Annotated in this window: 374 protein-coding genes, 7 tRNA genes and 3 pseudogenes (1 of these 384 running past the window's edge); 186 read left to right on the top strand and 198 right to left on the bottom strand. The window is 66.9% G+C overall.

Annotation, left to right across the window (positions count from 1 at the left end):
- Window positions 1-70: 70 nt before the first annotated feature.
- Window positions 71-481, bottom strand: a complete 411-nt coding sequence (locus ACGFNJ_RS05695; RefSeq protein ID WP_393443660.1) for a hypothetical protein — start codon at window positions 479-481, stop codon at window positions 71-73.
- A 625-nt stretch (window positions 482-1,106) separates the two neighbouring features.
- Between ACGFNJ_RS05695 and ACGFNJ_RS05690 the strand changes: the two genes are divergently transcribed.
- Window positions 1,107-1,898 (top strand): hypothetical protein, encoded by a 792-nt coding sequence (locus ACGFNJ_RS05690; RefSeq protein ID WP_393443658.1) that lies wholly within the window; start codon window positions 1,107-1,109, stop codon window positions 1,896-1,898.
- Window positions 1,895-2,473 (top strand): hypothetical protein, encoded by a 579-nt coding sequence (locus tag ACGFNJ_RS05685; protein ID WP_393443656.1) that lies wholly within the window; start codon window positions 1,895-1,897, stop codon window positions 2,471-2,473. The genes ACGFNJ_RS05690 and ACGFNJ_RS05685 overlap by 4 nt, the downstream gene beginning before the upstream one ends.
- Here the strand turns inward: ACGFNJ_RS05685 and ACGFNJ_RS05680 are convergent.
- Entirely contained in the window at window positions 2,457-2,993 is a 537-nt protein-coding gene (locus tag ACGFNJ_RS05680; protein ID WP_393443654.1) for an NUDIX hydrolase, read from the bottom strand. The two genes, ACGFNJ_RS05685 and ACGFNJ_RS05680, sit on opposite strands and share 17 nt — an antisense overlap.
- Before the next feature lie 509 nt (window positions 2,994-3,502).
- On the opposite strand from ACGFNJ_RS05680, the gene ACGFNJ_RS05675 reads away from it, so the two are divergent.
- On the top strand, window positions 3,503-4,153 hold the full coding sequence (locus tag ACGFNJ_RS05675; RefSeq protein ID WP_393443652.1) for a hypothetical protein: 651 nt from the start codon (window positions 3,503-3,505) through the stop codon (window positions 4,151-4,153).
- A gap of 69 nt (window positions 4,154-4,222) precedes the next feature.
- On the opposite strand, the gene ACGFNJ_RS05670 is transcribed toward ACGFNJ_RS05675, so the two are convergent.
- From ACGFNJ_RS05670 to ACGFNJ_RS05655, 4 genes are all read right to left on the bottom strand, one after another.
- Window positions 4,223-4,573 carry a DUF5615 family PIN-like protein gene (locus ACGFNJ_RS05670; protein WP_393443650.1) on the bottom strand — a complete coding sequence of 117 codons (351 nt, stop codon included), beginning with the start codon at window positions 4,571-4,573 and terminating at the stop codon, window positions 4,223-4,225.
- 2 nt (window positions 4,574-4,575) lie between these two features.
- Window positions 4,576-5,202, bottom strand: coding sequence for a DUF433 domain-containing protein (locus tag ACGFNJ_RS05665; protein WP_393443648.1), 627 nt, complete (start codon window positions 5,200-5,202; stop codon window positions 4,576-4,578).
- Between the two features lie 738 nt (window positions 5,203-5,940).
- The gene (locus ACGFNJ_RS05660; RefSeq protein WP_393443646.1) at window positions 5,941-6,294 is read right to left on the bottom strand and encodes a hypothetical protein; all 354 of its coding nucleotides are present in this window, start codon (window positions 6,292-6,294) and stop codon (window positions 5,941-5,943) included.
- Entirely contained in the window at window positions 6,291-6,620 is a 330-nt protein-coding gene (locus ACGFNJ_RS05655; protein ID WP_393443644.1) for a hypothetical protein, read from the bottom strand. The genes ACGFNJ_RS05660 and ACGFNJ_RS05655 overlap by 4 nt, the downstream gene beginning before the upstream one ends.
- Before the next feature lie 65 nt (window positions 6,621-6,685).
- On the opposite strand from ACGFNJ_RS05655, the pseudogene ACGFNJ_RS05650 reads away from it, so the two are divergent.
- Window positions 6,686-7,315: pseudogene (locus ACGFNJ_RS05650) on the top strand (tyrosine-type recombinase/integrase); the annotation flags it as partial.
- A 38-nt stretch (window positions 7,316-7,353) separates the two neighbouring features.
- Here the strand turns inward: ACGFNJ_RS05650 and ACGFNJ_RS05645 are convergent.
- The 3 genes from ACGFNJ_RS05645 to ACGFNJ_RS05635 all read right to left on the bottom strand — a co-directional run bounded on the left by ACGFNJ_RS05645 (window position 7,354) and on the right by ACGFNJ_RS05635 (window position 8,546).
- A tRNA-Ser gene (locus tag ACGFNJ_RS05645) sits at window positions 7,354-7,444 on the bottom strand.
- A gap of 105 nt (window positions 7,445-7,549) precedes the next feature.
- Complete coding sequence (locus tag ACGFNJ_RS05640) at window positions 7,550-7,984, bottom strand: nucleoside deaminase (protein WP_393443792.1); 435 nt, start codon at window positions 7,982-7,984, stop codon at window positions 7,550-7,552.
- Between the two features lie 22 nt (window positions 7,985-8,006).
- Complete coding sequence (locus ACGFNJ_RS05635; RefSeq protein ID WP_069162082.1) at window positions 8,007-8,546, bottom strand: tRNA adenosine deaminase-associated protein; 540 nt, start codon at window positions 8,544-8,546, stop codon at window positions 8,007-8,009.
- Between ACGFNJ_RS05635 and ACGFNJ_RS05630 the strand changes: the two genes are divergently transcribed.
- Complete coding sequence (locus ACGFNJ_RS05630; RefSeq protein WP_393443642.1) at window positions 8,545-9,555, top strand: prephenate dehydrogenase; 1,011 nt, start codon at window positions 8,545-8,547, stop codon at window positions 9,553-9,555. The genes ACGFNJ_RS05635 and ACGFNJ_RS05630 overlap by 2 nt on opposite strands.
- 42 nt (window positions 9,556-9,597) lie before the next feature.
- Here ACGFNJ_RS05630 and ACGFNJ_RS05625 read toward each other — a convergent pair whose 3' ends face one another.
- The 5 genes from ACGFNJ_RS05625 to ACGFNJ_RS05605 form a co-directional block, all read right to left on the bottom strand.
- Complete coding sequence (locus tag ACGFNJ_RS05625; RefSeq protein ID WP_393443640.1) at window positions 9,598-10,215, bottom strand: putative glycolipid-binding domain-containing protein; 618 nt, start codon at window positions 10,213-10,215, stop codon at window positions 9,598-9,600.
- Window positions 10,216-10,266: 51 nt separating this feature from the next.
- Entirely contained in the window at window positions 10,267-12,141 is a 1,875-nt protein-coding gene (locus ACGFNJ_RS05620; RefSeq protein ID WP_393443638.1) for an ABC transporter ATP-binding protein, read from the bottom strand.
- On the bottom strand, window positions 12,138-13,961 hold the full coding sequence (locus tag ACGFNJ_RS05615; protein ID WP_393443636.1) for an ABC transporter ATP-binding protein: 1,824 nt from the start codon (window positions 13,959-13,961) through the stop codon (window positions 12,138-12,140). Before ACGFNJ_RS05615 ends, ACGFNJ_RS05620 begins: the two co-directional genes overlap by 4 nt.
- 320 nt (window positions 13,962-14,281) lie before the next feature.
- Window positions 14,282-16,198, bottom strand: coding sequence for a long-chain-fatty-acid--AMP ligase FadD32 (gene fadD32, locus ACGFNJ_RS05610; RefSeq protein ID WP_393443634.1), 1,917 nt, complete (start codon window positions 16,196-16,198; stop codon window positions 14,282-14,284).
- A gap of 106 nt (window positions 16,199-16,304) precedes the next feature.
- The gene (locus ACGFNJ_RS05605; RefSeq protein ID WP_393443632.1) at window positions 16,305-17,552 is read right to left on the bottom strand and encodes a KasA/KasB family beta-ketoacyl-ACP synthase; all 1,248 of its coding nucleotides are present in this window, start codon (window positions 17,550-17,552) and stop codon (window positions 16,305-16,307) included.
- Window positions 17,553-17,953: 401 nt separating this feature from the next.
- On the opposite strand from ACGFNJ_RS05605, the gene ACGFNJ_RS05600 reads away from it, so the two are divergent.
- The 3 genes from ACGFNJ_RS05600 to ACGFNJ_RS05590 all read left to right on the top strand — a co-directional run bounded on the left by ACGFNJ_RS05600 (window position 17,954) and on the right by ACGFNJ_RS05590 (window position 20,520).
- Complete coding sequence (locus tag ACGFNJ_RS05600) at window positions 17,954-19,087, top strand: DNA cytosine methyltransferase (protein ID WP_393443790.1); 1,134 nt, start codon at window positions 17,954-17,956, stop codon at window positions 19,085-19,087.
- The gene (locus tag ACGFNJ_RS05595) at window positions 19,084-19,494 is read left to right on the top strand and encodes a very short patch repair endonuclease (protein WP_069162075.1); all 411 of its coding nucleotides are present in this window, start codon (window positions 19,084-19,086) and stop codon (window positions 19,492-19,494) included. The genes ACGFNJ_RS05600 and ACGFNJ_RS05595 overlap by 4 nt, the downstream gene beginning before the upstream one ends.
- A gap of 300 nt (window positions 19,495-19,794) precedes the next feature.
- Window positions 19,795-20,520, top strand: coding sequence for a DUF998 domain-containing protein (locus ACGFNJ_RS05590; RefSeq protein ID WP_393443630.1), 726 nt, complete (start codon window positions 19,795-19,797; stop codon window positions 20,518-20,520).
- On the opposite strand, the gene ACGFNJ_RS05585 is transcribed toward ACGFNJ_RS05590, so the two are convergent.
- Complete coding sequence (locus ACGFNJ_RS05585; protein WP_393443628.1) at window positions 20,501-22,075, bottom strand: esterase-like activity of phytase family protein; 1,575 nt, start codon at window positions 22,073-22,075, stop codon at window positions 20,501-20,503. The two genes, ACGFNJ_RS05590 and ACGFNJ_RS05585, sit on opposite strands and share 20 nt — an antisense overlap.
- A 105-nt stretch (window positions 22,076-22,180) precedes the next feature.
- Here ACGFNJ_RS05585 and ACGFNJ_RS05580 point away from each other — a divergent pair, with 105 nt between their 5' ends.
- A complete protein-coding gene (locus ACGFNJ_RS05580) occupies window positions 22,181-22,573 on the top strand; it encodes a RidA family protein (protein ID WP_393443626.1) in 393 nt (130 codons plus the stop codon).
- 96 nt (window positions 22,574-22,669) lie between these two features.
- Window positions 22,670-23,392, top strand: coding sequence for a maleylpyruvate isomerase family mycothiol-dependent enzyme (locus ACGFNJ_RS05575; RefSeq protein WP_393443624.1), 723 nt, complete (start codon window positions 22,670-22,672; stop codon window positions 23,390-23,392).
- Between the two features lie 256 nt (window positions 23,393-23,648).
- Here ACGFNJ_RS05575 and ACGFNJ_RS05570 read toward each other — a convergent pair whose 3' ends face one another.
- Complete coding sequence (locus tag ACGFNJ_RS05570; RefSeq protein ID WP_393443622.1) at window positions 23,649-23,996, bottom strand: DoxX family protein; 348 nt, start codon at window positions 23,994-23,996, stop codon at window positions 23,649-23,651.
- Window positions 23,997-24,163: 167 nt separating this feature from the next.
- Between ACGFNJ_RS05570 and ACGFNJ_RS05565 the strand changes: the two genes are divergently transcribed.
- Both ACGFNJ_RS05565 and ACGFNJ_RS05560 read left to right on the top strand, forming a co-directional pair.
- Window positions 24,164-24,484: an ArsR/SmtB family transcription factor gene (locus tag ACGFNJ_RS05565; protein ID WP_393443620.1), complete on the top strand. Its 321-nt coding sequence runs from the start codon at window positions 24,164-24,166 to the stop codon at window positions 24,482-24,484.
- Window positions 24,481-24,957: an SRPBCC family protein gene (locus tag ACGFNJ_RS05560; protein ID WP_393443618.1), complete on the top strand. Its 477-nt coding sequence runs from the start codon at window positions 24,481-24,483 to the stop codon at window positions 24,955-24,957. Before ACGFNJ_RS05565 ends, ACGFNJ_RS05560 begins: the two co-directional genes overlap by 4 nt.
- Before the next feature lie 219 nt (window positions 24,958-25,176).
- On the opposite strand, the gene ACGFNJ_RS05555 is transcribed toward ACGFNJ_RS05560, so the two are convergent.
- The 4 genes from ACGFNJ_RS05555 to ACGFNJ_RS05540 form a co-directional block, all read right to left on the bottom strand.
- The gene (locus ACGFNJ_RS05555; RefSeq protein ID WP_393443616.1) at window positions 25,177-26,283 is read right to left on the bottom strand and encodes an MAB_1171c family putative transporter; all 1,107 of its coding nucleotides are present in this window, start codon (window positions 26,281-26,283) and stop codon (window positions 25,177-25,179) included.
- Between the two features lie 315 nt (window positions 26,284-26,598).
- A tRNA-Arg gene (locus tag ACGFNJ_RS05550) sits at window positions 26,599-26,671 on the bottom strand.
- A gap of 36 nt (window positions 26,672-26,707) precedes the next feature.
- Window positions 26,708-26,797, bottom strand: a tRNA-Ser gene (locus tag ACGFNJ_RS05545).
- A 91-nt stretch (window positions 26,798-26,888) separates the two neighbouring features.
- A complete protein-coding gene (locus ACGFNJ_RS05540) occupies window positions 26,889-27,608 on the bottom strand; it encodes a dienelactone hydrolase family protein (protein WP_393443614.1) in 720 nt (239 codons plus the stop codon).
- A gap of 117 nt (window positions 27,609-27,725) precedes the next feature.
- Here ACGFNJ_RS05540 and hisC point away from each other — a divergent pair, with 117 nt between their 5' ends.
- A complete protein-coding gene (gene hisC, locus ACGFNJ_RS05535) occupies window positions 27,726-28,805 on the top strand; it encodes a histidinol-phosphate transaminase (protein WP_393443612.1) in 1,080 nt (359 codons plus the stop codon).
- 5 nt (window positions 28,806-28,810) lie between these two features.
- Here hisC and ACGFNJ_RS05530 read toward each other — a convergent pair whose 3' ends face one another.
- Window positions 28,811-29,881, bottom strand: coding sequence for an alpha/beta hydrolase (locus tag ACGFNJ_RS05530; RefSeq protein WP_393443610.1), 1,071 nt, complete (start codon window positions 29,879-29,881; stop codon window positions 28,811-28,813).
- 890 nt (window positions 29,882-30,771) lie between these two features.
- Between ACGFNJ_RS05530 and ACGFNJ_RS05525 the strand changes: the two genes are divergently transcribed.
- Complete coding sequence (locus tag ACGFNJ_RS05525) at window positions 30,772-31,896, top strand: nitric oxide synthase oxygenase (RefSeq protein WP_393443788.1); 1,125 nt, start codon at window positions 30,772-30,774, stop codon at window positions 31,894-31,896.
- Window positions 31,897-31,964: 68 nt separating this feature from the next.
- On the opposite strand, the gene ACGFNJ_RS05520 is transcribed toward ACGFNJ_RS05525, so the two are convergent.
- From ACGFNJ_RS05520 to ACGFNJ_RS05505, 4 genes are all read right to left on the bottom strand, one after another.
- A complete protein-coding gene (locus tag ACGFNJ_RS05520; RefSeq protein WP_393443608.1) occupies window positions 31,965-32,393 on the bottom strand; it encodes a hypothetical protein in 429 nt (142 codons plus the stop codon).
- A gap of 128 nt (window positions 32,394-32,521) precedes the next feature.
- Window positions 32,522-32,609 (bottom strand) — tRNA-Ser (locus ACGFNJ_RS05515).
- 25 nt (window positions 32,610-32,634) lie between these two features.
- Window positions 32,635-33,135: a MarR family winged helix-turn-helix transcriptional regulator gene (locus ACGFNJ_RS05510; protein WP_393443606.1), complete on the bottom strand. Its 501-nt coding sequence runs from the start codon at window positions 33,133-33,135 to the stop codon at window positions 32,635-32,637.
- Between the two features lie 50 nt (window positions 33,136-33,185).
- On the bottom strand, window positions 33,186-33,410 hold the full coding sequence (locus ACGFNJ_RS05505) for an alpha-hydroxy-acid oxidizing protein (protein ID WP_393443604.1): 225 nt from the start codon (window positions 33,408-33,410) through the stop codon (window positions 33,186-33,188).
- Window positions 33,411-33,521: 111 nt separating this feature from the next.
- Here ACGFNJ_RS05505 and ACGFNJ_RS05500 point away from each other — a divergent pair, with 111 nt between their 5' ends.
- On the top strand, window positions 33,522-34,499 hold the full coding sequence (locus ACGFNJ_RS05500) for an NAD(P)H-quinone oxidoreductase (protein WP_393443602.1): 978 nt from the start codon (window positions 33,522-33,524) through the stop codon (window positions 34,497-34,499).
- A gap of 104 nt (window positions 34,500-34,603) precedes the next feature.
- Here ACGFNJ_RS05500 and ACGFNJ_RS05495 read toward each other — a convergent pair whose 3' ends face one another.
- Window positions 34,604-35,806, bottom strand: a complete 1,203-nt coding sequence (locus tag ACGFNJ_RS05495; RefSeq protein ID WP_069162125.1) for a cysteine desulfurase-like protein — start codon at window positions 35,804-35,806, stop codon at window positions 34,604-34,606.
- A gap of 250 nt (window positions 35,807-36,056) precedes the next feature.
- Between ACGFNJ_RS05495 and ACGFNJ_RS05490 the strand changes: the two genes are divergently transcribed.
- The 6 genes from ACGFNJ_RS05490 (at window position 36,057) to ACGFNJ_RS05465 (ending at window position 42,001) form a co-directional block, all read left to right on the top strand.
- The gene (locus ACGFNJ_RS05490) at window positions 36,057-36,662 is read left to right on the top strand and encodes a bacterial proteasome activator family protein (protein WP_393443600.1); all 606 of its coding nucleotides are present in this window, start codon (window positions 36,057-36,059) and stop codon (window positions 36,660-36,662) included.
- A gap of 124 nt (window positions 36,663-36,786) precedes the next feature.
- Window positions 36,787-37,806, top strand: a complete 1,020-nt coding sequence (locus ACGFNJ_RS05485) for an ABC transporter permease (RefSeq protein WP_393443598.1) — start codon at window positions 36,787-36,789, stop codon at window positions 37,804-37,806.
- A 10-nt stretch (window positions 37,807-37,816) separates the two neighbouring features.
- The gene (locus ACGFNJ_RS05480; RefSeq protein WP_393443596.1) at window positions 37,817-38,656 is read left to right on the top strand and encodes an ABC transporter ATP-binding protein; all 840 of its coding nucleotides are present in this window, start codon (window positions 37,817-37,819) and stop codon (window positions 38,654-38,656) included.
- Window positions 38,653-39,717, top strand: coding sequence for a glycosyltransferase (locus tag ACGFNJ_RS05475; RefSeq protein ID WP_393443594.1), 1,065 nt, complete (start codon window positions 38,653-38,655; stop codon window positions 39,715-39,717). Before ACGFNJ_RS05480 ends, ACGFNJ_RS05475 begins: the two co-directional genes overlap by 4 nt.
- A 204-nt stretch (window positions 39,718-39,921) precedes the next feature.
- Window positions 39,922-40,968: a ribosome small subunit-dependent GTPase A gene (rsgA, locus tag ACGFNJ_RS05470; RefSeq protein ID WP_393443592.1), complete on the top strand. Its 1,047-nt coding sequence runs from the start codon at window positions 39,922-39,924 to the stop codon at window positions 40,966-40,968.
- Window positions 40,969-41,149: 181 nt separating this feature from the next.
- A complete protein-coding gene (locus tag ACGFNJ_RS05465) occupies window positions 41,150-42,001 on the top strand; it encodes an SDR family oxidoreductase (protein WP_393443590.1) in 852 nt (283 codons plus the stop codon).
- A 76-nt stretch (window positions 42,002-42,077) separates the two neighbouring features.
- On the opposite strand, the gene ACGFNJ_RS05460 is transcribed toward ACGFNJ_RS05465, so the two are convergent.
- From ACGFNJ_RS05460 to ACGFNJ_RS05450, 3 genes are all read right to left on the bottom strand, one after another.
- Window positions 42,078-43,994 (bottom strand): glycosyltransferase, encoded by a 1,917-nt coding sequence (locus tag ACGFNJ_RS05460; RefSeq protein WP_393443588.1) that lies wholly within the window; start codon window positions 43,992-43,994, stop codon window positions 42,078-42,080.
- Between the two features lie 128 nt (window positions 43,995-44,122).
- Window positions 44,123-44,668 (bottom strand): GtrA family protein, encoded by a 546-nt coding sequence (locus ACGFNJ_RS05455; RefSeq protein WP_393443586.1) that lies wholly within the window; start codon window positions 44,666-44,668, stop codon window positions 44,123-44,125.
- Window positions 44,655-44,777 (bottom strand): hypothetical protein, encoded by a 123-nt coding sequence (locus ACGFNJ_RS05450; RefSeq protein WP_393443584.1) that lies wholly within the window; start codon window positions 44,775-44,777, stop codon window positions 44,655-44,657. Before ACGFNJ_RS05450 ends, ACGFNJ_RS05455 begins: the two co-directional genes overlap by 14 nt.
- A gap of 70 nt (window positions 44,778-44,847) precedes the next feature.
- Here ACGFNJ_RS05450 and ACGFNJ_RS05445 point away from each other — a divergent pair, with 70 nt between their 5' ends.
- Together ACGFNJ_RS05445 and ACGFNJ_RS05440 are read left to right on the top strand one after the other, a co-directional pair.
- Window positions 44,848-45,840 (top strand): glycosyltransferase family 2 protein, encoded by a 993-nt coding sequence (locus ACGFNJ_RS05445; RefSeq protein WP_393443582.1) that lies wholly within the window; start codon window positions 44,848-44,850, stop codon window positions 45,838-45,840.
- Window positions 45,837-47,417, top strand: a complete 1,581-nt coding sequence (locus ACGFNJ_RS05440) for a DUF2142 domain-containing protein (RefSeq protein WP_393443580.1) — start codon at window positions 45,837-45,839, stop codon at window positions 47,415-47,417. The genes ACGFNJ_RS05445 and ACGFNJ_RS05440 overlap by 4 nt, the downstream gene beginning before the upstream one ends.
- Before the next feature lie 7 nt (window positions 47,418-47,424).
- On the opposite strand, the gene rfbB is transcribed toward ACGFNJ_RS05440, so the two are convergent.
- Window positions 47,425-48,441: a dTDP-glucose 4,6-dehydratase gene (rfbB, locus tag ACGFNJ_RS05435; RefSeq protein ID WP_393443578.1), complete on the bottom strand. Its 1,017-nt coding sequence runs from the start codon at window positions 48,439-48,441 to the stop codon at window positions 47,425-47,427.
- A 308-nt stretch (window positions 48,442-48,749) separates the two neighbouring features.
- Between rfbB and ACGFNJ_RS05430 the strand changes: the two genes are divergently transcribed.
- Window positions 48,750-49,469 carry a hypothetical protein gene (locus tag ACGFNJ_RS05430; RefSeq protein WP_393443576.1) on the top strand — a complete coding sequence of 240 codons (720 nt, stop codon included), beginning with the start codon at window positions 48,750-48,752 and terminating at the stop codon, window positions 49,467-49,469.
- Between the two features lie 180 nt (window positions 49,470-49,649).
- Entirely contained in the window at window positions 49,650-50,369 is a 720-nt protein-coding gene (locus ACGFNJ_RS05425) for a hypothetical protein (RefSeq protein ID WP_393443574.1), read from the top strand.
- Between the two features lie 216 nt (window positions 50,370-50,585).
- On the opposite strand, the gene ACGFNJ_RS05420 is transcribed toward ACGFNJ_RS05425, so the two are convergent.
- Window positions 50,586-51,578 (bottom strand): alpha/beta hydrolase, encoded by a 993-nt coding sequence (locus ACGFNJ_RS05420; RefSeq protein ID WP_393443572.1) that lies wholly within the window; start codon window positions 51,576-51,578, stop codon window positions 50,586-50,588.
- 237 nt (window positions 51,579-51,815) lie between these two features.
- On the opposite strand from ACGFNJ_RS05420, the gene rfbA reads away from it, so the two are divergent.
- From rfbA to ACGFNJ_RS05405, 3 genes are all read left to right on the top strand, one after another.
- Complete coding sequence (rfbA, locus tag ACGFNJ_RS05415) at window positions 51,816-52,688, top strand: glucose-1-phosphate thymidylyltransferase RfbA (protein WP_393443570.1); 873 nt, start codon at window positions 51,816-51,818, stop codon at window positions 52,686-52,688.
- A 2-nt stretch (window positions 52,689-52,690) separates the two neighbouring features.
- The gene (locus ACGFNJ_RS05410) at window positions 52,691-53,239 is read left to right on the top strand and encodes a dTDP-4-dehydrorhamnose 3,5-epimerase family protein (RefSeq protein WP_393443568.1); all 549 of its coding nucleotides are present in this window, start codon (window positions 52,691-52,693) and stop codon (window positions 53,237-53,239) included.
- 120 nt (window positions 53,240-53,359) lie between these two features.
- A complete protein-coding gene (locus tag ACGFNJ_RS05405) occupies window positions 53,360-53,785 on the top strand; it encodes a MarR family winged helix-turn-helix transcriptional regulator (RefSeq protein WP_393443566.1) in 426 nt (141 codons plus the stop codon).
- A 51-nt stretch (window positions 53,786-53,836) separates the two neighbouring features.
- On the opposite strand, the gene ACGFNJ_RS05400 is transcribed toward ACGFNJ_RS05405, so the two are convergent.
- Both ACGFNJ_RS05400 and ACGFNJ_RS05395 read right to left on the bottom strand, forming a co-directional pair.
- A complete protein-coding gene (locus ACGFNJ_RS05400) occupies window positions 53,837-54,685 on the bottom strand; it encodes a helix-turn-helix domain-containing protein (protein ID WP_393443564.1) in 849 nt (282 codons plus the stop codon).
- A gap of 249 nt (window positions 54,686-54,934) precedes the next feature.
- On the bottom strand, window positions 54,935-55,510 hold the full coding sequence (locus tag ACGFNJ_RS05395) for a DUF4282 domain-containing protein (RefSeq protein ID WP_393443562.1): 576 nt from the start codon (window positions 55,508-55,510) through the stop codon (window positions 54,935-54,937).
- Window positions 55,511-55,823: 313 nt separating this feature from the next.
- Here ACGFNJ_RS05395 and ACGFNJ_RS05390 point away from each other — a divergent pair, with 313 nt between their 5' ends.
- The 3 genes from ACGFNJ_RS05390 (at window position 55,824) to ACGFNJ_RS05380 (ending at window position 59,543) form a co-directional block, all read left to right on the top strand.
- Window positions 55,824-56,306 (top strand): hypothetical protein, encoded by a 483-nt coding sequence (locus ACGFNJ_RS05390; protein ID WP_393443560.1) that lies wholly within the window; start codon window positions 55,824-55,826, stop codon window positions 56,304-56,306.
- A gap of 180 nt (window positions 56,307-56,486) precedes the next feature.
- Window positions 56,487-58,673: a molybdopterin-dependent oxidoreductase gene (locus ACGFNJ_RS05385; protein WP_393443558.1), complete on the top strand. Its 2,187-nt coding sequence runs from the start codon at window positions 56,487-56,489 to the stop codon at window positions 58,671-58,673.
- A 237-nt stretch (window positions 58,674-58,910) separates the two neighbouring features.
- A complete protein-coding gene (locus ACGFNJ_RS05380) occupies window positions 58,911-59,543 on the top strand; it encodes a pyridoxamine 5'-phosphate oxidase family protein (protein ID WP_393443556.1) in 633 nt (210 codons plus the stop codon).
- A 51-nt stretch (window positions 59,544-59,594) separates the two neighbouring features.
- Here ACGFNJ_RS05380 and ACGFNJ_RS05375 read toward each other — a convergent pair whose 3' ends face one another.
- Window positions 59,595-60,050, bottom strand: a complete 456-nt coding sequence (locus tag ACGFNJ_RS05375) for a GtrA family protein (RefSeq protein ID WP_393443554.1) — start codon at window positions 60,048-60,050, stop codon at window positions 59,595-59,597.
- A 99-nt stretch (window positions 60,051-60,149) separates the two neighbouring features.
- On the opposite strand from ACGFNJ_RS05375, the gene ACGFNJ_RS05370 reads away from it, so the two are divergent.
- From ACGFNJ_RS05370 to ACGFNJ_RS05345, 6 genes are all read left to right on the top strand, one after another.
- The gene (locus ACGFNJ_RS05370; RefSeq protein ID WP_393443552.1) at window positions 60,150-61,631 is read left to right on the top strand and encodes an FAD-binding protein; all 1,482 of its coding nucleotides are present in this window, start codon (window positions 60,150-60,152) and stop codon (window positions 61,629-61,631) included.
- Window positions 61,628-62,389: a decaprenylphospho-beta-D-erythro-pentofuranosid-2-ulose 2-reductase gene (locus tag ACGFNJ_RS05365; RefSeq protein ID WP_393443550.1), complete on the top strand. Its 762-nt coding sequence runs from the start codon at window positions 61,628-61,630 to the stop codon at window positions 62,387-62,389. Before ACGFNJ_RS05370 ends, ACGFNJ_RS05365 begins: the two co-directional genes overlap by 4 nt.
- Before the next feature lie 323 nt (window positions 62,390-62,712).
- On the top strand, window positions 62,713-64,710 hold the full coding sequence (locus ACGFNJ_RS05360) for an arabinofuranosyltransferase (protein WP_393443548.1): 1,998 nt from the start codon (window positions 62,713-62,715) through the stop codon (window positions 64,708-64,710).
- Between the two features lie 182 nt (window positions 64,711-64,892).
- On the top strand, window positions 64,893-66,719 hold the full coding sequence (locus ACGFNJ_RS05355; protein ID WP_393443786.1) for a glycosyl transferase: 1,827 nt from the start codon (window positions 64,893-64,895) through the stop codon (window positions 66,717-66,719).
- Window positions 66,720-66,734: 15 nt separating this feature from the next.
- Entirely contained in the window at window positions 66,735-70,103 is a 3,369-nt protein-coding gene (locus ACGFNJ_RS05350) for an arabinosyltransferase domain-containing protein (protein WP_393443546.1), read from the top strand.
- Window positions 70,104-70,245: 142 nt separating this feature from the next.
- Window positions 70,246-70,407, top strand: a complete 162-nt coding sequence (locus ACGFNJ_RS05345) for a hypothetical protein (protein WP_167837625.1) — start codon at window positions 70,246-70,248, stop codon at window positions 70,405-70,407.
- Window positions 70,408-70,651: 244 nt separating this feature from the next.
- Here the strand turns inward: ACGFNJ_RS05345 and ACGFNJ_RS05340 are convergent, their stop codons facing one another.
- Together ACGFNJ_RS05340 and ACGFNJ_RS05335 are read right to left on the bottom strand one after the other, a co-directional pair.
- Window positions 70,652-71,239: a Uma2 family endonuclease gene (locus tag ACGFNJ_RS05340; RefSeq protein ID WP_393443544.1), complete on the bottom strand. Its 588-nt coding sequence runs from the start codon at window positions 71,237-71,239 to the stop codon at window positions 70,652-70,654.
- A gap of 104 nt (window positions 71,240-71,343) precedes the next feature.
- Window positions 71,344-74,706: an arabinosyltransferase domain-containing protein gene (locus ACGFNJ_RS05335; protein WP_393443542.1), complete on the bottom strand. Its 3,363-nt coding sequence runs from the start codon at window positions 74,704-74,706 to the stop codon at window positions 71,344-71,346.
- 322 nt (window positions 74,707-75,028) lie between these two features.
- Between ACGFNJ_RS05335 and ACGFNJ_RS05330 the strand changes: the two genes are divergently transcribed.
- Entirely contained in the window at window positions 75,029-75,526 is a 498-nt protein-coding gene (locus ACGFNJ_RS05330) for a peptidylprolyl isomerase (protein ID WP_393443540.1), read from the top strand.
- A gap of 59 nt (window positions 75,527-75,585) precedes the next feature.
- Here ACGFNJ_RS05330 and ACGFNJ_RS05325 read toward each other — a convergent pair whose 3' ends face one another.
- The 17 genes from ACGFNJ_RS05325 to ACGFNJ_RS05245 form a co-directional block, all read right to left on the bottom strand.
- Window positions 75,586-77,130, bottom strand: coding sequence for an acyl-CoA carboxylase subunit beta (locus ACGFNJ_RS05325; RefSeq protein WP_393443538.1), 1,545 nt, complete (start codon window positions 77,128-77,130; stop codon window positions 75,586-75,588).
- Between the two features lies 1 nt (window position 77,131).
- The gene (gene pks13 / locus ACGFNJ_RS05320; protein ID WP_393443536.1) at window positions 77,132-82,480 is read right to left on the bottom strand and encodes a polyketide synthase Pks13; all 5,349 of its coding nucleotides are present in this window, start codon (window positions 82,478-82,480) and stop codon (window positions 77,132-77,134) included.
- Between the two features lie 62 nt (window positions 82,481-82,542).
- Window positions 82,543-84,456, bottom strand: coding sequence for a long-chain-fatty-acid--AMP ligase FadD32 (gene fadD32, locus ACGFNJ_RS05315; RefSeq protein WP_069162029.1), 1,914 nt, complete (start codon window positions 84,454-84,456; stop codon window positions 82,543-82,545).
- Window positions 84,457-84,646: 190 nt separating this feature from the next.
- Entirely contained in the window at window positions 84,647-85,666 is a 1,020-nt protein-coding gene (locus ACGFNJ_RS05310) for an LLM class F420-dependent oxidoreductase (protein ID WP_393443533.1), read from the bottom strand.
- A 190-nt stretch (window positions 85,667-85,856) separates the two neighbouring features.
- Complete coding sequence (locus ACGFNJ_RS05305; RefSeq protein WP_393443531.1) at window positions 85,857-86,843, bottom strand: cutinase family protein; 987 nt, start codon at window positions 86,841-86,843, stop codon at window positions 85,857-85,859.
- Complete coding sequence (locus ACGFNJ_RS05300) at window positions 86,840-87,370, bottom strand: DUF732 domain-containing protein (RefSeq protein ID WP_393443529.1); 531 nt, start codon at window positions 87,368-87,370, stop codon at window positions 86,840-86,842. Before ACGFNJ_RS05300 ends, ACGFNJ_RS05305 begins: the two co-directional genes overlap by 4 nt.
- A 176-nt stretch (window positions 87,371-87,546) precedes the next feature.
- Window positions 87,547-89,343, bottom strand: coding sequence for an alpha/beta hydrolase-fold protein (locus ACGFNJ_RS05295; RefSeq protein ID WP_393443784.1), 1,797 nt, complete (start codon window positions 89,341-89,343; stop codon window positions 87,547-87,549).
- A 206-nt stretch (window positions 89,344-89,549) separates the two neighbouring features.
- Window positions 89,550-90,557, bottom strand: a complete 1,008-nt coding sequence (locus tag ACGFNJ_RS05290) for an alpha/beta hydrolase (RefSeq protein WP_393443527.1) — start codon at window positions 90,555-90,557, stop codon at window positions 89,550-89,552.
- A gap of 426 nt (window positions 90,558-90,983) precedes the next feature.
- Entirely contained in the window at window positions 90,984-91,976 is a 993-nt protein-coding gene (locus tag ACGFNJ_RS05285; protein WP_393443525.1) for an alpha/beta hydrolase, read from the bottom strand.
- 378 nt (window positions 91,977-92,354) lie between these two features.
- Window positions 92,355-93,416 carry an alpha/beta hydrolase gene (locus ACGFNJ_RS05280; protein WP_393443523.1) on the bottom strand — a complete coding sequence of 354 codons (1,062 nt, stop codon included), beginning with the start codon at window positions 93,414-93,416 and terminating at the stop codon, window positions 92,355-92,357.
- 321 nt (window positions 93,417-93,737) lie between these two features.
- Entirely contained in the window at window positions 93,738-94,745 is a 1,008-nt protein-coding gene (locus ACGFNJ_RS05275) for an alpha/beta hydrolase (protein WP_393443521.1), read from the bottom strand.
- A gap of 297 nt (window positions 94,746-95,042) precedes the next feature.
- Window positions 95,043-96,995 carry a flagellar motor control protein ZomB gene (gene zomB / locus ACGFNJ_RS05270; protein WP_393443519.1) on the bottom strand — a complete coding sequence of 651 codons (1,953 nt, stop codon included), beginning with the start codon at window positions 96,993-96,995 and terminating at the stop codon, window positions 95,043-95,045.
- Between the two features lie 4 nt (window positions 96,996-96,999).
- Window positions 97,000-97,926 (bottom strand): decaprenyl-phosphate phosphoribosyltransferase, encoded by a 927-nt coding sequence (locus tag ACGFNJ_RS05265; protein ID WP_069162021.1) that lies wholly within the window; start codon window positions 97,924-97,926, stop codon window positions 97,000-97,002.
- A gap of 1 nt (window position 97,927) precedes the next feature.
- The gene (locus ACGFNJ_RS05260) at window positions 97,928-98,512 is read right to left on the bottom strand and encodes a phosphatase PAP2 family protein (RefSeq protein WP_245745851.1); all 585 of its coding nucleotides are present in this window, start codon (window positions 98,510-98,512) and stop codon (window positions 97,928-97,930) included.
- A 35-nt stretch (window positions 98,513-98,547) separates the two neighbouring features.
- Window positions 98,548-100,488: a glycosyltransferase gene (locus ACGFNJ_RS05255; RefSeq protein WP_393443517.1), complete on the bottom strand. Its 1,941-nt coding sequence runs from the start codon at window positions 100,486-100,488 to the stop codon at window positions 98,548-98,550.
- Complete coding sequence (gene glf, locus ACGFNJ_RS05250; RefSeq protein ID WP_393443515.1) at window positions 100,485-101,714, bottom strand: UDP-galactopyranose mutase; 1,230 nt, start codon at window positions 101,712-101,714, stop codon at window positions 100,485-100,487. The genes ACGFNJ_RS05255 and glf overlap by 4 nt, the downstream gene beginning before the upstream one ends.
- 176 nt (window positions 101,715-101,890) lie before the next feature.
- On the bottom strand, window positions 101,891-102,613 hold the full coding sequence (locus ACGFNJ_RS05245) for an SDR family NAD(P)-dependent oxidoreductase (protein WP_393443513.1): 723 nt from the start codon (window positions 102,611-102,613) through the stop codon (window positions 101,891-101,893).
- Between the two features lie 105 nt (window positions 102,614-102,718).
- Between ACGFNJ_RS05245 and ACGFNJ_RS05240 the strand changes: the two genes are divergently transcribed.
- A complete protein-coding gene (locus ACGFNJ_RS05240) occupies window positions 102,719-103,366 on the top strand; it encodes a TetR/AcrR family transcriptional regulator (protein ID WP_393443511.1) in 648 nt (215 codons plus the stop codon).
- A 35-nt stretch (window positions 103,367-103,401) separates the two neighbouring features.
- On the opposite strand, the gene ACGFNJ_RS05235 is transcribed toward ACGFNJ_RS05240, so the two are convergent.
- The 3 genes from ACGFNJ_RS05235 to ACGFNJ_RS05225 all read right to left on the bottom strand — a co-directional run bounded on the left by ACGFNJ_RS05235 (window position 103,402) and on the right by ACGFNJ_RS05225 (window position 105,893).
- Window positions 103,402-103,956, bottom strand: a complete 555-nt coding sequence (locus ACGFNJ_RS05235; protein WP_393443509.1) for a hypothetical protein — start codon at window positions 103,954-103,956, stop codon at window positions 103,402-103,404.
- Between the two features lie 95 nt (window positions 103,957-104,051).
- A complete protein-coding gene (locus ACGFNJ_RS05230; RefSeq protein ID WP_393443507.1) occupies window positions 104,052-104,810 on the bottom strand; it encodes a MerR family transcriptional regulator in 759 nt (252 codons plus the stop codon).
- A gap of 84 nt (window positions 104,811-104,894) precedes the next feature.
- Window positions 104,895-105,893: an EamA family transporter gene (locus ACGFNJ_RS05225; RefSeq protein WP_393443505.1), complete on the bottom strand. Its 999-nt coding sequence runs from the start codon at window positions 105,891-105,893 to the stop codon at window positions 104,895-104,897.
- A 108-nt stretch (window positions 105,894-106,001) separates the two neighbouring features.
- Here ACGFNJ_RS05225 and ACGFNJ_RS05220 point away from each other — a divergent pair, with 108 nt between their 5' ends.
- Window positions 106,002-106,502: a MarR family winged helix-turn-helix transcriptional regulator gene (locus tag ACGFNJ_RS05220; protein ID WP_393443503.1), complete on the top strand. Its 501-nt coding sequence runs from the start codon at window positions 106,002-106,004 to the stop codon at window positions 106,500-106,502.
- On the opposite strand, the gene ACGFNJ_RS05215 is transcribed toward ACGFNJ_RS05220, so the two are convergent.
- Window positions 106,499-107,956: a SpoIID/LytB domain-containing protein gene (locus ACGFNJ_RS05215; protein ID WP_393443501.1), complete on the bottom strand. Its 1,458-nt coding sequence runs from the start codon at window positions 107,954-107,956 to the stop codon at window positions 106,499-106,501. The genes ACGFNJ_RS05220 and ACGFNJ_RS05215 overlap by 4 nt on opposite strands.
- Window positions 107,957-108,296: 340 nt before the next feature.
- Here ACGFNJ_RS05215 and ACGFNJ_RS05210 point away from each other — a divergent pair, with 340 nt between their 5' ends.
- A complete protein-coding gene (locus tag ACGFNJ_RS05210; protein ID WP_393443499.1) occupies window positions 108,297-111,284 on the top strand; it encodes an N-acetylmuramoyl-L-alanine amidase in 2,988 nt (995 codons plus the stop codon).
- Between the two features lie 94 nt (window positions 111,285-111,378).
- Here ACGFNJ_RS05210 and ACGFNJ_RS05205 read toward each other — a convergent pair whose 3' ends face one another.
- Together ACGFNJ_RS05205 and ACGFNJ_RS05200 are read right to left on the bottom strand one after the other, a co-directional pair.
- A complete protein-coding gene (locus ACGFNJ_RS05205) occupies window positions 111,379-112,218 on the bottom strand; it encodes an HAD family hydrolase (RefSeq protein WP_393443497.1) in 840 nt (279 codons plus the stop codon).
- Window positions 112,219-112,287: 69 nt separating this feature from the next.
- Window positions 112,288-113,169 carry a hypothetical protein gene (locus ACGFNJ_RS05200; RefSeq protein ID WP_393443495.1) on the bottom strand — a complete coding sequence of 294 codons (882 nt, stop codon included), beginning with the start codon at window positions 113,167-113,169 and terminating at the stop codon, window positions 112,288-112,290.
- A 156-nt stretch (window positions 113,170-113,325) separates the two neighbouring features.
- Here ACGFNJ_RS05200 and ACGFNJ_RS05195 point away from each other — a divergent pair, with 156 nt between their 5' ends.
- The 13 genes from ACGFNJ_RS05195 (at window position 113,326) to ACGFNJ_RS05135 (ending at window position 131,094) form a co-directional block, all read left to right on the top strand.
- Window positions 113,326-114,303 carry an ABC transporter permease gene (locus ACGFNJ_RS05195; RefSeq protein ID WP_393443493.1) on the top strand — a complete coding sequence of 326 codons (978 nt, stop codon included), beginning with the start codon at window positions 113,326-113,328 and terminating at the stop codon, window positions 114,301-114,303.
- Entirely contained in the window at window positions 114,300-115,220 is a 921-nt protein-coding gene (locus ACGFNJ_RS05190) for an ABC transporter permease (RefSeq protein ID WP_393443491.1), read from the top strand. The genes ACGFNJ_RS05195 and ACGFNJ_RS05190 overlap by 4 nt, the downstream gene beginning before the upstream one ends.
- Window positions 115,217-117,097 carry a dipeptide ABC transporter ATP-binding protein gene (locus tag ACGFNJ_RS05185; protein ID WP_393443489.1) on the top strand — a complete coding sequence of 627 codons (1,881 nt, stop codon included), beginning with the start codon at window positions 115,217-115,219 and terminating at the stop codon, window positions 117,095-117,097. Before ACGFNJ_RS05190 ends, ACGFNJ_RS05185 begins: the two co-directional genes overlap by 4 nt.
- A gap of 18 nt (window positions 117,098-117,115) precedes the next feature.
- Window positions 117,116-118,798 (top strand): ABC transporter family substrate-binding protein, encoded by a 1,683-nt coding sequence (locus ACGFNJ_RS05180; protein ID WP_393443782.1) that lies wholly within the window; start codon window positions 117,116-117,118, stop codon window positions 118,796-118,798.
- A 33-nt stretch (window positions 118,799-118,831) separates the two neighbouring features.
- Entirely contained in the window at window positions 118,832-120,511 is a 1,680-nt protein-coding gene (locus tag ACGFNJ_RS05175) for an ABC transporter family substrate-binding protein (RefSeq protein WP_393443487.1), read from the top strand.
- 30 nt (window positions 120,512-120,541) lie between these two features.
- Entirely contained in the window at window positions 120,542-122,218 is a 1,677-nt protein-coding gene (locus ACGFNJ_RS05170; RefSeq protein WP_393443485.1) for an ABC transporter family substrate-binding protein, read from the top strand.
- The gene (locus tag ACGFNJ_RS05165; RefSeq protein ID WP_393443483.1) at window positions 122,215-122,877 is read left to right on the top strand and encodes a hypothetical protein; all 663 of its coding nucleotides are present in this window, start codon (window positions 122,215-122,217) and stop codon (window positions 122,875-122,877) included. The genes ACGFNJ_RS05170 and ACGFNJ_RS05165 overlap by 4 nt, the downstream gene beginning before the upstream one ends.
- Before the next feature lie 235 nt (window positions 122,878-123,112).
- On the top strand, window positions 123,113-124,657 hold the full coding sequence (gene murJ / locus ACGFNJ_RS05160) for a murein biosynthesis integral membrane protein MurJ (RefSeq protein WP_393443481.1): 1,545 nt from the start codon (window positions 123,113-123,115) through the stop codon (window positions 124,655-124,657).
- A gap of 41 nt (window positions 124,658-124,698) precedes the next feature.
- The gene (locus ACGFNJ_RS05155) at window positions 124,699-125,913 is read left to right on the top strand and encodes an MFS transporter (protein ID WP_393443479.1); all 1,215 of its coding nucleotides are present in this window, start codon (window positions 124,699-124,701) and stop codon (window positions 125,911-125,913) included.
- An 89-nt stretch (window positions 125,914-126,002) separates the two neighbouring features.
- Window positions 126,003-126,758 carry a FadR/GntR family transcriptional regulator gene (locus ACGFNJ_RS05150; RefSeq protein WP_393443477.1) on the top strand — a complete coding sequence of 252 codons (756 nt, stop codon included), beginning with the start codon at window positions 126,003-126,005 and terminating at the stop codon, window positions 126,756-126,758.
- A gap of 17 nt (window positions 126,759-126,775) precedes the next feature.
- Window positions 126,776-127,489 (top strand): sterol desaturase family protein, encoded by a 714-nt coding sequence (locus ACGFNJ_RS05145; RefSeq protein WP_393443475.1) that lies wholly within the window; start codon window positions 126,776-126,778, stop codon window positions 127,487-127,489.
- Window positions 127,490-127,747: 258 nt separating this feature from the next.
- Window positions 127,748-128,689 (top strand): hypothetical protein, encoded by a 942-nt coding sequence (locus tag ACGFNJ_RS05140; protein ID WP_393443473.1) that lies wholly within the window; start codon window positions 127,748-127,750, stop codon window positions 128,687-128,689.
- A gap of 152 nt (window positions 128,690-128,841) precedes the next feature.
- Window positions 128,842-131,094, top strand: coding sequence for a heavy metal translocating P-type ATPase (locus ACGFNJ_RS05135; protein WP_393443471.1), 2,253 nt, complete (start codon window positions 128,842-128,844; stop codon window positions 131,092-131,094).
- A 362-nt stretch (window positions 131,095-131,456) separates the two neighbouring features.
- Here ACGFNJ_RS05135 and ACGFNJ_RS05130 read toward each other — a convergent pair whose 3' ends face one another.
- The gene (locus ACGFNJ_RS05130; RefSeq protein ID WP_393443469.1) at window positions 131,457-132,329 is read right to left on the bottom strand and encodes an NAD(P)H-binding protein; all 873 of its coding nucleotides are present in this window, start codon (window positions 132,327-132,329) and stop codon (window positions 131,457-131,459) included.
- Between the two features lie 86 nt (window positions 132,330-132,415).
- Between ACGFNJ_RS05130 and ACGFNJ_RS05125 the strand changes: the two genes are divergently transcribed.
- Entirely contained in the window at window positions 132,416-133,261 is an 846-nt protein-coding gene (locus ACGFNJ_RS05125; RefSeq protein ID WP_393443467.1) for a helix-turn-helix domain-containing protein, read from the top strand.
- A gap of 62 nt (window positions 133,262-133,323) precedes the next feature.
- Here the strand turns inward: ACGFNJ_RS05125 and ACGFNJ_RS05120 are convergent, their stop codons facing one another.
- Together ACGFNJ_RS05120 and ACGFNJ_RS05115 are read right to left on the bottom strand one after the other, a co-directional pair.
- Window positions 133,324-134,079 (bottom strand): 1-acyl-sn-glycerol-3-phosphate acyltransferase, encoded by a 756-nt coding sequence (locus ACGFNJ_RS05120; protein WP_393443465.1) that lies wholly within the window; start codon window positions 134,077-134,079, stop codon window positions 133,324-133,326.
- A 15-nt stretch (window positions 134,080-134,094) separates the two neighbouring features.
- Window positions 134,095-134,841, bottom strand: a complete 747-nt coding sequence (locus ACGFNJ_RS05115; protein ID WP_393443463.1) for a lysophospholipid acyltransferase family protein — start codon at window positions 134,839-134,841, stop codon at window positions 134,095-134,097.
- Window positions 134,842-135,070: 229 nt separating this feature from the next.
- Here ACGFNJ_RS05115 and ACGFNJ_RS05110 point away from each other — a divergent pair, with 229 nt between their 5' ends.
- Both ACGFNJ_RS05110 and ACGFNJ_RS05105 read left to right on the top strand, forming a co-directional pair.
- The gene (locus tag ACGFNJ_RS05110) at window positions 135,071-136,024 is read left to right on the top strand and encodes a hypothetical protein (protein ID WP_393443461.1); all 954 of its coding nucleotides are present in this window, start codon (window positions 135,071-135,073) and stop codon (window positions 136,022-136,024) included.
- Between the two features lie 61 nt (window positions 136,025-136,085).
- The gene (locus ACGFNJ_RS05105) at window positions 136,086-137,624 is read left to right on the top strand and encodes a Rieske 2Fe-2S domain-containing protein (protein ID WP_393443459.1); all 1,539 of its coding nucleotides are present in this window, start codon (window positions 136,086-136,088) and stop codon (window positions 137,622-137,624) included.
- A gap of 59 nt (window positions 137,625-137,683) precedes the next feature.
- On the opposite strand, the gene ACGFNJ_RS05100 is transcribed toward ACGFNJ_RS05105, so the two are convergent.
- The 4 genes from ACGFNJ_RS05100 to ACGFNJ_RS05085 form a co-directional block, all read right to left on the bottom strand.
- Window positions 137,684-138,025, bottom strand: a complete 342-nt coding sequence (locus ACGFNJ_RS05100; protein WP_393443457.1) for a calmodulin — start codon at window positions 138,023-138,025, stop codon at window positions 137,684-137,686.
- A gap of 277 nt (window positions 138,026-138,302) precedes the next feature.
- A complete protein-coding gene (locus ACGFNJ_RS05095) occupies window positions 138,303-139,292 on the bottom strand; it encodes a peroxiredoxin family protein (protein WP_393443455.1) in 990 nt (329 codons plus the stop codon).
- Between the two features lie 165 nt (window positions 139,293-139,457).
- Window positions 139,458-140,414, bottom strand: a complete 957-nt coding sequence (locus tag ACGFNJ_RS05090; RefSeq protein ID WP_393443453.1) for a DMT family transporter — start codon at window positions 140,412-140,414, stop codon at window positions 139,458-139,460.
- Between the two features lie 79 nt (window positions 140,415-140,493).
- Window positions 140,494-141,744, bottom strand: a complete 1,251-nt coding sequence (locus ACGFNJ_RS05085) for an oxygenase MpaB family protein (protein ID WP_393443451.1) — start codon at window positions 141,742-141,744, stop codon at window positions 140,494-140,496.
- Between the two features lie 137 nt (window positions 141,745-141,881).
- On the opposite strand from ACGFNJ_RS05085, the gene ACGFNJ_RS05080 reads away from it, so the two are divergent.
- Together ACGFNJ_RS05080 and ACGFNJ_RS05075 are read left to right on the top strand one after the other, a co-directional pair.
- Complete coding sequence (locus ACGFNJ_RS05080) at window positions 141,882-142,529, top strand: TetR/AcrR family transcriptional regulator (protein WP_393443449.1); 648 nt, start codon at window positions 141,882-141,884, stop codon at window positions 142,527-142,529.
- A 254-nt stretch (window positions 142,530-142,783) separates the two neighbouring features.
- The gene (locus ACGFNJ_RS05075) at window positions 142,784-143,797 is read left to right on the top strand and encodes a hypothetical protein (RefSeq protein WP_393443447.1); all 1,014 of its coding nucleotides are present in this window, start codon (window positions 142,784-142,786) and stop codon (window positions 143,795-143,797) included.
- Between the two features lie 140 nt (window positions 143,798-143,937).
- Here the strand turns inward: ACGFNJ_RS05075 and ACGFNJ_RS05070 are convergent, their stop codons facing one another.
- The 3 genes from ACGFNJ_RS05070 to serS form a co-directional block, all read right to left on the bottom strand.
- Window positions 143,938-145,221 (bottom strand): MFS transporter, encoded by a 1,284-nt coding sequence (locus ACGFNJ_RS05070; RefSeq protein ID WP_393443445.1) that lies wholly within the window; start codon window positions 145,219-145,221, stop codon window positions 143,938-143,940.
- 163 nt (window positions 145,222-145,384) lie between these two features.
- On the bottom strand, window positions 145,385-147,250 hold the full coding sequence (locus tag ACGFNJ_RS05065) for a putative bifunctional diguanylate cyclase/phosphodiesterase (RefSeq protein WP_393443443.1): 1,866 nt from the start codon (window positions 147,248-147,250) through the stop codon (window positions 145,385-145,387).
- Window positions 147,251-147,398: 148 nt separating this feature from the next.
- Window positions 147,399-148,661 (bottom strand): serine--tRNA ligase, encoded by a 1,263-nt coding sequence (gene serS / locus ACGFNJ_RS05060; protein WP_393443441.1) that lies wholly within the window; start codon window positions 148,659-148,661, stop codon window positions 147,399-147,401.
- Window positions 148,662-148,753: 92 nt separating this feature from the next.
- On the opposite strand from serS, the gene ACGFNJ_RS05055 reads away from it, so the two are divergent.
- The 6 genes from ACGFNJ_RS05055 (at window position 148,754) to ACGFNJ_RS05030 (ending at window position 154,578) form a co-directional block, all read left to right on the top strand.
- Window positions 148,754-150,454 (top strand): aldehyde dehydrogenase family protein, encoded by a 1,701-nt coding sequence (locus ACGFNJ_RS05055; protein WP_393443439.1) that lies wholly within the window; start codon window positions 148,754-148,756, stop codon window positions 150,452-150,454.
- A 99-nt stretch (window positions 150,455-150,553) separates the two neighbouring features.
- Window positions 150,554-151,690: a septum formation family protein gene (locus tag ACGFNJ_RS05050; protein ID WP_393443437.1), complete on the top strand. Its 1,137-nt coding sequence runs from the start codon at window positions 150,554-150,556 to the stop codon at window positions 151,688-151,690.
- An 8-nt stretch (window positions 151,691-151,698) separates the two neighbouring features.
- Complete coding sequence (locus tag ACGFNJ_RS05045) at window positions 151,699-152,049, top strand: metallopeptidase family protein (RefSeq protein WP_393443435.1); 351 nt, start codon at window positions 151,699-151,701, stop codon at window positions 152,047-152,049.
- A 159-nt stretch (window positions 152,050-152,208) separates the two neighbouring features.
- Window positions 152,209-152,526 (top strand): PE domain-containing protein, encoded by a 318-nt coding sequence (locus tag ACGFNJ_RS05040; protein WP_393443433.1) that lies wholly within the window; start codon window positions 152,209-152,211, stop codon window positions 152,524-152,526.
- Between the two features lie 43 nt (window positions 152,527-152,569).
- Entirely contained in the window at window positions 152,570-153,751 is a 1,182-nt protein-coding gene (locus tag ACGFNJ_RS05035) for a PPE domain-containing protein (protein WP_393443431.1), read from the top strand.
- On the top strand, window positions 153,748-154,578 hold the full coding sequence (locus ACGFNJ_RS05030; protein ID WP_393443430.1) for an ESX secretion-associated protein EspG: 831 nt from the start codon (window positions 153,748-153,750) through the stop codon (window positions 154,576-154,578). The genes ACGFNJ_RS05035 and ACGFNJ_RS05030 overlap by 4 nt, the downstream gene beginning before the upstream one ends.
- A 1,620-nt stretch (window positions 154,579-156,198) precedes the next feature.
- Here the strand turns inward: ACGFNJ_RS05030 and ACGFNJ_RS05025 are convergent.
- Complete coding sequence (locus tag ACGFNJ_RS05025) at window positions 156,199-156,804, bottom strand: helix-turn-helix domain-containing protein (protein ID WP_393443428.1); 606 nt, start codon at window positions 156,802-156,804, stop codon at window positions 156,199-156,201.
- A 113-nt stretch (window positions 156,805-156,917) separates the two neighbouring features.
- On the opposite strand from ACGFNJ_RS05025, the gene ACGFNJ_RS05020 reads away from it, so the two are divergent.
- Complete coding sequence (locus ACGFNJ_RS05020; protein ID WP_393443426.1) at window positions 156,918-157,736, top strand: MBL fold metallo-hydrolase; 819 nt, start codon at window positions 156,918-156,920, stop codon at window positions 157,734-157,736.
- A gap of 279 nt (window positions 157,737-158,015) precedes the next feature.
- A pseudogene (locus ACGFNJ_RS05015) lies at window positions 158,016-158,135 on the top strand (triose-phosphate isomerase); the annotation flags it as partial.
- Window positions 158,136-158,789: 654 nt separating this feature from the next.
- Here ACGFNJ_RS05015 and ACGFNJ_RS05010 read toward each other — a convergent pair.
- The 3 genes from ACGFNJ_RS05010 to ACGFNJ_RS05000 all read right to left on the bottom strand — a co-directional run bounded on the left by ACGFNJ_RS05010 (window position 158,790) and on the right by ACGFNJ_RS05000 (window position 161,118).
- Window positions 158,790-159,455 carry a histidine phosphatase family protein gene (locus ACGFNJ_RS05010; protein ID WP_393443424.1) on the bottom strand — a complete coding sequence of 222 codons (666 nt, stop codon included), beginning with the start codon at window positions 159,453-159,455 and terminating at the stop codon, window positions 158,790-158,792.
- The gene (gene pheA / locus ACGFNJ_RS05005; RefSeq protein WP_393443422.1) at window positions 159,452-160,366 is read right to left on the bottom strand and encodes a prephenate dehydratase; all 915 of its coding nucleotides are present in this window, start codon (window positions 160,364-160,366) and stop codon (window positions 159,452-159,454) included. Before pheA ends, ACGFNJ_RS05010 begins: the two co-directional genes overlap by 4 nt.
- Before the next feature lie 335 nt (window positions 160,367-160,701).
- Complete coding sequence (locus ACGFNJ_RS05000) at window positions 160,702-161,118, bottom strand: hypothetical protein (protein WP_393443420.1); 417 nt, start codon at window positions 161,116-161,118, stop codon at window positions 160,702-160,704.
- Window positions 161,119-161,396: 278 nt separating this feature from the next.
- On the opposite strand from ACGFNJ_RS05000, the gene ACGFNJ_RS04995 reads away from it, so the two are divergent.
- Window positions 161,397-162,164, top strand: coding sequence for a DUF2470 domain-containing protein (locus ACGFNJ_RS04995; protein ID WP_393443418.1), 768 nt, complete (start codon window positions 161,397-161,399; stop codon window positions 162,162-162,164).
- A 166-nt stretch (window positions 162,165-162,330) separates the two neighbouring features.
- On the opposite strand, the gene ACGFNJ_RS04990 is transcribed toward ACGFNJ_RS04995, so the two are convergent.
- Window positions 162,331-163,440, bottom strand: coding sequence for an FAD-dependent oxidoreductase (locus ACGFNJ_RS04990; protein ID WP_393443416.1), 1,110 nt, complete (start codon window positions 163,438-163,440; stop codon window positions 162,331-162,333).
- Window positions 163,441-163,708: 268 nt separating this feature from the next.
- On the opposite strand from ACGFNJ_RS04990, the gene ACGFNJ_RS04985 reads away from it, so the two are divergent.
- From ACGFNJ_RS04985 to ACGFNJ_RS04970, 4 genes are all read left to right on the top strand, one after another.
- Window positions 163,709-164,497 carry a CPBP family intramembrane glutamic endopeptidase gene (locus ACGFNJ_RS04985; RefSeq protein ID WP_393443414.1) on the top strand — a complete coding sequence of 263 codons (789 nt, stop codon included), beginning with the start codon at window positions 163,709-163,711 and terminating at the stop codon, window positions 164,495-164,497.
- Window positions 164,498-164,969: 472 nt separating this feature from the next.
- Window positions 164,970-166,298, top strand: coding sequence for an LCP family protein (locus ACGFNJ_RS04980; RefSeq protein ID WP_393443412.1), 1,329 nt, complete (start codon window positions 164,970-164,972; stop codon window positions 166,296-166,298).
- 10 nt (window positions 166,299-166,308) lie between these two features.
- Entirely contained in the window at window positions 166,309-166,857 is a 549-nt protein-coding gene (locus tag ACGFNJ_RS04975) for a ferritin (RefSeq protein ID WP_393443410.1), read from the top strand.
- Between the two features lie 71 nt (window positions 166,858-166,928).
- Window positions 166,929-167,477, top strand: a complete 549-nt coding sequence (locus tag ACGFNJ_RS04970; RefSeq protein ID WP_393443780.1) for a ferritin — start codon at window positions 166,929-166,931, stop codon at window positions 167,475-167,477.
- A gap of 266 nt (window positions 167,478-167,743) precedes the next feature.
- On the opposite strand, the gene ACGFNJ_RS04965 is transcribed toward ACGFNJ_RS04970, so the two are convergent.
- The 4 genes from ACGFNJ_RS04965 to ACGFNJ_RS04950 form a co-directional block, all read right to left on the bottom strand.
- Window positions 167,744-168,664, bottom strand: a complete 921-nt coding sequence (locus ACGFNJ_RS04965) for a DUF5926 family protein (protein ID WP_393443408.1) — start codon at window positions 168,662-168,664, stop codon at window positions 167,744-167,746.
- A 176-nt stretch (window positions 168,665-168,840) separates the two neighbouring features.
- Window positions 168,841-169,608 (bottom strand): glycerophosphodiester phosphodiesterase, encoded by a 768-nt coding sequence (locus ACGFNJ_RS04960; protein ID WP_393443406.1) that lies wholly within the window; start codon window positions 169,606-169,608, stop codon window positions 168,841-168,843.
- Window positions 169,605-170,654 carry a DUF4328 domain-containing protein gene (locus tag ACGFNJ_RS04955; protein ID WP_393443404.1) on the bottom strand — a complete coding sequence of 350 codons (1,050 nt, stop codon included), beginning with the start codon at window positions 170,652-170,654 and terminating at the stop codon, window positions 169,605-169,607. Before ACGFNJ_RS04955 ends, ACGFNJ_RS04960 begins: the two co-directional genes overlap by 4 nt.
- 91 nt (window positions 170,655-170,745) lie before the next feature.
- A complete protein-coding gene (locus ACGFNJ_RS04950) occupies window positions 170,746-171,117 on the bottom strand; it encodes a rhodanese-like domain-containing protein (protein WP_393443402.1) in 372 nt (123 codons plus the stop codon).
- Window positions 171,118-171,650: 533 nt separating this feature from the next.
- Here ACGFNJ_RS04950 and ACGFNJ_RS04945 point away from each other — a divergent pair.
- Window positions 171,651-172,265 carry a hypothetical protein gene (locus ACGFNJ_RS04945; RefSeq protein WP_393443400.1) on the top strand — a complete coding sequence of 205 codons (615 nt, stop codon included), beginning with the start codon at window positions 171,651-171,653 and terminating at the stop codon, window positions 172,263-172,265.
- Window positions 172,266-172,347: 82 nt separating this feature from the next.
- Here the strand turns inward: ACGFNJ_RS04945 and msrA are convergent, their stop codons facing one another.
- Complete coding sequence (gene msrA / locus ACGFNJ_RS04940; RefSeq protein WP_393443398.1) at window positions 172,348-173,028, bottom strand: peptide-methionine (S)-S-oxide reductase MsrA; 681 nt, start codon at window positions 173,026-173,028, stop codon at window positions 172,348-172,350.
- Between the two features lie 210 nt (window positions 173,029-173,238).
- Between msrA and ACGFNJ_RS04935 the strand changes: the two genes are divergently transcribed.
- From ACGFNJ_RS04935 to ACGFNJ_RS04925, 3 genes are all read left to right on the top strand, one after another.
- Complete coding sequence (locus ACGFNJ_RS04935) at window positions 173,239-173,862, top strand: superoxide dismutase (RefSeq protein WP_069165295.1); 624 nt, start codon at window positions 173,239-173,241, stop codon at window positions 173,860-173,862.
- A 283-nt stretch (window positions 173,863-174,145) separates the two neighbouring features.
- On the top strand, window positions 174,146-174,673 hold the full coding sequence (locus ACGFNJ_RS04930; RefSeq protein WP_393443396.1) for a peptidase: 528 nt from the start codon (window positions 174,146-174,148) through the stop codon (window positions 174,671-174,673).
- A gap of 295 nt (window positions 174,674-174,968) precedes the next feature.
- A complete protein-coding gene (locus ACGFNJ_RS04925) occupies window positions 174,969-175,694 on the top strand; it encodes a TMEM165/GDT1 family protein (RefSeq protein WP_393443394.1) in 726 nt (241 codons plus the stop codon).
- A gap of 198 nt (window positions 175,695-175,892) precedes the next feature.
- On the opposite strand, the gene ACGFNJ_RS04920 is transcribed toward ACGFNJ_RS04925, so the two are convergent.
- Complete coding sequence (locus tag ACGFNJ_RS04920) at window positions 175,893-176,561, bottom strand: TetR/AcrR family transcriptional regulator (RefSeq protein WP_393443392.1); 669 nt, start codon at window positions 176,559-176,561, stop codon at window positions 175,893-175,895.
- A gap of 87 nt (window positions 176,562-176,648) precedes the next feature.
- On the bottom strand, window positions 176,649-177,527 hold the full coding sequence (locus tag ACGFNJ_RS04915) for an SDR family NAD(P)-dependent oxidoreductase (RefSeq protein WP_393443390.1): 879 nt from the start codon (window positions 177,525-177,527) through the stop codon (window positions 176,649-176,651).
- A 242-nt stretch (window positions 177,528-177,769) separates the two neighbouring features.
- Between ACGFNJ_RS04915 and ACGFNJ_RS04910 the strand changes: the two genes are divergently transcribed.
- Window positions 177,770-178,537, top strand: a complete 768-nt coding sequence (locus tag ACGFNJ_RS04910; protein ID WP_393443388.1) for an SDR family NAD(P)-dependent oxidoreductase — start codon at window positions 177,770-177,772, stop codon at window positions 178,535-178,537.
- A 57-nt stretch (window positions 178,538-178,594) separates the two neighbouring features.
- Here ACGFNJ_RS04910 and ACGFNJ_RS04905 read toward each other — a convergent pair whose 3' ends face one another.
- The 3 genes from ACGFNJ_RS04905 to ACGFNJ_RS04895 form a co-directional block, all read right to left on the bottom strand.
- A complete protein-coding gene (locus ACGFNJ_RS04905; RefSeq protein WP_393443386.1) occupies window positions 178,595-179,410 on the bottom strand; it encodes a class I SAM-dependent methyltransferase in 816 nt (271 codons plus the stop codon).
- A gap of 155 nt (window positions 179,411-179,565) precedes the next feature.
- Entirely contained in the window at window positions 179,566-181,530 is a 1,965-nt protein-coding gene (gene htpG / locus ACGFNJ_RS04900) for a molecular chaperone HtpG (protein ID WP_393443384.1), read from the bottom strand.
- Window positions 181,531-181,682: 152 nt separating this feature from the next.
- The gene (locus ACGFNJ_RS04895; RefSeq protein WP_393443778.1) at window positions 181,683-183,320 is read right to left on the bottom strand and encodes a TM0106 family RecB-like putative nuclease; all 1,638 of its coding nucleotides are present in this window, start codon (window positions 183,318-183,320) and stop codon (window positions 181,683-181,685) included.
- A gap of 288 nt (window positions 183,321-183,608) precedes the next feature.
- Between ACGFNJ_RS04895 and ACGFNJ_RS04890 the strand changes: the two genes are divergently transcribed.
- From ACGFNJ_RS04890 to rraA, 9 genes are all read left to right on the top strand, one after another.
- On the top strand, window positions 183,609-184,253 hold the full coding sequence (locus ACGFNJ_RS04890; RefSeq protein ID WP_393443382.1) for a DUF6474 family protein: 645 nt from the start codon (window positions 183,609-183,611) through the stop codon (window positions 184,251-184,253).
- A gap of 10 nt (window positions 184,254-184,263) precedes the next feature.
- Window positions 184,264-184,782 (top strand): hypothetical protein, encoded by a 519-nt coding sequence (locus tag ACGFNJ_RS04885; protein ID WP_393443380.1) that lies wholly within the window; start codon window positions 184,264-184,266, stop codon window positions 184,780-184,782.
- Between the two features lie 38 nt (window positions 184,783-184,820).
- Window positions 184,821-185,471: a YcnI family protein gene (locus tag ACGFNJ_RS04880; RefSeq protein WP_393443378.1), complete on the top strand. Its 651-nt coding sequence runs from the start codon at window positions 184,821-184,823 to the stop codon at window positions 185,469-185,471.
- On the top strand, window positions 185,468-186,010 hold the full coding sequence (locus ACGFNJ_RS04875; protein WP_393443376.1) for a copper resistance protein CopC: 543 nt from the start codon (window positions 185,468-185,470) through the stop codon (window positions 186,008-186,010). The genes ACGFNJ_RS04880 and ACGFNJ_RS04875 overlap by 4 nt, the downstream gene beginning before the upstream one ends.
- Entirely contained in the window at window positions 186,007-186,966 is a 960-nt protein-coding gene (locus ACGFNJ_RS04870) for a CopD family protein (RefSeq protein ID WP_393443374.1), read from the top strand. Before ACGFNJ_RS04875 ends, ACGFNJ_RS04870 begins: the two co-directional genes overlap by 4 nt.
- A 48-nt stretch (window positions 186,967-187,014) precedes the next feature.
- Window positions 187,015-187,488, top strand: coding sequence for an SRPBCC family protein (locus ACGFNJ_RS04865; protein WP_393443372.1), 474 nt, complete (start codon window positions 187,015-187,017; stop codon window positions 187,486-187,488).
- A gap of 42 nt (window positions 187,489-187,530) precedes the next feature.
- Window positions 187,531-187,905, top strand: a complete 375-nt coding sequence (locus tag ACGFNJ_RS04860) for a DUF5313 family protein (RefSeq protein ID WP_393443370.1) — start codon at window positions 187,531-187,533, stop codon at window positions 187,903-187,905.
- A gap of 50 nt (window positions 187,906-187,955) precedes the next feature.
- The gene (locus ACGFNJ_RS04855; protein ID WP_393443368.1) at window positions 187,956-188,321 is read left to right on the top strand and encodes a DUF5313 family protein; all 366 of its coding nucleotides are present in this window, start codon (window positions 187,956-187,958) and stop codon (window positions 188,319-188,321) included.
- Window positions 188,322-188,398: 77 nt separating this feature from the next.
- Entirely contained in the window at window positions 188,399-188,887 is a 489-nt protein-coding gene (rraA, locus tag ACGFNJ_RS04850; RefSeq protein ID WP_393443366.1) for a ribonuclease E activity regulator RraA, read from the top strand.
- A 9-nt stretch (window positions 188,888-188,896) separates the two neighbouring features.
- Here the strand turns inward: rraA and ACGFNJ_RS04845 are convergent, their stop codons facing one another.
- Entirely contained in the window at window positions 188,897-189,115 is a 219-nt protein-coding gene (locus tag ACGFNJ_RS04845; RefSeq protein WP_069165339.1) for an RNA-binding S4 domain-containing protein, read from the bottom strand.
- Window positions 189,116-189,245: 130 nt separating this feature from the next.
- On the opposite strand from ACGFNJ_RS04845, the gene lysX reads away from it, so the two are divergent.
- The 4 genes from lysX (at window position 189,246) to ACGFNJ_RS04825 (ending at window position 194,038) form a co-directional block, all read left to right on the top strand.
- Window positions 189,246-192,566 carry a bifunctional lysylphosphatidylglycerol synthetase/lysine--tRNA ligase LysX gene (gene lysX / locus ACGFNJ_RS04840; protein WP_393443364.1) on the top strand — a complete coding sequence of 1,107 codons (3,321 nt, stop codon included), beginning with the start codon at window positions 189,246-189,248 and terminating at the stop codon, window positions 192,564-192,566.
- Between the two features lie 124 nt (window positions 192,567-192,690).
- Window positions 192,691-192,897 carry a hypothetical protein gene (locus ACGFNJ_RS04835; protein WP_393443362.1) on the top strand — a complete coding sequence of 69 codons (207 nt, stop codon included), beginning with the start codon at window positions 192,691-192,693 and terminating at the stop codon, window positions 192,895-192,897.
- Between the two features lie 72 nt (window positions 192,898-192,969).
- Window positions 192,970-193,581, top strand: coding sequence for a histidine phosphatase family protein (locus ACGFNJ_RS04830; protein ID WP_393443360.1), 612 nt, complete (start codon window positions 192,970-192,972; stop codon window positions 193,579-193,581).
- 112 nt (window positions 193,582-193,693) lie between these two features.
- Window positions 193,694-194,038, top strand: a complete 345-nt coding sequence (locus ACGFNJ_RS04825) for a hypothetical protein (protein WP_393443358.1) — start codon at window positions 193,694-193,696, stop codon at window positions 194,036-194,038.
- Window positions 194,039-194,103: 65 nt separating this feature from the next.
- Here ACGFNJ_RS04825 and ACGFNJ_RS04820 read toward each other — a convergent pair whose 3' ends face one another.
- The 4 genes from ACGFNJ_RS04820 to ACGFNJ_RS04805 all read right to left on the bottom strand — a co-directional run bounded on the left by ACGFNJ_RS04820 (window position 194,104) and on the right by ACGFNJ_RS04805 (window position 203,174).
- Window positions 194,104-195,003 (bottom strand): cutinase family protein, encoded by a 900-nt coding sequence (locus tag ACGFNJ_RS04820; RefSeq protein WP_393443356.1) that lies wholly within the window; start codon window positions 195,001-195,003, stop codon window positions 194,104-194,106.
- Between the two features lie 508 nt (window positions 195,004-195,511).
- On the bottom strand, window positions 195,512-196,981 hold the full coding sequence (locus ACGFNJ_RS04815; RefSeq protein ID WP_393443354.1) for a glutamate synthase subunit beta: 1,470 nt from the start codon (window positions 196,979-196,981) through the stop codon (window positions 195,512-195,514).
- A 59-nt stretch (window positions 196,982-197,040) separates the two neighbouring features.
- Entirely contained in the window at window positions 197,041-201,690 is a 4,650-nt protein-coding gene (gene gltB, locus ACGFNJ_RS04810; protein ID WP_393443352.1) for a glutamate synthase large subunit, read from the bottom strand.
- Window positions 201,691-202,601: 911 nt separating this feature from the next.
- The gene (locus ACGFNJ_RS04805; RefSeq protein ID WP_393443350.1) at window positions 202,602-203,174 is read right to left on the bottom strand and encodes a chorismate mutase; all 573 of its coding nucleotides are present in this window, start codon (window positions 203,172-203,174) and stop codon (window positions 202,602-202,604) included.
- A gap of 246 nt (window positions 203,175-203,420) precedes the next feature.
- Between ACGFNJ_RS04805 and ACGFNJ_RS04800 the strand changes: the two genes are divergently transcribed.
- The gene (locus tag ACGFNJ_RS04800) at window positions 203,421-205,142 is read left to right on the top strand and encodes a DUF4407 domain-containing protein (RefSeq protein WP_393443348.1); all 1,722 of its coding nucleotides are present in this window, start codon (window positions 203,421-203,423) and stop codon (window positions 205,140-205,142) included.
- A 219-nt stretch (window positions 205,143-205,361) separates the two neighbouring features.
- Window positions 205,362-206,912 (top strand): adenylate/guanylate cyclase domain-containing protein, encoded by a 1,551-nt coding sequence (locus ACGFNJ_RS04795; RefSeq protein ID WP_393443346.1) that lies wholly within the window; start codon window positions 205,362-205,364, stop codon window positions 206,910-206,912.
- 148 nt (window positions 206,913-207,060) lie between these two features.
- Here the strand turns inward: ACGFNJ_RS04795 and ACGFNJ_RS04790 are convergent, their stop codons facing one another.
- A complete protein-coding gene (locus ACGFNJ_RS04790; RefSeq protein WP_393443344.1) occupies window positions 207,061-208,596 on the bottom strand; it encodes an MFS transporter in 1,536 nt (511 codons plus the stop codon).
- A gap of 85 nt (window positions 208,597-208,681) precedes the next feature.
- Between ACGFNJ_RS04790 and ACGFNJ_RS04785 the strand changes: the two genes are divergently transcribed.
- The 6 genes from ACGFNJ_RS04785 (at window position 208,682) to add (ending at window position 214,672) form a co-directional block, all read left to right on the top strand.
- Window positions 208,682-209,227, top strand: a complete 546-nt coding sequence (locus ACGFNJ_RS04785; RefSeq protein ID WP_393443342.1) for a TetR/AcrR family transcriptional regulator — start codon at window positions 208,682-208,684, stop codon at window positions 209,225-209,227.
- Between the two features lie 192 nt (window positions 209,228-209,419).
- Window positions 209,420-210,202, top strand: coding sequence for a hypothetical protein (locus ACGFNJ_RS04780; protein WP_393443340.1), 783 nt, complete (start codon window positions 209,420-209,422; stop codon window positions 210,200-210,202).
- Window positions 210,199-211,308: a DUF4129 domain-containing protein gene (locus ACGFNJ_RS04775; protein WP_393443338.1), complete on the top strand. Its 1,110-nt coding sequence runs from the start codon at window positions 210,199-210,201 to the stop codon at window positions 211,306-211,308. Before ACGFNJ_RS04780 ends, ACGFNJ_RS04775 begins: the two co-directional genes overlap by 4 nt.
- On the top strand, window positions 211,305-212,291 hold the full coding sequence (locus ACGFNJ_RS04770) for an AAA family ATPase (protein WP_393443336.1): 987 nt from the start codon (window positions 211,305-211,307) through the stop codon (window positions 212,289-212,291). The genes ACGFNJ_RS04775 and ACGFNJ_RS04770 overlap by 4 nt, the downstream gene beginning before the upstream one ends.
- A 3-nt stretch (window positions 212,292-212,294) precedes the next feature.
- Entirely contained in the window at window positions 212,295-213,590 is a 1,296-nt protein-coding gene (locus tag ACGFNJ_RS04765; RefSeq protein WP_393443334.1) for a DUF58 domain-containing protein, read from the top strand.
- Window positions 213,591-213,655: 65 nt separating this feature from the next.
- The gene (add, locus tag ACGFNJ_RS04760; RefSeq protein WP_393443332.1) at window positions 213,656-214,672 is read left to right on the top strand and encodes an adenosine deaminase; all 1,017 of its coding nucleotides are present in this window, start codon (window positions 213,656-213,658) and stop codon (window positions 214,670-214,672) included.
- Window positions 214,673-214,691: 19 nt separating this feature from the next.
- Here add and ACGFNJ_RS04755 read toward each other — a convergent pair whose 3' ends face one another.
- Window positions 214,692-215,501 (bottom strand): RDD family protein, encoded by an 810-nt coding sequence (locus tag ACGFNJ_RS04755; RefSeq protein ID WP_393443330.1) that lies wholly within the window; start codon window positions 215,499-215,501, stop codon window positions 214,692-214,694.
- 43 nt (window positions 215,502-215,544) lie between these two features.
- Here ACGFNJ_RS04755 and ACGFNJ_RS04750 point away from each other — a divergent pair, with 43 nt between their 5' ends.
- Complete coding sequence (locus ACGFNJ_RS04750) at window positions 215,545-216,561, top strand: stage II sporulation protein M (RefSeq protein ID WP_393443328.1); 1,017 nt, start codon at window positions 215,545-215,547, stop codon at window positions 216,559-216,561.
- Between the two features lie 1,348 nt (window positions 216,562-217,909).
- On the opposite strand, the gene ACGFNJ_RS04745 is transcribed toward ACGFNJ_RS04750, so the two are convergent.
- On the bottom strand, window positions 217,910-219,304 hold the full coding sequence (locus ACGFNJ_RS04745; RefSeq protein ID WP_393443776.1) for a hypothetical protein: 1,395 nt from the start codon (window positions 219,302-219,304) through the stop codon (window positions 217,910-217,912).
- A gap of 137 nt (window positions 219,305-219,441) precedes the next feature.
- Between ACGFNJ_RS04745 and ACGFNJ_RS04740 the strand changes: the two genes are divergently transcribed.
- Window positions 219,442-220,080 carry a class I SAM-dependent methyltransferase gene (locus tag ACGFNJ_RS04740; RefSeq protein WP_393443326.1) on the top strand — a complete coding sequence of 213 codons (639 nt, stop codon included), beginning with the start codon at window positions 219,442-219,444 and terminating at the stop codon, window positions 220,078-220,080.
- Between the two features lie 3 nt (window positions 220,081-220,083).
- Here ACGFNJ_RS04740 and ACGFNJ_RS04735 read toward each other — a convergent pair whose 3' ends face one another.
- Window positions 220,084-220,851, bottom strand: coding sequence for an SDR family NAD(P)-dependent oxidoreductase (locus ACGFNJ_RS04735; RefSeq protein ID WP_393443324.1), 768 nt, complete (start codon window positions 220,849-220,851; stop codon window positions 220,084-220,086).
- A gap of 94 nt (window positions 220,852-220,945) precedes the next feature.
- On the opposite strand from ACGFNJ_RS04735, the gene ACGFNJ_RS04730 reads away from it, so the two are divergent.
- Window positions 220,946-222,136, top strand: coding sequence for an NADH:flavin oxidoreductase (locus ACGFNJ_RS04730; RefSeq protein WP_393443322.1), 1,191 nt, complete (start codon window positions 220,946-220,948; stop codon window positions 222,134-222,136).
- A 91-nt stretch (window positions 222,137-222,227) separates the two neighbouring features.
- On the opposite strand, the gene ACGFNJ_RS04725 is transcribed toward ACGFNJ_RS04730, so the two are convergent.
- Window positions 222,228-223,601, bottom strand: a complete 1,374-nt coding sequence (locus ACGFNJ_RS04725; protein WP_393443320.1) for a lipase family protein — start codon at window positions 223,599-223,601, stop codon at window positions 222,228-222,230.
- 823 nt (window positions 223,602-224,424) lie between these two features.
- Between ACGFNJ_RS04725 and ACGFNJ_RS04720 the strand changes: the two genes are divergently transcribed.
- The 4 genes from ACGFNJ_RS04720 (at window position 224,425) to ACGFNJ_RS04705 (ending at window position 227,695) form a co-directional block, all read left to right on the top strand.
- The gene (locus ACGFNJ_RS04720; RefSeq protein ID WP_393443318.1) at window positions 224,425-225,852 is read left to right on the top strand and encodes a lipase family protein; all 1,428 of its coding nucleotides are present in this window, start codon (window positions 224,425-224,427) and stop codon (window positions 225,850-225,852) included.
- Window positions 225,853-226,014: 162 nt separating this feature from the next.
- On the top strand, window positions 226,015-226,251 hold the full coding sequence (locus ACGFNJ_RS04715; RefSeq protein ID WP_393443316.1) for a DUF6461 domain-containing protein: 237 nt from the start codon (window positions 226,015-226,017) through the stop codon (window positions 226,249-226,251).
- Window positions 226,252-226,260: 9 nt separating this feature from the next.
- The gene (locus ACGFNJ_RS04710; RefSeq protein WP_393443314.1) at window positions 226,261-227,211 is read left to right on the top strand and encodes a DUF6924 domain-containing protein; all 951 of its coding nucleotides are present in this window, start codon (window positions 226,261-226,263) and stop codon (window positions 227,209-227,211) included.
- Between the two features lie 205 nt (window positions 227,212-227,416).
- Entirely contained in the window at window positions 227,417-227,695 is a 279-nt protein-coding gene (locus ACGFNJ_RS04705) for a hypothetical protein (protein WP_393443312.1), read from the top strand.
- 323 nt (window positions 227,696-228,018) lie between these two features.
- Here ACGFNJ_RS04705 and ACGFNJ_RS04700 read toward each other — a convergent pair.
- Window positions 228,019-228,101, bottom strand: a tRNA-Leu gene (locus ACGFNJ_RS04700).
- Between the two features lie 226 nt (window positions 228,102-228,327).
- On the opposite strand from ACGFNJ_RS04700, the gene ACGFNJ_RS04695 reads away from it, so the two are divergent.
- From ACGFNJ_RS04695 to pknB, 7 genes are all read left to right on the top strand, one after another.
- Complete coding sequence (locus ACGFNJ_RS04695; RefSeq protein WP_393443310.1) at window positions 228,328-229,731, top strand: FhaA domain-containing protein; 1,404 nt, start codon at window positions 228,328-228,330, stop codon at window positions 229,729-229,731.
- 205 nt (window positions 229,732-229,936) lie between these two features.
- Complete coding sequence (locus tag ACGFNJ_RS04690; RefSeq protein WP_069165345.1) at window positions 229,937-230,404, top strand: FHA domain-containing protein; 468 nt, start codon at window positions 229,937-229,939, stop codon at window positions 230,402-230,404.
- A complete protein-coding gene (locus ACGFNJ_RS04685; protein WP_393443307.1) occupies window positions 230,401-231,903 on the top strand; it encodes a PP2C family protein-serine/threonine phosphatase in 1,503 nt (500 codons plus the stop codon). Before ACGFNJ_RS04690 ends, ACGFNJ_RS04685 begins: the two co-directional genes overlap by 4 nt.
- Window positions 231,903-233,393 carry an FtsW/RodA/SpoVE family cell cycle protein gene (locus tag ACGFNJ_RS04680; RefSeq protein WP_393443305.1) on the top strand — a complete coding sequence of 497 codons (1,491 nt, stop codon included), beginning with the start codon at window positions 231,903-231,905 and terminating at the stop codon, window positions 233,391-233,393. The genes ACGFNJ_RS04685 and ACGFNJ_RS04680 overlap by 1 nt, the downstream gene beginning before the upstream one ends.
- Window positions 233,390-234,853, top strand: coding sequence for a peptidoglycan D,D-transpeptidase FtsI family protein (locus ACGFNJ_RS04675; protein ID WP_393443303.1), 1,464 nt, complete (start codon window positions 233,390-233,392; stop codon window positions 234,851-234,853). Before ACGFNJ_RS04680 ends, ACGFNJ_RS04675 begins: the two co-directional genes overlap by 4 nt.
- A gap of 31 nt (window positions 234,854-234,884) precedes the next feature.
- Window positions 234,885-236,435: a protein kinase gene (locus ACGFNJ_RS04670; protein WP_393443301.1), complete on the top strand. Its 1,551-nt coding sequence runs from the start codon at window positions 234,885-234,887 to the stop codon at window positions 236,433-236,435.
- On the top strand, window positions 236,432-238,324 hold the full coding sequence (gene pknB, locus ACGFNJ_RS04665; RefSeq protein ID WP_393443299.1) for a Stk1 family PASTA domain-containing Ser/Thr kinase: 1,893 nt from the start codon (window positions 236,432-236,434) through the stop codon (window positions 238,322-238,324). The genes ACGFNJ_RS04670 and pknB overlap by 4 nt, the downstream gene beginning before the upstream one ends.
- Before the next feature lie 73 nt (window positions 238,325-238,397).
- On the opposite strand, the gene ACGFNJ_RS04660 is transcribed toward pknB, so the two are convergent.
- The 4 genes from ACGFNJ_RS04660 to ACGFNJ_RS04645 form a co-directional block, all read right to left on the bottom strand.
- Entirely contained in the window at window positions 238,398-238,817 is a 420-nt protein-coding gene (locus tag ACGFNJ_RS04660) for a CBS domain-containing protein (protein ID WP_069164928.1), read from the bottom strand.
- 182 nt (window positions 238,818-238,999) lie between these two features.
- Complete coding sequence (locus tag ACGFNJ_RS04655) at window positions 239,000-239,455, bottom strand: deaminase (RefSeq protein WP_393443297.1); 456 nt, start codon at window positions 239,453-239,455, stop codon at window positions 239,000-239,002.
- A 500-nt stretch (window positions 239,456-239,955) separates the two neighbouring features.
- A complete protein-coding gene (locus ACGFNJ_RS04650) occupies window positions 239,956-240,636 on the bottom strand; it encodes a RibD family protein (protein WP_393443295.1) in 681 nt (226 codons plus the stop codon).
- An 87-nt stretch (window positions 240,637-240,723) separates the two neighbouring features.
- Complete coding sequence (locus tag ACGFNJ_RS04645) at window positions 240,724-241,368, bottom strand: aminodeoxychorismate/anthranilate synthase component II (RefSeq protein WP_393443293.1); 645 nt, start codon at window positions 241,366-241,368, stop codon at window positions 240,724-240,726.
- A 211-nt stretch (window positions 241,369-241,579) separates the two neighbouring features.
- Between ACGFNJ_RS04645 and crgA the strand changes: the two genes are divergently transcribed.
- Together crgA and ACGFNJ_RS04635 are read left to right on the top strand one after the other, a co-directional pair.
- Window positions 241,580-241,843 (top strand): cell division protein CrgA, encoded by a 264-nt coding sequence (gene crgA / locus ACGFNJ_RS04640; RefSeq protein WP_069164930.1) that lies wholly within the window; start codon window positions 241,580-241,582, stop codon window positions 241,841-241,843.
- Between the two features lie 120 nt (window positions 241,844-241,963).
- Window positions 241,964-242,446: a PH domain-containing protein gene (locus ACGFNJ_RS04635; protein WP_393443290.1), complete on the top strand. Its 483-nt coding sequence runs from the start codon at window positions 241,964-241,966 to the stop codon at window positions 242,444-242,446.
- Window positions 242,447-242,620: 174 nt separating this feature from the next.
- Here ACGFNJ_RS04635 and ACGFNJ_RS04630 read toward each other — a convergent pair whose 3' ends face one another.
- On the bottom strand, window positions 242,621-243,484 hold the full coding sequence (locus tag ACGFNJ_RS04630; RefSeq protein ID WP_393443288.1) for a rhomboid family intramembrane serine protease: 864 nt from the start codon (window positions 243,482-243,484) through the stop codon (window positions 242,621-242,623).
- Between the two features lie 4 nt (window positions 243,485-243,488).
- A complete protein-coding gene (locus ACGFNJ_RS04625) occupies window positions 243,489-244,016 on the bottom strand; it encodes a peptidylprolyl isomerase (RefSeq protein WP_393443286.1) in 528 nt (175 codons plus the stop codon).
- A 169-nt stretch (window positions 244,017-244,185) separates the two neighbouring features.
- Between ACGFNJ_RS04625 and ACGFNJ_RS04620 the strand changes: the two genes are divergently transcribed.
- A complete protein-coding gene (locus ACGFNJ_RS04620; RefSeq protein ID WP_084655118.1) occupies window positions 244,186-244,398 on the top strand; it encodes a hypothetical protein in 213 nt (70 codons plus the stop codon).
- Between the two features lie 8 nt (window positions 244,399-244,406).
- On the opposite strand, the gene ACGFNJ_RS04615 is transcribed toward ACGFNJ_RS04620, so the two are convergent.
- The 4 genes from ACGFNJ_RS04615 to ACGFNJ_RS04600 form a co-directional block, all read right to left on the bottom strand.
- On the bottom strand, window positions 244,407-245,246 hold the full coding sequence (locus ACGFNJ_RS04615; protein ID WP_393443284.1) for an ABC transporter permease: 840 nt from the start codon (window positions 245,244-245,246) through the stop codon (window positions 244,407-244,409).
- Window positions 245,243-246,250, bottom strand: a complete 1,008-nt coding sequence (locus ACGFNJ_RS04610) for an ATP-binding cassette domain-containing protein (protein ID WP_393443282.1) — start codon at window positions 246,248-246,250, stop codon at window positions 245,243-245,245. The genes ACGFNJ_RS04615 and ACGFNJ_RS04610 overlap by 4 nt, the downstream gene beginning before the upstream one ends.
- A gap of 926 nt (window positions 246,251-247,176) precedes the next feature.
- Entirely contained in the window at window positions 247,177-248,106 is a 930-nt protein-coding gene (locus ACGFNJ_RS04605; protein WP_393443280.1) for an acyl-CoA dehydrogenase family protein, read from the bottom strand.
- Between the two features lie 39 nt (window positions 248,107-248,145).
- Window positions 248,146-248,646, bottom strand: a complete 501-nt coding sequence (locus ACGFNJ_RS04600) for a pyridoxamine 5'-phosphate oxidase family protein (RefSeq protein WP_393443278.1) — start codon at window positions 248,644-248,646, stop codon at window positions 248,146-248,148.
- Between the two features lie 322 nt (window positions 248,647-248,968).
- On the opposite strand from ACGFNJ_RS04600, the gene ACGFNJ_RS04595 reads away from it, so the two are divergent.
- The gene (locus ACGFNJ_RS04595) at window positions 248,969-249,679 is read left to right on the top strand and encodes a YoaK family protein (protein ID WP_393443276.1); all 711 of its coding nucleotides are present in this window, start codon (window positions 248,969-248,971) and stop codon (window positions 249,677-249,679) included.
- Between the two features lie 51 nt (window positions 249,680-249,730).
- Window positions 249,731-250,918 (top strand): hypothetical protein, encoded by a 1,188-nt coding sequence (locus ACGFNJ_RS04590; RefSeq protein WP_393443275.1) that lies wholly within the window; start codon window positions 249,731-249,733, stop codon window positions 250,916-250,918.
- Window positions 250,919-250,951: 33 nt separating this feature from the next.
- Here ACGFNJ_RS04590 and ACGFNJ_RS04585 read toward each other — a convergent pair whose 3' ends face one another.
- Both ACGFNJ_RS04585 and ACGFNJ_RS04580 read right to left on the bottom strand, forming a co-directional pair.
- Window positions 250,952-251,488 carry a VanZ family protein gene (locus ACGFNJ_RS04585; protein ID WP_393443274.1) on the bottom strand — a complete coding sequence of 179 codons (537 nt, stop codon included), beginning with the start codon at window positions 251,486-251,488 and terminating at the stop codon, window positions 250,952-250,954.
- A gap of 217 nt (window positions 251,489-251,705) precedes the next feature.
- On the bottom strand, window positions 251,706-251,963 hold the full coding sequence (locus ACGFNJ_RS04580; RefSeq protein WP_393443273.1) for a hypothetical protein: 258 nt from the start codon (window positions 251,961-251,963) through the stop codon (window positions 251,706-251,708).
- Between the two features lie 378 nt (window positions 251,964-252,341).
- Here ACGFNJ_RS04580 and ACGFNJ_RS04575 point away from each other — a divergent pair, with 378 nt between their 5' ends.
- On the top strand, window positions 252,342-252,653 hold the full coding sequence (locus ACGFNJ_RS04575; protein WP_393443272.1) for a hypothetical protein: 312 nt from the start codon (window positions 252,342-252,344) through the stop codon (window positions 252,651-252,653).
- Window positions 252,654-253,107: 454 nt separating this feature from the next.
- Here ACGFNJ_RS04575 and ACGFNJ_RS04570 read toward each other — a convergent pair.
- The 10 genes from ACGFNJ_RS04570 to dnaA form a co-directional block, all read right to left on the bottom strand.
- Window positions 253,108-253,180 (bottom strand) — tRNA-Ala (locus tag ACGFNJ_RS04570).
- A gap of 4 nt (window positions 253,181-253,184) precedes the next feature.
- Window positions 253,185-253,292, bottom strand: coding sequence for a DLW-39 family protein (locus ACGFNJ_RS04565; protein WP_218023389.1), 108 nt, complete (start codon window positions 253,290-253,292; stop codon window positions 253,185-253,187).
- Window positions 253,293-253,321: 29 nt separating this feature from the next.
- Window positions 253,322-253,395 (bottom strand) — tRNA-Ile (locus tag ACGFNJ_RS04560).
- A 170-nt stretch (window positions 253,396-253,565) separates the two neighbouring features.
- Window positions 253,566-254,705, bottom strand: coding sequence for a DUF3566 domain-containing protein (locus ACGFNJ_RS04555; RefSeq protein ID WP_393443270.1), 1,140 nt, complete (start codon window positions 254,703-254,705; stop codon window positions 253,566-253,568).
- A gap of 42 nt (window positions 254,706-254,747) precedes the next feature.
- Window positions 254,748-257,270: a DNA gyrase subunit A gene (gene gyrA / locus ACGFNJ_RS04550; protein WP_393443268.1), complete on the bottom strand. Its 2,523-nt coding sequence runs from the start codon at window positions 257,268-257,270 to the stop codon at window positions 254,748-254,750.
- 69 nt (window positions 257,271-257,339) lie between these two features.
- Window positions 257,340-259,394, bottom strand: a complete 2,055-nt coding sequence (gyrB, locus tag ACGFNJ_RS04545; protein ID WP_393443266.1) for a DNA topoisomerase (ATP-hydrolyzing) subunit B — start codon at window positions 259,392-259,394, stop codon at window positions 257,340-257,342.
- Between the two features lie 553 nt (window positions 259,395-259,947).
- Window positions 259,948-260,511 (bottom strand): DUF721 family protein, encoded by a 564-nt coding sequence (locus ACGFNJ_RS04540; protein ID WP_393443774.1) that lies wholly within the window; start codon window positions 260,509-260,511, stop codon window positions 259,948-259,950.
- Between the two features lie 156 nt (window positions 260,512-260,667).
- Window positions 260,668-261,849, bottom strand: coding sequence for a DNA replication/repair protein RecF (recF, locus tag ACGFNJ_RS04535; protein WP_393443264.1), 1,182 nt, complete (start codon window positions 261,847-261,849; stop codon window positions 260,668-260,670).
- 291 nt (window positions 261,850-262,140) lie between these two features.
- The gene (gene dnaN / locus ACGFNJ_RS04530) at window positions 262,141-263,316 is read right to left on the bottom strand and encodes a DNA polymerase III subunit beta (protein ID WP_393443262.1); all 1,176 of its coding nucleotides are present in this window, start codon (window positions 263,314-263,316) and stop codon (window positions 262,141-262,143) included.
- 965 nt (window positions 263,317-264,281) lie between these two features.
- Entirely contained in the window at window positions 264,282-266,270 is a 1,989-nt protein-coding gene (gene dnaA, locus ACGFNJ_RS04525) for a chromosomal replication initiator protein DnaA (RefSeq protein ID WP_393443260.1), read from the bottom strand.
- A gap of 642 nt (window positions 266,271-266,912) precedes the next feature.
- Between dnaA and rpmH the strand changes: the two genes are divergently transcribed.
- The 9 genes from rpmH to ACGFNJ_RS04480 all read left to right on the top strand — a co-directional run bounded on the left by rpmH (window position 266,913) and on the right by ACGFNJ_RS04480 (window position 276,028).
- Window positions 266,913-267,056 (top strand): 50S ribosomal protein L34, encoded by a 144-nt coding sequence (rpmH, locus tag ACGFNJ_RS04520; RefSeq protein WP_005516618.1) that lies wholly within the window; start codon window positions 266,913-266,915, stop codon window positions 267,054-267,056.
- A gap of 21 nt (window positions 267,057-267,077) precedes the next feature.
- The gene (gene rnpA / locus ACGFNJ_RS04515) at window positions 267,078-267,479 is read left to right on the top strand and encodes a ribonuclease P protein component (protein ID WP_393443257.1); all 402 of its coding nucleotides are present in this window, start codon (window positions 267,078-267,080) and stop codon (window positions 267,477-267,479) included.
- Window positions 267,476-267,871 (top strand): membrane protein insertion efficiency factor YidD, encoded by a 396-nt coding sequence (gene yidD / locus ACGFNJ_RS04510; RefSeq protein ID WP_393443255.1) that lies wholly within the window; start codon window positions 267,476-267,478, stop codon window positions 267,869-267,871. The genes rnpA and yidD overlap by 4 nt, the downstream gene beginning before the upstream one ends.
- Before the next feature lie 4 nt (window positions 267,872-267,875).
- A complete protein-coding gene (gene yidC / locus ACGFNJ_RS04505; protein WP_393443253.1) occupies window positions 267,876-268,967 on the top strand; it encodes a membrane protein insertase YidC in 1,092 nt (363 codons plus the stop codon).
- Window positions 268,968-269,117: 150 nt separating this feature from the next.
- A complete protein-coding gene (locus ACGFNJ_RS04500) occupies window positions 269,118-269,624 on the top strand; it encodes a protein jag (RefSeq protein WP_245746217.1) in 507 nt (168 codons plus the stop codon).
- Between the two features lie 165 nt (window positions 269,625-269,789).
- On the top strand, window positions 269,790-270,566 hold the full coding sequence (rsmG, locus tag ACGFNJ_RS04495; RefSeq protein WP_393443251.1) for a 16S rRNA (guanine(527)-N(7))-methyltransferase RsmG: 777 nt from the start codon (window positions 269,790-269,792) through the stop codon (window positions 270,564-270,566).
- 2,423 nt (window positions 270,567-272,989) lie between these two features.
- On the top strand, window positions 272,990-273,943 hold the full coding sequence (locus tag ACGFNJ_RS04490; RefSeq protein ID WP_245746225.1) for a ParA family protein: 954 nt from the start codon (window positions 272,990-272,992) through the stop codon (window positions 273,941-273,943).
- A gap of 70 nt (window positions 273,944-274,013) precedes the next feature.
- On the top strand, window positions 274,014-275,036 hold the full coding sequence (locus ACGFNJ_RS04485; RefSeq protein WP_393443249.1) for a ParB/RepB/Spo0J family partition protein: 1,023 nt from the start codon (window positions 274,014-274,016) through the stop codon (window positions 275,034-275,036).
- 254 nt (window positions 275,037-275,290) lie between these two features.
- Window positions 275,291-276,028 carry a GNAT family N-acetyltransferase gene (locus tag ACGFNJ_RS04480; protein ID WP_393443771.1) on the top strand — a complete coding sequence of 246 codons (738 nt, stop codon included), beginning with the start codon at window positions 275,291-275,293 and terminating at the stop codon, window positions 276,026-276,028.
- Between the two features lie 95 nt (window positions 276,029-276,123).
- On the opposite strand, the gene ACGFNJ_RS04475 is transcribed toward ACGFNJ_RS04480, so the two are convergent.
- The 8 genes from ACGFNJ_RS04475 to ACGFNJ_RS04440 form a co-directional block, all read right to left on the bottom strand.
- Window positions 276,124-277,317 (bottom strand): N-acetylmuramoyl-L-alanine amidase, encoded by a 1,194-nt coding sequence (locus ACGFNJ_RS04475; RefSeq protein WP_393443247.1) that lies wholly within the window; start codon window positions 277,315-277,317, stop codon window positions 276,124-276,126.
- Window positions 277,318-277,505: 188 nt separating this feature from the next.
- Entirely contained in the window at window positions 277,506-277,853 is a 348-nt protein-coding gene (gene trxA, locus ACGFNJ_RS04470; protein ID WP_393443245.1) for a thioredoxin, read from the bottom strand.
- A gap of 61 nt (window positions 277,854-277,914) precedes the next feature.
- Window positions 277,915-278,895, bottom strand: coding sequence for a thioredoxin-disulfide reductase (gene trxB / locus ACGFNJ_RS04465; protein ID WP_393443242.1), 981 nt, complete (start codon window positions 278,893-278,895; stop codon window positions 277,915-277,917).
- 167 nt (window positions 278,896-279,062) lie between these two features.
- Window positions 279,063-279,899 (bottom strand): hypothetical protein, encoded by an 837-nt coding sequence (locus ACGFNJ_RS04460; protein WP_393443240.1) that lies wholly within the window; start codon window positions 279,897-279,899, stop codon window positions 279,063-279,065.
- A 101-nt stretch (window positions 279,900-280,000) separates the two neighbouring features.
- Window positions 280,001-280,534: an RNA polymerase sigma factor SigM gene (gene sigM, locus ACGFNJ_RS04455; protein WP_393443768.1), complete on the bottom strand. Its 534-nt coding sequence runs from the start codon at window positions 280,532-280,534 to the stop codon at window positions 280,001-280,003.
- Between the two features lie 342 nt (window positions 280,535-280,876).
- Window positions 280,877-284,752, bottom strand: a complete 3,876-nt coding sequence (locus ACGFNJ_RS04450) for a murein biosynthesis integral membrane protein MurJ (protein ID WP_393443238.1) — start codon at window positions 284,750-284,752, stop codon at window positions 280,877-280,879.
- Window positions 284,753-285,976: 1,224 nt separating this feature from the next.
- The gene (locus tag ACGFNJ_RS04445) at window positions 285,977-288,625 is read right to left on the bottom strand and encodes a hypothetical protein (protein WP_393443236.1); all 2,649 of its coding nucleotides are present in this window, start codon (window positions 288,623-288,625) and stop codon (window positions 285,977-285,979) included.
- Window positions 288,622-289,161, bottom strand: coding sequence for an NUDIX hydrolase (locus ACGFNJ_RS04440; RefSeq protein ID WP_305793859.1), 540 nt, complete (start codon window positions 289,159-289,161; stop codon window positions 288,622-288,624). Before ACGFNJ_RS04440 ends, ACGFNJ_RS04445 begins: the two co-directional genes overlap by 4 nt.
- Before the next feature lie 259 nt (window positions 289,162-289,420).
- Here ACGFNJ_RS04440 and ACGFNJ_RS04435 point away from each other — a divergent pair, with 259 nt between their 5' ends.
- Entirely contained in the window at window positions 289,421-290,881 is a 1,461-nt protein-coding gene (locus tag ACGFNJ_RS04435; RefSeq protein ID WP_393443234.1) for a CCA tRNA nucleotidyltransferase, read from the top strand.
- Between the two features lie 6 nt (window positions 290,882-290,887).
- On the opposite strand, the gene ACGFNJ_RS04430 is transcribed toward ACGFNJ_RS04435, so the two are convergent.
- Entirely contained in the window at window positions 290,888-291,703 is an 816-nt protein-coding gene (locus ACGFNJ_RS04430) for a hypothetical protein (RefSeq protein ID WP_393443232.1), read from the bottom strand.
- A gap of 214 nt (window positions 291,704-291,917) precedes the next feature.
- Here ACGFNJ_RS04430 and ACGFNJ_RS04425 point away from each other — a divergent pair, with 214 nt between their 5' ends.
- Window positions 291,918-292,670 carry a LamB/YcsF family protein gene (locus ACGFNJ_RS04425; RefSeq protein ID WP_393443230.1) on the top strand — a complete coding sequence of 251 codons (753 nt, stop codon included), beginning with the start codon at window positions 291,918-291,920 and terminating at the stop codon, window positions 292,668-292,670.
- Entirely contained in the window at window positions 292,667-293,389 is a 723-nt protein-coding gene (locus ACGFNJ_RS04420; protein WP_393443228.1) for an allophanate hydrolase subunit 1, read from the top strand. The genes ACGFNJ_RS04425 and ACGFNJ_RS04420 overlap by 4 nt, the downstream gene beginning before the upstream one ends.
- 6 nt (window positions 293,390-293,395) lie before the next feature.
- On the opposite strand, the gene ACGFNJ_RS04415 is transcribed toward ACGFNJ_RS04420, so the two are convergent.
- Window positions 293,396-294,964, bottom strand: a complete 1,569-nt coding sequence (locus ACGFNJ_RS04415; protein ID WP_393443766.1) for a DUF4185 domain-containing protein — start codon at window positions 294,962-294,964, stop codon at window positions 293,396-293,398.
- A gap of 245 nt (window positions 294,965-295,209) precedes the next feature.
- Here ACGFNJ_RS04415 and ACGFNJ_RS04410 point away from each other — a divergent pair, with 245 nt between their 5' ends.
- On the top strand, window positions 295,210-295,758 hold the full coding sequence (locus ACGFNJ_RS04410) for a hypothetical protein (protein WP_393443226.1): 549 nt from the start codon (window positions 295,210-295,212) through the stop codon (window positions 295,756-295,758).
- 22 nt (window positions 295,759-295,780) lie between these two features.
- On the opposite strand, the gene ACGFNJ_RS04405 is transcribed toward ACGFNJ_RS04410, so the two are convergent.
- Together ACGFNJ_RS04405 and ACGFNJ_RS04400 are read right to left on the bottom strand one after the other, a co-directional pair.
- Window positions 295,781-297,139: an MFS transporter gene (locus ACGFNJ_RS04405; RefSeq protein WP_393443764.1), complete on the bottom strand. Its 1,359-nt coding sequence runs from the start codon at window positions 297,137-297,139 to the stop codon at window positions 295,781-295,783.
- 64 nt (window positions 297,140-297,203) lie between these two features.
- Window positions 297,204-297,668 carry an NUDIX hydrolase gene (locus ACGFNJ_RS04400; protein WP_393443224.1) on the bottom strand — a complete coding sequence of 155 codons (465 nt, stop codon included), beginning with the start codon at window positions 297,666-297,668 and terminating at the stop codon, window positions 297,204-297,206.
- A gap of 259 nt (window positions 297,669-297,927) precedes the next feature.
- Here ACGFNJ_RS04400 and ACGFNJ_RS04395 point away from each other — a divergent pair, with 259 nt between their 5' ends.
- Window positions 297,928-298,701, top strand: coding sequence for a pirin family protein (locus ACGFNJ_RS04395; protein WP_393443761.1), 774 nt, complete (start codon window positions 297,928-297,930; stop codon window positions 298,699-298,701).
- 116 nt (window positions 298,702-298,817) lie between these two features.
- Complete coding sequence (locus tag ACGFNJ_RS04390) at window positions 298,818-299,285, top strand: DUF4190 domain-containing protein (protein ID WP_393443222.1); 468 nt, start codon at window positions 298,818-298,820, stop codon at window positions 299,283-299,285.
- A gap of 80 nt (window positions 299,286-299,365) precedes the next feature.
- On the opposite strand, the gene ACGFNJ_RS04385 is transcribed toward ACGFNJ_RS04390, so the two are convergent.
- The gene (locus ACGFNJ_RS04385) at window positions 299,366-299,872 is read right to left on the bottom strand and encodes a hypothetical protein (protein WP_393443220.1); all 507 of its coding nucleotides are present in this window, start codon (window positions 299,870-299,872) and stop codon (window positions 299,366-299,368) included.
- Between the two features lie 135 nt (window positions 299,873-300,007).
- On the opposite strand from ACGFNJ_RS04385, the gene ACGFNJ_RS04380 reads away from it, so the two are divergent.
- The 4 genes from ACGFNJ_RS04380 (at window position 300,008) to ACGFNJ_RS04365 (ending at window position 304,067) form a co-directional block, all read left to right on the top strand.
- Window positions 300,008-300,859 (top strand): helix-turn-helix domain-containing protein, encoded by an 852-nt coding sequence (locus ACGFNJ_RS04380; protein ID WP_393443218.1) that lies wholly within the window; start codon window positions 300,008-300,010, stop codon window positions 300,857-300,859.
- Between the two features lie 10 nt (window positions 300,860-300,869).
- Entirely contained in the window at window positions 300,870-301,250 is a 381-nt protein-coding gene (locus tag ACGFNJ_RS04375; protein ID WP_393443216.1) for a DUF397 domain-containing protein, read from the top strand.
- A gap of 138 nt (window positions 301,251-301,388) precedes the next feature.
- Window positions 301,389-303,407 carry a M13 family metallopeptidase gene (locus tag ACGFNJ_RS04370; protein ID WP_393443214.1) on the top strand — a complete coding sequence of 673 codons (2,019 nt, stop codon included), beginning with the start codon at window positions 301,389-301,391 and terminating at the stop codon, window positions 303,405-303,407.
- 165 nt (window positions 303,408-303,572) lie between these two features.
- A complete protein-coding gene (locus ACGFNJ_RS04365) occupies window positions 303,573-304,067 on the top strand; it encodes an SRPBCC domain-containing protein (RefSeq protein WP_393443212.1) in 495 nt (164 codons plus the stop codon).
- A 12-nt stretch (window positions 304,068-304,079) separates the two neighbouring features.
- Here the strand turns inward: ACGFNJ_RS04365 and ACGFNJ_RS04360 are convergent, their stop codons facing one another.
- The 7 genes from ACGFNJ_RS04360 to ACGFNJ_RS04330 all read right to left on the bottom strand — a co-directional run bounded on the left by ACGFNJ_RS04360 (window position 304,080) and on the right by ACGFNJ_RS04330 (window position 312,646).
- Window positions 304,080-305,159 carry an ABC transporter ATP-binding protein gene (locus ACGFNJ_RS04360; protein ID WP_393443210.1) on the bottom strand — a complete coding sequence of 360 codons (1,080 nt, stop codon included), beginning with the start codon at window positions 305,157-305,159 and terminating at the stop codon, window positions 304,080-304,082.
- A gap of 108 nt (window positions 305,160-305,267) precedes the next feature.
- Complete coding sequence (locus ACGFNJ_RS04355; RefSeq protein WP_393443208.1) at window positions 305,268-306,596, bottom strand: ABC transporter substrate-binding protein; 1,329 nt, start codon at window positions 306,594-306,596, stop codon at window positions 305,268-305,270.
- A 9-nt stretch (window positions 306,597-306,605) separates the two neighbouring features.
- On the bottom strand, window positions 306,606-307,397 hold the full coding sequence (locus ACGFNJ_RS04350; RefSeq protein ID WP_245746227.1) for a carbohydrate ABC transporter permease: 792 nt from the start codon (window positions 307,395-307,397) through the stop codon (window positions 306,606-306,608).
- Between the two features lie 86 nt (window positions 307,398-307,483).
- Window positions 307,484-308,413, bottom strand: a complete 930-nt coding sequence (locus tag ACGFNJ_RS04345) for a carbohydrate ABC transporter permease (protein WP_393443206.1) — start codon at window positions 308,411-308,413, stop codon at window positions 307,484-307,486.
- Window positions 308,414-308,704: 291 nt separating this feature from the next.
- The gene (locus tag ACGFNJ_RS04340; RefSeq protein WP_393443204.1) at window positions 308,705-309,541 is read right to left on the bottom strand and encodes a L,D-transpeptidase; all 837 of its coding nucleotides are present in this window, start codon (window positions 309,539-309,541) and stop codon (window positions 308,705-308,707) included.
- A gap of 369 nt (window positions 309,542-309,910) precedes the next feature.
- Window positions 309,911-311,287 (bottom strand): cytochrome P450, encoded by a 1,377-nt coding sequence (locus tag ACGFNJ_RS04335; protein WP_393443202.1) that lies wholly within the window; start codon window positions 311,285-311,287, stop codon window positions 309,911-309,913.
- Between the two features lie 84 nt (window positions 311,288-311,371).
- Window positions 311,372-312,646 carry a serine hydrolase domain-containing protein gene (locus ACGFNJ_RS04330; RefSeq protein WP_393443759.1) on the bottom strand — a complete coding sequence of 425 codons (1,275 nt, stop codon included), beginning with the start codon at window positions 312,644-312,646 and terminating at the stop codon, window positions 311,372-311,374.
- 346 nt (window positions 312,647-312,992) lie between these two features.
- On the opposite strand from ACGFNJ_RS04330, the gene ACGFNJ_RS04325 reads away from it, so the two are divergent.
- The gene (locus ACGFNJ_RS04325) at window positions 312,993-313,607 is read left to right on the top strand and encodes a hypothetical protein (protein ID WP_393443200.1); all 615 of its coding nucleotides are present in this window, start codon (window positions 312,993-312,995) and stop codon (window positions 313,605-313,607) included.
- Between the two features lie 28 nt (window positions 313,608-313,635).
- A complete protein-coding gene (locus tag ACGFNJ_RS04320; RefSeq protein WP_393443198.1) occupies window positions 313,636-315,111 on the top strand; it encodes an MFS transporter in 1,476 nt (491 codons plus the stop codon).
- Window positions 315,112-315,262: 151 nt separating this feature from the next.
- Here the strand turns inward: ACGFNJ_RS04320 and ACGFNJ_RS04315 are convergent, their stop codons facing one another.
- On the bottom strand, window positions 315,263-315,937 hold the full coding sequence (locus ACGFNJ_RS04315) for a serine protease (protein ID WP_393443196.1): 675 nt from the start codon (window positions 315,935-315,937) through the stop codon (window positions 315,263-315,265).
- Window positions 315,938-316,497: 560 nt separating this feature from the next.
- Here ACGFNJ_RS04315 and ACGFNJ_RS04310 point away from each other — a divergent pair.
- From ACGFNJ_RS04310 to ACGFNJ_RS04270, 9 genes are all read left to right on the top strand, one after another.
- Entirely contained in the window at window positions 316,498-317,316 is an 819-nt protein-coding gene (locus ACGFNJ_RS04310) for an ABC transporter permease (protein ID WP_393443194.1), read from the top strand.
- Window positions 317,317-318,180, top strand: coding sequence for an ABC transporter permease (locus ACGFNJ_RS04305; protein ID WP_393443192.1), 864 nt, complete (start codon window positions 317,317-317,319; stop codon window positions 318,178-318,180).
- Between the two features lie 7 nt (window positions 318,181-318,187).
- Window positions 318,188-319,681, top strand: a complete 1,494-nt coding sequence (locus ACGFNJ_RS04300; protein ID WP_393443190.1) for an MlaD family protein — start codon at window positions 318,188-318,190, stop codon at window positions 319,679-319,681.
- Window positions 319,678-320,727: an MCE family protein gene (locus tag ACGFNJ_RS04295; RefSeq protein WP_393443188.1), complete on the top strand. Its 1,050-nt coding sequence runs from the start codon at window positions 319,678-319,680 to the stop codon at window positions 320,725-320,727. Before ACGFNJ_RS04300 ends, ACGFNJ_RS04295 begins: the two co-directional genes overlap by 4 nt.
- Window positions 320,727-321,725 carry an MCE family protein gene (locus tag ACGFNJ_RS04290; RefSeq protein WP_393443757.1) on the top strand — a complete coding sequence of 333 codons (999 nt, stop codon included), beginning with the start codon at window positions 320,727-320,729 and terminating at the stop codon, window positions 321,723-321,725. The genes ACGFNJ_RS04295 and ACGFNJ_RS04290 overlap by 1 nt, the downstream gene beginning before the upstream one ends.
- On the top strand, window positions 321,722-322,825 hold the full coding sequence (locus ACGFNJ_RS04285) for an MCE family protein (protein ID WP_393443186.1): 1,104 nt from the start codon (window positions 321,722-321,724) through the stop codon (window positions 322,823-322,825). The genes ACGFNJ_RS04290 and ACGFNJ_RS04285 overlap by 4 nt, the downstream gene beginning before the upstream one ends.
- A gap of 8 nt (window positions 322,826-322,833) precedes the next feature.
- The gene (locus tag ACGFNJ_RS04280) at window positions 322,834-323,922 is read left to right on the top strand and encodes an MCE family protein (RefSeq protein WP_393443184.1); all 1,089 of its coding nucleotides are present in this window, start codon (window positions 322,834-322,836) and stop codon (window positions 323,920-323,922) included.
- Window positions 323,919-325,097 carry an MlaD family protein gene (locus ACGFNJ_RS04275; protein ID WP_393443182.1) on the top strand — a complete coding sequence of 393 codons (1,179 nt, stop codon included), beginning with the start codon at window positions 323,919-323,921 and terminating at the stop codon, window positions 325,095-325,097. The genes ACGFNJ_RS04280 and ACGFNJ_RS04275 overlap by 4 nt, the downstream gene beginning before the upstream one ends.
- Before the next feature lie 132 nt (window positions 325,098-325,229).
- Complete coding sequence (locus ACGFNJ_RS04270) at window positions 325,230-326,093, top strand: hypothetical protein (RefSeq protein ID WP_393443180.1); 864 nt, start codon at window positions 325,230-325,232, stop codon at window positions 326,091-326,093.
- 202 nt (window positions 326,094-326,295) lie between these two features.
- On the opposite strand, the gene ACGFNJ_RS04265 is transcribed toward ACGFNJ_RS04270, so the two are convergent.
- From ACGFNJ_RS04265 to ACGFNJ_RS04230, 8 genes are all read right to left on the bottom strand, one after another.
- Window positions 326,296-326,868, bottom strand: a complete 573-nt coding sequence (locus ACGFNJ_RS04265; protein ID WP_393443178.1) for a ribonuclease H — start codon at window positions 326,866-326,868, stop codon at window positions 326,296-326,298.
- 10 nt (window positions 326,869-326,878) lie between these two features.
- Complete coding sequence (locus ACGFNJ_RS04260; protein ID WP_069167180.1) at window positions 326,879-327,349, bottom strand: SRPBCC family protein; 471 nt, start codon at window positions 327,347-327,349, stop codon at window positions 326,879-326,881.
- Between the two features lie 251 nt (window positions 327,350-327,600).
- Entirely contained in the window at window positions 327,601-328,779 is a 1,179-nt protein-coding gene (gene lhgO / locus ACGFNJ_RS04255) for an L-2-hydroxyglutarate oxidase (RefSeq protein WP_393443176.1), read from the bottom strand.
- A gap of 58 nt (window positions 328,780-328,837) precedes the next feature.
- A complete protein-coding gene (locus ACGFNJ_RS04250; protein WP_393443174.1) occupies window positions 328,838-329,521 on the bottom strand; it encodes a hypothetical protein in 684 nt (227 codons plus the stop codon).
- Window positions 329,522-329,885: 364 nt separating this feature from the next.
- Entirely contained in the window at window positions 329,886-330,677 is a 792-nt protein-coding gene (locus ACGFNJ_RS04245; RefSeq protein ID WP_393443172.1) for a TIGR03084 family metal-binding protein, read from the bottom strand.
- Window positions 330,678-330,785: 108 nt separating this feature from the next.
- Window positions 330,786-332,141, bottom strand: a complete 1,356-nt coding sequence (locus tag ACGFNJ_RS04240; RefSeq protein WP_393443170.1) for a hypothetical protein — start codon at window positions 332,139-332,141, stop codon at window positions 330,786-330,788.
- A gap of 135 nt (window positions 332,142-332,276) precedes the next feature.
- Window positions 332,277-333,317, bottom strand: a complete 1,041-nt coding sequence (locus tag ACGFNJ_RS04235; protein WP_393443168.1) for a PrsW family intramembrane metalloprotease — start codon at window positions 333,315-333,317, stop codon at window positions 332,277-332,279.
- Window positions 333,317-333,850 (bottom strand): hypothetical protein, encoded by a 534-nt coding sequence (locus tag ACGFNJ_RS04230; RefSeq protein WP_393443166.1) that lies wholly within the window; start codon window positions 333,848-333,850, stop codon window positions 333,317-333,319. The genes ACGFNJ_RS04235 and ACGFNJ_RS04230 overlap by 1 nt, the downstream gene beginning before the upstream one ends.
- 224 nt (window positions 333,851-334,074) lie before the next feature.
- Between ACGFNJ_RS04230 and ACGFNJ_RS04225 the strand changes: the two genes are divergently transcribed.
- The 5 genes from ACGFNJ_RS04225 to ACGFNJ_RS04205 all read left to right on the top strand — a co-directional run bounded on the left by ACGFNJ_RS04225 (window position 334,075) and on the right by ACGFNJ_RS04205 (window position 341,543).
- Window positions 334,075-334,635, top strand: a complete 561-nt coding sequence (locus ACGFNJ_RS04225; protein ID WP_393443164.1) for a dihydrofolate reductase family protein — start codon at window positions 334,075-334,077, stop codon at window positions 334,633-334,635.
- Window positions 334,636-334,732: 97 nt separating this feature from the next.
- Complete coding sequence (locus ACGFNJ_RS04220) at window positions 334,733-336,415, top strand: ATP-binding cassette domain-containing protein (RefSeq protein WP_393443162.1); 1,683 nt, start codon at window positions 334,733-334,735, stop codon at window positions 336,413-336,415.
- 163 nt (window positions 336,416-336,578) lie between these two features.
- Window positions 336,579-337,217: a hypothetical protein gene (locus ACGFNJ_RS04215; protein WP_393443160.1), complete on the top strand. Its 639-nt coding sequence runs from the start codon at window positions 336,579-336,581 to the stop codon at window positions 337,215-337,217.
- A gap of 194 nt (window positions 337,218-337,411) precedes the next feature.
- Window positions 337,412-339,817 (top strand): endopeptidase La, encoded by a 2,406-nt coding sequence (gene lon, locus ACGFNJ_RS04210; RefSeq protein ID WP_393443755.1) that lies wholly within the window; start codon window positions 337,412-337,414, stop codon window positions 339,815-339,817.
- 109 nt (window positions 339,818-339,926) lie between these two features.
- Window positions 339,927-341,543, top strand: a complete 1,617-nt coding sequence (locus ACGFNJ_RS04205; RefSeq protein ID WP_393443158.1) for an FAD-dependent monooxygenase — start codon at window positions 339,927-339,929, stop codon at window positions 341,541-341,543.
- A gap of 30 nt (window positions 341,544-341,573) precedes the next feature.
- Here ACGFNJ_RS04205 and ACGFNJ_RS04200 read toward each other — a convergent pair whose 3' ends face one another.
- The gene (locus tag ACGFNJ_RS04200; RefSeq protein WP_393443156.1) at window positions 341,574-342,020 is read right to left on the bottom strand and encodes a PaaI family thioesterase; all 447 of its coding nucleotides are present in this window, start codon (window positions 342,018-342,020) and stop codon (window positions 341,574-341,576) included.
- On the bottom strand, window positions 342,017-342,589 hold the full coding sequence (locus tag ACGFNJ_RS04195) for a TetR/AcrR family transcriptional regulator (protein WP_393443154.1): 573 nt from the start codon (window positions 342,587-342,589) through the stop codon (window positions 342,017-342,019). The genes ACGFNJ_RS04200 and ACGFNJ_RS04195 overlap by 4 nt, the downstream gene beginning before the upstream one ends.
- 168 nt (window positions 342,590-342,757) lie before the next feature.
- On the opposite strand from ACGFNJ_RS04195, the gene ACGFNJ_RS04190 reads away from it, so the two are divergent.
- From ACGFNJ_RS04190 to ACGFNJ_RS04180, 3 genes are all read left to right on the top strand, one after another.
- The gene (locus tag ACGFNJ_RS04190; protein ID WP_393443152.1) at window positions 342,758-343,639 is read left to right on the top strand and encodes a hypothetical protein; all 882 of its coding nucleotides are present in this window, start codon (window positions 342,758-342,760) and stop codon (window positions 343,637-343,639) included.
- A gap of 106 nt (window positions 343,640-343,745) precedes the next feature.
- Window positions 343,746-344,816 (top strand): DNA polymerase IV, encoded by a 1,071-nt coding sequence (locus ACGFNJ_RS04185; RefSeq protein ID WP_393443150.1) that lies wholly within the window; start codon window positions 343,746-343,748, stop codon window positions 344,814-344,816.
- 61 nt (window positions 344,817-344,877) lie between these two features.
- Window positions 344,878-345,873 (top strand): oxidoreductase, encoded by a 996-nt coding sequence (locus ACGFNJ_RS04180; protein WP_393443148.1) that lies wholly within the window; start codon window positions 344,878-344,880, stop codon window positions 345,871-345,873.
- 81 nt (window positions 345,874-345,954) lie between these two features.
- Here the strand turns inward: ACGFNJ_RS04180 and ACGFNJ_RS04175 are convergent, their stop codons facing one another.
- Complete coding sequence (locus ACGFNJ_RS04175; protein ID WP_393443146.1) at window positions 345,955-347,466, bottom strand: MFS transporter; 1,512 nt, start codon at window positions 347,464-347,466, stop codon at window positions 345,955-345,957.
- A 125-nt stretch (window positions 347,467-347,591) separates the two neighbouring features.
- Between ACGFNJ_RS04175 and ACGFNJ_RS04170 the strand changes: the two genes are divergently transcribed.
- The gene (locus ACGFNJ_RS04170; protein ID WP_393443144.1) at window positions 347,592-348,308 is read left to right on the top strand and encodes a TetR/AcrR family transcriptional regulator C-terminal domain-containing protein; all 717 of its coding nucleotides are present in this window, start codon (window positions 347,592-347,594) and stop codon (window positions 348,306-348,308) included.
- 9 nt (window positions 348,309-348,317) lie between these two features.
- Here the strand turns inward: ACGFNJ_RS04170 and ACGFNJ_RS04165 are convergent, their stop codons facing one another.
- A complete protein-coding gene (locus ACGFNJ_RS04165; RefSeq protein ID WP_393443142.1) occupies window positions 348,318-349,265 on the bottom strand; it encodes a DNA-3-methyladenine glycosylase family protein in 948 nt (315 codons plus the stop codon).
- A gap of 359 nt (window positions 349,266-349,624) precedes the next feature.
- Window positions 349,625-352,546, bottom strand: coding sequence for an FAD-binding and (Fe-S)-binding domain-containing protein (locus tag ACGFNJ_RS04160; RefSeq protein ID WP_393443140.1), 2,922 nt, complete (start codon window positions 352,544-352,546; stop codon window positions 349,625-349,627).
- A gap of 150 nt (window positions 352,547-352,696) precedes the next feature.
- On the opposite strand from ACGFNJ_RS04160, the gene ACGFNJ_RS04155 reads away from it, so the two are divergent.
- The gene (locus ACGFNJ_RS04155) at window positions 352,697-354,577 is read left to right on the top strand and encodes an ABC transporter ATP-binding protein (protein ID WP_393443138.1); all 1,881 of its coding nucleotides are present in this window, start codon (window positions 352,697-352,699) and stop codon (window positions 354,575-354,577) included.
- Window positions 354,578-354,747: 170 nt separating this feature from the next.
- Here ACGFNJ_RS04155 and ACGFNJ_RS04150 read toward each other — a convergent pair.
- From ACGFNJ_RS04150 to ACGFNJ_RS04135, 4 genes and pseudogenes are all read right to left on the bottom strand, one after another.
- Window positions 354,748-355,193: pseudogene (locus ACGFNJ_RS04150) on the bottom strand (transposase); the annotation flags it as partial.
- A gap of 1,102 nt (window positions 355,194-356,295) precedes the next feature.
- Window positions 356,296-357,819, bottom strand: a complete 1,524-nt coding sequence (locus ACGFNJ_RS04145; protein ID WP_393443136.1) for an alpha/beta hydrolase — start codon at window positions 357,817-357,819, stop codon at window positions 356,296-356,298.
- 104 nt (window positions 357,820-357,923) lie between these two features.
- Complete coding sequence (locus tag ACGFNJ_RS04140) at window positions 357,924-358,130, bottom strand: hypothetical protein (RefSeq protein ID WP_393443134.1); 207 nt, start codon at window positions 358,128-358,130, stop codon at window positions 357,924-357,926.
- Window positions 358,130-358,450, bottom strand: coding sequence for a hypothetical protein (locus tag ACGFNJ_RS04135; RefSeq protein WP_393443132.1), 321 nt, complete (start codon window positions 358,448-358,450; stop codon window positions 358,130-358,132). Before ACGFNJ_RS04135 ends, ACGFNJ_RS04140 begins: the two co-directional genes overlap by 1 nt.
- Before the next feature lie 303 nt (window positions 358,451-358,753).
- On the opposite strand from ACGFNJ_RS04135, the gene ACGFNJ_RS04130 reads away from it, so the two are divergent.
- The 4 genes from ACGFNJ_RS04130 (at window position 358,754) to ACGFNJ_RS04115 (ending at window position 360,521) form a co-directional block, all read left to right on the top strand.
- Complete coding sequence (locus tag ACGFNJ_RS04130; RefSeq protein WP_393443130.1) at window positions 358,754-359,707, top strand: helix-turn-helix domain-containing protein; 954 nt, start codon at window positions 358,754-358,756, stop codon at window positions 359,705-359,707.
- The gene (locus tag ACGFNJ_RS04125; protein WP_393443128.1) at window positions 359,704-359,907 is read left to right on the top strand and encodes a DUF397 domain-containing protein; all 204 of its coding nucleotides are present in this window, start codon (window positions 359,704-359,706) and stop codon (window positions 359,905-359,907) included. Before ACGFNJ_RS04130 ends, ACGFNJ_RS04125 begins: the two co-directional genes overlap by 4 nt.
- A gap of 56 nt (window positions 359,908-359,963) precedes the next feature.
- Complete coding sequence (locus ACGFNJ_RS04120) at window positions 359,964-360,188, top strand: DUF397 domain-containing protein (RefSeq protein WP_069161238.1); 225 nt, start codon at window positions 359,964-359,966, stop codon at window positions 360,186-360,188.
- Between the two features lie 195 nt (window positions 360,189-360,383).
- On the top strand, window positions 360,384-360,521 hold the full coding sequence (locus ACGFNJ_RS04115) for a hypothetical protein (protein WP_393443126.1): 138 nt from the start codon (window positions 360,384-360,386) through the stop codon (window positions 360,519-360,521).
- A gap of 62 nt (window positions 360,522-360,583) precedes the next feature.
- On the opposite strand, the gene ACGFNJ_RS04110 is transcribed toward ACGFNJ_RS04115, so the two are convergent.
- The 3 genes from ACGFNJ_RS04110 to ACGFNJ_RS04100 are packed head-to-tail and all read right to left on the bottom strand — an operon-like array spanning window position 360,584 to window position 364,134.
- Window positions 360,584-361,330 carry a succinate dehydrogenase/fumarate reductase iron-sulfur subunit gene (locus ACGFNJ_RS04110; RefSeq protein WP_069161240.1) on the bottom strand — a complete coding sequence of 249 codons (747 nt, stop codon included), beginning with the start codon at window positions 361,328-361,330 and terminating at the stop codon, window positions 360,584-360,586.
- A gap of 2 nt (window positions 361,331-361,332) precedes the next feature.
- Entirely contained in the window at window positions 361,333-363,273 is a 1,941-nt protein-coding gene (locus tag ACGFNJ_RS04105; protein WP_393443123.1) for a fumarate reductase/succinate dehydrogenase flavoprotein subunit, read from the bottom strand.
- Between the two features lie 30 nt (window positions 363,274-363,303).
- Window positions 363,304-364,134, bottom strand: a complete 831-nt coding sequence (locus tag ACGFNJ_RS04100; protein WP_393443121.1) for a hypothetical protein — start codon at window positions 364,132-364,134, stop codon at window positions 363,304-363,306.
- A 450-nt stretch (window positions 364,135-364,584) separates the two neighbouring features.
- Between ACGFNJ_RS04100 and ACGFNJ_RS04095 the strand changes: the two genes are divergently transcribed.
- The gene (locus tag ACGFNJ_RS04095; protein WP_393443119.1) at window positions 364,585-365,811 is read left to right on the top strand and encodes an acetyl-CoA acetyltransferase; all 1,227 of its coding nucleotides are present in this window, start codon (window positions 364,585-364,587) and stop codon (window positions 365,809-365,811) included.
- Between the two features lie 202 nt (window positions 365,812-366,013).
- On the opposite strand, the gene ACGFNJ_RS04090 is transcribed toward ACGFNJ_RS04095, so the two are convergent.
- From ACGFNJ_RS04090 to ACGFNJ_RS04075, 4 genes are all read right to left on the bottom strand, one after another.
- Window positions 366,014-366,301: a hypothetical protein gene (locus ACGFNJ_RS04090; protein WP_069161243.1), complete on the bottom strand. Its 288-nt coding sequence runs from the start codon at window positions 366,299-366,301 to the stop codon at window positions 366,014-366,016.
- 443 nt (window positions 366,302-366,744) lie between these two features.
- On the bottom strand, window positions 366,745-367,752 hold the full coding sequence (locus ACGFNJ_RS04085; RefSeq protein ID WP_393443117.1) for an alpha/beta fold hydrolase: 1,008 nt from the start codon (window positions 367,750-367,752) through the stop codon (window positions 366,745-366,747).
- Window positions 367,753-368,267: 515 nt separating this feature from the next.
- Complete coding sequence (locus tag ACGFNJ_RS04080) at window positions 368,268-370,223, bottom strand: acyl-CoA dehydrogenase family protein (protein ID WP_393443115.1); 1,956 nt, start codon at window positions 370,221-370,223, stop codon at window positions 368,268-368,270.
- 153 nt (window positions 370,224-370,376) lie between these two features.
- The gene (locus ACGFNJ_RS04075; RefSeq protein ID WP_393443113.1) at window positions 370,377-371,558 is read right to left on the bottom strand and encodes an AAA family ATPase; all 1,182 of its coding nucleotides are present in this window, start codon (window positions 371,556-371,558) and stop codon (window positions 370,377-370,379) included.
- Between the two features lie 191 nt (window positions 371,559-371,749).
- Here ACGFNJ_RS04075 and ACGFNJ_RS04070 point away from each other — a divergent pair, with 191 nt between their 5' ends.
- From ACGFNJ_RS04070 to ACGFNJ_RS04060, 3 genes are all read left to right on the top strand, one after another.
- Window positions 371,750-372,028, top strand: coding sequence for a hypothetical protein (locus ACGFNJ_RS04070; RefSeq protein WP_393443111.1), 279 nt, complete (start codon window positions 371,750-371,752; stop codon window positions 372,026-372,028).
- Between the two features lie 438 nt (window positions 372,029-372,466).
- Complete coding sequence (locus tag ACGFNJ_RS04065; protein ID WP_393443753.1) at window positions 372,467-373,057, top strand: C40 family peptidase; 591 nt, start codon at window positions 372,467-372,469, stop codon at window positions 373,055-373,057.
- A gap of 3 nt (window positions 373,058-373,060) precedes the next feature.
- Entirely contained in the window at window positions 373,061-373,480 is a 420-nt protein-coding gene (locus ACGFNJ_RS04060) for an RNA-binding S4 domain-containing protein (protein WP_393443109.1), read from the top strand.
- Between the two features lie 75 nt (window positions 373,481-373,555).
- Here ACGFNJ_RS04060 and ACGFNJ_RS04055 read toward each other — a convergent pair whose 3' ends face one another.
- From ACGFNJ_RS04055 to ACGFNJ_RS04035, 5 genes are all read right to left on the bottom strand, one after another.
- Complete coding sequence (locus tag ACGFNJ_RS04055) at window positions 373,556-374,704, bottom strand: cation:proton antiporter (RefSeq protein WP_393443107.1); 1,149 nt, start codon at window positions 374,702-374,704, stop codon at window positions 373,556-373,558.
- A complete protein-coding gene (locus ACGFNJ_RS04050) occupies window positions 374,701-375,090 on the bottom strand; it encodes a hypothetical protein (protein ID WP_393443105.1) in 390 nt (129 codons plus the stop codon). The genes ACGFNJ_RS04055 and ACGFNJ_RS04050 overlap by 4 nt, the downstream gene beginning before the upstream one ends.
- 67 nt (window positions 375,091-375,157) lie before the next feature.
- Window positions 375,158-376,879 (bottom strand): fatty acyl-AMP ligase, encoded by a 1,722-nt coding sequence (locus tag ACGFNJ_RS04045; RefSeq protein WP_393443103.1) that lies wholly within the window; start codon window positions 376,877-376,879, stop codon window positions 375,158-375,160.
- Entirely contained in the window at window positions 376,876-381,636 is a 4,761-nt protein-coding gene (locus ACGFNJ_RS04040; protein WP_393443101.1) for a type I polyketide synthase, read from the bottom strand. Before ACGFNJ_RS04040 ends, ACGFNJ_RS04045 begins: the two co-directional genes overlap by 4 nt.
- Window positions 381,633-381,872, bottom strand: coding sequence for an acyl carrier protein (locus tag ACGFNJ_RS04035; RefSeq protein WP_393443099.1), 240 nt, complete (start codon window positions 381,870-381,872; stop codon window positions 381,633-381,635). Before ACGFNJ_RS04035 ends, ACGFNJ_RS04040 begins: the two co-directional genes overlap by 4 nt.
- A gap of 141 nt (window positions 381,873-382,013) precedes the next feature.
- Here ACGFNJ_RS04035 and ACGFNJ_RS04030 point away from each other — a divergent pair, with 141 nt between their 5' ends.
- Complete coding sequence (locus ACGFNJ_RS04030; RefSeq protein ID WP_393443097.1) at window positions 382,014-382,973, top strand: MBL fold metallo-hydrolase; 960 nt, start codon at window positions 382,014-382,016, stop codon at window positions 382,971-382,973.
- 35 nt (window positions 382,974-383,008) lie between these two features.
- Here ACGFNJ_RS04030 and ACGFNJ_RS04025 read toward each other — a convergent pair whose 3' ends face one another.
- From ACGFNJ_RS04025 to fadD5, 3 genes are all read right to left on the bottom strand, one after another.
- Window positions 383,009-384,097, bottom strand: a complete 1,089-nt coding sequence (locus ACGFNJ_RS04025; RefSeq protein ID WP_393443094.1) for an RNA ligase (ATP) — start codon at window positions 384,095-384,097, stop codon at window positions 383,009-383,011.
- Window positions 384,098-384,170: 73 nt separating this feature from the next.
- On the bottom strand, window positions 384,171-384,776 hold the full coding sequence (locus tag ACGFNJ_RS04020) for a cysteine hydrolase (protein ID WP_393443092.1): 606 nt from the start codon (window positions 384,774-384,776) through the stop codon (window positions 384,171-384,173).
- A 28-nt stretch (window positions 384,777-384,804) separates the two neighbouring features.
- A complete protein-coding gene (gene fadD5 / locus ACGFNJ_RS04015) occupies window positions 384,805-386,376 on the bottom strand; it encodes a fatty-acid--CoA ligase FadD5 (RefSeq protein WP_393443090.1) in 1,572 nt (523 codons plus the stop codon).
- A 344-nt stretch (window positions 386,377-386,720) separates the two neighbouring features.
- Here fadD5 and ACGFNJ_RS04010 point away from each other — a divergent pair, with 344 nt between their 5' ends.
- Entirely contained in the window at window positions 386,721-387,698 is a 978-nt protein-coding gene (locus ACGFNJ_RS04010; RefSeq protein WP_393443088.1) for an NAD(P)H-dependent flavin oxidoreductase, read from the top strand.
- Window positions 387,699-387,847: 149 nt separating this feature from the next.
- Here ACGFNJ_RS04010 and ACGFNJ_RS04005 read toward each other — a convergent pair whose 3' ends face one another.
- Together ACGFNJ_RS04005 and ACGFNJ_RS04000 are read right to left on the bottom strand one after the other, a co-directional pair.
- The gene (locus ACGFNJ_RS04005) at window positions 387,848-388,420 is read right to left on the bottom strand and encodes a TetR/AcrR family transcriptional regulator (RefSeq protein ID WP_393443086.1); all 573 of its coding nucleotides are present in this window, start codon (window positions 388,418-388,420) and stop codon (window positions 387,848-387,850) included.
- 301 nt (window positions 388,421-388,721) lie between these two features.
- Complete coding sequence (locus tag ACGFNJ_RS04000; RefSeq protein WP_393443084.1) at window positions 388,722-391,091, bottom strand: lysylphosphatidylglycerol synthase domain-containing protein; 2,370 nt, start codon at window positions 391,089-391,091, stop codon at window positions 388,722-388,724.
- A gap of 206 nt (window positions 391,092-391,297) precedes the next feature.
- Here ACGFNJ_RS04000 and ACGFNJ_RS03995 point away from each other — a divergent pair, with 206 nt between their 5' ends.
- Both ACGFNJ_RS03995 and ACGFNJ_RS03990 read left to right on the top strand, forming a co-directional pair.
- Entirely contained in the window at window positions 391,298-392,197 is a 900-nt protein-coding gene (locus ACGFNJ_RS03995) for a polysaccharide deacetylase family protein (protein WP_393443082.1), read from the top strand.
- Window positions 392,198-392,218: 21 nt separating this feature from the next.
- A complete protein-coding gene (locus tag ACGFNJ_RS03990) occupies window positions 392,219-393,064 on the top strand; it encodes an SDR family NAD(P)-dependent oxidoreductase (protein ID WP_393443080.1) in 846 nt (281 codons plus the stop codon).
- Here ACGFNJ_RS03990 and ACGFNJ_RS03985 read toward each other — a convergent pair.
- The 5 genes from ACGFNJ_RS03985 to ACGFNJ_RS03965 form a co-directional block, all read right to left on the bottom strand.
- Entirely contained in the window at window positions 393,061-393,825 is a 765-nt protein-coding gene (locus ACGFNJ_RS03985; RefSeq protein WP_393443078.1) for an SDR family NAD(P)-dependent oxidoreductase, read from the bottom strand. The two genes, ACGFNJ_RS03990 and ACGFNJ_RS03985, sit on opposite strands and share 4 nt — an antisense overlap.
- Window positions 393,812-394,609, bottom strand: a complete 798-nt coding sequence (locus ACGFNJ_RS03980) for a 2OG-Fe(II) oxygenase family protein (RefSeq protein WP_393443076.1) — start codon at window positions 394,607-394,609, stop codon at window positions 393,812-393,814. The genes ACGFNJ_RS03985 and ACGFNJ_RS03980 overlap by 14 nt, the downstream gene beginning before the upstream one ends.
- Window positions 394,610-394,752: 143 nt before the next feature.
- Window positions 394,753-396,372 carry a flavin-containing monooxygenase gene (locus tag ACGFNJ_RS03975; protein ID WP_393443074.1) on the bottom strand — a complete coding sequence of 540 codons (1,620 nt, stop codon included), beginning with the start codon at window positions 396,370-396,372 and terminating at the stop codon, window positions 394,753-394,755.
- 15 nt (window positions 396,373-396,387) lie between these two features.
- Window positions 396,388-398,037: a flavin-containing monooxygenase gene (locus tag ACGFNJ_RS03970; protein WP_393443072.1), complete on the bottom strand. Its 1,650-nt coding sequence runs from the start codon at window positions 398,035-398,037 to the stop codon at window positions 396,388-396,390.
- Window positions 398,038-398,155: 118 nt separating this feature from the next.
- A complete protein-coding gene (locus ACGFNJ_RS03965) occupies window positions 398,156-399,676 on the bottom strand; it encodes an ABC1 kinase family protein (protein ID WP_393443070.1) in 1,521 nt (506 codons plus the stop codon).
- Window positions 399,677-399,782: 106 nt separating this feature from the next.
- Here ACGFNJ_RS03965 and ACGFNJ_RS03960 point away from each other — a divergent pair, with 106 nt between their 5' ends.
- Both ACGFNJ_RS03960 and ACGFNJ_RS03955 read left to right on the top strand, forming a co-directional pair.
- On the top strand, window positions 399,783-400,559 hold the full coding sequence (locus tag ACGFNJ_RS03960) for a GntR family transcriptional regulator (protein WP_393443068.1): 777 nt from the start codon (window positions 399,783-399,785) through the stop codon (window positions 400,557-400,559).
- Window positions 400,560-400,708: 149 nt separating this feature from the next.
- Complete coding sequence (locus ACGFNJ_RS03955; RefSeq protein ID WP_393443066.1) at window positions 400,709-402,046, top strand: ABC1 kinase family protein; 1,338 nt, start codon at window positions 400,709-400,711, stop codon at window positions 402,044-402,046.
- A gap of 30 nt (window positions 402,047-402,076) precedes the next feature.
- On the opposite strand, the gene ACGFNJ_RS03950 is transcribed toward ACGFNJ_RS03955, so the two are convergent.
- From ACGFNJ_RS03950 to ACGFNJ_RS03940, 3 genes are read right to left on the bottom strand one after another with little or no spacing between them, the layout of a single operon-like run.
- Window positions 402,077-402,673 (bottom strand): SRPBCC family protein, encoded by a 597-nt coding sequence (locus tag ACGFNJ_RS03950; protein WP_393443064.1) that lies wholly within the window; start codon window positions 402,671-402,673, stop codon window positions 402,077-402,079.
- Window positions 402,670-403,644, bottom strand: a complete 975-nt coding sequence (locus ACGFNJ_RS03945; RefSeq protein ID WP_393443062.1) for an SDR family NAD(P)-dependent oxidoreductase — start codon at window positions 403,642-403,644, stop codon at window positions 402,670-402,672. The genes ACGFNJ_RS03950 and ACGFNJ_RS03945 overlap by 4 nt, the downstream gene beginning before the upstream one ends.
- Before the next feature lie 16 nt (window positions 403,645-403,660).
- Window positions 403,661-404,746 carry an alpha/beta hydrolase gene (locus tag ACGFNJ_RS03940; protein WP_393443060.1) on the bottom strand — a complete coding sequence of 362 codons (1,086 nt, stop codon included), beginning with the start codon at window positions 404,744-404,746 and terminating at the stop codon, window positions 403,661-403,663.
- Window positions 404,747-404,868: 122 nt separating this feature from the next.
- On the opposite strand from ACGFNJ_RS03940, the gene ACGFNJ_RS03935 reads away from it, so the two are divergent.
- A complete protein-coding gene (locus ACGFNJ_RS03935; RefSeq protein ID WP_069161263.1) occupies window positions 404,869-405,774 on the top strand; it encodes an SDR family NAD(P)-dependent oxidoreductase in 906 nt (301 codons plus the stop codon).
- Window positions 405,775-405,789: 15 nt separating this feature from the next.
- Here the strand turns inward: ACGFNJ_RS03935 and ACGFNJ_RS03930 are convergent, their stop codons facing one another.
- The 5 genes from ACGFNJ_RS03930 to ACGFNJ_RS03910 form a co-directional block, all read right to left on the bottom strand.
- The gene (locus tag ACGFNJ_RS03930; protein WP_393443058.1) at window positions 405,790-406,914 is read right to left on the bottom strand and encodes an NAD(P)H-dependent flavin oxidoreductase; all 1,125 of its coding nucleotides are present in this window, start codon (window positions 406,912-406,914) and stop codon (window positions 405,790-405,792) included.
- 204 nt (window positions 406,915-407,118) lie between these two features.
- Entirely contained in the window at window positions 407,119-408,474 is a 1,356-nt protein-coding gene (locus ACGFNJ_RS03925; RefSeq protein ID WP_393443056.1) for a wax ester/triacylglycerol synthase family O-acyltransferase, read from the bottom strand.
- 133 nt (window positions 408,475-408,607) lie between these two features.
- On the bottom strand, window positions 408,608-409,297 hold the full coding sequence (locus ACGFNJ_RS03920; RefSeq protein ID WP_393443054.1) for a class I SAM-dependent methyltransferase: 690 nt from the start codon (window positions 409,295-409,297) through the stop codon (window positions 408,608-408,610).
- Between the two features lie 53 nt (window positions 409,298-409,350).
- Window positions 409,351-409,800, bottom strand: a complete 450-nt coding sequence (locus ACGFNJ_RS03915) for a nuclear transport factor 2 family protein (protein ID WP_393443052.1) — start codon at window positions 409,798-409,800, stop codon at window positions 409,351-409,353.
- A gap of 111 nt (window positions 409,801-409,911) precedes the next feature.
- Window positions 409,912-410,898, bottom strand: a complete 987-nt coding sequence (locus ACGFNJ_RS03910) for a DMT family transporter (RefSeq protein WP_393443050.1) — start codon at window positions 410,896-410,898, stop codon at window positions 409,912-409,914.
- 3 nt (window positions 410,899-410,901) lie between these two features.
- Here ACGFNJ_RS03910 and ACGFNJ_RS03905 point away from each other — a divergent pair, with 3 nt between their 5' ends.
- Window positions 410,902-411,279: a hypothetical protein gene (locus ACGFNJ_RS03905; protein ID WP_393443048.1), complete on the top strand. Its 378-nt coding sequence runs from the start codon at window positions 410,902-410,904 to the stop codon at window positions 411,277-411,279.
- A gap of 99 nt (window positions 411,280-411,378) precedes the next feature.
- On the opposite strand, the gene ACGFNJ_RS03900 is transcribed toward ACGFNJ_RS03905, so the two are convergent.
- Entirely contained in the window at window positions 411,379-413,124 is a 1,746-nt protein-coding gene (locus ACGFNJ_RS03900) for a cutinase family protein (protein ID WP_393443046.1), read from the bottom strand.
- A gap of 249 nt (window positions 413,125-413,373) precedes the next feature.
- Entirely contained in the window at window positions 413,374-414,276 is a 903-nt protein-coding gene (locus ACGFNJ_RS03895; RefSeq protein ID WP_393443044.1) for a hypothetical protein, read from the bottom strand.
- Window positions 414,277-414,695: 419 nt separating this feature from the next.
- On the opposite strand from ACGFNJ_RS03895, the gene ACGFNJ_RS03890 reads away from it, so the two are divergent.
- Complete coding sequence (locus tag ACGFNJ_RS03890) at window positions 414,696-418,190, top strand: DNA-directed RNA polymerase subunit beta (RefSeq protein WP_393443751.1); 3,495 nt, start codon at window positions 414,696-414,698, stop codon at window positions 418,188-418,190.
- Window positions 418,191-418,247: 57 nt separating this feature from the next.
- Here the strand turns inward: ACGFNJ_RS03890 and ACGFNJ_RS03885 are convergent, their stop codons facing one another.
- The 4 genes from ACGFNJ_RS03885 to ACGFNJ_RS03870 all read right to left on the bottom strand — a co-directional run bounded on the left by ACGFNJ_RS03885 (window position 418,248) and on the right by ACGFNJ_RS03870 (window position 422,211).
- Window positions 418,248-419,441, bottom strand: coding sequence for an NAD(P)/FAD-dependent oxidoreductase (locus ACGFNJ_RS03885; protein WP_393443042.1), 1,194 nt, complete (start codon window positions 419,439-419,441; stop codon window positions 418,248-418,250).
- Between the two features lie 87 nt (window positions 419,442-419,528).
- The gene (locus ACGFNJ_RS03880; RefSeq protein ID WP_393443040.1) at window positions 419,529-420,869 is read right to left on the bottom strand and encodes a family 1 glycosylhydrolase; all 1,341 of its coding nucleotides are present in this window, start codon (window positions 420,867-420,869) and stop codon (window positions 419,529-419,531) included.
- Window positions 420,870-421,069: 200 nt separating this feature from the next.
- On the bottom strand, window positions 421,070-421,432 hold the full coding sequence (locus ACGFNJ_RS03875; protein WP_393443038.1) for a VOC family protein: 363 nt from the start codon (window positions 421,430-421,432) through the stop codon (window positions 421,070-421,072).
- 80 nt (window positions 421,433-421,512) lie between these two features.
- The gene (locus tag ACGFNJ_RS03870) at window positions 421,513-422,211 is read right to left on the bottom strand and encodes a YafY family protein (RefSeq protein ID WP_069161272.1); all 699 of its coding nucleotides are present in this window, start codon (window positions 422,209-422,211) and stop codon (window positions 421,513-421,515) included.
- Between the two features lie 81 nt (window positions 422,212-422,292).
- Here ACGFNJ_RS03870 and ACGFNJ_RS03865 point away from each other — a divergent pair, with 81 nt between their 5' ends.
- The 6 genes from ACGFNJ_RS03865 (at window position 422,293) to ACGFNJ_RS03840 (ending at window position 427,154) form a co-directional block, all read left to right on the top strand.
- On the top strand, window positions 422,293-422,625 hold the full coding sequence (locus tag ACGFNJ_RS03865) for a hypothetical protein (RefSeq protein WP_393443035.1): 333 nt from the start codon (window positions 422,293-422,295) through the stop codon (window positions 422,623-422,625).
- Window positions 422,626-422,651: 26 nt separating this feature from the next.
- Window positions 422,652-423,602, top strand: coding sequence for an RNA polymerase sigma factor SigJ (gene sigJ / locus ACGFNJ_RS03860; protein WP_393443033.1), 951 nt, complete (start codon window positions 422,652-422,654; stop codon window positions 423,600-423,602).
- 80 nt (window positions 423,603-423,682) lie between these two features.
- Window positions 423,683-424,858 carry an NAD(P)/FAD-dependent oxidoreductase gene (locus ACGFNJ_RS03855; protein WP_393443031.1) on the top strand — a complete coding sequence of 392 codons (1,176 nt, stop codon included), beginning with the start codon at window positions 423,683-423,685 and terminating at the stop codon, window positions 424,856-424,858.
- Between the two features lie 196 nt (window positions 424,859-425,054).
- Entirely contained in the window at window positions 425,055-425,552 is a 498-nt protein-coding gene (locus ACGFNJ_RS03850; protein WP_393443029.1) for a pyridoxamine 5'-phosphate oxidase family protein, read from the top strand.
- Between the two features lie 43 nt (window positions 425,553-425,595).
- Window positions 425,596-426,003, top strand: coding sequence for a YciI family protein (locus tag ACGFNJ_RS03845; protein ID WP_069161276.1), 408 nt, complete (start codon window positions 425,596-425,598; stop codon window positions 426,001-426,003).
- Between the two features lie 5 nt (window positions 426,004-426,008).
- On the top strand, window positions 426,009-427,154 hold the full coding sequence (locus ACGFNJ_RS03840) for an RNA polymerase sigma factor (RefSeq protein ID WP_393443749.1): 1,146 nt from the start codon (window positions 426,009-426,011) through the stop codon (window positions 427,152-427,154).
- On the opposite strand, the gene ACGFNJ_RS03835 is transcribed toward ACGFNJ_RS03840, so the two are convergent.
- From ACGFNJ_RS03835 to ACGFNJ_RS03820, 4 genes are all read right to left on the bottom strand, one after another.
- Entirely contained in the window at window positions 427,061-427,615 is a 555-nt protein-coding gene (locus ACGFNJ_RS03835) for a hypothetical protein (RefSeq protein ID WP_393443027.1), read from the bottom strand. The genes ACGFNJ_RS03840 and ACGFNJ_RS03835 overlap by 94 nt on opposite strands.
- Entirely contained in the window at window positions 427,615-427,758 is a 144-nt protein-coding gene (locus ACGFNJ_RS03830; RefSeq protein WP_393443025.1) for a hypothetical protein, read from the bottom strand. The genes ACGFNJ_RS03835 and ACGFNJ_RS03830 overlap by 1 nt, the downstream gene beginning before the upstream one ends.
- 149 nt (window positions 427,759-427,907) lie before the next feature.
- A complete protein-coding gene (locus tag ACGFNJ_RS03825; protein WP_393443023.1) occupies window positions 427,908-428,699 on the bottom strand; it encodes an SDR family oxidoreductase in 792 nt (263 codons plus the stop codon).
- A 94-nt stretch (window positions 428,700-428,793) separates the two neighbouring features.
- Window positions 428,794-429,372 (bottom strand): TetR/AcrR family transcriptional regulator, encoded by a 579-nt coding sequence (locus tag ACGFNJ_RS03820; RefSeq protein ID WP_393443021.1) that lies wholly within the window; start codon window positions 429,370-429,372, stop codon window positions 428,794-428,796.
- Between the two features lie 291 nt (window positions 429,373-429,663).
- On the opposite strand from ACGFNJ_RS03820, the gene ACGFNJ_RS03815 reads away from it, so the two are divergent.
- Together ACGFNJ_RS03815 and ACGFNJ_RS03810 are read left to right on the top strand one after the other, a co-directional pair.
- Window positions 429,664-430,344 (top strand): hypothetical protein, encoded by a 681-nt coding sequence (locus ACGFNJ_RS03815; protein WP_393443019.1) that lies wholly within the window; start codon window positions 429,664-429,666, stop codon window positions 430,342-430,344.
- A gap of 164 nt (window positions 430,345-430,508) precedes the next feature.
- Window positions 430,509-431,651, top strand: a complete 1,143-nt coding sequence (locus ACGFNJ_RS03810) for a serine hydrolase domain-containing protein (protein ID WP_393443017.1) — start codon at window positions 430,509-430,511, stop codon at window positions 431,649-431,651.
- A gap of 85 nt (window positions 431,652-431,736) precedes the next feature.
- On the opposite strand, the gene ACGFNJ_RS03805 is transcribed toward ACGFNJ_RS03810, so the two are convergent.
- A complete protein-coding gene (locus ACGFNJ_RS03805; protein WP_393443015.1) occupies window positions 431,737-432,708 on the bottom strand; it encodes a helix-turn-helix transcriptional regulator in 972 nt (323 codons plus the stop codon).
- Between the two features lie 62 nt (window positions 432,709-432,770).
- On the opposite strand from ACGFNJ_RS03805, the gene ACGFNJ_RS03800 reads away from it, so the two are divergent.
- Window positions 432,771-433,124 carry a YybH family protein gene (locus ACGFNJ_RS03800; protein ID WP_393443013.1) on the top strand — a complete coding sequence of 118 codons (354 nt, stop codon included), beginning with the start codon at window positions 432,771-432,773 and terminating at the stop codon, window positions 433,122-433,124.
- 124 nt (window positions 433,125-433,248) lie between these two features.
- A complete protein-coding gene (locus tag ACGFNJ_RS03795) occupies window positions 433,249-433,740 on the top strand; it encodes a DUF488 domain-containing protein (protein ID WP_393443011.1) in 492 nt (163 codons plus the stop codon).
- Window positions 433,741-433,848: 108 nt separating this feature from the next.
- Here the strand turns inward: ACGFNJ_RS03795 and ACGFNJ_RS03790 are convergent, their stop codons facing one another.
- Together ACGFNJ_RS03790 and ACGFNJ_RS03785 are read right to left on the bottom strand one after the other, a co-directional pair.
- Window positions 433,849-434,406, bottom strand: a complete 558-nt coding sequence (locus tag ACGFNJ_RS03790) for a GDSL-type esterase/lipase family protein (protein ID WP_393443009.1) — start codon at window positions 434,404-434,406, stop codon at window positions 433,849-433,851.
- Between the two features lie 132 nt (window positions 434,407-434,538).
- Window positions 434,539-435,384: an acetylxylan esterase gene (locus ACGFNJ_RS03785; protein ID WP_393443007.1), complete on the bottom strand. Its 846-nt coding sequence runs from the start codon at window positions 435,382-435,384 to the stop codon at window positions 434,539-434,541.
- 172 nt (window positions 435,385-435,556) lie between these two features.
- Here ACGFNJ_RS03785 and ACGFNJ_RS03780 point away from each other — a divergent pair, with 172 nt between their 5' ends.
- A protein-coding gene (locus tag ACGFNJ_RS03780; RefSeq protein WP_393443005.1) for a M28 family metallopeptidase crosses the window boundary here: on the top strand, window positions 435,557-436,230 show its 5' portion. Its footprint extends 673 nt past the window's final position; the window shows 674 of its 1,347 coding nt (coding positions 1-674); the start codon lies at window positions 435,557-435,559; its stop codon lies off the right edge, out of view.

Below are 436,230 nucleotides of genomic sequence, written 5' to 3'. Positions count from 1 at the left end.
GTCTCTTGAAGGATCACGCGATGGCCACCCTCACGTCCGAGATTCGACCTCATCGGCCGAGCGACAGCTGCTACACCACGCTATTGGACGCAACCCGGGTGTCCCCGTTCTCAGTGAAGTCGAACGGGCGACCTTGCAGCGAGCCATAGACACGGACGGTGGTCCGCCAATCACCGGTCTCGCACTCTGCGCTCACCTGATACCTGCGTTCGTCGGGATAGGGAATCCCGGAATCAACGGTGAGTGCCCAGCGTACCCAGCGGCCACCGCTGACATGATCCAAACTCAGCTCCAACGTGTGACTTTCCGGGGGCACTTCGCATTTCGCTGCCACGTCGGCGGAGATGACCGGGTGCAGCAGGGTCGGCTTGCTGAAGGCGGTCCGGAAATCGCACGCCTTCGCCGCGCGTACTGGATTCGGCGCAGCGCCGACCGGCTGTGCGCCAGTGATCACGACGGCCGTGAAGATGGTTACGAACATGATGCATAGAAATATCTTGTGCTGCAATGGATTTCCCCAATCTGGACTACTACCTTTGTGCCGCCCGCGCTGCGCGGACGCTGTTGACGAAGATCATCGGTATCCCCGCGACGGGTCGGGAACCATTCGCCCCGCATCGATCAACGCTTGCCGTGCTGCCGCTTTGCGCAGACATTCCTCGGCACGGCACCCGAGCAGTTGCTGCATAATCAGGTGAGCTTCGGCCACGGTGAGCGGATGATCGGGAGCCTCGTGCGGACAGCCACTAGCCCGACGGTGGCGCTCGGCTCTCCACTCGGCCTGCACGCGGTCCACGATCTCTTGCACCGACGGGCCATCCATCTCAGATTCCCGCCACTAGTTGAACCCCACCGCTTCACCCCTGCCGGTTCAATGTCGTTGGTGGCACCCGACGCCGAGGGCTTTCGCCACCGACGGGCGGCTCACTGCGGGTCGGTGTGCCAATGAGGACAACGGCATCGCCCCGGCGTCGGGTGTCGATCTAAGGGGACCGCTGATCCGATGCGGCGCGGAAGGCGTGCGCAGCAGGCAAGTGTGTGCACAGGGGGTGTGCGCGGCTGACCGATCATGGCGTCGGCAGCGATACGGGTGCACACTCCTGGTTATGGGACGCCAGCCCAAACAGCCGAACAGGCAATTAGTCGAGCTGCTGGAGGAAACCCAGCCCAAGCTCAGCCGAAAAGGTCTCGCCCGCCGGGTAGTTGAACGCGGGCGTGCGGTCGGTGTCGAACTTCGCTACGACCACACCGCGGTCAGCAGATGGCTCGCGGGCGAGCAACCGAACTCACCTGGGCCGGAACTGATCGCCGAGGTTCTGACGGAAGTTCTTGGCCGACGGATAGTTCCGTCGGACTGTGGGATGCCGGGTGGGCAAACCCCGGCCGATCTCGGGTTGGAGTTCTCGTTGAGCATCGCAGAGGCGACAGCCGCTGCGACCGCGTTGTGGAGGAGTGATGTGGAGCGCAGGCGGTTCCTGATGGGAGCCTCGTACGCGGTAGCGGTGTACCCAGCTGCTTCGATGCGGTGGCTCACCCTTCCCGGCCCCGAGCACCCTGTCTCCGCTGGATTCCGCCGTGTCGGGCAAACCGACGTCGACGCGGTACGCACGATGACCAAGGCATTCCGCGATCTGGACAACCGCGTTGGCGGCGGCAAGGTCCGCTCGACGATCGTCCACTACCTGCACAGCTCGGTCGCACCGCTCCTGCACGGCAGCTACAACGAACCGGTCGGACGTCAGCTGTTCGCGACGACCGCCGAGCTGACGAAACTCGCGGGATGGGCAGCCTACGACCTCGAAGAACACGGTCTCGCGCAGCGGTACCTGATCCAAGCCCTTCGGATGTCCCGAGCAGCGGGGGACGTAGGGCTAGGTGCAAAATTCTTGCCGCGATGAGCCACCAGGCCACCTACGTTGGTCGTCCAGGCGACGCCATCGATCTCGCACGCGCAGCGCAAATCGCCGCTCGCGGTGCAGGATTGGCGGCCCTGGAGTCCGGCTGCCACATGGTCGAAGCTCATGGCCACGCAGCCCGCGCTGATAGCGCATCGTGCGCCGCTTCCCTCAACGCTGCCGAACGGGCATACAGCCGAGCCGACTCGTCACACCCGGCCTGGCTCGACTACTTCGACAGCGCATATCTGTCGGCCAAGACGGCCCACTGCTTCCGCGACTTGGGCGACTACGCGAGGGCAGCGCAGTTCGCCGAGCAATCACTGAACATGACCGACGGCTACCTTCGCGGGCGCGCATTCAACCTGTGCCTATTGGCGTCGGCCCTCGCCGACGAAGATCCCCACGAGGCAGCACGCATCGGAACCGAAGCACTCGACATCGTGGGCGGACTGGAGTCTCACCGGACCCACGCCTACCTTCGCGACGTACGCCACCGCCTCGCGGCACACATCGATCTGCCCGACGTCGACCACTTCCGACGGCAGGTATTCACCATCACTACGCGGGCAGACTGAGCGCCCGATATAGCGCGACAACCGTTGCAGCGCCTACGATTTCACCCCGATCGACCATCTCGACTGCTTCCCCTAATGGAATCCAGCGGATGTCTTCGGCTTCGTTGATGTCCGGCGGCGTATCAGTCAGGTCCGCACCTCGTGCGAGGTAGATCTCTTGCGGCTGGTCCAGAGTGCCAATCGAGGGCTGGTAGGTGACCAGGTGTTCCATGGAATTCGGCCGCCACCCAGTTTCTTCCTCAACCTCGCGCGCCGCTGCGACTGCGACGTCCTCGGCATGGTCGACGTAGCCACCGGGAAGCTCCCACACCCACCGGTCGATGATGAATCGGTGTCGGTACATCAGCAGGGCTTCGCGTTTGTCGTTGAGTACCAACGTCATTGCGCAGCGGGGCATCCGTACGACGTACTGAGTGAACTTCACTCCGTCGGGCAACTCGATATCGACGGTCGAGAGCTTGATGTGTCGGTTCTCGTCCACGACGTTCTCACCGTGGATCGTCCACTGAGTACGGCTCACAAGGTCGACGGTAGCGCTACACCGACGCGGGCACCGGAGAGCCGCCCTGAAATTGATACCCCACCCCCGACTCGCCTGCGGCTGTCAGGAGGTTTCTCTCTCCCTGACAGAAAACTTCGGAACCCGTACGAATTGGCACGCTCTATGCCAACCGCCAGCGCTCCGACCCAGGGGAGGGGCTACCGCCCAGCGCGCCGACCTCGAACGCGGCCCACTTCCCCTCGGCGTCCTTGGCCATCCCCGAACGGATAACGTCGTCCTGCCACGGCGGGCGCCGCTTCGCGGCCTCAGCGTAACCGATCGCGCTCTCACCGGCTCCGGAATAGACTGCGGTGCAAGGCCGTAGCTCGATCTGCGGGGTCTAAATCCCGACCAGATTCCCCGCTGGGCCACGCTTTAGGTCGTGTCGGAGACATGCCGGGCTCCTTGTCGTCCAGCCCGGTAAAGCGTGTTCAATCTGTTAGCCGAAACCTGGTTGCTGAAATGGTGCTGGTGGCAGAATCGCCTCTATGCCGGGCATGTGCTGGCTATGGCTGACGCTGATATCGAAGGCGGAACACTTCGATTGGTCGTCGATGCCGTCGATGCCATGGGCAGCCCTCCTGACCGGCGGATTCACGCTGGCTGGTGGTGTTCTCGGTGCTCTGATCGGCCGCCGCAACATGCACTCCGTACTGGTCAAGCAATTCGAACTACAGCACCGAGTCGAACAGCGTGAGCCGATCGCTGTCATTGCCGACACGATCGTCGAGCTAAAGGGCAATGAGCACTTCTTCCACGCTGCCCGGATGCTGGCCGAGTGCGAGACCAAATCCGGCGATCAGTACTGGGAGAGACTCGACCGTTTCAACCGCGAGCTGATCTTCGCGAGCGAGCGACCTAACGCGCTCAAGAGAGCACTCCGCCGCGGCGACCTTTTTGTCGACGCTCCCGAACTCGTTGACCAACTCGCACCATTGGGTCCACTGTGCGGTGAGTACGGCCGTTGCGTAGAAGAAGCGCGGGAACGTCACGAAGAACCGCAGGTATTCGAGGCATACGTTGCCCAGGCCACCGCGATTCACAACGAGCTGCTCCCGAGAGCCCAAAAGTTGATGGAGATCGCAGCCAAGGTGCTCAAGACCCAGGACGTGGTCGGCGGGGAGAGAGAAAGTTCCTGACTGCCACCGCGAGTCAGGTGCCTGGGGTGTTGACTTTTTCCACTGCGCGGTTCCCCGCACCCGGCAGGTCTAGCCGAATGTGAGGATCGGATCCATACCGAACGACAACCTCACGAAGAGATCGGTCTTGCGCTCCAGAGCTGGCAGGATCTGATCAAGGTCCTGGGTGAGCAGTTCGACGGCTCGCCATTCGTCACAGCTAAGCCAGATATGTCGGCCGACGACGTGCTTGTTTCGACGCTTCGAGAATTCCGCATCGTGAGTGATCAGCACAGCTTTTTGATTCGTCGCGTAGACGGTCAGGTCGTCATCTACTGCCTTCGCCAATCCCGCGCTCCCAACCGACCATGCCTCGTGCCGCAGTTTCCGAAGGTATGCACCGACTGCGACATCGACATCATGATCGAGAACGAACCGCAATGTCAGGCCGCCGTCTCCCGTCGGACCGCCTCGATGTCGTCTTCAGTTAGATCCGGGTAAGCGGCAAGTACTTCCGCTGTGGTCTTGCCCGCCGCGAGGTATCGACGCACGGTATCGACGGGAATTCTGGTTCCGGCGAACACGGGTTTGCTGCCGAGAACCTTCCGGCGCTTCTCAATGTGTCCGTGCTGATCGGCGTCACGGCTTGTCGAACGCATGATGCGCTCACGCAACGGGGCTAGACTGAGCACCTGGTGTATCACGATCTGATCCGGGTGCAGGCTGCCTTCCCAAGTGCCGTCAGGATGCTGGAAGAACACCTTGTTACCGACGGTGGCAAATGCCAGTTCGGTCAGGGGTTGCTGATAACCACGAGTCTTGAGACGGCCAACGATCTGCCGAATGTGTTGCAGGCTCACCCCACGGTGTTTACGCAGCTCAGCTACCACAGAAAGGGCGAGCGCTTCACTGAATCCATACAAACGTACCCGATTGCGCGGGGACAATGATTCGTCGACTGCCGGGGTAATCAAGGCAGTCTCGGCCCAGTAATCGAGCTGTTTCGCTGACAGGCCCGTGACACGTGCGACAGTCTCTCGGGTCAGCGCGATCTGCTGTTCACCACCCACCACGGTCTCCTCTTATCGCCCTACCGCCCACCGTAACCGCGCAGGTCATGTCAGGGGCTCAGTTTCCCCCAAGCGAGCACGTTACCGGCGGGTCCGCCCTTGGCGCGTGACAGTGCGGGCCGCAGGTGGTCGCGACTCCCGTCTCCTCGAGCCTTGTTGCACACCGCGTGTAGCAGTCGATCGGCCTCGGTGCCGCCACGTGCGCGGGCTCGGCTGTGATCCGCGGCGAGCACTTCGCCGTCGACATTGCGTGTCTGGTCTCGATACATCGGTTCACAACACCACCAACAGGTTTCGCCGTCGCGGTGTCGGGCGAGCGGCCGGGCACGCTGTTGCTGGTGGCGCCAGCCGAGCCGCGCTGAGTAGTGGTTCGGCGAGCCATGGCTATGACGCAACGTGGGTCGTCCGTGTCCTCCAGTACGAAACCAGCGCGGCGCGGTCCTCCTCTTTGAACAGGTCCATACGAGGCAGGCCGGGCACCACGCGCCGCCACTCAGCCGCAGCCTCGCGGCTGAGCCAGGTCGGTGGCTTCGGCGGAATCCGGCGAAAGGCCGGCGGGGGCGTGACGACTCGTCCGCCGCTGTCGCGGCTCTCAGCGCAGCCGGTCAGCAGCCGCAGCGCGGCCGGGCCGGGGGTGGGGGCGGCCATCTACGCACCCCCTTGCTGGATGACCTGCTTCCTAAAGGTGCAGGCCACAGAAAGAATCCCGTTCCATGTCAAGTTTCAGTGTTAGGAAGCTCACTCGATTTCAGGCGTTTTTTTTGAAGTCCCGAGGGCTCCGAGGGCCGTATCGGGCATGGTCAACCACGCCATCGTCCCGCTAAGCAGTATTGACAGCATCAGGCATTCGACCTGAAATGGCGTCGGCATCGCCCGCAGCCCTGCCAAAGACGCGAAGAGTGCCGAGCACGCCGCGCCCCCGACGAGGAGGCTGACAGCGCGGACGTTCGGCACACCCACAGTATGCAGTGGGTCACGTCCGATGCCCGCATCGACACCCCCATGCGCCTCCAGTTGAGCGCGGGAAGCGAACACCACCAGGTTGTGGTCCAGGCAAGGATCGATGCGATTGATACCCCCTATCTCGGTCACGATTCACTCCGTTGATCGCGCCACGTTTTCAGCGCGGCATGGGCGCGGCCGCTGCCCCACCGCAGGCGGTCTTTCACGTCCTCCTTGGAGGTCGGAGGTGGGTCGAGGGAGTCGATCGCGGCGATATCCGCGACGAGGCTGTTGACGTCTTTTCCGTTGATACCGAACGTCTTTGGTGGTTTATCGCCGGGTTGTGGTGCCCGGATGACCGGCTCAAGGATTCCATCACCGAGCGGGCTCGGGGTCAGGCAGAACAGACCCGCCGAAGGCTCTTTGCCTTCCGCGGGACAGTGCCGACGTAGTCCACCATGGCGGTCCTTGTTCACGGTCAGCCAGGCGGAGCCGCCCTTGCCGGAGGTGAACGGTTCGTTGATCGTGACCCGCAGCGATAAGGAAGACGAGCAAGCGGCGCGTGTACCTCACAGCGCAGGACGTAGCCCGGCTCGCGGGTGAGGCCAAGCAGCATCGGGTACTCGTACTTACCTTGGCCTACACGGGCATTCGATGAGGCGAGGCCGTAGCGTTGCGGGTACGCGACGTTCAGTTTCTCCGGCGTCGGCTGTCGGTTGCCGACAATGCTGTGCAGCTCGGCGTTGATCACGCGGTTGGCCAGACCAAGAGCCGCAAGGAGAGGTCTGTACCGGTGCCGCAATTCGTTCTCGACGAAGTCGCGGTGCAGTGCAAAGGGCGCGACCACGAAGACCTCGTGTTCGGCGACGGAACCGACTACCTACCTCGCCCGAAGTCGAGTGGTGGATGGTTCGCCGGAGCCGTCAAGCGGGCCAAGGTCCAGCGGATCACCCCGCACGACCTTCGGCACTCCTGCGCGAGTCTCGCGATCAGCGTGGGCGTCAATGTTCTCGCGCTGGCACGGATGCTCGGCCACGCCGATCCGTCTGTAACCCTGCGGGTGTACGCGGATCTTTTCGATACCGATCTCGACGCCGTGGCTGAAGCGCTGAATACGAAGTGCGCCCAATTCGTGCCCAAACCAGCGGGTTCGGACGCGGCGACGGCATAGAAAAAGCCCCTGACCTGCTACTGCAAGTCAGGGGCTTTTGGCGGTGGCGGAGGGATTTGAACCCTCGGAGGGGGGTTACCCCTCACACGCTTTCGAGGCGTGCTCCTTAGGCCGCTCGGACACGCCACCGCGGACAACCATACCGGAAGGGGGGCTGATCGTTAAATCGGCTGGAAGGTGGTGGCCGGGGTGTGATCTGGGGCACGGAAGGTGCGGTGACGGCGGTGGGGCGGGTCAGCGCTGCGTGTGGAAGAAGGTGTTGAGGAGGGCGGCGCAGTCGGGCTCGAGGATGCCGCCGCGGACCTCGGGGCGGTGGTTGAGGCGACGGTCGCGGACCACATCCCAGAGGGAACCTACCGCGCCGGTTTTGGGCTCCCAGGCGCCGAAGACGAGCCGGGAGACTCGGGACAGGACCAGGGCGCCCGCGCACATGGTGCACGGCTCGAGGGTGACGGCGAGGGTCGCACCCTCCAGGCGCCAGCCGTCGCCGTTGACGGCGGCGGCGCGGCGCAGGGCGAGAACTTCGGCGTGTGCGGTGGGGTCACCGAGGGCCTCGCGGGCGTTCGCGGCGCGCGCGAGTTCCCTTCCGGTGGAATCGAATACGACGGCCCCGACGGGGACGTCGCGCGGATCGGCGGTGGCGGCCGCGGCGATCGCGGCCCGCACCATGTCGGTGTCCGAAAGACCCACGTCAGCGCGGGAGCTTGTCCAGCACCGCCGCGAGTTCGTCGGCGAAGCCGAGGCGCTGGGCGATCATGCCGAGCTGCTCATCCGGGTAGAGGTCGGTCTCGGCGAGGATGACGCTGAGCACCGGCTCGGGCAGACCCAGATCGGCGAGCACGCCGAGGTCGCCCTCTTCCCACGGCTCGATGTCGTCGAGCTCGTCGGGGTCGATGTCCGGGATCTCCACGTTCAGGGCGTCGAGCACGTCGGCGGCGATGTCGTAGTCGATGGCCGCGGTCGCGTCGGAAACCAGCATCCGGGTGCCGCTCGGCGCGGGCCGCAACACGATGAAGAACTCGTCGTCGACGTCCAACAAGCCGAAAACAGCGCCCGAGCTGCGCAAAGCCTTCAGTTCGGTTTCCGCGGCCGACAAATCGGTGAGCGCAGCCTGCGTCAACGGGCTGCACCGCCATTTGCCCTCTTCGCGGACAACCGCCACTGCGAACCCTTCTACGTCGTCGTAATCATCCGACGTCGCCCTATTCGTGCCCGAGCGCTGTGCTGCCATGGCCGCAACGGTAGTCTGTGCGAGCGGAAATGTTGAAGTCGTATGCGAATCTGTTTGGGTGACTCCTGCCGCGAAAGCTCCCGTTTGCGTCCTCGGAACCGGTTTGATCGGCGGTTCTCTGCTGCGCGCCGCCGTCGCGGCCGGTTACGACGCCTGGGGTTACAACAGATCGCAAGCAGGCGCAGACGCCGCGCGGGCGGACGGCTTCGATGTCACTGAAGACCTGCCTGTCACGCTGAAGCGTGCTGCCGAGGCGGACGCGTTGATCGTCATCGCGGTGCCGATGCCCGCAGTCGAGCACATGGTCTCGTCCATCGCCACCTTCGCACCGCACTGCGCGCTGACCGACGTGGTCAGTGTGAAGGCACCGGTCGCCGCGGCGGTGCGCGCCCAAGGCCTCTCGGCGCGCTATGTCGGCGGCCATCCGATGGCGGGCACATCCGAATCCGGCTGGGCCGCCACCGATTCCGGCCTCTTCCGGGGCGCGGTGTGGGCGGTGGGCGTGGACGAGGGCACCCACGTCGACCCGTGGACCAGGGTGGTGCGGCTGGCCATCGATTGCGGCTCGGTGGTCGTTCCGGTGGTGGCCGACGAGCACGATCGTGCGGTGGCCAGGATCTCGCATCTGCCGCATGTGCTCGCCGAGGCGCTGGCGGCGGCGGGCGCGGCCGGCGGCGCTCTGGCGCTCGGGCTCGCGGCGGGTTCTTTCCGCGACGGCACCCGCGTCGCCGCGACCGCTCCGGCACTCGTTCGTGCCATTTGCGAACCGAATTCCGCGGCACTTCTGGAAGTGCTCGAAGAAACGCTGACGGTGCTCGGCGCCGCGCGCGATAGCTTGCGCTCGGAGAATTCCCTCGCCGACCTTGTCGAAGCGGGTCACGACGCCAGGGAACGCTACGAAACGACCCAACGCTGGGAAGTCACCGACGTCCGCCCCGGTGACCACAATTGGTTGCGAAACTTGCGCGACGCAGGACTGCGTGGCGGGGTTATCACCCGATTGGACTAACAGGAAAGCGGGCGCAGGCCAACCACTATTGGCCGCTGAGAGCTAGATGCGTTCGGCCAGACCGGGATAGTCGAGGAGGAAACCGTCGGCGTCGACGGTGACGGTCGCGCTGGAGACGGGTGACAGCACGCTGATTCCGTCGGCGGCACTGCTGTAGGTCAGGCTCGCTTCCTGGACAAGCAGGTCGGGCAGCCGGACGTAGACGACGGGAACCTGCACGTCGTGCACCGCGTGCTGCAGGTCGAAGCGCCGGATCGGCAGGGTGTTGAAGAACGGGCTGAGCACCACGTCGACATCGAGCGCGCCCGCGAAGGTGGAACGGACGTGGCTGCCGCCCGCGTCGACCAGCCAGTAGTTCTCCTCGTCCCTGGCGATGGAGGCGTGCCGCTCCCCCGCCGCCGTCGTGGTGCGCAGCGATAGGCGCTTGGTGGCGCCCGCCTCGTCGGTGACCAGGTCGTAGGACGCGCTGAACGCGGGGTGGTCATCGCACGCGCCGCCGATCATGCGACCGGCGGCGCGGATGCGATTGCCGTTGAGCGTGACGCGGACCGACTCCATCCGTGACGCGTTGTGCGCGCGCCAGGTGAGAATCGCCGGCCAACGGGAGGCCGGAGCAGTCTCATGGCCAGCGGCCTGGCTCTCGGGGGCTGGAGTCGTCACGTATCTACCGTAAGCGACGACGCGGGGTTGGCCGCACCACACCAGCTCGCATCACACGAGCGAATCCCGCCATGCCGCGTGCAGGCTGGCGAACCGGCCGGTGCCCGCGATCAGGTCGGCCGGTGCGCCGTCCTCCACGATCCGACCGGATTCCAGCACCAGCACCCGGTCCGCGATCGCCACCGTGGACAGCCGGTGCGCGATGATGACCGCGGTGCGGTCGCGCAGCACGGTTTCCAGCGCCCGCTGCACCAGCCGCTCGCCGGGGATGTCGAGGCTGGACGTGGCCTCGTCCAGCACGATCACCGCCGGATCCGCCAGGAAGACCCTGGCGAACGCGACCAGCTGGCGCTGACCGGCGGACAGCCTGCCGCCGCGCTTGCGCACATCGGTGTCGAAGCCCTCCGGAAGCGCCTGCACGAAGTCGTACAGGCCAACCGCGCGGGCCGCCGCGAACACCTCCTCGTCGGCCGCGTCCGGCCTGCCGAGCCGGATGTTGTCGGCCACCGACCCGGAGAACAGGTAGGACTCCTGCGTGACCATCACGACAGTGCGCCGCAGGTCGGCATCGGACACCCGCCGCAGATCGGTCCCGTCGAGGCTGACCACACCGTCTGACGGGTCATAGAACCTCGTCAACAGCTTGGCTAGCGTCGACTTGCCCGCACCGGTCGCGCCGACCAGCGCGACCACCTGTCCGGCCGGAATGTCGAGGGTGAACTCCGGCAGCACCTGGCGGTCCGGGCCGTAGCCGAACGACACCTTGTCCAGCAGGATCGCGCCGCTCGCCTTCGTCAACGGGATCGGATCGACGGGTTCGACGACCGAGGGCTCCTCCTCGAGCACGCCGGAGATCTTCTCCAACGCCGCCGCGGCGGACTGGTAGGAGTTGAACACCTGGGCGAGCTCGTCGAGCGGGCCGTAGAACTCGTTGAGGTACAACAGGTATGCCGCGAGCACACCGACCGCGAGGTTGCCCTCGATCACCTGCCATGCGCCGACCACGATGATGACCACCGTGGTCAGGTTGCCGAGCAGCCTGGTCAATCCGGCGTAGTCGCCCATGCCGCGCATAGCCGTGGTGGTGGCCTGTTGGAACTCGTCGTCCTCGTAGGCGAGCACCGACTCGTTGCGCTGCTCACGCCGGAAGGTCTGCACCGCGCGCATGCCGCCCATCGACTCGACGAACTGCACGACCACCTTTGCGATGGCGCCGCGGGTGCGCCGGTAGCCCGCCCGCTGCCTGCGCTGCGCCCAGCGGGTCACCAATACCAGTGGCACGAAACCGATCAGCACGATCGCGGCCAGCGTCAGGTCGAGGTAGATCAGCAGCACCGCGATGGTGAGCACCGAAAGGATCGCGCTCAGTGCCTGATTCAGCGCGCTCTCCAGCAGTTCCTGCAGCGTCTCGATGTCGCCGGTGAGCCGGGCGACCACCTTGCCCGAGGTGTACTTCTCGTGGAAGGCCACGCTGAGCCGCTGCATGTGCGCGAACGAGCGCACCCGCAGGTCGAACAGCACGCTCTGGCTGAGCCTGCCGGAGACGCGCAGGAACAGGAACGTGGTGAGGATGCCGAGCAGCACCGCACCGAGGTACCCGCCCACCGTCCAGGTGAGCGGGGACCAATTGCCTTTGCGCCCTTCGCTGATGCCCGCGTCGAGCCCGTGCGCGACGAACAGCGGCGCCGAGACCATCGCGGCGTTGTCGACCACGATGAGCACCAGCGCGAGCGCGGCAAGCTTGCGGTACGGCCGGACCAGATCGAGCAGCAATCGCCGGGATCGACCGGCCAGCACCAGGTTTCCGGCCTCGGTGATCTCCTTGTCCTCGCTGGCGATGCCGCGCCAGTCGGCGGCCTCGTCGCGCGGTTCGGCCGAACCCTCGGCTGTCACCGTGTCTTTCGTGGTGGCAATATCCGTGCTCACTGCTGCTCACCTCCCATCAGTTCTCGATATCGGCTGCTGGTACGCAGCAATTGGTCGTGCGTGCCCTCCGCGACGATCCGGCCGTCGGCAAGCACCGCGACTCGGTCGGCCAGTGCCGCGGTCGAAGGACGGTGTGCGACAAGCAGCGTCGTCGCGCCTGCCAGCACCGTGCGCAGCCGGTCCTGCACCCGCTCCTCGGTCTCCACGTCGAGCGCGGACAGCGGATCGTCGAGCACCATGATCCGGCTGCGCCCGCCCGCCCCCGCCCCGCTCAAGACGGCGCGGGCCAGCGCGAGCCGCTGCCGCTGGCCGCCGGACAGGCTCAGTCCCTGTTCGCCGATCCTGGTGTCGAGGCCCCACGGCAGGTTGTCCACGAACTCGGTCGCCTGGGCGACGTCGAGTGCGCGGCGGACATCGTCGTCGTCGGCCTCCGGATCGCCGAGCGCGACGTTCTCCCGCACGCTCGCCGAGAACAGCACCGGCTCCTCGAACGCGACCGAGACCAGCGCACGCAGGTCGGTCAGCCGCATCGACGCGATGTCGATGCCGTCGATGGTGATCGCACCGCCGGTCACGTCGTAGAGCCGCGGAATCAGGTTGAGCAGCGCGGTCTTTCCGCTACCGGTCGCACCGACGAGGGCCACCGTCTCGCCGGGTCGAATCTTGAGCGAGACATCCTTCAGCACCTCGTCTTTCGCGTCGGGGAAGGCGAACTTCACTCCCTCCAAGCGCAATTCGCCGACGATCACTTCGGGCAGCTCGGCCGGATCGGCCGGGTCGGTGATGTCGACCGGGGTGTCGATGATCTCCCAGTATCGATCGCCCGCCGTGCGTGCGTCGTTCAACTCGGCGAGCAGGAAGCCGGTCCAAATGATCGGCCACTGCAAGAAGTTCGCCAACGTGATGGCGGCCACCAACGAGCCGAGCGTCATCGAGCCGTTGACCACGGCGTAGCCGCCGTAGCCGAGCGCGAACGCGATGGCGAGCTGCGGCATGCCGGTCATCGCCGACCACAGCCGCGCGTCCAGCTTCACCTTGAGCAGTTCGGTCTGCTGCAGTTCCCGCGACTGCGCGGTGAACCGGCCGCCGAAGAACAGTCCGCGACCGAACGCCTTGAGCACCCGCACGCCCTGCGCCGACTCCTCCGCGGTGGTTGCGAGGTCGCCGGACTGGTCCTGCGAGCGCCGGGACGCCACCGCGTACTCCCGCTCGAAGCGGATGCAGATGTAGGTGAGCGGGATCGCCATGATCGCGAAGATCAGGCCGATCTGCCAGCTCAAGCCGATCAGCGTGAGCAGGCCGACCGGGATCAGGATGAGGTGGATGATCAGGAACGGGCCTGCGAACGCGACGAAGCGGCGCATGGTGGCCATGTCGTCGACCGCACGCGAGAGCAGCTGTCCGGATTCCCAGGCGTCGTGGCGCCCGATCGCCAGCGTCTGTAACTTGCGGAAGATCTTGGCGCGCATGGTGATCTCGAACATCGTGGCGGGCTTCGAGACCAGCCAGCGGCGCCCCCACACGCCGAAGGCCTCGACCAGGCCGAGCACGAGCACCAGCAGCACCGGCGCGAACACCGCGCCGAAGTCGCGCCGGGCGATCGGTCCGTCGATGATCCTCGCGATGATCAGCGGGATGACGATCGCGGTGAGCGACGAAAGGACCGCGAGCACGGTAGCGGCGAGCAGCGCCCGCCGATGCGGTCGGATGTACGGCCAGAAGCGCCGCAACGATGCCATGCGGCCCGGCGCAGGCGCCGTCGGCCGCTCGGCTCTATCGGCCTCCTGATCGGTCGCGGCGAAGTCCACTGCGACTGACATAGGTCCCCCTCGAGGTGTGTGGATTGCAGTGTCGAGAGACGGGACACTCGGTGATGTTCGCACCAAGGTCCGACAGTTCAGGGTGGCAGTATCAGGCTGTTGAGCCAACCGATTTTCTGTCCACTCTGATACCCCCACCGTGGTATCCGTGCTGGATATCACCGTCTTCTCACAGCGCGCGACCGGTGTCATGTGACCAGCCAACAACCTGAAGCATTCTCGAGGTCAAGGGCGGGTCTACGCCATAGACCAAACGACCTCGGCGCCCACATCGTGGGCGCCGAGGTCAGCGAATTCGAGATCGCGCAGGAGATCCTGCGCTAGACGGACGCGTTTTCCCGCTCGACCGCGTCGGGGAACGCCTGCTGCTGATAACCGCCGCGCAGGGTGCCGTCCAGGTAGGCGGCCCGGCAGGCCCGCCTGGCGATCTTGCCGCTGGAGGTGCGCGGAATCGAACCCGCAGGCACCAGCAGCACATCGCGCACGGTGACGCCGTGCCGCTGCGATACCGCAGCGCGGACGGTGTCGGCGACCGGATCGGTCTCGAGCTTGCCTGCCCCGGTGTTGCGTTCGGCAACGATCACCAGCTGCTCGGAGGTGTCGTCGGCGTCGAACCGCAGGCCCGAGTGGCTGTCCTTCGCGAAGACCAGCGCGGGAAGTTCGTTGGCAGGCACCGAGAATGCCGCGACGAAGCCGGGGCGCAAGGCCGTGCTCGATTCCTGCGCGGAGTACTCGAGATCTTGCGGGTAGTGGTTACGGCCGTCGACGATCACCAGGTCCTTCACCCGGCCGGTGATGTACAGCTCGCCGTCCAGATAGGCGCCGTAGTCGCCGGTGCGCATCCAGTTGGCGTCGTCGGGTGTGCCTTCGGCGTGGCTGCCTGCCGGCTGCCTGGCGACGATCTTGGCCTGGAAGGTGGCCTTGGTCTCCTCCGGGCGACCCCAGTAGCCGATGCCCATGTTCTCGCCGTGCAGCCAGATCTCGCCGACCTCGCCGTCCGCGCGCTCGACCCCGGTCTCCGGATCGACGATCGTCGCCCACTGCGACAACGCGACGTAGCCACAGGAGACCTGGGCGATCGCGTTGTCGGTGCCCTGCTCGACCTCGACCATCCGGCCCGAATTCAGTTCGGCGCGATCGACATACACCACCCGCGCCTCGTCCTCGGCCTTGGTCGCGGACACGAACAGCGTCGCCTCGGCCATGCCGTAGCACGGCTTGATCGTCGTCTTCGGCAGTCCGTACGGCGCGAACGCCTCGTTGAACTTCTTCATCGACGACACCGACACCGGCTCGCTGCCGTTGATCAGACCGATCACATTCGACAGGTCCAGCTCTTCGCCCGGCTTCGGCTTGCCGCGCGCCGCGGCATGCTCGAACGCGAAATTCGGTGCCGCGGCGAAGGTTCCCGCGCCATCGGAAGCGGCGGCCAGCTCCTTGATCCACCGGTACGGGCGACGGACGAACGCGCTCGGCGACATGATGGTGATGAATCCGCCGCCGACGGTCGGCAGAATCACGCACAGCAGACCCATGTCGTGGAACAGCGGCAGCCAGGTGACACCGCGCGAATTCTCGGTCACGCCAATGGCATCGATCATCTGCAGCAGATTGGTGCCGACCGCGCGGTGCGTGATCTCAACGCCCGCAGGCGTTCTCGTCGACCCCGAGGTGTATTGCAGATAGGCGACGCTGTCGATATTGATATCCGGCCGCACCCACGCCGAACCGACGCTGTCCGGAATCGCTTCCACCGCAATAATTCGCGGGCGCTGCGTCGCGGGCAGATGCCGGAAGAAGTTCCGCACCCCGACCGCCGCCGAGCTGACGGTGAGAATGGCCGCCGGGTTGCAGTCACTCAGCACCGCGGTGAGCCGGTCGGTGTGCCCCTGCTCTTCCGGGTCGAACAGCGGGACCGCGATATTGCCCGCGTACACCGCGGCGAAGATGGACACGACATAGTCCAGCCCCTGCGGCGCCAGGATGGCCACCCGGTCGCCGGGCCGCGTCACCTGCTGCAACCTGGCCGCGACCGCACGCAGCCGGACGCCGAACTCGCGCCAGGTCAGGTCTTGATACTCACCATCACGTTCCCGCGAATAGTCGATGTAGCGATAGGCGAGGTCGTCGCCGTTCTCCGCGCTGTGCTTGTCGACGAAGTCGATCAGAGTCTTGTCACCGCGGATCTTGATATTGCCCTGATCATCCAAATAGTCGTCGAAGGTCTCGTCGATCATCGCCTTATCCTTTTGCCAACGCACGCACTCAGGCCGTGCAGTTACACCGAACACAGGTCGATAACGAAGCGTCGGGAAGGCTAGCAGGTGCGCCGCCTTCCGTCGTTCAGTACCGCCCGAAGGCAATCGCCACGTTGTGTCCGCCGAAACCGAACGAGTTGTTCACGGCGTAATCGATCCGGCCCGACCGGCTTTGCCCTTTGACCACGTCCAGGTCGATTTCCGGGTCCTGATTGTCCAGATTCAGCGTCGGCGGGACGATGCCGTCACGAATGGCGAGCACGGTGATCACCGACTCCAGCGCGCCGACCGCGCCGATCGAATGTCCGAGCGCCGACTTGGGTGCGTAGACCGAGGCGTGTTTGCCGACCGCCGACGAAATCGCCAGCGCCTCAGCGGTATCGCCGATCGGGGTCGCGGTCGCGTGCGCGTTGACGTGCGTGACGTCCTGCTTGCTCAGCCCGGCCTTCTGGATCGCCCGCGTCATCGCGCGTGCCGCGCCCTTGCCCTCGAGATCGGGCGCGACCAGGTGGAACGCGTCGGAGGTGATGCCAGCGCCCATGATTCGCGCGTGAATGGTCGCGCCGCGCGCCTTCGCGTGCTCCTCGGTCTCGATGATCATCATCGCGCCCGCCTCGCCGAACACGAAGCCGTCGCGGTCCTTGTCGAACGGCCGCGAGGCGCTCTTCGGGTCGTCGTTGCGGGTGCTCATGGCCCGCATCATGGTGAACGCCGCGATCGGCACCGCCTGAATGGAACCTTCCACGCCGCCGGTGACGACCATGTCGGCGTCGCCCATGACGATCATCTGCCACGCGTTGGCGATCGCCTCCGAACCCGACGAGCAGGCCGAGACCGGCGTGACGACGCCAGCGCGCGCACCGAGCTCGAGACCGACGCAGGCGGCCGAGCCGTTCGGCATCACGCGCTGCACGGTGAGCGGTGAAATCTTGCGGTAGCCACCGTTTTTCAGGCGATCGCGGGCGTCGATCAGGTACTCGCCGCCGCCGAGTCCGGTGCCGATGGCGACACCGAGCCGGTCCTTGTCCACCTCGGGGCTGCCCGCGTTGCGCCACACCTCGCGGCTCAGCACCGTGGCCATCTGCTCGACGTAGGACATCGTGCGGATCTCGGACCTGGTCAGGCTCTCGGCAGGCGGGACCTTGAGGTGCCCGCCGATGCGCACCGGTAATTCGAACTGCTCGACGAAACTGTCCTCGAGCACGTCGATGCCGCTCTCCCCGTTGAGCAGGCCTTTCCACGTCGAGTCGATGTCACCGGCGATCGACGTGGTCGCCGCCAGGCTGGTGACGACAACGTTGGGAAAGCTCCTGGTTTTGGAAGGTACCTGCATTTTCGCTCACTTCCCTAGCCTCGCTCTGGAAACTTGCCGAGCTGGAAACACTGGTGAAGCCGAAAACCTTGTCGAGCATGGGCATTTCACATGCGACGTGCCGCGGGCGGCCACGGGTGCCGACGCCGCTGCGTCGGCGGCCGCGTCGGGCTCGCTGGAGCGCAGGCAGATCAGCTGCCAACCGGTCATCAGGGCAGCACCCGCGATCGGCCGATAACCATTATCGAGGGGCAGCGCACCGATCACTTCGCTGACACGCGGACGGTACCAGGTGCACGGTCATGGCGTAGTTCGCGGACGGCGCCAACCAACTCGAGTACCCTGCTCACCGGGCACGAGGCGACGTCGGCGGCGTCTCGACCGAGGACGCGAGGAAAGGGACGGTCGTGACGGGCGCGCGGATGGTCGGGCTGTTCGCCGGGATCGGCGGGCTCGAACTCGGCCTCGGCCGCAATGGCTGGGAGACCGAGCTGCTCTGCGAGATCGATGCGGGCGCCCAAGGTGTACTCGCAGCTCAATTCCCTGATGTGCCACTGCATTCCGACATCACCAGGCTGCGTGCGATACCGGCGGGCACCGAGCTGGTCGCGGCCGGATTTCCCTGCCAGGACCTGTCGCAGGCTGGGCGCACCGCGGGCATCACCGGGACCAGGTCCGGCCTGGTGGACGAGGTGTTCCGGCTGGTGCGGCGCAAGCGCGGGCCGCGCTGGCTGTTGATCGAGAATGTGCCGTTCATGCTGCAGCTCGGTCGCGGCGCGGCGATGCGGCACATCACCAGCGCCCTGGAGGAGCTCGGGTACACCTGGGCTTATCGGGTGGTGGACGCGCGGGCGTTCGGGCTGCCACAGCGGCGTCAGCGGGTGCTGATGCTGGCTTCGCGGACCGAGGACCCGCGCGGGGTGTTGTTCGGCGAGGACGCCGGGCCGCGGATCGTCGGTGACGCCGACAACGATCCGTGCGGGTTCTATTGGACCGAGGGCGTGCGTGGGCTCGGCTGGGCCGTGAACGCGGTGCCGACGTTGAAAGGCGGGTCGGCGCTCGGCATCGCGAGTCCGCCCGCCGTGCGGCTGCCGTCCGGTGAGATCGTCACGCCGGGGCTGGTGGATGTGGAACGGCTGCAAGGGTTCGACGCGGGGTGGACCGCCCCGGCGACCGAGGTGCCCGGCGTCCGGCAGGGGCATCGTTGGAAGCTGGTCGGCAACGCGGTGAGCGTGCGGATGGCCGACTGGGTGGGTTCCCGGCTGGCCGCGCCGCTCGACCCGATTCCCGGCGACCAGCCGTTGCCGCCCGGCACGCCGTGGCCGGTGGCCGCGTGGGGCCGGGACGGGGTCGCCTATCGGGTGCCCGTGTCGACCTGGCCGGTGCACGAGCCGTACGAGGATCTGCGGAACTTCCTCACCGATTCGCGGCTGCTCTCGGCGCGGGCGACCGCCGGGTTCCTCCGGCGAACCGGCATGGGCAGCTTGCGGTTTCCGGCGGGATTCCTCGACGACGTGGAGAGTCATCTCCATCGGATGGGCGGCTGGGCGGCATGAGTGCAGGGCCGCCCACCGATGCGGCGACCAGCGCGCGGATGTCGCGGCAACGGCGGGCCGGGACGAAACCCGAACTGGCGTTGCGGCGGGAGCTGCATCGGCGCGGGGTCAGGTACTTCGTCGATCGGGCGCCGCTGCGCGGGCAACGGCGGCGGGCCGATCTGGTGTTTCCCCGGCGCCGGGTCGCGGTCTACGTCGACGGATGCTTCTGGCATCGGTGCCCGCAGCATGCGACCGATCCGCGCAACAACGCAGAGTGGTGGGCCGCCAAGCTGGCGGGCAATGTGGCGCGGGATCGCGCGACGGACGCGGCGCTGATCGAGGCCGGGTGGCAGGTGATTCGGGTGTGGGAACACGAGGATGCCGTTGCCGCGGCCGATCGCGTGCAGGCCGCGCTCGGGCGGTGATTTCGCGGGCGGCGTTGCCGCGCACCGGGTCCGAACGCCAACCGGCGATGGATTACCGGCGGCTCCGGACGCGGACCAACGTGCGTGGTGCGTGCGCGGCCAGGTAGCTCGATGCCACCATCACCGACATCACGACGACTCCGGCGGCGGCTGTTGCGTAGCCGATCATGGGACCTCCTCAGGAACGCTTCGACCTCAGCCTGTCCGCCGAACCTGACAGGAGCCTGTGGACAAGTTGGCAAAGACGTGTGTTTGGTTACCGTTGAACATCGGTCCAGCAGCACGTAGGAGAATGAACTGGTGAGTGATAGCCAGAGGATCGCCGAACGGCGCGTGCGGGTGGCGTCCTTAGCGATCGCGACGGCCATCTTGATCGCCGGAGTCTGCTACTCGTCGTGGGTGCTCGAGTTCGTCCTGAAGATCGACGTCGACCCGGTCAACTCGTTTCTCAGCGAGTTGGACGCGGAGGGCAAGCCCTATCGGGCGGTCTTCGCGACCGCCGACAAGATCGTCGGAGCCCTGCTCATCCCCGCCGCGATCGGCGGACTGCTGGTGTTCCCCCGGCGCAGGCTCACCACCGTCGGCTGGGTCGCTCTGCTCTTTTTCGGGGCCGCGACCATTGCCGACGTGCTGCTTCCGCTGCGCGACTGCACGGCGAGCGACACCGCGTGCGGCGGTGGTCCCAGCGAGTTGTTCCCGCAGTTGCACCAGCCGCACGCGTTGTCGAGCACCATCGCGGTCACCTCGATCGCCGTAGCCACCTTCGCGTTCAGCCTCGCGGCGTTCCGCTATCACCGGTGGCGGATCCTGCGCGAGTTCGGGCTCGTCGTGCTGGTGGTCGGCTCGGCAGCGACCGTGTGGATGCTGGTCGCCGATCATTTGCCCGGAAACTATGCGCTCGGCATCGCCCAGCGGATTCAGGTCGGTTCGATGTCGCTGTGGCTGATCACGTTGGCCGCCGCGGTGATCCTGGAGGGCCGGGAATGGACCGACCCCACCGATCGAACTACTTCACCTCCAGCTTGACCGAGTGACTCGCGGTCTTCGCAGGCAGCTTGGCGGTGTCGACGAAGAGGATCTCGCCGCTGTCCTGCACGCCGTTGGGCAACGTCTTCGGCTTGAGCCCGAACGGAGGCTGCTCGCCCTTGCTGCCCGCCAGGCCGAAGTCGCTGTCGTTGGCAATGTAGAGCGTCTTGCCGCCGTCGAAGGTGGCGATGCCCTCGATCTTGTCGTGGCCGAAGAACTTTCCGTCCGCGTCGAGATCCTTGACCAGGCCGTTGAGATCCAGGTTCGTCGTCTTGGCCGCCGCGGTGATGCCTACCTTGCTCAGCGCGGCCACGGCCTCGGTGGTCGGCACGGCGCCGACAAGCGCCTCCAGCGGCTTGCCGTCGACCAGCAGGCCGCCGCGTTCCGGATCGTATTGCGCGCCGGGCACCTTGGCGTCGGGGCCGACATCGGTGGCCTTGGCGATGTCGACAGTCCACAACTTCTTGTCTGCCTTCGGCGCGAGGTTGCCGTCGCGCTCGTCGATCAGAAAGGTGGTTGCGCTCAGCGCGGTGATCTCCGAATCGGCGACCTTGGTGGACTTCGGGTTCTCCAACGGGACAACGAATTCCTTGACGGCCTTCGTCTTCAGATCGACGGTGACGATGCGGGTGAACGACACCTCCTTGGCGGAACCGTTGAGCCCGGGCGCATTCAGGGCGCTCTGCACCACGCCGACGAGGGTGCTGCCATCCGGGGTGACGGTCAGGCCCTCCATGCCCTGGTTCGGGGTGCGCAACGAAAGTTCCTTGGGCAGACCCGATCCGGGCGCGAGGCGTTCGATCTCGCCGCCCTTGGCGTCGAAATGCACCAGGAACGGGCCGTATTCGTCGGACACCCAGAAGGTGCCGTCGGGCAGCGCGACCAAACCCTCGGGGTCGAGGCCGTGATCGGTGGGCGGCAACACGTTTCCGGCCAGATCCTTGATGGTTTCGCCGGTGTTCGCGGCCACGTCGACCTGACCGTTGAACCCGACGCCTGCCGCGGTGTGCAGATCGAGCGAGGATTGCAGCACCGCGCGGGTGCCGACCAGCTTGAACTTGCCGATCTTCGGCACGAAATTCGGTGTCGGCGAAAGCTTCTCGTTCTTGCCGGGGCCGTCCACGTTCGGGCCGCGGTCGGTGAGCCCGTAGAACTCGTCCTTGCTGCCGGGCACCGGCGTCCATGCCGAACCGAAGCCGCTGCCCTGCACCGTGGTTCCGCCGAACTCGCCGAGCGCCGGGATGTCGGTGGTGTACAGGCGGACCGCGTCGGTAGTGGTCACCTGGAGGGTGTCGGCGCCGGTGTAGCCCGGGTTCGGGGTGTAGACGAGCGCGCCGTCGACGCGACGGGTCACCTTCCCGTGCTCCGGGTCGGCGATGCGGATGGCGGCGCTGCCACCCGTCTTCGCGAGAAGGTCGTCCAGGGAGATCACCAGCGGCTTATCCTTGGTCGCGGTGAAATCCGCGGTCGAATTCGAAGAGGAACAGCCTGCGGCCAGCACACCGACGCAAAGCACGGCGACGGCGACGACTCGGGGACGAGAAACAGCTTTCACCGGGACTGCGTACCGCGCGGATCCGACATCCGGTCGACGCGGGGATGACAACTCGGTGTCGAAACACGCTTCGAGACACAGGCAAGCCCATGACATGCTGACGCCATGACTGCTCGTGTGAACATCTCCTCCGGCTCCGAATTCGAAGACCTCGTCGGCTACAGCCGTGCCGTCAAGCTCGGCAATACCATCGCGGTCAGCGGCACAACGGCATCGTTGCCCGGCGGCCACGCGGTCGGCGGCGACGACATCGGCGAGCAGACCAGGGAAGTCCTGCGCCGCATCGACACCGCCCTCACCGAGGCGGGCGCGAGCTTCGCCGATGTGGTTCGCACCCGCATCTTCGTCACCGACATCTCGCGCTGGGCCGAGGTCGGCAAGGCGCATGCCGAGGTGTTCGGCGACATCCGCCCCGCCACCTCCATGTACGAGATCAGCGCTCTGATCACCCCGGCTCTGCTGGTGGAGATCGAAGTCGACGCGATCGTGGCCGAGTAGCAAGATTCTTGCTCCGTCCCATGTCCGCACGCCAGTGCGTCCGGTCCGCCGGTAATCCTCGGCGGGCCGGACCATCGGGTCGCTAGGGTCGCAGGTGTGACCAGCGACTCCTTAGTCTCACTCGACACCCTCGCCGAGGCGACCGATCGTCTCCTCGACAGCATCCGCAAGCTGGGCAATGACGACCTGACCGGTCCGTCGCTGCTGCCAGGCTGGACCCGCGGCCACGTGCTCGCGCACGTCGCCCGCAATGCCGACAGCGTGCTCAATCTGCTGCTCTGGGCGCACACCGGGGTCGAGATTCCGCAGTACGCCAACATGTTCCTGCGTGACTTCGACATCGAGGCCGGCGCGCCACGACCGATGGACGCGCAACTCGCCGACAACGAGGCTGCCGCGAAACGCTGGCTGGCCGTGGCGAATTCGCTGACCGATGAGGCGTGGCACGCGGAAGTCCGCACCAGGCAGGGGCGGCCGATCCCGGCCACCGAAGTGCGCTGGATGCGCTTGCAGGAGGTGGAGATTCACCACGTCGACCTGAACGTCGGGTTCACCCCCGCTGACTGGCCTGCCGACTTCGCCGCTCGGATCCTCACCCAGGCGACCGTCGACATGAACCGAATCACCACCGCCGCAGCCGAACCCGTTCCCGCGTTCTCGTTGCGGGCCACTGACTCCACGTTCAGCGGCATCGTCGGTACGGGGACACCCGCCCAGACCATCACCGGCTCGGTTGCCGCCCTGGCCGCCTGGTTGCTCGGCCGCTCGGACGGTGCCGATCTCACCGGCGAGCTGCCCGCACTGCCCGACTGGAAGTAGACCGGAACGGCCGCACGCCCCAAAGCGTGCGGCCGGAGGTCAACCCCGCGCCTCGGCCGGCAGCCCGGCGGCGCTCCGGCAGCCCACGAGTGGCACATGGCTGCGGCAAACGTCGAGAAGACCTCTCCATGGTGTGCCACTCGTGCCGGAGAACAGGAAAGCCCCGCTCCTGGAGGGCGGGGCTTTGCTGTGGGTGGTGGTTGTTGTTCGGGGGCAATGCCTTCGGGGGGCGGCGCGGGCGCTCATGCCCACGACGTCAGGCTGCGGCGCCCAGGCCCATAGCGACGATCACCGGGATCATGTACAGCAGCGGGAAAGGGATGTGCGCGTACGAGCGTGCGCGCACGATGGTGATGATCGCGCCCGTGAAGTAGAGCACCACTCCGATGGCGGCGAGCACGCCGATCACCGGCACCGCCAAACCGACGAGCAGGCCGACCGCGCCTGCGGCCTTCGCGAGGCCCAACCAGGTCCACCACGACTGCGGCACACCGTATTCGGTCAGCGGTTCGGTCACCCAGGTGGCGCGGCGCAGGATCGACAGTGCCGAAAAGCCGACCCAGAGCGCGGCCAAGACGGTGACGACAACGTAGGCAGTGAACATCGGGAACTCCTTGTAGCGGTGTGGGGGCCAACACCGAGTAGACGGAGCACGATCCGAAAGTGTGACAACCGATCCTGGCGTTCCAGCCTGGGCGCCACTGAAGGGGTTCGTTATTTCTGCCATCCGACTCTTGACCAAAGCCTTCCGTAAGTGGAGACTTACCGTTCGTGAGCACTAACCAAGAGGATGGATGGGACGCGCTAGGCGATCGCACGAGGCGTGCGATCGTCGCGTGCCTGGCTGAAAGGCCGCGGGCCGTCGGCGAACTTGCCGATGAGCTGCCGGTCAGCAGGCCCGCGGTGTCCCAGCATCTGAAAGTCCTCAAGGATGCGGGGCTGGTCACCGACCGCATGGCCGGCACACGCCGCATCTATCGGCTGAACCCAGCCGGTGTGGCCGCATTGCGCGACCAGCTCGACACCTTCTGGAACCGAGCGCTGGCCGGGTACGAGGACGTCATCGAAGAATCGACAGAGGAGAGTTCATGACTCAGGCACCGGCCGCGGTGGTCCGCAAGCAGATCGTCGTCGCGGCACCCATCGAGCGCGCCTTCACCGTATTCACCGAGCGGTTCGGGGATTTCAAACCGCCAGAGCACAACCTGCTCGGTGTCGCGATCGCCGAAACCGTCTTCGATCCGCGAGTCGGCGGACACATCTACGACCGAGGCGTCGACGGCAGCGAATGCCACTGGGCGCGCATCCTCGCTTTCGAGCCGCCGGATCGGGTGGTGTTCAGCTGGGACATCGGCCCGCAATGGCAGATCGAGACAACGCAGGACAACACCAGCGAAGTCGAGGTCCGGTTCATTGCCGAGACCCCCGAGCGCACCAGGGTAGAACTGGAACATCGCAACATCGACCGGCACGGACCGGGCTGGCAGGCGATTACCGATGGTGTCGACGGCGATGCGGGATGGCCGTTGTACCTGAAGCGGTACGCCGAACTGTTCGCAGAATAGTTTCGAGGTCGGCAAAAGCCGTGCTGCTCAAGGTGATTCGAGGTCGGCTTTTGTCATGAGCGGGACTACGTTGCGCTGAGCAGTTCCATCATATGCGCGATCTCGGACATCAGCCCGCAGGCGTTGACCAGGATCGATAAACCCGAACCAGCACTCCCACGGATAGGCGAGAAGGCTCCTCCCGGATCCGGGAGGAGCCTTACGCGCTGCGCGGTCGACTCAACCCACCGCGGCCTTGGCCTGCGGCCAGATGCGGGCCAGGTCGATCAGGTGGGCGAGCTCGGCGTCGAAATCGTGCGCGACCATTGGCAATGGCGGTGGTGCCCCGGTGCCAGCGGGCGGTAGGCCCGCCTTTCTGGCCTGCGCCGCTCGGATCAGCCGATGCGCGTAATCGGCAATCCCCCGGTCAGATTCGGGCTCGCGCACGGTATTGCGTTGCGTTTCACCGGTTTCGGCAGGGAGGTACGCGCCCAGCTGGAGCATCGCGTCGCGGATTTCCACAGTCATTCGCAGCAGACGGGTGGCCGGATCCGAGTCGTGCCGCGCATCGGCGGGCATGACGATCTCCGGGACCGCCGCGGTGAGATCACGCCACAGCGGCAACAGTCGACGGCAGGTTCTGGTGGCGCGATCCATACCCGCTCGCCGCACCAACTCCGCGACCAGCGGTATCGCGTGCAGTGTCGTATTGATCGCGACCCACAGCGTGAACGCCGCCTGGACCAGCGACAGTTGCGGTCCGTCGGGCAATCCGGTGGCCAGCTGGGAGAGCGAGAGCACCAGCGCACCCCAGAGACCGGCGTTGCTGCCGATCAGGCCGAGACACACGATCCGCGCCGCGCGCGGAGTGTCGACATCGCGGAGTGCGCCGAGGCAGCTGCGAGTGATCACGAACGTGTTGTAGGTGACGGCAACGGCGCAAGCGACGCCCAGTCCAATCCCCACGATGCGCAGGTCGATCGATCGCCCCGAGTATCTGGCGGTCAGAACTATCAAGACCGTCGCGGTCATGGCGAGGAGAACGGCGTTGCGCTGGTTGCGCCACACAGTATCCGGCTCGGAATCAGCGCCGACGAGCCGACCGATGCTGTTCAGATATGTGGTGGTCATGAGAACGCAGCCAAGGGCGAGCTGATTCGCCGGATCATCGATGGTCGGCGTCGATGCACACTGGTAAATCAGCAGGGTCGCAATACTCCACAGGCCAACGTGGTTTATGAGCCGATCGACAACAGCGCCGCCGACAAGCCATAACCGCCCCGACCCGACAACGGTGACGTAACCGATCACTGCCCAGGACACGACTCCCGGTATCGGTGACGACATCGATGCATCCTCTTGATCTGGCAGAACTCGTGCCCGTCGGATACTGCCGCCTCGGCCGCACAAACGGAAGTGTTGCGAGCCAGCGAGAATTGACCACATGACTGGGCTTTCGCTGACGGACCAGCGGCGGGCGGAACCGGGTTTGCGGGCGTAGCCGTCGGCGACCTCGTCCGGGGCGCTGGAACGATTCGCCGGTGAGCATCCAACCGCGGGGGACGTGTGGGATGACGCCGAGAGTGGGCGGTGGCAGATCCGACGGATGCCAGGTGAAATGATGAAAGCCCTGGCAGTTGGTTTGCCAGGGCTTTCATGTTGTGCGGCTGAAGGGATTCGAACCCCTAACCTTCTGATCCGTAGTCAGATGCTCTATCCGTTGAGCTACAGCCGCGTGGTTATTCAGTTGTTGTACCCGGTTACCCGGGTGTGGCGGAGGCGAGAGGATTTGAACCTCCGGTCCCCGTGAAGGGACAACTCATTAGCAGTGAGTCCCATTCGGCCGCTCTGGCACGCCTCCTGGAGCCTTCTCTTCGAGGGCACCGGTCCTTTCGAACCGCCGAGCATGAAGGTTACAGGAGCCGTTGTCCAGATCGCAAAACGGCTGGTTATCAGCGTAAGTTGCTGTCGAACCAGTCGAAGATCCTGGTTTGTGAGTCGACGGTCGCGTAGTCGTCGTCGGTGGCGGGATGGTCGGCGCGGTGATCGAGCCCCGGGTAGCTGACGACCAGGCTGGCCACCGCCGCGCGGCCGGTCGCGTCGCGCAGTCGCTCGACTTCGGCGGGCGGGGTGGCGGGGTCGTCGGTGCCGAAGAGACCGAGCCACGGCGCCTGCAGGTGTGGGGCGACACACACGAGGGCGTCGGCCTGTTCGGTGAGCGGTTCGACGATGCCCGGCGCCGCGACGCTCACGGCCGCGCCGACCGGGCGGTTGGTGGCGACCAGGAAGGCGGCGGTGCCCGCGGAGTCGAAGCCGAGCACTCCGATGGTGTCGGGGAAGAGGCCGCGGCGGGTGAGCCAGTCGAAGCAGGCGTCGAAATCGTCGAAGAGTTCCTCGCCGAACACCTCGCGCCGCGGATCGGTGCGATGAAACAGGTTGGGCACCACCACGGTCCAGCCTTCGGAGGCCAGCGAACCCATCAAAGCGAGCAGGGGGCCGGTGAACTCGCGGGATTCGTGCAGGATCACGATGCCGCCGCGGGCGTGGCCCTCCGGCTCGAGCACGATGATGGGCACTTGACTGTCGGCGGCCAGGCGTTTCGCCTCGGTCGCAGGTTCGGGTTCCAGTTCGTCGGTGCGCAAAGGGGCAAGGTCGTTGTAAGTACCCGACATGAATCCAGGGTAGGGCGACTTCTTGATCTTCGGAAGAAATTCCTGTTGAGCGTCGGTTACCCACAGAATTTTCGGTACGCAGGCCTGACTTTCCGCGCGGCGACATATGGTTGGGGGGTGACAGCGTCAACCCGGCCGGACCTCGAGTCGATTCCGGCGTACGTCCCCGGCCGCAACCATCCCGGTGCGGTGAAGCTCGCCAGCAACGAAACCACGTTCGGTCCGCTCCCCTCCGCCGCCAAAGCCATCGCCGAGGCCGCCGAGCTGGCGAACCGGTATCCGGACAACCAAGCCCTCGAATTGCGCGCGGCGCTGGCCGATTTCCTCGGCGTCGCGCAGGAGAACATCGCCGTCGGCTGCGGCAGCGTCGCGCTGTGCCAGGAACTGGTGCAGATCACCTGCGATGCACCGACCGACGAGGTGCTGTTCGGTTGGCGCTCGTTCGAGGCGTATCCGATCGTCACCAAGGTCGGCAACGCGACAGCCGTGCAGGTGCCGCTCACCCCCGACCTGGTGTACGACCTGGATGCGCTGGCCGCGGCGGTCACCGAGCGCACCAAGTTGATCTTCGTCTGCAACCCGAACAACCCGACCGGCACCGCGGTCGGCAAGGCGGAGCTGACCCGCTTCCTCGACGCGGTGCCCAAGCATGTGCTGATCGTGTTGGACGAGGCCTACTTCGAGTATCTGCGGCTCGCGCCCGAGGACTTCCCGAACGGCATCGAGCTCGGCCGCACCCGGCCCAATGTTCTTGTGCTGCGCACCTTCTCGAAGGCGTACGGCCTCGCGGGGCTCCGCGCGGGCTACGCGGTCGGCGATCCTGCGGTGATCACGGCGCTGATGAAGGTGCATATTCCGTTCAGCGTCAACCGGGTCGCGCAGGCGGCGGCGATCGCTTCGCTGGAGGCGCGGCACGAATTGCTGGACCGCACAGACACTCTCGTCGTCGAACGGGACCGGGTGCGCGAGGCGTTGCGCGCGGCCGGCTATCAGGTGCCGCCGAGCCAATCCAACTTCGTCTGGCTGCCGCTCGGCGAGCGCACCGTGGCGTTCGGTGAGGCGAGTGCCGAGGCGGGGGTGCTGGTGCGGCCCTACGGCACCGACGGGGTGCGGGTGACCATCGGCGATCCGCACGAGAACGATCTGTTCCTCGAATTCGCCACGGATCCGGCGGTTGTCGCGCGCTTCCTCGGTTAAGGGTCTTACCTGCCGAGCGCGCCCGCGATCACCGGCCACGACCGCGCCAACTCGTCGGCCCAGTAGGGCCACGAGTGGGTGCCGGTCGCGCGGAAGTCCGCGGTCACCGGAATCCCGAGCACGCGAAGCCGGTCGGTGAGCCTGCGCGTGCAGTTGTTGGTGGCCGCCTCGAGCGGCCCGCCGACGCTGATGGTGGTCGCCGCGTCGACACCAGGGGTGCCCGGCACATCGTGGATGCCAGGCAGGCCGCTGCCGACGGACATGTAGATCGTCTTGCCGCGCAACGCTTCCGCGTGCAGCGTCACGTCGTGGTCGAGCCAGGCGGGATCGTCCTGCTCGCCGAACATGTTGTCCGGCACACCCCGATAGGTGGCGACCACGGCCCTGGCCTGTGCTTGGCCGAGGTCGGTGCCCATGGAGAAACAGCCGCTGTGCGCGGCGATGGCGGTGTAGAGCTGCGGCTGCCGCACCGCGAGCATCATTGCGGCCTCGGCGCCCATGGACACGCCCATCACCGCGTTGCGGCCGTTGCCGTTGAACGTCGCGTCGATCAGCGGCGGTAGCTCACGAGTCAGGAACGTCTCCCACATGTTCGTGCCGAGCACCGGATCCGGTTTCTTCCAGTCCGTGTAGAAGCTGGCCGGGCCGCCGACCGTGAGGACGACATTGACGTCCTTGTCCTCGAAGAACCTGTCGGCGTGGCCGAGTTCGGTCCAGTTGTTGCTGGTCGGGCTCGCGCTGCGGCCGTCGAGCATGTACACGGTCGGGCGCGGCTTCGAGGTGTCACGCGGCAGCAGCACCTGTACTTCGACGAGGCGGCTCATCGCGGGTGAGGCGACGAACACGCGCAGCCATCGGTCGTTGATCGGTTCGATGTGGTCGATCGCCGGGTGCGCCGGTTGCTTTGTCGTCGGCTCGGCGGGGGCCGGGCCGTCCGAGGAGCCGGTGCTCGGTTTCGGATCATCCGGGGGCGCCGCCGACAACTGCGGAGCGCCGAACGTCACAGCACCGGAAATCAGTGCTGCGCTGACCAAGACGCTGGAAACCCAGCGCCGCACCCCACGCCGAGACAGCATGCGACCCATCCTGCCAGAAATGCCCGGCCTGATCGGGTGGCCATAGCGGGTCGCAATAATATGTGACCAGGGCCACTTTCGCTGCCCGGTCGGCGCGCACAGGGGTCTTCCTGCACATTTCCATCCGGAACGGCTCTTGGCCGCGGGACGGCGAGTCGACGGTGTGGAGGAGGTCGTTGTATCCGAGATCACCGGAATCCGGTCGTCGATCAGCGGAATCCGGTCGTCGACATACCAGCCGGTCGACAATCCGACACCGACTCGCACCGTTGCGGCGAACGTCCAGTCACGGCGTAGCGCACGAACGACCCGTCGTGAGTACGACGACTTCAGAACGGCTCGGGCAACACCCGAGCCAAGGCGGCACGCCGAGCCGGCTGTGACAAGGCGGCATACGCGCTGACAACCTTCGGCGTGTTCACATTGCGCACGAGCAAACGCCTACGCCGACATCAACTGTCGGAGTCAATGGCACTGAACGTCACCAATTTTCAGCGCCGACGTGGACCAACCCAGCAAATCCAGCAAATCCGGGCACACCATCAGCACACTCGCCGTACGCTACTCTCCGGGCCTTTCCGGGCATGAACTAGGACGCGCATGATTGTTGATCCGCACCATCGGCATCGAGGTCATCACGCTGCGCACATACACAGCAAACAGACCGGCCGCCTGGTACGGAGTCGGGACAGTCCCCGCGTGGCAACAATCATTTTCGGGCAGAAGCTAATTCCCGGCATCGCTCTCGCACCCCGCACCCGCGGACCACCGGCGAGCGACACTGCCGGCTGCGCACCTGCGCGAATTCTCCCGCTCGAACTTGTCTGTTTCACCGCAGTACCTATGCCCGACCGGAGAAAACCGTGAATCCTGTGTTACCCGCAACACCGATCGAGAACTCGCCTGACACAAAGCCTTTCAGCACCGACCTGAAACGTCGGCTGCGCGAGTGCGACGAATTCTTCCGCATGCCCGAACTGGCTCACCTGTCGTCCCAGCGCCGCCGCACCGCGCTGGAACAGCTCGAACAGACCGGCAGCTACCAGCAGACCGCCGAGGAAATCCTGATCGGAGCCAAACTCGCGTGGCGCAATCACGCCCGCTGTGTCGGCCGAAAGCATTGGCGCTCACTGAAATTGCTCGACGCGCGGCGAGTGCGGTCCGCGCGCGACCTGGCCGAGGTCTGCTGGCAGCACCTGCAGATGGCCACCAACGGCGGCGCCATCCAGTCGATGATCACCGTCGGCCCGCCGCGCCAGCCGGACGGGCGTGAGTTCCGCATCGTCAGCCCGCAGCTCATCCGGTACGCGGGCTACCGCAACGGAGACGGCACGGTCACCGGCGACGCGGCGAACATCACCCTCACCGAGTTCGCGATGAAACTCGGATGGCGGGGCGCCAGAACACCATTCGACATTCTCCCGCTGTTGATCAGCACGCCGGACGAACCGATACGCTGGTTCGACATTCCGCCCGAGCTGGCCCGCGAGGTGGAACTGGAGCATCCGGAATTCGAATGGTTCGCCGGACTCGGCCTGCGCTGGCACGCGCTGCCCGCGGTCTCCAACATGAACCTCGAGGTCGGCGGCGTCACCTACCCGTTCGCGCCGTTCAACGGCTGGTACATGGGCGCGGAGATCGGCGCACGCAACCTGAGCGACACCAACCGCTACAACATGCTGCCGCTGATCGCCGAAATGATGTGCCTCGACACGCGCTCCGAACGCAACCTGTGGCGCGACTCGGCCCTCGTCGAACTCAATCGCGCTGTGCTGCACAGCTTCCGCAAGTCGGGCGTCTACATCGTCGACCACCACACCGTCGCCAAACAGTTCTGCGATCACGTCAAACGCGAAGAAACCGCAGGTCGCAAGTGTCCCACCGACTGGAGCTGGATAAACCCCCCGATCTCATCGGGCCTGACCCCCACCTTCCACCGCTACTACGACCCACCAGACCTCGACATCCGCCCCAACTTCGTCCGCCGAGATTTCAGCGGCGACCCCGAAGAGTAGATCCCGCAGGGTTCGGTGCGGAGCGGCGCAGGCTCGGGGAGCCTGCGCCGCCTCGGTGGCGGGTCGGGTTAGTTGCCGAAGCTGCCGGTTGCGGGCTTGCCGGAGGGGACGGCGACGGTGACGAGTTCGCTGAGCTCGTAGCCGCCTGCCGGGCTGGTGTCGGCGCAGCCGCCGCGGGCGGTGATGGTGGAACCTGGCTGGAGGCCGGTCAGCGAGGTCTTGATGGTCTCGCGGGGGCCTGCCAGGGACTCGGGCTTGGCCTCACCGAAGAAGACGTGGTCGTTGTTGGGGCCGACGCCTGCCTCGGCCCAGCATTGGCCGCGGTCGTTCGGGTTGTGCAGGGTCGCGGTCACCGTGCCGGGCCCGGTGCCTTCGAACGTGACCACGGGGGCCTTGAAGGGGGACGCCGCGACCGCGGGCGCGGCGCTGAATGGGGTGAGTGTGACCGCCGCAGCGGAAACAGCCAGCAGAAAAGCTCCTCGAATTCGTCTGTTCATCACACGATCCGATCCTGCCCCGCAACAGGTTCCAGCACAATGGAATCCGCTGCCCCCGAGAATAGGGGCCCGCCGCAGATCCGCTTCGTCGTCCAACGCTCGCCGGTAACGGGTACCAGCGTGCTTCTTGGCGGAGACGGAGGGATTTGAACCCCCGGTCGCTCTCGCGACGCTCGCTTTCAAGGCGAGTGCATTCGGCCGCTCTGCCACGTCTCCTCAGACGACGATGGTAGCGGACGGCTCAGAGGGGTCGCGTTCCGATTTCCTGATCGACGCGGGCGAAGACTTCGGCGATGACCTCGAGCTGGTGTGCGGTGAGCAGGTCGACGAAGTTGCGGCGGACGGCCTCGACGTGGCCGGGGGCGGCGGATTCGAGGCGGCGCATGCCTTCATCGGTGAGTTCGGCGAGGACGCCGCGGCCGTCCTCGAGGCAGGTGTTGCGGCGCACCATGTGCTGGGCTTCGAGGCGCCGGATCTGATGGGTGAGGCGGCTTCTGGAGGAGAGCACACCGTCGGCAAGCTCGCTCATCCGCAGGGCGCGACCGGGCGCTTCGGACAGCAGCACCAGAATGCGGTATTCGGCGACACTCAGGTCGTTGTCCGCTTGGAGCTGCCGATTCAACGCGGTCATCAGGCGTTGATGCCCGTCCATGTAGGCCCGCCAGGCCCGCTGCTGCGGCGGGGTGAGCCATCTCGGCTCCGTCGCGACGGGACTGCTCGATTCGGGATGCACATTGCTCATTCTAAGTCCGACCACCTGGGGAAACTCGCTGTGAGGGAAAGCTATTTCGCTTAGCGGGCGGTCGCGACGAGCGATCGCGGCACGGCGGTGAGGTTCGCACAACCGGCGAGGCTCATCGCGGTCCCGAAATCAGCCAGCAACAGCCGCGCGGCATGCCGGACACCGGCGTCGCCCGCGATGCCGAGCCTGTAGGCCAACGGCCCTTCGTACAGCACCGTCTTGACGGCGATCACCTGGTAGATCTCGTGCTGGAAATCGGCGAAACTGCTGCTCACGACCGTGACGGTAGTCGGTGCACCCACCCTGTGCGGGCCGCTCGCGCAAATCCGATCCACGGAAACGGCCCACGCGAGCGGCGTGCCTTCCCGCGAGGCAGGATGGGAACCGTGCATGCAATCGAACTGAACGGTTTCGGCGGGCCCGAGGTGATGGTGTGGTCGGAGGCGCCGGATCCGACGCCAGGCCACGGCGAGGTCCTGATCGAGGTGGCGGCGGCCGGGGTGAACCGGGCCGATCTGCTGCAACGCCAAGGTCTCTATCCGTCACCGCCCGGTGCGAGCACGATCCTCGGCCTGGAATGCTCCGGCGTGATCGCGGAACTCGGTGCGGGCGTGCACGACTGGCAGGTGGGCGATCGCGTGTGCGCGCTGCTGTCCGGCGGCGCCTACGCCGAGAAGGTCGTTGCGCCTGCCGCCCAACTGCTTCCGGTGCCGGACGGCCTCGATCTGGGTGCGGCCGCAGGCCTGCCCGAGGTGGCGGCGACCGTGTGGTCGAACCTGGTGCTGACAGCGGGACTGCAGGCAGGCCAGCTGGTGCTGATCCACGGCGGTGGTAGCGGCATCGGCACGCACGCGATCCAGGTGGCACGCAGCCTCGGCGCGCGCGTCGCGGTCACCGCCGGGTCGGACGACAAGCTGGCACGCTGCAAGGAACTCGGCGCGGAACTGCTGATCAATTACCGCACCGATGATTTCGTCGCGGCGGTGACCGAATCCGGTGGCGCGCACGTCATCCTGGACCTCATGGGCGCGGCCTACTTGACGCGCAACGTCGATGCGCTGGCGAGTTTCGGGCATCTGGTCGTGATCGGCATGCAGGGCGGCGCCGTCGGCGAACTGAATATTGCTGCGCTGCTGCGGAAATGGGGCACCGTGCACGCCACCAACGTGCGCAACCGCCCGGCCACCGGCACAGGCAGCAAGGCCGCGATCATCGCCGACATACGCCGGCAACTGTGGCCGTTGGTCGCCGACGGCAGCGTAGTTCCGGTAATCCACGCGGAACTCCCGATCGCCGAAGCCGCCGAGGCACACCGCCTGCTGGAATCCGGCGAAGCCTTCGGCAAGGTCACCTTGACCGTGTGAACCCGAAATCCGCACCCACTCTGTGGATCCGCACCCGTTCTGTGCTGCTGGAACCGGTGCGGATCCGCAGAAAGAGTGCGGATCTCATGCCGGGCGGCGCGGGATCACTCCAAGGCGACTAGCGCGCGGCCGAGCTGATCGATCTCGAATTTGGTTGTGTAGGGCGCGAGTCCGATGGTGACCGCGCCACCCTCGTCGTTGACGCCGAGCGCGTCGAGCAGCCGACTGCCGCCGTGCACACCGCTGACGGTGCCGATGCGGTTGTCGGCCAGCTTGGCGGCGACCTTCTCCGCCTGCATGCCGGCGAGGGTGAAACTGACAGTGGGGATTCGAGTCGAGGCGCGCCCGATCACGGTCAGGTTCGGGATCTTGTCCAGCACATCCATCAGGTGCTCGAACAGCTGATCGTGGTAGTCCTGCAGCGAGGTGATCGACATTTCCAGCCGCTGCCGCCTGCTGCCCCGGGCACGCTCGTCCAGCCCGGCGAGGAAGTCGATCGAGGTGGTCAGCCCGGCGAGCAGGGCGTACTGATGCCCGCCGACCTCCAGCCGCTCGGCCCCCTTCGCGTAGGGGTTCAACGACATCGAGGGAATGCGGTCGAGGAACGCCGGATCACGGAACACCAGGGCGCCGATCTGTGGGCCGCCCCAAGCAGGCGCGCTGAGCGCGACCACGTCGGCGTTGAGCTCGTCGATGTCGATGAGCGCGTAAGGCGCGGCGCCGAACGCATCGGCGACGAGCAGCCCACCCACCTCGTGCACGCGGTCCGCGGCCACCCGGACCGCGGGGGCCGAGCCGACGATCGGCGAGGCGGCGGTGAGCGCGACCAACCGCGCCGTCGGCCCGATCAGTTCCTCGAACTGCCAGGACGGCATCTCGCAGGTTTCGATCTCCACCTCGGCCCAACGCACATGGGCGCCGTAGCGATTCGCGATACGCAACCACGGTGCGACGTTCGCCTCGTCGTCCAGCCGGGACAGCACGATGCCGGTGCCGAGCCCGAGCCGCGAGCTCAGCGATTCGGCCAGCCAGGCGAGCAGGACGGCACGGTCGGGGCCGAGGACAACGCCCGCCGGATCGCCGCCGACCAGATCCGCCACCGCCTCGCGGGCCGCGTCCAGAATGGCGGCGCTGCGCACCGCGGCACCATTGCGACCGATATGCGAAAAAGAGGAAGTTCGGAATCCCGTTGACACGGCGCGAGATACCGCATCGGGCACCAACATGCCCGCTTGCGGGTCGAGATGAATCCAGCCGTCGCCGAGGGACGGTATCAGGCCCCGAACCCTCGCGACGTCGTAAGTCATGTTGGCCACTCTAAGGGCAGCGGGCGAGCCTGTGTAACCGCGTTCCCCTCCGCCACTAAACGGGGGCACAGCGACCTGGGACTCAGCATGGCAACCGACTTTCAGCAAATCCGAACCACACGACCCGAACAGAATAGAACGCCGCCGCATCGCTATGACGAGGACCGGGCAACCCCGTCGCACCTGGTCCTTCCACGCCCCGTGAACACCGGTTTAGCGCGTTCCTCGGCAACGCGACATGATAGGGACCATGACGCAATCGGATGAGGCACCGGACCACATCGTCGTTGTCGGACCGGACGGCCGCCCGTTGGTCATCCCCGCGGAGGGCGCAGCGGACGCGCCCTTCACCGCACAGGTGGTGACCGACGAGGACAAAAAGGACGAGTCGGACGACCACGATGATTCCGGCGAATCTTTGGCCGACATGGTCGAGCAACCCGCGAAGGTCATGCGCATCGGCACCATGATCAAACAGCTGCTCGAAGAAGTGCGCGCGGCACCGCTCGACGACGCCAGCCGGAATCGGCTGAAAGAAATTCACAAATCCTCGGTCCGCGAGCTGGAACAGGGCCTCGCCCCGGAACTGCGCGCCGAACTCGAGCGGCTCACGCTGCCCTTCACCGACGACGCCATCCCCTCGGACGCCGAGTTGCGGATCGCCCAGGCGCAGCTGGTCGGCTGGCTGGAAGGCCTGTTCCACGGCATTCAGACGGCGCTGTTCGCGCAGCAGATGGCGGCGCGAGCGCAACTCGAGCAGATGCGCCAGGGCGCGCTACCGCCCGGCATCCATGCGGCGGACCCACGCGGCGGCCAGGCCAATCACGTCACCGGGGGTTCCGGGCAGTACCTCTGAGGTGCTGATCCGCGTGTGCCAGCCGGGTCAGTAGCAATATCCAAGGGTAGGCTCGGGCACCGTGCCCGCCGCTGCCGCTCGCCCCGACTCGGACCAGAGTTCGGAGCGTCGTGAAGAGAGCTCGATGCGTTCAGATGACAGCAAAGTTCTGCCAGATGATTCCGTGCGTCCCGAGGACGATTCCTCCGGCGACAGCTCGGTGCGCGCCGATGACGGCTCGGCAGACGAGGTTCCAGTGAGCACGGGAGACGCCCCTGCCCTGCAGGAGGAGGCCGCCGTCGACAAAGCGGCCGCCGAACCGGTGAGCATCGAGCCGATCGGCTCGGATTCACAGACCTTTCAGCGGGCATTCAAGGACTTCCGCGTCGGCTTCGGACAGCGTGAACTGTGGCTCTCGCTCGGCTGGCAAGACATCAAACAGCGGTACCGGCGCTCGGTGCTCGGACCGTTCTGGATCACCATCGCGACCGGTGTCCAAGCGGCCGCGATGGGTCTGCTCTACGCCGCGCTGCTCGGCCAGCCGATCAAGGACTACATGCCCTACGTGGCGGTCGGCATCATCGTCTGGAATGTGATCAACGCGAGCATTCTCGAGGGCGCCGATGTCTTCGTCGCCAACGAGGGGCTGATCAAACAGTTGCCGTCGGCGTTGAGCGTGCACGTCTACCGCCTGGTCTGGCGGCAGCTGCTGTTCTTCGCGCACAACATGTTGATCTATGCCGTTGTGCTCGTCGCGTTCGGTGTCTGGGAGAAACTGCACTGGACCGCGATATTCGCCATCCCCGCACTCGGGCTGCTTTTCCTCAATGCGATGTGGGTGTCGATCGTGTTCGGCATCTTCAGCACCCGCTACCGCGATATCACGCCGATCCTCGGCAGCCTCACGCTGATGCTGTTCGTGCTGACCCCGGTGATGTGGAATACCAAGAGCCTGGTTGATCAGGGTGGCCAGGTCAGCGAGCGTGCGAAACTGCTCGAAGTCATTCCGACGTACCACTATCTGGAGATCATCCGCGCACCATTGCTCGGCGACGACCAGCATCTGTATCACTGGGTGATCGTCGGCACCATCACCGTGATCGGCTGGATCGTGGCGATCTTCGCGATGAAGCAGTTCCGTTCGCGCGTGCCGTACTGGGTTTAGGAGCGGATCGATGACTGATCATGTGAGTATCGAAACCCGCAACGCCTGGGTCGAATTCCCGATCTTCGACGCGAAATCGCGTTCGTTGAAGAAGGCGTTCCTCGGCAAAGCCGGCGGCGCGATCGGGCGCAACCAGTCCGATGTCGTTGTCGTCGAGGCGCTGCGCGACATCACGCTTTCGCTGAAGGAAGGCGACAAGGTCGGCCTGGTCGGGCACAACGGCGCAGGCAAATCGACACTGCTGCGGCTGCTTTCGGGTATCTACGAACCGACGCGGGGTAGCGCGCGCATCCGTGGACGGGTCGCGCCGGTATTCGATCTCGGCGTCGGCATGGACCCGGAAATCTCCGGCTACGAGAACATCATCATCCGTGGTCTTTTCCTCGGGCAGACGCGCAAGCAGATGCTGGCCAAGATCGATGAGATCGCCGATTTCACGGAGCTCGGCGAGTATCTGTCGATGCCGTTGCGCACCTACTCGACCGGCATGCGGGTTCGCCTGGCCATGGGCGTGGTGACCTCGATCGATCCCGAGATCCTGCTGCTCGACGAGGGCATCGGCGCGGTGGATGCCGAATTCATGAAGAAGGCCCGGCTGCGTCTGCAGAAATTGGTGGCCCGATCCGGCATCCTGGTATTCGCCAGTCATTCCAACGAATTTCTCGCGCAGCTCTGCGATACCGCGATGTGGGTCGATCACGGACAGATCCGTTTGCGTGGTGGCATCGAAGAAGTGGTGCGGGCCTACGAGGGTCCGGACGCGGGAAACCACGTCGCGACGGTGCTGCGCGAATTGGCAGCGGAACAGTCCATGAGCAACGAACGAGAACTGGAGCGGAATCAGGCATGAGTGAGCCGACCGGGCAGGACACCCCGATCGAGACCGGGGCCGAAGCCCAGGCCGACTCCGCGCCGGAGGATTCCGGCGAATCGGTGCCCGCCGGCGTCGGCGAAAAGGCCGACGAGGCAGTGTCGCAGCCGGTGAGCTCGCCCGCCTACGCCAATCCCGACGCACTCATCGTCGCGGTCGTTGTCACGCACAAGCGCCGCGAACTGCTCGCCGAGTCGCTGAAAGTCATTGCGTCCCAATCCCGACCGGTCGATCACCTGATCGTGGTCGACAACGCGAACGAGTCCGAGGTCGCGGACCTGGTCCGCGATCAGCCGATGGACGTCACCTACCTCGGGTCGGCGCACAACCTCGGCGGCGCAGGCGGATTCGCGCTCGGCATGCTGCACGCGCTGAGCATGGGCGCGGACTGGGTCTGGCTCGCCGACGACGACGGTCGGCCCGAGGGCCCGGAAGTCCTTGCCACCCTGCTGGATTGCGCCCGACGGCACGGGCTCGTCGAGGTGTCGCCGGTGGTCTGCGATATCGACGAACCGGATCGCCTCGCGTTCCCGCTGCGCCGCGGTGTGGTGTGGCGGCGGCTGCGGTCCGAACTCGGCGACGAGGATTTCTTGCCGGGCATCGCGTCGCTGTTCAACGGCGCGCTCATCTCCGCTGCCGCGGTCGATCTCATCGGCGTGCCCGATCTGCGGCTGTTCGTGCGCGGCGACGAGGTGGAGGTGCATCGCAGGCTGGTCCGCTCCGGGCTGCCCTTCGGCACCTGTCTGCAGACCGCGTACCTGCATCCCAACGGCGCCGCGGAGTTCAAGCCGATCCTCGGCGGGCGGATGCACACCCAGTACCCCGATGACCCGGTGAAACGCTATTTCACCTACCGCAACCGCGGCTATCTGATGTCGCAGCCCGGCATGCGCAAACTGCTGCCGCAGGAGTGGATTCGCTTCTCCTGGTTCTTCCTCGTCACCCGGCGTGACCCGGCAGGCCTGCGCGAATGGTTCCAGCTGCGCGCCCTCGGCCGCAACGAGCAGTTCGGCAAGCCGGACCCGAAGAAGCCGAATTAATTCGGTTGCGGGCGGCACGGGGGCGTGCCAAGGTGTGAGGAAACTGCGAGAGAGGCAAGGAGGTGTGGACCGTGGCTACGACTGTGCGGATTGTCGTGTCCGGACGAGCTGTGCTTACGCACGCCGCCACACGAAACTCCCCCTCATTCTCCGCTCGCTGAGCCCTGAGTTGGGCTCGGCGCCCAACGAAGGATTCCTTCCATCATGGTCGACAACGACCTCCTTGTTCCTTACGGCTGGACCGAAGCCGTAGCACTCGAATACACCTCGATGATCGAGGAAGGCTGCATCCCCGCCAGGGTGATCCGGATGGATCGCAGCGAATGCGATGTCGCGACGCCGAACGGCGTGCTCCGCGCTCGGTGCCCGAGGGCCGATGCCGAGGTCAGCGGCCTGTGCACCGGCGACTGGGTCACCGTCGACGCCGAACCGGCAGTGCGGCAACTGCTTCCGCGCCGCTCGGCGATCATGCGCTCATCGGTGTCCGGACGTTCACACGCCCAGGTGCTGGCCGCCAATGTCGACACCGTGCTGATCTGCACCGCGGCCGACGGCGACGTCGATCTCGGGCGGATCGAGCGCATGCTCGCGCTGGCCTGGGAGAGCAACGCGCAGCCGATCGTGGTCCTCACCAAAGCCGATGCGGCAGTGCATATCCCGATCGACGAGGTGCAGGCGGTCGCGCCGGGCGCGATCGCGCTCACCGTCAGCGCGAACAGCGGCGCCGGGCTGGATGTGCTGACCGCCATGCTCGAAGGGACGGTCGCGCTGATCGGGCCGTCCGGCGCGGGCAAGTCCACCCTCGCCAACGCGCTGCTCGGCCAGGAAGTGTTCGCCACCAACACCGTTCGCGCCGCCGACAAGAAGGGCAGGCACACCACGGTGCATCGGGAACTGCGGCCGCTACCCGCAGGCGGCACGCTCATCGATACGCCGGGACTGCGCGGGGTCGGACTGTGGGATGCCGCCGAAGGGATCGAGAAGACCTTCAGCGACATCGAATCCTTCGCCGCCCTGTGCCGATTCGCCGATTGCGCACACCACGGCGAACCCGGCTGCGCCGTCCAGGAAGCCATCGACAGCGGCGAGCTCACCCAGCGCCGCTTCGACAGCTACCAGCGCCTCGCGAAGGAAAACGCCTGGATGGCGGCTCGCCAGGACAAGCGTCTGGAAGCCGAGCGCAAGCGCGCCTGGCGCGACATCTCCAAACAGCAGCGCCAGGCTTACCGCGTTCGCGGCACCAAACGCTGAAACACTGCCCGGAATCGCGGGGTGGGCGGCACTCGGTTGGCGATCCGCGCCGCCCGCCCCGCACCCGGGCACGCCGGTTACCCCTATGCAACTGATTGCATAGAACCGAGGTTTACGCTTACTGTCGAAGTGCGGACGGCCGCGGGAGCTCACCCGCGGCGCAGACGACAGGAGCAGGTCAATGACGGAATCGGGATCCAAGCCGCTCGCGGGCAGAACGTTGATCATGTCCGGCGGCAGTCGTGGCATCGGCCTGGAGATCGCGAAGCGGGCCGCGGCCGACGGGGCCAACATCACCCTGATCGCCAAGACCGATACGCCGCACCCCAAGCTTCCTGGCACGATCCACACGGCCGCGGCCGAGCTCGAGGCGGCGGGCGGCCAGGTGCTGCCGTTCGTCGGCGACGTCCGCATCGACGAGGCGGTCGAGGAGGCGGTACGCCAGACCGTCGAGCGATTCGGCGGCATCGACATCGTGGTGAACAACGCCTCGGCCATCGACATCTCCCCCACCGACATCCTGCCGATGAAGAAGTACGACCTGATGCAGGACATCAACTGCCGCGGCAGCTTCCTGCTGTCCAAGCTGAGCATCCCGCACCTGCGCGAATCGGCCGCCGCCAACCGTAATCCGCACATCCTGACGCTGTCCCCGCCGTTGAACCTCGACCCGAAGTGGGCGGGCATGGCACTGGGCTACACCATCGCCAAGTACGGAATGTCGCTCACCACACTGGGTTTGGCGGAGGAGCTGAAGGGCGACGGGATCGGCGTCAACTCGCTGTGGCCGCGCACCACCATCGCCACCGCCGCGGTGAAGAACCTGCTCGGCGGCGAGCAGATGATCTCCACCTCGCGCACCCCCGACATCTACGCCGACGCGGCCTATCTGGTGCTCACGTCCCCGGCCAAGTCCACGTCGGGCAACTTCTTCATCGATGACGATGTCCTCGCGGCCCACGGCATCACCGACCTGGACAAGTACCGGGTGACCCCGGGCGACGGCGAACTCACCACCGACCTGTTCCTGTGAAAGACCCAGTCACCCGGCACAACTGAACGAGGGCCTGCCCGCCGATGTCGGCGGGCAGGCCCTCGTCGTTCGGTACCTAGGCCTGCGGCTTGGCCGGACTTTCGATGCCGTACAACCGTTCCCAGTTCGCGCGGCTGGTCAGCTCGGGCACCGCGGCACGGTACTCACGCTGCAAGGCGGGCAGTTCCCGGCGCAGGCGGCGCAGCACGTGGATGGTGCGGAGCAGCAGTTTGCGGGCACGGGCCTTGTCCCGCTGCCGGACTCGGACACCGGACTGCGAGGCGTCGGTGACGACCACGTGGTCGAACAACGAAACATGCCACCAGTAGGCGTCTTCGCGAGTGACACCGATGACGCCGTGCTGGGTGCGCCCGAACCACTGGTTGATGGCCCGCTTGATCAGCACCAGGATGACCCGGCTCGGTTCGCCGCTGGCGCGGCGCAACTGAATGTCACCGGAACGCACCGGCGGCGTCGACGCCGGATGCTTGATCGTCTCCGGATAGTCCGCCCTGCTGCCCCTGGCCGCGGCGAGTGCGGCGATCCCGCCGTCCTGCAGCACCTTCGGGCCCTGCAGGAAGTCCTCGATGCCCTGCAGCGTGGTGTGCACCAATCCGTACTGCATGGCGACCAGCTGCTCGGAAAGCTCACGGAACAGCTTGCGGGAGATGGCCTTCGCATCCAGATCGGTGTGCAGCGAGCCGACGATCAACGAGTTGCGCGTGCTGAAGTAGCGCGCCCAGTCGTCGTAGTCCTTCCAGTAGAAGTCCGCGTGCCACACCGCCGCGTTCGGCAGCGTGACAGTGACGAAACCGTTCTCGCGCGCCCTGATGCCGTATTCGACGTCGTCCCACTGGAAGAAGATCGGCACGGGCAGCCCGATCTTGGCGACCACCTCGGCCGGGATCAGGCAGGTCCACCAGGCGTTGTAGCCCGCGTCGACCCTGCGCTCCTGGTTGCGCTTGAGCATGCTGGTGTTGCGCAACGCCTTCGGCACCTTCTGCCCGTGCCGCAGGTCCTGCAGGTGCACCTCTTCGGCGCCGACGTTGAGATAGTCGGGGTTGAGCAGGAACAACATCTGCGCGCCGACCAGCGTCGGCTCCACCGTCATGTTGGCGAAGGCGTTGAGCCGCAGCACCGTTTCCGGCTCGCAGAGAATGTCGTCGTCCATCAGGATGACGTCGGCGTGCTCGTTGGCCGCGGACACCTCGTAGAGCCCGCGCGTGAAACCGCCTGCCCCACCGAGATTCGGCTGCCGGATGTAGCGCAGCTTGTCGCCGAAGACCGGGACGACCTCCTGGTAGCGCGGCCGGTTCTCCACCAGGTCGGTGCCCTGATCCACCACGTACACGGCGTCGATCGCGGCGAGCACGACCTCGTCGGAGGCCAGCGCCGCCACCGTGTGCGCGCAGTCCTCGGCCCGGTTGAAGGTGCAGATCGCGATGGCGACCGGGCGGATGTGATCCGGCGCCGCCGTGGTCCAGCCGACCTCGGCGATGCCGAGATCGCCACCGACGGCATCGAATTCGAGCCACATCGCGCCGCCGTCGACGTACTGGTCGAGCGGCGCGGTCAGCGTCAACGGCCCGCTCTCGGTGACCTGCGCGGTGTCGATGATCCGGCGATGCCCGGCGATATCGGAGGCGACCAGCCGGATCTTGGCCTTCGCCGCAACGTCGAGCACCATCGAGACCCGCACCTCGGTGACGGTGGTCCAGCGCTGCCAGTAGCTCGCCGCGAACCGGCCGAAGTAGGTGTTGGTGTGCGCAGAGGCGCCCTTGTCCAGGCGGAGCAGCTGACGCTCGCGGTGGGCGCGGCCCTTGACGACGGCGTACAGCTCGTCGCTCACCTTCGCCGACGGACCGGTGAAGATGCCCCGCTGCAACACCAGTCGTTCCGGCGCCCGATGGTCGGAGCGCAGGGTGGCCGGGGCGTCAACGGCCGTTGCTCGTGCATTCGTTTCGGTCACGGCTTGGGTAGCCGACTGATCCATGAAGTCCCTCGAAATCGTCGCTCGTGCCGGACGGGACAGACACGCCCCTGGATGCCGTTCGCGGCGGGGGTGAGGATATCAACCACGCTCGGTAGCTGCCTGCTCAGGCGCGGTGCCGTCGTGTCACGTTACTGTTGCTGACCGTTCGCTGGAGTGCCACTCTCGGCGCTGTCACTGGGTGTCCGAGCACCGGTGAAGACGAACGTGTCGTAGGCCCAGTAGCGGAAAACCACGGCCACGATCTGGCCGATGAGCGTGCCAGAGATGTTGTCCGACAACGGCGAGGACAGGTCGAGCACGTAGCGGGAGAAGCCGAGACAGCCCAGTTGCAGGCCGATCGCGATGACATTGAAAACGGCGTAGAGCAAATATTCGCGGCCCGGATTGTCCGTCTTCTTGTGCGCGAACGTCCACCATTTGTTGCCGAAGTAGGTGACCACCGTCGCCACCACGATCGCAATGATCTTGGCAGGTAACGGGTAGTGATAAAGCAGGCCTTCGCCACCCCAGAACACCAGGAGGTTGTAGGTGCCCGCGTCGACGAGAAACCCGATCGCACCGACGACCAGGAATGCGCTGCCCTGCTTGAGCGCGGCGACTACCTTCCCGACGAACGAGGCGTCGACGGGCGGCACGGTCTCGCCCGCCTGCGCGGTCGATTCACTGGTTGGCACGGCCCGACGGTACCCGAGCGGGACGGCAGCCGTCGGCGACGGCGGGACGGGAACCGAGCCCGCGCACCCCGGCCGAAATCCGCAACGCCAACGCGGTGAGGTCGGCCACGCGTTCCGGTCCGGTTCCCTGTACCCTCCCGGTGTTCCCACATTCGCCACCGATCGCGAGGATTGACCGGGTGGACTCCACCGAGCTTCGTATTGCCGCAGTGGTGCCGTGCCACAACGAAGAGGCCGCCGTCGCCAAGGTCGTTGCCGACCTGCTGGCCGCCGTGCCGGGAATCGTCGTCTATGTCTACGACAATCTGAGTACGGACAAGACGGCCGAACGCGCACGCGAGGCAGGCGCGATCGTGCGCCACGAGCACACCAAGGGCAAGGGCAACGTCGTGCGCCGCGCCTTCGCCGACATCGAGGCCGACGTCTATCTGATGATCGACGGCGACGACACCTACGAGGCGTCGGCCGCACCGTTGATGATCAAGACGCTGCTGGACGGCCCTTACGACCACATCCTCGGCGTGCGCAAGCAGGACGAGAACGGCTCGGCGTACCGGGCGGGCCACGAGACCGGCAACAAGGTGCTCAACGGCGTGGTCGGCAAGGTGTTCGGCGAGAACGTCGAGGACATGCTGAGCGGGTTCCGGGTGTTCTCCCGCCGCTTCGTGAAGAGCTTCCCCGCCGTCTCCCGCGAGTTCGAGATCGAGACCGAGCTGACCGTGCACTCGCTGCACCTGCGGGTGCCGCGGACCGCGGTGCCGGTCGGCTTCCGTGATCGCCCGGCGGGCAGCGAATCCAAACTGCGTACCTATCACGACGGGTTCAAGATCCTGGCGCTGATCATCGGGCTGGCCAGGCACGAGCGGCCGGTGCTGTTCTACGGCCTGTTCGGCACGCTGAGCTGGCTGGTCTCGATCGTGCTCACCATCCCGATCGTCGTCGAGTTCTACAACACCGGCGAGGTGCCTCGGTTCCCGACGCTGTTCCTCGGCTTCACGTTACTGCTCCTCGGCAGCCTGGCCTGGACCGCAGGCCTGATCCTGGACGGCATCCGGCGCTCCAGGCACGAAGCCGCGCGGCTGGTGTACCTGCGCTACTCCGCGGTGGGCGCTGACGACGTCCGGCTGACCGGCAATGGCGGTGACGCCCGCACCGGCGGAGCCGGCGCGTGACCGCATCGGCGGAGAAAGCGGCGACAGCACCGAATTCCGAACAGGCACTGGACGAGTCGACGAACGGTGGGCAGACCACGGCGCTGCCCGAGGACACCACGGCGACGCCGACCGAGTCCCGCTCGGTAGGCGGCTTCGGCAGCAGGGTTGTCACCCGGCTCGGGCCTGCCACCGTCGCGTTCGCCGTGCTGGTCGCGATCTTCGGCGGGCTGTTCACGGTCATCACGCCGCCCTTCTGGGGCCATGACGAGATCACCCAGTTCGGGCGCGCCTACCAGGTCGCGCACGGCGGGTTCCTGCCGCAGCAGATCCACGACGACCGCGGCGTCGCCTACGGCGGCGAGGTGCCGAAGAGCATCACCGCCCTGATGGGCTACGCGCTGCGCGACTACACCACCAATCCGGACGAGCCGGACTCGATGGTCGCGGATCCAAGCGCCTACGACCGGTTCGGCGGCGCCGCGGTGTCGGACGCCACCGAACCGGTCTGGTTCACCAACACCGCCGCCTACTCGCCGGTGCCGTATATCCCTGCCGCCGTTGGCATTCGACTTGCCGAGCTGTTCGACCTCGACGTCGCCGGGATGGTCGCGCTGACCAGGCTCGCCGGGCTGCTCAGCTACCTGACCGTCGTCGGCTTCGGCCTGTACGCGCTGCGCAAGCATCGGGTGCAGTGGCTGGCCTTCACCGTCGCGGTGCTGCCCATCGCGGTGTTCCAGGCAGGCACCGTCACCGCGGACACGATGACCAACGCGCTGGCGATCATGGTGTCGGCGCTGCTGGTGAAGGCGCTGTTCCTCGGCGACCGGCTCGGCCGGGTGGAAACCGGTGCGCTGCTTGCCGCCACGATCCTGCTGCCGGTGAGCAAGCCGACGTATGTGCTGCTCGCGATGCTCGTTGTCCTGGTGCCCGCGCAACGCCTCGGGTTCCGCGGCTGGCAGCGCGCGATTCCGCGGGTCTTCGCCGCGGTGGGCGGGCTCGTCTTCGCCGCATGGATGAAGGTCGCGGCGCCCACCGGCGACGGCATGGGCCTGATGCGGCCGCAGCACCAATGGCATTCGGTCCGCCCCAGCGACCAGCTGCGTGGGATCCTCACCGACCCAGGTCATTTCCTCAGCGTGTTCGGCGAGAGCATCGCGCTGCGCGACGAGCGGTGGTTCAGCCAGTTCTTCGGCGAGCTCGGTTTCGCCTACATCGACGTGCCCGCGCTGACGATGCTGGCCTGCCTGTTCGCGTTCGCGGTCAGCATCGGCGTCGCGGATCGGATGACCGCGGCCACCTTCCGGCGCACGCTGCTCGTCGCGCTGACCGTCGCGGCCAGCGTCGCGATGATCTACGTGACGCTGTACATGTCGTTCACGCCGGTGGGCTACTACATCATCGACGGCGTACAGGGCCGCTACTTCGTGCCGCTGGCGATCGTGGCGTTCGCGGTGCTGCTGCGCTGGATGCCGTTGCGGCTCACCAACATCGCCGGGCGGACGCCGACCGTCGGTCCCGCGGTGACCGTCATCGTCGCCACCGTGATCGCGCTCGTCGGCGCGGCATGGAAGTACTACGAGATCGTCTGGGGCTGATCGCCGGTCAGTCGGACGACGGGTCGAGGGTCACTTCGCCCGCGGCTACGTACGCGCGCTCGGTGCCTGCCTTGGCTGGGCGCCACCAGGATTCGTTGTCGCGGTACCACTGGACGGTCGCCGCGAGCCCGGTGCGGAAGTCCGCGTACTCGGGTTTCCACCCGAGTTCGGCGCGCAGCAGCGAGGCGTCGATCGCATAGCGCTGATCGTGGCCCGGCCGGTCGGTGACGTGGTCGAAGTCGTCCGGGTCGCGGTCGAAGGCCTCCAGGATCATCCGCACCACGGACTTGTTGTCGAGTTCGCCGTCGGCGCCGATCAGGTAGGTCTGCCCGATCCGCCCGCGCTGCAGGATGTCCCACACCGCGCGGTTGTGGTCGTCGACGTGGATCCAGTCGCGCACTTGATGTCCCGCGCCGTAGAGCCGTGGCCGGACGCCGTCGATCAGGTTGGTGATCTGGCGCGGGATGAACTTCTCCACGTGCTGATACGGCCCATAGTTGTTGCTGCAGTTGGAGAGTGTGGCGCGCACGCCGAACGAGCGGGTCCAGGCCCGCACCAGCAGATCGCTCGACGCCTTGGTCGCCGAGTACGGGCTCGACGGGTTGTACGGGGTGTTCTCGGTGAACGCCGGATCCTCGGGCGCCAGGTCGCCGTACACCTCGTCGGTCGACACGTGGTGATACCGAACGTCGTGGCGGCGCACGGCTTGCAACAGTGAATAGGTTCCGACAATATTGGTCTGCACGAACGGCCATGGTTCGGCCAGCGAGTTGTCGTTGTGCGATTCGGCGGCGAAATGCACGACCGCGTCGACACCGCTGACGAGCTCGTCGACCAGATCCAGGTCTGCGATATCGCCGTGCACGAAATCGATCCGATCGGCAACCGGGGCAAGGGACGCTCGATTCCCGGCATAAGTCAGTGCGTCCAGAACGGTTACGGTGATGTCGGCGTGGTCGACAACGGTCTGCTTGACGAAGTTGGCTCCGATGAATCCGGCTCCGCCGGTGACAAGCAATCGCACGCCACGACTCTACGTCGGCAGGCTCCGCCCAGCGGGATCGACGCCACCCCAAGGCAACTCGACCGGGCCGCCAGAGTTGCGCTCTGTGACCTTCATCTCATACTGTTCGGTAGGTATAGAACCGCTGGACTTCTTTTCAGGCCAAAACCCCGGTCAGAGTGCACATTTCCGACAACCCACCATGCTGAGGGTCTCTTTGGTGAACAAAATTTGAATTAACGGTCACAACCGGTTCACCACGCGTTAGCTGGTCTAGATTTCGATCGTCTAGTCCCCTCCGAACGCTTCACATTGAGGTTCCACACAAAATGCTGATGAGGAAATTCGCCGTGTCGTCGGCGCTGCTGATCGCCGCCCTCGGCGTCACCGCAGGCACCGTCAACGCGGCACCGGCTCCCGAAGCCGACAACGGAGCCGTGAACTTCACGGCCCAACAAGTAGACGCGACGTCCGTCATCAAGACCGATTCCGGCTCCATGGTCGTCGAAGACGGTGTCTTCAAGATCAAGGCCGTCAACGGAACCACCATCGCGGGCAGCGAGCTCAAGCTCCGTATCGACGAGTTCGAATTCCCGATCGCGGCCAACATCGCCGACCGCACCGCAACGCTGACCCCCGAGATCGACATGACGAAGGCTGTGTACAAGCCGATCGCCCTGCCGTTCGAGGACAAGGCGCCCTGGAAGAACGAATACGACCGCGAGCAGGCCGCGTTCAACCGCATGAAGGACACCATCGCCATGGGCGCCACCATCGGCACCCTGGTCGGCGGCCTCGGCGGCGCGACCGTCGGCTGCGTGCTCGGTGGCCTCCTCGGCCTCGGCGCCGCGGCAGCGACCATCGTCGGCATGTTCGGTCCGTTCATCCCGGCCGCCGCCATCGGCTGCCTCGGCGGCATCATCGCCGTCGGTGCGCTCGGCACCGTCGCGGGTCAGATCCTGATCACCGCTCCGGTCGCGATCGGTGCGGCGATCCAGTACTTTGCAACCACCAGCGGCCCGTTCGTCGCGCCGCCTGCTGCGAAGTAAGACCAGAAGTTCACTGACACAACTGAATTCGCACAACTGAAGAAGACGAGCCTAGGAAACCCTGCTCGACCCCGTGTCGGGCAGGGCTTTCTTAGGGCCCGGCCGTGTTACTGACAGTTTGCGAACCCAGTTTCCGGCCCCCACCCCCTGCCAAAAGCACCTGGATGAGGACCTAAACCTATGATTGCCAAGAAGTTAGCCGCGACCTCGGCCCTACTCATCGCCGCGCTCGGTGTCACCGCAAGCACCGTCAACGCGGCTCCGGCCCCTGCGGCCGACGGAGCCGTGAACTTCACGGCCGAGCAAGTCGATGCCACCTCGGTCATCAAGACCGATGCCGGCTCCATGGTTGTCGAGGACGGCGCCTTCAAGATCAAGGCCGCCAACGGCACCACCATCGCAGGCACAGACCTCAAGTTCCGTGTCGACGAGTTCGAATTCCCGATCGCCGCGAACATCTCCGACCGCACAGCGAGGCTGACCCCCGAGATCGACATGGCGAAGGCTGTTTACAAGCCGGTCGCGCTGCCGTTCGAGGACAAGGCACCCTGGAAGTCGGACTACGACCGTGAGCAGGCCGCCTGGAGCCGGATGACCAGCACCATCAGCATGGGTGCCACCATCGGCACCCTGGTCGGTGGCCTCGGCGGCGCGGCCGTCGGCTGTGTCCTCGGCGGTGGCCTCGCGCTGACCGTGGCCGCGGCCACCATCGTCGGCATGTTCGGCCCCTTCCTCCCCGCCGCCGGCATCGGCTGCATCACCGGCATTCTCGCCGTCGGCGCCCTCGGCACCGTGGCAGGCCAGATCCTCGTCACCGCCCCGGTTGCCATTGGTGCCGCGATCCAGTACTTCGCCACCATCAACCAGCCGTCGATCACCCCTCCGCCGGCCGCGAAGTAAGGTCAACGCGCACAACCGAATACGACACGAACCCCGCTCGGCGCACGAGAGCGGGGTTCGCTCGTTTCCAGCACCGTCCGCAGCAGAGTTACTGTCCGCCTGCAGGATTCAACCCCACCTGCCTCAAATTCGCCTGCCACAGTGCCATTCCGGAACATGCGCGAGCCCCGTCCCGGCCACAGCGGAACGGGGCTCGCCTGGACAGGCCGGACAGCTTTACGCTGTCCGCGCCTGCTGGCTCTCCTCGATCCGGGCACGGACGAAGCGCGAGACCCGCGCCAGCGCCGCCCTGCTCTCCGGCAGGCTCGGCGCGATGCTCATGAACGCGTGCACCTGACCGCGCCAGAGCTCCACCGCATTCGGCACACCCGCCGCGGTGAGCCGCTGCGCCATCAGCTCGCAGTCGTAGCGGAGCACCTCGTCCTCCGCGGCGATGAGCAGCACCGGCGGCAAGCCGGCCAGGAGGCCGTTCACCGGCGAGAGCAACGGGTCGAGGACGCCGTCGACCTCGGCGCCGATCCGGACCACCGCCTCCAGCGCGAGCAGCGGGATGTACGGGTCGCGCTTGACGTTGACGTGGCTGCGCTTGGCCACGTAGTCCAGATCGAGCAGCGGGCTCAACCCGACCAGCCCGGCCGGTGCGGGCAAACCCACCTCGATCGCGCGCAGGGCGGTGGCGAAGGCCAGGTAGCCGCCCGCCGAATCACCCGCGAAGACGATCCGGCCCGGATCGGCGCCGTGGCGCAGCAGCCAGCGGTAAGCCGTGAGACAGTCCTCGATCGAATCGGTAATCCGCCTGCCGGGCAGCTGCCGGTAGTCGACGTTCACCACGGGCAGCCCGGTGCGCCTGGCCAGGCTCGCCACCACCGGTCGATGCGTGCGCAGCCCGCAGACCGCGAAGCCGCCGCCGTGCATATACAGCACCGCACCGTGCCGCAGCGCACTCGCCGCGCCCGCCGCGCGCACGATCTCCATCCGGAAACCGTTGAGCGACACCCGCTCTCGGTCGACGCCGCGCGGCTCCGGGCGCAGCCGCGCGAGGGTGTCGATGGCGGCGGCGCCGATCGGGATGGTCGCGCGGGTGATAGGCGCCGCACGCAACGCGGGACGGACCACGCTGAGGCATGCCGCCAGCAGCAGCCGCGCCGGTGCGCTCAGATTTTCCGGATTCATCACCATGCCGGATTCGCCGACGCTGATCGCGGTCATCGCGCACCTACCTCACCTACTGGCGCGCCGCATCACGACCGGACGGTCCCAGGCGAGGTGTCGGCGCTGACATCTCACACAGTGTTACTTCAGAACACCATGCGTTGTGTGACCTAAGCAACAGCATCGCCGAACCGGCGGGTACGGAAACTACGAAAGCCCATTCCGTAATCAATTCGACGAGCAGTCGGAACCTCGCCGACGCCCAGGACAGGCCGAGCTGGCAGACTCCTCGGCATGCGCGGAATCATTCTGGCGGGCGGCACCGGGTCCCGGCTGCACCCGATCACGCGCGGGGTGAGCAAGCAGCTGGTCCCGGTCTACGACAAGCCCATGGTCTACTACCCGCTGTCCACGCTGATGCTCGCGGGCATCACGGACATTCTGGTCATCACCACGCCATCGGACGCGGAGGCGTTCACCCGATTGCTCGGCGACGGCAGCCAGTTCGGCATCGCGATCAGCTACGTGGTCCAGCCCGAGCCGGACGGCCTGGCCAGAGCCTTCGTGCTCGGCGCCGATCACATCGGCACCGAAACGGCGGCACTGGTGCTCGGCGACAACATCTTTCACGGGCCAGGCCTCGGCACCAGCCTGCATCGGTTCACCGAGATCGACGGCGGTGCGGTGTTCGCCTACTGGGTGTCGGATCCGACCGCCTACGGTGTCGTCGAGTTCACCGACGGCCGCGCGGTGTCGATCGAGGAGAAGCCGAAGGCGCCGCGCTCGAACTACGCCATCCCCGGGCTGTATTTCTACGACAACGACGTCGTCGAGATCGCCCGCACCCTGCGGCCTTCCGCGCGTGGCGAATACGAGATCACCGACATCAATCGGGCCTACCTGGAACAGGATCGGCTCCGGGTCGACGTGCTGGCCCGCGGTACCGCCTGGCTGGACACCGGCACCTTCGATTCGCTGCTGGACGCCGCCAACTACGTGCGCACCATCGAGGAACGGCAGGGCCTCAAAATCGGTGTGCCCGAAGAGGTCGCGTGGCGGCAGGGGTACATCGACGACGAGCAGCTGTGCAAGCTCGCCGAACCACTCGTCCGCTCCGGCTACGGCAGCTACCTGCTCGACCTGATCGAACGCGGACGGGATTGGTGACGATGGAGTTTCGCGAACTGGCGGTGCCCGGCGCCTGGGTGATCACCCCGCGCCAGCTCGGCGACGGGCGCGGCATGTTTCTCGAGGGGTTCAAGGCGTCGGAATTCGAGAAGGCGACCGGCCGCACCTTCGATCTGCGCCAGGTGAACTGCTCGGTCTCGGCAGCGGGCGTGCTGCGCGGCATCCACTACACCGAGGATCCGCCGGGGCAGGCCAAGTATGTGACCTGCGTGCGCGGCGCGTTTCTCGACGTGGTCGTCGATCTGCGGCCCGGCTCGCCGACCTACGGACGGTGGGACAGCGTGCTGCTCGACGACGTGGACCGGCGCTCGATGTTCCTGTCCGAGGGGCTCGGCCACGCGATTCTGTCGCTGGCCGACAATTCGACCGTCACCTACCTGTGCTCGCTCGAGTACACGCCCGAATTCGACAGGGACATGGATGCTTTCGATCCGCGGCTCGGCATCGAGTGGCCGACGGTCGGCCTGGACGGCACGCCGCTGACTTTCATTCGCTCCGCCAAGGACACCGCGGCGCCGCCGTTTTCCTGAGCGCTGTCGCGCCGACCGGCATGATGAGCTGGGGCAGCTCGCCCATCCTATGCATACGCATAAAATGCGAGTACATTTAATGCAGTTGCATGAAGCCTTCCCGACCACTAGGATGGGGCCATGTCGAAGCCGTCGACAACTGAAACAGCCCGCCGCACCGTCGCGCCGACCGGGCTGCTCGGCGAGTGGCGCGAGCTGCTCGACCGGCACGCGACGGTGAGTTGCGCACTCGAAAAAGCGCTGCAGGGACAGCATCAGATCGGGCTCAGCGAGTTCGAGACGCTGGACCGGCTGATCGAGGCCAACTGCGGCAACTATCGAATGAGCGATCTGGCCAACGACATCTATCTGAGTCAGAGCGCCCTGTCTCGCGCGGTCGCCCGGCTCGAACGTGATGGGCTGGTGAGCCGCACCATGTGCGCCGATGATCGGCGTGCCGTCTTCGTCTGCCTCACCGACAAGGGCCGCGAGGTGCACGAGGAGGCCGTGTGGACCCACCGGGCGGTCCTCACCAACACCTGGGACTCGCCCGGCCAAAAGTGCTGACGCACTTGATGTCTCGCACGTAAGGCCAAGCAGGAGCCTGGCCGCGCCAACTCAGGCGGTGCGCCCCGCGCTCGCCTCTTCGATCCCCTCGCGCGCATCGACCGCGACGGACTTGATGCTGGTGAAGGCCTTGCGATAGCGCTCGATCTCGATTTCCTTGTCGAGATAGACCGGCCCGGTGAACGCCTCGACATAGACGACCGGCGGCTCGGGCAGCTCACCCTGGCGCAGTTCGGGGAACTCGAGCATGACGAAGCGACCCGATTCCATGCCCTCGTGATAACCGGAATCCGTTGGTATCACCTGGATTCGGACGTTGGGCAGGTCGCACATCTTGCGCAGGTGGGCCAGCTGGCCCGCGGAAACCGCGTCGCTGCCGACACACCGCCACAGCACCGCCTCGCTGATCACCGCGTCGAGGTACAGCGGCGCGTCGGCGCGCGTGACCAACGCCTGGCGGGCCATGCGCAGCTGCACCCGTCGGTCGACCTCGGTCGCAGGCATCTCCGGACGCGCGGCCAGCAGCAGTGCGCGCGTGTATGCCTCGGTCTGCAAGAGGCCGGGCACCACCTCGTTCTCGTAGGTGGACAGCCGAGTGGCCGCCTCCTCCAAGCCGATGTAGACCTCGAACCCCTCGGCGATCACGTCGCCGTAGGCGGTCCACCACCCCCGCGCCTTCGTCTCCCGTGCGAGCGCGGTGAGCGGTGCGATGAGCTCGGCAGGCGCGCCGTAGACCTTGCACATCGCCTCGACATCGAGGCTGCGCAACGAGGTCTGGCCGGTTTCGATCCGCCAGATCTTGGCCTCGGACCATTCCAATTGCTGTGCGGCCGTTCTGGTCGTCATCCTGGCCCGGTTACGCAGATCGCGTAAGTGGCGGCCGAGTTGGCGCCGGGGCATGGTCGATCCAGTCGTTGCCTGCGGTAAAGCCATTAGCGTGTCTCCCCCAAGTGGTGCCGTGCAATGGTCGCTCTCCCGAACTCAACCGAGTTCCTCATCGACCATCCCTATCAGATACCCGTAAGCAATACCCGGGCATCGGAACCGCATTCTTTCACAGCAAATCTGCCATAGCCCATGGTGGGTGTCTCAGCCACGCCGGTGGCATCACAACGCCAAATGCCATGGGTAAGTGCGGTTTCGCCGACTTTACCTGCGCGAGCCGCGCTTGCGGAAGCGCCAGAACTGCACCGCGCGAACGTCTTCGGAGAGCTGGTTGACCGGCTCGGCGACATCGGAGAGTGCCTGGAACAGATCGTCGGCCAGCTCGCTGATGTGCTCGACCCGCGTCGCCAGCCTGGACACGCTGACGAGGAACTCCAGCAGCAACCGGACGACGGCCGCGATGGTCAGCCCGAGCGGCACCCCGATCAGCGCGGCGAGCACGCCGAGCACCGCCGAGATCCGCCACATCGACACCGTCAGCGCGATCGGCGCCGCGACGGCGAACGCCAAGCCGAGGATGTAGGCCAGCGGCAGCAGCGTGCGCGTGGCAGGCCGGTGGAATTGGACGTCGAGCAGGCCGCGGGCCGCCTCGACAGCCCACTGGCCGAAGGCGCGCGGGCTCTCGAACGGCTCCGGAACCACCTCTTCCTCGACCGTGTCGGCACGCGAGAACCGGCGCGCCGCCGATTCCTTCCAGGTGAGCCACCGCGATTCGGCTTCGTACTCCTCTGGGTCCGGCAGCGCACTCCCTTTGGCGTTGCCGTTGGGCTCGTCGCTCATGACCGAAATACTCCCCGCTCACACCCATCCAGGCCAATCGGCGGCGCGGTGCGGATCTCACGAACACCACCGCCCTCAGCAGTCTCGCAGGGACGGCACAGCGAAAGAACAGGTCAGCGGGCGAAAGTAGCGGCGGGACAACAATACCGAGCAATGTCGAGCAACGTCATAGCAATTCGCTGTCACCGGAGTGCCGAAGAGACGTAGCCAACACTCGCAAAGAAGTTTTGAAGATCGCGTAACACCGAAGATGTCTGGCGGCGATAGGCCCCATGAAGCAGGACCCAGATCTACCGGGGAATGGAGAAGACAAGTGCGCACCACGTTTCCGACTTCCGTCTCGGCGGCCACTATGACCGCCGCTGCGCAGGACTACACCCAGCGCGGATGGACGGTCGCCGAAACGGCCAATGGTCTCTGCCTGATCACCGATGACGAAGTGTCCGGCATCGAGGTCAGCGGAGAGCTGGCCGGCCAAGTTCGCCGCTTCCTGCGCGCGAACAACCTGTCCGGCCCGGTCATCGAGATCCCCGGCGCGCAGCGTCGCGAGATCCACCTGGTCACCGGCCTCCGCAAGGCCACGCTGGCACTCGAGGCGCTCACCGCCGCCGGAGCCATCGTCCACACCGACGGCGCGGGCATCCTGTTGCCGCCCACTCAGCTCTCGGCCGGTTCGGCCTGCTGGGGCGTCACGCCCGCCGAGGCCCGGTGGATCCCGCCGGTCGTCGCGCTCGGCGCCGCCGTGCGTGCCGTCACCGCACGCAAGCGGCCGCAGCTCACCAGCGTCGCCTGCTGAAACAAGCAACCCGAAGACCGCCGGGCCCACGCCCGGCTGGTACGACCGACATCCTGAACACGCCGACTGCCCCGGCATCTGGATGTCGGTCGTTCTTGGTTTCACGGTCGCGACCATCGCTCGCCGATCGCATATCCCGTGTTCTCTTTTCAGACCGGCGATAGCGCGAGAGGATGGGGCATGGCCCACATCACGGACTCTCGTAACCTCTTGCGCACCTGTCCGCTCTGCGAGGCGGTCTGCGGGCTGGAGGTGACGCTCGATCCGGACGACCATGTGACGTCCGTGCGTGGCGACCGGGAGGATCCGTTCAGCAAGGGGTTCATCTGCCCCAAGGGGGCCAGCTTCGGACATCTGGACGAAGATCCCGATCGAATCACCGAGCCGATGATCCGGGACCGGGCCACCGACACCTGGCAGACCGCGACCTGGACCGAGGCCTTCGACCTCATCGCCGAACGCTTCCCGCAGATCACCGCCGAGCACGGGAAACAGTCTGCGGCGGCCTACCTGGGCAACCCGAATGCGCACACCGTGGCAGGCGCGCTGTACGTGCCTGTGCTGCTGCGCGCGCTGAGCACCAGGAACATCTACTCGGCGAGCACCGCCGACCAGATGCCCAAGCAGGTGGCCAGCGGGCTGATGTTCGGCGATCCGCTCACCGTGCCGGTGCCGGATCTGGATCGCACCGACTATCTGCTGATGCTCGGCGCGAATCCGCTGGAATCGAACGGGTCATTGTGCACCGCACCGGATTTCCCTGGCAGGTTGAAGGCGTTGCAGCGCAGGGGCGGCCGGTTCGTCGTGGTCGACCCCCGGGTGACCCGCACCGCGAAGCTTGCCGACGAGCATCTTTTCATCCGGCCGGGTAGCGACGCCTACCTGCTGTTCGGGATCGTGCACACCTTGTTCGCCGAGGAACTCACCGACGTGCGGGTCGAGGTCGCCGGGCTCGACGAACTGCGCACGGCCGCAGCGGCATTCAGCCCGGACGCGGTGGCGATGCGCACCGGGGTGCCCGCGGCGACGGTGATCCGCCTCGCCCGCGAGCTCGCCGCGGCGCCGACGGCGGCGGTGTACGCCAGAATCGGCACCTGCACAGCGGAATTCGGCACGATCACGCAGTGGCTCGTCGACGCGATCAACGCGCTCACCGGCAATCTCGACGCGCCGGGCGGTGCGATGTTCGCCACCGCGGCGGCGGGCGGGATCGTCCGCAGCAGGCCGTTCACGCTGGGGCGCTGGACCAGCCGGGTCCGCGCGCTGCCCGAGGCCATGGGCGAGTTCCCGGTCGCGACCTTGGCCGACGAGATCCTGACGCCGGGCGAGGGACAGATCCGCGCACTGGTGACGGTCGCGGGCAACCCGGTGCTGTCCGCGCCGAGCGGAGCCCGCCTCGATGCCGCCTTCGCCCAGCTCGACTTCATGGTGAGCGTGGACCGGTATCTGAACGAAACGACCAGACATGCCGACGTGATCCTGCCGCCGCCGCGCCCGACCCAGTCGCCACACTACGACTTCGCGCTGCTGCAGTTCGCGGTGCGCAACTACGCGCGCTATTCGCGCCCGCTGGTGCCGCTCGGCGCGCGTCCCTCGGAGGCAGGCGTGCTGGCCCGCCTGGCCGCGGCGGTCTCCGGCATGCCGCACGACGGCGTCGACGGGGCCGACCCGCTCACCGCGGTGGACGAACTGATCATGGCGGGCACCCTGAACAAGGCCGGAATGGCCGACCGGCGTGCCGAATTGGTCGGCGAGAACACCACCGAGCAGCGCATCGACATGATGTTGCGGCTCGGCCCGTACGGCGAGTGGGCCGGTGGAACACTCAATCTGCAAGCGCTGCTCGACAATCCGCACGGCGTCGACCTAGGTCCGTTGCAGCCCAAGCTACCCGGGGCGCTACGGACCGCGTCGAAGCTGGTCGAGCTCGCCCCGCCGCCGCTGCTGGACGACGTGGCCAGGATGCGGGCCAGGCTCGCCGACACCGCGCCGGACGTGGTGCTGATCGGGCGGCGTCAGCTGCGGTCGAACAACAGCTGGATGCACAACATCGCGACGCTGGTCAGCGGGTCGAATCGGTGCACGCTGCATATCCATCCGGACGACGTGGCCAGGCTCGGGCTCGGTGAGCACGCGGTGGTGAAGTCGGCCGCAGGGACGCTGACGGTGCCGCTGGAGCCGACCGACGCGATCATGCCCGGCGTGGTGAGCCTGCCGCACGGCTGGGGCCACGCCGACAGCGCGCAGACCGTCGCCAGGGCGCACGCAGGCGTGAACGCGAATGTGCTGACCGATGATTCGGTGGTCGACGTGCCCTCCGGCAACGCGGTGTTCAACGGGGTGCCGGTGACCCTGACGCCGGCGTGAAGCTCGTCGCATCGACGACAGCGCCGACCGGCCGGAACGGGCAGAAGATCCCGGCCGGTCGGCTTGTCGTGATTTCCCGGAAACCCTTGTGCTAACTAAGCATTCAGTGCATTCTCAACATGGATTTCGTAGTTTTGCTCAAGCCGATCTGACTAAAATGGACAGGATTTCGGTTTAGTCGCGGGCTCGACGTCGACCCTCGAAGGACCGGATTCCGGCAACCAGAGGGTGGCGAAGATGCCTGGTACACACTGCGGTAGCGACGGCGAACACGAGCTACAAGACCGGTACGGCACCCAGGAAAGAGCTGGTCGCTTCTATGACGACCAGGTGCTGGATCACTTGAACCCCACCATGATCGAGTTCATCGGGCGGATGGACATGGCGTTCATCGCGACCGCGGACAAGCACGGCGAGTGCGATTCGAGCTTCCGCGCGGGCCTGCCCGGCTTCCTGCACGTCATCGACGAACGCACGATTGCTTACCCCGAATACCGGGGCAACGGCGTGCTGGCCAGCCTGGGCAACATCCTGGAGAACCCGCACGTCGGGATCATGCTCCTCGATTTCGTCCGCGACCTGATCGGCCTGCACATCAACGGCGCGGCGCGCATCGTCGAGGACGACGCGCTGCGCCGCAGCGTCACCGGCCTGCCGGAGAACCACAAGGGCCGGGCCGCGGAACGCTGGGTCGTCGTCGACGTCGAAGAGGCATACATCCACTGCCGCAAGCACATTCCGCATCTGGTCCCCGCCGACCGCGAACAGCGCGAGTGGGGCACCGACAATGTCCGTGCCAAGGGCGGCGACTACTTCGGCGCCAAAGCCGAGAGCCGTGCGCTCGCCGGGGACGGGCTCGTCTGCCGGTGACCGTCACGCGCCCAACTGCTATGCGGCGCTAGGAAATCCCCATGAACGCCGTCAGTGAATCTTGAAGATCACTACGCGCTGGACTACGAAATTGATCACAGTGGCCGTGCCCTGGGCGACGACGAACGCGAGCAGCTGACGCCACGGCGCGTCGGGCAACGCCTCATACAGCACCGCGTTGATGCCGACCTGCACGGCGAAGGTCACCGCGTAGAGAATCACCACCGCGACGAACCGTGCTCGACTCGGCGGCGCCTTGAACGTCCAGCGGCGGTTGATCAGATACGCCGTCGTCGTGCCCGCGATGAAGCTGAGCGACTTCGCTGCCTCACGTGGCAGGCCGACCAGGTTGAACAGCAGGCTGTACAGCCCGAAGTCGACGATCGCCGACAGACCGCCGGTCAGGGTGAACCGGACAATCTGCGTCTTCAGGTCGACATCGGTACCGCCCGGCTCGTCGACCAGCGGCAATTCGGCCGGGAGCGGCAGATGGGGATCGGCATGCACGCGGACGAGCGTAGCCGTACCGAAAGCGATACGTATCTCACTACCGCGGGGTAAGCGAGACCGACCGGATGTCCGGTCATACCTGTAGCCTCTATCCCGATGTCCACGAAAGCTCCGACCGCCACCACGACGACCGGGAACGAGAACGGCGCGACCGTCACAAACGGCGACGCCGCCGCCGGGAACGCGTTCGCATTGCCGACGCAGACCCGCACGTTGACCGGGTGGGGTCGCACCGCACCAACCTCTTCCGAAGTGCTCTCGACCAGCGATCCCGAACTGATCGCCAAGGCCGTCGCCATGGTCGCCGAGGACAATGACTCCAAGCCAGCGCACCTGCGCCGCGGCGTGATCGCGCGCGGCCTCGGCCGCTCCTACGGCGATCACGCACAGAACGCGGGCGGGCTCGTCATCGACATGACGGCGCTGAACAACATTCATCGGATCGACCGCGATACGCGGATCGTCGATGTGGACGGCGGAGTCAGCCTGGACCAGCTCATGAAGGCGGCGTTGCCGTTCGGACTGTGGGTCCCGGTGCTGCCAGGCACCCGTCAAGTGACGATCGGCGGCGCCATTGCCTCCGACATCCACGGTAAGAATCATCACAGCGAGGGCAGCTTCGGCAACCACGTGCGCTCGATCGATCTGCTCACCGCCGACGGGCAGGTGCAGCACATCACGCCGAAGCGCAACGCCAAGCTGTTCTGGGCGACCGTCGGCGGCAACGGGCTCACCGGCATCATCCTGCGCGCGACCATCGAGATGACCCCGACCGAGTCGGCGTACTTCCTCAACGACGGCGTGAAGACGACGACGCTCGACGAGACGATCGCGGCGCACAGCGACGGCAGCGAGGCGAACTACACGTACTCGAGCGCGTGGTTCGACGTGATCAGCCCGCTGCCCAAGCTCGGCCGCGCCACCATCACCCGCGGCCGCCTCGCCAAGGCCGACGAGCTGCCCAAGCGGCTGCGCAAGAAGCCGTTGAAGTTCGACGCACCGCAGCTGATGACCGTGCCGGACATCTTCCCCAACTGGACGATGAACAAGCTGACGCTGCGCTCCATCGGCGAGGCGTACTACGCGATGGGCGGCAACTACACCGGCAAGGTGCAGAACCTGACGCAGTTCTATCACCCGCTCGACATGATCGCGGAGTGGAACCGCGGCTACGGCTCCAACGGCTTCCTGCAGTACCAGTTCGTGGTGCCGACCGAGGCGGTCGAGGAGTTCAAGCGGATCATCATCGACATCCAGGCGTCCGGGCACTACTCGGCGCTGAATGTGTTCAAGCTGTTCGGCGCAGGCAACCCGGCGCCGCTGAGCTTTCCGATGCCGGGCTGGAACATCTGCGTCGACTTCCCGATCAAGCCGGGCCTGAACGAGCTGGTCAGCGAATTAGACCGGCGCGTACTGGAATTCGGTGGCCGCCTATACACGGCGAAGGACTCGCGGACCACCGCGGAGACGTTCCACCAGATGTACCCACGGATCGACGAGTGGATCAAGATCCGCCGAAGTGTCGACCCCACAGGCGTTTTCATGTCCGATATGGCGAGAAGGCTGGAGCTGCAGTGATTAATGCCGTCGGTAACCCGCAGGCCATCCTGCTGCTCGGCGGGACCTCCGAGATCGGCCTGGCGATCTGCACCGAATACCTGCGCAAGGGTTCGGCGCGCATCATCCTGGCCGCGCTGCCCAACGATCCGCTCCGCGAGGACGCGGTCGCGCAGATGAAGGCGGCGGGCGCGACCCAGGTCGACGTGATCGACTTCGACGCGCTCGACACCGACAGTCACCCGAAGGTGATCGACGCGGCATGGGACGGCGGCGACGTGGATGTCGCCATCGTCGCCTTCGCCCTCGACGGCGATCCGGAAGAGCTGTGGCAGAACCAGCGCAAGGCTGTGCAGGTCGCCGGAATCAACTACACCGCATCGGTTTCGGTCGGCGTGCTGCTCGGCGAGAAGATGAAGGCGCAGGGCTTCGGGCGGATCATCGCGATGTCGTCGGTCGCCGGTGAGCGGGTGCGGCGCACCAACTTCGTCTACGGGTCGACCAAGGCGGGCCTGGACGGCTTCTATCTCGGGCTCGGCGAGGCGCTGCGCCCGCACGGCCCGCGTGTGCTGGTGATCCGGCCTGGCATGGTGCGGACCAGGTTCTCCGCGCACGTCAAAGAGGCGCCGCTCACCGTCGACAAGGAAGTCATTGCCGAGCTTGCGGTTTCGGCCTCGCAGAAGGGTAAGGATCTCATCTGGGCGCCGGGCACCTGGCGTTTCGTGATGATGATCCTGCGCCACGTCCCGCGCCCGATCTTCCGCAAGCTGCCCATCTAGGAGCTTGGTGAGCCGCACCGGGATCGGCCTCGCGCAGCCGCGCGAGTCCGGACGGTGCGGCTTTTTTATGTCGCCACGACCAGCACGCTGACGCATCCGAGGGCGGGACCTGGCAGCATGATCGCCGGTCGCCGGGACGCCCATGGGCGTCGTGGCGCCGACGCGAATGCCGACCCGAGGGAACCCGGAGATGCCATGCGAGTAATCGGAGACACCGGCTGTGGCGTGCCGTGCGCCGCGACCACCGACGTGCGGGCGCAGGCCGCCCTGGGTTTTCGGGCGCGAGTTAGTCGGTGTGCCGGTTGCGGCATCGGAGCGGGTCGATGACCGCGGCGGTCACCGAGCGCGACGCACCGCGCAGCCGAGGTGCTCTATTGGCCAGGCAGGCCGGAGCCGGAGTCGGCGAGGCGGTCCTGGCAGGTCTGGTTGCCCTGGTGGTGACTGCCGTTGGGCTGACCGCCTTTTCGATGGTGCACTGGCCCGCGTTCAACTCCTCCAACGTGACTCGCGCACTGACGACGGTCGGGCAGGTCTTCGCGGCGGCCCTGGTGATCGCGGCGATCGCACTGACCCGGCGGGCAGGCACGCTGCGGGGTTGGCTCGGCGCCCCATGGTTGGCCAAAACGCTGTCCTGGCTGGGCATTTCGACGTTCGTCACGTTCACCCTCGGGATGCCGCTCGCGGCGACCAAGCTGTATCTGTTCGGCGTCTCGGTGGACCAGGAGTTCCGGACCGAGTTCCTGACCCGGCTCACCGATTCCCCGGTCCCGCACGACATGACCTATGTGGATCTGCCCCCGTTCTACCCGTCGGGGTGGTTCTGGATCGGCGGGCGGGTCGCCGACGTGCTCGGCATGGCCGGGTGGGCGACGTTCAAGCCGTACGCGATCGGTTCGATCGCGGTGGCGGCGGTGATCTCGCTGGTGTTGTGGTCCAAGCTGATTCGCGCCGACTGGGCGATCGCCGTGACGGCGGCGGTCACCGCGATCGTGCTGGCGTACGCGTCGCCGGAGGCGTACAGCGCGGTCATCGTGCTGCTGCTGCCGCCTGCGCTGATCCTGGCGTGGGGCGCGCTGCATCGTCCGGAGGGCGGTAAAGCCGGCACCGCGGGCGGTTGGGGTGCGGTGCTCGGCACCGGACTGTTCCTTGGGCTCGGCGCCACCTTCTACACGCTCTACTTCCTCCTCGCGGCCTTCGCTGTCGCGTTGATGGGGCTGCTCGCCGCCGGGCTCGCGGTGCGGGAACGACGGGCCGCGGATCGGCGGGCCGGCGCCGACGGGCCGCCTGCCTGGCGGGCCGCGCTCGCGCCGCTGGTTCGCTTGGTCGCGATCGCGGCGATCGCCGGGGTGCTCGCGGCGATCGTGTGGGCGCCGTATCTGCTGAAGACACTGAGCAGCCCGACGGCAAGCACCGGCACCGCACAGCACTACCTGCCCGAGTCCGGTTCGGAACTGTTCTTCCCGATGGTCGAGTTCTCGCTGCGTGGCGCGCTGTGCCTGATCGGAGTGATCTGGCTGGTCCTGCGAGCGGGCTCGTCGCGCCGGGCGCAGGCGCTCGGCATGGGCGTCGTCGCGGTCTACCTGTGGACGGTGCTCTCGATGACGGCGACGGTGGCGAAGACCACGCTGCTGTCGTTCCGGTTGGAGCCGATCCTGCTCGCGCTGCTCGCCGCGGCGGGCGCGTTCGGGGTGGTGGAGGGGACGCGAGCGATCTACCAGGCGTTGAACGAGCCGGGCCGGTTCCGGCTGATGGTGACCGTGGTGACCGTGGTCGCCGCGCTCGCGTTCACCCAGGACATCCCGCACGTCCTCGCCCCGGAGATCACCACCGCATACACCGACACCGACGGCAACGGTCAGCGCGCCGATCAGCGCAACCCTTCGGCGGTGGCGCATTACGGCGAGGTGGACAAGGCCCTCTTGGCGCAAACCGGACGGCCACGCTCGGACACCGTCGTGCTCACCGCGGACACCAGCTTCCTGGCTTTCTATCCGTATTACGGCTTCCAGGCGCTCACGCCGCATTACGCGAACCCGCTGGCCGATTTCCAGGGCCGGGCCGCGACCATCAAACAGTGGAGCACGCTGAAGTCGTCGAGCGCGCTGCTCGATGCGCTGGCGGCCAGCCCGTGGCGCGCTCCGGACGCCTTCCTGTTCCGCAACAGTGGTGACAGCTACACGCTGAAGCTGGCCGAGGACGTCTACCCGAACGACCCGAACGTCAAGCGCTACGCGGTGCCGTTCTCGAAGGAACTCTTCGCCGATCCGCGCTTCACCACCACCGAAATCGGCCCGTTCGCCCTCGTCACCATCCGTCGATAACGCGGCATCGAATGGGACATGACAGCGGCACATCGCTGCCGAGTCCCATTCGGTCACTGCCTCGGTTACCAGGCGACGCACAGCGTCCTTGGGTACCGTAGGCGGCTGAGCTGTAGTTATAGAGGAGAAGTTTGCAGGTGGTACGGGCATTACAGGCCGATTCGGGCACGCAGGACGAGTCGGTGGTAGGGGTTGCGAGCAGGGACACCATCGCGACCGGAGTGCTCACCGCGGGGCCGTCGGCCCCGGCCCGCAAACGAAGATTCCCCCGCTTCCACCGTGCCGACCTGCTGTTCGGGTTCGGCTACCTTGCCCTGGCCGTGGTTGTCCTGTCGGGACAGTGGCGCAACACCCAGAGCGGGTACCTGATCAAGAGCGGTCAGGACCAGACGATGTGGGAGTGGTTCTTCGCGGTCACCGCGCACTCGGTGGCGCACCTGGAGAACCCGCTCGGCACCACCCTGCAGAACTTCCCGGCCGGGGTGAACATGATGGCCAACACGGCCATGTTCGGGGTCGGGGTGCCGTTCACGCCGATCACGCTGATGTTCGGGCCGACGGTCACGTTCGTGCTCGTGCTCACGCTCGGGCTCGCATCCACCGCATTCGGCTGGTACTGGCTGTTTTCCAGGGAGCTCGTCGAGTCCAAGCTCGCGGCGGGCATCGGCGGGCTGTTCTGCGGGTTCGCGCCTGCGATGATCTCGCACGCCAATGCGCACCCGAATTTCGTTGTGCTGGTGCTGCTTCCGATCATCGCGGGCCAGCTGATCCGGATGGCGCGCCGGGCCGCGGTGACCGGGCCGGACCGGCCACGCAGGCGGGTACGCGACGCCGTCGCGCTCGGCCTGCTGGTCGCGATGCAGATCGCGCTCGGCGAGGAGCCGCTGCTGATCTTCGCGCTCGCGTTCGGGCTGTTCGCGATCGTGTACTTCCTGCATGCGCCGCGCTATGGAATGCGCACACTGCGCGGGATCGCGCCGACGGTGCTGCTCGCGGCGGTGTTCACCCTGATGCTCACCGAAATCCCGCTCTGGTGGCAGTTTTTCGGCCCGCAAAGCTACCGCTCGATCGACCACGGCCCGATGGGCAACGATCTCAAGGCGATCGTGCAGTTCCCGTCCGAATCGCTGGGCGGGCTGTTCTCGCCAGGCCAGTACGTGGCGATCAACGAGACCGAGCAGAACGCCTACTTCGGCTGGCCGCTGCTGCTCCTGCTCGCCACCACCATCGCGCTGCTATGGCGCGATCGGGTGGTGCGGGCGGCAGGCGTGGTGATCGTGGTGTTCGGCGTGCTCTCGCTCGGCGCGGTCGCCATGCTCGGCAAGAAGCCCACCGGCGTCGAATTGCCTTGGCGCTGGGCCGAACACGTCCCGCTGCTGAGCACGGTGCTGGAGACCCGGTTGACCATGGCGGCGATTCCCGCCATCGCGGCGATCCTCGCGCTGGCCACCCAGCGGGCGGTCGGCCGGTGGCGCGAGTCGCCGGTGGACTGGCGGCCGCTGGCCTGGTTCGGCACGCTCGCGCTGGCGCTGCTGCCGTTGGTGCCGACGATCCTTCCCGTCGTCGAGCGGGGTCCGACGCCTGCGTTCTTCGCGGACGGAACGGTGCGCAACTACGTCGGCACCGGCTCGGTGGTCATGGTGCCGCCGTCCCGGCCGCTCGACGCGGGCGCGCTGCGCTGGCAGGCCGAAGCAGGCTTCGACTTCCCGCTGGCCGGTGGGTATTTCGTCGGCCCGACCGGGGCAACGAAGAAGGGCATCTACGGTCCGGAGGGGCGCGCGACCACCACGCTGCTGGTGCGGGCACAGGAGACCGGGGCCGTGCCGCCGATCACCGACGAGACCCGCGCGCAGGCCCGCGCCGACCTCGAGTTCTGGCAGGCGGACGTCCTGGTGCTGCCCGCGACCAAGAACGTCGACACGCTGCGCAGCACGGTGACGCAGCTGCTCGGCTTCGAACCGGCTCGCGTCGACGACGTGTGGCTCTGGGACGTTCGCGCGGTGAGGTAGCTAGCATCAAGCACCGTGCGACCGGACCGAACTACTCGAGCGTTCACCCGTTACCGCCTGATCGCCCTCGTCTCCGGGCTCCTGGGATTCGTGCTGGCGCTGCTGACACCGCTGTTGCCGGTGCGGCAGGACCGGGCGACGCTGGACTGGCCGCAGGCCGGCGTCAGCAGTGTCGAGGCGCCGCTGGTGTCGTATCAGCCGCTACGGCTGAACGCGACGCTGCCGTGCTCGCTCGTGCAGGCGGTGGGGTCGGGCACGGTGGTGTCCACCGTGCCGGTCAGTTCCGGCCAGGCGGCGACCAAGGGACTGGTGGTTTCGGTCGCCGACGGCGTGCTCTCGGTGGTGCTGCGCGACGTGCCGCTGCTTGCCGCGCCGGTTGCCGAAATCACCGCAGGCGCAGGCTGCACCGCCGTCACCATCGAGTCGACGGCCGCCGCGACGACCACCGAGATCACCGGGGCGACGCGGCAGGACGGTACGCCGTTCCGCAACACCGTGACTCGCGATATCCGGCCGCAGTTGGTCGGCGTGTTCACCGATCTCCCGGCCGCCCGGTTGGACGGCGCCAAGGTGCACGCCGACATCGATTCGCGGTTCTCCTCGTCGCCGACCGCGCTGAAGCTGGCCGCGATCATCGCGGCCGTTGTCTGCACGCTCGTCGCGCTGCTCGCACTGCATCTGCTCGACACCAGCGACGGGCGTCGCGCCCGCCGCTTCCTGCCCGCGCACTGGTGGCGGTTCACGCCGACCGACGCTGCGGTGCTGGGCACGCTCGGGCTGTGGCACTTCATCGGCGCCAACACCTCCGACGACGGCTACATCCTGAACATGGCACGTGCCTCGGGGCACGCCGGGTACATGGCGAACTACTACCGCTGGTTCGGGGTGCCGGAAGCGCCGTTCGGCTGGTCCTACGAGGTGCTCGCCTGGATGACCAGGATCTCGGACGCCAGCCCGTGGATGCGGCTGCCCGCCGTGTTCGCCGGGGTGGTGTGCTGGCTGGTGATCAGCCGGGAAGTGCTGCCGCGCTTGGGGGCTCGGGTGCGGCGCAACAAGGTGGCGTTGTGGACGGCCGGGCTGGTGTTCCTCGCCTTCTGGCTGCCCTACGACAACGGGCTGCGGCCGGAACCGCTGATCGCGGCGGGCGCACTGCTCACCTGGTGCTCGATCGAGCGGGCCATCGCCACCGGGCGGCTGCTGCCCGCCGCGGTCGCGGTGTTGATCGCCGGGTTCTCCCTTGCTGCCGGCCCGACCGGGCTGATCTGCATCGCGGCGTTGATCGCGGGATCGCGACCGGTGCTGCAGATCATCATCAAGCGGGCGCGCGGGGTGGTGCCCGCGGTCGGCGGCGGTGTCGCCGAAAGTCCCGCGATGACAGGAGGACTCGATGCGCCCGGCGGTCCTGCTGGCGAAAAGAGCGGGCAGGCAACGCAGTCCGGTCGACCCTCCTGGCTGAACTCGGTGTTCCGGTATGCGGCGGTCCTCGCACCTGGCCTGTCCGCCGGAACATTGGTGCTGGTGGTGGTTTTCGCGGATCAGACGCTGTCGACGGTGCTGGAGGCAACCAGGGCGCGCACCATCGTCGGGCCGAACGTGGCCTGGTTCGACGAACGCACGCGCTGGGATTCGCTGCTGATGCTCTCGCCGGACGGGTCGCTCGCGCGGCGCTTCGGCGTGCTGGTGATGCTGCTGTGCCTGCTGGTCTGTGTGCTGCAGGTGCTGCGAAAGGGCCGCATTCCCGGCACTTCTCGCGGCCCGTCGGTGCGGATCCTCGGCATCGTGTTCGCGTCGCTGCTGCTGATGATGTTCACCCCGACCAAGTGGACCCACCACTTCGGCGTGTACGCCGGGCTTGCCGGATCGCTGGCCGCGCTCGCCGCGGTCGCGGTGGGCACCGAGGGCATCCGATCGCCACGCAATCGGGCGCTGTTCGCGGCCGCGGTGCTGTTCCTGCTCGCCATCACATTCACCGGGTCCAACGGCTGGTGGTACGTGTCCAGCTACGGCGTGCCGTGGTGGGACAAGGCGCCATTGGTCGCGGGCAAGGGTTTCTCCACGCTGTTCCTCGCACTGAGCGGTGTCGCGCTGATCGTGGCGGTGTGGCTGCACTTTCGAGAGCCGTATCGCCGAGTCAGTGGTGTGCCCAAGCGATTCGATCGCTTCGCCTCCGCACCGCTGACCATCGCCGCGGCGCTGCTGGTGCTGTTCGAGGTGGCCTCGCTCGCGAAGGCCGCGGTCGCCCAGTACCCGGCGTACTCGGTCGCCAAATCGAACTTCGAGTCGCTGACCGGTGATTCGTGCGCGCTCGCCAACGAAGTGCTGGTGGAGACGGACACGGCCAAGTCGCTGCTGCTGCCCATCACCGGCTCGCCCGCCGACGGATTGGCCGCGGAAGCAAAGGGATTCACGCCCAACGGCGTGGCGAGCGACCTCACCGCCGACGCCGACGAAACCGTCGCGGGCGGCGCGAACTCGATCAACTCCGACTCGAAGAACAAGACAACCAAGACCACCGGCGCAGGCACCGGCGGCGGCACCTCCGAGCAGACCGGCATCAACGGGAGCTCGGTCGCCCTGCCGTTCGGCCTCGACCCGGCGACGACGCCGATCATGGGCAGCTACCAGGACGGCGAACAACAGCAGGCTTCGCTGACCACCCAGTGGTACGGCCTCGATCTCAGCGACAGCATGCGCCACGACCCGGCCTACCAGGTGCTCGCGCTCACGGCGGCGGGCCGGATCCGGCACGTCGACGTCGACGGTGTGGTCACCTACGGGCAGGAGCTGCACGTCGAATACGGTGTGCGCGAGGCGAATGGCTCGGTGCGCAAGCTGGGCTCGGTCGACCCGCTCGATATCGGGCCTGCGCCCTCGTGGCGCAACCTGCGGGTGCCGCTGAATCAGCTGCCCCTCGAAGCGAACGCGGTGCGGCTGGTCGCGATCGACAACGACATCACGCCGAAGCAGTGGCTCGCCGTCACGCCGCCTCGGCTGCCCAAGCTGGCGACGCTGAATTCGGTGGTCGGGTCCACGGATCCGGTGCTGCTCGACTGGCACGTCGGGCTCGCCTTCCCGTGCCAGCGCCCGTTCAACCACCACGATGGTGTCGCAGAAGTGCCACGCTGGCGCATTCTGCCCGACCGGGTCGGGTCCGACGCCTCCAACGCGTGGCAGGACGACATCGGCGGCGGGCCGCTCGGCTGGACCGGGCTGCTGCTCGAATCGAAGACCGTCCCCACCTATCTCGACCACGACTGGTCGCGGGACTGGGGCTCTTTGGAGCAGTTCACCCCCTACGATCCGAAGGCCCAACCCGCTGAGATCGGCGTCACCGTCGTCACGCGATCCGGCTTGGCGAAGGACGATCCGATCCGAGTCCGATAGGGGCCGTTTGCCTTTTCCGCGACACCGGACCAGACGGTCCGGTGTTGCGGTGACGCAAAAATGTCGTAAACAGACCGGTTGGACGCCGATTTCACCGCACAATCACAGGACGAATTCCCTCGGAAACCGTAATCTGTTCACTATGACGTCGGCATTCGACCAGATGGATCTGCGCGATCTCGTCGGTCTGCTCACCGAGGACGAACAGCGCGAACTGCGCCCCGCCATCCTGCGTGTCCTCAACCGCCTCCCGGCCCAAGAGGTCCTCCGTCGCGAACTCGGTCAGCGCATGACCAAGGTCTGAGACCCGCCCCCGACAACCCGACGCGGCATCGATCGGACCCGCGCCGAGGAACCTCCACACCGATCCCGCGCCACCGCCCTCCCGTCACCCGCGGCACCGAATCGTCCACGATTCGGTGCCTTTGTCGTATCCAGGACATACCCGCCCGGCCATAGGTAAGTTCGGATTTCGCCACCACATGCCAAGAGATGCTCCGCCGCGAACTCGGGGGCTGCGACGACTCGTTCGCGGCGCCTGCCGATCCCTAGCCTGCAGTCAGGTCGCCGAACGCGATATCGACAGAGAGGGGGGAATCCACTGTCAAACGACGGGTGTGCAGGCAGACGAGGTGGTACCGGCCTTCGGAGAGGCGGTACTCCTCGATGAGTTCGATACCGTCACCCGCTTCGGTCAGAAACACTATGAGGTACACCGGAATCCCGGCGGCTGCGTATGCGGCCTTCTTCTCCACCGTGTCGGTGTGGAAGGAGCTGTCCGGCGAGACGATCTCGACAACCAGCACCGTGTCACCCGCGTAGAGCTTCGCGTCGTCATCGATGCAGCGGTAGACGACCACGTCGGGTCTGCGCAGGCTCAACGGGATGTCACTGATTCGGACGTCGACATCGGTCTCGACCATGAGACAGGGCTCCGGCTTACGACCCGCCTCCATGCGCTCTGCCATGCGGCGTGCCACACGGTTGTGCAAGCGAGACGGGCTCTCGCATTTCACGATGTGGCCATCGACCACCTCGATCGTCCGGCAGAAGTCTTCGGGGAGCAGCTCATAGTCCCGCGCAGTGATCTGCTCCGGTATCCACCGGTACCAGTCGCTCGGAGCGCCGCTTGTCATGCCCTGAGCGTACCGGGAGGCGACGGCCGAGCATTGACTCCGGACACACGCAGGCCCGGCGAGCGGTGGGAACCGGGCCGGGCCTGCGGGACAGGGGTATTCGGTTAGAAGACGCGGAGCTTGCCGGGGGACCAGAAGCCTGAGCGGGTGGTCGTTCCGGTGTCGAGCTCGGCCGGGGTGGCGGTGGGGTCGTACTGGTCGTAGCGCTCCAGGGAGCCCCACTCGCGGGCCCAGTCGTTCTTCAGGTAGGTCGGGACGGTGGCAGACTTCGCGAGCATCTGGGAGAAGCCGAGGAGACCGCCGAACTCCTGGGCTTGCCAGGTGTTGGTGGAAGTGATGGCGAGCGGGCGGTCCGGCAGGATGCGGTAGCCGGGGACCTCGGCGACGCCGTTCTTGTGGAACAGCGGACGCTGGCACGGGAACTGCAGGCCGACCGCCCAGTCCTCCAGGACCGGCTGCTCCGAACCGAGGAAGCTGTTGAGCGACTCCAGCTTCGGCATCCGCGGCGGCGTGAACGCCAGCCACTGCTCACCGATCAGGATCGGGTCGTTGGCGACGATGCGCACCGCGTCGGCCTCCGGCGCGATCTCGGCAAGCGGCACCCGCAGGTTGCGCCAAGACGGGCGCGGGCCGATATCGCGCGGCAGGTAGGTGCCGAGTTTCTCGACGCTGCCGTCCGGCAGACGCTTGCCGTAATCGACGGTGAGCGACTGGCCGTACTCGGTGTCGCCGGTGTCGTCGACCGACAGGATGCGGCCCGCCGCGGTGATCACCACGAGCGGCTTGTCCTCCGAACGCGGCGCCAACCCGTACCAGCTCGACGTGACATGCGCGGGCTGCTGCACTTCCTTCTGCCAGCTGCCCAGGACCGGCGTGGTCGCCGGGTCGAGCCCGAAGGGCAGGGCAACGGTGCTGCCATTGACACCCTTCGCACCCTGGCCACCGCCGGTACCCGCGTTCTGCCCCTTCTCGAACGCGGGGCCGATCGACTGGCTCGACGTGTTGCCGGTACCCGGCTTCACCTCGACGGTGTCGGCGGCCAGATCGTTGGGCACCCCATTGGGATCGAAGCCGACCGCGTCGACGCCTGCCAGTGGATCGTTGGGGTCGGTCAGCGGATGCGCGGGATCGATGATCGGCGCCAGCTTGCCTCCGTTCGGATCCGGTTCCACCAGAACGTCATTGGCGAGACCACAGCTGTTGCCGCGCAGCGCGTCGAAGTTCGAGCGGGCCAGCGAGTACGCAGGGTATTGCGACACCGCACCCTTGGCGAGCGAAGCAACCTCCAACAGCACGATCAGCGCGGCGACTACGGTCAGCGGGATCGCGGCGAACTTGCGAATCCGTTTGCCGCGCACCGACTTCGGCGATGCCTGTGGTTTGGTGTAACCCTCACGCAACGAAAGCCAGGCCACCACAGCCAGTGCGAGGCCGAAGAGGGCGAGCATCAGGGTGTTGGACTGGTACCCGTGCAGCGAGATCACCTTGTCGAACCACGGCACCCCGTAGGACGACACGTACCAGTAGCCGTTGATGCCGGAGAAGGCGAGCGCGAGCACGAACATCAACCCGGCGAGGAAGATCGCACGGTTCTTGCGCGCCCGCAACGCCGATGCCGAGACGGCGACCGCGGTCACCGCGGCCAGCGAACCGGCGATGCCCGCGTACGCGCCGAAGTGGTGCGTCCACTTGGTCGGGTTGAACATCATGAAGAAGATGGTCCCGAAAACGACGCCCATCAACCGCCAGCTCGGCCCGCTCGCGATGCCGGGAACCCGCCTGCGCCGCAACAACACCAGCATGGTGGTGAACAGGCACAGCAGCATGATCAGGAACGCGAACCGCCGCGGCAGTCCGCCGTCGGGGGTGAGCACGAACAGGTAGTAGTAGCGCAGGTAGTCCTCGTACCACGCGAGGTTCGGCCCGGTGGCCTGACGCACCCGGTTGGCCTCCTGGATGGCCGCAAACGTCTGGTCGCTGTAGACCACGATCAGCACAAGCAGCCCGGCCGCGACGATCGGCGCGAGCAGCGGCAGCGTGGCCCACCACTTGCCGCCGTGCTCAGCGAACTGCCGTCGCTTGCGCACCACGATCCACACCAGCGGCCGGATACCGGCGAGCAGCGCTGCGACACACATCAACCCGGTGGGTGCGGCCGCGAGCGTGAATGCCGCGATCAGGACCGCGACGCCCGCGGGCAGCAGCCTGCCGGTCGCGATCGCCCGCTCGATCGACACCCAGGTAAGCAGTGCGCCGAGGGCGACGATCGGCTCCGAACGCAGCCCGTTGTCGTAGGGCAACCAGAAGGTGAGGAAGACAAGTCCGCCGGTCCACAGGGCCACCTTGCTGGTGCGCACACCGCGCCCGAGCCGGGGCACCACCTCGCGGCTGATCACCATCCAGCAGAGGATGGCGCAGGCCAGTGCGGGCAGGCGCACCCACGGGCTTGCGGTGGAGATCTCCGAGAAGACCTGGATGACGTAGTAGTACCAGCCGAAAGGCGCCTCGGGGACGCCGTACCAGCGGAAGTAGTTGGCCATGTAGCCCGCGTGCGGCGCGACCCGCACCATGCTGAGGATGTAGCCGTCGTCGGAGGTGTTGGCGCCGATGAAATGCCAGACCAGCAGTGTGCCGACGACCGCTCCGTCGGCCCAGGTCAGCTTCAGCCAATTCGCGGGCAGAATCCGGCGGTGTCCGCGTCCGTCGCTGCCGTCGAGCCGAGCCAACGCGCCGAGCGCGACCAGCGTGCACAGCACCGCCGCGATCATCGCGATCAGCTTGATCACCGTCGGGCTCGTGCTGAAGCGGGTGTCCACCGTCATCTGGAAGGAGAGTCCCGCGGGCGCCGCGCCCTTGAGCTCGGAGAACACCCCGACCACCTGGGGACGCAGGTCACCGTTCAGCGTGCCCGCGACCGGCACCTCGATCTGCTGCTCGGTACCGGGCGCCGCGCCTTCGACCGGCCTGGTGACCGTTGTAGTCAAGCCGACGAACTCCGCGCGCGTGCGGTTGGCATCGGAGGTGAGCTCGATCGCCGAGCACCGCTCCATGTCTGCCCGCGGCGCCGACACCACCACGGCATTGCGGTCGACGACGTCCACCGAGGCGTCCGAAACCCGAATGAACAAGGCCTCCAAGGCGGCCCGATCGCCCTGTGGCGGCGCAGTAGCCAGCAGCATGCCGCCCCGCTCAGGCAACTGCGCGACCGCGCTACACGGGATGCTGGCCCGTAAATCGACCGGCATCTGAGACATCAACGGCGCCTGCACGTTGCCGAGCGTGTTGCCCTGCGGCCAGTTGAGCACCGCGGTGGTCTGCGACACCGGCAGGAATGGCGTCGCCAGCGCGAACAGCGCACCGAGCACACCGGCGACGAACGCGATTATTCGCGCCGTCCGGAAATCGGCCTGGGAGGCCTCGGGTGCAGCGGGTGGTTTAGTCAAGACAGCGGTAGCGGCGTCGGGCACGGTTGGCAATGCTATCTGGCCGCGTGTCTGTGCGGGCGCTGCCTCCGCAAGAGCCGCGCCGGGCATTCGACCAGTGCCACGGTCGATTTGTCGGAGTGCACGACGCCTACTGTTCGGAGTTCCCTGGGTTTCGCGGGTCTGGAACACGCTCGAGTAACTCGCGCCGTTGTGGTCAAGGCGGGTTCGCGCGCCCGGAAATATTCACTACCAGCACATTCGATGGAAACCCTGCGCATACGACGGCGTAAAGCCGCCACCCGAATCCGCGCGGATGGGCACCGTACTGCTGACTGGTAACCCACACCCTGGAAAGGTAGGGGGCATGACCAACGTAAATCTTCAGACGAATTACGGACCGATCGTCCTGGAACTGGACGACGACACGGCGCCGACCACGGTGCAGAACTTCGTGAACTACGTGAAGGCCGGTCATTACGACGGCACCATCTTCCACCGCGTCATCCCCGGCTTCATGATTCAGGGCGGTGGCTTCGCACCGGGTATGACGCAGAAGCCGACCCAGGCGCCCATTCAGAACGAGGCCAACAACGGCCTGAAGAACAACAAGTACACGGTGGCGATGGCGCGGACCAACGACCCGCACTCGGCCACCGCGCAGTTCTTCATCAACGCGAGCGACAACGACTTCCTCAACCACAAGGCGCCGAACCCGCAGGGCTGGGGCTACACAGTGTTCGGCAAGGTCATCGAGGGCCAGGCCGTCGTCGACAAGATCGAGGGCGTTGCCACCGGCAGCAAGGGCGGCCACCAGGATGTGCCGAAGGAAGACGTCGTGATCGAGTCGGCTTCCATCGCCTGACAACCCAGATCGACGGGTGAATCGGGCTGCGCCTCAACAGGTGCGGCCCGATTCCGACTTCAGAGTGGCAGCAGGTGGTGCTTGCGCGGGTTGCGCGCCAGCGTCTTGTCCCGCAGCAATTGCAGCGCTTTACGCAGCTCCAGCCGGGTGCTCGACGGCTCGATGACCGCGTCGATATAGCCGCGCTCCGCGGCCACCCACGGGGTCGCCATGGTGGCGTTGTAGAAGTCGATCATCTGCTGGCGCAAGGCAGCCCGCTGGTCCTCGGGTGCGGCCTCGATCTGCTTGCCGCCGATGAGGCTCACCGCGCTCTCCGCGCCCATCACCGCGATGCGCGCGGTCGGCCATGCCAGGTTCACGTCGGCGCCGAGCTGCTTGGAGCCCATCACCGCGTAGCCGCCGCCATACGACTTGCGAATCACCACAGTCACTTTCGGCACCGTCGCCTCCACGAAGGAGAACAGGAACCGGCCGCCGCGCTTGATGACGCCGATCTTCTCCTGCTCGACGCCGGGCAGGAAGCCAGGAGTGTCGACGACGAAGACCAGCGGGATCTCGAACGCGTCGCAGAGCCGCACGAAATGCGCCGCCTTGTCCGACGCCCGCGCATCCAACGCGCCTGCCGAAACCATCGGCTGATTCGCCACCACGCCGACGGGACGGCCGTCGACGCGGGCGAAGCCGGTGATGATGTTGCGGCCCGCGGTGGCGCCGATCTCGTGAAAGTCGCCGTCGTCGAAGATCCGCAGCAGGATCTCGTGCATGTCGTACGCGGCGTTGTCCGAGTCCGGCACCAGGCCGTTCAATTCCCGGTCGCTGTCGGTGATTTCGGGCTCCAGGCCCGGATTCACGATCGGCGGCGCCTCCTGACAGCTGGTCGGCAGGAAGCTCAGGTAGTGGCGCACCCAGCCGAACGCGGACTGCTCGTCCGCCGCGACGTGATGGATGTTGCCGTACTCGGCCTGGCTCTGCGCGCCGCCGAGCTCCTCCAAGCTGACATCTTCGCCGGTCACCTCGCGAATCACCTTGGGACCGGTGACGAACATGTGCGCCTCTTCGGTCGCCACCACGATGTCGGTGTTGATCGGGGCGTACACCGCGCCACCGGCACACATGCCGAGGATCATCGAAATCTGCGGCACCAGACCGGACAACGGCTCCTGACGGCGACCGAGCTCGGCGTACCAGGCCAGCGAGGTCACCGCCTCCTGCACGCGCGCGCCGCCGGAGTCGTTGATGCCGACAACGGGACAGCCGACCTTGGCGGCGTACTCCATGATCCCGGCGACCTTGCGGCCGAACATCTCGCCGACCGAACCGCCGTAGACGGTCTGGTCGTGCGAGAACACGGCCACCGGCCTGCCGTCGACGAGGCCGTGCCCGGTGACAACGCCGTCGCCGTACAACGCGGTGGGGTCACCCGGCTTGCGCACTAGCGCACCGATTTCCACGAAGGTGCCCGGATCGAGCAGCATGTTGATCCGATCGCGAGCGCTCGGGATCCCCTTGCGCGCCCGCTTCGCCACCCCCGCTTCGCCTGCCGGCTCCTGCGCTAAATCCAGCCTCTTTCGCAGGTCGGCAAGCTTCTCGGCCGTAGTACTCACTTCACCCCTTCCGTGATTCGATCCCGGCGAGTTTCGCGGTGAGGTCGGCTCCGATCTTTCCGATCCGCGGCTCATCGATGATCTGCAGGTGGTCGCCCGGGATGTGGATGACCTCGAGATTGGGAATGTATTCGTCCCAACCACCATTCGGACGCCGATCCGCATAACGCGGCTCGAGCTCGATCATGCCGTCCTGGTAGCGATCCGCGAGGTACAACACGACATCGCCGTCGTAGTGGCTCGGCGTGGTCTTGGCCAGGTGCCTGCCCTCGATCCACGAGGTGCGCTGATGCTCGAGCACACCGCCGGGGATCTTGGTGCCGCTGATCTTGACCAGGTCGCTGATCATCTTGAACTGATCCTCGTCCGAGGCGGCGGCCAGTTCACGGATCTGCTCGTCCGGCAGTTCGCCCTCGACGCCGTAGGTCTTCTTCGCGAACACCTGGTAGCGCTCGATGCGCCGCACCCGCTCCTCGGGACTGTTGTCCTCGTCCTCGACCGGCATGGCCAGATCGATCAGGCCGACGAGGCGCACATCCGCACCCTCGGCGCGCAGCAACTGGGCGACCTGCAAGGCGAACACCGCACCGAGGGACCAGCCGTACAGGACGTACGGGCCGTCGCCCTGGTACTTGCGGATCTCGGACAGGTACTGGGTCGACCGCTCCAGGATGTCGCCTTCGACGCGTTCGAAGCCGTACATCGGAGTGTCGGCCGGAAGCCGCTTCAACAGCGGCTCGTAGACCAGCGTGTTGCCGCCCGACGGGTGGAACACGAAGACCGGCAAGGCATCCGAGCCCTCGGGCCGCGGACGCAGCGGGCGGACGAAGCCGTCCACATCGGCGCCGCTGTTCTGCAGTTCGCGCACGATGTCGGAGAGCTGCTCGATGGTCTCGCAGTCCAGCACGTCGTCGACGGTGACCTCGGCCTTGACCCGCTCGGTGAGGCGGGCCGCCAGCTTCTCGGCGACCTCCTCTTCGAGGATCGGCAGGGTGTTGAAGATGCCGCCCGCCGACTTCCCGGTGACGACCGCCCAGGTGGCGAAGGTCAGGCGCTCGGCGGCGTCGCGGGGCGGGACGTCGTCCTCGTCGGCCGACTCCGGACCGCCGACGACCGGTGCCGCGGCTGCGGGTGCAGCCGGAACCGGTTTGGCGACAACAGGTTCCGCCGACTCGACCAGCGCGGGAGTTGCTGCGGCTTCGTGCGCGGGAGCCACCGACTCGTCCGCGGCAGTCGGCGTAACCACCTCGGGCACAGCGACTTCCGCTGCGGCGGCAGCAATCGCGGCCGGGTCTTCCCCAGCGGCCACCGCGGCACGGGCGGCGGCGATGAAACCACCGTCGACGGCGATCTCTTCACCAGAGGCCTGCTTGTCGGCGATCGCCTGCACCTCGTCGCGGTGCTCGATCGCATAGCGCAGCACCTTGCCGACCTCGTTCAGGTTCGCGTCGCGCACGGCCTGGATCTGCAGCTGCGGGATGTCGAACTCGTACTCGACGCGGTTCTTGATGCGCATCGCCATCAGCGAGTCGAGGCCGAGCTCCATCAGCGGAATCTCCATCGGGAGATCCTCGACCGCGTACCCCATCGACTCGGCGACGATCAGCGCGAGCCGATCCTCCAGCTTCTGGGTGCCGTTCGGATCCCACCGCTCACCGAAGGTCTCGACGACCTCGAGGTCGGTGCCGGGCGCCGCTACGTCCTTGGCAGCGGCCGGAACAGTCTCCACCACAACAGGTTCGGGCAGCGCAGCACCGGAGGCCACCACCGCGTCGAACAGCAGCCGGAAGGTCGCGCCTTCCTTGGCGTGCACCTGCACCGAAGCACCGCCGGGGTGCGGGGTCAGCGTGGTGGTCAGCGTTCCGGTGGCGGGCACCGCACCGTGGGCGATCGAAGCACCGAGCGACACGTCGCTGAGCACCTGTGCCGCAGCGGTATTCACCAGCGCGGCAAGGTCACCGGCCGAGGCGGCCTGCACCTCCCACGCATGCCTGCCGTCCGGCAGCGCCACGTGGGCACCGGGCACCCGAGTGTTCCCACTGCCCGCGGACAGCGAAACCTTCGGCCAGAATTCCTTGCGCACGAAGCTGGTTCGCGGCACGTCGGCGTACCCGCCCGCGGGCAGCAGCGACGACAGGTTCACCTTGTGCCCGTGCACGTACAGCTGAGCCAGCGCACCGATGACGCCCGCCGACTCGTCTTCCTTGCGCTTGAGCGTCGGGATGAGCTGCGCGTCGTGCAGCCCCGCCGCGAAGGTGGTGCCCAGAACCTGCATCAGCGCAACGGAATTCGGGGCGAGCTCCAGGAAGGTGGTGTGCCCGGTGTCCACCGCGAGCTTCACCGCATTGGTGAAGTACACGCTGGTGCGCATGTTCTTGACCCAGTAGTCCTCGTTGTGCACCGGCTCGTTGCCCGCACGATAGAACGCGCCCTTGTGCACGGTCGAGTAGAGGCCGGTCTTCAGCGTGGTCGGCTCGATGCCGGCCAGCTCCGCGGCCAGCTCACCGAGCAGCGGGTCCATCTGCGAGGTGTGGCCAGCGCCGCGGGTCTGCAGGATCCGCGCGAACTTGCCCTCGGCCTCGACCCGGGCGACGATCGCCTCGACCTGCTCCCTCGGGCCGCCGATCACCGTGTTGGTCGGTGCGGCGTACACGCCGACCTCGACGTCCGGGTAGTCGACGAGCAGCCGTTCGATGTCCTCCGCGCTGTACTCGACGAGCGCCATGTTGCGCACGTCGTCGTCGGTGATCATCTGCTCGCCCTCGTACATCAGGCGCGACCGGGCACAGATCACCCGCACCGCGTCCTCGAGCGGCAGACCACCGGCGATGTAGGCCTCGGCGACCTCGCCCATCGAATGACCGATCACCGCTTCGGGTTCCGCACCGTGGGCACGCAGCACCGCGGCCAGGCCGATCTGGATCGTGAAGATGCCGACCTGCGAGGTGCCGACGTTGTAGTCCTGACCGTCGTCGAGGAACATGTCGCGGATCGAGTACCCCGCCTCGTCCTCCACCAGCACATCGACCTCGTCGACAGCCTTGGCGAAGATCGAATTCTCCAGGTAGAGCGACTTGCCCATCTTGCGGTGCTGCGCGCCGAAACCGGAGAGCACCCAGACCGGGCCCATGGCGGCAGGAGCGTCGGCGGTGAACACGCCGGTGCCCGGCTTGCCCGCCGCGATGGCGCGCAGACCGGTCACGGCCTCCTCGTGCGTGGTGGCGATCACCACGCCGCGCGAACGCCAATGGCTGCGCTTGGCCAGCGACCTGGCCACGTCCTCCAGCGAAACATCGCGGCCCGCATCCGATTCCAGCCAGTCGGCCAGATCGGCGGCGGCCCGGCGGCGACGTGAAGGCAGGTAGCCGGAGACCGGCAGGATGACCGGCAGCGGCTCGCTCCGCGCAGCGGTCCATTCCACAACGGGAGCAACGGTTTCCGCGACGACGGCAACCTCAGCCGCCGACTCGGCCGCCGCGACGACCGCGTCCGCTTCCGCGATCACGTCGGTGGTCTCGTCGTCGAGCGGCTCGGCGAGCGCCTGCGCGGCGAGCTCCGCCTCGGACTTCGACGCCTCGGCCATCGGCACCAGCGGCTCGGGCGCGACCTCGGCCGAGGCCGGAACGTATTCCTGCACAACGACATGCGCGTTGGTGCCGCCGAAACCGAAGCCGGAGATGCCGACCGTCGCCTTGCCGCTGTAGCGCGGGAATTCGGTCGGCTCGTCGACGACCTTCAGATGCGCCTGCTCGAACGGGATGTACGGGTTCGGGCCGGTGAAGTTGATGTTCGGCGGAATGACGTTGTGCTGCAACGCCATCACGATCTTGGCGAAACTCGCCGCACCCGCAGCGGACTCCAGGTGGCCGAAGTTGGTCTTTGCCGACCCGAGCAGGGCGGGCTTGTCGGCGTCGCGACCACGACCGATCACCTGACCGAGCGCGTCGGCTTCGATGGGATCGCCGAGCAGCGTTCCCGTTCCGTGCGCCTCGATGTAGTCGACGGTGGACGGCACAATGCCCGCGTCCCGATACGCCCGGCGCAGCACTTCGGCCTGCGCATCCGGATTCGGCGCGACCAGGCCATTGGACCGACCGTCGGAGTTGACCGCAGAACCCTTGATGACGGCCATGATTCGATCGCCGTCACGTTCGGCATCGGCGAGGCGCTTGAGCACGATGAGTCCGGCGCCCTCGGAACGAACCATGCCATCGGCATCGGACGAGAAAGCCTTGATTCTGCCGTTCTTCGCGACCGCGCCGACCGAGTCGTAGCCGAGGGTGACCATCGGGGCGAGCAGCATGTTGACACCGCCGGCCACGGCCAGGTCAGCATCCCCCTCGCGCAGTGCGCGTACCGCCTGATGCACGGCGACCAACGTGGACGAGCACGCGGTGTCGACGGCGACCGACGGGCCGCGGAAGTCATAGAAGTAGGAGACGCGGTTGGAGATGATGCCCGACGACGCCCCGGTGATGCCGTACGCCGCGGCCGAGGCGGGCCGATTCGGGTCCTGATCGCCGAGTCCGAGGGCAGCGACGAGCATGAAGTCGCTGGTAGAGGTGCCGATGAAGACACCGACCGGCGCGCCCTTGAGCTCGCTCGCGGGAATTCTGGCGTGCTCCAACGCCTCCCAGGTCAGCTCCATCATCAGGCGCTGCTGCGGATCGACGCTCTCGACCTCGATCGGCGACATCGCGAAGAACTCCGAGTCGAAGCCCTTCACCACGTCCTGGTCCAGGTAACCGCCGAGGGTATTGGCGGCCGCGATGGTTGCGGCCGCGGCCGGGTCTGCCGCGAACTCGTCCCACCGGCCCTCCGGCAGCTCTCGAATCGCATCGCCACGACCGATGAGGAACTCCCAGGTCGAGTCCGGGGTATCACCAGCACCGGGGAGCCGGGTGGACATGCCGACAATGGCAATGTCGTGCGCCAGCCCCGGGGTGAATCCCGCGGTGTAGAAGGCATCGTCGGACGAGGCTTCGTCGGCCTCCGGGTCGCCGTTGATGACCACCTCGGCGAGCGAGGCGATCGTCGGATGCTTGTAGACGATGGTCGCCGTCAGCACCACACCGGTCAGTTCCTCGATGTCACCACCGAGCGCGAGCGCATCGCGCGAGGCCAGCCCGAATTCTTCCATCGGGCGATCCACCGTGATCTGTTCGATCGGCTGTCCGGTCGCATCGGCGACCCAGCGCCGCAGCCACTCACGCAGCTCGGCGACCGACAGCTCGGCCGGTTCGCCCACGGCCACCTCGGTGGAGACGGCAGGCACCGACGCGGTGGCCTGGTCGGCCTCCGCGTCGGCGGGCAGGATGTCGGTCGTTTGGGTGGACTCGTTATCGGCCATCAATTCCTCAAGCTACCTGTCTGCGTACCGGGCGTCGGCTGTCGAGGCCACCCCCTGGGCAATTACTCTTCCGGTGCATCGGGGAAAGCCTGCTGGGTGTAGCCACCCCGCAGCGTTCCCTCGAGATAAGCGGCCTTGCAAGCTCGCCGGGCGATCTTGCCGCTGGAGGTCCGCGGGATCGACCCCGCAGGCACCAGCAGCACGTCTCTGACGGTGACGCCGTGACGTTGCGCCACCGCGGCGCGCACCTCGTCGGCGATGGGGAGCGGATCCGCCTTGCCCGCGCCCGGCCCACGCTCACCGACGATCACCAGTTGCTCGGAGGCGTCGTCGGCGTCGAACTTCAGGCCGGAATGGCTGTCCTGGTCGAAAACCAAGGCGGGTAGCTGGTTCGCAGGCACCGAGAACGCGGCGACGAAGCCGGGGCGCAGCGCCTTGCTCGCCTCCTGCGCCGAGAACTCCAGATCCTGCGGGTAGTGATTGCGGCCGTCGACGATCACCAGGTCCTTCACCCGCCCGGTGATGTACAGCTCGCCGTCGAGGAACACACCGTAGTCGCCGGTGCGCATCCAATTGGCGTCGGCAGGCGTGCCTTCGGCATGGCTGCCGTCGGATAGCCGGTGCGAGACCTTGTTCTGGAACGTCGCGGAGGTTTCGTCCGGACGGCCCCAGTAGCCGATGCCCATGTTGTTGCCGTGCAGCCAGATCTCACCGACCCGGCCGTCGGGCAGCTCGTGCCCGCCGTCGGCCTCGACGGTCTCCGGATCGACGATCACGGCCCACTGCGACAGCGCGACATAGCCGCAGGACACCTGCGCGATGGCGTTCTCCGAGCCCTGCTCGACCTTGACCATCCGGCCCGCGTTCAGCTCGTGGCGGTCGACCCAGGTGACCTTGGCTTCGTCCTCAGCCTTGGTCGCCGAGACGAACAGGGTGGCCTCGGCCATGCCGTAGCAGGGCTTGATCGCGGTCTTCGGCAACCCGTACGGCGCGAACGCCTCGTTGAACTTCTTCATCGAGGAGGTGGTCACCGGCTCGCTGCCGTTGATCAGGCCGATCACGTTCGACAGGTCGAGCGACTCGCCGTTCTTCGGCAGACCGCGCGCTGCGGCATGCTCGAACGCGAAGTTCGGTGCGGCGGCGAAGGTTCCGGCGCCGTCGGACTGCGCGGCCAGCTCCTTGATCCACCGGTACGGGCGGCGCACGAACGCGCTCGGCGACATGATGGTGATGTATTTGCCACCGACCGCGGGCAGAATCACCGTCAGCAGGCCCATGTCGTGGAACAGCGGCAGCCAGGTGACGCCGCGCGAGTTCCAGTCCAGGTTGATCGCGTCGACCATCTGCAGCAGGTTGGTGCCGACCGCGCGGTGGGTGATCTCCACGCCCGCCGGGGTGCGGGTCGAGCCCGAGGTGTACTGCAGGTAGGCGATGTCATCGATCGCGATGTCCGGCCGGACCCAGCCCTCACCGACACTGTCCGGAATGGCATCCACCGCGATGATCCTCGGCCGCTGTGCCGCGGGTAGGGCACGGAAGAACTGGCGAACGCCTGCCGCGGAGGAACTCGCGGTGAGAATCGCCGCTGGCTCGCAGTCGCCGAGCACGGCGTGCAGACGATCGGTGTGACCCGGCTCGTCCGGATCGAACAGCGGCACCGAGATGGTGCCCGCGTAGATCGCGGCGAAGAAGGAGATCACATAATCCAGGCCCTGCGGCGCGAGGATCGCGACCCGGTCGCCGGGGTTGGTCACCTGCTGCAGTCGTGCGGCCACCGCGCGCAGCCGAATGCCGAACTCACGCCACGTCAGTTCCTGCGCCTCGCCATCACGCTCACGCGAGTAATCGATGTAGCGGTACGCCAGGGTGTTCGCGTCGTTCCGGGTGTGCTTCTCGACGTGGTCGACCAGGGTGTGATCCTCGGGAATTCGGATGTTCCCGGTCTCGTCCAGGTAGTCGTCGAAAGTCTCTTCCATTCCTTCTTCTCCTCCGAGGCACACGCAGCAAGACGGCGCCAACGCCGCTGTTACCTGTGAGGCCCCGACTCGCATCGCCCGCGGGCTGCTCCAACGTGCCGAGACAGCCTGCAGATTTTCTGCGGTCTGCGCGGTGACCGCTATCGGCTAGATGTTCTCAAACCAGAGTCATGTTACAGAGAAGACCGGCTCACTCGTCCCGCAGCAGGGGAATAACGGGGGCGAACGCGTCCATCTGGGTGGGAAACACCCCGACATAGGACATCGAGGTGAGTTGGCGCACACGACGGATCTGCTCGGCGATCTCCTCGAAGGAACCGATCGCGACGTACGGCGAATTCAAGATGTCCTCGACCGAAAGCTTCACGTCCACCTCGAGATCCGGGTGCAGACCACGATCGATGGCCGAAAGTGCCATCTCCGCGGTCTTCTCGCGATCGTCGGTGATGACGATGGCGGTGATCGCCCAGTTCAGCTCGATATCGGCGAACCGGTCGCCCGCGGCATCGCGGATCAGGTTCACCTTCTCGATCGTCTTCTCCAGGGTGATACCCGACAAGAGGCCTTTACCGTTCTTGGTGGTGACCGGCACGACCGAGATGATGTCGGCGTGCTTGGCGGCCAGCCGCAGCATCTTCGGACCGCCACCACCGGTGCAGATCGGCGGGCGCGGACCCTGCCGCGGGCGTGGGGTGCCCTTGACCCCGTTCACCTGATAGTGCTTGCCCTCGAACGTGCATTCCTGGCCGCGCAGCAGCACGTCCAGGATGGTCAGCGCCTCGTCCAGCTTCTCCAGCCGCACACCGGGCGTCTCGTAGGGCAGGCCGGCGGCGGCGAACTCGTCCTGCTTCCAGCCTGCGCCGAGGCCGACCTCGAGCCTGCCCTTGGACAGCACGTCGATGGTGGCCAGATCCTTCGCGAGCACAACGGGGTGCCGGAAGCCGTTGGCCAGCACCGAGGTTCCGAGGCGGATCCGCTCGGTCGCCTGGGTCAGCGCGCCCAGCGCGGCGACCGGGCCGATCTGATCACCGAGATGATCAGGGACGACGAAGGTGTCGAAGCCGTACTCCTCGGCCTGCTGCGCCGTCTGGATGAACTTGCGGGCCCCGCCTTCTTGCTTGTTTCCCTCACCAGCTGCCGCGAAGCGGAAGCTGCGCAGCGGCGTACCCAGCGCGGTCAACTCACCGACCGGTGCGGCGGCTTCTGTCATGAACTCATGCTCCTGGCTGTAAGGAAATCGGGCGCGACCGTGCAGGACGGTCCCGCCCCGGACACCGAGTCAGGGGTTACCTGCGTCGCGATCATCAGCGCACTTTACAGCGTGCGGCCCAACGCGAGGCGACCTTGTCGGAGCAGTACTGGGTGTACTGCTCTCCGACAAGAGCATTGCCTGTGAGTTCTCACGAATGCGGCGGATGCGGCGCGGACTCGACGAGATTGTTCGCCCAGTTGACCGTCCACTGAGTGGAAGTGTCGGCTTTGTCATCGACCACGAAGCCGTTGTAGAGGCTGTGCACCGGGTTGCCCGCGGCGCGCACCAGCGACCCGACGCTGCTCATGATGTTCCACGGGCTCAGCGCTTCTCGCGGTGCGTCACAGATCAGGTCGCCGCGCGCACACATGGTGAAGGTGCGCTCGGCCAGCTCGCCGAAGCCGCCGGGGCGCGGGCCGGTCATCGTGATGCCAGGCACATTGAGGCCTTTCAACGCGACCTCGGCCCCGACGCCTTGCGGCACGTCACCGACCTGGACGGCCTGACCGGGACCGGTGTCGCCGGTGCGGCGGCCATCCGAAATGAGCGTCACACCGAGCACCAGCTTCGCGGGCACCGGACCCTTGCCTGCGCCGATATCCGCGGCAACGTCACCCGCGATCACCGCGCCTTGCGAGAAGCCCGCGATCACATAGGTGGTCAGCGGACACTCCTGGTACTGGCGCCGCATCTCCTCGACCATCCGCTGCGTGCCCTCGGACCGGCTGTTGTTGTAGGACTGCTGACCATCCGGCGGCAGCGCGATCGGATTCGAGAACTGCGCGACGTACGGGACGGTGAACACGTCGAGCCGCTCGTTCGGGAACTGCTGGCGGACCGGGTTGGAGATGTTGAGCATCAACGACATCGGGTTCGCGCTCGGGTTGCGCGGATCGTCGGTGCTGTTGGACTCCCAGGTGCCCGGCACCGAGATCATCTCGACGTCCGGACAGCTCGCCGACTGCGAGGTCGGCTCCTTCGGGCCGGGCGGGCCCGGCTTCGGCTGCCGCAGCGGCCCGGCGAGCAGGTACCACAGCAGCAGTGCGAGAACGACGATCAGGACCGGGATCGCAAGCAGCAGCAGGCATCCCGCCGGTCGGGACCGGCGGGATGTCGAACCACGGCGTCCGATCACTGGCAGTACGTCTGCTTAGCCGCGGAGATGTAGGCCTGCCCCGCCTTCTCCACCGGCATCTTGGCCGGATCGAAGGACGGATCGGAACCGGCCATCGCGGTCACGAACGTCATCAGATCCTGATCCGACGCACCGGACTTGACGCCCTGACAGACGTAATTCCCCACGCTCAGCGCGATATCCGGCGTCGAAGGGGTGACGCCCTGTTGCTTCAGCGCATCGAGGAACTTCTTGTCCTTGTCGTTGAGCTTCGAGGTGTCGGCGGGCGCGGCATTCGTCGGCACCGGCTGCGGCCGCTCCGGCGCCGCCGTCGGCGCCTGCGGCTGCTCGGGCTCGGGAGCAGGCGCCTGCTGCTGGCTGGTGTCGCTGCCGGGGGTGGATGCGGCGGTCGGCGTCGTCGCCGCCGTGGTGCGGGTCAACGTCGGCGTGCTCGACGCGGTCGAGTCGTTACCGCCACACGCGGCGAGCAGGCCGGTAGCGGCGATAGCCGTTACAACGCCGAATACCTTTCCACGGGTCCTCTGCATGAATTCTGTTCCTCGATCTGTTCGCGAACGGGGGTAGTCGGCCCCCAGGCTAGCTGTTTTATTGGCCGCGTGGCCGCGGCGTGGTTCGCGGCCCCTTAGTCTCGCGAACGGGTCGCTCGCAAAACTCGCTCCGTGGTGGTTGCGCAGGGTGCAATATCCCGATCGATTGTGCGGGTTCACAGGCCGTGTACTTCGGGTTTACCGTCGCGAACCAGGATGTAGCCGGTTTGGAAATTCTGCTGGGTGCCGCCGGGGACCGGGAACTCGTCGCTGATCGGATAGCCGAGCTTGCCGCTCTCGTAGCCGAGCACCTGCCAGGCGTCCATGATCGCGCCGTTCTTGACGGCCCAGGTGCCCGACAGTGGACTCCAATAGATACTGCCGCCCTCGAAGCGGCTGTACCGGCCGAGGTCCTTCAACGGCTGCTCCTCGGCGGCGGGGAAACCGAGCCAGCTGTTCTCGTAACCCATTTGGGCGTACTTGTCGAGAATCAGGCCGCCGACCCGGCGCACACCGGTCTTCGCGCTGTAGTAGAAGGGGCCGTTCTCGAACGCCTGCACGGCGCCGTCGCGTTTCGGCGTCTTGATCTCGGGTCCGACGGGATAGCCCGCGGGGCCGCGCTCGAATCCCTGCTTGCCCCACTCGTCGAAGATCGCACCGCGTACCGCTTGCGCGCCGGTCTGCGGCGTCCAGTAGAGCGCGCCGTGCTGGAAGGTCTGCAGCCGTCCCTTGCCGTCCGGCAGCGCACGTTCGTCATCGACCGGCAGGCCGAGCGGGCCGTTGGGACCCTGTGCCGCTTGATATCCGCCGCCGATCATGCCGCCGACCGGATGCGCGCCGCCACCCGGCGTGAAATAGACCCGGCCGGACCGGAAATCCTGGGCGATGCCACCGGCGACCTGGTACTCCGGACTCGTGCACGGTCCGAGCCAGCCATTCGCTGTCGCGACGGGGGCGATCGAACCGCCCACCGTGCAGGCACCCGCGCCAGGGTCGACACCGAGCGCGGCCGCGGCCTGTATCCAGGACTGGCGCATCTCGAAATCCCAGTATGGCCACGAATGCGTACCGGACGGGCGGTAATTCACCTGGGCAGGGATCGCCAGCTTGCCGAGCTTGGTGACGAAGTTCTGCGAGGTGAGCCGCGACAGGATCTCCAAGCCCATGCCCGCGTAGTTGGTGCTGACCCCGGGGATACCGGACGCCTGATCGAACGGACCGGCCGCGCCGCTACCGCTCGAGACGTACAGGGTGACGCCCTTCAACTTCTCGGCCAGCGTGTACGGATCGTGGGCAGCCCATTCCGGGCCGGCAGGCGGACCCCACATGGCCCCGACGTCGAAGCCGCCCGCGTCGTGCATCGCGTACTGGATGGCCTGCGGCATGCCGATCGTGGTCGTGGTCAGGAAGCCCGAGTACGACGCGGCGTACTTGGCGAAGCCGGGGTTGCGGGCGGCCAGGAACATGGCCGCCGTGCCACCCATCGAAAGGCCTTCCATGCCACGCACATCCGTGGCTCGCCACTGGCTCTCCAGCAGCGGCGGTAACTCCTTGGTGAGGAAGGTTTCCCACTTGTAGTTCTTGCCGTTGTTCGGCTGCAGCCAGTCGGAGTAGAAGCTGGCCTGGCCGCCGACCGGCAGCACGACGGTGACGTTCTTGTCGGCGAAGAAATCAACGGCGCCCGCGTCCTTGGTCCAGCCGCTCTCGTCGTCGGTGGCGCGCAGGCCGTCGAGCAGATACAGCACCGGGAATCGCGTGTCGGGGCGCGTATTCCAGTCCCTGGCCAGCAGCAGCTGTACCTGGATCGGAGTGGCCATCGATGGCGAATTGATCCATAACGCGACCCGGCGGTCGGTCAGCCAGATCACCTTCTGCACGGTCGCCGGGGCAGCCTCCGGCGCGGGGGCTGGTGCGGGCGCAGGGGCAGGCTGTGCGGCGGCCGGGGCGAGGCCTGCGGCCAACGGAATGACCATGGCGGTGGCGACCAGGGCGAGACGCCCGCCGACCAGACGCGCGCCGCGACGCTCGCGTCTCCCCCAGCTGCCGCGCCGAATCCCTGCCACAAGAGCTTTCTACCCCGGTGGCAGCCGGGTTACCGGGACGACACGCGCAATCATCTGTCCCGAAACGCGACTCAGGCCGCACCCGGATGGGGTGCGGCCTGAGCGTTAGTAAGAGATCACCAGGCGCCGGTGGCGTCCAGGATTCCGTTGCGGGACTTGAAGAGCTCGCTCTCCCAGTACTTCCACGAGTGGGTACCGGAGGCCGGGAAGTCGAACTTGGCCGGGATGCCGAGCGAGCTCAGGCGAGCCTGGAACGCGCGGGTGTTCACCAGCGAGAGCGCCTCGAGCGCCATCGCGTTGCTGGTGTTGAACACGCCGACCGCAGAGTTGGGCTTGTCGAACTCGCCCGGCAGGCCGCTGGCCGCCGAGATGTACATCGGCAGGCCCTTGAGCTGCGGCGCGAACACGAACGGGTCCATCCGCAGCCACGCGGGGCTCCACGGCGCCGCCATCGCGTCCACGTCGTAGCGGCCCGCGTCGAGCATCGCGATACGGATCGCCTCACGCATGCCCGGCGCCGAAACGTTCAGGTAGCCCGAGTAAGAAGCGGCGAACTTGAACTGGTCCCGGTGGTACGCGGCCAGCGCGAGCGCGGCACTGCCACCCATGGACAGACCGGCCACCGCGTTGTTGGTGCGGGAGACGCCGTAGCCCTCGAGGAAGGCAGGGAGCTCCTTGGTGAGGAAGGTTTCCCACTTGTAGGTCGTCTTCTGGCCGTTGAGGCTGCTCGGCTTGTACCAGTCCGCGTAGAAGCTGGACTGGCCGCCGACCGGCATGACCAGGGAGATGTTGTCGCCACCGAACTGCTGCAGTGCGTTCGTCTCGAACGACCAGGCGTTGCGGTCGTCCCGCGCCCGGAGTCCGTCGAGCAGGTAGAGCGCCGCGTTGCCGCCGCGCGATGCCCACTGCACCTGGACCTTGATCGGGCCCATGCTCGACGGGACCATCAGGTCTTCGAATCCACCTGCGGGAGCACGCAATACCGGTGCGTGCACCGGAGCTGCGGTGGCGATCGGGGCCGCCACACCAGCGGCAATCGGTAGTGCCAGTGCCGAGGCACCAACTGCCAGAATTCGCTGACGCCAACCACGAGGTGCGCCTCGCCGGCCCGACTCGGTTCTCATCGGCGCGGCCGCCCTGCCGAAACGCATGAATCCTGCTCTCTTTCTGCTTTTCTGCCTGTTGTGGTGCGGTCCGCGACCTCGAGAGATCGAGCTGCACCTGTGCTGCCAACGAGACACGCGGCACATCGCACCGGACCCCGACTCCGGTACCTGCATCGCGCTACAACGATCTGGTCACACTTGCGCCCGCTGGACGATATTCGACGCTCGTTGCCTTAGCAAGACCAAGGCACCCAGGTGGCCGAAATCCGCCCGTACGCAATCTGTGATGGTGCGGTGACCCTATCGCGTCGCACCGGTGATTGTCGTGTCGGAACACCAAATTTTCACCTGATGGCCGGAAGTGTCAGCAGCCCGGCTCGAGCATTGTGCCGGGCGAGCGAGCGGAGCGTAACCGGAACGGCCAGTGGGCGCTACGAATTCAACTCAGCCTAAATTCGCGCTCAGATCGGGCAGCATCTGAAAAACCTGCTCCTGCCAGTAGCTCCAGCTGTGTACGCCGACGGGTGTGTAGACGAAGACGGCATTACTCGGCCCGAGGCTGTTCATCTTGGCTTCAAAGGCACGGGTGTTGGCGAGGGCGATCGTTTCCAGCGCCATCGCGTTGCCGAGGTGATAGACGTCGATCGGTGCGTTGATGACATCGCGTGGTCCGTTGATGCCGTTGCCGGTGGCGATCCACAGCCGAGTTCCATTGGCGCGCAACAGTGGCGCGAACATGAACGGATCGTTACGCAACCAGCGCGGATCCCATGGCGGACCCCACATCGCGTCGATGTTGAAGCCGCCCGCGTCGAGCATGGCCAGCCGCAGGCCCTCTTTCATGCCAGGCGCGGAAATATTCAGATAACCGGAATAGGAAGCCGCGTAACGAAACTGGTCGGCGTGGTACGCGGCCAAGGCCAGCGCGGCGCTGCCGCCCATCGACAGGCCGAATACCGCGTTGCCGCCGGGGTTGAAGCCGAGCCTGTCGCGCAACGCCCAGCGCAGGTTGCTGGTCAGGAACGTTTCCCAGGCGTAGGGCGCGGCCTGGCCGTTGGTATTGCTCGGCGCGATCCAATCGGTATAGAAGCTGGACTGCCCACCGATCGGCATCACCACATTGATGTTCCACTGCGGCAGCACCCTGGAGATATCGGTGTCGATCTCCCAGCCGCTCAGGTCGTTGCGTGCCCGCAGGCCGTCCAGCGCGTAGACCACCCGGCGGGTATTGCCGTCGGCGGCGCGGAAGATCCTGGTTTTGACCGGGCCCATACTGGAGTCGACCCAGAAATCGAAGCCTGCCGGGTTGTATCCGGCCTGTGCGGGCGCGCCGAAACCACCTAGCGCGGCACCGAATGGCAGTGCGAGCGTAAGGACGAGACCTAATGCGGAACGCGTTAACCACCGGCGGCTCTGTCCGGGCCACAACCCCACCATTCGAACACTGGCTACTATTCCGCGCACTCCGCCTGACCGCATCGATTCGACCTTTCGCTGTGCGATCGTCGTTGACCGCAACTGTTGTGCATGCAGATCGACACTGGGCACCGATGGCTTCCATGCGCGAAGTTCTCGGCAATACCGTTCTTCTATAGGCAGTATTCGCGCGATGTCCCCACGAAAACGCATGGCGATGCCGGATCGTAATGAAAGCTAGAAGTTTGCCAGCTATTTAGGCGGGCGATGTCCACCGCCGCACGAACGCATGGGTAGCGACCGCTCAGCCATTTCGCCGACACACGCCCCGACCAGCCCGGACAACGACAGACCGCCCGGCGCTGAGTGCGCCGGGCGGTCTGTTCGCAGCGATAGGGGTCAGCCGATATTGGCGGACATGTCCGGGATCATCCGGTACGCCTCATCGGTCCAGTTGTTCCACGCGTGGATGCCGAACGCCGGGTAGGAGTACACGGTGTTGCCGCCGCCCAGCGTCGCCATCCTGACCTGGAACGCACGCGTGTTGGCCAGTGCCAACGCTTCCAAGCCCATGCCGTTCAGCGTGTTGAAGCTCGGCCCGTCGGTCGCCGTCGGCAGGCCGCTGCCCGCCGCGATCCACAGGCGAGTGCCGTTGCGCACCAGGTTGGGCGCGAACACGAACGGATCCATCCGCAGCCACTGCGGACCCCACGGCGGCGCCATCGAGTCGACGTTGTAGCCGCCCGCGTCGAGCATCGCGATGCGGATCGCCTCACGCATGCCCGGCGCGGAGATGTTCAGGTAACCGGAGTACGAGCCTGCGAAGCTGAACTGGTCCGGGTGGTAGGCGGCCAGCGTGAGTGCCGCGCTGCCGCCCATGGACAGGCCGAAGATGCCGTTGCGGTTCGGGTTGAACCCGAGCCGGTCGCGCAGCGCCCAGCGCAGGTCGTTGGTCAGGAAGGTCTCCCACTGGTACCGGTAGCTCTTGCCAGGGCCTGCGGCGAGGATGTTCAGCGCACCCGAGCCGGTGGACGAACCGGTACCGGCCGGGATGCCTGCCAGCTGGCTCGGCGCGTTCCAGTCCGCGTAGAAGCTGGACATGCCGCCGACCGGCATGACGACGTTGATGTTCGCGTCCGCGAGCGCCGCGGGCACGTTGGTCTCGATCTCCCAGCCGTTGAGGTTCTCCGGCGCCCGCATGCCGTCGAGCGCGTAGACCACGCGATTGGTGTTGCCGTCGCGGGCGCGCAGCACGCGGGTCTTGATCGGCCCCATGCCGGAGTCGACCCAGAAATCGAACGCCGCGGGGTCGAATCCCGCCGATGCGGTGGCACCGGTGCCGACGACCGAGATCCCGAGAGGCAGCAGGAGCGCGACAGCAATCCCTAATGCGGATCGCTTCGCCCACGAACCTGTGGCTCCGGATGTACCGGGCCTACGTCTCCAGCGGGCAATTCGCATCAACTCGACCTTTCACTCTGGCGGCCGGGGCGGCAAATATTTGGCGATCTCCGCCAGGCCCCATGTCGGGCACCGCAGGCCGTCGTCCGCCGAAAACGGACGAATCGACCTCAGTACATGCTCTCCGTGTATGAATCGGTAGCGGATGCTTCCATGTTGCTGGAAAGTGACCCAACCCACAACTATGGCGCCGCTACCCTCTGCATTCGTTACCAAACCCGAGTTGGACTACCGACATGTGAAAAGACCGCGACGGACACGTGAAAAGAGACCGCCTGGTGCGTCTGGACACCGGGCGGTCTCTTGGCGATTACCGGGAAATCACCCGATATTGGCCGACATATCCGGGATCATCCGATAGACCTCGTCGGCCCAATAGGTCCAGTTGTGCACACCGACGGCCGGGAAGTCGTAGGTGGCGTTGTTGGCGCCGAGCGAGAGCATCCGGACCTGGAACGCACGGGTATTGGCCAGTGCGAGCGCCTCCAGCCCCATCGCGTTGAAGGTGTTGAAACTCAGGCCGTCCTTTGCGCTCGGCAACGCACTGCCCGCGGACACCCACAACCGAGTGTTGTTGGCCTTCAGGCGCGGCGCGAACACGAACGGATCCATCCGCAGCCACTGCGGGCCCCACGGCGGCGCCATCGCGTCGATATTGAAGCCGCCCGCGTCGAGCATGGCCACCCGCAGCGCCTCGCGCATACCCGGCGCCGAGATGTTCAGGTAGCCGGAATACGAACCGGCGTAACGGAACTGGTCCGGATGGTAGGCCGCGAGGGTGAGCGCGGCACTGCCGCCCATGGACAGGCCGAACACGGCGTTGCCATTGGGGTTGAAGCCCAAACGATCTCGCAGCGCGAAGCGCAGGTCCTGGGTGAGGAAGGTCTCCCACTTGTAGGTGTTCGACTTGCCCAACCCCGCGGAACCGGAGAGCAGGCCGGAACCGGAGTCGCCGGAACCGCTGGACGACAAGCCGGCACTACCGGAACTGCCTGAGCTGCCGAGTCCGAAGAAATTGCTCGGCCCGAGCCAGTCGGCGTAGAAGCTCGACGGCCCGCCCACCGGCATCACGACGTTCATGTTCCATTTGGTCAGCTCGCGCACGACCTCGGTGTCGACTTCCCAGCCGCTCAGATCCGGTCGCGCCCGCATGCCGTCCAGCGCGTAGACCACGCGCCTGGTGTTGCCGTCCGCGGCACGGAAGACCCGATTCTTGATCGGGCCCATGCTGGAATCGACCCAAAAATCGAAGCCGTCGGGATTGAAAGCCGCCGACGCCTGGCCTGCCGGACCTGTTACCGACACCCCGAGCGGTAGCAGAATCGCCATCGACACCAGCACCGAACGCCTGAACCACGATCCGGCTTTTCGAGCATTCAGACGCCCGAACACGCCTCGCATCAGTTTCGACCTCTCGTTCCTGCGGCAGCCGAAGCGGCCGTCTCACGATGACCCGCCGCTGCCCCCAACAAGTGGACGTCACGACGGGCGTACTTTCGCAGCCTAGCGTGTCATCGTTAGCCGGGCGTTATCGAACCGAGACAGCCAAGCAAGCAGCCCTTTGTGTGACCCGACCAAAGACAGACGCCGGGCCCGGTGCGAACACCGGGCCCGGCGAGGCTGTGATCAGCGCGGCGGTTGCGGGTAGGGATCAACCAGGCCGCACCGCTGGATCTCGTACTTGGGCACTCGATCAATGCGGTATTTGGCGAACGTCAGCGCATGACGCAGGTTGTGCCGGAAACGCTCGAAGGTGAACGGATCCCGGTAGGACACCATCAGCGCCTCGGTGGCCGGGCAGGACATCGCGGTGCGCGCCTGCGCCACCCACTTGGGGTCCATGTACCAGGGCAGCCACGGGCGCTGGTCCACCATGCCGGTGTCGACGACGACCCAGTCCGAGTACAGGCTCTTGTCGTGCCCGATCCGGCCGTCGACGAGCCGCTCGGTGTGCGCGGCCAGCGGATAGGCCAGGCCCATCGGGTCGATCACGCGCACGTTGAGCGGGACGTTCATGCTCGTCATGCCGAGGTTGAGGAAGTAAACGGTATGGCCTGCGCCGCCCTCCGGGATCGGCTGCGGCGGAAAGCCCATGTCCCAGAACATGAACGACGGCGAGTTCAGCAGCAGGCCGCCGTCCGGATGCGCGGCGATGGTGTCGACCATGGACCGGATCCGGGGGTAGTCCAGGTAGTCCTCGGCCAGGATCGGATGATCGTGGCCAGTGTTGAGGACGTAGTAGACCCGCTCGTCGACGATGCCGGTCGAACTGATCTTGGTGCCGGTCTTGATGGCCGTGGTACCCGCGGCGAACACGGCCCAGCCCGCGGTGCCGAGCAGCGCGAACGCGATCACCGCGAAGGACCAGTCGGCGGCGGTCGCCGCGCGAAGTCCGCCCTGCGGCAATCGAATCGGCACCACCGCGACCGGGAGCAGCAGCAGGAACAGCTGCGGAAGCAGCATCCGGCCGTGCATGAAGTCGCCGCCGACGCGCAGCGCGTAGAGCGTCAGCAGGAAACCGCTCAGCAGCACCAGCGTGACCACCGCGGCGGGCGAGCGCAGCCACTCGCGCACCACGCGCGCGTTCCAGCGATGTGCCGATTCGGGGGCGACGTGCCGACCGGCCGGATCGGCCTCGGCGGACTTGGCCCTTGCCGCGACGACGCCCGCGGCGAGCAGCACGAGCAACGGCACCCACAGGTAGTACGGGCCGACCAGATCCCAGAGGTAGGTGAAGCCCTGCCCCCATTTGGCGCCGCCCGCGTCCTTGGCGACCGCGGTGTTCGGATAGGGCAGGCCGTAGTAGCCCATCCGCCAGATCTGATAGCCCATCGGCACCAGGCCGGCAACGGCAATGATCAAGCCGCGCAACACGATCGGGCGCAGCCGGGACTCCGGCATCGGCGCGATGACGATCATCAGCAAGGCGAGGCCGCCGACCAGCGTCATCTCGGGACGGATCAGCGGAGCCAGGCCGGCGAGGAAGACCAGGCCGAGCAGTGCGGGCATGCGGACCCGATCCGCCATGGCCCAGCGCATTAACAGCCACCACAGCAGGCCGAGCCAGCAGATCACCAGCCCGCTCTCCAAGCCGGAGGTGACATAGTCACGGGCGGGCGGGATCGCGATGTAGACGAGCACACCGGCGGGCAGCAGCAGCGTGGCACGGGGACCGCCCCACAGCCGGGACGCGCCGAGCATGGCGAACACCACCGCCGCCAGCGATGCCGTCAGCGCGACACCGAGCACCACGTACTCCAGCCGCGCCTGGGTCAGCCAGCTGAAGAACCAGACGAGGTAGGTCCACGCGGTGCTGGTGTTGGTCTCGACTCGCTCGCCCTCGTTGAAGACGGGGCCGTTGCCTGCCAGCAGGTTTCGCACCGTGCGCAGCACGATGAGGCCGTCGTCGGCGATCCAGCGGCGCTGCCAGCCGCCGACGGCGAAAAGGACGACGGTGAGGACGATCCCACCGACGAACGTGGCTTTGGATAGGCGGGCGAACCGCAACGCCGAGCGGGCCGGCTGTGCGGCCGGCCCCTCGTTCGCGTATTCCGTTCGCTCCACTCCCGCTACCAACATCTCGTCAGGTGAGATAGACAGCGACACCTACCGCTCCGATCCAGGCAATTGCGAGGAACTGGAGGACACGATCCCCCAGCGCGATCTCTTCGGGTTCACCGGCCTCGCCGCCATCGACGTCGACCGCGTAACGCAGAATTGCGATGGTAAACGGAATCATAGAGATGGCGTACCAATTGGTGTCTTTCAGGCTGTCCTGCTGGAAGGCCCACAGCCCGTAGAACACCACGACGGCGGTCGCCGCGAGCGTCCAGATGAAGCGCAGATAGGTCGGCGTGTAGTACTCGAGCGACTTGCGGATCTTGGCGCCGGTGCCGAGCGCGATCTGCAGTTCGGCGTAGCGCTTGCCCGCCGCCATGAACAGCGAACCGAACGCCATGACGAGCAGGAACCATTGCGACGGAGCGATATCCGCGGCCGCGCCGCCTGCGACGGCACGCAGCAGGAAGCCGGAGGACACGATGCAGATGTCCAGCACCGCCTGGTGCTTGAGACCGAAGCAGTAGGCCAGCTGGATGCCGATGTAGACCGCGATCACGACCGCCAGATGCCAGGAGGCGAGGAACGATCCGGCGATCGACCCGGCGAGCAGCAGCACGGCGAGCAGGTAGGCCAGGTTCACCGGCACGACGCCTGCCGCGATCGGCCGGTACCGCTTGGTCGGGTGCGCCCGGTCGGCCTCGACATCCAGCGCGTCGTTGACCAGGTAGATGCCGGAGGCCGCCATGCAGAACACCACGAACGCGATGCCGACGGAGGTCAGCACGTCCAGCTCGTTGACCGAGGCCGCGGCCACCGGTGCCGCGAGCACCAAGACGTTCTTGATCCACTGGCGCGGCCGGACAGCCTTGAACAGCCCACCGGCCAACGTCTTCGGCGGGCCCTTGACGACCCCTTCGGCTAGGTCGGTCCCGGTCGGCTCTTCACTCATCTCAGCGGAGGCTCTTTCTTGTGCGGCGGTCATCGAGTCTCTTTTCAGCGGCGAGCACAGCGGCCGCGGAGGCGGCGCCGAGCGCGGAACCCGCGAGCACATCGGAGGGATAATGCACCCCGAGCACAACCCGGGAAAGCAGCATCGGCGGCACGAGCACCGCAGGCAAGGGTAGCCCGGTCAATCTGCCGAGCAACACGGCCGCCGCGGTGGTCGAGGTGGCGTGCGACGACGGGAAGCTCAGCTTGCTCGGCGTCGACACATTGACCTGCACCGACGGGTCGTTCGGGCGGGGCCTGCGGACGATGCGCTTGATCACGATCGATGCGGCGTGCGCGCCGACCGCGCCGACCGCGACGCCGGCCCACTGCCTGCGGCGCGGCTTGTCCACGAGCCAGCCCGCCGCGGCGATGCCGACCCAGCCGAGCGCGTGCTCGCCGAAATGCGACATGCCGCGGGCGGCCTTGATCACCTCGGGAGTGGCGATCCGCGACTGCACCGCGTTGATGATCTGCACCTCGGGCGGCGTCTGGCCTGCCGACGGCACGGCGGACACCGGTCCGCCGTGGCCGTTCGTGCTCTGCATCGGGTTCACCGCGGTGTTGTCCGCTGCGCCCAAGGTCACTGCTTGTCACCCTTCGTGTCGGCGCCGATGCCGAAGGCATTCTCCCAGGCCGCGGTGCTGGTCAGCTGCGGGTGGGCGGCGCGGTAACGCTGCTGCATTTCGGGGAAGCGCGCGGCCAGCTCCTTGCGCAGGCGCATCGCTTCCTTGAACAGGCCGAGGGCCTGGCGCGGGTCCCGCTTGCGGTAGACCACCCCGCGTCCGTCGGCGGTGGTGACGGTAACCCCGTCGACCTGCGACAGCAAGAACCACCGCGCGTCCAGCGTCGGCACGTTCAGCTGCGGGGTCTCGTAATGCTGTGCGTGCGCCGGGCGCAGGTTGTGCACAACGCCCTTGGCCAGCCGAACCACCTTGGCGATCGGGTTGGCAGGCTCACCCACCGCGCCGACCTCGAGATGGCTGGCCAGCGGCAGCTCGGTGGACGACGGCAGGATCACCGCGTCCGGGTACTGCTTGCGCAGCGCGTGCACGGCGCCGAGGGCGCTCGGCAGCAGCTGGAACAGTCGCTCCGGACCAGCCAGGAAGTCGCGGATCGCCAGGTTCTGGATGGCGACCGTCGAATACTCCAGGCAGAGCAGGTGTTTCAGTGTCGCCTTGATGGTGTTGACCACCATGCCCCTGCCGTTGCCAGGCAGGTGCAACGACGCGACGACCAGCCGGTTGCGCAGGTGGAAGTACGCCTGCCAGTCGATGGCGTCGTCCTTGTCGCTCCACGCCATGTGCCACACCGCGGCGCCGGGCAGGGTGACCGTGTTGTAGCCGTGGTCGCGCGCCCGCAGGCCGTATTCGACGTCGTCCCACTTCAGGAACAGCGGCAGCGGCTGGCCGATCTCCTCGGCGACCCGGCGCGGGATCACGCAGGTCCACCAGCCGTTGAAGTCGACGTCGATGCGCCGGTGCAGCAGCTTGGAGTTGTCGCGGTCCTTCAGCGGATACTTCGAGAAGTCGTGGTCGTACTCGACATTCGGCGCCGAGGTCCACATGAAGACGCCGCGGTCGACGACCTCGCCCATGCTGTGCAGGTGCGAGCGCTCCTGCAGGTTGAGCATCTGCCCACCGACCAGCATCGGCTTCTTGGCGAAGCGGGCGAAGGCCAGCGCGCGCAGGATCGAGTCCGGCTCGATCTCGATGTCGTCGTCCATGTAGACGATGTACTGGGCGTCGGTGGTCTTCAGCGCCTCGTACATCACCCGGCTGTACCCACCGGAACCGCCGAGGTTGGGCTGGTTGTGGATGGACAGCCGGTCGCCGAGCGGCGCGGCGGCCTCGGCGAAGCCCGGCTCGTCGACCACCTTGCGGTTGCCCTGGTCGGCGACGATCACCGCGGCGATCTTCGCCAGCACCAGCGGGTCCGAGCCAAGCGCGGCAAGGGTTTTCACCAGATCCGTCGGCCGGTTGAAGGTCGGCATGCCGACCGCGATGCTGCCCTCGTCGGGCGCTTCGATCGGCGCGTACCAGCCGCCTGCCAGCAGCGTGACCGCCGTGTCGGTGGTGATGTCGAACCAGATCCAGCCACCGTCCTCGAACGGGCCCAGATCGGTCTCGAACTCGACGTGCACCGACTCGGTGCCGGGCGCGACGGCGAATTCCTTGCCCTGCACGTGGATTCGCGAACCGTCCGCCTTCGAGCGGTACACGTCCACCCGGCCGTGGCCGGCCAGCTCCAGGCGAAGCACCACCGAGGGCAGGATGCTCCAGCGGCGCCAGTAGCTCGCGGGCAGCGCGTTGAAGTACGTGCAGAACGACACCTCGGACTCCGCGCCGATCGACAGCGAGGTGCGGGTGGCGGCGTGCGCGCGCTTGGCGTTGGTCTTGGATTCCTCGACGTAGAGGGTGCGCACGTCGAGCGGTTCACCCGGCCGGGGCAGGATGATCCGCTGCAGCAGCGATGTCGCGCGAGTCTCGGTGGTCATGTCTTCCAAAAGAGGCTGGGAGGTCATTCTGCACTTTCGTCGACAAGCGGGGCACCGGTCTCCAGGTGCGGCCGCAGCACATTGTCGAACATGCTCAGCGCGCTACCGATCGCCATGTGCATGTCCAAGTACTGGTACGTGCCGAGACGGCCACCGAAAAGGACCTTCTCCGTTGCGGTTTCCTTCTTGGCCAGCACCCGGTACGCGGTGAGCTTGGCGCGGTCCTCCGGCGTGTTGATCGGGTAGTACGGCTCGTCGCCGGTCTGCGCGAACCGGGAGAACTCGCGCATGATGACCGTCTTGTCGGCCGGGTAGTCCCGCTCCGGGTGGAAGTGGCGCGGCTCGATGATGCGGGTGTACGGCACGTCCGCGTCGTTGTAGTTCATCACCGAGGTGCCCTGGAAGTCGCCGGTCTCGAGCACTTCGGTCTCGAAATCGATGGTGCGCCAGCCGAGTTCGCCCTCTTGGTAATCGAAGTAGCGGTCCAGCGGGCCGGTGTAGACCACCGGGGCGTCCGGGTTGGCCGCGCGCAGCTCGTCGCGCACCTCGAACCAGTCGGTGTTGACCCTGACCTCGATGAGCTCCGAGGCGGCCATGTTCTCCAGCCACTTCGTGTAGCCCTCTTTGGGCAGGCCCTCGTAGGTGTCGTTGAAGTAGCGGTTGTCGAAGGTGTAGCGCACCGGCAGGCGGGTGATGTTGCCCGCGGGCAGTTCCTTCGGGTCGGTCTGCCACTGCTTGGCGGTGTAGTCGCGGATGAACGCCTCGTAGAGCGGGCGGCCGATCAGCGAGATCGCCTTCTCCTCGAGGTTCTGCGCGTCCTTCGTCTCGAACTCGGCGGCCTGCTCCGCGATGAGCGTGCGGGCTTCCTCCGGCGTGAAGTAGCGGCCGAAGAACTGCGAGATCAGGCCGAGGCCCATCGGGAACTGGTAGGCCTGGCCCTTGTGGTACGCGTAGACGTGATGCCGGTAACCGGTGAACTCGGTGAACTGGGTGACGTAGTCCCACACGCGCTTGTTCGAGGTGTGGAACAGGTGCGCACCGTACTTGTGGATCTCGATCCCGGTATCCGGATCCGGTTCCGAGTAGGCGTTGCCGCCCATGTGGTAGCGACGATCGATCACCAGCACGCGTTTGCCCAGCTGGCTGGCGGCGCGTTCGGCGATGGTCAACCCGAAGAAGCCGGAGCCGACAACAATCAAATCGAACTGTGCGGTGGAGTTGGCGGAGTTACCCGGGGACGATGCGACGGTCACGGGAGCCCAGAGTATCGGAAGTCTGCGCCCGGCCCCGGCGGAGTCGCGAGGTGTGTGGTTGTGCACGCTGCCCAAGACCCATTTCAGCGCTTCTAGCTGGGCGATATGCGTCGTTTGGCCACCAGAACTTTGCCGAATGTTGGCAAAGCATCCCGCGGGCTCGGCGCGAGCTCGGCTCAGCTCGGGAAACCGACCTCGACCTCGAGGTCGCGGCGCTCGGTGTACATCCGCCAATAGAGCTCGCCGAGTTCGTCATTGCCGACGCGGGTGAGCTCCAGGCCCGCTGGCACCCACTCCGGGTGTTCGTCGACGATCTGCTCGGCCTTGCTGTTGCCGATCAGCGCGCCGACATTGAGCAAGCCGACGTAGACGCCGGTGTCGCGCAGTTCGGCGGCCATCTGTTGCAGGTATCCGCGCTGCGCGGCGAGCGCGACGCCGAAGTTCGACAGGTAGGGCATCGGGTGGCGATCGGAGGCCCCCGACGAGAACAGCAGCGCGCCGTCGCCGCGTTCGATCATCGCGGGCGCCAGCGCGCGGGTCATCAGGATCGGCGAGTAGAGCTTCAGTGCCAGCGGGATACGCAGCGCGGCGGGGTCGACATCGAGCGTGGCCGGGATGCGGTCGGCGATGTCGGCCGCTGCCCCGTGCATCGCGACGTCGATCGGCCCGAGTGTCGATTCGATGTGCGCGATCGCCGCGTCGACCTGCTTCTCGTCCGTGACGTCCGTGGGAAAGGCGGCGGCCTCGATGCCCTCGGCGGCGAGGTCGGCCGCGTGCCGCCGGGCCTTGTCAGGATTTCGCCCGAGCACCGCCACGCGGAAGCCTTCCCTGCCGAAGCGCCGCGCGGTTCCCATGCCGAGTCCCGGTCCGAATCCGAATATCGCAATGGTCTTAGGCATGGCCACCTCACTAAGTTGAGCATGGGTTCAAGTTAGCGTCGACCCTAACACTAACTTGAACCCAGGCTCAACATAATTCTGTGCTCGGATTTGTAGGATCGGCGAATGCCCGAGGACAAGCCGCTACGCAGCGATGCCCGCCGCAACCGCGACGCGATCGTGAGCGCGGCTCGTGCGGTCTTCGAGGAACGCGGTCTCGACGCCCCACTCAAGGACATCGCCGCCCGCGCCGGTGTCGCGATCGGCACCCTGTACAACCGCTTCCCCACCCGCGACGACCTCATCGCCGCCGCCGTCGAAGACCGCATCGAAGCGGGCGGGCGCATCGCCGAGCAAGCGCTCGCGATCCCCGACCCCTGGGAAGCGTTCGTCTACTTGGTGGAAATGATCTGCGAACTCCAGGCCGGCGACCGTCTCATCAGCGGACTGGCCGTCCGCGCCGCGCCGAGCACCGCCATCGCGGCGGCCCAAGCGACCGGACACACCGTGATGCGCCAAATCATCACTCGCGCACAGCAATCCGGAGCCCTTCGCGCCGACTGGGTGCTCGAGGACATCGCCTTCATCACCTGGTCCCACACCAGAATCCTCGAAGCCACTGCCACCATCGCGCCGACCGCGTGGCGCCGCCACCTCGCCCTCACTCTCGACGGTCTGCGCGCCGACGCCGCCCATCCCCTCCCGGTTCCCCCGCTGACCGAGGAACAGCTGATGGAATCTCTGCGCAGGCCGCACCCGGAAAGCCGGTCATAGCACCGCAGTACGCGGGGCGGAGGTTCGGGCGAGCGTCAGTAGCGCCGAGATGTCCAGCGGGGCTGAGCGATCCAGGTCGCGGTGGGGCGGGATGCGGCGAGGAGGAAGACGGCGAGCGGGAGGACGAGGCTGGTCAGGCTGGGAATCCAGGCGCGGTGGACGAGAGCGGAGACGCTGCCGACGAGGCCGGTGAAGACGGCGAGCAAGGGGTCGGCGACGGGGCCTTCGGTGGGGTACCAGTCGATCGCGTAGTCGGGGTGGTAATCGGCGAGGGCGTAGACGAGGGCGGCCGCGGCAAGGACCGACAGGACGCCGGAGGCGATGACGACGGTGTAGCGGCCCGCTTCGTCGCGGCGCGACATCAGGAAGACGCCGTAGCCGAGGGCCGCGGCGGCGAGGAGGGCGCCGAGGCCGGCGAACAGCACGAGCGAGCTGTCGACATGCGGCTTTCGGTCGCCGAACAACTCCAGGATGACCTTGGCGCCCCACAGATTGCAGAGCGCGGTGAGCCCGGCGAGCGCGATGGTGAGGCCGGGGATCAGCTCGTTCGTGGACGACGGGCGCGTCGTGATGGCACCTTCGGTGGTCATGTCGTACGTCCTCCCCGTCAATGGTGGCGTGGTGATAGTAGAACGGTCGGCCGGTCGGCATTCAGTATGCGGACCGGCCGACCGGGTCGGGTGATCTAGAGCCGGGCTTCGGCGTAGACCTTCATGGCGTCACGGACGAACTCCGTGGTCCCCGCGCCGTGCACGTCGTAGTTCGCGCGGAAGCGGTCATCCGCGACGTACATCTCGCCCAGGCCGATGAAGGCTTCCTTCACCACCTCACGTCCCTGCCAGCCCTCGCCGATCCAGGCATGGTGCCTGGCGACAACGGCCTGCACCTCGGCGCTGTCGACCGCGAGACCGGCGGTATGTGCCGCGCCGTAGTCGGCGGCGATGTCCTTGGCGGTCTGCATGAAGTCTTGCTTCTGCGTCGCGCTCTTCGCACGCCACCACTTGTCGCCGCTCTCGTAGGCGTCCTTGCCCCAGCGTTCGATCACCTCATCCTTGTACTGAGTGTGGTCGAACCCGTCGAAAACCTCTGCTGCCATGAGTTGTTCACCTCGTTCCGTCTTGTGCAGCGTGGATTGCACCGACTCGATTTGGCGCCGGATCCGATCCTGTTCCTGCCGAAGCAGTTCCAGGTGCGTGCGCAGTGCGGCGGCGGGATCCTTTTCGCCTGCCAGAACTTCGGCGATGACCGGAAGGCTCAGGCCGAGTTCGCGCAGGAGCAGGATGCGTTGCAACCGCACCAGGGAGTCCTGGTCGTAGTAGCGGTACCCGTTGGCGCCGATCCGGCTCGGCGCCAACAGCCCGAGCTGGCCGTAGTGGCGCAGCGTGCGGCTGGTGGTCCCCGCCGCCTTGGCCAGATCCTGGATGGACCATTCCTGGGTGCCCATGACCTTCGTCCTCCCTTCTCTCGTGTCGGTGCTTCCAGCATGCAAGTTGACGTAACGTCAAGGTCAACCTCAATTATGTGCAGCTCAGCGGGCTGCCGCCAAGACCGGCTCCGCGGCGATCGGGGTGACGGTCGCGGTCGACGCGGCGGCAGTTGCCGGTTGCGCAGGCGCGACCGGGATCGGCGTCGGTGTTCCGGTCTTGGGCCTGCCCGCCAGCTGGCCGAGCACCGTGCCGCCGAGTGCGATGGCCAAACCGACGATCTGCGGCGCGGTGAGTGCCTGGCCGAGCGCGATCCACCCGATCACCGCGGCCGACACCGGGCTCAGCAGGCCGAGGAAGGCGACCGAGGTGGCGGGCACCTTCGAGATGCCACGCACCCAGAGCCAGTAGGCCAGCGCGGTGCCGATGACGCCGATGTAGAGGTAGCCACCGACGGCCCTGCCGTCCATCGCGGGCGGTGCGCCCTCGATGAGCAGCGCCAACGGGAGGATGAAGAGCCCACCCGCGGTGAGCTGCCAGCCGGTCAGCGCGAGCGGTCCGACGCCGTCCGGCCGTCCCCAGCGCTGCGTGAGCACGGTGCCCGCCGCCATCGAGGCGGCGCCGAGCAGTCCGGCGATCACGCCGACGGTGTCGAGTTGCGCGGTGCCGCGCAGCACAACCAGTGCGACGCCGAAGATGCCGATGAGTCCGGCAATCACCTTGCGGCCGTTGGGCTTTTCGGCGAGCAGCACGGTGGCGAAGGCGAGCGCGAACATCGGCGCGACCGCGCCGAGGACGCCTGCGACACCGCCGGGCAGCCGGTACGCGGCGAGGAACAGCAGCGGGAAGAAGGCGCCGATGTTGAGGACGCCGAGCACTGCGGCGCGGCCGATCCAGCGGCCGTGCGGCAGCATCCTGGTGAGGGCGAGGAGCACGAGACCTGCGGGCAGTGCGCGCATCAGCGCGGTGAACAGCGGGCGGTCCGGCGGCAGGAACTCGGTGGTGACGGCGTAGGTGGAGCCCCAGACGATCGGCGTGAGGGCGGTGAGCGCCAGGGTGCCCGCGTAGGAATTTCCGGTCTGCGGGGTGGTGCTTGTGGACATGTCGTTCGCTCCTCATTGATAATCTCAACGTTGAAATATCTACCCGCTCAGGTCCCTCAGCGTCAAGTAGATGAATGTTAAGATTCTTAAAGCGGAGAGGAGAGACCCGTGGCGGATGCGGTTGACCTGTTCACCCAGCACTGGAATCGGGAGCGGCCCGATGTCGATGTGTCGCCGATGGCGGTGATCGGCCGAGTCCAGCGGCTGTCGCGACTGTTCGAACAGGAGCTGAAGCAGTTCTTCAGCCAGTTCGGCATGGAGTTCTGGGAGTTCGACGTGCTCGCCACGCTCCGCAGATCCGGCGGCGACGAAGGACTGACCGCAGGCGCGTTGATCAAGGTCGCCATGGTGACCTCGGGCGCGATCACCAACCGCATCGATCGGCTGGTGGCGAAGAACTGGGTCGAGCGCCTGCCGTGCCCCGAAGACCGCAGGGTGATCCGGGTCCGACTCACCCCGGAGGGCCGCAAGACGATCGACGACATCCTGCCCAAGCACATGGACAACGAGCAGCGCATCCTCGCCGTCCTGGACCTACCCGCGCGCGAACAACTCGCGGGCCTGCTCCGAACCCTCGCCGAATCACTCGGCGACGGAGTACCTGACTAGGACCGGCCGCCCAGTTCGACGCCCGCCTGAGAGCTGTCCGGCGCAATATCAGGCGGCGCAGCCTCCGACCTGGCACCAGGCGAAACACCCTCCGGCACAACGCCTGTCGGAGCACTGTCCGGTATAGCGACAGGCGGCGCGACCTCTGGCAGCGGACCAGTTGGCGCACCCTCGGGTGCCACGCCCGTCGGGGCGCCCGAAGGAATCGGGTGGTTCGGGGTTGGGCGCGGCGTCGGTGTGGATGCGGTGGTCGGGGCGGCGGTGGCGCCGGGTGCGGCACCCGAGGCCGCGGGCGGGGTGGTGGCGCCGGAGGGTGCGGCAGCTGGGTCGGGGACCAGCTGCATCAGCGTGGTGAAGTCGACGACCTGTGCGCCAAGGGTTTCCGTCGCGATGATGACGCCGTTGGTGAACATGCGATAGGTGCCCGCGTTTTCCGGGAGCACCATTTCGGGGCCGATCGGCTGGCCGACCGCGCTGGCGGCGCCGCCGATGCGCCGGTATTCGATGTCGATCGGCGACTCCGCGACAGCGGTCTGCCTGCGCGGATCCGTTGGCGCGTTTGGTGTTTCGGGCACGGCGGGACCGACGTCGAAGGCGTAGATGTCGGCGGGCTCACCGCCGTCGGGCGCCGAGGAGTATTCGGTGCGCAGGATCCGGCCGTCGCGCAGCAGCACGGTGCCCGCGGTGGCGGCGATGGCGGCGGCCGTGCGCGGATCCTCCTTGACCGTGCCGGGATACACCTGGCAGTCGGTGGTGTCACAGGTCTGCGCGTACGGATACCGGTGCTCGGCAAGGACATACGACCGTGCGGCGATCGCCTGCGCGCGCAATGCCTCGACCGCACCCTTGTCCGCCCAGTTGGCCTGCACTTCGGCCGGCACGACGCCGAGCAGATAGTCCTCCACGTCGACCCGGTTGACGGTGCGCGCCAGACCGTTCTCCGTGGCCACGCCGAGCGCGCCGCGATAGCCCGTGCCACCGCACAGGGTCAGGTGTTCGGCGGCGGGGCGGCCGGGGCCCGGATCGATCGGATACACCCACGGGTCGGCCGTGTCCCCCTGCCACACCACGGCACCGTCGCAACCGACCGTCACCACCACGTTGGCGCCGCCGTTGGGTAGCGGGGTGAGATGCGCGGCCTGTCCGCCGCCGAATTCCTGACCGGCGACGCGCAAGCCCGCATCGGCATATGTGTCGAGCGTGGAATCGTCCTGAGTGGTGAGCCGGATTCCGACGGTAGTTGCCGGGGCAGTGCTGAATTTCGCGCCGGGATAGTAGTGCGCCAAGATGCGTTCGGCGGTCCACCCTTCTTGCGCGTTCGCGAACGCACCGAGCTGACTCATCCCCCTGCCGTGCCCCGGGCCCGCCACGGTGCGATACGGCATCTCCGCCGGCCATGCCCACAGCACGAGCACGGTGCCGGCCACCACTGCCGCACTACCTGTGACGAGCATCGAACGTCCAGGTAGTGCGGGTTGTAGTCGACCGCTTCGTGTTCGTGGTGTGCTGCGCGCGGATTTCACGCGCAGTCGTGCTCCCCCCGTGCTCTGCAAGTCCGGTGCTGTGTGGCGTCGCATCCGTTCACTCCCACGGTTTTCCAGGGCCGGGCGGATTCGATACCTGTCGGCATGTCGTTCCATCCGGCCGCATTCCGAGAGCTACATTCGAGCAATCACATAATCCTCAACCAGAGGTTTAGATTTGTGACAGTTGTGACTATTGTGATCGTTGATACATCAGGAAGCAACCCTGATTCGCTGGCGATTCACTGGTTCGACCTGAATGGAGAAGCTCGTGCCCTACCGCAAACCGAAACGTTCCTACGTGCTCCCGGTTGTCACCACGCTGGCGGTAGCGGCCCCGCTCGCGGTGCTGACGATGAGCGACTCGCCCGACTACCGCTCGACCACCGGCACCGAGCTGGCCGCCGTCCCCGCCCAGCTCGCCGAGGTCGTGCTGAACTCGACGCCCGACATCGTGCTCCCGCTGCGCGAACTCACCGGGCTCGACCTGCCTGATCTGCACCTGTCCGATCTGCGGATGCTGCCACTGCCCGCATCCCTCCCGATTCCAGAGGGCCTACCCCTACCGCCTGGCGTCGAGCTACCCAAGGAAATCCCGCTACCCCGGCTGAATTCCCCGACCACTCCCGGCCAGCAGAGCGCGCCAGGTCAGTTCTCCACACCTGGATCGAACGCCACTCCCGGACAGAGTCGGACTCCCTTCCCTGGACAGGCCACCGCGCCAGGGCAAGCCAACACACCAGGCCAGGCCACCTACCCCGGCCAAGCCACCACACCAGGGCAAGCCACGTTCCCCGGACAAGCCACCACTCCGGGCCAGGCGACGGTTCCCGGACAAGCCACCGCACCCGCACCGAACGCCATCCCAGGACAAACCACCGCACCAGGGCAGGCGACGGTCCCCGGCCAAGCCGCCGCACCGGGCCAGACCACCTTCCCCGGACAAGCCACCGCACCCGCACCGAACGCCATCCCAGGACAGGCCGCTACACCGGGACAGGCGACGTTCCCTGGCCAAGCCGCCGCGCCAGTGCCGGGCGCTGTCCCCGGACAAGCAGTCGCACCTGCACCGAACGCCGCCTCCGGACAGGCCGCGGCACCTGGGCAATTCACCTCGCCGGGACAAGGCTCATTCCCCGGACAGGCAGTCGCGCCGGGACAGAGCGCGTTCCCCGGCCAAGCCGCGGGTCCAGGACAAGCAGGTGTTCCTGGTCAGGCCGCACCGAACGCCATCCCAGGACAGGCCGCCGCACCGGCGCAAAACACCGCGCCTGGACCGATCCCCGCACAAGCACCTGCAGGCACCCCAGCGCCGAACGCTCCGGCGCCTGGCATCCCGGCTGATAACTCGGGCCAAAGCCAAACTCCGGCAACGGTTTCCGGACAGTCCGCGGAGTCGACACCCGGCGCGATGTTCGTTGCCGACCCGAGCAGGCTCGAGCCGGGCACCACGCCCGACACCCCCGCGCTTGCACCCGGTGCGGTGCCGCCGAACCTGGTCGACCAGGTCGGCGCGCAGGTCAAAGAACTTTCCAGGGACACCCCGTTCAGCGTGGTCGCGGTGACCGCGGCGAATCTGGCGGACACCAAGACGATGGTCCGCGCCAGGCAGTCCAACGGCAGCTGGGGTCCGTGGTTCAGCACCGAACCGGTGGACACCCGCCGCACCGATCACACCGCGCCCGGCGGCAAGACCGGCACCGAACCGATCTACGTCGGCACCACCAAGGCGGTGCAGCTGCTGACGACCCGCAAGCCTGCCGCCGCAACGGCGCCCGACCCCACGGACGCCGCACCGCTGGTGCCGCGCTCGGACGATCCGGCGCAGATGTCCGGCGTCGACCTGACCGCGGTCCTGATCGATCCGGGCCGCGGCGCCATCGACGGCGCGCTGCACAAGGTCGCCGCGGCGCTGCCCGGCGGCGGTCCCACCTTCATCAGCCGTGAGGGATGGGGCGCCGACGAAAGCATTCGCTGCGATGGGCCCACCTACGACGACGGCCCCGGCGGCGACGGCCTCGGCGGGATCACGGTGCACCACACCGCAGGACGCAACGACTACTCGAAGGAAGAATCCGCGGGCATCGTCCGCGCGATCTACACCTATCACGCACAGACGTTGGGCTGGTGCGACATCGGCTACAACGCGCTGGTCGACAAGTACGGCCAGGTGTTCGAGGGCCGCTTCGGCGGACTCGACCGCGCGGTGCAGGGCGCGCACGCGGGCGGGTTCAACGAGAACACCGCTGGTGTCGCGCTGATGGGCAACTACATGTCCGAATCGCCGACCGCCGAATCCATCGACGCCCTCGGCAGTTTCATCGGCTGGCGGGCCAAGATCGCCCACCTCGACCCGATCGGGTACACCACCATGTACTCCGAAGGCACGGAGTACACCTCCTACGCCATGGGTCAGGCGGTGAACCTGCCGATCGTGTTCGCACACCGCGACGTCGGCAACACCAGCTGCCCCGGCGACGCCCTCTACGGCATGATGGACCGGATCCGCACGATCGCCGCCGGTACCGCAGGCGGATTCACCCCGGCGCCAAGCGATTACCGCGCCGCCCCGCCCAGCGACCAGGGCACCGGGACCGCCCCTGCGCCACAGCAGGCCGCACCACAGCAGGCCACGCCACCGCAAGCCGCGCCGCAGCGCCCCAAGCCCGATCTCACCCAGCTGGCCGCGCTGGCCAAGAAGCTGTTCGACATGGTGGATCAGAATCCGATTGCCAAGCACTGGGTCGACAAGGGCGGCGCCCGTGGACCGCTCGGCGCCGTGCAGTCCGAGCCGCAGCCTGCCGCGCACGGCCAGCAGTACGCCAGGTTCGCCAACGGCTACGTGTACACGGCGCAGGACGGCCAGATCGTCGAGGTGCTCGGCGCGATCCTCGACCGCTTCCTGCAGCTCGGCGGCGACGCTGGCGTGCTCGGCCTGCCGACGAGCAACGCCTACACGATCCCGAACGGGCTGCGCTCGGACTTCCAGAATGGTTCGCTCATCCTCAACCAGATGACCGGCATCGTCACCACGGTCTGGAAGACCTACAACGACACCTACCAGCAGGAAGTGGCGCGCAGCGCGCCGGTCCCCGCACCGGCTCCAGCGCCAGCGGCGGTCCCGGCACCTGCGGTGACACCGCCGCCGGCCGAGTCCTCGGCACCCGCCGAAGCACCTGCCGCTGCCCAGGCCCCACTCCAAATCCCTTCCCAAGCAGAAGTATTCGCTCCTGACCGGACGCCCGCCCCCGCAGGCTGACCCCGGTTCACTCGCACTCGGAGCTCGCCGCCCGTGACCTCGTCACCGGCCGCGGGCTCCGAGTTCGTTTACGGCACTGCACTTTTGGGAACGCTCAGACCCACCAGCGTTCCAGGACGCGGGCGACACCGTCGTCGGAGTTGGATTGGGCCACCTCGTCGGCGGCCGCGATGGCTTCGGGGTGCGCGTTGGCCATCGCGACGCCGTGGCCTGCCATGGTGAGCATCGGGACGTCGTTGGGCATATCGCCGAACGCGACGATGTTGGTCGGCTCGACACCGAGGCGCTGGGCGACCAGCGCGAGACCGGACGCCTTGGTGACGCCGGGCGCGGACAGTTCGATCAGCCCGTGCTCGGTGGAGTAGGTGATGTCGGCGCGCTCCCCGATCAGCGGCGCGAGCACGGTGCGCATCTCGGAGCTGCGCGCGCCGGGTAGTCGGATCAGCATCTTGATGGCGGGCGCGTCGATGACTTCGTGCCTGGCCACCGAGGTGTCGTCCGGGTTCAGCCAGGCGTGCTCGTAGAGCGGGGAGCTGACGAACTGCGGGGTGACCGCGTCGTGCGCGCTTGCCCCGACCCGTTCGGCCGCGAGACCACACCCCGGCAGCGCCTGCTCGGCGATGTCCGCAAGCAAGGACAGCGTCGCCACATCCAACGTCATGCTGGCCAGCACCCGATCGGTGGCGCTGTCGTAGATCACCGCCCCGTTGCCGCACACGCACAGCGGCGCGTAGCCGAGTCCGTTGACGACCGGATCAATCCAGCGGGGCGGGCGTCCGGTGGCGAGCACGAACGGCACACCGTCGCCGATCAGCGCGTCGACCGCGGCCTTGGTGCGCGCGGTGACCCGCTCGTCGTGATCGATGAGGGTGCCGTCGACATCGGTGGCCACCATCTTCGGCTTGGGCAGGTGCAGGAGGGTCACCCATTCCATCCTGCACGACAACCATCCCGTCGTGCCCGGCGTATCGCCAGGAAGGTGGCCGCGGGCGTGTGTTCGAACCTACGGGGCGGGCTTCCATGTGGACTGGCCGTTGCCCTCGGCAGGAGTCGGCGCGGCCGGTGGCACCCCGGGCGACTGCTGCCACGGAGCCATTTGGGTAGGTGCCACGTCAGCCGGCTGCGCCGGCGGCGCGGCCGACGCCTGCCACGGAGCTTGTTCGGTGGCAGGCGGCTGCGACCAGGCGTTCTCCGGCGCGACGGGCGCGCCCCACGCCTGCGGCCCTGACGGCGGCTGCTGCCAAGCGTTCTGATCGGGCACCGCGGCACCGGGCTGCTGACCGGTCGGCGGCACGCCGTATCGGCCAGGCTGCGATGGGAACTGCGCGGCCTGCGGCGGATAGGGGCCGTACTGTGCCGTCGCGCCGGGCACGTGGGCCAGCCAGCGGCTCGTCGCAGGCACCAGGAGCAGGATCGCGGTCGCGATGGGGAAGATCAGCGCGAACAGTCCGCTGCCGCCATTGATGAGCGTGCTGTTCCGCGAACTGTCGATGGACTGAGCGATCACGAATCCGGCGATCCCCACCATGATCGCCACGGCACAGCCGACCACGATGAGCAGTCGCCCGAACCGCTTCCGGTTGAACAACGCGATCGTGCCGACGCCGAGCAGCACCCCCGTCACCACTCCGACAACGCCACTCACGACGGCCCAGGTCCGAAACCAGCTTTGCCCTAACACCCCGCCGGTGTCGTACTCACCGATCAGGCTCTCGAAGTCGACGATCCCGACGACCATATTGAGTGCGCCGCCGAACAATTGGCCGACGGCGCCGACGCCGGCGAGTACTCCTGCGGTGATCGCGGTGGCGCCCGACGGCGGCGATCCGACGGCAGGATATGCCGGATACGGGGTGTACCCACCCGGATATTGCGGATTACTCATGACGTCCCCTCCCGCGCGTCGAACCGCGCGCTCCCGTGCCGCCAGAATAATGGACATGCCCGAACGTCGCGTGCCACGCGCGACCGGGTTTACGTCCTTATGATCAGGGGCTAATACTCGACGCTGGTCCATCCAGCCGAAAGACCACGAGGACTGATGACCGGCTTCCTGCTACGACGCGCGCTTCACTATGTCGTGCTGTTGCTGCTGGCGTCGTTCCTGACGTTCAGCCTGGCGTCACTGACGTTCAAGCCGCTGGACAGTCTGGAACAGCGCAACCCGCGACCACCCCAATCGGTCATTGATGCGAAAGCTGAAGAGCTGCATCTCAACGATCCGATCCCGCAGCGCTATATCACCTGGTTGAAGGGAATCCCGCAAGGGGATTTCGGCACGACGCTTGCCGGTCAGCCGGTGAGTGAGGAGTTGCCGCGCCGGGCGATGGTGAGTTTGCGGCTGCTGATCATCGGATCTTTGGTCGGCACGGTGCTCGGCGTCTTGATCGGCGCGGCGGGCGCGATCCGGCAGTACAAATTCAGCGACTACTTCACCACCATCATCGCGCTGCTCGTCCTCAGCACACCGGTGTTCCTCTTGGCGACACTGCTGAAGTACGGTGCGCTGGAAATAAATTCGCTCACCGGGACGCAAATATTCCTCTACACCGGCGAGACCTCGGCCAACCGGATCGACGGCTTCTGGCCGCAATTGCTCGACCGGGCGCAACACATGGTGTTGCCGACGGCCGGTCTCGCCCTCGGCGCCATGGCGGGGTACAGCCGCTACCAGCGCAACGCCATGCTCGACGTGCTGCAGAGCGATTTCATTCGTACCGCCCGTGCCAAGGGTCTGACCCGCGGCAAAGCGCTCTACAAACACGGCTTGCGCACGGCGCTGATCCCGATGGCGACACTGTTCTCCTACAGTCTGCTCGGCCTGATCACCGGTGCGACGTTCACCGAGAAGATCTACGGCTGGCACGGCGTCGGTGAGTGGCTCGTCGACTCGATCAACGCCCAGGACATCTACCCCGTGGTCACGGTGACCGCGTTCTCCGGATTCGTGGTGTTGGTGTCCGGGCTGCTCGCCGACGTCGTGTTGGCTCTGCTCGATCCCAGGGTGCGTGTGCAATGACCGAAGCCGAGATCATCGTCCAAGGCGCGCCCGAGCCTGCCGCCGCAGGCCGTGGCAAGTTGGTGTTGCGGCGGTTCCTCCGCAACAAACCCGCCGTGATCGGCGCGGTCGTCCTGATCCTGCTGTTCATCGCCAGTTTCGCACTGCCGCCACTGCTTCCGTACGACTACCAGCAGCTCGACTACACCGCGCTGCTGAAGCCGCCGAGTGCCAAGCACCCGTTCGGCACCACGCAGATCGGGCAGGACGTGCTCGCCCAGACCTTGCGCGGCATGCAGAAATCACTCGTCATCGGTTTCTGCGTTGCCCTGTTCGCCACCATCATCGCCGCGACCGTCGGCGCGACGGCCGGGCTGATCGGCGGCTGGACCGACCGGGCGGCCATGTGGGTCATCGACCTGATGCTCGTGATACCGAGCTTCATCATCATCGCGCTGTTCGCGCCGAAGACCAAGGGCAGCGGGTCGATTCTGCTGCTCATCCTGCTGCTCAGCGTGTTCAACTGGCCGATCAGCGCGCGCCTCGTTCGCGGCATGACGCTGAGCCTGCGCGACCGCGAATTCATCAAGGCCGCACGGTATATGGGCGCGCCGACCCGCAAGGTGATCCTCAGCCACGTGCTGCCGAACATCGCCTCGATCCTGATCATCGACACCACGCTCGCCGTCGGCGCGGCGATCATGTCCGAAACCGGGTTGAGCTTCCTCGGTTTCGGTGTGCAGCCGCCGGATGTCTCGCTCGGCTCGCTGATCGCGGCGGGCACCAAATCGGCGCTGACCTATCCGTGGCTGTTCCTGTTCGCCGGTGGCGTGCTGATCACCATCGTGTTGTGCGCCAACCTCGTCGGTGACGGACTGCGCGACGCGTTCGACCCCTCCGCCGCACGGGCCCGCTCGAAGAAGAAGGCAAAGGTATGACGGGCGCAGACCCCACCGAGAAGGCGACGGTCGAAAAGAACTTCACCGCACCGCTGTTGGAGGTGACCGACCTGCGCGTCTCCTTCCCCAGCGAGGAGGGCCGCATCGATGCGGTGCGCGGCGTCAACTACACCGTGTCCGACGGCGAGGTGCTCGCCATCGTCGGCGAATCCGGCTCCGGCAAATCGGTGTCGTCGCTTGCGGTGATCGGGCTGCTGCCGGAGCAGGCGCGTATCGCCGGTTCGATCCGCCTGCGCGGCCGCGAGCTGCTCGGTCTCGGCGATCGCGAATTGTCCAGGCTGCGTGGCAGTTCCATCAGCATGGTGTTCCAGGACCCGCTGTCGGCGCTGACCCCGGTGTACCGGGTCGGCGAGCAGATCGCCGAAGCCCTACTGGCACACGGCGATATGAGCAAGACCGAGGCGGCCAAGCGCGCGGTCGACCTGCTCGAGCTGGTCGGCATCGAGGATGCCACGGTGCGCGCCAGGGCATTCCCGCACGAGTTCTCCGGCGGCATGCGCCAGCGGGTGGTCATCGCCATGGCGATCGCCAACGATCCCGCGCTGATCATCTGCGACGAGCCGACCACCGCGCTGGACGTCACGGTGCAGAAGCAGATCCTGAACCTGCTGCGCAAAGCGCGCGATATCACCGGTGCGGGCGTCATTATGATCACCCACGACATGGGCATCGCGGCGACGCTCGCCGATCGGGTCGCGGTGATGTATGCGGGCAAGATCGTCGAAACCGCCACCACCACAGAGCTTTTCAACGCTCCTCGGATGCCGTACACGGTGGGCCTGCTCGGCTCCATCCCGCGGCTGGACCGGCCACCGCGCACGCCGCTCATCCCGATCGTCGGCGCACCGCCCGCCATGCACGCGCTGCCGCCTGGCTGCTCGTTCGCGCCGCGCTGCCCGATCTCGATCGCCGAATGCCTGGTCGCCGAGCCGCCGTTGGAGAAGACCAACCCCGGACACGCGGCCGCCTGCATCCGCACCGCTGAGGTCGGCACCGACGCGCTGTTCGAGGCCTACCGGCACGAAGTGGACGAACCGCAGAGCGAGGCCGACACCGGGGACCGGGTGGTGCTGCGGGTTTCGGAACTGGTGAAGACGTTCCCGATCACCTCGGGCATCCTGATCCGCAGGCGCAAGGGCGAGATCCGCGCGGTCGACGGCATCAGCTTCGAGGTGCGCGAGGGCCGCACGCTGGCACTGGTCGGCGAGTCCGGTTCCGGGAAGTCGACAACGCTGACCCAGATCCTGGAACTGGTCGCGCCGGAATCGGGCCGGATCGAGATCATGGGCAGCGACGTCGCGACCCTGACCAAGACACAGAAACGCGGCATCCGCCGGAAGATGCAGATCGTCTTCCAGGATCCGACCGCCTCACTGGACCCGCGCCTGCCGATCTTCGACGCGGTGGCCGAACCGCTGCGCATCGACGGCCGCTCCGCCGACGAGATCGCCCGCCGGGTACCGGAATTGCTCGAACAGGTCGGCCTGCGCCGCGATCATGCCGAGCGCTACCCCGCTGACTTCTCCGGCGGTCAGAAGCAGCGCATCAGCATCGCCAGGGCGCTCGCGCTCGACCCGAGCATCCTCGTGCTCGACGAACCGGTGTCGTCGCTGGACGTCTCCATCCAGGCCGGCGTGCTGAATCTGTTGCGCGCCTTGCAGGTCGAGCGCGGGCTTTCGTACCTGTTCGTCTCGCACGATCTGTCCGTGGTGCGCAACCTGGCACACGACATCGCCGTGATGTATCGCGGAAAGATCGTCGAATCCGGTCCGGCGGAACAGATTTTCGCGGATCCTCGGCACGAGTACACCCGGAAACTGATCGATGCGGTACCGGTGCCTGCCGTCAGCCGATAGAAGGAGAGCGCGATGGGGATTCGAGCGAGGAGCACGCGTGCACTGCGATGGGCGATACCCGTCGTCGCGGTCGGCCTCATCGCGACAGGCTGCGGTTCGGGTGACACCGAATCGACCGCCGGTGTCTCCAGCTCGCTCGGCAGCAGCAGCGACATCAACCCGAAGAACCGGGATGAGCTGCGCGACGGCGGAAATCTGCGGCTGGCCACCACCTCGTTCCCTGCCAACTGGAACACCCTGGCCACCGACGGCAACGAGGCCGAGATCGCCGACATCGAACGACCGTTGATGCCGCGCGCCTTCGACACCAACGCGGCGGGCGAGCTCACCGTCAATCACGACTATTTCACCGATGTCCAGCTGACCAGCACGTCCCCGCAGGTGGTCACCTACACGATCAACCCGAAAGCCGTGTGGTCCGACGGCAATCCGATCACCTGGGAGGACATCCGCTCGCAGGCGAAGGCGCTCGACGGCACGGACAAGCGCTTCCTGATCGCCATCACCGTCGGGTTCGATCGGGTGGAGAAGGTGGAGCGCGGGGTCGACGACCGGCAGGCCGTCATCACGTTCAAGCAGCCCTTCGCCGAATGGCGGGGGCAGTTTGCGGGGAACATGTCGCTGTTCCCCAAGTCGGTGACCGCGGATCCGGAGACCTTCAACAAAGGCCTGGTCGACAACATGGGTCCGACCGCCGGACCGTTCCTCGTGCAGTCCACTGATCGTGGGCAAGGCCGAATCGTGTTGGGCCGCAACTCGAAATGGTGGGGCGACAAGCCGAAGCTGGACACCATCACCTACTCGGTGCTCGATCGCACGGCATGGGTGGCCGGGCTGCAGAACAACGAGCTCGACGCGGCCTTGCTCGGCACTCTCGACGACACCACGACGGTGCGGAAGTCCTCGGGTGTCGTCATTCGACGGGCGCCAGGTAATCGCTGGCGGCACATCACGTTCAACGGCGCACCGGGTTCCATTCTCGCCGATCCCGCAGTGCGCGTAGCGATCTCGAAGGCGATCGATCGCCAGGGCATCGCCACCGCCGTGCAGAACGGCTTGGTCGAGAAGCCGAAACCGCTGAACAGCCACGTTTTCCTGGAGGGCCAGGCCGGCTACCAGGACAACAGCCTGCCGTTCGATCCGGCCGCCGCCGCCAAGGAACTCGACGCGCTCGGCTGGAAGCTCAACGGCGACACCCGCGAAAAGGACGGCCGCAAGCTGGTCATCCGTGACGTGATGTACAAGGACGACACCTGGGTGCAGATCGCGCAGATCATTCAGCAGAACCTCGCGCAGATCGGCGTGAAGATCGTCATCGACACCAAGCCGGGCGCAGGCTTTTTCACCGATGTCGTCATCCCCGGTGATTTCGACGCCACCCAGTTCGTCTTCGTCGGCGACGCGTTCCCGCTGAGCAGCATCCCGCAGACCTACGGCTACAACCCCGGCGACTGGCAGAACAACTTCGGCCACATCGGATCCGACGAACTGAACACCCTCATCGATCGCATGCTGTCCGAACTCGACCCGCAGAAAGCCATCGCGCTGGCCAACGAGGTGGACCGCAAGGTCTTCGAGGAAGGGCATTCCCTGCCGCTGACCCAGTCCGAAGGAAACTGGGGCGTGCGCGCCGACATCGCCAACTTCGGGTCGCCTGGGCTCGCGTCCTACGACTACACGAAGATCGGCTACCTGAAGTAAGAACGCAGCATTCCTGCGGAAAGGAGCGCATCCATGCGGATCCGTTCGATGACAACACGGCTGGTGATTCCGCTGATGGCGGTCGCCTTGGTCGCGACGGGCTGCGGCGGAGACGACGCGGAGGCACCGGAAGGTTCGGCGGCGGCGCTCGGCACCACCAACGACATCAATCCGAAAGACGTCAGCGAATTGCGCGACGGCGGCAACCTGCGCCTTTCGCTGAGCGCGCTGCCGCAGAACTGGAACAACCTGCACACCGACGGTAACGAAGGAAACACCCTCGCGTTGTCACGGCCGATGCTGCCGCGAGCGTTCAAAACCGATGCGGCGGCAAATCTCTCGGTCTACACCGACTACTTCACCGCCGTCGAGCTGACGAAAACCGAACCGCAGCAGGTCACCTACACGATCAATCCCAAGGCCGTCTGGTCCGACGGGACACCGATCACCTGGGCAGACATCCAATCCCAAGCCAACGCGCTGAGCGGGGCCGACAAGGCATTCCTGATCGCGAACAACATCGGCTTCGACCGCGTGGAAAAGGTCGAACGCGGCGTCGACGACAAGCAAGCCATCATCACCTTCAAGAAGCACTATGCCGACTGGCGTGGACAATTCGCGGGCAACAGCTTCCTGTACCCGAAGTCGGTGACCGCAACGCCAGAGGCGTTCAACAAGAGCCAGGTCGACGGGATCACGCTGACGGCGGGGCCGTTCCTTGTGCAATCCCTCGACCGGGGACAAGGTCGAGTTGTCCTCGGCCACAACCCGAAATGGTGGGGTGACAAGCCGAAGCTCGACACCATCACCTTCAGCGTGCTCTCCGCCGAAGCAACGATTCCCGCTTTGCAGAACAACGAAATCGACGCCACGGGTCTGGCGAGCCGGGACGAGTTGAAAACCGCGCGGAATACCCCCGGCATCGCGATCCGCCGCGCACCGGGTAACCAGTGGAACCACCTCACCTTCAACGGCGCTCCTGGCTCCCCCCTCGCGGACCCCAAACTGCGCGTGGCGATTCAGAAGGCCATCGACAGGCAGGGCATTGCGACCGCCATGCAGAACGGCCTCGTCCAAGACCCGAAGCCGCTCAACAATCACGTCTATCTGCAAGGCCAGCAGGGCTACCAGGACAACAGCCTCGGCTTCGACCCTGCCGCGGCCGCCAAAGAACTGGATGAGCTCGGCTGGAAACTCAACGGCGATGTCCGCGAGAAGGACGGCAAGAAGCTGGAGATCCGTGACGTCATGTACAACCAGGACGTCTGGGTGCAGATCGCACAGATCATTCAGCAGAACCTGGCCGCCGTCGGGGTCAAGCTGAACATCGAGACCAAGGCCGGGTCCGGCTTCTTCACCAAGGAAATTCAGCCGGGCAACTTCGACGTCGGGCAGTGGACTTGGCTCGGCGATCCGTTCCCGCTGAGCAGCCTCAACCAGATCTACGGGTACGACCCGAACGACGTGCAGGGCAACTACGGCCGAATCGGCTCCCAGGAATTGAACGACCTGATCGAACAGACCATCTCGGAACTCGACCCGAAGAAGGCAATCGAGCTGGCCAACAAGGTCGACCGTAAGGTCTTCGAGGAGGGACACTCCTTGCCGCTCATGCAATCGCACGGCAATGTCGCGGTTCGCGACAACCTGGCGAACTACGGTGCGGCCGGGCTCGCGTCCCTGGATTACACGAAGATCGGTTTCCTGAAGTGAGTCCGGGCTTCATGAACGGAAGGACGTTCAGTGAGAATACGTAGCTCGAAATATATCGCGGTACCGCTGCTCGCGCTCGCGCTCTTCGCGGCGGGCTGCGGTGGCGACGACGAGGCCGCGCCGGAAGGCGCCCGTGCCGAGATCGGCTCGACCAACGACATCAACCCGCACGATGTCGGCGACCTACGCGACGGCGGCAATCTGCGGCTTGCGATCTCCGCATACCCGGCGAACTGGAACGCGCTGTCCAACGACGGCAACGACTACGAGATCGCGGGCGTCTTGCGGCCGATGATGCCGCGGGCGTTCACAACAGACGCAGCGGCGGATCTCACGGTCAATACGGACTACTTCACCGACATCAAGCTCACCAACACCGAGCCGCAGCAGGTCACCTACACAATCAACCCGAAAGCCGTCTGGTCCGACGGCACCCCGATCACCTGGGAAGACATCCAATCCCAAGCCAACGCGCTCAGCGGCGTCGACAAGACATTCCTGATCGCGCTCAACAACGGCTTCGATCGGGTCGAGAAGGTCGAACGTGGCGTCGACGACAAGCAAGCCATCATCACCTTCAAGACGCACTATGCCGACTGGCGTGGACAATTCGCGGGCAACAGCTTCCTGTACCCGAAGTCGGTGACCGCAACGCCAGAGGCGTTCAACAAGAGCTTGGTCGACGCGGTCGGCCCGACCGCTGGTCCGTTCATCGTGCAGTCCACCGATCGCGGCCAGGGCCGAATTGTGCTCGGCCACAACCCCAATTGGTGGGGCGCCAAGCCGAAGCTCGACACAATCACCTTCAGCGTCCTCGACTCGTCGGCGCTGATTCCCGCCCTGACGAACAATGAAATCGACGCGGTCGGCATCGGCACCCGCGACGAGTTGAAGACCGCGAAGAGCACCAACGGTGTCGCCATCCGGCGCGCGCCGGGCAACGGCTGGAGCCACCTCACCTTCAACGGAGCTCCCGGCTCCATCCTGGCGGATCCCAAACTGCGCGTAGCTATCTCGAAGGCCATCGACCGCCAAGGCATCGTCACGGCGATCCAGAACGGACTGGTCGAGGACCCGAAGCCGCTGAACAACCACGTCTACTTGCAGGGGCAGAAGGGGTACAAGGACAACAGTCTCGGGTTCGATCCTGCCGCCGCGGCAAAGGAACTCGATGAACTCGGGTGGAAGCTCAACGGCGATGTCCGCGAGAAGGACGGCAAGAAGCTGGAGATCCGCGATGTGATGTACCAGGACGACACCTGGATCCAGATGGCGCAGATCATGCAGCAGAACCTTGCCGCGGTCGGGGTCAAGCTGAACATCGACACCAAACCGGGCAAGGGGTTCTTCACCGAGGTGATCCAGCCGGGTGACTTCGATGCCGGACAGTGGAGCTGGATCGGCGATCCGTTCCCGCTCGGCAGCCTCTTCCAGATTTACGGATACAACCCGAACGATCTGCAGGGCAACTACGGGCGGATCGGCTCGCCGGAACTCAATAACCTGATCGAGCAGGCGGTCTCGGAACTCGACCCGGAGAAAGCCATCGAGCTGGCGAACCAGATCGATCGCAAGGTCTTCGAAGAGGGCTTCTCGCTGCCGCTGATGCAGTCCGCGGGCAATGTCGCGGTACGTGCCAACCTCGCCAACTACGGCGCGGCGGGCCTCGCCTCCCTGGACTACACGAAAATCGGCTTCTTGAAGTGAGTTTCGGATCGGGCCGCCCCCTGGCCTATCCGATCATCGTGACGATCGGCGCCCTGGCGGTATGTCTCGCCTGGGCGCCGTTCGGCGATTCGGACCAGGTGGCGATGTTGGCGACGGTGGCGCTCGGCATCATCGGGTACTCCGGCTACCGGATCGCGGTCGCACTGGGCGGTCTCGCATTCTGGCCGTCGGGAACGCCGCGCTCCGTGGGCATTTCCCGCATCCGGCAGCAGCATCGGCTGGTCAGCCGGTCCTGGCTGGAGATAAGCGGCACCGGCCGGCCGCGGTGGGTGCCGGTCTATTTCGACCCGATGCTGCTCACACTGACCGAGTCTCGCGCGGACCTCACCGACCGATCCTTGTCCGTGGCAGGTCATCGCCTCTATCCGGCGGGCCGCATCCGCGCCACCGAACCGCCGGGCAGGCTGATCGACAACCCGTCCATGCCCGCGCCGGACGCTCCCGCGTTGACGACCACAGCCACTCGCATCCACCGCCGTCTCCTGCTCGACGCACAGCCCACCGTCGCCGCACCCTTCGCGGCCCTCATGTGGATCTACGTCGACGGCGGCACCCTGATCACCTTCGTCGCCGCAACCACCGTCGCCGCTGCAGCGGCTCTCTGGCTCGCTGCCATCCGCGGCTCCGACCCCAGCTGACCAGCTCAGCACCGTCGCCGTGCCGCGGCACCGTCGAACGGGTGTGAGGTCGTGTGCGTAGCCTGGTTGGGGTCGAGATACCGGTGTCGAGGGGGATGTGGTGCACGACTACGGCAGTTTTGCGACGCAACCGTTGCCGATCCAACAACCCACGCGGCGCGCGACCGTGCCCGTCGCACTGAAAGGTGTTGGTGCCCACTCGGATGCGGCTGGGCTGGCTCGGGCGGGTCGACAGGTGGCGCTCGCCGGAGTCGTCAGCCGGGTAACCGGCTTCGCCAGGACACTCGTGATTGCCGCGGTGCTCGGCACCGCCGCCGTCGGCGACGCCTACAACGGCGCGAACAACCTGCCGACCATGATCTACGAACTGTTGCTCGGCAGCGTGCTCGCCAGCACTGTCGTTCCCGTGCTGACCAGGGCACGTCGCCACGGCCGCAAGCATTCTCGCGAGTTCACTCAGCGCGTGCTGGTCGCCGCGGTCATGGCGTTGCTTGCCGTCACCGTGCTCACGGTGCTGTGCGCGCCGCTGGTCGTCCGGGTGTTCGTCGCCGACGCCGCGCAGCGGCAGCTCGCCACCTGGCTGGCCTATCTGCTGTTGCCGCAGATCTTCTTCTACGGGGTGGGTGTCGTCGTCAGCGCGGTGCTCAACGTCCGCGACAGTTTCGCGACGGCGGCGTGGGCGCCGGTGGTGAACAACGTGATCGTCATGCTGACCGGCGCGGTGTTCGTGCTGCTTCCCGGCCCGGTCACCCTCACCCCCGCCTCGATGACCACCGCCCAGGTGCTGACGATCGGCGTCGGCACCACCGCGGGCATCGTCGGCCAGACCGGGTGGCTGGTTGCGGCGTTGCGGCGCAACGGATTCGCGTGGAGTTGGCGAGTGCGGCCGCTGCCGTACACCTGGCGTCCGGTCCGCTCCGGACTACCCGTCCTCGGCTGGCTCCTCCTGTACGCCGGGATCAGCCAGATCGGTGTCGCGGTCACCATGCGGGTCGCCTTCGACCACGGCGGAGTATCCATCTACACCTATGCCGAGCTGCTGTTCCAGGTCCCCTACGGCATTCTCGCCGCCTCGGTGCTGACCGTGCTGATGCCACGCATCTCCCGCGCCGCCGCCCTGGGCGACCACACCGCGGTGCTCACCGATCTCTCCCGTGGCGCCCGCTATCTCTGTGCCGCGCTGATACCGGTGGCGATGGCGATGAGCCTGCTCGGACCCGAGTTCGCCGAACTGGTGTTCACCGGCCGGGTCGACGCCGACGCCGCCAGGTTGATCGGTACCGCCGTCGCCTGCTCGACCTTCGGGCTCGCACCGTTCGCCCTGGTCATGTTGCAGATGCGAGTGTTCTACGCGGACAACGACACGCGCACCCCCACGATGATCAACATCGGCATGGTGCTGACGAAGGTGACGGTGCTTGCCGTGTCGGCGACCATGCTGCCCAATGAGCTCGTCATCGTGATGCTCAGCGTCGCAAGCTCACTCGCCTACGTGGCAGGCGCCACCATCGGCCATATCCTGCTCCGCCGCAGGCACGGCCTGCTCGGCTTCTCCGCCGTTGCCGTCACCGTCCACCGCGTGATCTGGGCAACGGCCCTCGCCGGCGCAGCGGGCCTGGCCGCCATCGCCCTGATACAGCACACCATCCGCACCCCGACCCTCGACCAACTCGCCACACTCGGCGCAGGCGCCGCCGTGGGTACCGCCGTCTTCCTGCTGGCCACCCACCTGATCGGCATCCCCGAAATCCGCACCGCCCGAACGCTACTCACCCGGTGAGCCGCTCCCACGCACGGTCACGGCAGGACTAACCTGTTCCCGTGCTGACGGAGGAAGTGCAGCTTCCCAAGGACTTTCGTCGGTTGTGGGGCGCGTTCACGGTCAGCCAGCTCGGGAGTTCACTCGGGGCGGGTGCGCTGCCGTTGATCGCGATCATCGTGCTCCAGGCGTCCGACTTTCGGGTGTCGCTGCTCGCCGCGCTCTCGGCCGTGGTCAGCGCGGCCATCGTGCTGCCACTCGGACCGTTCGTGGAGTTCCGCCGCAAGCGGCCGGTGCTGATCGGGGCCGACCTGTTGTGCTTCGCGGCGCTCGTAACCGTCCCGCTCGCAATGGCATTCGGAATGCTCAGTTATTGGCAGCTGTGCTTGGTGACCACCGTGCAGGTGCTCGGCACCATGGTTTTCAGTGCGGCCAGCGGGGCGCACCTCAAATCGCTGGTGCCGGAGTCGATGCTGACCGCCGCGAACAGTCGTTTCGAGACGACGTTCTGGACGGTGGGCGGTGTCGGCGCCCCGATCGGTGGGCTACTCATCGGGTGGTTCGGGGCTGGTGTCACCGTGTTGATCGATGCGATCAGCTATCTGCTGTCCGCACTGGGCATCCGCTCGATGCGGACACCCGAGCCGCCGCCACCGGTCGCGGACGTGGAACGCCACTGGGCCGCCGACATCCGCGCCGGGTGGGAGTACATCTTCCGGCACCGGGCACTGCACGCGCTGTTCTGGAACGCGATGGTCTTCGGTGGTGCGATCCGGCTCTCCGGGCCGCTGCTGGCGATCCTCATGCTGCGCGAACTGCGCCTCGCCCCTTGGCAATACGGGCTGGCGTTGGGGATCCCGACCTTCGGCGGGATCGTCGGCTCCCTGCTGACCGGGCGGCTGATCGCCCGGCTCGGTGCGCGCACCGTCCTGCTCGGCTTCGGCGGGCTGCGCACCTGCTGGCTCGGCTTCGTCGTGCTCGCTCCGCCAGGAGTCGCCGGGCTCGTCGTCATCGTTGCGGCCGAGACGATGCTGCTGTGCTGCGCGGGCGTGTTCAACCCGGTGTTCACCGCGTTTCGTATGCGTGCCACCGATGACCGCCACATGTCCCGAGTCGGCATCGCCTGGTCGGTCAGTGCGCGCACCTGCCAACCGGTGTTCATCGCCCTCGGCGGTGCCCTCGCTGCCGCGACCAGCGTTCGCTTCGCGCTCGGCTGCGCTGCCGTCGCCCTTCTGACCAGCTCACTTCTCCTTCCCTGGCGTACTCGGCCCAGCTGACATCCCTGCGCACCGTGGTCACGGGGCACTCCGAGCAAATTGGTCTGACCACTTGACCTCCTTACCTTTGGTAGCGCAGAGTGGGGGGTATGGCGTTGCAACCTGTGGTCAAGCGGTCAGTGTCGGGGGATGTCTTCGAGCAGATCGCGGCGGATGTGTTGAGTGGGGAGTTGGCGCCTGGGGCGACCTTGCCCAGTGAGCGACAGTTGGCTGAGGCGTTGGGGGTCTCGCGGCCCGCGGTGCGGGAGGCGTTGCAGCGGCTCGCAGCGGCCGGGCTGGTTTCGGTTCGGCAGGGGGATGCGACGACCGTGCTGGACTATCGACGGGGGGCAGGACTCGAGGTGTTGCCTCGGCTGTTGGTGCAGGGCGGGGAGCTCGATCCAGCGGTGGCGCGCAGCATTCTCGAGGCGCGGCTGCACAACGGACCGAAGGTGGCCGAGCTCGCCGCGGCGCGCATGGCCGCGACCCACGCAGATCAGCATTCGAGCACCGCCGACGGGATCCGCGAATCGGTGCGCGCCGCGTTGACGGACAGCGTGGAAGCGCTTGCGGCAGATACCGATCCGGTGCAGCAGCAGCGACATGCGATGGACTTCTGGGATCACGTGGTCGATGCCGCCGACTCGATCGTGTTCCGGCTGATGTTCAACATGCTGCGTGCCGCGTATGAACCCGCGCTCGTTGCGCTGGCGCCGATCATGTCCGCCGAGGTGGGCAACGTCGGGGCCTACCGCGAACTGGCCGCCGCCATCGATGCGGGCAGGCCGCAAGAGGCCGCCGACACCGCCCGGGCCCTGCTCGAGCCGGCGACCACCGCTCTGATCGCTGTCCTCAGCGGACACTGATTGATCTAGGAAACACCATGACGAAACCCAAGTCCGCCCAGGATCCCGTGGACACCCAGGCTCGCGAGCAGGTGCGCAAGGACGAACGCTCGTTGCGCCGCGGGCTCACGCTCGACGCGGCGTTCCGCGAATTCCTCCGTCACCCCTCGCCGTGGCTCATCGGCACGACACTGGTCGCGGCGCTCGTCGGTCGAATCGTCGTCGGTGACTGGCAATTGACCGACGCGCTGGTCCCCGCGGTGATGCTCGCGGTGTTCCCTGCCTTCGAGTGGATCGTGCACGTCACGGTATTGCATTGGCGGCCGAGGCAGCTCGGGCCGATCCCGATCGACAGCGAGCTGGCGCGCAAACACCGTGCGCACCATGTGGATCCGCGCAACATCCCGTTGATCTTCATCCCGACCAAGACGTTGTCGGTGCTGGTCGTGGTCCTGATCGCGCTGGCCGCCTTCGCGTTCCCGCGCCTCGGCCTCGGTCTCACCTTCCTGCTCACCATCACGGTGCTCGGCCTCGGCTACGAGTGGATCCACTATCTGATCCACACCGACTACAAGCCGAAAGGCTCGCTCTACCGGGCGGTTTGGCGCAATCACCGCCACCATCACTACAAGAACGAGCACTACTGGTTCACCGTCACCACCTCCGGCACCGCCGACCGCATGTTCGGCACCCATCCGGACCCCGCGACCACCGAAACTTCCCCCACCGCCCGCAACCTGCACGCAGGCTGAGGCCGCCGGAGCCATCCCGGTCGAGCCAACGACGTCTCGGCAGAAAGGCCACCGCCTACATCGGCGGTGGCCTTTCTCGTGTCTACCGTCGCCCAGTCCAACGCGGTGACGATTCCGCGAACACCCTGTGACCAGGCGCACGGCGACCGCCCTCCAGAAGCATCTTGACTCAGTACCCTAGGGGGGTATGGTAAGTCTCAACAAACGACATCGCCCACCCGGCGAAGGAGAGACCACCATGTGCACCGCGAGCATCCGATGAACGCAGCCACCAAGTTCGCCGGCTTCGCCCTCGGCCTGGCCGCCGTCTTCGGGATCGCCGTCGCAGTCGGCGCGACCGTCGGACCCGAACCAACCACCCCCGATTCGAACGCACACAACGAGGCAGCGCCCGCCGCCAAGCCCGACCACGCACCTGGAGGAATGATGGCCACCGAAGGCGGATACACCCTGCGGCTCGACACCGCGCGCACCACCGCGGCGCCGAACGTCACGCTGCGCTTCCGCATCCTCGACCAGGACGGTGCCCCGCTCACCCGCTACCAGCGCGCCCACGACAAGGACCTGCACCTGATCGTGGTCCGCCGTGACATGGTCGCCTTCCAGCACGTGCACCCCGTCCTCGGCGGCGACGGAACCTGGAGCGTCCCACTGGATCTGAGCCGGGCGGGCGACTACCGGGTGTTCGCCGACTTCACCCCGGACGGCGGCGAGAACCTCACCCTCGGCACCGACCTGCGGGTCGCGGGCGCCTACGACCCGCAGCCGCTGCCCGCCGCGGCGAACACCAGCACAGTCGGCGGCTACACCGTCACCATGGACGGCACCGTAGCCCCAGGCCAAGCCTCGAAGGTCACCCTCTCGGTCAGCAAGGACGGCAAGCCGGTCACCGACCTCCAGCCCTACCTCGCGGCGTACGGTCACCTTGTCGCCCTGCGCACCGCCGACCTCGCCTACCTGCACGTGCACCCCGACGGCCACCCCGGCGACGGCGTAACCCCCGCCGGACCGGGCATCACCTTCTATGTCACCGCACCGAGCGCGGGCGACTACCGCTTGTTCCTCGACTTCCAGCACGAAGGAGTGGTCCGCACAGCCGAATTCACGCTGACCGTCGGCCAGGGACCCGCCGGGTCCGAGGCAGCGCACACCGGACACGGCGCCACCCCGGAACTCGCACCCACCGGGCACGGCCACTGACACCGGCGGGTCATGCCGACACCGCGCCGCTTCGAACGGAGCATCCGATGAACCACTCAACCGAAAAGCGCCAGTTCGCTACGCCGGTAAACCACTGTCCCAGCCGCTGATCCACCCGACCCCCACCCGTGCCGCACAGAACGGAGCACACGATGACCACCGCGACACAGCCACCCGGCATCGGGCAGGTTGAACTGGTGATCGGCGGCATGACCTGCGCGTCCTGCGCCAATCGCATCGAGAAGAAGCTGAACAGGCTGGACGGCGTCACCGCGACGGTGAACTACGCGACCGAGAAGGCGCGGGTCGACGTCACCGGCGACATCTCGCCCGCCGACCTGATCGCCACCGTCGAGCAGGCGGGCTACCGCGCGACCCTGCCCGCGCCGACCGGTCAACCGGCGGAAAGCACTGCCGCCGAACCGGATCCAACCGCCGCACTACGGACCCGGCTGCTGGTCTCGCTCGTACTGACCGTGCCGGTGATCGCGATGGCGATGATCCCCGCGCTGCAGTTCACCAACTGGCAGTGGCTGTCGCTGACCCTGGCCGCGCCGGTCGTCGTGTGGGGCGCGCTGCCGTTCCACCAGGCCGCATGGGCGAACCTGCGCCACGGCACCGCCACCATGGACACGCTGGTGTCGATGGGAACCCTTGCCGCGCTTGGCTGGTCGCTGTACGCGCTGTTCTGGGGCACCGCAGGCATGCCGGGCATGAAGCACCCGTTCGAATTCACCATCTCACGGATGGACGGGACCGGAAGCATTTATCTGGAAGCCGCGGCGGGTGTCACCACCTTCATCCTGGCCGGACGCTTCTTCGAGGCACGGTCCAAGCGCCGGGCCGGCGCGGCGCTGCGCGCATTGCTAGAACTCGGGGCTAAAGAGGTTTCGGTGCTGCGCGACGGCGTTGAACAGCGGATACCAGTGGAGCAGTTGGCCGTTGGTGACCGGTTCGTCGTCCGCCCCGGCGAGAAGATCGCCACCGACGGCGTGGTCGTCGACGGCTCGTCCGCGGTCGACGCCGCGATGCTGACCGGCGAATCGGTACCGGTGGAGGTCGGCCCCGACGACGCGGTGGTCGGCGCCACCGTGAACGTCGGCGGTCGAATCGTGGTGCGCGCCACCCGGATCGGCTCGGATACCCAGCTCGCGCGGATGGCACAGCTGGTGGAGGACGCGCAGACCGGCAAGGCGCAGGCCCAGCGGCTGGCCGACCAGATCTCCGGCGTCTTCGTGCCGATCGTGCTCGCGCTGTCGGTCGCCACCCTCGGATTCTGGCTCGGCACCGGCGGTTCCGTCGCCGCGGCCTTCACCGCCGCGGTCGCGGTGCTGATCATCGCCTGCCCGTGCGCCCTCGGTTTGGCCACCCCGACCGCGCTGATGGTCGGCACCGGTCGCGGCGCGCAGCTCGGCATCCTGATCAAAGGCCCCGAGGTGCTCGAGTCGACCCGGCGGGTGGACACCGTGGTGCTCGACAAGACCGGCACCGTCACCACCGGCAGCATGACACTGCTGAATGTCGTTGCGGCCGAAGGGGAAGACGCCGACCGGATCCTCGCCCTCGCCGGGGCACTGGAGGATTCGTCCGAACACCCGATCGCGCAGGCGATCGCCAAGGCCGCCAGGGATCGGTTCGGCACACTCGGCGCCGTCGAAGGCTTCGCGAATCTCGAGGGGCTCGGCGTGCAGGGCGTGGTGGACGGGCACGCGGTACTCGTCGGCCGGTCCCGGCTGCTCGACGACTGGGCACAGCACCTGAATGCCGACTCGGCGCGGGCGATGCAGGCCGCCGAGTCCGCGGGCAAGACCGCGGTGGCGGTGGGCTGGGACGGCGCCGCCCGCGGCGTGCTTGTCGTCGCCGACGCGGTGAAACCTACGTCTGCCGAAGCAATTTCGCAGCTGCGCGGGCTCGGGCTCACCCCGATCATGCTGACCGGCGACAACCGGGCAGCCGCCGAGGCCATCGCCGCCCAGGTCGGCATCGACGAGGTGATCGCGGAGGTGCTGCCGCAGGACAAGGTGGCAACCGTCAAACGGCTGCAGGCCGAGGGCAAGGTCGTCGCCATGGTCGGCGACGGCGTCAATGATGCCGCGGCACTCGCGCAGGCCGACCTCGGCCTGGCGATGGGCACCGGCACCGACGTCGCCATCGAGGCAAGCGACCTCACCCTGGTGCGCGGTGACCTGCGGGCCGCCGTCGACGCGATCCGGCTGTCCCGCAGGACCTTGGGCACCATCAAGGGCAACCTGTTCTGGGCCTTCGCCTACAACGTCGCCGCGATCCCGCTGGCGATGGCCGGCCTGCTGAACCCGATGCTCGCCGGTGCGGCGATGGCGTTCTCGTCGGTCTTCGTGGTCAGCAACAGCCTGCGGCTGCGTCGCTTCCGCTCCACCGCACAGTAGGGATCGGACAACGGACGGGGCGGCACCATTCGGTGCCGCCCCGTTCCGGCTTCAGTGCAGGATGTCGCTGTTTCCCAACGCCATCGCGGCACTTCCCGTTGCCCACGCCGCGGCGGCACTGCCGGTCGCACCCAAGATGGTCAGCAAGGCGAGCATGAATCGAACCTTCCGTCGAGCGCTATCGGCAACCGAAAACTACTGCGGCCCAACAACACTCCACAATGCTCAGCGCCCGACTCTCGGCAACCTCCCGCCACATTGCCAGCCGACTCACAGCCACCGGTTCGGTCGAGGGGGAACTGGTGCAGGTGGCTTCTCGGGCGAAACGCCTGCACTAGTTCCCCTTTTGCGCGCCCGCCGATCTACTCGGCGCTGGAAGTCGGTGCTGCGGCGAAGGCGGTGGTGTGGGCAGCGGCCCAGTCGGCGAAGGTGCGTGGCGGGCGGCCGAGGACCTTGTGCACATCGTCGGTGAGGATCGCGTTGCCGCCCGCGCGGACGAAGGCTTGGCCTGCCAGCGCACCGTCGATGAATTCGTCGGACCTGCCCGCGGCGCGCAAGTGTTCGCGCGCAGCAGCATCCGGCACATCAAATACCGCCACCGGTCGGCCGAGTGCGGCGGACAAGGTGGCCGCTTGATCCGCGGTGGTGAGTAGCTCCGGACCGGTGAGCGTGTAGATCTGCCCCGCGTGGCCGGACGAGAGCAACGCCTCCACGGCGATCGCGGCGACATCGTGCGGGTCGATCACACCTTGCGTGGCGGTGCCGGTCATGTTGGGCACCGGCTGACCGGCACGGATGGCATCGACCCAGCTCAGGGTGTTCGAGGCGAAGGAGCTCGGGCGCAGGATCGTCCAATCGACGCCGCTGTCCTGCGCCGCCTGTTCGCCGGGCAGGTGCCAGGTGCCGATGCGGCCGAGCTCCGCGGATCCGGTGCCGATGGCGGACAGTTTCACGATGCGGCGGACACCGGCATCACGGGCGGCGGTGATCAGCGCGCGATCGAGCTCGATGTAATCCGGGCCGAGGAGCCCGACGACGAATGCCGCGTCGGCTCCCGCGAAGGCCGCTGCCATCGACGCGAGATCGGTGTAGTCGCCGCGCACCACCTCGATCTCGGGCGGCAATGCGGCGCGCGCCGGATCGCGCGTCACGGCTCGGACCTGCTCGCCACGCGCCACCAACTGCCGGACGACTTCGCTGCCGATGGTGCCCGTGGCACCGGTGATCAGAATCATGATCCGCACGCTGCCGCGCGGACCGCAGGCAGCTCTAGGAAATTCCGGCACACCCGCGGACCAGCAAGCTGCCTACAGTGGAGCTGGTGATCAGTCTGCGTGCACCGAGCCCGGCCGACTCCGTCGGCCTGCCGAGCCAGGCACCCGTCGTGACCGCGGACCTCGTCGCCGCGACGGTGCCCGCGCCGGAATCGCTGCGTCCGTGGCTCACCGAACTCGACTACATCCCGACCGTGCGCGACCGGATCGAGCCGTTCGCCCACCTGCCCCAGGCCGCGACCACCCTCGTGCTGCGGCTTCCGGACGCAGGCCCGAGGGACGCGCTCGTCATCGGCCCGCAAACCCAGGCGATCTACTCGAAGGCAAGCAAGCCGACCGGGTGCATCCGGATGCGGCTGGCCCCTGGTGCGGCCCGCACCCTGCTCGGTGTGCCCGCGGCCGTCCTCACCGATCGGGTGATCCGCCTCGCCGAACTGCCCGGCGCGGCTGCCGATCTCACCGATGAGCTGCTCGAACTCGGCCCCGACGAGATCTTTCCGTTCCTGGAAGACGCACTACCGCAACGTATCTCCGAGGATCGCACCCAGCACGCCCACCGCACCCTGCTCCGCTCCGCCATCGTCGAGATCTCGACCGGCCGTTCCGTCCCCGAATCGGCCACTGCCCTCGCCGTGAGCGAACGCCAACTCCGCAACCTGTTCACCGCCGGAGTCGGCCTGTCCCCCAAGCACTTCGCCCGCATCGCCCGAGTCCGCCGAGTGCTGTCCCAGGCAGGCAGCACCCCGTGGGCCCAATTGGCCGCCACCACCGGCTACTACGACCAATCCCACCTGGTCGCCGACTTCCGCAGCCTCATGGGCGTCGCACCGACCGCCTTCCTCCGCGGCACCGTCCCCGCCCCGACGCCCTGCCGTCCCCTCCACCATCTCTGACGAGTGGCACACCACGGTGCGGGCTTCTCGGCCGATGCCGCAGCCATGTGCCACTGGTGAATTCAGTGGCCGGACTGCTTGGCTTTGGCCGCGCGGCGGCGGGCCAATTCTTCCTGTTCCAGGACGGCGGCTTCGGCCGGCGTCGGCGCGGTGCCACCGAGCCGGGCGGGGACCCAGCGGGCGCCGGGGTCCATCGGGTAGTCGTCCTGTGCTCGGGTGAGCAGGTCATCCATCCGGCTGCGCAGGGTTGCGGTGAGTTCGTCGGTCGGCCCGGCGGGCGGGATCGGGTCGCCGATCCGGATATTGATCGGAAAGTTGTTGCGGCCCAGCTGTTTCGGGATGTCTTTCGTCCACACCCGGTGCGCACCCCAGATGACCAACGGGATGATCGGCACCTCGGCCTCGATCGCCATGCGCGCGGCGCCGGACTTGAACTCCTTGAGCTCGAAACTGCGGCTGATGGTCGCCTCCGGATAGACAACGACCAGCTCACCGTCGCGCAACGCCTGCACCGCGCGGCTGTACGACTCGGCGCCCGCCGTGCGGTCGACGCCGATCGCCTTGCAGTGCTTCATCAGAAAACCGACGATCCCGTGCTCGAGCTCGGCCTTCATCATGTACCTGACATTGCGGTGCGACTTGCGGCCGACCAGCCCGACCTCCATGAAGTCCAGGTACGCGGTGTGGTTCACGGCGAGCACGGCGCCGCCGGAGCGCGGGATATGGTCCTGTCCTGCGATGTCGATCCGCAGGCCCTGCACCAGAAATATGGTGCGAACCAGGCCGGTGAGTACGTCGTAAACCGGTTCCCGCGCCATCCGAACACTCCGCTGTTACGAGGCCGTCTTCTTCCGCGCGGCCTTCTCCGCGGCCTCTGCGGCATCGAGCGCGTCGGCCTCCTCCAGGGTAGGAGCGCTGCCGCCGAGCCGGGCGGGGACCCAGTAGGCGCCCGGTTCGTGCACGTAGTCCTGCTGCAGGTCGACCAGCATCTCCTGCATGGTGGCGCGCAGCTTCGCGGTCAGGTCGGCCGCGGGCTCGGACGGCGGGATCGGCGCACCGACCGCGATGGAGATCGGAGTGTTGGTGCGACCCAGATGCTTCGGGAACCCCTTGGTCCACACCCGCTGCGCACCCCAGATGACGATCGGGATGATCGGCACCTCCGCCTCGATCGCCATCCGTGCCGCGCCGGACTTGAAGTCCTTGATCTCGAAGCTGCGGCTGATGGTCGCCTCGGGGTACACACCGACCAACTCGCCGCGCCGCAGGTACTCCACCGCGGCCTTGTACGAGTCGGCGCCCGCACCACGGTCGACGGGAATGTGCTTGAGCGCGCGCATGATCGGGCCGGAGATCTTGTCGTCGAAGACTTCCTTCTTGGCCATGAACCGGACATAGCGCTTGGGGGTGCGCACCGGCAGGCCCGCATAGGTGAAGTCCATATACCCGGTGTGGTTGACCGCTAGCACGGCACCACCCCGCGCGGGGATATGTTCATCGCCTTTGACGGTGAATTTCAGACCTTCGACGAAGAAGACGGCACGGGCCAGGCCGATGATCGTCCGGTAGACGGGTTCCACAATTCCGCTAGCGTAGTCGCAGACTGTCCCATCCGGCACTGCGCCGCCACTTCTGCGCGCCGCCCCGGGTCGAGACAGCACGATCGGCCCCGAAGCAGGCTCAGAGAAGAGGATCGTCGAAGTGGACAGCGCCCTACCGAAATCGTGTGGACGCCACCGGAAATCGCACCGGAACCACGATCGGGCAAGGCAGCTCGGCAGTGCCGAGCTCGACCAGACAGCAGCACATGTGAACAACTCCGAAATTCTTCGCACCGCAACCACCCAGGCCGACGGCCGTTCCCCCGCGCTCGCCCGCCTGGTCCGAACGGACCTCGCCGCGGCAGCGTGCCGGACAGCTCGGCAGCGCAGGCCGGCGCGCGCCCTGCTCGGCGGGCTGGCCGTCGCGGGCGCCTTCGTGCTCGCGGGCTGCGACTCCGCGGTGGGCATCCCGAACGAGGACCCGGTTCGACCCGCGGCCGCGGTCACGACGCCGCCTGCCGCGGTCCCCACCACGTCGCAGATCTCGTCGACCACCGCGCCGTCGACCACCATCCCGGCGACCGGCGCCGTCGCTGAACTGCCCGCCGCGGTGCAGCGCTGGGCCGACGATCTGAAGACCGACAGCCTCACCCAGCTGCAGGCCAAGTGCTGGACCATCGCGCCGCGCAATGTCACCGACATGTACGCCGACGAGCAGGCCATCCTGGCCGCGCTCGCCCAGCCGGGGACGGCCACCAAAGACGGCATCACCTGGAAGAACCGGACCGTCACGGTCGCCGTGGAACGCGCCGCGCTCGACACCGAGTACGCCTGCCCTCGGGTCGCGACCGCGGGCGCCGACATCGACTACAACGACGCCGACGCCAGGCACACGGTGCGCAGGTACCTCGCCCGGTTCGTCGGCACACCGCTCGACCCCGCCGACAAAGAAGGCACCTACCCGCTGGTGTGCAAGGCCACCCCGGCGAGCTGGGATCCCAAGGGCACCGGCACGGCGATCGCCGCCCCGCTCGCCAACAACCCCGGCAAGCTCACCGGCGCCACCAAGTTCGCCGACCAGGAGATCCGATCCGAGCGCCTGCGCGGCGACTACCTCACGGTCCAGGTGCCGGTGACCAACTCGTCCGGTGTGACCCAGACGCGCACGTTCACGCTGACGGCCGGTCCGCAGGGCTACTGCATCGGCGACGTCGCCCCGTAGGCGGCCGATTCGACACAACCACTACCCTGGATGGCTGGCAACGCTTCAGGAGGAGCAGCTCGTGCAGATCACCAGCGTCGGACACGCCGGATTCCACATCCGCACCGCGGCCGGGTCGATCCTTTGCGATCCCTGGGTCAATCCCGCCTACTTCGGCGCGTGGTTCCCGTTCCCCGACAACACCCAGCTGGACTGGGACGAGCTGGGCAATTGCGACTTCCTCTATGTCTCGCACCTGCACCGCGACCACTTCGACGCGGAAAACCTGGCCAAGCACGTCAACAAGGACGCGACCGTGCTGCTGCCGGACTACCCGGTGCCGGATCTGAAGCGGGAACTGGAGAAGCTCGGCTTCACCAAGTTCTTCGAGACCGAGGACTCGGTCAAGCACACGGTGACCGGGCCCGGCGGTGACCTGGACATCATGATCATCGCGCTGCGCGCGCCCGCCGACGGACCGATCGGCGACTCCGGGCTCGTCGTCTCCGACGGCGAGACCACCTGTTTCAACATGAACGACGCGCGCCCGGTCGACATGGATGTGCTGCACGACTCGTTCGGCCACATCGACATTCACCTGCTGCAGTACTCGGGCGCCATCTGGTACCCGATGGTCTACGACATTCCGAACCGCACCAAGGCGAACTTCGGCAAGCAGAAGCGCCAGCGCGGGATGGATCGATGCCGCAGCTACATCGAGCAGGTCGGCGCGACCTGGGTGGTGCCGTCCGCGGGACCGCCGGTGTTCCTCGACGACGAGCTGCGTTATCTCAACGACGATCGCGGCGACGAAGGCAACATCTTCCCGGACCAGATGGTGTTCCTGGAGCAGATGCGGATCCACGGCAACGAGGGCGGGATCCTGATGATCCCCGGCTCGGTCGCCGACGTGCGCGGTCGCGAACTCGACCTCACCCATCCGTTCGAGCCCGGCCTGATCTACGACAACAAGGCCGAGTACATCGAGCTGATGGCACAGCGGCTCGCGCCGGTGCTCGCGGCCGAAAAGGCTTCGTGGGCAACGGGTGACGGGCCCCTGCTGGAACCGCTGAAGGAACTCTTCGAGCCGATCATGGGGCAGAGCGATCTGATCTGCGACGGCATCGGCTACCCGGTCGGCCTGGTGATCGGCGACGAGACCGTCGTGCTCGACTTCCCCAAGCGGGTGGTGCGCGGCGCGATCGCGGGAGAAGGCAAGTACCGCTACGGCTTTCGCATCGCCCCCGAGCTCGTGCGTACCGTGCTGCGGGACAAGGAACCCGACTGGGTCAACACCATCTTCCTGTCCACCCGCTTCCAGGCGTGGCGGATCGGCGGCTACAACGAATTCCTCTACACGTTCTTCAAGTGCCTGACCGACGAGCGCATCGCCTACGCCGATGGCTGGTTCTCCGAGGCGCACGACGATTCCGCCTCCACCGAGCTGTCCGGGTGGGAGGTGCAGCGGCGCTGCCCGCACCTGAAGGCCGACCTGTCGAAATTCGGTGTGGTCGAAGGAAATACCCTCACCTGCAACCTGCACGGCTGGCAGTGGGATCTGGAATCGGGGCGGTGCAAGACGTCCAAGGGGCACGAGCTGCGGTCGCGCAAGCTCAGCTGACACGCGGCTCCGGTCGATACCGTCTGGTATCGACCGGAAATGGTTCTGGTGGAACAGATCTACTTGCCGTTGAGCTCACGGGTGAGCCTGGATGACCAGGGACACCAGAAGCAGCCGGGCAAGAACGCGCCGCACGCCTCGTCGAGGTGATCGTTGGCGTACATGATGCTGGCGTCACAGACCTCGATGGCCACCGTGAAGAAGGTGATGGTGTCCGGATCGAGATGGAAGTCCCACTCCGGGTTGTAGTCGACGCGAGTCTTCCTGATGCGGCCCATCACATGGGTCGACATCGTTTCCTCGCCCTTCAGTATTCGCCTGGCCTCCTCTATTCGTTGGTCATTGTTCAGCTGGACGACGAATTCCTTGCCTGAGTAATCGGTGAATGCGAAGAGTGCCATGATCTTTCCCTCAGTCGAATGCGGCCAATCGACTCTGATTGGAGAATCTAGCCCTTCGATGGTATCGAGCAGATCAGTGGTCATGCCGTAGTTTGGCAATGAAAATGGTTGCACCGCAACGTAATTAGAGAACCGGTCCGTTTGCCGGGTAGGACGTTGCTTCGGCGACCGGTACGGCGGTACCGATCGAACCGGCTATCTGTTACTTCCGCATTTTTGGCACCGCACAGTACTTTTCGAATTGGTTGAATAATATCGAACCAACCGCGCGGCACAATTATCGGCGCACCGCTCGCTTCGCCGCCACAATCAACTCGCGGGCTGCTATCGCGCCGCGTGCCACCGGCGCCGCGACACGTCCGTCGGCATCAATCAACACGGCAGAGGGAGTGCCGCGTACGCGGTAACGCAATGCGGCCTCGTTTCCCTGCTGCACCAGCACCGGAATGCCGTTGAGGCCCTGCGCCTTTCCCCATTCGGTGTGTTCGACCGCGTCACCGTTGCCGACCACCACGATCGTCAGCACCTCGGCGGTACGCGCCTGCCAGCGTGGCAATTCGCGGGCCAGCGCCGCACACAACTCGCACCCCGGATGCACGAACACCAGCAGCACTTGACGCTCGCGGGACAGCAGCGACGCCAAACTCGTTCGGCCGCCCGCGATATCGAGTAGCTCGAACTCCGGCGCGACCGCCCCGGGCGGCAAGCCCTCGGCACCGAGCGTCGACAACGCTTGTTCATCGACCCGGCGGCGCAGGGCACGCACCTCGCCCCACACCCAGGTCAGTGCCGCGATCAAGACGGCAGCCACTGCCAGCCAGACCGCGTCGCCGACGGGCAGTCCGCCAGGAACCCGCGGATAGGCAATCGCACCGCCGGCGACCAGCAGCACCAGCACGATCAGCACACCGTTGCGCACCAGCGTCTTCGCCCCGATCGGCGCGGCACTGACCGCCCCGAAACACGAGCAGGCCGGATGTTCCCCCTTCCGCAGCAGCCGCACCACTGCCCCCGTGAACACGACAAGCAGAACCAGCGCGAGCGTCGCCCCCGCCAGCGCCGTCCACGGCAGCAGCACGGCGAGCGCCGCCACCACCTCGACCGCAGGGAGCCCCCACCCCACCAGGGGCACCCGCCTGAGCGGAACACCGAACTCCCCCACCGCTTTCCGGGTGCCCACCGGATCCGCCAGCTTCCCCACCGCCGACAGCCCGAACAGCACACCAACCACCAGCCGCGAAATCCACACCCCGTATTCGATCAGCATGAGCGCACGATCCCACACCACCGCAGTGGTGAAAGATGAATCGCAAGAACTGTTTTCGATGACGCCGTCACACAGCGCGACGAACCGACCGCCCCGATTCAGACCGCGCTGACCGTGCCGCATGATCGAATCACTTCAGTCGGGCCGTGCGACCGACGGCGCTGTTCAGGGGTGGGAGCGGGCAGCTATGGCGACGGCGAGCAGGGTCAGTGCGCTGCCGATCACTGCGGTGAGGGATAGTCCTGCGCTGGTCGGGGTGAGGGCGTCCAGGACGATCGAGGTGAGGAGTTGGCCTGCGACGGAAGTGAGGCCGAGGAGCAGAACGCCGATGCGGCCGACGGTGGCGGCGGCCAGCGCGATGAACGCGATGCCGATCAGTCCGCCCAGGTAGAGCCATGGCTGCGTAGGGAATTCGGCGGGGAGGCCGGACCAGATCAGAACCACGGCCTCGATCACGACGAGTGCGACGAGACCGACGCAGAAGTTGACCAGCGTGGCCGACAGCGGGCCGCCGACTTCGCCGATCCGGCCGTTGACCGCTTGCTGCCAGGCCAAGCCGATACCAGCCAGCGCGGGCAGGATGATGAGCAGCGCCGTCGGCGCACCACGCAGCGCCTCCGGGACCGCGAGTGCGCCGCCCGGTGTGGCGGCGCGTCCCCAACCGGCGATCAACACCGCGAGCGCACCGAGCGCAGCACCGCCGAATCGCGTTGCGGTGACTGGCGTCCGTCCGCTGGGTGCGACACCGAGGCGGTCGACCACCAAACTGCTCAGCAGCTGACCCGACACCACCGCGACCGTGAACGCCGTGACTCCGATCGCAGCGACCGTAAGCCCCTGGCAGGCAACGAAAAAGGCACCACAAAGACCACCGAGCAGATGCCAAGGCCGCAATGCCCCCGCCGACACCGCCCGCCGAACCCGTTCGGCACCGTCACGCAGCGACCCACGCACCGCGAACGCGATCAACAACACCAAAAGACCAGACCCGAAACTCACCGTCGCAGCAGCAATCCCATCATGCAGCCGCCCCCCGAGCGCACCATTGATCCGCCCCTGCACCGCCACCCCCGCGCCGATACAAAACCCGAAAACCAGCCCCCACCTCACCCGCACGCTCACCCCCGGCACGTTACCGCCGCCCACCCACCCCGCCGCGCACCCAATGAACGCGGCCAGTCCGGATCAGCGGGCCGCTGGGTCAGCTGACGCGCAAGGGGCGGGCGGCGTAGGTGTCGTGGCGGGCGTAGGTGCGGTCGCCGCCGTTACGGGCGATGGAGCCGCGGACCAGGCGGATGCGGATGCGGGCGCCGAGGTTTTCCTGGAAGCGGGTGGCGCCGGGGATGACGCGGCGCGGGAGCTCGAGTGCGCCGTTGACGACGGCGGTCGCCATGACGGCACCCTGGTAGAACTTGCTGGCGGGCAGGCCGAGGAAGTCGGAGTTGGTCGGTCCGAGCACGATTCGGCTGTAGGCGACCATGTAGCTGGTGATCACCTTGCGCACCGCGCGCTGCGCCACGGTGTCGTCGCCGATGAACAGCCCGCCTGCCGCGGGGATGAGTGCCTGGGCCAGGCGCTGCGAGTCGGCGTCGGGAATGAACTCGGTGTCGGCGAGGATCCAGAAGGCGCGCCAGGTGTCGGTCTCACAGGTCGGCAGGATCTCGGGATCGACGCCGAGCAGGAAGCCGACGTAGCGCCAGAGCTGGAACACCGAGTCCTTCTCCTTGGCGGAGAACCGCAGGCCGAGTGCTTGCGCGCCGACCAGATTGGCCATGGAGAACAGGCCGAGGGTGCCGACGGTGAGCACCTGGTTGACCGGGTGGTCCCATGCGTCGTAATCCCAGTCGGGGCGCCGATTCATGCCGGAACGCACCAGCGCGTGCATCAACCGCACCCGCAGCACACTCTTGAAGCCGACCGCATTGCGTTCCAGCGCACCGGGAGTCGTCACGTCCAACCACCACTGGGTGGTCTCGGCGAGCCTGCGCGGCGCCATCGCGTCGAGGTCGCCGGTGCCGACCAGGGTCTTGTCCGCGCGGGACGCGAGATAGCCGCCCATCAGCGCGAACATGCCCATGGCGATGCCACCCCAGACGCCGGTGCGGCCGACGACCCTGGCGCCGTGTTCCAGCTTGGCGCGATCGAGCCAGTACGGGTCTGCCTCGACCTGGTGGAAGAGCGCGCTCAGCTCCGGCGGCGCGTCCGGAACGGCGTCGATGCCGTGTTCGACCGCCGTCTCGAACATGCGCCGTCCCTCGCCGACCGGCAGTCGCTTGAACATCGCGACGACGGCATCTGCGAGCGGGTCGCCGACCTGGCTGAATCGGCGAAACGAGTCGCGTTGGGCCGCAGTGCAGCTGAGGTCACCCGGTGCGAGCAGCGGCACGGCGTACTTGTAGGGGAACTCCGTGAAGAGCTGCGGAGTGGGCAGTTTCTGGTTGTCATGCGCCATTGCACTTCACCCGTCGGGTCGAGGTTCGCGTCGAGCAGAGAACACTTACGAGTCGCGAATGCGCGACTGCCGCACATTCTGACAAGACCGTCCCACAGAAACAGATATCTGGCAAGGCTGTATGCCAGAATGGAACGGTGGCTACCACCTCGCGGTCCTACGGCGGCGTGCCGATCGAACAGCGCAAAGCGCGCCGCCGCGCCGCACTGCTCGACGCCGCGCTGGAAATCATCGGCACCTCGGGCTTCACCAAGCTGACCGTGTCCGGGCTGTGCACGCAGGCCAAGCTGTCGGAGCGCTACTACTACGAGAGCTTCGACGACCTCGGTGCGGTGTTCAGCGAGCTGTTCGACCGCATCGTCGACGAAATCGGTCAGGCGGTGGTCACGGCGTTCCTCACGACGCCGACCGACATCCACGCCAAGACCAGGGCCGCCATCGCCGCCGCCGTCGACCTGATCGCCGACGACCCACGCAAGGCGCGCATCGTCACCGTCGAAGCACAGCTGAACCCGGCGCTGCTCATGCGCCGAGCCGAGGTGATGCGCTCCTTCGCGGGCATCATGATGGCGGCCTGCGCGGCCGAGGTCGGCGCGGACGTCGTCGAAAGCGTGGGCGACCGCGCCGAATTCGCGGCGATCCATCTGCTCGGCGGACTGTGGGAGACCACCAACAGCTGGCTCGCGGGCACGCTCCCGATCAGCAGGACCGACCTGGTCGACCGCTCCACCGACCAATTCCTGCTCACCGCAAGCCATCTCATCGGCGTCCCGCTCGCCGAATAGTCGCCGGGCGCGACATCGGCCGCGGCAAATGCCGTAAATCCCCTTCGACACGTCTGGTTCGAGGGCAACCGCATATTTTGCGCGTAAAACTGTGCTGGCAAATAGTAATGCGCGCGGCCGCTTGACTGCCGGATTGATTTGCCCCACAGTGATGTCGATTCGGCGCTGGGTGCGCCATGTTCCCTTGCTTGTATTCGTTCGAAATGGAAGCGGGTGACGTTCTTTTGCTGACAGCACAACTCGGCCGGCGGCGCATGGGCCATCGTTCGTTCGGCGCCGCTTTCGTCGCGGCACTGATTCTTTCCGGCCTCGTGATCGGGACCGCTCCGGCCGCGACGGCCGACGACGGATTCGCGCCCGGTGACGTGCCGCTGACCTCATATGGCCAGCTAGGCCCACACGAGACAGCACAGACCAACGAAGTACACAGCTGCGCCTCCTCACCGTGGGCCACGGCCATGGACGAGTCGTACCGGTTCTTCGGAAATCAGTCACACCTGCAGTGCACCAATTCATTTCCGTCGGGAAATGAATTGCCGTTCGGCGTCAACTTCTACTATCCGAAGGACATCGCCGATACCGGCCCCGCTCCGGTGGTAATTTTCGCACCAGGCACCGGACAGGATCCCGGCTGGTACGACGCGAGCGCCAAATTCTGGGCAAGCTACGGTTATGTCGTCGCGATGCCGTACGACCTGCTCAATGGACTGCCGGAAATCGGCATCATCGGCGTGAAGACGCTCTCCGACGCCAACAAGGACCCGAACAACCCGATGTTCGGCAAGGTGGATCTCGGCCGCATCTTCTTCGTCGGGCATTCCGGCGGCGGCGGCGCGACTCAACAAAACGCGAGCCTGCCGCCGGACGTGTACCGCTACATCGATCCCGCGGCACGGATCATCGGCGCAGTGCCATGGGAATCGAGCCCGTACGCCATCGGCATCCTGCTCAACGTGCCGACCATGCACATGACCGGCTGCATGGATGCGATTGTGTGGCACTGGTATCACCCCATGTGGCTTCAGTACCACACCACGCTCACCGTGCCCGGCTACCTGGCGTGCATCCGCGGCGCCAACCACACCAAGCCGATGGATGCGCCACCGAACAATGCCTTCACCACGCTCACGTTGGCGTGGATGCAGTACCTCGCCAAGGGTGACAAGGATGCCGCGAGGTACTTCGTCGGACCCGCGTGGGAGTTGCCGCGTGACCCTGGCGTCGAGTACGTGTTCCGTAATCGCCTGGCCGACGCGCTTCCCGAATAAGACCGGCTGGGAACGGAATTCCCGCACTACGGATTCGCCTGCGGCGCAGCAAGTCAACCTGCTGCCGCAGGCGTACCACGGCCGAGACTCGTGCCGGGACTGCGCTGCCACCGCGTACAGGACGGCACAAATAGCGGGCGCTACGTCGAATCGACCTGCTCGACCACCTTCGCGGGCAACCACATCGGCGCGAGCACGGCGATCGGAAGGATGCACGCACCAAGGATCGCAAGCAGCACCGACATCGACCACCACGTGGTCACGACGGCCGCGAACGCGAAGACCGCCAGGGAGACAACCTCGCCGAGCAGTCCGGACACCGAGGTGACGGTGGCACGCGCGGGCCCTTCGATCGCGTCTTGCAGGCGGGCCCCTGCGACAACGCCCGCGTTGTAGACGATGCCGTAGGAGATGCCGATCGCCGTAAAGCCAAGGCCGGTAAGCACATAGACCGCACTCGGCCGGTGCTCAGCCAGACCTGCGACGAGGGCGCCGCCGAGAAACAACACACCACCGATGCCGACGGCGATCGCCATGGCGCGTCCCGACATGCCCTCGGTGCGTCCGGCCAGCACGGATCCGGTCAGTGACCCGAGCACGGTCACCCCGACGAGCAGCGGCACCACCGCCGTCGCCGCCCCGGCTTCCTCGGCGAGCAACGCGAAGTACTCGTCGAATGCGGTGATACCGAACAGCAGCGCGCCGAGCAGCACACCGTTGCGCACAGCGCTGATCCGAATCGATTCGCCGACACCGGTCTTCAACATGCTCAGGTATCTGACGAAAGGCCGTGCCGCGATAGTCGACTCGTCGCGTTCGGCCGACTGCACCACTGCGACAAGGCTATCCGGCGCATCCTCCTCTTCCAGCTCATCGACCGCGTTCGCCGACACGGCCTTCGGCGCACTCGGCAGCGACAACGCGATCACCGTGTGCAGCGCGGCGAATCCCACACTGGCCCAGCCGATCAGCGCGTAACCGCCCCAGAGGTACAGCGGGGTCGCACCGACGATGCCGACGACGATGGCGGTCTCCGAGGCCGCCCGGGTGTAACCCAGGATCCGCGCGTAGGACGCCTGCTCACCGCGTGCGGCGAGATCGTCGTAGAGCAGCGCCTCGAAGGTGCCCGATTTCAAAGCCCCTGCCGCGCCCCAGAGGACGAAGCCGAGCGCGAAACCGAGGAAGGTGGGCAGGAGGGTCCACATCGCGAACCCCGCAGTGAGCAGCACTCCGCTGAAGACGAGCAGCGCGCGCCGCGACACCGTATCCGCCCACGCACCGGACGGCACCTCGAGCAGGAAGGCGGTGGTCGACCAGATCGCGAACAGTGCCGAGATCTGCCCGGTGCCGAGCCCGTGATCGGCGAACAAGAGGGAGTACAGCGCGTACAGCGGGATCAGATCGCCGATGCCCGCGAACAACACTGCCCGCACGGTGAGCGCACGAACCCCGATCAGGTCCGAGCTTCGACGAAGAATGCCGTTTTTATCCGTGCGCCGGGCGAACAGCCCGCTGACGAATCAACTGGCGTAGAAAAGCAAACGCATGTCGACCAGCATGCGCAGCCCGGCGAACTGCGTCAAGCCGTTATCCGAGCGGCAGCCAACCATTGGCGGCGTGCATCGAATCGCCGTCGTCGAGACTGCGATCCGCTGCGCCGGGACCGACCCGGCCCTGGTTCGTGTTGAGGTCGCTGATCAGGTCCGCCACCGGGTGCGAGTCGCTGTAGTGGTACCCCTGCGCGAGGGCGAAACCGAGTTCGGTGAGCACCGCGGCCTGGTACTCGGTTTCCACCCCTTCGGCGATCACCTGCAGGTCCAGCGCGCTGGACAAGGCGGCGATCACGCCGAGCAGCGGCGGCGCCGGGGAGTCGGAGCGGATCGCGGCGACGAAGGACTGGTCGACCTTGAGTATGTCGCTCGGCAGCGTGGCCAGCCTGCTCAGCGACGAGTACCCGGTGCCGAAGTCGTCGATGGCAATGCGCACGCCCCGGTCCCGCAGCGTGTGCAAATTGGCGATGGCCGTCTGGGATTCGGCCGCGAGCTCGCTCTCGGTCACCTCGAGCACCAGCTGGTCGGCGGGCCAACCGGTGCTGGCGAGGATATCGGCGACTCGGTCGGCATAGCCCGCCTCGGCCAGCTCCAGTCCGCTGACATTGACGTTGAGCGTGAGATCGAGTTGAGCGAAGGTGTCCTGCAGCCTGGCCGCGTCGGCACAGGCCCGGCGTAACACCAGCTCGTCCAGATCGGCGATGAGGTCGTATTCCTCGGCGACCCGGATCAGCCCCTCGGTGGTGACGTCCGGCTGCGCGCTCGACGACCAGCGCAGCAGCGCCTCGACACCGACCGCCTTGCCGCCGCCCTCGGTGAGGCTGACGATCGGCTGATAGTGCACGTCGAGCGCGCCGCGGTCGATCGCCTCGCGTAGCTCCACCGCCAGCGGCAGCTGCCGCGACGACTCGAGCACCGTCCGGTTGCGCCCGGCCTGCTTGGCCCGATAGAGGCCGACGTCCGCGCGACTGACCAGCAGTGAACCGGATTCGCCTGGCTGCCATGAGGTAACGCCCGCCGAACAGCCGGTGGTCACCGCCGCGCGCAGTTGCTCGGTGAGCAGGATCGCGGCCTGCTCGGTGGTGTTCGGCAACAGCATCGCGAACGCGTCGCCGCCGTAGCGGGCCAGCCGCTGATCGGGCGCAAGCAATTTCGACCAGGTGTCGGCAACCCGTTGCAGCACGGCGTCGCCCGCGCGGTGGCCGAGGTGGTCGTTGATCTTCTGGAAGCGGTCGAGGTCGACCAGGACCAGGGCGAGCCCCTGCCCGGTGCGGGTGGCCTGCTCGATCGCGGAATTCAGCGCGCGGTCGAAGCCGCGGCGGTTCAAAAGTCCCGTCAGCACGTCGATATCGGCTTCCGAGGCCATCCTGGTCAGGATGCCGACGACCACGCCGACGCCGAAGGTGACACCGGCCGGGATGAGCCCGGACCACCACGGCAATCCGGGCAGCACCGGCCGCGCGGGCAACACCCACAGGCACAACGCCATCGCGAACGCGATGTGCGCGGCCGCCTGCGACCACGCGAAGAACAGCGCGGCGTCACAGGCGACGAACACGTAGAACGCGGCGAGGCTGATCGAGCCGACGGTGTTGGGGAACGCGTAGACCGCGATCGTGACAAGCACCGTCGCGATCGCGACATACATGTGGTGGATGGAATGCGGCAGTCGCGGCCCCCACGCGAGCAGCGTGAGGCCGAGCGTCAGCGCAATCGCCGCAGCCGCGCCAACCAGCGGCCGATTACCTTCGTCGCCAGGGGCGATCGCGGTTATCAGCAGACCAAGCACACCACCCATGACGTAGAACGCCCCGGTGGTTCGAGCCATGACCATAGCTGTCGCCAGCGCCGATGCCGCCCGCACCCGGGTTCGGGTATCGCCGCGCGCCCCGATTCCTCGCACGGGGAATAGCCTAGACACAACGAATCCCAGCGGTTGCCACATCCCGTGAATCCGGCATGGCGAACCGACAGCTATTCATCGAAGCGAAACATCCGGTACGCCAAATCGACTGTCCGAATTCGGCGTTTCCGCGTGCCGGGCCGCCGACCTACGCGGGTGGTACCAGCAGATCGGTGCCGACAAACGGCACGAGCGCCGCGGGCACCCGGACCGATCCGTCGGCCTGCTGATGGTTCTCCAGGATCGCCACAATCCACCGGGTGGTCGCCAGCGTGCCGTTCAAAGTCGCTGCGATCTGCGGCTTTCCGTTCTCGTCGCGGTAGCGCACAGCGAGGCGGCGGGCCTGGAAGGTGGTGCAGTTCGAGGTCGAGGTGAGTTCGCGGTAGGTCTGCTGGGTCGGCACCCATGCCTCGCAGTCGAACTTGCGCGCGGCCGAGCTGCCGAGATCGCCCGCCGCGGTATCGATGATCCGGTAAGGGACCTCGACAGCCGCGAGCATGTCCTTCTCCCAGCCGAGCAGTCGCTGATGCTCGGCATCGGCCTGCTCGGGTGTGGTGTAGACGAACATCTCGATCTTGTCGAACTGATGCACCCGGATGATGCCCCTGGTGTCCTTGCCGTAGCTGCCCGCCTCGCGCCGGAAACACGTCGACCAGCCCGCATACCGCTTCGGGCCCGCGCTCAGATCGAGAATCTCGTCCGCGTGGTAGCCGGCCAGCGGCACCTCCGACGTGCCGACCAGATAGAGGTCGTCCTCGGCGAGGTGGTAGATCTCGGCCGCATGCTGCCCGAGGAAACCGGTGCCTGCCATGATCTCCGGGCGGACGAGCACCGGCGGAATCATCATGGTGAAGCCGTTGGCCACCGCGCGCTGCGCCGCCAGCTGCAGCAGACCGAGCTGCAACAGCGCGCCGTAGCCAGTCATGAAATAGAAGCGCGAACCCGAGACCTTCGCGCCGCGCTCCATGTCGAACAGGCCGAGCGACTCGCCGAGTTCCAGATGGTCCTTCGGCTCGAAGTCGAATTCCGGTGCGGCGCCGATGGTTTCCAGCACGACATAGTCGTCCTCGCCGCCAACGGGCACGCCATCGGCGACCAGGTTCGAGATGGCGCGGTGCGCGGCGTCCAGATCGGCGTCGGCGGCGTTCTGCGCGGCCTCGGCCTCCTTGACCTTGACCGACATCTCCTGCGCCTGCGCGAGCAGGGCGGAACGCTCCTCCTTGCTCGCCTTTCCGATCAGCTTGCCCATCGCCTTGTGCTCGGCGCGCAGGTTGTCGGCGGTGGCCACCGCCGCACGGCGCGCCGCGTCGGCTTCCAGCAGCGCGTCGACGAGAGCGGGGTCTTCGCCGCGGGCCCGCTGCGAGGCGCGGACCGCGTCGGGGTTGTCCCGCAGGAATCGGAGGTCGATCATGGGCACTCAGCCTAGTGGTCGGGTTATTGCTGTTTCACGCCGATATCCCAGGATGCGGGCCACCGGCCCCTTGACACGGGCATAGTTGGTTCGTGGGCACAACTTTCGACGAATCAGCCATCGATGACGCACTGCACGAGCTGAGCGAGGGCGAGAAGGTGTGGGCACAGACCCCGCTGCGTCGTCGCAGGGAGCTCCTCGACGACATCCACACCCGAACCGGGCGCTTCGCCGACGACTGGGTGCGGGCCGCGCGGACCATCAAGGGACTCGACGAGAACTCGCCGCTGGTCGGCGAGGAATGGATGTCGGGACCGCTGACGCTGCTGCAGGCCGTCGCCGCGCTCTCCGCGACGCTGACCGCGCTGGAAGAAGGGCGCAGCCCGCTCGACGGTGTCACCACGCAGGACGCGCCGGGTGGTCGCGTCGCAGTGCCGATCCTGCCGCTCAGTGGCTACGACAAACTGTTGCTCAGTGGCTTTCGCGGCGAGGTGTGGCTGCGGCAAGGCGTCGACGCCGACACCGCACGCAGGCGGGCCGGGCTCGCCCAGCTCGATCCGACCGCGACCGGCGGCATCGGGGTCGTGCTCGGCGCGGGCAACATCACCTCGATCCCGCCGTTGGACGCGCTGTACGAGCTGTATGCGCACAACCGGGTGGTCATGCTGAAGCTGAATCCGATCACCGATCCGCTGTACACGGTGTTCGAGATGGTGTTCGCGCCGCTGTGCTCGCTCGGGGTGCTGCGCATCGTGACGGGTGGCGCCGAGACCGGCAGCTATCTCGTGCATCATGCCGATGTCGCGCATGTGCACATGACCGGCAGCGCCAACACCCACGACACGATCGTGTGGGGGCCGGGCCCGGAAGGGCTGGAGCGCAAGAAGGACAACCGGCCGCTGCTGGACAAGCCGATCACCAGCGAGCTCGGCGGAGTATCGCCGACGATCGTGGTGCCCGGCGACTGGTCCGACGCCGACCTGAAGTACCAGGCCGAGCATGTGGCGACGCAGCGATTGCACAACGGCGGCTACAACTGCGTCGCCGCTCAGGCGATCGTGCTGAGCAAGGACTGGGCGCTCAAGGACAAGTTCCTGGCCGAGCTGCGCGTCGCGCTCGCCGCCGCCCCGCAGCGCACGGCCTACTATCCGGGCAGTGATGCCAGGGTCGCGGACGCGCTGACGTCCTATCCGGCGGCCGAGCAGCTCGGCTCGGGCCGGGTGCTGGTCGATCAGTTGCCGCTCAGCGACACCCCGCTGCTGCGCACCGAATACTTCTCGCCAGTGCTCGGCGTCGTCGAACTGCCCTATGCGGGTGGCGAATTCCTGCAGCATGCGGTCGATTTCGCGAACACGGAACTGACAGGGACGCTCGGCGCCAACATCCTCGCGGATCCGGCGACCATCCGCACGCTCGGCATCGGCTTCGACCGCGCCATCGAACGGCTGCGCTACGGCGCGATCGCGGTGAACACCTGGACCGGGCTCGCCTTCCTCGCACCGCGCGCGTCCTGGGGCGCGTTCCCCGGTCACACGCTCGACGACGTGCAAAGCGGAATCGGCGTGGTGCACAACGCTTTCCTGCTCGACGACGTGGAACGCACGGTGGTGTACGGACCGTTCCGGCCTGCCCCGCGCTCGGTGCTGCGCGGTGAGTTCGCGCTGTCACCCAAGCCGCCGTGGTTCGTCGACAACGCGACCGCGGCCACCACCGGTCGGAGGCTGACCGAGTTCTACGCCAGCGGCAATCCTGCCAAGATTCCTGGCATCTTCGCGTCCGCGCTACGCGGATAGTGCGCCGACACCGCAGATCAGCGGCCATGATCTGCACTGAAAGCGCAGATCAGGCCAGGTAATGGCACCGCGGCGCAGAGACTGCCATGATGGATCGCGATGTCCTCCTCCGATCAATTGCCCAAGCCCAAGCCGTCCGGGCGCTCGACCAGACGCGGCGCACCCTCGAGCGTCGACGCGGTGCGGCGCTCGTTCGACGCGGTGATCGGTGTGTTCACCGGCAAGACCCACGTGCCTGCGCCGACGCTGCGCTGGGGGCTGCTGCTGGTCGCGGCGGGGGCCGTGGTCGCTGCGTTGGTGACGATGTTCGTGACCGGCTTCGACAACAAGGGACTGGAGGCGCACACGCCGGGCTCGCCCGCAGAGCCGGTGGTCGACAAGGAATTCGGCACCGCCGTCAAAGGTGACTGCCTGAGCTGGACCAAGCCGGACCACTCCGATCTGGTCAAGGTGCGCTGCGAGAACAAGCACATGTTCGAGGTCGCGGCCGACGTCGACATGGCGAAGTACCCCGGCAAGGAATTCGGGCCCGGCTCCCGGTTCCCGGACTCGCTGCGGCTCACCGAGTTGAAGGAAGAGCACTGCGTGCCCGCGGTGCAGCAGTACCTGAACGGCAAGTTCGATCCGCGCGGGCGCTACATCGTCGGACTCATGTACCCGAGCCCGGACGGCTGGCAGCACGGCGACCGCACGCTGCGCTGCGGGGTGCAGTACGCGGCGAGCGCGGGTACGCCCGCGTCGACCGGCAGTGCCGCCGAACACGATCAGTCGAAGGTGTACGGGCCGGGCGTGTGCCTCGGCATCAACCAGAACCTGCCCACCGATCCGGTCGACTGTGCGCAGCAGCATGCCGTCGAGGTCGTCTCGACCATCGATCTCGGCCAGCGCTTCCAGGGCAGCCCGCCGGACAAGGACGAGCAGGACAAGTTCGTCGAGGACGAGTGCGCGCGCACCTCGTCCGACTATCTCGGCGGGCCCGATGTGGTGCGCAACAAGACACTGACGCTGTTCTTCGATTATCTGGATGCGCGCAGTTGGCTGGCAGGCAGTCGCAAACTGGACTGCATGGTCGGCAAGGGGGCTGATCGGGAAGGTTTCGCGCCGATCACCGGTTCGGCGAAGGGCGACATCCTGATCAACGGTCAGGCTCCGGTGCCGCCGCCGAACACCGGCCGGTCCACGCCTGCGCCGCTGCCCGGCGCCGCGCCGCTGCCGCCGCAACCGCAGCCGAGGTAGTCCGCCGGATGTCGGTATTCATGTCCGAAGACCGGTTCGAGGAATTGGTCGGTGATGCTCTTGATCGGATTCCACCCGAGCTGACGCGGGCCATCGATAACGTGGTCGTGCTGATCGAACCTCGCAATCCGAATGACCCGAATCTGCTCGGGTTGTATCACGGGATCGCGCTCACCGAGCGGGACAGCCATTACGGGGGTTCGCTGCCCGACACCATCACGATCTATCGCGACACGATCCTCGCGATCTGCGCGGATGAGGCGGACGTGGTGGAAGAGGTGGCGATCACTGTGATTCATGAGATCGCACACTATTTCGGCATTGACGAAGACCGCCTGCATCAGCTGGGATGGGGCTAGTCTTTACCCCAGCTGTATGAGTGCGGTTGCAGTTGGGGTGTGACAGGAAGAAAATTTAGGGGATTCGATGGAACCGATTGCCTCGCTGTCGCGTCCTATCACTCGAAGGGGGAATTCTCGTGGTTCCGCCCCATAGCCGCCACTAGAAGGAGTCGAGTCATGGTTGGCCACGTACTAGTCGCACCCGAAGCCGTCCTCGCCGCCGCCGCGGAGCTGGATCTACTCGCCGAGCGGCTCGCCGCCGCCGCCGCGTTGACCGCGCCCGCGACGCATGTCGTCCCCTCTGGCATCGACGAGGTGTCGTTGCACGCCGCGAACCACCTGAACAAGGCCGCGGTGACGCACGACAACGCCGTCGCCCAGGGGATTCTGGAACTGCATCACGCCGCCGCAACCCTGCGCAGCCAGCTCGCCACGCACATGAGCTCGGACATCGTCCGCGCGGCAGGCATCGCGGCGACCGGCAACGCACTCTGAGCCTGCGGGCCAAGCACAGAAGAACAAATAAGGGGAGAAACGCATGACCGCAGGAATCACCGGGGTGTTCTGGCTGCCCCGCCTCGCAGAAGGAAACTCGATCGCGCTCAACGCAGGCGCGCACGCGATCCCGATCTCGGCCGCCGCGACCGCGTGGGGCGGGCTCACCGCCGCGTGGGTCGACGCCACCGCGACCGTCGCCCGGGTAATGGCCGAGCTCGGCGTCGGCATGCAGGGCATCAACGGCATCTCGGCACTGTCCAAGCTCACCGGCTTCATCGGCTGGGCCGAGCAGCAGGGCGTCATGGCGGCCACCATGGGCTCGAAGGCGGCGTCCAACGCGATCGCCTACACCGTGGCGTCGATCGCCATGCCGAGCATCCCGGAGATCGCGGCCGTCGACACCGCACGGGTCGCGGCCTACTCGACCGGCGGCGTCCTGAACGGCACCGCGGAAGCGGCCGAGGCGGCCAAGGCCGCGCTCGACCTGCGCGCCGCGTTGACCATGGAGACCTACGAGGCGGCGACCAGCGCGATGGTGGTGACTCCCGGTGAGTTCGTCCAGCCGCCCGCCATCGCGCACGGTGCGGGCCAGGCGAACCCGAACGGGGTCGAGCAGGCCGCCCAGCCGACCGATCCGGTCCAGGCCGCGCTCGCCGCGGCAGGCGCATTCGTGAACAACCCCGCCGTGGCAGGCGCCGCGACGCAGGCCGCGAACTTCGCGGGTTCGGTGGCGACGACCGGTGTTTCGACGGCGGGCACCATCGGCACCCACGCGATCTCGGCCGTCACCAGCGCGGTGACCCCCGGATTCACCAGTGCCGCACCGGCTCCCATGGCCGGCGGGATGGGCATGGGTATGGCGGCGGCGGTCGGTGGCGCGACAACGCGGTCCGCGTCGGTCGGCGGGGCAGGCGGCTCGGCGTCCTACGGCAACGGCTCGTTGAAGCTCCCCGAAGGCTGGGGTGCGGCAGGCCACGTCGCGGGCGGCACGCCGACCACGGCCCCGGTCGTGGAGAACGCCACGGTCAGCCAGCCTGCCGGTGCACCGGTGCGCAACAACACCGCGTCCGGTAGCCCGCTGCTCGGCAACCAGGTTCGGGACGAGGACGACGAGTCCGAGCACAAGGGCCAGGACTTCCTGCGCTCGACCGAGCACTTCAACGACGGTCGCTACGCCGCGGACGGGGTGATCGGCGCCGACGCCGTCGGGACCACTAAGTGACGGTGCTGGGTGCGGGCCGCGGCCCGTCCATGCTCGCTTCGGTCGTGCTGTCGCTCGACGAAATGCAGTTCCTCCTGGAGAAACTGGAGATCGACGAACTGCCCGTGGTGCTCCAAGCCCGCGGGCAGTACGACAACGTGACCGATCACGACGCCGCAATGGCGGTGGCGGCCGAGTCGCTCATCGATCGGGAACTGCTGATCGGCGACGCGGTCCACCAGGAACTCGAAGACCGGCTGTTCGCGCTGTATCGCCCGCACTGGGTGGTCGCGCTGCGGCTGCACGTCGACGGTCAGGTGAGTCGCATGTGTCTCGCAAAGGGCGATGATCTCGTCACCATCGCCCTGCGCGGGCCGCAGTCCTACGTGATCGACGAAGCCGGAGACGACCTGCCCGGCCCGGTGATCGCGGCGTTGGGCGCGGCCGATCCGCTCGACATCACCGGAATGAACGCGCCCACCGAACAACTCGTGCCGATCTTCGACGACACCGGCGATGCGACGGCGACCGCCGCCCGGCTCGCCAAAGTCGGCACCCCGCCACGCGATGCGAAAACCTTGGCGTCCGCCATGGTGCAGATTCACTCACACGCAGAGATCGTCGGCGTGGTGTACGGCGACGGCACCCGCGACGTCACCGACAACCACATCGCGGTCTACAACACGCGAGGCGGGCGGCTGATCGCTACTGCAAGCAGGTCCGACGACGGGGTGAAGTGGACGTCGCTTGCTACCGGGACGAACGGGCGGCTGCGAACGGCGTTGCAGGACTTGATTGATTCGCTGCCGGAGCGGGACGAGTTTCCGTTGAAGCCTGAGCAGGGGTAGTCGTTCGGGGGTGGCCGGGAGGTGTGGGGTTGCCCGAAGGGTGTGGGGTTGCCCGAAGAGTGGGGGGTTGCCCGAAGAGTGTGGGGCTGCCCGAAGAGTGGGGGCTGCCCGAAGAGTGGGGGCTGCCCGAAGGGGTGGAGGGCTGCCCGAAGGGGTGGAGGGTTGTCCAAGGGGGTGGGGTGGTCGACGGGTTGTGCATGGGGGAAGTGGGTGCACGGGCCGTCGGCGTGAGGTGAGTAATTGGTGACCTAATTGGCGGTGGTCAGAATGGTTGCTGAGCCTCGTTGAGTGGTAGTCGAATGGTTGCCGAGCTTCGTTGGCGTGAGAGAAATGGTTGCTGAACCTGATTGGCGTGAGAGAAGTGGTTGCGACGCGTACTGCAGCACGCACCATTTCTCTCACGCCAACACTTCAAGATCGCTTTGAAGGGCTCCGAGCTGGGCCGCCGTCGCCTGAGCTCGGGCGGCCCACACCGCCTCATCGATGTGAGAGAAGTGGTTGCCGCCCGCGTTGACGGGAGTGAAATGGTTGCTCACCGCCGTTGACGGGAGTCATATGGCGGCAGTACACGCCGAGACGCCCACCATTGGACTCCCGTCAACCTCCCTCGAGATCACTTCCCCGAAAAGATCTTTGGACCGGACCACAGCCAAGCAACCCGCCCTGGGACAAGAGAACGCGTGAGCGACTGCGGAGGTCAGCCGGGTACGGCACACGACCCCACCACGCTATCCAGTGCAAACCCCGAGACTGTCCTGCTCGCCAGGAGACCGTTCAACCTGCGGATAAACCACCACCCCAAACGCAACACGCCCTACGAAACCCGCACCAGCCCCAAGCCGCGCGCGTCCAAAGCCGCGCCAGCCCAAAGCCGCGCCCCTCCAAAGCCGCGCCCGCCCCAAGCCGCGCGCGTCCGAGGCCGCGCCCCACGGGCCGGGTTGGATTGTGTCCGTGCCGCTTTGGGCTCGGCGAAGGCAGAGCTCCTTCGGGTATACGGTCTCCTGACGAATGCGGCAGCCAAGGGTTTGCACTGGAGTAGCGCGGTTGCCTCGCCTGCCGTACCCGGCTGACCTCCGCAGTCAGTCACGGGTTCTCTCGTACCAGCCGGCTCACTTGGCTGTGCTCTCGTTTCGAGAACTTCGAGATCAAAGACAGAGATTCAAGATCAAAGACTCTCAGCCGCACACTTTCTGTCTTCCCGCACACGATTTTGCTAGCCAGATCGTGTGCGGGAAGACAGAAAGTGTGCGGGTCTGTGGGTTTCGAGATCAGCTACGTCGAATGTTCTTGCCCGCCAATGAGTTCTGCCATCCGTTCGCTTCGTCTGGCGTCTAACGTACAGAGCATGCTCTTGACCCTCGCTGCAGCATGGGTCAAGAGCACAATTCCTATGTCAAGTCACGCGCGAGTTCGGGGTTCACAGCCGAAGGGTCGGATCCTGACTCGTTCTGTGGATTCGCACTGGTCGTGGGCCGTCAGAAGGGTGCGGATCTACAGAAGGGTGCGGACTCGTGAAAGGGGTGCGGGGCTGCGGGGTTTCACGATCAGTGGCGGTGTGGGTATCTGCACCGTTGTGGGACATCTCGGCCGCGCAGGCGGGGGCAATTACCTTGCGGCCGTTCAGGTTCTGCGCGAGATGAACATGATGTATTCGCAGGGGGCGTCCGTTCGGTTGGCGAAGCCGTGGTCGGCGTCGGCTTGGAAGAACATGGAGTCGCCTGTGTTGAGGGTCTCGCTGATTCCGCCGATCGCGACGGTGAGGGTGCCTGCGAGCACCACGAGTTGTTTCTCCGTGCCTGGCGGATACGCGGGCAGCAGGCCGGTTGAGACCTGTGCGGGGAGGTAGTGGGCGACCATCTCGGCTCCGCCTGCGCCAGGGGCCGCTGAGACGATGTGTCGTTCGAAACCCGTTTCCGGGTCACGGAAAACGGGGCGAGCGTTCTTGCGCATGACAACGGCCACGCCAGACGCGGCAGCTGCCCCGCCGATGAGGTCGGACAGTGACGCGTCGAGCGCGTGGGCGATCCTGGACGCGACGCCGATCGTTGGGCTCTTCTCACCGCGTTCGACCTTGGACAGCATTGCCCGGCTCACCGACGACTGCGTGGACAGCTGCTCCAGCGTCAGGCCCGCCTCCTCGCGGCGGCGCCGCACATTGGCGCCGAACGCGCCGGCCAGGTCGTCACGGTGCGGTGGTTCGACCGTGTTTCCGTCTTGCTCGGCCACCATGCTCCTCGATTGATGGGTACCTCAACTGCCCACAGTGTAGATTTCTCCTAAAGAAGATATCGTCTCCTATCAGAGACGCTAGATAGGCGCCCGACACGACGGAGGTTTCCATGCATCTGATCTCGAGTGGCCAGCTCCATGCCACGTTCGAATTCGGCGATCTGCAGGTGATCTCGTTGCGCGACGGGTACATCGACATGCCGCCGACCCGGCTCCGCAGCGAGGACGGGCGCGCGCTCGATGAGCTGCCTGCCGCCGTGCCGCTGGTCGGCGACAACTTGCGGCTGTCGGTCAACGCCTTCTTCGTCACCGACGGCACGCGGTCGGTGCTCATCGACACCGGCGCGTCCAACGTCTGGCACGACCCCACCATGGGATTGATCTACGACGCACTCGACGAAGCGGGGATCGACCGCGCGCAGATCACCGACGTGGCCATCACCCACAACCATGAAGACCACGTGAGCGGCCTGATCATGCCGGACGGTGCAGAGGCGTTCACCAAACTCGAGCGTGTGTGGATCGGCGCGGGTGACACCTCGGTGGTCACGGGACGGCTCGAGCCGATCTCCGACCGGGTCGTACCCGTGTCGGAGAAGGTCGCGATCAATGAGTGGGTCACCGCAATCCCGACACCGGGCCACACCCCCGGTCACACCGTCTACGACGTCAGGAGCAGCACCGGCAACCTTCTCGTCTGGGGCGACACCGTGCACGTTCCGACGCTCCAATTCGAGCAGCCGCACGTGTGCTGGGAGTACGACGGCAACCGGTCCCAAGCCCGCGCCGAGCGAGCGGCCCTGCTCGAACAGCTGACTCGCCCAGGTCATTTCGTCGCCGGCGCCCACCTCGACTCACCCGGCATCGCCCGCGTAACCCCCTCCGGCGCGGGTTACGCACTGGAATACCTTGCGCCGCTGATAGGCTGACCGACCCGGTCGCCCTACAGCCCCGAGCTCACGATGGCGGCCAAGGAGGGCAATCGCGTCTGTCCCGACTGCTCGCCCACGAACCGATGCAGGACCAAGTGCCCGCCCATCGTGTATCCGCCGGTCTGGACCGACGGGGTCGACGGGCGGATTCGCACCGAGGGGGAACTGGTGCAGGTGGCTTCGGACGATGCCTGCACCAGTTCCCCATGATCAATCGACCAACTCCAGAAGGGAACTGGCGGCCACACCGCGCCTCGGTGCCGATCCCCCCGGAGCGAGGCGAAGACCCGCGTCGAGTACAACATCGAGCAGCTGCGCGGATCGCTGAAAGGCCTGACGGCGGAGGAGATCTCGAAGGTCGTCATCGCCTACGAGCCGGTCTGGGCGATCGACACGGAGTCGAGGGTGGGGTGAAAGGCCGCAACGGACACTGTCCCCGCCGCGGTCGGGCAGTAGACCCCACTCGGTTTTATTGTGGCGGAACAGGATTCGCGGCGCACCGCCAGCGAACGACCGAGCCTGGCCAACTCGTGAGATCGTCGGCAGTGGGGATGACGGCATGCCACCGGTTGAGCTGCAACGATCCAACGGACAAGTTGCAACGCCTCCAATGGACGTGGCCCAGCCGCCCTCGGACGACGCGGCCCGGTAGTTCGTTGCTCCCCAGCACGACTCAGCAGCGCACCACCGAGTGAAATCAACCATGGGGTGGGGGCGATGTCGTAACCGAAGGGTGGGGTGAAGCGGCCCCAGCGGACGCAGCTCAACGGGCAAGCGGCAACGCCTCTCGCAGACGTTGCCCAGTCGCCTTCAGACGACGCGGCCCGGTAGTTCGTTGCTCCCCAACGCGACTCGGCAGCGCACCATCGAGTGCAGTCAACCCATAGGGGCGACGTCGTAGCCGAAGGGTGGGGTGAAGCGGCCCCAGCGGACGCAGCTCAACGGGCAAGCGGGAACGCCGCCATAGACGTTGCCCAGTCGCCTTCGGACGATGCCGCCCGGTAATTCGTTGCTACCCAACATGACTCGGCAGCACACCACCGGGTGCAATCAACCCATGGGGTCGTCAGCGGTGGGGGCGACGTCGTAGCCGAAAGGTGGGGTGAAGCGGCCCCAGCGGATGCAGTCCCAACCACCGTCGGGTAGCGGCACAAGCTCGATGGTTTCGGTGTTGTCGAGGTGGTTGTTCGTGGTGAACGGCGGGAGCACGTCGGCTAGGTAGCGGGAGACCAGGCGCATTGCGGCGCCGTGGTTGACCAGCAGCACGTCGCCGGTCGACTCCGGTGTCAGGTAGGTCTTGCGCAGGTCCGCGATGATCGGCAGGAAGCGGGCGAGCACCTCGTGGCCGGACTCCCCGCCGGGTGGCCGCTCGTCCAGGTCGCCGTTGTGCCAGGCGTGGTAGATCTGCTGGAAGTACGCGTGTGCCTCTTGGCTGTGCTCGCCCTCCATGTCGCCGACCTGGACCTCGTGCACGTTGTCCAGCACGGTGGCCGGGACGCCGGTCGCGGCCTCGATGTATCCGGCGGTCTGGCGGGCGCGCAGCGCCGCCGAGCAGAAGAGCACCCGCGGCGGGTCGAGCAACGTCTCACCGAACGTCTTCGCCTGTGCCGCACCGCGTTCGGTGAGCGGCAGGCCAGGAACCCTGGTGTCGAGGAGCTTCGCGACGTTGCCCTCGGTCTCCCCGTGCCGGACCAGCACCAACTTGCCCGTACTCACAGATCCGCCACCCCCTTTCGTAGCTGGGTCAGCCACTGCGCGGCCGCTTCGTCCGAGGGCGGCGGCGTGCCGGTGGCCGACGTCGCAGGCCAGGATCCGAGGAACCGGATCCGCGCGGTGCGATGCAACGCCTTCAGTGCCTCGGCGACCGCGGTGTCGTCGATGTGCCCGACGCAGTCGAGATAGAACCGGTAGGTGCCCATGCCCGTGCGGGTCGGCCGGGATTCGATCCTGGTCAGATCGATTCCGCGGGTAGCGAATTCGGCGAACGCACGCATCAGCGAACCCGGCTCGTTCGGCAGCTCGAGCACGATCGATGTCCGGTCGGCGCCCGTCGCGGCCGGCGCCACCCGCGGCCGGGTGACGAGCACGAAGCGGGTGATGGCCTGCTCGTGATCGGCCACCCCGGACGCCAGCGCCACCAGCCCGAGCCGCTCGCCGGCCAGGGCGGTCGAGACCGCGGCATCGGCCTTGCCCGCCGTGACGTCCTCGGCCGCCGCCGCGTTCGACGCCGAGACGTAGGCCTGTGCCTGCGGCAGCTGCCGCGCCACCCACTCGCGCACCTGGGCGGCGGCCACCGGATAGGCGGCCAGCGTGCGGACCTCGGCCAGGCTCATGCCGGGCTTGGCCAGGATCGTGAAGGTCACCTCCAGCTCGGTCTCCGCGACGATCTGCAGTCGCGGACCGATGGCCAGTGAGTCGAGCGTCGCCGAGATCGAGCCCTCGACCGAACTCTCGATCGGCACCACCGCGCCGTCGACGGCGCCGGACCGGATCAGCTCAAGCGCCGCCCCCTGACTGGGCGCGGCGATACGCTCGACAGCCCCATCGAAGGCTCCCGAGGATTCGAGGTCAGCAAGGGCCATCTCGGTGAAAGTTCCGGAGGGCCCGAAGTACGCGATACGCGGCACGGTTACGACCATACTTGCGTGCGCGACCAAGGCTCCGCGGATTTGTCGCCGCCCCTGTCAGACCATGGGTTTTACCGATCGCCAGAGCTGCACCCGCACGAACCCACTCCGCGAAACGCCACCACCAGTTCCCGGCAAACCCTGAGCCGGGGTCACGGCAGCCCCGAAGGTGCACCCGCGACCCCAGTCCGCGAAGTGCCACCACCGGTTCCGGCAGCCATGAGCTGCGGGTCACGGCAGCGCCGGAGGTGCACCCGCGCGAACCCACTCCGCGAAATGCCTCTACCAGTTCCCGGCAGCCATGAGCTGCGGGTCGCGGCAGGGCGGACGCGACGTCAGGTGAGGGGGTGCAGAGCTCGGGTGACCTCGTCGACGGCGTCGGTCTCGATGGCGAGCAGGACGGAACGAAGTGCCTCGACCGCAGGAGGTTTGAGTGCGGTGAGGAAGGCGAGGTCAGGGGTCGTGAGGGCGGCGCGGATGTCTTCACCGCAGAGTGCGGCGGCGGTCGCGGCAACGATGGCGATGGCACGTTCGCCGGAGGCGGTGCGGGCGATGTAGCCGGTTTCGGCGTGGGCGATGCCTGCCAGGAAGTCGGCGATATCGGCATCGGAGGCGTCCGCGTCGAGGACCGGAGTCCCCTCGATCGCGCTGATAGACGGCGCGCGCACCAGGCCTTCGACCAAGCTGCGCCTGGCAGGCGCCGTCAACGCCACGAGCACCGGTTCCCGCGCTGCTTCCGATCCATCTGCCACCGATCCACCGTAACAAGCGGCGGCTATGTCCTATTTGCGGCCGAACGGGGTTGACGCCGCGCTACCCCCTCAGGCCTTGATCGCTCGGCCGTGGTCCGTTCGCGGTCGAGTGCCTGATCACTCAGCCGCGCAAGCGCGTTCAGCCACGCTGAACGTCGGGAGAATTCTCAGGATCAGGGTGGGGCGAACGCTTGCGCATGGTCGTCGCGTCACTTAGCTTAGGGTAACCTAATTGAGCGCCGAGCGAGGCGAGCAGAGCCCTGACCACGGAGGTTTGTATGCCGCGTCCGACACCCACTGTCGCACCGTCCACCGCTGAGCGGGTGCGCAGTGCGTGCGCGCACGCAGAGCAAGCGGTGCTGGCCATGCCTGGCATCGATCCGACGCCGATCTCCGTGCACCACCTGCGCCAGTGCGGCGACGCGGTGATCGCGGTGCCGACCACCTCGGTCGCCGCCGTCCTGGCGGGCAACTCCCCGGACGCGGGTGCGCCTGCGGTACTGGAACTCACCGACCATGCCCCGCTGCCGCTGCGGGAACCCGTCCGGGCGCTGGTGTGGTTGCGCGGCTGGGTGCGCGCGGTGCCGACCCAGGCGCAGCGCGCGCTGGCCACCGAGGTCGCCAAGGACCACCCGGATCCCGGCCTGCTCGACGTCGGCTACACCGCGACGCTGCTGCGCGTCGTCATCAACTCCGCGGTGGTCGCCGATTCGACCGGCGCCGAATCGGTCACCATCGACGAGCTACGCCAGGCCGAGCCGGATCCCTTCTGCACCTTGGAATCCGCGTGGCTGCAACACATGGACGCCGACCACGCGGACGTCGTCGCGCAGCTGGCCCGCCACCTGCCACCGCGCCTGCAGCACGGCATCGTGCACCCGCTCGCCATCGACCGCTACGGCCTGACCCTGCGCGTCGAAGGCCGCGACGGCGACCACGATTTCCGCCTCCCCTTCACCTCCCCCGCCGACGACATCGAGTCGCTCAGCCGCGCCGTCCGCACCCTGGCAGGCTGCCCTTTCCTCAACGGCCTGCGCCGGATCTGACCGCCTGGCGTCTTCCAGTTGCGTTCGCGCACATCCGCGGTGCAGACCCCGGCCAGTTCGTCGAGCACACGACGAGTAGGTCAACTCGCACTAGACGCCGAGCCGGTCCACCGCCGTCGCGCAGCGACTGCCGGGAGATCAGCTGTAGCGCAGCCTGTTTGGCTGATCAGCCGCTGACCGACTTACCGCTGGCGATGGCCTCCAAGAGCTCGGCGAAATCCGCCACGGCCTCGACGTTGTCCTCGGCGGCGCGCTGGAACATGGCGACTTCGTACTCGGTGAGGGCGACCTCGACGTCGCCAGGGCGCGCGGCAAGAACTTTGCCGAGTTCGAGTCCGTCCACCATGGCAAGGTTGGCGCCCTCGCCGTTCGGCGGCGCGAGATGGGCGGCGTCGCCGAGCAAAGTCACCCCCGGCACCCGATCCCACTGGTGTCCGGCAGGCAGCGCGTAGAAGGGCCGGTGGATCGGCGCGGTGTCACTGTCGGTGATCAACGCAGTGAGTTCCGGTGCCCAGCCCTCGAATTCGTGCGCGATCCGCGCGGTGGACGCGGCGACGTCGGCGAAATCGATGGCGGCGAACCAGTCCAACGGCCGCTCCAGGATCACGTAGGCGTGCAAGATCTCGCCCTTCTCCCGATGCGCGTGGATTTGCCCGCCGGGCCCGCTCGTGACCAGCATCCCGCCGCCGACCGCTTGCGCCGCGGCGGGGTGGCGGTGGTCGGCGTCGAACAAGTAGGTCTCCACGGCCGATTCGCCGACGTATTCGGGTGTGGCGGTGGTGAGCAGCGGCCGGACCCGCGACCAGGCGCCGTCGGCGCCGACCAGCAGACTCGTCGTGACGGTGGCACCGTTGGCGAAGGTCACTTCGTGACGGCCCGCCTCGAGAGTGCGAGCGCCGCTGGCCCGGTGACCCCACCGGACGGACCCCTCCGGGAGTGCGTCGAGCAGCAGCTGACGCAGCTCCGCGCGCTGCACCTCGGGGCGGCCGCCGGTGCCGTCGTCGGCCCGCTCGAACAGGACAGTCCCGTCCGAGCCCAGCGCACGAAGCGCCTGGCGGCCCGGCACGACGATGGCGCGGAACTCGTCCATCAGGCCGGCCTCTTCGATGGCACGCAGCCCGTTGTAGTCATGAATGTCGAGCATCCCGCCCTGGGCGCGCGCCGTCGGTGCGGATTCCGCCTCGTAGACCGTGGCCGAGATGCCGTGCACGTGCAAGACCCGGGCCAGCATGAGTCCGCCGAGTCCGGCGCCGATGATCGTGACCGGAGTTGTCATCGCAATTCCTTTGCTGTGTCGCGTTTTTCGATCAGGCTTACGACGATGGCGAGCGAGGGTTGCACGGTCCTTGCGTCCGGCGCACCGCCCTTGCACTCCGCTTGCGTCGCCCGATCGGTGTCCGCGGACGCAGTGATCGACGCGATCTGGGTCGCACGCCGACAGTGCCAACGCGTGGCAATCCTCGGTGCCGCGGGTCGGCGATCGGTGTCGACCTGCCCGGTGGTGCGTGTCGTCCCTGGTGCGGCGTTGGCAATAGATTCGAGGCATGCGTGCTGAGGGCGAGTCGGAGCAGGTCGAGCTGACGGAACGGGAGCGGCTCGGGATCAAGCTCGAGATCGCGGTCGTGCTGGTGGTGACGTTCGGGCTCAGCGGGCTCAACGCGGGGCTGTCGCTGCTGGAGAGTGCGCTGGCGCCGGGCGGGATCGGCGGGCGCACGGTGGCGCTGAACCCGTCGCGGTCAACGCAGTCGACCATCGATCTGCTGTTTCAGCTGCTCAGCGTGGCCCGGCTGCTCGGCTGGGCGGCGCTCGGCCTGTATCTGTTGTGGCGCAGCGGCATCGGGCCGCGGTTGATCGGGCTTGCGGCGCGGCTGCGGTGGCGCGCGGACGTGCTGCCAGGACTGGTGCTTGCCGCGATCATCGGGCTGCCCGGCCTCGGCCTCTATCTGGTCGCGCACGCCATGGGGGTGAGCGTGACGATCGTGCCCGCGTCGCTCGGCGATCACTGGTGGCGGCTGCCCGCGCTGATCCTGTCCGCCTGCGCGAACTCGCTGGCCGAGGAGATCATCGTGGTCGCCTTCCTGATCACCCGCCTGCGCAAGCTCGGCTGGTCGGAGAACTCGTCGCTGCTGGCCTCGGCCCTGCTCCGCGGCAGCTACCACCTGTACCAGGGCCTCGGCGGCGGCGTCGGAAACCTGGTGATGGGCCTGATCTTCGGCCGCTACTGGCAGCGAACGAACAAACTCTGGCCGCTGGTCCTCGCCCACGCCACCATCGACGCCGTCGCCTACCTCGGTTACACCGCACTGCGCGGCCACGTCTCCTGGCTGCCCTGACCGATACCGTCGAACCATGCTCCCTCCGCGACATCGCGCCGCGGTTCGGGCAGACCCGCGTGTGCGGCAACGAAACTCGTCGCCATGGTTGGGAAGGACGGTTTACGTGATGTATCCGCAGTATCCACTCGAACAGAATTCGGCGCGCGGACCGATCGGCGATTCCAAGTCGATGACCGGGCCCGCCCATGAATGTGATCATGACCGTCGCGCTGGTCACACGGTGTCGACAAACACATTTCGATCGTGAGCATGGCCTCTCACCTGGGCAGATGTCGGCGCGTGGCGACCGTGACGGAACTGTTCTCCGCGGTGCGATAACGGCGCCGCAGCGCAGGCGAATTCATAGAAGAGTGCTCGGAATGGTGAGTGCTCCGGCCGGTGTGCGCGAATTTCGACGCGCTCGGGTCGGAGCAAGATCCGTCCGTCGCATGCCCAGCCTGAACGACGAGCGATAAGTAGAGTCTCTGTGATGAATGGCGACGACCCCCAGTACCGCGCACCGCTGCGCCGGGTGCCGCCGCCCGGCCGGCCACCGATGCAGCGACCGGGTCCGCACCGTGCGGGACCGCCGCCCGGTGATCCGCACGCGCCCCGCATCGAGCCGACCCAGGTGCTGCGCAGGGACGGCAGGAACGGGCCGCCGCCACTCGCGTATTCGCAGGTCCCGCCGCCCCCCGCCGGGCCGCGCACACCACCGCCGCTCGACAAGACCCGGCGCGCGCCGACGCACGCGCCGACCCAACAGCCGGTCCCCTACCGCGAGTCCGCACCACCGCAGCGTCCGTATCGGCAGGATCCACCGCCACCGCCCGGTCCGCCGCGCAGCCAGCGTCCGCCCAAGGCGCCGCGACCACGCCGCAAGCGCCACTATTTCCGCTGGTTCCTGGCCTTGCTGCTGGTGCTCGTCGTCGCAGCGATCGGCGGGGTGATCAAGCTCGACGGCTCGTTGACCCGCATCCCCGCACTGGCCAACTACGCCCAGCGCATCGGCGACACGCCTGGCACCAACTGGCTGCTCGTCGGCTCGGACGGCCGCGCAGGCCTGACACCCGAGCAGGAACGGGAGCTGGCCACCGGCGGCGAGGTCGGTCCGGAGCGCACCGACACCATCCTGCTCGTCCATATCCCGAAGTCGGGCAAGGCCACGCTGGTCAGCCTGCCGCGCGACTCATACGTCAGCATTCCAGGCAACGGCAAGGACAAGCTCAACGCGGCGTTCGCGTTCGGCGGTCCGCAGCTGCTGGTGCAGACCGTCGAGATCGCCACCGGCCTGCATATCGACCACTACGCGCAGATCGGCTTCAGCGGGTTCGCCGGCGTTGTCGATTCGCTCGGCGGCATCGACGTCTGTCTGCCGAAACCGATCGACGATCCGCTGGCAGGCATCAACCTGGCTGCGGGCTGCCAGAAGCTGAGCGGCCCAGAGGCACTCGGCTTCGTGCGCAGCCGCGCGACGGCACTCGCCGACCTGGACCGGATGAACAACCAGCGCCTCTTCATGGCCGCACTGCTGAAGAAGGCGACGAGCACGTCGACCCTGGCCAACCCGTTCAAGTTGTGGCCACTGATGACCGACACCGCCAAATCACTGAAAGTCGATGACGGCGACCATATCTGGGATCTGGCGCAGCTCGGCTGGGCGATGCGCGGCGACACGGTGGCCACGACGGTGCCGATCGGCGGTTTCGACGACACCGACAGCGGAAACGTGCTGCTTTGGGACAAGCAGAAGGCGGGCCAGTTCTTCGACGCACTCGCCAATGACCGATCGATTCCGGAGGATCTGCTGACGCGGTAACGTCGAGGACATGCCGGACAACGATGCCGAGAAGCCGTTCCCTCCGCTATTGCGCACGCAGATCCGTCGCGGGTTCACCGCAGGCCAGCAGTACCTGGCGGCCGCCGTCTATCTCGACGCGAATCGATTGCCCCAGTTGGCGAAACACTGCTACGGCAAGGCGGCCGAGCAACACGGGCATGCGCTGCGGATGGTCCAGTACCTGCTCGACCGCGATCTCGACGTCCAGGTCACCGGTTTGGACGAGATCCGTTCCACTTTCGAATCTCCCCGTGCCGCAATCGATTTCCTGCTGACGACGGCACAGGGCCGGAGCACACAGATCTCCGAGCTCGCCCGCGCGGCCCGGGAATCGGGCGACTACCTCGGCGAGCGCTTCGTGCAGTGGTTCCTCAAGGAACAGGTGGAGGAGGTCGCCAAGATGACCACCCTGCTGACGGTGCTCGACCGCGCCGACGGCAATCTGTTCGACGTCGAAGAGTTCATCGCACGCGAGCTGCGGACCCCGCATCGAGTCGACAACACCACCCCGAGAATGGCTGGGGCAGCGAAGAATTAATTAGGCAATACTAGCCTCAATAAGGTTGCACTTGGATGACACGCGGCCTGACCAGCGCTAATGTCGCCTCTATGTCCAGCCATCCGGAGTCCCCGCGCAGCAAATTCCACGGCCTGCTTCACGACCAGATCAGGCATGAATTCAATGCCGAGCATCAATACATCGCTATCGCGGTGTGGTTCGACAATGCGGATCTGCCGCAGTTGGCCAAGCGTTTCTACGCGCAGGCGGTAGAAGAACGCAACCACGCGATGATGATCGTGCAGTACTTCCTCGACCGGGATATCAGCGTCGACATTTCCGGCATCGATGCTGCCAAATCCAAGTTCGAGAATGTGCATGAGCCGATCGCCCTCGCGCTGGCCCAGGAGAAAACGGTCACCGACCAGATCATCCAGCTGGCGAGCACCGCCCGCGAAGAGGGCGATTACCTGGGCGAGCAGTTCATGCAGTGGTTCCTGAAGGAGCAGGTCGAGGAGGTCGCGAATATGACGACGCTGCTCACCATTGCCGATCGCGCCGGATCCAACCTGTTCGATCTGGAGGAGTTCATTGCCAGGGAAATGGGTGGACCCAGCGATGCTTCCGGTGCCCCTTCGGCCGCAGGCGGATCAATCTGACCGGTCTTTACCACGACGGCCAACAGGTCCAGCCCGCCGCGACGGGCTGGACCTGTTGCTGTTCCATGGTGCTCTTCTAGCTGGCACTCAAAGAGCTGAGGGCCTTGATCAACGCAAGAATGATGTCCATGGTGTTCCTACTTTCCTCATCAGTTCAGTGAGACTGCCCTCACCTGCACCAACTTTCGGTGTAGCTGAGAATCTAGCCTCAGATGAGATTAGAAACATGTGTTTTTCACTAAATTCTTTCCATTAATTTCAGCGCGTCAGCGCAGCGTGACCTGACGCGACCGAAGCCCGTCCCGAGAACGCCGCTCGTCGGCGGTCAGCGGGGCATCCGTGGCCAGTGCCTCGGCCAGCCGAGCGCCGAATTCCTGTGCGGGCTTGGTCCATTCCTCCGCGTGCCGCTCCGGGTCCAGGTCGAAGACCGGGACGAGCACACCGTGCGTGCGGAACGAACCCGCGAACCGAGAACCCTCGCCGAGCTGCAGGCCGCCGGAGGCGTGCACGCGCGCCAGCGCCAACATCAGGTCGTCCTCGTTCTCCGGACGGACCCAGCGGATGTGTGCCTTGTCGCCGGCATCCACCCACCACGCCGCGCCAACCGCGTCCGCGCCCAACGCAATCCGCGCCGACGGCATGATCGCCTGCTTGGCCTGCTCGATGGTCGCGGCGACCTGCGCGTCGGGCTGCACGCCCTCGGGCACCCACCAGTCGAAGTCCTGGTGCACCGTGAGATCCAGGTCCGCACCGGCATCGATCACGTCGGCCAGCCGAGGGCCGCCCGCCACGCTCTCCACCGAAGCCAGCGAGTCGCCGGGCTCCGCGGACTGCGTCCACAGGATGGCGGCGGCCAGATCGGCGCCGGGATCGGCGCCCTGGAACTGCATCTGCGCGCCGACATAGCCGCTCGGCTCGTCGCCGGCCCGCACCAGCGCGGCGACCGCACCGGGCAGCACGGTGGCAAGCACCACCGGACGCTCCGCCGCGACACTGGACGATAGCTTCAGCTCCGCGGTCGCCGACGGCACGAATTCACGCAGCGCGACCAGATCGCACTCCGCGGCCAGTCCCTCGAAGGGACGCGTCACGGACTGGGCCGCCTGCTCCAGCGCTGCCTTCCGCTCGGCGAGACGCTGTGCCCGGTTCCCTCCGGGCTTAGGACTATTGCGCTTGCTCTTTCCCACGGGGGGTCAACCTACATGGTGCGCAGCGCTGGTACACCGCGCGCCACGACACCAGGTGGCACCAAACTCTCGACGCACGGCGCGCACTGGCCCGCGGCGACCGATCGGTGGCGGTGCCGAGGCGGGTTCCCGCGACCAAATGCCTTGGCCGGCGGCACCTTCGGCCGTGCGACCGATCAGGCGGCGTCGAGTACCGCCTTCGTCCGTCCTGGATGGTTGGTGGCGACCCAACTGACGCCGAGGTCGGCGCACAGGCGCACGTCGTCGGGTTCGTCGACGGTCCAGCAGTAGGTGGCGCGGCCTGCGGCGGCGGCCTTGTCGACCAGTTCGGGGTGTTCGCGCAGCGTCTTCACCGACGGTCCGACGGCGGTCGCGCCGACCGTGGTCGCGGCGCTACCGCCGAGGTAGCGCGACGACTCACCGAGCAGCACGGTGGGCAGCAGCGGCGCGGCGCGGCGGATCCGCCAGACCGCGGTGGCCGCGAAAGACATGACTACGGCGCGGGAATGGTCGGCCGAGGCCGGGGTGGCGATGCCGAACCGCTGCAACTCGGCGAGCAGTTTGTTCTCCACCAGCGCGCCGTAGCGCACCGGATGCTTGGTCTCGATGAACAGCTTGGTCGGCCTGCTCCGCCAGTCCAGCACCAGGCTGATCAGCTCGGCCAGGGTGAGCACCTCGGCGGGCGCGCCGTCGACGCCGAAGTCGAGTTCCTTCAGTTCGTCCAGCGTCATCTCGCTGACCAGGCCGGTGCCGGACGAGGTCCGGTCGACGGTGCGGTCGTGCACGCAGACCAGGTGCCCGTCCCTGGTCAGCCGGACATCGCACTCGACACCGTCCGCGCCCTCCTGCAGCGCCAATTCATATGCGGCGAGTGTGTGTTCGGGACGCGCCGCCGACGCACCGCGGTGCGCGACGACGAACGGCGCCCGACTGTCCTGGCTCACTTGGCCATAACCTCCTCGTGCTCACGGTCCAGTGCACCGTTGTGGTCATCCTGGGTTTCCTGGTCTTCGCGTGCCTGCTCGCTCGGCGCGTGCCCCGCAGGGTGCACCGGTTCGATCACCGGAACGGCCGGGTCGACGGCGATCACCCAGCGCCGGGCGGACCTGCTCCGGCCGCGCAGATCTTGCTGCTCAACGGTCCTGATCATGGCGAGGGTGAGCACGGCGACCGCGGCGGCGACCAGGTCGGTGCCCGCGGTGAACAGCACCCCGTCCGCCTTGACCTGCAACGAGTCCGCGGTCCGCCACAGCAGCGCGGCCGCGGCGACCAGACCGCCGAACACCCAGGCGGCCCACCAGATCCGGACCGCACGCAGCGCGCGCGGATCGTCACGCTGCGCGACCATCTCGGTCAGGAAGACCCCGGGCCACATCAGGTTGACGACGGGAATCAGGCTGCCGAGCACCAGCATTCGCACCGAGCGCGGATCGTCACGGCCTGCCTCCGCAAAGGTGGCATGGCGCGTCCGGATCAGCCAGCCGAGCACCCCGAGCGCGGCAAGCAGCGCGAGCACGACGGCAAGCAGCCCGGCGCCGATCACCAGCGCATCCGAGCAGAACAGCAGCATCGGGTGGATCAGCCGGGTGCGGTTGCGCAGCAACAAAACATAGCGAAGCACCTCGGCGAAGGCGGCGACACCGAAGACCGCCGCGGTGGCGATCAGCAGGGTGGAGACCCGAGCGGTCAAGCGGGCGAACGGACTCGACACGGCGCCGGCCGCGGCAGGCGCGGGCTGGTCGATCAGGCCCCAGCGCGGAATCTGGGTGTAGCGCGGGGTTTCCCGTGCAACGGGCCGCCCGGCAGACGGACGGCGCACCCGATGGTCGGGCCGTCGCGCCACCCAACGGTAGTTGCGTCGTTCGGCCGGCGCGTCGATCGGCGCGGGCGAGAGCAGCACGCCGCGGCAGCGTGGACACCAGTGCATCGGGGCCGACTGCACGGCCCAGCGCGCGCCACACCGCGCACACGGTTGGACGACCGTACTCACTGTGCCTCCTCGGCGGCATTCGCTAGCCGTACATGGTTACGCAAGCTGCCGCTTCCGGGCCTGACGTTCATGCCGCATGCCTCCTGGGCCGCTAATAGATCTTCGCCTGCCGGTCGCCGTCGGCCACCAGTGGGCGGCCCGACTGCTGCCACGCCACCATCCCACCGCGGACCTGGATCGCCTCGAAGCCGATGTGTGTGAGGTATTCGACCACCTGGAGGGAACGCCCGCCTTGCCTGCAGATGACGTAGAGATCGACGTCGAAGTCCAGCTCGTCCACCCGGGCGGGCACATCGACCATCGGAATGTGTATCGCCCCCGGCGCGTGCCCGAGCTGCCATTCGTCGTCCTCGCGCACGTCGAGCAGGATCGCTCGGGCGGCCTCGGCCGTGGCAGGGGCGCTGCTGTCGAATTCGCTCGGCACCGCGTCCACCGGCACTGAAGGAACGTGGGGACTCGTCACGGTTTCGATCCTGCCATGGGCGTCCAGGTGCCGTGGAGTTCCGGTGAGCGCCAGCCAGCTCGAGCGGCTCGACAGCACGCCGGTACTTCAGGTATGTTCTGCGTCCCGGAACCGTGAGCGATGCCCGGTTCGCGTGGCGCTTGTGCATATCTCCGACAGAGTTATCCACATAATCCACAACCTCATCCACAGGCTGGCGCGATCAGACAGCGCATCAGTTCCAGTGTTCGGCTATCAAAAGCAACTGGTCGGCTACTTCATTTCGGACGCCCCGATGCGGGTATCCAGGGCCGATCAAGGGTGCTCAGCAGACCTGCCGCTGCGTCGGGCGACGCGGACGACCGATCCGAGACTCCCCTCCACCCACCAATCCCGGAGCGGTCATCCGCCCGCCGACCTCGGAACTCGCAGTGCGACGAGTCCCGATAACTACTTGGACGGCGGCGAGTCCGATTCGGTTCCATAAAAAACGAGAACACTAACGAAAAACTTAAATACTGGGCTCCACCGGTAGCTATCGGTAGCCTGTGGCCATGAACGTGAGCAGGGGGCTACTCGACGGCATGGACACAGCCGGCCTCAACGTCGCACTCTCCGAGGCCACATGCCTGGGCTTGGAGGTCGACGCACCGGCTGGACAACTACGACTCGGCCTAGAAGTGCTGACCCTTCCGGCGGAGCAAAGCACCCCCACCGAGGACTCCCGCGTTAAGTTGACCTTCACTGGGGTCAGCCGGGTTGCCGCCTCGTTGCGGACGCAGAACTGGGACGCCATCGACGCTCAGGTGCTCCCCCTGCAACTGGATGGTCTGGACGAGGCGATCCGCAGCTTCGGCGGCGGCCGCCTGCACGGCTGGGAATTCATCGACCTCGACGACAGCGGCTGGGCCCTGTGGGGCGAGCTGCTGAGCTTCGACACCACCATCGACGACCACGAGTCGGCACACGTGATGGAGTTCTCCCAGGAGGAGGGCATCGACCCACGCGAGCTCGACGTCCGCGTGTGGTTCGACAACGTCCTCATCCACGACTCGAACGGCAAGGAGATCTCGCTGGCCGAGTTCATCGCGGGCGGCAAGCGCTGGTGGGCGGCGCACGACGCGGGTGATCCGCGCGCCACCAGGCCCGGTATCGCACCGCCACTCTGAACGCCGAGACCGCACAGCCGGACTACCGGAGGTGCGGTCCTTTTCTGCCCGGAGACAGTAGGTTCGTGCGCGGTCCCGTTCCTCAGGCGCCCAAGCCGACCGGGCAGCTGACCCCGGTCGCGTGCACCGGGCAGTAGCCGCCGGGGTTCTTGGCCAGATACTGCTGGTGATAGCCCTCCGCGTAATAGAACGCCGAAAGATCGGGCAGCTCCGTGATTTCCGTGGTGATCGCGCTGTACCCGGCGGCGGCGAGCCGCTTGCCGAAAGTCGCGGCAGTGCCGCGCGCGCTCTCGGCCTGCTCGGCGTCCCGGGTGAAGATCGCCGAACGATACTGGGTGCCGCGATCGTTGCCTTGGCGCATGCCCTGGGTCGGATCGTGGTTCTCCCAGAAGTGCCGCAGCACACTCGGGTAGTCGAGCACCGCGGGATCGAAGACGATCAGCACGGCTTCGGTGTGCCCGGTCTGGCCGCTGCACACCTCTTCATAGGTCGGGTTCGGCGTATAGCCGCCGACGTACCCGACGGCCGTCGTATAGACCCCGTCGAGCCGCCAGAATTCCTGCTCGGCGCCCCAGAAACAGCCCATTGCCAGCACCGCGACCTGCATGCCCGCCGGAAACGGCGGCCGGATGGGGTGACCGTTGACGAAGTGGGTACCCGGCACCAGGATCGGATCTGCCCGGCCGGGCAGTGCTCGATCCTCGGCAACCATGACGGGCCCAGTAAGGCGCAGCCGCCCCACTAGTTCGTCGTACCACGACATGGTTCGATGCTACGCGTGAGGTTCGACGGTGCCGATGCCGGTGACGTGACGATGCACAGCCCGCATCCGTTGGCGAACCCAGCACCCCGACGTCGCGGTGCGGCACCGGAATGCGGGGGCATCAGGCCCGGTTGGAACCGAGCGGGTGTACGAATGATGGTTGGGTGTGCTCGAGAAGGGCGCACACAGCCCGACATAGGAAGGGACATCGTGGCTGAGTACACGCTGCCAGATCTGGATTACGACTACAGCGCCCTGGAGCCCCACATCTCCGGGCAGATCAACGAGCTGCATCATTCCAAGCACCACGCCGCGTACGTCGCGGGCGCGAACACCGCGCTCGAGAAGCTGGAAGCCGCGCGCGAAAGCGGCGATCACGGCGCCATTTTCCTGTACGAGAAGAACCTGGCCTTCCACCTCGGCGGCCACGTCAACCACTCCATCTGGTGGAAGAACCTGTCCCCCAACGGTGGCGACAAGCCGGTCGGCGACCTCGCCGCGGCGATCGACGACCAGTTCGGCTCGTTCGACAAGTTCCGCGGCCAGTTCACCGCCGCGGCCAACGGCCTGCAGGGCTCCGGCTGGGCGGTGCTCGGCTACGACACCCTCGGCCAGAAGCTGCTGACCTTCCAGCTCTACGACCAGCAGGCCAACGTCCCGCTGGGCATCATCCCGCTGCTGCAGGTCGACATGTGGGAGCACGCCTTCTACCTGCAGTACAAGAACGTCAAGGCGGACTACGTCACCGCGTTCTGGAACGTCGTCAACTGGGAAGACGTGCAGGAGCGCTTCGCGCGCGCCGTCAGCCAGGGCAAGGGATTGATCTTCGGCTGAGTAGCCGGGAACCCTAACGGGCCCGCGCCCCTTCCGTCGTTTCGGCGGTTCGGGGCGCGGGCCCGTTCGCGTCCGGCGACGCGATCCGGACACGCCCGGGCCGCAAACCGGTATCGGACGGGCCCGGATGGTCGCTTATGCCCGACCAACCGCTGGTCAGCAGGTTTCCACCGACCAACTGGCACTCTTTGGTACTTGTGTGCCAGGTGATTTTTAGTTCATTCTCTGAATCCATAGTTGGAGGACGGGCAAGGCCGCCCCCGGTTCCACGACGGGAGGCACGATGCGTACGAATGGACCGATCGGCATCACGCCGTTCCATGCCCGCGGCTCGCTGCGGGGCTTCGTCATTTCCGGCCGCTGGCCGGACACCACCAAGGAATGGGCGCAGGTGCTCGTGCTCGCCGTCCGGGTGGCGACGTTGCCCGGTCTGCTGTCCACCTCCACGGTGTTCGGGGTGCGCGAGGAGCTGCCCGACGATCCGGCGCCGGACATGGTCGGCCTCGTGATGGCCGAGGGGACGGTGCTCGGCGCGGAGGCGCTCACGCCCGGCCGGTTTGCCGACCATGTGCCCGCTGCCCTGCTGATGCTGCATCCTCCTTCGGAAACTCGCCCGTCGCTGCCGGAGTGCGCGGGCGCGGCCTCGGGGTGCGTGCTGCTGCCCGGCGTGCCGCATCTGGGCCTGGAGCATCGCGCCGCGTGGGCCGAGGCGGAGTCGGACGGCACGGTCACCTCCCTGGTCAGCCGCGTCGGACTGGACCCGATCAGTGATCCCGACACCGCGGTTCTGGCTATGCTGCTTGCCGCGTAAGGGCACCCGAAACCTCGGACGCGGATCCCCAAACTTATTGCGCGCATTGCGATTTCGATTACAGCAAGTTGGCATGCCGTCGTGCGCGCGGGTACAGTCGGTGGCAGCGAAGGGGAGTAGCCCCCAATTGCGCAGTCGACATACTGATCCACGGCCCCACTAGGGCTCGGGTCCGGCTGCGTGAACCGGGATCATCCGGTGGGCGAGACCTTCGGCCGAGACAACTTTTCGTTGTCGGCCGGAGGCGTACCCAGACTCCGGTCGACAGGCCGGAGACCCGGGAGCCGCACACATCATGATCGCCACCGTTTTGCTGAGCATCGGCATCGTCTTCCTCGCCGAGCTGGGCGACAAGTCCCAGCTGATGGCGTTGACGTTCGCGCTGCGCTACCGCTGGTGGGTGGTGCTCGGCGGCATCGCGACCGCCTCCGCCGCGGTGCACCTGATCTCGGTCGGCATCGGATACTTCCTCGGATCGGCACTGCCGACCACGGCCATTGCCCTGGTCGCGGCCCTCACCTTCCTCGCCGTCGGCCTCTGGACGTTGCGTGAGCACGTCGGCGCGGACGAGGAGAACCCCACCCCGAAGTCACTGCGGGCCAGCGCCGCACCGTTTTTCGTTGTCCTGTCCGCCTTCTTGCTCGCCGAGCTCGGCGACCGCACCATGTTCGCGACCGCCGCGCTGGCCACCGACTACGACTGGGTCGGCGTGTGGCTCGGCTCGACCATCGGCATGGTCGCCGCGGACGCGCTGGCCATCGGCATCGGCATCCTGGTCGGCAAGCACCTGCCGGAACGCGCCATCGGCATCGGCTCCGGCCTGCTGTTCCTCTACTTCGGCACGGTGACCTTGCTCAGCACGGTCGCGCCCGCGCTCAGCGGCGCGGCGGTGGCCACTCTCGCCGCGCTCGTCCCCGCACTCGCGGGTGGTGTCCTGCTGATCGCGATACGGAAGCGGGCACGTCGGCAGACACCCATCGAGCAGGCCCTCCCCCAGCCTGCACCCGAAGCGCCTCGGTAGCCACGCCCTCGAACGCAATACCGCCTGCGACATGCGCAAGGAACGCCGACGTTGGCACAGTGCACGAGTTTTGCTACGGCACAGCGGCGTTGACCGAGGACAGGTAGCCGACGGATCGCGCGCTTGCGCTACCGATCGGTTCGCCTGCGCGCCCGGCCTCGAGCAATCGAATACAGACGTTTCTGATTGGCTTCGCCCTCAGTTCGACCCAACCGCGAAGCCGTACAGTTCCCCACCCCGGCGGACCAGTTCGAGCAGCGGCTTCCGCAGCGCGAGCAGGCCTGCCATGTCGTCGGCGGCGATGCGCCCGGTGACCATCGCGCCGATCGCCGCCGCCAGGGTTTGGCACGCGAAGCGCTGGTCGGCTGTTCTGGCGTCGAGCGTGTTCGCGATCAGGCCGACGAAGAGTTCCTGCAGCTTCATCCGACGGGAAATCGCCGCCGGTCCCACCGCGTACACCTCGACGAGGAACAGGCGAGCGCTGGCCGGATCGTCGACCATGTGCTGGAGATAGGCCTCGAAGATCCGGTCCATCCTGGCGACGCTGTCCTGCTCGAGGTCGTTCTCGGCCGCCGCATCCGCGTCGCCTGCCACCTCCTGCATCCGGCCGAGCAGGTTCTGCACCGCCCGCTCGTAGGCCGCTTCGAAACAGGCTTCCTTGGAACGGAACTGCTCGTAGAACGTCTCTCTCGACACCCCTGCGCGTTTCAGGATCGCCGCGACCGAGGTGCCGACATAGCCGTTCTCGGTCATGGCCTCGGCCATCGCGATCAGGATTCGCTCGCGCTGCGAGGCAACCACCTGCTCCCGTGGCAGGCCGTGCCTGCCGCGCGGGAGTTGGCGTGCGCTGGTTGCCGATTCGGTCATACGGTAACTCCGGTTGTCGGTCGGGCGCGGCGGCGGTGGCCGCCCGGCTCGGCGCGGGATGGGACGGACTCGTGTCCGGCTGCGCAATTATGCTGGCCGCTCCATGGGGTTGGGTCTATCAGGTTGATCTGTCGTAAAGGGTGCCTCTTCAGTGCGCGCGATCTCCAAGGCGCGCCGGACGCCACGGCGGAACGAGAGCCCGACCAGTCGCTGGGCGATGGGCCGGAAGGCGAGCGCGAACCCGACCCACCACGGCGAAACGACCCGGTGGCGGCGCTGTGCGATCGCTCTTTCCACCGCGTCGATGGCGGGGGCGAGCGGCGCGACGCCGGACACGGCGGACCGGCCGAGCGCGGCACGGGCCGCGTCCGTGCCGAAGCCGCGCGAGGTCATGTCGGTGTCGAGTTCGGCGAAGTACGCGATCCCCACCTTGGCGCCGGTGTGCGCCACCTCGATGCGCAACGTGTTGCCGAGCACCGCCACCGCCGCCTTCGATGCGCTGTACGCGCCGACCAGCGGCAGGTTCACCGCGGCGGCCAACGAAGAAACAAGCAGCGCATAGCCATTCGAGTGACTGATGTGCGGCCCCGCCGCGCGCACGGTGTAGTAGACGCCGAGCACGTTGACCGCGAGCGTCTGCTCCATCACCGTGGGATCACCGCCGATCAACGGCAACTGCCGCGCGACACCGGCATTGGCGACCACCACGTCCAGCCCGCCGAGCTCATCGACCAGGGTCTGCACCACCCGATCCACCTGTTCGGCGTCGCCGACATCGCAGTACCGCCATGGCGCGTCGCCGCATTCGCTCGCCACCTCGGCCAGCAGTTCGGCCTCCAACCCGAGCAGCGCGACCTCGGCACCGTGCGCATGCAACTGCCGAGCCAGCGCAGCCCCGATCCCCCGCGCTGCCCCGGTGATCAAAACCTTGCGCCCGGCAACGGACGCCCCGGAAAACAGCTTCATGCTGCGACGGTACCACCCAAGAACACATTCGTTCGCAAATAGTCGCGGTCCACGAACGCAGCGCCGAGCTGCGCGATTCGATCCGCTGCCGCGGTGCCGAAGTGACTCTCCAGTAACCGAGCCGTGAACTCCGCGGTGGTTTCCTTCGGAATGACAGGGAGGCCTGATGGGCTGCGCGACGGACACCGGTTAGGGTGCTGTTGACGAAGGGCCAACTGGCTGTCACGAACGAGAGGACCATCGTGGAGATTTCGGGTTCCGCCGCCATTGTCACCGGGGGCGCATCGGGCCTCGGCGCCGCCACCGCCAAGCGTTTCGCCGAGCTGGGGGCCACGGTCTTCGGCCTGGACGTGCCGCAGTCGATCGAGCGGGCAGGCGACAGCGTGCCTGCCGGCGTCACCCTGATTCCGGCCGACGTGACCAGCAACGACGAGGTCACCGCCGCCGTCGCGCAGGTCGTCGACTCCGGCGCGCCGCTGCGCATCGTGGTCAACTGCGCCGGTGTCGGCTGGGCCGGACGCATCCTGTCCAAGAACGGCCCGCACGACCTGGAGCTGTTCCGCACCGTCATCACCGTGAACCTGCTCGGCACCTTCAACGTGATGCGCCTGGCCGCCGACGCCATCTCGAAGACCGACGCGGTCGACGAGTACGGCCAGCGTGGCGTCATCATCAACACCGCATCGGTGGCCGCGTTCGAAGGCCAGATCGGCCAGATCGCGTACTCGGCCTCCAAGGGTGGCGTGCACGGCATGACCGTGCCCGCCGCGCGTGACCTCGCCCAGTTCGGCATTCGCGTGAACACCATCGCGCCGGGCATCATCGACACCCCGATGCTGGCAGGCGTCACCGAGGAGTACCGCAAGGGGCTCGAGGCGGGCGTGCCGTTCCCGTCGCGGCTCGGCCGCCCGGACGAGTACGCGCAGCTCTCGCAGTACATCGTCGAGCACGACTACCTCAACGGCGAGACCATCCGCATGGACGGCGCACTGCGCATGGCGCCGCGCTAGCAGCCACCGCCAAGGCCGCCATCGACCAGATCCGGGTCGGTGGCGGCCTTTTCGCTATCACGACGGTTTGTGGCCGATGCCGAGGAACGCGGTGGTCGACAGCGGATGGTGCGGGCGGTAATGCTCGGCGAGATAGTCCTGTATCACGGCGGCTCGCTCGGCCCACACCTGCTCACCGAGCTTGCGGCGGCACAACACCAGCGGCGCACTGCTGCGCGCCATGGTGTCCCACAGCTGTCCGGCATCGGCGAAGGCGAGCGAGGTCGAATGCCGTTGGATGGAGACACCTTCGAAGCCTGCGCTGCGCATCTCGCTCTGGAAGACCTCCGGGTTCTCCAGGCTCAAGTAGTTGGGCTGCGGCTCCTCGACGCTCGGGTCGGCGGCGCGAAAAGCGCCGAACATCAACCGCATCAGCGGTGCATCCTGCACCGGCGCCCAACTGGACACCACCGCCGTCGCGCCGGGCCGGAGCACCCGGAACAGTTCGGCAAAACCCTTGGCGCGCTCCGGGAAGAACATCAGCCCGAACATGGAGAACCCGGCATCGAATTGCTCGTCGTCGAACGGTAGCGCCTGCCCGTCCCCGACCCTGGTCTCGATATTCGTCAGTCCCGCGGCCTGCGCGGCGGCCTCCAATCGCGCGAGCATCGAGCCGGAGAAGTCGATGGCCTGCACCTGCGCCACCTGTGGCGCAGCGAGCAGGCTCAGCAATCCAGTGCCCGCCGCGACGTCGATCACCTGGGAAGACGGCGTCAGCGCTGCGAATTCGATGGCACAGTCGGAGAACGGCTGCATGATCGCCGGCGCGAATTCGGCGTAGCCGTCGGCCACCAGGTCCCACGGTTCGGCGACGGCGAGGGGGTTTCCGGACATAAGCGGGCGATCCTTTCGATCGTCCAAATTTAACCGCGTCCCGGCCCGTCAACCCATCAACTCGTGCGAATATCGCTGTGCGCGAGGCAAATCAGAAACGGCCGAGGGCCACCTCGCTAGGGAGATGACCCTCGGCCGTATTCGACTGCTCGATCTCAGAGCGTGCGGGTGAGGCGATCGGTGAGGATGTGCGCGAACCGCGCCGGATCCTTCAGCTCGCCACCTTCGGCCAACACCGCTGTGCCGTAGAGCAACTCGGCGGTCTCGGTGAGCTCGGGCACCTTGCCCGCGTCGGCGTCTTCCTTGCGGGTGTCGTAGGCGTCGCGCAGACCGGTGACCAGCGGGTGGGTCGGGTTCAGCTCGAGGATCCGCTTGGTTTCCGGCATCAGCTGCCCGGAGGCGCGGTACATCCGCTCCAGCATCGGCGTGAAGTCGAAGACGTCGCCGACCAGACAGGCGGGCGAGGTGGTGAGCCGACTGGTCAACCGCACCTCTTTGACACTGTCCGCCAAGGACTTACCGAGCCAGGACAGCACCTCGGCGAAGTCCTTGTCCTGCTGTTCGCGCAGCGCCTCGGAGGCCTTCTTCTCCTCCTCCGACTCCAGGTCGACCTCGCCCTTGGCGATCGAGGTGAACGGCTTGCCGTCGAACTCGGGCACCGAGCCGACCCACATCTCGTCCACCGGATCGGTCAGGATCAGCACCTCGCGTCCCTTGGCCTGGAAAGCCTCGATGTGCGGGGAGCTTTCGATCTGCTGCCTGGTCTCGCCGGTCATGTAGTAGATCGCGTCCTGGCCCTCGGGCATGCGCTCCACATACTGCGCCAACGTGGTCAGCTCGGTCTCGGAGTTCGTCGAGGCGAACGAGGACACCTGCAGGATCGTTTCGCGGTTGTCGACGTCGCCGAGCAGGCCCTCCTTGAGGACGCGGCCGAATTCCTTCCAGAAGGTCTGGTACTTCTGCGGATCCTCGGCGCCTTGCAGCTCCTTGACCGTGGACAGCACCTTCTTGACCAGCCGCTTGCGGATCATCTGGATCTGACGGTCCTGCTGCAGGATCTCGCGAGACACGTTGAGCGACAGGTCCTGCGCGTCCACCACGCCCTTGACGAAGCGCAGGTACTCCGGCATCAGCTCTTCGCAGTTGTCCATGATGAACACCCGCTTGACGTAGAGCTGCACGCCGCGCTTGTGCTCGCGGGTGAACAGATCGAACGGCGCCTGCGACGGAAGGAACAGCAGCGCCTGGTATTCGAAGGTGCCTTCGGCCTTCAGCGGGATGATCTCCAGCGGATCGTCCCACGCGTGGCTGACGTGCTTGTAGAACTCCTTGTACTCCTCGTCGCTGACCTCGCTCTTCGGGCGGGTCCACAGCGCCTTCATGGAGTTGAGGGTCTGGTCCTCGACGACCGTCTTCTCGGTCTTCTCCTCGCCCTCACCCTCGGTGACGGTGCGCTCGACCTGCATGCGGATCGGCCAGGAGATGAAGTCGGAGTACTTCTTGACGATCTCCCTGAGCTTCCACTCCAGGGTGTAGTCGAAGAGGTGGTCTTCCTCGTCGGCGGGCTTCAGGTGCAGCGACACCGCGGTGCCCTGCGGGGCCTCGTCGAGGGTTTCGATGGTGTAGGTCGAGCTGCCCGCGGCCGATTCCCAGCGGGTGCCTTCGGTCTCGCCCGCGCGCCGGGTGGTCAGCGTGACCTTGTCGGCGACCATGAAGGTCGAGTAGAAGCCGATGCCGAATTGGCCGATCAGTTCCGCCGTGTCGACGGTGCCTGTGCTCTTGGCCTCGTTCAGCTTCTTGCGCAGCTCGGCGGTGCCGGACTTGGCGAGGGTTCCGATCAGGTCAACCACCTCGGCACGGGACATGCCGATGCCGTTGTCGCGCACGGTCAGGATCCGGTTGTCCTTGTCGACCGCCAGCTCGATGTGGAGGTCGGACGTGTCGACATGCAGATCCTTGTCCCGGTACGACTCCAGGCGCAGCTTGTCCAGCGCGTCGGAGGAGTTCGAGATCAGCTCCCGCAGGAAGGTGTCCTTGTTGGAGTAGACCGAATGGATCATCAGCTCGAGCAGCTGATGCGTCTCTGCCTGAAACTCGAGTTGTTCGACGTGCTCTGTCACGCCGCGATGGTACCGCTGCGGCCGAACGGCCAGTGCCGGAGGAGGTAGCGCAGCGTCACCACGCAGGCACCCGGTCGGCCGCGATCAGGCACAGCCGAAGGGCCAGGATCGGAGGAGGTCACCCGGCGGCAGCGGACTCGATCGCGGGGGGCTCAGACCTCCAGCCGGAAATCCGTCAGACCGGGCACCTCCGCGTCGGCGCGATCGGTCATCCATTGGCGCAGCACCTGGGTGGCGCGCACGTCGTCCTCGTTGTACTCCAGCAGTCGGGTGCGCTGGCTCATATCCGGCTCGCCCTCGTAGCCGACGGCCAGCCGGTACCAGCTCATCGACGCCTCGCCGCCCGCCTCGGCGTCACGCCAGGCGAAGCCGGCGACCGGGGCGATCTTCTTGAGCCCCTTGCCGTTCGGGCAGATGAACTGATCGGAGACGGCGAGGAACATGTCCACCCACTGCGGCCCGTCGACGAACTGCCGCACCTGGTCGACCGTCGGCACCCCGGGCCGACCGGCGAACCTGCGGGCCGACTCGTACAACCACTTGTCCTCGGCGGTGCGCGAATAGCAATAGGCGGCAAAGGTTTTCCCAGCAGCGGCGGCATCGGCGCGCACCGACATCAGCCAGGTCCAGAACTCGCCGAACGAGCGGCCCTCGTCCTCGGTGGGCAGCGGATCCCAGGTGACGAACGGGCGATACACCCCGTCGAGCAGCGTGCCCCACAGGTAGGCGCCGTATTCCTGGAAGCTCTCCAGGTCGACGTCCACCTCGACATCGGCGCGCTGCACCCGAATCGGCTGCACTCTGCGCACCAGCGGCGCGCCCGCGATCCAGGCCCGCGCGGTGACCACGGCCTCGATGAACGGCCCGTGCTGCCAGTCCTCCGGGTCGTCGCCGACCCAGCTCGCCAGGTCGTCGATGGTCTGCACGCCGTGCCTGCGCAACACCTCGGCCCGCGAGCCCGGCGCGACCAGGCTGACGTCGCGGTGTTCGATGAGCCAGCCCTCACAGCTCGGGCCGTCGACGCTGCGGGTCCACCACGGGCACTGTCTGCATTCGGGCACCTTCGACGGCACCGTCGGCAGCTCGCCACGCACCACGGCGACCCGATCGGCGTAGCGCTGGTCGTAGTCGGCGAGCACCGGGCCGAGGTCGTGCACCAGGATGCGGTCGAAGTGGTAGCCGATCACGCCGCCCACCAGCGCCGGGCTGGCCAGGCCGTGCCGCTGCAGCATCCGGTACAGGTGCGCGAGCCGCTGCTGGTCGCGCGGCTGCTGGCGCAGCTTGCGATGCGGATCCGGTTGCGGATTCCAGTGATACGGGTCCGAGGTGGTCGGATGGAAGTCGGCGGGCTCAGGATTGCGCGGGTCGGTCACCTTGTGGTTCACCACGATCACCGGGATGTAGCCGCCGCGATCGAGGTCGCGCAGCAGGATCTCGGAGCCGCCGCGTCTGCCGGTCTCCGGCTCCTGCGGCAGCAGCCCACCCCAAATGTGTTGCACGCCCGCGGCACACGCGCGCATGGTGGCCTCGGCCCGCTCCGCCGCGCGCAGGCTCGGGTCGATGATCACCCAGCCCTCGGGATCCGCGGCGATCAACGCGTCACGCACCCGCAGCCGATGCAGGGTCGCCGCCTCCCTGCGCTGCCGCACGCCGGGATCCTCGCCGACCCCGGCCAACGCGCCGGGATGCACCGCGTCCAGATGCAGCCGATGACGGCAGCCGATGAGTGCGCGCGCATCGATGAAAGGGGTCGACACATCGGCGACACCGGCTGGCCGTTCGACGGTCATGCCGTTGTGCGTGTGACCTTCCCGGTCATCGATGCCCGAATCCACGTAATGCAGTATGGTCCCTCCCTCCGACATTCCCACGAACCCCATGCGCACGCGGTGCGAGCGTCAGGCCCGGAGCTTGCGTAACCACGCACGGCCGGGGAGCGCCGCCGATTCGACACAGCAGGTTCCCTCCGTGGTGTCAGCATCCACCCGTTAGGGTAAGGACAAACCGTGTGACATGGGCGGACGGGCTTTCCCCGGCGTCGTACTGCCATGGCAAACCAGCATGACGGAGGGCCTTCGATGGGGTTGTTCACGAAGCGCAAGCGGCGCCCGAGCCGCAGGGCCGAGGCGAAAGCTCTCAAGCACAAGGCCGGCCTCGAGGCCAAGCTGGTCGCGAGGAACGACCGCAAATCCCGTCGCGCCGAGGCTCGTACCCAGCGCAAGGTCGCCAAGGCGCAGATCTCGGCGTTGCAGGCGGAGGAGAAGGCCTCGCTCAAGGTGGCCGCGAAGGCCGAGCGCGAGCTGTTCAGCGCGAGCCAGGTCAAGAAGTACCTCGGGGTGGCACGGGTGCTCATCCCGGTGCTCGCGCCGCTGGCCTACCGTGCGGCGACGTTCGTGCGCGCGCAGCTCGACACCCGCAAGGCCCAGCAGCTCGGCATCGGTCTCGACCAGCTCGGCGAATTCGGCGGCCACGGCGCCAAGCTGCAGGCCAGGATCGCCAATGCCGAAGCGGCGCTTGGCAAGGTGAGCGCGCAGGACGGCAAGGACAAGGGCGAGACGCAGAAGTTCGTCACCGCGACCCAGTCCCGGCTGGAGAGCCTCGCCACCGCCGTGCAAACCGCCGAGCAGATGCCTGCCCCGCGTCGCCGCGCGGTGCACGCGTCGATTTCGGACGAGCTGTCCACCGTCGAGGCCGACGTGCTGGCGCGCCTCGGCGTGCGCTGACCCCAGCGCGATGCCACGCCCACCCGCCACCGGCCACCTGCGCGGTGGCCTGGTGGGTGCGCTGGTCGGGTCGCTCGCCATCGCCGCGCACGGCAGCGCAGGCGGCGGCTTCGCCGGGTCGGCCGAGCTGACGGTCGTGGTGCTGCTCGCGGCGGCCGCCGGATGTGCCGCGAATGTGCTTGCCGCCGGACGTGGTTCGACGCTGCTGTGGCTCGGGCTCGGCCAGCTGGCCTGCCATCTCGCGTTGACCGGCCTGCTCGGTCACGACCATCCGGCGCCGGACACCGCGCTGCTGCCGACCGGCTGGATGCTGATCGCGCATGCGGTAGCCACCCTCGGTGCCGCACTGGTGATCTCGATCGCCGAGCGGCTCTACGCCGTGGCGTCCAGCGCGGTGCGCGCGGTACTCACCGCGGTGCGGCCTGCCCGCGTGCGCGAACCGGCAGGCTGGGCCAATCCCGGTCTCCCACACTATTTCTTCGCTCCGAACGGCGCCATCGGCCCGCGTGCGCCGCCGCGGCAGGCCTGACCAGCCACCGCACCCCCCTTCGGACAGAAAGCCTTTCGATGTACCGTTCGATTTCGCGCGCCACCGGCACCGCCGCGTCCGCCGCCGCCCTCGTGCTGCTCGCCTGCGGCACCGCCGCCGCCCACGTCAGCGTCGACGCCCCCGGCGCACAGCAGGGCAAGTACTCGGTCGCCACCTTCCGGGTGCCCACCGAATCGGAGACCGCGAGCACCACCGCGCTCACCGTCACCATCCCCAACCTGAAAAGCGCACGCACCGAGCCCATTCCGGGCTGGTCGAGCAAGGTCGAGAAGAACGACAAGGGCGAGATCACCGCGATCACCTGGACCGCGGAACCCGGCAACCCCGGCGTCGGCCCCGGCCAGTTCCAACGCTTCTCGCTCTCGCTCGGCCCGTTGCCCAAGCAGGACGCGGTCAGCTTCCCGGCCAAACAGACCTACAGCGACGGCAAGGTCGTCGAGTGGAATCAGCCCGCGGGCAAAGACGGTGCGGAGCCGGAACATCCGGCGCCATCGATCACCCTGGCCAAAGGCAGCACCACCGCCGATCACAGTGCCGACACCGCAACCACCGCCGCCGCTGACGACACCGATGACACCGCCCGCTGGCTCGGCGGCATCGGCCTCGCGCTCGGCCTGCTCGGCGTGGCACTCGGCCTCGGCAACGTGATCCGGGCCAGGCAGTCATGACCCGGCGGTTACTCACCGCGCTGGTGGCCGGGCTGTTCCTGCTCGGATTCGGTGTCGCCGCAACGGGAACCGCCGCCGCGCACTCCGCCCCGACCGGCAGCGTGCCGGACGACGGCGCGAACATCGACAGCGGGCCCGCACGGGTCAGCATCACCTTCAACGAGGAGTTGCAGCCGAACTTCCCGTCGCTCACCGTGGTCGGCCCGGACGGCAACCTGTGGTCCAAGTCGACGCCGACGGTCGACGGCAAGACGGTCAGCGTCGAGGTGGGCGAGCTCGGACCGGCAGGCGAGTACACGGTCGCCTACCGGGTGACCTCCGCCGACGGACATCCGGTCACCGGCAAGCGGCATTTCACGCTCAGCAAGGCAGGCACCGGAACCCCAGGCCCCAAGCCGACGGCCAAGGGGTCCGACGGTGACAAGGCCAGCTCCGGCGGAATTCCGTTGTGGGTCTTCATCGTCGGCGCCGTCGTCCTGTTCGGTGGCGGGCTGGCGTTCGCCCTGTTCGGCGGCAGGAGCCGGAAACCGAAGTCGTGACGGGACGGACGATCGGCGGCCGAGGCGGTGCGCGGCCGAGCACCGTGCGCGCACCGTGGTCGGTGCTGCTGATCGTCCCGGCCGCGCTGCTCGGCGTGCTGCTCGCCTGGGTGCTCACGCTGCCCGCGCCGTTCGCCGCCGAGTCGGTGGCCAGGGTGCTCGCCGACGGCGCAGGCGCGACGGTGCTCGGGCTCGCCGCACTGCCGCGGCTGCAGCCGCGGCTCGAACCGCCGTGGCGGTTGCTCGCCGTGCTCGCCGGATTCTGGTGCGGCGCCGAGTTCGCGGTGCTGGTGTTCGAGGCGGCGCAGGTGGTCGGCGTGCCGGTGGACGGGTTGCGGGCCAACCAATTCGGCAACTACCTGATTGATCTCAGCGGCGGACAGGTCGGCATCGCCATCCTGGTCGGGGTCGGCGCGGTCGCCTGTTATGCGGCGGTGGCGTTCCGGCGGGCCGACATCGCGTCCACCGATCTGGTCCTCGTGTTCGCGGCGGTCGCGCTGGCGTTGCGGCCGATCACCGGGCACATGTCGCAGCAGACCTTCGGCTCGGTGCTTGCGGCCGTGCACGCGCTGGCCGCGGGCGCCTGGTTCGGGTTGCTTGTCGCGCTCGCATTGGTGATACGCACCCGCGGCGAATGGGCAACGGTGCTGCCGCGCTATTCGACGGTGGCGCTACCACTGATCGCCACGGTGGCGGTGACCGGGCTGCTCAACGGGCTGGTCAGAGTCGGCGGGATCACGCCGTTCGTCGAGACCGGCTACGGGCGCATCCTGCTCGCGAAAACCCTTGTGCTGCTTGTCCTGCTCGCGCTGGGCTGGTGGTGGCGGCGCAGCTGGGTGCAGCTGGCCGCGGACCATCGGATGACCGCGGCGGCGTCGCTGCGCAGGGCCGTTGTCGAAGTGGTGGTGATGGCACTGGCATTCGGGCTGGCCGCCACCCTCGCGGTCACCGCGTAGTGCGGCGCTGACCAGGCAGCCGAGATCGACACCGGTTACTGTTTTCGCATGACCGAAGTGAAGATCGTCGAGGACTGTGCCGCCTCGGCGGAATCCGCGTTCGCCTACGTGAACGACTATCAGAACCTGCCGCGCTTCCTGTACGGAATCCAGTCCTTCACGCCGGTCGGCACCCAGACGGTCGGCGTCGGCGCGACCTTCGACGGTCACATCAAACTCGGTCCCGCCTCGCTGAAGTCGCGCATCGAGGTGATCCGCTGGGAAGAGCACGCGGCCATCGCGGTGAAGTCGATCAAGGGCTTCGACGTCGAATCGACCTTCCTGTTCCATCCCAAGGGCGACGCGCTGTGCACCGTCGACGCAATCGTCGACTTCAAGGTCGGCAGCGGGCTGGCCGGACGCGCGCTCGGCAAGACCATCGAACCGTTCGTGAAGATCGCGGTGCAGCACACCACACACCACCTGATCACCCAGATCGTCGCCTTCCACGCGTCCCGCGAATCCGGGCAATCCGTGCACTGATCCCACTTGCACGGGCGGCCATCGGCCCTGGATGCTGGTCCGATGAGCGCGACACCGTCCTTCGTCCAGCGCCTCGGCTATATCGGCGGCCGCACCCTGCCCGCGTCGATGGCGGATTGGGTGCGCGAGGACCTGGTCGGACGCGGCGCGACCCGGCGCTATCTGCTGCGCATCCTGCTGCCGATCATCCCGGTGCTGATGCTGTTCCTGCTGCTGCCCGGCCCGCTGTGGATGGGGCTGGCAATGATGGCGCTGCTGTATCTGCCGCTGATCTATTTCACGGTGGCGCTGATGTATGTCTACCGGCGGCATCGGCTGATCAAGCACGGCCTGGATCCGGCGCTGGCCGATGAAGCGGCCCGGCGCAAAGCGGAACCGGAACGCCTCGCCTACGAGCGCAGGCACGGCCGAGGTTGACCCACTCAGCAACCTAGCGGTGACCAATGCCACAGGCATAGCCTTGATGCATGAACACCCCCACCATCAGGCAGCGGATCGCCTACGATCTGGGCCGCGAGCTCCCCGAGGAGCTACACGAGTGGGTCATCCGCGACCTCGTCGGACACGGGGCCATGGAACGCTATCTCGTCCGGTTCCTCGGGCCGGTCATTCCGTTCTTCGCCCTGGTACTGCTCTTTCCGGGCCCGATGCCGCTGAAGATCGGCTTGATCGTGATGATGATCGTCCCGTTGATCATCTTCACCGTGGCGCTCAGCTATGTGTGGCGCCGCTTCCGTCTGGTCCAGCACGGATTGAATCCCGCGCTGGTCGACCGCGCCAAGTTCTCCGAACACGATCGAGAGATGTACGAACTGCACTACGGACACCGCTAGCTACCTTCCAGGCGATCGACCTCGCAACGGGAGTGGCCCTCCCGGAAGTGCGCCTCGGCCATCCCTAAGCTGAGCCCGTGACCGAATCCAAAGACTTCGTAGCCACTGCCGACCTAGCCGACGAGATCGGCCCCGAGATCCGCAGCTGCGACACGCAGTTCATCCAGTTCGGTGGGCGCGCGGCGTTCGCGGGCCGCATCACCACCATCCGCTGCTTCCAGGACAACCTGCTGGTCAAGCAAACCCTCGGCGAGCCAGGCCAAGGCAAGGTGCTCGTGGTCGACGGCGGCGCGAGCGTGCACACCGCGCTGGTCGGCGACATCATCGCAGGCCGCGGCGTGGACAACGGGTGGGCAGGGGTCATCGTCAACGGCGCGGTCCGCGACTCGGCGATCCTGCGCACCCTCGACATCGGAGTGAAGGCGCTCGGCACCAACCCACGCAAGAGCACGCAGACCGGCGCGGGCGACCGCGACGTCCCCGTCGAGTTCGGCGGTGTCACCTTCGTGCCCGGCGACATGCTCTACAGCGACCACGACGGCGTCGTGGTGCGCGCCGAGAGCTGAAAGTAGGGGTCAGACAGCCACTCTGGCCTTGTGCCCGGCGAGGGCGACGACGTCCCCGATCTGTAACTGGCGCCCGCGGCGTAGTTCCACCTCGTCGTTCACCCGCACCAGGCCGGAGGCGATCACTGTCTTGGCCTCGGAGCCGGATTCGATCAGGTTGGCCAGTTTCAGGAACTGACCGAGCCGAATGACGTCGTCATCGATCGGTACATCGACTGGTTCTGACATGAGATACATCCTTACCGGGCGGCCGTAAACACTAAACATCGGGTCGCGGACGCGCGGACGATCCGCGCGTAACCGACATGCCCGGGTGGTCTTCGAGCACCCGGGCGGCGGCACCGTACACACTGGTTCAGTGACCACCACGCAAGCCCGGCAACACCTGATCGAACCGCCAGCGGACAGACCGACCCCACCAGTCCCACATCGAGGGCACGGACGACTCGCCGAAGTCCCGCATATCGCGGGTCTGGTGCTCGGGGTGTTCGCGGTGGCGTGTTTTCTGTGGAGCCTTTCGCCGGGGCTGCGTTTCCTGACCCAGGTGCCGCGCCGCTACGTCGACAACTACTACTTCGACGCGCCGGACACCAACCTGATGTGGGCGCTCATCATCGGCCTGCTCGCGGGCGCGCTCGCCAGCCGCAAGCGCATCGCCTGGTGGTTGTTACTCGGCTACGTGTCGCTGTACGCGTTCGCCAACGCCTGGGAATTCGCCGACACCGGCAATATTCACGCCCTGGTGGCGATGATCCTGCATCTCGTGGTGATCGGGGTGCTGCTCTCGTCCTGGCGCGAGTTCTACACGAGGGTGCGCCACGGCGCGGGCTGGAAGGCGCTCGGCGTGCTTGTCGGCGGCCTCGCGGTCGGCTGCCTACTCGGCTGGGGCCTGGTCGAGTTGTTCCCGGGATCGTTGCCGAGCGGCGTACAGCGGCCCGGCTGGGCGGTGTACCGGGTGACGGCCGCAGTGCTGGTGGACAACGAGCACTTCGACGGCCATCCGCGCCCGTTCGTCAACCTGCTGCTCGGCCTGTTCGGCGCCATCGCGCTGCTGGCCGCGGTGATCATCCTGCTTCGCTCGCAGCGCGCGGCGAACGCGATGACGGGCACCGACGAGTCCGCGATCCGCGGGCTGCTGGAACGCTCCGATGTCGAGGACTCGCTCGGCTACTTCGCGACCCGGCGCGACAAGGCGGTGGTGTTCGCACCGAGCGGCAAGGCGGCGGTCACCTATCGCGTCGAGCTCGGCGTCTGCCTGGCCAGCGGCGACCCGGTCGGCATTCGCGAGGCCTGGCCGCAGGCGATCGATGCCTGGTTGCGGATGGCCGACGAATTCGGGTGGGCGCCAGCGGTCATGGGCGCGAGCGAGATCGGCGCGACGGCCTACCGGCGGGCCGGGCTTTCCGTCATCCGGCTCGGCGACGAAGCCATCCTGGACACCAGGACCTTCTCGCTCGCAGGCCCGGAGATGAAGCCGGTCCGGCAGGCCGCCAACCGGTTGCGCAAGCACGGGATCACCGTCCGGATCCGCAGGCACAGTGACATTCCGGCCGAGGAGTTCCCCCGGGTGATCGCGCGCGCGGACGCCTGGCGCGACACCGAGACCGAACGCGGCTTCTCGATGGCGCTCGGCAGGCTCGGCGATCCGCTGGACGGGGACTGCCTGCTGGTCGAGGCCGTGAACGCGCAGGATCGAGTGCTCGGCATGCTATCGCTGGTGCCGTGGGGCCGCACCGGCGTCTCGCTCGAGCTGATGCGCCGCGACCCGCACGGCCCGAACGGCGTGATGGAGCTGATGATTTCGCAGCTCGCGCTCAACTCCGAGCAGCACGGCATCACGAAGGTGTCGCTGAACTTCGCGGTGTTCCGCTCGGTGTTCGAGGAGGGCGGCCAGATCGGCGCAGGCCCGGTGCTGCGGCTGTGGCGCGGTGTGCTCCTTTTCTTTTCGCGCTGGTGGCAGCTGGAGGCGCTGTATCGCTCCAATGTGAAGTACCAACCTCATTGGGAGCCAAGGTTTTTCCTGTTCGAGGAGCGCAGGCACCTGCCGCGGGTCGCGGTCGCGGGCGCACTCGCCGAGGGGTTCCTGCCACGCTTCGGCAAGGAACCGGAGACGATCGTGCACACCGGCGCGCACAGCGCCGTGCCAGCGACGATGGCCGGCCTGCACGCCGACGGCAGCCCGCCCGATTTCGGACCCATCGAGGGCCAGGAGCTGCGGCCGCGGCGACCCGAGCAGGTGCGGGTGCGGATGGACAAGCTGGATCGGCTCGCCGCATCCGGCGTCGAGGCCTATCCCGTCGCCTACCCGCCGACCCATTCCGTCGCGGGCGCACGGCAATCGCCGCGCGGCACCACCGTCCGGGTCTGCGGCAGGCTGCTGCGCATCCGCGACTACGGCGGCGTGATCTTCGCCGTGGTGCGCGACTGGACCGACGACATCCAGCTGGTCATCGACCGCGACCGGGTCGGCGTCGAACGCAGCGCCGAGTTCACCGAATTCTTCGACCTCGGCGACCTGATCGAGGTGAGCGGGCAGATCGGCACCAGTCGGCGCGGCGAGCTCTCGCTGCTCGCGGCGGACTGGCGGATGCTCGGCAAGTGCCTGCATCCGTTGCCGGACAAGTGGAAAGGCCTGTCCGATCCCGAGGCGCGGGTGCGCCAGCGCTACGTCGATATGGCGATCAACGCCGAGACCAGGGAGGTGCTCGCCAAGCGCAGCGCGGTGGTCCGCTCGCTGCGTGATTCGTTGAACGCCAAGGGCTATCTGGAGGTGGAGACGCCGATCCTGCAGCAGGTGCACGGCGGCGCCAACGCCACCCCGTTCCGCACCCACATCAACGCCTACGACCTCGACCTGTATCTGCGGATCGCGCCCGAGCTGTATCTCAAGCGGCTGTGCGTCGGCGGCATGGAGAAGGTGTTCGAGATCGGCAGGACCTTCCGCAACGAAGGCGTCGACTTCAGCCACAATCCGGAGTTCACCATCCTCGAGGCGTACGAGGCGCACAGCGACTACGAGCGGATGATGCACGTGTGCCGCCAGCTCATCCAGCAGGCGGCGGTCGCGGCCAACGGGGCGATGGTGGCGTTGCGCCCCAAGGGCGACGGCTCGTTCGAGGAGGTGGACATCTCCGGCGACTGGGCGGTGAAGACCGTGCACGGCGCGGTGTCCGAGGCGATCGGCGCCGAGATCACTCCGCAGACCGAGCTCGACCAGCTGCGCGAACTGTGCGACAAGGCCGAGGTGCCTTACCAGCACGGCTGGGACGCCGGGCAGGTCGTGCTGGAAATGTACGAGCACCTGGTCGAAGCCAACACCGAGGCGCCGACGTTCTACATCGACTTCCCGACGTCGGTGTCCCCGCTGACGCGCGCGCACCGCTCGATCGAAGGCGTCACCGAACGCTGGGACCTGGTCGCCTGGGGCGTCGAACTCGGCACCGCCTACAGCGAACTCACCGATCCGGTCGAGCAGCGCCGCAGGCTCACCGAGCAGTCGATGCTCGCGGCCAACGGCGACCCGGAGGCGATGGAGCTCGACGAGGACTTCCTGCAGGCGCTCGAGCATGCGATGCCGCCGACCGGCGGGCTCGGCATGGGTGTCGACCGGGTGGTCATGCTGATCACCGGGCGCAGCATCCGCGAAACGCTGCCCTTCCCCTTGGTGAAACCTCGCTGAACGGGTCATTGCCCCGAAGGGTTCACAGGCGACGAATCGGACAGCTACCCTGGGAAATTCGGGCCGGGGCGGAGCGAGAAAGTTCGGTCCGGAGGATCGCCCGATACCTGAAAAGGGGTTGAAAATGTACCTTGACCTGCTGGCCAGCGCATCCTTGGTGGATCACAGCGTCTGGACCGACCCGAACGTGTTGGCCTCGACGCTCGAGTACTCGGCAAAGAAGAAGAAGAGCAGCGGCGGACTGATTTTCGGCGGCCTCTGCTGCCTCCTGGTCGTCGTCGCGATCGTCGGCGGCATCTACCTGATCACCAAGCGCAAGAAGAACCAGTAGCCTCCAGCCCCCGAGCGGCCCGGCTCGCCCCGCCAACTGCCGTGTTCGGCGCTGATGGGGCAGAGTGGGCGTGTGCAGTTGATTCTTGTTCGTCATGCTCAGCCGGTTCGGATCATGAATACGGAAGGGCCCGCTGACCCTGAGCTCGCGCCTGTCGGGCTGGAGCAGGCCGAACGGGTGCCGAGGGCGTTGGAGCACCATCGCATCAGCCGGGTGGTGAGCAGTTCACAGCGGCGGGCGCTGGATACGGCGGGGCCGACCGCGGCGAAGGTGGGGCTCGGCGTCGACGTCATCGCCGATCTGGCCGAATACGATCGGGACCTGCCCGCCTATATTCCGATCGAGGACGCCAAGGTCGAGTTCAAAGAGGTGTACGAGCAGATCAAGGCGGGGTACTTTCCGCCGCAGATCGACGGCAAGGCGTTCAAGTCGCGGGTGCTCGACGTGGTCGCCGAGATCGCGGCGACCACCGATCCGGCCGACACCGTTGTCGCCTTCACGCACGGCGGCGTGATCAACGTGCTGCTGCAGGAAGTGCTCGACTTGGAACTCCCGCTGACCTTTCCGATCGACTACTGCTCGATCACCCGAGTCCTGTTCTCCCGCACCGGACGTCGCACCGCGGCCACGGTGAACGAGAACGGACACGTCTGGGATCTGCTGCCGCGCAACATCAAGTCCTGAACCGTTCACAGAGGACTGCCAGGGACGTCGCACCGCCGTCCCAGCGACGGAGCCTTCGATGGGACCGGTGAGCCGCCACACCGCGGTTCACGGTTCGAGAGAAAGGAACTCCGTGTCGCTCTCCAGGAAGCCGACGCAGTGGCGTCGTCGCCTCACCAGGGTTGCCGTGGCAGGCGCGTTGCTCGCGCTGCCACTCGGCGCCCTCGCGGCCACCGCCTCGGCGGACACCCAGGACCCGACCACCGCCGCGGTGGCACCCGTCGATCAGGACGGCAGCGATATCAGCGGGCATCCGCATGGACCCGATTGGCAGCCGGGGCAGCATCGCGACGGCCCGCGCGGCCCACACCACCACCGCAACGGGCCGTGGCACGGCAACGGTGACCGGCCGCAGCCCGGTGACGCGCCGCAGTTCCAGCAGTTCCAGCGACTGCTGCCGCCGACCGGTTCCGGCTAGTCCGCGCGAAAAGCGAAGGCCCACCTCCCGATCGGGAGGTGGGCCTTGCTGGGTCGAGACGTGGATCAGGCCATGCCTGCGATCCAGTTGTGCATCCAGGAGATGGCGGTCTGACCGCCGCCGACCGGGTAGCTGCCGTACAGGGTGTGCGCCTGCGACTTGTAGAAACGCTCCAGATCCTTGGCCCGCTGCTCGTTCGCCGACTCGGTCAGCTGCGACTGCAGGGTTGGCACACCGCCGCTGGCGAACAGATCGTTCATGATGTTGCCCGCTTCGATCTGGTACCGCCACATGTTGGCCGGGTTCGCGTCCGAAGCCTGCGCCAGGAAGCCCGCGAACCGGGTGACGAAGTCGTCGGGCGCGGTCGCGCAGTACAGGTCGTCGAGCGCGCAGATGCTGCGGGTGCGGTCGCTGATCCAGCCGAAGCCGCCGACCCTGGCGCCGCCTGCGCCTGCGCCTGGTGCAGGCACGCCGACCTGAGTGTCGGTCGGGGAACGGCGCGGATCGGAGATCAGTCCGACGCCTGCGATCCGGTCCGGCGCCACGACGCTCTGCCCGCTGCCGATTTCGGCGGCGAGGTCGCCTGCGGCGTCAGCGCCCTGGCTGTAGCCGACGAGCGCGATCTTCGTTGCGCCGCATTCCTTGGCCATGTCGGAGATCAGGCCGCGCGCGTTGTCGACTGCTTCCTTCTTCGACTTGCCGTACACCTCGCCCTCCCACGGGAAGGCGGTTGCGGCGTAGGTCACGTAGTCGACCTCGGTCGACCTCGGCAAATTCCTGGTGACGCCGGCCAGCATGCCCGGCTGCGGCTTCTTGTCCTTGCCGGTCTCCCACGTCCCCGGGATGGCCACCACGTACAGGCTCGGGCACCCGGGCGCGGCGCTCACGGAGCCGGTGCCGAATACCAAGCCGGACAACACCGTCGCGGATGCACCCAGAGCCGCGACTACCTTTTTCAACTGCATTCCGCTCCAGTCCAAAAACATGCCTCTCGCGAGAGCACCCTCGACAAGTTGCGCACCAATGCTGAACCCGACGAATGACGTTTCAGTGCACGTTGGGTTAACACGAACCACCCACCGTTGTGCCGCCTGCAACCCCAACCCTCATCCCAAGATCAGCAGCACGACGGCATCACAATAAAGGTAGGAAGCCGTGTGCGCCATCCGAACCCCCACCGATGTCCAATTTCCGGCATCACCCCAAACATGCAGTTACCCACCACATCCCGACCCCACACGCCGACCCCGCAATCAATCCGCCAAGCAGCGAATTCACAGCTACCGCGACACGCCGAAGGCGTCCCCCACTACTCGTCTGAGGCCACTGCAAGCGAAAACACATCTGCCGGACATGAACTCCGAGCGGAATCCAATCGAGAATCCGCAGCCGCATGTTCATCAATGAACAAAGGCGCCTGGGACATTGCTGTCCGCAGGCGCCTTATTCCGCTCCGGTAAGAGAGGGTTCAGTTCATCGCTGAGCGACCATGGTCGGGGTGATCGGGGCCGGGAGCGCCGTCTCACCTTCCAGGAAGCGGTCCACCGCGGCGGCCGCGGCGCGACCTTCGGCGATGGCCCAGACGATGAGAGATTGACCGCGGCCCATGTCGCCCGCGACGAAGATGCCCGGGATGTTGGTCGCCCAGTTCTTGTCGCGCTGAACATTGCCGCGCTGGTCGTAGCCGACGCCGAGATCCTCGAGCAGGCCGGGCTTCTCGGGACCGGTGAAGCCCATGGCGAGCAGCACCAGGTCGGCCTCCAGCGTGAAGTCGGTGCCTTCGACCTTCTCGAAACGGCCATTGACCATCTTCACCTCGTGCGCCTGCAGCCCGGTGACCTTGCCGTCCGCACCGACGAAACGCTCGGTGTTGACGGAGAACACCCGCTCGCCGCCCTCCTCGTGCGCCGAGGACACCCGGTACATGAGCGGGTAGGTCGGCCACGGAGTCGATGCGGCCCGCTCCTCCGGCGGCCGCGGCATGATCTCGAACTGGTGGATGCTCTCGGCGCCCTGCCGGTGCGAGGTGCCGAGGCAGTCGGCGCCGGTGTCGCCACCGCCGATGATGACGACCTTCTTGCCCTTCGCGTGGATGGGCGGCAGGCCGTCGGCGTCGGTGACGTCGTCGCCGAGCTGCACCCGGTTGGCCCACGGCAGGAACTCCATGGCCTGGTGGATGCCGTCGAGTTCGCGGCCGGGGATCGGCAGGTCACGCGCCAGGGTGGCGCCGCCGGACAGCACGACCGCGTCGAACTGCTCGCGCAGCTGCTCGGCGGTGATGTCGACGCCGACGTTCACCCCGGTCTTGAAGATGGTGCCCTCGGCCTCCATCTGCGCCATCCTGCGGTCGATGAACCGCTTCTCCATCTTGAATTCCGGGATGCCGTAGCGCAGCAGGCCGCCGATGCGGTCGGCGCGCTCGTACACGGTCACGGTGTGGCCCGCCCTGGTGAGCTGCTGTGCCGCGGCGAGACCGGCGGGGCCGGAGCCGACGACGGCGACCTTCTTGCCGGTCAACCGAGTCGGGTAGACCGGGGTCACCCAGCCCTCGTCGAAGGCGTTCTCGATGAGCTCGACCTCGACCTGCTTGATGGTCACCGGATCCTGGTTGATGCCAAGGACACAGGACGCCTCGCACGGCGCGGGGCACAGCCGCCCGGTGAACTCCGGGAAGTTGTTGGTCGCGTGCAGCCGATCGATGCCCTCACGCCACTGGCCCTTGTAGACAAGGTCGTTCCACTCGGGGATCAGGTTGCCGAGCGGACAGCCGTTGTGGCAGAACGGGATACCGCAGTCCATGCACCGGCTGGCCTGACGCTGCAGGGTCTCGTGCGCGAAACCCTCCTCGTAGACCTCTTTCCAGTCCATCAACCGCAGCGGCACCGGCCGACGGGTCGGCAGTTCCCGAGAGGTGTGCTTCAAAAATCCTTGCGCGTCAGCCACGAGCGGCCTCCGTAATCTTGCCGTTGAACATCGGACTCAGCTGTTGGTTGCGTCGCGTGCTAGCCACGGGCCGCCTCCATGATTGCCTCGTCGACGTCCTTGCCCGACTTCTCCGCTTCGGAGATGGCGAGCAAAACCTTCTTGTATTCGCGCGGCATGACCTTCACGAAGTGGTTCACCTGCTGCGACCAGTCGGCCAGAATGCGTTCGGCGACAGCCGAACCCGTCTGATCGCGGTGCTGGGTGACGATGTCGCGCAGCCAGGTGAAGTCGTCACCGGAGAGCTGCTCGACCGCGTCGGCCTGCTCGATGTTGAGCTTGTCCTCGAAGGTGCCGTTCGGGTTGTAGACGAACGCGACACCGCCGGACATGCCAGCGCCGAAGTTGCGTCCCGTCTCCCCGAGGATGACCACCCGGCCACCGGTCATGTATTCGCAGCCGTGATCGCCGACGCCCTCGACGACCGCGGTGGCGCCGGAGTTGCGCACCGCGAACCGCTCGCCGACGACACCGTTGATGAACGCCTGACCGTTGGTGGCGCCGAACAGGATCACGTTGCCCGCGATGATGTTCTCTTCCGCCTTGAAGTCGGCGGGCGCGTTCAGCGACGGGCGCACGACCAGGTGGCCGCCCGAAAGACCCTTGCCGACATAGTCGTTCGCGTCACCCTGGACCCGCAGCGTGATGCCGGCGGGCACGAAGGCGCCGAAGCTGTTGCCCGCCGAGCCGGTGAAGGTGATGTCGATGGTGTCGTCGGGCAGGCCCGCGCCACCGTAGAGCTTGGTCACCTCGTGGCCGAGCATGGTGCCGACGGTGCGGTTCACATTCGTGATCTTGGTTTCGAACTTCACCGCCTGGCCACGCTCGAGCGCGTCGCGGCTCTGCGAGATCAGCTGCTGGTCCAGTGCCTTGTCCAGGCCGTGGTCCTGCGTCTTGGTGCAGCGCCGGTCCTGGTACATGAACGCGGTCTCGACGTCGTCGAGGATCGGCGACAGGTCGAGCTTGCTGGCCTTCCAGTGCTGCTTGGCCTTGGCGGTGTCGAGCAGGTCGACCCGGCCGATGGCCTCGTCCAGCGTGCGGAAGCCCAACAGCGCCAAGTGTTCCCGGACCTCTTCGGCGATGAACAGCATGAAGTTCTCGACGAATTCCGGCTTGCCGGTGAAGCGTTCGCGCAGCACCGGGTTCTGCGTCGCGACACCGACGGGACAGGTGTCGAGGTGACAGACCCGCATCATGATGCAGCCCGACACCACCAAAGGCGCAGTGGCGAAACCGTATTCCTCGGCGCCGAGCAGCGCCGCGATCATCACGTCGCGGCCGGTCTTCATCTGACCGTCCACCTGCACGACGATCCGATCGCGAAGTCCGTTGAGCAGCAACGTCTGCTGGGTCTCGGCCAGGCCGAGCTCCCACGGGCCGCCCGCGTGCTTGAGCGAGGTGAGCGGCGAGGCGCCGGTGCCACCGTCGTGTCCGGAGATCAGCACCACGTCCGCGTGCGCCTTGGACACACCGGCCGCAACCGTGCCGACCCCTGGCTCCGCAACAAGTTTCACGTGAATCCGCGCCTGCGGGTTCGCGTTCTTCAGGTCGTGGATCAGCTGCGCCAGATCCTCGATCGAGTAGATGTCGTGGTGCGGCGGCGGCGAGATCAGGCCGACGCCCGGCGTCGAGTGCCGCACCTCGGCGACCCACGGGTACACCTTGTGCGCGGGCAGCTGGCCGCCCTCGCCCGGCTTGGCGCCCTGCGCCATCTTGATCTGGATGTCGGTGCAGTTGGTCAGGTAGTGCGCGGTCACGCCGAAGCGGCCGGAAGCAACCTGCTTGATCGCGCTGCGCCGCCAGTCGCCGTTCTCCTCCGGCTCGAAGCGCGCGGGCGATTCGCCGCCCTCGCCCGAGTTCGACCGTCCGCCAAGGCGGTTCATCGCGATCGCGAGGGTCTCGTGCGCCTCCGCCGAGATGGAGCCGTAGCTCATCGCGCCGGTGGAGAACCGCTTCACGATCTCCGAGGCGGGCTCGACCTCGTCGATGGAGATCGACGCGCGTTCCTTCTTGAACTTGAACAGGCCGCGCAGCGAGGCAAGTCGCTCGGACTGGTCGTCGACCAGCTTGGTGTACTCCTTGAAGATCGAGTACTGACCCGAGCGGGTCGCGTGCTGCAGCTTGAACACAGTGTCCGGGTTGAACAGGTGGTACTCACCCTCGCGCCGCCACTGATATTCGCCGCCGACCTCGAGCTCGCGGTGCGCGCGCTCGTTGCGGTTCTCCAGGAACGCGATCCGGTGCCGCTCGGCCACGTCGGCCGCGATGTCCTCGAGGCCGATGCCGTCCAGGTGCGAGCGCAGGCCGGTGAAGTACTCGTCGGCGAGCTCCTGCGACAGGCCGATCACCTGGAACAGCTGGGCGCCGGTGTAGGAGGCCAGCGTGGAGATGCCCATCTTGGACATCACCTTCAGCACGCCCTTGCTCGCGGCCTTGTTGTAGTTGGCGACCGCCTTGCCGAAGTCGGCCGCGTGATCGCCGGTGCTGCCCGGCATGTCGAGCAGGCCGCGCTCCATCATGTCCTCGATGGTCTCGAAGGCCATGTACGGGTTGATCGCGGCCGCGCCGAAGCCGACCAGCATCGCCATGTGGTGCACCTCGCGGGCGTCACCGGCCTCGACGACCAGGCCGACCATGGTGCGGGTGCGCTCGCGCACCAGGTGGTGGTGCACCGAGGAGGTCAGCAGCAGCGACGGGATCGGCGCCAGCTTCTCGTTGGACTCACGGTCGGACAGCACCACGATCCGCGCTCCGCCGTCGATGGCGGCCGAGACCTGGGTGTTGATCGCCTTGAGCGCCTTGCGAAGTCCCTTGCCGCCCTTGGCGACCGGGTACAGACCACGAACGATCACCGAACGTAGCTCGGGCTGGGAGCCGTCGTCGTTGATGTGCACCAGCTTGGCCAGCTGGTCGTTGTCGATGATCGGCGATTCGATGGCGATCTGCTTGCACGACTCCGGACCGGGGTGCATCAGATCGGCCTCCGGGCCGATGGCCCGGCGCAGGCTGGTCACCACCTCTTCCCGGATCGCGTCCAGCGGCGGGTTGGTGACCTGCGCGAACAGCTGGGAGAAGTAGTCGAACAGCAGCCGAGGCCGCGACGAGAGCACCGCGATCGGGGTGTCGGTGCCCATCGAGCCGAGCGCCTCGCCGCCGGTCTTGGCCATCGGCGAGATGAGCAGGTTCAGTTCTTCGTTGGTGTATCCGAAGATCTGCTGCCGGATCAGCACCCGGTCGTGCGACATGTGCACGTGCGGGCGGTCTGGCAGGTCCTCGAGCTTGGTCACACCCGCGTCCAGCCATTCCTGGTACGGGTGCTCGGCCGCAAGCTGGGTCTTCAGCTCGTCATCGCCGACGATGCGGCCCTGCGAGGTGTCGACCAGGAACATGCGGCCGGGTTGTAGTCGGACCTTGCGGACCACCTTCGACGGGTCGATGTCGAGCACGCCGACCTCCGACGCCATCACGACCAGGCCGTCCTCGGTGATCCAGATGCGGCTCGGGCGCAGGCCGTTACGGTCGAGCACGGCGCCGACGACGGTGCCGTCGGAGAAGCACACCGAGGCGGGGCCGTCCCACGGCTCCATCAGCATCGAGTGGTACTCGTAGAACGCGCGCCGCTGCTGATCCATCGTGTCATTGCGTTCCCACGCCTCGGGGATCATCATCAGCACGGCATGGGGCAAGCTGCGGCCGCCGAGGTGCAGCAGTTCCAGCACCTCGTCGAAGCGCGCGGTATCGCTCGCCCCCGGGGTACAGACGGGGAAGATCTTCTCCAGCCGGTTGTTGCCCGCGGAGTCGATGCCGAAGATGTCCGAACGCAGCAGCGCCTCGCGTGCCCGCATCCAGTTCTCGTTGCCGGTGACGGTGTTGATCTCGCCGTTGTGCGCGACCCGGCGGAACGGGTGGGCCAGCGGCCAGGACGGGAAGGTGTTGGTGGAGAAGCGCGAATGCACGATGCCGAGCGCCGACTCCACCCGGCTGTCCTGCAGGTCCAGGTAGAACGCGCGCAGCTGCGGCGTGGTGAACATGCCCTTGTAGACGAAGGTCTGGCCGGACAGGCTCGGGAAGTACACCGACTCCTTGCCGACGGCGCCCTCGCCGGAGCCCGCCTTGCCGAGCTCGTGCTCGACCCGCTTGCGGATCACGTAGGCCCGGCGCTCCAGATCCATCCCGGAGAGTTCTTCGGCCGCACCCCTCGGAGAGCCGATGAAGATCTGCCGGAAGGTCGGCATGGCGTCGCGCGACAGCGCGCCGAGCGAGGACTCATCGATCGGCACCTCGCGCCAACCGAAGACCTCGAGGCCCTCTTCCTTGACGATTTTCTCCACGCCGTACGCGGCACGCGCGGCTTCCCTGCGGGCCTGCGGCAAGAAGGCGATGCCGGAGGCGTAGGAGCCCTCCTGCGGCAATTCGAAGTCAACGACGGCCCGGAAGAAACGGTCGGGAAGCTGGATCAGGATGCCCGCGCCGTCACCACTGTTGGGTTCAGCGCCTGCGGCACCACGGTGCTCCAGGTTCAACAGAGCCGTAATAGCCTTGTCGACGATGTCGCGGCTGCGGCGGCCGTGCATGTCGACGACGAACGCGACACCGCAGGCGTCGTGTTCGTTCGCCGGGTCGTAGAGCCCGACGGGTCCAGGTGACCGGTGGCCAGGAAGTTGCATCATGCCTCTGCCTTCAAGAAGGGCGTTCGACGAAATAGAAAGGCCCAATTTCGCCTGAATGCCTCCGTACAAGACTGCGCCCGTACGTTCCGAAACCAGCCGCGCTGATGGTCTTCGGCGTGCAGTCACGTCTCCAGTTGTTTCACCCGCTTCAGGGACGTAGTGGGTGCTCGTCGGTAACGGATCCCTTACAAGATCCTTACCTCCGCGCGGGTTCCCGCCCGTTACGCTGAGCACCGGTTAGGAGCTGCCCGAGCGGGCGAGTCTGCCGAGCATTCTGTGTTCGGCGTAAGAGCAAACGATAAGTCAGGTCCGGGGCCCAACCAACTTAGGTTGTACTAATAACGGGGTCTAGCTGGGCTTCTTCAATTCGGTCCTCCACGTGTGCGCGTTGTCCAGTGTAAAGCAGCAGGCACCCCATGATCGATCCCGCGACGCCGGGCTCCGGTCGACGACAACGGGCACACGACAGCCGTCCCAAACCTCGCGAATCGGGCACAAAACCGCTCCCACCTGCATCGAAGATGATTTCCCTAGCTCAGCACCCGGCAAACCATCCAGCGGTGGCTAACTCGGAACCGGGCTGGATGAGATAAATCCGACAGGGGTCGTGACGAGCCAGGAGCAGGATCCGACCGTCCGGGTTCTTTTGGCAGCTGTGGGTTTCAGCACATAGTCAGCAAACCACCGAGAGTGGTGTTCGCCACATTTTTGGCGACGAAACACAACTGCCTTCACGGCGTAACTTCGCGATTTTATTGCGGGCCGAATGCCCTTTCGCCGAATAATCGTCCGCGAATGCGGCTCGGGCCCTTAAAGACTGACGATTCCAGCGATTAGGTGCACTTAACGACTCGGTGCGAGAACTCCTAAGGCGAAGTTAAGTAATCGACTTCGCGGCAAGATTCAGCGCTTCACGGGCACAGTGTTGCGGCGGCGCGCACCAGCGCCGCCTGGTGCAGCACGTCCGCCTGCCCGGTCGCGAAGACACCGAAGACGCTGCGCGCCACCCGTTCCGCACAGTCCGGCGCGCTCAGCTGCGCCCGCCGCGCGGCCATCTGGTCCACGATCGCCACATTCACCCGGTCGATGATCGGCCGCACCGACGCCAAGTCCGCAGGCGCGCTCGGCACCGCCGCCGGATCGAACCGCCACCGCATCATCAACCCGCGCTGCACGGTCTTGTTGGCCTCGATCTGACCCGAAAACACCTGCCTGATCCAGGTTTCCGGCAACTCGCGCTCCGCGCCGAGCCGCGCCATCGCGTCGTAGACCTGGGCCTCGCGCGCCGGATCGTCGATGGTCGGCTCGGTGCCGGACGCCGCAGCGGCCTTCCACTTCACCGCCGCCACCGTGTCGCCCGTGTCGAGCCGCTCGAGCACCAGCGCGACCAAACGATCCAGCGACTCGTCGCCAGGAGCCGCGGCCGCGCTAACCGGCGACATGAGCAGCGCCGCCGACACCACCATCAACAACACAAGCCGCATGTCCTGACCTCCTGAGATCACTCGCTCGGCACCGGGTCATCGACTCAGACTAGGCACGTCGGTCAAGGCGAATCAGCAACGTGTCCGTCGATATGTGAACTCGGCCACATACCCCCGCTCGTACTCGGTGTGTCGGGTGCGGTCCTGTCACGCTGTGACAACGAAACCGTGACGGTTTCGCAGGCTTTTTCGCGCGACCTGCCCGTGCCCACGAAATCGACTGGGACCAAGAGGATGTGAGTTCCCATGACCGTCACCGGCTTGTTCACGTGGCTCGGCGGTGGTCAGCACGGCGAAGTCGCTTACCGCCACGAGCGCACCGGATATGCCGTCACCGGAGCGATGGTGCTGCTGTTCGCGACCGTGTCCGGCGTGATCACGGCCCTGGCCTTGGCCTCGACAGGCACCTGGGCGCTGCTCGCGATACTCGCGGTGACACTGGTGGTCACGGCGCTCACCGGCGCGATCGCGCGGGCCGTCGTCACCGCCCGCCCGCAGGGTGGGCCGGATCGGCTCGGCCTGCTCGCCCGCATCGCCGTCGCGGTGCTCACGGGTGGGCTGATCGCGGAACTGGCCGCCATCGTGGTCTTCGGCGGCAGCGTCGACCGGGCCCTCGACGAGCGAGCCCAGCGCTCGGTCGCCGCCGCACCGCAGGTGGTCACCGCGCGCGCCGACCTGGACAAGGCACGCGCCGACCGGACCGCGCTCGATCAGTCGATCACCAAGGCGCAGGCCGATATCGATCGCGCGCTGGTGATCGCGCGCTGCGAGTTCAACCCGAGCCCGGAATGCCCGCAGACCCGGATCACCAATGTGCCAGGCCGCGGGCCGGAGGCGCAGACCGCCAACGACATGCTCGACGACGCCCGCAAGCAGCTCGCCGCGACGCAGGGCCGGGTCGATGTCCTCGACCAGCGGATCGCCGGCGAGGAAAAGACCGTGGCGACAGCCGAATCGGCGGCCTTCGCCGACGCCGACCGTGGTCTCGGCGCGCGCTGGCAGGCCATGAACGACTACACCACGCGCCACGCGGGCGCGATGCCGCTGCGCATCCTCACCATCGTCGCGCTGATCGCGCTGGCCCTGCTGCCGCTGGTGCTGCGGTGGTGGCGCGGACAGACCTCGTTCGACCGGCGCAACGCCGCCCGCGACGTGCTCGATCGCGCCGAGCAGGAGGCCGAAACGGCCATTGCCGTCAAGCGGGCCGAGGTGCGCGCGGAGGCCGAGGCACTGCGCGCCGACCAACAACTCACCGCCGCCCGCCTTGCCGTCGAGGCCGACACCGCCATCGACCGGGAGCGGCAGCGCACCAGGATCATCGCGGCGATCGGCGGCGTGGAGATCGGCATCTCCGAGCCGCCGCGCCAACTCCCAGCCGCACCGGCTGACCACCGAAAGGACAGCTCCGTGTCTGAAGGATTCGCGACGCCGAACCTGCCCGCCCCCGTCGCCTCGGGCGCACTCGCCCAGAACACCGGAGCAGGCGCGCTGCGCCCGGCGCCCAAGACCGGTGGCGGCCTGGAACTTCCGCTGATCGGCACGGTGCCGTTCAGTGACACCGCGGCCCGGTTCATCCGCCCGCTGGTGCCCTCGTTCGTGGCCAACGCGATCGACACCGCGACGCACCCGCTGCGCACCGCGCGCCAGGCGTTCGAAGAGGTCGAGGAGATCACCTTCACGCTGCGCCGCACCCGTAAGGTCACCGTCGATACCCAGGACTCGCACGCGCCGACCGGTTCCGGCCATCAGCTCGCAGGCGGAGCCGACCCCTGGCATGCGCAGCGCATCGCCGCAACGGTCGTCGACGCGGACTACACACAGCAGGATCCGCACTATTCGGCACTGACGCAGTCCACCGGGGCCAGGCCACACGATCTTTCGGCCGCCGAGCACCGGGACGAGCTCACCGGGCGCGACACTCCCGAGTTGCCGGGCCGCGGCCGACGCGAACTGCCGCGCGGGCACTGAGCGCCAGACGTGCGGACCGCTCGACGCGCTCGATCGGACCGGGACCGCACGGCCCCGCGGGTCCGCACGCACACCCTCCCGTGCGGACGCAGCCTGCCTCGCCGGCGCCGAGCGCAGGCGAGTCCGGTGACCCGGCCGCGGCCGCTGCTCGATGCGCTCGGGCAGACGTGGACCGCCGGTCCGGCTCTGCGGGTGGGATCCGGCCTAGGCTTACGTCCCATGGCCCGCAGAGATCGTTCCTCCGCAGCGTTCGGGTCGCGGCTGCTCGGGCCGATCGACGAGTCGTCCGGGATGCGGCGCATCCGGGTCCAGTTGCTGCTGACGATTCCGCTGCTGATCGCGAACTTCATCGGTGTCGCGGTGACGATCGCGCTGATCTGCTTCGTGCTGCCCGGTCCACCGGTCTTCACGCAGGAACTCGCACTGCTGAATTTCGTCGCTACCCCGCTGTACGGGATTTTCGCGTTCGTGGCCGGAGCGTACTGGGGCACGGTCAAGGGCCTCCGGAGCTTGCGGTGGGCCGTCGAACCCGATCAAGTGCCTACCGAATCGGAGCAGATCGCCGCCGCCGCGGTGCCACGCCACCTGGTGCTGCAGCAGGCCGCACTGTGGCTGCTCGGTGCCGTGGTGCTGATGCCGTTCTATGCCGTCACCGAGCCAGCGCTGATCCCCAAGTTCGTGCTCGGCATCGGCTTCAGCGCGATCGTGGTCTGCGCCAACAGCTATCTGATCGCGGAGTTCGCGATGCGCGTCGTCACCGCGCGCGTGCTCGACGCGGCGCCGTCGCGACGCAGGCGTGGCATCGGTGTCCGCGGGCGCTCGCTGCTGGCCTGGACACTCGGCGCGGGGGTGCCGGTGACGCTGTCGATGATCGTTGCGCTGTGGGCACTGGTCGACTCCTCGGTGAGCACCGCCCGGCTCGCGGTCTGCGTGCTGTCGCTCGGCGGGGCCACGCTGGTCTTCGGGCTGCTGCTGATGATGCAGACCGTATCGGCGACCATCGCGCCGATCCGCGGGGTGCGCAGAGCGCTGCGCGAGGTCGAGGACGGTGATCTGAGCGTCGCCATCACCGTCTACGACGGCACCGAATTGGGCGAGCTGCAGAGCGGTTTCAACCACATGGTGGAAGGACTGCGCGAACGCGAACAGATCAGGGACCTGTTCGGCAAGCACGTCGGCCGAGAAGTCGCCGACGCAGCGCTGGCGGGCAATCCGACGCTCGGCGGGGTGGAAACCGATGCGGCGGCGTTGTTCATCGACATCGTCGGGTCGACGACGATGGCCGCGACGCTGCCCGCCGCCGAGATGGTCGCCATCCTCAACCGCTTCTTCGACATCGTCGTCGACGAGGTGGAACGCTACGGCGGGCTGCTGAACAAGTTCGAGGGTGACGCCGCACTCGCCGTATTCGGTACGCCCGCAAAGCTTCCCGACGCGCCAGGTGCGGCACTCGCCTGCGCCCGCGCCATCCGCAAGCGGCTCGACGACACCACCAACGACTTCATCGCCGCGATCGGTGTCGCCGCGGGCCGGGTGGTGGCCGGCAATGTCGGTGCGCGCCAACGCTATGAGTTCACGGTGATCGGCGATGCGGTCAACGAGGCGGCCCGCCTCTGTGAAATGGCCAAACAGGACGACCTGCTGCTGGCCTCCGCCAACACCGTCGAGGCGGCGGGGGCGGCCGAGGCCGCGCACTGGAAGCTCGGCGAATCCGTCACTCTCCGTGGCCGCATCGCGACCACCCGGCTCGCCCGCCCCAGCGGCACCTGACCGTACGCAGCCGAGTCCGACCTGCCATCGAGGTGCAGCGGATGCACCTCTTTGCGCGGGTACGGATTCGCTGCGACGACAGGTCCGCGGCAAGTCCACCTGTCGGTGCGCACCCGCCCCGGCTCTGGAGTGGATGCGCACCAACGGGTTACGCGCGGGCGGCGCGGAACGCCAGCGCGGCGGCGATCAGCAGGATCGACGCGGTGCCGAGCGCCGCGAAGTGCATGCCTGCGACGAACGCCTCGTGCACCGAGGTGAGGAAGACGTTCGAGACCGACTGCGGCAGCTCGCGCGCGAAACCGGTGGCGGCGCCGAGGGATTCCGACGCGGCGCCGATCCGGTCGCCTGGCACGTTGCTCAGGTCGAGGCCGTTGCGGAAGATGGCCATGACCACGCTGCCGAGGACGGCAACGCCGAGCGCGATGCCGGTCTCGTAGGCGGTCTCCGACACGGCGGCGGCCGCACCGGCCCGCTCGGCAGGCGCCGAGCTGACCACCAGGTCCGCCGAAACCGTCAGCGCGACACCGACACCCGCGCCGATGAGCAGGAACCCGAGGATGAACGGCGTCGTGCTGGTCGCGGCATCCGGGCTCAGCCAGAGAAACAACGCCGAGCCGAACGCGGCGACGGTCAGCCCGCCGCCGAGCGCCACACCCGGCCGCACCCGCTGCACCAGCCAGGCCGCCGCGAGTGACGCGACGACGCTGGCGCCAAGGCCGGGCAGCAGCAACAGACCGGCCTGCATCGGCGACCGACCGAGCACGAGCTGCAGGTACTGCGAGCCGAAGAACAGCACGCCTGCGAGCGCGAACACCGAGAGCAGGTTGGTCAGCACCGCGGTGCGGAACCTGGGCAGCGCGAACAACTTCAGGTCGAGCATCGGGTTCGCCAGCGTGCGCTGCCTGCGCACGAACAGCACCCCTGCGAGCACACCGACGGCCGCGATCAGCGCCATCGTCAGGCTGAACCCGTGCGCCGCCGTCTCCTTCACCGCGTACACGACCGGCACCAGCGCGAGCATCGAGAGCGCCGCACTCGGCAGGTCGAACCGGCCGGGGTTCGGGTCACGGGATTCCGGGATCAGGACTGGGCCGAGTGCGATCAGCACCAGCATCACCGGCAGGTTCACCAGGAACACCGAGCCCCACCAGAAGTGCTCGAGCAGCCAGCCGCCGAGCAGCGGTCCGGCCGCGGCGCCGCCGCCTGCCATCGCGCTCCACACCGCGATGGCAACGGTCCGCTGCCGCGGGTCGAGGAACATCGAGCGGATCAGGCCGAGCGTCGCAGGCATCAGCGTCGCACCGGCGACGCCCTGCAGCACGCGCGCGCCGATCAGCATCTCCGGCGACACGGCCCAGGCCGCGAGCAGGGACGCGACACCGAAGCCTGCCGCGCCGATGAGCAGCAGCCTGCGGCGGCCGATCCGGTCGCCGAGGTTGCCCATCATCACGAGCAGGCCCGCCAGCACGAACGAGTAGACGTCGATGATCCACAGCAGCTGCGGGGTGGTCGGCGCCAGGTCGGCGCTGATCGCGGGCACGGCCAGGTCGAGCACCGTCGCGTCGACCGCGAGCAGCAGCAGGGCGAGTGCGAGCACGGCCAAGCCCGCCCAGTCGCGCGCGGTGGCGCGGGGCGGGGTCGTCGTTGTCGGGGGGTGATTCGTGGTCTGGGTGTGGGTGGTCATTGCCTTCTCGACTTTCGTCGCGATCGTCCTACCGTCCAGACGGTACAGTACCAGACCTTACCGTCCAGCCGGTATAGTTGCGCAGGTGACGGCAACCACCCGCGATCGCATCCTGGACGCGCTCGAATCCCTGCTGCTGGACAAAGGACTGTCGCAAGTGACGTTGGAGAACGTCGCCGCAACGGCAGGCGTCTCCAAGGGCGGGCTGCTCTATCACTTCAAGAGCAAGGACGCACTGCTCGCCGGACTGGTCAGACGGCTCACCGAACGCGCGAGCCAGCAGCTGGCCGACTCCATCGACCACGGCCACTCGGTCGCCGAGTGGTACCTGCAGACACCCAACCCGGACAACGCCGTGGAGGCGGTAGAGCTCGAGCTCTACCGGTCCATGCTGGCCACCATGCGCACCATCGACGCCGCGAACGACGCACAGACCGACGAGGTGCAGCAGGCGCTCGCCGAGATGATGAGCTCGTGGTCCGACGGCCTGGACAAAGAGGTCGACGACCCGGTGCAGGCCGACCTCATCCGACTCGTCGGCGACGGCGTCTACCTGCGCGCCCTGCTCGGCCTCCCGCCGATCGACCCCGCGCGCTATCGCGCGTTGGTCGCACGTCTCCTGCATCGCTGAGCGTCGGCCGACGGACAACGCGGCGCGGCAGTCGCGTCCAAGGGGCGGCTGCCGCGTAACTGAAGAAGGACTTCCGTCCACCGCGCCGGTTACACTCGGCCCGTGCTACCAGCCGCCGACCCGGCAGGTGCCGTCGGGGCGGGAGACGATCCGGTACCAGGGTCCCCTGGAACGACGGTGCCCTTCCGTCCGATGACCTTTCGCGAACTGCTCGATGTGCCGTTCGCGCTGGTCCAGGCGAACCTGCGCGCGCTGGCCGTGCTGAGCGCGGCGACCTTCGTGCTCGCCGAGCTGCTGGTGGTCGCCGTCACGGTTGGCGTCTCGTCGATGACCGACGGCTCGGACGCGGGCACCGCGTGGGCGGCGATCCTGTCGACGGCGTGCTGCGCGTGGCTGATGCGGTTCGTGCTGCGCGGAACAACGGTGGCGATCGGGCTGGCGAGCATCGCGGGCGCACCGATCGGCTGGCGCGCCGCGCTCGGCAGGCTCGGCGCGCGGATCGGACCACTGCTGATCTTCCAGCTGCTCTACACCGCCGTCGGCGTCGGCATCCTCGCGCTGTCCGTGCCGCTGATCATCACGTTTCCGTTCGGCGTCGTCTGGGTGGCCTGGCTGCGGGCCAAACGCTTCGTCGCGGTTCCGGTGATGTTCGCCGAGCACGCGTCGCACCGGACCGCGGTCGCCCGCGCGAAACTGCTTGCCACAGGGGCGGAATGGCAGACGGTGGGGCTGTGGTTCGTGCAGCGCTTCCTGCTCGGCCTGCTGTGCGTTCCGTTGCTGGGGATTCCGTGGTACCTCTCCGACTTCTCCGGCACCCATCGGTGGCAGGTGATCGTGTTGCTCACCGGCGGCGCGCTGTTGATCGTCGCGTTCGGCGAGGTCGTCGAGGCGGCGACCAGGGTGGTGTCCTACGTCGACCGGCGGTGCCGCCGGGAAGGTGCGGACATCCGAATCCCCGGGCAGGAGCGGCGATGACCGAGCACGACGATCAGCGGACACCGGAACCGCCTCGCCTCGGCGCGGCGGCCGAGCACCGCGCTGCCGCCGAAAACGCCGCGCAGCAGCAGGATTTCGACAGTGCGCTGCGCGAACGGTTCCGCGCGGTGCTGCGCGGGATGGAGCAGCGCGGCGTGCTCGAGGTGCGCCGGTCGCGCACCGCGCGGGAGACCGCGGCCGATGCGAGCAGCGCGGTGCAGCCCGAGGTCGCCGCCGAATTGCCGCCCGCCGCTGCCAGTTTCGACGAGGTCGTCTACGGCGGCAGGCGCGCCACCGAGGACGAGTACCGCAGGCTCGAACACGCCGACCAGTTCTCCGCCGCCGCACCGCCGCCCGCGGCGGAGCCGACGGACGTGACCGCACCCGAGAAGTCACCTCGGGTCCGCAAGAAGCTACCGGGCCTGCCCGATCTGCTACGCAATCCGAAGTTCTGGGCCACCCTCGCCGGCGTCGCCGCGTTCCTGCTCTTGTTCTATGCCGTGCTGCAGTCCTGCGGTGCGCCGACCGCGCCGCCACCGATGCAACCTCCCGATCTGCCGAACCAGCCGCCCGATATCGGCGAACCCGACTTCGGAGCGGGCGGCGATGCGATCTGGGATCGGCTGCCCGCGCCGGTCTTCTTCGGCCTGGTGCAGTTCCTGATCGCGGGCGCCGTGGTGGTGTGGTGGCGAGCGCGCCGCCGTGGGGCGCTGGTGCGCGAACCACGTCCGGTCGAGGTCGCCGCGAACGAGCTGCTCGCCGGGCAGGCGGGGCTGTATCGACGGTCGAAGGACCACGAACATGTCGCAGGCAAGCTGCGCGCGGCCACGCTGCGCCGCATCCGCCCCGCCATGGGGATGACCGCGGATACCCCGGCGGACCGGCTGGTCGCCGCGATCGCCGCACGCACCGGCACCGACCCGAACCAGATCGGGATGGCGCTGTTCGGGCCAGTTCCCGACGCCGAGACCCTCGAACTCGTTGCGGCGCAGCTCGACTGGATCGACGCACACGGCGAGGCGGCGCACCGCCCCGCGGTCTCGGGTGCCGCAGCGCCCCGGATCCACCAGACACAGGCCCCCCGTCAGACACAGGAGACCCGATGACCAGCACCGCCGACGTCAACCACACGCCGAGCGCCGCGGAGGCGAGCGCGGCGTTCGCGGCGTTGCGCACCGAGATCGGCAAGGCGGTGATCGGCAACGACAACGCGATCATGTACCTGGTGCTCGCGTTGCTGTGCCGCGGGCACGTGCTGCTCGAAGGCGTGCCTGGCGTGGCGAAGACGCTGTTGGTGCGCGCGTTGGCGACGGCACTGGATCTGGACCACACCAGGGTCCAGTTCACCCCGGACCTGATGCCGGGCGATGTCACCGGCTCGCAGATCTACGACCCGCACTCGGCGGAGTTCACCTTCCGGCACGGCCCGGTGTTCACCAACCTGCTGCTGGCCGACGAAATCAACCGCACCCCACCGAAAACCCAGTCGGCGCTGCTGGAATCGATGGAGGAGCGCCAGGTCTCGGTCGACGGCAAGCCGCGGCCGCTGCCCGATCCGTTCGTCGTGATCGCCACCCAGAACCCGATCGAGCAGGAGGGCACCTATCCGCTGCCTGAGGCGCAGCTGGACCGGTTCCTCTTCAAGGTCGACGTCGAATTGCCCGGCCGCGACGACGAATTCCGCATTCTGCAGCGGCACGCCGCAGGCTTCGATCCGCGCGACCTGGCTGCGGCCGGGTTGCGGCCGGTGGCGGGCCGGGCGCACATCGCCGCAGGGCGGGCCGCAGTCGGCACGGTGACGATCAGCCCCGAGGTGCTCGCGTACACCGTCGACCTGTGCCGGGCCACCCGGATGTCCCCTGCGGTACAGCACGGCGCGTCCACCCGAGGCGCCACCGCGCTGATGGCGGCCGCGCGCGCCTACGCGTGGTTGACCGGGCGCGGCTTCGTCACCCCGGACGACGTCAAATCTGTTGCGGTGGCGGCGCTTCGGCATCGGCTGCAGTTGCGGCCCGAGGCGGAGCTGGACGGCGTGACCACCGAGGGCGTCATGTCGTCGCTGCTGCTTTCGGTCCCGGTTCCGGTCTAGTCCGTGGTCGTCACCGGTCGGCTTGCCGCGGCAGCGGGATTGTTCGCGCTGCTCGTCACCTTTGTCATGCCGTCGTTGGTCGGGGTGCTGATCGCGACGGCGGTCCTCGCGGTTGGCCTGCTCTTCGACATCGGCTCCGTCGCCAGGGCGCGTGATCTCACCTTGACCAGGGTGCCGCTGACGACGGTCCGGCTCGGCCGCTCGACCGAGGTGGAGCTCGTCGCCACGAACACCGGATCCCGCACCATGCGCGGCGTCGTGTGGGACGACTGGCCGGGCAGCGCCAACGCCGAGAACCGCACGCACGACCTGGCTTTGGCGCCCGCCACGCTGGTCCGCTTCCGCACCACGCTGACGCCGACCTATCGCGGGGACCGCGTGGCAGGCCAGGTGACCGTCCGGCTGATCGGCCCGCTCGGCTTGGCCGGCACCCAGACCCGCCGCGACGTGCCTGCCAGGGTCCGCGCGCTGCCCCCGTTCCGCAGCGAGCGCCTGATGCGCTCGAAAGTCAAACGCCTGCAACACCTCGAGGGCCGCAACGTAGCCAACCTGCGCGGCCAGGGCGCCGAGTTCGACTCGTTCCGCGAATACGTGGCAGGCGACGACGTGCGCGCCATCGACTGGCGGGCCACCGCCCGCGCCACCGACGTGCTCGTCCGCACCTGGCGCCCGGAACGCCACCGGCACATGCTGATGCTGCTCGACACCGGCCGGATCAGCGCGGGCCGCGTCGGCGACGGCACCCGCCTGGACGCCAGCATCGAGGCCGCGCTGCTGCTCGGCGGGCTCGCCGCGGCCGCGGGCGACTCGGTGGACCTGCTCGCCTACGACAGGGCGCCGCGCGCCGAGGTACGCGGCATCGGCGGAAAGAGCTTGCAGCTGAAGCTGATGCACGCGCTGGCGGGCATCACACCCGCCCTGGTCGACACCGACAGCGCGGGCCTGGTGCGCGCCGCCATCCAGCGCACCCGTCGCCGCAGCCTGGTCGTCTGGTTCACCAGCCTCGACGGCGCCGCGGTGGCGGAGAACCTGCTCCCGGTGCTCCCGGTGCTGGCCCAGCGCCACCGCGTCCTCATCGTCTCGGTCACCGATCCCGACGTCGCCGCGGCCGCCGCCCGCCGCACCACCCGCGCCGACCTCTACCCCGCGGCCGCCGCCGAAACCATCCTGGCCGAGCGCGCCCTGGTTCAGGAATCCTTGCGCCGCAAGGGCATCGCCGTGGTCGCCGCCTCCCCCGGCCACCTCCCGGAGGCCCTCGCCGACGAATACCTGGAACTCAAGCAGTCCGGCACGATGTAGGTCCGGACCGGAGACCACCGGCGGAACGCCCGCGGCGACGCCCACCGGAGCGCATCATGGAAGCCATGGCTGATCTTGCGTCGTTCGTCCGCGGCCTGCCGAAGGCCGAGTTGCACCTGCATCTGGAGGGGACGCTGGAGCCGGAACTGAAGTTCCGGCTGGCCGAGCGCAACGGGATCGCGCTGGCCGAGAAGTCGGTGGACGCGGTCAAGCAGACGTATCAGTTCCACGATCTGACCTCGTTCCTCCAGGTCTACTACCCGGCCATGCGGGTGCTCCAGCAGTCCGCGGACTTCCACGACCTGGCCTTCGACTATCTGACCAAGGCGCATGCGCAAGGCATCCGCCATGTCGAGATGTTCTTCGACCCGCAGGCGCACACCGGCCGCGGCGTCCCGTTCGCGACGGTGATCACCGGATATCGGTCGGCGATCGTGCAGGCCCGCCGCGAGTTCGGCATCTCGGCCGAGCTGATCCTCTGCTTCCTGCGCGACTATTCGGCCGAGTACGCGATGGCGACGTTGCTCGAGGCACTGCCCTTCCGCGACTGGATCATCGGTGTCGGGCTCGACTCGGACGAACGCGGGAACCCGCCGAGCAAGTTCGCGGCCGTCTTCGCCAGGGCCAGGCGCGAGGGTTTCCTGCTGACGATGCACTGCGATATCGACCAGCAGGACTCGATCGAACACATCAGGCAGGCGCTGGAGGACATCGTCGTCGATCGGCTCGACCACGGCACCAACATCGTCGAGGACGACCGACTGGTCGATCTGGCCAAGTCCAAGGGCATCGCGCTCACCTGCTGCCCGGTCTCGAACTCGTTCGTCACCACCCAGATGAAGTCCGACGAGATCGTCGCCCTGCTGCACCGCGGCCTCACGGTGACCGTCAACAGCGACGACCCCGCGTACTTCGGCGCCTATGCGGCAGACAACTACCTGGCCCTTGCCGAGCACGCAGGCCTCGACATCGATCAGCTGGTCGCGCTGGCGAAGAACTCGTTCCGCGCCTCGTGGATCACCCCGGCCCGGCTCGACCTGTTCCTGCGCGAGATCGACGACTACGTCGCTGCCCACCGCTGAGAACCGTTGGCCCCGACCGCTACCAACCCACCTGCGGCTGCAACGGCGCCATCGGCGCGACTGGAAAGACCGGGAACATCGGCGGCGGCAGCACCCGGCGTTGCCGCTCGGCGATGATCGCGCCGAGGATCTGCAACGGCGGATACCCCTGCGGCGGCGGCACCTGCAGCCGCGTGCACACCGCGACCACGAGCGCACTGCCGAGCTCGTGCTGCGTCGCCGGGGTGAGCGTGCGGAACCGGCTCAGGTACTGACGCACCGCGAGGGCAAGATCCTCCGGCAGCCCGGCCAGCTCCAACTGCGCCGACCATCCGGTGAGCCACGGCGGCGCGGTCGCGAGCAGCGGCGCGGGCAGCGCCCGCTGCGCGTGCACCACCACCGTGCCTGCCAGCACATCGCCGACGCGGCGCGCGTTCGGTGAGCACAGCGAGGTGACCACCGCGACGGCGCCGAACGCGCCGAGCATCCAGAAGTCGACGATCGCACCGGCCAGCCCGCGGGTGAGCGCATGCCGGAAGTCGACGGGCCCGCCGTCGGCGCGCACCACCCGCAGCCCGAGCATCAGCTTGCCCAATGTCCGGCCGCGCCACACGGTTTCGCACGTCACCGGATAGCCGACGAGCACGCCGACGACGGTGACCAGCACGGCCACCTGCAGCCATGCCGTGTCCGCGCCCGCGGGCAGCATCATCGCGACGAACAGGAACAGCAGCATGAAGGCAAGCGTGCCCTGCACCACCACGTCGATCAGGAACGCGGTGGCTCTGGTGGGGATCCGCGCGATCGGCAGCTCGAGAGCGACCGCTTCGCCGGTGGTGAATTCAGCCATGTGGATAGCATTCTTCCGACCGGCGGTAGTGGGAGGCAAGCCAATGGATGTTGACGCGTACAGCTATGCACACCGGAGGGCCTGGGATCGACTCGATTACCTGGCCTCCCGGCGCAAGCTCAGCGGCGAGGAGGCCGATGAGCTCGTCCTGCTGTATCGGCGCACGTCCCAGCAGCTGGCCAGGTTGCAGTCGCACAGCCCCGATCCGGAACTCATCGCAGGCTTGAGCGCGCTGCTTGCGCGGGCGCGTGGCCGGGTGCTCGGCAGCAAGTCCGATGCCTGGCAGGAGATCGGCAGGTTCTGGACGCACGCCTTCCCTGCCGCGCTGTATCGGTCGTGGCCGTGGTGGGTCAGCGTGGCTGCGGTGTTCCTGTTGGTGTCGGCCGGGCTTGCGGTCTGGGTGGCGGAGTTCGATTCGGCGCGGACGGTGCTCGGCATTCCGGCGGACACCAGCGACATCACCGGGCGCGGCGGCGCGTTCGAGTCCTATTACTCCGAGCATCCGCAGGGCGCGTTCGCCGCGCAGGTGTGGACGAACAACGCGTGGGTGACCGCGATCGCGCTGTTCACCGGCGTGCTGATCCTGCCTGCGGTGTATCTGCTGTTCATGAACGCGCTGAATCTCGGCGTCTCCGCGGGGTTGATGGCCGAGGCGGGACGGCTGGATTCGTTCTTCGGTTTCATCCTGCCGCACGGCACGCTGGAGCTGACCGCGGTGTTCGTCGCGGGTGGCGCCGGGCTGAAACTCGGTTGGACGCTGATAGATCCGGGTCGATTGAGCCGGGTGGAGGCGGTGGCGCGGCAGGGCAGGGCGACCGCGACGATCGCGCTCGGGTTGGTCGGGGTGCTGCTGGTGTGCGGCTGCATCGAGGGTTTCGTGACCCCGAGCGCCTTGCCCGCCCCGGTGCGGATCGCGATCGGGTTCACCGCGGAGGCGTTGTTCCTGGTCTATGTGTTCGGGGTGGGTCGCCGAGTGGTGTCGGAGCAAGCCGAACGGGCGCGGGGTGTGACGGGTGATGTGGCACCGGAGGGTTCGCAGACAACCTTGGGCATCCGCTGAGCGGAGTGCGTTCGGACAATCGACAGCAACGCCGAGTCACGGTTTGGTTTCGAACTCCCCCATTTGAGTTCCGCTGGCCGCAGCGAGTCGTGCTCAGCTGCGGCCAGCGTTGCCGTTGACTCTACACAATCGTTATGCCGATGCAACCCTCGTCGCTCGTGTCAAGCGTATAAAGCAGCGCTTCAGCAAACCCATGTGGGCGCATCATTTTTCACTCTCCCAGCTAACTTGTGGCTGCCGCCGCGGCGTCCGATTTGATCACTCCGCGAGTCGGCGATCGAAGGAATCCGCAGGTCCGCCTATATCCACTCCGGGATGTAACAAACATTCTCAAAGCGATTTGCTGCCATGCCAACGTAGATCACTCCATGGCACAGCAACGTAGGCCTCTACCTGCGCATTCATCTCTACAAAACGGGATAGCTGGATGATGGATGATCCAAAAGCGACCTGAGGTTTGTTTACGACGTAATTAACACGATGCAGACCTGTTAGGACCACCCGAAGACATGCATGTGTCATGTCAGAATCGGGAATAACCAGACACACAAAGGTGGCCCTCGCCGAGGTTTGCCAGGCGCCGTTCAGCACCTCGACCGCAACCCCGAGCAGAGGTGTGATCTTCGCCTCACTTGGCCTCGGGATGCGGCGAAAGCCGCGAAATCGACAGGGCGGCAACCTGTCCCCAACCTAGACACGCCGTTGCAACACGCCGGAGGGCAGCACGCATGCTCCGAAACCGCAGGCACAGCGGGTATCACGGAGCCTGCCGCGCCGCCGCCACATAGCCATCCAGGCCACCGGTGTTAACGTCCTCGACGCCCGTCCACAGGCTGGGGGTCACCAGTAGTCCACCGCTGTGCACAGCATCAGCACACCCTGTTGGCGCCGCTGCCGCCATCACTCGGTCGGATCGATGTCCACACCTGGGTACCGCGGAATCATCCACAAAGGCGACGGTGCATCAACAGGTTTCGCGAACCACCTCGCCTACCGACACAGCGCGCATCCACAGCCGTAAGCCAGGCCGTTCGGAGTCGATTGTGCCGCAATGCTCGAGGTCAGGCCGGCAACGCACAGATGAACGGCACTCGGCCATCCCGAAACAACACACAGCACCATCCACAGGTGAAATGCGCTGCTGCGCAGCCAAGCGCGCCGCACTATCGCGCCCACACGGCGCCGAATCACCGATGGCAGTGGCGCATCGCTCCTCGAGCAGCGCACAGATTTATCCACAAGCGCTCGCCTGTGCACAAACCGTGAACTCGATTGAGCGGCACGGGCATCCACCCGTCGCGCCGCGAGATGCCGACGACCGCACCCGGACTGGGAGTTCCCGCCGGTCTCAGCCGATGCGCAGGATTCCGGTGATCGTGCCCTGCAGCACCTGACCGCCATGGGTGATCAAGGGCGAGGTCTGCAGCGGGTCGGCGACGATGGTGCCCGGCAGCGAGTGGCTCGCGGTGACCACACCGGTCGCCGGATCGACCACGGTGAACGCATAACCGTCCACCGGAGTGGTGTTCGCGGGCCCGAGTCTGGTCACGGTGTAGAGCGCACCATCGGCGGTGGACAGGTGCGGAACCGCCGCGCTGCGCACCGTGTTCTCCCACACCGGATGGCAACCGGCGTCATCCACATTCACCCGGGTCATGCCGCCGAGGAACGGCGCGGTCGGCGGCACCGCAGGCCCAGCGTCTTCGGGCACGGCCGGATACGGATACCCGTAGGTGCTCGCGACGACGATCGACCGGCCGACGCCGATCGGCGAATTCTCGCTCCCAGCACCGCCGTTCGCCAGCACCGGCTGCGTGCACACCGATTGCCCGGTTCCCGAACGGAACACGAGCGCGTTGACCTGGCCGTCCGCGTTGTCGACGATGGTCAGGTAGTCGGCGCCGGTGCGCGGCCCGAAGTAGGTCGGTGTCGAGCCGGTGCCCCAGCTGAGCTGACCCGGCTTCCGCGCCGAGCCACGCGGGTAGGCCGCCCGCCAGAGCACCTCGGGCCGACTCGACGCATCGGCGCGCAACTCGTAGAGCGCATGGGTGGTGGCGACCGCGATCCGCCCGCTCGGCGCAGCCGAAATGCTGTTCGCCACTTGCTCTCCGGCGGGCAAGGCCACGGTGGCCGCTTGCCCGGACGGTCCGACCAGTCCGACAACGCCCTTGCCGGTCGCGAACCAGATGTTTCCCGACCAATCCGGCACCAGCCCGGTCACGTTGTCGCCCACCGGAATCGCCGCGGACAGATCGGCGACCTCCGTACTCACCAATCGCCACGCGCCCGCCGCGCCCCGCTCGTGCCCGACGCGAAGCAGCCGGTTGTTGCCGTCCACGACGACGAGCCGATCCTGATTGTCCAGGTAGGCGTACACGCCACCGAGCAAGCTGCCCTTGGCCAGCGGCAGTGCGGCCAGCGGATACCCGATCGGCGCCGAGTCCGCGGGATCGATCAGGTACACGACCGGCGCCTGGCCCACTATCGCCGTGCACAGCGCGACCACCAGATTGTCCGAGCCCTCCAGCAGGGTCGGGCACGCCGCGGCCAGCGGATACCCGGTGACCGACACGGCGCGCGCACCCGGCCCGGCGAGTGGCGTGGCGTCCGACGATCCGGCGTCCCCGTGCATCGTCGCGGTGCCGATCGGCCCGAGGTACGGGTTGGGCGGCGCCAGCGGCCCCCACTCCCCTGTCGCTCCGGCAGACCCGCCGATGCACAGCGCCGCCACACAGGCGGCCATGAGAATCAAAGGTGTACGCACAGCGTTCTTTCGGGTCGGCAACACAGCATCCGATCGAACCGAAACGAACGCTCACGGCACAGTATTCGAAACATTGATGATCCAAATCCCGGCGGCCCGGTGGCTACGATGACGCCATGAACGGTGTGCGCGCTCGCGTGTTCTCCACGCTGGCCGGTCAACTCGGCAATCCACACGGCGTGCTCGGCAAGGGGGTGGCCTTCCTCCTCAACCGCGGCAACAAGCGCGCCATCGAAGGAGCCGTGACGGCCACCGCGCTCACCGCGGGCGCGAGTGCCGCCGACATCGGATTCGGTGGCGGCGCGGGACTTTCGCTGCTGCTCGCGCAGGTCGGCGAGACCGGCGTCGTGCACGGCGTCGAGATCTCGCCGGACATGCTGGCTCGTGCCCGCGCCAAGCACGCCGCGGACATCGCGAACGATCGCTTGCGCCTGGCCGAGGGCTCGCTCACCGCCCTGCCGTTGCGCGACGACAGCCTCGACGCCGCGATCACCGTCAACACCGTGTATTTCGTGCCCGACCTCGACGCCGCCTGCGCCGAACTCGCCAGGGTGGTCCGGCCGGGCGGGCGCCTGGTGATCGGCATCGGCGACCCGGACACCATGGCGACCTTGCCGTTCACCGCCTACGGCTTCACCCTGCGCCCGGTCGCGGACGTGATCGCCGCGCTGGAGAAGGCCGGTTGCACGGTCGAGCACCAGCAACTGCCACAGCCACCGATCCCGCATCATCTGCTGGTTGCCACGCCCGGGTAACGGTCACATCAGCGCGCCGCCGTCGATCCGGATCTCCGTCCCGGTCATGTAGCGACCGTCCTCCGAGGCGACCATCGCGACCACGCCCGCGATGTCCTCCGGACTGCCGAGCGCACCGCCGTTGAGCCACCCGGTCATCCGGGAGAACAGCTTCGGGTCGAAGCCTTCCGGCTGTTGCAGAATCGATTTCGTGGTGATGCCGCTGGTGATGCCCGCGGGCACGATGTTCACCGCGCGCAACCCCTGCTTGGCGTATTCCAGCGCGATCGCGTGCGTGAAGGCGTTCACGCCGCCCTTGGACGCCGCGTAGGCCGCGAGATACGGCGCGGCGCTGAAGGCCGCGGTCGATGAAAGGTTCACCACCACACCGTGTCCGGTGTCGACCAACGCGGGCAGCGCGGCCTGGGTCACCAGGAAGGTGCCGGTGAGGTTGACCCCGATCACCTGATTCCAGGCCTCGAGCGGCATCTCGTGGGTGCGCGCCGGGCGCAGGATGCCCGCCGCGTTCACCAGCACGTCGAGTCCGCCGAGGAAGTCGAGCGCCGTCTCGAGCGCCGCGCGGACCGAAGCTGGGTCCGCGACGTTCACCGTGACCGTCCGCAGTCGGTCGGCGGCGTCACCCGCCTTTTCCGCAGTCGTCGCCAGGCCGGGCTCGTCGATGTCGGCGGCGACCAGCTGGGCGCCCTCGTCGAGCAGCCGGAGGGCGATGCCCTGCCCGATGCCGGAGCCTGCTCCCGTCACCACCACGCGGCGGCCGTCATATCTGCGCATGCCAAGAATTAGAACAGGTTCTCATTGTGCGCGCAGCCGGTTCCAGTACCTCATTCTCCGAACATCAAACTGAAACACGTTCTAGTCTGGGCAGATGCCGAACGACGCGTTTCAACCGGCCGCACTCGGGCCGATTCGGCTGCGCAACCGAATCATCAAAGCCGCCACGTTCGAGGGACGCACCCCGGACGCGCTGGTCACCGACGCACTCATCGACTTCCATCGCAAGGTCGCCGAGGGCGGCGCCGCGCTGACCACGGTCGCCTACTGCGCGGTCGCGCCCGAGGGCAGGACCGATCGGCACCAGATCTGGATGCGGCCCGAGGCCGTCCCCGGACTGCGCAGACTCACCGACGCGGTGCACGAGGCGGGCGGCGCGGTCTCCGCCCAGCTCGGCCACGCGGGCCCGGTGGCGAACGCGGCCTCCAATCGTGCGACCGCGCTCGCACCGAGCAGGCAGTTCAGTCCGCTCAGCCTGCGGATCACCCGGTCGGCAACCGGCGCCGACCTCCGAAGGATCGTCACCGCGCACGCGGAGGCGGCCCGGATCGCGGTCGAGGCCGGATTCGACACCGTGGAACTGCATTTCGGGCACAACTATCTGATCAGCTCGTTCCTCAGCCCGGCATTGAACACACGCACGGACGAATACGGCGGCACACTGGCGAACCGGGCCCGCCTGGCCAGGCAGACCGCGGACGCGGTGCGCACGGCGGTCGGCGACCGCATCGCGGTGCTCGCGAAGTTCAACATGGACGACGGGGTGCGCGGCGGCTTCGGCATCGACGAAAGCCTGTCCGTCGCACAGTGGCTCGCGCAGGACGGCGCGCTGGACGCGCTGGAACTCACCGTCGGCAGCTCGCTGCTCAACCCGATGTACCTGTTCCGCGGCGAGGTGCCGCTGCACGAGTTCGCCGCCCAGTTCCCGCCCCCGCAGCGCTGGGGTATTCGTTTGTTCGGGCGCCGATTCCTGCGCAGCTACCCGTATCACGAGGCCTACCTGCTCGATACCGCGCTGCGCTTCCGTGCCGAGCTCGCGCTGCCGCTGGTGCTGCTCGGTGGTATCGCCTCGCGGGCCGCGGTAGACACCGCGATGGCCAACGGGTTCGAATATGTGGCGATGGCCCGTGCGCTGTTGCACGAGCCGGGACTGGTCAACCGGATGCGCGCGGACGCGGCCGCCGAAACCCGGTGCACCCATTGCAATCGCTGCATGCCGACGATCTATCAGGGCACGCGCTGTGTATTGACAACACCGGTATCCGATTCGGCGGCAACGAGATAGCGCATGCACAGCGAGAAGGCCCGGTCCTGATGGACCGGGCCTTCTCTCGGACTTGGTCGGCATGGCGCCGACTGCCCTGATTACTTGTCGATCAGTAGCCGCGCTTGGCCTTGACCTCGGCGGTCAGCTTCGGGCCCGCGATATCGAGCCACTGCTGCATCTCGGGAGAACCTTCCTCGGAGATTGCCCCGACAGCCGCCGTATTACAGCCACCCGCCGGAACTCCGTTGAACCGGTCCTGCAGCCAGTTGAACGTCCCCGGCACAGAGAAGAAGGCCTGCGTGTAGGACTCACCGACGGTGATGTGGCGATACGTGATTTGCGCGTCGGGGTCCTTGCAATAGCCGTTCACCAATCGGTCGGTCGCATAGGCGGGCACGATCCAGTCACCGGCCGACTGGAAAATATACGTCGGCATGTCCGGAGTCGAATGCCCCAGACGAATCTTGTCGAAAATCTGCGACGGCAGCGGCTCACGCGTGAAGTCCGGCGTGTCGAACAGCCCCTTGATGTTCAGAGCGGGGAACAGCGAGACCGACCAGCCCTGGCATACGTTGCTGTGCACGGATCGCAGCCCCTGGCCGAGCGGGTTCATGTGCTGATCCATGTACGACTGAATTTCGGGGTACTCGCGGCCAACGCCGAGGATGCCGGTGAAAACCGTACCGGCCACAGCCCCGTTGTTCTGATAGTCGACCATGTCGCGCAGATCTGACAGGGTCGAGCCGGAGACAACGCCGGCGACTTTCAGGTCCGGCGCGTAGGACGCGCGTTGTTCGGCAGCGTGCATGGTCGGAATGGAGCCGCCCGAGTCACCCCACAGGGCGATCTTCGTGTCGCGACCGGGCAGGTTCATCGGCTTGAAGTCTTCTGTCGCACGGGCGGCATCGAGGGTGATCCGTCCCGACAGCGGGCCCGCAGCGAACGCGGACAGCAAGCCCTCGTGGTCCGGAATCGACACTGCCCAGCCCTTGGTGACCGCGTAAAGGGCAATGGGGAGCATGAAGTTCGGGCCGATCGTGCCCGCATAGTTCGGCGGAAGCGCCAGCACCTGAGTGGTGTAGGACGGCGCGCAGTGGGCCGCGACGGCGTCCTCCGGCACCTGGAAGGAGAACAGATTGGACGGGCTGCCACCGCGTGGCTTCATCACCGTCGTCACCGCGGCGATCGGCTCGTCCTTGCTGTTCGTCGAACGGAACGACAGCTGCCATGCATCGACATCCGGCTGAATAAGTGACTCGAACGCAGGGCGAACTTCGCGGGCGGCAATGATCTCACCCGGCTGCTTGTTGATAAACGCGTCCAGCGGCGGATTCAGAAAACGCTGATCCTCCGCAGGCATTGCCGGCGGGGTGAGTGCGGGCTGAATTGGCACATAGGCCGAGTTGCCACCATCGCAAGGGCACGCTGCGGCAAAGCCTGCTGCTGCCACTTGAAAAACCACCGCGACGCTTGCGGCGAACATCGTTGTTCGTCCATATCGACGATGCCGTGTTTGGGACATCTTCATACGCGATCCTTCGCAGTCGGAGATGCATGACATTCCTGAAACTCCACGAACAGCGCCTCATTCACAGACCGCGGCCGCGGCCGAAGTGGCGCGCAAGCGTTTGAGAAACGCTGGATTCGGGGATAAGTAGCGCGGCGAGCATAGCGCTAGACGAGAGCGACATTGCGCAACGAACCGGCAATTCCTGAGTTTTCGCTGAAAATCAGGCAAAAATCCCGAACGAATCACGGCATGTCTCGTGCCAGGAGTGTCCGGTATCTCGCTGTCCACCAGCGCAAGCGAGGTCTCCGGCGGCCAAGTATCAAGCCGCGCAAGGAGGATCCCGCCACACACGCCTGGACCTTCTGACGCGAGTCCGTGGGTAAGAGCAATAAGCGAGCACTTGGATCATCCGCAGCCATCGCCTTTTTCGCGGAGAGCGACCATCAATTCCTGCATCCGGGGCGGAGTTTCCGCCGGAGATATGACGGAGTATCGCGTGCGACACCAGTCGCGCAGGTCTGAGAACCGCACCAGTTCATCCGGTTTCGAACCGGCCGAGGGCGATGCAGGTGCGCACCCGTCCGTTTCGCGGTGTCCGTCCGATTCGCGCTACCCCACCATCGACAGTGCTACGTCCCGATGGTCGCAGCTTATGCAATGTGCACAACCTCTTGACGAAAAGTTTATGTTCCTGCAGGTGGATAGTAAGTGTCCCCGTGCTGTTTGCTTAGGTACTTAACAGCCGGACCTCTATGAAACATCGGGTGTTCGGTCAGCAAAGGAAGAGCACGGTTACATGAGCATCAGCGCAATACGGAAGCATCGGTCACCGATGGTGGCGGCCCTGGTTCTCACGGGCATCCTGACAGTCATTCAATCCGGAGCAGTCGCCACCGCCGCACCGCCGGAGCTTCCCGCACCACCCGTCCCTGTCCAACCCGCATTGCCGTTCCCGATTCCACCGGCCCCGCCGGAACTCGATCCGGCGTTCTACGCACCACCGGCCGATATCGTCGCCGCCAAGAAGCCGGGCGAGATCATCGCCGCCCGCGAAGTGCATTTGGCGTTCTACTCGGTCCTCCCGTTCAACATCGACGCCTGGCAGTTGTCCTATCGCTCCACCAACACCCGCGACGAACCGATCGCGGCGGTGACAACCGTGATGAAACCGCGCGGCGACAACAAGGGCGAGCCGAGAAACCTGCTCTCCTACCAGTTCCCGGAGGATTCCAACGCGAATTACTGTGCGGCGTCCTACGCGCTGCAGCAGGCCTCCGTGCCGGGCACCATTTCCGGACAATTCGACATCCCCTTCGAATTCGTCGCGCCGCTGACCGGTTTAGGCGCGGGCTGGGCCGTCGCGATGCCCGACCACGAGGGTCCGAATTCCGCGTTCGCCGCCGGCCCACTCGGGGCGAGGATCACCCTCGACGGCATCAGGGCGGTGGAAAACTTCGCACCGATGGGCTTGAACCGCGACACCAAAGTCGGCGTGGCAGGCTATTCCGGCGGCGCCATCACCACCGGCCACGTCGCCGAGATGAAGGCCTCCTACGCACCCGAGCTGAATGTCGTCGGCGTCGCCGAGGGCGGTAATCAACCCGATCTGCGCACCACGGTCAACACCGCGAGCAACAACCTCGGCTCAGCGCTGATCCTCAACGGTCTGTTCGGCGTCGCCAAGGAGTACCCCGAGCTCGCGGGGTACATCCAGCAGCACATGAACCCGCTCGGCAAAGCACTGATCCCCGTTGGCAACTCGCTGTGCCTCTATTCGGCAGGCATTTTTCCCTTCATGAACCTGCCCGGTCTCTTCGACGAGCCCGATCCGCTGCACCAACCGATTCCCAACCAGGTCTTCGACAAGATCCGGCTCGGCCACGCGGTACCGGACATGCCCATGTTCATCTACCAGTCCAACCCGGACGAGTTCGCACCGGTCGGCCCGGTGAACCAACTGGTCGACCAGTACTGCACCGACCCGAAGGCGCGGGTGCAGTACGTCCGCGACAACTTCAGCGAACACATCACCCTGGAGATCATCTCCATGCCCCGCGTCCTGGTCTGGTTACAGGACCGATTCAATGGCGTCCCAGTCGAATCCGGCTGCTCGATCCACGATGAAGGCTCCATGGCCTTGGACCCGGCCACCTGGCCGGTCTGGCTGCGCGGCGTGAGCAACCTCCTCGGGGGGATCCTCCAACAACCCATCGGCAGCCGCTGACCCCACGCCCCCACCCCGGAAGCCCGGTCCACCTGGACCGGGCTTCCGGCATCTCAGCTGCGGAATGATCGAAAAATTAGGCGGCTGAACTAACGGGCCACCCGCAGCTGTCGATGAGCCCAACGGTCCGAACAAGCGGACCGTTGGGTATGTAAGGCCGTGATGACAGCACAACCAGCCACCTCCGGCGGCCAGCCGCGACTACAGCGGCGCAGGGGACGATCGAATGCCGTTGCCGCCGACTACGACTGGATCCTCGGCGACGGCCTGTTCCATGCGTACTGCTCGACCCTCGTCCGTGGCGTCACGCCGCGAGAGTTCATGGACCGGATCGGTGCGCAGATCACCTTCGACGCACTACCGCCGTGGGCTCGTCGCAACCCGCCAGGCCACTTGTAGAGGAGCGTCATGTCCTATCCCGAACTCCCCGAACCGGAGCCCGGTGAAGTGCTCTTGGTGTGTACGTCCTACCACGACGGCACAGCACGATGGGGCGGTCTGCTGGACGAGATCGCGGGCCGCCGCGAAGGCGATGTGCTCGTCATCGGCAGCAGCGGGGTGCGGCTGCGCCCGATCGAGGACCACCGATGGAACAACCTGCACGGCGGGAACTTCCCTGCGCTCGTCCCCGACAACAGCCCAGTGCCACCTGTCCTCGTCTTGTCCGACATTCCGGCGATATACGGCGGCGACGGACCGTTGCTGGTGGACCTGGCGGTGATACCCGGCCGCGGCGTCCGGGTCCCCTCGGCCCGGCTCGGCGAGATCCTGACCGACCTGATCGCCGGTGTCCTCACCTTCGACCATCTGGTCCAAGACATGGACGTGGACGGCATGTACCAGGGCGACCGCGGCAGACCAGCCTTCCCCGCCCTGCCGACGACCCCACCCCGCCGCCCCTTCCCCCCACTCCCCGAAACCGACAACGTCCTGCTGGTGCGCACCTTCTTCGGCACCGACGCAGGCTGGCGCGCCCTACTCGACAAGCTGGGCGGACTGGACGAAAACGGCTGGATCGGCGCAAACCCCGACCTGGACAAGATCGACATGGAGCACTACCCGCTGACCGCCCTCACCATCGACCACCGAGCCTTCAAAGGCCTACTCCCAGGCCACGTCCCAGCACTGGTCCCACCGACATCCCACACCCCCATGGTCGTACTGGCCGACGCCAGAACCTTCGCCATCCCCGGCCGCCCCCTAACCGTCGTAGACCTCTACGACACCCCAGGCCAGCACACCGTCCTCCCCTACCGCGAAGTCGGCTCCATGGCCTGCAACCTAGAAATCAGAAACACAGACTTCCGCGACTACATCCCCATCGAACCCACAAAGCCCCCACGAAAGGCCTACCACTAGCCCCGCCCACCACCCCGGACCGAAATCACGGGGTCAGGGGCCCGGCACCGCTGGTATCACACTCGATACCCCAGCGCTGTCGAACAAATGCCCGACACGGCTGATCATGCCCGAGGCCCAGAATCGAGGAACCAATTATCCCTCGAAGACTGCCCACTGGTGCCCCTCACCAGTGACAACACGCTATTACCTTCTGGAGCTCACGATGAACAATCAGTTCTTGGTTGTTTGCTGCCTCGTCATCCTTACCTACTGGATCGTCGGCCTGTTCGTCGCCAACCGAAACTTCGAGAAGCGACACGGCCTCCGGCTACGGATGTTCATGAACGCCAACCCTTTCGACATCGCGATCTCCATCATGCCGCGAGCAGCAATATGGCCACTGCTCCTGCTCATCCCAAAGCTGGCCAACCCCCAGATGTGCCAGCACCGTCGCCACATCGAAGGCCGGAAACGCGGCCTCCGCTACGTCGACGACATCTGAGCCCCCGACACTGTCCAGACCCCGAACAACGACCGCACCGTCAGCCAGACCGCGTTGGTCCGCCTAGGCATCAAGGCTCACCACCACATGCCAAAGTTGCAGCGGCCCACCGCTGGGCAGCACACGACGGCAACCCACGCGAAGCCCGCTAAACAGGCAAGCGAGACAAAGGAAGCACCACACCACCTGGCAGACAACCAAATTGGGGGGTTCGGGGGGCGAAGCCCCGCCGAGCGGGGCGCGGGGGCTGCGCCCCCGCAAAACACGACGAAATGAGACAAGGCCCCCGCCCAACGGGGGCAGGGGCCATGCATCGAATGAAGTGGGCGAAGGGGGACTTGAACCCCCACGTCCCGAAGGACACTGGCACCTGAAGCCAGCGCGTCTGCCATTCCGCCACTCGCCCGAGCGACTCGGAGACAGTATCACGCACTTCCTGCTGACACGAAATCGCCTTGTGGGCGCGCGACGCGGGGGCTGGACAGGCCGGGGAACCTGGGGTTCTGTCCAAGAGTTACAGGTGTGGACGATCGTGGATATCATGCAATGAACGTGCTCGATACGCGACACGCCATATTCGCGCGTCGTTGTTACGGATCCGAAGAAGAGACGCTCACCGAAGGGAGGCCGACATGGGCATCGTTTCTCGGTTCGAGCGTCGCCTTCAGGGCGCCGTCGGTGATGTGTTCGCCAGGGTGTTCGGCGGCAATGTCGTGCCGCAGGAGGTGGAGGCGGCGCTGCAGCAGGAGGCCGCCGATCATGTCCAGGAGCTCGGCAGCGGACATCTGTTGGCGCCCAACAGTTATGTGATCACTATCAATTCTTCCGATCATCAGCAGTTGGACGCAGATCACGACCTCACCACCCGCGCGTTCGCCAAACACCTCCAGGATTACATCCGTGAGCAAGGCTGGCAGACCTACGGCGAAGTACACGTGGCGTTCGAGGCATCACCTACGCTGCACACCGGACAGTTCAGGGCAAGCGGCCGGGTCGACCCGGACATCGGTCGCCGGGCGAAATCTGCTCAAAGCCCCGAACCCCCGCCACAACGACCTGAAAACCCGCAACCAGGAGCTGGCCCCATGACGCAGAACTCAGGCTACGACCCGAGCCGTGAGCCCGCGGAGTCCGATCCACGCAACCGCGGGTACGCCCCACCGCCTGCCGGTCGTCCGCAGAACGGCGCGTACCGCGAGGACTACGGTCGTGGCGCGGCGCCGTACGGTGCCGACTATCAGGCGCCGGACGCGCAGCAGCAGGGGTACGGCGACTACCAGAACGGCTACGACTACCAGCAGGGTGGTCAGGCCTACGGTCAGCCTGGCTACCAGGAGCCGGGGTACGGGCAGCAGCAGGGCTATGCCGATCGCGGCTACGGCCAGCCTGGCTACCAGGAGCCCGGGTACGGTCAGCCTGGCTATCAGGAGCCTGCCGCGTACGGCCAGCCCGGCTATCAGGAGCCTGGCTACGGCCAGCAGCAGGGTTACGGCCAGCAAGGCTATGGCGACCAGGCGTACGCCGATCCGGCTTACGGCCAGCAAGGCCAGGGCTACGGCCAGCCGGGCTATGGCCAGCAGGGCTATGCCGAACCTGCCTACGGCGACCCGACTTACGCGGATCCGGCTGGCTACGCCCCCGATCAGCAGGGCGAATACGGCCAGGCTTACTCGCAGCAGCCCGGCTATGGCGCGCAGCCCGGTTACGGTGCCGCGCCTGCGTACGGCGCTGCCCCGCAAGCGGGTTCGGGCTATTCGGCGACCCTTCAGCTCGATGACGGCAGCGGGCGCACCTACCAGCTGCGCGAGGGCAGCAACATCATCGGCCGCGGCCAGGACGCGCATTTCCGGCTGCCGGATACCGGTGTCTCGCGCAGGCACATCGAGGTCCGCTGGGACGGGCAGACCGCGATGCTTTCGGACCTGGGCTCCACCAACGGGACGCTCGTCAACGGCTCACCTGTGCAAGACTGGCAGCTCGCCGACGGGGATGTGATCCGCGCCGGGCACTCCGAGATCCTGATCCGTATCGTCTGATCCCGTAAGCTCGCGATGCAGGTCACGACATGGCCATCAGGGATTCGTCGGTCGTATCGTGATCGAAATCGACCGACGGCCCTATGATGCTGCCAACACACGCACGGCACCGGACACCGGGGTCGGCAAGACCAGCATGCTGGTGGGGGTGGTCGAACCGCACCTACGGCACCGACATACACGGTCGAACAGGAGGTGGAGCGCCGTGCAGGGACTGATCCTGCAACTGACCCGTGCGGGGTTCCTACTGCTGTTGTGGTTGTTCGTGTGGGCGGTGCTGCGCACCTTGCGCAGCGACATCTACGCGGCATCCGGCATTCGGATACAGCCCAGGGCCGCACGCGGTTCCGCGGTGCTGCCCTCCTTCAGCCGGGGCCAGAAGGGCGCCAAATTTCTTGTGGTGACTCAAGGTTCACTCGCCGGCACCCGCATCACGCTCGGCACCCAACCGGTGCTGATCGGACGTGCGGACGACTCCACGCTGGTGCTCACCGATGACTACGCCTCGACCAGACATGCGCGACTGTCTCCCCGTGGCGATGATTGGTACGTCGAAGATCTCGGCTCGACGAACGGCACCTATCTCGATCGCGCGAAAGTCACCACTGCCGTGCGGGTTCCGCTCGGCACTCCTGTCCGTGTCGGCAAAACAGTGATCGAGCTGCGATCGTGACACTCGTTCTCCGCTACGCAGCACGTAGCGACCGCGGTCTTGTCCGTGGCAACAACGAAGACTCCGTCTATGCGGGCGCGCGACTGCTCGCGCTGGCCGACGGGATGGGCGGCCATGCCGCGGGCGAGGTGGCGTCGCAGCTGATGATCGCCGCGCTCGCGCACCTGGACGATGACGAGCCGGGCGACGATCTGCTCGGCAAGCTCGATGCCGCGACCCGTGAGGGCAATGCCGCGATCGCCGACCAGGTCGAGGAGGAGCCCGAGCTGGACGGCATGGGCACCACGCTCACCGCGGTCCTGTTCGCAGGCAAGAAACTCGGCCTCGTGCATATCGGTGACTCCCGCGCCTACATGCTGCGCGGCGGCGAGCTCGCCCAGATCACCAGGGACGACACCTTCGTCCAATCCTTGGTGGATGAGGGCAGGATCACACCCGAGCAGGCGCACACCCACCCGCAGCGCTCGCTGATCATGCGCGCGCTCACCGGCAACGAGATCGAGCCGACGCTGATCATGCGTGAGGCGCGGGCCGGGGATCGCTATCTGCTGTGCTCGGACGGCCTCTCGGATGTGGTGAGCGATGAGACCATCGCGAACACCATGCGCGAGGGCAGCACCGACGAGTGCGCCGACCGGCTGATCGAGCTCGCGTTACGCAGCGGCGGACCGGACAACGTCACGGTCGTCGTCGCCGATGTCATCGACCTCGACTACGGCCAGAGCCATCCGATCGTCGCGGGCGCCGCGTCCGGCGTCGACGAGGACACTCCGCCGCCGAACACCGCGGCTGGCCGCGCCGCCGCGATGCGCCCGCCGCGTGCCGCACCGCGTCGCGCCGCCGCCACCCCCGAGCCGGAAGCCAAGGGCAAGTCGCACAAGCTGCGCTGGGTAGTCCTCGCGGTCGCGCTGGTGCTCGCCGTCGGCGTCGGTCTGCTGGTCGGCTACAAGATGATTCGCAGCAACTACTACGTCGGCGCCGACAACGGCTCCGTTGTGGTGCTGCGCGGCCTACCCGGTGCGGTGCTCGGCTACTCGATCCACGATGTGAACCTCGTCGGCTGTGTCACCAAGACCGGCGAGCTCTCGCTGATCGATCCCGGCACCGGCCTGCCGTCGTCCTGCCGCGAACTCAAGGTGACCGATCTCAAGCAGACCGGCCGCGAACAGGTCGGCAAGGGTTTGCCGCCGGGCTCGTTGGATCGGGCCAAGGAGCAGATGCGCTCCATCGCGCAGGGCGAGCTGCTGCCGCCGTGCCCGGCGAAGGCTTCGGTGCCGCAGCCGGGTGTCGTGCCGACGCCCGAGCCTGCGCCGACCCCGAGCACGGCTACTCCGCCGACCGGTGACCCGGTGCCACCGTCGGCGTCGCCGACGCCGGGTGGCGTCGACACCCGTGGCACCGAGATCAAGCCACCGACCAAGTCGGAGGCACCGGTTCCGCCGCCGACCACGTCGTCGAACCCCCAGATCGCGGGGGAGAACTGCCGGGTGACGGACTGATGTCCGCACCGGCACCGCCTGCCGCTGGGGCTTTTCCCAGTCCCCCCGGCGGCTTCGCTCCGGCGCCGCCGCCGAGCACCAGACGCAATGTCGAGCTGTTGCTTCTTGCCGGTGCGGCGGTGATCACGACTGCCTCCTTGTTTCTGGTCGAGGCCAGTCAGGAGCAGTCGGTCACCTGGGATATCGCCAAGTACGGCTTGGCTTTTCTCGGGTTGTTCGGGGTGGCTCATCTCGCGGTGCGTCGTTTCGCGCCGTTCGCCGATCCGCTGCTGTTGCCGATTGTCGCGCTGCTCAACGGACTCGGGCTGGTGCTGATCCACCGGCTCGATCTGGCCGACGAGCAGACCGCGGCCTACAACTCGTGGCCGATGCCCTCGCCCGACGCGAACCAGCAGATCCTGTGGACCGGCCTCGGCATGGTGGTGTTCATCGTGCTGCTCATCGCGTTGCGCGACTATCGGACGCTGGCCCGCTACAGCTACACCCTCGGCTTGGTCGGCCTGGTCGCGCTGGCCACGCCTGCGCTGCTGCCGAGCCGGTTCTCCGAGATCAACGGCTCCAAGAACTGGATCAAGATCACCGGATTCAGCATCCAGCCCGCCGAATTCGCGAAGATCCTGCTGATCATCTTCTTCGCCTCGGTGCTGGTGGCCAAGCGTGACCTGTTCACCGCCGCCGGTCGCCACTTCCTCGGCATGGAGTTCCCGCGCGGCCGCGACCTCGGCCCCATCGTGGTGGTCTGGATCGTCTGTGTCGGCGTGCTCGTCTTCGAGAAGGACCTCGGCACCTCGCTGCTGATCTTCAGCACGGTGCTGGTGATGCTGTACATCGCGACCGAGCGGGTCGGCTGGCTCATCATCGGCGGCGCGCTGCTCACCCTCGGATTCTTCTTCGCCTACCAGACTTTCGGCCACGTCAAAGTGCGCACCGAGACCTGGCTGCATCCGTTCGACGACTACAACAACACCGGCTACCAGATCTCCCAGTCGCTGTTCGGGCTCGCCACCGGCGGGCTGGCAGGCACCGGCCTCGGCAGCGGCAGGCCCAACCAGGTTCCCTTCGCCAAGACCGACTTCATCATCACCTCGATCGGTGAGGAGCTCGGCCTGATCGGGCTCACCGCCGTGCTCGTGCTGTTCCTGGTGCTCATCGTGCGCGGCCTGCGCACCGCGCTCGCCGTGCGCGACAGCTTCGGCAAGCTGCTGGCGGCCGGGCTGGCCTTCACCCTCGCGATCCAGCTGTTCGTTGTCGTCGGCGGCGTCACCAAACTGATTCCGCTCACGGGTCTCACCACGCCTTTCATGTCCTACGGCGGCTCGTCGCTGCTGGCCAACTACGCGCTGCTCGGGCTCCTGATCAAGGTCTCCGACGCGGCCCGCGCGCCTGCGCCCGCCCGCAAGAATGTCCCCGCCGCCCCCATCGCCGACGCGACGACCGAGCTGCTGCGCAAGCCCGAGGCCGGTCGAGCGGAAAAGGGGCCTGCGACATGAACACTCCGCTACGCCGCGTCGCCATGGCCGTGATGCTGATGATCGTCGCGTTGCTGCTCAACGCCACCTACGTCCAGGTGATCAAGGCCGACGACTATCGCTCCGATCCGCGCAACTCCCGGGTGCTGCTCGACGAATACTCGCGCCAGCGCGGTCAGATCTCCGCGGGCGGCACGGTGCTCGCCTCCTCGGTCGCCACCGAGGACCGGTACAAGTACCTGCGCACCTACCCGAGCAGCCCCGAGGCCTACGCGCCCGCCACCGGCTTCTACTCGATGCAGTACGGCAGCACCGGACTCGAACGCGCCGAGGACTCGGTGCTCAACGGCTCCGACAGCCACCTGTTCGGGTCGCGCCTGGTCGACATGGTGTCGGGCCGCGACCCGCGCGGCGGCAACGTCATCACCACCCTGGACCCGGCCATGCAGCAGGTCGCCTACGACCAGCTGACCAGCAAGGGTTACACCGGATCGGTGGTCGCGATCGAGCCGAGCACCGGCAAGATCCTCACGATGGTGTCCACGCCGAGCTACGACCCGAACAAGTTGTCCGGCCACGACGGCGCGAGCGGCACCAAGGCGTGGGAGGAGCTGAGCGCGGACGAACGCCAGCCGATGCTCAATCGCGCTGTCTCGCAGACCTATCCACCCGGCTCCACCTTCAAGGTGATCACCACCGCCGCTGCGTTGTCGAACAACGTCGCGACGCCGGAGGACCAGTTCACCGCGGCGCCGAACGTCACGCTGCCCGGCACGAACACCACCCTGGAGAACTACAACGGCCAGAACTGCGGCGCAGGCCCGACCGCCTCGCTGTACGACGCGTTCCGGCTGTCCTGCAACACCGCGTTCGCCGAACTCGGTGTCAAGGTGGGCGCCGCGAATCTCAAGTACCAGGCACAGGCCTTCGGCATCGGCGAGAAGCGCGGCATCCCGATCCCAGTCGCCGAGAGCACGGTCGGCACCATGTCCGACAACGCCGCGGTGGCGCAGAGCAGCATCGGCCAGCGTGACGTTGCGCTGACCCCGTTGGACAACGCGGTGATCGCGGCGACCGTCGCCAACGGCGGCGTCCGGATGGAGCCCTATCTGGTCGACCAACTGCAGGGGCCCGACCTCAGTGAACTCTCCAAGACCAAACCGGTCTCGGTCGGCCAAGCCGTCACCGTCCAGGTAGCGTCATCGCTGACAAATTTGATGATCGCGTCGGAGAACAACACCCTCGGAGGTGGCAAGTCCCGCTATCAGATCGCGTCCAAGACCGGCACCGCCGAGCATGGCAGCGATCCACGCAAAACCCCACCGCACGCCTGGTACATCGCCTTTGCGCCCGCTCAGAATCCGAAGATCGCCATCGCGGTGGTCGTGGAGAACGGCGGGGACCGGCTGAACGCCACCGGCGGCGCGGTGGCAGCGCCGGTGGCGCGTGCGGTGTTGGACGCCGGTCTGCGAGGGGGCTGAACGATATGGATGTGCGAGTGAGGGTACGGGGATGCTGAACAACGGTGCGATGATCGCCGACCGCTACCGCCTGCAACGCCTGATCGCCACCGGCGGCATGGGCCAGGTCTGGGAGGCGCTGGACACTCGGCTCGATCGCCGGGTGGCGGTCAAGGTGCTCAAGGCGGAGTTCTCCGCCGACCCGACGTTCCGGCATCGGTTCCGCACCGAGGCCAAGACCACCGCCCAGCTGAACCACCCCGGCATCGCCGGGATCTACGACTACGGCGAGACCACCGACCCGCAAGGCAGTGAAACCGCCTACCTGGTCATGGAACTGGTCCAGGGTGAGCCGCTGAACACGGTGTTGAACCGGCTCGGCAGGCTCTCGGTCGGGCAGGGCCTCGACCTGCTCGAACAGACCGGGCGCGCACTCGATGTGGCGCACCGAGCCGGCGTGGTGCATCGCGACGTCAAGCCGGGCAACATCCTGGTGACGCCGACCGGACAGGTGAAGATCACCGACTTCGGCATCGCCAAGGCCGTGGACGCCTCGCCGGTGACCAAGACCGGCATGGTGATGGGCACCGCCCAGTACATCGCGCCCGAGCAGGCGGTCGGCGAGGACGCCACCGCCGCGAGCGACGTGTACTCGCTCGGCGTGGTCGGCTACGAGGCGCTCGCCGGGACCAGGCCGTTCAGCGGCGACGGTGCGATCACCGTCGCGATGAAGCATGTGCGCGAGACGCCGCCGCCGATGCCGGGCGATCTGCCCGCGAATGTGCGCGAGCTGATCGAGGTCACCATGGGCAAGGACCCGGCGGGGCGGTATTCGCGCGGCGGCGAGTTCGCCGATGCCGTCGCCGCGGTGCGTGCCGGCCGTAGGCCGCCGCCGCCGAGCGGAGCCAATGCCGCGGTGCCGATGACCGGCGCCACCCGAGTGCTTCCGCCGGGGCCGACGGTCGTCATCCCGTCCACCCCTACCGATTTCGACGGCGCGACGGTCCGCTACAACACCCCGGCCGGGCAGGCCGTCGGCACCGCGGGCCATCCCGTCGCGGGCGCGGCGCCCGCGACGATGCTGAATTCCGGCACCGGCGGCAACCAGCTGCCGCCAGGTGACGGCAAGCGGTTCACCAGCGCGCAGAAGTGGACGGCCGCAGGCGTCGCCGCAGGCGTGCTGCTCGTCGCGACCGTCGGGTACTTGTTATTCGGCGGCAACACCAATCCGAACAAGTCGACGCCACCGCCGACGACATCGACGACGGTGCCGAAACCGCCGCCGCCTCCGGTGACGACCACGACGACCGCGAAACCGCTTCCGCCGCCGCCTGCGCCGACTACGGTCGAACGAACCACCATCCCGGAGCCGACGACAACCACGCCTGAACCGACCACCACCACGCCGGAACCGACGACGACAACGCCGGAACCGACTACAGCCACGTCCACACCGACCAAGACAAAACCGACAACAACGACACCGAGCACCCGGTCCAAGCCCATAGTTCCTACAGTGGACAAGCCCTTTCCTGGGCTCAACGGTGCCCGAGCCCCTGAGTCTTCCCGCGAGCCCGACTCTTCTTCGCAAGGACAACAATGACGACCCCGAAGAATCTCTCCTCCCGCTACGAGCTGGGCGAGATCATCGGGTTCGGTGGGATGTCGGAGGTGCACAAAGCGCGCGACCTCCGGCTCAGCCGAGACGTGGCGATCAAGGTGCTGCGTGCCGACCTGGCCCGTGACCCCACCTTCTACCTGCGGTTCAAGCGCGAGGCACAGAACGCCGCCGCGCTGAACCATCCGGCCATCGTCGCGGTCTACGACACCGGCGAGGCCAAGGTCGACGACGGGCCACTGCCGTACATCGTGATGGAGTATGTCGACGGCGACACCCTGCGCGATATCGTGCGCGGCCAGGGTCCGCTGCCGCCGCGGCGCGCCATGGAAGTCATCGCGGATGTCTGTGCCGCACTGGATTTCAGCCACAAGGCCGGGATCGTGCACCGCGACATGAAGCCGGCCAACATCATGATCAACCGGGCAGGCGCGGTGAAGGTGATGGACTTCGGCATCGCCCGTGCGATCGCCGACAGCTCCAACCCGATGACGCAGACGGCCGCGGTCATCGGTACCGCGCAATACCTTTCGCCGGAACAGGCACGCGGCGAGACCGTCGACGCCCGCTCCGACGTCTACTCGGTCGGCTGCGTGCTGTTCGAAATCCTCACCGGTGAGCCGCCTTTCACCGGTGACTCACCGGTCGCGGTGGCCTACCAGCATGTGCGGGAGGATCCGCGGCTGCCCTCGCACGTGCATCCCGGGGTACCGCGCGAGCTCGACTCGGTGATCCTCAAGGCGATGAGCAAGAACCCGGCCAACCGGTACCAGAGCGCGGCCGAGATGCGGGCCGACCTGATCCGGGTGCTCGGCGGGCAGAAGCCCATCGCCCCGATGGTGATGACCGACGAGGACCGCACCACCATCCTCGGCTCGAACGAGCCTGCACCGCGCAGCTACCGCACCGTCGATCGCAACGACGACACCTCCGAACAGGCCATGGTGGCACCCGCGGGCCCACGGCGCACGCTCTACATCGCCGTCGCCGCGGCCGCCGCCGTCGCGGTGGCCTTCGCCCTGTTCTGGGTGTTCGGCCCGGGCAGCAAGGCGGATCAGATCGCGGTGCCCGACCTGTCCGGCAAACCCGCGCAGCAGGCGACCGAACAGCTGCAGAACCTCGGCTTCAAGGTCGCCATCCAGCAGAAGCCGGACAACAAGATTCAGACCGGCTACGTCATCGCCACCTCGCCGCTCGGCGGCTCGCGGGCCGAGAAGAAGGACACCATCACCATGATGGTGTCCACCGGGCCGACGCAGGTGCCGGTGCCGAAGCTGATCGCGTTGACCCAGGACGAAGCCACCCAGCAGCTCGCGGGAATCGGGCTGCGGGTGAATCCGACGGTAGAGCGCAAGCCGTCGCTCGCGACCGACAAGGACAAGGTCACCGAGCAGAATCCGCCGCCGGGTTCCAAGGTCGACATCGACTCGGAGGTCATCCTGACGATCGGTTCAGGTCCGGAGCCGGTCCGCGTTCCCTACGTCGTCGGGCAGTCCGTCGATGTCGCATCGGCCAACATCGAGGGCAACGGCTTCAAAGTCGTTGTCCAGGAAGTCCCGTCGTCCAAGCCCAAGGGCGAGGTGCTGTCCACCACGCCTGCCGGTGGCAACAATGCGGAGAAGGGCTCGACGGTCACCGTGCAGGTGTCCAACGACCAGATCAAGATGCCGTCGCTGGTCGGTCTCACGGTCTCGCAGGCCGTGGACAAGCTGCGCGCGGAAGGCTGGACCGGCACGGTGAGCCAGATCAACCAGTCCAGTCAGGGCACCCTCGATCCCGGCGCCGTTGGCCGGGTGCTGAGCCAGCAGCCGTCGTCCGGATCGGCGGTGGCGCGCAACGGCACCGTGTCGATCACCGTCGGGGTATTCGGCTGATCGGTCGAAACAGCAAGCAGCGCGGACAAAGTCGAAGTCCGCGCTGCTTTTTCGTTTCCGGGCTCGGGTGGGTTTACGGCCGCCCGTAGACCGCCGTCACGAACTCGCCGAGCTGATTGTCGTCGAGGTGCCTGGCCAGGTCGGCCTCGCTGATCATGCCGACCAGCCGCTTCTTCTCGATCACCGGCATGCGCTTGATCCGGTGGCTTTCCATCTGATCGAGGACCTCCTCGATATCGGCGTCGGCGTCGATCCAGCGCGGCGTCGACGCGCAGAGTTCGGCGGCCCTGGTGGTGGCCGGGGAACGGCCCTGGGCAATGCATTTCACCACGATGTCGCGGTCGGTGATGATGCCGCACATCCGATCGTTGTCGTCGGCGATCACCAGCGATCCAACGCCGAGTTCGGCCATCACGCGCGCGGCCTTCCCGACGGTCTCGTCCTTGGAGATCCACGTCCCACCGGGTTTCATGATGTCCCTGGCGGTCGTCATAGCGCTTCCTCTCTTCCGCCGCGTCTTCGAACCGGGCTCGGGTGCCGAGACATGGTGTCGGCGGCCGGCGGTGACGTCGTGGGTAAGTGGCCCGTGTCCGGATTTACCTCGGTGCTGTGCGAGATGAGCTGACTAGATGGTACCGACCGGTCGCATTACCGGAGGCGGAATGTGCGCAGCCGCTAGCCGAGATCCAGGTGGCGGTTCATCGACATCGCCTCGGCCGCCAGCTCGGGCAGCTCGACCACCTCGACGCCGTGCTGCCGCAACCTCTCCAACCCGACGCAGTTGGTCACAAAGGTCGCAGGCTCGCGCCAAGCCACCACGACCCGGGGAATCCCCGCGCGCAGGATCCGGTCGGTGCAGGGCGGTCGCGACGCGGTGGCACGCTGCGAACACGGCTCCAGCGTGCTGTAGATCGTCGCCGTGGCCAGTCGAGGATCGTCCGGATCGAGCTTGTTCAGCGCGGACTCTTCGGCGTGCACCTTCGCGTCGGTCTCGCGCGAGTACCCGGTGGCGATCGCCACTCCGTCGACCACGAGCACCGCGCCCACCGAGAACGCCGTCTCGCTCGGCGGACATTTCCGAGCCAGCTCGATCGCCCGCCGCATGAACATCACGTCCTGCTCAGCACTCAACCGACTGCCTCCGAATCGTCTTGGCGCACCTGCACCCATCCTTCCACTGGGGGTCTGCAGGCCGAACTCGGCGCAGCAGGCGAATCTGAAGCATCCAGCATCAGTTCGCAACAATCCGCAACCTTGTTGCGCCCTGCCGGCACTTCCGCCGGTTGCGGCGCGACGTCCATGCCACCCTCGAAGTTGCGGGTTGTTGCTCGTTTCGAACCGTGGAGGCGTGCGCCGACAGTTGCGAATAGTTGCGCGGAATTGCACCACCCGGACCGATATCACCGCAGGCCCACTGGATTTCGCAACAAGCAGCAACGGCGCACCCGTAGGTGACACATCACGCTGTGGCTCCGGAACCGTGCACCCGCCTGGCACTGCCCCAGGCGCGTGCAAACCGGGTCATCGACGCGTGCAACTTTCCCGTCGGTGGCCGCGCCTACGCAGCCGACGCCGAATTCCGAGTCTGCACACGCAAACTCGGAGAAACGTCTCGGTGGCTGCGAAGCCGACTAAGGGTGCATCGCCTTCGGGAGGTAGCGCAGGACCGCGACATCGCCGATCTGGGTGACGTCCGCCAGGTGCATCCTGCGGTGCGGGGCACCGGGATACGAGGCAGGGTCGAGGAACCGCGGGGCGTGCGAATCACCGACCAGGAGCGGGGCGACGGCCAGGTGGAGTTCGTCGGCCAGGTCGGCGGCGAGGAACGCAGTATGGATGCGGGTGCCGCCCTCGACCATCAGCCGGCCGATGCCGCGGCGGCCGAGATCGTCGAGGAGAGCGGCGAAGTCGAGATCGGCGCCCAGCGGGACGACGTCGGCCAGGCCGGACAGGGAATCGGCGAGGCGGGTCGCGCCCGCGTCGGTGGTGTAGACGAGTTTCGCGCCGCCGTGGTGCCAGAACCGCAGGGCCGGGTCGAGGTCACCACGTGCCGTGACGGTGATCTTCAGCGGGTACTCGGGTTTGCCCACCGCGATCCGGGCCGCTCGGCGATCGGCGCTGTCGACGAGCAGCCGAGGGTTGTCGCGACGCAGGGTTTCGGCGCCGATCAGGATCGCGTCGGAGTCCGCGCGCACCTGATCGACCCGATCGAAGTCGGCGGCATCCGACAACCGCAACCGTTCCGGGCTCGCGTCGTCGATGTAGCCGTCGACGCTCATCGCCACCGACAGCAGCACATGCGGACGGGTCACGACTCCGCCTCGCCGGCGCTCAGCTCCGTCGTGCCCGAGGGCACTATGTCCTCGGTGCGCTCGCTCACAGCCGCGCCTCGCCGCTGCTCACTGCAGCACCAGCGCCGCGACCTCCGCCTCCAGCATCTCCACCAGGCCCTCGGCCGGACGCTCGCCGCAGACACCGAGCCAGTTCGCCAGCATCCGATGCCCGCCCTGGGTGAGTACCGATTCGGGATGGAACTGCACGCCGTGAATCGGCAGCGTCCGGTGCCGCAGCGCCATCACGATGCCGCTCTCGGTGCGGCCGAGCACCTCGATCTCGTCGGGCAGGGTGTCCTCGAGGACAGTGAGCGAGTGGTAGCGGGTCGCAGTGAACGGGTCGGGCAGGCCGGCCAGCACCCCGGCGCCGACGTGGAACACCGAACTGGTCTTGCCGTGCAGCAGTTCTGGCGCGCGGGTCACCGTGGCGCCGAAGGCCTCGCCGATCGCCTGGTGGCCGAGGCACACGCCGAGCAGCGGCACGGAATGCTTCGCGCAGGCATGCACCAGGTCGATGCTTGCCCCCGCGCGATCCGGCGTACCGGGACCCGGGCTGATCAGGATGCCGTCGAAATCGGCGACGACGGCGTCCAGGTCGGCCAGGTTCGGGTCGTCATTGCGCCAGACCACGGCCTCGGCACCCAGTTGGCCCAGGTACTGCACCAGGTTGAACACGAAGCTGTCGTAATTGTCGACGACCAGAACACGCATGAACAGAGATTACGTGGCCGTACGGTGCCGCGTCGCATCCATTACCAGTTGGGATAGCCTAGAGGCACACCGGAGGGCGCCAGCCGCACCCACCCCGCCGACTCGGTCGGCTGCGATCCCAGAGCCTCGCCCACCCGGCGAGCGAGCTCGGCACCACCGAGACTCGGCCAGCCCCGCCGGTACCGACCTGCACGCCGAACACGAGGACGACATGCCCAAGTCGAAGGTCCGTAAGAAGACCGACTATACGATCAACCCCGCCAGCCGGATTCCGGTGAAGGTGAAAGCCGGGCCGTCGCCGGTCTGGTACGTCGCCATCATGCTCGGCTTCATGCTCGCCGGGTTGGCGTGGCTGCTTGTCTACTACCTGGCCGCCGATCACATCACCTGGATGAGCGATCTGAACGCCTGGAACTTCCTGATCGGCTTCGGCCTCATGGTCGTCGGTCTGATCATGACCATGAGGTGGCGCTGACACCACATCTGGGTTGCGGTGAGTGACGCTGCCCCCACATATGGGTTACAGACGTGTCATTCATACACACCTGTGGATGAATCTGTGGACAACTCGAGGAGCGATTGGGGAAAGTGACGCGTGACACCTGATTCTCCCGATCCGCACCCCCGCGTTCCCGACCCGCGCCTGGCCTGGACCACGCCGACGCCCGCGCTCGTCGCGGTCACCGTCGGCGGCGTCGTCCTCGCCGGTGCGGCCGTCTTCGCCGCCGACGCCGCGAGCAGGCTGCTCGTCGGGTTGGCCGCGGTCGGGCTGTTGGCACTGGCCGGACTCGGCTTCCGGCAGCGGCCCCGGTTGTCCGTCACTGCCGGGCCCGAGCCGCGGCTGGTCGTGCGGACCCTGCTCGGCCCCGACGAGTACACCCGCGAGCAGATCGTCCGGGCACGGGTAGTGAGCTATCGCCGCCTCGGGCGCAAGAACCCGATGCTCGAGATCGATGTCGATCGCGACGGCACCGAACGCCTGATGATCTTCGGCCGTTGGGATCTCGGCGCGCGCCCCGATGACGTGTACGACGAGCTGGTCAAGTCTCTGCGACTGTCCGGCGACAGCACCCGCTAGATCCTGGCGTTCGAGACGAAGCTCCTGGTCGAGGCCTAGCCAGTTGACCGCCTTCGTGGTTCGGGACGGCTACTAGTCGGCCGACCACCTTCGTGGTTCAGGCACGAGTACTAGTCGGCCGACCGCCCTCGTGGTTCGGCGTGTTTCACGTGGAGCCGAACCACGAAGCGCGCATCAGGCCAGCGACATCGCGGTCGCTCCGATCACCGCGCAGGATGCCAGCGCGACGACCCCGACCGAGATCCAGCCGATGAGGCGCGCCGTCTCTTGGGATTTCGCGCGCAACCAGGTGGGCAGGAACAGGATGCCCAGCGTCGCGAGGGTGCCCGCGGCCAGCCCACCCAGGTGTCCCCACAGCGAGATGCCCGGCAGCGAGAAGCTGATGAACACGTTGATGCCGATCAGGATCAGCATCTGATTCGGGTTCTGCCGCAACCGGATCAGGATGACGGTGATCGCACCGAACAGACCGTACACCGCGCCCGAGGCGCCCGCGGTGGCACTGTTTTGCGAGAACACCATGACACCCGCCGCACCACCGAGCATCGACACCATATACACCGCGAGGTACCGCAGTCTGCCGAGCACAAGTTCGGTGTCCCTGCCGATCACGTACAGCGCGAACATGTTGAGCAGCAGATGGATCGGGCCGAAGTGCAGGAAGCCCGACCCGATCACCCGCCACCACTCGCCATCGGCGACATACGGCGGAACCAGCTGCCAGCGCCCGAACAGCGCCGCTGCCTGGTTGTCCACCACGCTCTGGGCCTGCGCCGCGGTGATCGCGAAGACCGCCACGTTGATCACGATCAACGCGTAGGTCACGTACGGCTGCGCGCGGGCGACCGGCGCACCGGCGACGGTGCGCACCGGCGGGACATCGCGCTGTTCCTGCCGCAGGCAGTCGACGCAGTGCTGGCCGACCGCCGCCGGACGCAGGCATTCCGGGCAGGCAGGCCGTCCGCAGCGCGTGCACGCCAAACCGGTCGGACGAGTGGGGTGACGGACGCACGACGGTGCGGGCGGCTGAGCGGTCATAACCTCATTCGATCGTGATCTTGGTGATTTCGACGGGGTCCAGTGGATGATCGTTGCGGTCCGTCGGTGTCGTGGCAATCGCGTCGACGACCTTGCGGGACTCCGGATCGATGACCTCGCCGAAGATGCTGTGCTTGCGGTTGAGGTGCGGCTGCGGGCCGACGGTGATGAAGAACTGCGATCCGTTGGTGCCCGGTCCCGCGTTGGCCATCGCCAGCAGGTAGCCGCGATCGAAGCGCAGCTCGGGATGGAATTCGTCGCCGAATTCGTAGCCTGGTCCGCCGCGCCCGGTGCCGGTCGGGTCACCGCCTTGGATCATGAACCCGTCCATCACTCGGTGGAAGATGGCGCCGTCGTAGAACGGGCCCGTGCTGCCGCCGCTGGCGTTCGCGGTGGTGTAGGGCGCCGAACCATCGGCGAGGCCGATGAAATTCCGGACCGTCTTGGGAGCGTGGTTACCGAAGAGCGAGATCTTGATGTCGCCGCGATTCGTGTGGAGCGTTGCCACAGCGGTCTGATTCGGTGAGGTCACGCCCGCAATGCTACGGTCCCGCCGCCCCAGAACTCCGGCACCACCCCCGGACCGGCCGCGCTGTCACCAGTTCTCGCACCGACTGCCGTCCCCGGCGGAGTCGACATGCGCGACGCGGCGCTGAGCTGGGCCTGCTGCATGAATTGCGGGGTTGTGCCAGCATGGGCCAATGACCCTGGGGCCTCTACACGTATCCGCACCCATCCGTAACCGGCTCGCGATCGCGGTCGTTGTCGTGTTGGCAGGTGGCGTGGCCTGGCTGGTGCGAAGCAAGCGCCCGCAGCCGCCTGCGCCCGCCCCGGCGCCGCCGCGGATCGGGTACTCCCGCAACGGCTCCGCGCCGACCCCGGTGGCGGGTGCCGGCGCGGAGAACAGTCGCTGACCTGGTGATCAGCGGCTGACGGTCTTCTTGTACTGCCGGACCGCCAGCGGCACGAACACCACCATGATCAGCACCATCCAGATCACCGTCGCCAGCTCGGGATGCTGCAGCGGCCACGCAGTGGGCGGCGGCGCAAGGGCATTGGTGTTGCCGAACAGATCGCGCGTCGCCTGGGTGACCGCGGAGACGGGATTCCACTCCGCGATCACCCGCAGCACCGTCGGCAGCTTCTCGCTCGGCACGAAGGTGTTGCCGATGAAGGTCAGCGGGAAGATCACCATGAAGCTCGCGTTGTTGAAGACCTCCGGTGCCCGCACCAGCAGGCCGACATAGGCCATCACCCAGGACAGCGCGTAGGCGAACAGCAACAGCAGTGCGTAGGCGAGCACCGCGTCGAGGAACGATCCGCGAATCCGCCAGCCGACGACCAGGCCCGTCAGCGACATCACCGTCAGGCTGACCACGTTGATCACCACATCGCTGAGCGTCCGGCCGATCAGCACCGCGGACGGTGCCATCGGCAGCGACCGGAACCGGTCGATGATGCCCTTCTGCATGTCCTCGGCCAGTGCCGCGCCGGTGAAGGTCGCGCCGAACACCACCGTCTGCGCGAAGATGCCCGCGATCAGGAACTCCCGGTAGCCGCCCGGCATGTCGATCGCCGCGCCGAAGATGTAGGCGAACAGCAGCACGAACATGATCGGCGACAACGTCGAGAAGATCAGCACATCGGGCACGCGCTTGATCTTGATGACCCCGCGCTTGAGGATAGTCAGGCTGTCGCTGACCACCATCGACAGTCGCTCGACGAGCGAGGGCCGGTCGATCACCGGAATCGTCGCGGTCATCGGGTCTTTCCTTCCGCTGCTGCGAGTTTGTCGGCCGCCGAGTGGCCGTTTCCGTTGACGAGTTCCTCCGCCTCGTGTCCGGTCAGGGTGAGGAAGACGTCGTCGAGGGAGGGCCTGCGCAGGCCGACGTCGTGGATCCGCACGTCGCGCTCGGCGAGCTTGCCGATCGCGGAGACCAGCGCCTGGGATCCGTCCGCGACGGGCACGGTGATGCGGCGCAACCCCTGCTCGATGTGAATCTCCCCGTCTGCCAAGCCTTTCAACGCCTGCGCTGCCGTCGCGAGGTTGTCCGCGTTGTCGACGGTGAGCTCGATCCGGTCGCCGCCGACCAGCGTCTTGAGCTCGTCGGCAGTGCCGCGCGCGATGACCTTGCCGTGGTCGATCACCGCGATCGAGTCGGCCAGCCGGTCGGCCTCGTCCATGTACTGGGTGGTGAGCAGCAGGGTGGTGCCGCCGGCGACCAGTTCCTCGATGACGTCCCAGAGGTCGAGGCGGGCCCGGGGATCCAGACCGGTGGTCGGCTCGTCGAGGAACAGCACCGGCGGGTTCGCCACCAGCGCGCCTGCCAGGTCGAGCCGCCTGCGCATACCGCCGGAATACCCTTTGACCGGCCGGTCGGCGGCATCGCTGAGCCGGAAGCGTTCCAGTAGTTCACGGGCGCGCGCCTTACTGCGTTGCACGCCCATGTGATAGAGCCGCCCCACCATTTCCAAATTCTCGAAGCCGGTCAAATATTCGTCGACAGCGGCGTATTGGCCGGACGCACCGATGCGTGCCCGCAGCGTCCGCGGATCACGAAGCACGTCGATTCCCGCGACCGTCGCGCGACCGGCGTCGGGCACCAACAAGGTGCTCAGCACCCGGACCGTAGTGGTTTTACCTGCGCCGTTGGGGCCGAGCAGTGCGGTGACGGTCCCCTCGGGGACCGTGAGGTCGAGTCCATCGAGGGCCACCGTCGGGCCATATCGTTTGACCAGACCCTCGGCGACTATTGCGTCGGGCATGATTCTCCTGAAGTTCGTCAGTTTTCATGGGATGTATTTGTGCGACACCGTGGTCGGCGCCGACCAATTCGCGCAATCGGGATGCTGGCGATACTCGAGTCAGTATTGCCGGACCCTCCGACAAGTTTCATCCGATTTATTCCATATCCCCGATATGGCGCTGCGTGGCACGTCGTCATCGGCGCCGAGCTCTTCTCTCTACAATGTACATAGTTTTCGGAGCAAAGCCACCCCCAAGTCGACCGCCTGGGTGCGCACACAAAGGTCGCACCTCGATCCAGGCGGTGCTCGGGGGTGCCCGGTCGAGGTGCGACCGATTAGATACTCCCGCGTGCACCCCCGCCGAGTCGTGCGTAGCGGACTACCCGAATCGAACCAACGCGGTACTCGACCACGGCGCGGAACGAGCCGAAAGGGACCGAGCGAGTTGATCGCTCGGCCGATGCGAGTGGCCGGCGTGTGCACGAACACATGTTCGCACCGCGGTACGACAGATTTCCGCGGCCAGGACACACCGATCCGTGCGACACGCGCCGCGTTTTTCGACGCCGCCGAAGCCGTCAAACACCCATAACAGACAGCGATGCTCGACACACTGCGACCGGTCGGCATGTTCTGCCGATCGACAGCGGCCAGCGAGGCGTCGCGAACTCGGTATCGGCCTGCGCAACAGCTGTTTTGGCTAACACCAGGCCACCATCGATCAGTGCTCTCGGAGGGGGCTTCACCGACCCGAAACGAGGGCGGATTGCCGGAAAGTAAGCACACCCAAAAAAACTTCGAAAAGTGGCGCTCCCCACGCGCACACAATCGCGGATCATCGCGTAGGATCATTCACGTCGGCCCCTCCCCCCCGGGCCGACCTTACGCGGGCCTCGGCTAACTCCCCCCCTTCGCCGAGGCCCGCTCCCCATTTCTGGACCAGGTCAGTCGGCCTGAATCGGGTCGGCCCGCACCGTTCGCCACGCTGTAGCCAGCCGCTGCTCCCGCACTCGCCCGGCTATCGCGAGCAACGGCCGATCCCGCTCCCAACGCTGCCTGGTGGTCGAATCCACCGATCCCCACAGGGAATCCAGCTCCGTGAGCAGCCCGCCGAACGCCGCGAACGCACCGCCCAACGCGATATGCACGCCAGGGGAACCCGGCGCATCGATGTCGAGCCCGCGCACCGCCGCGACCACCGTGAGCAGCTGCTCGAGCACCTGCGCCGACCAACCCGACTCCCGTGCCACCCGGACCAGCCAGCCGAGACCGGCCGCGAGCACGTGAATGTCCTCGATCGTGCGGAACGGTTTGAGGTAGTCCAGGTAGCCGTCGCCCGGCAACACCTGCGCCGCAACAGCTGTCAGCGTCACCGTGGCGTGCGGGATCTCCGGGGCAAACGGGGTCGTGGGCAGGGCCGTCACGTGTACGCCGGGGTCGCGCGCGTCGACCATGGTGGCGCGCAACCGGTTCCGGCCGTCCTCGGCAACGCCGACACTGGCGATCACCACCAGCCGGTGCGCCATCATCCCCAGCGTGGCAAAGGATTTGGTGCCGTTCAGCTGAGGTGTGCCCTGCTCTTCGGTGAGCGTCGTCTTGATTGCCGACGGGTGCCCACCGCCCGCCTCGGTCGCGCACAACGCGACCAGTTCGTCCTCGGCGAGATCCGGGATCAGCGTGCGCAACGCCTCCTGGTATCCCGACAGAAAGGCGTAACCGAGTCGATCCGCGCCGAACCCGCCTGCGATCGCGACATCGACCGGCTTGTCGAATCGGTTCGCGGCCACTCGATGTCGGGTCCAGGCGGCCGCGACATCGTCGAGGGGCGTCGAGGCGAGCGGTTCGGTCAGCAGGAAATCGAGCACGGAGTCCACCAGTGCACGGTAACCGGCGGCGAGGCGCGCGGTGCGGTGTCAGCCCGCGACGCGCTCGCCCTCCGTCGACGCCTGCCAGATGCGGCTGCGCAGGTCCATGCCGCGAATCACCTGAATCCGCCACGGGTCCAGCCGCAGGATCTGCAGTGTCGGGTCTTGCGGCGACAGCCAGAACTGACCGAGGTCGTACCCGGCGCCCGGCGGGCTGGTCTGTCGATACAGCTGCCACACCCGCTGCCTGACCTCGGGCGTGTCGACCCATTCTGCCGTCGCGTCCACCGCCACCGAGTTGTTGCCCGGCGCCCAGTAGGAGAAGTTGACATGCGGGTTACCCGCGAGATGGGCCGCTTTGACCGGCGTCTTGTAGGTCGCCAGCCAGCCGAGCGGCCTGCCGTCCACCGTCTCCCAGATCGGGATCAGCACTCGGGTGCGTGGCCGATTCTGCCGGTCGACGGTCACCATGGTTGCGTAGCCGATCCGGCCGACGTACTGGTCGAACTCCGCCTCGAGGTCGGCGAACGCCGAGACCTTGCTCGTCATGCCGCCAACCCCGCTTCTTGCGTGCCACTTGTCACAACAGCCTCCGCACCGACGGTCGTTCACACGGCCCGTCCACAACTCGCTCCATGGTTACTTCTAGTAACTGACATCATCATGCGTTACCGGAGATGACCACGGAAGACGGCACTTTCAAGTCACTCGGTTACCGCGCGGATACCGGTCGAACACCCGAACCGGAACCCGCTCCAGCAATCACGGGCTCGCTGGTGACCATCCGGCAACTCGCGGCGCTTCGCGTGCGCATTCCACCGGCGAGCGGTAACACTGTGGAGTGGGATACACCTCGAAAGGAGCCTGACCTGTGCCGAAACCGGACGAAGCTCGCAAGAAGGCACTTTTCGACAATGAGGCGAGACTGTCCTGGGTACTGGCCGGATTGGCAGGCCTGATCGGTGCCGCGGCCTTCATGCACACCTCTGGCTACTTCGTCACCTTCATGACCGGAAACACCGAGCGCGCCATCCTCGGGCATTTTCACCAACAGCCGGACACCGCGGTCGCGGCGGCGGGCCTGCTGGCGTCGTTTGTCTCCGGTGTGTTCGTCGCGTCCTGGTGCCGCAGGCACTACTGGTCCGGGCACCCGCACGGGCCGACGCTGCTCACCACCTTCAGCTTGGCCATGGCCTCGATCATCGACATCATCCGCTTCCAGGGCGACGACGCCACCAGGATCGACTTCGTGCCGATCCTGTTCGTCGCCTTCGGTGTCGGTGCGCTCAACTCCTCGTTCGTGAAGGACGGCGAGGTGTCGGTACCGCTGAGCTACGTCACCGGGACGCTGGTGAAACTGGCTCAGGGCATCGAACGCCACATCAGCGGCGGCGATTACGCAGATTGGCTCGGCTATTTTCTGCTCTATGCGAGTTTCGCGCTCGGCGCGCTGCTCGGTGGTTTGCTGAGCATGCTCGTCGCAGGCTGGGCGATGCTCATCACTGCCACGGTCGTCTGCCTGGTGGTGACCGGCTACACCTACCTCCATCTCGACCGGCATGGACCGTTGTCGCACAGCTGATTCGAAGCTCTTCCCACTGCGACCGTCGTTGGTCGCGGCTACGGTGACCGCGTGGAGAAATTCGGGGGCGACGCCGCGCAGTTCGCGGCACTCATTGTGCAACGCATGCAGGATCTCGGCGCGCAAGCGACCTACGATCCCGACGAATTCCGGATCCTGCTGCCGGACGGACATATCTACCTGGGCAACATCTTTCGAGAGGTCGCCGATCTCCCCGCGGACGAGCGCGAGGAACGGATCGCCCGTTTCCTCGACGCGGTACAGGACATGGACGAACCGGATTCCTGGCCCCAGGTGCGTCCCGCGCTGCGACCGATCATGCGGCCGAGCACTTTTGGGCAGCACATCCCGGACGAGGACATGCGGGTGATCACCCGGCCCGCGCTGCCCTTCCTACACGAGCTGGTGGCGGTCGACCTGCCCAACTCCCGCGCGATCGTCTCCACCGCGACACTCGACCGCTGGGGTGTCACCGCCGACGATGTCTTCGCCGCGGCACACGAAAACCTCACGGCCATGGTCGGTTCCCGCGGCATCAAGCAATCGGGCATCCTCCGTTTCGTCGACAACGGCGACGGCTACTGCACCTCATGGCCGCTGATCCCCGGCTGGCTGGCAGGCACCGGCGACGGCGAGCACCGCCCGATCGCCTTCCTGCCCGACGTCGACACCTTGCTGATCACCCCCGACACCGGCGATCTCGGCCCCTTCTTCGAACTGGTCGAGCGGCAATACCGCGACGCCGTGCGCCCGATCTCCCCGCAGGGCTACACGATCGACGACCACGGCGCCGTCATCCCGCTCGATCAGTCCCCACACCACCGGCACCTCCCCTTCGTGCAACGCGCCCGATGCGGTTTGGCCGTCACCGAGTACGACGCCCAATCCACCGCCCTGAACGACGATCTCGACGACGACCTGGCCTTCGACCACCACGAAGACCTCGACCCCGCGTTCATCGGTTCGGTCATGTTCGCCCAGGACGACAGCGGCCCGTTCACCCTCACCATCTGGGGCGAAGGCGTCGAATATCTACTCCCGGAAGCCGACCGCATCGTCTTCTGCCGCACCGACGAAAACAACGAGATGGAAACCCTTTTCGCAGCCCCCTTCGCCACCGTCGCCGAAATCACCGGCCTCACACCGATTCCCGGCATGACACCGCGCCGCTACGAGGTCCGCCACTGGCCAGACCCGAACACCCTCACCCAACTCCAGTCCGCCGCCATCACCCGCTAGCGCACCAGACCGGAAGCTGGCCCGCCACAAGTACTACCGGCGAATCATCACATGATCGCGGCCCGAATCCACCCGCCCGGCGTCGGCAACCCACCACCATCGGGAAACCTGCGCCGCCAGGCACGCACCGACCGCATTCAACAGCACATCATCGACGGACGAGTGCCGCCCGATCGCCAGCCCGAACTGCGCCGCCTCCACCACAATCGACGCACCGGCCGCGACAAGCAGCACTCGATACGACCGCCCGAACCACGCCCACCGCACCGGCAGCAGCACCCCGAGCGCCGCAAAAACCAGCAGATTCCCCCCGAACTGCTCGATCACCCGACCACCACCCGCCTGCTCGGCCAGATCGCGCAACGGCACGAAATTCACCGAACGCCCACTCCCCTTCGGCGTCAAAATCATCCACAACCACGGCACAGTCCCCACCACCATCCCGACCTCACACAGCGCCACCCGCCACCCACGCCACCGCGCGAGCCACCACGCCACCACCCCACCCACCGGTACCGCAGCCATCGCGACAAGCACCACCCCACCCCACGCGTCCCACGTCCCGTCCACCCCGCCAGTCTCCCCCAAACATCTTGCGCTCCAGCCTGTCTACCCCGCCTCTCCACACAATCCGCACGACGTCAGCAGACGGCGGGGCCACCCTCGAACGAAGGTCATGCGGCCATGCCTCAACGGCACTACATGGCTCGCGGACAGGCGCACCAGGCTGCCGTCGATGCGCTCGATCGGACAGTCGAGAAGGCCGGGGGCGAATGGTTTCGGGCCACTACCACGGCCCTCGTCCGTAGTCGATCTCCAGCCGCGGTCTCAACGATTCGAACATGCGCCCTGGTCGTTGCGTAACCCATGGCGGATTGACGAAGCGGTCCAGCGTATCGATGCTGGTGATCTGGACCGCGTCAGTCACCGTCGGCATGATGTCCCTGGTGCGCGGGTGGTAGACGAAGTCGTATTTCGGCCACGGCCAGAAGTTGTACACCTCAGGAGATCCGTCGGCGGCAGGGCGTCCCGTGGCGACCACCACGTGAGCACCATCTCCCCAAATAATCACATCGCCACGCTGTGGTTGCGGGCCAGCGTGGTCGCCAGGAATGTATCGCTGAGTCCCATGCGGCAAGTACTCGCGGTGTACCTGAATATGCGGCATATTCCTGTAGCGGTCGGGCTTGTCACTCCGCCGGAAATCCACCAGGGGCGCATACATCCTGTGTAACGCGGCATGAGTGATCACCTTCCTCTGGGCTGCGGGCCACAGCACTACGCCTTCCCCGCAATTGCCGCCGGAGTCCGGGCCCAGCGGCGGAAGAGGTCCTTCGGTCGGCGACAGGATCCACGCTTCGAATTTTCGGCTCGGCGATTTCGTCCGCTGCGGAGGCTCCCATCTGGCCTGGATTCCCGAGGCGTGGATGCGGTCGAGCTCGTCCGCGACAACCAGTGCGGCATCCTGTGGATGGTGCTGGTGCGCGCCTTGGGCAGCAAGCTGCCCGGGAACGGGTTGTCCTTCGCCACGGTTGCCACCCCCGTCCACGGCATGTTTCAACCGTTCGTGGCGTGCTTTGTCGGCACCAACGTAACCATGGCTGGCCGCTCGAAGACCTCCAGCGCCTATCCGACCCCGGTAAGTCTCATCGAGATGCCCGGCCACGCTTGGTATCTGGCGAGTGCGCAATCCATCGGCTATTTCTTTGACAAGCCGTGGCACCTTATTCCCTAGCAACAGCCTCACGCCTCACTAGCTGGCACATGGACAGCAACGCCACCACGTCCGGAAAGAATGGACAATACGTCGCCACTGCCACGCCAGGCGGCCGCGGTACTCCCGATCCTGGTGAGGGTGCCGCGGCCGCTCGGTCAGCTCATCGGCTGCCTGCCCGAAGATCGGCAGCGGCATGTGTAGCAGGGCACGCGAAGAGGTCGGTTAAGTCGTTGTGCGACATCGTTTTAGGTATTCGATCAGACCAGCCGTCGGGACTGAGTCGAACCATCCGCTCTATACGGTCAACGCCGTATACGGCCCATTTTGGAAGACCACATCCAAGAAAACGCAACCACCAACAGGGGGACCGGGGGGCGAAGCCCCGCCGGGCGGGGCGTGGGGGCTGCGCCCCCACAAAACACGCGAAACGAGAAAAGGCCCATACCCTTATGGGCATGGGCCTCTTATCGAGTGGAGCCTAGGGGAATCGAACCCCTAACCCCTGCCTTGCAAAGGCAGTGCTCTGCCAATTGAGCTAAGGCCCCGAGTTCAGCGGGTGGTGACCTCGTGCCACAGGTCCGCGTCGTTGCGCTGGCGCAGCTTGGAGATACCGATGAGAACCGCGACCACGGCGCCTACCGTGATAAGAAACTTCATGGTTCCCACCCTACTGTCGTGTTCGGGAGTGGGCCTAGGAGGACTTGAACCTCCGACCTCTTCGTTATCAGCGAAGCGCTCTAACCGCCTGAGCTATAGGCCCGTGCGACTCTTGCACCGAAGCACCTGAGCCGAGGCTAGAGATTACCCGACCGGGCGCACTACCTCCAAAACGGCTGGTAGAGGGCCGGAGGAGCAAACGCCGTCCAGATAACCGAAACGGCCGGCATCGTCTCTCGGTGGAGTCGATACCGGCCGTCTGGATCCAGCTGTCTAGTCGGGATCGGCGAGCGTCACTTGGATGCCGCCGACCAGATCACAGCACTGGTTGTAGATGAAGGTGCCGACGGTGCCGAGCGCGGTGAACAGCACCACGTTGATCAGCCCGATGACGCCTGCGTAGCCGAAGACGGTGCCTGCGTCGACGAGTCCGACCGACCCGCTGTCTTGGGACACCATGTCGGTGAACGTATTGTTCAACCGTTCCCACACGCCCATGCCTTCGAGCACGATGTAGAGCAGGCCGACGGCGAGCATCCAGACGAAGAACATGGCGACGCTGATGACCAGCGAGATCTTCAGGGTGGACCAGGGGTCGATCCGCCGGATCTGCACGGTGGCCCGCAACGGTTCGCCGGTGGCGACGGATGCCGCGACCGCGACCGGCACCGCGGGCGAGATCGGTGTCTGCGGGCCGGTGGATTCGATGGATGGCGGCAGCGGGTGACGAATGTCCGACAGGTCGGGCATGTCTTTGATCAGTTCGGGCCGCGCGATGCTGCGGGTTGGTCCGTCGATGCCGACGGACTTCACCATCGCCGCTTCTTTGCGGGCCGCCTTGGCCGCGAGGTCCGCGGTGGTGCGCGCGTTGGTGACGCCACCGCCGAGGCCGCCGCCACCGGAGCCGCTGGGGCGTCCGGTGACCGGCGCCTGGCCTGGCCGGTACAGGTTGGACTGCGGCTCCCGTTGCGGGAGCTGCGACCAGCCGTCTTGGGATTGCGGCTGGCCGCCACCGTTGCCACCGGAATCGGCGGCTCCGGAATCGCTGTTGTTCATCCGGACCGTCTCCTGATCGAATTCGGGCCCGGGCGCCTGGTTCTGCCCACCCTGTTTCCCCGCGAAATCGCCTTGCTTGCCTTGCATTTCGTGCGGCTGCCCCGGCGGGCCGCCCGCAGGCTGGCCGCCTTGGCCGGATCGGTCGCCACCCTGCTGGCCTTGCTGACCGGACCGATCGCCACCCGGGTGGCCGCCGTTCGGCTGGCCGCCATGTGGCTGCCCGCCGCCCGGCTGGCCGTTCTCTGCCGAGGCAACCGGCCGAGGGATCGGCCGCGGCGGAATCGGTGACGGTGCGATCCGTTCGGTCACGCCGTTCGTCTGGTGCCGCTCGTCATTCGGCTGATTCGGAGTGGTCAATGGGAATCCTTAGATCCGTTCGTTGCCGCCGCTGTTGGGTTACTACTCAGAGGAACCGGTGTCGCCTTCGTCGCCGGTGAGCAGATCGGGATCAGGCTCGTCGGCATTGCGCGCGATAGCAAGCAACGTATCGCCCTCGCCGAGGTTCATCAATCGCACGCCCTTGGTCTGTCGTCCAGCCTTGCGAACCTGCTTCGCCACTGTCCGGATGACACCACCACCGGACGTGATCGCGTACAACTCATCTTCGTCCTCGACGATGAGCGCACCGACAAGGGTGCCACGCTTGGGGTCGTATTGGACGGTCAATACACCTTTACCGCCTCGACCCTGCGCCGTGTACTCCTCGATCGCGGTTCGCTTAGCGTAGCCGCCTGCTGTGGCTACCAGCAGATATGTATCCGGGCGCACAACGTTCAAACTCAAGAGTTCATCCGAGGCGTTGAAGCGCATGCCCTGCACGCCGGAGGTGGCGCGGCCCATCGGGCGCAATGCCTCGTCGGTGGCGGAGAACCGGATCGACTGACCGAGCGCCGAGACGAGCAGCAGGTCGTCTTCTGCGGAGCAGAGCACCGCCCCGACCAGTTCGTCTTCGTCGCGCAGGTTCACCGCGACGATGCCGCCACTGCGGTTGGAATCGAAGTCGGACAGCTTCGATTTTTTCACCAGGCCATTCTTGGTGGCGAGCACCAGATATGGGGCGACTTCGTAGTTTTTGATCTGGATGATCTGGGCGATCTTCTCGTCCGGCTGGAAGGCGAGCAGGTTCGCCACGTGCTGGCCGCGCGCGGTGCGGTTGGCCTCGGGCAGCTCGTATGCCTTGGCGCGGTAGACCCGGCCCTTGTTGGTGAAGAACAGCAGCCAGTCGTGGGTCGACGAGATGAAGAAGTGCCTGACCAGGTCGTCCTGCTTGAGGCCTGCACCCTGCACGCCCTTGCCGCCGCGCTTCTGGCTGCGGTAGAGGTCGGTCTTGGTGCGCTTGGCGTAGCCGGTCTCGGTGATGGTGACGACCACGTCCTCGCGGGCGATCAGGTCCTCGTCGGCCACGTCGCCATCGGCGGCGATGATCCTGGTGCGGCGCTCGTCGCCGTACTTCTCGACGATCTCGGCCAGCTCGTCGCGCACGATGGCACGCTGGCGCTCCGGCTTGGCGAGGATGTCCTTCAAGTCGGCGATTTCGAGTTCGATCTTGGCCAACTCGTCGACGATCTTCTGCCGCTCCAACGCCGAGAGGCGGCGCAGCTGCATATCGAGGATCGCGGTGGCCTGGATCTCGTCGATATCCAACATCTGCATCAGGCCGGTGCGCGCGGTGTCGGTGTTGGCCGAACGCCGGATCAGGGCGATCACCTCGTCGAGCGCGTCCAACGCCTTGACCAGGCCGCGCAGGATGTGGGCCCGCTCCTCGGCCTTGCGCAGCAAGTACTTGGTCCGTCGGACGATGACGTCCAACTGGTGCTTGACGTAGTACCGGATCATCTGGTCGAGCCGCAGCGTGCGCGGCACGCCGTCGACGATCGACAGCATGTTGCAGCCGAAGCTGGTCTGCAGCTGGGTGTGCTTGTACAGGTTGTTCAGCACGACCTTGGCGACCGCGTCCCGCTTGACGGTGACGACGATCCGCATGCCCGCGCGGTCCGAGGACTCGTCGTGGATGTCGGAGATGCCGGCGATCTTGCCGTCGCGCACCTGCTCGGCGATCGAGTTGATGAAGTTGTCGGTGTTGACCTGGTACGGCAACTCGGTGATGACCAGGGTGGTTCGGCCCTTGTTGTCTTCCTCGATCTCGACGACACCGCGCATGCGGACCGAGCCGCGGCCGGTGGTGTAGGCGTCGTGAATGCCCTGACCACCGACGATGAGGCCGTAGGTCGGGAAGTCCGGCCCCTTCACCCGCTCCATACAGGCGGCCAGCGTCGACTCTTCGTCGGCGTCGTAGTTGTCCAGCGCCCAGTAGATCGCCTCGGCCAACTCGTTCAGGTTGTGCGGCGGGATGTTGGTCGCCATGCCGACCGCGATGCCGTTGCTGCCGTTCATCAGCAGCGCGGGCACCCGGCTCGGCAGCACGGTCGGCTCCTGCGAGCGACCGTCGTAGTTCGGGATGAAATCGACCGTCTCGTGGTCGATTTCGCGCAGCATCTCCATCGCGAGCGGCGTGAGCCTGCACTCGGTGTAGCGCATAGCGGCCGCGCCGTCGTTGCCGCGGGAACCGAAGTTGCCCTGGCCGTCGACCAGCGGGTAGCGCAGCGACCACGGCTGTGCCATCCGGACGAGGGTGTCGTAGATCGAGGTGTCGCCGTGCGGGTGGTAGTTACCCATGGTCTCGGCGACCGGGCGCGCGGACTTCACATAGCCGCGATCGGGGCGATACCCGTTGTCGTACATCGCATACAGCACGCGCCGGTGCACCGGCTTGAGGCCGTCGCGCACCTCGGGCAGCGCGCGGCCGACAATCACGCTCATCGCGTAATCGATGTAGCTGTTCTGCATTTCCTGCTGGATGTCGACCGGGTCGATCCGGTCGCCGCCGGTGCCTCCGTACGGAGGCAGCGTCGTGTCGGTCATGAAGTCTCCTTAGCGGGCAGTGCGGTTGCGGTTCTGCTCGGGCATGTGCCCGGTGAGCAAACGCACCGGCTATACGTCGAGGAAGCGAACGTCCTTGGCATTACGGGTGATAAAGCTGCGGCGAGCCTCCACGTCCTCACCCATCAGCACGCTGAACAACTCGTCGGCCGCGGCCGCGTCGTCCAAGGTGACCAGTTTGAGCACGCGCACCGACGGGTCCATGGTGGTCTCCCACAGCTCCTTGGCGTTCATCTCACCGAGGCCCTTGTAGCGCTGCACGCCGTCGTCCTTGTTGATCTTCTTGCCCGCGGCGAGGCCGGCTTCCATCAGGCCGTCGCGTTCCCGGTCGGAGTAGGCGAACTCGGGGTCGGAGCGCTGCCACTTGAGCTTGTACAACGGCGGCTGCGCCAAGTACACGTGGCCCTGCTCGACCAGCGGGCGCATGAAACGGAACAGCAGCGTCAACAGCAGCGTCGCGATGTGCTGGCCGTCGACGTCGGCGTCGGCCATCAGCACGATCTTGTGATAGCGCAGCTTGGCGATGTCGAACTCGTCGTGGATGCCGGTGCCGAAGGCGGTGATGATCGACTGGACTTCGTTGTTCTTCAGCACGCGGTCGATCCGCGCCTTCTCGACATTGATGATCTTTCCGCGCAGCGGCAGGATCGCCTGGTACATCGAGTCACGGCCGGATTTGGCCGAGCCACCGGCGGAGTCGCCCTCCACGATGTAGATCTCGGACTTGCTCGGATCCTTGGAGCGGCAATCGGCCAGCTTGCCCGGCAGCCCGCCGAGGTCGGTGGCGGACTTGCGGCGCACCAACTCTCGCGCCTTACGCGCGGCCACGCGGGCCTGCGCCGAGGACACCGCCTTGTTCACGATGGTCTTCGCGTCGGCCGGATTGGCCTCGAACCAGTGCTGCAGGTGCTCGTTGCACGCCTTCTGCACGAAGGACTTGACCTCGGTGTTGCCCAGCTTGGTCTTGGTCTGGCCCTCGAACTGCGGCTCGGACACCTTCACGCTGACGATCGCGGCGAGACCCTCACGGATGTCGTCACCGGTGAGGTTGCCGTCCTTCTCCTTGAGCAGCTTCTTATCCTTGGCGTACTTGTTGACCACCGTGGTCAGCGCCGCACGGAAGCCCTCTTCGTGGGTGCCACCCTCGTGGGTGTTGATGGTGTTGGCGAAGGTGTGCACCGACTCCGAGTAGCCGGAGTTCCACTGCATGGCGACCTCGAGCTCGTGCCCGGTGCCCTTGCCGGTGAACCCGACGACGGAGTTGTGGATCGGCTGCTTGGTGCGGTTGATGTGGCGGACGAAGTCCTCCAGACCACCCGGGTAGTGGTAGGTGCGGGTCTTCACCTTGTGCTCGACCGGCGCGGCCGCCCCCTCGGACTCCGCGTGCTTCGGCGCGTCGGCGGTCTCGCTCACCACGTCGTCGGTGATCTCCGCGTCGGTGACCCGCTCGTCGGTGAGGGTGATGGTGAGGCCCTTGTTCAGGAACGCCATCTCCTGCAGCCTGCGCGCGACCGTCTCGAAGTTGTAGGTGGTCGTCTCGAAGATCTCCGGATCCGCCCAGAAGCGGATGGTGGTTCCGGTCTTCTTCGACGCGTCGCCCTGGACCAGCTTGCCAGGGATCGAGTCCTTGTACGCCTGGCTCCAGTGGAAGCCGTCGCGGTCGATCTCCGCCTCCAGCCGGGAGGACAGCGCGTTGACCACGGAGATGCCGACTCCGTGCAGACCACCGGACACCGCGTAGGAGTCCGAGTCGAACTTGCCGCCCGCGTGCAGCTGCGTCATGACGACCTCGATGGTCGGGACGCCCTGCGCGTGCATGGCCACCGGGATACCGCGGCCGTCGTCGACCACCTCCACGCCGCCGTCGGCGAGGAGCGTGACCTCGACCTTGGACGCGTAGCCCGCCATCGCCTCGTCGACGGAGTTGTCGACGACTTCCCAGATCAAGTGATGCAGGCCGCGCTCACCGGTGGAACCGATGTACATGCCTGGGCGCTTGCGGACGGCCTCGAGTCCCTCGAGGACGGTGATGGACGAGGCACCGTAGTCCTGCTTGCCCGAGGTAGCGTTGGTCGAGCCCGATGCGTTGGAGTCGTTGGCAGCCACTGGTCGGTAGCTCTCCTTACTTGCTGATCCCCGGCGCAGGGGTCGTACAGCACGCGTTGGTCCCTGGTCAGGTCTGCTCGAAAAATACGGGGCCGCGCGGGCGGTACGGAACGCGCCGAAGGTGATCGCCGCTAGTTACGTCACCATCCTACTGGTACAGCCAACCTACAACGCACCTACGACACCCCTGACGGCTCCGTGAATGCGAGAAATCGGATTGCGGCGAGTCTGTTCCGCCCTTCGGGACTTTGGATCCGCTCTGGGAGGATTCGGACGGTAGGCATCGGGTGCCGTTCCGGTTGCCCTACGGTTCGTCGGCGGTATGTCTCGATTTTACCGAGCTCGGCGCGTTGCCGGTGGGTTGCCTGAGGCGAGGTGAGCAGGCAGGTTGCTTCTCGATTCGCGCCGGTGGGCGGGGTTACCGAGCACCTGTGGATGCCTTGTTGAGCGAGGCACAGCCGTTGGGGACGAAGGCAGTCCGCTCTCGCGCCGGCGAAAACGCTTGCCGCATCGAGCGATACCGTCGAGCGTTTCACGTGGAACGCTCGGCTCCCTATCCGTACGTATCGCGTGGACCGCGGCCCCTGATGTGGCGCTCGCCCTTGCGCCAACTCGGTGCGGCAGGACCGGTGATCTTCAGTGAGTTCACCACTCCCGGGCCGACCGCGGCCGTGATCTTCGCCAGGATCTGGCTCTGCAACATGCGCAATTGGGTTGCCCAGGCGGTGGATTCGGCCGCGATGCTCAGCACGTTGTCTTTCAGGGTGAGCGGGGTGGCATGCGCGGCGATGTCCTCGCCGACCACACCGGCCCAGCGGCCGAACACCATGCCCTCGGCGACCTTGGTCGACCAGCCGCGACTCTTCGCGATCGAGCCGGTCAGCGCCGACAGCGACTGCGGATCACGTTGATCGGGGCCTGCACCCGACCAGCCAGTGCGGCGACGCGCGCCGGTCCGCAGTCTGCGCTGTGGCGAAGATCGCCCCTGGCCGACGGACTTTCCGCTCGCCTTAGCCGCGGCGCGGGCCTCTTCCAGCGCACGCCTGGCCAGATCGATACCGCGCAACTCCGGCTCCGGTCCTGCCGGTTCGGCCGGTGGCTGTTGTTCGGTCACCAGGCTCCTCTCGTAGTGCGCGGCCAGACGTCACTGTACGACAGGGCACCGACGAAAACCGATGCCCTCCGGCGCGGCCGAGTTCTCCACAGGACCTGTTGATAACCATGCTTTTCTGTGCATACGTCTAGCTGCTTTCGCCAGACTGCGAAAGGGGCGTCACGCCGGTGGCGTGGCCGGTTCGACGATCCGTGAGGTCCGGCCGTCCGGTCCGCCGCTGGTTTCCACCCGCAGCGGAGCGGCGGCGAGCTCGGCGGGTACGTCCTCCGGCACCGCCGCGGTGATCAGCACCTGTTCCGCCCCGGCAGCGACAGCGGCGAGGGCGGTGCGCCTGCGGCGGTCGAGTTCGGCAAACACGTCGTCGAGCAACAGCACCGGCTCGGACCCTGTCGCGCGCAACAGCTCGAACGCGGCGAGGCGCAGTGCCAAGGCGAAAGACCACGACTCGCCGTGGCTCGCGAAACCCTTGGCCGGTGCCTCACCGAGGTTCAGGTCGAGCTCGTCGCGATGCGGGCCGACCAGGCACACGCCGCGTTCCAGCTCCTTCGGCCTGGCCGCGGCGAGCTCGCGCAGCATGATCGCCTCCAGCGCCTCGGTGTCGTCCGGCTCGGGTTCCCTTGCCGGATCGAGGAATTCGGGCGGCAGGCTCGCGCTGCGGTAACCGATTGTGGCGGGCCGTGATTCGGGGGCGATGGCGGCGTAGGACTGGGCCAGATACGGGTACAGGTCGTGCACCAACCGCAGTCGGTACGTCAGCAGCACCGAGGCGTGCGTGGCCAGATGACCGTCCCACACGTCGAGGGTGCCCAGGTCCGCCTTCGATCTGGCTTGGCGCCCAGCGGATTTCAACAGCGCGGAGCGCTGGCGAAGGACGCGGTCGTAATCGCTGCGCACCGCGGCGAGCCGTGGCAGGCGGGCTGTGCACAACTCGTCCATGAAGCGGCGGCGCTCGCCGGGGTCGCCGCGCACCAGGGCGAGATCTTCCGGCGCGAACAGCACGGTCTGCAGGATGCCGAGGATCTCGCGGGTGCGGCGGGCCGGCGAACGGTTGATCTGGGCTCGGTTCGCGGTGCCCTGGTTCAGCTCGACGTCGATCCGCAGCTCACGGCCGGTGTTGACCACCGAGGCGCCGATGCGAGCCTTGTCGGCGCCCATCCTGATCAACGGGGCGTCGGCGGCGACACGATGGGAACCGAGGGTGGCGAGGTAGCCGATCGCCTCGAGCAGGTTCGTCTTGCCGTTGCCGTTCGATCCCAAGAAGACCGTTCGGCCTGGGGATAATTCGAGCTCCGCGTGCTCCCAGGAACGGAAGTCACGCAGCGAAAGTGCCCTGATGAACATCCGCTACCTGGCCCCTGCCTGCGCGAACCATGACGTCTTCGGAACGAGCTGTGGCGACATATCTGCAGGCCACGCCGCTGCAGGTGCTGCGGTGCCGCGCACCGAACCGCCGCGTGCCTCGCACACCGCATCCGCACCGATCCCAGGGCGCCGCACAACCATTCCTTGACCACAGGATGTGGATGTCCTGTGGATGACCGGTGCCGACCGCGTCGAAAACCACGGCGTTGCTACCGGTTTCGCAGCAACCGAGGCGCTGGCCGAACCCGGATCGCGATCATGCACAGGTGCTCAGCCCGGGAGCCGGACCGGCATCAGCAGGTAGATGTACGGGCTGTCCAGCGCCGCGAACGCACCCGAGTCGAGCGCCTGCGGCTCTTCCTCGGCGGCAGGGAGCAGCACGGCGGGACGACTGGGGGTGGTGAACCCGAAGGTGACCCGCTCGGCGTGCAGCGCGGACAGTCCGTCGATCAGATAGCCGGGGTTGAACGCGATGGTCAGCGATTCGCCGCGGAAGTCGGCCTCGAGCCATTCCTCGGCGCGGCCGGCGTCGTCACCGCCCGCGGACAGCTGCAGGCCCTCGGTGGAGAACTCCAGCCGCACCTGGGCGCCACGCTCGGCGACCAGCGCGACGCGCTTGATGGCCTCGGTGAGCACCGACACCTGGAGGGTGGCGATCGAGGTGTGTTCCTTCGGCAGCAGCTGGCGGAACTTGGGGAATTCGGCGTCGAGCAGCCGGGTGGTGGTCCGGCGGCCCGCGTTCACGATGCCGAGCAGACCGTCCGACCCGCCGCCGCTGCCGAGCGACAGCTGCACCGGGGCATCGGAGGCGCCAAGGGTCTTGGCGGATTCGGACAGCGTTCGGGCCGGAATGAGCACCGCGGTCTCGATATCGGCGTTGGTCGGCTTCCACTCGATGTGGCGCACCGCGAGCCGGAATCGGTCGGTGGCCGCGAGCACCACCTTCGAACCCTCGATCTCGACCCGGATGCCGGTGAGCATCGGCAGCGTGTCGTCTCGGCCCGCTGCGACGGCGACCTGACCGACCGCGTTCGCGAACACGTCGACGGCGAGCTCACCGGTCGGCTGGGGCACCTCGGGAAGCTGGGGATAGTCCTCGACCGGCATGGTCGGCAGGGAGAATTTCGCGCTGCCACAGGCGATCAGCACGCGCGTGCCGTCGACGGACACGTCCACCGGCTTGTTCGACAGCGCCTTGGTGATGTCGGCGAGCAGCCTGCCGGAGACGAGAACCTCACCGGGCCCTGCGACCTCGGCCGCCACCCGCATCTGCGCGGACACCTCGTAGTCGAAGCCGGAGACGGTGAGCCCGCCCTCGTCGGCAACGAGCAGCACACCGCCGAGCACCGGGACCGGAGGCCGGGACGGGAGGCTACGAGCCACCCAGGCAACGGATTCCGCGAAGTCCTCTCGGGCGACCCGAAACTTCATGCTTGCAAGCTCCATCGCCCGATCTGTCCTCTCCCAGTTCCGTGAGCTGTTGTGCGGTGGCCGGACATTCGTCCTCCAAAGCCTCTCGGCTCGTCAACATCGATTCGCGAAGGGTGTGGATCGGCCGCCATCGAAAGTGTGGCACAGGCGACCGACACCAAACCGTACCCGCGTGCGGGCCAACGGCCTAGCCCGACCCTCCGGCGGTTCTCGTCCGGTGGTTCCGGTGTGGGCGGATGCTGCCGTCGCGCATCGGTGCTGATTCGAACCGGCAAGGAGACCGCATGCGTGACATCGCTTCGTCCGGGTAACGCGAGGGCAGTGCGGATCGACTGAAGGGCACGACTCTCGATCCGGATCCGATCGCTTCTCCTTGCCTGGGGACGAGAGCGGTTCGCGGCGAGACGTCTTCGACCGACTTTCCACACACCCTGTTTCAAAGAGAGTTCTTCTAGAAGAAGAACTGAAGTAGTAGTAGGCACTGTGGAATCTGTGGACTGCGGCCGTATCCGCTGGTCCGGGGCCATGTTGCCGTGGGGATGACCGCCGAGTGTCTCGAGGATGAACGCGAGGCGTCTGTGGAGTTCACGAGTTGTCCCATATTCATCCTCGAGCGCTCCTCGAGTTGTTCCACCGAATTCACCCGGTTGTTCACACATGTGAACCAGGTCGTGGACAGCTCGAGGAATCCTCGAGGACTCCACATGGACTCCTCGAGGATTCCACACCCCCTCGAGTGCCTCCTTGGCTGGTCACTGCCTGTGCGCAAGATTGCCTGGGGAAAGTGTGGATGAAGTCCTGTTAGCGGACGGCGGACGGTCCATCCCCACACCTGTTAGCCGATCGGTGCACAAACCGGTGGATTCCTCGAGGACTCCACAAGGATTCCTCGAGGAATCCACAGGCCATAAAAAAGCACCGCCCCAGGTCAGGGGCGGTGCGAGGGTGTTAGTAGAACTTTGGGAGCAGGGTGGGGAGAACTAGCGCGAGCGCTGCTTGATCCGGGCTGTCAGTTCTTGCACCTGGTCGTAGACCCGGCGCCGCTCGGTCATCTCCTTGCGGACCTTCTTCTCCGCGTACATCACCGTCGTGTGGTCACGGCCGAACGCCTGGCCGATCTTCGGCAGCGACAGGTCGGTCAGCTCGCGGCACAGATACATCGCGATCTGGCGGGCCTGCGCCAGCGGCCGCGCCTTGCCCGGCCCGGTCAGCTCCTCGAGCGTGGTGTTGAAGTACTCGGCGGTGACGGCCATGATCGTCGCCGCGTTGATCTCCAGCGCCGCGGTGTCCGGCATCAGGTCACGCAGCACCACCTCGGCCAGCGGCAGGTCGAGCGGCTGGCCGTTCAACGACGCGAACGCGGTCACCCGGATGAGCGCGCCCTCCAGCTCGCGGATGTTGCGTTCGACCCGCGTTGCGATCAGTTCCATCACGTCGTGCGGCACATCGAGCCGGTCCATCCTGGCCTTCTTGCGCAGGATCGCGATGCGCGTCTCCAGCTCCGGCGGCTGCACATCGGTGATCAGGCCCCACTCGAACCTGGTCCGCAGCCGTTCCTCCAGCGTCGCCAGCTGCTTGGGCGGGCGGTCGGAGGAGACGACGATCTGTTTGTTGGCGTTGTGCAGGGTATTGAAGGTATGGAAGAACTCCTCCTGGATACCTTCCTTGCCCTCGATGAACTGGATGTCGTCGACCAGCAGGATGTCGGTCTCCCGGTAGCGGCGTTTGAACGCCACCTTGCGGTCGTCGCGCAGGCTGTTGATGAAGTCGTTGGTGAACTCTTCGGTCGAGACGTACTTCACCCGCATGCCGGGAAACAGCCGCTGGGCGTAGTGCCCGGCGGCGTGTAGTAGGTGCGTCTTGCCCAAACCCGAAGCGCCCCAAACGAACAGCGGGTTGTAAGCACGGGCGGGCGCCTCCGCGATGGCGACCGCGGCGGCGTGCGCGAAGCGGTTGGACGCGCCGATGACGAACGTTTCGAAGGTGTACTTCGCGTTCAGGCTGGCCGAGGAGTTCGCGGGCGCCGCGGTTTCCTGCGATTTGGTGAAGTAGGTCGGCCAGGTGTTGCGGACGTTGACCACGGGTTCGTCGTTGCGTTGCTGACCGTCGGTGTCGCGGACCGAATCGTGCGCGGGGTCCTCGGCCGACGCCGCCTCGCGCACCGGCGTCCGGACCGGACCGCGCATGGTGGCCGGACCGGGGTCGGGGGTGAACAACGACTCCTGCCCGGGCGGGATCGACTCGCGCCGGGAAGGCATCTCCTGTTCGCGGCGTTGGGGCGGGGCTTGGTCGCGTCGGCCCGTCGGTACTTCGGCAGGCACCGGGTAGTCGTCGCGGTCGGCGTAGTCGCCGTTGGTGTAGTCCTGGCGGTCGTACTCGCCCGCCGATGAGTAATCCGGTGCGTAGTCGTTGTCGGCGTAGTCGCCGCCGCCGTTGTACTCCGCGGCCGGCGCGTAATCGTTGGGCTGGGCGTAGTCGTTCGATTGCGCGTAGCGCGGCGCCGGATAGTCGTCGTGCGTCGGGTACTCGTTGCCGGGGTAGCCGGGTTGGTTGCGCCCGTTGTCCCTGGGTCCGTTGTCACGGGGACCGTTGTCCCTCGGTCCGTTGTCGCGCGAGCGCTCCGGTCGGCTTGTCATCCTGGCGTGCCGGGGGTTGTTGCCCGCCCGCTCGGTGGGCTGGACCGTCGGCGCGGCAATGCGCACGCCGAGTCCCTCCACCTGGGGGCCGAGTCGCCGGGCCAGCGACCGCAGGATCGGCTCGCGCAGATCGCGTTCAATGGCCTCCTGAGCCAACGAGGAAGGCACCGAGAGCAGGGCGAACCCCTGCGCGACCGTCAGCGGCTTGACCAGTTTCAGCCAGGCCTGCTGTGCGCGGGTGACCGGCGGAATGGCTCCGTCCGACGACCCGGTGGTCAGCTCGGCGACTACCTCGGGCCACACCGTGGCCAACACGTTCTGCTCGTCGTCCATGCAGTTTCCTCCCCGGAAGTAGGTCGATAGGAGCAGACGGCCGGGGCACGCGGGGAATTGTGGCGACGACCATGCTCGGGTCGGTACCGTGATCCTGCGTACGTCCGTAACCGGTTCGGACGCTGCCCAGATCCCCAGTCCGGGCGGCGGCGTTGGCACCGTCGGCCCTACGAATATGCCACTCCAGGGGTCTTTCCACACAATTATCCACAGATGTGGAGAACCCTGTGTAACTGTGAAATGCCGCTACGCCGCGGCTCGGCAGGGCGCTGACCAGGGGTTCTGTAGCAATCCTCGAGCAAAGCGGGTTGGTGTTACGCCCGGGCGTGGCTAGGGGTGTGGACGAACTCACGGAAATACTCACAGGGTCTGACCGGTCGGCACCCGTTCGCCCTGGTCGCGCGTCCGAACCAGCTGGGGTGGGGCGAGTTTGACCCGCTCCGAGCCGATCAGTACCCTCGTACAGTCACCCTTTGGTGCGGTGGCGGTCTTGTGCTGACCGCGTGTAGGTCGTTATCGGCCGACTGTGCGCCAAGACCGACGCGCCGATGATGACCAGACCTGCGATTCATCGCGAATACCTGTATCACCGAAAAAGCTTCGGGTACCGACTGGTGCCCACTGACTCGAGGAGTGTTGACCGTGGCCAAGGGCAAGCGGACGTTCCAGCCGAACAACCGTCGTCGGGCGCGCGTCCACGGCTTCCGCCTCCGGATGCGCACCCGTGCGGGTCGCGCCATCGTCTCGGCGCGTCGCCGCAAGGGCCGCGCCGAACTCACTGCCTGATCCTCGCTCGCGGACGCTCGGGTGTTGCCTGAGCCGTATCGGTTGCATCATCGTGCCGACTTCTCCCGGACGGTGCGCCGCGGCCAGCGAATCGGGAGGCGAGATCTCGTCGTACACGTGCTGAAACACGGGTATGACGGAGTCGTGGACGTGCAAGGACAACCTGACGATCCGGCCGCTGAGCTGGTCCGCGTAGGCGGGCCACGCTTCGGGCTGATCGTCAGCAAGGCGGTGGGCAACGCGGTGATTCGACACCGTGTGGCCCGCCGCCTGCGTCATATGTGCGGCCAGGTGATTCCCGAGCTGCCCGCGGAGACCGACATCGTCATCCGCGCGCTGCCCGGCGCGGCCAACGCCTCCTCGGCGGAGCTGCTGCGCCAGCTGCGGGGTGCGGTGCGCAAACTCGGGGTCGGTCCCGCATGAGCGCGTCGAAGATCGGCCGGCTACCGGCGAACGCACTGATATTTCTGATCGAGTTGTATCGGACCTACGTCTCCCCCACCCGCATGCCGGTGTGCCGTTTCACCCCGACTTGTAGCGAGTACGCCGTCACCGCATTGCGGACGCGCGGACTGTTCGTCGGGCTCGGATTGGCAGCCGTTCGACTGGCCAAATGTGCACCCTGGCACCCTGGTGGGTGGGACCCGGTTCCGGAGCGGAAGCGAAGCACCGTTCGCACCGCGCCAGGGACCGTGGCAGCCACCGATCCGGCGCCGCAGGAAACCAGCCTGCAGGCCGAGCCGGTGTCGGAACCGAAGGCTTGGAAAGGATCACCGCACGCGGTGATCGGCGATACGAACGACGGGAGTGCATAGAGCCGTGCTCGACTTCATTTATTACCCGGTTTCCTGGATCTTATGGTTCTGGCATCGGGTCTTCGGGTTCGCGTTCGGCCCCGACAACGGCCTTACCTGGGCACTTGCCGTGGTGTTCCTCGTCTTCACCTTGCGCGTACTGCTCTACAAGCCGTTCGTGAAGCAGGTGCGCACCACCAAGCAGATGCAGGAACTGCAGCCGCAGATCAAGGAACTGCAGAAGAAGTACAAGAACGATCGCCAGAAGATGGCGGTCGAGATGCAGAAGCTGCAGAAGGACCACGGCTTCAACCCGCTGATGGGCTGTCTGCCGATCCTGGCCCAGGTGCCGGTGTTCCTCGGCCTGTTCCATGTGCTGCGTTCGTTCAACCGGACCGGTCATGGGATCGGGCAGCTCGGCATGTCGGCCTACGACAACGCACACACGCCGAACTATGTCTTCAGCGCGGCCGATGTGCAGTCGTTCCTGAGCGCCCGCATCTTCGGCGCACCGATCTCCGCTTTCATCACCAGCCCGGCCAGCGAGCTGCAGGCGTTCGCCGACTACGGCGGGGTGCCGACCAAGGTCACCATCGCGATCATCGCGATCCCACTGATGGTCATCGCCGGCCTGGCCACCCACTTCAACGCGCGCGCCTCGGTCGCCAGGCAGACGCCGGAGGCGGCCGCCAACCCGCAGGCCGCGATGATGAACAAGCTTGCGCTGTGGGTCTTCCCGCTCGGCGTGCTCGTCGGTGGTCCCTTCCTGCCGATCGCCATCCTTCTCTACTGGGTCTCCAACAACATCTGGACCTACGGGCAGCAGCACCTCGTCTTCGGTCGCATGGAGAAGGAAGAAGAAGAGAAGAAGCAGGCCAAGCTGGAGCAGCGTGCGCAGAACGCGCCGAAGCCTGGCGTCAAGCCGGTCAACACGAGGAAGAAGGCAGCGCCCAGCGCGGACGACGCCGTGGACGCCGAGGAGGCGGCCGACGGGGTCGACGCACCGCCGTCGACGAACGGCACCGGCAAGACGCCGACCAAGGCCACCGGTCAGCGCAGGCCGGGTGGCCAGAGGCGGCCGAACCGGGGCAGGGCGAACCAAAAGCGCCGTCGCTGATCGCATTTCGGTGGTCGGCAGGCCACCACGCTGAGCAACCCCTTGATCGCGCACCGTCCGGCGGCGAGCGCCCGGCGAGCGCGATGAGCAGATGAAGGAAATCAAATGACAGTTGAGACCGACGGAGGGGACGCCACAGTGGCGACGACGATGGTGAACGCCGGAACGGACGCCGACGATGTCGTGAACGATGCCGAAGAAGCCCTGATCGAAGAGGGCGAGATCGCAGGCGACTACCTGGAGCAGTTGCTCGACGTGCTCGACTTCGACGGTGATATCGACCTCGACGTCGAAGGCGACCGGGCCATCGTGAGCATCGACGGTGGCCGCGATCTGTCAAAGCTGGTGGGCCGCAACGGCGAAACGCTCGACGCCCTACAAGAACTGACCCGCCTGGCCGTGCAGCAGGCGACCGGCGTGCGCAGCAGGCTGATGCTGGACGTGGCCGGCTGGCGGGCCAAGCGCCGGGAAGATCTGAGCGCGCTCGGTACCGCCGCCGCGCAGCGGGTGCTCGAGACGGGGGCACCGGAGTCGCTGGCTCCAATGACGCCGTTCGAGCGCAAGATCGTGCACGACGCGGTCGCGGTGATCGATGGCGTCAGCAGCGAGAGCGAGGGCGTCGAGCCGAACCGGCACGTCGTGGTTGTTCCGTCCTGAGTGAATGAGTGCGTCGCCCGGACAACCCTCGGGCCCGGCGCATTTCGTCACCCTGACGGGTAGTGGTTGGATAGGGCCTCTGGTCTTCGGATCGGGGGCCCTGTTCGTGTCCGCACCTGAATGTCCGTCTGTCGCTACCTCTCTGATCGACTCGAGTTCGGAAGGATGTTTCACGTGGAACGAGATCTCGGTGGAACCACCGCGTTGCCTGCCGAGCTGGAACCACCCGCGACGGCGGCGGCGGTGTTCGGCGACCGACTCGAGCTCGCCCGCCGATACTGCGCGGCGCTCGCTACTGCTGGCGTGCAGCGTGGGCTGATCGGTCCGCGCGAGGTGCCCCGGCTCTGGGATCGCCACATTCTCAACTGTGCGGTGGTCGGCGAACTGATCGCCGAAGGCGCCTCGGTTGTCGACATCGGCAGCGGCGCGGGCCTACCCGGAATCCCGTTGGCCATCGCGCGGCCCGACCTCCGCATCACCCTCGTCGAGCCCCTCCTGCGCCGCACCATCTTCCTCAGCGAGTTCATCGAAGCCGCCGGACTCGACGTCACCGTCGTCCGCGGCCGCGCCGAACAATCCGGTGTCATGAAGGAAGCAGGCGGCGCCGACATCGTCACCTCCCGCGCGGTCGCCCCCCTCGGCAAACTCGCCCAGTGGTCCCTCCCTCTCCTGCACGACCACGGCCGCATGCTCGCCCTCAAAGGAATCAGCGCCGCCGAAGAACTCGAACGCGACGCCGAAGCTTTGGCCCATGCCGGTGCAGGCAACACCGCCGTCCTCGAATGCGGCGTCGGCCTGGTCGACACCCCCACCTTGGTCATCAGCGCCGAACGTCTCCCCCGCGCCGAACGCACCCCGCGCCGTGAACACGCGGCTGCCCGCAAGGAAGCCAAGGCGGCGAAGCGCGCAGCAGCGCCCGTCCGCGGTCGCAAGACGAAGTAGTTCGCGGTGTGGCGGAGCGAATCCGTCCGACCGTCACGACCAGACCTAGACGAAACATCGTCTCTCGTACCCACGCCATGGGAACCGCCACCCAGTCGCTCCGGAGGTCGAGCACTCCGGAGGAACGCGAGCGCGCTCCGGTCGCGGCGGCTGGCGGACTGTCAGGCAAAGCAAGCTGGCACAGGCACATCGGCTGTGCCCTGCAGGCGGTAGTTCGCGAACAGTCGAATGCGTTGTCGGCGAGTGGCGCAACCACGTTGGCAGCAGTGGCGCGGCGGGCGAACTCGTGCGGGCGGATGCGGCTCATCGCCGTCCGGGCGCGGTGGCGCGGCAGTCAAGGCAGGAGCCTTCGTCCGCTTTGCCGCGAGACAGCACCGATCGATATCCGGGTGGCCCGCAATGCTGCCAGGCATCTGCTCGCGCAGCACAGCGAGCGGTTCGCCATCCCCATCGAGCGCCACGCTTAGCGCCGGGCGGAGTCTCGTCATGGGTCGGCTCGGAACGGGTCCCCCTCCGACCCTCCTCGCTCGAACGGTGCGCCTCAACCTGTGCGCCTCAGCCGGACGAGTCGGCACACCTCCGATTGCCCGCGAGCTATCCGGTGTGGTGGTCGCGGGAGACCAAACGGTGGCGCTGGTGGCGGGACCTTCGCGCGGGAGTCGGCTTGGAACGGTCCCCTCTCCGGTCCCCCTCGCTCGAAGGGTGCGTCTTAGTCTGTGCACCAAAGCCGATCTGATGTGGCGGTCGCGGGAGATCGAATGGTGGCGCCGATGGCCTCGGTCGCGGGAGACGACGAGCCACGACGCGGTGCCACTGAACACGCGAAGGACCAACCACTCGAAGTGATTCGCTGCACGGCGAATCAGGGGCTGCACTCCGGACCAAGGAGCGATCCAAACCGGTCCTGCGGACCCCCCTCGACCGCCCTGCGGACGATCGGCCCCGATCCTGGCTCGGAGGTCCATGTTTCATGTGAAACCATCTCATTGGCACTCACCCCAGAGGTGGCAGCCTTAGGGTGGTCGCGCCAGACGGCTGCTCCCGAGGCGCGCACCGCTCCAGCACCTGTGCCGTCGAACCGCTGTGCACACCCCGTGCCGGGGGGCGCTGAGTCCCACGCTCCCCCCGCACACTGACTGACAGGACTGCCCGATTCGCTGGCGGCCGATCGCCCGGGGTGCCGAGCCCGGGAATGAGCAGCGGACTGGACGCGCCTTGTGAGTGCCGGGAGATCTGCATGAAGTTGATGGCAATCGCTGAGTCCGTGGCGGACGATCTGGCGTTCAGGGGGCAGAGCTGGTTTCACATGAAACAACGATGCCGGGGATGCACCGCGCGAGGGTCGCCGGCGCTCCCCCATGTCCAAGGATGGGTGAGTCTCGCGGAACTCCCAGATGCCCCCGTTGAAGTATCGGGACCAGCGATGGTTGATCCAACCGATGGCTTGTCTGGAGACGTGCACCGGCAGCACAGCCCGATGCGGTCGTCGACGATCACCTGGTGCCTTGAGCACCGAACAGGTGCGCCAACCGGTTTCACGGGAAACATGTCTCTTCGCCCCCCCGTCGCCCGCCGAGGGGCGGCAACGGGATCCGAGCCCCCATCCATGTCCCGAGTCTCAGTTCGATCTGACGACTGCTGATGCACTCGGCGGACGGGAGCACCGTTCCACGGATGTCTGACTGCTGGAGTACCCCGAGCCACGAGCCGAAGCATGGATCCACCCACTCCTAACGTTTTGAGCACCGCACCGTTTCACGGGAAACATGGCGACCTCCTTCCTCCACGGACTGTCTCACGCAAAGGACCCGGGGCAATCGGAGGTGTGCCGACTTGTCCGGCTGGAAGGCCGACCCTCAGGAGGGAGGGCGGCTTGAAGTCGATCCGGTTCGTCCTGGGCGCGCGAGACGCCGCAGCCACTGGCACCGTCGAGATGCGCTGAAGCGAGCGGATGATCGGTCCGCCGGAGGCGATGTTTCATGTGAAACCGAGATGCGGTGGTGTCGCTGGGTCGGTGCGGGATTCAGTTGCGGGGTCGCGGGTGCGATGGAATCCGTTGGGGGGTGGTGTTTCATGTGAAACATTGGGGTTCGGGGGGGTCGAATACGGACAGATTCGAGTGTCGTTCGCGCGTTGCCGCGATTCAGCTTTCTTATCGCGCCCAGGGCTGGCAAGCTAGTGAGCGTCGGGCGTGAGCGTAGATGCCACGGTGGATTTGGTGTCACAGCGGCGAGGGCTCCGCTCGGTCGATCGGGCGCCGCGAAACCCGGTTGAGCATCATGTTCGTACCGACACAGCTGTTTGATGACACGGCGCCGACGCTCGTCGGAAGCACGTGATCTGAACGTTTCTCGGGTTAGGAGCTGTCTATGTCGAGCGGTCCGGCGAATGTTTCACGGGAAACGACGTCGCGCGTGCCGGGAATGCTGGACTCCAGCAATTTCGACGCGGAGGCATTCGGAAGCACACCGTTCGGGAACATCTCCCCCAGTGAGACCCCGATCGCGGCCGAAGCGCAACGCGCCAGCCAGATTCTCCATCCAGGAAAGGTGACAGTGCAGAAACCGCACGAGCAACGCATCATCACCATCGCCAATCAGAAGGGCGGCGTCGGCAAGACGACCACCGCGGTGAATCTCGCGGCCGCCTTGGCGCATCAGGGGATGACGGTCCTCGTGATCGACCTGGACCCGCAGGGCAACGCGAGCACCGCCCTCGGCATCGAACATCACTCGGGTGTTCCGTCCAGCTACGAACTTCTCATCGGCGAGGTGTCGGTCTCGGATGCGATCCAGCAGAGCCCGCACAACGAACGCCTGCTCTGCATCCCGGCGACGATCGACCTGGCCGGCGCGGAGATCGAACTGGTGTCGATGGTGGCCAGGGAGGGCAGGCTCAAGGCGGCCATCGAGCAGGCCAACATCGCGGGCTACGACATCGATTACGTGATGATCGACTGCCCGCCCTCGCTCGGTCTGCTGACCGTCAACGCGATGGTCGCGGCCAAGGAGGTGCTGATCCCGATCCAGTGCGAGTACTACGCGCTGGAGGGTGTCGGGCAGTTACTCCGCAATATCGGCTTAGTGCAGGCGCACCTGAATCCGGCGCTGCACGTGTCGACGGTGATCCTCACGATGTACGACGGCCGGACCAAGCTGGCCGATCAGGTGGCCGAGGAGGTGCGCGGCCACTTCGGCGATGTGGTGTTGCGTTCGGTGATTCCGCGCAGTGTGAAGGTGTCCGAGGCGCCGGGCTATGGGATGACGGTGCTCGATTATGATCCAGGCTCCCGGGGCGCGATGAGCTACCTCGATGCCGGACGAGAAATGGCGGCTCGGTCGACCGTGTTGGCGCGGGTCGCCGAAGGCGCGGAGTGATCTGGCCGAGTGCGACCCGGGTCGGTGAGACCCGGTTTGGTGTCGGAACGAGGAAGGGGTCAACAGACCGATGAGTCAGGCGAAGAAGGGTGGGCTAGGACGCGGTCTTGCCGCGTTGATCCCGACGGGACCGGCGGCGACGCCGGGGCTCAGCAGTCAAGCGGCCAGCGTCATCGGTCTGGATCCGATCGGGCCGCAGCCCGCGTCGGCGTACCTGCATCGGGTTCCCGACCCCACCGACGACGATCTCGCCGTCGGCGGCGCCGTCTATCGCGAGATCCCGCCGGAGCAGATCGAGCCGAATCCGAAGCAGCCGCGTCAGGTTTTCGAGCCGGACGCGCTCAACGAATTGGTGCATTCGATCAAGGAATTCGGTCTGATGCAGCCGATCGTGGTGCGTCGGATCGAGCCGGGTGTCGACCAGTACCAGCTGGTGATGGGCGAACGCCGGTGGCGCGCTTCGCAAGAGGCAGGCTTGGCAGCGATCCCTGCGATCGTGCGGGAGACCGCGGACGAGTCGATGTTGCGCGATGCCCTGCTGGAGAACATCCACCGGGTGCAGCTCAACCCGCTCGAGGAGGCGGCGGCCTACCAGCAGCTGCTGGAGGAGTTCGGCGTCACCCATGAGGTGCTCGCCGACCGCATCGGTCGCTCGCGCTCGGCCGTCACCAACATGATTCGGCTGCTGAAGCTGCCGATTTCGGTGCAGCGCCGGGTGGCGGCGGGCGTGTTGTCCGCCGGCCACGCGCGGGCGCTGCTCGGGCTGACCGCCGGCGTGGACGCGCAGGAGGAACTGGCCAAGCGCGTTGTCGCCGAAGGACTCTCCGTGCGTAGCACGGAGGAAGCGGTCATCCTGGCGAATCAGGAGGTGGCCCCGCCGCCGGTGGATCCGTCGGAGCCGCCTACCCCGCAACGCAAGCCGATCGTCATGCCCGGTCTGCAGGATGTGGCCGATCGGTTGTCCGGGTCGTTCGATACCCGGGTGATCGTCAGCATGGGCAAGCGCAAGGGACGGATCGTGGTCGAGTTCGGTTCGGTCGACGACCTCGAGCGCATCGTCAATCTCATGGAGCAGAGCAAGCGCGATATGTGACAAAAGTGACAAAAGTAAACTTGTGAATGCGAGAGGTATGACCCCAGGACGGAAACGTCACTGTGACAGCGAGTCGAATCCGTGAGTTGGCGGACCAGATGACCCGCCGGGACATACCAACCACAAGTTCCTGACCAACAGCACAGCGACGTGGAATGAGGCGGGTTCGTTTGATCGCTTATTCTTGCTGGCGAGCAACAGAGTGATGCGGCATGAGTGTGGATGAATCGGACAGCTGGAGGCTGAGCAGAGCAGTGTCGACCAGCGTCACAGCACTAACCCTCGGTGAGCTCGACAAGCTCCCCGCGCACTCCCGGCGCTGTGTGTTCTGGGAGATGGATCCTGCCGTCGCCGAGGACTCCCGCGACTTCAGCGATCCGGTCTTCGAAAAGGAAGCCTGGCTCTCCACGGTCCTGCTGGAGTGGGGTTCGTGCGGGCAGGTCGCGAACGTCGACGGCAACGTCGCGGGGTGTGCCCTGTATTCGCCGCCAAGCGTGGTGCCGCGCGCCACGCTCTTCCCCACCTCACCGGTGAGCCCGGACGCGGTCCTGCTGACCACGCTGCGGGCCGAATTTCCCTATCAGGACAAAGAGGTTGCCCATCAGTTGATGCAGGCCGTGGTGGCCGATCTGGTGCGTCGCGGTGTGCGTGCGCTCGAGGCGTTCGGCATCCGGTTCGATCCGCCCGCGCACGCCTTGTCCGAGCGATTCGGCTCGATGACGTTGATGGAGCGGATCACTGCGCCGATCATCAAGAGTTCGGGCCCGACCATGTCGGGTGCGCTGGCCGAGTGTTCGCCGGAAACCTGCATGATCGAGGCGGATTTCCTGGAGGAGGTCGGCTTCGAGGTGGTCGCGCCGCATCACAAGTTCCCTCGCCTGCGTCTGGAGCTCAACTCCGACCACGGCTGGAAGGAAGACGTGGAACGGGCGCTCGATCAGCTGCTGGCTGCCGCGTCGATGGCGCCGCCCGCACGCATCGGCGTGCGCTGAATCGCGGATCCGGTTGCCGCGCTGAGACACGAAGCGCCCCTGTCGACGAATCGACAGGGGCGCTTTTACGTGAACAACTCGTTCGGCGGCGGCCGCTACACCCGGTCGGCCGCGGCCAGTTCCTCCGCCAGCAACTCCGCGAAAGTGTATGTACCCGTTGGCTGGTCGTCTTGCCCGAGCAGATACAGCCGCTTCACCGAGATCAGGATCGCCTCGGCGATCACATCCCGCATCCGCGGATTGGTGAGCACATTCGCGTCGTAATCGTTTGTCAGATAACCGATATCGACCTGCACGGTCGGCATCTTGGTGAGCCGCAACAGATCCCACGTCCGCGCGTGAGTCCGGCAGTCCTGCAACGATGTTCGCGCGACGACCTCACGCTGGATGAACCCGGCGAGCACCTGCCCGATCATCGAGACCGAGCCGTGCGAATTTCCGAAGTAGAAGCCGGCGACACCGTTGGCCAGCGGGCTCGGATTGGTCGCGCAGCGCAGCGAGATCATCAGGTCGGCATCGAAAGCGTTCGAAGTGTCTGCCCGTTCCGCGTCGGTCGGGTTGGCGCCCCACGGCCGCGAGAGGAAGGTCTCCATGCCGGTGGCCGCCATCCGGCCTTCGAGCCGGCTTGCCAAGTCCCACAGGATTTCCGACTCGTACACCTCGCCGTACTCGGTCGGCACCGGGTGGCCCTTGTCCGGCCCGCCTAGCCCAGGATCGATGACGATGCGTTTGCCGGTGAGCTGGGGCCCCGCGCGGTGCACCACCTCCTCCTCGGCGATCCGATGCGGATTGCCGCCGGTGACGCGAGCGCCGAGCAGATCGAGCGACCGTAGCGTGTCCGGACCACAGATGCCGTCGGCGGAGAGCCCGATTTCCCGCTGGAAGGCGGTGAGTGCCTCGTGGGTGTGCGGCCCGAAATAGCCGTCCACCCGATGCACATAGAAACCGAGATCCTGCAGCTTGCGCTGCAGCGTCGCCACGTCATCGCCGTACAGGGGCGCGGAGAGCTGATAGATCAGCGTCCGCGCACCGAGCCGGTAGGACGCCTCTTTGAGCGCCCGATAGGTGGCCGGGCCGACAACACCGTCGACGAGCAGTCCGCGGTGCTGCTGAAACGCGCGCACCGCGGAGTCGAGTCGGTGGTCGAAGGAGGCTTCGGTGTCTTTCCAGTACTCGCGCGCGTCATCGTGATCGGTGTCGACGTGTGCGTGGAGGAAACCGAGGCTTGCCAGGGTGCTCCGAACCTCTGCTACGGCTGGACCGCTATCGCCGTGACGAAGTCGGTGCATGCGTGAGAGCCCTTTCCTTCCGTCAATCCGGGTACCCACTCATGCGATGGGATACACCTTCGCACGACCGGCGTCGGTCGATTGTCTCAGACCCGGATGGGAATTCGACATTCCCGAGTCCAGGCATCCTACGGCGCGTCGGTCGAACACGACGTCCTTTGACGCCTATGACGTTATAGCGCCAGACGTCAGATAATGCCGTCGAGTTCGCGCAAAAGGGCGGCTTTGCCCTTCGCTCCGACGATCTGCTTGACCGGTTGACCGCCGCGGAACAGCATCATAGTGGGCAGCGAAAGGATCTTGTAATCGCGGGCAGTGCCCGGGTTGGCGTCGACGTCCAGCTTCGCGATGGTGAGCTTGTCCGCGTGCGTGCCCGCGATCTCCTCCAGCACCGGGGCGACCATCTTGCACGGCCCGCACCAGGCGGCCCAGAAGTCGACGAGGACCGGCTTCTCGCTGAGCAGCACGTCGTCGGCGAAGGACGCGTCGGTGACGGTGATCGTCTTCGCGCCGGTCTTCTTGGCAGTCTCGGACATGGGTTTCTCCTTGTTGAAGCGCAACTCGCCCGCGGCGGGTACCGCGGGCGAGGGACGAAGGTCAGTTGGCGGGCACCGCAACCGAGCGGCTCGCGTGGTCGAGCGTGTTCGAGGTGATGTCACCCTGTTCGGCGAGCCAGCGCTCGGCGTCGATCGCCGCGCGGCAGCCGGTGCCCGCGGCGGTGATCGCCTGGCGGTAGGTGTGATCGACCAGGTCGCCGGCGGCGAACACACCGGGCACCTTCGTGGCGGTCGACGGGTGCACCACCTGCACGTAGCCTTCGTCGTCGAGCTCGACCTGACCACGCACCAGCTCGCTGCGCGGATCGTGGCCGATGGCGACGAACAGGCCGGTCGCGGCCAACTCCGACGTCTGTCCGGTCTTGGTGTCGCGCAGCGTGAGACTGGTCACGGCGGTATCGCCGTGCACCTCGGTGACCTCGGCGTTGAGCACGAACTTGATCTTCTCGTTGGACTTGGCCCGCTCGAGCATGATGCGCGAGGCACGGAACTCCTCGCGGCGGTGCACGATCGTCACGGTGCTGGCGAACTTCGTCAGGAAGATCGCCTCCTCCATCGCGGAATCGCCGCCGCCGACCACGACGATGTCCTGGCCCTTGAAGAAGAAGCCGTCACAGGTCGCGCAGGCGCTGACGCCGCGCCCGAGCAGCTTCTGCTCACCGGGCACGTTGAGGTAGCGGGCGGCCGAACCCATGGCCAGGATCACCGCGTAGGCCTGGTAGGTCTCGTCGCCGACGGTGACGGTTTTGATCGGACCGCTGAGGTCGATCGCGTCCACGTCTTCGGTGCGGATCTCGGCGCCGAACCGTTTGGCCTGCTCGCGCATCTCTTCCATCAGGTCGGGGCCCATGATGCCCTCGCGGAATCCGGGGAAGTTCTCCACCTCGGTGGTGGTCATCAGCGCGCCACCGAACTGGGTGCCCTCGAACTGCAACGGCTGGAGCTCGGCGCGGGCCGCGTACACGGCGGCCGTGTAGCCGGCAGGTCCGGAGCCGACGATGATCAGGTCGCGAACGCTCATGGGGCCCTTCCGGGGGTGATATATCAACTGGACGTCTCGGTCAACAACAGGGTAATGGCTATTGTTCCGGCATCGGACCGGTGTCGGGTGAGCTTGGGCTCAGTCGTGAGATGTGCCGCACTCCTGGAGCTACGCGAGATCGGTTACCGCGTAGGTCACCCCGAGCCTCAGCCGATGTCCTGCAGGGCGAGGCGCTGGGGATCGTCTGTGGTGCAACCGGTTCCGACGATCAGCGCGGTGATCTTCGGCGTGCGCGGCCCGGAGAGCAGCAGCAGGACCGCCGCCTTGCCGTCGTAGACGAAGTCGGTGGAGCCGAGCACGCTGCGCTCGAGTCCGTTGGCACGCACGCAACGCTCCTGGGCGGGCACACTGGCGAGCAGTCCGCTTGCGTCGTTGCGGCCGAGCGCCGCGAGCAGGACGGGGGAATCGAGCAGCGTGGGTGCGACGACCTTGGTGCCGACCGCGGTGGTGCCGACGTGTGTGGGACCCGAGGTTGGCTGGGCGATCGGCGGTGCGTCGTTGCCCCGCACCGAGGTCAGTGCGATGGCGGCGCAGGCAACGACCGCGACGGCCGCCGCGGCGGCGGTGAGCCAGCGCAGCCTGCCGCGCCGGTGTTCGTCGAGTGCGACGGGGGCGGCCGGTGTGCTCGTCGGCGGCGTGGAAACCGCAGGGGTATCGGCTTTTTCGGGTTCGGCGGAGTACGGCAGCCGATAGATGGTCGCGCCCTCGTCGGCGGGTTCCTCGGGCAGGTCGAGTCCATCGATGAACAGGGCGAGCCGGGCGGCGACATCGTCGGGCATCGCATGGATGACGTGGTCGCTGCGGCCGAGCGCACGCAGTTCAGTGCTGACATCGTCGAGCGCATGCAGGTAGCGCAGTGACTCGCCGTCGCCGCGGACCACGGGCCACAGCTGCTCCCCCAGTTCGGGTGCGACATTGCCGGCGTGCAGGTCGGCGAGCAGCTCGGCCGAGAACGGAGGCTGCGGCATGGACCTGGTCGCCATCGCACCTCCACTGTTCTCATCTGACATCACGGAATCCCCTCGGGCTGGGGAGCTGCTTGGACATCGCGTACGGGTTCGTCACTATTACTGACGCATCTCAACTACTTCCGGTTCCCCGGATCGCGGAGAAATTCCAAACGTTCTTGTAGTCGCTGTCGACCGCGGGCGCAGCGGCTCTTGATCGTCCCCTCCGGAACGCCGAGCATCGCCGCAGCCTCCGCCACGCTATACCCCTCGAGATCGACGGCGACCAGAGCGGTCCGCTGGTCCGGCGGCAGCGAGAACAACGCGTGGTCGACGACCAGCGACATCTCCCATTCGGCCACCGCGTCCCGCTCGTCGCGGGGCTCCGGCATCGTCTCCGGTGTGAGAGAGACGGCCTTGCGAATCTTGTTGCGCCGGATCCGGTCCAGACAGGCATTCACCACGATCGCGTGCAGCCAGCTGCGTACCTCGGCCTCGGCCCGGAACGACGCTGCGGTGCGATGCGCCGACAGCAGTGCGTCCTGCAGCGAATCAGCGGCGTCCTCGCGCGTGTAGGAGGTGCGCAGCGCGGTCTGCCACAGATGGTCGTTGTGCCTGCGCAGCAACTCGGCGAAGGCATGCCGCTGGCCGCGGACATGGGCCTGCAGCAGCTCGACATCGGTGTAGTCCTCGCCAACGAACGGCCGCTCGCGGAACGCGACAGGCCGCGAAGAACCCCCGCGGAAATCCTCGTTCAAATCGGACGACAATGCCAACCCCTTGGACAGCGCTCACGGTGGCAACGGACACGAACGACCATCGCCGAAATTTCGCAGCATCCAGGATCGAGTAACCAGAACCCGGGAAGCTCCCCTGCTGAGAGCGCGAGGAGATCATATCGTCCGGGACGATTCGACAGCAACCAAACGGGAAACGGAGAATGACGCGAGAGCGGGCGTCAGCGCGTGGCCTGCACGGTTACACGACACATGCGGCGGTGGATCCGAAACTAGCTAAGGTGCAGCGTCGAAACGAATATCAGCGATCGAGGTTTGGAACTGACCACCGGAGTTGCCTAGTCCGGTAATCCAGACGAGCACGTAGCGGACGGCTTGATCGGTGCGCACCGAAATATCGGTGATCCCGTCGCCTAGCTTGGCCGAGCCGATCAACTGCGTCTGATCCAGTGTTGGCTGGGCGGTCGGCGAAGTACGGATCTCCACCGAAGTGCCCGGGCTCGGCGAGTTGATCGAGACGGTGGTCAGCTTCGCCGGGCTGGGTAGCGTCGCTAGTAGTCCTACGCCCTTCTTCAGTGCGGGGAACTGCTGGAAGTACTGGTCCGTCTTCCATAGGGTGCCGGGATTCTGGTCGATGACCGCGTTCACGGTGCCGACTCCGTCCGGTGTGCCCTCCGGCGAGAACACCGTCACCCCGGTGATCGGTAGCGGTACGCCGCCGGCCGGGGCAGTCGGTCCTGCGGCCGCCGGCGTCGCTGCGGGCGGGGCGCTGTTCGTGGTCAGGCCGATGTTGCGCTGTTCGTTGAGCGGCGCGTCGGAGGCGCCCGGCGCGAACACGCTGACCATCCACCAGATCACGATGCCGACCACGAGCGCGGCCAGGATGCCTAGCCCGACCATGATCCACATCATCCGCTGGGATCTCTCCCGTTCCGCCGCAAGCAGTTCCGGGTCGGCCAGCGACTCGTCCGGCGCCGACGGTGGCCGTTGGCCCAGGCGTAGCACGGGGATGAAATCGGTCTTCTGGTCGACCACCGAGGCCTGCTCCAGCACATGCTGGACGGTCGCGGCGGTGCGCACACCCTTGTTGGATTCCAGCGAGCGCACCGCGACCGCCGAAATCTCGAAGGGCACTTCGGGTCTGATCTGCCTCGGCTCGACCGGGGTGCCGTCCGGGCCGAAGTCGGCGAGCCGCAATCCGCCGACGGTCGCGGCGGTGCCGGTGACACCGCCGGAACGAATCGGCCAGCGGGCGGTGATCAGCGCGTAGAGCATCGCGCCGAGGCCGCGCACGTCGGACTGTGCGTCGGAATCGGACAGCGTGCCGGGGAAGGCGAGCACCGCGTCACCGGATGCGCTGATCCGCACCCGATCCGGATGATCGATGGACAGCGAGCCACCACCGCGGTGGGCCAGCTCGGCAGCCGAGGCCAGCGCTCGAATGGCGCGCGCGGCGCCGATCGGCGACGGCACGGTTTCGGCCATTTCACGCAGCGACCGGCCAGGCGTCCACTCGGCGACCACGATGCCGCCGGAGCTGCCGCGCACCACATCGAGCACTCGGGCGAGACCGGGCGAATTGATCCGGCCGAGGCGCAGCGTGCGGGACAGGATGGCCTGCGGGCCGTCGTGGCCGGAGTTGTCCGCGGCCTTCTGGTCGGCGTCGACGAACGTCAACGCGACCTCGCGGTCCAGCTTGATGTCGAGCGCCTGCCAGAACTTCAGGCCGCGCGCGCCACCGTGCCCGGCGAGCAGCCGGTATCGGCCGCCCGCCACCGACGCGCCGGGAATCAGCTTGGGGCCGCGCGGAGTTCGTTTGACACCGCCGCCGAGCGGCGGCATCTCCGGCGACCCGATCGGGATCATCCCGGTGTCGTACATCGGGTCGCGTGGCGGCAGCTGATTCTGGCGATCCTGCGGCTGGCCCGGTTCGGGTGCCTGCGGTGCCGCGTCGTGATCCGCAGGACCGGTATCGGTCTCTCGGTTCGCGTACGCGGGATCCGACGGCTCTCCTCCGGGCGGCGGGGCATCGGTCGAAAGCCCGCCTGCCGTGGTCGCAGAAGAATCAGCGGCTGGGACGCCGCCCACCGCGTCGTCGCTCACCCTCGGTCCTCCTTCGCCCTGGTATGTCGAGGTTTCGGCGATTTCGCCACTTGTGCTTCTCTGCCGAACAGGGTACGGGAACTCGCCCATGCCGGTGATGTCAACGGCGTCGGCTCGGATCACCGGAAGCACCATCGTCTGCGCGTCCATGTACGGGTCGAACCTCGGGTACGCCAGATAGGGGTCAGGCCTGCGGAGCACCTGGGTGGCGTACTGATCTTCGACCGGTCCGTCCAGATCCAGATCGGGTGCGGGCGGGGTCCAGCCGAGGCGGCGCGAGATGGCAACGGTGATGGCGACAACCTCCGGAACACCGGCGAGTCGCATCAGCCCGAACGCTACCGCGAACATGACGATCGCGGTGATCGCGACCCGGATCAGTGACCCCGGTCCGCCGAAGGCATGCGTGAGCCGTTCGAGCCCGAGCACCCGGTCCACGATCCACATGACGGCGCCGCCTGCGATCGACGACAGCACCACCCTGGTGACGGTGCGGCTGACATTCGACATCCGCAGATCGCCGAGACTGCGGTGCAGCAGATAGCCGCCGACCACCGCGCCGACCGCGAACCCGAGGCCGTTCGCGACGCCGAGCGCGATCACGACGTGTTCGGCATCGGTCACCATCGGGGCGATCGCGGAGAACACGATCTTCGCGGCGGTGATGCCGAGGATGATCCAGGTCGGGATCCAGGCTTGTTCCCTGGCGTAGAACACCCGCAGGTGAATCAGCACCAGCGCGTAGGGAATCAGCGAGAACGCCGACCAGCTGACGGCGAGGCCGAGGCGCGCGGCGTCGGAGCCGCCGAAGTTTCCGTAGCCGTACAGCGCCTGCCCGACCTGCGGCCCGGCGAGCGTCAGGAAGGTGACGACCGGGACGAGCGCGATCATGGTCAGCCGGGTCGCCGCCGAGAGATCGTCGACGACCGCGGGAGTGTCGTCGGCCGCGGCGTTGCGGCTCAGCCTCGGCATGATCGCGGTGAGCACGGTGACGCCGAGGACGCCGTAGGGCAGCTGCAGCAGCAACCAGGCGTTGTTGTAGATGGCCGGACCTGCCGCGTCCGCGTGCGAGGAGATGCGGGTGGCGAAGACGAAGCCGGCCTGGCTGATCAGGACGTACAGGATGATGGCAGCGCCCATCCCGCCGAACTGCTTGAGCCGCGCGTCGACACCCCACAGCGGCCGCAGGTCGATGCGCTCACGCCGAATCGCGGGCACCAGGCTGATGGCCTGCACCACCACGCCGATCGTGACACCGCCGCCGAGGACGAGCAATTTCGGATCGCTCATCTTCACCGGGTTGAGCGTGATCTCCCCCGGCATCAACACGTAGAGGCCGAGCACGGTGAGCACGACGACGTTGTTGAGCACCGGAGCCCACGCGCCAGGCTTGAAGTTCTGCCTGGTGTTGAGGATGGCGGTCAGCAACGCCGACATGCCGTAGAAGAGGATCGCGGGCAGCAGCAGGAAGGCCAGCGCCGTGGTCAGCCCGGTGTTCACCTTGCCGTCGTCGGACAGGAACACATAGGTGGTCAAGATCGGTGCGGCCGCGGTGGCGAGCAGTGCCGCGGTGGCGAGCACCACGAAGGCCGCAGTGACCAACCGCCGGACGAAGGCAGCGCCGTGATCGGGGTCTTCCTGTTCGGCACGGACCAGCGTCGGCACCACGATCGCGGTCAGCACCGCGCCGAGCACGAGCTCCGCGATCATGTTCGGGATCTGGCTCGCCACGGTGAACGCACTGGCGATGGCGGGGCCGAGCACGGTCAGCAGCAGCAGCTGCTTGCCGAAGCCGGTGACCCGGCTGATCAAGGTCGCGAAGGCGATCGAGCCGGAGTCGCTCAGCAGCCGGGAGCTCGAATTCGGCTTGGATTCCTTCGAACTCGGGGCGAACTCCTCGGCGACCTCCCACTCCTGAGTCCGGGGACGGTGGCCCTTCTCGGCGACCGCCGCCGGTGGCTGGCGACGCTGCGGCGGGTACGGGTCGGGCCTGGCCTGCGGTGGCGCGTAGCGCGGTGGTGGCACGCGGCTGGACTGCGGCGCACCCACCGGGATGGGACCTGACTGGCCTGGCCGAGGTGCACTGGTCGGAATCGGTCCGGATTGTCCGGCCGCGGGCCTGGACTGGTTGGGCACCGGGCGCGGCGCGTTGGGTTGGCCCGCAGCCGGATACGGCGCGCCGGACGGACCCGAGGCAGGGCGCGGCGGACTGTGCTGACCCGGCGCTTGGCGCGGTGTGCTGGTGGGTAGCGCTCCGGACTGGTCGGGCGCTTGCCGCGGTGAACTGGTCGGAATCCCACCCGACTGCCCGGGTGCCGGACGCGGCGCGTTCGGCTGACCGGGCGCTTGGCGTGGCGTGCCCGGCGCTTGGCGCGGTGCGCTCGCAGGTAGCTGTCCGGACTGACCTGGCGCCGGACGCGGCGAACTGGTGGGGATCCCACCGGACTGCCCGGGTGCCGGACGTGGTGAGCCAGTGGGAATCCCACCCGACTGACCCGGCGCCGGACGTGGCGAACTGGCGGGGAGGCCACCGGACTGACCCGGTGCGGGGTGCGGCGAACCGGCCGGATTTCCACCCGGCTGACCGGGCGCTGGCGCGGGGCGCTGGCCAGGCGGCACCGGCCGCTGCTGCCCTGGTCCCTGCGGGGTTGCCGGATATTGCCGTTGGCCGGGATGCGGCGCTGGTGCTGGCCGCTGCGGGGGGCCCGGCGGTCGCTGTGGCGGTCCCGGCGGCATGCGCTGGCCCGGCCACGGCTGCGGCGGTGCCGACGGCCTACTCACATGGGGGGTGCGTGGCGGGGGCGCCTCGTACGGATCGGGATCGGGCTCGAACTCGTCCGCTTCCGCCTGGGGTGGTAACCGTTCCCACGGCGCGACGGGCGCGCGCCGGGCCGGTGGTCGATCGCCGGGTCGAGGCCGGTGCGGCGATGCGTCATCGTCGCTCATCACGCCTCCAGTGTCGTGCGGGACGCCGCACCCGCTCGGCCCCGCTCAGCGCCGCGCGATCGTCGGTCATCGCGCCCTCCCACGCCGGGCGGGACAGGCCGCATCGGTCGGTACGGCAAGCGACGTCATGGCTGATCCGCTCACCGTTCCTCCTGGTACTGCCCTTCACCCACACCGCACGCGCGCGGATGCGGGCACTCCGCGATTGTCCTCCACTCTGCCACTGTGGTTTGCCGGACGTCCAAATCTGGTCGCCGTGGCGGGTCTCCGGGTGAGCAACTTCGCAGTGAGTTCGGCACGCGGCGCGGGGCGCCGGTCGACCATGCCTCACTGTGCCTCCTGCTGCTCCTGCTGTTCGATGACCCGCTTCTTGGCGCGGCGATACCGGTTGACCCGCCGCCGGGTGTTCGGATCGAACCCCTCGTCGGCCGGGTCGGGCTGCCCGCGGAACCGGCGCCACAGGCGGCGTCCGGCCAGCAGGAACAGCAGCACTCCGGCACATGCCGTAATTATTGCCAAGACCTGACCATAGGCGTTGGAACGCACCGATACCTGCGTGGCATTACCCAGCGGGATGCCATCGGGTGTGGTAAGCGAGATCGGAATGATGAAGGTTTCGCTGTCGCGCACCTCGGTCGGAATCTGGAACGAGCGTTTGCCTCTCGGTGGCAGCTCTTGCACGCCGAGGTCTTCGATCTTCACCGCCGCTGGCACCTCGATCTTGATCCTGACCTGGACGGACACCGGCAGATCGTTCTGCGCGACCAGCAGCAGCGGGCTCTGTTCGGACGCAAGGGTGTACACGCCGCCCGGCGGCAGCACCGTCACCGAGTGATAGATCTTGTCCAACGTCCGAGTGGACTGGTCGATCCTGCGCTGCGCGAAGGTGTTCGCCTGCGATGCGTCGCCTGCCCGCCGATCGGACAGGCTCAGCGTCCGGATCAGATCGTCGCGCAACGGATTCAGGAACTGGCCCGGCTTGAGCTGGGCTTCCGGCACGTCGATCAGCGCACGCATCAGCTCACTGATCCGCCTGGCCTGGTCGCGCACCGGATCGAAAAACCGGTCGGGGACCGCGTCTTTGGCGGCCTGTGGCAGATAGTCCAGTTCGTACGCCTGCGGGTCCGGCGGCTGCTCGATCAGCTCCTTGAACGGGCGCGGCGCGGCCAGATTGCTGCGCACCAGCAGTTCCAGCTGGCGCAACAGGGTGGTCGCCTCGTCCCGGTTGGCGCTCCACTGCTGCGGTGGGACGAGCAGCAGGGAGCGCGGCTGGTCGGCCTGCGGATTGAGCGCCGACCACGACATCGCGCCGAGGGCGTCTTGTAAACGGGCGGTGCGGGAGTCAATGGTGACGTCGTAACGCACCTTGGCCGGGGTGAATGAGGGCGTCGGCGGGTTCGAGCCGACCGCGGCAAGTGCGGTCGCTGACCAGATGTCGAAAGTCGCCGCATGCAGCGCCGGGTCGGCAGGCGGATTCCCGTTCGGCGGAACCGGATTCGCGGGCGATACCGGCTCGGCAGGCGGTGGTGCGGCCGCGGTGATCGTGGGCAGCCTGACCACGGGTGGCGCCGCTGGTTCGCTCTGCGAGATCTGGTTCAGCGTGGTCTGGGTCCGGCCCTTGGTGGTCGCGGTCGGTCGCACCGCTTCGGACGTGCCTGCCTTGCCCTCCTCGGCGACGGCGGTGTCGGCAAGCACGGCGGTGCTCAAACCATGGCTGCGCAACAACGTTCCCGCGCCGCCGTCGATGCTGCCGGAATCCGGCAGACTCACCCCGCGCACCGACTTGGTGGTCAGGATCGAATCGATGAGCTCGGCGGGGGCGTTGATCGCCCTGGCCGACAAGTCGGGATCGTTCACCGCCGCAATCGCATCGAGGTCGACCTGCCCGAACGGCAACGCCACGGTGCACATTGAGCCGGCGAGTGTCCGCAATCGGTCCAGCCAACTCTTCGCCTGAGGACCACCGGTGCCGTCCCTGATCGCGCCGCCAGGATCGGACGGGCTGGCCAGCACGCGATAGCCCTTGGTCATCGCCTGCGCGGTGAGCAGCAGATCGGGGTCGATCGCGAGGCACACCGAGGAGGCGAGAGTGCGGTCGCGGCCCGGCGCCGGGCCGACCACCGTCTCCACCGCACCGAGGAGTTCGTCGAGACGGCCGCCCTTGTCGAGCTGCTTGGCCAGCTCGTCGTCGGTGAGTTCGACCTTGCCGTCCACCGAGCCCGGGATGCCGGCCACCAGGCGTGGCCGGTCGGCCAGTGGCCACAGCAGTGTCGTCGGCACCGGCGCGCCCGCGGGCATGGGCACCGCGGCGCCTGCGTCCGCGGAGTTCGACGTCGGCGGCAGGCCGAGCACTGGAAGCAGGAACCTGGCATCGTCGAGCCTGGACTCGACGCCGTAGTCGGGCTTCCCGTTCACGTTCAACAACAGTGGGTACACGCCGGGTTCGTTGATGGCCAGCGAAGTACTCGACCCACTGCCCTGGCGCAACGGGATGCGCATGCTGAACTGCTTGCGCTCGAACGGTTTCAGCTCCGTCGCGATGGCCTGGAACGGCGTCTGCAGGTCGTAGCTGTTCTCCTCGAGCTGCAGCGTCGCGCGCAGGTTGCTCGGCGTGGTGATCGCCGCCGCGCGCTGCATCCTGACCCGGATGTTCTCGACCACGCGGTCACCGATATTGGTGAGCGTGCCCGCCACCGTCAGCACCGGATCGCTGGTCGTCGTCACCGCCGTCGGCGTCACCGAATCCAGCGTCAGCTTGACGAACTTCTTGGTCCCCTCGGACTGCGCGGTGGCGGCGGGCGCGAGCACCGTCGGCACCGTTGCCGCCGTGCCGAGGACGATCATGGCCGCGGCAACGACGCGGGAAAGGACGCTCCGCTGCCACCGCCGGTCCCGTCGCTGAGGGCGCGGGCCAACCCATCGCCCGGCCACCACCCCCCGCGGAATCGCTGCGCGATGCCGAGAAGTTTGGGTCATCGCTTGCCGGTCTCCATCCGGTCGATCAGTTTGTTGGCCACTTCGGCCAGGCGCCGCTCGTCCGCGTATGCCAGTCGGGAATTCAACTCGCTCAACGGGACCCACGCCACCTGGGTGACTTCCACGTCGGCGTCGGACAATTCGCCGCCGGCGAAACGCAACAGATAGTGATGCACGGTTTTATGTACCCGCCGGCCGTCGGTGACGAACCAGTAATCGATGCTGCCGAGCTCTGCCACCACCACGCCGCTGATGCCGGTCTCCTCGGCCACCTCACGGATCGCGGTTTGCTCGGCCGTCTCACCCTCTTCGATATGGCCCTTCGGCAGCGACCACAACAGCCGCCCACGCCGATCCGTTCGCCCGATCAGCGCCGCGCTTCGCTGCTCGCGCGGACCGTCCAAGCCGTCGACGACCAGCCCACCAGCTGAGGTTTCCCGCACCGTGCGCATGCGTGGTTTCGCCGCGTTCGCGGTCGAACCGCGGCGCCGAGGCTGGCGGCGTCGACTGTTCGCACGATCGGCCGGAGACACCACGTAATCCTACTGTGTTGGATTTGCTGTTCTATTGGCCGCGTGGCCGCGGCGGTGTTCGCGGCCGAAACGACAGCATCGCGTAGCGATTCGATGAGGGGTGGCGGTCGGGCGACGCGAGACGGCCGCGAACGGGTCGCTCGTAAGACTCGCTCCGTGGGGGCTGGGTTAGATGGCAATCGCACGTTGCAGCGCACGTGCCGTCACTGCTGGTTGTGTGCGCTGGGAAATGGGTTGGGTGGGCTCGGTAAGCTGCTGATTCGTGGTTTCGCCCAAGTCCGAGGACGCAGAGCTGGATAGACGTACCCGATTGCTGGCTGCGGCGGCGGTGACGTTGGGCAGGCTGTCCGATGTGCTCGAGCCGCTCGGTGAGCTGTTCGCGGCGCGCGGGTACGAGTTGTATCTGGTCGGCGGCAGTGTGCGGGACGCGGTGCTCGGGCGGCTGGGCACGGATCTGGACTTCACCACCGACGCGCGCCCCGAGCAGGTGCAGGAGCTGCTGCGCGGGTGGGCCGATCATCTGTGGGATACCGGCGGTTTGGTGTTCGGCACGGTCAGCGGGTCCAAGGCGGGGCAGCAGCTGGAGATCACCACCTTCCGCAGCGACAACTACGATCGGGTCTCCCGCAATCCCGAGGTCACCTTCGGCGACAATCTCGCCGACGACCTGGTGCGCCGCGACTTCACGGTCAACGCGATGGCGGTGCGCATCGGCGCAGGCGGCGAGCTCGAGTTCGTCGATCCGCTCAACGGGATGGACGCGCTGCTCGAAGGCGTGCTCGATACTCCTGCGGCGCCGGAGGATTCGTTCAACGACGACCCGCTGCGGATGTTGCGCGCCGCCCGGTTCGTTGCCCAGCTCGGCTTCGAGCTGCATCCGAGGGTGCGCACGGCGATCACCGCGATGGCCGACCAGATCGATCGGATCACCGCCGAGCGGGTCCGGGTGGAGCTGGACAAGCTGATCGGCGGCGTGCATCCGATCGACGGCATCAACATCATGTGCGAGACCGGGCTGGCCCAGCGGGTGCTGCCCGAGGTGCCCGCGATGAAGCTGGAGATCGACGAGCACCACCAGCACAAGGACGTCTACTGGCATTCGCTGACCGTGCTCGAGCAGGCCATCGACCAGGAAGAGGGCGACCCCGACCTGGTGCTGCGCTGGGCCGCACTGCTGCACGACATCGGCAAGCCGGACACCAAACGCAACGAGCCGGGCGGCGGCGTCAGCTTCCACCACCACGAGGTGGTCGGGGCGAAGATGGTGCGCAAGCGGATGCGGGCGCTGAAGTACCCGAAGCAGTTCACCGAGGACGTGGCCCGGCTGGTGTTCCTGCACTTGCGTTTTCACGGTTACGGCAAGGGCCAGTGGACCGATTCCGCGGTCCGCCGCTATGTCACCGACGCCGACGAACTGCTGCCCCGCCTGCACAAGCTGGTCCGTGCCGACTGCACGACCCGCAACAAGCGGCGGGCGGCCGCGCTGCGCGCCACCTATGACGAGCTGGAAACCCGGATCGCGCGGCTGCGCGAGCAAGAGGATCTGGCCAAGGTCCGCCCCGATCTGGACGGCAACGCGATCATGGAGTTGCTCGGGCTGCCTGCGGGACCCGAGGTCGGCAAGGCGTGGCGGTTCCTCAAGGAGCTGCGGCTCGACCGCGGCCCGATGAGTCGGGAGGAGGCGGAGGCGGCGCTGCTGGAGTGGTGGAAAACGCAGAGTTGAGCAGGCTCAGAAGACGATCAGCCTGGTCCCGGTGACGATCGCGGAGCGGATCTGCGCCAGATCGAACGACCCGGTGATCTCCGGCAGCTCCACCCGGAAGCGCACCAGGTCGCCGTCGCGGGTGGCGTGCACGATGCGCGCCTGATTCGGCAGCTGTTCCAGCAGCAGCGCGGGTGTGCGGATCATCCGTCGCGGCATCCGCAGCCCCAACCAGCTGACCCGGTGCAGGTCGACGGTGATCTGGTTGTCCGTCACCGAGGCGTCGACGAGTGCGGTCAGCAGTCGCCGTCGGTGTTTGGCCAGGATGCGTCCGCTCGCGTCGATGCTGAGTGCCCAGTCCAGCGGCTGGGTGTTGAGCCATCCGACGAGCGCCGCGGTGGTCACCGTGCCGTCGAGGTCGAGCTGGGTGGTTCGCACCTTGGTCGGCACGCCGGGGATCAGCCGGACGCCGTGCGCGATCACGGTCACGGCCTCGATCGGGTGATCGTCCCAGCGCAGCCTGGACAGCACCGTCTTGGTCTGGAAGTGCGCGCCGCGCCTGCGCACCTTGAGCACCTGCAGGGTGGCGTGCAGGTCGTGCCCGAGCAGGGTGGCGGTGACTTCCTGCCCGCCGAAGCGGCTGAGAATGCCTTCGCTGAGCACGGTCATCAAGACGTCAGGCACCAGCGCCGTTGCGGCGCCTGCGCCGAGGTCGGCCACCGGATCGACCCAGGAGGTGGTGACCGAAACCCACTGCTCCAGCCAGGACTGGTCGAAAAGGCGCTTGCCGAGATCGACGGCCCGCAACGGCGACCAGGACTTCGGATCGAAATACGTGGCCATGATTGGTCCGAGCGTACTTGCCGACACCGGCCTCGACCATCGCGCTGTGACCCAGGTCGCCGGATTTCCGACCACCGCATACCGGGTGTTGCTGGCGGATGTCTGCCGGTGAGCTGCGGATACTTCGCTGCGTATCGGGCATTCTTGCTTGTGGAAGGTCGTCGGAACCAGAATCAGGAGTCTGTCTCCGATACAACCCCACGGAAGGGTGCATATGCCGCTGGATCTGAACAGTGATCTCGGCGAGGGCTTTGGTCCGTGGACGATGGGCGACGACGCGGCGATGCTCGACATCGTCACGAGCGCCAACATCGCCTGTGGGTTCCACGCGGGTGACCCCTCGATCATGCGCAGGATCTGCGCGCTCGCCGTCGAGAAGGGGGTGCGGATCGGGGCGCATGTCGGCTACCGGGACCTGGCGGGCTTCGGCCGCCGCGACATTGCGATGGATCCGGCCGAGCTGCGTGACGAGGTGCTGTATCAGATCGGCAGTCTCGACGCGTTCGCCAAGGCGGCGGGCGATCGGGTTCGCTATGTGAAACCCCATGGTGCGCTCTACCATTCGGCGTCGCGGGACCGCAGGTTCGCGGACGCGGTGCTCGGCGCGCTTGCCGACTACGACCCGGGCCTGGCGTTGCTCGGTCCGGCCGGGAGCGAGTTGGCGCACGCGGCCGCCGCCGCCGTGCGGTTCGTCGGTGAGGGCTTCGCCGACCGTGCTTATACGCCGAGCGGCACCCTCGCCGCGCGTGGCCTGCCCGGCGCGGTGCTGCACACCGACGAGGCTGTCGCGCAGGCGGTTTCGATCGCCGTCTCGGGCAAGGCGCGGGCGGTCGACGGATCCGGTGAGGTCGCGGTGCAGGCGGCGAGCATCTGCGTGCACGGTGATACGCCTGCCGCGGTCGAGATGGCGCGGCGCATCCGCAGCAGCTTGGACGAGGCCGGGGTGCCGGTCGCACCGTTCTGTTGAGCAGTGAGTCCGTCGCGGTGACCGAGGGGTCCGAGCAGGCCGACCCGGGTCGGTTGATCCGGGCCGCAGGTGATCGCGCACTGCTGGTGACGCCATTGCAGCGGGCGGAAGTAGCCGAGCTGGTCGACGCCATGCGGGCGCACCCGCTCGGCGGCGTGGAAGACGTGCTGCCTGCGGCGGAAACCGTGCTCGTCACCCTACTTTCGGCCGAGCACGCGGAATCGGTGCGTCGCGCACTCGCGACACTGCTGCTCGCGGTGCAAGAGTCTGCGGCAGTGGCGAATTCGGGCAGTGTTTCCCGTGGAACATTGTCGGACAACGCTTCTCCGGACGACCCGCTCGTCATTCCGGTCCACTACGACGGCGCCGATCTCGCGGAGGTTGCCGGTCTGCTCGGGATGAGTGCCGCCGATGTCGTCGCGGCACACACCGGCACGGTGTGGCGGTGTGCGTTCGTCGGCTTCGCCCCCGGTTTCGGCTACCTGGCCTCCCCCGACGACCGATTGACCGTGCCGCGAAGGCCGCAGTCGCGCACCACGATTCCCGCGGGCGCGGTCGCCTTGGCCGGCGGTTACACGGCGGTGTATCCGCGCAGCACGCCAGGCGGCTGGCATCTCATCGGCAGGACGGAGCTGACCATGTGGGACGTGGACCGGGATCCGCCCGCCTTGATCCATGCGGGCGGCTTCGTCCGGTTCGTCGACGCCGATCGATCCTGAACCGGCTCAGTTGGGCGAATCCAGCTCGGTGTGCATGAGATACACGTTGTAGCTGTCCCAGGCCGACAGCGTGAAGTACAGATCCTTGCTGGTCGACCACGGATGGATGAACCCACCGTAGGACTTCGGATAGTCGCTGGTGGCGAGCAACGGCACCGGCTCGGTCCACTCGCCCTGCGGGCTCGTCGCATTGCGCAGCACGATCTCGCCGCGGCCTGGATCGAGGTAGACCATCTGCCACCGATCACTCTCCCGGTCGTAACGCACCGAGATCTCGCTGGCCAGGCCGAGAACCAAGGGGGTGGCCTGGTTTTCCGCCGCAGGCGCCCAGCTGTCACCCACCCAGTATTGATAGGCCGACTTGTTGAGCACGTGCTCCTTCGGCACCCTGGCCAGCCCGATCATGCCGATCCGGCCGTTGGGCGTGCCGAACATATAGACGTACTCCCCCTGCGGCACCATCGCGGCCACCTGGAATCGGCCGACCCCGAAGAGGTTGTCCCACTTGGCATGCTGATCCTTGGTCCAGGTGCGCCCGTTGTCGTCGGAGTAGGCGAGGCCGCCGAAGTTGTTCCACCACATGCCGGGGATGCGTTCCCACCGTTTCACCGACATGTAGCTCAGGTATTGGCGGTTGCCGAGGGCGAATCCCGAGGTCGGGATGGTGGTGGTTTCCCAGTTCCTGATCTTCCGGCTGCTCAGGATCTCGGCGGCGTGGCAGCTGCTGTCCTGCACCATGGTGTCCAGCGAAAGCCCGTCGGACAGTTCGCGATCGGTGCTGTAGCCGAGCACGTTGCTGCGCCAGTCCTGGTCGTCGCTGCCCATCCCGCCCGCCTGCCAGCCCTTCCCGAAGGTGTCGCCGAAGACCATGGCGATCTCGCCTGGCTTGGTTTCCCACATCACGCCGAGGTCGGTGCCGTCCACCTGCCAGCGCAGGTCGGTGCGGTTCTGCGAGCCGTGCCCGGTCACCTGGCCGACCAGTTCGGTGGCCGCGACGCGCGGCGCGGCGACCGCGGCGGTGCGGGGACCCGGCTCGATCGGGTGCACCACGGTGGGCGGCGCCGGCTGCGCCGCCTCGTCCGCGTCGCCGGGCACCGGGATCGGGATGGGTTCGATCTCGGGTTTGATCGCGATCCGCGGCAGGGAAAGTGGCGCAGGGGAACTCGGCCGCGCTCCGCCACCGTGCTCGGGGAGCTGGCGTGGATCAGCGTCCGCCGCCGCGGGTTTCGCGATGTCGCGGACCTCGGGGCACGGCGTGTGGCACGGGTCGAGCGGCAACGGCGGCGGATCGATCCGCGTTTCGTGCCGCGGCGGGTCGGGCACCGGGACGTGGGTGAGTTCGGGAATCGGCACCGGGATGTCGAGTTGTTCGGGCAGCGTCACCGGCGGCGGCGGTGGCAGTGTCGGATCGGGTGCCCGGTCGCGCGGGTCGAAACCGACTTCGCCGCAACTGTTCACCGGCGCGGGCGCCCACGGGAGCGGACCGGCCTGCGCGGGCGGGACGGGCAGGATGAGCAGGAGCGCACCGACCAGCGTCGGTGCCAAGGGCGCGGTGACTCCGGATCGGCGCGGCACGGAGAGGGTTACTCGGCGATCCCGGCCAACGGACGCGACCGGGTTCCCCACCCGGGTAGTAGCTTTCGCACCGCGTGTCGCACTGGAAAAGCCATGTCGCGTTGACTCCCTTTCGATTCGGGGCGAGGCGACAACAACGTACCTGACCAGCGAGAACGAATGCGGGACCTCGCGTGGTCGGCACTGTCGCCACGGAATGCCGTGCGACAGGGAACCGAACAGTGCTGGCGTGCGTCCAATCTCACATGGACGAGATCGAGTACGTGTTCGGCACGGGCGACGGCACGGTGCACGTCTGGACCAGCGAAGCGGATCTGAATCTGACCGGATCGGGGGCGCCCGACGCGGTGCGGCTCGACTTCGACGGCGACGGTCTCGTCGACGACGCCCTCTGGGATACCAGCGGTGTCGGTCTCGCCGACGTGGCGGCGTTGGATCTGGACGATGACAACGTCCTCGACCATTTCTATACCGACCCCAGTGGCAACGGCACCTGGAACCATCACATCACTGGCACCTCGGCCGACGCCTTCAGTGAACCGTTGAACTGGATAGTGCGCGCCGACCACGCCGCGGCCACCGAGCACGCACCGCAACCCGAAGCCCTTGCCCCGGAGCCGGATCGACTACTCGACCAACCCGGCGGCGCCGACGATCAGTTGCCGGATCTCGCCGACCCCGCCTCGGCGTCCGACCCGTCGCCGGGTAAACACACAGACCTGCCCGAATACCTCTTGGCGCACTGGATGAACCGCGCAGGACGCGATATCGACGACCGTCCGATCACCGCCTGATCCACACCTTCGGACCGTCGATTCAGCGTCGCCGCGCGATGATGCCGCGTCCGCGGGTGAGGATTCCGCGCCCGCGCATGTTGACGACGATGGCGGCAATGCCGACGCAATAGATCACGGCGCCGGCCAGCACAACGGCCAGCGACCGTCCGTCATCCGGGATGACCAGTGCCGCAGCGGCAATCGCCACGATGAAGGCGATGTTGAAGACTGTGTCCTGCAGTGCGAACACCTGCCCGCGGCGGGCGTCGTCGATGTCGATCTGCATGGTCGCGTCGCCGGTCAATTTGATCGTCTGCCCGGCGAGCCCGAACAGGAACGCCCCGACCAGCAGCAGCTGATGCGCGCGCGGCACCGCCGATCCGGCGTGGGCCAGCGCGATCGGCGTGACCAGCGTCAACTGCACCACCGTCGCGGTCACCAGCCCGAGCACCACCGTGCGCTGCCGCCCCAGCCGTGGAATCAGGAACGGCGCGACCACGGCCGCCACCAGCATGCCCGCGGCGATGGAGGCGATCGCCACCCCGAAGCCGAGTAGCCCGTTGTTCAACCCCGCCCCGTCGGTCGGCGCCTGCCGCAGCACAAGCACCATGATCAAGGTGTTGGTGCCGAACACGATTCGATGCGCACCGATGCCGAGCATCGCCGTGGTGACGTGCACCGATTCCCACACCGCCGTCGCGCCCGTGCGCAAGCCGGTGGCGATGGCGCGCATCGTGCTCTCGTTCGCTTGGACCTCCGACGGTTCCGGCCCGAGCACCTTCGGCGCGAACCCGGCCGCCAACAGCGCGCTCACCACCGACCCGACGCCGCTGATCGCGACCGCCACCGCGGACCCGAAATCGCCGGCGCCGACCAGCCCGATCACCGCCACCGAGGTGGCCGCGCCGAGCCCGGCACAGCCGGAGGCCACCGTGGCAAGCACCGAGTTCATCGGTACCAGCCATTTCTGGGCAAGCACCTTCGGCAGCGCCGCCGACACGCCCGACAGCAAGAACCGGCTGATCCCGACCACGGCCAGCGCGAGCAGCAGCAGCGGCGTCTCCCCGATGCCTGCGAGCAGCCCACCGCACACCAGCCCGATCAACACCGCGCGCAGCACGTTCGCGACAAGCAGCACCGTGCGCCGATCCCAGCGATCCAGCAGTGCCCCCGCGTACGGCCCGATCACCGAGTACGGCAGCAGCAGCACCGCGAATCCGGCCGCGATGGCCAGCGGATCGGTCTGTCGCTCGGGATTGAACAGGATCGCCCCGGACAGCGCCGCCTGGAACATGCCGTCGCCGAATTGACCGGCGAACCGCACGAGGGCCAGCCGCAACACACCCGGACTTTCGCGCAGCGCATGGCGCAACGGCACCGGCCGCTCGTCCGCGGGGATCGGGCTCTCGGAGCGACCAGTGGACACGCCGTGAGGTTAGTTGCTTCCGTGACGTCGTGCCGAATCAGTGCGCGTCGGTGACCAGCGCGCTGACCGCCTCGCGCATGTCCGGCGCCATCGGCAGTTCGTCGAGGATGTCGGCGTCGATCCAGGCGAACGCGTCGTGTTCGCCGGGCGCCAGCGCCACCTCACCGGGTTCGACGTCGACCATGAAGCTGTATTTGCGGACCCGCGCCTTGGTTCTGGTGGCGTAGTCGAAGCCGCCGAGAAAGTCGGTGATGGTGCGGACTCGCAGGCCGGTTTCCTCGAACAGCTCCCTGGCCACACACTCGGCGAACGTTTCATCGGATTCGACTCCGCCGCCGGGTAGTTCGTACATGCCGCCGTGGTAATCGTCGGGGACGCGACGGACCACCAGAAGTTTGCGGTCGCGGAAAACCGCGACGCCGACGACGAAATGGGCGATGCCGTCCCGGCGGGCTTCGCTGCGGAGCTGTCGCTCGATGCGGTCGAGCGCTTCGGGTCGCATTCGTTCGTCACCTCCGGTTTCGTTGCCGCACATCATGTTACGAAGCCGGGGCCGATTCGGCAGTGGACAGCGCGGTGGTCACCGCCGAGGTCGTGCGCCGCTTCGACGTACCGGTTGGTTCTGCTCGCCTGACGTTCACCCACTGGTCGCTCGCGTAAAATACCGAGTGCAGGACAATTTACTAGGAATATGGAGTACCGCCACGGAAGTGCTCCTACCCTGAAAGGTGATCGGTGCACGGCCCGAGAGGAGGACCATGATGTCCACACTCACGACCCCACACATCGACGTCCATCGAGCCGGCGACCGCATGAAGACGCGGATTTCGTGGCTGGATTCCAAGCATTCGTTCTCGTTCGGCGAGCACTACGATCCCGACAACACCCACCACGGTTTGCTGCTCGTCAACAACGATGATGTCGTTTCCCCCGGTCAAGGCTTTGATACCCATCCGCACCGGGACATGGAGATCGTGACCTGGGTGCTCGGCGGCAGCCTGGTGCACCAGGACTCGCTCGGCCACAGCGGCGTGATCTACCCGGGGCTGGCGCAGCGGATGAGCGCGGGCACCGGCATCCTGCATTCGGAGAAGAACGACTCGTGGCGGCTCGGCGGCACCGAGCACGCGGAGCCGGTGCATTTCGTGCAGATGTGGGTGGTCCCGGACGAGCCAGGCCTGACCCCCGGCTATCAGCAGCTGGAGATCGATGACAGCTTGGCGGCAGGCGGCCTGGTGACGGTGGCCGCGGGCCTGCCGCGCTACCGCGATCGCACCGCTATCGCGATCAACAGCAGCCACGCGGCCTTCCACGTGGCCCGCATGTCCGGCGATCCCGAGCAGGCGATCGATCTGCCCGACGCACCGTACCTGCACGTTTTCGTCGCCCGCGGCGAGGTGGAGATGGAGGGCGTCGGCACGCTGGACGAGGGCGACGCGGTCCGGCTGACCAGGACCGGCGGCCAGCGGGTCCTCGCGCGCAGGCCTTCGGAAATTCTGGTGTGGGAGATGCACGCGCGGCTCGGTGCTCAATAGCAGGAAGGGCATTAACATCCGCCGGTAGTGCATGCGATCAGTAGGCGATCCCCGCGCACTCCTTCGGACTCCGTCGTCCGGAGGCGCAGTGCGAGGCACTGACGGAGAGGAAGTCCATGTCGCAGTATCCGCCCCCGCCCCCCGGTCAGTACCCGCCGCCCGGGTATCCACCGCAGGGCGGTTATCCCGGCGGGCAGCCCGCTTGGCAGGAGTCGCCGAAGGGTAAAGGCCTGGCGATCACCGCCCTTGTCCTCGGCATCCTTGCTCTGCTCAGTTGCTGGACGCTGGTCGGCGGTTACCTCTTCGGCGTTCTCGCGATCATCTTCGGCCTCATCGCGGCGGTGCGTTCGGGCGGCAAGGGCATGGCGATCACCGGTTTGGTGCTCGGCGCGCTCGGCCTGATCGCCGCGATCGTGTTCACCATCGTCGGCTACAGCTTCTTCGTCAAAACCGGTGGCAAGGATCTCGTCGACTGCCTGAACAAGGCGGGCAACGACCAGTCGAAGATCGAGCAGTGCGAGCGGGACTGGAACCAGAACATCGAAGACCGCTTCAGCATCACGCTCACGCCTGCGCCTCGCTAGCGCTCGGCTCCGGCGTGAGCGTGCAAGCATCGCTGTATTTTCTGGTTCGCTCGCTGACGCTCCCTCACGGACGCCGCGCCCTACCCCTTGATCGCCGCGCAGGCCCTCGTTGCGGCGAGAACATCGCCGAGGTCGCGGCGAAAGTCGCTCTCGGGCGCGGCAATCCAGCTGCGATAGCCGGTGTTCTCGTCGGTCGGCGAGGGCAGCACGATGCTGCTGCCCGGCAGCGCGACCGCAGCGCAGACCCGGAACAGGTCAGCGAAGAGTTCGGTGTCCAGATACGAGTTGTCGGTCGGGCCGGTCAGGAAGGTCCATCGGTCCGAGCGCGGGTGCGCGATGATCGGGCCCGGCCGCTGCTCGGGCGGGGTGGCGATGAGTCGCGCGCGCACTTGTTTGCCGAGGGCGGCGGGCATCACCACCGCCCCGACAGCACCGATCTCCAACATGATTCGGCCGAGCGCGGGATCGACGATGCCGTAGAGGCCGTGCTCCTTGCGATACCGGCGGCAGCGGGCGATGGCGTCCTGAATCGCCGTGTAATCCGTGATTGCCGGCGGATTGCCTGGCTCAGTGCGGGGAATACTCATGACGAACCTCGCCTCGATGCGGGTGGATCGCGTGAAGTGGGGAGAATCGACCGCTGAGACCAGACCATAGTGCGGTGCTACCTGCTTGACAATAGTCACACGCCGGTGAGTCGGCGGCGCGTACGATCGCCTGTCATGGCACCCGTCTCGCCTACTGTTGCCCGCTGGGAACTGGTGTTGCGGCTGCGGGAGCTACGCGAGCAACGCGGCTTCGATTCTGCGGGTTTCGCCAAGCGGGTCGGCTTCACCCCGGCCAACTGGTCGCACGTGGAAAAGGGCAGGCGCGTGCTCACCACCAACACCATCGGCCCGGTGCTCGAGCTGCTCGAGGTGGGGGCCGAGGAACGCGAGGAACTGGTCGCGCTGCTCGACGCGAGCAAGGAACGCGGCTGGTGGACCAAGGCGTCCGCGCTGATCGGCCCCGAACTGCAGCGGCTCTACGGCATGGAATCCGGCGCGCAGAGCATTCGCAGCTACGACAGCCTGATTGTGCCTGGCCTGCTGCAGACCGAGGACTATGCCCGCGCGTTGATCAGCGCCGATGTGATGATCCGGCCGGTGCAGGTCGAGCAGCTGGTCGCGATCCGGATGCGCAGGCAGCAGCGGTTGCGCGACGCCGAGCCGGTGGAGCTGACCGCGGTGATCGGCGAGGGCACGCTGCGGCAGCAAACCGGGGGCGGCGAGGTGCTGCGCGGGCAGCTCACCCATCTGGCCACCCTGATCGACGAACTCGACACCGTCGAGGTGCGGGTCATCCCGTTCGCCGCCCCTGCGGGCGCGGTGCTCGGCGGGTCCAGTTTTCACCTCATCGACTTCGCCGGTGCGCGCTTGCCGACCTTCGGCTGGGCGGAGAGCGCGGTGTTCGGTGGCGCGGTCGACGACCCCGATCTGGTGCGCGATCTGAGCTTCGCTTACGTTCGCGCACAAGAGCAATCGCTGGACCGTGACGAGTCATCGAGCCTGATCAGGACCTATGCGCGCGTGTAAAATCCAGCCCATGGCCACCACCGCAACCCCCCGGTCGGTTTTCACTGATTGGTTCACGTCGACTCGGTCGAACAACGGCAATCAATGTGTCGAGGTTCGCTTCGAGGGCGACGCGGTGCTCATCAGAGACAGCAAATACCGCCGCAATCCGGCCAACCACCCCGCCGAAGAGCCCATCATCACCATCTCCGCGCACGAATGGACTGCCTTCCTCGACACGCTGCGGGCGCGCAGCCGAACGAGCGGTGCGTTGATCGCGCACACCGCCGCCGACGGCAGCACCACAGTGCGGCACGGCACCACTGTTCTCGACTACACCCCGCAGGAGTGGGATGCCTTCCTGCTCGGCGTGCACGACGGCGAGTTCGATCGCGTCGCACTGGCTGTCTGACCTACCCCACCGCTGATCCCCCCGGCCGTTCGCGGCCGGGGGCCTACTTTCCCACTGCTCCTCAGACCCGGCCGCTCAGGCTGCCATCCCTATGCCGACTTCGTCGGCCACTCCCCGCCCGTGGGCATACTGGAGAGCGTGACTTCCGAGCTGACCAGTCCTTCCGGTATTGATCTGACCTATCTAGACCAGGGTGTACGGGTACAGGACGACCTGTTCGCGCATGTCAACGGCGCATGGCTGGACGACTACGAGATTCCGGCCGACCGCGCGGTGGACGGCGCCTTCCGCACGCTGTACGACCAGGCGGAGTTGGACGTCCAAGCGATCATCCAGAACGCGTCCGCCGAGTCCGCGGCACCCGGCTCCGATGCCCGCAAGATCGGCGACCTCTACACCAGCTTCATGGACACCGACGCCGTCGCGGTGGCGGGTCTCACGCCGATCGCAGGCGAGCTGGCCGCGATTCACGAGATCGCCGACCGCAGCGCGTTCGCCGGGCTGCTCGGCAGGCTGCAGCGCACCGGCGTCGGCGGGGCCGTCGGGGTGTATGTCGACACCGACGACAAGGACTCCAGCCGCTACCTGGCACATGCCACCCAGTCCGGCATCGGCCTGCCTGACGAGTCGTATTACCGCCAGGACGAATACGCCGACATCCGCACCGAGTACATCGCGCACATCGGGCGCGTATTCGCGTTGGCCGCCGCCGATCCCGGGATCGCCGCGGTGCTGCCCGCCGACCTGGACACGGTCGGGCAGCGGGTGTTCGAGCTGGAACGCAAGTTGGCCGCCGGGCACTGGGATGTGGTGCGCCGCAGGGACGCCGAACGCAGCTACAACCTGACCACATTCGCCGAGCTGGTCGCCGCGCATCCCGAGTTCGATTGGGCGGCGTGGACGTCGGGTCTCACCGAAGGCACCGAAAAGTCCGGTCCCGAGGTCTTCGCCGAGGTCGTGGTCCGGCAGCCGGACTACCTGGACACCTTCGCCGAGGTGTGGTCGGCGCAGTCGCAGGCGGACTGGCAGGCCTGGGCCGCGTGGCGGGTGTTCCGTTCGCGCGCACCGTATCTCACCGACGCGTTCGTCGAGGAGAGCTTCGGCTTCTACGGGCGCACGCTCACCGGCGCGCAGGAAAACCGGGAGCGCTGGAAGCGCGGTGTCGGTCTCGTGCAGGATCTGCTCGGCGAGGCAGTCGGCAAACTGTATGTTGCGCAACACTTCCCGCCGGAGGCCAAGGCCAGGATGGTGGAGCTGGTCGCCAACCTGCAGGAGGCTTACCGCCGCAACATCGCGCAGCTGGACTGGATGGGGCCGGACACCAGGGCGGCCGCGCTGGCCAAGCTCGAGAAGTTCACCCCGAAGATCGGCTACCCGGACACCTGGCGCGACTACTCGGACGTGGTCATCGATCCGGCCGATCTCGTCGGCAACTTCCGCAGCGGTTACGCCGCCGATCACGATCGCGACCTGAACAAGCTCGGCGGTCCGGTCGATCGCGGCGAATGGTTCATGACACCGCAGACCGTGAATGCCTACTACAACCCCGGCATGAACGAAATCGTCTTCCCTGCCGCGATTCTGCAGCCGCCGTTCTTCGACATGAATGCCGACGACGCCGCCAATTACGGCGGTATCGGCGCGGTGATCGGCCACGAGATCGGCCACGGTTTCGACGATCAGGGCGCCAAGTACGACGGCGACGGCAACATGATCGACTGGTGGACCGACGACGACCGCACCGAATTCGGCAAGCGGACAAAGGCTTTGATCGACCAGTACGACGTGCTGTCGCCCAAGGACCTCGCCGACGAGCACACCGTCAACGGTGAATTCACCATCGGCGAGAACATCGGTGACCTCGGCGGCCTTTCCATCGCCCTGCAGGCCTACCAGATCTCCCTCGACGGCGCCGAGGCCCCGATCATCGACGGCCTCACCGGCTTGCAGCGCGTCTTCTACGGCTGGGCCCAGGTCTGGCGCACCAAGGCGCGCACCGAGGAGGCCATCCGCCGCCTCGCCGTCGACCCGCACTCCCCGCCGGAGTTCCGCTGCAACGCCGTCGTCCGCAACATCGACAGCTTCCACGAGGCTTTCGACGTCAAGGAAGGCGACGCCTTGTATTTGGCACCCGCCGAACGCGTCAAAATCTGGTAATCCGCGCCACGGTAGCCGAGGGCATTACTGCCCACGTAATGTCCTCGGCCCGCTGCGTCCAATAGCCGCCATGGCAGCGACTTTCCGAATCCGACTCCGTACTGTCAGCCGTGCACCGAAAGATAGCGGGCTCCCCCGCAGACACGGTCGACCCAGGGAGAGCCCATGGCGAGCACACTGTTCTACTCCGGTCCGGATCTAGCGACGCTGCACCGGGATTACGCCATCGAGGGCCGTATCGACGCTGCCGCACCGATCACCAGCTCGCACGAGATCGTGATCGACGCACCTGTCGCGTCCGTCTGGTCGATCCTCGTCGACGTGCGCAACTGGCCGACCTGGTACCCCGGCTTCACGCTGAAATCTCTCACCGAGGTCACCCCGGGCGGCACCTTTCAGTGGCAGATCGGCAGCGGCGCAGTGCAGTCCACGTTTGCTGTCGTCACCCCGGACCGCGAACTGACCTGGTCCGGAAAAGCCCTCTGGATCAAGGCAATAGACCGCCACACCCTCGAACCACTCGACGAAAACCGCACCAAAGTCACCGTTGCCGAATCCATGGGTGGCCTACTGCTGCCCCTCTTCTACAGCAACGCCAAGGTCCGCCAGGTCCAAGAGGTCCGGCTGAACGCGCTCAAAGCGGCGGCGGAAAAGGCTTGAACACCAAGCGGCTCAGTGGAGGCGGAGGCCGGTGGTGGCGTCGAAGAAGAAGATCTCTTCGAGTTTGGGGGTGAGGCGGAGGCGGTCGCCGAGGGCGACTTGGAAGCGGCGGTCGACCCGCGCAACGACCTTGCCGGACTGGCTGTTCCAGTCTTCGGCGACGCCGTGGCTGTAGACGAAGGATTCGGCGCCGAGCTCTTCGAGGAGCTCGGCGGCGACGGTGAGACCGTCCTGCTCGGTGGTGACCTCCCAGGATTCCGGGCGGATGCCGACGGTGACCCGGCTGCCGGTTTTCGCGGTGGGCGGCAACGGGATTCGCAGGTCGTCCAGCACGGCGGCGCCGTCGCGGACCGGGGCGTCGAGCAGGTTCATGCCCGGTGAGCCGATAAAGCCTGCGACGAAGGTGTTGACCGGGTTGTCGTACAGCTCCCGTGGCGCGGCGATCTGCTGGAGCTTACCGTCGAGCAGGACGGCGACCCGGTCGCCCATGGTCATGGCCTCGACCTGATCGTGGGTGACGTAGACCGTGGTGGTGCCGAGTCGCTTTTGCAGCGCGGCGATTTGCGAGCGGGTGCTGACGCGGAGTTTGGCGTCGAGGTTGGACAGCGGCTCATCCATGCAGAAAACCTGCGGCCTGCGGACGATGGCGCGGCCCATAGCGACGCGTTGGCGTTGGCCGCCGGACAGTTTCGCCGGTTTCCGATCGAGCAGCGGTTCGAGCTCGAGCATCTTGGCCGCCTCTTGCACCCGAACCAGGGTGTCGGCCTTGCTCATTCCCGCGTTGCGCAGCGCGAAGCCCATGTTCTGCGCGACAGTCATGTTCGGGTACAGCGCATAGCTCTGGAACACCATCGCCACGTCCCTGGCCCGCGGCGGCAGACCGGTGACGTCGTTGCCGCCGATGAGGATGCGACCGGCTTCCACCGATTCGAGCCCGGCAAGCATGCGCAGGCTGGTCGACTTCCCACAGCCCGATGGACCGACGAGAACGATGAATTCCCCGTCGGCGATGTCGATCTCCAGGCTGTCGACCGCGGGCGTCGGCGCGCCGGGGTACAGGTGCGTCACCCCGTCGAACTGCACTGTGGCCATGGGCGTCGATCTCCTCGTGTGAACCTTCGGGGACGGCAAGCCGACCGAGTCGGCAGGGGCGGTGTGCTCCGGCGGCGGCCACCTGGGTGGCCGCCACCGGTACGGGTGCTACTTGGGCAGCTTCGGCGTGATCTGCCGGTCGATGATGGCTTGCAGCTGCCCGGTGAGGCCGGCGAAAACCGTTGCCGGGTCCTGGTTCTGCAGGCCGATCTGCTCGAGCGCGGTGCCGATGAGCTGGTCGCCGCCCGGCACGAACACCCGGGCGTAGTCCTGCGACTTGGTCACGGCCAACTGGTCGATGGCGACCTTCGCCCTCGGGTTCTTCGCCAGGAAGTCCTGCTCGCTCGGATCGCTGACCGCAGACTTGCGCACCGGCATGTACCCGGTGTTCTGCGAGAAGTACGCGGTGTTGGTCGGGTTGGTGATGAACTCGATGAACTTGAGCGCGTTCATCTTCCGCTCGTCGGAGATGCGCGCCGGGATCGCGAGGCCCGCGCCGCCGGTGGTGACGCCCGGCCCGTTCGGGTGCGGCAGGAACGCGGTGCCGAACTGCAGCTTGCCTTCCGCGTTCTGCGTGATGCCCTTGAGGTCACCGGTGGAGGCGATGGTGGAGGCGATCACGCCTGCGCCGAAGTCGACGGCGATCTGCGGCTTGATGCCCGCGTACTTCTTGGTGTGGATCGAGTCGCGGAAGAACTGCGCGGACGCGATGGTGGCCGGGTCGTTGAACTTCAGCGCCCACTTGTCGGAGTACGCACCGCCGAAGGTCCAGTTGGGACCCTGGAACGTCCAGGCGAGGTAGTTCTTGGCGTCGCCCCAGCCGTGCGCGAGCTTGCCCTCGCCGACGACCGACTGGATCTTCGGGCCCCACTCGTCGAATTCCTGCCAGCTGTTCGGACCACGGTCCGGCAGACCGGCTTTCGCCCAGACGTCCTTGTTGTAGTAGAACAGCGGCGTCGACCGCGAGTACGGCAGCGCGTAGTGCTTGCCGTTGAACAGGTAGTCGGCGGCCAGTGAGTCGACGTAGTCGTCGAGCTGTACACCTGCACCGCTGAAGTGCGCGTCGAGCGGCTCGATGGTGCCGTTGAGCGCGTAGTTGAACCACCAGACATCCGACAGCACAATGACATCGGGCAGCTCACCACCGGAGAGCGCCGCGTTGAACTTCTGCGACACCTCCTCATAATTCTTGCCCGCGTCGATCAGGTTGACCTTCAGGTCGGGGTACTTCGCCTGGAAGCGCTTGATCAGCTCGGTTTCGAAATCCTTCGAAGCACCAGGGTGGTTGGACCAGAAGTTGATGGTCTTGGCGTCGCCGCCCTGCTTGGCGCCACCGCCGCCGCCCGCACACGCGGTGAGCACCGCACCCGCGGTCGCCGCGCCTGCCAGACCGATGAATCCGCGCCGCGACAGTCCGGGGAACTTGGATGGGGACACTGGTTTCTCCTAACCCTTGACCGCACCGGAGGTGAGGCCTTTGATCATGTGACGTTGCAGCACAAGGAACACCACGAGGATCGGCAGCATCGTGAGCAACGTGCCCGCCATCACGGGTCCCCAGTTGGTGACGCTCGGATTCTCGGTGTTCTGCAAGAGGGTGAGGCCGACCGGCAGCGTGGCGACCTCGGGTCCGTCGGCCATCAGGAACGGCCACAGGTATTCGTTCCATTCGTTGACCAGCGTGACCACGGCGAACGCGACCATGGTCGGTCCGGACATCGGCAGCACCACCCTGGTCAGCAGCCGCCACCAGTTGGCGCCGTCCATCCGTGCGGCCTCGATGACCTCCGAGGGCAGCGACAGGAAGTGGTTGCGCATCAAGAAGGTGCCGAACGCGACGCCGCAGAGCGGAACGATGATGCCCTGCAGGGTGTTTCGCCAGCCGAGCTGGGCGATCAGCGCGTAGTTGGAGATCACGGTGATCTGGTTGGGCACCATCAGTGCCGCGATGATCACCAGGAAGATCACCGACTTGCCGGGGAACCGCAGGAAGACGAGCCCGTAGGCGCTGAACACGCCGAGCACGAACTTCACCGCGGAGACGACTCCGGTGACGATCAGCGAGTTGGTCAGGAAGGTCCAGAACGGCAGCTTGGTGGTGGCGTCGGCGTAGTTCTCCGGGCGCCAGCTGTGCGGCCAGTACACCGCGGGCTGCACGTAGATGTCCGGGCGTTCCTTGAACGAGGTGATGACGATCCAGAACAGCGGAACGCCGACGATGATCAGCACGCACACCATGGCCGCGTAGCCGAGCACTGTCACCGCGCGTTGCCGATGCTGGTAGGACAACGGCCGAACCCGCACCGCCGCGGGCGTTTCGATGCTCACTGTTCGTTCCGATCCATGACGCGCACCTGTATCAGCGTGACGACCAGCAGCACCAGGAACATGATGGTGGCCACGGTCGCGCCGTAGCCGGCGCGGAAGTTGACGAAGGATTCCTGATAGACCTGGTAGACCATCGTCGTGGTGCCGGTGCCGAGCGGCCCGCCGCGGGTCATCACGTTGATGATGTCGAAGACCTGCAGCGAATTCAGCAGCACCGTGATCGACAGGAAGAACGTGGTCGGCCGCAGCTGCGGCAGCAATACCTTGGTGAAGGTGGTCCAGCGCGAGGCGCCGTCCATCTCGGCCGCTTCCATCAGCTCGGCCCGAACTCCTTGCAGCGCCGCCAGATAGATGACGAAGGTGTAGCCGAGGTTCTTCCAGATGTAGGTCACCGTCACCATGAACAGCGCCCAGTTCGGGTTCTGGTAGAAGTCGGGCGCCTTCTCGACGCCGAGGCGGTGCAGCACATCTTGGACCAGGCCGAAGCTCGGGTCGAAGATGAACTGGAAGGCGACGCCGATGGCGGCGCCGGAGATCACGAACGGCGCGAAGATGGCCGAGCGGACCACATTGCGGCCGAACAGTTTCCGGTCGAGCAGCATGGCGAGCGCCAGACCGAGGACCATGCTGCCGACCACAGCGGCGAGGGTGAACACCACGGTGTTGGTGACGATCGCCCAGGAATCGGTGCGACCCCACCATTCGGTGTAGTTGTCGAATCCGATGAAGGTGACCAGCGGGTCGGAGATGTTCCAGTCGGTGAACGAGAGCCGGATGTTGTCGACCAACGGCCGGTAAACGAACAGCGTCAGCAGCGCCAGGTTCGGGACGACGAGCACCAGGAACAGGGCGTAGTCCTGCCAGGGCCGGTTGCGCAATCCGCGTCCGCGCGGTGGGGGGAGAACTCGCTCCGGCTTGGCTCGCACGTCGCGCACTCTACGGACTGGAGCAAACAGTCGGTTAACACCACCCGCCGTAACGCTGAACACTCGGAGCACCGGGATAGTGAATCAAAGCCAGACATACCGAACAGCAACTTTGTGAAAATTGATCATTTAGTGCGGAGAGGTTGTGCATCGGTCCACGGGGCGATCCGCCAGCACCTTCGCGCGCAGAATGCGTTCCGTAGCCGCTCGGTAGCTCGCCCGAAAACGACTGCGGCGCGGGACCTTTGCCTCAGGTCCCGCGCCGCAGCGTCGTATTATGTTATCGCGCTATCAGTTCCAGTCGCCCAGACCGTCGCTGGCGCTCAGCGTTCCGCCCTTGGTGTTCTCCACCACGACGGGGTCACCCTTGCGTGAGTTCTCCATGAACCACTTGGCGTTCTCGGTGCTCACGTTCAAGCAGCCGTGGCTGGAGTTGGACACGCCCTGCTGGCCGACCGACCACGGGGCGGCGTGCACGAAGATGCCGCTGTTGGAGATGCGGGTCGCGTACTCGACCTCGAGCTTGTAGCCCTCGGGGTCGGTGACCGGAACGCCGTAGGTGGACGAATCCATGATCATCTTGCGCAGCTGCTCGCCGACGATGTAGATGCCGTTCGGGGTCTCGTGCTTGGTCTTGCCCATCGAGGTCGGCATCGTCTTCACCACCTCACCGTTGCGGGTGATCGTGATGGTGTGGGTGGTGTCGTCGGCGGTGCTGACGAACGCGTCGCCGATCCGGAAGGCGCTGTGCGTGTCGCCCGCCTGCACCTGCACGTCGGTGTTGTCCGGCCAGAAGTCGTTCGGCCGCCAGCGCACCTGCTTGTCGCCGCGCCAGGTGAAGTGGCCAGGCGCGTTCTTGGAGGAGGTCACCTTGATGAATTTCTCGGCGGTCGCGTGGTCGGTGACCGGGTCCTTGAAGTTGATGATGATCGGCTGCGCCACCCCGACGACCTCGCCGTCGGCGATGTTGATCGAGGGCGGCGCGAAGTTCGGCTGCTGCGGACCGGGCGCGGGGGCCGAGCCTGCCGATCCGGATCCGAGCCCGGGAATGGGGTCGGCGGTGGCGGGCGCGACGAGCAGGACACTCGCCGCCGCGATCGTCGCGGACAACAGGGCGCCCGCCCGCATCCTGCGGGTTAGCTGCGCTCTCCGCTGGTGAGCAGGTAGCGACCCGGTGTGCGAAGCGGCATGCATAGGTTTCTCGTCCATTCCATCCCTCGCCCACCCGCACCTTGCGCGCGCGTGAGGAGATCTCTCATTCGGCGTGGCGCCGACACAGTGGCACCACGGGTATTGACGGCCCGACCCTGCTGTCCTTCCTACCGTCCCGGTGCGGCTCGAAGCCAGTTGCGTTTCATAGTGATTCGAGCAGACCGCACGGTGTGGTCGCCGTCACATAACTCGTCACGCATGGGCCGACTTCGTGAAAGTTACCGGTCACGTCGGCGTGTCCGGTTCGCCGCCGAAGCATGCTGGTCCACCGCAATGCTGGGATCGTCAAACAGCTTCGTGATGTAAATCACTCACCACGTCGAACGGAATCGAGTGATGCGGACCGGTTGCTATGTTGTGCGGCACCGCGATTGGCGTACGGCCGTTCGCGTATCGCGGGGTGAGGCGCAGCCGTACTCGGCTGAGAATGGTAGCCAACGAGATTCGCAGTTCGTAGTCCGCCAGCGACGCTCCGACGCAGCGCCGATGGCCACCGCCGAAGGGTGCGAATTCGAAGGGCCGGTACTTGCGCCCGACGAACCGCTCCGGTTGGAAGCGCTGCGCCTGCGACCACACCTGCGGATCCGAATGCAGCAACGGCACGGCGATCCCCATCGTGTCCCCGGCGGCCAGCTCGACACCGCGCAGCACGAACGGCTCGGTCAGCCTGCGCAGCACGATCGGCACCGGCGGGTGCAGGCGCAGGGTTTCCTGACACACCGCGTCGAGATAGGGCAGCCGCGCCAGGTCGAGCGGGTCGGCATCGAGGCCCGCTCCCCGCAACTCGATGCGCAGCAGTTCCAGCGTGGCCGGGTCGCGGTGCAGGTGGTACAGCGCCCAGACCAGCGTGGTCGCGGTGGTCTCGTGCCCGGCGACCACCAGCGTCCGGAGTTGTTCGCACAGTTCGTCATCGGTGCGGTCGGTGTCCGCGGTCTGCAGCAGCAGGCCGAGGATGTCGGTGGCATGGTCCCCGCCGCGTCTGCGCGCGATGTCGGCGCGGATGAGCCGATCCAGCCGTTCGCGGGCCGCGACGAACCGATCCCACGGTGCCCGGCCGAACATCCCGTGGCGCAACACCGGAAGCAGCATCAGCGGCCCGGAGTAGGCGGACAGGAATTCCCCTACGGCACTGAGGTATTCGGCTTGCCGCTGCTGGCTGGACGCCCCGAACACGGCCTCGAGGATCACTCGCAGCGTGATTGCCCGCGCCGCGGCCCGCGAGTCGATGCGGGCACCGGGCCGCCACACCTGCCCCTCGGTGCCGCCCGACAGCTCCCGCAGCGTGGATTCCCGGATGATGGCGCCGTACTCGCGAATCCGCGTGCCGTGGAAGGCAGGCGCGAGCACTGCGCGGTCGCGCCGATGCCGCTCGCCTGCCGTCAGAATCAGTGACGCGCTGCCGACCAGCGGCTCGATCGGATTCGGCCGTGGCGGCTCGACACCGTCGGCCTGGGCGCGGAACAGCTCGCGGGCGCCGTCGGCGGTGCCGGTGAACAGGCCGGTGCCGAAGTTGGGAAAGCGGACGAAGAACGGATCGCCCTCCCTGGCTCTGCGCCAGCGGAAGTACCTGTCGAAGTCGAGGCCTGCGGCCGCCGCGTGCAACAAGAAGAGTCGAGGGTGCCTCGGCTCGCCAGTGCCGGGCGCGGGTGTGCCGACGTCCATATCTATAGATACGAATTCATCGACCTTGCGGTTCGACCGGCCCTGGAGCGCTGGGATGCATCCGACCGAACTTCGACCCGGTCCTCAGCCTTCCGTCTCGTCGACGACAACGGACGGTTTCGCCCGGCGCACTGTATTGCGCGCGGTCGCCGCCAGCCGAGCCAGCCTGGCGTCGCCCAGCGCGGTCACCGCGTTGCCGAGCCGATTGGTGACGAACGCGATCGACATCCCCAGCTCCGGATCGGCGTAGGCGCCGGAACCACCGACGCCGTAGTGGCCGAACGCCTTTCGCGGCTGTTGCTTGGACATCAACACCGGCCGGTGATAGCCGAGGGTGAAACGCAACGGCAAACCGAGCACATAGTCCCTGCTCTCGGCGGGCTGCATCTGGTTGATCGCCTCGATCGTCTCCGGCAGCAGGAACTGCACGGTCTCCTGCCTGCCAGGCCGCTCGACGAAGACCCGGCCGTTGTTGGCCAAGGCACCGTACATCCTGCCGAGCGCCCGCGCCGAGAAGACGCCGTTGAAACCGGGCATCACCGCGTCGTGCACCCTGGGGTCGCGGATCAGCTCGTCGAAGCTCTCCGGCATGCCCGCCTCGGCGATCCCGCGGATCGGCCGGACCCAGGACAGCACCGACGAGGCGGTGTTCCAGCGGATCCCCGGCGGGCTCAGGTGCGGGAAGATCTTGGCGATCCGATACCGCTGGGATTCCGGCACCCGGAACCAGAATTCGTCGAGGCCGAGCGGCTCGGCGATCTCCCTGCGCACCACGTCGGTGAACGGGTCACCGGTGACGCGCTGCACGATCTCGGCGACCAGCCAGCCGAAGGTGATCGCGTGATAGCCGGAGGTGCGGATGCGCCGCGGGTCCGGCGGGCTCTCGGCCAGCGCGGTGATCACCGCGTCGTAGTCGAGGATGCCCTCGCGGCCGGGGACCAGGCCGCGCACGCGATGCAGCCCGGCCCGGTGTGCGAGCACGTCGCGCACCGTGATGTCGCCTTTGCCGTGTGCCCCGAATTCGGGCCAGTAGGTGGCGACCGGGGCGTTGTAGTCGATCAGGCCGCGTTCGGCCAGCCGGTGCACCACGGTGGAGGCGACGCCCTTGCCGGTCGAGAAGGTCAGCGCGACCGTGTCGCCGTTCCAGCGCCGGTCCTTACCTGCCCAGCCGCCCCAGATATCGACCACCGGTTTGCCGTCGAGATACACGGCCAGTGCGCCGCCGCCTCGGCTCGGCTGGGTGAACATGCCGAAGAATTGATCGGCGAGCCGAATGAATCGCGGGTCGACCAGCATCTCTTTGGGCGCGGCCAACTTACCGGCGGCCGGGTCGGCGGCGTCGAAGCCGCCGGCTGCCATTGCCGAAACCATGGGGTCACCTCCTGACCGCCGAGCATCGGGTGCGTCCCTCAGGGTAACCGCTGCGGCGGGTGTGCCCGCGGCAGCGACGGTGCTGGAGTGATCGATGTCGCCCGGCCGTGCTGTTCGGCGAAAATGCTGGTTCCGGGCGCACGCGGTGGGTGGTCGGGCACGCGTCGGCCGCCGTTTATCCCAGATCGGTTGCGAGCGGCTCGATTCCATTGTGAAGTCGACGGGTGTCCGGTTTATGGTGTATGCATGGCGGGGATTTAGAAGCACCGCAATGTTTACTTCGAATTCCCGCGGGGGTGTGAGTTCGGAGCGTTACAGCTCGGGAGGACTGTACGTGTCTGGTCAACTGACGTCGTGGCGTGTCGGATTCGCGGTATTTGTCGCGACTGCCGCCTTGCTGCTGGTCGGCTGTAGTTCCACCATCAGCGGCCGTGCGCAGCCCGCGGTGAACAACGGCACCGTCGACGCCGTCTCGGTCACCAACACACCGAAGGCGTCGCCGAGCCGAACCACCACCGGCAAGCCGTCGACGACCAGCGGAAACACCGACTTCAGCGCCAACATCGGCGACTGCGTCACGCTGGGCGGCACCACCGCCAACGCCACCATCGCGAAGGCGTCGTGCGGGAGCCGGGCGGCAAACTACAAGGTGATCGACAAGAAGTCGAAGAGCAGCCAGTGCTCGGGCGACGCCGACAACTACTACGCCGAGACCCTCAACGGCATCGAGCAGGGCGCGTACTGCCTCGACATCGACTGGGTCGTCGGCGGCTGCATGGATGTCGGCGGCGACGACCCCAAGCGGATCGACTGCGTCGGCGCGGCACCGGTCAAGGGCGTCAAGGTGATCAAGCGGGTCGACGGCGCCAGCGATGTCGGCGCCTGCGACAGCGGCACCGGATATGTCTACGAAGTCCGCCGCTTCGTCATGTGCGTACAAGAGCTCTGACGAGTCTCTCAGCGATTATGTTGAGGCAGTGAGCAGCACTGAACTACCTCGGCTGAAATCGGCGTCCGGCCGTTGGATTCTGCTGGCCACCATCCTCGGTTCGGCGGTGGCCTCGCTCGACGCGACCGTGGTGAACATCGCCCTGCCGCGCATCGGGGAGTCGCTGGACACCGATGTCGCCGGGCTGCAGTGGACGTTGAACGGCTACACGCTGACGCTGGCGTCGTTCATTCTGCTCGGCGGCTCGCTCGGCGACCGGCTCGGCAGGCGCAAGGTGTTCGTCTGGGGCACCATCGGTTTCGCGCTCGCGTCGGTGCTGTGCGGCGCCGCGATGAACATCGAGATGCTGGTGTTCGCGCGGGTGCTGCAGGGCGTGGCGGGCGCGATGCTCACCCCCGGCAGCCTCGCGCTGATCTCCTCGTCGATCGATCAGCGTGATCAGGGCGCGGCGATCGGCCTGTGGTCGGGCTTCGGCGGTATCGCCGGAGCGCTCGGCCCCTTCCTCGGCGGCTGGCTGATCGATCTGGCGGGCTGGCGATCCATCTTCTTCCTCAACGTGCCGCTTGCGCTCGTCGTCGTGCTCGTCGCGCTGAAACATGTGCCGGAGAGCCATGATCCGAATGCCACCACCCGGCTGGACGTGCCAGGCGCCTTCGTGGTCGCCCTCGCGCTCGGCGCGCTGACCTTCGGCCTGATCGAGACCATGCCGCTGCTGCTGGTGGCGGGTCTGGTGCTGCTCGCGGCGTTCGTGGCGATCGAGCTGCGCAGCGACCATCCGCTGGTGCCGCCTTCGCTGTTCAGCTCGCGGGTGTTCACCGCGGCCAACCTGGTCACCCTCGCGGTCTACGCGGCGCTCGGCGGCGTCTTTTTCCTGCTGGTACTGGAACTGCAACTGGTGGCGGGCTATTCACCGTTGATGTCGGGTGTCGCCACCGTGCCTGCCACGCTGGTGATGCTGGTGCTCTCTGCGCCCGCGGGCCGGTGGGCGCAGCGGCACGGCCCGCGCCTGCCGATGACGTTCGGCCCGCTGCTCGCCGCGGGTGGCATCGCGCTGCTGCTTCGGCTCGGGCCGGACACCACCTATCTCACCGATGTGCTGCCCGGCATCGTTGTCTTCGGGCTCGGCCTCTCGGTGCTGGTCGCGCCGCTGACCGGGGCGGTGCTCGGCGCGGTGCCGTCGAGCGAGGCAGGCATCGCGTCCGGGGTGAACAACGCCGTCGCGCGCACCGCGCAACTGCTCGCGGTCGCCGCGCTGCCCGGTCTTGCCGGAATCTCCGGCGCGCTCAGCGATCCCGTCGCCTTCGACAACGGCTTCGCCAAGGCCATGTGGATCTGCATCGGGCTGCTGGTGGTCGGCGGTGTGCTCGCGGGCGTGCTGCTGCGGCAGCCGCGCCGGGCCGTCCCCACCTTGGACACCGTCGACTGCCTGCCGCAGTGCGCGGCCGCCGCAGGCCCCGCACTCGCCCCGACGCGCACGGAAGCCCCTGCCGGGCAAGAAAAATGAGCGGGCCCGAGGGGCCCGCTCATTCCACGTGATTTCGGGAGTACATGGGTAACTCCCTGGGTACGGGCTGACTCACCCGTTCCCGTACCGCCGCCCGCCACTGTCCCTTCGCGCATCCTGGGTCTGGCGCCAGAATCCGCGAAGCGGCCAATTAAATAGGCACGTAGCCTGCGCCGATGCCGCCACGGTGGTTGATGTCGTCGATGATCGAGGTCATGTTGGTGCCGACCTCGGGGCCGAAGCAGGCGATCGCCAGGTAGGCGTTCACCATGCCGACGAGGGTGTCGCCGATGACGACCGGCGCACCGGAATCGCCCTCCACGACACACATCTGGCTCCATGTCTCCATGTTCGACCCGAAGACGTCGCCGTAGCTGATGCCGCAGGTGTTGCCGGTGGTGCGGCCTTCCTTGCAGACGATCATCGGGAAGGCGGCCGGCGCGCCGAGCCGCGCGATGGACACGTTGCCGATCCGGTTCACCGGGATGATCTTGCCCGGCTCGAATTGGATGATGGCGTAGTCGAGATCGTGGTTGGAGTAGACGAACCGGCCGATCACGCCTGCGCCACGGTTGGCCTCAGCAAAAACCTCGGCACCGGGGTCACCGCAGTGTCCCGCGGTCAGTCCGACCAGTCGACCGTCCCTGTCGTGGCCGACAGTGGTGACGGTGCACTCGAATTGGTTGTCGATGATGATGCCGGAACCGCCGCCAACGACCGGCGGGCCCGGCTCGGCCTGCGCGGCCCCGGCGCTGGTTCCGAGCAGCGCCGCACCAAGGGCTACGGCGAAGGCAGCATTGGCCACCTTGGCGAGTTTGCTGAACATGTCCCTCCAGACGTCGGAAGCCCGCACGATATCAATCTGTCGCACCCATCGTGTCAGTATTCGGCTCCGGGTGTGTCATCTACGACAGGGTGTCAACAGCGTCGAGCCTCGATCTTATTTTGGACATAATCGCCGACATGTCCCTAATTGTTACCGATAGCTATTAGCTATGAAGAGGCTGAATGTCAGACTCTACTTTGTCGTCTAGTAGTAGTACAGCCCGTTCTGTTCGGTTCTGGAATCAAATGTGATTTTGCATGAATTCTATCCGAATAAAAGGGCAAGAAGATCAACTGTGGGCGGCCGATTCACCGGTCTGACCTGTAACTTGTTCCAGACAAACCACCCATGTTTTTGGGCCAGAACCCAATGTCGGAGACTTGGTACATAGCGATTCGTACACAGTGACCGTGGTCTATGACTGCAATCACAGGAGGGTGGTGTGTTCTGGCTTACTACGTAGTAAGGTGCGTCAAGCAAACAAGTCGCCGGGGCAGCCAACCGGCGTCGAGAGGGGTTAGCCAGTGCAGTCGACCGAGAGTCCACCAACAGGGTCACGGATGAGTGATGCGGTCGATTGGACCAAGGGTTACTGGACAGACCATCCGAAGGCTTCGCTGGAAACCTTCGGCCGCCAGATCACCATGGGCATCGCCGCGGTTGCCGAGTTGTTCATCGCGATCTTCCGGCGTCGCTTCCCTTTCCGTGAGTTCATCCGCCAGTGCGCGTTCATGTCCAGCGTTTCCGCGGCGCCGACACTGCTGGTCGCCATCCCGATCGGCGTGATCGTCTCCATCCAGGTCGGCTCGATCGCCGGACAGGTCGGCGCGACCTCCTTCATCGGCGCGGCCAACGGCCTCGGCATCATCCAGCAGGGCGCTCCCCTCGTCACCTCGCTGATGATCGCCGGTGCGGTCGGCTCGGCCGTCTGCGCCGACCTCGGCTCCCGCACCATTCGTGAAGAGATCGACGCCATGAAGGTGATGGGCGTCGATCCGCTGCGCAGGCTGGTCGCCCCCCGGCTCGGCGCGGCGATGCTGGTCAGTGTGCTGCTCTGCGGCTTCGTCGTCTTCGTCGGCTTCCTGACCGGCTACATCTTCAATATCTTCGCGCAGAACGGTACCCCCGGGTCGTACATCGGTACGTTCTCCTCGTTCGCAGTCACTCGCGATCTCTTTGTCGCACTGGTGAAGTCGCTCATATTCGGTCTGCTCGCGGCGATCATCGCCTGCGACAACGGGCTGAATGCGCGCGGTGGTCCTGGTGGTGTGGCCAACGCGGTGAATTCCGCGGTGGTGAGTTCCGCCATCATGTTGTTCGGCGTGAACCTGATTATCACCCAGGTGTACAACGCACTGTTCCCATCACAGGTGGTCTGAGTGTCGTCGACTTATGTTCCCCCGCTGCTGCGGCCGTTCCAACAGTTACGCAAGGGTGCGCAGGCACCGGTCGATCTGCTCGCCAAGCTCGGCCACCAGGTGTTCTTCCTGCTGCGCTCGATCGGCTCGATCCCGTTGGCGCTCAAGCACTATCCCAAGGAAGTGTGGCGGCTGCTCTCCGACGTCAGCTGGGGTAACGGAAACCTGGTCGTCGGTGGCGGCACCATCGGCGTCGTGTTCATCCTCAGCGCGTTCGGCGGGATGACCGTCGGTATCCAGGGCTACAACTCGCTGAACCTGCTCGGCCTCAGCCCGATCACCGGCGCGGTCTCGGCATTCGCCACCACCCGCGAACTCGGTCCCTTGCTCGCGACGATCGCCTTCGCCGCGCAGGCGGGTTGCCGGTTCACCGCGCAATTGGGCGCGATGCGGATCTCCGAGGAGATCGACGCGCTGGAGTCCATCGCGATCCGGCCGCTGCCCTACCTGATCAGCACCAGGATGTTCGCCGCGATGGTCGCGATCATCCCGCTGTACTGCCTCGGCCTTGCCGTGGCCTACCTGTCCTGCTCGCTGACCGTTCAGCTGATCGGCGGCACCGCGAGTGGCACCTACTCGCACTACTTCTATCAATTCCTGATACCGACAGACGTGATCTACTCACTGGTCAAGGCGATCTTGTTCGTCGGCATCACCACGTTCATCCAGTGCTACTACGGTTTCTTCGCCTCCGGCGGACCGGAAGGCGTCGGCGTTGCGGCCGGCCGGGCGATCAAGGTGTGCATCATCGCGGTCGTCTTCGCGAATCTGTTCATGACGTTGGCGATCTGGGGCGTCAACCCCGGCATCCGGATCTCGGGGTAGCGGCCAGATGATCATCGATCCCAGTGGGCGTGGACCCACCATGCGACAGCTGCTGCTCGCGGGCGTGGCTGGCCTGATTGTGCTCGCGCTCGTGCTCGGCTTCCTGATGGCGCGCTACACCGGCTATTTCGTGAGCAAGGTGAACGTCATCGCGAACCTGACCACCACCGGTGACGGACTGCCCGCGGACGCGGACGTCAAGTTCCGCGGTGTGCTCGTCGGCGCGGTCTCCGGCGTCGAGGTCGCCGCCAAGGGCGAGCTGCAGAAGGTGCAGATCGAGATGAAGCCGGAGTTCGCCAAGGGCGTCCCGGCCAACGTGACCGCCAGGGTGGTGCCGAGCAACCTGTTCGCGGTCACCTCGGTCGAGCTGGTCTTCAACGGTCCGGCCGATCAGTACCTGCGCGAAGGCTCGGTGATCGAGGAGGATCGCAGCGCGGGCACCATCGCACTGCAGGACACCCTCACCACCGTGCGCAACATCCTCGACCGGATCGATCCGGTGCAGTTCGGTCGCGTGCTCGGCACCTTGTCGCAGGCGCTCGACGGCAGTGGGCGGATGCCGGGTTCCTCGGTGGAGCGGTTGGACCGCTGGCTGCTGTCGGTCGATGAGTCGATCCCGAACCTCGGCGTGATGCTCAACGACTTCTCCAGTTCGGTGCATGCGCTGAACCAGTCCGCGCCGGAACTGCTCGATGTGCTCGGCACTTCGGTGAACACCGCGCGCACCATCGCCGACCGCCGCAGCGAGCTCGTCTCGTTGATCACCGGCACCGGCAACACGGTCGACACCGTCAACAATCTGTTCGCCCGCAACCCCGACGTCGGCAAGCAGGTGACCGCAGGCACGAGCGACATGTTCGGCGCGGTGGCCGCCGATCCGAACTCGGTCACCCAGACGATCATCAACCTCGGCGAGCTGACCCGTCGGATGGGCGCCACGTTCACCTGGGGCCCGCAGAAGCAGCAGGTGTGGAACGCGGGCATCACGCTCACGCCGTACGAGCCGTACACGGTGGCCGACTGCCCGCGCTACGGCGAGCTGGCCGGACCGAGTTGTTTCACTGCGCCCGCGGTGAATCCGTTGCCGCCGTTGCCGGAGAACCTGCGGCCGCGTGCGCTGGAGTCGGCGAAGGGTTTGCCGCCGGTGGTGCCGATGCCGGGTCTGCCGGTGATCCCCGGTGTCACCACGCCGGAGGCGCGGCCCGCCGAGACCGGGATGCCCAGTGCCTCACGGCCGTTCGCGGGCACTCCGCTCGAGGGTCTGTTCCCGCTGATCCCCGGCCTCAGTCCGCCGCCGGCTCCCGCGGCTCCCGCGCCGGAGCCCGCGCCGGTGGCGCCTGCCTCGGCGCGCACACCCACCGCGGGTGCGATCTCCTACCAGGGTGATGCCGCGATCACCGCGCTGCTCGGCCGCACGCCGACCACCGCCGAATATCTGCTGCTGAGCTCGATCTTGAAGGGTGGGACCATGCACGTGCCCGGAAACGGGGCAGGCCGATGAGTATCCGTAAACCACTGATCGGCTTCAGCATCTTCGCCCTCGTGTCGATTCTCGTCACGGTGGTCGTCTGGAACACGTTGGCGCGCATCGTCGACGGCGACACCAACACCTATTCGGCGACCTTCACCGACGTGCTCGGTCTGCACGAGGGCGACGACGTCCGGATGGCGGGCGTGCGCGTCGGCAAGATCGACAAGATCGAGCTGACCCGCGACCAGAAGACCAAGAAGCAGCTCGCGAAGGTGACCTTCGTCGTGCAGCGGGACCAGACGCTCTTCGACGACACCAAAGCCCTTGTCCGCTACCAGAATCTGATCGGCCAGCGGTACGTGGCGCTGGCGCCGGGCAAGGCGCCGAGCCCGGCACAGCTGAAGAACAACGCGGCGATCCCGCTGGAGCGCACCGAGCCGTCGTTCGACGTTTCCGGTCTGCTCAACGGTTTTCAGCCGCTGTTCCAGGCCTTGCAGCCCGAGCAGGTGAACCGGCTCTCGGAGACCTTCATCCAGGCATTGCAGGGTGACGGCGTCTCGCTGAGCGCGTTCATCGTGCAGGCCGCGCAGCTGGCCACCGACTTCCAGCGGCGGGACGCGATCCTGTCCGATGTGATCACCAACCTCTCCGGCGTGATGGCGGGGTTGGCCAAACGAGGTGATGAATTGGAGACCCTGGTGACCCAGACCCGGGCCCTGATCGGCGGGTTGTACGAGCAGGGCCAGTCACTGCAGACCTCGACGGTGCAGATCGCCAACGCGACCAGCTCGCTGGTGAGCATGGTCGGCACCATTCAGCCGAAGTTGCAGACCGCACAGAACTCCACCAGTGCCGCGCTGTCACTGCTGCTCGCCAACGGCGCGAAGCTGGACCAGGCGGCCATCGACCTGCCACACATCATCTCGGCCGCGGGTCGGCACACGTCCGAGGGTGGCTACGCCAACGCGTACCTGTGTGGCTTGGACATCTCGCTCTACGGCGTGCTGTTCCCGCGCGGGTTCATCGACAGCCTCGGTGTCATCGGCAAGTCGCACTCGGCGGTGTGCCGCCCATGATGACGAAGATGAAGGCACGGTTCGACAACAACCGCTATTTCTGGCTAGGCATCCTCGGCGGTCTCCTCATCGTCGCGTTGCTGCTCGCATCCTCCGCGGTCAAGCTGGTCGGTGTCGGCGAGCAGACGGTCAAGGCCGAGTTCTTGCAGGCGGCCGGGATCAAGGTCGGCGACCGGGTGAGCGTCGCAGGCATCACGAGCGGCCGGGTGGACGGCGCGAAGCTCGAGGGCGACCACGTGCTGCTGACGCTCAGCGTCGACAACGGTGTGAAGCTCGGCCCCGACGCACACGCCTCGATCAAGATGGCCACCCTGCTCGGCGCCAGGTACGTCGACCTGAACCCCGGCGACGGTTCCGGCTTGAAGAGCAAGCGAATCCCGTTGTCCAACACCTCGGTCCCGTACAACCTGGCCGATGTGGTGCAGGAGGGCACGCCGAAGTTCGAGGCGCTCGACACCAAAAAGCTCACCCAGTCGCTGAACGTGATCAACCAGCAGATGGGTGATTCCCCGCAGCTGCTCGCACAGGCGCTCGACAGCGTCGGCGCGCTGGCCAAGGTGATGGACAGCCGAAAGGGCGAGGTCGACAGCCTGCTCAAGGACCTGGACCGGGTCACCAAGATTCTCGCCGACAACCGCAACAGCGTGCTGCTGGTGATCACTCAGGGCGAGGCCATCGCCAACCGGGTGATGGAACGCCAGGGCCTGCTGCGTCAGCTGCTCGACAATGTCGCCGCGCTCACCAGGCAGCTGCAGGAGATCGGCGCGCAGAACGACAACCAACTGGGCCCGACCATTCACCAGTTGAACGTCATGTCGGAGGGCTTGCAGAAGAATAAGGACAACCTGGATCGACTGCTGTCCTTGATGCCGCCGACGGTGCGCTACCTGGCGAACTCGTGGGGTGGCAACGGCCCGTACGGCTCGGTCGGTCTGCCATGGCTCTTCCCCGACAACTGGTTGTGCCGCGCCAACGTGATCGAAGGGTGCCAGGGATGAGTACGACCCGGAAGTTCCGGACGCTGGCCAAGCTGGTCGTCGTCAGTGCCGCGGCGTTGGCCGTCGGCAGCTGCTCGCTCGTGCCGACCTCGGTCAACAACGCGCTCGGTCAGACCACGCGGATCACCGCCGACTTCGAGAACATCGCGGGCATCTACGAGGGCAACCCGGTCACGGTGCTCGGGCTCGATGTCGGGAAGGTCGAGAAGATCATCCCGAAGGGCAACCTCGTCGAGGTGCACCTGTCGATCAACAACGACGTCAAGATCCCCAAAGACGCGATGGCCGCGATCATTTCGCCGTCCATCGTCACCGACCGGCACGTCGAGTTGACGCCGGTGTACACCAAGGGCGACACGCTGGCCGACGGCGCGCACCTGCCGCTCGGCAAGACCAAGACGCCGGTCGAGCTCGACACGATGATCAAGACCATCGATCAGTTCGCCGCCGCGCTCAAGCCGGAGCCGGGCACCGAGGGCATCGGCCCGCTGTCCGGCCGGGTGCTGTACCCGATGGTGAACGGCAACGGCGAGAAGATGCGCGACACGCTCAACGCGCTGTCCGGCGCGCTGAAGGTCGGCGTCGACAACAAGGACGCGGTGTCCAGCATCATCATCAAGCTGAACGAGCTGACCACGATGCTGGCCGAAAACGACCAATCGGTGCGGGATTTCAGCAACCGGATGACCCAGCTGACCGGGCTGCTCGCCGAGCAGTCCCCCGGCCTGCAGGCGACGCTGAATCAGGTCAACGACTTCCTGGCCAACACCAGCACCACCCTCGGCCAGTATCAGGGTGAGCTGGCCAGCTCGCTGACCGGGCTGACCAACGTGACCGCCCAGCTGCGCGAAAACGCCTACGGCATCACCGAAGTCGTCGACGTGGCGCCGATGGTCTTCCAGAACGTCGACCGGATCATGAACCGCCAAGGCGGCTACGTCCGGTTGGTCGGTGTCCTCGGCACCTTCCTCTCCGGTGAGATCGTGAGCCTGTTCTGCGAGCGACTCCAGATGAAGGCCGACGGCTGCCGCACCGGAAACGTCCAGGATTTCGGCCCTGACTACGGACTTACCGCCGCACTGCTCGGACTGACGAAATGACATACCGCATGACGATGAAGGCTCGACGCGCGCTGATCGCGCTGGCCGCCGTGGCCGGGGTTGGTCTCACCTCGGGGTGCGGGCTCACGGTCGAGAAGATGCCGCTGCCCAAGCCCGGCCTGTCCGGCGAGTCCTACACCTTGCACGCGGTGTTCGAGAACGCGTTGAACCTGCCGGATCAGGCGAAGGTGAAGATCGGCGGCTCGGATGTCGGGGTGGTCTCCAACATCAAGACCAAGAACTTCCAGGCGATCGTCGACCTGACCATCCGCAAGGACATCGAGTTGCCCAAGGGCAGCACCGCCGAACTGCGCCAGGCCACTCCGCTCGGCGACGTGTTCGTCGCGGTGTCCAAGCCGAAGACCACGCCAGGCGCCGAGATGCTGCGCGGGGGTGACACGCTCGGGCTGGACATGACCTCGGCGGGTGCGACCGTCGAACAGTTGCTGATCTCGCTGTCCATGCTGTTCAACGGTGGTGGCGTCGCCGCGCTCGGCAAGCTGACCGCGGAGATGGACTCCATCGTCGGTGGCCGTGGGCCGCAGCTTTCCCACCTGATCACCGAAATGACAGGTGTGGTCGGCAGTTTGAACAACAACTCGGCCAGGGTCGACAGCGTGCTGAGCGAGTTCAGCGAGCTCGCCAACACCATCGAAAAGCGACGTGGCGAGCTCGGGCAGGTCGCGGACACGCTGCCGCAGATGATCGGCGCGATCGCCGAGAACAACAGGGCCATCGGCGATCTGCTGACCAAGGTGGCGACGACGAGCGCCGCGCTCGGCGATTACGCCGACACGTCGAGCCAGCAGCTGGCCAGTCTGTTGGACAACACCCATCAGCTGATGGCCGCGCTGGCGAAGACCGGGGACAACCTCGGTAGCACGCTCGACGGTCTGAAGGAAATTCGCCCCAAGGTGGATGCGACCTTCCGCGGCAACAGCTTTGCCGTATACGCCACGCTGACCAACCTCGACATCAGCGCGATCACCGACCCACAGCACGGCAGGCTGCAGAACGTGCGGGACCTGTCGGACTTCGTCGGCTCGATGATCCAGGTGTTGCAGGTCGTGCAGAGCCGAGTGGGTGGACACCGATGACCTTCTTCTCGAAGTTGATGCAGCACAAGCTGGTGCTCTCGAGCATCGGCCTGGTGCTGGTGTTCCTGATCGGCGCGACCTACCTGATGGTGAGCATCATGCGGGTCAACCCGTTGCGCTCGAATTACACCGTCACGGTGAACCTGGACCGCTCGGGCGGTTTGCAGCCGGGCAACGACGTCACCCTGCGCGGCTATCGGGTCGGGAAGGTGACCTCGATCAAGCTGACCGACCGCGGTCAGGCGATCGCCGCCGCGGCCGAGATCGAGACCAAGTACAAGATCCCGGTGGACACCGCGATCTCGGTGCAGGCCCTGTCCGGCGCCGGTGAGCAGTACATCGACTTCCGTCCGGCCGGCGATCAGGGTCCGTTCCTGCGCGACGGCGCGGTGATCGCGTACGACGCGGCCAAGATCAAGACGCCGACCCCGGTCTGGTCGGTGCTGGACAACTCCAGCGCGCTCATCGCGCAGGTCGATCCGGACAAGTTCGGCGTGATCTTGCGCGAGCTCGACACCGCGCTGAGCGGTGGCCCAGATCAGTTGCGCGGCATGGTGAACGGCATCAGCCTGGCCATGGCAGGCCTGGACAGCCTGCTGCCGCAGACCACGAACCTGATCGCCAACCTGCGCACCATCACCAACACCACCTCGAACGCGCAGCCCGACCTCGCCACGCTGACCCGCAACTCCGGCACGTTGTTCGAACAGTTCAACAACGCGAACACCGAGCTGCAAAGCGTGCTCGAGCGCGGACCCGGCTACCTGAGCAGCCTCGGCGCGGTGCTGGACAAGACCACCGATCCGATCACCAGCCTGGCCGCCAACTTCGCGGCGATGACGAAGGCGGCGCAGCTGCGCCTGCCCGCGTTGCGTGCGCTGTTCCCGTCGCTCGCACTCGGCGCCGACGCGCTGGCCGTGCCCGCGCACGACGGCGAGTTCCACGCGATGATCGACATCTGGCCGCGTCCGTTCTGCACCTACAACAGCACGCGAATCCGCAACGAGATCGTCCAGGACGGCACGATCCCGAAGTGGAACTACTGCGAGAACCCGCCGCCGGGCCAGGAGATTCGTGGCGCCGCCAACGCGCCGCGACCCGATGTGCCGAACAACGGCGCGCACATGCCGCCGGGTGTGGATCCGAACGAACGGACCCTGCCCCCGGTGCGGTGAGTTGCCCCCGGTCCCGCGCCGAATGCGTGGGGCCGGGCATACTCGCCGGGACAACGCGTACGGTTCGCCCGAGATGCGGGCCCGTCAGTCGATCGGTGCGCCCGCGCGCCGGGAAAGTGCAGGTTTGTATCGATGTCCACCGATGACGCCGACACCAACAAAGACGCCGAGACCGCTGCGGACACCTCGGTGACCGAGGGCGACGCGGCCGAGAAGTCCGACGCCGCAGCGTCGGCGCAGCCGGAACCCGCCTCCGCACCGTCGAAGGCGGACGAGGTCGAGACCGCGAAGGCGGACAAGGGCAAGACCGACAAGGTCGACAAGGTCGACACCGCGAAGGCGACGAAACCGGCCAAGAGCACGGACGATTCGGCTCCGTCGGGTCGCTCCGCCTCGCTGCCGTTGATCGCCGCGTTCACCGCGGGCGTGCTCGCGGTTGCCGCGATCACCGCGGTGGTCGTGTTCTTCCTGCAGGGCAAGGACCGTGGCGACAAGCTCGACGCGATCAAGGCCTCGACCGATGCCGCCTGCACCTTCGGCAAGGACGTGTCGATCTACGACTACTCCAAGAACCTCGACGACTACTTCACCAAGGTGAAGGCAGGCGCGAGCGGCGAATTCCTCAAGGAGTTCGGCGACGCGACCAGCGCGCTCAAGGACGCGATGGTGCAGGCACAGGTGAAGTCGTGGGCCGACGATGTGCAGTGCGGCTATCAGTCCGGTGACAAGACCGAGGCGAACGTGCTCGTCACGCTCACCCAGTACCGGACCAACTTCACCCAGACCAACCCGGAGCGGCAGTTCGTCGTGCTGATCGCGAAGATGACGAAGTCCGGCGACAAGTGGTTGGTCGAGAAGCTGGATTCGCCGCTGCTCAAGGGCGCAGGCACCGGATTGCCCGGCACCCCGAACGCTCCTGCCCCGAACGCACCCGCCCCGAACACCCAGCCCGCGCCCGCCCCGAGCGCACAGCCCTCGCCGCAGCCGGGCAACTAACCCGAAATCCGCACCCCCTCCGCGGATCCGCACTCCCTCTGGACGCCCAGAACCGGTGCGGATCCACGGAAGGGGTGCGGATTCGGCTGGCTCCGAGCGCCTCCGGCGGTGGGCCGAGCCACCACCGCCGGAGGTCATTCGGGCAGTCGGACGTTCCCGCCCTTACCGACTTCTTCGGCCTATCGTCCTGCCGCTGACGAGATCAGAACAGCGTTAAAGCCTGTGGCGCCGACGGCGCGGCCGCCTTCCCCGCGGCCTTGTCCACTGGCGCTTCCGGCGCCGTCGGCGGTTCTTCCACAGTCACCGCGGGGATTTCCGCGGTGTTCGCCTCGGCGACGGCGGCCGAGACGGCCGCCTTCCGAGCCGCTTCACCGGCAAGCGCGTCGGCCTGCTCGTTGAAGTAGTTGCCGACATGTCCACGGACCCAACGGAACCGGACGGGGCCGGGTCTGCTGGCGATCGCCTTGTCGATCTGCCGGATGAGTTCGACATTCTTCACGGCGCCACCGCTGGAGGTGCGCCAGCCGTTGAGCCGCCAACTGGAGATCCACTCCGACGCGCATTTGATCGCGTAGAGCGAATCACTTTCGATCAGCAGGGGTTCGGAGCCGGCGTGGGCGAGGATCGCCTCCAGCACCGCGCGTAGCTCCGCGACCTGATTGGTGCCGGACGCGGCACCACCACTGCCCGAGGAGCCCTGATGATTGACCCAAGCCCAGCCGATAGCGCCGCCGGGGTTGCGGAGGCAGGATCCGTCGGTGCTCACGATGATCATGGCTGGCACCCTACGCAATCCGACCGACAAGATCGGTACCGTGGAATTCTTCTATCTCCCTTCGCAATTGGGACTCGGTGCGGCGGAGCGCCGATTTCACGGCGGCCTCGACCAGACCGGCACAGAGTCGCCCCGCCAAGCCGCGTGGGGGGCTGTACTCCGCCTCGGACGTCAGCACCGACCGCCCGTAACCGAGCGGATCGAAGCGCAGCGTGAGGGTCCCGGACAAACGCCCACGCAGCGTATACCCGATGACCACGTTGCGACGATATTCGGTGACCTCGCATGTCATCGTCGAGCGCCAGAACCCAAGTCGCGCAGTCAGGGTGAACATCGCGCCGAGTCCTTGGTCGAGCTCGCCGTCGGGCTCGAAGCCTGCCACCGCGAACATCCAATCGGGGACGAACAGGTGGTTGTCGGTGTAGGCGAAGGCGACTTCGACCGGTGCTCCGACGTCACTCGCATACTTGATGTGGCCCATGGGCCCTCCCTGCCTGAATCGGCGGCACTCGTGCGCCCTTCGTGGGTACGCGAGCTGTCTCCTTCGGGCTCTGCTCGCGGCGCTGGGTTCCACGACGCGTTAAAAGTACTACAGCTCTCCTCTTTATTGGGGGAGTTGCGCGGAATTTGGTGTGGTGCTCTTCCACATGAGCTACCGGCCGGTTGCTTGGTAGCTGGCGCAGGTCAGCCAGCAAATCCGACCAACGAGTTCGATATTCGTCCGGTGGGTGATCAGAGTTGATCGACGATGTGTTCGGCGATCGGCATGGCCGAGGTGGCCGCGGGGGACGGGGCGTTGAGCACATGGACGGACCGCGGCGTGCGTTCGATCATGAAGTCGTGCACCAGAGTTCCGTCGCGCAGCACCGCCTGCGCACGGATGCCCGCCTCGCGCGGTCGCAGATCGGCGAGCGTCAGCTCGGGGCAGTACCGACGGCATTCGGCCAGATACCCGCGCTTGAACAGGGAATTGCGCAGCTCCCGCAGTCCGGTGCGGACATTGGCCACGGCCACCCGGTGCACGCCGGGATAGCCGAGCACCTCGCGGGCGTCCCGCGCACACACGCTGCCCTTCCGATAACCCTCCCGCGCCAACCCGAGCACCGCGTTCGGGCCGACGGTCAGCGCACCATCGATGGTCGGGCTCAGATGCACCCCGAGAAACGGCAGCGCGGGATCCGGGATGGGGTAGATCAGCGTGCGGACCAGCCCGGCCCGCTCCGGCGGCAGTTGGTAGTACTCGCCGCGGAACGGCACGATCCGGAAGTCGGTGCGCAGCCCCGCCATTCGCGCCAGCCGATCGGCCTGCAAGCCGGCGCACACCACCAGCGTGCGGGCCGTCCACGATCCGGTGGGCCCGGCCGCGGTCACCGAGGTATCGCTCTCGCTGAGCGAGGTGATCTCCGCGTCGAGCACGAATTCACCACCCGCGACGCGGATCTCGTCGGCCAGCGCGGCGGTGATCCTGGTGTAGTCGACAATCCCGGTGTCCGGCACGAACAGTGCTCCGACACCTGTCACCCTCGGCTCACGCCGCACCAGCTCGCGCGCGTCGATCAGCTCGACCTTCACCCCGTTGCTGACCGACCGTTCATGCAGCGCGAGCATGCGCGCGTGCTCGGCCGCGTTCGTCGCGACGAGCAGCTTGCCGCACTCCGCGAACGGAACATCGTGCGCCGCAGCGAATTCCTTGGTCCAGCCAGCCCCGCGCCTGCACAGCCGAGCCTTCAGGCTGTCCGGCGGATAGTAGATCCCGGAGTGAATGACGCCGCTGTTGTGCCCGGTCTGGTGGGTGGCCAACGCTGCCGACTTCTCCACCAGCACCAGCCGCGCGCCGGGACGGCGCCGCAGGATCTCATGTGCCGTCGCCACCCCGACAATGCCGCCACCGATCACGCAGAAGTCGTACACAGGAAACGACAGTAGTTCCTCGCGGACGGTTACCCCTATGGTAACCAGCGGTTTTCGGTCAGACTTCGCGTGCGGGTGCGGTCTCGACCTGGTTGTCAGGCGTGGGCTGCTCGGCTCCGGTGATGTCGGGAGCGGGCTGTGCGCCCGCCTTCGGCGCCGGGTTGCGCGGCACGCGCAGCGTGCGTTCGTTGTGCGCGGAGTCGGTCAGGACGAGCACGACTTCGCCGGTGCGCGTGTCGAGTTCGGTGCGCAACCGGGTGGCGCCGGTCTGGTTACCCTGGACCGGATCGGACGACAACTCGGCCGCAAGCACGGTGAAGACGTTGGTGCCGAGGGTGAGCGTCACGGTGTGGTTCTGCCCGTTGGCGACCTGCGCGTCGACATAGGTGTTGCCGAACAGCACCTTTCCGCCGATGGCGGTCGGTGCCGCGGTGCCCGCCTGCGTGCCGTGTCCCGAATCGGCATGCGCCCCGCCGATGTCCGCGCCAGGGCGATGGAGCGTGAACAGCACCGGCAGTTCGAAACCGCCCGCGGTCAGCATGGTGTCCTCGGCCCGCGAATCGGGTGCAGCATTCCCGGCCGGTGGTGCCGCGGGTGCGGCGACGTTCCCGCCTGCCCGATCGGCATCGGCGATCTGGTGCACGACGTAGGAGCCTGCGATGACGGTCAGGGTGAGGCTGGCGGCACCGGCGAACACGACCGCGGCGTGCCTGGCGATGTGGGCAGACCGATGTGTTCTCACGATGCGTTCCTCTCCCTGCGCCTCAGCTCCCATGGCTTGTGCAGGCCCGCATCGTTGAAAGCCATACGTTAGTCCAGGTTACGGTGCGGGCGACGGGAGCGCCGCTTCCGGGGACCAGAATCACAACTGCGCCCGAATCCGTGGGGCAGTTTATGTTTCTAACAGCTCACGCCGGGGTAAATAATTCTCTAGCTGGCGAGCGTCATCCTCGACTGCCACATCGAGACACCCGGCCAATGGCGTCCGGCCGACACGAACGGCGCACCCAAGTGTGGCGCTCGCCCGCTCCCGAATCTTCGGACGCTATCGGGTACGACGACGGTCGGATGCACATCCGGCCGTCGTTGGTGTGTGGCGTTGGGTGTCAGGCGAACTGGCCCGCGGCCCGGCCTGTGCCGGTAGGTCCCGCGAACGCCTGGGCGAGGGTGAGCCAGGTTTCCGCGTCCGGGCCCACCGCCTCGACGGTCAGGTCGTCGCGATGACGGCGCTGAGTCACCAGTAGGCAGAAGTCGAGGGCAGGCCCGCTCACCCGTTGCTCGGCGTCCTCGGGACCCCAGGACCAGATCGTGCCGTCCGGTGCGGTGAGCTCGACCCGGAATTCGTTGTCCGGCGGGGTCTTTCCGTGCACCGAGTAGGCGAAGTTCCTGGTCCGCACGCCGAGATGGGCCACCGTGCGCAGCCGTGCGGTCGGGGTCCTCGTCACGCCGAGCGCGTCGGCGACATCTTGCCCGTGCGCCCAGGTCTCCATGATGCGGGCCGAGATCATCGATGCCGCGCTCATCGGCGGGCCGAACCAGGGCAGCTTGGTCCCGGCGGGCACGGCGCGCAGCGCGTCGGTGAGCGCCTTGCCGCCGCGATGCCACCGGTCGAGAAGCTCCGCGGGCGCCGCGGTCGATGCCTGCTCGGCGGCCTCGTCGACGAAGGTCAGCGCGTGCGGCGCGGCCTCGGCGACCAGCTGCCCGAAGCGGTCGGCATCGGTGGCGGCCAGCGTCGCGACCTCGTCGGTCCAGGCCAGGTGGCCGATCTGATGGGCGATGGTCCAGCCGGGCGCGGGCGTTGCACCGGCCCACTCGGCGGCGGGCAGCGGGGCGACGAGTCGTTCGAGGTCGGCGCACTCGTCGGCGAAATCGCCGAGCAGCGCTTCGAGGTCAGCCATCAGTTCCCTGTCCTAGGTGCGTCGGTTTCGCCGATTCAGCATCGCAGCGGCCAGAGAAAAATGCAAGCACGCGTGCTTGTATTTCTGGCACCGGTCGAGAGTGGCCGCTCACCAGCCGAAAACGAGCAGATGCGCGGCGCCGACGACCAGCCCGAGCACCGCGCCGTGCAGATAGAGCAGCCACGCGTCCTGCTCGACCGAGGCATAGAACATCTCCATGAACTCCCCCGGCGTCAGCTGCCGCAGCTTGCGCGCCGCGAACTCGTCGATGGTCTTGGCCTGCGCCTTGGTGAATTCCTCGTCCTCGACCAGACTCGGCGCCAGCCCCACCGCGGCGCCAGCCGCACCGACCTTGAGGTTGTCGAACTGGCGGCGCCCGAGGGCCGCGCGCACGAACGAGGTGGTCGGGCCGAGCTGGCGGTGGATCTCGTCGGAGATGAGCCGTTCCAGCAGCTGATGGGTCTTGTCGCCGTTGGGCCCGTCCAGCAGTTCCTTGGACAGATTCGGCAGCGTCAACACCTGATGCGCCAGGATGTGCGCGAGGTCGGTGGCCGCCTGCGGTTGCCGCTTGGCCAGCAGCGCCTGCTGCCACAGGTACCTGTACCAAGGCTCCGGATCGCCGGGCTCGAACACCATCTTGACCGCGATGACGTTGACGAGCACGCCGATCGCGGCGGAGGCGAGCAGCACGATGACCCACCCCGGCACCCAGCCGAACACCGGAATCTGGTGGTGCACATGCATATACAGCGCGAGCAGCAGGCCGAACGGCGCGCCGAGCAGCCCGATCCTGACCATGAAGCGCAGCTCGGGCGCCGCGATCGTGGTGGTCAGATCCTTCAGGATGTCGGGATTGTCCTGCAGGTACCGGATGACGAAGCTCTTGATGTCGATCAGCTGGTCGACGTTGTCGCCGAGCGACTCGAACGCGCGCCGCGACAGCGCGGGCATCTCCCGATCGATCCGCTGATAGATCACCTGCTTGGCGGCGCGCGGGACGGTGCGCCAGATCTCCGGGTTCTCCCGGTACATCAGCTCGTCGACGAGCGGCTGCACCTGCTTGCGGGCCAGGACCGCGAGGTAGTCGGCGATGCCGTCGAGGTCGAGTTCGTGGATGAAATCGCGCGGGCTGCCGATCCGCATCAGCGCCTTGTCGACGCAGATGCTGGCCATTTTCTCGGCCCGCGCCGGAATGAAACCCTGGAAGCCGAGTTCGCGCCCGTCGCCGGAGAAGGTCGGCAGCACCTGCACCCTGCGCGGAAAATAGGGGTAGAGCAGGTGTAGCCCCGGAATCCGGATGCCACGAAATCGCACCGGCCAGAACAGCATCAGCACGCCGGTCCAGTTCGTCAACCAGCCAGCCAGCGCGGCGAAGATCGGGAACGTGATCAGGTCGACCACGAACTTCGACTGACCTGTCATTTCCTCCCAGTCGATGAACACGCCTGCGGCGAGTGAATTCATCGGTGGGGTCCCCCTAGGCTGAACCGACGGAACCGTCGGTATGAGATATCTGGTCCACAGATTGTCATTGCGCCGGATCGAGTGTCAACGCGGCCCGGAACACGATCGAGGACCCAGCCAGGTGATCACCGAGCGTCACGGCGGATAGCGGATACCCGAGCGGGCGCCTGCCTCCTGCACCCAGTCGAGCAGTACCCGCTGTCGTCGCCGTTGATCACGCCGATTGCGCGGACCGTCCAGCCGCTCCGCCGCGCGGGCCCGCCGTCTGCTCCGGTGCGAGATCAACGTGCTCAGCTCGCCCGCGGGTGCGATACCGCGCGCCACCGCCCAGGCGACCACGGCGCGGAACCAGTGCCGTTCGGTCTGCACCACCCACCCGTAGACCACGGCGAAGATCAGGACGTACAGCAGCGTGCGCGCGAAGATCGAGCCGACCGGGATACTCGCCGGGCTCGGCGCGTCCCAGCCGAAATGCAGTGCGGCGCCGAGTAAATAGAACACGGCGAACACTTGGGCGCGCCGCTTGCGCGACCAGTCCGAGCGGGTCGTCGCCAGCACGATGCCGATCCCGGCGAGCGCGGTGAGCAGCCAGTGCGAGGTGATGCCGGTCAGCAGTCGCAGGATCCCGACGAGGACCGCGTTAGACGAATCATCCTGTGCGGAAAGCAATCCGGCGTTGGCCTCATAGGTGACGTCCTCGACGACCTGGAAACCGAGGCCGGTGCAGCCGCCGAGCAACAGGCCGTGCATCGGCCGATTCAGCAGCGGCTTGGCGAGCCAAGCGACCGCGAAGACGCCGATGCCTTTCACCGCCTCCTCCACGATCGCCGCGGAGATCGGCGCCTGCCAGTCGCCGGCGAACGCGTCGCCTGCCAGGTTCTGGATGACCCGCATGTTGTGATCGTTGGCGTACATGGCAATTCCGGGTCCGGCCAATGCGCCCCACAGGAATCCCATGACGAGTGGGCCCCGAATCGGTGCTCGCGCGCGGAGTCGGTCCAGCTGACACAGCAGTCCACCGAAGACGGCGAAGGTCGCGAGGGTGAAGGGCAGCCCGGCCAGGATGTCGCGCCAGGTCAGCGCCGCGACCGGGGCGATCTGAACGACGAGCGCTGCCAGCCCGAACGTGGTGACCAGGCAATACACCCAGAACAGCGGCGATTTCGGCTGGATCATCACCGCACCCGCAGCGTGTCGAGGATCGGCATGAGTTCGGGCAGCGTCGCGTCGTCGCCCGCGAGCACCAGCGTCACCGCCAGGTTGTCGTTGCCGACGATGGCGCACACCCCGGCCTGCGCGGCGCCCCGGCAGGTCGGTCCGCCGAATCCGTTCGGCGTCTTGATCTCACCACCGTCGAAGTAGGCGTCGAAGCCTTGCACGCCAAGCACTTTCAGTCGCCACGCGGCGGCGCCGGGAAAGTCCGTCACGCCGTCGAGCACGCTCACCACCAGCCGGGAACCATCGGGCGCGCCGAGCACCGCGGTGCTGTCGTCCCCCGTCGGACGGCGTTGCCAGCCTGCGACGCCGGCGAAGCTGACCGAGTCGGGCGCAACGCCCGGCGCGGTCAACACGATCTCGGTGCCCGGCGCGACCGGCGTCTCCCTGGTCGGCACGAGCGCGGCGAGCGCCGACGGGACCGCGATCAGCGCACCGACCACCGCAAGGACCAGGACGGCCGGCTTCCACTCCGTGCGGCTCGGCATGCTCATGCCTGTGCTCCCTCGGCGTGCTCACTCGTTGGCGCTCCCCTACCGAGAAACTGCCACCGACCAGCGGTGCAGCCGGCTCCACGATAAAGGAGACCGCGCGGATCCCGACGGAACGCGGCCGCTGCGCAAAAGACCGTAAACAATCCGTAAACCGGGTCGAGCAGAGTGAACTCACACCAAGAACGGCGGCTGAGAATCAACCGCCCCCTCGAAAGGAACACCTCATGCGCAAGCTCCTGCTCCAGGTCCAGACCACCGTCGACGGCTACATGGGTGGCCCGGCGGGCGAAATGGATTGGATGTCGTTCAACTGGTCGCCGGACGTCGGCAACTACATCGCCGCGATGACCGCCGATGTGGACACGATCGTGCTCGGCCGCAAGCTGGCCGAGGGATTCATCCCGGTCTGGGAGTCGCGCCCCGAGCACGAAGACGACAAGACGATCGACTGGATGATCAACACCCCGAAGGTCGTCATCTCCGAGAGCCTCACCGAATCCCCATGGGCGAACGCCACCGTCGCCAACGGCGACATTGCCGAAACGATCAAGAAGCTCAAGGCCGAGCCCGGCGGTGACCTGATCGTCTACGGCGGCAGCACCCTGGTCACCTCGCTGATCGCGGCGAACCTCATCGACGAACTCCACCTCTTCGTCAATCCCGTCGCCATCGGCGCAGGCATTCCCGTGTTCGCCGCGGGCGCCTACACGCCGCTGCGCCAGGTGGCCGCGACTCCTTTCGAATGTGGCATCACCGCAATGCATTTCGCGCCGCGCGAATCCTGAGCGGGCGGCGGCGGTCGCCTGCCCGCTCCGGCAGGGCAGGCCACACGGCCACGAAACCGAGTTGCAGCGGCGGTATCGCTGCTGTTGTCTGGGAACAATGGCGCACATAGATGTCACCGATGTCGACTACTTCCTCCCCGACGGGCGTCAGCTGCTCAACGGGGTGAGCTTTCGCATCGGTGACGGGGTCAAGGCCGCCCTCGTCGGGCCGAACGGCACCGGCAAAACCACCCTGGTCCGGATCATCGCCGGTGATGCCGCCGCCGACGAAGGCGCGGTCACGCGGTCGGGGTCGCTGGGAGTGATGCGGCAGTTCATCGGTCAGGTGCGCGACGATTCGACGGTCCGGGATCTACTGCTCTCCGTCGCCCCGCCCGCCATCCAGCAGGCCGCCGCGGCGCTCGACGCCGCCGAGAACGCGCTCATCGAGCAGGACGAGGAGCGCACCCAGCTGGTGTACGCGCAGGCCCTTTCGGACTGGGGCGATATCGGCGGGTACGAGATCGAGTCGTTCTGGGACACGGTGACCACTGCGGCCCTTGGCATTTCGTTCGACCGGGCGAAGTGGCGGGCGGTGCACACGATGAGCGGCGGCGAACAGAAGCGGCTCGTGCTCGAGGCCTTGTTCGCCGGGCCCGACGAGCTGCTGCTGCTCGACGAGCCGGACAACTACCTCGACGTGCCGGGAAAACAGTGGCTGGAACGCACGATCAGCGCCTCGCCGAAGTCGGTGCTGTTCGTCAGCCACGATCGGGAACTGATCGCCAACGCGGCCGGGCGCATCGTCACCCTCGAACCCGGTGCGAGCGGTGCGATGTCCTGGGTGCACGGCGGCGGGTTCGCGACCTATCACCAGGCGCGCGACGATCGCAACGCGCGGCTGGAAGAACTGCGCAAACGCTGGGACGAAGAGCGGGTCAAACTGCGTGCGCTGGTCTTGCGGCTGCGGGAGAAGGCGAAGTTCAACGACGGCGTCGCGGCCCGCTATCAGGCGGCCCAAACCAGGCTCGCGAAGTTCGAAGAGGCAGGTCCGCCGGAAGCAGTTCCGTTGCGGCAGAACGTGTCTGTGCGCCTGCACGGTGGCCGCACCGGCAAGCGCGCCCTGGTCTGCACCGACCTCGAGCTCACTGGTTTGATGCGTCCCTTCACCACCGAGATCTGGTACGGCGACCGCCTCGCGGTCCTCGGCTCCAACGGCTCAGGCAAGTCGCACTTCCTGCGTCTACTCGCGGCGGGTGGCACCGACCCGGACACCGAACATCGTCCCATCCAGGCGCTCGACCTCGCCCCCGTGCCGCACACCGGCACCGCGACCCTCGGCGCCCGCGTCCGGCCCGGCTACTTCGCCCAAACCCATTCGCGCCCAGACCTTTCCGGCAACACACTGCTGGAAATCCTGCATCTGGGCAACGAGCACCGCGACGGCATGGGCCGGGAGGCGGCGAGCCGCGTCCTCGACCGTTACGGCTTGGCCCGCGCCGCCGAGCAGCGCTACGACGATCTCTCCGGCGGCCAGCAGGCCCGCCTGCAGATCCTGCTACTCGAGCTCTCCGGCGTCACCATGCTCCTGCTCGACGAACCCACCGACAACCTCGACCTGCACTCCGCCGACGCGCTGGAACAGGCACTGGCCGAATTCGCGGGCACCGTCATCGCGGTCACCCACGACCGCTGGTTCGCCAAGGCCTTCGACCGCTTTCTCGTTTTCGGCTCCGACGGCAACGTCTACGAGAGCGAAACGCCGGTATGGACCGAAGCCCGAGTAGAACGCGCCCGCTGAGTTCTGGCGTAACTATTCAGTAGCTCGGCGCACAGTGCGTCTGTCTGATTCCGTGCGCAGAACGTGGTGTTCGTCACGAGATCGCTGTATCTGATCAGGCGAAGTTCGCAGTACCGTGTCACTGCCATACGGAAGTAACTCAGCTGTCGAACGAGGTAGGGCCATGGTCAAGCGGATACGTGCACTTGCCGTCATATTGCTGGCCACCGTGGCCTGCCTGGCGGTGGCGCCCGCCGCGGGTGCTGATGAATCCGGCGCGGGCTCTTCGGCTGCCGGCGCGTTGCAGGCCGACGGCCGGTGCGTCATAGACCGCGCCAACCCCGCCGTCACGGTCGACTCGTTGCGGTTCCACTGCACAACCGCACAGGCAGACGCGCTCTTTCTCGCTGCGGCACCGGGCGAACGACCGCAGGGCCGCCAACGTTTCTGGGTCCTGCCCGCAGTCCACGTCCTCGGAGCGCCCATCCCCTACCCCTTCGGCCGGGCGTGGGCGGCATCGGAAGGCGTTCTCGGCGACTCCCTGACCTTCGCCCCCGGCCCCGGCAAACGGGACTGGTGCTACAAGAACTACCGCGTCGGCGGCCAAGACACCGGCGGGCCGGTCGTCCCCGGCCGCTCCTACGCCGACAACAAACCGTCCTGGACCATCGACTTCTCCGCCGACTTCGTCGGTGTCCCGATCAGCTACCACGAGTTCCGCCAGATCGCCCCCGGCGTCTGGCTCGGCTGGTCCTACTTCCTCCAGGGATGGAACCCCAGCCCAGACCTCCCCATCCACGGCAGCTACGTCATCACCGAGTAGCGGCCCTTCGACTCGTCGGCACCGTCGATGAAGGTCAACTTCTTCGCCCTCAGCGAACGGTGGGTGGATGCGGAACAAAGCAGGTGGGGGTGGGGTTGAGTTGGTATCGCTCAACTTTTGGAAGGGTCGAACTCGTGACTACACCTCAGAACTTGCCGGTGCTGTTCCTGACCGATCCGATCGTGCTGCCGGGCATGGTCGTGCCCATCGAACTGGACGAATCGGCGCAGGCCGCCATCGACGCCGCGCGCGCCGCGAAGACCGAGGCCGTGCTGCTCGCGCCGCGGCTGACCGAGGGCTATGCCTCCTACGGCGTGGTCGCCACCATCGAACAGGTCGGACGGATGCGCGGCGGCGCACCGGCGGCCGTGCTGAAGGCCGAGCGGCGCGCCAAGATCGGCCACGGGGTCACCGGCCCCGGCGCCGCCCTGTGGGTGGAGGCCGAGCCGGTCGAGACACCCGCGGCGGACGGCAGGACGAAAGAGCTTGCCGCCGAATACAAGAAGCTTGTCGTCTCGGTGCTGCAGCGCCGCGAGGCCTGGCAGATCATCGATGCGGTCAACCAGCTGACCGATCCGTCGGCGATCGCCGACACTGCGGGGTATGCCCCGTACCTGTCGAACGAGCAGAAGCGAGAACTGCTCGAAACCCCCGACGTCGTCCAGCGGCTGCAGACCCTGATCGAGTGGACCAAGGACCACATCGCGGAGGCCGAGGTCACCGAGAAGATCAGCGACGACGTGCGCGAGGGCCTGGAGAAGAGCCAGCGCGAGTTCCTGCTGCGCCAGCAGCTCAACGCGATTCGCAAGGAACTCGGCGAGGACGAGCCGGACGGCGCCGACGACTACCGCACCAGGATCGAGCAGGCCGATCTGCCGGAGAAGGTGCGCGAGGAGGCGCTGCGCGAGGTCGGCCGGTTGGAGCGGGCCAGCGATCAGAGCCCGGAATCCGGCTGGATCCGGACCTGGCTCGACACCGTGCTCGAACTGCCCTGGACGGTGAAAACCACCGACAGCACCGATGTTTCGGCGGCGCGCGCGGTGCTCGACGCCGATCACCACGGCTTGGACGAGGTGAAGGACCGCATGGTCGAGTACCTGGCGGTGCGGTCCCGGCGGGCCGCGCGTGGCCTCGAGGTGGTCGGCGGCCGCGGCTCCGGCGCGGTGCTCGCGCTGGTCGGTCCGCCCGGCGTCGGCAAGACCTCGCTCGGTGAGTCGGTGGCGCGCGCCATGGGCCGCAAGTTCGTCCGGGTCGCCCTCGGCGGCGTGCGCGACGAGGCCGAGATCCGTGGTCACCGGCGTACCTATGTCGGCGCGCTGCCCGGCCGGATCGTCCGCGCCATCAAGGAGGCGGGTTCGATGAATCCCGTTGTCCTGCTGGACGAGATCGACAAAGTCGGCTCGGATTTCCGCGGCGATCCCGCGGCCGCGCTGCTCGAGGTGCTCGATCCGGCGCAGAACCACACGTTCCGCGACCACTACCTGGATCTGGATCTCGACCTGTCGGATGTGCTGTTCATCGCCACCGCGAACGTGATGGAGACCATCCCCGGCCCGCTGCTGGACCGGATGGAATTGATCACCGTCGACGGCTACACCGAGGACGACAAGGTCGCCATCGCTCGCGACTTCCTGGTGCCGAGGCAGCTGGAACGCAACGCGTTGACCGCCGACGAGGTGACCGTCACCGACGCGGCGTTGCGTGAGATCGCCGCGAACTACACCCGGGAGGCCGGGGTGCGGCAGATGGAGCGCCTGATCGCAAAGGCGTTGCGCAAGGCGGCGACTCGCCTGTCCGAGGGCGGAAACGTCTCGACAGCAGACGAATTCGACGCGGTGGTGGCGAATCTCGGCTACGACCCCGACCTCGGCTACGACGCGCTGGTCAAGTCGGAGAGTGCTGCGGCGCCAGTGGATTCCGGCACCGAGAGCAAGTCCCTCACCATCGATTTCGGTGATCTGAAGGACTTCCTGGGCCGTCCCCGCTTCACCCCTGACTCGGTGGAACGCACCGCCGTGCCGGGTGTGGCGACCGGTCTCGCGGTCACCGGACTCGGCGGCGATGTCCTCTACATCGAGGCCAACGGCGCGGAGGGTGAGCGCTCGCTGACGCTGACCGGTCAGCTCGGCGACGTCATGAAGGAGTCCGCGCAGATCGCGCTGACCTACGTGCGCTCGCACCTGGAGGAGATCGGCATCGAGGCGTCGGTGCTCGATCGCAATATCCACGTGCACTTCCCGGCGGGCGCGGTCCCGAAGGACGGGCCGTCGGCGGGCGTGACCATGGTCACCGCGCTGGTGTCGCTGGCACTGGGCAGGCAGGTGCGTGCCGATGTCGGCATGACCGGCGAGGTCACCCTCAACGGTCGGGTGTTGCCGATCGGCGGCGTGAAGCAGAAGCTGCTCGCCGCGCAGCGCGCCGGGTTGAAGACGGTGTTCATCCCGGCCCGCAACGAGCCGGACCTGGACGACGTCCCTGCCGAGGTGCTTGCCGCCCTGGATGTGCGTCCCGTTGGTGACGTGGCCGAGATCTTGGCCTACGCCATCGAGCCGGTCGCCGAACCGGCGTTGGACGGCCCGGCCTTCGCGGCCACGGCCTGACCTGCTCGACAAGGGCCGGGTACCTACGGGTGCCCGGCCTTTCGGCATTTCTGTGTGCTTGTAATCGTCGTGCAAGGCCGGTGCAAGCGGGGACGCACAGGATCGGAACATGACCTCGACCCAGCAAGTTCCCGTTCTCATCGTCGGCGGTGGCCTGGTCGGACTGTCGGCCGCACTGTTCCTCGAATACCACGGCGTCGCGTTCGTGCTCGTCGAGAAGCGGACCCGGCCTTCGGTGCTGCCGCGTTCCCGTGGTGTGCACACCAGGACCGTCGAGTTGTTCCGGCAGATCGGCATCGACGCCAGGCTGCAGCGTGCGGCCGAGACGGTGTTGAAGTCGGGCCGGTTCGGCGGTGCCAGCCGGGGCGCCACGCTGGTCGACGCCGAATACCTCGACCTCGGTCGGCTCCGCAGCGAGCTGACGAATGCCGAACCGAGCCCGTCGGGCTTCTGCTTCCTGCCACAGGTGTTGCTCGAGCCGCTGCTCGTCGAGGTGGCCGTGGAACGCGGCGGCGACCTGCGGTTCGGTGTCGAACTGCGGGAATTCGAGGCCGACGACACCGGCGTCACCGCCACTGTGCGCGATCAGGCGGGCGGCAGCGCAACCATCCGGGCCGACTATGTGATCGCGGCCGACGGTGCGGGCAGCCCGCTGCGGGAGGCGCTCGGCATCACCGGGTGGGCGCTGCCGCCGACCCACCACTACATCAATGTTTTCGTCAGGGCCGACCTGACCGGGGTGCTGAACGGTCGCACCTTCAGTCAGTGCGAGATCAGCAACGACGACGTGCGCTGTCTTGTGCTGTCGAAGAACAACACCGACGAGTGGTCGTTCCACCTCGAATACGATCCTGCCGCAGAATCTTTCGCCGACTATCCCGCTGAGCGCTGTGCCGAGCTGGTGCGGGCCGCGATCGGCGTGGCCGGTGTCGCGGTCGACGTGGTGGAGCGAAGCGCTTGGGACACCGGGGTATTCGTCGCGGACGAGTACCGTCGCGGCCGGATCTTCCTGGCAGGCGACGCCGCGCACAGTCACGCGCCGTGGGGCGGCTTCGGCGCCAACACCGGAATCGCCGACGCGCACAACCTGATCTGGAAACTGGCGACGGTGCTGTCCGGCACCGCCGGTCCTGCGCTGCTCGACAGCTACCAGCTGGAGCGGCGACCACAGGCGATCGTCGGTGCCGAGCAGGCCCGCCTCGGCACCGATTTCGACACCCGCTACGGCGTCGAAACTCCGGACAACGCCGCGGATCTCGCGCGTCGCATCGATGTCGGCACGGTGATGACCAAGTACCGATACGCCTCGGCCGCGGTGGCGGGTGGCGCGAGCACGCCGCATGTGGAGCGATTGACCGGCCAGGTCGGCACACGGGTGCCGCACACGTGGATCGATCGCGCGCAGCGGATCTCGACACTGGATCTCTGCGGACCCGGCTTCGCGCTGCTGGTCACCGGCGCGTCGGCGGCCTGGCGGGATGCGGTCTCAGCGGCGCAGTGGGACACCGGGATCGACATCACCGTGCACGCGCTTCCGATCGCCGAATGGGCGGACCACACCGGCCTTTCCGAGGGCGGTGCCTTGTTGGTGCGGCCGGACGGGTTCGTCGCGGCACGGTCCGACGAAGGACTGGCGCCGTCGACGCTTGCGACCACACTTCGGGCCGTGACCGGCGGATCGCCCAGTGATGTGCGGACTTCCGATGACGCAACAGTGGACGCCTGACCCGGGCAACCCCTCGTGCCCGGGTGGCTCCTACTTCGCGCCGTTGCCGCCGAGTTCGCGGTCGACGGTACGTGCAGTACCCTGCGCCACCGCACACAGCACCGACGTGCCGTCGGCGCGCTCGGCATAGATGTCGCAGCGGACCACGGCTTGGCGGCGGGTCGCCCCGCTGACCGTGGCCTCGGCCCGCAGCCGAATACCCGCGGCCGGACGCAGATACGTAATGGTGAAGCCACTGGTGAGCACGTTCGCGCCGAGCGCGGTGCCCGCGGCGAAGGTGAGCGCGTTGTCGGCCGCGTAGGCGAGCACGCCGCCGTGCACGAGGCCGAACTGCTGCCCGAGCTCGGGGCGGATCGGGATCGCCAGTGTCACGCAGTCGGCGCCGAACTCGGCGATCTCGGTGCCGACCAGCGTGGCGAAAGGCTGTGCGGCGAGGACCTTTTCGGCGAGGTCGCGGTCGATGGTGGTGGCGTTCACGAGTTTCCTGTCGTTCGAGACGCGGACAGCGTCGACCACGCGGCGTCGGCGAGTTCGTCGGCGACAACGCTCGGCGAGGCGAGCATGTCGCCGCTCAACCACTGCCGCGAGTACTCCTGCGCAGGCCCGAGCCACAGCGCGTACACCAGGTCGAGGCTGAGATCGCGCACTGCCCCGTAGCCGGCGTGCATGCGCCACCAGCGCGCGACGTTGCGCATGAATTCGCGGTTGCTGTCGCTCTCCCGCACTCCCGGCGGCCTGGCGGAGGTGAGTACCTGTGCCCGGTATTGGTTTTCGGCGATCCAGCGCAAGTGTTCGCGGACACCGGCGGTGACCCCTTCGTGTGCGTCGGCGCTGTCGCCGACGACTGCCCAGAAATGCCGTTGGTAGTCCGCGAGTGCGTGCTCCCATACCTGCCGATACAGATCCGCCTTGTCCGGAAAGTGGTGGTAGAGGGCGCCGACGCTGGCACCCGCGGCCTCGCGGATCTGCGCGAGCGTCGCGTCCAACGCCCCGCGTTCCGCGAACTGCCGCTCGGCCGCCATCAGCAACCGATCTCGAATCTTCACATCCAGAATATAATTCTGTTCTCTGACCAGCACAAGATGCTGCTGGATCGCGTGCGGCCCCGAGCCAGACGGCTCCCCACTGGTGCGGACAGCGCGACACCTCCCGGCGCTATTTCACGGCTACAGTGCGCACCGATAGTTTCCCCGGCCACTGCGACAGGAATCTCGATGAGCGGGACTGGCGGCCGCGAAATCATCGCGAAAATGTTCCAGGTAACCAAGCGCCTGACCGCCGCGATCGTCGACAAAGCCGAGCCGCGAATCAGCGAAAAATACCACGAAGTTCCGAACGCGATACGGGACGGCCTTAAACGGGTCGAACACAAAGACGCGCAGTTCGTATCCGAGTTGGACAAGATCGGTCCGGCGGCGCGCATTGGCCACGGAACACACGCTCCCGAGCAGTCAGACGCACCCCTGCTCGTCGCGGACGAGCTCGACAGATTGCACCACTCGGGCGCCCGAGCACGATGGGCGAACTTTCATTCGGCGGAGGTGCCGCGGCGGGAATTCGAGGCTTGGATAACGTCGCCGACCGAAGGACCGCTGCCAGCCCTGCACCCGGACTCTGCGATGAATTGCTGGGAAATGATAGGGCGAGTCGGAGTCGTGGTGGGCGTGGTTACTCACGCTCAGCTGCACAGACTTTATGAGCCAGTTTCCAAGCACCGGCGGAGGTGGTGGGTTGGCTGGCCGAAGAATTGGGCAGATGACATGGCGCGGGAACTCCTTCCGCATGGGAAGCGGCGTTACGTTCCCGGAGATCCCGCCGGTCCGCAACCACAGCGCGGCGATGTGGTCATGTGGGGGAACGGCAACCATGTAGTGGTGGCGACCGGGCGCATGAGCGATGACGGGTCTCCTGAGGTGTACTCGTTCTGGCCACCTCCGAAGGACCCGCTGACCAAGGACCCGGCCACCGGGTCCTGGGGCGCGGTGACCGATGCCGTCCAGATTTCGAGCATCGACAGATTGACTCCCTTCCTCAGAAAAGACACCAAATATGCTGAGCCGTCGCCCGAGGTTTGGTTCGGGCGGGGGCCGTGGTAGCCGGGGATCCTCGTTGGTGGTTCTGGACTGTGCGAGGTCGTGCTCTCGCAGACGGATATCGGCGCGGAAATGCGCACCTGTCACCCCGGTGCGGTATGACGGACACATGGCCAGATGGCTGTTGCATGTCGATCTCGATCAGTTCCAGGCCGCGGTGGAGTTCCGTCGGCATCCGGAGCTGCGCGGCCTGCCGGTCATCGTCGGCGGCAACGGCGATCCGACCGAGCCGCGCAAGGTGGTCACCTGCGCGTCCTACCCGGCGCGGGCGTTCGGAGTCCGGGCGGGCATGGCCTTGCACAGCGCTCAGCGCAAATGCCCGGAAGGTGTTTTCCTGCCGCTGGACATGACCACCTACGAGGAGGCGTCCGACGAGGTGATGGCGCTGCTGCGAACCTTCCCCGGGCGGGTGGAGGTGTGGGGCTGGGACGAGGCGTTCCTGGCCACCGATACCGACGACCCGGAGGCATTGGCCCGCGAAATCCGCAGCGCCATCGAGAAATTGGATCTCACCTGCGCGATCGGCATCGGCGACAACAAGCTCACCGCCAAACTCGCCACCGGCTTCGCCAAGTCGATCGGCAAGTCCGCCGCCGCCCAGCCCACCGACGCGGGCGCAGCCGCAGGCATCTTCCGGCTCACCGCGGCGAACTGGACCGAGGTGATGGCGCACCGGCCGACAAATGCCTTGTGGGGCATCGGATCCCGGATCGCCGCCCGCCTCGCCGACCTCGGCATCGACACCGTCGCCGACCTGATGGCGGCCGACCGGCATCGCCTCGCCGCCGAGTTCGGCCCGAACACCGGCCCCTACCTCTGGGTCCTCGGGCACGGCAAGGGCGACACCGACGTGACCACCGAACCCCGAGTCCCGGTGGGCCGCAGCAAGTCCGAGACCTTCCCACACGACCTCACCGAGCGCGCCGACATCCGCGCCCAGGTGGCCCGCCTCGCCACCGAGGTCGCCGAGGAGATGGCCGAGGCGGGCCGGGTCGGCACCAGAGTCTCGGTCACCGTGCGCACCAACACCTTCTACACCCGAAGCAAGCAGGAAAAGCTGTCAGCGCCGACGATCGATCCCGCCGAGATCAGCGAAACCGCGCTCCGCATCATCGACAGGTTCGAGCTGGACCGACCAGTTCGGCTGCTCGGCGTTCGCCTCGAACTCGTCCCCGAATAGTTCGCCTCGCCTCCCCCGCGGATCCGCCCGGCGGAGCGTCGACGCTCGTATGCTCGTCCGCATGGAGTTCAGGGCGATGGTGGCGCATGAATCGGACGGCGGGATCGTTCTCACCAAACAGGAGGTGGGCGAAGACTTCCTCGGGCCTGGTGACGTGACGATCAAGGTGCACTTCTCCAGCGCGAACTTCAAGGACGGGCTGGCAATCACCGCGGGTGGCGGAGTGGTCCGCAAGTACCCGATCATCCCGGGTATCGACATCACCGGCGAGGTGGTCTCCTCCGAGGACGACGATTTCGCCCCCGGTGACCTCGTGGTGGCGCACGGCTACGACATCGGCGTTTCGCACAACGGCGGTTTCGCCGAGTACGCCAGGGTGCCTGCGGACTGGGTGGTCAAGCTCGACGGACTCAGCCCGCGCGACGCCGCGGCACTCGGCACCGCTGGCTTCACCGCCGGGCTGAGCGTGCAGTCCCTGCTCGACCGGGGACTCACCCCGGACACGGGCGCGGTGCTGGTCACCGGCGCGACCGGCGGCGTCGGCAGCGTGAGCGTCGACATCCTGTCCGGCCTCGGCTTCGAGGTCATCGCCTCCACCGGCAAGACCGACGCGGGCGACCTGCTCGCCGAGCTCGGCGCCAACGAGGTGATCGGCAGGCTGCCCGAGGACCCGGACGCCAAGCCGCGGCCGCTGGCCAAGGCGCGCTGGGCAGGCGCCGTCGACAGCGTCGGCGGCAAGTCGCTCGCCTACATTCTCAGCGCCATCGGCTACGGCGGCGCGGTCGCGGTGAGCGGCCTGACCGGCGGCTCCGGCCTGCCGACCACGGTCATGCCGTTCATCCTGCGCAGCGTCGCATTGCTCGGCATCGACTCGGCCTACGTCCCGATCGAGAAGCGTCGCGAACTGTGGACCCGCCTCGGCAACGAGCTGCGCCCGCAACACCTTTCGACGCTGACGCACGTCGCTCCTGTCACCGAGGCGGCCGAGGTCCTCGCGACCATCCAGGGCGGCAGTCACACCGGGCGCACTGTCTTCAGTGTGCTCGGCGAATTCTGAATCAACCCACGACCCTCGACACCGACAACCGGCCCGATCGGCATGTGCCGATCGGGCCGGTTTCGGGTGAATCCTGTTGCGCTACTTCACCAGCGCCGCCTCTTCGATCCCCTCGGCCTGCGCAGGCTTCTTGTTGCGCATGACGAACAGGGCGACGATCGCGCCGGACAGGATGCCGGCACCGCCCGCGAGGAAGCTGGCCGACATGGCCGAGGTGAACGCTTCCCGTGCCGTACTGAGAAGTGCGCTGTCGCCGGTGGCGGCGGCCAGCGCCAGCGCATCGCTGATCGAGTGCTTGGCGATTTCGGGCGCCGAGTCGGGCATGGTGCTGGTGAACGTGCTGGACAGGATGCTGCCGAGGACCGCGATGCCGAGGGCGGCGCCCGCCTGCTGAATGGTGTCGTTCAGCGCCGAGCCGACGCCCGCCTGCTCCGTCGGCACCGCGCTCATCAGCGCGGCGATGGCCGCGGGCTGTGCGAGGCCCGCACCGGCGCCGAGCACCACCAGCGCGAGGGCGAGCATGCCGAAGCCGCTGTCCGCGGACAGGCTCGCCAACAGGCCGAGGCCGACGGTCGAGATGAGCATGCCGGTGACGGCGAGCGTGCGGTTGCCGACCTTGGTGCCGAGACCGGCGCCGAGTCCGTTGCACACGATGGAGGCGAGCATCATCGGGATGAACGCCAGCCCGGCCTTGGTCGGTGAGTAGCCGAGCACGAACTGCAGGTATTGGGTCAGCACCAGCAGCAGACCACCGTTGGCGACCTGGACCAGGGTCAGTGACAGGCTGCCGCCGGAGAAGTCGCGGTTGCGGAACAGCTGCAGCGGCACCATCGGATGCTCGACGCGGGTCTCCCACACCAGGAAGGCGACGAGCGCGACAACGGCGATGGCGAGCGTGATCAGCGTCGACGCGTGATCGAAACCGGCATTGGGGAATTCGATGATGGTCCACACCAGCGCGGTCATGCCGATCATGGAGAGCACCGCACCCGGCACGTCGGGCTTGGTCCACGGTCCCTTGGACTCCGGCATCAGCACCAGCGCGGCGATGATGGCGACGGCGGCGACCGGGATGTTGATCAAAAACGCTGCGCCCCACCAGAAGTGGGCGATCAGCACGCCGCCGAGCACCGGGCCGCCGACCAGGCCGAGCACCGAAGCGGCACTCCAGAAGCTCATCGCCTTGCGGCGTTCGTCGTCGTCGAACACGGTGATCAGGATGGACAGCGTGCTCGGAAGGACAAGCGCGCCACCGATTCCCATCACGATGCGGGCGATGATCATCTCGATCGGGCTCGTCGCCAGCGTCGCGCCGAGTGAGGCGACGCCGAACAGGACGAGGCCGATGAGCATCACCCGGCGCCTGCCGAACCGGTCGGCGAGGCTGCCCGAGGTGAGCAGCAGACCGGCGAAGACCAGGATGTAGGAGTCCAGGATCCACTGGATGTCTTGCGCACTCGCGTTCAGATCCTCGGCCAGCGGCGGCACTGCCACGGCGAGCACGAAATTGTCGATGACCAGGACCAGCGCGCTGAGACACAGCACGATCAGAATCCACCAGCGTTTCGGGTTGCGGGTGTCCGTCACGTCCATCGGAAGCTCTCTTCTCACAGTGTTGCGTACGACGTTTGCTTGATGCGAACAATGTACGCATCAATTCATCGCGTTCGCAAGTGCGAACATCGTGCGCTATGCTCGCTGCAACGGAAGGAGTCGCGATGCCCGCGGAGAAACAGCAGGTCGGATCGGTGTGGACGCGCCCGCGGCGTGGCAGGGAACAGCCTGCGCTGACCAGGGAGCACATCGTGACCGAGGCCGTCGCCCTGCTCGACGCCGAAGGCATGGAGGCGCTGACCATGCGCCAGCTCGGCACCCGGCTCAATGCCGGCGCGACCTCGCTCTACCGGCACGTCGCCAACCGCGACGAGCTCATCGAGCTGGTCGTCGACGAGGTCTACGGCGAGATCAGGGTTCGTGCGATCACCGATGGGGCGGAATGGCGCTCGGCCGCCGAGGACTGCGCCGAAAGCGTGCGCGCGATGATCCTGCGCCATCCATGGATGGCTTCGACGCTGGGCCAGGTCGGGCTGTCGTACCTCGGCCCGAACGTCATGCGGCTCAACGACGGCTTGGTCGGGATGTTCGAGGTGGGTGGGTTCCCCGCGCAGGAGGCGAGCGATGCCATCAGCGCGCTGATGAGCTATGTGATCGGGATGGGCATCACCGAGGCCGCCTGGCTGGCCATGCTCACCAGGTCCGGGCAGACGGAGCAGGAATTCGTGGCACAGCTGCGACCGGCGGCCGAGGCTGCGGCGAAGGACTATCCGCGATTCCAGCAGGACGATTGGGACAGCGACCCGATCGAGCGTCGCGACCGGAAGTTCCGCTACGGCCTGGTCCGGATCCTGGACGGGCTCGAGGCACGGCGCAGCTGAGCCGGCCTGTCAGTGCCAGGTGTGATCGGTCAGCGGGGTGCGCGGGCCGAACTTCGGCTTGTGCGCCTGGCCGCTGATCTCCAACAGGCGCACGGCCCGATAACGGTGCGGCCGAAGCGGTTCCAGGTATTCGACCATGGTGTCGTCGTCGATCGGATGGCCGAGCAGGGTCCAGCCGACGACCGCAGCGAGGTGGAAATCGCCGACCGACAACGCATCCGCGTCGCCGAAGGCGCGCTGGGCGATCTCGGCGGCGGTCCACACGCCGATGCCGGGGATCGTCCGCAGCCTGCGGGCGGCTTCGGCCGGGTCGACATCCGCCGCGCGCTCCAGTGAGTCCGCCACTCTGGCGGCGCGCACGATCGTCTGGGCGCGCTGCGGGCCGACGTTGGCGCGATGGAACGCCCAGGACGGCACCCGCCGCCAGGTGTCGGCGTCGGGCGGCAGCCGCAGGCCCTCCGGCGCCGGGCCTGGTGCGGGATCGCCGAACTGCCGCACCAGCTTTCGCCACGAGGTGCGGGCCGAGATGGTGTGCACCTTCTGCTCGAGCACCGCGGGGACCAGCGCCTCGAAGACCAGGCCGGTGCGCAGCATCCGCAGTCCGGGGAACCGGCGATGCGCCTCGACGAGCTTGGGATGGTCCGGGACGAAGTTGCCCACGTCCTCGTCCAGGCAGAGCATGTGGTCGAGCCCGTCGAGGAATTCGCCTGCGCCGGGGCCCCACGCCTGCGCGTGCACCGCGCACGGGCCGGACTGGGTCAGCCGGTAGGTGACCGGCCCGGTCGACATGCGGGAGGCGTGCCAATGCGCGCCGTCGCCGGTTGTACGGTGGCACGGATCGCCTGCGCCGCGGCGCAGCGGGGCGATGGTGCTGGCGAGGTCGATCGGACGGTCGGACGTCACGGTCCTGGTCGGACCGGTGGGGTCAACTACCGGCTCGACCGTCGCGTTACGCATCGGTTCATTCTGCCTGACGGGGTGGTGTGGAATGTCCGGTACTCCACTGTTGGTCGGCAAGCTCCTCGCGCCCAACGTAATTCGACGTTATTCGATGCCGATTCTGCATCAATGCAGTTCGCCGGTATTTTGTAACGCGACGAATAAGAGTGGCGATATTGGTGCGATCGGCAAACAGCTGGCAGTCGCCACATGGAGGTATTCATGATCACCAACGTGCTCAACTGGTTGCTCAACGCCTGGGGTGGCGTTTCCGCAGGCAGCTCGGGTTATCAGATCCCGCCGGGCACCCTGCCGTTCGGCAGCTGATCCCGGTGCACGCGCTCGCCGTGCGGTGATTCGGTGAGCGCGTGAAAGTTTCACTGGCCCAGCAGGAATTGGGCTAGATGACGGGCGGAGCGATCGGCCAGCTGGTTGGCTTGGGTGCGGCAGGAGAAGCCGTCGGCGAGGAAGACGGCCTCGTCTGCAGCGTTGCGCAGTGCGGGCAGCATGCCGTTCTCGGCTACCGCGACCGAAATGTCGTAATGGTCGCGCTGCATTCCGAAATTTCCCGCGAGGCCGCAGCATCCGGTGATTTCAGTCACATTCATACCCATTGTGGTTAACAACCGGCGATCGGCGTCGAATCCGAGAATCGCGTGGTGATGGCAATGTGGTTGCACGACCACTGTTCGCGGTGAATGTCGCAGTGGGCGCCAGTCGGGTTGTTCGGTGAGGAACTCGGCGAGCGTGCGCACGGCACGCGCGGTCGCGGCCGCGCGGGGATCGTCAGGAAACAGCTCGGGCAGATCCGCGCGCAGCACCGCGGTGCAGGACGGCTCCAAGCCGACCACGAGGCCGCCTGCGCGCACATGAGTGTCCAGCTCGGTCATGGTGGCGCGCAAGCGTTTCCTGGCGCCGTCCAACTGGCCGGTGCTGATCCAGGTGAGTCCGCAGCACACCCGGCGTTCGGGAATGCGGACCCGGTAGCCGAGTGACTGCAGCAATTGTGCTGCGGCCAGGGCTATTTCGGGGTCGAAGGCATCGGTGAAGGTGTCGATCCACAGCATGACCTCGGGCAGGCGCGCCGTGGGGTCGGCGGACGCCGGGCCGGGTGCCGGAGGTGTTGCCATGGTGTCTGCGGACATGAGCTCGGGCCCCGTGTGGTCTGCGGGTATGAGCTCTGGTCCCGTGGTGTCTGCGGACATGAGCCACGGTCCCGTGGGATCGCCCGCGGGCAGCTCGCCGCCGAGGTCGCGCCAGATGCGGCGAAAGCTGCGTTCCGCCAGGCGCGGCACCTCGCGACGTGGATCAATACCCGCCGCGCGCAAGCCGATTCGGCGCAGCACCGCGACCTCGGCGATCGCGTTCGCGGTGCGGGGCAGCCTGGTCGCGGCGGCCAGCCACCGGGGCAGCCAGCCGAGGGAATAGTGGTCGAGTGGGCGTGGGCGGCGCCGATACCGGCGATACAAGGCCTCGGCCTTGTAGGTGGCGACATCGACCCCCGCTGGGCAGTCGGAACGGCATGCCTTGCAGGACAGGCAGAGATCGAGCGACTCGGCCACCGCGTCGGACGACCAGGGCAGCGCGCCCCTGACCACCTCCTGCAACACCCGCGCGCGGCCACGGGTGCTGTCCTTCTCGTCCTTGGTGGCCAGGTAGGACGGGCACATGAAGCCACCGGCGGCGCGGGTATCCGCACGGCACTTGCCGACACCGACGCAACGATGCACCGCGGTGCTCAGATCGCCGTGGTCATGCGGAAAGGCGAAGCCCGCCATCGGTATTGCCGGAATTCCGGCCACTCGCAGGTCGGCGTCGATCGGCCGAGGATCGATGAGAACGCCGGGGTTCAACACGTTCGCCGGGTCGAAAAGGGCCTTGTATCCGGCGAATACGTCGAGCACCGTGCGGGAGTACATGACGGAGAGCAGCTCCGAGCGGGCGCGACCGTCACCGTGCTCGCCGGACAGCGAACCGCCGTGGCGGACCACCAGGTCGGCGGCATCGAACAGGAAGCGCCGGAAGCGTTGCGGCGCATCGGCGATCGGCAGATCGAGGCGAACATGGATGCAGCCGTCGCCGATGTGGCCGTACAGCAGTCCATCCACGCCGTGTTCGGCGGTCAGGTCGGCGAAGTCGCGGAGGTAGGCGCCGAGTCGCTCCGGCGGCACCGCCGCGTCCTCCCAGCCGGGCCAGGCCGGATGTCCGTCCGCGGTGCGCCCGGCCAGGCCTGCGCCGTCCGCGCGGATATGCCAGAGTGCCGCCGCGGCAACGGGATCGGTGACGATGCGGGAGTCGAGCGCGTCGACAGTGCGGCACAGCTGTTCGGCGCGGGCCAGCGCATCGGCCTGGCTCTCGCCCGCGGACTCCACGAACAACCAGCCGCCGCCACGCGGTAGCTCGGGAACGGTGCTGCGGTGCGCGCGCACCACATCGACCAACCGTGCGTCGATGCCCTCGACCGCGGTCGGCGCGGTGGCCAGCACCGCGGCGACATTGTCCGCGGCGGTGGCGATGTCGGGGTAGCCGAGCACGGTGAGCACGGTAGATCTCGGCAGCGGCACCAGCTCGACCGTCGCGTCGAGCAGCAGACCGCAGGTGCCCTCCGTGCCGACGAACGCCTTCGCCACCGCGGAACCACGTTCCGGCAGTAGATGTTCGAGCCCGTACCCGGAGGCTTGCCGGTCGAAGCGGCCGAGCTCGGTGCGAAGCACCGCGAGATTCGCCATGGTGAACTCGGCGAGTCCCGGCAACACGGACAGGTCGTCGGACAACCTCCGCTCGGTGCCGCCGCCGTCGAGAATCCGCAACTCTCGCACCGTATCCGAGGTTCGCCCCCAGGCGACCGCGCGTGGCCCGCACGCGTTGTTGCCGATCATCCCGCCGAGCGTGCACCGATTCTGCGTCGACGGATCCGGTCCGAAGCGCAGCCCGTGCGGCCGTGCCGCCCGCTGCAATTCCGACAGCACCACCCCCGGCTGCACGTGCGCGATCCGTGCCTGCGGGTCGATGCCGATGACGCGATTCATGTGCCTGCTGAAGTCCAGCACCAGCCCGGGTCCGATCGCGTTCCCGGCCACCGAGGTCCCGCCCCCACGCGCCGTCACCGACAGCCCGTTCTCGCCCGCGAATTCGAGTGCGGCGGCCACATCCTCGTCCCCGCGCGGAAACACGACCGCCGCCGGCAACACCCGATAGTTCGACGCATCCGACGAATACTCCGCCCGCCGCCGCTGCGACCCGTCGACCTCACCCGCGATCCTGCCCCGCAGCCCCGCCACCACTCGGTTCTCGATCACTTCGTCAGCCTAGGCGTGCGGCTTTTGGGGTGGTATTTCGCTGAGCGCGGAATCGGGAACGGGTGGAAACGACTTGCTCTCAACTTTTGTTGAGGTTTTAGTGTCGGTGGGTAGGACTTTGATGGGTGGGGAGCAAGAGGGAGTGTCGACGTGAGTATCGAATCGGTGGCGTGGAGCCAGATGTACCGGCGGGCCAACGCACCGCAGGAGCAGCGGCCGTTCAGCATGGCGACGGCCAGGCGCATCCTGCGGTTCGCCGCGCCGCATCGCCGCCGGATCGGGGTGTTCCTGCTCTTCAGCGTGGTGTCGGCGCTGCTCGCGGTGGCGACGCCGGTGCTGGCGGGCCGGGTCGTCAACAACATCGTCGGCGGCGCGGCGCCACGCATCGTGGTCACCCTCGCGCTGATCATCGCCGTGCTCGCGCTCTTCGACGCGGTGCTCGGGCTCGGTATCCGCTGGCTGTCCTCGCGCATCGGCGAGGGACTCATCCTCGACCTGCGGACCGCGGTCTTCGACCACGTGCAGAAGATGCCGATCGCCTTCTTCACCCGGACGCGGACCGGCGCGTTGGTCAGCCGGCTGAACAACGATGTGATCGGCGCACAGCGCGCCTTCAGCGACACCCTCTCCGGCGTGGTCGCCAACCTGGTCACCCTGGCACTCACCCTCGGCGTGATGCTCAGCATCTCCTGGCAGATCACCATGATCGCCCTCGTGCTGCTCCCGGTATTCGTGATTCCGGCCCGCCGGATGGGCAACCGCCTCGCCGACATGCAGCGCGAGGCGGCCAAACTGAACGCCGCCATGAGCACGCAGATGACCGAGCGCTTCTCCGCGCCGGGCGCCACCCTGGTAAAACTCTTCGGCCGCCCGCACCAGGAATCCGACGAGTTCGCCCTGCGGGCAGGCCGGGTGCGCGATATCGGCGTCCGCACCTCGATGCTGCAGACCATCTTCGTCACTTCGCTCACCCTGGTGTCCGCGCTGGCCATCGCCCTCGTCTACGGACTCGGCGGCTGGTACGCCCTGCGCGGTCAACTCGACGCGGGCGCGGTCGTCGCCCTGTCACTGCTGCTGACCAGGCTCTACACCCCGCTGACGGCCCTGGCCAGCGCACGCATGGAGATCATGGCCGCGCTCGTGAGCTTCGAACGCGTCTTCGAGGTCCTCGACCTGAAGCCCCTGATCGAGGACGCTCCCGACGCGGTGGCGGTACCGGACGGCCCCGTCGCCGTCGAACTGGACAACGTGACCTTCGGCTACCCCGCCGCCGACAAGGTCTCCTTGGCCTCGCTGGAAGACGTCGCCACCTTGGACACCCGCGGCGGCGTCGAGGTACTGCACAACGTCTCGTTCCGCGCCGAGCCCGGCCAGCTCATCGCCCTCGTCGGCTCCTCAGGCGCAGGCAAATCCACCGTCGCCCAACTGGTTTCCCGCCTCTACGACGTCGACGGCGGCACGGTCCGCCTCAACGGCACCGACGTCAGAGAACTGACCACCCGATCCCTGCGCGAAACGGTCGGCCTGGTCACCCAGGACGGCCACCTGTTCCACGACACCATCCGCGCCAACCTCCTGCTGGCCCGCCCCGAAGCCACCGAGCCCGAACTCTGGGATGCTTTGCAGCGCGCGCGGTTACGCGACCTGGTCGAGTCCCTCGCCGACGGCCTGGACACCGTGGTCGGCGAACGCGGCTACCGCCTCTCCGGCGGCGAACGTCAACGCCTGACCATCGCCCGCCTGCTCCTCAAGCAACCCCGCGTGGTCATCCTCGACGAAGCGACCGCGTCTTTGGACTCCACCTCGGAAGCTGCCGTCCAAGAAGCACTCTCGGAAGCACTGGCAGGCCGTACCGCCCTGGTGATCGCCCACCGGCTGTCCACCATCCGCGCCGCCGACCAAATCCTGGTTTTGGAAGAGGGTCGAATCATCGAGCGGGGGACGCATCCTCAACTCCTGGCTGCCGAAGGTCGCTACGCCGAGCTGTACCGCACGCAGTTCGCTGAAGGGCCTACGCCTGTGGCGGCCTGACCAGATCAAAACCTCTCCGCCAGGCCAGGATCGAGGGCCAGGATCGAGGGCCAGGATCGAGGAGTGATGAGTGATCTGGGGCTGGTGAGGTTATGGGTTTTCGCGGTCAGGTCCCATTCGTGGAGCTATCGCTCCACGAATGAGACCTGGTGGCGACACGCCGTAAACGGCTCGGTCATGGTCGATGGGGCGATCTTGACACCGAGCTCTTCGAGCGCGGCACAGATCGACTCGACACCCCATCGCAGACCACCCTCGACCCGGTGGCCCTGGTGTTCGCTGATGAACCTGACGGTCAGCGCTGAGGCCGGTCCAGTTCGGCCGCGAAGAAAGCCGACGCGGCCTTCAGAATTCCGTTGGCACGCTTGAGTTCCGCGTTCTCGCGCCGCAGTCGCTTCAGCTCCGCGGACTCATCACTTGTGATACCCGCAACGACACCAGTGTCGATCTGGCCTTGACGCACCCACTTACGAACCGTCTCCGGGGTTCCGACCCCGAGCAGGTCGGCGACCGCCCTCATGGCAGCCCACTCCGACTCGTACTGTTCGCGGACCTCGACGAACATCCTCACGGCCCGCTCACGCAACTCCTGCGGGTACTTCTTCCTCGACGACACGACTCCATCCTCCTCAAGAGATGAAGTCTCCGGACATACCGGGGGGATTCATGGTTGCTGAACCTGGTTGGCGTGAGAGAAGTGGTTGCGACGCGTACTGCAACACGCACCATTTCTCTCACGCCAACACTTCAAGATCGCTTTGAAGGGCTCCGAGCTGGGCCGCCGTCGCTTGAGCTCGGGCGGCCCACACCGCCTGATCGATGTGAGAGAAGTGGTTGCTGGGCTTCATCGGCGTGAGTGAAGTGGTTGCCGCCCGCGTTGACGGGAGTGTAATGGTTGCTCACCGCCGTTGACGGGAGTCATATGGCGGCAGTACACGCCGAGACGCCCACCATTGGACTCCCGTCAACCTCCCTCGAGATCACTTCCCCGAAAATCTTTGGACCGGACCACAGCCAAGCAACCCGGTCGGGGACGAGAGAACGCGTGAGCGACTGCGGAGGTCAGCCGGGTACGGCACACGACGCCACCACGCTATCGGGTGCAAACCCCGAGACTGTCCCGCTCGCCAGGAGACCGTTCAACCCGCGGATAAACCACCACCCCAAACGCAACACGCTCTACGAAACCCGCACCAACCTCCAAAGCCGCGCCCCTCCAAAGCCGCGCCGGTCTGAGGCCGCGCCGGTCTGAGGCCGCGCCGGTCTGAGGCCGCGCCGGTCTGAGGCCGCGCCGGTCTGAGGCCGCGCCTGTCCGAGGCCGCGCCCGTTCGAGGCCGCGCCCCACGGGCCGGGTTGGGCTGCGGTCGTGCCGCTTTGGGCTCGGCGAAGGCAGAGCTCCTTCGGGTATACGGTCTCCTGACGAATGCGGCAGCCAAGGGTTTGCACTGGAGTAGCGTGGTTGCCTCGCCTGCCGTACCCGGCTGACCTCCGCAGTCGATCACGCGTCGTCCAGTCCCAGCCGGGTTACTTGGCTGTGGTCCCGTTTCGAGAGCTTTCAAGATCAAAGACCAGGATTCAAGATCAAAGACTCTCAGCCGCACACTTTCTGTCTTCCCGCACACGATTTTGCTAGCCAGATCGTGTGCGGGAAGACAGAAAGTGTGCGGGTCTGTGGGTTTCGAGATCAGCTACGTCGAAATGTTCGCGGTCGCTGCCCTCTACTGGGTGGGTTTGTCTGCGGTGCAGGTCAGGTCTTCGGTGGGGAGGGTGCCTTCGGCTAGGTAGGTGTTGATGGTGTTGTTGACGCAGGTGCTGAGGTTGGGGCGGAAGGTTAGGTGGATGCGGACGTCTTGGAGGGTGACCAGGCGGGACTCGGTCATCAGTTGGTGGAGGCGGACGCCGTGGGCGTAGGGGGTGCGTGGGTCGCCGGTGGCTTGGAGGAGGAGGGCGGGGACGGAATTGCGGACGACCGTGGGGGTTTCGACAGGGGCGGGCCAGAAGGCGCAGGGTTGGATGTTGTTTCCTAGTGCGCCGAAGACCGGTTGGGTGGCGCGGGTGTCTTCGATGTTGCGCCAGTACCAGGACGGGTCGCGGGGTGCGCCCGCGTCACCGCAGGCGATTTGGGCGAGGACGGAGTCTTCGCTTTCGCGGAGTTGCGCGACGATGGCGCGCATGCGGGTCGAGCGCGAGGCGGTCGGGGGACCGCCTGCGGCGTCGGCGATTTCGCGGACCGTCTCGGCGACGGCCACGTTCAGTCGGTAGCTGTGCAGCAGGCTGTGCAGGATGAACGGGAACCAGTGGTCGTCGATGGGGTAACCGTCGATGACGATCGGCTGACGGTGGGCCGTGCGGACCAGCTCTTCGATGGTGGCCCGCACCTGCTGTGGTGTGCCGCCGAGCCGGTACGTGTCGTCTTTGGTGGCGGCCCAGATCGCCCAGTTGTCGAGCGCGGCCTCGTCCGCCGGACCCCAATCCTGTACCAGGCCTTCCCAGTACCGGTCCGGGTCGATGTTGCTGTCCAGCACGATCCGTCCGCTGCGCTGCGGGAACATCTGGGTGAACACGGCGCCGAGATAGGTGCCGTAGGAGTCGCCGTAGTAGTCGATGGTTTGTTCGCCGAGGAGCGCACGCACCAGGTCCATGTCGCGCGCGGTGTTGCTGGTGGTGAACTGCCTGAGCATCTCCGGGTCGCGCACCACGCAACTTGCGGCCATGCCCGCGGATAGCACGGTGTCTTGCGCGAAACCGAGCAGATCCAGTCCCGCGGAATGGATCATCTCGCTGATCGGCCACCCGCAGCGCCCGGTGTGCGTGGAGTCGCCGACTCCGCGCGGATCCATGCCGATGAGGTCGTGTGTCGCGAGCACGTCCGGTGACAGCACGTCACCGAGCAGGTCGACGCTGTCCAGCCCGGACCCGCCCGGCCCGCCGGGGTTCGACATCAGGATGCCTTGCCTGCGCGCCGGATCGGTGGCGTGCACCCGCGAGATCGCCACGGTCACGGTGCGGCCGTCGGGCTGCCCGTAGTCCATGGGCGCGAGCACGTCCGCACATTCACCGCCCGCTTTGTCCAAATTCTCGACGCCGCAAGGCTTCCACTCGAGCCGCTGCTGGTAGTACCGGTCCCATCCGGTCGGCGCAGCTCCCTCGGGTACCGCGCCACTCACCGGCGCAGCCGCCATCAGGACAACGGCAACAATCGATACCGAACGCCACAACACAGTCGCCGACACGCCTCTCACACACGGATGATGCGTCGAGAACCGTAGCCGATCTCATGAGCCGATGTGCACCTACATACAACGGGACACGGCGGCCGTGACCGCTATGTCCCGTTGATCATGATTCAGAGCGGAAGCGCGCGTTCGTCGAGCACGCACCTGCCCGCTTCGACGAGCGTCGTCCTCGCCCGGCGGCGGACACGGCACCGGTCGACGGTGCAGTCGAGGTGCAGTTGCATTGCCGCATGGGCTTGTTCGGTTGTCATCACACCGGGGTCGCTCCCGCAGGCGAGCATCGCGGCCACATGCATGTTCAGGTTGGTGAGCTGCATCAGGCAACCTCCACCTGCGTCGCGCCGGCCTTCCATCGATGTCGGGTCGGGGCGACGTACTCCTCGCCCCATGACGATTGTCTGGCGGCCATGCCGAGCGCTTCCAGCGCCGTGAGTCCGACCTCGTCGGCGAGTTCGGCAACGGTGTCGAGCAACGCAGGCACCACTTCGGCAACCCGCAGTGCCGCAACGGCCTGTGCACACGTCAGGGTGCGGCCGGGAAGGTAAGAAACCACCCAGCTCCCATGTCCGACGCTGCGGGCGCGATGCGGGGTGAGATCGCTGGTCATCAAGGACGACGCAATGACATGTACAGCCATGACTCCTCGTTCCTGCGGGCGACTCCTGCTGAGTGCCCGTGGGTTTCGCGAGGGGAACAAAGATGGCGAACGGTCCCTCCGGGCATACTTCCAGCACACCATTGAACAGTGCATGAAACAACGCCCGCGATGGATATCCAAAAATTTCGCGCGAATTCCCAGCACGAAAACCAGCCGGGAGGGGAGGATTCTCCATAGTGGACGAAAGAGCCCGCTGCCCAAGCGAAGTGACGGGGAACCGAGCTTGCTGGTTGCCCCCGCCTGTCCAACGGGTGAGCAGCCGAACACAGAACGGAGCGTGCTGTGTCAGCGAGTTCGGCAAGAGCGTCAGCGAGTTCGGAGCGAGCGTCCGGCGGGTCGGAAAGACCGACCGGTACCGACAGCGCCTCCTCTACCTTACCCCGTCGTCAGCTAGGCCGGTACCTGCGCGATTGGCGCACCCAGGCCGGTCTCACCATCGCCGAGGCATCGCGGCTGATGGAGTGGGGCGCAAGCACTTTGCAGCGCCTGGAGAAGGGGCAGGCCGATCGTATTCGCACCATCGATATCCAAGAGCTGTGTCGCATCTACGGCATCCCTGACGGGCTGGCCGACGGCCTCAAGGGGCTGGCCCAGCAGGCCGCCGTGAAGAGTTGGTGGCATGCGTATGGTGACCTGATCCCCGAAAACTTCGATGTCTACGTGGGTTTGGAGGCATCGGCCCAGCAATTGAGTTCCTACCAATCGGAATTGGTGCTCGGCTTGCTGCAGACGGCGGACTACGCGACGGCCCTGCATCGTCTCGGCTATCCGGATGATCCCGCGGTCGAGTTGGAGCGTCGCGTGCAGCTACGGTTGCAGCGGCAGGCGTTGATCACCAGGAAAGCCTCGCCGGCCACCGTTGCCGTGGTGTTGCACGAGTCGGTCTTGCGCCGGGTCGTCGGTGGCGCCAAAGTGATGGCGGCGCAGCTACGACATCTTGCCGATTTGAGTACCAGTAACAATGTTTCGGTGCGTATCCTGCCGTTCGCGGCCGGCATTCCGCTCGGAGATTCAACGGGACCGTTCACGGTTCTGGAGTTCGGTACCGATAGTAAAGGACAGCCGGTAGAGCCGCCGGTGGTGTATGTGGAGGGTTTCACCGGCGATCTCTACCTCGAAAGACCGGTCGACGTGCAGCGGTACCATCGGGCACACGAGTGCCTCCAGCGCGCCGCGCTGGATATCCAAACCAGTAGACATCTGCTGCGGCAGATAGCGAAGGAGTTTGCGGCATGAGTATCGATCTGTCTGCAGCGCAGTGGTTTACGAGCACGCGCAGCGGAAGCAAGGATTGCGTCGAGGTCGCCTTCCTCGACGGTGGACGTGTCGGTGTCCGCGACAGCAAGAACCCGTGCGGACCCGCCCTGATTTTCACGCCCGGTGAATGGGACACGTTCACATCTTGTGTAACGGAAGGTGAATTCGCCGGTTCGTGACCGCGGTACCGGCAGCCAAGGAGTTCTTTCGTGAGCGAACGTAGCGAGGCGGAGTCGTGAGTATCAACAGTGGCGCGAATGTCGATCTGAGCGGAGCGACCTGGCGCAAGGCGGGTGCGGGCACCGGCAACGACAGTGTGGAGGTCGCCGTGCTGGCAGACGGGCATATCGGGCTACGCGACGGCAAGAATCCCGACGGTCCAGCGCTGGTCTTCACCCCGGCGGAGTGGGCCGCGTTCACCGCGGGCGTGCACGACGGCGAGTTCGACCGCCCGGAATAGACGCGCTCGGCCCGGCCGCGTTGAACGCGCGCCGGGCCCGGTGCCCGCCGCACCGATCGACATGATCACAAAATGGCCGAGATTCGGCCACGGCCTGGTGTTTCGCGTAAGCAACTTTCGGGTAGCCCACTTCTTGTGGACCGTGGGCTCAAAGGTTCCCACTCCCGGTACCGGAAATTACGGCCCGGGGATTGGGTGGAATGGTTGATCGTCGCACTGCTTTTCGCAGTGTCGGCGGTCGGCGTCTTCATTCTCACCGGCTCATTGCTGCCTGCGTTGCTTGTCGGCGTGCTGGTGTGGGTGGTCGCCATCGGTGTGGTGGCAATCTTGTGAAGGGTGCGCGCACCGGCCGGGAGTGATCCCGGCCGGTGCTCACCTGGTCGACGTCGATCAGGTCAACGACGAAACAGTTTGTTGCCCAACCACACCAGTGGATCGTACTTGCGATCGGCCACGCGTTCCTTCAATGGGATCAGCGCGTTATCAGTAATTTTGATATGTTCCGGACAAACCTCGGTACAGCACTTGGTGATGTTGCAGAGTCCGAGGCCTTGTTCGTCCTGCGCGAGGTCGCGTCGATCGCCCACATCGAGTGGATGCATCTCCAATTCCGCGATCCGCATCAGGAATCGGGGCCCGGCGAACGAGGTCTTGTTCTCCTCGTGGTCGCGCACCACGTGACAGGTGTTCTGGCACAGGAAACATTCGATGCACTTGCGGAACTCCTGGGACCGCTCGACATCGACCTGCTTCATCCGGTAGTCGCCCGGCTTCAGATCCGCGGGCGGCGTGAACGACGGGATCTCCCGCGCCTTCTGATAATTGAAGGACACGTCGGTCACAAGATCCTTGATCACCGGGAAGGTGCGCATCGGCGTCACCGTGATGACCTCGGCCTCGGTGAAGGTCGACATCCGCGTCATGCACAGTAGCCGAGGACGCCCGTTGATCTCGGCGGAACACGATCCGCACTTGCCCGCCTTGCAGTTCCAGCGCACCGCGAGGTCGGGTGCCTGGGTGGCCTGTAACCGGTGGATGATGTCGAGCACCACCTCGCCCTCGTTCACCGCGACGGTGAAGTCGTGCAGCTCGCCGCCGTCGAGGTCGCCGCGCCATACGCGGAATTTGGCGTCGTAACCCATCGCTACGCCTCTCGCTCTGTCGAATTCCCGACCGCGGTCGGGTGCCCGGCGACTTCGTCCGGGGTGTAGTACTTTTCGAGCTCGCCGAGTTCGAAAAGGGCGAGCAGTTCCGGCCGCATCGGAAGCTGGTCCTTCGGCGTCACTGTGACGTCAGGGATCGCATCCTTGGCCGTGCCCGGATCCACCGCGCAGACCAGCAGTTTGTTGCGCCAGTTGGGGTCCATGGACGGATGATCGTCACGCGTGTGGCCGCCACGACTTTCGGTGCGCAACAGCGCAGCCTGCGCGACACATTCGCTGACCAACAGCATGTTCTGCAGATCGAGCGCCAGGTGCCAGCCCGGGTTGAACTGGCGATGGCCCTCGACGGTGACCTGCTCGAAGCGCGCCCGCAGCTCGGCGAGCTTGGCGATCGCCTCGCGCACCTCGTGTTCCTTGCGGATGATCCCGACCAGATCGTTCATCGACTGCTGCAGGTCGGTGTGCAGTGTGTACGGGTTCTCCCCCGCGCCTTCGCTCGGCGGATCGAACGGTGCGAGCGCGAGTTTCGCGGCCTCCGTGACGTCGTCGTCGGACACCACGGGACGCTGCGCGAGCTGCTCGACATAGGCGGCGGCGCCGAGCCCGGCCCTGCGGCCGAACACCAGCAGATCCGACAGTGAGTTGCCGCCGAGCCGATTGGAGCCGTGCATGCCGCCGGAACACTCGCCTGCGGCGAACAGCCCTGGCACGGTGGCCGCCCCGGTGTCGGGATCGACCTCGACGCCACCCATCACGTAGTGACAGGTCGGGCCGACCTCCATCGGCTCCGCCGTGATGTCCACGTCCGCAAGCTCTTTGAACTGGTGGTGCATGGACGGCAGGCGCCGCTTGATCTCGTCGGCGGGCATGCGCGAGGCGATATCGAGGAACACGCCGCCGTGCGGCGTGCCGCGGCCTGCCTTGACTTCCTCGTTGATCGCTCGCGCGACTTCGTCACGTGGCAGCAGGTCCGGGGTGCGGCGCGCGGAGTCGTTGTCGCGCAACCACTGATCGGCCTCCTCCTCGGTCTCGGCGTACTGCCCCTTGAAGACCGGCGGGATGTAGTCGAACATGAAGCGCTTGCCGTCGGTGTTCTTCAGCACCCCGCCGTCGCCGCGCACACCCTCGGTGACGAGGATGCCCTTCACGCTGGGCGGCCAGACCATGCCGGTCGGGTGGAACTGCAGGAACTCCATGTTGATCAGCGTCGCCCCGGCCCGCAGCGCGAGCGCGTGGCCGTCGCCGGTGTACTCCCACGAGTTCGAGGTCACCTTGTACGACTTGCCGATGCCGCCGGTCGCCAAAACGACTGCGGGCGTTTCGAACAGGATGAAACGACCGGATTCGCGCCAGTAGCCGAACGCGCCGGAGATCCGGTCGCCGTCCTTGAGCAGTTCGGTGATGGTGCACTCGGAGAACACCTTGATCCGCGACTCGTAGTCGCCGGTCGCCGCGAAGTCCTCCTGCTGCAGCGAGACGATCTTCTGCTGCATGGTGCGGATGATCTCGAGGCCGGTGCGGTCACCGACGTGCGCGAGCCGCGGGTAGGTGTGGCCGCCGAAGTTGCGCTGGCTGATCCGGCCGTCCTCGGTCCGATCGAACAGCGCCCCATAGGTTTCCAGCTCCCACACCCGGTCGGGCGCCTCCTGGGCATGCAGTTCGGCCATGCGCCAGTTGTTCAGGAACTTGCCGCCACGCATCGTGTCCTTGAAATGCGTTTGCCAGTTGTCCTTTTCGTTGGCGTTGCCCATCGACGCGGCACAGCCGCCTTCGGCCATCACGGTGTGTGCCTTGCCGAACAAGGATTTACACACCACCGCGACGGAGTGGCCGTGTTCTCTGGCCTCGATCACCGCTCGCAGTCCGGCGCCACCGGCCCCGATTACCACGACGTCGTACTTGTGCCGTTCCACTTCTGGCATGGCCGCGAATACTCCTGGTGTTGGGGCGGATCAGTTGATGAACCGCAGATCCGAAATCGTCTTGCTGGCAACCAACATGACGTAGAAGTCGGTCAGCACGAGCGTGCCGAGAGTTGTCCAGGCCAATGCCATGTGCCGGGTGTTGAGTTTGGAGACCTGGGTCCAGAACCAGTAGCGCACCGGATGGGCGGAGAAGTGCTTGAGCCTGCCGCCCGCGATATGCCTGCAGGAGTGGCACGAGAGGGTGTATGCCCACAGCAGGATCACGTTGGCCCACAGCACGACGTTGCCGAGGCCGAAGCCGAATCCGCCGTCCTTGCCGTGGAACGCGACGATCGCGTCGTAGGTGTTGATCACCGAAACCAGCACGGCCACATAGAAGAAGTAGCGGTGCACGTTCTGGATGATCAGCGGCAGCCTGGTCTCGCCGGTGTACTTGGCGTGCGGCTCGGCGACCGCGCAGGCGGGCGGGGAGAACCACACGGCCCTGTAGTAGGCCTTGCGGTAGTAGTAGCAGGTCAGCCGGAAGCCGAGCAGGAAAGGCAGCACCACGAAGCCGAGCGGCAAGATGGCGGGCAGCTCCCCGAACGGCGTGCCGAAGTGGCTGGATCCCTCGACGCACGAGGTGCTCAGGCACGGCGAGTAGAACGGCGTCAGATAGTGGTAGTCCGGCACCCAATATGCCGTTCGCACATACGATCTGATCGTCGCGTAGATGACGAACGCAGCCAGGCCGAGCACCGTGACCAATGGCGGAACCCACCATCGATCGGTGCGCAGTGTGCGTTCTGAGATTCGGGCCCTGGTCTTGCTGAAGACGCCGGTCCCCGTTTCCGGGGTGGTGGTCGGTGCGGCACTCACAGGTGGATGCCTCGCTGTTCTGTGCGGGTGGTCATCGTTACCTCCGCAATCGAATGTGATGCCCAGCACCATACGACACGCCCGCTATCGCGCGAGCGGGGTCCCGGCATTCCCGGCCCACCCGGATGCCCGTGATTTGCGCCACACCGCTTGACGCATCCTGCGACATGGTTCCGTGGTGAACGAACCGCTAACTCTTCGAACTCGACTAAAACAGAACAAGATTCGAGAGGGGGCTTGCTAAACGAAACCTCGAGTTGAAATAACGACGCGCCGATCGTCACACGGCGGCAACAAAATTGTGGTCCTCTTTCCCGAAGATGTACCCGCTGACGTGCACTGATGTACACGTCGCAGCCGCGGCGCCCGGTCGGGCGTCGCAGCGGCAGCCCGTGCGACCACCGAAGGTTGTGCGAGCGTCGTTGATCGGCCGGGGGAAGGAGTTCCGAGGTGAGAAGAGCCGCGATTGTCGCGCCGGTCCGCACGCCGAGTGGGATCGAAGGGGGAGCGCTCTCCGGCATGCCGCCGGAGTGGCTGGCAACAACAGTGCTGTCGGCTGTGCTCGAACGGGCCGGGATCGATCCGATGCGTGTCGAAGACGTCGCGATGGCCTGCGTCGACGGCAGTCTCAGCACCGGACCGGAACTGAGCAGGCTGGCCGCGCGCGGCGCGGGCCTGCCCTTCGCCGTTCCCGGATTCCTCACCGACCGCCGCTGCGGTAGCGGCCTGCAGGCGGTGATCACCGCGGCGATGATGGTGCAGACCGGCGCCGCCGATGTCGTGGTGGCCGGCGGTGTCGAGTGTGCGACGGATGTTGTTGCGGGCCATGGCGAATCGGCGGCCGACGTCACCAATGCCGAACAGCTGGCCCGCCACTACGGGATCAGCCGCGCCGAGGCCGACGAGTTCGCGGTGGCCAGCCATCGCAAGGCTGCGCGGGCGTGGCGGCAGGGCTTGTTCGGCGCCGAGGTGATTCCCGTCGGTGTCGGCGTGCTCGATGAACCGCGCTGGTCCGATCCCGGCCAGGAAAGCACCGGCGGGCACCGGATCCTGCGCGACGAGGGCGTGCTCGACGACGTCTCCACCTACACGTTGTCGGCGCTGCGCCCGTTGCTCGCCAACGGCGTTGTCACCGCGGGCAACATGAGCGCGCACCGGCACGGCGCCGCGGCCTGCCTGGTCGTCGCCGAGGATCGGCTCGTCGAGCTCGGGCTGACCCCGATGGCGTTCCTGGTCGGCTGGGCTGCGGCCGGATGTGATTCGGGTACAGCGACTCTCGGCGCCGCGCCTGCGGTGGCGAAGCTGCTCGCACGCACCGGGTACACGCTCGACGACATCGATCTGGTCGAGGTCAACGAGGGGTTTGCGGTGGAGGTGCTTGCGCTGGCGCGGGAATGGGATTTCGATCCGGGTGACCGCCTCAACGTGAACGGGTCCGCGATCGCGCTCGGCCATCCGGTCGGCGCCACCGGCCTGCGCATCATGACCACCATGCTGCACGAACTGATCAGGACCAACGGCACTCTCGGCCTCGAGGCGATCGCGCTCGGCCATGACCACGGGATCGCGGCGCTGTTCGAGTCGGCCACGTCGACACCGATTCCAGAAACACCGCGCGGTGCCCGTTTCCATGGAGTACGACCGGCAAGACGCTTCGGCAAGCACCGCGCTTCCTGACGAACCGCCAGCCCTGTCTGGTCCGCGCCGAAAGCGTTTGGCCGACACCGGACCTCGTGGGTAGCGGCCGCGATCCGGTGACCACGCACCTCAGGCAGGGGGACCGCAGCGCAGGTCGGACACAGCACCTCGCGGGCCCACCGGCACGGCATGGGCCCGCGAAGCTCAGCTGTTCACCCCGTCGGCTGCGTTGCCTGAGGCGCTATTCGGTCCTCGGCCGGGAGTGGAACCCGAGACCTTCGTCCTGCGCGCCCATCCAGGCCGCCTCGTCGGACTTGCTGTCCGGGACGTAGATGGTCTCCTGCGGGCGGCGCGGCACCAGGGCAGGCGGCGACTGCTCGAGCTCGTCGGCGTCGATGACGAGCCGTTCGAGATCGTTCTCCAGTCGCCGCACCATGTTCGCGTCGCCATAGTGGTTCCGCAGTACGCCGATGGATTGCCGGAGCTGGCCGACCGCGAAGCGCAGTTCCGCGATTTCGCTGCGTGTCATCGATACCTCCTGTGTTCCTGGCGGACAGGCGAACTCGGTGGTAGGAGGGTCTCAGTATGGCCTTCCTTGAAGCACGCTGCACCGAGTCGTGTGAGCCACCACACAACGTGATCTCTAACACAGTACAGAAGGAATGCCGATCTGGCTCGTCGAGAAACGATGTTGGGTGGTTTGCCTGAATGTTGCCTGAAGGCAAGAGCTGACGTTCGGGTGAATCTCCGAATGTCCGCAGCCGTCGATCCGGCACGGCTCAGCAACTCTCCGGGCACGGCTCGCGGACCGCCGGGCGTCCAGCCCGCTTGCCGTGTGCCAGGCGATGCCGGTGTGCCAAGCCTCGCTCGGGTGCGGCAGGTTCGGGGTGTCCGCGTCGGGTGCGCCTCGTCCACATCGAGTAAGACCGAGCCCGCACCGGCCCGGATACACCGGCTCGGGGTATTCGACCCTCATCCGGCGACGGCGTACTCCGTCCCCGGCCCGCGCATGCTCGCGACAACCTGATCGACCAGTCCGACGATCGACAGCGCGACCTCCTCGGCCCGCTCGAAGATCACGCTGTGCCCCGCCCCCTCGAGCGGAACCAGCTGCGACCCGGCCAGCTGCGAGGCAAGCACCACCGAATGCGCGAACGGCACCACGATGTCGGCCGTGCCCGCCAGCACCAGCGCCGGAATGCTGCCGAGCCGGTGCAGGGTCGCGGTCTCGTCGAAGGTGATCAGCGAGGCGAGGAAGCTCGACATGGTCAGCAGCGGCGTCTCGTTCAGCATCGCCGTCGCCACCGCGACCATGCGCGGATTCACCCGCCTGGTACCGGAATTCGCCGCCCGCATGATCGGCTCGAAGATCCGCCGCGACATCCGCTTGGAGCCCTGCATCATCCGGGGCGCCCGCACCACCGCGACCTGCAGCGAGTTCACCGCACGCCGCTTCAGGAACCGCCCGAGTCCCACCTCGGTGAGGCCGTTCGCCGCGCCGGCGATCAGCCCGACGCCGACCACCCGGGTGCCGATCGCCTCGGGGAACTGCCTGGCATAGGCGAGCACCACCATCGCGCCCATCGAATGCCCGACCAGAATCACCGGCCCGCTCGGCACCGTCGTCCGCAGCACGGTGTCCAGGTCGCGGCCGAGCTGATCGATGGTGTACGTCGACGGATGCGCCTCGCCGGATGCACCGTGGCCGCGGTGGTCGTAGAAGACCATCCTCGTCTCCGCGCCGCTGTATTGGCCCGCCCCCTCGGCTTCGCCTCCTGCCATCCCCCATTGCCGCAGCAGCTGATCGCGGAGGAAGGACCAGGATTCGGTGCGCAGGCAATGGCCGTGCACGAACACCACGGTGACGGGAGCGGTCTCGGTGCCGAAGCTGCGGACCGACAGTGGGACGCCGTCCTCGGCCGACACGGTGACGCGGTGGCCGTCGTAGTCGGCGGCGCAGCGAGCGATAGTCGTGGACATGAAGGCCTCCTGGGGAGGGTGCATCCTTGCGGAGCGTTCTTGCCCGGTTGTCGTTATACATTTCCGCCGCGTTAGCGGCCCATACCTGCCGTTACGGACAAGTTGTCGAACCGACGCTTGGGATGTACCCGGTGTCCGCACTCCCCTGTCTGTCGGCGAGTCTACGAATCTGTAAGCCGGATCCTAGATTTCGGTAGAGACCAATGCTCGCGGGTCGCCCGGACAGTGAGCGCATTCCCTAGAGTTCTCTGGATTGTGTTAGGGGCGTCGACGCTACGCGCCGGGACGCTCGGCACTCTTCCCTGTGATGGAAATCTACTGATATCTAGCTATTGGCCAAGACAGCTGAATAGTGTCTGATCGTTGATCGAATCCCTCGTCATAAGAATCTAGGAGTATCTAGCGGTCAGTCGAGACGGCTGAATAATTGCCGATCGGTGGCACCCACCGAGTGCCGCGTTCGAGGTACGCCGTAATCGAACACGGCATCCGGTGGGCGGCCGACCGACTGGTGGCTAAGTGCCCGCGCCCGCGCGGGTGGACGGTAGGAACGGGCGCAGCAGGTTGGGCTCGGTCGACGGGCCCATCTGCCATTCGGCGATCCAGGGACCGGTGCCTTCGCTCGGGTCGAAGACGCCGTCTTCCAGCCAGGTGTAGCGGCCGTCGAGCACGCCGCGGGTCAGGGCCCGATCGTCCTCGTCGGTGTTGTCCCACAGCGCGTCGAAGAGCTTGCGCACCCGAATCTTCGACTGCCTGCAGAAGGTGTCGGCGAGTTCCTCGGCGGCCTTGGCCTCCGGCGCGCCCGCCGCGGCCAGCGCATGCGCCCGCACGCACGAGGCCGACATCGCGAACAGTTCGGCGGCGATGTCGACGATCCGGCCGAGGAAGTTCTGCTTGTACTCCAGGCCTGCCTGCCAGCGGCCCATCGCGTACATCAACGACCTGGCCTGCTTGCGCGAGCTCCGTTCGACGAACCGCAGATGCTTTGCGAGCGCGCCGAATTCGGAGAAGGTCGCGGGCGTGGTGCCAGCGCCGACCGCGAGCTGCGGGAACCACTTGGCATAGAAGCCCGCCGCGCCGACCGCCGCCTTGGCCTTGTCCTTGAACTCGGCGTTGCGGTCGACCAGTGCCCCCGCCGCGGCCATGTGCGCGTCGGCCATCTCCCTGGCGACCAGCAGCCGCATGATCTCGCTGGAGCCTTCGAAGATCCGGTTGATGCGCAGATCGCGGACCAGCTGTTCGGCGCCGACCGCGCGTTCGCCACGGGCCGCGAGGGACGCCGCCGTCTCGTAGCCGCGGCCGCCGCGGATCTGCACGAGCTCATCGGCGATCGCGCAACTCATCTCGCTGGCCCACAGCTTGGCCAGTGCCGCCTCGATCCTGATGTCGTTGCGGGCCTCGTCGCACATGGCGGCCGACAGGTCGAGCGCCGCCTCCAGCGCGTAGGTGGTCGCGGCGATGAACGAGATCTTCTGGCCGACCGCCTCGTGCTCGCCGACCGGCCTGCCCCACTGCACCCGCTCGCGGCTCCACTCCCTGGCGATCTTCAGCGACCACTTCGAGGAAGCGGTGCACAGCGCGGGGATAGCGAGCCTGCCGGCGTTGAGCGTAGTGAGCGCGATCTTCAGGCCGTCGCCCTCGCGGCCGATCAGGTTGGCCTTCGGCACACGCACGTTGTGCAGCCTGGTGACGCCGTTCTCGATGCCGCGCAGTCCCATGAACGCGTTGCGCCGCTCCACCGTGATGCCCGGCGAATCGGCCTCGACGACGAACGCGGAGATGCCGCCGCGGTGTCCCTCGCTCTTGGGCACCCGCGCCATCACCACGAGCAGTTCGGCCACCACACCATTGGTGGTCCACAGCTTGACGCCGTTGACCACGTAGGCCGTTCCGTCCTCGGTCGGTACTGCGGTGCTGGCCATCCTGGCCGGGTCGGAGCCGACGTCGGGCTCGGTGAGCAGGAAGGCGCTGACCGCGCCCGCCGCGCAGCGTGGCAGGAATTCCGCCTTCTGCTCCGGGGTGCCCGCCAGCTTCAGCGGCTCGGGCACGCCGATGGACTGGTGCGCCGAGAGCAGCACGCCGAGGCTGGGATGCGCGGAGCCGACCAGCATCAGCGCGCGGTTGTAGCCGAACTGGGAGAGACCCTGTCCACCAAAGGATTCCGGAATCTTCAGGCCGAAGCAGCCGAGTTCGGCGAGGCCCTTGACGTATTCGTCGGGGATCCTGCCCTCGGCTTCGATCACGGCGCCGTCGACGGATTCGCAGAACGGCCGCAGCCTGGCCAGGTACGCCTCGGTGCGCGCGGCGTCCTCGTCGCTCGGCCGCGGGTAGGGGTGGATCAGGTCGAGCCGGAACCGTCCGAGAAACATCTCCTTGGCGAACGACGGTTTGGCCCAGGTGGTTTCGCGAGATTCCTCGACCAGCGCGCGGGCCTGTTCTTCGGTGGCGTCGACTTTCGCGGGTGTCGCCATGATGTCCTCCTCGTACGTGATCAGGATCACATTCGAGTGTAGGAACTTTAGTTACCGGCCGGTAGGGCCGCAGGTCGATTGATTTCTATCGATCTCTAATGATCTTGGTAGACAAGCTAATGCGAGGCTATCCCCGGTCGGGGACGAAGGCCGTCACACGCTCCGCAGATAGCGACCGAAGTGCGGAACGGTGAATCCGATGGTGCCGCGCTCGGCCGAATAGATCAGGCCCTTCTTGATCAACCCATCCCGGGCCGGCGAGAGCGAGGCGGGCTTGCGGCCGAGCTCGCTGGCCACCGCCGAGGTCGCCACCGGGCCGTCGTCGCCCGCCAAATCGGCCATCGCACGCATGTATTCGCGCTCCGCGGGTGTTGCCCGCTCATAGCGGGAGCCGAAGAAGCCGACCGCAAGCTCCTCCTCCGCGGTCGGCGCGGCCACCTCGACATCCTCGGCCGAGATGGGGCTCTCCGGCGCCTGATCCCAGGCCGCCTTCCCGTAGGCCTGCACAAAGTACGGATAACCATCGGCCTTGTGGTACAGCGCATCCAGGGCTTCGTCGGTGAACTTCACCTCCTCGCGCTCGGCGGGCGCGATCAACGCCAGATCCGCGGATTCACGGTCGAGCCGGTCGATGCGGTGATAGCTGAACAGTCGCTCCGAGTAACTCTTCGAGGCGGACAGCACGGCGGGCAGGTGCGGCAGCCCGGCACCGACCACGATGAGAGGCGCTGCGTCCTGGCTCAATTCGTGGCACGCGCCGCAGATCGCGGAGATGTCGGCGGGCCCGAGATCCTGCATCTCGTCGATGAAAATCGCGATGCCGACACCGATTTCGCTCGCCAGCGCGGCCGCCTCGACCAGCAGCTCGACCAGATCGATCTCGATATCGCCGGAATCGGCGCGGCCGGTGACCGCGGGCACGTCGATGCCGGGCTGCCAGCGCTCGCGCATGCCCTTGTCCGCGGTGGCGCGCAGCGCGAAAGCCTTGAGGATGCCGAGGAAGTCGTCGACTCGTTCCGGATTGCGATGTGCCATGGCGATGGCGCGGACGGCCATGTGCAGCGCGGAGGACAGCGGACGGCGCAGCTCCTGATCCGGCCGCGCCTCGATCTTGCCGGTGCCCCAGCCTCTACTGATGGCGGCGGAGCGAAGTTGGTTGAGCAGCACGGTCTTTCCGACGCCGCGCAATCCGGTGAGCATGACACTGCGTTCCGGGCGGCTCCGCGCGACGCGCTCCAGCACGATGTCGAAGGCGGTGAGTTGCTTGTCGCGCCCGGCTAGTTCGGGTGGGCGCTGTCCGGCTCCGGGAGCATACGGATTCCGCACGGGGTCCATACCCTGACACCGTAGCCCGTCGATCAGGAGAATATGCGCGTATCTACGGCGTGTCCTAGATATCGCTAGCGGCCGCTTGTTGCACGATGGTCGGCGCACCGCCGCGTGGCCGCGGCGTCGGCGCAGGTAGGCCTATTGCTGCGGCGCGTAAGTCACTACGCTGGTGGCGGTTTGACGAGTATCGGAGGGGCATGTCCGACGAACCCACCCCGACCACCGCCGAGGTGGTCGAGTCATGGACCGTTCCGGCGGGAGCCGCCGTTGCGCGGCGCATCCGCGCGAACATCCTGGTGGCGATAGAACGCGGGTACGACGATCCGCAGCTCGTCGCCGATCTCGCGGTCGGTCCGTTGGTGATGGCACTCGGGCAGCTGGAGGTCGGGCTCGCCGACGCGCAGCGCCGGATCGTCGAGCTGGAGCGGGCACTCGCCGAGCGCGACGGCGGATCGGGCGCCGCGCGCGAATTCTGAGCTCCCCGCGCCCGATTCGTCCGGTCGGGTAACGATCGTTGCGCGGCACGCGATGGTAGATATCGTGTCGTGACCTGACGGGCGTGTCGTCCTCTCGGGCGTCTGTCCAGCGATTTTGCCGACGCCGGAAAACGTGCTGGTCCTTGCGCTGGACAACAGTGCGTCGGCATCGTAATCTCTTCGTGACTTAGTGGAGTCCTGTCGTTTCGAAAGAGAAGCGGCGCCACCGAGTTACCGTCTAAACGGCTGTCGGGGCCAACACTCCGGCTGTCGTGCCGGGAGCACCCTGAAGGTTTGTCTGGGTGACACTTTGCGGCCATGTTCTGGTCAGCTACCCCGGTCGGCGGGAGAGCACACGATCGGAGACGTAGCTCGGTGGGTAAACACAGCTTGCAGCGGGATTCTCGCTTGCCGAATTCCGTCAAGGGTGCCGTCGTCATGGGCGCGCTGGCCGCAACGACCGGGGCCATGCCCGCGATCCCTGCGATGGCCGCGACCATCAACATTCCCGGTCTCGGCAACTTCGATGTTCCGGTTCCGCAGGAATACGAAGCGCCGGTCCAGCAACTGAATCAGCAGATCCAGCAGGCCGTCTCGGCGATGCCGAACGCGCAGGCTCCCGCACCGCAGGCCGCCGCGCCCGGTATGCCCTCGATGCCCAACCTGTTCCAGCAGCAGGCCCCCAGCGCGAGTGATATCGCGCTCGACGCCGCCAAGAGCAAGGTCGGCGCCATGTACTCCTGGGGTGCCGCGGGTCCGCGGAACTTCGACTGCTCGGGCTTGGTCCAGTGGGCTTACCGTCAGGCCGGCGTCGAATTGCCGCGCACCAGCTTCGAGCAGTCGCACGTCGGCGCTCCGGTGGCCTTCCAGAACTTGCAGCCCGGCGACATCGTCGTGACCGCGAACGGCGGCCACGTCGGCCTCTACGCGGGCGACGGCAAGCTGCTGAACGCGGTGCAGTCCGGTGAGCCGGTCTCCTACACCCCGCTGCGCCCCGACATGGTCGTCACCGCACGTCGTATCGTTTAACGAGTGGCCCCTGCCGACAACGGCATCCGTACCAACGGAAACACCAGCACCGCAACCCAGGCCCGCGTTGATTCGTGGACCTGGGCGGTGCGCTTGTTCAAGACGAGATCCGCTGCCGCCGAGGCCTGCCGAGGTGGGCACGTCCGGGTCAACGGTGCCGCTGCGAAACCGGCCCAGCCGGTCAAGCCCGGCGACGAGGTGCGCATCCGCCTAGCCGGCGTCGAGCGCATCGTGATCGTCGAGCGGATCGTCACCAAGCGCGTCGGCGCTCCGATCGCCGCGCAATGCTTGATCGACCGCAGCCCGCCGCCGCCCTCCCGCGAAGTTCTCGCCACCATGCCGCGCCGCGACCGGGGGTCGGGACGACCCACCAAACGCGAACGCCGCGAAACGGATCGGCTCCTCGGCCGCACCGACGACTGAGCCTGCTGCCGCGGCAGCACCGTTGCCGAGTGGTTTGTTTATCCAGCTGAACACGCCGAATGCTTTTGCCCGGCACTACGCCGTTTGGGTAGTGTTCGCCGGGGCCTTGGCGGCCAGCCGATTTGCCGCCACCGCAGCGATCGCGATCGTGCACAGTGCCCCGAGCATCAGCGCGGCAGCCTCGCCCTTGACCAACACATCCAACGCGGTGCCGACCGTGACCGCCGCGACCGGTACGCCGATCTGGGCGGCCGCGAGTGCGCCGTACCCGACCGGCTGACCGATGAGCCGCGGCACCAAGTGCACGAGTACCGCACCGAGCCCGAGCGCGATGCCGAGTGCGATCAGGTGCGGATGCTCGCCGAAATCGCGCAGATTGAGCCGGGCACCGAGCCAGACGAAGAACAGCGGCGCGAGAAACCCGTCGCTGATCGCGAACAACTGCTTGGCCACCCGCCGCGGCTCGCCGATGGCGGCCACCGCGAGCCCGGCGGCGAACCCCGCCAACATGATCGACACCCGGGTCTGGGTGGCCACGGCGCAGAGCGCGAACAGCATCGCCAAGCTCACCCGCAACTCCAGCGCGAGCTTGCGCTCCTCGGAGATCCGATGCACCCGCCTGCGGGCGCCCGACTTCTCCGACCACCGCAGCAGCAGGAACAGCACCACCGCACAGCCTGCGACCGCCGCCGCGCCGAGCGCCGCCCGCCCGGCATTGCCGGGATCGATCGCCAGCGGCAATGCCACCACGCAGGCGGTGTCGGCGATGGCGACCTGCGCGGTCAACGCGAGCACCGGCGCACCGGTCAAGCCGAGCGAGTCGATGATCGGCAGCACCAATGCCGCCGAGGAGGACGCGAGCAGCACCGCGTACATCGCGCCGTGCCCGGTGTCGAACCAGTGGGCAATGCCGAAACCCGCTGCGGCAGCGGGTAATCCGACCAGAATCGCGCGCACCGCGCCGACCCCGAGTGCCGAACGCACCTGCGGGTCCCGCACCGGTACTCGGCTGCCTGCCACGAACATCACCACCGCGAACCCCATGTCCGCGAGGAAGGTGAACAGCGGGTCCGCACTGTGCAGCACGCCGAACCCGGTGGCGCCGAAGATGATTCCGGCGATCAGCTCGCCGAGGATCACCGGCACATGCCAGGCGGTGCGCAGCGCGAACAGCGGGCCGCACAGCCCGAGTGCCACCACCAGGGCGAGGGTGGAGAACGTCACGGCAGGGCGGCGATCTTCGCCGGTATGGCGATGTTCTCGTCGGCCCAGTGGATGGCGCAGACCCGGTGGTAGCCGTCCGCGATCACCATCGGGATACCCGTGCGAAAGTCGCCGCGCACCAACAGGATCGGGGACAGCGTCTTGCCATTGGCGATCTTGATCAGATCGCGCCGGACATGCTGATTGTCCGGCGAAAGCAGCTCGAGCTGCGCGGCCCGCAGAATGTCCTTGGCCTTCTTGTGCACGATAGGGGCGGCGCGCAGGTCGTCCACCACGGCACTGACGATCTTCGGACCGGCCAGCAACTCCAGATAGTCGGCCGCGGCCGGGTAGTCGTGTTCCTCGGGCTCGTCTTTCCAGTGCACGGTGATGATGTCGGTAGCCATCGCATCATCTTCGCGGTCGCCGCGCCGGATCAGCGGGACCTCGACGGTGTTTTCTCCGTCTGCTCGGTCAGATCACCGCGATCGGAGCCAACTGACCGGCGATGTAGCGGGCCCGGCATTCGCCGCGGCGCAGCTTACCGCTCGTCGTCTTGGGAATGCGGCCAGGTTCCACGAGCATGACCGCGCCGGGCATCACCTCGTGCGCGACCGCGACCGCCGTGCGGATCCGCCGGGCCAGCGCCGAAAGTTCCTCGGGCGCAACGGCATCCACACTGGTGAGCTCGGCGACCACGACGAGGTCCGCGCGCCGCCCGTCGTCGTGCCCGAACGCCGTCACGTGGCCGGGCCTGACCTCGGGCGCGCAGGACTCGACCGTCGCTTCGATGTCGGCGGGATAGTGATTGCGCCCGTCGACGACGATGACGTCCTTGCGGCGGCCCGCGATGTAGAGCTGGTTCTCGAACAGGAAGCCGAGATCGCCGGTGCGCAGCCAGCTGCCGTCGTGGCCGGCGAGGGTGGCGTGGAAGGTCGCGGCGGTGGCGTCGGGCCTGCCGTAGTAGCCGTCGCACACGTTGGCGCCCGCCACCCAGATTTCGCCGACCCGGCCCGCGGGCAGCTCGACACCCTCGGTCGGATCGACGACGCGCACCTGCTGCCCTTCCGCCGGTGTGCCGCAGCCGACCAGCTCCGGCCCGCACAGTGCGTCAGCGGGCAGTGCGATCGCCCGCCCGTCGGCCAATGCGCTGCGGTCGAAGCGGTGGACCGTCGGCGCCGAGTGCGGGTCGCAGATCGTCACGGTCAGCGTCGCCTCGGCCAAGCCGAAGCCCGGCGTGTGCGCGGTGTGCCGGAAGCCGTGGTCGGCGAAGGTCGCGGTGAACTCGGCGAGCGTGTCGGCCCGGACCGGCTCGGAGCCGTTGAGCAGCAGATCGAGTCCGGACAGGTCGAGCGCGGCGCGCTCCTGCGGTGTTGTCGACGAAACCGCAAGGGTGATACCGAAATTGGGGCCGCCGGTGATGCCTGCCCGATAGTCGCTCGCGGCCTCGAGCCAGCGGATCGGCCGCTTCACGAAATCCGAGGGCGACAGCGTCACGCCGAGCACCCCGCAGTAGAGCGGTAGCGACATGCCCAGGATGAGACCCATGTCGTGGAAGAACGGCAGCCAGGTCAGGATCGACTTGTCCGGGGCCGGGTGCAGCGCGTGGCACAGCTGTTCCAGTGCCGTGGTCATGTTCGCGTGCGTGACCCGAACTCCGGTCGGCGCCTGCGTCGAACCCGAGGTGTACTGCAGGTAGGCGAGCTCGCCGTGGATGGGGTCGATGGTCGGCGGGGCCGAAGGCATGGACGGCGCGGCGACGTCCGAAGCCAGTGCCAGCACCTGACCGAGTACCGGGCCGAGCATGGCTGAGCTGGTCGAATCACCGTGCGACAGCAGCGACACGGTGGGCCGCGCGTCGGCGAGCACCCCGTGCAGCCGCTCCCGATTGCGCGGGCCTGCCGGCGGAAACAGCGGCACCGCAATGCGATTGCTGTACAGGCAGGCCAGAAACGCGACGGCGTAGTCGAGTCCGTGCGCGCACAGGATGGCTACCCGATCGCCGGGTGCGCTGATCCCGCGCAGGCGGTCCGCGAGTTCGCCTGCGGCAGCGTGCAAACGGGCGTAGGTCACGGTGCTCGGCGTCCGCTCATGCATCCGGTAGCGCAGGTGGGTGTAGGCGACGGACTCCGGCCTCGACTCGGACCACGCCGCGACTCGGACGGCCAGGCTGTTTCGCGTCGGGCTCGTCGTCACAGCGCCTCGCCGATCTGCCCCGCCGGAACCGGATCGGCGGCGGACCTGTGTTGGGCGGGCGGGCGACCGATGCCGTTCGAATTCCACCGTGGGGAAACCGGATCCGGTCGTCGTGCATTCCCCGGTGCGGCATCCGGTACGGCGAGCAGGTAGGGCTGGTCATATCGCAGCGCCTGGCCGAGCAGCGCGGCGCCGCGGCCGGTGTCGAACGCGTCCGGCGGCCGTTGCGCCGAATCGGCGTCCGGCCCTGTCGCCCATCGGCCCCAGCCCACGCTGCGCACGCCACGTTCCGGATGCTCGCGCGCCAGCGTGTCCATCGCGGCATTGGCGGCGGCGGAGGCGGCCTGGCCGGATCCGCCGAGCGCGCCGGTGGCGGCCGAGCACAGCAGGATGAAGTCGGTCGGGTCGGCCGCGGTGAGCTCGATCAGGTTGGCCGCCGCGGTCACCTTGGGCGCGAACATCGTGACCAGCTGCTCGGTGCTGACCGCAGGGAAGTCGGCGTCGGCCGTGCTGCCCGCCGCGTGCACGACGCCGCGGATGGTGGAGCCGCACGCGCGAACGTCGTTGAGCGCGTTGGCCAGATCGCCGTGGTCGGCGGCATCGCAGCGGACGACGACGATCCGATCCTCCAGTCCGTCGAGCACCGCGGGCACCGGCCGTGGAGCGCGGGTCAGCACCACCACGTCGCGCGCTCCGGCATCGAGCAGCCAACGCACCGCGACCGAACCGAGTATCCCGAGCCCGCCGGTGACCACATAGGTGCCGTGCACGTCGATGGCGGTGGTCTCGGCCGACCCGTAGCGCGCCGCGGTGAAGCGGCGCACCGCGAGTTGCCCTGCGGACAGCCGCATTTCGTCCGGCAGCCGGGTCGGGTCGCCTGCGATCATCCGACACAGCGACGCCACATTCCGCGGGTCCGCGTCGGTCCACACCAGACGGACGGGGCGGCGGGATTCGAGCTGCAGCGACCGCACCAATCCGGCGATCGCCTGCGCCGCCGCCGACGGTGCAGGCAGCGGCAGCACGACCGTCACCGTGGCCGCACCGTCGTCGGCGTCGACCCGCTGGAGCAGATCGAGAATGCGGCCGAGCACCGTCGCGAGACCGTCGGCCGCATCGGAAACCTTGGCAGCCGCACTCCTGTCGGCCGACCAGCACAGCACCACGGCGGTGCGGGCGCGGCCGGGTCGCCTGGTGAGCACGGCGGTGACGATCCCGCTTGCGGCATCGAGCTCCCGCGTCACCCGTTCGGTCGGCATCGCGTCGTCGAGTGCGGTGGCCAGCCGCAAGGCAAGGCCGGAGCCGCCGACCACCAACGCGCGCTCGGCGGCCGGGTCCGAATTCGCCAGGCGGAGCGATTCGATGGCGCACGGCTCCCAGGTTTCCTGGCGGAACGGTGCGGTCCGCTCGGCCTCCGCCCGCTCGGGTGCGGTGCCGATCGGGTTGTGCGCGCCCGGTCGCGCGAAGCGAATGTGCACGCCGGACATGGCAAGACACGGGACACCGTGCTGATCGGTGCCGATGACGTCGCCGATCAGCTCGGTGCCGGTGCGGGTGCGCAGGAACGCATGCGCCTCGAGCACGGTCCGGTGCGGTTCGGCCGACAGCCACGCGGACTCGATGCCGACGGTGAGCGGAATCAATCCGGCGGGCATGCCTGCGTACCCGGTCAGGGCGAGCAGTTGCAGGCAGCCGTCCAGTGTTGCCGCACTACGCAATTCGGCGACGTCGAAGGTGCCGACGGCGCGCTCGGGCCCGACCGCGATGCCGCGCAACACGCGGAATCCCGGCCCGTATTCCAGCCGCAGCTCGCGCAGATCGTCGTAGAACGTGGCGGGCGTGACGGCCCGCATCTGGTGTCGCCCAGCCCGGTTGGCGTCCACCACCCGCATCCATGCGACGATATCTGCGGGCGTGGGGTCACCGACCTGCCGGGCCGACGCCAGCGCTCCGGCGTCGGTGACCTCCGCCCGCAAGCTGCCGTCGTCGTGTCGGCGATACGTGACCTCAGGCAAGGCTGCGAGCTCGAGCTGTGCGCGCACCACGAAGTCGGCGAGCATCGTCGCCGCCTCGGCGCCCGCCAGGTGCAGCAGCCGGTGCAGCCAGAAGACCGCGGGCACGGTCGGCACGCCGTGCACCACATGGTCGGTGAGATCCTCAGGGGGCAGGGTGTATTCGCCCGCATCCCGGGCCGCCGCGGTGGTGATCAGCGGGAAACGGCGCTTGCGCCACCCCCGCGGTGGTACGGCGGTGAACGGGCCTTGCGCGGACCAATCGATGGCTCGCCCCTCCAGATGCAGCTCAGCCAGACAGGTCAGGAAATCGCCTGCCTCGTCGGCGCGCGTCGCCACCGGGTGTGCGGCGTCCCGGAATTCGGGATACTCGCGCAGTGCGGGCAGCAGCACGGGATGCGGCCCGACCTCGAGCACGGTCGAGATGCCGTCCTCGACAGCGTGTTCCAGCGCTGCGGCGAGTTCCACTGTTCCCGACGCATTCTCGGCCCAGTAGGCGCCGTCGAGCGCCGCCGTTGTCAGCGCTTCGCCACGGCGGGCGGTGGAGTACATGGGGACGCGCGGCGACAACGGCGTCAGCTCGGCGAGTGCGTCGACGAACTCCGGCAACACGGCGGCGGGTGCGATGTAGTCGACCGTGATGCGCTCCGCGATCATGTTGCGGCGGTTGGCCCGTCGGACGAGCGTGTCCACGTAGCGCGCCGCGCCCGACACCACCACCGACCGCGGCCCGTTGACCGCCGCGATGCGCACCTGCGCCCGCATCGGCTCCACCAGCTTCGCCGCCTCGTACGGCGCCGCCGTCAGCAGTGCCATCGCGTCGTCGTCTGCCACGCCGACGAGTGCCTTGCCGCGCTGCACCGCGATCAGCGCACCGTCGGACAGCGACAACGCGCCGCAGGCGGTGGCCGCGGCGATCTCGCCGATGCCGTGCCCGGCCACCGCGTCCGGCCGAATTCCCCACGCCGCGAGCAGCTCCGCCAACGCCACCTGGTAGGCGAACAGCGCGGGCTGGACGAGTTCGGTGACGTGCGTGCCGTTTCCGTTGCTCGGCGCGGCAAGCGCGAAGCCGTGCCGTGGCGTCCACACCCGCGGCCCGCCCGCGGCGACGATCGCGTCCGCGGCCTCGGCCACCGCGTTGGCGAACGCGCGGTGCCGTGCCGCGAGGGCCCTGCCCATCGCCACGTGCTGACCACCCTGCCCGGAGAACACGAAAAGCAGTCCGCCGTGCCTGCGCGCCGACGCCGGGCCGATGACCGCATCGGTCGCACCGTTCCCCAGTGCGCGCAGCCGCGCCACCGCGTCGCCGCGGTCACGCGCCAGCACCGCCGAACGGTGCTGCTCCGGCAGCAATCTGGCTGCCGCCGCGGCGAATTCGCGCAACGGTTCGTCGTCGAGTGCGAGCCGGTCGGCGTAGCGGAGTGCGCGGGTGCGCAGCTCCGCGGTGTCCCGGCCGGTGACCGGGATCAGCGTCGGCGGATCGGCGCCCGCCGCCGTCGGGGTCGTCGCGGCACCGCGCAGCACCACATGTGCGTTGGTGCCGCCGAAGCCGAACGCGCTGACGCCCGCGTGGCGTTCGCCGACGGGCACGGCGCGCCAATCGACGGGTGACGTCGGCACACACAGCCCGCGCTCGGCCAGCTTCAGCAGCGGATTCTCGGTGCGCATACCGATCGTGGGGGCGATCGTCCCGTGGTACACCGACAGTGCGGCTTTGACCAATCCGATGACGCCCGCGGCCGCTTCGGTGTGCCCGATATTGGCCTTCACCGACCCGATCCGGATCGGTGAGCTCGGCATCGAATCACCCTGTGCGATAACGGCAGATAGCGCTTCGATTTCCACCGCGTCGCCGAGTGAGGTGCTGCTCGCATGGCATTCGAAGTAGCCCGCGTCGCCCGGCACGAGCTCGGCGCGCGCCCAGGCGGCGCGCAGAATCTCCTGCTGCGCTCGGCCGTTCGGGGCGGACAGGCCATTCGTGCGACCATCCGACCCGACCGCCGAACCCACGATCTCCGCATAGATCCGATTGCCTTCGCGCACCGCGTCTTCCGTGCGCTGCAGAATCACCACCGCGCAGCCGTCGGCGCGGGCGTAGCCGTCCGCGTCGGCATCGAACGGTGTCGCCCGCCCGTCGGGCGCCAGAAAACCGCTCTCCGCCAAGTAGTTCGAAGGGTGCGGCAGCAGGGTGAGGTTGACACCGCCGACGATCGCGAACGGCGCGGTGTGATCGGTGAGCAGCCGCACCGCCAGGTCGACGGCGGCCAGCGAGGACGAGCAGGCACTGTCGAGCACCAGGCTCGGACCGTGCACATCGAGGACGTAGGACAGGCGGTTGGCGATGCTGCTCAGCGCGGAGCCGGCGACGGCGTAGGTCGCGTCGAAACCGGACCGGCCGAGCACCGCGACCCCGTGGTCGTAGCCGGACGCGCCGAAGAGTACCGCTGCATCCGAACCCTTTGTGCGATAACCTATTCCAGCGTCATCGAGGGCCTCGATCGCGACCTCCATGGCCAGCCGCTGCTGCGGGTCGAGCAGCGCGGCCTCCCGGTCGGCGATGGCGAACCAGTCGTTGTCGAACGACTCGATGTCGTTCAGGTATCCGCCGTGCCTGCCGAGACGTCCCGCGGGCGGCGGACCGGTGGCGTCGCGTCCGGCCAGCAGCATGCGCCAGAATTCTTCCGCGCCAACGGCGCCAGGCACTCGGCAGCCGATGCCGACGATAGCTACCCCGGATGCCGTCATCGCATCGCGAGATGCTCGACTAAGCGATCTATGTCGGGATAGTCGTACATCGCGGCGACGGACACCTCGACACCCATGGCGTCTTCCAGACAGGCCGTCAACCGGGCGAGGTGCGTGGAGCTCAAGCCGAGATCGGCGAAGGGCGCGTCGGTGGACACGGCGGCCGCGTCGACGCCGAGCAGCTCGGCCACGGCGGTTACCGCCGCGGCCTGCGCCGCACGTCGAATGTGCACCATCGAGCTCCGCTCCATCCCACTTCGCACTCCCCCATGGTGGCGGCGTACCACGACCGCTCAGTTACTCCCGCGATTATGCCGAGATATCGGACCGTGGAGAAGAGTCTTTTGCGTGGCGTGTCCATCCCCTACCGTGGCGAGGTGACCGAAAACGCCGCAGGCCTGGCCGATGGACGACCCGGAACGTTCAGCACGCTGGCCAGGTGCTGCACGGCACTGGCCGCCACGCCCCGCCGCCTGCTTCGACCACGTCAACCTGACCAGGCGTTTCTCGCCGGGCTCAGCACCGCCCCCGCCCCGAAGGCCGGGGCAACGGTCCGGCTGACCGCCATACCGCAGGCCACGATGGCCGCGCCGACCATCCTGGTCGCCGAGGGCGTGCGCAGCCTGCGCGAGGTGCCGATGGCGATGGGCGCGTTCCTGGTCGAGCATCCGCAGGCGCGGTTCCTCGTCGATCCGGCCATCTGCTCGGACGTGCACGAGCGCGTCCTGCCCGGGCTGCCGTTCCCCTTCGGCAGGATGGTGTCCCCGGACAAGCCGGTGCTCGGACTGAGCAACGCGCTCGCCGCGCGCGACCTCGGGCCGTCCGATATCGACTTCATGCTGGCCACCCACCTGCACTGGGACCATGTTTCCGGCCTGCTCGAGCTGCCGGACACGCTCGAGCTCCGGCTGCCCGCCGTCGAGTACGACTGGGCGATGCACGGCGCCGAGGCCCCGATCGGTGTGGTCCGCGCACCCTTGCGTGGCCAGACCATCGCGCCGGTGGAACTCGACGGGCCGCCCGTGCTCACCTTCCCGCGCAGTCACGATGTGTTCGGCGACGGCGCGGTCGTGCTCGTCGACCTGGCGGGCCACACCCCCGGCAGCATCGGTGTCCTGCTCGCGGTCGATGACGGCACCCGGGTGCTGTTGGCAGGCGACTCGATCTGGAACAAACTGCAGGTGGAGTTGATCCGGGAGAAGGCGCCGATGCCGGGGCAACTCGTCGATGCCGACCGCGACGAGGCATTCCGCACGATCCAGCGCATGCACGCGCTGCCCGCGGACATCGAGATCATCGCGAGCCACGACTACGCCGCGATGCACGCCAGGGCGTAGCGGCGGGGCCGGGTATGCCTACCCGGCCCGCGGCCTCACTCGTACTCGGTGCCCCCGTCACGGAGCAGGTACGCGTCGGACACGATCTTGCCGATCGCCCGGCCGCCGAGAATCGGCGAATACCGTTCTGCCGCAGGTCGGATCACCACACCCTCACGGATGTTGGCCGCCGTTCCGGTGATCGTCTCGGCGCCCTCCGCGAGCCGGAGCAGCAGTTCGATGTCGTACGGGCCTTCGTAGAGCACGGGTGCGCGTGGCACTGTCACGCCGAGATCGCCTAGCACCGAGCCGATTTCGGCGTGGTCGAGCCAGCGCACCGCGCCTGCCTGCTCGATCGCGATGTCGAACAGCGCGTAGCCGAGGGTCTCGTCCTGCCTGGCGCTGGCGCCGTAGTGCAGGTCCTGCACGCCCGCGCCGTAGACCTCACCGAACAGACCGACCCGCGCGACGTCGAGCGCTGCGGCCAGCTTGCGCGCGGCGTCGACGAGGCCGTGCCGGTGCGCGGCGCGCCAGTACAGATTTCCCTCGACCGGCATCAGCGCCAGCGACTGCGCGCCGATGCCCTTGGAGGACACCTGGATTCGGTCGGACTCCCGGAGGTAGGTCAGCAAACACGCGGAGCCGTGGATCTTTTCGGTGGCAACGACCGGCTCGCCCGGCACAAAAATATCCGGGTACCGCTTGATGTTCTCGACGTCGATCCACCGGATCAGGTCGGGCGCGGACTCCACCGCACCCGACATCGACACCGGGATCGGCGGCGTCCACTTGACCACGCCGAGCAACTCGGCGAAATCGGTGCGCTCGGTAGCAGCCTGCGTCAGGTCCACCGCGCCGACCAGTTCGGGCAGGCAGACGATGCCCTGCGACACCTCGCCGCGCAACCGCACCGTCTTGACCCGGTTGTGCGCGCCGCCCGCCAGCTTGCCGGTCAGCCCGAGCTCGGCGATCAGTGCCTCGGGCAGCACCGCCTGCTCGGGGATGTACAGCGCGTAGTCACCGGTCGTGAACGCGCCCTTGGCGACAACGGCCCGGTAGAGCCCGACCTGCGCGAGCTCGAGCCGATCCGCGTTCGGATGCGGGTGGACGACCAGCCGCTCAGCGGTTACTTCAAAGGTGGACATGGAACCCCCGTTCGATTCCAGGTCAGCGTATGGTTCGGGACCGCCGCTGGTCGAACGGTTTTCGCGGTCCCGGTCAGCGTCGGGTGATCAGCTCCAAGGACTGCGCCGCGGTCAACGAGCCTGCCGTGACGAGTTCGAGGTTGGCCAGCGCCGCCTCGTGCGCGTCCGGTGTCGCCGCCGCCACGCAGTCGGCCACCGCGTGCACGGTGAAGCCGAGATCGGTGGCGTGCCTTGCGGTTTGCTCCACGGTCAGGTTGGTCGCGACGCCGGTGACGAACAGCGTGTCGATGCCATGCCCGGCGAACCATTCGGCGAGCTTGTTACCGGCCAGCCCGGACAGCTTCTGATTGTCGAACACCTCGGTCTGCTGGCCCGCCATCTCCGGAATGAGCTGAGTGCCTGGGGATTCCGGCCGGAACTCGGTCTGCGCCGCGCCCACCGACCGCATGAAGCCGGTGTTGCGGACCAGTTCGCCCTCGCCGACCGGAATGGTGAACCTGGTGAAGATCACCGGCGTTTGCGCGGCGGCGGCCGCCTCATGGAAACGCACCGCGCGCGCCACCACGCCGCTGGCGGCGACCGGCTCGGCCAGCATCGGCCCGAAGAAGCCTTCGGGCTTGATCACGTTCACCTGCCAGTGCAGCGCGAGCACCGCCGCGCGGATCCGAGGGATGGCCATCGACCGACCGTATCTCAGGTGGCCGGTGTCAGGATGAATAATCCTTGCGCAGTTGGACTTTGACCACCTTGCCGCTGGCATTGCGCGGCAGCTCCGCAACAAGCACCAGGTCCTTGGGGTGTTTGTAGCGCGCCAGGTTCTCGTTGAGGAATTCCGTCAACTCGTCCAGGGTCAGCGTCTCGTCGGCGCTGGTGAGCGCGACGACGGCGACCGGAACCTCGCCCCACTTCTCGTGCGCCCTGCCGATCACGGCCGCCTCGCGAATCTTCGGATGCGCGAAGAGCACGTTCTCCACCTCCGCACAGTAGATGTTCTCGCCGCCGGAAATGATCATGTCCTTCTTGCGGTCGACCACGTAGATGAAGCCGTCCGCGTCTTGGCGCACCAGGTCGCCCGAGTGGAACCAGCCGCCGGCGAACGCTTCCGCCGTCGCCTCCGGCTTGTTCCAGTAGCCCTGCATGAGAGTCGGTCCGCGATAGACGATTTCGCCGATCTCACCGGGCGCGACGTCGTTCATCTCGTCGTCGACGATGCGCGTCTGGATGGTCGGGATCGGCGTGCCGACCGAGCCGAGCTTGCGCAGCGCGTCCTTGCCCTCCAGCACGCAGGTGATCGGCGACATCTCGGTCTGCCCGAAGACCGCGACGTTGACCGCGTTCGGGAAGCAGTCGGACATGGCGCGCAGCACCGTATCCGAGGCGGGCGCCGCACCCCAGCTGAGGACCTCCAGCGCCAGCTTGCGATCGCGCACCGTGGGGTGATCGCAGATGAGCTGCCACTGGGCGGGCACGCAGAAGGCCGAGGTGGCTTGCTCGCGCTCGACCGCGTCGAGGAATTCGCCTGCGTCGAACGCGCCCAGCGGATGCAGCACGGTTTTACAGCCGAGCAGGAAAGCCGGTGCGAGACTGCCGAGTCCGGCGATGTGGAACAGCGGCGAGGTGCAGAAGCCGACGGAATCCTGGGTCATTGTCAGCGCCCGAATGCAGGTCAGCGCTTGGGAATTCATGTTCGCATAGGACAGCACCGCGCCCTTCGGGCTTCCGGTGGTTCCTGAGGTATACATGATCAACGCCGGGGTGTCTTCCGCGATATCCAGTGGCGGGTGCGGCGCGCCGTCCTCGGCGAGCACGTCGTCGAAGCCGAGGACGCCGTCGCTGCTCTGGCCACCGATCACGATGCAGGTCTCCAGCGCGGGCGACTGGGCCCGCACGGCGGCGGCCAGCGGCTGCAGCACGGTGTCGGTGACGATCGCCTTGGCGCCGCTGTCGCTCACGATGTAGGCGACCTCGGGCGGGGTGAGCCGGAAGTTCACCGGCACCGCGATGGCGCCGAGCGCGTTGATGCCGAAGACGGTCTCCAGGTATTCGGGGTAGTTCAGCGCCAGGATCAACACCCGGTCGCCGAAGCCGACGCCGCGGCGGGCCAGCGCGTCGGCGAACTTCAGGGAGCGCTCGTGCAGCTGCCGCCACGTGGTGTCCGCCCCGCGGAACCGCACGGCGGTCGCGTCCGGGCGCATCTGCGCGTGGGTGGCGAGCTGGTTGTTCCAGTGGTTGCGGCGCGACCTGATCGGCTCGCCGAGCGCCTGGACACCGATGGTCATGCCACGAACTCCTCTCGGACCCGAACCTGCGTCCGCCTGAGGTGGTCGAGAGCGGGTGACGGGCTGATCTGAACAGCAGAATAGCAATTAACTTAATCGCCGGGCAAGCATTCGGCACACGAACCGTCGTTAATCGAGGCGACCCAGGCCTCGCTCCGGACAAATGCCTGTTAGCTGCTGTTTTCCCGCAATATCGGGCAGTGCTGGTCCGGTAGAAGCCGCTCCGGCGTGCCATCGGGATGCGAACGATGGCTTACTTAGGAGTTGAACCCGAGCGGACCCTCGTGTCACCATCGACGGGTCCGGGCGAACTGGCACGCCCGCGCGAACACAAGGAGAGCGCAATGCTGCGTACCAGGTTCACCGAGACCTTCGGCGTAGAACACCCGATCGTGCAGGGCGGCATGATGTGGGTCGGCCGCGCCGAACTCGTCGCGGCCGTCGCCAACGCGGGCGGGCTCGGGTTCATCACCGCGCTCACCCAGCCGACGCCCGACGATCTGCGGCGCGAGATCGACCGCACCAGGGAGCTGACCGACAAGCCGTTCGGCGTGAACGTCACCATCCTGCCGTCGATCAACCCGCCGCCGTACGCCGAGTACGTGCAGGCCATCATCGAGAGCGGCGTCAAGATCGTCGAGACGGCGGGCAGCAATCCCGAACCGTTCCTGCCGTACTACAAGGACGCGGGCATCAAGGTGCTGCACAAGTGCACCAGCGTCCGGCATGCGCTGAAGGCGCAGCGGATCGGCGTCGACGGCGTCAGCATCGACGGCTTCGAATGTGCGGGCCACCCCGGCGAGGACGATGTCCCCGGTCTGATCCTGATCCCTGCCGCCGCAAGGGTTTTGGACATCCCGATGATCGCCTCCGGTGGTTTCGCCGACGCCAGCGGACTCGTCGCCGCCCTTGCCCTCGGCGCGGATGGCGTCAACATGGGCACCCGCTTCCTGTGCACCCAGGAATCCGCGGTGCACCAGAAGGTCAAGGAACAGATCGTCGCCCACTCCGAGCGCGACACCCAGCTGATCTTCCGCACCATGCGCAACACCGCTCGCGTGGCCGACAACGAGATCAGCCGCAAGGTCGTCGAAATCGAAAAGGCGGGAGGCACTTTCGAGGATGTCCGCGACCTCGTCGCCGGCGCCCGCGGCCGCCGCGTCTTCGAGGAGGGCGACCTCGACGCAGGCATCTGGAGCGCAGGCCAGGTTCAAGGCCTTATCCACGACATCCCGACCTGTGAAGAACTGATCACCCGGATGGTCCGCGAGGCGGAGGAACTCATCACGGCGCGCCTGGCCGACAGCGTCATCGTCGGCTAGCGCCACCTCGAAACCCGCTCGCCAGCGGTGTTCCGAGGTCAATTCGCGAAACCCCTTGATCCGCATCCTTTCTGTGCATCCGCACCCGTTCTGGCAGCCCAGCGCTGGTGCGGATCCACAGAAAGGATGCGGATCAAGGTCTTTGCGCCTCAGCCGGTGCGAACCCGGCTGGACAGGCCGGGTTCGATCAGTTGTTCCAGGCGTTGATACGCCTCGGCCGGGGCTATCGGCGGGTCGGCGTCGGCGATCGCGCCGAGCACCCCGACGATGCCCCAGGACAGGAACGTCATGGTCGCGGTGAACTCGGCCTCGTCCATGTCCAGCAGTTCGGACAGGTGCTCGGTGAGGATGTCGGCGACCATTTGCCGCGTCGTACGCAGCAGCAGGGCACCACTTTTGCGGCCGAGTAGCGCCTGGTACACCTCGGGATTCGCCGCCGCCATCTGGAACAGCGTGTGCACCGGCGCCAGCGGCACCGTGGCGTCGGTGTCGCCGGATCCGGTCGCGGTCACCGCGGCGCGCAGATAGTCGGTGCTGCTCAGCAGCAGCAGATCGTCTTTGTCCCGGAAGTGCGCGTAGAACGTGGATCGGCCGACATCGGCGCGATGCAGTATGTCGCGCACCGAGATTCGGTCATAGCCGCGTTCGAGCATGAGTTCGATCAATGCCCGATGCAGCAGGCTCTTGGTCCGCCGTACCCGGCGATCCGTGCTGCCCGTCACCCTTTTCACTTCCGACGACAATGTGCCTCCCGTACAACTGTCGCGAATCCGTCCCGAACGGAACGGTTTCCGATATTTTGCCCCTGGTCGAAGTGCGGACACCTCCCGGCCATGAACGCATGACCAAAAACGCACCCCAGTCTTCCATCGGACCCAGTCACCATGACACCGAAACCGGAGTTCTGCCTACCAACTCCGACGGTTATGGCGTATTCGCGGCAGTATTTCCGATCGACTGCGTCGGATGCCACCTTCGTTTTGGTGACTTTCACATTTCCGCGCGCCACCAAGGAATTAGGGGCTAGATCATGTCCTTCGACGCCAGCCAGCGCATGGTCGGCCAGCCGCAGAACACCGGAAGCCAGCAGGTGAGCACGCGGTAGAGCAGCACCGAGGGCACCGCGATATTCGCAGGAAGACCGAAGGCGGCGAGACCGCCGATCAGCGCGGCCTCGACGGCGCCGACACCGCCGGGCGTCGGCGCCGCGGAGGCGAGCGTGCCGCCGATCATGGTGACGATGGTGACGGTCACGAAGGTGGTGCCGCCGCCGAATGCCTCGACGCTGGCCCACAGCGCCCCCGCCATGCCGAGGGTGATCGCGGCGCAGCCGAGGATGATCACCGAGAAACGCTTGGGGTCGCGGGCCAGCTGGCCGAGTTCGCCGAGCACTTCCTGCAATTGGGGCCGCACCGAATTGTTCAGCCAGCGACGCAATGTCGGCACGAACATGAACGTGCCGATGATGCCGACCCCGACACCGGCGAGCAGATACAACACCGTGGGGTCCGGCACGAAATGCGAGAGATTGGCCGAGGTGCCCGCCGCGACGCTGAACACGGCGAGCAGGCTCAGGTGCGTGATCACCTGCACCGCCTGCTGCAACGCGACCGCGGCGGTGGCACGCACGGCGCCGATGCCGCCCTTCTGCAGGAACCGCACGCTGAGCGCGAGCCCGCCGACCCTGGCGGGGGTGGTCGTCGCGGCGAAGGTGTTGGCGATCTGCATGATCACCAGATTGCGGAAGCTCACCGCACCGGACGCGCAGGCCCACAGTGCCGCTGCCGCACCGACATACGTCAGGCTCGACACGGCGAGCCCGAGCAGCGCCCACCACCAGTTCGCCGACTTCAGCTGGGTGAAGAAGGTCGGCACCGCGCTGATGAACGGATACGCGACGTAGACGAGCCCGATCAGCAGCACCAGCTGAATGATCTGGTTGCGGGTGAATCGCGTGATCTGCTCGGCCTGGATCCGATCCTGCCCGGTCTGCTTGCGCACTTCATCGCGCGCCTCGGACAGGGCGTGCTTCCACTCGGGGACCGACCTGCGGAGCCCGACCGGCATGGCGGACTTGATCAATCGGCTCGCCGCGGCCAATACGGCCTGCGCGCCGAGTGATTCGATGGCCGCGCGCACCGCGGCCTCCTTGCCGAAGATCGCGGTCGTCGACACCAGCAGCTGTGCGATGTCGGACTGCTGCTGCTTGGCCGATGCGCCGTACTCCGAGCTGGCGAATCCGCCGAACAGCGTGCTGCCGTTGTCGATTCGGATCTCGGTGGGGCGCAGGTCGCCGTGCGAGATCTGGCCGTCGTGCAATGCGCGCAGCCCGGTCCACACCTGCGTCAGCTGTTCGGCGGGCAGCTCGGTGAGCGGTGCGCCCTTCGGCATGGTGTGCGCGTGCATCATCCAGCCGCGATCGAGCGCGGCGACTGCGACCGAGGTGCTGCTCGCCAGCCCGAGGTCGCCGACCGCGATGGTGATCAGCGCGCGATGCTCGACGGCACGATGCATGGATCCGTGCAGCGCCGCGGTTTCGCTGGCCCGGAAGGTGAGCCAGCGCCACAGCTGGCGCAGCGCCCCGAAGCTGCGCTGATTCTTGCCGTACAACTCGATGACGAGCTCGCGTTCCGGCCCGTCGATAGCGGCGGCGAGCACCAGCGGACCCCGGCCTGCCGGATGCACGACGGTGAACCGGGTGACCGTGTGCCCCCGCTTGGCCAGCACGCGCGCGGCCGCGTCCAGCGGCACCTCCAGCGCGGGCGTGCCGACCAGCCACACGAGGATCGCGCCGACCAGCCAGCCGACGGCGAGCCCGAACATCGCCCGCGCGGGCACGACGGTGCTGACGACCAGGTGGATCGGCGCGAACGCGAGCAGCAGGAACCACAGATACCGGCGCGGGCGGTTGGGCAGCCACGGGCTCGACACCGTGAGCACCGCCGCCAGCATCGCGATCCAGCGCGGGTCGTCCAGGAATTGGGAGAGGAAGGTATCGAGCCGGTTGGGCTCGAAATGCCATTTCGGCGCGGAAAGGCCGGTTCCGGTGATCGAAAGCAGGAGTCCGGCGATCAGGCCTGCCGCCGCGTACCCGGCAAGCAGTTTCCATTGCCTGCCGATGATGAGCTCGATCAAGATGGCGAAGGGCAATGCGACGATCGCCATGCCGTAGACGAGATACACCAGGTTGGACTGCTCGGGTTCGAGGAATCCGACGATGTTGGACAGCGACTTTTCCAGCTGTAGCCATTCCGGCCGGGTGATCAACGACGCGGCGATGACGACCCCAACCCACAACGCCGCGAGCACGACTCGGACGATGTCACTGGTCCGCCGGATCAGCGGTTGTAGCAGGTTGCCCGTGACCGGGATTTCCCGCCCGTCGACTCGCATGAGTATCGGTACTTTCGGATCGAGTTGGAGCTGCGTCGGGCACCCTCGCTCACCTTTCGGTGAGTATGCAGGAGACCGGCGTGCACGATACACACCAACACGCCGCGTCTGTGCTGGCCAAGTCCCCAGCGCTGCGTTGCCGTGTGCGGTATCTCACCCGGCCGATCGTTGTATCTGACATTGGTGTCAGGTTCGACAATGGCGGTATGGACAACGGACTCTATGACTACAGCCCCATTGTCGACCGCGCGCCGATCCGGTTGCCCGATGGTGCTCGGGTCGCTTTTTATGTTGGGCTGAATATCGAGCACTACCAAGTGGATCGGCCTTCGACGAGCATTTTCGCGGGCACCGCCGGACTGACCCCTGACCCGTTGAACTACGGCTGGCGCGACTACGGCCCCCGGGTCGGGTTCTGGCGGGTGCTCGACATTCTCGACCGGCATCACCTCCGCGCCAGCGTGCTGCTCAATTCCGATGTGGTGGAACATAATCCGCAGATCATCACGGCCGGCGTCGCCAGGGACTGGGCGTGGCTGGCACACGGCAAGAACAACTCGATCCTGCAGGCCGACATGTCGATCGAGCAGGAGCGCGACTACCTCACCGAGGTGGTCGACACCATCGAACGGGCCACCGGCACCAGGCCGCGCGGCTGGATGGGACCCGCGCTTTCGGAAACCTTCCACACCCCTGAGCTTTTGGCCGAGCTCGGGCTGAGCTATGTGCTCGACTGGACCAACGACGATCAGCCGTACCGGCTGAACGTGCCCGGCCTGCTCAGCGTTCCGTACAGCGTTGAGCTGAACGACATCTCGCTGTTCGTCGGGAAGGCCACCAGCGGGCCGGATTTCGTGCAGATCGTCAAGGATCAGCTCGATCAGCTGCACGCCGAGTCGGCCGACAGCGGCCGGGTGATGGCGCTGGCGCTGCACCCGTTCGTCATCGGGCAGGCGTTCCGGGCCAAGTATCTGGACCAAGCACTGGAGTACGTGGCGAATTATCCCGGGGTGTGGCTGACCACCACCGACGAGATCGCTGCCCACTTCTCGAGCGCGTCACCACTTGCCGAATCCGCGCAGGCCGAAGACGATCAGGTCAGGTAGGCCAATGCTCAGGAGGCAGGGATGGCTGTGCAGGACCAGGATCTGACAGGCAAGACAGTGGTGCTGACCGGGGCGAGTTCCGGCATCGGCGCGGTGGCGGCGGCGACCTTGGGGGCGCGCGGCGCCACCGTCGCGGTGGTCGGTCGTGACCCGGAGCGCACCGCCGAGGTGGCCGCCAAGGCGGGCGGCGAGCCGTTCCTCGCCGATTTCGCCCGCTTCGACGAGGTGCGCAAACTCGCCGACCAGCTGCTCGATCGCTATCCGCGGATCGACGTGCTGGCCAACAACGCGGGCGGCTCATGGCCCAAGCGCACCGCCACCGCCGACGGCAACGAGCTGACCTTCCAGGTCAACCACCTGTCCCCGTTCCTGCTGACCACCCTGCTCCTCGACCGGCTCGTCCAGTCGCAGGCGCGCGTGATCAACACCGCCAGCGTGACGTACCGGATGGCCAAGCTGAATCTCGACACCGTCAACGCGACGACCGGCTCGTTCAACCAGATGGGCGCCTACGCCGCGTCCAAGCTGGCCAACATCGTGTTCACCAGGGAGCTGGCCAGGCGCACCGAGGGCACCGGATTGGTCACTGCCGCTTTCCATCCCGGCGCGGTCGCCACCCACGTCTACGACAACGCGCCGTTCGGACTCGGCACGCTCATCCGGTCCCCGCTGAGCAGGCCGTTCTTCATCAGGCCCGAAAAGGGCTCGGAACCGTTGGTGCACTTGGCGACCACGGACGAGCCGATCAACGGACAGTACTTCCACCGGACGAAGCTGGAACAGCCGAGCGTCAAGCAGGCGGTGGATCCTGCTTTCGCTCAACAGTTGTGGGAGATGTCCGAGCAGGTCACCGGCGCACCACGTTAGTGCTCGGCGTCGGCGAGTCGGGCGTCTGCCGCGGCGTCCGGCTCCACACCGACGCCGAACACGCCACCGGTCAGCGTGCTCTGATCGAGCTCGATGATCGACTGCGCGACCTGCTCGGTCGGCACCAGCGCAGGGAAGGTGGTCGGCGCGATGGCATTCGCGCGCACCCCGAACTCCGCGAACTCCTCGGCGATGCTTCTGGTCAGATGGTTCAGCGCTGCCTTCGACGCCGAGTACATCGCCTGACCCGGATACACCTCGGTGCCGGAAATGCTGGAGACGTTCACGATATTCCGGTTCGCTGCCCGGTTCTGCGGCCCGGCCTGCATCCAGAACCGCTGCGCCAGCCTAGCCGAGAAACGCAGTGGCACTGCGACATTGAGCTGGAAATGCGGATCGAACGCGTCGAGCGCGGCGTCACCGTCGACGATCCCGCGCGGGTGCAGCTGCACATGGGCGGCATTGTTGACCAGCAGATCGACGCGCCCGTAGCGGGCGAGTGCGAGATCGACCACCCGCTCCACCTCGCCGGGCTCGGCGAGGTCGGCCCTGATCACGAACACCCGCGAATCGTTCTCGGGGAGCGGCTGTTCCGGCGCGAGCGGATCGACGTACCACTCCAGCTGCGACGGCACCGCGGGCGTGCGGGTGCGGCACACCGCGACGATGTCGTAGTCGGTGTAGTAGGTGCGGCAGAAGAGGTCACCCAGGGTGCCGCTCGCGCCCGTGAGTAGACAGACCCTGCGTTCACCAGTAGACAATGCGGTCTCCTCCGAAGCGGTCGACGGCCTCGGCCTTGGTCCGATGCACCCACATCACGATGCTGTTGCGGTCCTTGGTGTTGCCGCCCGCGAAGGTATGCCATGTCCGCGGCGTGACCTCGAACAGGATCAGCGAATTGTTCAGTGGCGGAATGAGAGTGAGCTGCGGCGCCCGCCCGTTCTCGCCGAGGTGGTCGTAGAGCGCGGTCTCGCCGCCGTCACCGTGCTGCCAGTCGGGATTGCCGAAATAGAACAGCACCGCAACGGCGCGCACCGTCGCGCGCGCGACGACGCCGTCCGCGCGGTGACCGGTCTTGATGTCCACGGCGCCGCCCGGTAGTCGCACCTCGTCGGGGCCCGGCGGTTCGCCGGGAAACCAGGCAGGGTTGAGGTCGTTGTGCGGCCAGCCGTAGGGCGCGCCGGGCGCATGGTGGTGCACTGATCCCTCGACGTCGCCGGTCGCGGTGACGCCTGCGATCCCGGCGACGAGGTCGTGCCATGGGCGGGAGGCGAACACGGCGAGGGCGCTGTCCTTCGGCACGTCGGTCAGCCGCACGCCGTCGGCGCTGTAGTTCGCCGCCACCTTGCCGAACAGGCCGGGGGATTCCGCGCGGAGCCTGGCCAGGTCGTCGGTGAGCCGCTGATAGAACTCGGGAACGAACACGTCCCTGGCATACACGTGCGGGAACGGTTGCGTGCGGTGTACCCAGCGCCGATGGGCGAACAGGTCCGCGAACTCCTTGGCCGTCGTTTGCGCCTCCAGCACCGACTCGGCTGTCACCATCACTCCCTCGCGGTCGAACCACTCGCGATCATATTGCCCGCCGCGCGCCCGCGCTGGCGGGAGTTCGCGGCGGGCGGCCGGTCAGGAGGTGGACGGAGTTTCCGGCACCCCCGGATGCCGGGGGATCCGCGACCGATCGAGGGTCAGGCGGTGATGGTCGTCGTGCGTGGTGCCTTGCCGTTCGACTTCGCAGGGACGACGGCGGGAGCGGTGCCGAGCACGCCGTATTCGTAGTCGTCGAGCGGGAACTTGCGGTTGCCGCGGCGCGCCTCGTAGAAGCCGGACGGCCGCACATAGGTGGTGTCGCCCTGGGAGTTCCGGTAGTAGGTCGGCACGTGGCCGTTCAACTCGGCCAGATAGAAGCGCAGCGCCGCGGCCTTGCGGTGGATGCGTCGGTGGTAGGCCTCGTGCACCGACTGCCGCACCGCCATCATCGACGCCTTCCTGCGCCGCGCCTCGGTGATCGCGCGCACCGCGTGGTCGGCCGTCATCTCGACGAACGCGTGCCAGCCGCTACCGGTCCACGAATACGGCCCGACCAGCATCCACCAGTTCGGCAGGTCGGGCAGCGCCACGCTCTGATATGCCTGTAGGCCGTGCTCGGTGAAGAACGTGCTCAGGTCGAATCCGTCGCGGCCGAGGATGGCGCCGGGGCGGTAGGACTCCGGGTCGGAGAACACCTCGTAGCCGGTGGCGAGGACGATCATGTCGAACCGGTGCTCGACGCCGTCGGCAGTTTCGATGCCCGCCTCGGTGATTCGGGCGATCGGGGTGGTGATCAGCTCGACGTTGTCCCGATTGAAGGCGAAGGTGTAGTTGGACATGGTGGGGCGCTTGGCAATCGGGCCGTAATTCGGGGTGAGCGCGGCCGCGGTCGCCGGATCCTTGACCACCCAGCGCAGGTAGCGTCGGTAGGCCGCGATCGCCACCGCGTCCACCGAACGCAGTGCTGGTTTCGCCAACCACAGCGGCGCGGACACACCGGCCCGCAGGGTGAGGTCGACGGCGACGAGCACCGCGGTGTTGATCCCCGCCTGCACGCCGGGCACGCGCAGGACGGCCTGCACCGCGGGCGGCACCGCGTAGTCGGGCTTGGGCACCGACCAGACCGGAGTCCGTTGGAACACTGCGAGTTCGGCGACCTGCGGCGCCAGCGACGGCACGATCTGCACCGAGCTCGCGCCGGTGCCGATCACCGCGACGCGCTTGCCCGTGTAGTCGTAGTCCGCGTCCCAATCGCTGGGCCGCTGCACTTTTCCGGTGTAGGAGGCCAGACCGGGGATGCCGGGATCGGCCTTCGGGTTGATGAAGGCGCCGACCGCGCTGATCACGAAACGCGCGGTGACCACGGTGCCGTCGGCGGCGAACAGCTGCCACACGTGCCGCTGCTCGTCCCAGACCTGTTTGACGATGTCGACGCCGAAGCGCAGGTGCGGGTACAGGCCGAACCGCTTCGCCACGTCGACGTGATACGCCTTCACCTCGGGGCCGCGCGGAAAGAACCTGGTCCAGTTGGGGTTTCGCGCGAACGAGTACTGGTAGGTGAGCGCGGGCACATCGACGCTCAGCCCGGGGTAGCGGTTCTCGTGCCAGCTGCCGCCGACCTCGTCGGCACGCTCGAGGAGGGCGAAGTTCGCGACGCCCGCCTGCTGTAACTTCACGCCCGCCGCGATACCGCCCGGCCCGGCGCCGATCACGACCACCTCGTGGTCGTATGGCGCCGAACCCTGGTCGGAATCAGAGGCTTTCGAGGGAACTACCACGGGCCTAATCCTCTCCTAGGTGCGGACGCTCAACCTGCGGGTGCGGAAGAACTCGGCCAGGTCGTCGTTGGTGAACGACGCAGGCCGGACTTCGTCGAGCTCGCCGGTGTGCACCACGCCCGTCCGGCCGGGCAGCTGCGTGAACGAGTAGTGGTTGAACGGGAAATGCTTGTTGCCCCACCACATTTCGAGGTGGGTGCTGGGCCGGATGGCGGCCGGGTCGCCCTGGTAGTTGACGTAGTAGGTATTGGAACCTTCGCAGGCATCCGACAGCCACATCGTCTTCGATCCCCGCCGCATGCACTGCGCGTAGTAGGCGTCGTGTGGCTCCTGTTTGATCTCCACCGCGGTGGCGCCGCGCCTGCGCGCCTCCTTGATCGCGCGGGCGGCATGCCTGCTGGTGCACTCGATCATCGCGAGGTAGGAGCCCGCCGCGAAGCCGTACGGCCCGGTGATCATGAACAGATTCGGGAACTTCGGGATGGTCACCCCCTGATACGCCTGGTAGTGGTGGCGATCCCAGAACTCGCCGAGATCGAGACCGTCGCGCCCGATCAGCGGATACGGCGGCGTGTAGCCCTTGTCCATCACCCGGAATCCGGTGGCGCACACCAGAACATCGGCCTTGCGCAGCACCCCGTCCGCGGTGACGATGCCGGTCTTGGTGATCTTCTTTATCGGATCGGTGACGAGCTCGACATGGTCCTTGGTGAACGTGCGCAGGTAGCGGTTCGACACCGACGGCCGCTTGCAGCCGGGCGCGTACTCCGGCGTCAACCGTTGCGCCAGTTCAGGATCGTCGGGCAGCTGGGCGCGATACATTGCGCCTCCGCCGCGTTGGGCGAGCTTGACCAGGCCGGGGATCCGGCTGTGGAACACCCCGACGCCGGAGATGCCGAAGTCGATGCCGAGCGTCACCGCCGCGCGCAGGGCCCGGCGCAGCGGGCCGACATTGACCATCAGATCCTTGGCGATGGCCGGAATCGGGAAGTCCGGCTTCGGCGCCACCCAGATCGGACGGCGTTGGAACACCGTGAGCTGCGCGGCGATATCGGCCATTTCCGGAATCAGTTGCAGCGCGGTCGCACCGGTGCCGATGACCGCGATCCGCTTGCCCGTGTAGTCGTAGTCGTGATCCCACTGCGCGGTGTGCACGATCTTGCCGCCGAAGCTGTCGATGCCCTCGATCTCGGGCATCTTCGGCACTTCGAGACCGCCGACCGCGCCGACGACGAACCGCGAGCTCACCTCCTGGCCGGTGTCGAGTTTGCCGCGCCACAGGTGGTTGGTTTCGTCCCACTCGCCACCGACCACCTTGGTGTTCAACAGGATTCGCGGCCGCAGCCCGTACTTGTCGACCACCTGGTCGGCGTACTGCTTCACCTCGGCGCCCGGCGCGAACATGCGCGACCACACCTTCGGCGGCTCGTAGGAGAAGCTGTAGTAGACCGACGGAATATCCACCGCCACACCGGGATAGGTGTTGGCCTGCCAGGTGCCGCCGATATCGCTGTTCTTGTCGATGATCAGGAAGTTGTGAATGCCCGCCTTGCGGAGTTCGACGCCCATCCCGATGCCGCCGAAGCCGGCACCGATGACGACGACCTCGAAATCGGGTTGCTCGACCGAACGTGAATGCGCCGCCTGCGCAGGTGCTGTCGACACGATTACCTCCGTTGGTAGTGCTCTACCGACGGTATCACTGTCTGGGACACCATGCCATAGGTGACCTGGCATGCCGAAGTGGCCGCCCGGCATGCCTGCGGCCACCTCGGAATATGGTTCAGCTGACGGACATCTCGCGGTTCGCCACCGCGGCGCGTCGCTGTCGCACCGCTGCCAGATCCACCGGTTCCTGCACCTCGGACTCATCCGCATCGGCCGGATCGATCGCCTCAGCCGGAACGATCGCGCCGAGGGTTTCGGCAAGCACCGGCAACCACCGCAGGACCTCGTCGCGGTAAGGGCCCTCGGTCTCCAGTTGGCTCAGCACACCCGCCAGCGTCAGTGCCGCACGGGCGAACGGGGTGAAGTACGGCGGCATCGTCATCTCCCGCACCACATTCGACAGCCGAGGATTCGTGGTGCGCCGTACTTGCCTGCGCAGCCACGGGGTGGTCAGCCGATACGTCGAGTGCTTGAAGGGCTCGCTGCACGGTTCGACCGCCGCATAGAGCGCCTCGATATCGAATGCGCGTCCGGACTCGACGAAACCGTGCCGCCGAGTCGCGGCCGCCAGCTCGGTCGGCCCGCCCTCGAAGAAGGCCTTGCAGTAGTCGATGGCCAGCTCCTGGAAACCCTCCGGCGGCCAGTCGCAGCAAGCCCCGAAGTCGACCACCCCGAGCCGCCCGTCCGGCAGCACCCGGAAATTGCCGGGGTGCGGATCGGCGTAGAGCAACCCGTGCCGCCCCCACCCCGAGGTGACGAACCGCAGCATCAGCATGCCGACCCGATCCCGCTCGGCTTGCGCGCCCGCGGCCACGATGCGGGTGACCGGCGTGCCCTCGACCCACTCGGTGATCAACACGTCGCCGCGCTGCGCGACCACCGCGGGCACATAGAAATCCGGGTCGTCGGCGTAGGCCGCCGCGAAGGTGCGCTGGTATTCGGCTTCGGCCGCGTAATCGAGTTCGGCGCTGACGCAGTCACAGATCGCCTCGGTGACCGCCTTGACGTCGGCGCCGGGCAGAAAAACGGTGGCAAGATGCGAGATCCGGCGCAACTGCTCGAGGTCGGCCGCGACGGATTGGCGGCCGCCGGGGTACATCACCTTGACTGCGACCTGCCTGCCGTCGTGCCACACCGCGCGGTGCACCTGGCCGAGCGAGGCCGCGGCCGCGCGGCGGTCGTCGAATTCCTGGAAGTGCCACCGCCAGTCCTCGCCCATGCTGGCCGCGATGGCCGCGTGCACGGTCTTCGGCAGCATCGCCGGCGCCGAATCCTGCAGCCTGCTCAAGGCGATTCGATAGGGTTCGGCGAGTTCCTGCGGCAACCCGAGTTCGTAAATGGCAAGCAGCTGACCGAGTTTCGCGGCGCAGCCCTTCAGCTCGCCGAGCACCTCGAACATGTGCTGAGCGGTCCGCAATTGGATGTCGCGATTGACTTCTTCGGACGACCTGCCCAATGCGCGTTTACCGAGACCCGCGGCCCGCCGTCCGGCGAAGGCCACCGGCAGCGCAGCGAGTTTGGCATTGCGAATAGCACCGCGAACTGGAGGTTTGCCATCGGAGCGAGACGCGAACAGCCGTGCACGTTCGCTAGCGGAACCCTCGTCGGCACCTTCGCCGATGCGCCGGATGCTCATGACTCACCTCACACTGTGCGCGGACCAGTGTTGCACACGTGCAGTCTGGCACAGTAGGGCTTAGACTGTCTGGGACGTAAACGAACGTAGTCGAAAGGTGACTTCGATGGGATCCCAGACGGTAGTCGCCGACGTTGCCGATGAATTGGCGCGCCGGGTTGCCGCGGGGGAGTATCAGCCGGGGGATCTCATGCCGTCTGTTCGCCAGGTCGCCGAGGAGTTCGAGATGAACCGGGCGACCGCGCAACTGACGCTGGGACGGCTGGAGACGAACGGATTCGTCGAAGCGCGCCGCGGCAAGGGCTTCACCATCCGCGATGTGCGCGAGGCGGGCGGTGTCGATGTGTACCGCCAGCTGTTCCGCTTCTCGATTCCCATGCCCGACATCGCGATCGAGATGTTCCGCGACATCGTCGACGTCGAGCGCGGCATCGTGATGGAGACGCTGCTCGCCTACACCAGCAGCGTGCACGACGTGGATCAGGCCGTGCTCAAGGCCGAGATCGACAAGCTCGAAACGCTTGCCAGGCAGGATGATCCGGATCTGCGCGAGATCTTGGCGATCGAGGTCGGACTGGTCCGCAGGCTGCTCACCGCGCTCGGACTCACCATGCAGCGGGCCATCCTGAACTCGATCGGCGAGATGGTGCTCGAGGTGCCGGAGGCGGTCGACGCGTTCTTCGCGGGCGCGCCGGACCTGCACGTGCTCGTCTGGCGGGCGCTCGCCGCGGTGTGGGATTCGGGTTCCGGGCCGTCGGACGCGCAGGTGGCGCTGTTCGAGGACTTATTCGGGATGTACCACGAGAAGGTGTTGCTTCGCTTCGACGAGTTGGTCGGCGGCACAGAAGAACAGGCCGACGGCGGGCACGCTGCCAGCGCCTGACGGTTCCCGGCATACACTCAGCAACTCGATTCGGCCCCGCCGCGGGCGCCCGTGCTGTGCACTGAAACGGCCCTAGTCGTGCGCGTTACCGATTGACCCTCTGTCTCAGACAGAATAGGGTGGTTGGCACGCAGCGAAGCGAGGTAACCATGGCAGGCAGCAGGCGTAAGGGATTGGCCAGGTCCGCGAAATTGGCAGGGTTGCCGATGAGCATCATGGCCCGCCGGGTCACCGCGACCGGTCGCGCGATGATGACCGGCGCCTCGCGCGGCGATCTCGATGACGAACTCATCGACAAGGCGGCCGACCAGGTGTTCGCGGTGCTCGGCGAACTCAAGGGCGGCGCGATGAAACTCGGCCAGGCATTGAGCGTCGCCGAGGCCAGCATCCCGCCCCGCTTCGCCGACCGCTATCGGGAGGCGCTCACCAGGCTGCAATCCCAGGCGCCGCCGATGCCGACCAGCTCCGTGCATCGCATGCTCGCCGAGCAACTCGGCACCCGCTGGCGCGAGCGCTTCACCACCTTCGACGACACACCGATCGCGGCGGCCAGCATCGGCCAGGTGCATCGCGCGGTGTGGCGGGACGGGCGCACCGTCGCGGTGAAGGTGCAGTATCCAGGCGCGGACACCGCGCTCATGTCGGATCTGAAGATGCTCCAGATGTTCTCCGGCGCTTTCGGTCTCATGATGCCCGGCGCGGACACCAAGGCGTTGATCGCCGAGTTCATCGACCGCACCGCCGACGAGCTCGACTATCGGATCGAGGCGGATCACCAGCGCCGCTTCGCCAAGGTCTTCGCGGGCGATCCGGCCTTCGAGGTGCCGAGGGTGATCGCGAGTGCGCCGAAAGTCCTTGTCTCGGAATGGCTGCAGGCCACACCGCTGGCCACGATCATCGCAGGCGGCACCAAGGCGCAGCGCGACCGGGCAGGCCACCTGCTCATCGAATTCTCGCTGTCCGCGCCGGTGCGGGTCGGCTATCTGCACTGCGATCCGCATCCTGGCAACTTCCAGTTGCTCGACGACGGGCGACTCGGGGTCATCGACTTCGGCGCGTCGATCGCGTTGCCCAGCGGGATCCCGTCGGTAATCGGCGAACTCGCGCGCTGTGCCATGGACGAGGACTACGACCACCTGGTCACTGTGCTGCAGGACAACGGATTCGTGCGCCAGGGTCACGCCTTGGATCTCGGTCCGATCGAGCGGCTGGTCACGCCGATTGTCGCCCAACTCCGTGGCGAGAACGTGCACATCAGCCGAGAGTTGTTGCAGGGACACACCGCTCGCGCCCTCGAGAAGCGCAACATCTCGCTGACCAACAGCAAGGCGGTCAAGGCGCCCACCGAGATTCCGGAACTGGCGATGCTCGGCCGGGTGTTCGCCGGCGTCATCGGGGTCTGCGCACAGCTCGATGCCGAGGGACCGTTCGTCGAGCTGGTCAGCCGCTGGCTTCCCGGTTTCGCCGAGGACGGCGAGGCCGCATAACCGCCGCTGGGGGGCGGTTATGCGGGACGCCTAGATCCGGGTGCCGAGCCCGCGCAGGCTCCAGCGGGCGATGGGGCGCGCGAGGGGCGCGAAGATCTGCAGCGGAAGGAGGCCGCCGAAGCGGGGATGCACGGCCAGCGTCCAGGTGAGAGTGGTTGCGCCGGCGTCGGTGGGGGTCAGCACGTACTCCTCGGCGATCGACTTCATGACGAAGGGCACCGAGGACTTGGTCGCGGTGAGCGCGATGCGGCGGCCCTCGTCCCTGGCGACTACCTCCTCGACACCGGCGACCAGGGTCCCGTCGAAGACCCGGGTGGCGCCGACACCGCGGTCGCCGTTCGGGTAGCGCATGCCGTTGACCAGGGGCAACCACGAGTAGAGGCCGTTGGTGTCCAGGGCGGCCCATACCTGCTCCGGCGTGGCGTCGAAGGTGTGCTCGACGGTGACGACGAGAGCTGCCTTGTCCTCGACGAATCCGCGCATCTTCGCGGCGCGGATCGGCGTGAGCCGGTGCCCGCCGCCCGCGAGCAGCGCCTTGGTCCAGCGGCGCGCAACAATCAGCGCCACCAGCCCGGCAAGGCCGCCGACGACGAGTACGACGGCGGCGATGATGAGCAACGTGGTCATCCGTGCACTCCAGGGGTGGTGGTTTGGCCTTCTGCGGGCGGGGCCCAATAGGTTTGCAGCCCTTCGCGACTCGGCATCCGCTCGACTGCGCGTCTGGCGGAGTCCAGTGCTCCCGGTCGATCGATCAGCAACCGGGCGACGCGTTCGAGTTCGGGCCCGGTGATGATCCGCATGGCGGTGCGCGTGGTGCGGGGGAGCGCCCGCGCGATGCGGTAACCCAACCACGACTCCGGCCGCAGCGTCATGACCGCCTCGTTCCTGCCAATCGCCGCGACGATCTTGTGGCCCGCCTTGTCCGGATGCATCCCGAGCATCGTCATGCCCTTGGTGACGCCCTGCTTGCCGATCTCGACCTGCTCCGCGGTGACCGACGAGACCGCCGCTGTCGCAGCGAGATTCGTGGCGATCAGCCCGGGACACACCACCGTCACGCCGATCTTGTGTCCGGCGAACTCGGCTCGCAGTGTCTCGCTGAAATGCTTCACCCCGGCTTTGCCGATGCTGTACGGGGTGGCGAGCCGAGCAGGGGCGAAGGCCGCCATGGAGGAAATATTCACCAGGTGGCCGCCTGCGCCGCGCGCCACCATCTGCGCGCCGAAGATGCGGCAGCCGTGGATCATCGCCATCATGTTGATGTCGATGATGCGGCGCAGATCGTCGAGCGGAACCTCCAAAAAGGGCCCGCCGACCAGGATTCCGGCATTGTTGACCACCACGTCGGGCACGCCGTGGTTGTCCTTGACGTACCGCCCGAAGGTCTCCAATGCTTCAGTGTCGGAGACATCGAGGGCATAAGGAAAGGCCAGCCCGCCCGCCGAACGAATCAGTGCCACCGTCTCTTTCGCGGTCGCGAGGTTGATGTCGGCGACGATCACCTCGGCGCCGAGCTCGGCGAGCGCCTTCGCGGTGCCGCGGCCGATGCCGCTGCCCGCCCCGGTGACCACGGCCAGGCCTGGATAGAAGTTCGTCATCGGGCGCTCCTCGAGTTCATGCCGCCGCGCTGCCGCGGAACAACCGCCGCAGCCTGCCGCGATAGGCGGTGGCGCTGCCGTTCAGCAGCTGTTGATGGAAGGCGCCGATCTCCCGGAAGGCGGCACGGCCCTCCGGCAGCAGGTCGGCGCCCGCGACGAAGACATGGGCCTGCCGGTCCCAGATCTGCAGCCTGCACACGACATTCGCTTGGTGGCAGCGGTCGGCGAGCTGTTCGGCGTCGGCGAGCAGCACCTCGGTCGAACCGACGAGGATGAGCACCGGTGGCAGCCCGGTGAAGTCGTGGTTGACCGGCGACCAGGCCGGATCGAGTTTGCCGTCGACGTGAAATCCTCTGCGCACGACCAGATCCAGGCCACGGACCGGAATGACCGGGTCGCGGCGGGCATTCGGGTGCACCCGCTTGCTTGTGGTGTCGAGATCGGCCCACGGCGCCACCGCGGTGATGCCGCCCGGCATCGGCAGTCCCGCGTCGCGCGCGGCGAGCGTCACGCTGAAGGCGAGCCCGCCGCCCGCCGAATCGCCCGCGACGATGATCCGCTCACCGGGGAAGCCGCGACTCAGCAGGTATCGATAGGCGGCGACACCGTCGGCGATGCTGTCGGTGATATGTGCCTGCGGCAGTTGGCGATACGCGACATTGAGCACCGGCGTGCCGCTCGCCCGCGCGAGGCGCGAGACGATCCGGCGGTGCGTGCGCAGCCCGCACGCGATGAATCCGCCACCGTGGAAGTAGAGGATCGCACTGTCGGTGCGCATGCCTGGGTCGGCGGTGTCGCGATGCCAGACCCATTCGCCGTGGAATCCGTCGAACAGCACCGGCCTGCGCCGAGTGCCCGCGACCGCGACAAGGGCGGCGGCGGGCGCATCGATCCCGTTGCTGATCGCGAAGATCCGCTTGTCTCTGATCGGCCCGTATTCGCCGGCCATGGTCACGGTTTCGAGGGCGGCGCGCACGGTGGCGAACAGCAGTGGGTGGATCAGACGGGCGATGGGGCTGGCTCGGTTCGGGATTTCCACCGTGACGCTGGAGCGGGGCGAGGCCACCGGCAGTTCCGCCGCGGGGGCGTTGATTGCGGTCATACGCGGGTCCTCCAGGCGCAAATCCCGTGCGCGCTTCGGCTTTGGGCGCGCCTGAAGCAGTATATACTGTCTCAGACAGCGAGCGTAAGCCCGCTGGTTGATCCACGAACAGGGGAAGTCAGATGGCAGGCTTCGACAACGAGATCGTCGTCATCACCGGCGCTGGGAGTGGGATCGGCCGCGCCACCGCGCACCGCTTCGCCCGCAAAGGCGCCACCGTCATCGCCGCCGATATCGAGAAAGAGCGCGTGATCGGCACCGTCGACGCGATCCTCGCCGACGGGTACCGCGCGGTGCCCTACCAGGTCGACGTGTCCGACGCCGAGGCGATGCAGGGCTTCGCCGACGAGGTACACGACGCGCACGGCGTCGCGCGGGTGCTGGTGAACAACGCCGGATTCACCACGGCGGGACCGTTTCTCGAACACACCATCGCGGACTGGGACCGGTTGATGGGCGTCAACGTCTGGGGCCTGGTCTACGGCTCGACCTTCTTCGGCAGGCAGATGGTCGACGCGGGCACCGGCGGGCGCATCATCAATGTCACCTCGGTGGCCGCCTTCCTGCCGATTCCGCTCAGCACGCCCTACTGCACCACCAAGGCGGCGGCCCAAATGCTCACCGAGGGTTTGCGATTGGAGTTCGCGGGCACCGGCGTCGGGGTGACCGCGATCTGCCCGGCCTTCATCGACACCGGCTTCTACGAGGCCGCGCAGCCGATCGGGCTGAACGACACCGCGGCCCGCCGCGCCAGCAACATCTCCCAGTACGCCGCCAAGCTCGTCGCGCACAGCCCCGACACCGTCGCGAAAACCATTGTCCGCGTGGCCGCCCGCAATCCGGCGGTGGTGCCGACCCCGATCGAAGCGCGCGCCGTCTACCTCGCCACCCGAATCTCGCCGAGCGCCGCGCGTCTGGTCGCCCGCTTCCTGAAGGTCGACGACCTGTCCGATCTACTCAATCGCCTTGTCCCGGAAGCCGTCCTCGGCAAGCTGGACGACTTCCTCGAACATCGGCTCAGGCCATGATGTTTCCGCGATCGATCACAGTCCGCCGTTGAGTTTGTTGAGCCGGTCGCAGGATTCGACGTATTCCTGGATCAGGCGATTCACCACGTCGGCGGAGCGTTCGACCTTCGTCATCATGCCGACGACCTGGCCGACCGGGTTGAAGTTCACGTCCTTGGCGGCCTCGGGGTAGCGGTGCCCGCGCTTGACGCCGTCCAGTGCCACCATCATCTGCAGCGGCATGGGCAGCGGATCCGGGGTGTCGGCCTGCTCCCATGCGTCGGTCCAGTCGTTGCGCAGCATCCGGCACGGCTTGCCGGTCCACGACCGCGAGCGCACGGTGTCGTGGCTGGACGCGTCGATATAGGTCTGCATTTGTGCGGGCGGCACATTCGCTTCCTCGACGGTCAGCCAGAGTGACCCGGTCCACGCGCCCGCCGCGCCCATCGCCATGGCGGCCGCGACCTGGCGGCCGTTGCCGATGCCGCCCGCCGCGAGCACCGGCAGATCGCCGACCGCGTCGATCACTTGCGGCCACAGCACCAGCGACGAGATCTCGCCGCAGTGCCCGCCGCCCTCGGTGCCCTGGCAGACCACGAAGTCGAGGCCCGCGTTCTTGTGGTTGAGCGCGTGCTTCACCGAACCGCAGAGTGCGCCGATGAGCCTGCCGGAATCCTGCACCTGCTTGACGACGTCGTCGGGCGGCGTGCCGAGCGCGTTGGCGACCAGCTTGGCCTTCGGGTGGCGCAGGATCACCTCGACCTGCGGCGCGGCGGTGGTGGCGGTCCAGCCGAGCAGTTGGTTGTGCCGCTCGCCGTCGGGCAGCTGCGGGACGCCGTGGTCGGCGAGGATCTTCTCGGCGAAGTCGCGGTGCCCGTGCGGGACCAGCTCCGCCAGCTTGGCTTCCAATTCCTCCGGCGTCAGGCCGTCGATGCCCTGGCCCTCGTACTTGCTGGGGATGACCAGGTCGACGCCGTAGACGCCGTGCACGTGTTCGTCGAGCCAGGCCAGCTCGACTTCGAGTTCCTCGGCGGTGAAACCGACCGCACCGAGCACGCCGAGCCCGCCGGCATTGCTGACCGCGGCCGCCACGTCGCGGCAGTGGGTGAACGCGAAGATGGGGAATTCGATCCCGAGCCGTTCGCAGATTTCGGTACGCATGGCGTGCTGGTCTCCTCACTGCCCCATCGCCGTCACCGGCGACCGGCAGCTGTCTAGAACGAGTTACAGAGTTGCTCGGGGCGCCCGACCGTCGAATCGGCGGTGAACCGCAAGTATCGCCATGACGCGGCCGTGGCTTCCTCGACGGGTCGGTGCACCATCATCCGACAGTAACACGTTCTAGTTTTGCCCGGAATAGTCCCGTCAGAGGGCGGCATCCTCCATCGCGGTCAGCGCGTCCTCGAGGTGGTCGAGCAGCCGGGGGAGTTCCGGGACACTGCGTCGGCAGCCGACGAGCCCGAAGTCGAGATTGCCGCCGTTGGTGGTCAGCGTGATGTTCACGGCCTGGCCGTCGAACGGGATCGACATCGGGTAGCTGGCGTCGAGGCGGGCGCCGTTCCAGTACATCGGTTCGCGCGGGCCCGGCACGTTCGAGATGACGATGTTGAACGCCGGATTGGTGTGCGGGATGAGGCCGGGCAGCAGGCTCAGGGCCAGCGGGCTGAGCATCAGCGCGGACAATGCCATCGTCTGGGTGCTCGACAGCGAGCTGTAGACACCCTTGCTCTTGCGCATCGATTCGGTTATCACGCCCAGGCGCTCCAGCGGATCGGCGACATCGGTGCCGAGATTGCACAGCACCGCGCCGACCTTCACGCCGTTGGTCTCGGTGTCGTCCGCCGAACGCAGCGACATCGGCACCATGGCGATCAACGGCTTGTCCGGCAACTCGTTTCGCTCCGCGAGGTAGGCGCGCAGCGCACCGGAGGACATGGCGAGCACCACGTCGTTGACGGTCGAGCCGGTCGCCTTCTTGACCTGCTTGATCCGCTCCAGCGGCCAGGAACGCACCACGGTGCGGCGCGCCCCGCCGATGGGCACGTTGAACATCGTGCGCGGCGCCTCGAACGGCATCGTCAGCTGTTGCTGGAGCAGGATCGAGCGGGCCGTGCGCAGTAGTGTCGGCCCAGATGCGGCTGCTGACAACATATTTCGCGCAACGCCGCGAATGCCGGAGGAGGTCGACTCGGTCGCGGACTTACGCGGCGTCCTCGGCAGATTCCACGGGACCCGAGGTTCGGCGTCCGCTTCGTTCGTCAGCGTGCGCTGCATGACGCGTTGCGCGGAGACGCCGTCGATCAGCGCGTGGTGCATCTTCGAGTAGACGGCGAAGCGGCCGTCGGCCAAACCCTCGATGAGATAGATCTCCCACAGCGGGCGGTGCCGATCAAGCAGGGTGCTGTGCAATCCGGACGCGAGCTCGACCAGTTGGTCGATGCGGCCGGGGCGCGGCAGCGCGAGGCGGCGGACGTGATATTCGAGTTCCACGTCGTCCTCGCGGGTCCACGCCATCTGCGGCGCGCCGAAGAGGGTGGCCGGGCGCTTACGGAAGGTCGAGTCGATCTTCTTGCACGACAACAACTTTTCGTAGGTTTCCCGGCCGAAGTCGGGTCCGGCGTCTTCGGGGGCCTCGAATAGTTGTAGGCCACCGACGTGCATCGGGTGTTCGCGGGATTCGGCGAGAAGGAAGACGGCATCGATCGGTGCGATGAGATCCATGGTGTGGTCGCCCCCTGACGACAGTGGTGTGGTTGCAATCGAATCGACCACGTTGTCGTGCGGGCCCGTGCGCAGCCATGAATCCTGCGCGATAGAACCAACTTACCTGGACCGGGCGGGGTGTGCCCGGTGATTAGCGAAGCTTTGACGCCAGTAAGTAGGCCTGCTGGAACCGTTCGTCCGGCTCCGGCTCCCTGACCAATTGCGCGTGCACCATGAAACCGGCGTCCCGCAACAGCCCGGCCAACCGTTCCGGCGACCATCGGTAGGCGCGAGTCACCTTGTGGTCGAACGCTTCTACCGTGTGCGGCCGCGCGCATTCGCGGCTCGCAAGCGCTGCCGCGGGTACGTCGGTCGCCTGGAATGCCAGCAGTGCGTGCCCTTCCCACGCGAGTACCCGATACAACTCGTTCAACACATTCGGCACGCGCTCGGGTGGGAGATGGATCATCGAATACCACACGACGAGTCCGGCGAGGCTGTCGTCGTCCAAAGCCAGCTGCTCCATCGAACCCTCGTCGAAGGACAGTTCCGGATACTGCTGCCTGGCGATGGCGAGCAATTCCGGCGCCAGGTCGATGCCGAAGGCCGGCACGCCGAGCGCATTCAGGTGGGCGGTGATGCGGCCCTCGCCGCAGCCGATGTCGGCCACCGGGCCGGACCCGCCCGCGCGGACTCGTTCCGCGAACACCGAAAGCATCGCGCGATCGAACGGCGCCGTGTCGAGGTGTCCCTTGACGAACTCGGTGTAGACGGCGGCGATCTCGTTGTAGGCCTGACGGGTGGTGTGCACGTCGGCGGGGGCACTCGGATTTCCAACCACCCCAACATCATCCACAGACGTGCCGGGTCCGGCCAGCACCCCACCGGTGACGGCTATCGCCCGGGTGCCCCGTCGAGTACGGGTTCGAAGGCTTGCGCGACGGCCAGGCTGTCCTCGTAGACGTGGTGCCGGGTGATCCGGCCCGCCTCGACCGTCAGGTGCAGCGCGAACCGCGCGCGATAGGCACGGCCGGTGCCGCGGGCGGTCTGCCGGATCTCGCCGAGCACGATCGCCTCGGCGCCGTCGACGACGACCCGTTCGATCTCGGTCGCCGCCGCTTCCGGCACATGGTGATCGGCGATCGAACGGAAGTGCGCGGCGGATTCGGCACCGGTCGATCGATGCCGGATCCACGGGGTCATGGTGCGTCCGTGCTCGGCCTCCGGCCAATTCAGCCGCCAGTCGACCTCGTCGGCATACAGGTCCGCGATCGCGTCGGCGTCCCCCGCGCCGATGCGGTGCAGCAGTTCGTCCACTACCGCGCGGGTGTGCGCAGACGACATGGTGATCCCTCCGATCCGCAGGGCTGCGTCCGATCGACGCGGCCGGATCACCATTGTTGCCACGGCAGCTCGGCGTGGTCGATTACCTGTCAGGTAATCGACCACACTCGGCTAGGTGCGCTCGTCGGCGCCGCCGCTGTGACTTCGGACCGCGCCGACATCGTCCTTGGCGACGCTCAATTGGTGCTCGCAGCATTCGGTCACCGCTTCCGGCGCGGCAGGCGAGGCGACCAGCGCGTCTTCGCTCGCGTCGCGACTGCGCGCGGTGCCGAGGATCGAGCCGAGGATCACCAGCGGGAAGCCGATCGCCATGCCAGCGGTGAGCGGTTCGCCGAGCGCCGCAACGCCGAGCACGATGGCCACCGCCGGGTTGATGTAGGTGATCACCGTCGCGCGGGCCGGGCCGACCTCGGAGATGAGCGCGAAGAACATCAGGAAGGCGGCGGCCGTGCAGATCAGCGCGAGGCCGACCACCGAGAGCGTCGCGTCGGCGGGAAAGCTTGTCGGCCTGCGCAATGCGGCGAACGGCGCGTACACGACGGCCGCGATGAGCAGCGAGGCCGTCACCACGCCGAGCGGCGGCAGGTCGGCGAGCGAGCGGTTGATGATGATCGGGCCGACGGCGTAACCGATGGTGGTCAGCGCGATCGCACCGATGGCGGCGGGGTTGGTCAGGTCGATATCGAGGCCGACCAGGGTGACCACGCCGGCGAATCCGATGAGCAGCCCGATCACGCGGCGCTGATCGAACTTGTCCTGGCCGAGCTTGGTCACGATGACCACCGCGATCAGCGGCACCGCCGCGATCAGCAGGCCGACCGTCGAACTGTTCAGCGTGGTCTCGGCGAATCCGATGAACAGCCACGGGCCGACGATCTCCACCACCGTGTACAGCAGCAACGGCCGCCAACGGCGGAACACCGGAGCGAGCGCCTTGGTGTACATCGCGATCGGCACCAGCACCAGCGCACCGATGAACGTCCGGCCGAACGCGACGAACACCGGGTCGAAGTCGTCCACCGCGATCCGGATCATCGCGTACGGCACGCCCCAGATCACGCCCATGCCGAGGAACAACAGCCAGCCACGTTGCGTCATTGCGTGACCGTCCCTCTGGTGGGAATTCCGGCTGGTGGAGAGATCATTGACATACCGCACTCGCTTTCGACAAACCGGAGCTTATACAGCTGGTCGGATCATCCGACAGGTCCAATTCCTGCCATTGGGGGGCCAGTCCACTTCGGTGGCCAGTCGCGTAATCGGGTTTCGCCGAACGGGTTCATCGATCTGCTTCTGCGCCATCACGGCGTCGCGGTGCGGGTCGGGGTCAGCGACCGCGCCATCCCGCTGCCGTTCATCATCGAGGAGAGCGTCACCGACGTGACCGAGGCGGAGGTGCGGGGGCTCCAGGATCTGTTTGCGCTGCCGGATCTTTCGGCCACCGACGACCGCATCGCCAACGGCACCGCGTTCCGCTGAACTGCGGGAACAGCAATGTCCGGCCCGAATCTTCGGGCCGGACATTGTTGCGGCGGTTGACGATCGGGCCGTTCGGTGGCCGATTGTCTTGCGGTGCAGTTAGTTCGCCGGTTTCACCGTCGTGCTGGTGGTGGTCGGCGCCGCGGATTCAGTTGTCGTGACATGCGCCGCGGCCGGTGTCTTGACCGGTGCCACCGTGGTGGTCGGCGTCGCCGTCTCGGTGGGAGCCACCGTGGTGGTCGGCGCGGGCGCGGTCGTGGTCACCTCGGGAGCGGCGAGCTGGGCGGCGGTGGTGGTCGGCGCTGACGAGGTGGTCGTCGGCGCCGGGCTCGTCGTCGCTGTGCCGCTGGTCGTGGTGGCGGTGGTGGACGGCGTCGTCGTCGCGGTGCCGCTCGTGGTTGTCGGCGCCGCGGAGCTGGTTGTCGTGCTCGCCCACCGCTCCGACTTCGGCTTGGTGGTGGTGTCCACGGCCTTGTACATGGCGGCCAGATCCGACTCCTGCGGCGCGGCCTTGGTGTTGAGCGGCTTGCCGTCCTGCGCCTGCTTGGCCAGGTTGGACAGCCAGGCGGCCGCGTACTCGGCGGACGTCAACGGCTTACCTGCGGACGCGTCCGCGTCCTTCCAGTAATCGAAGTGGTGGCCGGTGTGGTTCGGGCCGAGGGTGAGCTTGTACGGATCGCTCATGACCACCGGGATGGTGTTCTGGTTGGTCACGATGAGACCGACGATCTCGTTGAACACCTTCTGCGGCAGGTAGGCCAGCGGCGACATGTCGTCGGAGGCAATGGCGTCCGCCTTCTTCACCGGTGTCTTCGGCGCGGCGCCCGGCTTGTAGTTCGGATCCGACACCTTCAGCAGCACGTCGAGGAACGTCTCGTCGCTCTTGAGCCAGTTCGGCTGCGAATTGATGTCCGCGAAGGCCGCCAATGCGATCTTGCCGAGCGCCATGGCGACGCCCTGGCCGTTCTCCGGGGTGAGCCCGTCGCGTTCGAGTGCGTCGACGTTGATCTGCCTGCCGACGTTCACCACCAGCTGCAGCAGCGAAATGTTCTCCGGCGCAGCACAGGTGAGGTCGCCCTCGGAACAGAAGGAGGCGATCTTGCCGTTCAACTTGCCGAAATCACCGCTGGTGCCCGGCAATGCGCCCTTGCCGGAGATCGGCTTGCCGCCGAAGTTCTGGTCGAACCCGTCGGGGTGGTTCGGATCCTTCGCGCCGATGAACGGTCCGTCGCCCGCCGAGCGGCCGGAGTCGGCGAAGATGACGACGCCGACGACATTGTCGGGGTTGACGATCCCGTACCCGCCGTCCTTGTCGGCCTCCTGATTGCCGATCTTCATCGCGACGCGGCGCACCACATCCGCGCCCTCGCTGTAGCCGACGATGGAGAACCGGGTGTTCGGGCAGGCCTGGCGGATCTCGCGCATCACCTTTTCGGTGTTCGCGGCGCCCGTGTTGACGGCGTCCTCATAGGTCGCCATGTTCGCCGGGTACGCGATGTACACGGCGGCGTACTTGCTCGGATCGACCGAGGCGCCCGGCGCGTTGACGACCGGATCCAGCCATTCGCTCTTGTGGTCGCCGGACAGCGCGGCGGGCAGTTCATTACCGTTCGCGTCGACCAGCAGTTTCGTTGTCCCCGCGACCGGAGTGTCGCCACGGCCGGCCACCGAGATGCTCACCATGTCCTTGCACTCGGTGACGGATGCCCTGAGCTGCGTGTCCACTGATTTCGGCGTCGATGTCAATGCGAACGAAGTTGCGACGATCGCCGCAACGCCGAGCACCGCAGGCGCGGCAACGGCCGAAGCGAGGCGATGTCGCGCGAGGAGCTCGCGTAAACCCATGTCCTGATCCCCATTCCAAATTAGCGACAAAACAGACGGACAGCCCCCGAGGCCGTATGTCACAAAGGACGTCGTGAATGGGGGGTCGAGTGTTACCGACTGGATGGATTGGTGATCTTGACCAGTGGGCACGGCAGTCCGCCGACTTTGCTGGTCACCGACGGTATCAGCGGTCTCCGTGACAACTGGCACAGTTAAGCTCCGCTAACACTGAGGTCAATTTGCCCCGAATTGTCGGGGGTTCATTTTCTATTCGGCGGCGTTGTCATTCGCGGCGCGGCGCGGCGTGGCGCGGCGTGGAGTTCGGGATACGGGCAGGCCCGACAGGGCGGCCGCGGTCGCGGCGATCTCATCAATCGGCTTGTCCACCAAGCCCTCGATGCTGACCATCGGCGACTGGTAGGTCCGGCTGTTGGTCCTGGCGAGGGACGCCTGCCAGCGGGAGAGCTGCCGCAGGAAGATGTCGTCGTCGTGCAACACGAAAGCGAGCACCTGGCGGGGGTCGCTTGCGGTCGCGCGCAGCGGAATGATCCTGATCTCGCGGACTGATTCCCAGCCGACTCGCACCTTGTGCTTCGACGTGTGTACGCCAGCGGCATCGAGGACAACCGCTCCACCGGAAAGCGTTGAGTACAACAGCCAGCCGCAATACGACAAGACTGGGACGGCCACGAGTACCGCGATTCCCGTCACCCACGGGCTCGACACGAGCCAGCTCGTAATGAGCAGCAGAATACTCATGCACACGTAGGGCGCCATGATCAGCAAGACGCCGCGCAGTCGAACCCTGATCTCCAGTGGCTCGGATGACCCTGGCGCGACCCGTTCTCGGGGTGCCCCCTGGCTGACGTTCAGGATGCTGGCCAACGCGAGCTTGCGGCGAGCGGCGACGACGACAAGTCCGATCGCGCCGATGATGATCACGGGCAATGAATCTGTGGTTGTCAGGCCCATCTTCGCGGTGCCGAACCCCAGCAGGAAACCGAGGATCGGGATGGCGGGAAGGACGATCGCGGCCGTCTGAATCGGGAGGCGTTGCAACGCTTTCTCGGCGTATGCCCTTGCGATGCGATCGGTTTCGGGATCGGCGGCGGGTTCGCCGCGTAGTAGTGCCTTGCGAGTGGCACGGTCCAGGTCACGCCAGGTGTTCATGAGCTCCCTCTGTCTGAGGGGCCGCACCTTAACTGATCAAGGTGACCGCTGTGCCCGCCTCGGTCGGCGGCCGGTCCCGTGCACGCGTTGACCAAATGTCGCTAATGGTCTTGACGAATGGCCTATTGAGATGTCATTATCAATACAGGAGGACATCGGGAATTGGATGTCTTCTTTCTTTCTGCCCCTCGACATCTGTCGTATTTGGGTGTAATTTGAGACTTCGCGCCCGGGGCGTGTGCTGTCCAACTCTCGAAATATGAAATGACCGTGGAAAGCGGCGCAGTCTGCGCGCCAATGTTCCACCCGTTGTTGTCGAGTCAGGTCAGGACGGCATCCCGCACGGTGCGCACAGGGAAATACGGCCCACCGGACAGGCAGATACCGTGACGACCACGCGAATGTGTGGGCGGCGCGAGGTGCTGGAAGGACGCATGTTGGCACTCTCGAATCAGACCGAGCTCACTACTACCGATACCACACCGAAGCGGGTGTCCTTCGCCAAACTCCGTGAACCGCTGGAGGTTCCAGACCTGCTGGACATCCAGCGCGAATCGTTCGACTGGTTGATCGGCGCACCGGCCTGGCTCGAACGGGCGGCGGCCCGCGACGATGCCTCCGGCGGCGGGCTCGCGGAGATGCTCGACGAGATCAGCCCGATCGAGGACTTCGCCGCGACGATGTCGCTGACCCTGTCCGAACCCCGTTTCGAGGAGGTCAAGGCCTCGGTCGCGGAATGCAAAGACAAGGACATGACCTACGCGGCGCCGCTGTTCGTCACCGCGGAGTTCATCAACAACAACACCGGCGAGATCAAGAGCCAGACGGTCTTCATGGGGGATTTCCCGATGATGTCCGACAAGGGCACCTTCGTCGTCAACGGCACCGAGCGCGTGGTCATCTCGCAGCTGGTCCGGTCGCCGGGGGTGTACTTCGAGCAGGACGTCGACGAGACGACCAACAAGGATCTGCACAGCGTGCGGGTCATCCCGTCGCGCGGCGCGTGGCTGGAGTTCGATATCGATAAGCGCGACACCGTCGGCGTTCGCATCGACCGCAAACGCAGGCAGCCGGTGACGGTCCTGCTCAAGGCGCTCGGCTGGACCAGCGCACAGATCGCCGAGCGGTTCGGCTTCTCCGGGATCATGATGACGTCGCTGGAGAAGGACAACACTCCCGGCACGGATGAGGCGTTGCTCGATATCCATCGCAAGCTGCGTCCCGGCGAGCCGCCGACCAAGGAGTCCGCGCAGAACCTGCTGGAGAACCTCTTCTTCAAGGAGAAGCGCTACGACTTGGCGCGCGTCGGCCGCTACAAGATGAACAAGAAGCTCGGCATCCATACCGGCGAGGCCATCGGCGCCAGGGTGCTCACCGAGGAAGATCTCGTCACGATCATCGAATACCTGCTGCGGCTGCATGCGGGGGAGTCGGTGATGACCGCGCCGGGCGGGATCGAGGTGCCGGTCGAGGTCGACGACATCGACCACTTCGGCAATCGTCGGCTGCGCACCGTCGGTGAGCTGATCCAGAACCAGATGCGAATCGGGTTGTCCCGCATGGAGCGGGTGGTCCGCGAGCGGATGACGACCCAGGACATCGAGGCGATCACGCCGCAGTCGCTGATGAACATTCGCCCGGTCGTCGCTGCGATCAGGGAGTTCTTCGGCACCTCGCAGATGTCGCAGTTCATGGACCAGCGCAACCCGCTGTCCAGCCTGACCCACAAGCGTCGCCTTTCGGCGCTCGGGCCCGGCGGATTGAGCAGGGAACGCGCCAGCCTCGAGGTGCGCGACGTGCACTACAGCCACTACGGCCGGATGTGCCCGATCGAGACACCCGAAGGCCCGAGCATCGGGTTGATGGGCTATCTGTCGGTGTACGCGCGGGTCAATCCGTTCGGGTTCATCGAGACGCCGTATCGAAAAGTGGTCGGCGGCAGGGTGACCGACGAGATCGAGTATCTGACCGCCGATCAGGAAGACCTGCATGTGGTGGCGCAGGCGAACGAGCCGGTCGATGCCGACGGCAGGCTGGTCGCCGCGCGAGTCGCGGTGCGGCGCAAGAATTCCGAGGTCGAGATCATGGATTCGACGCAGGTCGACTACATGGATGTGTCGCCGCGCCAGATGGTTTCGGTGGCGACGGCGATGATCCCGTTCCTCGAGCACGACGACGCCAACCGTGCCCTGATGGGTGCGAACATGCAGAAGCAGGCCGTTCCGCTGGTCCGGTCGGAGGCTCCGGTGGTCGGCACCGGGATGGAGTCGCGTGCTGCGATCGATTCGGGCGAGATGGTGGTGAACGAGAAGTCCGGTGTGGTGGAAGAGGTTTCGGCCGACTACATCACCGTGATGGCCGACGACGGCACCCGCAAGTCGTATCGCCTGCGGAAGTTCGCTCGCTCGAACCAGGGCACCTGCCTCAATCAGCGGCCGATCGTCGGTGAGGGACAGCGGGTGGAGGTCGGCGAGGTGCTTGCCGATGGTCCGTGCACCGAGAACGGCGAGATGGCGCTGGGGAAGAACCTTTTGGTGGCGATCATGCCGTGGGAGGGGCACAACTACGAGGATGCGATCATCCTGTCGCAGCGTCTCGTCGAAGAAGACGTGCTCACCTCGATCCACATCGAGGAACACGAGATCGACGCCCGCGACACCAAACTCGGCGCGGAGGAGATCACCCGCGACATCCCGAACGCCTCGGACGAATCACTCGCCGATCTCGACGAGCGTGGCATCGTTCGGATCGGTGCCGAGGTGCGCGACGGTGACATCCTGGTCGGCAAGGTCACCCCGAAGGGCGAGACCGAGCTGACCCCGGAAGAACGCTTGCTGCGTGCGATCTTCGGTGAGAAGGCCCGCGAAGTCCGCGACACCTCGCTGAAGATGAAGCACGGTGAGTCCGGCAAGGTCATCGGCATCCGCATGTTCTCCCGCGAGGACGACGACGATCTGCCGCCCGGTGTCAACGAGCTGGTGCGCGTGTATGTGGCGCAGAAGCGCAAGATCCAAGACGGCGACAAGCTCGCGGGGCGCCACGGCAACAAAGGCGTCATCGGCAAGATCCTCCCCATCGAGGACATGCCCTTCCTGCCCGACGGCACCCCGGTCGACATCATTCTCAACACGCACGGTGTGCCGCGCCGGATGAACATCGGCCAGATCCTGGAAACGCATCTCGGCTGGATCGGCAAGGCAGGCTGGAACATTCAGGTCGCCGACGGCACCCGGCCGGACTGGGCCGAGGCCTTGCCCGAGGAGTTGTTGTCCGCCGAACCGGACACGAACCTGGCCACCCCGGTGTTCGACGGCGCGCGCGAGGAAGAGCTCGCCGGCCTGCTCGGCTCGACACTGCCCAACCGTGACGGTGAGGTCATGGTCGGCACAGACGGCAAGGCAACGCTTTTCGACGGCCGCAGCGGCGAACCGTTCCCGTACCCCATCGCCGTCGGCTATATGTACATTCTCAAATTGCATCACCTGGTCGACGACAAGATCCACGCCCGTTCGACCGGTCCGTACTCGATGATCACCCAGCAGCCGCTCGGCGGTAAGGCCCAGTTCGGTGGCCAGCGGTTCGGTGAAATGGAGTGCTGGGCGATGCAGGCCTACGGCGCGGCCTACACGCTGCAGGAACTGCTGACCATCAAGTCCGACGACATCGTCGGCCGCGTGAAGGTCTACGAGGCGATCGTCAAGGGCGAGAACATTCCGGAACCGGGTGTCCCCGAGTCCTTCAAGGTCCTGCTCAAGGAACTCCAGTCGCTGTGCCTCAACGTCGAGGTCCTTTCCGCGGGTTCGGCCATCGAACTCAACCACGGTGACGACGACGAAATAGACCGCACCGCCGCCAATCTCGGCATCACCCTGTCCCGCAACGAACCCGCAACGGTCACCGATCTCCCGGGCTGACCCGTTCATCGGACTGCCGCGCACCGGAATTCCGGTGCGCGGCTTTTCGGTGCCAGGTCAGCGCGTTGTCACCGCGTCGTCGCGCTTGGCCTGCAACACCTCTCGGCGCTTCTTGTCAGTGGCCCAAGCCGGGACGCGGAACGAACCAGGCTTCCTTGCCTCCATGCCCAACTGCTTGACGGTGCTCCAGCACACGAGCTCCTTGAGCACCGCGGCGGCACGACCGCCCAGGTGGAACCGGGTCGCTGTGTCGTTGCGATGACCGAGCTGGATGACGCCGGCTCGACGACCGAGGCTGATGCCCTGTCCGACGAACACCATCGCGATAGGCGCCGGCTCAGCCCCCGCGATGCGGCTGAGCACCGTGTCGGCGGCGTACGCACCCAGCGGACCCGCGGCCTGGCAGCTCATCCGGAACGGTAGGTCCGACGGCGCCGCCGCATCGCCGGCCGCGACGATGCGTGCGTCGTCGAGACTGGTCAACGTCTCGTCGGTCCGCAGCCGACCCAAGGCATCGGTGCTGAGCCCGCTACGGTTCGCCAGGTCGGGCACTCCGAAGCCTGCGGTCCACACCGTCACCGCACTGCGCAACGTGTGACCGCCGCTGAGCCGCACGGTATCTCGCGTCACCGCCGTCACCTTCGCTTCGGGGCCGTCGAGCACGGTCACCCCCAGCTGTGCCAACCGCTTGGCCACCGCACGCCGACCTCCCGACCGCAGGTACGGCCCGAGCACCCCGCCGCAGACCAGGGTCACGGTGCGACCCGACTCCGCCAACTCCGCGGCCGTCTCGATCCCGGTCGGCCCGCCACCGACCACGGTGATCGCGGCCGTCGCCGGCGTGGTGGCAAGGACGGCGCGCAGCCGCTGCGCCTCCTCCAACGAGGCCACCGGATAGGCGAATTCGGCCACACCCGGCACCTGGGGGTCGGCGCTGCCGCTGCCCACCGCATAGATCAGGTAGTCGTACTCGACCGTCCCGCCTGCCGCCAAGGTCAGGCTGCGCTCGGCGGCGTCGATCCGCACGACGGTGTCGACGATCAGCCGGATGCCCGCGCCGAGCACCTCCCGGTAGTCGACCACCGCATCGTCGGTGCCGCCCACCAACTGATGCAGGCGAATCCGCTCGACAAAGGTGGCGCGCGGGTTGATCAGCGTCACCGCCACGTCGTCCCGCTGTGTCAGCCGATTGGCGGCCAGGACACCGGCGTACCCGCCGCCGATCACAACCACAGTGGTGTTCCCAGTCATGGTGTCTCCTTCGCTCCCAGAGGGTTCGAACACAAGACACCGCCCCCGCGTCCCGTGTGACACTCGGTGACGCAGGTCACGCAGCGGTTATCGGCCCGCGACCGGGAACGCGCAGCTTGCTGGGGGATCGATCAGGATGCAGAGGGCAGGGGCGCGGGTGGGTTGGTAGTCGCCGGGGACGCCACCTGCGGAGATGAGCTGGGTGTAGGTGCCGACCGCGTCGGTGGGGCGGCGGGAGAGCGAGGGGTCGGTGCGCACGTCGACCGTGTAGAGGCCGAATCGTGGGGTGTAGCTGCCCCATTCGTAGTTGTCGGTGATGCTCCAGTAGTTGTAGCCGATGACGTTCATGCCGTCGGCCTTCGCGCGCTGGATCCAGTAGACGGTGTCGCGCAGGTGGTCGCTGCGGCTGTAGCCGTCGGGGCGCGGCCTGCCGTTGTCGGTGGGCATGCCGTTCTCGACGATGTAGAGCGGCTTGCCCGGGAAGCGCTGCGAATAGTGTTGCAGCGCATAGTAGATGCCTTCGGTGCGGATCGGCAGATCCCAGATGTTCATGCCGGGCAGGGTCGGCGCGGCGGAGCCGAGCGCCCGGGTGACCGCGCCGAGCACGGTCTGCATCGGGTCGTAGGCGAAGTAGTAGTCGATGCCGACATAGTCGAGCCGGTCCGCGATGCGGTTGATGAACGAACCGTTGATCTGGTCGTCGGCGCCTGCGACGTAGCCGACGTTGCTGGTCACCTGGGCGCCGGGCTGCACGGCATGGATGTGGTCGTAGATGGCGTTGTGTGCCTGTGCGAGTCGCACCTCCATCTCGCCCGCGTCCGCCTTGCCCCTGCGGACCTCGTGCGAGATGTAGGCGATCGGCTCGTTCACCGTGACCCACAGCGGATTACGGGAGGCGTAGCGGTCGACCACACCGCGCATCGCGGCCAGCCAGTCCTCGACCATGCCGGGGTTGCGCCAGCCGCCGCGGTCGACGGCCCAGCCGGGGTAGACCCAATGGTCGAGGGTGATCATCGGCCGCATCCCGGACTGCGCGATCTTCGCGATGACGGCGTCGTAGAAGCGGAACGCGCCCTCGTCCCAGACTCCCGGCGCAGGCTGCAGCCGAGCCCATTCGATGCCGACCCGGAACACTCGTACGCCGAGCCCGGCCGCCAGGTCGATATCGGATGCGTAGCGGCCGTAGAAGTCGACCGAATCCTGCAATCCGTCGTAGTCGGGATGGTTGGGAATGTATCGCGTCCAATTGCTGTCGGGCGCATGTCCTTCGGATTGAAATCCGGAAGACGCGACACCCCAGAGGAAGCCACCGTCCAACGGTGCCGCCGCGGCGACCGGTCGTAGCAGCGGGGACGCCGACGAGGTCGTGCACACCAGCACGGTCGACGCGGTGGCGGCGAGTACGGCCAGGACATACCGGAATCGCATCACCTCAGGGTAACTGGCTGTGCACCGCCAACATCCGCGATCGCGGGAATCTAGAACAGTTGCGCGACAATATGTTTTACCGATCAGTCACGGCTGCCCTGGGTAGCGTACGAAACGCCGACGATCGGAGACTCGCCAGAATATTTTCCGTGGCGGGCGTGGCGAGTGCCCCGATCGGCGACATCACGACAACGCGCGAATCAGGCGGCCGGCGAACTGTAGACGCCGAACGCGTTGCCCGAAACGTCGGCGAGATGCGCGAAGGTCAGTCCGGATGCGCTGGTGATCGGCGGCACAACCACCTTGGCGCCCAAGCGCTCCGCCTCGGCGACGGTGGCGCCGACATTCGCCACCTCGACGAACACGACCGCGTGATTCTGCGCGGCCTGCTCGGTGCGGGCGATACCGCCGACCGGGATCTCGCTGCCCGGATACCGGACCAGGTCGTAGTTGTCGTTCTCGGGGTCGCTGACGAAGGTCCAGCCGAACAGCGCACCGTAGAAGGACTTGGCCTGCTCCGGCTCGGTGCTGCCGACCTGGAACCAGTTGATCGTGTTGGTCATTTCTGTGCCTCCGGGAGAGTGGATGTCGTTGTGCTGGATCACTCTCACGCGGCGACGCGACAACCCCCTGTCGGTGTTTTCTAGAGCGAGACCATCCGCACAATGCATTCGGCGGGGATGGTCATTTCCGGACGGCCGCCGGCAGGCATCGGAATGTCGGTGACCGCTACGTCCGCGATGCGGTCGAGGCGAAAAACGCGCTGACCCTCGCGCAACCGGCACCATGCGACGAGGTACCAGCCCCGCTCGCCGACGAGGAACCCGGACGGCTCCACCTCGCGTTCGGTGCACTCGCCGACCTTGTCCTGATACTTCAACCGCAGCACGCGTTCGACCTCGATCGCCTGCTCGATCACCGCAGGAATCTGCTGTGCGGGCTGCGTCTCCCGCGACTCGAGCACCCGCACCCGCGCGGCCAGCTCGCGGGCGCCGCTGGCATTGCGTTCCGGCATGGCCGCGAGAATCTTGTCCAGCGCGCTGCGCCCGGCCCGATCGAACGGCGCACCCTGACCGCGTTCCAGCGCGACTGCGATGGCGACCGCCTCCGCCGGGGTGAAGTTGAGCGGTGGCAAGGACATCGTCTTCTCGAGCGCATAACCGCCGCGCCGCCCGACGTCGGCATAGATCGGCACCCCCGCCTGCTGCAGCGCACCGATGTCCCGCTCGATGGTGCGCACGCTGACCTCGTACCGCCCGGCCAGTTCCCGCGCGGTCCGCAGCCGCGGCGCCACCGCCCGCAAATCCTCGACGATGGCGTACAGCCGATCCGTCCTGTTCACGCCGTCACGGTAGCCACGAGCACCGACATCTCCGCTGTTCCACGGCCTGGCAAGGAAACTCAGCGTCCCTATACTCCGAGCGTGCGGTTCGAGGTAAGCCTGCTGTCCAGTGACCGATCGTTGTCCTCGGCGCAGGACGCCCGCTGGCGCAGCACCCCGGCGGCGGTCGCCGCGGCGGATGCCGTGGCCACCGAACTACGGGACCTGGGATTGCCGGTGGTGCGCGATCAAGACGAGTTCATCGACGATTTCGCGCCGGAAGCGGAGATGGAGCGGCCGTACGAGATAGTCGTGGTCAGCGGCAGCGGGCTCACGCTCGCGGTCATCCCGATGGCCGACCGCGATCCGGCCTGGCACCCTGCGTGGCTGGCGGAGGCCATCGACCTGCTGCGTCGGGCCGGCCTGACCGTGTGAGGACAGCCATGTTGAATGATCAGAGGATGTCGTTCAGCACCACCACGCACGAAGCCGATCTGTTCGAGAGCCACCGAGGCCGCCTGGAGGCGATCGCCTACCGGCTGCTCGGGTCGGCCGGTGACGCCGAGGACGCGGTGCAGGAGACCTTTCTGCGCTGGCAGGCCGCCGACCGCGGTTACGTCGAGACGCCGGCGGCATGGCTGACCACCGTGCTCACCAACCTGTGCCTCAACCAGCTCGACTCGGCGCGGGTCCGGCGGGAAACGTATGTGGGCCAGTGGTTGCCGGAGCCGGTGTTCGCCGGTGACCGGATGCTCGGCCCGGCCGACACCGTCGAGCAGCGCGAATCGGTGTCGATCGCGATGCTCACGCTGATGGAGCGGCTCTCGGCCAAGGAACGCGTGGTGTACGTGCTGCGCGAAGCATTCGGGTACGGGCACAACGAGATCGCCGAGATGCTCGAGATCAGCGAGTCGAACTGCCAGCAGATCTACCGGCGGGCCAAGCAGCATATGGCCACCGACCGGACGCGCGTCGACGTCGACGCGGCCGCCGCCCGCAGAATTGTCGAGGAGTTCCTCGCCGCCGCGGTCAGCGGGCAGACCGAGACGCTGGTCGAACTGCTGACCGAGGACGCCGCCATCATCGGCGACGGCGGCACCTTCTACGCCACCCTGAGCAGGCCGCTCGTCGGGGCGTTTCGGGTCGCGCGCTTCCTGCGTCTCAGCTTCAGGTCGAGCGACGCCAAGCGTGCGCTGGTCGGCGGCGATCCCGCCTTCTTCGCCGCGATGGCCAACGACGGGCCCGCGCTCGTCATGGCGGTGGCGGATCGCGTCGTCGGCGTCGTGGCACTCGGGGTTACTTCCGCGGGTATCGCGTCGATCCATGCCCAGGTCAATCCCGAAAAGCTCGAACGCGTCAACCGCGCATGGGCGACGGTCGAACACGGAGCGCCGCTGCCCGAATCCTGGTGATCCACTTCACAGTCCACTCCTGTCAGCATTCGTGCCGCTGTCCGGTTCAGGAAGCGAACCATCGAGACAGGAGCAAGACCATGAAGCATCGCATCGTCGTCCTCGGCGCCGGATACGCCGGAGCCAACGCCGCGGGCCGCCTCGCCAAGCGGCTGCACCGCGACGACATCGAGATCACCCTGGTCAATGCCGACCCCGAATTCGTCGAACGGGTGCGGCTGCACCAGCTCGCGAGCGGGCAGGACCTGCCTGCTCGCCCGCTGCGCGATGTCTTCGCAGGCACCGGCGTTCAGGTCAGGACGGCGTCGGTCACCGCGATCGACGTCGATCGCAAGATCGTCGACCTCGCAGGCGACACCGGCACCCTCGAGTACGACACACTGGTGTACGCCCTCGGGAGCACCGTCGCGGACTACGGCGTCCCCGGTGTCGTCGAGTACGCGCACAACGTGGCCGGCAAGCAGGCCGCACTGCGGCTGCGGGCGCGGCTGCACGAATTGGCTTCCGGCGCCACCGTTCTGGTCGTCGGCGGCGGGCTGACCGGTATCGAAGCGGCCACCGAGATTGCCGAAGCCCGCCAGGACCTGAAGGTCGTGATCGCCGCGCGCGGCGGTGTCGGCGACTGGCTCGACGAAAAGGCGCAACGTCACCTGCATCGCGTCTTCGATCGGCTCGGTATCACCGTGCACGAGCAGGCCGATGTCACCCGCGTCGAGGCGGACGGCGTAATCACCACGACGGGCCCGATTCCGGCGCAGATGACGGTGTGGACAGCAGGTTTCACCGTGCACCCGATTGCTGCCGCGACCACACTGACGGTGTCCGGCACCGGGCGGATCGTCGTCGACGGCACCCTGCGTTCGGTGTCGCATCCTGACGTGTACGCGATCGGCGACGCCGCACACACGCCAGGCGTAGGCGGCAAGGAACTCCGAATGGGTTGCGCCACCGCAACTCCGATGGCGTGGCAGGGTGCTGACGCGCTGGCCGCCCGGCTGACCGGCCGCAAGGTCCCTGAGGCACCGATCGGCTACGCCGCCCAGTGCATCAGCCTCGGTCGCCGTGACGCGATCTTCCAAAAGGTGACTCCCGAAGACCAGCCGACCTCGAAGGTCCTCACCGGCCGAATCGCTGCCCGCGTCAAAGAATTCATCTGCGCGTCGGCCGCTTGGAGCATCTACCACCCGACTTTCCTGTTGCCGAGCCGCCGCAGGCGCCTCGCGCCTGTCGAAACGCAGCCACGCGTCGCCGCGTGACCCCGACGCGAACGCCCGCCACCGCCGACGACGTGGCGGCCGCCACCGGTCCAGGGTCCCCGGACCGGTGGCCGGGGTAGCGTCGTCGAAAGTCCGCTGAAAAAATTTCGCGGTGGGATGTCGAGAACTCGCACACGGCTCCGTCCCCGCAGTGAACACGGCCAGAAGGGGCCGTACCTCACCAAGGAGAACGACCATGCGGCAGCACGAGATCACCGAGGTTCTGCACCGGCCGTACAGCCAGGAACTGCTGGCTCGCGACCTGACCCGGCTGGCCTACGTCGCCAAGGACGGCACGCCACGCACGATTCCGATCGGATTCACCTGGAACGGCTCCGAGATCGTCATGTGCACGTCGACGAACGCCCCGAAACTCCATGCCCTGCGCCAGAACCCGATGGTCGCCCTGACCATCGACACCGAGGTGCACCCGCCCAAGACCCTGCTCATCCGCGGTCGGGCCGAGCTGGATGTGGTGGACGGCATCCCGGACGAGTATCTCCAGATGAACGGCAGTTACGTGATGACGCCCGAGCAGCGGGTCGTGTGGGAGGCCGAGGTCCGCTCGCTCTACGACGGCATGGTCCGGATCGTGGTGACCCCGACGTGGGCGAAGCTGCTCGACTTCGAGACGACGCTGCCGAGCCCGGTCGAGGAGCTGATCCGGCAGCGAGACGAGCGGCAGCGCGCGTAATACGCACGGCCACAACGGAACACACGCAACAAAGGAGAACACGATGGCCAAATACCTACTGCTCAAGCACTACCGCGGCGCGCCTGCCTCGGTCAACGACATACCGATGGACCAGTGGACACCCGAAGAGGTCACGGCCCACATCCAATACATGCAGGACTTCGCCGCCCGGCTGCAGAGCACCGGCGAATTCATCGACGAGCAGGCGCTTTTCGCGGAGGGCACCTTCGTCCGCAACGACGGCGAGGGGCGGCCGCCGATCACCGACGGTCCGTTCGCGGAGACCAAGGATCTGATCGCGGGCTGGATGATGATCGACGTCGACAGCTACGAGCGGGCGCTGGAGTTGGCAGGCGAACTGTCCGCGGCGCCGGGCGCCGGTGGAAAGCCGGTGCAGGAATGGCTGGAGCTGCGCCCGATCATGGGCTCGCTGCCCACCATTACGGAGTGACAGGGGTGGACGAGGCCCTGCTGCGCACCCTCACCCCCACGGTCATAGGGATCCTCAGCCGTCGCGGCGCCGATTTCGCGGCGGCCGAGGATGCGGTGCAGGAGGCGTTGATCGAGGCGGTGCGGGTGTGGCAGGACGACCCGCCGCGCGATCCGCAGGGCTGGCTCGTCACCGTGGCCTGGCGCAAGTTTCTCGACGCGGTGCGCGCCGATACCTCGCGGCGCGACCGTGAGGTGCGGGTCGAGGACGAGCCTGTGCCCGGGCCCGCCGAGCTGGTCGACGACACGCTCCAGCTGTATTTCCTGTGCGCGCATCCTTCGCTGACACCGGCTTCGGCCGTCGCGCTCACGCTGCGTGCGGTCGGCGGACTGACCACGCGTCAGATCGCGCAGGCCTACCTGGTGCCGGAAGCGACTATGGCGCAACGCATCAGCAGGGCCAAACGCACCATCTCGGGCGTCCGGCTCAACCAGCACGGCGACGTCGCGACCGTGCTCCGCGTCCTCTACCTCGTCTTCAACGAGGGCTACTCGGGTGACATCGACCTTGCCGCCGAAGCGATCCGGCTCACCCGCCAACTGGCGGCCATGACCAACCACGAGGAGGTCGCGGGCCTGCTTGCCCTCATGCTGCTGCATCACGCCAGGCGCCCGGCGCGCACCGCCGCCGACGGCAGTCTGGTGCCGCTCGCCGAGCAGGACCGCACCCGGTGGGACACCCGATTGATCGCCGAGGGCGTCGATATCCTGCAAGCCGCCCTCGCCCGCGATCGTCTCGGCGACTTCCAAGCCCAGGCCGCCATCGCCGCGCTGCACGCCGATGCCAGGACGGCGGCGGAAACCGACTGGGTGCAGATCGTCGAGTGGTACGACGAACTGATCGGCCTCACCGACAGTCCGGTAGCGCGGCTCAACCGCGCCGTCGCGGTCGGCGAGGCCGACGGCCCGCACGCCGGGTTGGCCGCGCTCGCCGACCTCGACCCCGCACTGCCTCGCTACACCGCCGTCGCGGCCTACCTGCATGAGCGCGCCGGAGATCTGACCACCGCGGCGCGGCTCTACGCCGAATCCGCCGAATCAGCCCCCAACGTGCCCGAACGCAACCACCTCACCCGCCAGGCCGCACGGCTCAACGCCGAACTGCGTGGGTGAGCGCCGCGCAGCCAGAGGGTCAGCCCGACCAGCGCTGCGATGGCGATCCACAGCTCGACCAGGACGGCGAGGGCAAGTCCGGTGCCCTGCCATGCGGCGGAACTCGGTGACAGCGGCGCGGTGGTCGGGCGACCGTCGCGGTCGAGCCACAGCGCGACCTGGTCGCCCGGGTCTGCGGAGCCGGGAACCTCGACGCGCCCCGCGCTTTGCTTGCCGTCTCTGACCCACTGCACGGTGGCCGCGTAGTAGTCGTGATATCCGACGGATCGTGAGGACGTCACTGTCGTCGGATCGCTGGTAACCGTGGCCGCCAGTTCGACTTTGCCCGCATTATCGGCCGGTATCTGTGCCCGGGCGGCGTCGTAGCGAGCCACACCGACCACCGCTGACAGTGGGACAGCGGCCAGGACTGCGACGATCGCCAGCACGCGGACCACACCGAGCCGGTCTGTCGCGCGCATCAGACGAGTTCCGATCGCTGGGCAGCTGGATCGGCTATTTTGCTGGATCCAAGTGGGGGAAGGCTGATTTCGTGCTGAAGGAATACCCGGACGGCCGACGCGATCAGCAGCGTGAACATAGCGGTGAGCACGATGGTGAGCATGGCGGCAACTTTGCCATCATCTATTTACCGCCAACAGTGGCATTAGTGACACTGTCAGTAAATATTCGGCCACTGCTGTGCGCTGGCCCTCGGGAACGGTCTCGGAAGTCCGACAGTGCCGGTCGCCCGGAATGCGGGCGTGGTACGCGTCAGACTGTCTTGATCGCCCCGCCGTCGGCCAAATAGTTTGCGCCGGTGAGGTTTCCGGACACCGGGGAGGCCAGGAAGGTGACAAGTGCCGCGGTTTCGTGCGGTTCGGTGAGCCTGCCGGTGGTGATGCCCATCCGGGCGGGAGCCTCGGCAAGGAATTCCTCGAGGGTGCGGCCAGTTTGAGCGGCGACGTCGGCGGCGTAGCCGTCGGGGGCCGACCAGTTCCGGGTGCGAGTGGGGCCGGGGGAGACCGTGAGCGCGCGCAAGCCTTGTGCGCCGAACTCTTCGGCGAGCGCCTTGGTGAGGTTGTTCAGCGCGGCCTTTGCGGTGCCGTAGTCGACAGGGTGATAGGCGGCGCTGGCGCCGATGGAGGAAATATTGATGATCACGCCGCGCTGCCGGAGCAGGCTGGGTAGCGCGCGGCGGGTGACCCGAACCGTGCCGAACAGGTTGAGTTCGTAGGTGCGCTGCCAGGCGTCGTCGGTGATGTCCAGGAAGCCGCTCGCATCGGCACTGCCGGGAACGACGCCGCCGACAGTGTTGATCAGGACGTCGATCTCGCCGAGGATCTCGGTGGCGCGATCGATCAGAGTGGTTGCCCCGTCCGGGGTGGTCAGGTCGACGGGCACTGCGGTCGAGGGGCCGTCGAGTGCGCGGAGTTCCGGGGTAATGGTGCGTGCGGCGGCGACAACGCGGACGCCTTCGGCAGTGAGCGCCCGGACGATCTCCAGGCCGATGCCTTTGCTGGCTCCGGTGACGACAGCGGTCTTTCCAGCGAGTTGCAGATCCATGATTTTCCTTTTTTGAACTACAGTTACAAATTGAGGGTAGCGGGCACGTCGCCAGGTGGAGGTTCGGGTGCTCAGGTGCCTCGGCGAAGATCAATCACAGTGCGCGCATGGCGGTTTCGACGAGTCCATCGAGCCGGGCGGGGCGCGGATCGGCCTTTGCGAGCACCCGCATGCCGTTGATGGTGGCGAGCAGGAAGTTGGCCGCTGTGTTCGGATCGAGGTCCTTGCTGAACTCCCCTGAACGCTGCCCCTCCTGGATGGCGCCGCGGAAAGCATCGTGCTGCCTGTCGAAAATGCGTCGAACGAGCAGCGCGGCCGTGTCGTCGGAATCGCCCAGTTCCACAGCGGTATTCGTGGCCAGACAGCCTCGGCGTTCCGTGTCCGCGCAGGCCGCGTCCAGCACCATGGTCAATGCGCCGCGCACCCGGTCGCGCGGTGAACCGGGGCCGTCGAGCAGATCGATCACCTGAACCGTCTCTTGCGCCTGGTACCGGCGCAGCGCCCGCTCGAACAGGTCGTGCTTGCCGGTGAACGCGTTGTACAGGCTGCCTCGGCCGATCCCGATCGCATCGAGCAGGTCCTGCGGTGTGGTGCGGGCATAACCCTTGCGCCAGAACACCTCCATCGCCTTCGTGACCGCGTCGTCGGGGTCGAAGCTCTTCGTGCGTGCCATGCAGGCGACGCTAGATATTCTGTACCCATAAGTCAAATAAAGCCTCGAGTGTCGACTTCGCATGGCCGCCCCTGGATCGGCTCGTCGGTTGCACGAGATCATCGATGCCCCCGACCTGCGTGGTCGACGATTTCGCCGACCCGGCGAACCGTTGCCGATACTTCTGGTGTCAATGAAAGTATGGGCAGCACAACACGTTTCGCCGTATTCCTTTGGCGTTGGCCGAAATCTATGCTCTCGTATAGAAGTACTGCGTCGCACTATAGGACGCGCCTGAGTCGGGGGACCACCTTGAGAATCAAGAAGATCGCGGTGGCGGCCATGTTCACCATCGCGGCAACGAGCATTACCGCTGGTGTCGCGCACGCCGCGCCTATACCCGCGCCCGCAAGCGCGAATCCGACCACCGTGCACGGTGACGAGGGCGGCGTCGCCTTCGATGTCTCGGCATCGGCCGATGGAAAGAGCCTGGCCGCCAGCCTGTCCGGCGGCACCTTCACGATGACCGACGTCGCCGTGCACATCGCCGACGCGGCAGGCACGGTGATCGCCAGCCTGCCGCTGACCGTCGAACTCGAGCAGGGCACCGTCGAGCTGCGGCCGCAGCTCGATGCGACCGGCACGCGACTCACCGCCGATCCGGTCGGCTACTGGCGGCAAACCTCGCCGAGGCAGCGCAGTGCCGAGCTCGGCATGGTCCTCGGCGCGATACCGGGCACGCTGATCGGCGTCATCGTCGGTTTGGCCATCGGTATCGCGGGGGGAGTCGTGCTCGCTGTCCTCACCGTGCCGATCGGGATGTTCGGCGGCGCGCTGATCGGCGCCGCCATCGGCTACGGCCTCGGCGCGGCCGTCCCGAATTCCGACGTGCCCGATCGGTGGGACTACGTACCGGACCAGCCGTCGAGCCCCGGCCCGAGTCCAAGTCCCGGCTGCTACGGGTACAACCGCGACCACTTCTACTGCCACTGAGCGAAAGAAGATGGCCGCGGTGCGTCCTACCACAGGATGATCTTTCTACTCGATCTCCCTGAGACGTTCCCTGATCTTTCCCGGATATGTTCGTGCACAGTCCTTTTCGAGTTGTAGGCGGCCTATCGTCGGGGTTCTGTACGTCTCGATGGCAGGAGTTCGTGGTGCGACGATTCGCGATGATCTCGGTGCTCGTGGTCGGTGTGGCGTTGTCTTGTGCGGTGAGTACTGTTCCGGCGGTCGCGGACACCGGAAGCGCGGACCTGCGTACCGGCAGGCTGCAGGCGCTGCTGGATCGGCTGGTCCGCGAGTCCGATATCCCCGGAGCGCAACTGGTGATCACCGAGCAAGGACGCGAAATCCGGCTCACGAGTGGTGTCGGGAATCTGGCCACCGGCGCACCGTTCCCGGAGACCGCGCAGGTCCGCATCGCCAGCATCACCAAATCCTTTGTCGCAGCGACGGTTCTGTTGCTGGTTGCCGAGCAGCGGGTCGAGCTCGATGCCCCGGTGCAGCGCTATCTTCCTGGCCTCGTGCATGGTCCAGGCGGTGACGGCAATGCGATCACCGTCCGGAATCTGTTGCAGCACACCAGCGGAATTCCCGACTATCTCGACACACTGGATATCTCGACGGAAGCGGCGCTGCGCAACCCGCGCCCGGTCGAGGAGTTGCTTCGCCTCGGACTCGACCAGCCCTCGCTCTTCGCCCCCGGCACCGCCTACAGCTACTCCAACATCAACTACCTGCTGGCCGGCGAGCTGATCAAACGAGTGACCGGCCGGTCGTTACGCGACGAGGTCACCAGCCGGGTGATCGAACCACGCGGCCTGGCCGACACCTATTGGCCGGATTTCCCGCGTGAACAGGTGATCCGCGGGCCGCACCCGCACGGTTACGCGCTCTTCGGCGGCAAACGCGTCGATCTCGATGATTTCGACCCGGCGTGGGGCCTCGCCGATGGTGCCATGGTCTCCACTCCCGCCGACCTCAACCGGCACTTCATGAGCCTGCTCTCCGGCCGGATCCTCCCGCACGCCCAGCTGGCGGAAATGCAGCGCACGTTTCCCAACCCGGATCCGGCGTCGCCGCACGCCGCCGGTCTCGGCCTGTTCCGCATGTCGAACAGCTGTGGTCTCGAAACCTGGGGCCACGACGGCGCTTACTCCGGCTACGGCGTCGCGGCCATGGCGACCAGGGACAGTGCAGTGAGTCTGAGTATCAACCAGCTCCCGGAGAAGGTTGTCACCGAAGGAGACACACCACTGGTGTCCGTACTCATGGACACCGCGATCTGCGGGAAGTGAAGCCGGACTGTGTCGGTGGGCTGGCTGCCCAAACCCTAGTTTTATTGGGGGACGATCAGTTCCGGCGCACAGCAGGCGGCAACGCTCATGGCGTCGTTCCGTAGCGGGTGGTGAGCGCTGCGGCGCGATCGCGCAGGGTATCGCGCAACCATTGCGGGGCAAGGGCTTCCGCGTTTGTGGCGAGCTGCCACAGCGCCCATTCGGCATGTCTGGAATCTTGGAAGGTCACCTCCAGTCGCGACCAGCCGTCTGCCTCGGCTTCTTCGGCGCGGACGGCCAGCGCGGTATCCACCAGCTCGCCTCGCGCTGCGGGATTGACCCGGACGAGCACGGCGACTTGGTCGCCGCCGGTCCGAAATCGCGCACTGCGTTCCTGCCAGGCCCGATCCAGGTCGACCCGGTCCGGTCGCTGTGCCTGTTCGGCGAGTTCCTCGGCGGCCAAGATCCGGGACAACCGGTAGGTGCGGTCCGCGCCGGACCGCGTGGCCAGCAGATAGCCCTGGTCGCGCACGGTGACCAGGCCGATCGGGTCCACCGTCCGCCACTGCGGGGTCTGGTCGACCGCCGCGTAATGGATGCGCAGCTTGTGTCCGGCGAACACCGCGCGCCGGACCTCGGCGACGACGGTGTCGGACACGTCGGTGACCAGCCGACGCGCGAGCAGGTCGGTCTCCGGGTCGATGAGCAAGCGCTGCGCCGCGCCTGCCGCGGTGGTCCGATGGCTTTCGGGCAGCGCGTCGACCACCTTGCGCATCGCCGAAGCGAGCGCCGAGTCGAGGCCGAATGTCTGTGCGCCGCGCCGTGATCCGGCGACCAGCAGGGCGAGCGCCTCGTCGTGATTCAGCCCGGTGAGCTCGGTACGGAAGCCGGGCAGCAAGGCGAAGCCGCCGTGGCGACCGCGTTCGGCGTAGACCGGGACCCCGGCCGCGGACAGCGCCTCGATGTCGCGCAGCACGGTGCGCGTGGATACCTCCAGCTCGCGGGCCAGCGCGGGCGCGGACAGCCGATCGTGCTGCCGCAGCAGCAGTACCAGCGATACCAGCCGGTCTGCGCGCATGCGAAAAACTCTATCGGAATACACGACACAAGATGTCGTGATTACGGTGCAGGCTTATCAGTGTGACCAACAAGAAAGTGGCTACTGAGCCGAACGACCTGGGCAGGTACTTCATCGAGTGCGCCAACGCGGGCGACGTCGACGGGCTGGTGGCGCTGTACGAGCCGGACGCCGTGCTGGCCTTCCCGCCGGGCACCCTCGCGACCGGACATGCGGAGATCCGCAAGGTGTACGAGCAATTCGTCGCGGCCGCGCCGGTGCTCACGCCGGGCAAGCCGCATCCAGCGCTGGTGAGCGGTGATCTGGCGCTGACGGCGACCACGCTGACCACCGGCGAGGTGACCGTCGAGATCGCTCGCCGCCAACCGGACGGATCATGGTTGTGGGCCGCAGATCAGCCTGCGCTCGTGCCCTAGCGGGTCGGCGGTGGGTCGGCGCGGTCCGGCTCACCGCCCTATCGTGGGTAGGTGAACGGCGCACGCGCCCAGCAAGTTTCGGAGATGAGCTCGCACCGCCCGGCAGCGCTGGTCAGGTGTTGCGATGAGGCGCATTGCGACGATCGGCGTCTACGGCTTCACCGCTGAAACCTTCGCTGAACAGCTCACCGCTGCCGGCGTCGGCCTGTTGCTCGACCTCCGGCAACGCCGCGGTGTCCGAGGCCCCGACTACGTCTGGGCGAATTCGGCGCGGTTGCAGAGCGCGCTCGCCTCAGCAGGCATCGCTTACCGGCATGTCAAAGAGCTCGCGCCGACAACTGAACTGCGCCAACTCCAATATCGTGAGGACGACCGCCAGGGTGTCGGCAAGCGCAACCGCATCGTGCTTGCGTCCGAGTACGCCGAGCGCTACACCCGCGAGATCCTCGACCCCTTCGACCTCACCGTGCTCGTGGCCGAACTGCCGGACAACTCGACGACCGCCCTCTTCTGCGTCGAGTGCGATCCGGCGGCATGCCACCGCTCGCTCGTCGCTGCGCGCATCCACGCTGAGCACGGTGTGCCAGTCACCAACCTCCGCCCGGCTGAACCATGACTTTGGGCAGGAAAGCGGCCTGAGGTCCCGCGACCCGAGGCTGGGGAATCGCCTGATACGCCAACAGCGACACCCGGGGTTCCAGGTGTCGCTGTTGGTGGTTCTGGCTCAGAGCGTTGCCAGGTCGATCGCGTCGGCCATGGCGCGGTAGCCCGCCGCGTTCGGGTGTTTGCGATCGCCGGAATCGAAGGCAGGGTTGAGGTTTTCGGGGTCGGCTGGGTCGCGGACGGCCGCATTGAAATCGACGACGGCGTCGTATTCGCCGCTGGTGCGCAGCCATTCGTTGAACGCACGGATCTTCGCCGCCGAGATGTCGGTGTAGTACTCGGCGCCCTTCATCGGCAGCAGGGTGGCCCCGATGATCCGAACGCCTGCGCGGTGCGCGGCGGCGATGAGTCGACGATGGCCGTCGATCAGCTGTGCCACCGAGACCTCCGGATTCGGCTTGTAGGTGGGCAGATCGACTTCGGAGAAGCCGAAATCGTTGAGGCCGCCGAGCACGATCACGCTGGTGACGTCGGGCTTGGCCAGCACGTCCCTTGCGAAGCGCCGCACCGCCGCTTCGCCGAACCAGGCGGAATCGTTGAGGATCAGGTTGCCGCCGATGCCCGCGTTGAGGACCGGGCGCGGGGTTCCCGCCTCGACCAGGGCGACAGTACTCCACAATCGACATTAATGAAACAAAATTCCCGTTTGGTTCGCCTGGCTGCCTCCTCGCCGCTGCGGCGGCAACTGTTGGTCCGCGGTGCCGAGCGTCGCCTTCGACGGTGCGCGGCAACGGTTTCCACTGATCCGCGGCTAGTCGCCGCGCGGGCCTGGCACCTGCTGTGCGAGGCGGTTGCGCTGAACTTCGCGCCACGCCTTGCTCGTACACATCCCGCAGTTGGCGCCGAAGAACTCGCCCCTGGCTCGCTCGTCACCCTTCAGGTGGAAGGCGAACCAGGCCGTGCTCGGTCCTCGGAACCCGCCGCCGTCGTTCAGCGGGGTGAAGTGCCCGGCGCCGGCCAATGACCCATAGATTGCGACGATGTGATTGGCACTCTCGTAGAACTGCTTCACTCCAGCGGGTTCGACGATGTTGTCGTCCGCGCCGGCGAGTAGGAGCGTAGGTCCGTGCAGGCCAGCGGGATTGGGCCGCGGACCAGGCTCGATCGGCACCGTGGTGCCGACCCGGGGATCGGCGCCGGCATTGAGGCTGCCGCCACCGCCCCTGGAATGACCGGAGGCGCCGATATGCGCCAGATCGACCTTCCGGTGGAAAGGACTGTCCGACTGCTGGTTCAGTCGGGCGAGCAGATCGATGCCTTGGAGCATCTCGACACCACTGGTGGCCCACACGGTATTCGCCGCGGCGACGATGAACCCGTAGCTGGCCCAGTGCTCGAGCAACCCGTCGTAGATCGCAGGCACGGCAAGCGAGCCGTTGCCCCAGATGATCACCGGGTGTCGATCCATCTTGGCGGGAAAGTACAGCGTGTGCTCCTTTATGCCCTGTACCTGCACCTTGTACGGACCAGGCTTGTCCCACTCGACCGCGGGCGGCGCGGCAACGGCAGGCAGGGCGGGGGCGAGGAGAAGGGCGGCGGCGGTGCCGGTCAGAGTTAACAGTGTGCGTCGATTCGGGGCAAAATCATTGCGAGACAAGGGAATCTCCCATCGTGTGGGTGAAGGAAGTATCTTCACAACGATGGTCGCCGGGTCGGCCTCCACCCACAACCGACTGTCGGCACGTAACGTCCCCAGTTGAACGAGCTACTGCAGCAGAAGCGGTTCGTGGCGAGCGAACCCGACCGTCGGCGAACGAGGAGTGAGGCGCATGTCGGAGTTTGTGGACTGGCTACCCACCACAAAAGAGATGTTGTCCTGGATCGAAACCGTTGTCGCTCAAGGGATCAGGCGACCCGGGTACCCGGCCGACACGTCGGTGCGGAACTGGGTTGCCGACCAGTTCCGCGGCCTCGGCTGCGAGGTTCGCACCGAACCGGTCGAGACCCCGAGCTGGCAGTCCGGACCGGCATCGTTGTCCGCCTGGTTGGATGCCGAGCCCGATCGGAAGATTCAGGTGCACGGGTTTCCGTTGCCGTTCACCGCGCCGTCCACGGGTACCGCGGGCCCGCTGGTTCGGATGACCGAGGAGATGCCAACCACCCCAGGCTTTCTCGCCGTCGACGAGGTCGAACTCAGTGAGGTGCCGCTGGCTACCTTGCGCGACATAGCCGTCAGCGTCTACGACCCGGACGGTGAGTTCGACACGTTGACCCAGACGTTGCCGTTCGGGCCGCAGATGCAGCAGGTCGCCGAACCCGCCATGGCCGCAGGAGCGGCAGGGTATCTCGGCGCGACCACCGGATTCCCTTGGGAAACCTGCGAATACTACGTACCCTATGACGCGGTGCGGCGCCCGATTCCGGGGATGTGGATGACCCGCTCGGACTCGAATCGCGTACTCGACCTGATGAGTCAAGGGCCGTGCAGCGGCGTCTTGACCGC

Source organism: Nocardia sp. NPDC049149, from assembly GCF_043197455.1.
Classification (GTDB): Bacteria; Actinomycetota; Actinomycetes; order Mycobacteriales; family Mycobacteriaceae; genus Nocardia.
The sequence above is the reverse complement of the archived record's forward strand: the minus strand, read 5'-3'. Positions and strand labels throughout refer to the sequence as shown.

Bases quoted from the DNA above. Each gene is read 5' to 3' on its own strand.
- ACGFNJ_RS05405 (WP_393443566.1), top strand. From the start codon at position 53,360: ATGTCGAAGCCGTCGACAACTGAAACAGCCCGCCGCACCGTCGCGCCG.
- ACGFNJ_RS05400 (WP_393443564.1), bottom strand. From the start codon at position 54,685: ATGCCCCGGCGCCAACTCGGCCGCCACTTACGCGATCTGCGTAACCGG.
- ACGFNJ_RS04265 (WP_393443178.1), bottom strand. From the start codon at position 326,868: ATGATCATCGTGAGCACCGACGGATCCTGCCTCCGCAACCCCGGCGGC.
- ACGFNJ_RS04725 (WP_393443320.1), bottom strand. From the start codon at position 223,601: ATGTTCGCCGCAAGCGTCGCGGTGGTTTTTCAAGTGGCAGCAGCAGGC.
- ACGFNJ_RS04630 (WP_393443288.1), bottom strand. From the start codon at position 243,484: ATGACCGCTCAGCCGCCCGCACCGTCGTGCGTCCGTCACCCCACTCGT.
- gyrA (WP_393443268.1), bottom strand. From the start codon at position 257,270: ATGACCGACACGACGCTGCCTCCGTACGGAGGCACCGGCGGCGACCGG.
- ACGFNJ_RS05380 (WP_393443556.1), top strand. From the start codon at position 58,911: ATGCCTGGTACACACTGCGGTAGCGACGGCGAACACGAGCTACAAGAC.
- ACGFNJ_RS04125 (WP_393443128.1), top strand. From the start codon at position 359,704: ATGAGTATCGATCTGTCTGCAGCGCAGTGGTTTACGAGCACGCGCAGC.
- ACGFNJ_RS05580 (WP_393443626.1), top strand. From the start codon at position 22,181: ATGACTGCTCGTGTGAACATCTCCTCCGGCTCCGAATTCGAAGACCTC.
- ACGFNJ_RS04310 (WP_393443194.1), top strand. From the start codon at position 316,498: ATGAGTGATGCGGTCGATTGGACCAAGGGTTACTGGACAGACCATCCG.
- ACGFNJ_RS05145 (WP_393443475.1), top strand. From the start codon at position 126,776: ATGACGAAACCCAAGTCCGCCCAGGATCCCGTGGACACCCAGGCTCGC.
- ACGFNJ_RS04390 (WP_393443222.1), top strand. From the start codon at position 298,818: ATGTCGCAGTATCCGCCCCCGCCCCCCGGTCAGTACCCGCCGCCCGGG.
- ACGFNJ_RS04380 (WP_393443218.1), top strand. From the start codon at position 300,008: ATGGCACCCGTCTCGCCTACTGTTGCCCGCTGGGAACTGGTGTTGCGG.
- ACGFNJ_RS04140 (WP_393443134.1), bottom strand. From the start codon at position 358,130: ATGCAGCTCACCAACCTGAACATGCATGTGGCCGCGATGCTCGCCTGC.
- sigJ (WP_393443033.1), top strand. From the start codon at position 422,652: ATGTCGTTCAGCACCACCACGCACGAAGCCGATCTGTTCGAGAGCCAC.
- ACGFNJ_RS04330 (WP_393443759.1), bottom strand. From the start codon at position 312,646: ATGGCAGCCGGCGGCTTCGACGCCGCCGACCCGGCCGCCGGTAAGTTG.
- ACGFNJ_RS04805 (WP_393443350.1), bottom strand. From the start codon at position 203,174: ATGCGGCTTGTGTTGTTGATGGTGGTGTCGGCGGCGCTGCTCATGTCG.
- ACGFNJ_RS05245 (WP_393443513.1), bottom strand. From the start codon at position 102,613: ATGCCTAAGACCATTGCGATATTCGGATTCGGACCGGGACTCGGCATG.
- ACGFNJ_RS04260 (WP_069167180.1), bottom strand. From the start codon at position 327,349: ATGGGCCACATCAAGTATGCGAGTGACGTCGGAGCACCGGTCGAAGTC.
- dnaA (WP_393443260.1), bottom strand. From the start codon at position 266,270: ATGGACGACGAGCAGAACGTGTTGGCCACGGTGTGGCCCGAGGTAGTC.
- ACGFNJ_RS04360 (WP_393443210.1), bottom strand. From the start codon at position 305,159: ATGGCCACAGTGCAGTTCGACGGGGTGACGCACCTGTACCCCGGCGCG.
- ACGFNJ_RS04065 (WP_393443753.1), top strand. From the start codon at position 372,467: ATGGGCGCGCTGGCCGCAACGACCGGGGCCATGCCCGCGATCCCTGCG.
- ACGFNJ_RS04735 (WP_393443324.1), bottom strand. From the start codon at position 220,851: ATGCGCAGATATGACGGCCGCCGCGTGGTGGTGACGGGAGCAGGCTCC.
- ACGFNJ_RS05130 (WP_393443469.1), bottom strand. From the start codon at position 132,329: ATGATTCTGATCACCGGTGCCACGGGCACCATCGGCAGCGAAGTCGTC.
- ACGFNJ_RS04190 (WP_393443152.1), top strand. From the start codon at position 342,758: ATGAGCGGGACTGGCGGCCGCGAAATCATCGCGAAAATGTTCCAGGTA.
- ACGFNJ_RS04820 (WP_393443356.1), bottom strand. From the start codon at position 195,003: ATGCAGTTGAAAAAGGTAGTCGCGGCTCTGGGTGCATCCGCGACGGTG.
- trxB (WP_393443242.1), bottom strand. From the start codon at position 278,895: ATGAGCGTTCGCGACCTGATCATCGTCGGCTCCGGACCTGCCGGCTAC.
- ACGFNJ_RS05275 (WP_393443521.1), bottom strand. From the start codon at position 94,745: ATGGCGATTCTGCTACCGCTCGGGGTGTCGGTAACAGGTCCGGCAGGC.
- ACGFNJ_RS05020 (WP_393443426.1), top strand. From the start codon at position 156,918: ATGCATCTGATCTCGAGTGGCCAGCTCCATGCCACGTTCGAATTCGGC.
- ACGFNJ_RS05280 (WP_393443523.1), bottom strand. From the start codon at position 93,416: ATGCGAATTGCCCGCTGGAGACGTAGGCCCGGTACATCCGGAGCCACA.
- ACGFNJ_RS05190 (WP_393443491.1), top strand. From the start codon at position 114,300: ATGACCGAAGCCGAGATCATCGTCCAAGGCGCGCCCGAGCCTGCCGCC.
- ACGFNJ_RS05230 (WP_393443507.1), bottom strand. From the start codon at position 104,810: ATGGGCACCCAGGAATGGTCCATCCAGGATCTGGCCAAGGCGGCGGGG.
- ACGFNJ_RS04715 (WP_393443316.1), top strand. From the start codon at position 226,015: ATGACAGCACAACCAGCCACCTCCGGCGGCCAGCCGCGACTACAGCGG.
- ACGFNJ_RS04185 (WP_393443150.1), top strand. From the start codon at position 343,746: ATGGCCAGATGGCTGTTGCATGTCGATCTCGATCAGTTCCAGGCCGCG.
- rsmG (WP_393443251.1), top strand. From the start codon at position 269,790: ATGTTTCACGTGGAACGAGATCTCGGTGGAACCACCGCGTTGCCTGCC.
- ACGFNJ_RS04020 (WP_393443092.1), bottom strand. From the start codon at position 384,776: ATGGCCATCCCTCGGATCCGCGCGGCGGTGCTCGCGCTGCACTGGCAG.
- ACGFNJ_RS04880 (WP_393443378.1), top strand. From the start codon at position 184,821: ATGTACCGTTCGATTTCGCGCGCCACCGGCACCGCCGCGTCCGCCGCC.
- ACGFNJ_RS05555 (WP_393443616.1), bottom strand. From the start codon at position 26,283: ATGTCGTCACCGATACCGGGAGTCGTGTCCTGGGCAGTGATCGGTTAC.
- ACGFNJ_RS05385 (WP_393443558.1), top strand. From the start codon at position 56,487: ATGGCCCACATCACGGACTCTCGTAACCTCTTGCGCACCTGTCCGCTC.
- ACGFNJ_RS05690 (WP_393443658.1), top strand. From the start codon at position 1,107: ATGGGACGCCAGCCCAAACAGCCGAACAGGCAATTAGTCGAGCTGCTG.
- ACGFNJ_RS05360 (WP_393443548.1), top strand. From the start codon at position 62,713: ATGACCGCGGCGGTCACCGAGCGCGACGCACCGCGCAGCCGAGGTGCT.
- ACGFNJ_RS04800 (WP_393443348.1), top strand. From the start codon at position 203,421: ATGACCGTCACCGGCTTGTTCACGTGGCTCGGCGGTGGTCAGCACGGC.
- ACGFNJ_RS05135 (WP_393443471.1), top strand. From the start codon at position 128,842: ATGACCACCGCGACACAGCCACCCGGCATCGGGCAGGTTGAACTGGTG.
- ACGFNJ_RS05330 (WP_393443540.1), top strand. From the start codon at position 75,029: ATGACCAACGTAAATCTTCAGACGAATTACGGACCGATCGTCCTGGAA.
- ACGFNJ_RS05540 (WP_393443614.1), bottom strand. From the start codon at position 27,608: ATGTCGGGTACTTACAACGACCTTGCCCCTTTGCGCACCGACGAACTG.
- ACGFNJ_RS04375 (WP_393443216.1), top strand. From the start codon at position 300,870: ATGGCCACCACCGCAACCCCCCGGTCGGTTTTCACTGATTGGTTCACG.
- ACGFNJ_RS03945 (WP_393443062.1), bottom strand. From the start codon at position 403,644: ATGACGAACTTCTATCCAGGCCTGGCCGTGGTCACCGGGGCGGGCAGC.
- ACGFNJ_RS04475 (WP_393443247.1), bottom strand. From the start codon at position 277,317: ATGCACCGACTTCGTCACGGCGATAGCGGTCCAGCCGTAGCAGAGGTT.
- ACGFNJ_RS05310 (WP_393443533.1), bottom strand. From the start codon at position 85,666: ATGACAGAAGCCGCCGCACCGGTCGGTGAGTTGACCGCGCTGGGTACG.
- ACGFNJ_RS05485 (WP_393443598.1), top strand. From the start codon at position 36,787: ATGCGTTCAGATGACAGCAAAGTTCTGCCAGATGATTCCGTGCGTCCC.
- gltB (WP_393443352.1), bottom strand. From the start codon at position 201,690: ATGATGCAACTTCCTGGCCACCGGTCACCTGGACCCGTCGGGCTCTAC.
- ACGFNJ_RS03845 (WP_069161276.1), top strand. From the start codon at position 425,596: ATGGCCAAATACCTACTGCTCAAGCACTACCGCGGCGCGCCTGCCTCG.
- yidD (WP_393443255.1), top strand. From the start codon at position 267,476: ATGAGCGCGTCGAAGATCGGCCGGCTACCGGCGAACGCACTGATATTT.
- ACGFNJ_RS05225 (WP_393443505.1), bottom strand. From the start codon at position 105,893: ATGTCCACAAGCACCACCCCGCAGACCGGAAATTCCTACGCGGGCACC.
- ACGFNJ_RS05370 (WP_393443552.1), top strand. From the start codon at position 60,150: ATGTCCACGAAAGCTCCGACCGCCACCACGACGACCGGGAACGAGAAC.
- ACGFNJ_RS05420 (WP_393443572.1), bottom strand. From the start codon at position 51,578: ATGACCGCGATCAGCGTCGGCGAATCCGGCATGGTGATGAATCCGGAA.
- ACGFNJ_RS05615 (WP_393443636.1), bottom strand. From the start codon at position 13,961: ATGTCAGTCGCAGTGGACTTCGCCGCGACCGATCAGGAGGCCGATAGA.
- ACGFNJ_RS03880 (WP_393443040.1), bottom strand. From the start codon at position 420,869: ATGCGATTCCGGTATGTCCTGGCCGTACTCGCCGCCACCGCGTCGACC.
- ACGFNJ_RS05175 (WP_393443487.1), top strand. From the start codon at position 118,832: ATGCGGATCCGTTCGATGACAACACGGCTGGTGATTCCGCTGATGGCG.
- crgA (WP_069164930.1), top strand. From the start codon at position 241,580: ATGCCCAAGTCGAAGGTCCGTAAGAAGACCGACTATACGATCAACCCC.
- ACGFNJ_RS05465 (WP_393443590.1), top strand. From the start codon at position 41,150: ATGACGGAATCGGGATCCAAGCCGCTCGCGGGCAGAACGTTGATCATG.
- ACGFNJ_RS04180 (WP_393443148.1), top strand. From the start codon at position 344,878: ATGGAGTTCAGGGCGATGGTGGCGCATGAATCGGACGGCGGGATCGTT.
- ACGFNJ_RS04275 (WP_393443182.1), top strand. From the start codon at position 323,919: ATGACCTTCTTCTCGAAGTTGATGCAGCACAAGCTGGTGCTCTCGAGC.
- dnaN (WP_393443262.1), bottom strand. From the start codon at position 263,316: ATGGAGCTTGCAAGCATGAAGTTTCGGGTCGCCCGAGAGGACTTCGCG.
- ACGFNJ_RS04705 (WP_393443312.1), top strand. From the start codon at position 227,417: ATGAACAATCAGTTCTTGGTTGTTTGCTGCCTCGTCATCCTTACCTAC.
- ACGFNJ_RS05595 (WP_069162075.1), top strand. From the start codon at position 19,084: ATGAGTGCAGGGCCGCCCACCGATGCGGCGACCAGCGCGCGGATGTCG.
- ACGFNJ_RS03935 (WP_069161263.1), top strand. From the start codon at position 404,869: ATGGCAGGCTTCGACAACGAGATCGTCGTCATCACCGGCGCTGGGAGT.
- ACGFNJ_RS05490 (WP_393443600.1), top strand. From the start codon at position 36,057: ATGACGCAATCGGATGAGGCACCGGACCACATCGTCGTTGTCGGACCG.
- ACGFNJ_RS04845 (WP_069165339.1), bottom strand. From the start codon at position 189,115: ATGTCAGAACCAGTCGATGTACCGATCGATGACGACGTCATTCGGCTC.
- ACGFNJ_RS04615 (WP_393443284.1), bottom strand. From the start codon at position 245,246: ATGACCGCGACGATTCCGGTGATCGACCGGCCCTCGCTCGTCGAGCGA.
- ACGFNJ_RS03805 (WP_393443015.1), bottom strand. From the start codon at position 432,708: ATGCGCGCAGACCGGCTGGTATCGCTGGTACTGCTGCTGCGGCAGCAC.
- ACGFNJ_RS03820 (WP_393443021.1), bottom strand. From the start codon at position 429,372: ATGGCACGCACGAAGAGCTTCGACCCCGACGACGCGGTCACGAAGGCG.
- ACGFNJ_RS04885 (WP_393443380.1), top strand. From the start codon at position 184,264: ATGCCACGCCCACCCGCCACCGGCCACCTGCGCGGTGGCCTGGTGGGT.
- ACGFNJ_RS05235 (WP_393443509.1), bottom strand. From the start codon at position 103,956: ATGACCACCGAAGGTGCCATCACGACGCGCCCGTCGTCCACGAACGAG.
- ACGFNJ_RS05560 (WP_393443618.1), top strand. From the start codon at position 24,481: ATGACTCAGGCACCGGCCGCGGTGGTCCGCAAGCAGATCGTCGTCGCG.
- zomB (WP_393443519.1), bottom strand. From the start codon at position 96,995: ATGTTGGTAGCGGGAGTGGAGCGAACGGAATACGCGAACGAGGGGCCG.
- ACGFNJ_RS04035 (WP_393443099.1), bottom strand. From the start codon at position 381,872: ATGGTGCACATTCGACGTGCGGCGCAGGCCGCGGCGGTAACCGCCGTG.
- ACGFNJ_RS04050 (WP_393443105.1), bottom strand. From the start codon at position 375,090: ATGGCTACCGACATCATCACCGTGCACTGGAAAGACGAGCCCGAGGAA.
- ACGFNJ_RS04080 (WP_393443115.1), bottom strand. From the start codon at position 370,223: ATGGCGACACCCGCGAAAGTCGACGCCACCGAAGAACAGGCCCGCGCG.
- serS (WP_393443441.1), bottom strand. From the start codon at position 148,661: ATGATCGACCTCCGATTCCTGCGGGACAACCCCGACGCGGTCCGCGCC.
- ACGFNJ_RS04245 (WP_393443172.1), bottom strand. From the start codon at position 330,677: ATGGCTGACCTCGAAGCGCTGCTCGGCGATTTCGCCGACGAGTGCGCC.
- ACGFNJ_RS03940 (WP_393443060.1), bottom strand. From the start codon at position 404,746: ATGACCGCAATCAACGCCCCCGCGGCGGAACTGCCGGTGGCCTCGCCC.
- ACGFNJ_RS05695 (WP_393443660.1), bottom strand. From the start codon at position 481: ATGTTCGTAACCATCTTCACGGCCGTCGTGATCACTGGCGCACAGCCG.
- ACGFNJ_RS04675 (WP_393443303.1), top strand. From the start codon at position 233,390: ATGAACACTCCGCTACGCCGCGTCGCCATGGCCGTGATGCTGATGATC.
- ACGFNJ_RS04890 (WP_393443382.1), top strand. From the start codon at position 183,609: ATGGGGTTGTTCACGAAGCGCAAGCGGCGCCCGAGCCGCAGGGCCGAG.
- ACGFNJ_RS04445 (WP_393443236.1), bottom strand. From the start codon at position 288,625: ATGACCCAAACTTCTCGGCATCGCGCAGCGATTCCGCGGGGGGTGGTG.
- ACGFNJ_RS03995 (WP_393443082.1), top strand. From the start codon at position 391,298: ATGGACAACGGACTCTATGACTACAGCCCCATTGTCGACCGCGCGCCG.
- ACGFNJ_RS04385 (WP_393443220.1), bottom strand. From the start codon at position 299,872: ATGAGTATTCCCCGCACTGAGCCAGGCAATCCGCCGGCAATCACGGAT.
- ACGFNJ_RS04610 (WP_393443282.1), bottom strand. From the start codon at position 246,250: ATGCCCGACGCAATAGTCGCCGAGGGTCTGGTCAAACGATATGGCCCG.
- ACGFNJ_RS04235 (WP_393443168.1), bottom strand. From the start codon at position 333,317: ATGATCCAGCCGAAATCGCCGCTGTTCTGGGTGTATTGCCTGGTCACC.
- ACGFNJ_RS03910 (WP_393443050.1), bottom strand. From the start codon at position 410,898: ATGACGCAACGTGGCTGGCTGTTGTTCCTCGGCATGGGCGTGATCTGG.
- ACGFNJ_RS05120 (WP_393443465.1), bottom strand. From the start codon at position 134,079: ATGGCGCGGGAACCGGTTTACGACGTACTCACCGGCCTGGTTCGCACC.
- ACGFNJ_RS03900 (WP_393443046.1), bottom strand. From the start codon at position 413,124: ATGGGTTTACGCGAGCTCCTCGCGCGACATCGCCTCGCTTCGGCCGTT.
- ACGFNJ_RS03930 (WP_393443058.1), bottom strand. From the start codon at position 406,914: ATGCGTACCGAAATCTGCGAACGGCTCGGGATCGAATTCCCCATCTTC.
- ACGFNJ_RS04340 (WP_393443204.1), bottom strand. From the start codon at position 309,541: ATGCGGGCGGGCGCCCTGTTGTCCGCGACGATCGCGGCGGCGAGTGTC.
- ACGFNJ_RS04010 (WP_393443088.1), top strand. From the start codon at position 386,721: ATGCTGCGTACCAGGTTCACCGAGACCTTCGGCGTAGAACACCCGATC.
- ACGFNJ_RS04945 (WP_393443400.1), top strand. From the start codon at position 171,651: ATGAACGTGAGCAGGGGGCTACTCGACGGCATGGACACAGCCGGCCTC.
- ACGFNJ_RS05255 (WP_393443517.1), bottom strand. From the start codon at position 100,488: ATGACCTCCCAGCCTCTTTTGGAAGACATGACCACCGAGACTCGCGCG.
- ACGFNJ_RS05605 (WP_393443632.1), bottom strand. From the start codon at position 17,552: ATGCAGGTACCTTCCAAAACCAGGAGCTTTCCCAACGTTGTCGTCACC.
- ACGFNJ_RS04835 (WP_393443362.1), top strand. From the start codon at position 192,691: ATGTACCTTGACCTGCTGGCCAGCGCATCCTTGGTGGATCACAGCGTC.
- ACGFNJ_RS03825 (WP_393443023.1), bottom strand. From the start codon at position 428,699: ATGGATCTGCAACTCGCTGGAAAGACCGCTGTCGTCACCGGAGCCAGC.
- ACGFNJ_RS04860 (WP_393443370.1), top strand. From the start codon at position 187,531: ATGAGCGCGACACCGTCCTTCGTCCAGCGCCTCGGCTATATCGGCGGC.
- ACGFNJ_RS04400 (WP_393443224.1), bottom strand. From the start codon at position 297,668: ATGCGACCCGAAGCGCTCGACCGCATCGAGCGACAGCTCCGCAGCGAA.
- fadD32 (WP_069162029.1), bottom strand. From the start codon at position 84,456: ATGGAAGAGACTTTCGACGACTACCTGGACGAGACCGGGAACATCCGA.
- ACGFNJ_RS05570 (WP_393443622.1), bottom strand. From the start codon at position 23,996: ATGTTCACTGCCTACGTTGTCGTCACCGTCTTGGCCGCGCTCTGGGTC.
- ACGFNJ_RS04285 (WP_393443186.1), top strand. From the start codon at position 321,722: ATGAGTACGACCCGGAAGTTCCGGACGCTGGCCAAGCTGGTCGTCGTC.
- ACGFNJ_RS04925 (WP_393443394.1), top strand. From the start codon at position 174,969: ATGATCGCCACCGTTTTGCTGAGCATCGGCATCGTCTTCCTCGCCGAG.
- ACGFNJ_RS04695 (WP_393443310.1), top strand. From the start codon at position 228,328: ATGGGCATCGTTTCTCGGTTCGAGCGTCGCCTTCAGGGCGCCGTCGGT.
- ACGFNJ_RS04680 (WP_393443305.1), top strand. From the start codon at position 231,903: ATGTCCGCACCGGCACCGCCTGCCGCTGGGGCTTTTCCCAGTCCCCCC.
- ACGFNJ_RS04755 (WP_393443330.1), bottom strand. From the start codon at position 215,501: ATGGCTGAATTCACCACCGGCGAAGCGGTCGCTCTCGAGCTGCCGATC.
- ACGFNJ_RS04075 (WP_393443113.1), bottom strand. From the start codon at position 371,558: ATGGACCCCGTGCGGAATCCGTATGCTCCCGGAGCCGGACAGCGCCCA.
- rsgA (WP_393443592.1), top strand. From the start codon at position 39,922: ATGGTCGACAACGACCTCCTTGTTCCTTACGGCTGGACCGAAGCCGTA.
- ACGFNJ_RS03855 (WP_393443031.1), top strand. From the start codon at position 423,683: ATGAAGCATCGCATCGTCGTCCTCGGCGCCGGATACGCCGGAGCCAAC.
- ACGFNJ_RS05195 (WP_393443493.1), top strand. From the start codon at position 113,326: ATGACCGGCTTCCTGCTACGACGCGCGCTTCACTATGTCGTGCTGTTG.
- ACGFNJ_RS04875 (WP_393443376.1), top strand. From the start codon at position 185,468: ATGACCCGGCGGTTACTCACCGCGCTGGTGGCCGGGCTGTTCCTGCTC.
- rfbA (WP_393443570.1), top strand. From the start codon at position 51,816: ATGCGCGGAATCATTCTGGCGGGCGGCACCGGGTCCCGGCTGCACCCG.
- ACGFNJ_RS05040 (WP_393443433.1), top strand. From the start codon at position 152,209: ATGGTTGGCCACGTACTAGTCGCACCCGAAGCCGTCCTCGCCGCCGCC.
- ACGFNJ_RS04335 (WP_393443202.1), bottom strand. From the start codon at position 311,287: ATGGACGTCGGCACACCCGCGCCCGGCACTGGCGAGCCGAGGCACCCT.
- ACGFNJ_RS04565 (WP_218023389.1), bottom strand. From the start codon at position 253,292: ATGAAGTTTCTTATCACGGTAGGCGCCGTGGTCGCGGTTCTCATCGGT.
- ACGFNJ_RS03955 (WP_393443066.1), top strand. From the start codon at position 400,709: ATGGCAGGCAGCAGGCGTAAGGGATTGGCCAGGTCCGCGAAATTGGCA.
- ACGFNJ_RS05430 (WP_393443576.1), top strand. From the start codon at position 48,750: ATGCTGATGAGGAAATTCGCCGTGTCGTCGGCGCTGCTGATCGCCGCC.
- ACGFNJ_RS04135 (WP_393443132.1), bottom strand. From the start codon at position 358,450: ATGGCTGTACATGTCATTGCGTCGTCCTTGATGACCAGCGATCTCACC.
- ACGFNJ_RS05520 (WP_393443608.1), bottom strand. From the start codon at position 32,393: ATGAACAGACGAATTCGAGGAGCTTTTCTGCTGGCTGTTTCCGCTGCG.
- ACGFNJ_RS05085 (WP_393443451.1), bottom strand. From the start codon at position 141,744: ATGGCGCATGACAACCAGAAACTGCCCACTCCGCAGCTCTTCACGGAG.
- ACGFNJ_RS04670 (WP_393443301.1), top strand. From the start codon at position 234,885: ATGCTGAACAACGGTGCGATGATCGCCGACCGCTACCGCCTGCAACGC.
- ACGFNJ_RS04915 (WP_393443390.1), bottom strand. From the start codon at position 177,527: ATGAAGCTGTTTTCCGGGGCGTCCGTTGCCGGGCGCAAGGTTTTGATC.
- ACGFNJ_RS04895 (WP_393443778.1), bottom strand. From the start codon at position 183,320: ATGACCGTCGAACGGCCAGCCGGTGTCGCCGATGTGTCGACCCCTTTC.
- ACGFNJ_RS04980 (WP_393443412.1), top strand. From the start codon at position 164,970: ATGAATGGCGACGACCCCCAGTACCGCGCACCGCTGCGCCGGGTGCCG.
- ACGFNJ_RS05530 (WP_393443610.1), bottom strand. From the start codon at position 29,881: ATGCTGTCTCGGCGTGGGGTGCGGCGCTGGGTTTCCAGCGTCTTGGTC.
- ACGFNJ_RS05075 (WP_393443447.1), top strand. From the start codon at position 142,784: ATGGGCCATCGTTCGTTCGGCGCCGCTTTCGTCGCGGCACTGATTCTT.
- ACGFNJ_RS05215 (WP_393443501.1), bottom strand. From the start codon at position 107,956: ATGCTCGTCACAGGTAGTGCGGCAGTGGTGGCCGGCACCGTGCTCGTG.
- ACGFNJ_RS03980 (WP_393443076.1), bottom strand. From the start codon at position 394,609: ATGGTGACAGCCGAGTCGGTGCTGGAGGCGCAAACGACGGCCAAGGAG.
- ACGFNJ_RS04040 (WP_393443101.1), bottom strand. From the start codon at position 381,636: ATGACGGCATCCGGGGTAGCTATCGTCGGCATCGGCTGCCGAGTGCCT.
- ACGFNJ_RS04070 (WP_393443111.1), top strand. From the start codon at position 371,750: ATGTCCGACGAACCCACCCCGACCACCGCCGAGGTGGTCGAGTCATGG.
- ACGFNJ_RS05510 (WP_393443606.1), bottom strand. From the start codon at position 33,135: ATGAGCAATGTGCATCCCGAATCGAGCAGTCCCGTCGCGACGGAGCCG.
- ACGFNJ_RS05150 (WP_393443477.1), top strand. From the start codon at position 126,003: ATGGCGTTGCAACCTGTGGTCAAGCGGTCAGTGTCGGGGGATGTCTTC.
- ACGFNJ_RS04025 (WP_393443094.1), bottom strand. From the start codon at position 384,097: ATGTCCACCTTTGAAGTAACCGCTGAGCGGCTGGTCGTCCACCCGCAT.
- ACGFNJ_RS04970 (WP_393443780.1), top strand. From the start codon at position 166,929: ATGTCCAGCCATCCGGAGTCCCCGCGCAGCAAATTCCACGGCCTGCTT.
- ACGFNJ_RS04410 (WP_393443226.1), top strand. From the start codon at position 295,210: ATGGACGAGATCGAGTACGTGTTCGGCACGGGCGACGGCACGGTGCAC.
- ACGFNJ_RS03925 (WP_393443056.1), bottom strand. From the start codon at position 408,474: ATGGATCTCATCGCACCGATCGATGCCGTCTTCCTTCTCGCCGAATCC.
- ACGFNJ_RS04490 (WP_245746225.1), top strand. From the start codon at position 272,990: ATGCTGGACTCCAGCAATTTCGACGCGGAGGCATTCGGAAGCACACCG.
- ACGFNJ_RS03885 (WP_393443042.1), bottom strand. From the start codon at position 419,441: ATGACTGGGAACACCACTGTGGTTGTGATCGGCGGCGGGTACGCCGGT.
- ACGFNJ_RS05640 (WP_393443792.1), bottom strand. From the start codon at position 7,984: ATGGTGCGGGCCGCGATCGCCGCGGCCGCCACCGCCGATCCGCGCGAC.
- fadD5 (WP_393443090.1), bottom strand. From the start codon at position 386,376: ATGACCATCGGTGTCCAGGCGCTCGGCGAGCCGATCAGGTCGCGCCGC.
- ACGFNJ_RS05410 (WP_393443568.1), top strand. From the start codon at position 52,691: ATGGAGTTTCGCGAACTGGCGGTGCCCGGCGCCTGGGTGATCACCCCG.
- ACGFNJ_RS03965 (WP_393443070.1), bottom strand. From the start codon at position 399,676: ATGAGCATCCGGCGCATCGGCGAAGGTGCCGACGAGGGTTCCGCTAGC.
- recF (WP_393443264.1), bottom strand. From the start codon at position 261,849: ATGTTCATCAGGGCACTTTCGCTGCGTGACTTCCGTTCCTGGGAGCAC.
- ACGFNJ_RS04930 (WP_393443396.1), top strand. From the start codon at position 174,146: ATGCGTACGAATGGACCGATCGGCATCACGCCGTTCCATGCCCGCGGC.
- ACGFNJ_RS04660 (WP_069164928.1), bottom strand. From the start codon at position 238,817: ATGACGACCGCCAGGGACATCATGAAACCCGGTGGGACGTGGATCTCC.
- ACGFNJ_RS05260 (WP_245745851.1), bottom strand. From the start codon at position 98,512: ATGCAGAGCACGAACGGCCACGGCGGACCGGTGTCCGCCGTGCCGTCG.
- ACGFNJ_RS05460 (WP_393443588.1), bottom strand. From the start codon at position 43,994: ATGGATCAGTCGGCTACCCAAGCCGTGACCGAAACGAATGCACGAGCA.
- ACGFNJ_RS04975 (WP_393443410.1), top strand. From the start codon at position 166,309: ATGCCGGACAACGATGCCGAGAAGCCGTTCCCTCCGCTATTGCGCACG.
- ACGFNJ_RS04365 (WP_393443212.1), top strand. From the start codon at position 303,573: ATGGCGAGCACACTGTTCTACTCCGGTCCGGATCTAGCGACGCTGCAC.
- ACGFNJ_RS05295 (WP_393443784.1), bottom strand. From the start codon at position 89,343: ATGGTCATTCCGTTGGCCGCAGGCCTCGCCCCGGCCGCCGCACAGCCT.
- ACGFNJ_RS05100 (WP_393443457.1), bottom strand. From the start codon at position 138,025: ATGGCACTCTTCGCATTCACCGATTACTCAGGCAAGGAATTCGTCGTC.
- ACGFNJ_RS05290 (WP_393443527.1), bottom strand. From the start codon at position 90,557: ATGAGAACCGAGTCGGGCCGGCGAGGCGCACCTCGTGGTTGGCGTCAG.
- ACGFNJ_RS03850 (WP_393443029.1), top strand. From the start codon at position 425,055: ATGCGGCAGCACGAGATCACCGAGGTTCTGCACCGGCCGTACAGCCAG.
- ACGFNJ_RS05240 (WP_393443511.1), top strand. From the start codon at position 102,719: ATGCCCGAGGACAAGCCGCTACGCAGCGATGCCCGCCGCAACCGCGAC.
- ACGFNJ_RS05395 (WP_393443562.1), bottom strand. From the start codon at position 55,510: ATGAGCGACGAGCCCAACGGCAACGCCAAAGGGAGTGCGCTGCCGGAC.
- ACGFNJ_RS04270 (WP_393443180.1), top strand. From the start codon at position 325,230: ATGTCCACCGATGACGCCGACACCAACAAAGACGCCGAGACCGCTGCG.
- ACGFNJ_RS04710 (WP_393443314.1), top strand. From the start codon at position 226,261: ATGTCCTATCCCGAACTCCCCGAACCGGAGCCCGGTGAAGTGCTCTTG.
- add (WP_393443332.1), top strand. From the start codon at position 213,656: ATGGCTGATCTTGCGTCGTTCGTCCGCGGCCTGCCGAAGGCCGAGTTG.
- ACGFNJ_RS03990 (WP_393443080.1), top strand. From the start codon at position 392,219: ATGGCTGTGCAGGACCAGGATCTGACAGGCAAGACAGTGGTGCTGACC.
- ACGFNJ_RS04425 (WP_393443230.1), top strand. From the start codon at position 291,918: ATGCCGCTGGATCTGAACAGTGATCTCGGCGAGGGCTTTGGTCCGTGG.
- ACGFNJ_RS05675 (WP_393443652.1), top strand. From the start codon at position 3,503: ATGCCGGGCATGTGCTGGCTATGGCTGACGCTGATATCGAAGGCGGAA.
- ACGFNJ_RS04165 (WP_393443142.1), bottom strand. From the start codon at position 349,265: ATGCGTAACGCGACGGTCGAGCCGGTAGTTGACCCCACCGGTCCGACC.
- ACGFNJ_RS05635 (WP_069162082.1), bottom strand. From the start codon at position 8,546: ATGGCAGCACAGCGCTCGGGCACGAATAGGGCGACGTCGGATGATTAC.
- ACGFNJ_RS04280 (WP_393443184.1), top strand. From the start codon at position 322,834: ATGACGATGAAGGCTCGACGCGCGCTGATCGCGCTGGCCGCCGTGGCC.
- ACGFNJ_RS04105 (WP_393443123.1), bottom strand. From the start codon at position 363,273: ATGCCAGAAGTGGAACGGCACAAGTACGACGTCGTGGTAATCGGGGCC.
- ACGFNJ_RS04985 (WP_393443414.1), top strand. From the start codon at position 163,709: ATGCGTGCTGAGGGCGAGTCGGAGCAGGTCGAGCTGACGGAACGGGAG.
- ACGFNJ_RS05035 (WP_393443431.1), top strand. From the start codon at position 152,570: ATGACCGCAGGAATCACCGGGGTGTTCTGGCTGCCCCGCCTCGCAGAA.
- ACGFNJ_RS05340 (WP_393443544.1), bottom strand. From the start codon at position 71,239: ATGACAAGCGGCGCTCCGAGCGACTGGTACCGGTGGATACCGGAGCAG.
- ACGFNJ_RS03960 (WP_393443068.1), top strand. From the start codon at position 399,783: ATGGGATCCCAGACGGTAGTCGCCGACGTTGCCGATGAATTGGCGCGC.
- ACGFNJ_RS05140 (WP_393443473.1), top strand. From the start codon at position 127,748: ATGAACGCAGCCACCAAGTTCGCCGGCTTCGCCCTCGGCCTGGCCGCC.
- ACGFNJ_RS05200 (WP_393443495.1), bottom strand. From the start codon at position 113,169: ATGAGTAATCCGCAATATCCGGGTGGGTACACCCCGTATCCGGCATAT.
- ACGFNJ_RS05205 (WP_393443497.1), bottom strand. From the start codon at position 112,218: ATGGAATGGGTGACCCTCCTGCACCTGCCCAAGCCGAAGATGGTGGCC.
- ACGFNJ_RS04500 (WP_245746217.1), top strand. From the start codon at position 269,118: ATGGTGAACGCCGGAACGGACGCCGACGATGTCGTGAACGATGCCGAA.
- ACGFNJ_RS04990 (WP_393443416.1), bottom strand. From the start codon at position 163,440: ATGACAACTCCGGTCACGATCATCGGCGCCGGACTCGGCGGACTCATG.
- ACGFNJ_RS04600 (WP_393443278.1), bottom strand. From the start codon at position 248,646: ATGACGAGCAAGGTCTCGGCGTTCGCCGACCTCGAGGCGGAGTTCGAC.
- ACGFNJ_RS04395 (WP_393443761.1), top strand. From the start codon at position 297,928: ATGTCCACACTCACGACCCCACACATCGACGTCCATCGAGCCGGCGAC.
- ACGFNJ_RS03835 (WP_393443027.1), bottom strand. From the start codon at position 427,615: ATGCGCGCGACAGACCGGCTCGGTGTGGTCCGCGTGCTGGCGATCGTC.
- pks13 (WP_393443536.1), bottom strand. From the start codon at position 82,480: ATGGCCGATAACGAGTCCACCCAAACGACCGACATCCTGCCCGCCGAC.
- ACGFNJ_RS04315 (WP_393443196.1), bottom strand. From the start codon at position 315,937: ATGTTCAGCAAACTCGCCAAGGTGGCCAATGCTGCCTTCGCCGTAGCC.
- ACGFNJ_RS04485 (WP_393443249.1), top strand. From the start codon at position 274,014: ATGAGTCAGGCGAAGAAGGGTGGGCTAGGACGCGGTCTTGCCGCGTTG.
- ACGFNJ_RS04460 (WP_393443240.1), bottom strand. From the start codon at position 279,899: ATGGCGACCAGGTCCATGCCGCAGCCTCCGTTCTCGGCCGAGCTGCTC.
- ACGFNJ_RS04175 (WP_393443146.1), bottom strand. From the start codon at position 347,466: ATGGACGTGACGGACACCCGCAACCCGAAACGCTGGTGGATTCTGATC.
- ACGFNJ_RS04905 (WP_393443386.1), bottom strand. From the start codon at position 179,410: ATGTCCGGAAACCCCCTCGCCGTCGCCGAACCGTGGGACCTGGTGGCC.
- ACGFNJ_RS05475 (WP_393443594.1), top strand. From the start codon at position 38,653: ATGAGTGAGCCGACCGGGCAGGACACCCCGATCGAGACCGGGGCCGAA.
- ACGFNJ_RS04745 (WP_393443776.1), bottom strand. From the start codon at position 219,304: ATGGCCGCCTGTGTGGCGGCGCTGTGCATCGGCGGGTCTGCCGGAGCG.
- ACGFNJ_RS05300 (WP_393443529.1), bottom strand. From the start codon at position 87,370: ATGCAGAGGACCCGTGGAAAGGTATTCGGCGTTGTAACGGCTATCGCC.
- ACGFNJ_RS04920 (WP_393443392.1), bottom strand. From the start codon at position 176,561: ATGACCGAATCGGCAACCAGCGCACGCCAACTCCCGCGCGGCAGGCAC.
- ACGFNJ_RS04350 (WP_245746227.1), bottom strand. From the start codon at position 307,397: ATGGTGTGCGTGCTGATCATCGTCGGCGTTCCGCTGTTCTGGATCGTC.
- ACGFNJ_RS04750 (WP_393443328.1), top strand. From the start codon at position 215,545: ATGGATGTTGACGCGTACAGCTATGCACACCGGAGGGCCTGGGATCGA.
- ACGFNJ_RS04790 (WP_393443344.1), bottom strand. From the start codon at position 208,596: ATGACCACCCACACCCAGACCACGAATCACCCCCCGACAACGACGACC.
- ACGFNJ_RS04000 (WP_393443084.1), bottom strand. From the start codon at position 391,091: ATGCGAGTCGACGGGCGGGAAATCCCGGTCACGGGCAACCTGCTACAA.
- ACGFNJ_RS04740 (WP_393443326.1), top strand. From the start codon at position 219,442: ATGAACGGTGTGCGCGCTCGCGTGTTCTCCACGCTGGCCGGTCAACTC.
- ACGFNJ_RS05095 (WP_393443455.1), bottom strand. From the start codon at position 139,292: ATGCTGATCGAATACGGGGTGTGGATTTCGCGGCTGGTGGTTGGTGTG.
- ACGFNJ_RS04205 (WP_393443158.1), top strand. From the start codon at position 339,927: ATGACCTCGACCCAGCAAGTTCCCGTTCTCATCGTCGGCGGTGGCCTG.
- ACGFNJ_RS05265 (WP_069162021.1), bottom strand. From the start codon at position 97,926: ATGAGTGAAGAGCCGACCGGGACCGACCTAGCCGAAGGGGTCGTCAAG.
- ACGFNJ_RS05345 (WP_167837625.1), top strand. From the start codon at position 70,246: ATGACGTCGGCATTCGACCAGATGGATCTGCGCGATCTCGTCGGTCTG.
- ACGFNJ_RS05050 (WP_393443437.1), top strand. From the start codon at position 150,554: ATGTCCTCCTCCGATCAATTGCCCAAGCCCAAGCCGTCCGGGCGCTCG.
- ACGFNJ_RS04620 (WP_084655118.1), top strand. From the start codon at position 244,186: ATGACCCTGGGGCCTCTACACGTATCCGCACCCATCCGTAACCGGCTC.
- ACGFNJ_RS03915 (WP_393443052.1), bottom strand. From the start codon at position 409,800: ATGTCGTCTGCGCACACCCGCGCGGTAGTGGACGAACTGCTGCACCGC.
- ACGFNJ_RS03950 (WP_393443064.1), bottom strand. From the start codon at position 402,673: ATGACCACGTTGCTCATCATCGCCGCCGTCGTACTCGTCGTCGGCGGC.
- pknB (WP_393443299.1), top strand. From the start codon at position 236,432: ATGACGACCCCGAAGAATCTCTCCTCCCGCTACGAGCTGGGCGAGATC.
- ACGFNJ_RS03795 (WP_393443011.1), top strand. From the start codon at position 433,249: ATGAGGCGCATTGCGACGATCGGCGTCTACGGCTTCACCGCTGAAACC.
- msrA (WP_393443398.1), bottom strand. From the start codon at position 173,028: ATGTCGTGGTACGACGAACTAGTGGGGCGGCTGCGCCTTACTGGGCCC.
- ACGFNJ_RS04430 (WP_393443232.1), bottom strand. From the start codon at position 291,703: ATGGCCACGTATTTCGATCCGAAGTCCTGGTCGCCGTTGCGGGCCGTC.
- ACGFNJ_RS04855 (WP_393443368.1), top strand. From the start codon at position 187,956: ATGAACACCCCCACCATCAGGCAGCGGATCGCCTACGATCTGGGCCGC.
- ACGFNJ_RS05425 (WP_393443574.1), top strand. From the start codon at position 49,650: ATGATTGCCAAGAAGTTAGCCGCGACCTCGGCCCTACTCATCGCCGCG.
- lon (WP_393443755.1), top strand. From the start codon at position 337,412: ATGGTCGTGCCCATCGAACTGGACGAATCGGCGCAGGCCGCCATCGAC.
- ACGFNJ_RS05630 (WP_393443642.1), top strand. From the start codon at position 8,545: ATGGCCGCAACGGTAGTCTGTGCGAGCGGAAATGTTGAAGTCGTATGC.
- ACGFNJ_RS05600 (WP_393443790.1), top strand. From the start codon at position 17,954: ATGGTCGGGCTGTTCGCCGGGATCGGCGGGCTCGAACTCGGCCTCGGC.
- ACGFNJ_RS04775 (WP_393443338.1), top strand. From the start codon at position 210,199: ATGACCGAGCACGACGATCAGCGGACACCGGAACCGCCTCGCCTCGGC.
- ACGFNJ_RS04215 (WP_393443160.1), top strand. From the start codon at position 336,579: ATGGTCAAGCGGATACGTGCACTTGCCGTCATATTGCTGGCCACCGTG.
- ACGFNJ_RS04295 (WP_393443188.1), top strand. From the start codon at position 319,678: ATGAGTATCCGTAAACCACTGATCGGCTTCAGCATCTTCGCCCTCGTG.
- ACGFNJ_RS04240 (WP_393443170.1), bottom strand. From the start codon at position 332,141: ATGAATTCACTCGCCGCAGGCGTGTTCATCGACTGGGAGGAAATGACA.
- ACGFNJ_RS05685 (WP_393443656.1), top strand. From the start codon at position 1,895: ATGAGCCACCAGGCCACCTACGTTGGTCGTCCAGGCGACGCCATCGAT.
- ACGFNJ_RS04300 (WP_393443190.1), top strand. From the start codon at position 318,188: ATGATCATCGATCCCAGTGGGCGTGGACCCACCATGCGACAGCTGCTG.
- ACGFNJ_RS04770 (WP_393443336.1), top strand. From the start codon at position 211,305: ATGACCAGCACCGCCGACGTCAACCACACGCCGAGCGCCGCGGAGGCG.
- ACGFNJ_RS04220 (WP_393443162.1), top strand. From the start codon at position 334,733: ATGGCGCACATAGATGTCACCGATGTCGACTACTTCCTCCCCGACGGG.
- ACGFNJ_RS04645 (WP_393443293.1), bottom strand. From the start codon at position 241,368: ATGCGTGTTCTGGTCGTCGACAATTACGACAGCTTCGTGTTCAACCTG.
- ACGFNJ_RS04865 (WP_393443372.1), top strand. From the start codon at position 187,015: ATGACCGAAGTGAAGATCGTCGAGGACTGTGCCGCCTCGGCGGAATCC.
- ACGFNJ_RS05045 (WP_393443435.1), top strand. From the start codon at position 151,699: ATGTCGGTATTCATGTCCGAAGACCGGTTCGAGGAATTGGTCGGTGAT.
- ACGFNJ_RS05495 (WP_069162125.1), bottom strand. From the start codon at position 35,806: ATGACTTACGACGTCGCGAGGGTTCGGGGCCTGATACCGTCCCTCGGC.
- ACGFNJ_RS04085 (WP_393443117.1), bottom strand. From the start codon at position 367,752: ATGTCCACGACTATCGCTCGCTGCGCCGCCGACTACGACGGCCACCGC.
- ACGFNJ_RS04720 (WP_393443318.1), top strand. From the start codon at position 224,425: ATGAGCATCAGCGCAATACGGAAGCATCGGTCACCGATGGTGGCGGCC.
- ACGFNJ_RS04090 (WP_069161243.1), bottom strand. From the start codon at position 366,301: ATGACACGCAGCGAAATCGCGGAACTGCGCTTCGCGGTCGGCCAGCTC.
- ACGFNJ_RS03830 (WP_393443025.1), bottom strand. From the start codon at position 427,758: ATGCTCACCATCGTGCTCACCGCTATGTTCACGCTGCTGATCGCGTCG.
- fadD32 (WP_393443634.1), bottom strand. From the start codon at position 16,198: ATGATCGACGAGACCTTCGACGACTATTTGGATGATCAGGGCAATATC.
- ACGFNJ_RS04995 (WP_393443418.1), top strand. From the start codon at position 161,397: ATGCCGCGTCCGACACCCACTGTCGCACCGTCCACCGCTGAGCGGGTG.
- ACGFNJ_RS04230 (WP_393443166.1), bottom strand. From the start codon at position 333,850: ATGAGCATGCCGAGCCGCACGGAGTGGAAGCCGGCCGTCCTGGTCCTT.
- ACGFNJ_RS05185 (WP_393443489.1), top strand. From the start codon at position 115,217: ATGACGGGCGCAGACCCCACCGAGAAGGCGACGGTCGAAAAGAACTTC.
- trxA (WP_393443245.1), bottom strand. From the start codon at position 277,853: ATGTCCGAGACTGCCAAGAAGACCGGCGCGAAGACGATCACCGTCACC.
- ACGFNJ_RS05480 (WP_393443596.1), top strand. From the start codon at position 37,817: ATGACTGATCATGTGAGTATCGAAACCCGCAACGCCTGGGTCGAATTC.
- ACGFNJ_RS04170 (WP_393443144.1), top strand. From the start codon at position 347,592: ATGCCCGCGGAGAAACAGCAGGTCGGATCGGTGTGGACGCGCCCGCGG.
- ACGFNJ_RS04225 (WP_393443164.1), top strand. From the start codon at position 334,075: ATGCGCAAGCTCCTGCTCCAGGTCCAGACCACCGTCGACGGCTACATG.
- ACGFNJ_RS04780 (WP_393443340.1), top strand. From the start codon at position 209,420: ATGACCTTTCGCGAACTGCTCGATGTGCCGTTCGCGCTGGTCCAGGCG.
- ACGFNJ_RS04110 (WP_069161240.1), bottom strand. From the start codon at position 361,330: ATGGGTTACGACGCCAAATTCCGCGTATGGCGCGGCGACCTCGACGGC.
- ACGFNJ_RS03895 (WP_393443044.1), bottom strand. From the start codon at position 414,276: ATGAACACCTGGCGTGACCTGGACCGTGCCACTCGCAAGGCACTACTA.
- ACGFNJ_RS05285 (WP_393443525.1), bottom strand. From the start codon at position 91,976: ATGGTGGGGTTGTGGCCCGGACAGAGCCGCCGGTGGTTAACGCGTTCC.
- ACGFNJ_RS04290 (WP_393443757.1), top strand. From the start codon at position 320,727: ATGACGAAGATGAAGGCACGGTTCGACAACAACCGCTATTTCTGGCTA.
- ACGFNJ_RS03875 (WP_393443038.1), bottom strand. From the start codon at position 421,432: ATGACCAACACGATCAACTGGTTCCAGGTCGGCAGCACCGAGCCGGAG.
- ACGFNJ_RS04795 (WP_393443346.1), top strand. From the start codon at position 205,362: ATGGCCCGCAGAGATCGTTCCTCCGCAGCGTTCGGGTCGCGGCTGCTC.
- ACGFNJ_RS04730 (WP_393443322.1), top strand. From the start codon at position 220,946: ATGCCGAACGACGCGTTTCAACCGGCCGCACTCGGGCCGATTCGGCTG.